The organism is Roseibium algicola (assembly GCF_001999245.1).
GTDB lineage: Bacteria > Pseudomonadota > Alphaproteobacteria > Rhizobiales > Stappiaceae > Roseibium > Roseibium algicola.
The window spans coordinates 3717364-4178736 of the sequence record NZ_CP019630.1; the positions used below are offsets into that span (position 1 = coordinate 3717364).

A 461373-nucleotide genomic window follows, 5' to 3' on the forward strand; every position below is an offset into this window, starting at 1 on the left:
GCCGGACAGTGGCTGCTGCCACAGGCGCGCAACGAGCGCCCTGAGCAACAGCTGCTGGGCAAGGCTCATGCGCGGGTCCGGCGGCATTTCGAATCCGCGGAACTCGACGAGGCCCAGCCGTCCTGTCGGGCCGTCGGGGGAATAGAGCTTGTCGATGCAGATTTCCGCCCGGTGGGTGTTGCCGGTGACATCCACCAGAAGGTTGCGCAGCAACCGGTCAACCAGCCAGGGGAACGGCGTTGCCCCTTCATGAGGGCGGTGGATCTGTGACAGCGCGACTTCCAACTCGTAAAGGCCGTCATGACGGGCCTCATCGACGCGCGGTGCCTGAGAGGTCGGGCCGATGAAGAGGCCGGAGAACAGGTAGGACAGGCTTGGATGGCGCTGCCAGTGCAGGATCAGGCTGCGCAGGAGATCAGGCCGGCGCAGGAACGGACTGTCGAGCGGCGTCGCGCCGCCAACTACCACGTGGTTGCCGCCGCCGGTGCCGGTGTGCTTGCCGTCGATCATGAACTTGTCTGCACCGAGCCGAGACTGCCGGGCTTCCTCGTAGACGCCTTCGGTGATCGCGACACATTCCTGCCAGCTGGACGCCGGATGGATGTTGACCTCGATGACGCCAGGATCCGGTGCAACGCGGATGACATTCATGCGCGGGTCGGGCGGGGGCGGATATCCTTCGATATGAACCGGCAGGTTCAAGTCAGCTGCGGCAGATTCCGCCACCGAGATGAGTTCCAGATAGTCCTCGATCCGTTCCACCGGCGGCATGAAGACGCAAAGACGTCCGTCGCGAGCTTCCACCGACAGCGCTGTTCTGACCGATGCTCCGCCAAATTCGTCATCTGTCAGGGTTTGTTCCCGCCGGTCCTGCTGGCCTTCGCTGGCGGTGAAATGGGCAACATCCTGCCTGCGGTCAGCGCGCGGGCCCGCAGGAAACTCCGGCAACGGATCGCGCGGGACGGTCGGATCGGCGATATTGGTGTAGGGATATTGGGCCGGTGGGACATGGGGCAGGGATTCCAGCGGCAGGCGGTAGCCGACAGGGCTGTCTCCGGGTACGAGGAACAGCGCATCACGGCGCAGCTTCCAGCGCTCGGATCGCCAGCGGTGTCCGCCGGCCTTCGATTGCCAGCGCTGGATCGGCAGCACATGTCCGGCAGGTTCGGTCAGCCCCCGGTCGAAGACACGGGCAATACGATGCCGGGCCTCGGCATCCTCCAGCTTGGAATTTTTCGGGGTGACATTTTCCGGCAGGTTGGCTTCCTTCACCAACCACACCGCCGGGTCTTCATAGGCGGCCACCACGTGGTCCGGGTCGATTTCCAGCTTCGTTGCGATCTCCTGCAGCAGCGCTGCGGCCTGATCTGCGCTGGCCTTGGTATCGTCGCCTTCTTCCGCGATCAAATCCGGATCATGCCAGATCGGTTTTTCGTCGCGGCGCCAGTAAAGCGAGAAAGTCCAGCGGGGCAGGGTTTCACCCGGGTACCATTTCCCCTGGCCGTAATGCAGGAACCCTCCAGGGGCAAAGCGTTCACGCAGCCGGCGGATCAGAATGTCCGCCTTCTGGCGTTTGGTCGGGCCGACCGCGTCGGTGTTCCATTCAGCGGCTTCGAAATCATCGATCGAGACGAAGGTGGGTTCACCGCCCATGGTCAGGCGGACGTCCTCCTGCGACAGGATCCGGTCGACCTTGGTGCCGAGCTGATTGAGTGCCGACCAGGCATCGTCGGAAAACGGCTTGGTGATGCGCGGATGTTCGGCGACGCGGGCCACCTTCATGTCGAAGGCAAAGTCGACCTCCGCCTTGCTTGCCATACCGACAATCGGGGCGGCGTTGACGTAATGCGGCGTCGCGGCCAGCGGAATGTGGCTTTCGCCTGCCAGAAGGCCGGAGGTCGGATCGAGCCCGATCCAGCCTGCACCCGGCAGGAAGACTTCGGCCCAGGCATGAAGATCGGTGAAATCGTGATCGGTGCCGGAGGGGCCGTCCAGTGCTTCCAGATCCGGCTTCAACTGGATGAGATATCCGGAGACAAACCTTGCGGCAAAACCGAGATGGCGTAGGGCCTGCACCAGCAGCCAGGTGGAATCGCGACAGGACCCGGTTCCTTTCTCGAAGGTTTCTTCCGGTGTCTGTACGCCAGGCTCCATGCGTATGACATAGTTGACGGTCTGGGAGACCTTCGCGTTCAGCCCGACGATGAAGTCGACGGTTCTCTGGCGATCCTTCGGGACCGATTCCAGGAACGCGGTCATGTGCGGGCCGGTCGGGTCGAGGCGACGGTAAATCTGGAGATCTTCACGAAGTTCCGGCGGATAGTCGAAGGGCCATTCCTCCGCGCTCTCCTCGATGAAGAAATCGAAGGGATTGTAGACGGCCATGTCAGCGACCAGATCCACTTCGATCTTGAATTCGCGTACAGGCTCGGGAAACACGAAGCGGGACAGCCAGTTGCCGTAGGGGTCCTGCTGGTGATTGACGAAGTGTCCTTCGGGCGAAACCTTCAACGAGTGAGACAGGACCCGGGTGCGGCTGTGAGGGGCCGGCCGCAATCGGATAATCTGCGGGCTTAAGGTAACCGGACGGTCGTATCGGTAATGGGTCAGGTGATAAATGCTTGCACGAATTGACATTTACAGGGTCCCGGTATTTGTCCGTTTCAAAGCGCGAGTGTCAGGTTTTCACAAAATCAAACGCATAACCACGTCTTTCTGTAGGCAGTTTCGCCTCACAAACGGGCTGCAAGCATCTTGTGAAAGGAGAAGACCGGGAACCAGGTGAAATCCGGTGTCGCCGGTCAGGGTTCGTTAAACACGATGCAATCCTTCCGGCGAAGCCGGCTCTGACGAGCGCTTTTCCTGTGCTAATTTCGGATTGATTAACACAATCGGATCAAGGTGCCGGCTGCCAGCGAACGGCCAGCAGGCAGGAGGCCTGTTGCGGCCGGGTTTCAGGCAGGAATGCCTCAGGAGCCGGTTTCTGGCAATCTTTGGATATGCGCCAATAAAATGTGCGTAAGTGGTTGCCACTTCTGCAGAACATATTTGTGGTGGTTAATATGACGCCGGGGGTATGACCAAGCACTGTTTCGGTGCGATCGGCCGGCCCCATGTCAAGGTCCCGTTCGGCTTTCGAACATTCAACCGGTGCTGCGGTGAATGTCCGTGATCTGAACCGGGGCCGTTCTTGCGTGAAGAGCTGCAAGACGGGACGGGCAAGGATGAAGAGCGAAGGATAATGATGATCGTCAGACTGCTGTGCATGGTGTGGTTCTGGGTGGCAGCCGGCGTGGTCCAGGCGGCGGACTTCCGCGTGACCTTCATCAACCCGGGTGGTGAGACCGGTTTCTGGGGTGATGTGTCCAGAACCATGATGGCGGCTGCTGCCGACCTGAACGTCGACCTGGAAATCCTGCACGCCGATCGGCGTCCCTACGGTATGGAAGAGCTTCTCAGCCTCCGGCTGGAACGGGGGGAGCTGCCGGACTATTTCATTCTGGTCAACGAGAACCAGGCGGCAGCCCGTCTGATGCAGCTTATGGAGGGCCGGGAGAGCAAGGTTCTTTTCCTGCTCAACAAGCTGACGCCGAAGCAACGGGCCGACCTGGAACGCAGGAACATCGATCTTCATGGTATTATCGCCTCGGTCGTTCCGGACAATGAAACGGCCGGTTACGAGATGGCACAGTCGTTGTTTGCCGAAGCGCGGCGGCTCAACCCGGACGCAAGGGAAATCCGGTTGCTGTCCCTGACAGGCGATTCAACCACCCCTGCCGGATTGCAGCGGGAACTCGGCATGTTGCGGGCTGTCGCAGACAACAGCGACGTCAAACTGGTCCATGCCATTCCGGTCGACTGGAGCGAGGAACTTGCCTTCGCGCGGACGAAAAGCGTTTTGAACCGCACGCGAATTGACGTCGTCTGGGGTGCGAACGATGACATTGCTTTCGGCGCACAGCGTGCTGCAACCGATGCCGGGCTGACCATCGGCAAGGATATATTGTTCGCCGGGTTGAACTGGTCGAACCGCGGCATGAACGCGGTACGGTCCAACGAACTGACCATGACTCATGGCGGGCATTTCTTTGCAGGCGCCTGGGCGATCGTGATGCTGAGGGATCATTTCTTCAGAAGTGTTCAGGGGGAAGTTTTCGTCGATGTCGTGTTCAAGATGTCGCCGATCACCGCTCAGAACGTCGAGCTTTATCTCAGCAGGCTTGGTGACGGGAACTGGGACAAGATCGACTTTGCCCGTTTCTGCAAATCGTCTTCCAATCATAGCCACTACGATTTTTCAGCTGACGCCATTCTGGAAGCTGCCGGCAGTTGACCGGCGTGCCAGCTGGAAGGGGACGGCTGTTGTTTCTTTTCTCGTAACACTTTGAATTCTCACCTATCCAAGTCTGCTGTCCGGACGGTATAGATGCCTTGGAAGGGCCATTTGAAGAGCCCAGCGGGAGAGAGCCATGAGCGACGAAGCCGAACCGGGCAAAGCCTATAATCCGGAAACGGAAGGCGCCGAGATGCGCTTTGCGGACAAGATGTCCTATGGCGACTATCTGGGGCTGACGCAGATTCTGAATGCACAGGCACCCTTGTCGGATGCTTCCGACGAACTGCTTTTCATCATTCAGCACCAGACGTCGGAATTGTGGATGAAGCTCATGCTGCATGAGCTGAACGCCGCTCGCGATGCGATTGCCGATGATCACATGCCGCAGGCGATGAAGCTTCTTGCCCGGGTCAGCCGGATCATGGAGCAACTGAATTCTGCCTGGGATGTGCTGCGGACAATGACGCCGAGCGACTATACCCAGTTCCGGGATGCCCTCGGCATGTCCTCGGGCTTCCAGTCGCTGCAATACCGGCTGATCGAATATGCGCTGGGCAACCGGAACACGGCAATGATCCGACCGCACGAGCACGATGCGCAAAGCGTTGCTTTGCTGAATGCGGAGCTGGCCCGCCCCAGCCTTTACCAGGTCGTGCTGGCCTTCGCCCGCCGCCAGGGTCTCGATGTGCCGGACGACGCCATTGCGGTACCTGCATCTGCTCCGCATCTCGAAGTTCCCGCGATCATGACGCTCTGGCAGAAGGTTTACCGGGATCCGTCCGCCCATTGGGCACTTTACGAGGTCGGTGAGAAACTGGTTGATCTGGAAGACTACTTCCGCCGGTGGCGCTTCAATCATGTCACCACCGTGGAGCGGGTGATCGGCTTCAAACGTGGAACCGGCGGAACCGGCGGCGTCAGTTACCTGAAGCGCATGCTGGAAGTCGAACTCTTCCCCGAGCTCTGGCATGTGCGCACCGCACTCTGAAACAGACTGCGTCTCGTCATTCTTGGACGAATTGCATGTTTGCCATCGGCGTTTGTGCCGATAGAGTGTCGTTTCAAGAGCCCCGCAAGCGGGCTCAAGGGACTGAAGAGGGGATTTCCTATGTTGAAACAATTTGCTGCGGCCGCCAGCCTGGTGGCCATTCTGGCGGGAGCGGCACAGGCCGAACCCGTCAAGGTCGGCATGATCACGACCCTGTCCGGCGGTGGTGCAGGTCTTGGCATCGATGCACGTGACGGCTTCATGCTGGCGGTCAAACAGGCCGGCAACACGGATCTGGAAGTGATCATCGAAGACGACCAGCGCAAGCCGGACGTCGCGGTTCAGCTTGCCGACAAGATGATCCAGTCGGACAAGGTCGACGTCCTGACCGGCATTATCTGGTCGAACCTGGCCATGGCCGTCGTGCCGTCTGTCACGGCCCAGGGCAAGTTCTATCTGTCACCGAACGCCGGTCCGTCCGCTCTGGCCGGCAAGGGCTGCCATCCGAACTATTTCAGTGTTGCCTATCAGAACGACAACCTGCATGAGGCCGCAGGTGCCTACGCCAAGGAAGCCGGTTTCAAGAAGAGTTTCATCCTCGCGCCGAACTATCCGGCCGGCAAGGATTCGCTGACCGGATACAAGCGCTACTACGACGGTGAACTGGCGGGTGAGATCTACACCAAGCTGGGCCAGACCGACTATGCGGCCGAGATTGCCCAGATCCGCGCATCGGGCGCCGATAGCGTGTTCTTCTTCCTGCCTGGCGGCATGGGTATTTCCTTCCTGAAGCAATATGCCGACAGCGGCGTCGGTCTTCCGGTCGTTGGTCCGGCCTTTTCCTTTGATCAGGGTATCCTGCAGGCAGTCGGCGATGCTGCGCTGGGCGTGAAGAACACGAGCCAGTGGAGCAAGGATATCGACAACGATGCCAACAAGGCCTTCGTTGAAAGCTTCCAGGCCGAATACGGCCGCCTGCCCTCGCTTTATGCGGCCCAGGGCTTCGACACGGCCAACCTGCTGCTGTCGGCCATGGCGAAAGCGGATGTGACGGACGCTGACGGTTTCCGCGCAGCGCTTGAAGCAGCTGACTTCCCGTCCGTGCGCGGCAAGTTCAGCTTCGGCCCGAACCATCATCCGATCCAGGACATCTATGTTCGCGAGGTGATCAAGGAAGGTGATGTCTACACCAACAAGATCGTCGGAACGGCTCTGACCGATCATGGTGATGCCTATTCAGCCGAGTGCAAGATGTAAGACCCGGGGGGGTCTCCAAGCTTTGCGAAAGGCGCAGTCTCCGGGCTGCGCCTTTTTCTTTTTTGAAATCGTGGGGCTCCCGGCGGGTCCCGGCTCGCGCTTCGCCGGAAGTATGGGGCTGGGTTCAATTTCCTTTGCCGGCGAAATTACACCTCACCCGACTTCGGTCTTTCCAGGGCTTGCCCCTGTAATCCGCACCTTGACCATGCCTGCCGGGGCTGTGGTTTGGCGCAAGGGCAACGGCATGGATCCCATGGACGAGCCACGGGATGACGGCGAGCGAGCGGGAGAATAGAGGGCATGGATATGGCGACGCTTTGCCCTGCTTCCGTCATTGCAGGGCTTGACCCTGCAATCCATGCCGTGATCTCAGCGAACGCAGATGGTGTGGTCTGAAGCAAGCTACTTCCCGAACACACCTGTATCGATCATCTGCTGGAACATCTCTTCCATGGAGGTTTTCATCGGTCTGTAGGTTACGCCGAGGGCGCGTTTGCTTTTGGAATTGTCGGCGCGCCATTTCACGTCGACGTTGTTGGTGACGAATTTCCGTGAAATACCGCCGACGATCGGCCCGACCAGCCAGACGATCCATTTGGGTAGCGACTGGCGAGGCACCGGATAACGTTCGCCGTATTTCTCGATCAAGGCCTTGCCGAGTTCCAGAATGTTGGTGTCGTGGCCGGAGATGATATGCCGTCCCTCGGCCTCTTTCCGGAAGCCCGCCTCCATGTGTGCCCTGGCAAGGTCACGCACATCCACGACGCCAAGGCCAAGTTTCGGAGCGCCCCGTTTCATGGTGCCGTCGCCCATCTGGCGGACGATGTTGAAACTTTCGGATGTCGGCCTGGCGTTAAGGGCCGGACCGATCACCAGCGACGGATTGACGGTGACCAGCTCGTAGCGATCCTGAGCCCTGGCGATCTTCCAGGCTTCCTGTTCCGCAAGCGTTTTGGAATAGCTGTAGGGCTGGTATTCGAGGGAGGCGGTGGTGTTCCAGACCTCCTCCGTCAGTTTGCCACCGGGGGCTTTTAAGCAGTCGATTGCATCCGTGTAGATGGCCGCGCAGGAGCTGGTGACGACCACGCGTTTGACACTTGCAGTCCGCGCGGCGGTTTCCAGAACGCTCCGTGTGCCTTTCACTGCGGGCTCGATCAGTTCCCTCTGCGGGTCCTTGACCGATGTGGTGAAAGGGGAGGCCGTGTGGAAGACGATGGCACAGCCTGCCATCGCCTCGGCGTAGGAACCTTCCTCCAGCAAGTCGGCCCTGAAAAAACGCAAGGTGCCCGGAGATCCGGCCGCAATCTCCTGAAGGTGTGCGACCTTGTCCTTGCGGTCCGGGTCACGGACAGCAGCGTGCACCGTAATTCCGGCATCGAGCAATTCCTTCACCAGCCAGCCGGCAACATAGCCCGTGGCACCCGTTACCAGGACCGGTGCATCGGTGGAAAAATAGGTCATCGGATCTGGTCATCCTTCCTTTGAAGGCCGCTCTTGCGCCGGCAGCTTGTCCAAGCAGTGAGATAGCCGCTGGATGGTGTGCGTCAACACAGGAATTGTTTCTGCCATAGATGCCCGACCAGCAGGCAATAGGCGACAGACGATCTTGAAGACCTGCCCGGCGGACGTCGTATCCGGGGTGCGGACAGGCTGAGGACATGGGCGAGCAGGTCACGCTGCAGCGCAAAGTCAGTATTCGGATTTCGTTTTGCGATGCAAAACGAACCTCAATAGAAGTATGATGTAGAAAAATATGAAAGACTCGAAACCCGATTTCGTGCTACATCTGATGTCAAAATTGTGCCACACTGACGGTGCTGATCGACAGGTGACCGGGTTTTCGGGTCGAGAGCAGGGGTCGTTCCTGTTCTTGAAAAGCCTTTGAAAACAATATTTTGCCACTCGTTTGAGTAGGCTTGATTATCTACTAAAAATTTAGTTTGACAACATGGCGATGCTGTGACCATCTATTCGTAGCCGGTTAATGACGGCGTTTAATATCTCACGGGAGGAGATGCAGATGCGTAAGTATCTACTCACCGCAGTCGCAGCTGGTGCTGTGCTTGCGGGGGCAGGGTCCGCTTTTGCCGATGAAGCAGCGGCGCAAAAGTGGATCGACCAGGAATTCCAGCCATCCGTTCTGTCAAAAGATGAGCAGCTTGCAGAAATGCAGTGGTTCATCAATGCGGCCGAACCGTTCAAGGGCATGGAAATCAACGTCTTGTCCGAAGGCATTCCGACGCACTCCTATGAGTCGGAAGTTCTGACCAAGGCCTTCGAAGAAATCACCGGTATCAAGGTCAATCACCAGATCCTCGGCGAAGGGGAAGTGGTGCAGGCCGTGCAGACCCAGATGCAGACCGGCCGGAACCTCTATGACGCCTATGTCAACGACTCCGACCTGATCGGCACCCATTCCCGTCTGCAGCTCGCCTACAACCTGACCGACTGGATGAACGGCGACGCCAAGGATGTCACCAACCCGGGTCTCGACCTGGAAGACTTCATGGGCACCCAGTTCACAACCGGCCCGGACGGCGACCTCTATCAGTTGCCTGACCAGCAGTTCGCGAACCTCTACTGGTTCCGCAAGGACTGGTTCGACCGTGAAGACCTGAAGGCAGCCTTCAAGGAAAAATACGGGTATGAACTCGGCGTGCCGGTCAACTGGTCCGCATATGAGGATATCGCCGAATTCTTCACCAAGGACGTCAAGGAAGTCGACGGCGTCCAGATCTATGGTCACATGGACTACGGCAAGCGCGCACCGGACCTCGGCTGGCGCATGACCGATGCCTGGCTGTCCATGGCGGGTGCAGGCGACAAGGGCGAGCCGAACGGCGTACCGGTTGACGAGTGGGGCATCCGCATGGAAGCCGGCACCTGTAACCCGGTTGGCGCTTCGGTATCCCGCGGTGGTGCTGCAAACGGCCCGGCGGCCGTCTATGCGATCCGCAAGTGGGACGAATGGCTGCGGAACTATGCGCCTCCGGGTGCTGCCAGCTTCGACTTCTATCAGTCCCTGCCGGCTCTCAGCCAGGGCAACGTTGCCCAGCAGATCTTCTGGTACACCGCGTTCACCGCGGACATGGTGAAGCCGAAGTCCGAAGGCAACAACACGGTTGACGACGAAGGCACGCCGCTGTGGCGCATGGCTCCGAGCCCCCATGGTCCTTACTGGGAAGAAGGCCAGAAGGTCGGCTACCAGGACGTGGGTTCCTGGACCATCCTGAACTCCACTCCGGTGGATCGTGCGAAAGCAGCCTGGCTCTATGCCCAGTTCGTGGTTTCCAAGACGGTTGACGTGAAGAAGAGCCATGTCGGTCTCACCTTCATTCGCGACAGTACCGTGCGTCACGAGTCCTTCACCGAGCGTTCTCCGAAGCTCGGCGGCCTGGTCGAGTTCTATCGCTCGCCGGACCGTGTTGCCTGGTCCCCGACCGGCATCAACGTTCCGGACTATCCGAAGCTGGCCCAGATCTGGTGGCAGCAGATCGGTGACGTGAACTCCGGCGCGTTCACGCCGCAGGAAGCCATGGATCGTTTGGCACAGGAAATGGACATCGTAATGGCCCGCATGCAGCAGGCTGACGAACGCGCCAACGTCTACGGTGGCTGCGGTCCGCGTCTGAACGAAGAGTCAGATCCGCAAGAATGGCTGAACAAGCCGGGCGCACCGAAGGCAAAGCTCGAAAACGAGAAGCCGCAGGGCCAGACCGTGAACTACGACGAGCTGGTCGCACGCTGGGCTGAAAAGTAAACCTGAGCGCGACGTGCAAGGGCATCGTGTCTGCCATGCAGAACATGGTGCCCGGGCACCCATCACCCAACAAACCGGACCGGGGCGTCTCCCCGGTCCACCACCGATCCGAAGCGACAGGGCGCGAAATCGATGTTTCGCCACTTGCACCTGTCCGGACGCGGGCGAAAAATAAATGTCTCTAGAACTTAAGAACGTCAGCAAGCGCGTTGCAGGCATCACCCATGTCAAGGAAACGAGCCTGACGCTGCATCCCGGTCACTTCAATGTTCTGCTTGGGGAAACCGGCTCGGGCAAGACCTCGCTGATCAAGCTGATGGCTGGTCTCGACAGCCTGGCGACAGGGCAGATCGTGCTCAATGGCAAGGACGTGTCCCGCCTGTCCGCGCAAAAGCGCAACATCAGCCTGGTGCACCAGTTTTTCGTCAACTACCCGCATATGTCTGTCTTCGACAACATCGCCTCGCCGCTGAAGGTTGCAGGTGTTGCCAGGTCGGAGATCGAAGGCCGGGTGGAAGAAGCGGCCAAGCTGATGAAGCTGAACCCGTATCTCAACCGCAAGCCGCATGAACTGTCGGGTGGCCAGCAGCAGCGCACCGCGCTGGCGCGGGCCATCGTCAAGGAAAGCGATGCGGTCTTCCTCGATGAACCGCTTGCCAACCTCGACTACAAGCTGCGCGAGGAACTGCGCGACCAGCTTCCGGAACTTTTTGCAGGCCGCGGCGCAGTCGTCGTCTACGCAACGTCCGAGCCTGAAGAGGCCCTTCTTCTGGGAGGGCATACGGCCCTCATGACCGACGGCAACGTGGTGCAGTTCGGCCCGACCGCCGACATCTATCGCAAGCCGAAGGATCTGGACGCTGCCAAGGTGTTCTCCAACCCGCCGATCAATGTCGCCTCGGTGACCAAGCGCGGAGACCTGGTGATCCTGAACGAGGTCACGAGCTGGCAGGCCACAGGTGCTGCGTCGGGACTTCAAGATGGCGCCTACACCCTTGCGATCCGGCCCAATCACGTGATGCCGGTGGCAAGTGCGCATCATACCGTGAAGCTTGACGGACACGTACTGGTGACGGAGCTCAGCGGTTCGGAAAGCAGTGCCCATTTCGACATGGACGGCAACGCCTGGGTCTCTCTGTCACCCGGTGTTCATCCCTATTCCGTCGGCGAGGTCCACACTTTCTACCTGGATCCGAGCCATTGTTTCTTCTTTGCGCCTGACGGCCAGCTGGTCGCCTGAGGAGAGGACATCATGGCACAAATCAAACTCTCCAATCTGCGTCACAGCTACCAGCCCAATCCGGTGAGCGATGCGGATTACGCCCTGAAGAAGATCGACCTGACGTGGGATGACGGCGGCGCCTATGCCCTGCTTGGCCCGTCGGGCTGCGGCAAGTCCACGCTGTTGAACATCATTTCCGGCCTGCTAGTTCCTTCTGAAGGCAAGATCCTGTTCAACAATCAGGACGTTACCTCGCTGCCGCCGGCAAAGCGCAATATTGCGCAGGTGTTCCAGTTTCCGGTCATCTACGACACGATGACCGTCTACGACAATCTGGCCTTTCCGCTCAGAAACCGCGGGCGGGACGAGGACACGGTCAAGCGCCGGGTCGCCGCGATCGCCGAAATGCTGGAAGTCAGCGACATGCTGAAGGTTCGGGCGGCAAATCTTTCGCCGGACAACAAGCAGAAGATCTCCATGGGCCGTGGCCTCATCCGCGAGGACGTCAACGTCGTCATGTTCGACGAGCCGCTGACGGTGATCGACCCACATCTGAAATGGAAGCTGCGATCCAAGCTGAAAGAGCTTCATCAGCGGGTCAAGGCGACCATGATCTACGTGACGCACGACCAGACCGAAGCGCTGACCTTTGCCGACCAGGTGGTGGTGATGCAGGACGGTGAAGTCGTGCAGATCGGGACGCCAGTGGAGTTGTTCGAACGTCCGGCCCACACTTTCGTCGGTCACTTCATCGGCTCTCCGGGAATGAACGTCCTGCCCTGCGACGTCCAGAACGGCGCCGCGTTCTTCCGCGGTGAAAAGGTCGCGCTGGAAGGCCCGGTGACTGCCGCCGGCGACGGCTCGGCGGAGATCGGGGTCCGTCCGGAATTCGTCAAGGTGTCTGCCGACGGTGCAGGCATTGCGGCGAAGGTCCGCAAGGTTGCCGATATCGGCCGCCACAAGGTGGTTGAGGCGATCGCTCATGACATGCGTATCAACGCCATTCTGGAGGGCGAAGCGCCCAATGCCGGAGACGACGTGATGCTCGACTTCAAACAATCCCAGACGCGTCTCTACAAGGACGGCTGGCTGGCGAGCCAGCCTGAGGGAGGGGCCCGATGAAAACGCAAAATCAACGCGCCTGGTTCTTCGTAACCCCGGTGCTCATTCTTGTCGCCTTCAACGCGCTCATCCCGATGATGACCGTGGTGAACTACTCCGTTCAGGAAACCTTCGGCGACAACCTGTTCTTCTGGCAGGGTCTGGACTGGTTCGAGCAGGTGCTTCGCTCGGAGCGTTTTCACAATGCGCTCGGACGGCAGTTCCTGTTCACTTTCCTGATCCTGATTATCGAGGTGCCGCTTGGTGTCGCCATTGCGCTGTCCATGCCCAAGAAGGGGTTCTGGGTGCCGTTCTGCCTCGTCACCATGGCCTTGCCGATGCTGATCCCGTGGAACGTGGTCGGCGCGATGTGGAACATCTTCACCCTGCCGGACATCGGTCTGCTCGGTTACTTCCTGAACCACACCCTGGGCATTTCCTATGACATGACCCAGAACCCGATCGCTGCCTGGGTGACGATCATCGTCATGGATGTCTGGCACTGGACATCGCTGGTGGTGCTCCTGGCCTATGCCGGTCTGGTTTCGATCCCGAACGCCTATTATCAGGCGGCGGAAATCGACGGAGCCTCTCGCTGGGCGGTGTTCCGCTTCATCCAGTTGCCGAAGATGAAAACGGTGCTGACCATTGCCGTGCTGCTGCGCTTCATGGACAGCTTCAACATCTACACCGAGCCTTTCGTGCTGACGGGCGGTGGTCCGGGCAACTCCACGACGCTGCTCTCGATCGATCTTGTGAAGATCGCACTGGGTCAGTTCGACCTTGGACCGGCAGCCGCCATGTCCCTCATCTACTTCGCCATCACGTTGTTCGCCTCCTGGCTGTTCTACACGCTGATGACGATGAACGACAACAAGTCCTGAGGAGAACCGTCATGCGCCTGAAAAGCCTGGTTCCCATCCTGTACATTCTCTTCCTGATGTTGCCGATCTACTGGCTCGTCGCGATGAGCTTCAAGACCACCAACGAGATCCTGTCCGGGTTCACGCTGTTCCCGCAGACCTGGACCTTCGCCAACTACATCGAGATCTTCACCGATCCGACCTGGTACTGGGGCTACATCAACTCGATCATCTACGTGACCATCAACACGGTCATTTCGATCACCGTCGCGCTGCCGGCAGCCTATGCTTTCTCCCGCTATTCCTTCGTGGGCGACAAGCACCTGTTCTTCTGGCTGCTGACAAACCGGATGGCACCGGCTGCCGTCTTCGCGCTGCCCTTCTTCCAGCTCTATTCCGCCGTCGGCCTGTTCGACACCCATCTTGCCGTTGCACTGGCACACTGCCTGTTCAACGTGCCGCTGGCGGTCTGGATTCTGGAGGGTTTCATGAGCGGGGTGCCGAAGGAACTGGACGAAACCGCCTATGTGGACGGCTATTCCTTCCCGCGTTTCTTCATGACGATCTTCCTGCCGGCCATCAAGTCCGGCGTTGGAGTGGCCGCCTTCTTCTGCTTCATGTTCTCCTGGGTGGAAATGCTGCTGTCCAAGACACTTACCGCCGTCGAGGCGAAACCCATTGCCGCCGTGATGACCCGAACCGCTTCCTCCGCCGGTTACGAACTGGGTCTGCTGGCGGCCGCCGGGACCCTGACCATCATTCCCGGCGCCATCGTCATCTATTTTGTCCGTAACTACATTGCCAAGGGCTTTGCCCTGGGGAGGGTATGATGCTCGGTTGGATGGCCTGGACCCTGCCGACGGCTCTGCTGTTCGTCGGTATATTCTCCGCAATCGGGGTGCTGACCGCCCTGGAAGTGAAATTTCCCGGTGGAGCTGCCCGGCGCGGTGTCCTGGGACTGGAAACGACCCGGGGCGACCGCCTCTTCATCACCTTGCTCGGAACGGCCTATATCTTTCTGGCCTGGCTGGGCCTGGTGGGCAACCCGCTCTGGTGGCCGCTCGCCCTGAGCATCGGTTGGGGCGTCTTCTGCTTCTGGAAAGTCTGACGTGAATAAAGGCGCGCGGGTTTCCCGCGCGTTTCGTCCATCAGGTGGTCTCTATCATGGGAGAAACCCGAACACCTTCGTCGACTAAAGACATAGTAATTTCCGATATTCTGGTGCATGAATAGATGCGTAAGCCACATCCATTCCGCAATCGGTGCAGGACTGTAATGAGAAAGCGTAAGAGCAACGAGTTTTTGACCGAAGTCGAACTGGAGTTCATGACCGAACTCTGGAAACTCGGCGAAGGTTCCGTGCGGGACATCCTTGCATGTCTGCCGCCTGAGAGAAAACTCGCCTATACGTCCTGCGCCACCATCATGCGGATTTTGGATGAAAAAGGCTTCGTGGACAGCCGCAAAGAAGGCAAGACATTCATCTATTCCCCTCGGCTGACCAGGGATACCTACCAGTCCCGATCTCTCCGAAACCTTTCAGAAAAACTGTTCGACGGCACGCCGGCGTCACTCGTGGCCCGACTTGTCGATGAATACGAACTATCGGGAGACGATCTGGAGGAAATCAGAGCGTTGCTGGACAGGAGGAGGACAGATGACGCTACTTAACCAGATTTTCGATATCTATATCGATCTGAACATCACACTGGCCATTACCGCAATGGTGTGGCTGAGCGCCAAACTTCTGCTGGCTCGTTCCGGCAAGAAGGTCGACTTTTCCGTACAGCTTGGGCTGCTGAACGGCTTGTTCGCCCTGATCCTGCTAACACCCTTCGCCGTCATGGGCTACCAGCACATGCTGTCGGCGGAGGTGGTCCCGCGGACCATGTCCGTCAACCTGGCCGATTACGCCGTGTCGCAGTACCTGCGTGGCGGCATCGCCATTTCGGCGGAAGACTTCCAGTCACTGCTCGGACTGCGCACGCAGATCAGCGAAACGATCTTGACCCTGTCTACCGGTCTGGGTGCCGGGATTGCGTTGGCTTTCGTGGCCGGGTTCAGCTATTTCGCGCTGAAGCTTCTCGTCAGCTTCGTCCGATTGTACCGGGTGCTGGCAACCTGCCATGAATGGCGGAGCAATGGCCGTGTGCTGCTGCTGCTGTCGGATCGCGCAATGGTGCCGTTTTCCGCACGTGGGCTGAGGCGCCACTACGTGGTCATTCCGTCCGACCTGCTGGCCGAGCCGGAAGACCTGAAGCTGGTTCTCAAGCACGAGTTCCAGCATCTGCGCCAGGGCGATGTCACCTGGGAAATCGGGCTTGAACTGCTGCGCCCGCTGTTCTTCTGGAACCCGTTCTTCTACATGTGGAAGTCGGAAGTCGAGCGTCTGCGTGAACTGGCCTGCGATCAGAAGGTCGCCGAAAACGCCCATGTGGACCTGAGGTCCTATTGCATGTGTCTGCTCCGCGCCGCCCAGGCGGGGATCCGCAAGCGCCAGGACAAGGAAGCGCGAAAGCGTTCCGTCGGGATCGCAGCCGTTGCCCTTTTGGAGGTGCAGGACAAGCTGCTTCGCCGTTCCCCGGCCGCGAAACTGCGTCGCCGGGTGGAAGCCTTGCTGGAGACCAATCGGGTTCGTCCTCATTGGGGTGTTACCTGCCTGGCCGTGCTGCCCATGGTGGCGGTGGTCTTCCTGTCGGCACTGTCGATCCAGAAACCGGCGGACTGGAGCCAGGATCGGCTGATGCTGTCGGCCATCATCAATCTGGAACGCCTGGAAACCAGAAACGGTTCGAACGGGCAGCAGGCCTATAATACCTTTGCGCAGCGCCCGCTGCGCTGAGTGATCCAACACTGCTCCGGGCGGAAAGTCGTCCGGAGCAGGGGCATTCCCCCTCTGTTCCGCAAACCTTGAGGCTTTGCTCCGGCGAGCGACCTCAAGCTCCCGTTCGTGCTGCGCGTGCCTCGATTGCGGGTCATTCAAAAATATCCATCTGGAAATCATTCGCCATTCAGGTGATTACTGAACCGTGCCTGCACAGGGGCGGTGCCTCGTGGCTGGCGAGAAATGAAGTTCATCGTCGGCGGCGGTGTCGGGCAATCCAGAGATCTTGAGCGCGTGCAAGAAACAGGTCCATCCAGGTCAGCCAAATCCATACGGATCAGGGGTCTTGTCCAGGGCGTCGGGTTTCGGCCGTTTGTCTGGCAGGTTGCAAGGGGCCTGGGTCTTGCCGGTCATGTTCTGAACGACGGCGAAGGTGTGCTGATCGAAGCAAGTGGTGACGAGCGGTCGCTTGACCTTTTTCTGGGCCGTCTGCAATCGGACGCGCCACTGCTGGCACGTATCGACCAGATTGTTGTGTCCGATCTGGCAGATGCGCCCGCTGCCAGAGATTTCAGAATTCTGCCGAGTGAAGAAGGCAAGGTCGCCACTGGCGTGGTACCGGACGCCGCAACGTGTCCAGCCTGCCTGGCCGACATCCGCAACCCGGCCGACAGGCGTTACCGCCATGCCTTTACCAATTGCACCCATTGCGGACCACGCCTGTCCATCCTGCGGCACATTCCTTATGACCGGGCCTCGACAGCCATGGCAGCCTTCGAAATGTGCCGGACGTGCCGCAATGAATATGAAGACCCGGCTGACCGGCGCTTTCATGCCCAACCGATTGCCTGTCCGCAGTGCGGGCCGAAACTCTGGTTTGAGGACAAAGACGGATGTGCCGTTGATGGCGATCCTGTCGTCCTTGCCGCCGCGTGGCTCAGGCGCGGTGCCATTCTGGCGATCAAGGGTCTTGGCGGGTTTCAGATAGCGGTCGATGCAAGCAATCAGAGCGCCATTGAAAAGCTGAGGTTGCGCAAGCACCGTCCGGTCAAGCCACTCGCCCTTATGGCGCGGGATCTGGACCAGATCCGGGGCTTCGCCTTGGCTGATGCAAAAGAGGTGGCGCTGCTGGAAAGCCCGGCGGCACCGATCGTTCTGCTTAAGAAAGCAGGCGCACCACTGGCGCCCGGTATCGCCGGTCCGTTCGACCGCCTGGGTGTCATGCTGCCGAACACCCCCTTGCACCATCTGCTGATGGCCGAGCTGAAGGGGCCGATCGTGCTGACCTCCGGAAATCTTTCCGAGAACCCGCAGGAAACACAAAACGAATGGGCCCGGCACAACCTTGCAGGCATTGTCGACGGGTTCCTGATGCACAACCGCGACGTGGTCAACCGGCTGGATGACAGCGTCGTTCGTCAGGATCGATCCGGCGTTTCCATCCTGCGCCGCGCGCGCGGATACGCTCCGTCGCCGATCCGTCTGCCCACTTCTTTCGAGGGGGCGCCGAAGGTTCTTGCTTTTGGGGGAGAGCTGAAGGCGACCTTCTGCCTTCTCGACGGCCGCAATGCAGTCCTGTCGCAGCATATCGGCGATCTTGAAAACGCGCCGACCCTAGCGGACTACAAGAAGATGCTGAAGCTCTATCTGGACCTCTACCAGTTCGAGCCTGATATTGTCGCCGTCGATGCACATCCTCAATATCTGTCGACGCGGACCGGCGAAGACTTTGCCCGGGAGCGTGGCCTGCCGCTGGTTCGGGTGCAGCATCACCATGCGCATCTTGCGGCCTGTCTGGCTGACCAGGGGCAAGACCAGGCGATGCCCGGGAACGTTCACGCCGTTGTTCTGGACGGGCTGGGCTGGGGTGCGGACGGGACGGTCTGGGGCGGTGAAATCCTTCAGGGAAGCTACGGCGGCTTCGTGCGGTGTGGCCATTTCCGGCAAGTGCCGTTGCCGGGAGGAGAGGCTGCAAACCGGGAGCCGTGGCGCAATCTGGCAGCGCAATTGTTTACTGACTTTGGAGTGAACTACCGCGCCAACCTGGTGGGAACCGGTCTGGAAACCAGGTTTGCCGGCCATCAGGCAAAGCTGCTTGATCAGATGATGCAGAAAGGTGTCAACGCACCGATGACGTCCTCTGCCGGGCGACTGTTAGATGCGGTGGCTGCCGCGCTTGATATTTGTCCGGACAAGCAAGGCTTCGAAGGTGAGGCTGCAATGCAGCTGGAGGTGCTGGCGCGAGCCTCCGTGGCTGGCAAGGAAGGATATCCGGTGGAGGTGACGACGTCGGAGACCGTAAAGCTGTCGTTCGACAAGGTCTGGCCTGCGCTTCTTGGCGATCTCAAATCGGGAGTGAAGCATGAGACTATCTCCGCGCGCTTTCACCAAGGCCTGATCGACGGCCTTGCGCGCAGCCTGTCGGTTGCAGGCGCAAGACCATCCGGAAAGGTCGTTCTCTCCGGTGGCGTTTTCCAGAACGCCTTCCTGCGCGACGGCCTGACCGAGAAGCTGGAAACCGATGGCTACACCGTTCTCAACCACAAAAGTGTGCCCGCCAATGATGGCGGCCTTGCGCTCGGTCAGGCGGTGATCGCAGCAAATTTGCAAGCGCCCTCAACCTTCGATGACTGATTATTTTCCCTGACTGAAGGTCCTTGAACGCGCCTCGGTCAGCAGGATCGACTGATAGGTCATCGGGTGCCATCTGCCCCGATTTTAAGCAGGTTGATCTTCCTCAAAGACGTTTTCCTGCAAGTCTGGAAGCGTGGAACCACTCGGAAATTTCACAAGTGTATTGCGGGTCGTTGCCATCATGTGCTGCAGTCCGGTTTGATCTGAAATCGATTTAGCGGCAGGGCGCAACACCAGTCAGTCACTTCCGGACGGAACGGTCATCGCCTACGCGGGTGCAAACTGCTTTGGGTATCAGGAGGGAGGGGCCATGGACAACGGGCACAAGACCGGGAACGGGGTCTCCACGGCCATCTGCGGAACCGCGCCTGTTCCTGCCGAAGAGATCGAAGCGATCTGCGCGCAATTCGGCAACGACAAGCACCGAATGCTCGACATCCTGCGTGAGGTGCAGGACCACTACCGCTGCATCGCCCCGGCCACCATGGACCATGTTGCCGCCTCTACCGGTCTCACCCGGATCGAGGTGGAGGGCGTTGCCAGCTTCTATTCCTTCCTCTCCCTGGCGCCGAAAGGCAGGGTCACCATTCGGCTGTGTAACGATATCGTCGACCGGTTCTCCGGGGTGTCAGAGGTTGCCTGTGTTTTTGAAGAGGAGCTTGGGCTCAAAATCGGCGAAACCAGCAACGACGGTGCGTTTTCGCTGGAATACACTCCCTGCATCGGCATGTGCGATCAGGCGCCAGCCGCGATGGTCAACGACATCGTCCTGACGAAACTGACGCCGGAGACCGCGCGCAGCGCCGCGCAGGCGCTGAAGGCGGGCCGAAGCCCGGAGCAGTTGATCAGCGAGAGGTTCGAGGCGCTGACACCTTCCGAACGCGCCTTGCATATGGTCGACAACAACATCCGCCATGCGGGTGAAGTGCTGTTGGGGCCTGTTCCAGAAGACGCCGGGCTTGCCAAGGCGGCCACGATAACACCGACGCAGATCATCTCCGCGATCGAGGAAAGCGGCTTGCGCGGCTGTGGCGGCGCAGGCTTTACCACCGGCCGGAAATGGCGTTTTGCCGCCAGCGAGCGTGCCGAAAAGCATTTCGTCATCTGCAATGCCGATGAAGGTGAACCGGGCACCTTCAAGGACCGCGTCCTCCTGACCGAACGGCCGCATCTCCTGATCGAAGGCATGACTATAGCGGCAAGGGCTGTCGGTGCGCGCGAGGGCATCCTTTATCTGCGCGGTGAATATGTCTATCTGCGCGAGCTTCTTCTTCAGGTACTGGAAGAACGACGCCGGCGCGGTCTTCTCGGCAAGGACATTCTGGGTGTTAAGGGCTTTGATTTCGATATCCGCCTGCAGCTTGGCGCCGGCGCTTATATATGCGGCGAGGAAGGTGCGCTTATCAGCTCCTGTGAGGGCCTGCCGGGCGAACCCAAGACACGGCCGCCGTTCCCGGTGAACCGCGGCTATCTCGGGTATCCGACGGTGGTCAACAACGTTGAGACCTTCTGTCATGCCGCGCGCATTCTCGACAAGGGGGCGGCATGGTTCAATGCCATGGGCATGGAAGGCTCGCACGGCACCAAGCTGTTCTCCGTCTGTGGCGATTGCCTGAACCCGGGTATCTATGAACTGCCTTACGGACACACGGTCCGGGAACTGCTGGCGATGGTCGGCGGCGAGGATGCCGCCGCGGTTCAGGTTGGCGGACCGAGCGGCACGATGATTGCCCGCGACAGCTTTCACCGTAAACTGACGTTCGACGACCTTGCGACCGGCGGGGCGATCATCGTCTTCAACGGCGAACGCAACGTTCTGGAGATCGTCGAATACTACATGTCCTTCTTCGTGCATGAGAGCTGCGGCTATTGCACGCCCTGCCGGGTCGGCAACGTCTTCCTGCAGAAGGCGATCCAGAAGTTCCGCAAGGGGCTCGCGAACCCGGAGGACATCGACTACCTCAAGGACCTCTCCGGTACGATCATCGAGACCAGCCGCTGCGGTCTCGGGATGACGTCTCCCAACCCGGTTCTCACCACCTTGAAGAACTTTCCGCTGGTCTATTCGGCGGTGATCAAGCCGAGCAAGGACGGCATCCGCGATACGTTCGACATCCAGTCGGCCATCGACGGGGCACGCAAGATCGCCAAGCGCCGCTCCTATATCTTCGACAAGGATTTCACCCAATGAGCGGCACGAAGAGAGAGACCGGCTTCACCTTCACCATCGACGGGGTGGAGATCACCGCCTATGCGGGCCAGACTATCATGGAAGCGGCCGACGAGGCCGGGGTCTATATCCCTCGCCTGTGCGATCACGAAGGCCTGCGCCATCAGGGCAGTTGCCGGGTCTGCACGGTGAAGGCGGGCGGGCGCAGCGTTGCCGCCTGCACCCAGCCGGCGGCACCGGGGCAGGCGGTGGAAAACGAGACACCGCGCCTGACCAAGATGCGCCGCGACCTGGTGGAAATGCTGTTTCACGAGGGCAATCACCTTTGTCCGATCTGCGAGGCCAGTGGCAATTGCGAGCTTCAGGCCATGGCCTACAGGCTGGACATGACGGAAGCCACCAGGTTTCCCTATCTGGAACCGTGCCGGGCGCTGGATGCCTCCCATCCCGACATCGCGCTGGACACCAACCGCTGCATTTCCTGCGGGCGCTGCATCCGCGCGTCCCAGGACGTCGATGGCAAGGGCATCTTCGGTTATGTCGGCCGCGGCATTCACCGCCGTGTGGCAGTCAACGGCGAGAACCTTGCCGATACCGATGCCGAGGTGACCGATCACGCGATTTCGGCAGAGGTCTGCCCGGTTGGCTGCATCATCCGCAAGCGCGTCGGCTTCACCGTTCCCATCGGCGAGCGGGAATTCGATCATGGCCTGATCGGTCACGACATCGAGGAGAAGCGCAAATGAGCGAGCTGCCCAAGGCCCGGATCGCGACCGCTTCTCTTGCCGGCTGTTTCGGCTGTCACATGGCGATCCTGGATATCGACGAGCGCCTGATCGAACTGATGCAGCTTGTCGACGTCGACCGCTCGCCGCTTACCGACAAGAAGCGCTTCACCCAGCGGTGCGACATCGGCATCATCGAGGGTGGCTGCTGCAACGAGGAAAACGTGCATGTGCTGCATGACTTCCGGCGCAACTGCGATGTGCTGATCGCGCTCGGCCAATGCGCGATCATGGGTGGGCTGCCGGCCATGCGCAACGCGATCATGCATTCAGACGCGCCGCTGCGTGAATGTCTGGACGAGGCCTATATCACTGGCAAATACATCCGCAACACGACCCACAACGTGCCCAACGACCCGGCTCTGCCCTTGCTTCTGGACGAGGTTTATCCGTGTTCCCAGGTGGTGGAGATCGACTACCAGATCCCTGGTTGTGCACCCAGTGGGGACATCATCTTCGACACGCTTTCCAAGCTGCTGACCGGCAAGTTCCGGGGCTTCGAGCGTGAAATGATCAAGTTCGACTGAGGGTGATGGCGATGACTGAGCCCAGACTGATTGAAATCTCTCCTGTCACCCGCGTGGAAGGCCATGGCAAGGTGACGATCCACCTGAACGCGGAAAACGAGGTGGATGAAGCCCGGCTGCACATTGTCGAATTCCGCGGCTTCGAGCGGTTCATCCGCGGCCGGCTGATGTGGGAAGTGCCGGTGATCGTGCAGCGGCTTTGCGGCATCTGCCCTGTCAGCCACCATCTGGCGGCAGCAAAAGCCATGGACATGATCGCCGGTGTCGATCAGTTGACGCCGACGGCGGAAAAGATGCGCCGGCTGATGCATTACGGCCAGGTGATGCAGTCCCACGTGCTGCACTTCTTCCACCTGGCAGCGCCCGATCTCCTGTTCGGCTTCGGTGCGCCTGCGGAAAAGCGCAACATCTTCGAGGTGATCAAGGAAAATCCGGAACTCGGCAAGCGCGCCGTCCTGATGCGCAAATACGGGCAGGAGATCATCGAGGCGACGGCAGGCAAGAAAGTGCACGGCACCGGCGCCATTCCCGGTGGTATCAATCGCAACCTGCCCATCGAACGGCGGGATCATTTTCTCGCCTCGGTGGACCAGATGATCGAATGGTCCCTGGATGCGGTGAAACTCGCCAGGAACTACACGCTGGAGCATGAAGACCTGGTTGCCGAGTTCGGGTCGTTCCCCTCCAACTACATGTCACTGGTGCGCGAGAGCGACGGAGCTCTCGATCTCTATCACGGCAATCTGCGGGCTCTCAGCTCCACCGGAGACATGATCTTCGATCAGGTGCCTTACACGAAATATCACGAGCTGATTGTCGAGGACGTGCGCTCCTGGTCGTACATGAAATTCCCCTTCATCAAGACGCTTGGGCCTGACGCCGGCTGGTATCGGGTCGGGCCATTGGCACGCATGAACACGGCAGCCTTCATCGATACGCCTCTTGCCGATGCCGCTCTGAAAGACCTCAAGGCCGTGACGTGCGGTACGCCGAACAATTCCACGCTGGCCAATCACTGGGCGCGGATGATCGAGGTTCTGCATTGCGTGGAGAAGATCCGGGAGCTTCTGAACGACCCGGATCTGCAAGGGACGGATCTGATTGCCAAAGGGGACCGGCGCGAGGAAGGCATCGGGGTGATCGAGGCTCCACGTGGAAACCTCATCCACCATTACAAGGTCGATGAACATGACCAGGTGACCTATTGCAACCTGATCGTCTCCACGACCCATAACAACGAAGGCATGAACCGCGCGGTGAAGGATGTCGCGGTCAAGCATCTTTCGGGCAAGGAGCAGATTACCGAGGGCATGCTCAACCATGTCGAAGTCGCGATCCGCGCCTATGATCCATGCCTTTCGTGTGCCACCCACGCTCTCGGTCAGATGCCGCTGCAGGTAGAGCTGTTCAATGCGGACGGCGCACTTGTCGACAGCCTGACGCAGTGTGTTTGAGCGTGGGGAGGTTCAGCGGAATGAATACCTCTCAGATGGTCATCCCGGACGCAGCAAAGCGGAGATCCGGGATCGGCGAGCCCGATACTCTCTTTCGGGAAATGAATTGCCGAGAAATCTGCGCCTCCCCGACCCCGGCTCGCGCTGCGCTTGGCCGGGATGACGCTGGAAAGGGTTTTTGTAGGAACTCTGAAAAGAGGACGTCTTCATGCTTCTGATCGGATATGGCAATCCCGGGCGGGGCGATGACGGGCTTGGGCCGGCCTTGTCCGAGGCAATCGTCGCGCGCGGATTGCCGGGGTTGGAGGTCGATACCGATTATCAGCTTGTCGCCGAACATGCGCTGGCGGTTTCAGAGCAAGATGTGGTGATCTTCGTTGACGCGGAGATCGGTGCCGAGGGAGCCTATTCGTTTCGGGAAATCGCGCCGGGTGCACCGGAAGTGCTCGGCAGCCACAGCCTGGTTCCGCAGACTGTTCTAGCGCTTTGCGATACCCTTTATGGCGCCCGACCGAAAGCCTTCGTGCTTGGTATCTCCGGCTATGAATTTGGTGAGGTAAAGGAAGGGCTGTCCGACAAGGCAGCTGCCAATCTGGCTGCAGCCGAGGCTTTCTTGCTGGAGTGGCTGCAAAAGGCAGATCAGCAGAGGGAGGCAGCCCATGCATGAAATGTCACTTTGCGAGAGCATACTCGACATTTTGAAGGATCAGGCGGCGAAGGATAGCTTTACCCGGGTGAAGCGGGTCGCGGTCGACATCGGACCGTTGTCTTGCGTCGAACCAGAGGCGCTGAAATTTGGATTCGACGTCGTCATGCGGGGTTCACTCGCCGAAGGTGCCATACTGGAAATTTCTAGGCCTTCAGCCGAGGCGCTGTGTCTTTCCTGTTTCAAGACCGTGCAGGTGAACGCACGGTTCGATTGCTGCCCGGAATGTGGTTCGGAAGCCCTGCAGGTTGTAAGCGGGGAAGAGCTGAAGATTCGGGAACTGGAGGTGGTGTGATGTGTACGGTATGCGGTTGCAGCGGCTCTCACGAACATGACCATGAGCACTACCATGGACACGCCCATTCACATGGCGCAGGTCATGTCCATTTCGGGGAAGGGGATGCCGGCGTTTCCGTTCCAGGCATGAGCCAGGCGCGGCTGATCCAGATCGAAACCGACATTCTGGGCAAGAACAATTCCTATGCGGACAACAATCGTGCCTTGCTGGTCGCAAAAGGCGTTCTGGCACTCAATCTTGTCTCAAGCCCCGGCTCCGGCAAGACGACGCTGCTTGTCGAGACCTTGAAGCGGATGGCGGGCAGGACCCCGGCTGCAGTCATCGAGGGCGATCAGCAGACGTCTAATGACGCCGACCGGATCCGCGAAACAGGTGTGCCCGCCATTCAGATCAACACCGGCAAGGGCTGCCATCTGGATGCGCATATGGTCGGCCACGCGCTGGAAAGACTGCCTCTGGAAAAGGGCAGTGTGCTTTTCATCGAGAATGTCGGCAATCTGGTTTGTCCGGCGGCGTTCGATCTCGGCGAAGCCAGCAAGGTGGTGATCCTTTCGGTGACGGAAGGCGAGGACAAGCCGCTGAAATACCCCGATATCTTCGCCAACGCCGACCTGATGATCCTCAACAAGGCCGACCTTCTGCCGCATGTGGATTTCTGCGTCGGCGCGGCGATCAGGAATGCACGGCGGGTCAATCACAAGATCCAGGTTCTGCAAGTGTCCGCGCGCACTGGCGGTGGCCTGGACAGCTGGCTAGCCTGGCTGGACGGTGCTCTGAAGATGCAGGCAGCGCACGCACGCAGCCTTGCTGCGGAATAGGAGATCTCCGTCATGTGTCTCGCCATTCCCGCAAGGGTGGTTTCCGTCGATAGCGACGAGATGGCAATCGTCGCTCTGGAAGGGATCCGGAAACCGGTCTCGACAGCTCTCCTGGAGGAGGTTGCCGTCGGCGACTATGTGCTCGTCCATGTCGGCTATGCCCTGCACAAGCTCAGCGAGGAGGAAGCCGAACGGACCCTTCAGCTTATGGCGGAAGCCGGTGTTCTTGCCGAGGAGCTGGAGGAGATGGCGGGCGAGCCGGTGGTGGGGACGGACGCATGAAATACATCAAGGAATTTCGGGACGGAAAACTGGCGCAAAAGCTTGCCCTGGCAATCCGGCAGGAAGCTGATCCGGACCGGCACTACCATCTGATGGAATTTTGCGGTGGGCACACTCACGCCATTTTCCGGTACGGGGTGCAGGATCTGGTTCCGCAAAATGTCGAGTATGTGCATGGGCCGGGCTGCCCCGTCTGTGTCTTGCCAGTACGGCGTCTCGATGATGCGATCGAGCTGGCACTGAAGTCGAATGTGATCCTGACCACCTATGGTGACATGATGCGGGTGCCGGGCACCAAGCAGAAGAGCCTGATCCGGGCCAAGGCCGAAGGGGCCGATATCCGGATGGTCTATTCGACCCAGGATGCCCTGCGGATTGCGCGGGAGAACCCGCAACGGCAGGTGGTCTTTTTCGCCATCGGCTTTGAGACGACGACGCCGCCAACGGCGGTCGCGATCCTGCAGGCAAAGGCGGAAGGCCTGAAGAATTTCTCCGTCTTCTGCAATCACGTTCTGACACCGCCTGCCATCGCCCATATCGTCAACGCTCCGGCGGAGCCGGGGGAACAGCCGGTGAAAATCGACGGTTTTCTTGGGCCTTCTCACGTCAGCTCGGTCATCGGCTGGGCGCCGTACCAACCGGCGGCGCGGGACTTCAGGAAACCGGTCGTCATTGCCGGCTTTGAGCCGCTCGACGTGATGCAGTCGACCCTGATGCTGATCCGCCAGATCAACGAAGGCCGGCATGAAGTGGAAAACCAGTACACCCGGGTCGTCACGAAGGAAGGCAATCGCAAGGCCCAAAGGCTGGTTGACGACGTTTTGGAGTTGCGCCGGACCTTTGAATGGCGCGGGCTCGGCTATGTTCCTGACAGTGCCCTGAAAATCCGAGAAGCCTATGTCGACTTCGATGCCGAAGAGCGCTTTGCGCTCAGCCCGAAGGAGTCGCGCGAAGTCAAATCCTGCGAATGTCCCGCGATCCTGCGCGGCGTGAAGAAACCGACGGAATGCAAGCTGTTCGGCACGGTTTGCACGCCGGACAATCCGATGGGGGCCTGCATGGTTTCCTCTGAAGGTGCATGCGCCGCATACTGGACCTATGGCCGCAAGCGCGAGGCGATGGCCGCCGCCAAGGGAGCCGCGGCGTGACCAGCATCGATCCGCAGGCAAAATTCCGTACCGGTGCTGTCGATATGACCCATGGGGGCGGCGGCCGGGCCATGTCCGTCCTGATCGAGGACCTGTTTCACCGGCATCTGAAAAATACAATCCTGGACCAGGGCCATGACGCGGCGGTGCTCGAAGTGCCGCCAGGGCGCCTTGTCATGTCGACCGACGCCCATGTGATCTCGCCGCTGTTCTTTCCAGGTGGTGATATCGGATCTCTGTCGGTCCATGGGACCTTGAACGACGTGGCCATGGCTGGTGCAAGGCCAGTGTCGCTCACCGCGAGCTTCATACTGGAAGAAGGGTTCCCGCTGGCTGATCTGGAACGCATTGTCATATCCATGGCGCGCGCTGCCCGTGAAGCCGGAGTGCCGGTGGTTTCCGGCGATACCAAGGTGGTTGAAAAGGGGAAGGGCGACGGGGTCTTCATCACGACGACCGGTGTTGGCGTTCTGCCGGAAGGCGTTTCGATTTCTCCCGCTGCGGCCAAGCCAGGTCAGGCGGTTCTCCTGTCCGGTACCATTGGCGATCATGGTGTTGCCATCCTGTCGAAACGGGAAAACCTGACCTTCGAAACCGAAATCCAGTCCGACAGTGCAGCGCTGCATGGCCTCGTCGGTTCGATGGTCGACGCGGTGCCGGGCATTTCGGTTCTGCGGGATCCGACCAGGGGTGGACTGGCAACTGCGCTGAACGAAATCGCTCATGCTTCGAAGGTTGGCGTGATGCTCGATGAGGGTGAGATCCCCGTTCGCCCGGACGTGGAAGGGGCCTGCGAGCTGCTCGGTCTCGACCCGCTTTACGTTGCCAATGAAGGCAAGCTGATCTGCATTTGCGATGCCTCGGATGCAGACCGGTTGCTGGAGATCATGAAGGCTCACCCGCTGGGGCAGAACGCTGCGAAGATCGGCGAAATCGTGGAGGACGCCGATTGCATGGTGGTCATGAAGACCGGCTTCGGCGGCTCCCGTGTTGTCGACTGGCTCTCGGGCGAGCAACTGCCACGCATCTGCTGAGGGTCGCATAGGCCCCAAGGCTCTTTCCCAATCCGATGCTTGTCATCCCGGTTTGGCGTAGCCAGGACGGGATCCGGTACACACCGGCCTTTGTGTTCCTCCAGGAGAGGCTGCTTTGTTTTCTCAGCCAGGGACTTGAGAGGACGCGCTCGCAGCGCGGCTCATGACCGGGTTCCGGATCTGCGGGCGGCTGCGCCTTCCTTGTCCGGAATGACGGTGAAGGGGCAAGTGGTTCTCGGGGCTTGGCCTATCCGCCCTTTACCTTCAGCTTGCCATTGTCCTTCTTGTCCTGGCCGTCGTTGGCCCATGTGATGCGCAGGTCCAGGCGGGACTGGTCGTCTTCCGTGGTGGCTGTCACCCTGATGGCCATCAGACCTTTCGGGTGCAGGGTAATCTCGCCGGTGTCGTCACCGAATTGCAGCTCGCCCTTGGCGATGCCACGCTTGACGGCGTCGAGCAGTTTCTGGATCGATTTCCTGTCCTGCAGGGACTGGTGCCGGAAACGGCCCTTGCGTTCCATCATGACGACAAACCGTGTTGTTGGAGAATGTGTGCCGGATTGAACAGCTTGGCGTGGGGATAATCCCGGCTGATGCCGACGATGTTGCCATCAGGGCAGATGATCGTGGCACCTGTGCCGATGCCTTCAAGACCTTCGGAGCTTCTGGAATGCCGGTCGAGCGTGATGTCCGCTTCCAGATGCAAGAGGCCGTGCTTGGACGTCAGCTCCTGTCCGCTGTGCCTGTTGACGTGCCCCTGTACCAGCATCCTGATGCCGGCAAGATGGAGATCGTCTACGCCGGTTTCGGTCAAGGGATGGTCCACATCCCGGTATTTCGTGCGCATCAGATTGGCGATGGTGCCGGAGTAGAACACGAATGGGTCCTTCCGGCTTTCCTTCCGAAAGCGGCGATTGACGTGGGCCACACCTTTTGCCGAGATCTGGGCAGCCATGTGATCATCGATACCGGCATGCACGAACAGCAGCGAGCCGCTCTGATGCACGGCCTTGAGACTTTGAAAGAACCAGGCGTAGCGTCCGCCAGGTTCAACGAAGAGTTCCCGGCATTTGAGCGCGGCAGCATACAGCTGACGAATGGTAAGGCCGACTTCGGCGGCGTGTTCCGCGAACTTGTCCGCCTTCTTCTTAAGCCGCTGCATTTCCTTGCGGATGGCCGCGTCACTCAGATAGCGTGAGGCTGCCTTCGGAAATTGTCTGGTCCACTTCTTTCCCGGAACCATCAGCGACAGGCAGGTTTCCTCGTCGGGCAGCATGGCGAGGTCGGCCGAGCTGCCGACATACCGCTCGTGCACTTCCTTCAAGAGCGGCATCACCTTCTTGCCCATGCGAACGAACATATGGGCGTTGAGCGAGCTGCGCTTGACCGTCAGGGCTTCGAGACCGAGGTAAAGCCGCAGGTCGTGGTTGCCGGCGAGGATGACGACATCGGCGCCGGTTTTCAGCAGCGCGCTGAGGCTGTCGAGAAGGTCCAGATTGCTGGGGCCCTTGTCCAGGCAATCGCCGCCGATGATGAACTGGCAGCTTCGGCCGAAGGGCGTCAGGTGAAAGTCGCTCAGACCATCTCCATTGCGCAGGATTGCACGTGCCGCCGTCAGGGATCTCAACAGGCTTTCCGCATCCGCATGCAGGTCGGAAATGAAGATCACCGGCTTTTCCGGCCAGTCCCAGGGGCCAAGAGCATTTGCCCGGGCAAGGCTGCCGACAACACCGGGAAGGGTGCTTTCGGTGGTGAACTGGCCGAGGGGCAGATTCCCGATGGGCGCCAGTGGCCAGGGGACACAGCTTTCGGGCAGGCCGAGATCAATGGCTTCCGCCTGGTCCATCGGCGGCAGAAGCGGGGTCAGTGGCAGATGGATCATCATGGCAGCAATCCGGTTCAATCCGTTGCGGTTTCAAGTGGCTGGCGCAGTTTCCAGTCACCCCGGTGGTGCGCCCAGGTGCCGTCGCTCTCCAGTTTCAGGACGACGGCGCGCGCGTGGTGCATGCTGAGCTGGCGGATCTGGTCAAACGTCAGCACACCCAGGCAATGGGCGGCATGTCGCATGGAAGCACCGTGGCCGACGAAGATCCGGGCACCGGGTCCTGCCTCGTCATCCAGATCTGCCATCTTCTGATCCAGGAACGCAGCCACCCGCTGTCCGGCTTCCATCAGGCTCTCAGCGCCCTGAACCGGCAATCTGTGGTGGCTGTTCGACTTCCAGTCTCCCGGCAGCGGGGCGGTGCGTGGATCGTCTGCTATCACCTGCTCGATTTCCCGCAAGGTGAGGTTGGCAAGGGCACCGACACTGCGTTCGGCAAGAGCTTCGTCCTCGGTGATCGTGAAGTCCGATCCGAGGACTTCACCAAGCGACTGGCCAAGAAGCGCTGCCGTCTGCCAGGCTCTGAGCTGGCGTGAACACAAGATCTCCGGTGCCAGCCGGAAGCCTTCCTGCCGCGCGATGTCTGCAATCTCGGCGCCAAGTTCTTGTGCCTGCACCTTGCCTGCATCGGTCAGGCCATAGGGCTGCAGGGCACTCGGCGTGTCCGGTTTTTGATTGTAAGCGCCATGACGCACCAGGATGGCGAAGCGGTCTGTCATGGCGTTTGTCCCAGCAGCTCTGCACCGGCTTCAAACAGGGCGTCGAAATCGATCAGTCCCTTCACTTCCCACACCTGAACACCTTCGAGCGCCCCCAGGTAGGCCTCTGTGTCGAGCGGTGTTTTCATCGGCCAGAACGGGCCTTGCGGTGTCTGGTAGAACGGGCCGGGGTTCTTCATGATCGCCGACAGAAGATCCGGCCGGTCCTTCAGATCCGTCTTGCTTACCTCGGTCGCGTCGGCGCTGTCGCGGGACCAGTTCAACACCCAGAAATCTGTCAGGCGCGCATCGTGGGAAATGCGCCCGGGGCCATAGATGTCATCGATGAAGAGGTCGTATTTTTCTTCCAGGTGCCAGAGTTCGTCCGGTTCCAGGTTGCGCAGTTCCTCTTCGCGCTCCTCGTCGATAAGACCGGTCAGCCGTGCATTGGTGACGATGGTGCCCGGGTTGATGCGCGGCAGTTTCGGAATGCCGAGCGCATCGGTGCTGTTGCCGGCATTGCGCACGAGAAGGCGGTCGTTGGTGACATACTGCGTGCCGGTGAGTTCCATCAGGCGCAACATCGAGGTGGACTTGCCGCCGCCGGAAAGGCCCGATATCGCAAGCCCCCTGTTGGGGGTGCGGACAGCCGCTGCATGACAGGCGACCCACCCCTGCCGTTGGAAGTGATTGAGAAACTGGGTGTTGATGAAGTTGATCACCTGGTTGGGGTGATCGTCCGTAGGGCCAAAGGCGATCGCCCAGTCGGGGGATTGCAGGAACTGCAGACCCGTGCGGACCTTCAGGATCAGGCGCCCGTTTTCAAGGTCGCAGACCGCATCCTTGCGGCCGGACTTTCCCGTTTCCCGCTCCCAGTCGGTGTACTCCGGGTCAAAGGGCAGTTCCATGGATCCGAGCACATGGACGATCCTGTCCGGTTCGCTCGGCGCGGAAATCACATGCTGGAAATAGCGCAGCAATTCGGCCAGAAGCGCCGAAGAGGTGCATCTCACCTCGACCACATGGCCGCCGACCGTGAGGCACACCGGATCGCAGTTTCGCGTTTCCCGAGCCGGGGAAAGAGCGTCGACAACGTCCTGGACGGTTATGCCGGTCATCCGCGCACCTTTTCAATTACATGGTTGGCGTAAAGCTTGGCAGCGTCGATGCCGGCGCCTTCCAGAGCTCCCTTGAAACCACCGAAGGCCGAGACCTCGAACACGACCGGTCCGCTGTCCGTCAGGCCGACATCCACGGTGGTGAAGTCGAGATCGAACGGTTCCTGCGCGCGGCGCGCCAGTTCGATCAGTTCGGCATCCGGTTCGAACGGCTCGTATTTGCCGCCGTGAAGGATGGTCGTGTTCCAGCTGTTTGTCTGGGCAACGCGGGCATAGGTGCCGAGATAGGACCCGCCGAGGAAAACCATGCCGAGGTCCCTGCCGGAAAGATTGACCTTCTTTTGCAGGTACATCACCGGATTTTCGGCCTTGAACGCGGCAATCTTGTGCCGGAGGGCTGTTTCGCCCTCGGCGGCATCCATCAGCGTCATGCCGCGGGCTTTTGTCGAAAACAGGGGCTTGAACACCGCACTGCCGAACCGCAGGACGGCGCCCAGGGCTTCGTCTTCGCTTTCGCTCACGCAGGTGGCTGGCATGGGAATGCCTGCATTGGCCAGCGTCACGGTGCAGCTCAGCCGGTTGACCAGGCCGAGAATGGACCTTGTGCTGGAAAAGACCTTGGTGCCGCTGGCCTCGGCAAGGCGCAACATCTCCAGCCGGTCCAGCGTTGCGGGGCTGTAGGTCTGGCTGATCTTCTTGACCACGATGCCGTCGAGGCTGCAAAGATCGATCTGCCCAGCCATCAGCGCCCTGGTTTCCAGATCCAGAACGACGTCGGCCATGTCGACCACGCAGCGAAAACCTGTTTGTGCTTCCAGGGCGTCCGCCAGAACTTCCGTCGACCATTTGCCGGGTATGCCGACAACGCCGATCCTGAGGTCAGTCAACGAAGATCTCCTTCATTTGCAGGCGGAACCGGGCCTCGGCGCCAGGCGGGCAGGCAAGGGCCTGTTCGATCAGGTAGCGGGCACGCAGCCACATGCGCCGGGCATGCGACTTGTCCAGAATGAACCGCGTCGACGTGGCAAAGGACCGGGCAAGGCCAAGGGCAAGCCGATATTCGAACGTGTCGTCACCCTGTTTGCGGGCGAAGGCTCGTACGGATTTGTAGAATGCGAGAGAGACATCGCTGATCCGCCGGCGTGTTTCCCTGTCGAGTACCTGAAGCCGGTAGTTCGAGACCATGAACACGGACACGTCCTGGACGTAGTCCATGTAGCGGGAGCGATGCAGATCGACGAAGTGGATCCGGTTCTCGCCGGGGTCATAGATGATGTTGTCGACGTTGAAGTCGCCGTGGATATAGACGGAAAAGGGAGCTGTTACCCTTGCCTCGCGGTCGGCTGCCTTGATGATCAGGGCGTCGAGAGAGGGAAGGGTTTCTCCCGCGAAATGGATGCCGGTTTCCTTGAATTCCGGGTGAACCCTGCGGACGTCACCAAGGCGTTTGCCAAGTTGCTGCATGCTGCCGAGATCCGCCGGTTCTGCGGTCCGCGTCTGCTTCCAGACGTCTTTCAGCGTGCGGGAAAGACTGGCAAGTGCCTGGTTGCGCAGGGCGTCGCCTTCGTTCAGGACGATGTGCTCGAAGGTCAGGCCAGGCAAATGTTCGATCAGGAGCGCTGCCGACTGGTCGCGTTTGCGGTAGGACAGGATTTTCGGGGCAAGGCCTGGATAGATGGAATGCCAGCTTTTCACGCCCTGGCGCTCTTCCTTGACCTTGCTCTTGTCGCCATCCTTGAAGACCGCCGTAACCGTTTCGGTCTTCTTGTCCTTGATGGCGGAGATGGAACTTCCCGACCTGGTTTCGGCAATCGTTTCAATGGTGACATCGTCGCTGGCCGTGTCCAGGTCCGACATCAGGCCTTGCAGGGCGAAATAGCGTTCGAAATTGACTGCCTGTCCGATGTTGGCGGAAATCAGCGCTTCGCTTATGGCCCGCAGGGATTCGCCCATGCGCTGGAATTCGCTGGCGACCAGCAGGCTGTTGGCGATGTCGGCCGGCAGCCGGTCCGGGTTGCGCATGTCGCGTGTGTAGGCCTTGAAGAGCTTGCGGTAGTCAGCCTCGATCTTGTTCTGGAGCTGGCCGATCTCTATGGCCTTTTCACTGTCCCTGCTGAGAAGGGCGTCCTCGATGCGGGCAACGCCTTGCCGGACACGACTGACGATCGCGGGATAACGTTCAGGTTCGAGCGTTACAAAGGTTTCGATGCGCTCTGCATGGCGCAAGGATTGGCGCACCAGGTTGGCGATGCGCTGAAGATCGGTGGCGACAAACTCAAGGCTGCGCAGGGTAAGATGTTTGCGATCGTTCTTTCTGGCTCCGGCCATCTGCTGGACACAGGCCGCAAGAATCCGGCTCTTCAGGTTATGGGCGTATCCGGCACGGTCCATGATCCGGCGTGCCGTCGCTGCCGTCGGTTCCTTGAAGAAGGCTTCAAGCTGTATGAGCTGACCATCGATTTCCGCGCACAGAAAACGGAGATTTTCCCGAATGGTCTTTGGGGCATTAATCATTATGGGGTCCGAGATAGACTTCGGGCTCCCGCGTACAGCCAAGTGAAAACAGTTTTATGACATAAAGCGGACGTAGCTGTTGAGCTTCGTCGAAACCTATCCAGCGTGTCCCGACCTGATGCGGGTCCGGGCGTGGTCCCAATACCGGTTGGTAGTCTTCGGCAACGCTGCAGGCGAAAATGAAATCGAGCTGGTGCTGATATTCTCTTGCGGCCTGTTTGCGCCGATGAACTTCCGCCACATGCATCAGGTGCGACACGGTGATTGCGGCACCGATTTCTTCCACGCATTCGCGCTTCAGGCAGGCTTCAAGCGTTTCGCCCGGGTCCTGCTTGCCGCCGGGCAGAGTGAAGTACCGGCCTTTGACGGGGTGTCGCTTGTCTTGCACCAGCAGCCGGTCACCCCGGCGGATAAAGGCTCTTGGTGTTGAGCGGATGACGGGCCGAAACACGGCACCTTTTAGGGGCGCGTCACTTGCGATGGATCTCGCTCCCTGTTCAGGCCTGCCGGTTCGGGACCTGCCAGACCGGCTGGCGCAGCTTCTGTCAGGGGCCCGCTTCGGCTTTCAGCAGGGCCGTGATGGGGCGAGTATAGGTGAGTCGCTCACCGCGAGCGAACCGATCTTCGACTGTTCACGGTTTCGAGTGGTTCCAGCCTGCTCAGATATCCGGCCCGCTCAGATATCCGGCCCCATGGCGCGGCCTTCTGTCGAGGGGTCGATGTCGTTGCGCAATTTCTCCAATGCGCGCATGCGCTCCTGGGCACGCTTCTGGTTCTCACGGGTGACGCCGGTGATGAGCACTTCGGCAATCGCCATGAGTGCCAGCGAGGAGTCCCATGGGGAAGGGACCGCAACGCGGGCAGGCAGAACGAAGGTGGCGATGCGGCCGACCGGTGACATCCAGCTATCGGTGACAAGGGCCACTGTGGCACCCTGACGGGCGGCGGCTTCGGCAAACTGGATGATTTCAGCCTGATAGCGCCGGATATCGAAAACGACGACAACGTCCTTCGGACCGATGCCGATGAGCTGGTCCAGCCAGTTGCCCTGCTGGCCGGCGACGTGATTGACGTTGGCCCGCACGATCCGCAGATGTGCCGCCATATAGCGGGCAAGGCCATCGGTAAAGCGGCCCCCGATCAGGTGCACATGCTTGCGTTCGTCCGACAGCAGCTTGACGAGGCCGGTCAGTTCACCTTTCGGCAGATGGGCAAAGGTCTCGCGCACATTTTCCAGAAGCTGGCTGACATGGGGGTCGCCGACCGGGTCGTCTTCCATGTTGGCACTGCGGGCGAGTGGCGAATTCAGCTGGCTTTCCAGTTCGCCGCGCAGCTTGCGCTGAAACTCGGCGAAGCCGGGAAAGCCCAGGCGGCCGACGAAGCGCAAGATGGTGGGTGAACTGACCCCCGCGGCCTCTGCAAACTGGGCGACGGTGCCCAGTCCCTGCATCGGGTAATTGGCCAACAACGCATGCGCCGCCTTCTTTTCCGTGGCGGTAAATTCGTCCAGACGGTCGCGAATATCTTCCAGAAGAGGACGTTCCATGGGCGTCGGCCTTTATGACGGTCCGCGGCACTGAATTTCATTTGACAGCCGCTGCAATCTGCGTATCAAATATTACAGAAGTTAGTTAAGTCGGCAATCCTGTAATAAACATTACAAAATGCAGGGCCGATCTCTCAGGGAGTAGGGAATGGGTTCGAATCCCCAGACCGGAGGAATGACTCGGGCTGTCGCCGTTGAAAATGCGGAGGGAGCGGGGCCTTTCGTTTTTGTCTGCGATCACGCTTCCAACTTCTTTCCGCCCCCCTACGATACATCGCTCGGGATTACCGATGCGGACAAGATTGCGCATATCGCGTGGGACCCGGGAGCGCTCGGCGTTGCCAGGGGGCTGGCCAAGAGCCTTGATGCGCCGCTGGTGCACACCACTGTCTCGCGCCTGATCATCGACTGCAATCGCGAGGAAAACCGGCCTGACCTGATCCCGTGCCTTAGCGAAACCACCAAGATTGCGGGCAACCAGGACCTGTCGGCCGATGAGAAGACCTTCCGTCTGGACCTTGCGCACCGGCCATTTCACGACGCCATCGACAAGGTGATCAGCCAGCGGCTCGACCGCGGGCTGCCGACGGCGGTGGTCTCCATCCATTCGTTCACACCGGTTTACAAGGGACAGTCCCGTCCCTGGGAAATCGGCCTCATCTACGACAGGGACCGGCGTCTTGCGGATCCGGTCCTGGAGGGCTTGAAGGCCAAGGGTGGCCTGACCGTTGGAGACAACGAGCCGTACGCTCCGTCCGATGGTGTCTATTATACAATCCGTCGGCACGGCGAGGATCGCGAGCTGCCTTGCCTGATGATTGAAATCCGCAACGACGAAGTGAAGACCTCGGCAGAAGAAGCGCAGTGGAGCGATCTTCTGGCGCCCCTGCTGGAGCACGCCGCGCAAGCCGTTGGCGGGCAGACGCAGGGAGAAGCCCATGCTTAAGGCGGCCCGCGTCTATATCTGCATTGTCGACGGCTTCAATCGGGGCCTCGGCAAGATAATCATGTGGGGGGTCTTCGTCATGGCGGCGATCCTTCTGTGGTCGTCGATCTCCAAGACCTTCTTCAATCCATCGCTCTGGACACTGGAAGTCGCCCAGTTCGCGATGGTTGCCTATTACATTCTGGGCGGGCCCTATTCCATACAGCTCGGCTCCAATGTGCGCATGGATCTGTTCTATGCCGAGTGGAGCGCCAAGAAGAAGGCCTGGTTCGATGCCTTCACGGTGCTGCTGCTGATGTTCTATCTCGGTGTGCTGCTCTATGGCGCGCTGAATTCCACGGCGTACTCGCTTGGCTATTTCGGCAAGGACTCGCTCAGCTTCTGGTGGGACCTGTTCGTTTCCTTCGTCACCGGTGGTCCTGACGCGGCGGCTGAAAAGCTCGGCTATATCGAGCGTAGCCCGACGGCCTGGCGGCCCTATCTCTGGCCGGTCAAACTCATAATGATCATTGGATTTGTTTTGATGCTGCTGCAGGCTGTCTCGGAATTCATCAAGGATATCGCCCTGATCAAGGGAGAGACGCTCTGATGTCATACGAGATGATCGCTCTCCTGATGTTCTCGTCGATGATGCTGATGCTCCTGACGGGGCAGCGCGTTTTCGGCGCCATCGGTGGCATTGCCGCAATCGCCGCTCTGGCCCTTTGGGGCACTGGCGGTGGCGACATTCCTTTCTCCGCGGCCATGAAGCTGATGAAGTGGTATCCGCTGCTGACGCTGCCGATGTTCATCTTCATGGGCTATGTGCTGTCGGAAACCAAGATCGCCGACGACCTCTACAAGATGTTCCACGTGTGGATGGGTCCGCTCAACGGTGGCCTGGCTATTGGCACGATCCTGCTGATGGTCCTGATTTCCGCCATGAACGGTCTGTCGGTTGCCGGCATGGCCATCGGTGCGACCATCGCGTTGCCGGAACTCCTGAAACGAAAATACGACAAACGGATGGTCACGGGGGTAATTCAGGCCGGGTCGTCGCTTGGCATTCTGGTGCCACCGTCCGTGGTGCTGGTGCTTTATGCGATGATCGCGCGCGCTCCTGTCGGCCAGCTCTGGTTGGCGGGGGTCGTTCCTGGTCTGATGATGGCAGCCATGTTCGTCGTCTACATCGCGATCCGCTGCAAGATCCAACCTGAACTCGGCCCTGCGCTGACGAAAGAAGAGCGCGACGCCTCCAAGGACGAGAAATATCATCTGCTTCTGGCAGGCATCCTGCCGATCATCATCTTTGCGGTGATGATGGTACCGTTCGTCAAGGGCTACACCAGCCTGGTGGAAAGCTCGGCCATTGGTGCTCTGGCCGCCCTGGTGGCTGCCATCATCCGTCGCCGGATGACCTGGGATATCCTGAAACTTTGCCTGAAGAACACGCTCGGCATTTCGTGCATGTTCATGTGGATCATCCTTGCCGCCCTCGGGTTCGGCGCGGTGTTCGACGGTCTGGGCGCGGTCAAGGCCATCGAGAGCCTCTTCACCGAACAGCTCGGCCTGTCGCCGTGGATGATCCTGATCCTGATGCAGCTGTCCTTCCTGGTGATGGGCACCTTCCTGGACGATACGGCGATGCTGGTCATCGTGGCTCCGCTTTACGTGCCTCTGGTCGCAAGCCTTGATCTGGGCATGCCGGCGGGCGAAGTTCTGATCTGGTACGGGGTGCTCTACACGATCACCACGCAGATCGCCTACATGACACCGCCCTTTGGCTACAATCTATTCTTGATGCGGGCGATGGCGCCCAAGGAAATCAGCATGCGCGACATCTACGGTTCGATTACGCCGTTTGTCGCGGTGATGGTCCTGGCGCTCGTCCTCGTCATGGTTTTCCCGCAAATTGCCCTGTGGTTGCCGGATCTGGTTTACGGCAGGTAGCGAGGAACGGGACAAGAAGACAACGTCCGGAGGAAAAACGGAGTTGGACCGCGGACTTACGAGAGCCGGAAAACGGCCGCACCGCTTTAGCTGAATGTGAAACTTAGGGGAACTTGAGATGACCAACAGACGTGAGTTTCTGAAAAAAGCCGGTATCGGCACTGCCGCCGCCGCCGGAGCGACCACCCTTGCGGCTCCGGCCGTGCATGGCCAGTCGCAGATCAAATGGCGCCTCCAGACCTATGCCGGTCCGGCGCTCGCCGAGCACGTGATCAAGCCGCATATCGATGCCTTCAACAAGGCCGCCAACGGCGAGATGGTGATCGAGCTCTACACCGCCGACCAGCTGGTGCCGACGGGCGAACTGTTCCGCGCCATGCAGCAGGGCACGATCGATGCCGTTCAGTCGGACGACGACAGCATGGCGTCCCCGACCGAAGTCACCGTCTTCGGCGGCTACTTCCCGTTCGCTTCCCGTTATTCCCTCGACGTGCCGGTGCTGTTCAACCAGTACGGCCTGAAGGAAATCTGGGAAGAGGAATATGCCAAGGTTGGCGTGAAGCACATTTCCGCAGGTTCCTGGGATCCGTGCCACTTTGCCACCAAGGACCCGATCCGTTCTCTGAAGGATCTTGAAGGCAAGCGCGTCTTCACCTTCCCGACAGCCGGCCGTTTCATGAGCCAGTTCGGCGTCGTGCCGGTCACCCTGCCGTGGGAAGACATCGAGGTTGCCGTTCAGACCGGCGAACTCGACGGCATTGCCTGGTCGGGCATCACCGAGGATTACACTGTCGGCTGGGCGGATGTGACCAACTACTTCCTGACCAACAACATCTCGGGTGCGTGGGCTGGTTCGTTCTTCGCCAACCAGGAGCGCTGGAACGAGCTTCCCGATCACCTGAAGACCATGCTGCAGCTTGCCATGGATGCGTCGCACTACTATCGCCAGTGGTGGTACTGGGGCGGTGAAGCCAACCTGCGCGTCAACGGCACCAAGATGGAGCTGACCTCCATTCCGGACGCCGAATGGGCAACGGTTGAAGAAGCCGCGATGGCCTTCTGGGACGAGATCGCAGCTGAATCCCCGACCAAGGCAAAGGTCGTGGAGATCTTCAAGAAGTACAATCAGGACATGAAGAAGGCCGGCCGGCCTTACCGCTATTCCTGATAGAAACCCGGACCGTGCCGGCCATCGGCAGGCACGGTCAGATCTGCCGGTCCGGAGCGACCCCTCCGGACCGGGATTTTCCGGAATTAAATTCTCGACCGCTCAACCTGGAACAACCGTAAAATGCCTGGCAACCTGACCTTTGATGCACTGAAGTCTCTCGTCTCATCCGGCGAGATCGACACGGTGCTGACCTGTATCGTCGACATGCAGGGACGGCTGATGGGCAAGCGTTTCCACGCCCAGCATTTCGTCGACAGTGCCTATCACGAGACCCATTGCTGCAACTATCTGCTGGCAACCGACCTGGAGATGTACACGGTCGAAGGCTATGCGGCGACGAGCTGGTCCGGCGGGTACGGCGACTATGTCATGAAACCGGATCTTTCCTCCCTGCGGCGGGTGCCGTGGCTGGAAGGCACGGCCATGGTGATGTGCGATATCCTCGATCACCACACCCACAAGGAAGTGCCGCATTCCCCGCGCGCGATGCTGAAATCGCAAGTCGCGCGTCTGGAGGAACTTGGGCTGACGCCAATCATGGCGACCGAACTGGAGTTTTTCCTGTTCGAGAAAAGCTTTGAGGACATGCGCAAGGGCGGCTACCGCGATCTGGAGCCGATTTCCGGTTACAACGAAGATTACCACATCCTGCAGACCACCAAGGAAGAGGATGTGATGCGCCCGGTGCGCAATCACCTCTATGCCGCCGGCATCCCGGTCGAGAACACCAAGGGTGAAGCCGAAGCCGGGCAGGAAGAGCTCAACATCAAGTATGCACCGGCACTCGACACGGCCGAATATCACACCATCGCCAAGCATGCGGTGAAGGAAATTGCCTGGGCAAAAGGGCGTTCCGCGTCGTTCCTTGCCAAGTGGCATCATTCCCGCGTCGGGTCTTCGTCCCATGTGCACCAGTCGCTGTTCGACAAGGACGGCAACAACGTTTTCGTGGATGCCAAGGGCGAATACGGCATGTCCGAGACCATGCGCCACTACATGGCCGGGCTCATCAAGTATGCGCCGGACTATACCTATTTCCTGGCGCCCTACATCAACAGCTACAAACGGTTCCAGAAGGGCACCTTCGCGCCGACCAAGACCGTGTGGTCGGTCGACAACCGCACCGCCGGCTTCCGGCTCTGCGGCGAAGGCACCAAGGGCCTTCGCGTCGAGTGCCGCATCGGCGGTTCCGACCTCAATCCCTATCTGGCACTGGCGGTTCAGATCGCTGCCGGCATCAAGGGCATGGAAGAGAAGCTGGAACTCGACGCTCCGACCACCGGCGACGTCTACGACGCCAAGAAGGCGAGGGAAATTCCGCACACTCTGCGCGAGGCCCGCGAGACCCTGCGCAAGTCGAAATTCCTGCGTGAAGCGTTCTCCGACCAGGTGATCGACCACTATTCCCGCGCCGCCGAATGGGAGCTGGAGGAGTTCGACCGTGTGGTCACCGATTACGAGATTGCCCGCGGCTTCGAGCGGGCGTAAGAGGCGATGAAGCACTAGAAGGCAAGCTGCTTGGTTGCCCCTCATCCTGAGGAGGACCACTAGGTCCGTCTCGAAGGATGGGCGGCACACCGGACAAGCGGCCCATCCTTCGAGACAGCGCTCGCGCGCTTCCTCAGGATGAGGGAGGCGGGTGCTGTAAAACAAGAAATCGGAGCCAACCACTTTCAACAAACCGTCCGTAGAGGCGGTTCTGAGAGGTTCAAAATGTCAGATGTCATCAAGCTGATTTCCCCCATCGACGGTTCGGTCTATGCCGAACGCACGGCGCTGGACGACGCCGCGGTCGACCGGGTGGTTTCCACCGCAAGGACCGCACAGGCAAGCTGGGCTGCCGTGCCGGTTGCAGAACGCGTTGCCTATTGCCTCAAGGCGCTGGAAGCGCTGAAGGCGATGAACGAAGAAGTCGTGCCCGAACTGGCCTGGCAGATGGGCCGGCCGATCCGTTTCGGTGGCGAACTCGGCGGCACCATCGAGCGTACCGAATATTGCGCGAAGATCGCTGCTGAAGCGCTGGCCGATGTGGAGCGCACCGACAAGGCGGGCTTCAAGCGCTACCTGCGCCGCGTGCCGCTCGGCATCGTCATGGTGATCGCGCCGTGGAACTATCCGTTCATGACGGCGATCAATACCATCATGCCGGCACTGATGGCAGGCAATGTGGTCGTGCTGAAGCATGCCGCGCAGACCCTTCTGGTCGGTGAGCGCCTCGCCAAGGCCTTCGAGATTGCCGGTCTGCCGAAGGGCGTTTTCCAGAACATCGTCCTGACCCACCAGGGCACGGAAAAACTGCTCGGTTCCGGTCTGATCGACCATGTCAACTTCACAGGTTCCGTCGGCGGCGGACGTGCCATCGAAAAGGCGCTGGCCGGTACCTTCGCGACGCTTGGCCTGGAACTGGGCGGCAAGGACCCGGCATATGTGCGAGCTGATGCAGACCTGAACTATGCGGTTGAGAACCTGGTCGATGGTGCATTCTACAACGCCGGCCAGTGCTGCTGCGGCATCGAGCGCGTCTATGTGCATGAAAGCCTCTACGACCGCTTCGTCGAAGGCTTTGTCGATCTGACCAGCCAGTACAAGCTGGGCAATCCGCTGGATGAAGCGACCACTCTCGGCCCGATGGCCCAGGCGCGTTTTGCCGCCTGGATCCGCGAGCAGACGCAAGAAGCTCTGCGCAAGGGCGCGAAGGCGCACATCGATACCTCCAAGTTCGAAGCCGACAAGGAAGGCACGCCTTACCTGGCGCCGCAGGTGCTGACGGACGTCAATCACCAGATGTCCGTGATGCGCGAAGAAAGCTTCGGCCCGGTCGTCGGCATCATGAAGGTGAAGGACGACGAGGAAGCGCTGCAGTTCATGAACGACAGCCCCTATGGCCTCACCGCATCGATCTGGACCGAAGACGTTCAGGCCGCTGCAGAGATCGGCGACAAGATCGAGACCGGCACCGTGTTCATGAACCGCTGCGACTATCTCGACCCGGCGCTGGTCTGGACCGGCGTCAAGGACACCGGCAAGGGCGCGGCTCTTTCCGAAATCGGCTTCCACAACCTGACCCGGCCGAAGTCGTTCCACTTCCGTCTGGAACATTGAGGCCGGTCTGACAAACGACCGGGCAAGCCCAGTTTCCTAGTCCCAAATCGGGCAGGGTGATTGAGCTTGCTCCCCTCTCCCCCCTTGAGGGGGAGATGTCTCCGCAAGGAGACAGAGGGGGGGGGTGCCACCCCCTCGGCAAACTAGGCACCGGAATATACGCAGAGCCCAGTCACCCCCCTCTGTCAGCTTCGCTGACATCTCCCCCGCAAGGGGGGAGAGGGGTGCAAGAGGCAATGCCGAGACTTGTAACTGCCTCCCTTGTCGGTGTGGCAGCGACCAGAACCCTGAGTTTCAAGACAACGAGACACCCATGAGCTCACTTCCTTCCGTCAATTGGTCCTATCCGACCTCCGTTCGCTTCGGTGCCGGCCGCATCAAGGAACTTCCCGATGCTGTCAAGGCCACTGGAATGGCCAATCCGCTGCTGGTCACCGACCCGGGCCTTGCCGGCCTGCCGATGGTCGCGGAGGCGATTGCAAGCCTGGAAGCTGCCGGCCTTAAGGCTGCGGTCTTTTCCGACGTCAAGCCGAACCCGGTCGACAGCAACATTGCTGCCGGTGTCGCCGCCTACAAGGCCGGTGGACATGATGGTGTCATCGCTTTTGGTGGCGGTTCGGGCCTCGATGCAGGCAAGCTGATCGCCTTCATGTCCGGCCAGACCCGGCCAATTTGGGACTTTGAAGATATCGGCGACTGGTGGACCCGTGCAGATCCGGCCGGTATTGCGCCGATCGTCGCGGTGCCGACCACTGCCGGAACCGGCTCGGAAGTTGGCCGCGCGGGTGTTGTCACCAACGAAGCGACGCACACCAAGAAGGTTATCTTCCATCCGAAAATGCTGCCCGCCATCGTGATCTGCGATCCGGAACTGACCGTCGGCATGCCGCGCTTCATCACCGTCGGCACCGGCATGGACGCTCTGGCACATTGCCTGGAAGCCTATTCCGCACCGATGTATCACCCGATGTCCGAAGGCATCGCGCTTGAAGGCATGCGGCTGGTGTTTGAAAACCTGCCGAAAGTTGCTGCGGATGCGTCCGATCTTGAAGCACGTGGTCACCTGATGAGTGCCGCCGCCATGGGTGCTGTTGCCTTCCAGAAGGGCCTCGGAGCGATCCACTCGCTGTCTCATCCGGTCGGCGCGCTTTATGACACTCACCACGGCATGACCAATGCGGTCTTCATGCCTTACGTGCTGCAGTTCAACAAACCCGCCATCGAACAGAAATTCGAGCGGCTTGCCGGTTTCCTTGGCATCGCCGGCGGTTATCAGGGTGTGCTCGATGCGATCCTGAAACTGCGTGAAGACCTCGGCGTACCGCACACGCTGGCCGGTCTCAATGTCGATGACAGCAAGCGCGACCTGATTGCCGAAATGGCGATTGTCGACCCGACCGCAGGCGGCAACCCGGTTCCGCTGACCAAGGAAGGCGCATTGGAAATCTTCGACAAGGCTCAGCAGGGTACCGTCTGAAGCAAGACCCCTTGACCTCGAAGGCGCACCGGATACCGGTGCGCCTTTTTTTGTTTTTCAGGCCATCTTTCGCAATCACGGCCAAGCGTAGCCAAGCCGGGCCGGTGTGCCGCGGGGCCTGCAGATGGACCAGAACTGTTCGCGGACAGCTTTGACGCTCTCCGATCCTGAGTCTTCGCTTTGCTGTGTCGCGAATGACGCACTCAGAGCCTTTGCACTTCAGGTCGCTCTGATCGTTCCCAGGATGAGGTTGGTGGTGCGTGCATTGCTGGCGCTCAGCGCGCCATTAGGTCTTTCTGTTCGAGATCGCGGCTCTCCGCCTTCCGCCACTGATCCGGCGTCATGCCGGTCACCCGCAGGAATTCGCGGTTGAAATTCGACTTGGTCGAAAAACCTGCCCGATACATGGCCTCGGTCACCGTGATGCCGTCCTGGCGCAGCAGCGTGCAGACATCCTTGATCCTGAAATCGTTCACATAGCGTGAGACATTCATGTCGCGCACCCGGTTGATCGCCTGCGAGAGCTGACGGGCGGGGAGACCGGCACGGCGAGCCAGCCTTGAGAGGTTGAGCGTGTCGTCGCGATGAAGGTGCTGTGCCATCATCAGGGCGTCGACTCGCGCGACGATTTCCGCGTCTTCGGAGGTGGCGGTCTGGGCCGCGGGTTCCGGCTCGGTGTTTGTCTCCGTCTGGGCATGGCCTGCCGTGCGGGCGGCAAGACCGATCAGCAGCAGGCTGACTATATTTGCGTTACTGACCAGAATGGCTGCATGGCTGCCGCCCGAGCGTTCGAAATCGAAAAGGATCACCAGATCGAACAGGGCGGACAGGCACAGGCAGAAGGCGGCCAGCCACAGGGCCCGGTGGGCAGCGGCAGCTTCGTCCAGACGCGCAAGTCCGAGGCCGTCCGGTCCGCGCCAGGCGATCCGTGCCAGGGCCACGGCATAGGCCAGGAACAGCAGCACCAGCGCACTATCCAGCAAGACAGGCGCCGCAAGCATCAGACCCAGAATGACGAGTGCGGCCAGTGGCGCCGCTGCCAGGCGAAACCGTCCGGGCGCGGCCTGATCGACGAGACCGCGAAAGCTCTCATAGGCAAGAGGGGGCAGCAGAGCGGCCAGCAGCGGCTGTACGAAGCGCAAAGCGTCGACGTTATATCCCCAGCGCAGGCCCAGGACGATGGATTGCAGGCAGCACAGGGCAATCAGCATCAGGAAGGCGCGTGTGGCTGTTGCTCCGTTGCTTTTTTTCAGGAACACAAAGACAAGCGCCAGAAGCAACGCGTTGACGAAGGGCAGGGGAACAAACAGCACGGGCAAGGCACCTCGATGGGGCGATGGCGGGGACCTTTGTCGCGATCCGGCATGACTGAATCGTGAAAGAGGACGCTTTCCATCACGGCCTTAGCAAGAATTCGGTCATTGCTCCACTGACTGAAAGACCCCTCATGAAAATACAATCTCTTTTCTTGCCGCTGGTTCTCACGCTGGCCGTCACCATACCAGCCAAGGCCCAGGAACCGGTGGGTGTTCGCGAGATCTCGGTAAATTCGAAAGCCAGAGGCGAGGATCTCACTGTTCTGGTCTGGTACCCGGCCAAGCCGGGCGGGGAGGCGGTGCTGATCGGCGATGACAGGATCTTCGAAGGCACGCCAGCATTGGCCGATGCCGCAAGGGCGGAAGGGATGTATCCGCTGATCGTGCTCTCTCACGGGTCGGGAGCGTCAGTCGAAAAGATGGCCTGGATCGCGAGCGAACTTGCCGGCGAAGGCTTTATTGTCACCGGTGCAAATCACCCCGGCACCACCAGCGGCGATTCCACGCCGGAAGATACGCCGAAGCTCTGGCAACGCACGGACGATCTCGCCACGGTGATCGATGAGTTGCTTGCCGATCCGGACTGGTCGGCGTCAATCGATCGAGGAAATATCGGGGCGCTCGGTTTTTCCCTTGGCGGCGCTGCTGTTCTGGAAAGCGTGGGTGCAACGGCAAGTCTGGAGGCTTATGTCGACTATTGCGACACCAATCCGCAGATGCCGGACTGCAAATGGTTCATGGGCGGCAGAGCCTTTGTCGACAGGGAGGAAATCAAGGTCGAGCCGTTTGATCTGCGGACGGTCGACAAGGCTCTTTTCGAACAAAAGAGCCATGATGCCCGGATCAAGTCTGTTATCGCTGTCGATCCGGCGCTGGCGGCTGCCTTTCAGGAACAAAGCTTCGCGGGCATCGGAGTACCGCTGCATTTCCTCAATCTTGGCGTGGCAGGGCAGATCGATGTCGGTGTGCGTTCTGCGCATCTGGCCACTGCTGCGCCAGACGCCGATCTGGATCACATCGAGGATGCCGTTCATTTCAGCTTCCTGCCCGTGTGCAAGCAAGACGCGATTGCCTTCATGAAATCCATCGGCGAGACGGACAGCCTGTGCACCGATGGTGGCGGCAGGTCTCGTGCCGAGCTGCACGATCAGATGGCCGAGATGATTGTTGAGGCTTTTCGGGAAGATTTGAAGGCGGCAAACTGACGGCCTGGCCGGGGACACGATCGAGCTTTTTGCTCATGTGGACTGCAGCCTTCCGTGCTTTCGGGGGTGGGAGGCTGCCGGTCGTCTCAAGGTGTCAGGATGAAGCACCCTGGCTGCGTTCGATCAGCTTCAGCACTGCCACAAGCACGATGCCGTAGAGAACATGGCCAACGAGGGCGACCCAGACGATGCCACTGAAGTTCAGGAAGAAGGGCAGGCCGGCGACCGATGTGATGCCGCCGATGGCGAAGACCCAGAGACCGAAACCGTAAATTGCCGACGGCAGGAGCCAGTGGGTGTTGCCGACCACGCGCTGCCACAACGGCGCGAAGATGAACATCCAGCCGACAGGGTAGCCGATCAGTCCGACGGCGTAGAAATGGACGAAATATCCGCCGAAGTCACCGTTCGGAAGACCCAGGCTGCCAAGCAGGCTTTTGGCGAGGCCGTGCGGTGAAAGGGTCGCGAAACCCAAAGCCGGACTGATGATCTGGCCCCAGAGGTCGAACGCGTTGGTCGCAAAGAAGCCCGAGATGAACATCAGGCCGAGCGTATGAAAACTCAGGGCGGGCAGGGTGCCGGCAGTCTGGGCCTGGCTGGAAGTCGTATTCATGACGGGATCACTTTCCTGAGATTGTCTCTTCTGCTGGCAGATACTTGGCTCTGAATGCGATCACATGGAAATAAAATGGCGAGGGTCCTGCGTGACGAATTCGTGATGAAAAATTGACGCCTCGCAGCGGCTGTTTCCAATCTTTGGATAACGCGACGGCGCTGTTGCTACACCTCCTCTTGCATGATCGGATGCGCCCTCTTTGCAATGCCGACAATGTGAGAATGCCGAAATGGATATGTTGCCCGTCCGCCTCTATGCCGCTTTTGCTGCCGATGAGCGAGGTGGCAACATCGGCGGCGTTGTTTTTGAGGATACGCCGCTGTGGCCGGACGCGCGTCAGCGGATCGCGGCGGATATCGGTGCCCCGACGACGGGTTTTGTCCGCCAGAAGTCCGACAAGAGGATCGAGGTCCGCTTTCACTCGACCCGGGCGGAAATGGATATGTGCGGCCATGTTACCGTTGCGATTTTTGCGGCGTTGCTGGCCGACGGGCGGATTGGGCCTGGAAGCTATGTTCAGGAAACACCCGCGGGGGAAATCGGTGTTGATGTCGCCTCGGACGGTGCCATCACCATGCACCAGCCTTTGCCGAAGTTCGGATTGAACGAGGCAACCGCGGACGAGATAGCTCCGCTGCTCGGCATGGAGCCGGCTGGTATTCTCAGCGTTGCGGCGTCCTCGACAGCCCTTCGGCATGTTTTCATCGAAGTGGCAGATACCGATGCTCTGGCAGCCCTTCGTCCGGATGATGACGGGCTGCGCCGTTTCAGCCAGGAACGGTCGATCGAGACGATGGGCATCTGGTGCCGGACAGGGCGTGGTCTGGGCAAGACTAAGGTTCGCCTGCGGGATCTCTGCCACGGTGTCGGCGATCCGGAAGAGGCGGCGAGTGGTACCACCAACGGTGCGCTGGCCTGCCAATTGTTCCGGGCGCAAAAACTTCTGCCTGGCAATGGCGGACAGGCGGTCCTGGTCGCGGAGCAGGGCTTCGAGATGGGCCGTCCAAGCATTGTCAGAACAGTGCTGAACACGGCTGGCGGCGAAGTCACCGGTGTTTCTGTCGGTGGGTATGCGGCCTTGCGGCTGACGGGCGAGTTTCACCTGTGAAACCCGCCCGCCGGTGTGACGTCAGACCCGTTCGAACAGCGCTGGTCCCGTCTCGCTGAAGAGTTCGATCTCGAGCGACTTGGCCGGACCGGATGATACATCGCCAAAGACCAGCGTCGAACGGGATCCGTCGGGCGCGTTCTCGGTGACGAAATCGAACACCATTACCGGCCCGTTCCAGGGCTTCAGCGGGAAGGGGATCTGTTTCGGTCCTGCCATCAGCACCAGCTTGTCGCCGTCTGCCTTGATCTCGACCTTGCCGAAATACGGGTTGGAATAGGTGCCGGTGAGAAGGTCTTGCGGAGGCGTCGGGCCGGCATCTGCCGGGCGGTCCTGACCGACAGTGCTGCCACGTTTGGTGTAGAAACCTTCGAACCTGCTCGAATATCCGCCGTACCAGTCCCGGGTGATGTGGCCGAGCTGTGCCAGGTCGGTGAAAGAGGCCGTGATGGCTTCGGCTGCCCCGACAGGGGCTGCATTGGTGAGGACGACTATGCCCAGGTCGAGCGAGGGGATCATCGCAAAGCAGGTGCCCGCGCCCAGCAGGAATGCGCCGGAATGGCCGATCCGGACACGGCCGGACGGATCAGTGCCGACATTGAAACCGTAACCGTAAAAGCCGGACCTGGCATCGGGGCTGTGGGGGCGATCCGAAAAGCTTTGCGGGCTGATGGCCGGCAGAAGCGCCTCGGGTGCGATAAGCGGAGTTCCCGCGTGGGCGCCGTCTGCAAGCAGCATCTTCAGCCAGATGGCCAGATCGTTGGCGGTCGAACTGACGCCACCTGCCGGCGACTGCGCATCAGGCTTGCGCTGGTAAAGCGGAGCAAAGCCGTCGCCGTCTCGGCTGTGTGGTATGGCGCGGTTGCTTGCTGCCATGTAGTCGGCAAAGCGTGAGCTGGTCGACGTCATGCCGAGTGGCCTGTAGAGCGCTTCTTCCGAAAGGCTGCTCCAGTCGGTGCCGGCAGCCTCGGCAACGGCCTCCGCGGCGGCAGTCAGGCCGAAGTTGGTATAGGCATAGGAAATCCGGAAAGGTGCCAGCGGCAGAAGCTTCAATCTCTGCAGGATTTCCTTGCGGTCGTAACCCAGGTCTTCCAGATCGTCGCCGGCGTGGTCCGGCAGGCCGGAGCGATGGCTGTAGAGGTCACCTATGGTCAGCTTTTCGGTGCGGTCGGGATCGGACAATTCGAACCAGGGCAACAGTTCGCGCATCCGGCTGTCCCAGCCGACGACGCCCTTGCTGACCTGGCTCGCAACAACGGTCGCGCCCACCGGTTTGGAGAGGGACGCAAGCTGAAACACGGTGTCCGGTGTGATGGGTTCCAGTCCGCCAAGGCGGCGCACGCCGAAGCCCTTGGAATAGACGGTTTCGCCCCGATGAACGGCGGCAACGGCCAATCCCGGGATTTTGCTGCGCGTCATCACGTCGGTCACGATTGCGTCAAGCTCCGCGACGGCCTTTGCAATCTGCTCGGGCGAGGCTTCAACACCTGGAGTCTGGGCAGGAGAAAGCTCCTGCGCAAACCCACGCAGCGGCAGTGCAGTCAGTGCAGCGGTCGCAGTGCCGAGAAACAGACGGCGGGAGAGTGTGTGCCGGGGCATATGCAAATTCCTTGGGGAGATACTGAAATCAAAACAAGCATATGCATGATGCGCGAAACGCACCTGAGAGATCAACTTAACGACGTGTAATGCGGGATTGTTGAAACTTCTTGGTTAAGCAACCGTGTCTTGAGCAGACAAGCAAGCGGCCGGCTCCAGAACGGCATCCGGCCGGCAGGTCGGGTGCTATTCGAGGTCGCCGTGGACGGCGACCATATCCAGTTTCGCTTCCGGGGCGGCAATGGTTCTGAAGGCTTCGCGCACACCGTCTTCGGTCAGGTCGCGCTGAACGGCGATCAGCGTGTTTTCCGGATGCTCCTCGCAAAGCTCTGCCATATAGGCCAGCTCCTGACGGGCAACACCAAGCGCCGCCTCCACGGAAGGTGCGCCGTAAATGTCGACAAAATGCTGAGCAAGCCGCTCGGCGAGGGTGGTAAGCTCGGTTTCTTCGATCGGGGTGACGGCAACGAAGGTTGCTCTGCCGAAGGTTTCCAGCCCCAGCCAGCCGTTGGCAAAGGCCTGACGTGCCTTGCCGGTCAGGTCGGCTTCGGTCCAGTCGGAAAACTCGAAGCCGCCGGACAGGCACCATTCGCCGGTACGAGCCGGGGAAAAGAAGACGTTGCGGTCGCTGTCATCGAGGTGAATGGCACGAGCGAGTTTCATCCGGTTATCCCTCAAGACGGCTGGAAAGCGGGATCAAGGTCGTGTCCTCGTCCGTTCTCAGCAACATACCAAAATTTTCATCGACACCGACGAAAGTGCCGGAGGTTCCGTCAACCTCCACCGTTTCACCCAGCGTCGGAACAAGACCGCGCCAGTCGGAATGGACGGGGCGCGGGCCGTCGTCCAGCCAGCGATTGAGCCAGTAAAGGCTATGGCGCACCCAGCACTCCAGAAGCTGGTCGGGGGTAATCTCGCCGCAGCCTTCTTCGGACAACCAGGTTCGGTCAGGATCCTTGCCGGGGTTTGATTTCCGGCTTGTCATGCTGAGTTCCAGGCCGAGGATCAGCCAGTCCGGGGTTGCCTCGGGATCCTGCGTAGACGCCTTGACGCGCATGCGCCCGCAGACCGCGCCGTTGACGCGAATCCGGCCATCCCATTCCAGGTGGACTGCCACTTCCGGCGGGGCGAGCGTGCCGAGCGCTGCCTGAAAGCCGAGGCCGCACACGGGCAGGATGGCCATGGCCTCCTCCAGCGGGACTTCCGGTGCAAAGATCAGAGCCGCCCGCAGGCGTTCCCCGCCAAGGTTATAGATGACTGTTCCGGGGTCCGTGCCGGTGATGGCAAGCGCCAATGCACGTTCGAAGGGATCTGCCTGTCCGGTCAGTGCCTCGCCCTGAAAAAGCGGCGGAAACTGCACTTCGCTCATGCGTTGCCCTCCGCGATCAAAGTTCGGGCGAGTTGACGGAACACGGAAGCTTCCGGCGCTTCAGGTGTCTTGATCGAAATCGGTGTGCCGCCATCGCCGGCAAGACGGATGTTGAGATGCAGCGGCACTTCGGCCAACAGGGGAACACCGAGCTTTTCCGCTTCCGCAGCAACGCCGCCATGGCCAAAGACATGTTCCTCATGACCGCAGTTGGTGCAGATGTGGGTCGACATGTTCTCGATCATGCCGATAAGCGGAACCTGCATCTGGTTGAACATGCTGATGCCCTTGCGGGCATCGATCAGGGCAACGTCCTGCGGTGTCGAAACGATGATGGCGCCGTCGACGGCGAACTTCTGGCAAAGTGTCATCTGGACATCGCCGGTGCCGGGCGGCAGATCGACGATCAGCGCATCGAGCGCGCCCCATTGCACCTGGGTCATCATCTGCTGCAGAGCACCCATCAGCATCGGCCCGCGCCAGGCAACGGCCTCGTCGCCAGATGTCATCAGGCCGATGGACATCATGGTGACACCGTGGTTGCGCAGCGGGAGGATCATCTGGCCATCCGGCGAGGTCGGCCGGCCGGAGATGCCAAGCATCTTGGGCTGCGACGGACCATAGACGTCGGCATCCAGAAGCCCCACCTTGCGGCCTTCGGCGGCCAGCGCACAGGCAAGATTGGCAGCCACGGTCGACTTGCCGACGCCGCCCTTGCCCGAGGCAACCGCGATCACCCGGTCGATGCCAGGCACCTTCTGCGGCCCGGTTGCGCCCGGTGCTGCCGGTTTCGCCCGGATCGGCTGCGGTTCGGACGGTTTGGGCGCTGCGGGTTTGGCGGCCTGTGCGGCCGGCTGGTCCGCATGGGACGTCAGGATCACCTGAACGCTTTCGCAGCCTTCCAGCGCTTCGAGCTTCGTTTCCGCTTCGCGTTTCAGAACTTCCATCTCGGCCATGCGCCGCGGGTCGATCTCCAGGACGAAGCGGACCGTACCGCCATTGACCTGCAGTGCCCGCATCATGCCCGAGGCGGCAATGTCCTCGCCGGAGGCCGGATCCTTGATCGTCTTCAGAACCGACAGGGCGGTTTCGCGCGTCAGTGACACGTTAGTCCTGCCCCTCGATTTCGCCGGTGACCACGTGCTCGAGACCGAGTTCCTCGATCGTCACGACAGCTTTCACCTTGAAGGATTTTCCCGCATTCGGGCCTGCTTCGCGCACCGCATTTTCGATCGCCTGCTGCGAGGTCACGCCGACCTGCTTCAGGAACTTGCGCATGGACATGTTGAAATCTTCGCTCATCTTATTCTCCTGTTGAATGCGGCGCACATTGACGGCTCGCCCGATTGAAACCTACCCTAGCGGATCTGGCCAGCAACGTGAGGGAGGAGCGCGTGGGCTGCCGTGCCTTGATATTTCTTGCCGTTGCCCTGTCGGCCGGCATCCTGTTCCATAAACCGGGGATCGCGCAATCGCGGTCTTTCCGGATGGGCGTGCCAAACGCGATTGCGGAAACCGGCTTCCTCCAGTATCTGCTGCCGCGCTTTTCGCTCAAGACCGGGATCCGCATCGAAATCGTGGGTGACACGGAATCCTCCGAACTGAGTCTTTCGGAAGGCACTTCCGGGGTTGCCGTGTTCTCCGGACTTGGCAAGACCTGGTTCCTCATGACCCATGAGGAAACCAACGAACACGCGATCCGCTTTCGGGACTGGCTGACCGGGGACATCGGCAGGCGCACGGTTGATGCTTTCGAGGAAGACGGCAAGCAGGTGTTCACCGCAGCGCTCGAACAGGTGGAGGACGATGGTCCGGTCGTCCTGTCGGGTGATGCGATCCGGGGTGAGGAACTGGCCGTTCTCCATTGCGGACGGTGCCACATGGTCAACGAGGCGACGCGCCTTACGACCATCGGTTCATCGCCTTCCTTCGCGGTGATGCGCAGTTTCTCCGACTGGCAAATGCGGTTCGAGGCGTTTTTTGCCCTCAATCCGCATCCCGCTTTCACGGTGATCGACGGCGTTACCGAACCCTTCGACATTAGCCGGCCATCGCCGATCGTGCCGGTGCAGATGACGCTTGAAGAACTCGAAGCGATCCTTGCGTTCGTTTCCCGCATTCCGCCGGCCGACCTCGGAGCCCCCATACAGTACCAGTGATCTTGTCTCATCCGGTTCAATGATCGCGCCGCTTGCTGATGTAGTCGTCCGTCGTGCGAACACGTGGGCGCTCGGCGGAGGCGAACGGGTTGTTTTCCGAATGGTAGACGGCGTTCACGCGGCAGTCGTCGCACATCTGTATGAGCTGTATGGCCTTGTTGTCCTGGAACATGGCGTGTTTGCCGGCGAGCTTTTCCGTCAGTCTCATCACTGTTGACCGGACACCGAATGGCTTGCCGCATTCAACACAGTTGAACGGCTCTTCTTCCTTCAGCACCCTGGCGCGCAATGCGTCGTCCGAAAGATCAAGCCTCGGATCCAGTGTCAGGGCCTTTTCCGGGCAGATTGTCGTGCAGATGCCGCACTGAAGGCAGGCATCCTCCTGAAAGCGCAGCTGCGGCGCATCGGGATTTTCCTTCAGGGCGCCGGACGGGCAGAGCGACACGCAGGACAGGCACAGCGTGCAGGCGTCCTGGTCAAGGACAACCGAGCCATAGGGGGCTCCTTCCGGAAGCGGGATGACCTTGCCCGGCTCGTTGAGCGTTTTGGCGGCGAGGCGCGTGATTTGCCGGCGGGAGCCAAAGGGCAGGATCGGCTGCTTCGCGGTCACCGGAGACTGTTCGCGGTAAAGGATTTCTTCCAGCTCGTCCGGATCTGACGGGGTGATGAGGCAGACGCGGTCTTCGCCGGCGATCGCATTGGAGAGTTCGGCCTGGAAGGGCATGCCTTCCTTTTCGGTGGCAGGTGATAGCAACACGGTCACGTCGGCGAAGCCGCAGGCAAGTGCTGCCAGGCTTTCCGTATGGCCGAAACTGGCAATGGCTTCCATCTCCAGCGGAATGACGTCCGCCGGCAAGCCCTTGCCATAGCGCGCGCCCAGGCGGATCAGCTCTGCACCGTGGCTGCTGTCGTGAACGAGCAGGCGCGGTGCGTCGGAGCTGAGCTTGCGCCAGGTTGCCGCCAGCGTTTGCAGGCGCTGGAAGGTGTGGCTGACGGGAGGAGCATCGTAGCTGATGGCACCGGACGGACAGACTGCCGAACAGCTTCCACAGCCGGCGCAGACCATCGTATCGACCGCAACACTGTCGCCGCCAGGGCTGATGGCACCGGTTGGGCAAAGATCCAGACAGCGCGTGCAGCCTGTTTTGCGGGCCCTGGAGTGAGCGCAGAGCTGCTCGTCCAGACGAACGTAGAGCGGCTTTTCGAAGGTGCCGACAAGTTGCGAGGCATCCAGGAGCGCCTTGGTGAACGCGCCCGTATTGCCCGGGTCTGCCCGCAGGTAGCCTTCCCGCTTTTCCGGTGCGGGAAAGAGCGGTTGTCCCCGGCGGAGGTCCAGCACGATGTCGCATTCCGTGCGCCCACCGCTCTTGGGATCTGTCCAGTTGAACGCGCCCCGCCCGCCGGGAATGCGCTCCTGCAGGGCATCGAAACCGACCTTGAAGTGGCCAAGCGCACCGGTTGCTGTTGTCACCCGGCCGCGCACGATGTCGAACCGCCGGTCGTCGGCAAGAGGCAATTCGTCGGCAGGGTCGAGAATGACTGTAACGCTCAGGAGCTCGCAAAGATGGTCTGCCGCGGTAAGCGCAGCTTCGCTGTCGCCAAGGATGAGGCAGGTGCCCTCCGAGGTAACGTCCACGACCTTTGCACCGGGTGTCGGCAAGATCGATTCGGCGAGCAGCGCGGCCATCTTGGGAGACGTGCTGCGGGTGTCGGCGGTCCAACCGGCTCGGTCGCGCAGATCGACAAAAAGAGGTTCGTCCGCTTCAAGGTCCGCGGCCAGATCCTCGAACGCCTGGCGTTCCTGTTGGCATGCGATGATGACATTGCCTGCCTGAAGCGCCTCGGCAGCCTGCGCTGCTTCGCCGCGGCAAAGTTGCGTGTGGATTTTCGAACAGGGCAGTCCTGTCGCCTGTTCTAAAAGCCCGGCGTCAATAGCCTGAGTATTCAGGCAATCGCAAAGCAGAAGCCTTGGTTGCGTCATTGTGTGCGCGTCCTCTCCCCCGGATCGTCCGAAACCGATTCTCTTGTGATTTGTCAGACAATACCGAACCCCATAACAAGGGCGCTGAAAGGCGCGCGTCAAGTTCGACTTCTGCGGGGCTTGAAATTTATGTCGCTTGCTACAGCATTTTACGTAACATCAAAACAGAGTCGGATTGAACCGGCGGACGGGGAGGTAGGTGGTTCGTGACTAGGGAAAGAACGCGCGTCATGCCGGTCGGGGTTGTGGTGCGCAGGCTGCCTGGCGTAACGCGCTGGCAGAAGTGGACCTGGTTGCCGGTGTCCCTGCTGCCGGGGGCCGCGCCTGCGGACTGGAAAATGCTGCGGGCCGAAGGCAATGCGATCGAATACCATGCGACGACCTTGAGCCTGGAGCTGCATCACACCCAGACCGAAGCCTATCTGATTGCCCTGTCCGACAAGGTTCCCTCCGTCTACGTTGTGATGCGGGCTGCCCCGGAGCTGGCTCCGGCGATCCCCATTGAGGTGCTGCACATGACAGCATCTGCCCATGAAGGCCTGGATTACGCGGATTCCGCCGAGGTCTTTGTCGAGAAGGTGCCAATGCCGCCAGGGCTGATTGCCTGGGTCCGGGAATTCATTGACATGCACCACGAAGAGGAAATCTTCTACAAGCGCCAGCGTGACAAGCATCGGATCGACCTGGAGGAAGAAGGCATCGGTGATCCGCGCATCCGGCAGCTTGCCGACGTTTACCGGGCGCCCGGCACCCGAAAGAAGGACACACTGCAGTGAACTCCGGCGACGACAAGCCAATGGATTTCTGGTCAAGGCGCAAGGCTGCGGTTCGCGAGGCCGAAGCCGCGGAGGTCGAGCGCCGGGACGCTGAGCTTGAAACCGCGAAACGGGTCGAGCTGGAAGAAAAGACCGACGCGGAAATCCTGGAAGAACTTGGACTGCCTGATCCCGACAGCCTGCAGAAGGACGATGATTTCACGCAGTTCCTGGCCAAGACCGTGCCGGAGCGTCTGCGCCGGAGGGCATTGCGCCGTTTGTGGCTGTCCAACCCCGTTCTCGCCAATCTCGATGGCCTGAACGATTATGACGATGATTTTACCGATGCATCGACCGCCGGTCAGGTGGTGAAGACCGCCTATGAAGTTGGTCGTGGATTCTTGAAAAAAATCTCTGAAACGGAGCCGGACGAAAACTCGGACGCTACGCAGGCCGGAGAAGGTGAAGTACTTTCCGGGCAAAGTGATTCTGCTGCGCCGCAATCGGAACAACTTGCTGCAGCGCAGCATACTTATGTCGAAAATGGAAAAACATCTATTCGATTGACGCAAAGAGACGAGAAGGTGCAAATTAGTGAAATTGGAACTATTGTGTCTGATGAAACAGCACTGGTCGAAACCGAAGAAGAGCGCCTGCCGAAACGGCGCCGAATGCGTTTCGACTTTGATTAATACTAAAGTCTAAGAAGTTTTTGCGCCAGAAAAGCACCGCGTGTGTGGGAGGAAAAGGCTCGAATGGCCGTTGTGGCGAGGGAATTCATTATCGAACCGGAAGATCAGGCCCGGTCCGAATTGTACGACTTTCTGGCACTGGTGCTTGCGCGCCCGGCCGGAGCCGAACTGCTCGAGCAGATTGCAGGCCTGCAGGGCGGTGACACGCCTCTGGGCAATGCTCTCAATGTGCTTGCCAGAATTGCGGCAGTGACGACGCCGGAGACGGCCGAGCGTGAATTCAATGCCCTTTTCGTCGGTCTCGGGCGCGGCGAACTGCTGCCATACGCCAGCTATTACCTGACAGGGTTCCTCAACGAAAAGCCTCTCGCAAAGCTGCGCCAGGACATGGCGGAGCGCGGGATCGAGCGCGCTGAAGACAAGCACGAGCCGGAAGACAACATCGCATCGCTGATGGAGATGATGGCGGGGATGATCCTCGGCCGTTTCGGCAAGGTGACGACTCTCAGCGAACAGAAGAGTTTCTTCAACGCCCACGTGGAACCCTGGGCGATACATTTCTTCACTGATCTGGAAGCGGCCGGAACATCGGTGTTCTACGGTGCTGTCGGATCGTTGGGGCGCCAGTTCATGGAAATCGAGGCACAGGGCTTCGACATGATCTCGAACTGACGGTTGCATCTGAAATGGGGTGGCTTGGCCATCCATCTGCGAGAGGAGGAATGCGACAATGAAACGACCCGAAACGGCAAGCCCCGAAGAGGGTACAGGCCGCCGGGACTTCCTGAAGCTGGCGGCGATTTCTGCCCCGGTTGCCGTGACCACGGTAACCGCCGGAACCACCGCTGAAGCGGCTGAACCGGATCTGGCTTCCGACAAGATGCAGGACACGGTTCATACCCGTGCCTACTACGACAGCGCCCGGTTCTAACTGGACCCTGTGAGACTTCCCCGGCCATGGTTGCGTGACGCCCGGACGCCGGTTCACAAATAACCCAGCCGTATCAGGTTCTGATACAAGCAAGGTAGGGCAATATGCTTAGGAAAAAGACCAATGGGGTTGCGCGACGCCCCCAAGGTGCAAGTATCCTGAAAGACGCTGCACACAAGTCGGTAGACCGCCGTACGTTCCTTAAGGGATCCGGTCTTGCCGCAGGCGGCCTGGCCGCCATTACCGTGACCGGAGGAACGGTCACCAAAGCCAAGGCACAATCCACCGGCGATGCCGTGAAGACCGTCAAGTCGATCTGCACGCACTGTTCCGTTGGCTGTACCGTTATCGCCGAAGTTTCCAGCGGAGTCTGGATCGGGCAGGAGCCCGGTTGGGACAGCCCGTTCAACCTGGGTGCCCACTGCGCCAAGGGAGCTTCCGTCCGCGAACACGCTCATGGCGAGCGCCGCCTGAAATATCCGATGAAAAAGGAAGGCGGAGAGTGGAAGCGGATCAGCTGGGATGAGGCGATCAACGAGATCGGCGACAAGATGCTACAGATCCGCGAAGAAAGCGGTCCGGACAGCGTCTACTGGCTCGGCTCGGCCAAGCACAGTAACGAGCAGGCTTATCTCTTCCGCAAGTTTGCAGGCTACTGGGGAACGAACAACGTCGACCACCAGGCCCGTATCTGCCACTCCACGACGGTTGCCGGCGTAGCGAACACATGGGGCTACGGCGCCATGACCAACAGCTACAACGACATCCACAATTCCAAGGCGATCTTCATCATTGGCGGCAATCCGGCGGAGGCTCACCCCGTCTCCCTGCTGCACGTGCTGCGCGCCAAGGAACAGAACAACGCACCGCTGATCGTCTGCGATCCGCGTTTCACCCGCACCGCGGCCCATGCCGACGAATATGTGCGCTTCCGTCCGGGTTCGGACGTTGCCCTCATCTGGGGCATTCTGTGGCACATCTTCGAAAACGGCTGGGAAGACAAGGAGTTCATCCGCACCCGCGTGTGGGGTATGGACCAGATCCGCGAAGAAGTTGCCAAATGGACGCCCGATGAAGTCGAGCGTGTCACCGGTACGCCGGAAAGCCAGCTGAAGCGCGTGGCGCGGACGCTTGCCAACAACCGTCCGGGCACCGTGATCTGGTGCATGGGCGGCACCCAGCACACCAACGGCAACAACAACACCCGTGCCTACTGCATCCTGCAGCTGGCTCTCGGCAACATGGGCACCGCCGGTGGCGGCACCAACATCTTCCGTGGCCACGACAACGTGCAGGGAGCGACCGACCTCGGTGTTCTCGCCGACACGCTGCCGGGCTATTACGGCCTGACCGCCGGCTCCTGGGCTCACTGGGCTCGTGTGTGGGAAGAAGATCTGGATTGGCTGAAAGGCCGCTTCGGCACCATCAAGGGTGCGGACGGCAAGGACAAGGCCATGATGAACCTGACCGGTATCCCGGTCAGCCGCTGGATCGATGGTGTCCTTGAAGCCAAGGAAAACCTGGAACAGCCGGACAACACGCGTGCGATGGTGCTGTGGGGCCATGCCCCGAACTCCCAGACCCGTTTGCCGGAAATGAAACAGGCTATGGAAAAGCTCGACCTTCTGGTCGTGGTTGATCCCTATCCGACTGTTTCGGCAATCCTGCACGACCGCACCGACGGCTGTTACCTGCTGCCGGCCTCGACCCAGTTCGAGACCCGTGGTTCGGTGACCGCTTCCAACCGGTCGCTGCAGTGGCGCGAACAGGTGATTGCACCGCTGTTTGAATCCAAGCCCGACCACACGATCATCGCCATGTTCGCCAAGAAGTTCGGTTTCGACGACCGTCTCTTCCGCAACATCGGCATGGACGGGGACGAGCCGAACATCGAGGACCTGACACGCGAGTTCAACCGCGGCATGTGGACGGTGGGCTACACCGGCCAGTCGCCTGAGCGTATCAAGTCGCACATGGAGAACCAGCACACCTTCGACCGCACCACGCTGCGTGCAGTCGGTGGTCCGAACGACGGCGAGTTCTACGGCATGCCGTGGCCGTGCTGGGGCACCGCAGAGATGAAACACCCGGGAACGGCAAATCTCTACGACATGTCCATGCCGGTCGCTGAAGGCGGTCTGTGCTTCCGTGCCCGTTACGGCGTGGAGCGTGATGGCCAGAACCTTCTTGCGGAAGGGGTCTCCAACCCCGGTGCGGATATTCAGGACGGCTATCCCGAGTTCACCATGCAGATGCTGATCGACCTCGGCTGGGATGGTGACCTGACGGCCGAAGAGCGTCAGTCGATCGAGACTGTTGCCGGCGCTGCGGACAAGATCGGCACCGTGAACTGGAAAACCGACCTTTCGGGCGGTATCCAGCGCGTGGCGATCGCCCATGGCTGTGCCCCGTTCGGCAACGCCAAGGCGCGTGCCGTTGTGTGGACCTTCCCGGATCCGGTGCCGCTGCACCGCGAGCCGCTCTACACCAACCGGCGGGATCTGGTCGCGGACTATCCGACCTATGCCGACAAGTCGTTCTGGCGGGTTCCGACACTCTATGCGTCGATCCAGAAGAACGATTTCTCCAAGGACTTCCCGATCATCCTCACATCCGGCCGTCTGGTCGAATACGAGGGCGGCGGGGACGAAACCCGGTCGAACCCCTGGCTGGCTGAACTCCAGCAGAACATGTTCGTCGAAATCAATCCGCGGGATGCCAACAATCTCGGGGTGCGTGACGGCGCACAGGTCTGGGTCGAAGGCCCGGAGGGCGGCAAGGTCAAGGTCATGGCGATGGTTACCGAACGTGTCGGCGAAGGCGTTGCCTTCATGCCGTTCCACTTCGGTGGTCATTACCAGGGCGAGGACCTGAGGTCGAAGTATCCGAAGGGTGCAGACCCCTATGTGCTTGGGGAAAGCTGTAACACCGCTCAGACCTACGGGTATGACTCGGTGACCCAGATGCAAGAGACCAAGGCTACTCTCTGCAAGATCTCGGCAGCGTAAGGAGGACGACAAATGGCAAGATCAAAGTTCCTTTGCGACGCCGAACGCTGCATTGAGTGCAATGCCTGCGTCACGGCCTGCAAGAACGAGCACGAGGTGCCGTGGGGCATCAACCGCCGCCGTGTTGTGACCATCAATGATGGCAAACCGGGCGAACGGTCGATCTCCGTGGCCTGCATGCACTGCTCGGACGCACCCTGCATGGCGGTGTGCCCGGTGGACTGTTTCTACCAGACCGAAGAAGGCGTGGTGCTTCACTCGAAGGACCTGTGCATTGGCTGCGGCTACTGCTTCTACGCCTGTCCGTTCGGCGCACCGCAATTCCCGCAAGCGGGCAATTTCGGATCGCGCGGCAAGATGGACAAATGCACCTTCTGTGCAGGTGGTCCGGAAGAAAACAACTCCACTGCAGAGTTCGCGAAATACGGCCGCAACCGTATCGCGGAAGGCAAGTTGCCGCTCTGCGCGGAAATGTGCTCCACCAAGGCCCTGCTCGCGGGTGATGGCGACGTCGTGTCGGCCATCTACCGCGAACGTGTGGTTGCCCGCGGCTTCGGCTCGGGCGCCTGGGGCTGGGGTACCGCTTACGGCCAGAAAGGCGGCTGATCCCTTGCGGGGTGAGGGCAGACCGGCACGCCGGACTGCCTGTCACGCTTGGGTAGATGCCTGAAAGAAACGTAGGCGGGGCGGCTTTACAGCCGCCCCGCTCGTCTCCGGTTGTAATCGACAATGAGGTTTGCGGTCATGAAACGCGTGACTATGGCTTTGCTTGTTCTTCTGGCCTTTCTTGGTGCAGGTCTGGGGACAGGGTTTGCACAGGATACGTCCGCCGACCGGTCGGCGACCGGTGGTGCGCAGACGCTTGAAGACATCATGAAGCGCCAGCGTGGCGAGAAGGTCGACTACGACTTCCGCCGCAACAACACCGGTGATCCGGACGACGCGGCGTCGATTTCCTCACAGCTCGGGACGCTTGGCGGTGTCTCCGATCCGGAGCTCTGGCGGGCACTGCGGTATGGCTCCGCGGATGTAACAGTCTCTTCCGGTGGATTTGCAGCAACCGTTCTGATGCAGGATGGCGGCATGCGCTGGCTTGAATGGCGCAAGGGACCACTTGCCACTTACGGCGCCTGGCTGCTCGGCGGGACCATCGTGCTGCTGGCCCTTTTCTATCTCATTCGCGGCCGTATTCGCATCGACGGCGAGAAGACAGGCCGCACCATCACCCGCTTCAAGGCGATCGAGCGCTTCGGGCACTGGCTGCTTGCGGGATCCTTCGTCCTGCTTGGCATTACCGGCCTGCTGACGCTTTTCGGGCGCTTCGTGATCATCCCCATGATCGGCAAGGACGCTTTTGCGCCCGTCGCGCATTTCTCAAAGTGGATCCACAACAACGTCGCCTGGGCCTTCATGCTGGGCCTGATCATGGTGTTCGTGATGTGGGTCGCGCACAACATCCCGAACAAGACGGACGTGAAATGGATCGCCGTTGGTGGCGGGCTCTTCAAGAAGGGCGTGCACCCGCCGGCCAAGAAATTCAACTTCGGCCAGAAGCTGGTGTTCTGGGGGGTGATCGTCCTGGGCGCGTCGATCTCCGTTTCCGGTCTGTCGCTGCTGTTCCCGTTCGAAATGCCGATGTTTGCGGTCACCTTCGAAAAGCTCAACGCACTCGGCCTGCCGCAGCTGGTGGGTCTCGGTACATTGCCTACCGCGCTTGCACCGCATGAGGAAATGCAATTTGCGCAACTGTGGCACGCCATTGTGGCCTTCGTGATGATGGCGCTGATCCTGGCGCATATCTACATCGGTTCCATCGGCATGGAAGGCGCCTATGACGCCATGGGCTCCGGCGAGGTTGAACTGCAGTGGGCGAAGGAGCACCACGGCCTCTGGGTGAAGGAAGTCGAAGAAGCTGAAAAGCGCGAAGCCGCCAAACATTCAGGCGGCGATAGCGCGGTTCCCGCCGAATAGGCCCGGCGTGACATGCCGTTTCAGCCGGATCCCGTATGGTTGCTTGCACGGGTCTTCGGGCCCGCTGCCGGCTTCCTTCTGACGCTGGTCTCCGCAGCCGGTAGCGCCGATTTCCAGACCCTGAAGGGCCACGGCGGCCCGGTTATGGATATCGACGTTTCCCTTGAGACCGGTCAGGTGGCCACTGCCAGCTTCGACAATTCGGTCGGCATCTGGAAAGACCGGGTGCCGCAATGGCTTGAGGGCCATGCGGCGGCGGTCAAGGTGGTTCAGTTTCTGGACGGCAGCCATCTGGTGTCCGGCGGAGACGACAACGAGCTTATTCTCTGGAACACCCGCGATAACTCGAACCGGGTTCTGGAAGGGCACACGGCCAAGATCATGGGGCTTGCGGTTTCCCCCGACAAGACGACGATTGCCAGCGCAAGCTGGGATGCACGTGTGGGGCTGTGGCCGGTTGCTGGCGGCGAGCCGGCTTATCTTGCCGGACATGCAGCCGGGGTGAATGCGGTCGCGTTTTCAAGGGACGGGCGCCAGCTTTATTCAGCGTCGGTCGACGGGTCGATCAAGCTCTGGGATCTGGCAACGCAAAGTGAAAAGCGGGTCGTTGATCGCAACGGTTTCGGCATCAATGTCATTGCCATTGGCGGTGAGGGTGACCGGGAGAGCTGGATTGCCTATGGCTCCCAGGACGGAGTGACGCGGATCGTCGATATCGAAACCGGCGAACGGCTGCATGACTTCACTTTCGAGCGCCGGCCCATACTGGCCATGGCGGTCAGTCCGGATGGCTCACGTCTGGCGACCGGTGACGGTCATGGATATATCACCGTGTTCGACACGACGTCCTGGGCGCTTGAAACGGATTTCCGGGCAGCACTGAAAGGTCCGATCTGGGCGCTCGCCTTTTCGAAGGACGGCGATGTGTTGCATGCGGGCGGCATCGAGAACATCGTCTATTCATGGCCGCTTGCGGATCTTGCAACATTCGATCCGATGGCAACCGAGACACCGCAATTCCTCAAGAAACCGGAAGAAATGTCCAACGGCGAACGGCAGTTCGCGCGCAAATGCTCGATCTGCCACGCCCTGACCGGCGATACCGCGCGCAAGGCCGGGCCGACGCTTCATAACATCTTCGGCCGGCGTGCGGGCACTATTCCGGACTACCCCTATTCGGCGACCCTGTCAGGATCTGATATTGTCTGGTCGGAAGCGACGATCGATCAACTGTTCCTGGACGGCCCGGATCACTATATTCCCGGGTCGAAGATGCCGATGCAGCGGATTGTGGAACAGCAAGACCGTGACGACCTGATCGACTATCTGAAATCGGCGACGGCGCCATCCGAAGGAGATACACAATGAAAACAATGCTCATCGCGTTTGCCGCCATTATCGTGATTGCCATCGGCGCCAACCAGGTTCTGGAGCACCTGCGGTTTTCCAGCGCCGACTTCACGTCCAGCCCGTCCGTGCGCTTGGGGGAATAACGATTACCCGCAATTCGACGGAAAAAGGCGACGCCTGCCGCTAATTCTGTTGCACATGCGCTGTTGAAAGCTCATGAGCGGTACCTTGTGCGGCGCACAGGCCGTCCGCCCCGGGGTGCCCTTGAAGCTCGACGCAAGTCCAGTTGCATTTGACCAGGTCAAAAAAATCCCCCTCCTCGCGTGAGAAGGGGGAAGGTTTGAGCGGAGCATGCGACACAGATTGCTATCTGGCTCCACTCACTCGGAAAGCGAGAAGACGGTCAGACGGGCTCAGCTTGAGCCCTTGTCCGAATTCGGGAAGAACAGCTGCTGGCCGTCGACCTTGTAGTCGGCGATAGCCTGCTGGCCTTCCTTGGACAGCACCCAGTCAACGAACTGCTGGCCAAGATCGGCCTTCACATGGGCATGAACTTCCGGGTTCACCAGAATGATGCCGTACTGGTTGAACAGGATCGGGTCGCCTTCAACGGCAACCTTGTAGTCGCCCTTGTTGCCGAAGGAGATCCAGGTGGCACGATCGGTCATGACGTAAGCGCCCATGCCGGTGCCGGTGTTGAGGGTAGCGCCCATGCCGGAGCCGGTTTCACGGTACCAGTCGCCAGACCCTTCGCTCGGGTCGATGCCGGCGGCCTTCCACAGGCGAAGCTCCGCCTTGTGGGTGCCGCTGTCATCGCCGCGAGAGGCAAACGGGGCCTTCGCATCGGCGATTTTCTTCAGGGACTCTACGACATCTTTCGAGCCGGCGACGCCTGCAGGGTCGTTTGCCGGGCCGACGATGACAAAGTCGTTGTACATGACGTCGGAACGGGAAACGCCGAGACCGTCTGCAACGAATTTTTCTTCGGACGGTTTGGAGTGAACGAACAGGACATCGCCATCGCCATTGGCGGCGTTCTTGATGGCCTGGCCTGTGCCAACGGCAACCACGCGGACCTCAATGCCGGTCTTTTCCTGGAAGATGGGCAGGAGGTAGTCGAACAGGCCCGAATTCTGGGTTGAGGTGGTCGACTGGACGACAATGAACTTGTCTTCCGCAAAACTCGGCTGACCGGCAAATACGGTCGTCAGGACGGCGGCGGCAAGCGCCAGAAATGCTCTTCTGATCAATTTTTCCTCCCGGGGTAATCATTCAGGGATTGGGTGTTGGGTCCAAGGTAAAGCCTGCCTTCCCGCCAGGCGCGAACAGGTTCGCTTCTGGGGTTGGCCAGCACTTTTTCGACAGGGCCTGTCTCGACCACTGTGCCGTTCTGTAGAAACACGAGGTCTTCACCGAGGCGTTTTGCCTGGCCTGCATCATGTGTCACCAGAACAACGGTGACACCGCGGGCGTTGGCTTCCAGTACCAGGGACTCGATCGCGGCAGTGGAGGCCGGGTCGAGATTGGCAGTAGGTTCGTCGAGAAACAGGAGTTCGGGATCGCAGGCAAGAGCGCGCACCAGGGACAGGCGCTGCTGCTCGCCGCCGGACAAGACGCGCGCTGGTCGCCGGGCCAGATGACTGAGGCCCGCCGTTTCCAGCGCGGCCTTGACCTTGTCGGCGCGTTCGCTGCCCCGCAGGCCGCGAACGCTCAGGGCGAACTTGAGATTGGCGATAACCGAGCGGCGCAGCAACACGGGACGCTGGAAGACCATAGCCTGCGCGCGTCGGGCGGTGGCGTCCATCCGGCCGCCTTCCCACAGGATAGCGCCTTCCTGCGGCTGAAGCAGACCGTGCATCAATCGCAGCAAGAGGCTCTTGCCGGCTCCGTTCGGGCCCATGATGAGCGTGCGTGAACCGCGCCGGATGGCAACATCGACGTCGTGCAGAAGTTTTTCGCCGCCTGCCGAAAAGCCGAGACTTCTGACATCCAGCAAGGGGTCGTGCATTGCCGGGCTACGGCGCGACATCGTGGAGGCAGTGCCTGGTGTGTCGAAAGCTGCGTCACGCATAGGCGGCCCTCGCAGCTGAGGCACGAAGGGCCATGACACCGGCATTCACGGCAAAGGCGATCATCAGCAGGATCACGCCGAGCGCCAAGGCAAGCTGGAGATTGCCCTTGGATGTTTCCAAGGCGATGGTCGTGGTCATCACGCGGGTAACATGGTTGATGTTGCCACCGACAATGATAACCGCTCCGACTTCGGCAACCGCACGGCCGAAACCGGCCAGCGCGACGGTCAGCAGGCTGTAGCGGGCATCCCAGAGCATGGCTGTCAGACGATCAAATCGGCCGACGCCGAGCGATGCGAATTGCTCGGAATATTCCCTGTTGAGGTCTTCGATTACCTGACGTGTCAGCGCGGCGACAATGGGTGTCACCAGCACCATCTGCGCGATAATCATGGCAGTCGGCGTGTAGAGCAGGCGCAGCGGCCCGAGCGGTCCGGATGCCGACAGGACGAGATAGACAAGCAGGCCGACCACGACAGGGGGCAGGCCCATCAGCGCGTTCAAGATGACGGCGACGAGCGTTCTTCCGGGGAAATTGAAAGTGCCGACCGCCGCGCCGAGGGGCAGGCCGATAACGCAGGCGAGAACGACAGCCGTAAGCGTGACCCGCATGGACAGGCCGATGATTTCCATCAGATCCGGATCCAGCGCGACGACCAGGCCAAGGGCTCCAGCAAATGCCCCCCAGAAACTGTCCATTCCTGTCATTTCTCCCTCTCTATGGGAAAAAATAACGTAAAATGCCAAAGAATGAAACTCATGTACGACATGGACACGTACAAAAAAGCCACAGCGGAAGGTGCTGTGGCTTTTTTAGGTAGATCGTGAATTTTTGTCGGCTTGCCGAGAAACTCCTCAATACAGCCAGCGGGGCAGCCAGGTGGCGAACATCGGGAAGGTCCAGAGGATGGCGACGGCGACGATCTGCAGGATGATAAAGGGAACGACACCGCGGTAGATCTGGCCCGTTGTGATTTCCTTTGGTGCCGCGCCTCTCAGATAGAACAACGAGAAGCCGAAGGGAGGGGTCAGGAACGAGGTCTGCAGGTTGATCGCGATCAGGACCGTGAGCCAGATCGGGTCGATGCCCATCAGGATCAGGGGCGGGATCAGAACCGGCAGCAGGATCACCGAGATCTCGACGAAGTCCAGGAAGAAGCCCAGAACAAAGACGAACAGCATCGCGAAGATCAGTGCGCCTGTCGGACCGCCCGGCATTTCCTGAAGGATGTCGTGGACCCGGTCTTCCCCGCCAAGGCCGACGAAGACCAGCGAGAAGAAGCTGGCCATCAGGATGGTGGCGAAGATCATCGAGGTGACGGTCAGCGTGGACAGCATGGAAGCTTTCAGGAGCCCGTCCGCGAAAGCCTTCCTCAGGATGTGCAGAACGACGCCCAGGGAAAACAGCGCCAGCCCCGCATAGACAGCGGCGATAACGTAGCCACCGGCCGTGACATCGGAGCGTTGCAGGCGTATCGGCAGGATCGATGCGGCAATTGCAAGCGTCAGGAGCGCAGCTGTCGCCAGCACGATGAGCTTTGAGGACACCCCGAGACGGCGGCCTGCCAGCAGGATCGCGCCCACGGCACCGACGGAAGCTGCCTCGTTGGGCGAGGCGATGCCGCCGAGGATGGAACCGAGCACAGCAACGATCAACAGGATCGGCGGCACGATGGCGGCAGCAATCTGCCGGCCTGACGGCTGGTCGACATGTTCCGACATCGCTGGCGCATCATTCGGGAACAGGTAAGCCCGGCCGACAATGTAGGCGCAGTAGACGGCGACGAGCAGCAGACCCGGGATCATGGCGGCTGCAAAGGTCTGGCCGACCGAGATCGTCTCGATGGTGAACTTGCCCTGCGCGTATTGCGCCTGCTGGAAGGCATTGGACATAACGTCGGCCAGGATGATCAGCAGTGTCGACGGCGGGATGATCTGGCCGAGCGTTCCGGCAGTACAGACCATGCCGGAGGCAAGTTTGGGGTCATAGCCATTGCGCAGCATTGTGGGCAGGGCGATCAGGCCCATGGCAACCACCGTTGCGCCGACAATGCCTGTGGACGCGGCGAGCAGGGCGCCGACCAGCATCACCGAAACACCGAGACCACCTCTCATGCGGCCGAAGAGCCGGCCCATTGTTTCCAGCAGATCCTCTGCGATGCGGCTCTTTTCCAGAATGACGCCCATCAGGACGAACAGCGGGATTGCGGTCAGGACCGGGTTGGTGAGCACGCCGAAGAAACGCTGGCCCATGGCGCCCATGAGCTGAATGTTGAAGTCGCCCATCATCCAGCCGAGCAGGGCAAAGCCCGTGGCAACGCCCGCAATGGTGAAGGCAACGGGATAGCCGAGCAGAATGAAGGCGATCAGCGCGCCGAACATGATGAGATCGAGAGGCAGGCTCATGCGCTGACGCCTTTCAGCTTCTGAACATCGCGGATGAACGCGGCCACACCCTGGATCAGCAGCAGCACGCAATAGGCGGGAATGAGGGATTTCAGGAGGAAGGAGGCAGGGATGCCGCCAACGGAAATCGGCCCTTCCAGAATGGCCCAACTGCCGCGCACGGACGGCCAGGAGAACCAGATCAGCACGACGAGAGCCGGTGTCAGCAGGAACAGATGGCCGAAGATATCGATCCATGCCTGCGCGCGCTCGCTGTTCCTGGCATAGAAGATGTCGACACGGACATGGGCATTGACGAGGAAGGTGTACCCGGCGCCGAGCATGAAGATCGCCGCGTGGAAATACAGCACGCCTTCATCGAGAAAGATGAAGCTGTAGCCAAAGACATAGCGAAGCAACACGATCGTGAATTGCAGCAGCAACATCAGAAGCGCCGCCCAGCACAGCGTGTTGCCTATTACCGAATTGACACGCTCCAGCGCGTCCGCCAGTTTTTCCATCAAAGTAGCTTCCCGGTTCTTTTGCCCCTCAAGGCTTTCTGCCTGCCTGAACTTGAGATCGGGCATCCCGACGCTTGTCATCCCGGACGGAGCGGAGCGCAGATCCGGGATCCAGTACGCCGCAGCCCCTGTAAAAAGCATGGGCGCCGGTGACTACTGGATCCCCGCCTGCGCGGGGATGACAAGTGGAGGGCATTGCCGTTCCATTTCTATAGAGGCGCCACTTGTCCTCTGCCGTCCATCTTCCCAAGCGGCTTAAAACAGATGCCCAAACCTCAATATCCTTATAAGACTTGACCCTGCAGGGCATGCCGTTTCCCCGAAGCGAATTCTGACGCGAAGAGGAACCGAAATGGATCCCGGGGGCTCGCAATGGGACAACGACAGACAGGGCGATAAAACGCCACCACATCGGGGAAAACAGATTTCCCCGATGTGAGACGTCAACCCGATCAGTCGTAGTTGTAGTCGAGCATACGCGCGTTCATCTGGCCGTTGTCGGCATAGGGCATGTACTCGCGCATCAGCTTGCGGTAGGCGAGGAAGCTTTCGGTGATGCGTTTCACCAGCTCGTCTTCGTCCGCACGCAGTTCGGCGATCACTTCACCGGCGGCATTGCCCATTGCGACGATGACGTCGTCCGGAAGCTTCTTCACCATCACACCGTGATCGTTGACCAGCTGGGTCAGTGCCTGGGCGTGCTTGGTGTTGTATTCCGTCAGAACGTCGTTGTAGAGGCTGGCGCAGGCACGCTGCACGGCTTCCTTCAGGTCGTCCGGCAGGGCGTTGTAGGCTTCCAGGTTGACGGCACATTCTTCAGCGGAAGACGGCTCGCCGACACCCGGCCAGTAGTAGTTCTTGGCGATCTGGTAGTAGCCGAGCGCGCTGTCGGTCCACGGACCGATGAACTCGCCTGCATCAAGCGCGCCGGACTGAAGCGCCTGGAACATGGCCGGGCCGCTCATGGCCTGAACCGCCATGCCGAGCTTGGAACACATTTCGGAGGCAAGACCGGTGGACCGGAACTTCAGGCCCTTCAGGTCGTCGGCGCTGTTGATCTCGTTGCGGAACCAGCCAGCCCACTGCGGTCCGGAGTTGCCGCACAGGAACGGCTTCAGGTTGAAGCGGGCATAGATCTCGTCATAGAGAGCCTGGCCGCCGCCGTGGATCATCCAGCCGGCTTGTTCGGGAGCTGTCAGGCCGAACGGCTGCGAACCGAACAGCAGGATGCCCTTGGACTTGGAACCCCAATAGGCGGGAACAGCATGGTACAGCTCGGCAGTGCCCTGGCCGACGGCATCGAACACACCGTTGCCCGGGACGATTTCGCCGGCGGCAAAGAGCTTCACCTCGATGCGGCCACCGGACAATGCGGTGATGCGGTCCGCCAGCATCTGGGCAGCGACGCCCGGTCCCGGCAGGTTCTTCGGCCATGCGGTGACCATGCGCCACTGGTGCACATCCTGCGCAATGGCAGGTGCGGCCAGGGTGGAGGCCGCAACTGCGGCTGTGCCGGTGGCGCCGGCTTTCAGAAAATCACGTCTTTTCATGGTATTACCCCTCAGTCAAAGGAATGGATCGGAGTGTCCCGCCGTGCTTGATTGTTTCCCCGATATCAACCTGCTTTCATGTTGGACCATGAAAGCAGAAAGTTGATTGCATTATAGTTGCTGGGTCATCTTTCTGCGTCCATCAGGACGCGGGACGACCCAGAATCGCCGGCAGGTTAAGCCCCTGTTCTTTCGCGCAGTCCAGCGCGATCTCGTAGCCGGCATCCGCGTGACGCATCACGCCCGTTGCCGGATCGTTCCAGAGCACCCGACCGATTCGCCGATCGGCATCTTCCGTGCCGTCGCAGCAGATGACCATACCCGAGTGCTGGGAAAAGCCCATGCCGACGCCGCCGCCATGGTGGAGCGACACCCAGGTCGCGCCGGAAGCGGTGTTGAGCAGAGCATTCAGAAGCGGCCAGTCGGACACGGCATCGGAGCCGTCCTTCATGGCTTCGGTCTCGCGGTTGGGCGATGCAACCGAACCACTGTCGAGGTGGTCACGGCCGATCACGATCGGCGCTTTCAGTTCGCCGTTGCGGACCATTTCGTTGAAGGCAAGGCCGAGGCGGTGGCGCTGCCCAAGGCCCACCCAGCAGATGCGGGCCGGCAGGCCCTGGAAGGAAATGCGCTCGCGCGCCATGTCCAGCCAGTTGTGCAGGTGCTGGTCGTCCGGGATCAGTTCCTTCACCTTGGCGTCGGTCTTGTAGATGTCTTCCGGATCGCCGGAAAGCGCGCACCAGCGGAACGGGCCGATGCCGCGGCAGAACAGCGGGCGGATATAGGCCGGCACGAAACCCGGGAAGGCAAAGGCGTTTTCCAAGCCTTCTTCCATGGCAACCTGGCGGATGTTGTTGCCGTAATCGAGTGTCGGTACACCCATGTTCCAGAAATCGACCATGGCAGCGACATGCACCTTCATGGAGGCGCGAGCTGCTTTTTCCACCGCCTTCGGATCGGTCTCGGCCTTGGCGCGCCATTCGGCGACGGTCCAGCCCTGCGGCAGGTAACCGTTGACCGGGTCATGGGCGGAGGTCTGGTCGGTGACGATGTCCGGCTTCACGCCGCGCTTCACCAGTTCGGAGAAGACATCGGCGGCGTTGCCGATCAGCGCCACGGACTTGGCTTCGCCTGCCTTGGTCCAGCGGTCGATCAGTGCCAGCGCCTCGTCGAGTGAGTGGGTCTTTTCGTCGACGTAGCGGGTGCGCAGGCGGAAGTCGGCGCTCTTCTCGTCACACTCCACCGCAAGGCAGCAGGCTCCGGCCATGACGGCTGCAAGCGGCTGGGCACCGCCCATGCCGCCGAGACCACCGGTCAGGATCCAGCGGCCCTTCAGGTTGCCTTCGTAGTGCTGGCGTCCGGCTTCCATGAAGGTCTCGTAGGTGCCCTGCACGATGCCCTGCGTGCCGATGTAGATCCAGGAACCGGCGGTCATCTGGCCGTACATGGCCAGGCCCTTCTTATCCAGCTCGTGGAAGTGGTCCCAATTGGCCCAGTTCGGCACCAGGTTGGAATTGGCGATCAGAACGCGCGGAGCATCCTTGTGAGTCTTGAAGACACCGACCGGCTTGCCGGACTGCACCAGCAGCGTCTCGTCTTCCTCAAGGCTCTTGAGGCTTGCGACGATACGGTCGAAATCGTCCCAGGTGCGTGCCGCGCGGCCGATGCCGCCGTAGACGACCAGCTCATGCGGGTTTTCAGCCACATCCGGATGAAGGTTGTTCATCAGCATGCGCAGCGGGGCTTCGGTCAGCCAGGACTTGGTGTTGAGCTCGGTGCCGGTGGGCGGGAATACGTCGCGGGCGTTGTGGCGGCGATCAGTCATTGTTCGCTCCCTGGGTGTTGTTCTGGAATAAGGATGGCGCGAGGTTTTCCAGCGCGCTCAGGATGTCTTTCAGATGGGTCCGAAGCCGGTCGGCCTTGGCCTCGTCATAGGCAAAGGGCGTGTCTTCGGTGGCAAGATGGGTCTTCTGGGCGAGCTCCATCTGAATGGCGTGAAAGCCTTCGGCCGGTCGGCCGTAATGCCGTGTCGTCCAGCCACCCTTGAAGCGGCCGTTGAGGATCGACGTGTAACCTTCCGCTGCCTGGGTGCAGGCGACGACGGCAGCCTCGATGGCGCTGGCGCAGGTCGTGCCGTTGTTGGTGCCCGTGTTGAAATCGGGCAGCGTGCCTTCGAAGAGGAACGGCACTACAGAGCGGATCGAGTGGCAATCGTAGAGGATGGCGACACCATGTTTGGCGCGGACCCGTTCCATTTCCGCCTGAAGGGCAGCGTGATAGGGAGCATGCCAGGCAAGGCGCCGGGCCTCGATTTCACCGGTCTGCGGTTCCATGCCGGATTGGTAGATGGGGCGTCCATCGAAATCGGTGGTCGGGCAGAGCGTTGTGGTGTTCTGGCCCGGATAAAGGCTGACGCCTTCCGGATCGCGATTGGCGTCGATCACGTAACGATGGAAGTTCGCCTTCACCATGGTCGCACCGGGCAGGAGATCGGAATAAAGCCGGTCCACATGCCAGTCGGTGTCGGCCAGTTTCAGGCCGGTGTCGTTGAACCTTGCCTTGATATCGTCCGGAACGAATGTGCCCGCATGAGGCACGCCAAGAACGACCGGGCCATCACCGCGGAAGACGTCAACCGGCTGCATGGGCATCTCCCAGCGTGATCATGTGGCCGGCGGAAATCGCCGAGACCAGCTTGCGGCTGCGGATCAGGCCGGCTGCCGTTTCCAGGTCCGGTGCCATGTAGCGGTCCTTTTCCAGGGAGGGAACGACACCGCGAAGAGTGCCCATCACCGTTTGCAGCGAAGCGCTGGTCTTCAGCGGGGCGCGGTGCTCGATGCCTTCGGCGGCACACAGAAGTTCCACACCCAAGATCTGGCTGAGGTTGGCGTTCATGCGGGCAAGACGGCGAGCTCCGTGGGCGGCCATGGAAACATGGTCTTCCTGGTTGGCACTGGTCGGCGTGGAATCCGTCGAGCACGGATTGGCGAGATGCTTGTTCTCGCTCATCAGGGCGGCGGTCGTCACTTCCGCGATCATCATGCCCGAGTTCAGGCCCGGATCCTTGGCGAGGAACGGCGGCAGGTCGAAGGAAAGCGTCGGGTCGACCATGAGCGCGACACGGCGCTGGGAAATCGCACCGAGTTCGGCAATGGCGAGTGCAATCTGGTCGGCAGCAAAGGCAACCGGTTCGGCATGGAAATTGCCACCGGAAACGATCCGGTCGGCATCGATCAGTACCAGCGGATTGTCGGTTGCCGCATTGGCTTCGATCTCGAGCGTGCGGGCCGCCATGCGGAGCAGATCGACACAGGCACCGGCAACCTGGGGCTGACAGCGGATGCAGTAAGGGTCCTGCACGCGGGTGTCGCCCTCGCGGTGGCTTTCGCGGATTTCCGAGCCGTCCATGATTGCGCGCATGGCCCTTGCCACTTCGATCTGGCCGCGATGGCCGCGCAGCTCATGGATTTCCGGCAGGAGCGGTGCGGTCGAGCCCATGATGGCGTCGGTGGAAAGGCTGGCGGTCATCAGGGTCGCTTCAGCCAGACGCCAGGCGTCGATCAGGCCGGTGAGCGCACAGGCGGTCGAAAACTGCGTGCCGTTGATCAGCCCCAGGCCTTCCTTGGGGCCAAGCACGACCGGGGTCAGGCCCGCCTTGGCAAGGGCTTCACCACCGGGCATGCGCGTGCCGCCGAAATCAGCTTCACCTTCACCGATCAGGACAGCCGTCATATGGGCCAGCGGCGCAAGATCGCCGGATGCACCGACAGACCCTTGCGAGGGAACCATCGGCGTGACGTTTCTTTCCAGGCAATCCTCGATCAGTTTCATCACTTCGAAGCGAACACCGGAGGCACCGCGGCCAAGCGAGAGCAGCTTCAGCACCATCATCAGGCGTGTGGTGGTCTTGTCGAGCGGTTCGCCGACGCCGCAACAATGGGAAAGGATCAGGTTCCGCTGCAGGGTTGCAGTGTCTTCCGGGGCGATCTTGACGCTGGCCAGCTTGCCGAAGCCGGTGTTGACGCCGTAAACGGCCTCGCTGCCCCGGGCCGCCTTGGCAACTCGTTCGGACGCAAGGTTGATCGCAGCTTCCGCCGCGCGGTCGATGCGCACTGGCAGCTCTTCCCGGTAGATGCGTTCCAGATCCGCCAGGGTCACGGAGCCCGGTGTCAGGGTAAGGGCGCTCATTCAGAGCCTCCGAAAATGCGTTTGAAGAGGGAATTGAAGCCGATCCGGTAGGAAAGCTCCGCCGGGTGGCTGACGTTCCAGACAGCCAGGTCCGCCCGTTTGCCGGGTGCCAGCGTGCCCTGATCGTCCAGACCAAGCGCCTTCGCCGCTTCGCGGGTGACGCCGGCCAGCGCTTCTTCCGGTGTCATGCGGAACAAGGTGCAGCCCATGTTCATGGTCAGGAGCAACGAGGCGAGGGGGGATGAACCCGGATTGCAGTCCGTTGCCAGCGCGACGGGCACATTGTGCTTGCGCAAAAGATCAAGCGGCGGGAACTGCGTTTCGCGCAAGGTGTAGAAAGCGCCCGGCAAAAGCACGGCAACAGACCCGCTTTCGGCCATCGCCTTGACGCCGGCTTCATCCAGGTATTCCAGATGGTCGGCGGAAAGGGCGCCATAGGAAGCGGCCAGGGCCGCGCCGTTCAGGTTGGACAGTTGCTCTGCATGCAGCTTCACCGGCAGGCCGATGTGCTTGGCCTTGTCGAACACCTTGCCGATCTGTTCCGGCGAAAAGGCGATGCCTTCGCAAAAACCGTCCACGGCATCCACCAGTCCCTCGGCATGAGCCGCTTCCAGCGTCGGCAGGCAGACCTTTTCCAGATAGAGGTCGGCCTTGTCCTTGTATTCGGCCGGAATGGCATGGGCGCCCAGGAAGCTGGTCTTGACGGTGATCGGGCGCAGCTTGCCGATCTTGCGGGCGGTGCGCAGCATGCGCAGCTCCGTTTCCCGGTCGAGGCCATAGCCGGACTTGATCTCGATGGCGGTGACGCCCTCGGCGATCAGGGCATCGACACGCGGCAGGGCAGCTTCCAGCAGCTGCTTTTCGCTGGCTGCGCGCGTTGCCTTGACCGTGGAAACGATGCCGCCACCGGCCCGGGCAACTTCTTCGTACGTTGCACCTTGAAGGCGCATTTCGAATTCACGCGCCCGGTCGCCGCCGAAAACAACATGGGTATGACAGTCGATCAGCCCCGGGGTCACCAGCCGTCCGCCGATATCATCCGCGCTGAGCGACGCATAATGAGACGGCAGGTCTGCGGCCTTGCCGATCCAGGCGATCCGGCCACCTTCGATCACCAGCGCACCGTCCTCAATCAGGCCGTACGGCTCTCCGTTTGCGGTGAGCGTTGCCAGCTTGGCGTTTGTGAGGAGGCGTTTCAGCACGTCCATCTCCGGCTTGATTAGATTGCGATATAAGATAATATGCATGCACATATTAACGTGTCAACGGAGGAAAAGACGACATGTCGACAGTTTCTGGCGCGACGGTTTTTGCGGAAAAGGCGCTTCTGGCCGACGGCTGGGCGGAAAATGTCGCTGTCTCGATCGGTCCGGACGGCCGGATCGCCTCGGTTGAAAGAGATACGCAGCCAATCGGCGAACGCGTCGGCATTCTTCTGCCGGCCCCGGTCAACCTGCACAGCCACGCCTTCCAGCGGGCCATGGCGGGCATGAGCGAGCGGCGCGGTAGCGAAAGCCGCGACAGTTTCTGGACCTGGCGCCAGATCATGTTCCGCTTTCTGGACGCCCTGACGCCGGAAGATGTGGAGGCGATTGCCGCCTTCGTGCAGATGGAAATGCTGGAGGCGGGTTATGCCGCCGTTGGCGAGTTCCACTATCTGCATCATCAGCCGGGCGGTGCGCCCTACGCCAACCTGGCGGAAATGTCGGACCGCATCATGGCGGCCGCTTCAGATACCGGCATCGGCCTTACGCATCTGCCGGTTCATTACCAGTTCGGCGGCTGCGACGGACGCCCATTGGCTGCCGGACAGATCCGCTTTGGCAACGACTTCGACCGTTTCCAGAAACTTCACGAGCTTGCGTCTGAGGCGCTCAAGTCCCTGCCGGATGATGCGGTTATCGGCGTTGCCCCGCATTCACTTAGGGCGGTGGATGCCGACAGTCTGAAGAAGGCCGTTGCCCTTGCCGGCGGCAACCCGCTGCACATGCATCTTGCCGAGCAGATCCCGGAAGTGGAAGAGGTTCTGGCGGCCACGGGGCAGCGCCCCGTGGAATGGCTGCTTGCCAACCACGCGGTTTCAGAAAACTGGTGCCTGATCCACTGCACGCAGATGACCTCGCAGGAGACCGCCGGTCTTGCTGCGACCGGGGCCGTCGCGGGGCTTTGTCCGATCACCGAATCCAGCCTCGGCGACGGGATCTTCGACGGCGTCGACTACCTGGCCGCGGGCGGCCGCTTCGGCGTCGGCTCGGATTCCAACATCCGCATCGCGCTCTCCGAAGAGCTGCGCACGCTGGAATATTCCCAGCGCCTGCGGGATACCTGCCGGGCTTCTGTTGCAACGAAGGAAAAGTCCACCGGTCGGGTCCTCTTCGACAGCGTCGTGGCCGGTGGCGCGCAGGCGGCGGGGCGTGCGGCGGGCAGGATATTGGAAGGATCGCTCGCCGATCTCGTCGCACTGGATGGCACCGCCATCGACCTGGAAGGCCGGGAAGGCGACGAAATTCTTGATGCCTGGATCTTTGCCGGTGACGACCGGATGGTCGCTGAGGTCTGGTCCGCCGGCCGGCATGTTGTTTCCGGCGGAAACCATGTAAAAGGCAACGCCATCCGCGCGAAATACCGGGCCACCATGGCCTCGTTGCGCGCCAGACTTTGAAGAACGACTTGAACGGGTAGACGACTTGGCGCTTGCGGACACAAATTCCTGGACGGGCATTCGCGAAGAACTCCTTCGGCGGATCCATGACCGGATCTGGCAGCCGGGGGAGCAGATCCCCCATGAGGCCGATCTTGCGGAAGAGTTCGGCTGCGCCCGCACCACCGTCAACCGTGCTCTCCGGGACTTGGCCGAAAGCGGGCTTGTGGTGCGCAAGCGCCGGGCGGGAACGCGTGTTGCGCTCAACCCGCCTCAGCGCGCGACGCTCACCATTCCGATCCTGCGTGAAGAAGTCGAAGCGCTTGGCCGCACCTACCGGCACAGCCTTCTGGAAAAGGATCTCCGGCCCCTGCCGCCCATGTTGCACGGCGCGTTCCAGGTGACGCTCGGCGCGGATGTCCTGTTTTTAAAGACGCTGCACTTTGCAGACGACCGGCCTTATGCCTTCGAAGAACGCTACATCAACCTGGAAGCAGCTCCTGCTGCGCGTGACATGACGTTCGAGGACGTCAGCGCCAACGAGTGGCTGGTGCACAACGCGCCCTACAGCCACGGCGACATTTCCTTCTTCGCCGTCAATGCCGACAAGACCCTGTCGCGCAAACTGGATGCCTCCACGGGCGCAGCCCTCTTTGCGATGGAACGCATCACCTGGACCGGCCCCCTGCCGATCACCCATGTCCGCCTGATCTTCGCCCCGGGCTACCGGATGCGGACGGAGATCTGAACGGGGAGGGGCGTTTTCCGACGTCTCCAGCAAGGTTGTTCAAATACCGGCCGGGTATGGCTCCGCTCATTGCGATTGCGCCCCTTAGAGTTGTAACTGGGTCGGCAATCAATTAGGGTTGGATTCTGAAAGTTTGTTAACTAGTTGATTTATTTTAATTTTCGGATTGGAAAACAATTTCTGTCCTGACCAGCCCGAGCAATAGAGGGGTTGAAGAAAATCATGACTGTTGTTGGCGATGAGGTCATCAAACTCCTGGAACTGGGAGATGTCTTCCGATGGGTTACCGACGGGGAGCGGGCAAAAGCTCTGGAACTTCTTGAACGTGACACGAGGTTCGATGCAACAATCACGCAATTGCAATCTGGGAAAGTTCTGAGAGATTTTTTTACAAGGTACTTCAATCAGCAAAGTGCTCCTTCGCTTTACGACGCGGTAATGCTGATGGCAGCGAAAGCCGGGCCCGTCTCAGTTTCCAGTATCGAAAACAACCTGGCTGGTTTCTTCTTTTTCGACCGGGATGCAGCAATCCTCAACGCGCAATTTGGCAATCCGGCAAAGGTGTTCGGGCTTGCAAACGATCTTGCCGACAGCATGCGCAAGTACGGCTTGCTTTCGATCAGCACCAAGAAACCCATCACCAGTGCGACTATTCCCTCAAGCGCATCTGCGTCTTTCTCAGGCAGCGGTGCAACGGGACGTGACATCTTCAATCACCGCGTTTCTGCGTTTGACCAGGCACGCATCCTTTATGAGCAGAAGACAAATCCGCAAGGTGATCCTGGCGCATCCGGTCCCGTGTCGCGCAGCTACTCCAATCCGCTCTGGAATGGTCTGACTGTTCCCAGTTCCGCCAGTGAACGTCTTCGGCAGGCCGCGCGCATTACGAGTTTGCCGATCTCCACATTGTTTGAGCCGATTTACCTGAACGGTCGCCCGTCTCGGGGAGCCGTGATGAACGCTGCTGCAAAAACCTATAATCTGACGCCGGAAGTCATTGGAGCGATCGTCTTGGCGGAACAGCGTGATCAATCTCAAAACGAAGACATGCTGGACTACACCGCGGCGACGCATTCGGTCTCAAGGCGCACAACCTCTGTAGGCCTTGGTCAGGTGCGTGACGACACTGTCGCGCGTACGGATCTGTTCTCCGGGTTGCTTGAACACAAACGGAGGCAAGGTCTCGACGGCGCGCAGATCGCGACGCTTCTGACGTGCGACGAGTTCAATATCTTCGCTGTTGCGAAATACATCAGGTATGTTGCCAATCTCGTCGGCAAAAAGACAAAAACGGACTTGCCAAGAACCGCCGCTGCGTTTCCCGGCATCAATTTTGCCGCCTATGCGCAGCATGCCAGGAACTGGCCTGCGGACAACGTTGCGGCGCTTGGGTCCGAATACACCTCACGGCCGTGGGACGACAGGGTGACCGGTTGGGGAAGCTTTGTCGGTGAAGCTCATTCCGACATGTCAGGCGCCAAGATATCATGGTGAAGTGGCTGAAAATATTTCCCTTTCTGGTTCCGTTTATTTTGGCGTCCTGCAATGCCGAGCAGCAAAGAGTGATTGAGATGAAGACTGAAGTTGTCGACGGCCTGCAGTTTGGCGTACCCGAAGGACGCAAGGTCGAAACAGGTGCCGATCACATTCTGCTTTTGCCGGAACAGGCTCTGCGCGAGGTCGATGAAATCGCCATTTGGACCACCGCGCCGCAGCCGGTCGCCGGCGGGGTCGACACCGAAGGGGCCGATCCCGCCCCGCACACCTTGACGACAGTCGAAGGCGGCATGGGCGGCCCGGAATATACCCTCACCATTCCCAAACATATTGCAGACCGTCAGGCCTATGTCCGCGCCTATATCCAGTCGGAAGGCGGAACACCGGCGTTCGACGAGGCGTGGCAGGTTTGGGAAAGCCTGGCGGCCGAGAAGTAACCGACAGGGTCTCCGTAGGAAGTGAGGGAGGGGCTCTGCGCACCCCTCAACACGCACAAGATGAATATTTCTGTGTTCGCTTTTTGATCGGTGCCGCCTTCTGCACGTCCTGAGCAGTCGCCTAAGGCCAGCAGTAGCCCGTCTTAGAAGGACGGGATACCGACAGCTTCCTTGGCTTTGTCCGTGAGGGTGTCCTTTACTGCATCCACAATGTCTTCCTTGAGCGGTGTCTCGTGGATATTGCGTTCCAGCAAACGGCTGGAAGACAATTCCCGTGCGAGATAGAATGCAACGGCGCGTCCGCCAAAACCCTTCGAGAAGTTGGCTTTCTGCTGATAGATCGGGTTGCCTCCCCGCAGACCATAACGGCGTGCGCGTTCCATCAGGCCCATCACGAACTGGTAACGCTGCAGACCGCTCATCTGGCGACCATGTTCGAGACCGGCATTGTAGAAGAACCTCTCTCCCGGGACCTTGTCGTGAAGCGCGTAGTCGTGCCCTGGAAAGAGCGCCGCCGCTACGCCGTTTGCGAACCCTTCATAATACTTCTTGCGCAGCTTACGAACCCGCTCGTTTTCCGGATGGAGTTCCTTGAGGGGCTTGAGCAAGGTCTTCAAGAGCGCCTTGTGCGGCGTGAGGAGCCCGCCGCCACCGTCAATCGCCTCGCCCACGAGAAATCCCGTCAATTCCTTTTGCAGATCGAAATCCTGCGAGTTCGGGACGTGGTTCTGGACGCGGCGGTAAATCATTTCGCGTGCCTGGACGACGAGTTTTTCACCCTCCGGAATGTCGATATTGCGGTTGTCCCATCGTCGGTCGAGGATGGTGCGGCGCTGACGGCGCTCCTCCTGCCTGTGCGCGCGTTCCACCACATCGCCGATCAGCGCATCCCGGAACGGAGCCAGGATAAGTCCAGGCTTTGCGCCATCGAACATGAAGTTGAAGCCGCGAGGACCAGGCTTGTGGCAGCCGACGTATTCTCTCAGGTACCAGTTGATCTCGGCGGGGTCATAGGTCTCGAAGTTGGCATAGGCCACTTCTTCGGCAGGGATGCCGTCGCAGAACTTGCCGATCGTCTCCCAGCTGTCGCCGGCGCCGACAGGCATAACGACCCCGCACCTCACCCAGACACCGTCGCGCTTTTGTTCCACACGGTTGTGGGGAAAGTAGTTCCTGGGGATGGGGTTCTTTGGTTTTCTGATTTGAACGTGCATCAGATTTACACCTCTTTTTCGGTATCACTTGAGTTCTCGTTGAGAGGCTGGATATCACGCGTCCTGCAGGTCGCACTTGTGCGGCATGTCACTTGACTTGAAGGCGGCGGTTTTGAGTTTTGGGGTAAGGTTTTGGCCATTTTTTGAGGGCTCAGGGGGAGGGTATGATGCCCCCTCCACCGGTATTCCGGGTGGGTCACGGCGTGGCTGCGCGGTAAGATCCGGGCCCTGGATAACCTATTGCCTTGGGCGCTTTGCCGTATTCAAAAACTCAGACTATTGCGCTCTTGTGCACGCGTCATTGCTTGCTCTGGCAGGCAGGATTGCAGATCAGCGCGTAGAAGCCCGCTCTTTCTGGATCCAGTCCAAAAACACCTTGGAGGCAGGTGTTTCCGCGTAAGGTGGCGGGGTCCGGACGAAGTAGGCTTCACTCAGGGGCGCCTGATGTTCAAAGGGACGAACAAGGTCACCGCTTTGGAGGAGGTCACCGACGAGCGTGTCATGTGCGAGGACGAGGCCCGCACCGTTCAAGGCTGCCGAAATCGCGATCACATAGGTCGACGCCAGATTGACTTCGGCTTCCCTTGCAAAGGACCTGCCTTGCGAGTTCATCCAACCGGACCAGGAGCCGGTGATGCCCGCGCAGTCGAACAGCCTGCCGCTCTCCAGTGAGCGCTCTTCTTCAGGCAGGCCGGGTGAGCATACCGGATAGCATTTTTCCTCGGCAAGCCGAATGGCGGCGGTCGGCATGTCCTCCGGACGGGCGAAGCGGATTTCCAGAGAGGCATCGGCCGCGCGCTTTTCGGTGTCCCAGATCGATGTCACGATATTGAGCGTCAGCCAGGGAAATTCTTCGTAAAGCCGGCGAAGGCGCGGGGCCAGCCAATAGACGGAAAAGGCCAGATTGCACTGAAGCGTCAGGTTGCGCCCCAGGTCACTGCCGGTGACAAGCTGCGTGCTCCTTGTGATCAGGTCGAAGGCTTCACGCAGGCTCGGCAGATAGGTTTCCCCTTCGAGCGTCAGTTCCAGGGCACGCGTCTTGCGCACAAAAAGACTGCAGCCGAGCAAGGTCTCGAGGCTGCGTACATGCTGGCTGACCGCGGACTGGGTCAGGTTCAATTCCTGCGAGGCACGGGTGAAGCTGAGATGGCGCGCAGTTGCCTCGAATGCCCGCAACCAGGCCAGCGGAGGCAATCCAACCGTCTTCATGCGTGCACCTCACTCATTCATCAACTGACATAATGTGTATTAATTTTATTAATGCAACGCCATCGAATATATTGTTTGTCAATGTTGGAAGCGCTCCCTAGCGTCGAAGAGAAAGCGAGGGAGACAGTGCATGCTGCGTGTTGCAGAACATTCGAACATCACTCACTGGGCGGAGCGGATCGACCTGGCGGCAGCATTCCGCTGGACCGAGCGTCTTGGAATGCACGAAGCTGTCGCAAATCATTTCAGCCTCGCCGTCAATGACGAAGGCACGGCTTTTCTGGTAAACCCCCGCCAGCGGCATTTCAGCCGGATCAGGGCATCCGACCTGATTTTGCTTGATGCAAATGACCCGCAAACGCTGGAACACCCAAACGCTCCGGACCCGACTGCCTGGGGATTGCATGGCGCCATCCACCGGCAATGCCCACATGCGCGCTGCGTCATGCATGTGCATTCGGTCCATGCCACGGTTCTGGCCTGCCTTGCCGACAGCACTCTGCCGCCGATCGACCAGAACACCGCGACTTTTTATGGCCGCTTCGCAATTGACGAGAACTATGGCGGGCTTGCTTTCGAGGAAGAAGGCGAACGCTGCGCGACGTTGCTTCGCGACCCGAAGATCAAGGTGCTGATCATGGGCAATCACGGCGTTCTGGTCGTCGCCAGCACTGTCGCGGAAGCCTTTGACCGCCTTTATCATTTCGAACGTGCTGCAGAGACCTACATCCGGGCACTGCAGACCGGAAAACCACTGCGCATTCTCAGCCCTGAGATTGCCGAGAAGACCGCGCAGGAAATTGAAAATTATCCCGGCCTTGGGCACGACCACTTCGCCGAATTGAAAGCCATTCTGGACGACGAAGGCTCGAACTACGCCAGCTAGGCACCGGCACGGCCCAGGCTGCGGACGCAAGGCAGCGGACACTCGAAACAAAATCATGCAAGGCCCGATGGTGACACCGCCGGGCCGGGCGGGCGGAATTTGCCGAATTTCCGGTTTTCGCGACTGGCCGTCCGTACCGGCAAACAAGTTGAACTGAAACCTATCACGCTCATCAAGGAGAACCATGGAATGGGAGAGGCCTTTACGCCGCAAAACCGACTGGCAGTCTCGCGGCGAAGCGTTCTCGGGGGAACTGCTGCGCTCGGCGCCACGGCTCTCGTATCGTCTCTTGGTATCGGGCCGGCCGTTGCCCAGCCCAAAAAAGGCGGAACGATCCGCTTCGGGATTGCCTCGGGCAATACCAACGACACGTACGATCCGGCAGTTTGGGACAACACCTATTCGCAGGTCTTCGCCTTTGCCCGCAACGGCTACCTGGTGGAGATCGCCTCGGACGGATCTCTCGTCGGGGAAGTGGCTGAAAGCTGGACTTCATCTCCCGATGCAAAGGTCTGGACGTTCAAGATCCGCAGCGGTGTCGAGTTCCACAGCGGCGGTACCGTGACACCCGATGATGTCGTTGCCTCGATCAACTATCACCGCGGCGCGGACAGCAGTTCGGCTGCCAAGCCCTTCCTTGCACCGGTTACCGACATTGCCAGCGACGGCGATACCGTCGTTTTCACGCTGGATGCAGGCAACGCCGATTTCCCTTATGTGGTGAGCGACTACCATATGCCGATCCTGAAGTCATCGGATGGCAAGATCGATCCCACCAGCGGTGATGGGTGCGGTCCGTACAAAGTCACCAACTTCAAACCCGGCTACATCGCCGAGCTCACGCGCAATCCGAATTACTGGAAATCGGACCGTGCCCATTTCGATGCGGTTGTCCTGATGGCCATTGTTGATCCGGCAGCGCGGCAGGCTGCACTGATGACCGGAAATGTCGACGTCGTGGACCAGGTGGATCTGAAAACGGTGCATCTGTTCCAGCGCGCTCCGGGTGTCCAGATCGTCTCGGCGACCGGCGGTCAGCACTATACGTTCGCCATGGACACACGGGCAGCGCCCTTCAACGACAACAATGTCCGCATGGCCTTGAAATACGCCATCGACCGGCAGGAACTCGTCGACAAGATCCTCTTTGGCTATGGCTCGGTTGGCAACGACCACCCGATCAGCCCGGCCAACCGCTTTTACGCAGCCGATCTTGAGCAGACCAGTTATGATCCGGACAAGGCGAAATATTATCTGAAACAGGCGGGCCTCAGCTCGCTGGATCTGCAACTCTCCGCCTCCGACGCTGCTTTTGGCGGCGCTGTCGATGCAGCAGTGCTCTATTCAAGCAAGGCAGAGGCGGCCGGTATCAACATTCAGCCGGTGCGCGAGCCCAATGACGGTTACTGGTCCGATGTCTGGATGAAGAAGCCGTTCTGCGCGGTCTACTGGACCGGACGACCGACCGAGGACGCGACCTTCACGCTCGCCTACGCTGCCGGGGCGCCGTGGAACGACACCTATTGGGACAACGAGCGCTTCAACCGGCTTCTGAGCGAAGCGCGCTCCGAACTCGACGAAGCAAAGCGCGCGGATATGTATCGCGAGATGCAGAACATCGTCAGGACCGATGGCGGCACCATCATCCCCATGTTCGCAAGCTATGTGATGGCACTCAGCGACAAGGTCAGTCATCCGGAAAAAGTCGCCGCAAACTGGCCGCTCGACGGTCTGCGCGCTACGGAGCGCTGGTGGTTTAGCTGAGTTCGTCTTCTCAAATCTGAAGCATTTTTGACTGGCACCTTGCACCTGGTTTCCCGCTGGGTGGCAGCTTCGCTTCGGACCATCGGGAATGGCGGCGGTGAGACGTCCGCAAATAAAAACGCCCTCATCCGGAAGGAGAGGGCGTTTTCGTTTCTTGCGGTGTTGGCAGCGATCAGTCGATGACCGAGCCCTCTTCGTCCTTCTTCATGTGACGCATGCGGGCTTTCAGGACCTTGCCGAAGATGATCGGCAGGACGAAGCCGATGATGGCCATGCTCCACAGGGTCAGCGACAGCGGGCTGTCGATCAGGGTGAACCAGTCGCCGTTGCTGATGGTGATCGCGCGGCGCAGGTTGTTTTCCATGGCGTTGCCGAGCAGCGTGCCAAGGATGATCGGGACCAGCGGCACGTCCAGCTTGCGCAGCACCCAGCCCAGCACACCGAAGCCGACCATGACCAGAAGGTCGAAGGAGGAGCCGGAGATGCCGTAGATGCCGACGAAGCTGACCATGGCCACGATGGGCATGAGGATGCGCGGCGGGATCAACAGGACGCGGGTGAAGAGACCGATCATCGGGATGTTCATGGCCAGCAGCATGAAGTTGGCAATGAACAGGGCCGCGATCAGACCCCAGACCACATCCGGCTGCTGGGTGAACAGCAGCGGGCCCGGCGTGATGTTGAGCGCCAGCAGAACCGCCAGCAGCACGGCCGTGGTCCCGGAGCCGGGAACGCCGAGCGCGAGCATCGGCACCAGCGCACCGCCCGCGGCGGCGTTGTTGCCGGCTTCAGGCGCGGCGACACCGCGCGGGTCGCCCTTGCCGAAGGTGCCTTCCTTGTCGACCAGTTTCTTCTCGAACGTATAGGAGATGAACGAGCCGAGTGACGCGCCGGCACCAGGCAGAACGCCGGCAATGAAGCCGAGCAGACTGGTGCGCAGCATGGTCGGGGTGCAGGACTTCAGCAGCGAGAAGCTGGGCATCAGCCGGCCGACGGTAACCTTGCTGGAGTTGGCGTCCGCATTGCCGTGGCGGTGTTCCAGGAACAGGAAGACCTCGGACAGAGCAAACAGGCCGACGATGGCAACCAAAAAGTCGATCCCGTCGTAGAGGTGCACTTCGCCGAAGGTGAAGCGCGGCACACCTGTCTGGGTGTCGACGCCGACGGTGGCAAGGCCAATGCCGAGCGCGGCTGCGAAGGCGGTCTTGGCCTGGTTGGTCGAGGCAACGCCGCCTAGGGTGGCGAAGGCCAGGGTGAACAGGGCGAAATATTCCGCCGGACCGAACAGAAGCGCGATCTTGACCAGCTGCGGTGCCAGCAGGATCAGGCCCCAGGTGGCCAGGAAGGCACCGACGAAGGAGGCAACGCCCGACAGCGAGAGAGCCTCGCCTGCGCGGCCCTGCTGGGCCATCGGGTAACCGTCGAGACAGGTCATCATCGCCGGTTCGTCACCGGGAATGTTCAAGAGGATCGACGAGATACGCCCGCCGTACATGGCGCCGTAATAGACCGACGTCAGCAGGATCAATGACGGCGTAGCGCCAAGACCGAGCGTGAAGGCAAGCGGGATGAGGATAGCGACGCCATTGGACGGGCCGAGGCCCGGCAGGGCGCCCATGATGGTGCCGAGAAAGCAGCCGAGCAGGGCCAGCAGCAGGTTCTGCCAGGTCAGCGCGATGACGAAGCCGTCGGCCAGTGAAGAGAGAGTTTCCATGGCGATGCTCCGTTAAAAGCCGAACGGGCCCTTGGCCAGGGAGAGGCCAAGAACGAGGTGGAAGACCGCATAGATGCCGAGCGAAGTCAGGCAGCCGGTGATAAGCGAGCCGATCGGTGAAGAGCCGAGGCGCCAGGTCAGATAGGCAGCGGCAACGGCTGTCGCGATGATGAAGCCGGCTTCCGGCAGAAGTATCGCGTAGAGGATCATCGCCAGCACTGCCATGGCGACTTCAAGCAGACGCGGCAGCGACGGCCATTCCGGCGCGACGTCGGGTTTCAGGAAAATCGCCAGCGACGACAGACCCAACACGGATGCGATGATCAGGGGGAACGCCTTCGGGCCGACGGCGTCGGACAGAAAGCTTTCTTCGATGACAAGAGCGGCCCAGGCATATCCCAGCGCGAGAAGTAGCCCGACCGCGCCAAAGATGCGGTCGCTCATGGATACCTTCCTAATAGCGGCTCCTCCCCAAGTCCGGCGGCCGCCCCTTATGTGTTCTGTTGTTTGTTGGCACCCGAAGTGTGCCACTGTGTCCGCCGACAATCCACTTTGCCCAATCGGGCGGACAATGATCAGGCAGACATACTTCCGGCGTTACGCTGTCAGTCTTAATGCTGCGTGCGGTAAACCGGATATTGCCCGCGTTCGGACGCGTCCTGAAAAAGAAGGGGGCACATGGACTGCGCCCCCTCCAGTCGGACTGACGGCATTCTTATTTGATGATGCCGATTTCTTTGGAGATGTTCTGGATCTGCTGAACCGAGTTGGCAACGAATTCCTGGAACTCGGCACCCTGCAGGTCGAGCGGAGCCAGACCGTTTGCAGCCATGATGCCTTTCCATTCTTCACTTGCGTACAGATCGGAGATCTTGGACACCCATGCGTTATAGGCGTCGTCGGACATGTTGCCCGGTGCGTAGAAACCGCGCCAGTTTGCGCCGATCGCGTCGACACCCTGTTCCTTTGCCGTCGGGAAGTCGGCGAATTCGCCGGACAGACGCTCAGGTGCCAGAACAGCGATCACCTTGATGTCGCCACTGTCGACAAAGCCCTTGGCTTCGGAAATGTCACCGGTGAAAGCCTGGACGGAACCGGCCAGAAGCTGGGTCACGGCTTCACCACCACCGTCGAAAGCGATGTATTTCACGGTGCGGACGTCTTCGATGCCGTAAGCGTTTGCAGCGATCAGAACCTTCAGGTGATCCCAGCCACCAACAGCGGAACCGCCGGCAACGGACACGGACGTCGGGTCGGATTTCATCTGGTCGAGAAGTTCCGGCAGGGTGTTGATCGGGCTGTCGGCCGCAACGGCGATCACGCCGTAGTCAGCGCCAACGGAAGCCACCCAGCGAACCTGGTCCATGGTGTTGCCCGGGAAGGCACCCTGGGCAAGGCGGGTTGCGGTTGCCGAGGAAGCTGCAACGATCAGGTCGTTGTCGTCGCCGCGCTTGTTGACGACTTCAGCATAGGCCACACCGCCGCCGCCGCCAGCCAGGTTCACAACCTGCATGGTCTTGTCGAGAAGCTTCAGGTCCTGAAGGGTCTTGCCGACCTGGCGGCAGGTGAAGTCCCAGCCACCACCCGGGTTGGCCGGTGCGATGCACTCCGGGTTTTCCGGCGTGAAATCGGCAGCTGTTGCGCCGAAAGCGGATGCGCCAAGGAATGCGGCCGCCAGCAGAAGGCGGGTCGTTTTGAATGCCATGTTGTGTTTCCTCCACATGTGCAAGGCTTTTGGTGAGCCCCTGGTATCCGTTGTGCCGCGTTAAAGCGGGTCCTCCCAACGGACGTGAGGAGAGCCTAGCGCCAAACCCTGTCATCAACCTGTCACCAGGGGGCACATTGCTTGCAAGCAGCGAAATTGCGGGGCAAGACTGGAGGCGGGAGGAACGAATCTTTGCGCCTTTTGCTCGTTGAAGACACGTTTGACATGGCGGAGGCGATCATGATCCGGCTGGACCGGTCAGGCATTGCCTGCGATCTGGCAAAGTCGCTGGAAGAGGCGAGGGCCTGCGTCAACGTTCAGCATTACGACGTGATCGTTCTTGATATCAATTTGCCGGATGGCCTGGGCACCGAGCTGCTGAAAGAGATCAGGTCTCGGGGCGAGCGCACGCCGGTGCTGATGCTGACGGCGGAATTTTCCGTCGACGACAGGGTATCCTCGCTCAATTCCGGGGCGGATGATTACCTTGTCAAGCCGTTCGATCACCGCGAACTGGAAGCCCGCATCCGCGCACTCTATCGACGAGAACAGGGCGACAAGGCTGAGGAACTGACGCTCGGCAGCCTCACGTTCAATGCTTCCGCGCGGGTCGTGCGTCAGGGTGACAGCCCGATCAATCTGACCCGGCGCGAATTCTCGCTGCTGGAGATCCTGGTCCGTAACCGCGGCAAGACCGTCAGCAAGGAACGTCTGTTCGAAGGGGTGTTCAGTTTCCAGGACACCGACGTCAGCATGAACGCGCTGGAGCTTTATGTTGCGCGGCTGCGCAAGAAACTCTCGGGCGGATCTGTCAGGATCGAGACCCAGAGAGGGCTTGGTTACAAGCTGGAAGTCGATGACTGATCTCATCCGCAGGCTGGCGTCGACCTCGCTCACCGCACGTGTTGCCTTCGGGATTGCCTTTCTGCTGATTTTCGGCGGGGTGATCGTTTCCATCGCGGCATTCGCCTATGGCCGGGAAGCGGCCAGAAGCGCCTACGACCGGTTGCTCCTGGGCGCGGCGACAGGCATTGCTTCGTCGATCACCGTTCAGGACGACAGGCCCGTCATCGAGTTGCCGGTTTCGGCGTTCGAGTTGCTGGCGCTCGCCCCCGACGACAGGATCGGCTATCGCATTATCGGCCCGGAGGGCGCGACGCTGACCGGCTATGATGAAATCACCCTGCCGACAGGCCGGCGCGATTTCCGGGAAGGGTTTTTCGACGGTTCGTTCTTTGGAGAGCCGGCCCGTTTTGCCGTGGTCTCGCGCCGATTTGCCGAGCGTACGCTCAACGGCACGATCAAGGTGGTTGTCGGCCAGACCCTGCGGGCGCGTAACGACATGGCCTATGACATCACCCGCAAGGCGCTCTACGTGCTTGCAGCATCCGGCCTGGCAATGGTGCTGTTGTCGGTCGTCGTCGTCCGCTCGGTGCTGCAGCCGCTGGAACGGATCGCCGGCGGTCTCTCCGCGCGGGACCCCCATGACCTGACACCGCTCGACACCTCGGTGCCGCGGGAAACGGCGGTGATGATCAATGCCCTCAACGGCTTCATGGCCCGGCTCGACCGGCAGATGAATTCCATGCGGCATCTGATCTCCGACACCGCGCATCAGCTCAGGACGCCTGTCGCGGCCCTCAGGGCCCAGGCGGATCTCTTCACCGACGAACCGGAACTTTCCCGCAAGGAAAAGATCGTCGAGAGGATACAGACCCGAACGGCAAGCCTCGGCCGTCTGCTCGACCAGCTTCTGAGCCAGGCACTGGTGATCCACCGCGGCGACAGCGCCAGACGGGAAAAGGTGGACTTGCGCGATATTGCCCTCGACGTTTTCGAGGAAGGCGATCACGCTGTTCTCAATCCGGAATTCGACGTGATCCTGGATATCGGCGAAGACCCTGTCGAAGTGCTGGCGGATGTGCAATCGCTGAAGGAAGCCTTGAAGAACCTCCTGAACAACGCACTCAAATACGGCCGCTCGCCGGTAAGGATCGGGGCTTCGCTGCAAGGCAGGCGGGCCAGTATCTGGGTGGAAGATGCGGGCGGTGGACCGGTGGATGGGGTTCTTGCCGAACTGGGGTCCCGTTTCAACAAGGGCGCGCTGTCGCGGCAAAGCAGTTCCGGCCTCGGTCTTGCGATCGCGCATTCCGTCGCCCTTTCCTACGATGGCGAATTGCGCCTGGAAAAGACCGGTGGGGCGCGTTTTCGCGCTGCCCTTGTGTTTGCAGCCGTACCGGAGGGGCGGACATGAAGCGACTCGCCTATATGTTGAAGTGCCTGGCTGCAGTCGTGATGATGCTTGCCTCTGGCCGGGCCGTGTCGGCACAGGAGCTGGTGGAGATTTTCGGACCAGAGACCACCAACCGTGTGCTGGTGGTGCGCTCCACGACGGATATTTCCATCTTCGGTCCGGTGGTCGAAAGCTTTCTGCGCACCCGGCCTGGGCTACAGGTGCGCTACGAGCAATGGGGATCGAACGAGCTCTACCGCCTGACCCGCCGGGACTGCCGCGACGGCGTTCCAGGCGCCGACATCGTCATCAGCTCCGGTGTTCACCAGATGGTGCAGCTGGTCAACGAAGCCTGCGCAGCGTCCTACCGCTCACGGTTGACCGAACAGTTGCCGGAGGCCCTTCGCTGGCGCGACGAATTGTGGGGCATCACCCGCGAGCCCGCGGTGATCGTCTATAACCGCGAGCTGGTGCCCGTTGAGGATATTCCGCAGACCCGCTTCGACCTGCTCGATCTCCTTCGGCCTTCCGGCACTCCATATGCCGGGCGGGTCGCAACCTATGACATCGAGCAGTCGGGGCTTGGGTATCTGTTTGCTTTTGCCGACGCGCAGGAAGCAACCACCTTCGGCGCGCTGCAAGAATCCTTCGGCCGCTCACAGGCGATTTCCACCTGTTGCTCGGTCGACATCATCAAGGGTGTTGCCGAGGGGCGCTACCTGATCGCCTACAACGTGCTTGGCTCCTACGCCCAGGGCTATCAGCTCAACGACGACCGGATCGGCATCGTGCTGCCGTCCGACTACACACTGGTCCTGTCACGCACCTTCATGATCCCGAAGCAGGCAAACAACGAAGCCGAGGCCGAGGCGTTCCTGGATTTCCTCTTGTCCTCGGAAGGCACGCTTGCACTTCGGACCGCATTGCTGATCAGCCCGCTTCTGGAAACGGAGGATGGCAACGAAGGCGAAGTCCTGAGTTCGACAGCCCTGCGGCCGATAGGTCTTTCCCCTGCGCTCATGGTTGCGCTGGATGCCCTGACCCGGGAAACCTTTTTGCGCCGATGGCGGTCGACGTTTCCCGGGCCATGAGGCGCCGGCAGGCGCGTTGCATGATGCTCGTTTCAGGTCCTCAGGAAACGCCCAGGAAGGGATAAGGCCCCGGAAAGGCGCCGACCGGAATGAGGTGGGTCAGGAAACCATCGTCTCGCCATTCGTGAAGCAGCATCCCGCCGGGTTCCTTGGTCAGGCTGTTGCCAGCGTTGGTGCGCTGGTCCAGCGTGACCGCATGCGAGGTGCCGGGGCAGACCTGACACAGGCTGCCGGAAAAGAGGCCGGCGATGGAGCGGTGCAGATGGCCGCAGACAAGCCGAACCTGCCCGGAATGAAGGGAGAGGGCGGTGCCCAGGCTGTCTGCGTCGTGCAGGTTCTGCGCGTCCATCGCCCTGATCCCCACGGCAAAGGGAGGGTGATGAAAACCGACTATCGCGGGTTTGTCGCCAAGACCGGAGAGCGCGTCCGTCAGGAAGGACAGGGTTGCCGGTTCAAGTGTGCCATGCGCTGCGCTTTCGGTAAGGCTGTCGAGCCCGACAACGGCAAAGTCTTCAAAATCGATCTGCCAGTCCAGGGGGCCGGTGCGGGGCATCCACTGTGCGTCTGCGAAGCTCTCCCGCATCGGCTCGCGCCGGTCGTGGTTGCCCGGCAGCACCCTGTAGGGCAGGTCGAGGTCCGCCATCAGCATCTTGAAGCGGTCGTATTCTTCTGGCGTTCCATGTTCGGTCAGGTCACCGGTAACGATCACGAGGTCGACTGGACCGATCTGCGGCAGCAGGTGGTTGATTGTGGCGACCGTTTCGGCAAGGGCCGCGGCCGTGTCGACCTGTCCGTAGGCGAGTGCTCCTTCAGGAACAATGTGGGTGTCTGAAATCTGAATGATCTTGGTCATGAATGGGTCGATGTCTGGTCTGCAAGGAAGATGAGGTCGGAGGGATCAATGGTGAGGCGCACGGTGCTGCCGGTTTCAGGGGCTGTCCTGCCCGGGTGCTGAAGATAGAGAAGGCCGGCATCCGGAAGGACGCCGCCCACGGCGAGACGGAAATGACCGCCCGAGAACGTGACGGTTTCCACTGTTCCCGACAAGGATCCTGTCTGGTCTAGCCGGACGTTTTCCGACCGTATGTAAGCTGTTTTGCCGGCGGCGCCAGCGGGAAGCTTCAGCTGCCCGCCAGGCAGCTGCAGTACATCGTTTTCCATGTGTCCGGTCAATGGCATGGCGTTGCCGATGAAGCGGGCGACGAAGGCATTGGCCGGAGTGTGGTACAGCTCTTCTGGCCTGCCGACCTGAAGCATGGTTCCGTTCGACATCACCGCGATCCGGTCCGCGATTGCCATCGCCTCGCTCTGGTCGTGGGTGACGAAAACAGCCGTGATCCGGAACTGCCGCAGCATTGCGGCCAGTTCGTCACGCAGGTTGTCGCGCAAGGCGGCGTCCAGCGCGGACAGGGGTTCGTCCAGCAGCAGGATCCTGGGGCGCGGTGCGACGGCACGGGCCAGGGCCACCCGTTGGCGTTGCCCGCCCGAAAGGGCATGTGTCGGCCGGTCGGCGTAGTCGGTAAGGCGGCACAGGCTCAGCACCTCGTTCACACGTTGCCGGCGTTCTTCCGCCGGCACTTTTCTAACCTTCAGGCCGTAGCCGACATTCGCGCGCACGCTCATGTTGGGAAAGAGCGCATAGGACTGAAACACCATGCCGACATTGCGATGTTCCACGGCAAGTCCGGTCACGTCGGTCTCGTCGAACCGGATCCGGCTGCCCGCATCGGGGCGCTCCAGTCCGGCAATGATGCGCAGCAGGGTCGTCTTGCCACAGCCGGAAGGACCGAGCAGCGACAGGATTTCGCCGGGACCGACGGTCAGATTGGTCGGGCAGAGAGCCCGCGTGCCATCGGCAAAGGTCTTGGCGGCGTTTTCGATTGTCAGGGTCATTGAGCGATCCTTTGCGCTCTGGCGGAGGCCCATTGCATGGCCATCAACAGCGGCACGATCATCGCGAAGAAGATGAGCGTATAGGCGGAGGCGACTTCCAGCCGCATGGAGGCATAGCTGTCGGCAAGACCGACCGGCAGGGTTTTCAGATAAGGCGTGTGCAACATCCAGGTGAGGTTGAATTCGCCGATGGAGAGCGTCACCACGGTCAGGGCACCAGCCAGGATGCCCGGCATGGCATTGGGGATGATCACCGTTCGAAACCGCGTGAAGGCAGACGCGCCAAGTGTCGCCGCGCTTTCTTCAAGGCTGCGGAAATCCATGGCCATCAGAACGGCCAGGACGGATCGCACCATGAACGGCAGCGTGTAGAGAACATGGCCGACGAGGATGAAGGTCCAGGACGTGCGGAACCCGGACAAGGTTCCGTAGAGCTGCAAGAGCGCGAGTGCCAGTGCGAGGCCGGGAATGGCGAGCGGCAACGAGATGAACTCTTCCAGCAGGCGCGACAGGCGTCCGGGATTCCTGGCAAGGGCGTAGGCCGCCGGAACGCCGATCACCAGCGTGACGGCAAGGCAGGCTATCGCGAGCCAGAGCGACAGGAAGATGCTGGCGGAATATAACTCCCAGACCCGCCCGATCCATTTCAGGGTCAGGCCAGAGGAAAGACCGCGAAAGTAGTTGGCTGTTACCCCGGCCAGGATCGACTGGATGGCCGGGACCAGCAGAAAGGCCGCAATGACAAGCGTGACCGCGCATTGCAGCCACCAGGCGAGGGATCTTTTCACGTCAGCCTCCCGCCGCAACCGTCGTTCCTGCAAAACTGCGGGCGATGTAAAGCAGGGCCCAGGTCACAAGGCCAAGCATAACGGACAGGGCTGACGCCATGGCGATGTTCGCCGACAGGGTGAATTCGGTATAGATCACCATCGGCAGGACATCGATATTGGTTGCCAGCGTGAAGGCGGTTCCGAAGGCTCCCATGGCGGTGGCAAAGGCGATTGCACCGGCGGCAACGAGGGACGGGGCAAGACCGGGCAGGATCACGTCGATGAGAATGCGCCACGGCGATGCGCCCAGGGTGCGGGCGGCTTCTTCCAGCGCGGGGTCGAGTTTTTCGACCGCGGCCATCACCGTCAGCAGGACGCGCGGGATGGAAAAATAGAGATAGCCGAGAAAGAGGCCTGTCAGCGAATAGGCGAACACGATGTGTCCGGGCAATAGCTGGTTGAACAGCCCCTGGCGTCCTCCCAGGAGGATGATCAGGAAGCCGATGACGACGCCCGGAAAGGCTAGCGGCAGGGTCAGGACGGAAAGCAGCAGGCCGCGTCCGATAAACCTGTTCCGCGCCAGGAACAGGCCGGCGGTGGTCGCCAGAGCAAGCGCGGCAAGGCTGACCGCCAGCGACACCAGCACCGTGTTGACCAGCGTTTCAAGATATCGAGGCGTTTGCAGGATCTGCAGGTAGATGTGCCATCCGGCTTCTGATTCAAAGGAAGCCTGAACCAGGCGCACCAGCGGCAGAGCCAGAAAAGCGAGGGCGAATACCGCCAGCGGTACAAGGCAGGCGGTCACGAATGTTCTGTCGGACATGAAGAATGCCTTCGGGAAAACGGGCCGGAACGCCGATGCGCTCCGGCCCGCAAGGTCAGGATTTTATTTGACTTCGTTCAGGTAACGCTCACCGAAACCGGCCTGGGCGCGTTCCATGTGGGCATAATCGACAGCAACCGCGCGCTCGTAGTCGCTTGCAGGCAGGAACTTCGCGGCGACTTCAGCCGGCAGTTCCACCGGGCGGGACGGCTGCAGGTAGGCATTGGTCCAGATCGCCTGGCCTTCGTCGGACAGGATGAAGTCCAGAACCTTCTTGCCGGCTTCTTCATGCGGGGCGCCTGCCACCAGGCTCATCACGTAGGGAACGCGCACGGAACCTTCGCACGGCAGCACGAACTCGAAGTTGCCGTCTTCTTCGTATTTGCCGCGATAGGCGTTGAAGTCATAGTCGAAGAGGATCGGGATTTCGCCGGAAACGACGCGCGCGAAAGAGGTCTGCTTGGGAACGATCGGATCGTTTTCGGCCAGTTCCTTGAAGTAGCTGATGGCCGGATCGAAGTTCTCCAGATCGCCGCCGAATGCCAGGTTGACGGCAACCGCTCCCGCATAGCCGACAAAGGCGGAAGACGGATCAAGATAGCCGACCATGCCGCGGTATTCCGGCTTTTTCAGATCGGCGAAGCACTGCGGCACCGGTGCGCCGCCGAGCGCGTCGACATTCACGAACATGCCGAGGGTACCGTAGTGAACGGCAAACCACTTGCCTTCCGGGTCCTTCAGACCTTCGGGGATGTCATCGAAACCGGCCGGCTTATAGGCGGTGACGACACCTTCGTTGCCGGCCTTGATTCCAGTGGTCACGCCGTAATAGGCAACGTCGGCGACCGGCGCGGCCTTCTCGGCCAGAAGCTGGCTGAGGGTCTGGCCGGAATTCTTGTTGTCATGCGGCATGGCAATGCCGAGCTTCTCATTGATGGCTTCCAGCATCGATGCCCAGTCGGCCCATTGCGGCGGGCAGTTGTAGCAAACGGCATCTTCGGCCTTTGCCGGCACGACGGCCGCCATTGTCATGGCCAATGCGAAAAGTGTACGTTTCATGTCAGTGACTCCTGAAGCGATCTCAAGCAGGTCTCGGGGTTACTCATTGGATGGCAGGGAAGTGGCAGCTTCTCTGCCATCGGCTTTTCCGGGAACGGGAGGGCCAAGGCTGCCTCCCGCGCGGAAACTGAATGTGGCGGCTGCGGACGGCAGGTCGGGGGTGGGCCGGTCCAGCAGCCTTGCCAGCACGGAATGGACGGCGCCCTGACCCATGGTGCGCGGATCTGTTTCGACCGTCGCCAGATGAGGGTCGACCAGCAGTCCGGTGGAAATGCCGTCAAAGCCGACCAGCGACAGATCGTCGGGAATACGCTTTCCAAGTGCGCGTGCGGCCTTCATGGCGGCAAGGGCGAGAAAGTCGTTCGACGCAAAAATTCCGGTCAGGGCCTGATGTTCGGCCAGAAGCGTGCCGAGCAATTCCAGAAGGGTGCCGTCCTGCTCCTCGATTTCCAGAAGAAGCGGGTCTGCCATGCCGAACTCGCGGCATGCGGCGGCAAATCCTTCGTAGCGCTCACGCGAGCGGTCGGAGCGATGGAACCGCAGGGCCAGAAAACCGGTTTGAACGTGCCCCTGGCTGTGAAAGGCCCTTGCGACTTCACGCGCGGCGGCGCGGTTGTCGACGGCCCACGCGGGCAAGCCGAAAGAAGAGCGGTTATAGACGAGGCAGCAGGGAAGGTTCCGATCCCGGATCAGCTCCAGAGCCTCGCTGTCGGCCGCATTGTTGACCGTCAGGACCAGGCCGTCGACCTGTTTGGCAATCAGGGTGCGTGCGGCCTGAAGCTCCAGCACTTCGTCGTATTCCGAACATGCCAGAATGAGCTGAAAGCCTTCGCGGTGGGCTTCCTGCTGGGCAGCCTGGACGACTTCGGCAAACACGGGATTGGCGAGAGAAGGGACAATGCAGCCGAGTGTCTTTGTCGAGCTGCTTTGCAGGGACCGGCCAAGCGCGCTGAATTCGAAGCCGAGTGCTTTTGCTGCCGAAAGAACCTTCCGGCGGGTGTCGGCGCTGGCGGAGCCGGTGCCGTTGAGGACGCGGCTCACCGTTGCAATGCCGCAACCGGCCTGCTCGGCAACATCCTTGATCGTCGGCGGACGCGATCTCACCCTTGGCTCCTTCAGTCTTGGAAACGTTTCCAACACTGAATACAGGGTGTCGATGTCACTTTGATGAAAGCGTTTCCAGAAGGGAAAGGGAGCGCTTTTCGATGCGCAGTCGTCAGCCGCAACCGGGCTTGAAACCCGCCGCCCGCGGGGACAGGCGGCGGGTCTTGGATCAGAACTTCTTGGCGAAGCTCAGCTTGAAGCTGCGGCCTGCACCTTCGTCTTCACTCAGGTGGTTCCGGTACGACTTGTCGAACACGTTGTCGACGTTGAACCGGACCTCACTGTCCGCCATGAAACCGTCGGTCGGTTTCCATGCCGCATAAAGGTTATGCAGCACGTAGCCTGCGGTTTCCTGTTCGTCTGCGCCTACACGGTCCTGGGCGGCGTAGAAGTCGCCCTTCCAGCCGAAGTCGAGGTTCCACGGACGGTAGACGTAGCCGATCTTGAGGAAGGCGCTGTCGGCGGGGACGGCATTCATGTAGCCGCCGGTGCTGACGTTGTTGCCCCGGATCAGCGAGGCGCCGAGAGATCCGTAGATGCTGTCTGTCCAGTAGGAGGCTTCCAGCTCAAGCCCTTCGTAACGGGCTTTCGGAATGATTTCCGTCACCACCGTCGAACCGTTCCAGTAGCTGGCGTAGTAGTTGGTGACGTTGTTCCGGAACGCCGTTCCCTTCAGGCGGAAAGCGTCACCGCCCATGATCAGGTCATCAAAAGAAAAGGTGACACCGGCCTCGAAGTTGTTCGACAGTTCCTTGTCGAGATCGTTGACGACGTAGTTCGAAAACACCTCGTCGAGGGAGGGCAGACGCTCGGTGTGTGCGACGGAGCCGAAGACGCCGAGCCATTCGGACATCTTGATCATGGCTGCAAGCTTTGGCGAATAGCCGACGGCGCTCTTTTCCTCGTTCAGGTTGATGGTGTTGCCGCTGCCGTCCACGTAGCTGCCGACAGACACGTTGCTGTAGTCGATCCGCATGCCGGGAATGAGGGTGATGCGGTCGTTCCACACCAGTTCGGCCTGCGCATAGCCGCCGACGTTGACCGTTTCGCCTTCCGGGTGAGACCCTGAACCACTGCGCACATAGGTGCCAAAATCACGCGGATTGCGACGCTCCTGGTACTGGCCGTCGATGCCGGTCGTGACATAGGCCATCCAGTCTTCGCCCAGCTGGAACGTTGCGACGTTGTCGGCCTTACCCTGCCAGGTCTCGTAGGAATATTCGGAATTGAAGCCGAACGGATAATAGCAGGTCGGCGGCGCGGGCGCAGGGGCGTACTGGGCGCAGATCTGATCCTGGTTTTTCTGCTCGACACGCGTGTCGGACCAGCTGAACTGGGCCTTCACATCAAGCAGATCGTTTCCTGAAAACCCGTTTGCATAACCGACAATCGCGGTCTGATCCGTCACTGTGCGGTCGACATCGCCAAAGTCCGGACCCCAGGCAATCTGGTCGTAGTTCTGGTCGTCCTCGTCACTCGACCAGTTCTGGTAACTTGCGAAAACGGACTGGTCTTCATTTTCCCCGAAGGTGTAACGGGCCTTGATGAGACCGTTGATGGAGCTGAAATCCGTGTCCGGGACCTCGTTGCCCTGGCCATCCGTAATGTCCTGAGACTGTCGATAGTTGAGGGCGCCGAGCAACTCGAGGTTCTTGACCGGCTCCGCCGCAACGATCGCGCTGCCCAGCCAGCCGTTGCCGTTCGAATCCCAGGAGGTTTTCAGCCGGCCGCCGATCAGGTCACCCGGATCGAGGAAATCGCTGGCATCCTTTGTGGTGAAGGTGATCACACCGCCCATCGCCCCGGCGCCATAAAGGGTTGATGATGCCGGACCACGCAGGACTTCGATCTGTTTATAGAGTTCCGGATCGGAGAAGAACGACCCCATCCGGTACTGTTCGAAAAACTTGTTGACCCCGTCTACCTGCATGATGATCCGGGTCTCGTCGCCGGAAAGAGCTTCACCGATACCGCGGATATTGATGCTTTCGCCGAGGATCGAGTTACTGCCGATCGGCGTGACGCCCGGGATCTCCTGGAAGACGTCTCCGATCGAGCGCGGTTGCAGGTCGTCGATGGCTTCCTGGTCCAGCACGGTGACGGCCTGAGGAGTGTCGATCGCGACTTTGGGCACGCCGGCGCTGACCACGATCTGTTGTAGCTGCGACACCGGTTGATCCTGTCCGGCAACGGGTGTCGCCGGTGCTGCATCCGCTACTGCATCCTGTGCAGCCGCCCCGCAATTAAAAGCCAAAACCCAAAGGGCAACACCACCCATCAAGCGGGTGTTGCCGGTCTTCTTGAGCCCCATAAAAATTCTCCAAGAGTGCGCGTTGTTCGCGTCCTTTTCGCTGCCTCTCACACAGCGTTTTAAACATGAGTCAGTGACTCAGGTATTGTGTTCCTAATGAAATATGAATATAGGAGTCAAGTATTAGATTGCGGTCGCCGAGGAAAAGCGTCTCTTTGGAATGATTCAAAAATTCCTAATAATCTCAGTAATTTACGTTACGGGATGATGAGGCGGGAAACTGAGCGCGGGCTGCAGGAAGACCATAGCGATTGGGGACAGAACTCATGAATGCCGATCAGATCTCCTCTGAAACCAGGCAGAGCGCAGCCGACATCCGGGCGGCACGCGCGGACAATCCGAAGATGCGGGAGCGGGATCTGGCGCAGATACTCGGCATTACGGAAGCGGAGCTGGTCGCCAGCTTCGTGGGTCATGGCGTGCGCCGTATCGCGCCGCGTTTCGAGGATCTGTTTCCGGGGTTGCAGACCGTCGGCACGGTCATGGCACTGACGCGCAACGAGAGCGCGGTGCACGAGAAGATCGGCCCGTTCGAGAAATTCGTGAACGGCAAGCGGGCGGCCCTGATGCTGGGCGAGCAGATCGACACGCGCATGTTTCCGGCCAATTGGGTGCATGGCTTTGCGGTCGAAAAGGCTGACGGCAACGATGTCCGCCGGTCACTGCAGTTCTTCGATGCCCATGGTGATGCGGTGATGAAGATCCACACCCGTGCGGAAACGGACCTGGATGCGTGGAACACTCTGGTTGAAAAGCTCGTGCTGGACGACCAGACGTCGGATGTGTTGCCGCAAGTGAGCGAAGCAAAACCGTTCAGCCGAAAACAGGCATCCGAAGGAGCTGAAGCGATGCTGCGCGACCGCTGGCAGGCGATGACCGATCCGCATCAGTTCCACGGACTTTTGAAGGATCTGGACCTCGACCGGGTCAGTGCCTTTGAACTGGCGGGCGATGCCTGGGCCTGGCCGCTCGACCGTGGGGCGGTGCCGGCCTTGTTGCGCCTTGCAGCGTCGGAAAACATCCCGATCATGTGTTTTGTCGGCAATCGCGGTTGCATTCAGATCCACTCCGGGGCGGTGGCAACGGTGATGGATCGGGGCCCATGGATCAATGTGATGGACCCGACCTTCCATCTGCATCTGCGGACCGACCACATCCACGAGGTCTGGGCCGTGCGCAAACCGGCGGATGTCGGCCATGTCACGTCGGTGGAAGCTTATGACAGCGACGGACAGCAGATCATCCAGTTCTTCGGTGTACGTGTTGAAGGCAACCAGGAACGGTCCGATTGGCGTGGCCTTGCCGAAAACCTGCCGAAACTGGATCGGGCGGTAAAGCTGGGAGCAGCGGAATGATCGGGTCTCTTTCGCGTTTTTCCGGCGTCTCGGCGGCTGTCGCGCTGACCGTCGCAGCCCTGGTCCTGCACGGCAAGCCACTGTTTGCGGAAGGCACGGGCAGTCCGGACAGCAGCAATGTTGTCGCCATCGGTGGTTCGGTGACGGAGATCGTCTACGCCCTGGGTGAAGACAAGAGGTTGATTGCCCGCGACAGCACCAGCATTTTCCCGGCGGAAACGGCAAGCCTTCCGGATGTCGGGTACATGCGCGCGCTGTCCCCGGAAGGTGTGCTCTCCGTCAATCCGGAGCTGATCCTGATGCTGGAAGGCAGCGGGCCGCAGGAAACAGTGGACGTGTTGCGCAAGTCCGGTGTGGCGATGGCGGATGTGCCGGAGGCATATACCGCCGAAGGCATCATCAAGAAGGTGCGTGTCGTTGGTGAAGTGCTCGGCGTCGAGGCGAAAGCCGATGCTCTTGCGGGCAAGCTTGAACAGGATCTGGCCGAGGCGCAACGTGCTGCTGAAAGCCGGACGTCAGGCGTTCGTGTCCTCTTCGTCCTGTCGACAAAGGGCGGGCGTATCCTTGCCGCCGGATCGGATACGGCGGCCAACGGCATACTTGCGCTTGCCGGTGCTGAAAACGCGACGTCCGGCTTTTCCGGCTACAAGATCCTCAGCGACGAGGCGATCGTCAGTGCGGCACCGGACGTCGTGCTGATGATGGACCGCCACGGCGACGGCGAAGACGCAACGAGCGGTGATGCGGTGTTCGATCATCCGGCCGTGGCGCAAACGCCGGCAGGGAAGAATAGGCGACTTGTCCGCATGAACGGGCAGCTCCTGCTGGGGTTCGGTCCGCGCACTGCAGAAGCCGTCCGTGAATTGTCGACCCGTCTGGCGGATACGGCAAGCTGATGGCACTGATGAGCGATACGGCCTTGCCCGCCAGAAAGGGACGGATTTCCTTTCTCCTTGGGCTTGCCGACCTGCAGCGCGGAGACAGGGCTCCGCTCGCGCGGGCCGTCATTGTGCTGCTCGCCGTGCTGACATGTCTCGTCGTTCTGGGAAGTCTTGCCATCGGCCCGATCTCGATCCCGGTTCTGGAGCTCCTGCCGCATGTGCCGTCCTATTTCGCGGGAGCGGGAGAGGGCGTGCCACAGGGCGTTTCGCCAAGGGACTGGATCGTGCTCATGGATATCCGCCTGCCGCGGGTTACGCTGGGAGCGCTCATCGGAGCGGCCCTGGCGGTGTCCGGCGCCGTGATGCAGGGGCTGTTCCGAAACCCGCTTGCAGATCCGGGCATTGTCGGCGTTTCGGCGGGGGCAGGTCTGGGCGCTGCCGCGTTCATCGTTCTCGGAAATACCGTACTGGCGCCGGTGATGGCGCTTCTGGGTATCTATGCGGTCCCACTGGCAGCCTTTGCGGGCGGCCTCGTCACGACGCTGCTTCTTTACAGGATCGGCACGCGCGGAGGCATCACGTCAGTTGCGACATTGCTGCTGGCGGGCATTGCGCTCGGTGCGCTCACCGGTGCGATGACAGGGCTATTGGTCTATGTGGCCGATGACCAGGAGCTGCGCGACCTGCAGTTCTGGGGACTTGGGTCGCTCGCGGGATCCAACTGGCAGAAGGTTGCTTCCGCCGCGCCAATCATTCTCACCATGCTGGTCTGCGTACCGTTCCTGGCACGCGGTCTCAACGGTCTGACGCTTGGCGAAGCCGCCGCCTCGCACATCGGCATCAAGGTGCAGCGGCTCAAGAACCTCAGCATCCTGCTGGTGGCGGCGGCAACCGGCGCCTCCGTGGCTGTCAGCGGCGGCATCGGTTTTGTCGGCATCGTCGTGCCGCATTTGCTTCGTCTCACAATCGGTCCCGACCATCGCTACATGCTGCCGGCCGCAGCGCTTCTTGGCGCCTGCCTGCTGATAGCCGCCGATACGCTGGCGCGCACCATCGTGGCACCGGCGGAAATGCCCATCGGTATCATCACCGCCTTTGCCGGTGCGCCCTTCTTCCTCTGGATCCTGCTGCGCAAGCGCGGCCTCACAGGTCTTTAGGGTGTGGTCATGTTGCACAGGACAATTGAAAATGGCACGGCGCTGGCACCCGATCTTGTTGTCGAGCAGGTGTCTGTTTCGGCAGGCAAGACCCGGATCGTGCAGGACCTTTCCTTTCACGCAAAGGCAGGGGAAGTGCTGGCGATCATCGGGCCAAGCGGTTCCGGCAAGACGACCTTGATGAAGGCAATGACCGGTGAACTGCCTTATTCCGGCGGGTTAACGCTGGCAGGGCTGGAGGTCGGTGGCCTGTCACCGGAAGTGCTTGCCGCCATGCGCGGGGTGCTGCCGCAGGCAAGCCAGATTTCCTTTCCGCTGAACGTGGCTGAAGTGGTCGGTCTCGGCCTGACCTCCAGCCGCCGGGAGCGGACCTTCCGTGCCCGGCGCATTGCCGAAGCCCTTGCGAAAGTCGGCCTGTCGGGGTTCGAAGGGCGAAGTTATCAGGAACTGTCCGGCGGCGAGCAGCAACGGGTGCAGCTCGCACGGGTGTTGTGTCAGGTCTGGGACCCGCTTCCGCAAGAAGGCCTGCCGCATTGGTTGTTCCTGGACGAACCGGTCTCCAGTCTCGACATCAAGCACCAGGTCCAGATCATGCAGCTTGCAGCCGGTTACGCCAAGCGTGGTGGCGGCGTCGTCGCCGTGATGCACGACCTCAACCTGACCGCTGCCTTTGCCGACCGGGTGCTGGTCATGCAGGGGGGGCGCCGTCTCGCCTTCGGTGCGCGGGACGAGGTCATGCAGGCGGAGTTGTTGTCGAAAGCCTATGACTTTCCGCTGGAAATCCTGACACGTCCGGGTGGTGGGCGGCCTGTCATCGTGCCGATGGACAACGGCTGAGGGTCTTTCACGCTGCTGATGTTCGACGTGGTCAGGTGGTCTTCAAACTGCGCAGCGCGGAGATCATTTCCTCTGAATCCCACACCCGGTCGCCAATAGCGGCGAGGGCAACCTTGCCGGTGCCATCGAGGACGTAGGTCACCGGCAAACCGCGCAGGAACCAGGTGCTCGGCATGGCCTTGTCCGTGTCCATCAGGACGGTGAGACCATCATGGTCGATCTCATCCAGAAAACCTTCGATCCGGTCCTGCCGGTCACCTACGTTGACGGCGAGCACTGCAAAGCCTTCGGGGCCGAGTTCCCGGTTGAGACGCGCCAGACCCGGCATTTCCTTCCGGCAGGGCGGACACCATGTCGCCCAGAACGATACAAGCAGGATCTTGCCGGAATAGTCGGCAAGCGTGTGGACGGTGCCATCAAGATCGGGAAGGTCGAGTTTGGGTTCGATTTCGAAGGCCGGTTCGGCCAGACCAAGTCGGAAGAAGTCGTTGCCTGCCGCAAACACCGTTCCCGGCAGCAATGCCATTGCCGCACTGCCGGCCAGAAGGTCCCGTCTGTTCAATTGTCTCATGCCCGTAATCCCGCCTTACCGCTTTCCGTCGTGCAGGCGAAGGTCAAATCCTCGTCTGTCAGTGACATCAAGGTAAGCGGGACAGGGCAAATTGAAAGGCAAATGGGATCACATTGCGCACACGGTGGCGCGAGTGTGATCCCTCGTTTCCTAGTGGGCGTTCGCCTTGAGGGTGGCCGCGCCTTTGTCGAAGCGGCCGTCGAGGTAGGCTTTCAGCGTTGCGGCCACCCCATCTTCAGCGATCATGCCTGCGGCGTAGCTGAAGGCTTTCAGGAAGGTTTCGTCGGAAGCGAGCCCACCGAATAGCTCCGGCATTTCGATGCGCGCAGGCTTGTCGGCGTAAACGCCTTGTGCCCAGGCCTTCAGGATGTCGGCGTTGTTGTCCTCGATGACATGCGGTTCTCCAGCCTCGTTGTGACCGAGGCAGTAACGGCACCAAAGAGCCGTTTCGAGCGCAAGGCCGGCCACCGACAACCCCTTGTCGAGGCGGTCCTGGATAGAAGGCAGGATAAACTTCGGCTGGCGGTTGGAGCCGTCAAGGCAGAGACGGGGGATCGTGTCTCCCACCGCCGGATTGGAGAACCGGTCCATCACGGTGCTGAGATAGGTCTCGAAGCTGACCCCCGGAATTTCCGGAACGGTCGGCAGGATCTCGTCTTCTTCCAGCTTTTTCAGGAAAGCGCAGATCAGTGGATCGGCCATGGCGTCATGGACGAAGTAATGTCCCAGCAGCGCACCCGGATAGGCGATGGTCGCATGACCGCCATTTAGAATGCGCAATTTCATCAGCTCGTATGGAGCGACGTCCTCGACGAATTCGACGCCGACCTTTTCAAGTGCCGGGCGACCGGCCGGGAAATGATCCTCCAGCACCCATTGGCGGAAGGGTTCGCAGACGACAGGGGCCGCATCGGTCAGGCCGAAGCGTTCCTGAACCAGGTGGCGTTCGCGGTCGCCGGTCGCGGGGGTGATGCAGTCCACCATGCCGTTTGGAAAGGCGACGTTGTCGGCAATCCAGCTTCCGGCTTCCGGCGACAAGGCCCTGGCGAAACCGGCAACGGCCTGTTTCGCCATATGGCCGTTTTCGGGCAGGTTGTCGCAAGACATCACGGTAAAGGGTTCAAGGCCTTTGTCGCGGCGGGCCAGCAGGGCGGCGACAAGCACGCCGAACACGGTCTGCGGCGCATCCGGTGAGGCGAGATCCGCCTGGATTTCCGGATGATTGACGTCGAAGCCACCGGTGTTCGGCTCGACGAAATAGCCGCCTTCGGTGATCGTCAGCGAGACGATGCGGATATCGGGTTCGCCAAGGCGAGCGATCAGCGCCTTGGGATCCACGTCGACGAAGTCGATCATGGCGCCACAGACCTGCGCGCTGAGGCCTTCCGGGTCGAGCTCGACCACGGTCGTCAGCCAGTCCTGGGCTTGGAGGCGTTCACGCATGGTCTTGTCGTAGGGCTTGAGGCCCGCGCCGACGATGGCCCAGTCACGGCCTTCGCCGAGATCGAACAGCTTGCTCAGGTAGATGGCCTGATGCGCGCGATGGAAGTTGCCGACGCCGATGTGAAGGATGCCGGGGGTCAGGTCCGACCGGCGATACGCCGGTGCCTTGACGGATTCGGGAAGAGAAGAGAGCACAGTTTCACTTAGGTTCTGGGTCATTGGTCAGCTCATCCAGTTGCCGCCATCGACGTTGTAAGTCTGCGATACGATGTAATCCGCGTCTTTCGACGCCAGGAAAACAGCCATGCCGGTGAGATCTTCGGCGGTGCCCATGCGGCCGAAAGGCACCGCGGCTCCGACCGCTGCCTTCTTTTCGCCGGGCTGCAGGCCTTCGTATTTCGCGAACATCGAATCCACATGGTCCCAGTGCTCGCCGTCGACGACGCCGGGGGCGATGGCATTCACGTTGATGCCGTGTTCGATCAGGTTGAGACCTGCCGACTGGGTCAGGCTGATGACCGCTGCCTTGGTGGCGCAATAGATGCCCACCAGCGCTTCACCGCGCCGGCCTGCCTGGCTGGCCATGTTTATGATCTTGCCGCCCTGACCACGCCTGATCATCGACTTTGCCGCGGCCTGCATCATGAACAGGGTTCCGGAAACGTTGATGTCGAACAGGCGCTGGTAGCTGTCGCGGGTGATCTCGACAATCGGTGCCAGATCGAACAGAGCCGCGTTGTTGACCAGGATGTCGAGCCCGCCTGTCTTCTGCTCCACGGCGGCGATGGCAGCGTCGATCGACGACTGGTCGGTGACGTCCAACTGCACGGCATAGGCATTCGGGCCGATCTCACTGGCCGCCGCTTCTGCGCCGGCCAGGTTGATATCGGCAATCGCTACCCGGGCGCCTTCCTCTGCAAACCGCGCGGCAAAGGCCTTGCCGATGCCCCGGGCCGAACCCGTGATCAGCGCGGATTTTCCTTCAAGTCGGCTCATGCAATCCTCAGGCCCTGGTTGTCGAAGCGGTGGATCTTGTCAGGAGCCGGGGTCAGGTGAACGGTGTCGCCATGACGGAACCCGATCTCACCGGACGAGCGCACGGTGATCGGTTCGTCGACGCCTTCCATATCGACATAAAGGAAGGTGTCGGAGCCGAGATGTTCCGAGACACCGACCTTTCCGACCCATTTGCCGTCGCCTTGCGAGACGGTCAGATGCTCCGGGCGGATGCCGATCGTGGCGGCATCGTATTCGGTGGCGAAGGATCCCATCAGGAAGTTCATCTTCGGCGAGCCGATGAAACCGGCCACGAACTTGTTGCGCGGCGTATGATAAAGCTCCAGCGGCGAGCCGACCTGCTCGATCTTGCCTGCCTGCAGCACCACGATCTTGTCGGCCATGGTCATGGCTTCCACCTGGTCGTGGGTCACGTAGATCATGGTCGTCTTGAGGGACTGGTGCAGTTCGGAGATCTCGAGCCGCATGTTGACACGCAGCGCCGCATCCAGGTTCGACAGGGGTTCGTCGAACAGGAAGGCAGCCGGTTCGCGCACGATGGCACGGCCGATGGCAACACGCTGGCGCTGACCGCCGGAAAGCTGACCCGGACGACGGTCCAGGTAATCCGTCAGGTTCAGCACCTTGGCAGCGGCGGTCACCTTGGCGTCCTGCGCCGCCTTGTCGATGCCGGCCATGCGCAGCGGGAAGGCGATGTTCTTGCGCACCGACATGTGCGGATAGAGCGCGTAGGACTGGAACACCATGGCAAGGCCACGTTTTGCGGGCGGCACTTCGGTGGCGTTCTTGCCGTCGATGGTGATGTCACCGGAAGAGACATCCTCCAGGCCTGCAATGAGACGCAGGAGTGTGGACTTGCCGCAGCCGGACGGACCGACGAACACCACGAACTCGCCGTCGTCGATCTGCAGGTCCAGCGGCGGGATAACCTGAACGTCGCCGAAGCTCTTGGTAATCTGCTTGAGGGTTATCTGACCCATGTTCAGGTCTCCTATTTAACCGCGCCGAAGGTCAGGCCGCGCACGAGCTGTTTCTGGCTGAACCAGCCGATGATGAGGATCGGGGCGATCGCCATCGTCGAGGCAGCGCTCAGTTTTGCGTAGAACAGGCCTTCCGGGCTGGAATAGCTGGCAATGAAAGCGGTGAGGGGGGCGGCGTCGACCGCCGTCAGGTTCAAGGTCCAGAACGCTTCGTTCCAGGACAGGATGATGTTCAGCAGCAGGGTCGAGGCAATGCCGGGCACCGCCATGGGTGTCAGCACGTAGATGATCTCGGACCACAGCTCCGCACCGTCCATCCGCGCGGCTTCCAGGATCTCGCCGGGAATTTCGCGGAAGTAGGTGAACAGCATCCAGACGATGATCGGCAGGTTGATGAGGGTAAGCACCATCACGAGGCCGACACGCGTGTCGAGGAGACCGGTATCCCGGAACAGGAGATAGATCGGGATCAGCACGCCCACCGGCGGAAGCATCTTGGTGGACAGCATCCACATCAGGACGTCCTTGGTGCGCTTGCCCGGCACGAAGGCCATTGACCAGGCCGCCGGTATCGCGATCAGCAGACCCAGAAGGGTGGAGCCGAAGGAAATGATGACCGAGTTGGAGAAGTGCCGGAAATAGTCCGAACGCTCCTGGACCGTACTGTAGTTTTCCAGCGTCCAGTCGAAAAACAGGAAGCTAGGAGGAGACGCAATGGCTTCCGCTTCCGTCTTGAAGCTGGTCAGCACGGTCCACAGGATCGGGAAGAAGATGGCGATGCCGACGGCCCACGCACATACGGTGACGAGAGCCTTGCGGCGGTTGGAGACTGCGCGCGCCATGGGTCAGGCCTCCAGGTTCTTGCCGATCATCCGCATCAGGAAGATCGCAACGATGTTGGCGAGGATAATGGCGACCACACCGCCGGCCGATCCGCCGCCGACGTCGAACTGCAGCAGCGACTGGGCGTAGATCAGGTAGGTGAGGTTGGTCGAGGCATAGCCCGGACCGCCATTGGTGGTGACGAGAATTTCCGCGAAGACCGACAGCAGGAAGATCGTCTGGATCAGGATCACAACGGTGATCGAACGCGCCAGGTGCGGCACCATGATGAAGACGAAGCGGTTCAGGAAATTGGCGCCGTCCATTTCGGCCGCTTCCAGCTGTTCGCTGTCCAGCGACTGCAGGGCGGTAAGCAGAATGAGCGTCGCAAATGGCAACCACTGCCAGGCGACGATCAGGATGATCGAGAACAGCGGTGCATGCGAAAGAAAGTCGAACGGTTGCAGCCCCAGAAACTTCGCAAAGTATGCGAACAGGCCGTTGACCGGGTTCATGAACATGTTCTTCCACACCAGCGCGGAGACGGTGGGCATGACGAAGAACGGGGCAATCACCAGAATGCGCACGATCCCCTGGCCCCAGAAGGGCTGGTCGAGCAGCAGGGCCAGCAGCACGCCGCCGACAATGGTGATGAGAAGGACGCCGCCAACGAGCAGCAGGGTGTTCTTCAGCGCTGCAAAGAAAGCCGGATCGGTGAGGAAGAACTCGTAGTTGGTCCAGCCGGTCCACTCTTCCATTCCCGGAATGAGCAGGTTGTAGCGCAGGAAAGAGAAATAGAGGGTCATCGAGAGCGGGATGATCATCCAACCCAGCAGCAGCAGAACTGCCGGAGAGATCATCAAACGGGCCGCCGCCCGTGAATGTTGGGTAGCCATGATGCGACCTTTGCTCGGTCAGAGCCAGAGCTCACGCGGAACAGAAAGGAGGAGACCGGCGGGACGGGCAGGCACCCGCCGGTCCGCGAAGGCTTCTACTTGAGGTAACCGGCCTTCTTCATTTCGCGTTCAGCGGTCGCCTGGGCAGCAGCCAGTGCAGCGTCCGCATCCATCGAGCCGGCAAGAGCTGCCGAGAATGCCTGGCCGACAACGGTTGCCATGCCCTGGAATTCCGGAATGGCGACGAACTGCACGCCGACATACGGAACCGGATCGACGGTCGGATTCTGCGGATCAGCGGAGTTGATGCTGTCCAGCGTCATCTTTGCGAACGGAACTTTCTGGTACTCCGGGTTCTCATAGAGAGACGTACGGGTTCCCGGGGGAACGTTCGCCCAGCCTTCTTCGGCTGCAACCAGCTCCAGGTATTCCTTGGAAGTTGCCCACTCGATGAACTTCTTCGCAGCAGCTTCCTTCTGGGTGCCGGCCGGAATGGCCAGCGACCATGCCCAGAGCCAGTTACCGCGTTTGCCGAGGCCCTTGTCCGGTGCCAGAGCAAAGCCGACCTTGTCAGCAACCTGGCTGTCCTTCGGGTTGGTCACGAAGGAGGCCGCCACGGTGGCGTCGATCCACATGCCGCACTTGCCGGTCTGGAACAGGGCCAGGTTTTCGTTGAAGCCGTTGGAAGAAGCGCCCGGAGGGCCTGCTTCGTTCATCACGTCGAGATAGGTGGTAAGAGCTTCTTTCCACTGCGGTGTGTCGAACTGCGGCTTCCAGTCCATGTCGAACCAGCGGGCGCCGTAAGAGTTCGCCATGGCCGTCAGGAACGCCATGTTTTCACCCCAGCCGGCCTTGCCGCGCAGGCAGATGCCATAGACTTCGTTTTCCTTGTCCGTCATTGCCTTGGCGGCTTCGACGATAAAGTCCCAGGTCGGGGCTTCCGGCATTTCCAGGCCGGCTTTTTCCATCAGGTCCTTGCGGTACATGACCATGGAGCTTTCGCCGTAGAACGGTGCTGCAAAGAGCTCGCCGTCGACGGTCAGGCCGCCACGGATGGCCGGCAGGATGTCGTCCGCGTCGTAGCTTTCCGGCAGGTCGTTCAGGGAAACGAGCCAGCCCTGCTTGCCCCAGATCGGAACTTCATAGGTGCCGATGGTCATGACGTCGAACTGACCGCCCTTGGTGGCGACGTCAGTGGTGACGCGCTGGCGGAGAACGTTCTCCTCCATGGTCAGCCATTTGACTTCGATGTCAGGGTTCTTGTCGGTGAAGTCCTTCGTCAGACCCTGCATGCGGATCATGTCGCCGTTGTTCACGGTCGCGATGGTGATTGTTTCTGCAGATGCGGATGCGCACAGAGCCGCCATTGCACATGCGCTGAGGAGCGCACGGGTATGAAATGCCATATTTTCCTCCCAAGCGAGATTGGGCATTTGCCATTCTTGCGGGCAAATATTCGCTCCAATTCGCACCCCGAGTCAAGATGTGAATTGCCTAAAACAAAAAAGGCTTCTCGCTGCACTGCGAAAAGCCTTTAAAATTCATATAGTTATTTATATTGGGAAATCGCTCAGAGCTTGAGCAATTGCTCAGCCGTCGTCTCGTTGGTGATCAGGCAATTGACAAATTTGCCGTTCAACGCTCCCAGCATGGCCGGCACCTTGCCGTCGCCCGCCGCAATTCCGTAAACCGGTTTCTCTCCGGCCGGCAGCAGGGGGGCACTGGCTACCAGGTCATTGGTAAGTCCTTCGACCAGCGCGCCTTTTCGGTCGTAGACCCAGCTAGTGATCTCGCCGATGGCACCGGCTTTCTCCAGTGCGCGCATTTCGTCGTGACTGACGAATCCGTCGACCGTCAGTGGTGCAGTCGGTCCCATGTTGCCGATACCCACGAAAGTAACGTCCGCCTGCCGGATGAGATCGAGGATATTGTGCACCGCTTCCTGGTTATGCAGCAGTTGCAACTCCTCGCGGGAGCGGGCGAAGACGGGCAGCGGCATCGGGTAGTGCCGGGCATTGATGCGGTCGGCAAGCCGGATGATGACGTTGTAGGCCGAGGCCGAGCCGTCCGACATCATGTTGCCCAGAAGCGAGACGATGCGGTGCTGCGGACAGTCCATCATCGGCAACTGATCCACCGAGGCGCGTAGGGTGCGGCCCGTGCCGTAGGCGATGATCTTGGGTTTCTGGGAGCGGAAATGACGTTCCATCTCGGTGGCGGCCGCCTGGGCAATGCCGACCGTGGAGGACGGGGCATCCGGGTCGCTGGGAACCACTTCGCAGCTCTGCAGTCCGAAGCGTTCCGTCAGGCGGGTGCTCAGTTCCATGCAGTTGGCGATCGGGTGGTCGAGCCGCACCTTGATCAGTCGTTCACTGACTGCAAGCGAAACCAGCCGCTGTGCCGATTGGCGGGACACGCCGAGCTTGCGGGCGATCTCGTCCTGGGTGTTGCCGGCAACATAGTATAACCAGCCGGCGCGGGCGGCGTCATCGAGACGGGATGCCTCGGCAGGAATTTTCTGTTTCATCTTAGTTGCCGTTGTTCTTCAGATCCGGCCTAAGCTGAAAGAATTCGCCGAAAGATGCAAACAGTTGCGCGGCACCCGCAGTGGCAGTGGCCGAATTCAGAAGGCCGGAAAGGTGCGAACCGCCAATGAAACGGTAGACTTCCATACCGGCGGCAAGCCCTGCCTTGATGCCGTTTTCGCTGTCCTCGATCACCAGGCAGCGCTCCGGTGCGACACCATGTTTTTCCGCCGCCAGCAGGAACAGGTCCGGCGCGGGTTTGCCGTGAGCGACTTCGGAAGCCGTGGTGGTCCGGCCGGCAAAGAGATCCGTCAGCCCGGTTATCTCCAGCGATCTGGCGAGCCGCGGCGGGCTGGAACTGGTCGCAAGGCAATAGTCCACGCCAAGGTTCTCGATCACCTCCCGCACGCCGTCGATCGGTCTGAGCTCCGCTTCAAAGGCGCTGAGAAGGCTTGCCCGGTAGGCGGTTTCGAATTCCGGCGGCAGGTCGACACCGAATTCCTTGCGGATCTGCTGCAGGACAACCGGATAGCTTCGACCCAGAAAATGGTGAGCGACGTAGTCCATGGTGATGTGGACGTTCCGCGTCGCCAGTTCTGCCACCAGCATGCGCGCGCTGATGACTTCGCTGTCGATGAGAACACCGTCGCAGTCGAAGATGACTAGGTCGATTGGCTGATTCAAACTCGGGGTTCCTGCCGATTGGAAAGTTAAAACGAACGACCTCATCCTGAGGAGGCGCGCAAGCGCCGTCTCGAAGGATGGGCCGCTTGCTCAGGAGTATGAAGCCCAACCTTCGAGACGGACCTGGCGGTCCTCCTCAGGATGAGGGCGGTGCAGAGAGCACGGCCGACAGAGAGGCACGCCGTTCCGGTCCCGTCAACCGAACCAGCGCTTCAGCCATCGGCGGAAGCCGCTCGTGGCTTCGCTCGCGCGGCGATGGGCGCTGGCGCGGGCCTGCTCGGCGCTATCGCCGACATCGTCCATGAAGTCGTCGATACCGTCGACCACCGGGTCGATCCGGCGTTTCTTGAAGGCGTTGACGGTCTTGATGATCAGATAGGCGAGAGCGACAAGCACCACGACGAACAGGATATTGAACCATGGGATCAGGAAGACATCCGGCCCGGAGACAACCTCGATGCTGATGGCATTGGGAAAGATCGTGAACAGCTCCACACGCCAGCCATAGTGGGTGACGGCGATCCAGACATCATCGCTTTTCTTGGCCAGATCCTGCGCCTGGGCGGTGATGTTGCTGCTGTCGAACTTGAAATAGGGCGGCCAGCCCCAGTCGGTGTCTTCGTTGCGATAGACCCTTGGCTTGCCGTTCGGCCAGACCGTATTGATGAAGCGGACGTCCCGTGTCCAGTTCTTGTTGGTACCTGCATCGGGGGCGGCCCAGAAGAGCGACGAAGCGCCGATGTCCATGCGCTTGACGTCGGTGCCGACGATCCGAACCACATCACGTCCCGGCAACGTGTAATGGAGGAAGGCGACAAGGATCAGCAGGAGCGGAATGCCGATTATCCATTTGATCCACTTCATTGTACCCCGTCCTCGCCGTCTTGTTCTCCGGGGATTGCACCCCACGGCCCCATGTTCCTGCCGAAGCCGTAGTCGGCCTGGTCTTCTTCCGCCATGGCGGCCTCCGGTCCGAACAGTTCCAGCCGCGTGCCGACCTTGTCGACCATATATTCCTCCGCAAGGAACTGGACCGCGTAGTTCTTCTTGGCTTCGCTCCAGCTTCGGTAATGACCGTAGAATGCGTCCTTGTGACAAATGAAAAGCTGGCGGAAGTCAAGCGGCGTCAATTCGGACAGCAGCATGTTGACCAGGTTCTTGTCGCGGTGATTGCGCGAGCGAAGCAGGTAGAAATAGGCCGCGTTTTCCGGTTCGACCCACAGCTTGTCGTCTTTCAGCTCCAGCCTGTGCACGATGTCGTTGAGGGCGTGATATTCCGCGGGGAGCTGCTGGTGATACTTGCGTCTCAAAGCGCGCAGGTCACGCCGCGAGACGTCCGACAGATCCTCGCCCTGGCTGGCGGCCGTGTCGATGACGATGAAGTCCAGTTTCTGTTTCAAAAGGCTCTTGGCGATGCTGCCGCCTGCATCGAGGATAGGCTCCACCAACTGGTTTCGATTGAGGAAATCGGCCACCTCGTAGCGGTCTTCCAGGCTGAAGAGGTGCTTCACGGGCAGGTCGACGACAATGTCCATGCGCCTGGAGGCGATGCATGCGGTTTCCTTCACATCGCGAAAGATGTAGAGGCCGCCGAAATGGGAGGTATGGAAATTTCCCTGCTCATAGCTTTTCGAACTGATCGCCAAGGGGGTGCGGATGATGTCGCCGGTGTGCTTGGAAAGCTCGATCATGTCCGCGATCAGCACATCGTCCCACCAGCCGTCGGGCTCGCTCATGAACGCTTCGATCTTGTCGGCCAGTTCGTCACCTGCTTCGGAATGCCCGCCGACGGTGTCCGCCTCCACCTCGATCGCCCTGATATAAAACAGGTCCTGCGGCGAGGTGATGGAATAGATCGAGTTGACCAGTTCACCGACGACGCAATCGCGGATCGACAGCGCAAAGAGCTGTTCCTCATTGTCCTCGATGAAGCGTTTCAGGATCGAACGCGACGTGGAGAACCGCGCGTTCAACAACGGTGCGGTCTTCTGTTCGATCGACAGCAGAATGAACTGCCGATTGCAGCCGTGCGGATTGAGGTAGTGGATGTCGTCCAGCTCGTCGCCGATCTCCGGCGAAAATCCGGAGATATCGACGTGAAAGGCCTCGAGCGCCGTTCGCTTGCCGGTCAGGTGTTCCAGCGCGCGGTTGTAGCGGGCCACCATGGACGGTGCGGAGACCTCGTAGAGGTTGCCGAACATCAAGCCATGTTTGACGAGCCTCATCATGTGCGCGTGATTTCCATGTAGCGGCGCTTGGCTTCTTCCATGCGCTGCATCTCGCGCACGGCATTCTCGATGGCAACCTCGTCCGACTTGTCCGCATAGCGGAATTCGCTGTCCGCGTAGCGGTTGATTTCCTGGATGACCATGTCGACGGTGATCGGCTGCGCCAGGTCGGCGATCATCGCCTTCTTGGTCTCGTAGTCCTTGAACAGGAACAGTTCCGGATCTTCCATCCAGGCATCCGGCAATTCGAAGTCCATCGCCCGCACTTTCACGGCATCGGTGATGTTCTTGATCGCCCGGCCGGTGAAACGTTCGTCCGCTTGCTGGATGGCCTTCAGGTAGGTCCCGAGCTTGGCGATCGTGTCCAGGTCACCGATTTCAGCTCGCACTTTGTCGAACACCTTCGTCAGCGCATCTTCCTGTGGCCGGGAGTGACGCTCGTAGGACGCCGCAACGGCCTTCTTCAGGGCCTGGGCCTCGAAAAGATCATGGTCGCCGACTGGGATCGAGTGGTTCTTGCCCATCAGCAGATGCAGGATGTCGATGTAGTCCTCGCGGCTTTGCGGGCCGTCGACCAGAAAGCGGGCGCCGGCGCGCTGGCGCAGGGCGTCATCGACGTTCTCCGGATAGTTGGAGAACATGCCGAACGTGCAGTTGCCGCGCACCACAGTGTTGGCACCGGCAAAGCTCTCCATCAGGACCGCTGTAATTTCGAGCTGGCCGGCAGAGGACTGGCGATCGCCGCGCTTGCCGGCAAGCTGGTCTATGTCGTCGATGGTGCCGAAACCGATCACATTCGGGTCGGTGACATTGCGGATGAAGGCCTTGGCATTCTGGGCAGACTTGCCCTGGTAGCTGTCGATACTCTCCGTGGAGAGGTTCTGATAGCGGAACGGATAGCCGGCGACCTGGCAATAGTCGTTGACCATGCCGGCCATCATCTGGATCAGGGTTGTCTTGCCGGTGCCCGGCTTGCCGTCGCCCATGAAGGTGAAGATGAAGCCGCCGAGTTCCGCGAACGGGTTGAGCTTGCGGTCGAAATCGTAGGCCATCAGCATCTTGGCAAGCTTCATCGCCTGGTATTTGGCGATGTGGTTGCCGACGACTTCTTCCGGCTTCTTGAACGCCATGGCGAGCGTGGTCGAGTGCGCGCGTGCAGAAGGCGTGAAGCCGGTAATCTCGAAATTGTCCGCTTCCACACGGTAGCGGCTTTCCGAGAACGCCTGCAGCACGCTGACGCCTTCCGCGCGAAGTGTCACCTTTTCCATCAGCTGTTCGCAGAAGGACGTCACCAGGCCGATCAACTGGGCATCGGTTTCAATCGCGGCAGCGGCAATTTCCTGGTCCAGCTCCCAGAGAACACCATGAAGGGCGAGCTGGTCGTTGTCGAAAAGGATTTCCTCGACGTCGCCGCACTGGACTTCGGTTTCACCGGTTTCGGCTGAGAGCCCCGACAGGAGGAAGTCCGTCATGTTGGCAAAGACGTGCAGCGCAATCATGGCCGTTGCCGACAGAAGTTCCTGGAACCGCATTTTCTGCGAGGCGTCCAGCGTTCCGGCAAGGTTGGCGCGCTTTAGCTCGGCAAGGCCGGTCCGGTCGGCAAACTGGTCGGACGTTACCTGGGCGACAGCCAGCGCTCGGCGCAGGGACCGCAGAACGCTCGCCTGAAGCGGGGTGGTCAGAGCATCGTCGTCGCATTCCAGAATGCGGTTTGAAAGCTGCACACCTTCGGGACGGGCCGTGGAACGGGTGACGAGGCCGGGCGTCGTGGAGCGGAACCGCCGGCGGGCGCCAAGGCCGGGTGAACGGTCCTGTGCAACGGGCGCATCCGACTTCTTGGCGATCCGCGGGGTGTGGTCGAAGCCCTGGAGCATTGCTTCCGCAAAGGCGTATTTCTCGCGGATCTTGTCTTCTTTCAGTTCCATGAGGTCGTTGGAAAGGGTCACGCGAAAAACCTATTTGTAACTGAGGATCTTGCCCGAAGGGCTGACGACATACTTGCGGATATTGGCAAAGCCCGGCGGGTTTCGCTCTTCCAGAATTTGATAAGGCCGCTGCGGCAGGATCAGCGATCGCTGCTGGTGTGTATGGCCAGCGACTTCCTGTGATGCCGGATTGTGTGCCGACAGCGGATCGAGTTGGTAGATCTGCCGCTCGACCGACGAAAAGAAGCCTGCGGATTCGAACTCGGAGCCGGAGGCGACCAGGGTTTCGGTCGTCCAGGCCAGAGCCCAGTCTTCTCCAGGACGACCGGCGGCTTCGGCCAGGACGTCGCGCAGCGGACCGGACTGTTGGGTGAAGGTGTGGCTGTACATCGGCCCCAGAAAGAACCGGCGCAGGCGCTTGGGATGCAGGTCATCGAAGTCGCGGTCGAAGCCGCGGGCGATTGTCACCAGCTTCAGGGACGCCGAGGATTGTGCGGTCAGATGGCTCTGGACGCGCGGCCAACGGCGCTCGTCCTTGGCCAGGGGCCACTTGCCGCTGTCTTCCAGGTCGAGAATGTAGATCAGCGGAATGTTCTGCTGACTGTCATAGACGGCCCAATGCAGCCTGTAGAGGCGGCGGTTGTCGACGACGTTGCCCATCCAGGCCAGACGTGGGTCGTTCCGTGCCCAGAACAGGTCGCCCTTGGCGAGCTCTTCGTAATACTGGCGCTGCGAGGCGGCAAACTGCAGGTTGGTCGGCGAGGACTGTTCACGCAGGATATGGTTGACCATCTCCAGCTTGAGTTCGCGCATTGCCGGCAGCGACCGTAAATGCTTGTCCGCCTGCATGGCGTCGTTCGCCATCTGCAGCAGCTCCTGATAGATCGGGAAGCCGCTGTCCTGACGGTCGATGTTCAAAAGCGAGGGCAGCATGTCCGACACGCGGCCCGCCAGCAGATATTTGTAGGAAAGCGCCGTGAAGGTTCCCGACAGCGCTTCCAGGTATTCTTTCAGAACCGGTATTTCCGAGGCGAGCGCAGTGTTCTCGTTGATGACGCTTTCCGCCACCCCTTGCAAATGCGAGATGATCCGCTCGAACTTGGCGAAGTAGCGCCGTGTTTCATGCGCTTCTTCCAGGGTTCTGTGGTCCAGGGTCAGATCCACGGTTCAGACCCTCAGGCCCCGTACGTGTTCTTGTCGTGCTTCTCGACGATCTGCTGGAACCGGCGCGCGAAACGCTCGTCCGACTTGGCCTTTTCCTCCAGCACCTTGCGGGCGAACACCATGTGGTCCTCATGGGCTTCCATCATGTCGGCCATGCGCTGGTTGGTTGCCGAGCCGATGGCGGCCATCGCGGACTGGGCTTCCTTGTCGGTGGCCACGCCGATCTCGTTGATCTTGTGGGCGATATCCTGCTGCTGGGCCGTCTTGAGGGATTTCACAAGCGCATCGTAGAGCACGACGCGCTGCTTTGTATCCGTCTGCAGCTTGTTGATCAGCACCATCTGGGTGGCCGCCTGGTTCTGAAGGCTGTCGACCCAGGTCTTTCCCTTTTCGATGTAGCGTTCCAGCGTCTGGCTCTCGGCCAGTTTGACCTGCTCTTCCTGGGCCAGGCGGTTGTATTCGGCATTCATCTCCGCCAGCTGGCTCTCCAGCTTGGTGCGCTCGGAGGCATCGGTCTCCACGGAAATCTTGTTTTCCAGAGCAATCACGTCCGGATCCATGGCCACAAGCTTGGCCTTGATTTCCTCCAGTGTGCCGACTGTCTGTTCGCGCTGGCTCAGCGTGTCGCTGAGGTTGGTTTCCACGCGCTTGGAATGTTCGTTCAGCGTGTTGAGCTGCTCCTGCAGAAGTTGTCCGATGACATTGGACTTGGTGATCAGGTCCTGAAGCTTGTCGTCGATGCTGGCGGAGCGCATGCGTTCCTGGCGGATGCTGTCGGAGCGCTGCTTGGAAAAGATGCCGATGAAGCTTTCCCATCCGGTCTTCGTGCGCATGGCATCGAAGTCCTTGGAGAAGGTCGCGGTGACATCGTCAAGACCCATGATGAGCTCGGCGATGTTGGCGCCCATGAGCTCGGTGTGCTTGTGAACATCGTCCAGTGACGCGTTCTCGATGTCGATGGAAATGTCCTGCCCGGTGTCCAGCTTGGACTTCGCGGTTTCGATCTTCGAGGTCAGCTCGTCGATCTTCTGCCTCGCGGCGGCAACTTCCTTTTTCGACTTTTCAATCTGAGCGCTGAAATCCGCCATGGGCCCCTTCCGGATAAAAATTTTTCAAAGTGATTCTTATTTAGCAAGTCTTCTTGGAAATACAATTACAACGCGCTTGCCGAAACGTCATGGTTCCACATGCTTGCGGCGTGTTTCGTGGACGGCGTGAAGCTGCTCAGTCTTGAAGACGGCCGGGGAAGCCGATGCTGGATGCCCGTTGTACCCGCAGCCAGAGTTGTCCGTCGAAGGCCTTCCTGTCTAGAAAATCCACACGAAGTCCGAGACTGGTGCACTCGGTGTCGATCCAGGACTTGCTGTGGCGAACGATCCCCGGTTCATCGGAAACATGGCTGGTGCCGACCCATGCTGTGCCGTTGTAGTCCTCTTCCGGGGACCTCGCAGGGAGGTAGGAAACGAGGAAAACCGCATTCTCGTTCGAGTTCTGGAGAAAACCCTCCAGCATCGTGCGGATATGAGACTTGCTGCAATGGGTCCAGATGGACCCCGCCAGAACCATGTCGAACTTTTTACCGAACACGGACAGGTCGAATTCGGCATTGTGGTCGAAACGCGGCTGTCTTTGTCGAAGGACCTGATCATCAAACAACAGATCAAGTCCCCAACGCACCCTGTCGCGGTGCGGTTCGATACCGCAGTAGTTTTGCTCTCCAAGAAAGGGAATCAGCCAGTAGGCGGTCCGCAGACAACCGCAGCCGATTTCCAGCACGCTCCTTTCCGGCGACAAGCCTTCGCGCAGGAGCTCTGCGAATTGACGTCTGCCACCTTCATCGAAGGTCTGGGTCGGCACGCCAAGAAATCCGTGGTCGAGCGCCATCTTCTCGCCAAGGCGCTGGACGTTTGTTTTTTGCTGATCCGATGCTGTCTTCATTGCCTTGTCTGTCTGCCCGCAACACGTTCTGTGTGAAGGTGTCAGGTCTCGCGGTTCGTGGTGTTTGTCCTGTCGTAGCAGGACGGGAACGGGCATGTGGACTACCGCGAAACAGCACCTGCGGCAAAGGCGTATTTGAAAGCTTTTGACCTTTCACGCCGTCAACGGCTATGCCATTGTTCCGCAGACCTGATCTTCAAAAACAACAACAACAGCCCCGTCAAATCACATGAGCCAATCCGAAACGCCAGAAGAACGTTTTCCCGACGTGCTTTTTTACAATGCCTCACTCACGGAGGTGCAGGAAAACGTCACAATAGGACCCGGTACACGTGTCGGTTCCATGACGATAATTCACAAGAATGCAAGCATTGGTTCTGGAACTACTATCGGGTCGCATTGCAATATTTGCGAATGTGTCATTGGCGATAATGTTTCCATTCAGACCGGCTGCCATATTACACGTGGGGTTACTGTTGAAGATGACGTCTTCATCGGCCCGCAAGTCGTAACGCTCAACGACAAGCTGAAAGGTGGGCCAATGGTCTATCCCTATATCGAGCGCGGAGCGAAGATCGGTGGTGGCAGCCGCATTCTTCCAGGTGTTCGTGTCGGCGCAAATGCAGTTGTCGGTGCCGGCAGTGTTGTGACCAGAGACGTTCCTCCGGGTGCCCTCGTGGTTGGTAACCCGGCTCGTGTCAGATCCGACGGACAGGACAGGCAAGCTCAGAAATCCCCATGAAGGACCTGATCCTGAACCTTGCACCCACGGGTATGGTGCCGACCCGTGCCATGTCGTCGGCCGTGCCGCTGTCGCCGGACGAGATCATCGCCGACTGCCGCCTGTGTGCGGACCTTGGCGCGACGATCCTGCACATTCATGCAAGAGACGAGGATGGCCGGCCAACATTCCGGAAAGACATATACGCGCGGATCATTGCAGGTATCCGGGAAACGCACCCGGATGTGATCATCTGCGTGTCCCTCAGCGGTCGGAACTTCCCGGAGTTCGAACGACGTTCAGACCCCTTGCAGCTGACAGGGGACCTCAGGCCTGACATGGCCAGCCTCACGCTGTCCTCGCTGAATTTTGCCCGCACCGAAAGTATCAATGCACCGGATATGGTTGCCCGCCTTGCAAAGACCATGGAAGACCGCGGCATTCGTCCCGAGCTGGAGGTCTTTGATGCGGGCATGGTGAATTACGCCAGGTATCTTGCAGACCGCGGGATATTGAAGCCTCCCTTCTATTTCAACGTGCTGCTCGGAAATCTCAGCAGTGCACAGGTAACGCCCCTGCATCTGGCGGCGATCACGCAGGATCTGCCTCCAGAATCCGTCTGGTGTGCAGGCGGGATCGGCGAAAGCCAGCTTGCCGCCAACACGCTGGGGCTCTTGTTCGGAAACGGTGTGCGAACCGGTCTGGAGGATTTTCTGTGGCTTGACGCGGACAGAACGCAACCGGCTACGAACGAGAAACTGGTTAGCCGGGTAAGCGAGCTCTGTACGCTCCTTGGTAAGCGGTTTGCCTCTGCCTCGCAGGTTCGCGAAGCGCTTGGGATGACGCCTCATGCAGGCTGACCGTCGTCCGCTCCGGATCCTGATGACCAACAACACGCTGGATCAACCAGCCGGGTCGGAGCTTTATCTCAGGGATCTGGCGCTGTCCCTCATGCGGCGCGGGCACTTCCCGGTGGCTTACAGCCAGAGCCTTGGCCCGGTTGCCGACCGTCTCCGAGCGGCGACCATTCCTGTCGTTGACGACCTGCGGGACCTGTCCGCGGTGCCCGATGTGATCCACGGGCAGCATCATCTGGAAACGATGACGGCCGCGCTTCGTTTTCCGCAAGTGCCGGTCACCTATACCTGTCACGGCTGGATTCCCTGGCAGGAATGGCCACCGGTCTTCCCGAACATCCTGCACTATGTCGCGGTTGATGACCTGTGCCGGGAACGTCTTCTGACCAGTGCGGGCGTACCGGCTGACCAGATCTCGGTTCTGCATAATTTTGTCGATCTCGACCGCTTCAGAAAGGTGCGGGACCTTCCGGACAAGCCGAAGTCCGCACTTGTCTTCAGCAATTCTGCGGCTCAGGTCCCGAAGGCGATACGTGACGCCTGCACCCGCATGGGCATCGAGCGCGTCGATATCGTTGGACAGAACTCCGGCCGCTCCGCCGCACATCCGGAGACCATCCTGGCGGACTATGACGTTGTCTTTGCAAAGGCGCGCGCTGCAATCGAGGCAATGGCATCCGGATGTGCCGTTGTCGTCATGGATTACGGTCAACTTGGCGGGCTTGTCAGTTCCTCCAATCTGCAAAGCATGCGCGGATTGAATTTCGGCATCCGAACCTTGCAGAACCAGCTTTTGCATCAGGACAAGATCGAGCGTGAACTGGAGCGTTACGACGCATCGGATGCGCGCGCGGTGACACAGTGGATCAGGGCGAACGCCGGCCTGGAAGCAGCCGTGGATCGATGGCTGGAAATCTACCACAGGACCATCGAACGCTGGAGTGATGTTGCCGGGACGCTGCACGATGGCGAGAGACTGACCTCCGCATCGCGCTATGTCAGTCAGCTTGCACCGCGGGTGAAGGCAAAGGAACAGGTGGAACATTGCAAAAACCTCGCCGATGCAGACCTCAGGGCGGCGAAAGCTCAGTTGGAGCGGGATACGGCAGTCGCTGCCAACAATGATGCGCGACACAAGGCGAGGATCGCTGAACTGGAAAGAGAAGTGCAGGGCCTGAGGAGGGAATTGCAGGGTCGGAAGAGGGAACTGGAAAGACACAGATTTCCAGGATTGGCTGTCCGGATGGCCTGGCAGGGGTTTGAGAAGCAGGTTCTCAAGCGGTGCCGCCAGCAGATAGCGTCCTTCAGGAAGCCGAAATCGTGACCCTGCATCTTGCCGAAATTGTCTCCGAGGAACCATTGCGCGTGCTGCTGGTTGGCCTTGGCAAGATGGGCCAGCTTCATATGGAATGCCTGTCCAAAATGCCCGGCGTTTCTATTGTCGGTATCGTCGATGAAGACGAGGGCAAAGAGATTGCTGCAAACGGGATCCCGTTCGCGCGATCGATCGATGGTCTCGCCAACGACTTTGCAGCTGCCGTTATTGCGGTTCCTGTCGAAAGGCATGCCGAGGCTGCCGTTCCGTTGCTCGCACGCGGCATCGATTGCCTTGTCGAAAAACCTTTGTCGCTGTGCCCGGGAGAGATAGAAACGATGATTGCCGCGGCCCGCACCGGCGGCGCCAGGCTATCGGTCGCGCAGGTCGAACGTTTCAACCCGGCCATCGAAAGCACGATGGCCGCCTTGCGCAAGCGCTCAGGCAAGGTGCGTGTGCAACGGCTGTCCCGGATGCAAAGCGTTGCCGGCGGCCCGGACGTGATCGCCGACCTGATGGTGCATGATCTGGACTGGATCGTGAAACTCGAGGGAACAAGTGACTGCGAGATAACGGTGCTGGAGAGCCGCAGGACGGCAGGCTGCCTGGATTATGTCTGCTGCCGTCTCGGTTTTGGCGACAGATCCTATGAGCTGGCTGCGGTCCATGGAGCCAGCAAACGGAAGCGCAGCCTTGACGTCTGGCTGGACGGAGATGAAACGCGCTGTTTCGACCTTCTTGCGTTGTCGCCAGACGGGCGGCCGGATCCGCTGACGCGGCAGGCCGAAGTTTTTGTCATGAGCAGAGCAGGTGACGCGGCTGAACTGGCGACAGCTGAAGAGGCGCTCGCTGTACTTCGACTGTCGGACGCAATCAGACGATACACACTCGAGACCACAAGGCCACCGGGAGGTGCGGCGTGAAGGTGATTGTTCCCTTCGCCGATGTGGTTTCCGAATGGCAACCTGTCCGGGCCAAGGCTCTGGAAGGTATCGACAGGGTGTTCTCACATGGGCGTTTTGTCGGCGGTCCGGAAGTCGCCGAGCTGGAACAGAAACTTGTCGGGATAACTGGGGCAAGGTTTGCAGTCGCTTGTGCGTCGGGAACGACGGCCCTGCAAATGGCCATGATGGCTCTCGGCATTGGGCCGGGTGATGAAGTCATTGTTCCGGGCTTTACCTTTATCGCGCCGGCGGAAAGCGCTCTTGTGCTCGGTGCGGAGCCGGTATTGGTAGACGTCCTGCACCCGTCCGGCCTGCTTGATCCGGATGAACTGGAAACAGCGATTTCCAGTCGCACCAAGGCCATCGTCGCGGTCTCGCTTTTTGGACTGCCTGCCAACTTCGAAGCCATCAATTCGATTGCCGCAAGGCACGGAGTTCCAGTGATCGAAGACGCTGCCCAGAGCCTGGGGGCGGGGCTGGAAGACAGGCGGAGCGGCAATCTGGCGGGGCTCGGATGCACCAGTTTTTTTCCGACGAAGGTGCTCGGTGGGGCTGGGGACGGCGGAGCGGTCTTCACCAATGATGAGGCGCTCGCCAGCGCGCTTCGCGAGATCCGTGACCATGGACAAGGCGGCAAGTACCATCACCTGCGGCTGGGGATGAACGGCAGGATGAGTTCGATCGCCGCCGCTGCCCTGCTGGCGCGGCTCGACCGGTTCAGCAAGGCGTTGGATCGCCGCCGCAATATCGGTGAGCTATACGACAGGCTCCTCGAACCACTCCGGGAGACTGGTCGTTTGGATTATGTCCGCAGTCCGGACATGGCAGGCAGTGCCCGTTCGCAATATGCCGTCGTTCTGGAGGATCGCGAAGCGCTTTCCAGAGGTTTACGCGAGGCAGGCATAGAAACGGCAGTTCATTATCCCGCTCCGCTGCACGACCAGCCGGTTCTGCAGCATTGCCGCCGGTCTGGTCGCCTCGAAACTGCGTCCATGCTGGCAAGCAGGATCCTGTGTCTGCCCATACATCCGGGCCTGACGGATGAACAGGTGAACTTCACCGTGGAACGCCTTGGCGTGCTCGTCCAAGCCTGAACACCCCACCCGTTCCCGAGGCTGATGTCGGTCAGGCCCCGGTAAAGTCCAGAAACCGGCGGCTGAACAATGGCCTTGCCTCGTGCCGTGCGATGAGAAGATCGCGCCAGGCAGCGGGATAATCGTCCACGGCCAGCATGTCTGTCGTTTCGTGGTCGATGCCGGTGGCAACTTCGAGCAAGGCGTCCAGATCGCTGAGATCGGGTTTTGGTAGCGTATTGCTGCGGCATGCCTGCCACATTTCAGCATAAAGATCTTCCAGTTTCGAAACCAGAAGCGGCGTGTCGAAGAGGAGGCAGTCGTCCCGGCTCTCGGTCAGGCGTTGACGAAGATCCCGCAGCGCTTGGCGGTCCTTGCCGAGGTCTGCTGCGCGCTTCACGTAATCTTCCGGCGTCGGACAGACGAGCTCCTGAAGACCGGCGGCGGTGACCAGGCTCGCACAGACCCGTGCGGCGAAACATTTTCCGGCAATCGTGAGGACCGGCACGCCCATCCAGAGGGCATCAGAGGCGGTGGTATGGGCGCCATAGGGGGTGGTGTCGAGGAAGAGGTCGGCAAGCGGATAACGTGCCAGATGGTCGGGGTTGGCCATCTTCCCGGCAAAAACCAGCCTGTCCGGAGCAATGCCTGCCGCTTCGGCACAAGCCTTGAGACGCTGGTCGGTTTCCGTTCCGCCGGTCAGCAGCCAGAGAACGCTTCCCGGTACCTTCTTCAGGATGGCGAACCAGCGGTCCAGGCAGAACCGCGTGATCTTGTGGCTGCCGTTGAAGCAGCAGAACACCGTGCCGTCTTCCGGCAGCCCGAAATCGGAGCGTTGCCAGATGCGTTCGGACACGACGCGCTTGCGATTGTTCGGCTGGTAGCAGGGCAGGCGCAGAACCTCTTCGGAATAATAGATCTCGTGGTCCTGCGGAATGATGATGTCGTCGGCGACGATATAGTGATGGAACGGACTGGCTGTCGTGCCCGGAAAGCCGAGCCAGTTGACGATGACCGGAGCCGGACGCAGTGCGACCAGCCGCGTGCGGCCTTCCCGGGTATAGCCGTTTACGTCGATCAGGATCTGGATGCCGTCTTCGGCGATCAACCGCGCGGCAGCTTCGTCGTCGATGCCGGAAATGGTGCGCCAGTTGTCGGTGGTTTCCCGGAAATTCCGGGTGAGCGGATCATCCGCCGCCGGGCCGCAATCATAGGCGAAGACCTCGACCTTGGACCGCTCATGCAGCCCGAACACTTCCGCCATCAGGTGGCCGACGGCATGTTCGCGAAGATCGGACGACAGGTAACCGATCCGCAGCGGGCCGTCGTGCTCCATGGCCTTTGGCCAGGCCTTCATGGGGGCGGAGGGTGTTCCGACGTCCTGGCGGCTGTAGTCGGCGCAAAGGCCAAGCTGAAACAGGGGGTCGTCGCTGAAGGCCGCCGCCGACAGGGGCGACATGGCCCGCACCTGCTGTGAAGGCGTTACCCGTTCCAGCGGCTGCACCACCGGCCACTCGCACTGGCGCTGCCGAAGCGCAATGAAATGCTGCGCGACTTCCCGTTGGTGCGGGTCGAGTTCAAGGCTCTGGCGCAGCATGCTTTCGGCTAGAACGTCCTGGTTGGCGGCTTCCAGCGTGCGGGCGATCTGGTTGAGGGCCGTCAGTCGGACGGAGAGCGAAGCCGGCGTCACCGCAAGGGTCTGTTCCAGCACTGTGTTCCACTGGCCAACGGCCGCGCCGATATCCCCCTGCTGTTCCAGAACACGGCCGAGGTTGATATGGGCCGCATGAAAGCTCGGATTGAGGTTCAACGCGCGCTCCAGGGTCTCGCGCGCAGCCGCCAGCTTGCCGGTTTCGGAAAACAGCACAGACTGGTTGAAAAGTACTGCATACAGCAGTGGGTCATCCGGGTTCTGTGCCACCCAGGTGCCATAGAGAACTTCCGCGGCACCAAAGGAGCCGTTGCCTTTCAGGGCCTCGGCCGCGCCGATGAGTTCAACGATCGACAGGCTGGTTTCATTTGCCATTCGTGGCGGTCCTGGGTGTGTCTGGTGAGTCGGAATGATGGCGCAAAGATCAGGAGACCGCTACAGCCATGGCGGCGATTTGCTCAGGTGTCATGGTCGCGATCTGTGTCTCTGTGAAGTGTCCGATCTGGTCAGCGTCGAGCGCTTCGATCGACTGCGGGCCGAGGGCAGCGATCGCCTGCGCGCTGAGCGAACGGATCTGGGTTCCGGTGAGGCCGGACAGCTGGGCGTAAGACATGGCTCCGATGCGCTCCGGCGCCAGGGCACCCAGCTGCGTGACCGTCAGCGCCCCGACCTGGCGCGAGGTCAGTGCTCCGAACTGGGTGGACGACAGGATCGAGATTTCACTGCTGGTCAGGTTGGAAACCTGGTTTGCGCTGAGGGAGGCGATCTGGGATGGGGTCAAAGCTGTGAATTGCGCATTTGACAGGGCGCGCAACTGCACACGCACGAGACCGGCAAGTTGTGACGCGCTCATTTCGGCGATTTCATCAGGTGACAGCCCCGCCAGCGCGCTGGTGGAAATGGATCCGACCTGCGCAGCGCTCAGGCCGCTGATCTGGGTCAGGGTAAGCGCTTCGATCTGATTTTCCGAAAGTCCCGCAATCGTCGACGGCAAAAGGGCGCCGATCATGGTCGAGGTGAAGGCGGTGAACTGGTCTGCAGACAAGGCGCCAATCTGGGTTGCCGTCATGCCGGAGACCGCCTCTCTGGCAAGAGCGAGAAGTTGTGTTGTCGCCAGACCGCCGACCTGGTCCGCGCTCAGACCGGAGATCGCCGACGCCGACAGATATTCCATCTGCGAGGTAGAGAGCGAGCTCAGTTGCGACAGCGTCAGGCCGGCAATGGCGGTGGCGGTCAGGGCCTCCAGTCCGGTCGAACCGAGGGCGCCAAGCTGACCTGAGTTGAACTGGGAGAGCTGCGCTGCCGTCAGTCCCTTGATGCCGCTGGCCGAAAGAGCCGTAATCTGCGCGGGCTTGAGCGCGGCCAACTGGTCGGTGGTCAGGGAGGCGATCTGCGCCCCGGTCAGGCCTCCGGCTGCGGCGGGCGTCAAAAGGCCGATGCGTGTGCTGGAAAGGGAGGCGATCTGGCCGGTGTTCAGTCCGCTGATCGCAGTGGCCGACAGTGCGCCGAATTGAGGATCTGTGAAGGTGGCAAGCGTCGTTGGCGAAAGCCCGGCAAGCGCTGCTCCGGACAATCCCTCGATCTGGCTGGTCGTCAGAGCTGTGAGTTGGTCTTCCGACAGTGTACTGATTTGTGCCGCACTCAGACCGGAAACAGCATTTTGGGACAGGGCCGAAACCTGTCCTGTTGTCAGCGCGGCCAGTTGAGGTGCGGACAGGGCGCCGGCTGCCGAGCTGGAAAGGCCACCCATCTCGATCAGCGATAATTGCGAGACCCGCAGTGGCGTCAGCGTGCCGATCTGCGTTGCCGTCAAGGCTGCGGCCTGTGTGGCGGTCATGCTCGCCCATTGTCCGCCGGAGAAAGCTGCAAGGCTCGTTGCATCGAGTGCGGCAATCGTTGTTGTCGAAAGCCCGGCAACATGCTTTCCGCTGAACATGGCGAGCTGGCTGGCTGACAGCCAGGAGAATTGATCGGCCCCCAGACCGGACAAACCGGAAGGTGTCAGCGCCGCAACCTGACGTGTGCCAAGCGCTCCGATCTGATCCTGGGTGAGAGCGCCGACTTGCGCTGCCGACAACCCCGCAATCTGTGTCGTTGCCAGTCCGGCTATCGTTGCGCTTTCAAGGGATGCGATCTGCGCTGGTTTGAGAGCTGCAAGTTGACCGGCGGTCAATGCGGAAAACTGCTCCCCGGACAATCTGGAAAGCACGGCAGTGCCGCTTCCTGCCAGGGCGCCGGGAGCAAGCGCGGCTACCTGATCCGGATCGAACCGGGAGATCTGTTCCTGCGAAAGGCTCGAGAGGACCGTGGACGAAAGTCCGCCGATACCGGCTGTCGACATTGCAGCGATCTGATTGCCGGTGACGGCGGCGGACTGCTCAGTTGTCAAGGCACCTGTCTGCCTTGTCGTGAGGGCCTTTACCTGATGTGTGCTGAGGCTGGCGATCGTGCCCGGCGCCAGGCTTGAAATGACACTCGTGGAGAGCCCTGATATCTGCTCGGAGGTCAGCGACAGCAGTTTGTCCGGGCCAAGCTGGTCTGCCTGGATCGGGGTCAGACCGGCAAGGGCTTTCGAAGACAGGCCGGAGATCTGCTTGTCGGTAAGAGCACCCAGTTGCCCGGCACTCATGGCGCCGAGACCTTCGGCGGAAAGCCGCTGTATCTGCGTTTTAGACAGGCTCTCGATCTGCGTGGTCGATAGCGCTCCGACCTGATCGCCGTTCAGAAGGCCGATGGTGATTGCAGCGAGGCTGGATATCTGGCTGGTCGAGAGTGCGGAAACTGCTGCCGGAGCAAGGCCTTTCCAGGCTGCGGCTGAAAGCGCGTTCAGTTGTGTTGTCGACAGGGAGGCGGAGGTCGCCGGGCTCAGGCCTGCAGCAGCGTCTCCGGATATGGCGCTGACCTGGGTGGTCGTCAGCCCGGCGATCTGGCTGGTCGTGAAAGATCCGATCTGATCAGCCGACAGCGATCCAATCTGTGTTCTCGTGAGCGCGCTGATCTGTGATGTGGAGAGGGAGGCGGTCTGTGTGGTGGTTAGTCCGGTCAGCGCCGCGGTGCTCAGACTGCTGATCTGTGACCGTGACAGCGCCGCCATCTGCTCACTCGAAAAGGCTTCAAGGGCTTCATCACCCAGGCCCGCAATTTGTGTGGTGTTCAGGGCCGCAAGCTGTTCGTTGGTAAGGGCGGCTGCCTGAGTGGCCTTGAGCGCACCAATCGTTCCGGCGCTGAGGCTTTTCACCTGTGTTACCGACAGGGCGGATATCTGGCCGGTGCTGAAAGACTGGATCTGCGTGGTGGCCAGGCCCGCCATCGCCGTACCGGTCAAGGCGGCCAGCTGGGCATCGCTCAAGGTTGCAATTGCGGTTCGGGTCAAGCCCTTGATCCCGGTGGCCGAAAGGGCTGCGGTTTGGGTGGTGGTCAGCGCTTCCACCTGTGCCGTTGTCAGGCGGGTCACCTGCGCCGCGTTGAAACTGGCGATCTGGGTTGCTGTCAGCGCCGCGATCTGACCTGGCACCAGGGCTTCGAACTGGGTTGCGTTCAAGGCCTTCAACTGAACCCCTGTCAGGCCGTGCAACTGGGCTGTTGTCAGGCCCGACACGTCGGAGGCGGAAAGACCTGCGAGACCCGTTGCAGACAAAGCGCCGATCTGCTTGTCGCTCAGCGCCAGGATCTGCTCGGGCGACAGCGCATCAACCTGATCGTCGGTCAGGCCTTTCATCTGTGTTGTTGTCAGGGAGCCGAGTTGTGTCGTCGTCAGGGCGGCGATGGTCTCTTCACGCAAACCGCCGATTGCGGCTGCCGTCAGTTCTCCAAACTGCGCGTTCGACAGAGAGCCGAGTTTGGTCGCCGTCACCGCCGCCATCTGCGTCTGGGTCAGGGCACGCAATTGCACGGAGCTGAACTGGGCCAGTTGGTCCGCGGACAATGCGGCGATCTGGGTTGCGCCGAGAGATGCGGTCTGTGTGGCTGTCAGTCCGGCAATCTGGGTTTTCTCAAGCCCCGCAATAACGTCGCTGTTCAGCCCGGCAAGCCCGGAGGCCAACAGCGAGCCGATCTGTTTGGCAGATAGCGCGGCCGCCTGGGTCGAAGAGAGCACTTCGGTCTGGGTGATGTCGAGGGCGCCTAGTGCGGCAGGTGCAAGGCTTGCCACCTGTGTTGTCGACAGGGAGGCAATCTGGTCCCGGGTCAGGCCCTTGGCCTGATTGGCGACAAGGGATGTGATCTGCGTTGTCGTGAAGGCATCGAATTGCGCCGTACTCAACTGGCCGACGGCGGTGCTGGAAAGAGCTGAAACCTGTGTGTTGCTCAGCGCCGCAATCTGGTCCGGTGTCAGAGCAGCGATCTGGCCGGAGCCGAGGGAAGAAATGCCGGCTGCCGAAAGGGCGTTCAGGCGCTCGCCCTGCAGGGCGGAAACCTGAGCATCCGTCAGGCCGGCAGTGTTGCCGGCAAGGGCTGCAATCTGGGTCGTGGACAACGCCTGGAACTGATCGGACGACAGCGATGAAACCGCCGATGCGGTCAGGCTTTTCACCTGTGCGCCGGTAAGAGCCGCCACTTGCGTTATTGACAGCGCTGCAAGCTGGTCCGTTCCAAGGGCGGCGATTGCCTGGCCCGAGAGACCGGCAATCTGGGTCGGGGCAAGCTGGCTGAGCTGGCTCGTCGAGAAAAACCCGATCTGGGAGCCGGTCAGGCCCGACAGGGCAGTGGCAGTCAGGCTTTCCAGCCTGTCTGGCGTCAGGGCCGCGATATGGCTTTCACTCAAACCGCGGATCTGCGCCGGGGCAAGATCGGCAAGTTGCGTGTTGCCGAGCGCCGCAAACTGCTCGGCACTCAGGCTTGCGAAGGCGGTTTCGGTCAGGCTCCGCAACTGGCTGGTCGACAGGTTCGACAGGAAGCTGCTCGACAGCGCTTCCATCTGCTCCGGTCCGAGCGCGGCAATCGTGGTGGTGGAAAAGCCCTTGATGGCTGTGCTGTTGAAGGCGGCGATCTGGTCGCTGCTGAGCTGGCGGATTGTCGTGCCATTCAGGGCTAGCGCCTGTGCATAGCCCATCGAGCCGATCTGCTCGGTGCTGAAAGTTCGGAGCTGTCCGGCGGAAAAGGCCCGCATCTGGGGAGCGGTCAGCGAGCGGACCTGCAGCGAGCCGAGTGCGCCGATCTGGGTTTCATCCAGTGCGGCGATCATTGTGGTGCCGATGCCGCGCACCTGGTTGACGCTCAAGGCGCCGATCTGGTCGGTCGACAGGGCGTCGAACTGGGTCTCGTTGAACCCTGCGATCACGAAACTGGACAGGGCGCTCAGGCGTGTGCCGGTAAGAAGCGCGATCTGGGTTTCTTTCAGCGCCTTGCCCTGGGTCGCGGTGATCGAGGTCAGTTGGGTCTCTGTCAGCGCCTTGAACTGGTCTTCGGAAAACAGCGACAGGTCGCCGGCGGTCAGTCCCTGGAATTGTGTCGTGGTCAGACTGGCGATGCGTGTCTCGCTGAGGCCGGAAATGACCTCGTTGTTGAGCGAGGTGATCTGCGTTGCCGAGAAAGACGCGAATTGGTCCGCAGTCAGGGAGGCGACCTGCTGAGCCCCGAGGGCAGCCACCGCCGTCCGGGTCAATTGACCGATCTGTGAGAAGTTCAGCGCGCCGAGCTGGGTCTCGTTCAGGTAACGCGTCTGGGTCTGGGTAAGGCCCTGGATTTGGGCCTTGCTGAAATTTGCGATCTGGGGAGCCGTCAGCGCACCGATCTGCGTGGTCGTCATGGCGCCGATGGAGGTTCCGGAAAAAAACCTGATCTGCCCGGGGCTGAAGGTCTGGATCTGGTCCTCGGAGAAGGACTGGACCTGCCTGGTCGACAGCACGGAGACCTGCTGGGCCGTGAGCCCGGCTAGCTGGGAGGACGTCAGTGCGGATATTTCCGGCAGCGTCAGCCCTTTCACCTGGGTGGTCGACAGAGTGCCGATATGGGTGGCGGTCAGGGCGCCAAACTGGGTCGTCGTCAGTGCGGCGATGCTCTGGCTGCTGAGGGCGCGGAACTGGGTGCTGGCGAGCGACAGCAGCGTGTCGACGCTGATCGCCTTCACCTGCGGCATCGTCAGGCTGCCCATGTGGGTGGTCGTCAGCTGGCCGGATTGTTCCGCCGTCATTGCCGCAACCTGATCCACGGTCAGATTGCGGAATTGCGACACGCTCAGCATGCCAAGCTGGGTGCTGGCCATGCCGGAAAACTGTTCCAGGCTCAGGCCCGCCACTCTCGCGGGTGAAAGCGCCTTCACCTGCAGGCTGGTCAGTGCGGAAATATCGTCAGAGCCGAAATGCGAAAACTGGCTGTCGGAGAACCCGGCAAGGACGGATGTCGCAAAGCTCTTGACCTGACCGGGCGAAAACGCCTCGATCTGTGTTCCGGAAAGATCCTGGATCTGGGTGGCGGAAAGGGCGGCGATCTGGGGTGCCGTCAGTGCCTGCAACTCGCTCGCGGAAAAACCGGCAAGGTCCTCCGCCGTCAGTTGCCGGATCTGGGTGGTGGTCAGCGCGCGGATATGGTCCGCGTCGTCCGAACTGACTTCCTGGTAGGTGATCGCATCGTAACTGGCGAGCGTCTGGGACGAGGTGAGGGTGCTGGTTCCAGATCCCGTCGTCGTTTGTCCGGAAGTTGTATCGGAAGATGGCTCCTCCGTGGCCGGAGACACCGACGTGCTTGCAGGTGAGACGTAGAAGGTTGCCGCGCTGGGCGTGGCGTTGATTGTCGTCACTTAAGGAGGTTCCAGAAAGCCCCATAGCGGGCCGAAGGCTGCTCAGCAACTTCCGTGCCAGTGCCTGTTTTTGCGAAAAACGCTGATTTCTCCTGTTGAATGGATGCCGGCTGTTGGTCGCGTCGGACAAAATCTTCCGCTGTCCCCAGGCAAAATTCGCCCGGTGCTGGTGGTGCGCTCGGCAGGAAATGCCCTGGCGCGGCCATGCCATGGGCCGGCATTGGCTGAGGGGGCTCCGAGCAAACGCTGCTTGATTGAGAAGCTGTCTGGCGGAATTGGCCGAGAGATTTTGATCCGCAGCAGCTTTGTGATGCTGCCGGGCGTCTTTGGCACGGCGTGTGCTAGGCGCGATTTAACGGCCGAGCGGGTAGGCGGCCGGGCTTTCGCAGCTACCCCGGAACACACCACATCATGTCCCTTCCCATACTGATCACCGGAAGTGCCGGCCTTATCGGGTCCGCCCTTGTGGACACGCTGACGGCGCTGGGCCGTCCTGTCCGTACGTTTGATATTGCCGATGCTGGGCAGGACAGCCGCAACGGCGCTGCGGTTGAAGACGCGGTGCGGGGCTGCAGCGGCGTTATTCACCTGGCAGCAGTGTCCCGGGTGCTTTGGGGCGAGCATAATCCCGTGCTGTGCCGGGAGGTGAATGTCGGGGGAACCCGCAACGTTCTTGCAGCTGCTGCAAGTAGCGGGAGCCGCCCCTGGGTTCTCTTCGGCAGCAGCCGGGAAGCTTATGGGCCGGTCACCCGATTTCCGGCAGATGAAGACACTGCACGCTGCCCGATGAATGTCTATGGACGGTCAAAACTGGCAGGCGAGAAGCTGGTGGAGGCAGCCCAGGAGGCCGGTGTCAAGGCCGCTATCCTGCGGTTCTCGAACGTCTATGGCCGGATTTCCGATCATGCGGACCGTGTTGTTCCCGCCTTCGCAAGAGCCGCCGCCGAAGGGCGCAGATTGCAGGTCGAGGGCCGCAATCATGTCTTCGACTTCAATTATCTGGATGATGTCGTTGACGGTATTCTGAAGATGGTCACTTTCATCGAGGCGGAACGGAAGGCGTCGCCGCCTGTGCAATTCGTCTCCGGGGTCGGCACCAGCCTGACCGAACTTGCCGAAGCCAGCGTACGGCTTGCCGGAACGGCCGCCGAAATCCACCATGTCGGGCCGCGCAGCTTCGACGTCAACGGCTTCGTCGGATCGGGGGAAAGAGCCCGGCAATTGCTTGGCTGGCAAACGAAGACAAGCATAGAGGAAGGGCTTGCGCATATGGTTCGGGCCTTTGCGGATGCAAATGGCGAGGCGCAGCTTGCAGAGACTACATGTGCCTTCAGTGCAGGTGCTACTGACCCCGGTCTGTCCGCTGTTTGATTGCTGTTCCTTGAGCCGGTGCCGGTTGAAACGACCGCCCTGGCTTGCCCTGTTGCCATGAATCGGATTAGCTCCAGGAAAGCGTGGCCAATGGCGCCATATTGCTTCTGCAACGCTTGCCCGCGATTTGCAATTGCCTGATATCCTTGGGGAAATTTCTTCCGTCAATCGCCGTAAAGCGGATTTTTGATTGACGTATGTCAGAATGCTGCGCGACATTGTCTCCCTGTCGGTCCGCGGGTATCCGGTCGATCCCGCGAGGGCGCCCGGACGCTGATCGGCGTTGAAGTGGTGGATCATCTTGTCTGCGTTCACGAGAACGCGGGATGGTCCGGGAGACGTAATGGTCAAGCCAACCGTACACGATATCGCCCGGGAGGCCGGGGTCAGCCTGTCGACCGTCGACCGGGTCTTGAACGGGCGTGCGGATGTGCGCCCGAAGAACGCGGAGCGGGTGAAGGAAGCTGTTCGCAAGCTCGGCTATGTGCGCGATACCAATGCGGCCAATCTCGCCAGGCAGCGCCAGTACAAATTCGTGTTCGTTCTTCCCGAAGGGCCCAATCATTTCGTCGAAACGCTGGTGGCCGCGGTCGAAGAAGCGTCCGGTGCGCAGGTGGCGGACCGGACCGACGTCAGCGTGTTGCTGGTCGACGCCGCTGATCCGCACGCGGTTGTCGACAAGCTGAAGACCCTGGACCTGTCCGAACTGGACGGCGTTGCCATGATGGTTCCGGAAACACCGCAGGTGCGCGATGCCATCGCGCATATCAAGAGTGCAGGTGTTTACGTCGTCGCGCTGGTGTCGGACCTGCCGAACTCGAAATGCCACTATTTTGCAGGTGTCGACAATTTCTCTGCCGGCAAGACCGCAGGGGCGCTGTTGGGTAAGTTTTTGCGCAACGAGACCGGCAGCATCCTGGTGGTGACCAATTCCATGGTGGCGCGTGACAGTATCGAGCGCCGCTTCGGTCTGGACGAAGTGCTGTCGCGGGACTTTCCGCAACTGAAAACCCTGCCGACGATCGAATTCTACGACGATCCGGACCGGATCCATGAAACCCTTGACCATGCGCTCAAGGCACATCCGGAGCTGAAGGCGGTTTATTCCATGGGGTCGGGAAATGCGGCCATGCTGGATGCATTGCGTGAGCATGGCGTTGCCGGACGGTTTGTGGTGATCGCTCACGATCTGACGCCCGTAACGCGGCAGGCTCTTGCCGATGGCGAACTTGATGCTGTCATCGCCCAGAATGTCGGGCATCTCGTGCGCAGTGCCCTGCGGGTCTTGCGGGCCAAATGCGACGGCACGGACATCTATGAGGCGCAGGAAAAGATCCGGATCGAGATCATCATGCGCGAAAACCTCTATTGAGGCTGGCCGCTCCAGCCAAGAGTTCTGTCCCCTAAAAATAAGCAATATCAATATCATGCCCTGTGTTGCCGGCATGAATCAGGTCTGATTGACCTCGAAAAGAAAGACGTATGTCAGTTTTTTGATTGACGTGACATACGTATGTCAGATAGCGTGAGCCTGCACTTGGAGGAGTGCTGCGGTCCGGCATGCGCCGGCACGCGACCATTCGGGAGGACTTCACCCATGAAAACTGCGAAACTTCTCGCGGCAACCGCCATTGTTGCGGTTAGCGGACTATCTGTTTCCAATGCGCAGGCCGATGAGCTGACGCTGTGCTGGGCGGCCTGGGATCCGGCCAACGCGCTGGTCGAGCTGTCGAAGGAATTTGAAGCCGAATACGGCCACACCATGAATTTCGAATTCGTGCCCTGGCCGAACTTCGCCGACCGCATGCTGAACGAGCTGAACTCCGGCGGCAAGCTGTGCGATCTGCTGATCGGCGACAGCCAGTGGATCGGCGGCGGCGCCGAAAACGGCCATTACGTCAAGCTGAACGACTTCTTCGAGAAGGAAGGCATCAGCATGGACGATTTCGCTCCGGCGACCGTCTATGCCTATTCCACCTGGCCCAAGGGGGAGCCGAACTACTATGCGCTGCCGGCCATGGGCGATGCCAACGGCTGGTTCTATCGCAAGGACTGGTTCGAAATGCCGGAAATTCAGGCTGCGTTCAAGGAGAAGCACGGCCGTGACCTGGCTCCGCCCAAGACGCAAGCTGAGCTTCTGGAAGTCGCACAATTCTTCCAGGGGCGCGAGATCGACGGTCAAACCCGGTACGGCGCGTCCATCTTCACCGAGCGCGGCTCGGAAGGCATCACCATGGGCGCGACCAGCGCGCTTTATCCGTTCGGCTTCAAATACGAGATGACGCCGGGCAAATACGACATGGAAGGTGCGGTCAACTCGCCCGAAGCCGTGGCGGGACTGGAGTTCTACAAGGAACTCTACAAGACCGGCACGCCCCCGGGCTACACCGACAGCTACATGGAACAGTCCCTCGATGCCTTCAAGTCGGGGCAGGTGGCCATGGCCATGAACTGGTTCGCCTTCTTCCCAGGCCTCTATGCCGACCCGGATGTGGGCGGCGACAAGATCGGCTTCTTCGTCAATCCCGGCCAGAACCGGGAAGCCTCGACGCTCGGCGGGCAGGGCATCTCCGTGGTGGCCTATTCCGACAAGCAGGATGCGGCGCTTGAGTACATCAAGTGGTTCGCGCAGCCGAGCGTTCAGAAGAAGTGGTGGGATCTCGGCGGCTATTCCTGCCATGTCAGCGTTCTCAGTGACCCGAGCTTCCCGGACAGTGCGCCGTTTGCGTCCGACTTCCTTCTGGCCATGGATAACGTGATGGATTTCTGGCAGGAGCCGGCTTACGCCGAACTGCTGCTGGCGATGCAAAAACGCCTTCATGACTATGTGGTTGCCGACCAGGGCACTGCACAGGAAGCGCTCGACAAGCTGATCGCCGACTGGACCGAAACCTTCGAGGACGAAGGCAAACTCTGACGGCTCCAGGTGAACCCTGACGATACCAATGCGCTTGTCAGGGGTTGACCTGCCCTTGTCTCAGCGGATGGCCGGTCTTTTGGCGGCCATATCCTGATCCTGCCTCTGCGGACGGCCCGCCTTCTGGCGGGCTGTCTCACCCTGAAAGACCGGCCGTACCGGCCCGTGCTTTCCGGAACCGTTTCTCAAGAAGAGCGTCTCATGTCCGACACCCCGATAGACCGAGTAGCAAAGGCAACGCCGCCCACCGTTGCCGCGAAAATCCGAGGGCTTTCCGACCGTACGATTGCCTGGCTTTTTGTCGCTCCGACAATTTTCCTGCTGCTTGCGGTCAATATCTTCCCGCTGATCTGGACGATCAATCTCAGTTTCACGAATTTCCGCGCCAATCGGCCCAACCGCGATGTCGAATACATCGGCCTGCGCAATTACGAGCGCATCCTAACCGATGGCGACATCTGGCTGACCATGCAGGCGACCGCGCATTTCCTGTTCTGGACCATCGTCCTGCAGGTGCTGATCGGTTTCACACTGGCCTGGCTGATCAACCGGAAATTCAAGGGCAACGATCTGTGGACCACCCTGATTGTGCTGCCGATGATGTTGTCGCCGGCCGTTGTCGGCAATTTCTGGACCTTTCTCTACCAGCCGCAGATCGGTCTCTTCAATTACGGTGTGTCCTTCTTCACCGGGGTCGATCCGGCATCCTTCCAGATGATCGGCGACGTGGCGCTCGCGCCCTGGGCCATCGTGATTGTCGACACCTGGATGTGGACCCCCTTCGTGATGCTCATCTGTCTGGCAGGCCTGCGATCGATACCGGACTATATCTACGAGGCCGCGGAAATCGATCGGGCCAGCAAGTGGCGCCAGTTCTGGACGATCACTGTGCCCATGGTGCTGCCCTTCCTCATGCTGGCAGTCCTGTTCCGCGGCATCGAGAACTTCAAGATGTTCGATCTTGTGGTGCAGCTCACCGGCGGTGGCCCAGGCTCCGTGACCGAACTCACCTCCATCAACCTGAAGCGTGAAGCCTTCGAGAAGTGGCGCACCGGCTATGCCTCCGCCTACGCGATCGTCCTGTTCGTGACTGTCTTCGGCCTCGCCTCGATCTACGTCAAAGCCCTGAACAAGGTGAAGGAAAGATGAGCAGCTATTCCATCACAGAACCGTCTTCGCGGCAGAAGTGGGTGGCCGGGTTGCTGGTCATCGCCTACGCGGTCATCACCCTGCTGCCGCTGGTCTGGATCCTGACGACAGGGTTCAAGTCTCCGGTCGATGCCATCGCCTATCCTCCGAAGGTGCTCTTCGAGCCGTCTCTGGAAGGCTACGTCAACCTCTTCACCACCCGCACCCGCGTATCGCCGGAACAGCTTCAGGCCCTGCCGCCGCCCGCTACCTGGTACGAGGAAATCGTGCGTAACCGCGACATGGTGATCGCGGGCCCCTCCCGCTACGGCGAAAGGTTCCTGAATTCGGTCATTATCGGATTTGGCTCCACCTTCCTGTCGGTGTTCCTCGGAACGCTCGCCGCCTATGCCTTTTCAAGGTTCAAGGTGCCGCTGAAGGACGACCTGCTGTTCTTCATCCTGTCGACAAGAATGATGCCGCCGATCGCGGTCGCGATCCCGATCTTCCTGATGTTCCGCACCCTTGGGCTGTCGGATACGCACCTGGGCATGATCCTGCTCTATACGGCGGTCAATATCTCGCTTGCGGTCTGGCTGCTGAAGGGCTTCATCGACGAGATCCCGCGAGAATACGAGGAAGCGGCGCTGATCGACGGCTACACCCGCTTCCAGGCATTCTACAAGGTGGTGTTGCCGCAGGCGGCAACGGGCATCGCCTCCACTGCCATCTTCTGCCTGATCTTCTCGTGGAACGAATATGCCTTCGCGGTGCTGCTGACTTCCGGCACGGCACAGACGGCTCCCCCCTTCATTCCGACCATCATCGGCGTCGGCGGCCAGGACTGGCCGGCGGTCGCGGCAGGGGCAACCCTGTTCCTGGTGCCGGTCATGGTCTTCACCATCCTGCTTCGCAAACATCTCCTGCGCGGCATCACCTTCGGAGCGGTCCGCAAATGATCAGCGATTTCATGAGCGGCCTCGTCCGCCTGCGCCGCGGGTCCTGGGAAATGCTCGCATCCCTTCTGATCGCCATTGGTGTGATCATGCTGATGCAGCCGGTCTTCCTGTGGGCCTACACCTATTCCTTCATCGTCACGCTGACCGGAACAGTCATGTTCATCATCGTCAGCCACTTTCCGGAGTGACTGTCTTGGCAGAGATCGTAATCAGAAACCTTCGGAAGGAATTCGGCGACTTCACTGCCGTGCAGTCGTCTTCCTTCAAGATCGAGGACGGTGAGTTCTTCATGCTTCTGGGGCCGTCCGGCTGCGGCAAGACCACCACCTTGCGCATGATCGCCGGGCTGGAGCTGCCGACGTCAGGCGAGATCTATATCGACGGCGAGGAGGTCGGCCAACGGCCGGCGAGCCAGCGCGATATTGCCTTTGTCTTCCAGATGTTCGCCCTCTACCCGCACATGAATGTGCGCAAGAACATCTCCTATCCGCTGGTCAGCCAGGGCATGCCGAAACATCAGGTTGCCGAGAAGGTGGCGGAAGTTGCCCGCATTCTCGGGATCGAGAAGATCCTCGACCGGCCGGTGGGCGGGCTTTCCGGCGGCGACCGCCAGCGTGTCGCGCTCGGCCGGGCCATCGTCCGGGATCCGAAAGCCTTCATGATGGACGAGCCGCTCGGTGCGCTCGATGCGGAGTTCCGCGAGCATATGGCCGAGGAGCTGCGGGCGCTGCATGACCGCATGGGCGCCACCACTGTCTATGTCACCCACGACCAGCTGGAGGCCATGCAGATGGGCGACAAGATCGTGGTCATGAACCATGGCGTCATCGAGCAGTTCGGCACGCCGCAGGATATCTACGACAAGCCGGCAACCATGTTCGTTGCCGACTTCATCGGCTCGCCGCCGATGAACTTCCTGCGCTTTCACGGCGAGGTCCATGCGGGCGCATCCAAGGTGATGATGCATCACGAGGAACTGGACGTGCCGCGGCTGATGGAACCCTTTGAAGGCGACATGGTCTTCGGCATCCGTCCGGAGCACATCACGCTCAACGACAGCGGATCCTACCGGGGCGAGGTTCTGGCCGCCGAATATCTCGGCACCACGCAGATCGTCACGTTGAAGACCACCTCCGGTGAGCTGAAGGCCCGCATTCCCTCAGACCAGCCTGTTCGCGCCGGCGAATTTGTCGGACTCGAATTCAACGGGTCAACGGTGACGCTGTTCGACAATCAGTCGGGGCGGGCGCTGCGGTCGGAACTGAACGAGGGAGTGCTTGCTCATGGCTGAAGTCAGGCTGTCAGGCCTCACCAAGCGGTTCAGCGATACGCTCGCTGTCGATGAGGTGAGCATGAACATCCCCAACGGCGCCTTCGTGACGCTGCTGGGGCCGACGGGGGCCGGAAAGACCACCATTCTGCGTCTGATCGCGGGACTGGAACAGCCGGACGCGGGCGACGTCGTCATCGCGGGGCGGTCGGTGGTTGGCGACACACCGGCGCAGCGCAACGTTGCCATGGTGTTCCAGCAATATTCGCTCTATCCGCACATGAGCGTGCGGGAGAACCTGGCATTTCCGCTTCGCTCGCCCTTGCTCAAGACGCCTGCGGACGAGATCGACCGCAAGGTTGCCGAAGTGGCCGAAGTCTTGCGCATTTCGCACAAGCTTGCCAACAAGGCGACCAACCTTTCCGGCGGCGAAATGCAGCGGGTGTCCATCGGCCGGGCGCTGGTACGCGATCCGTCCATCTATCTCATGGATGAACCGCTTTCCTCGCTCGATGCGAAGCTGCGTTCGGACCTGCGCATCGAGTTGAAGCGCATCCAGGAAAGCCTGGGGGCGACGTTGCTTTACGTGACCCATGACCAGATCGAGGCCATGACCATGGCAACGCACGTCGGAGTTCTCGATCATGGCCGCCTGGTGCAATTCGGGTCGCCGCGCGAGATCTACGAGAACCCGGTCAATCTCTATGTCGCCGGGCGTCTCGGCCAGCCACGCATCAACGTGCTGCCGGCCGATCTTTTTGCCGGTGCGCCGAGCGGTGCCAAGACCATCGGCCTGCGCCCGGAGCATATCGCGCAAGGCGAGGGCAAGGTCTCGGAAGTTCGCCGGGTCGAACATCTGGGTGATCAGACCCGGCTGCATCTATCTCTGGATGGACATTCCGTCGTAACGCTGTCAGACAGCCACACCGCCCTGGAACCGGGCGACACTCTCGCCATTCAACCAAGAAATCCGCTTTTCTTCGACGCCAGCGGCGCTCGCATTTCCTGAGGAGACGGGACATGAAGCAATTCATCAATACCAAGGAAACGCTCGTCACCGAAGCGATTGACGGCATGCTGCGCACGGCCGGCGGGCGGCTCGCCCGTCTCGACGGCTATCCGCATATCAAGGTGGTGGTGCGCACCGACTGGGACAAATCCAAGGTGGCGCTGGTCTCCGGCGGCGGCTCTGGGCATGAGCCGAGCCATGCAGGTTTCGTCGGCCAGGGCATGCTGACGGCGGCCGTCTGCGGCGAGGTGTTTGCCTCGCCCTCCGTGGATGCCGTGCTGGCGGGCATTCTGGCCGTCACCGGCAAGGCCGGCTGCCTGCTGATCGTCAAGAACTACACCGGCGACCGGCTGAACTTCGGTCTTGCGGCCGAGCGGGCTCGCTCCTTCGGACTGAAGGTCAACATGGTGATCGTCGATGACGACGTTGCCCTGCCAGACCTGCCGCAGGCACGCGGTGTCGCCGGTACGCTGTTCGTGCACAAGATCGCCGGAGCGCTTGCCGATCAGGGCGCGGATCTGGAAACCATTACCGAGGCGGCGAAGAAAACCATCGGCGGTGCGATCTCGATCGGCATGTCGCTGGACACCTGCACGGTGCCTGGCTCGCCCAAGGAAGACCGGATTGCCCATGGCAAGGCGGAACTCGGGCTTGGCATTCATGGCGAGGCGGGGATCGAGCAGGTTGACTATTCGAATGCCCGTGCCGCCATGGCGATGGTGGTGGACCGGCTTGCACCGAACCTCGCACCCGGACCTCATGTGGCGATCGTGAACAATCTGGGCAGCACGACACCTCTTGAAATGTCGGTGCTTCTGGAAGAGCTCACGGCCTCGCGCATCGGCAGCCAGATCCGCTGGGTCATCGGCCCGGCCGCCATGATGACCTCGCTCGACATGCACGGGTTCTCCGTGTCGCTGCTGCCGGTCGGCAAGACGGAAGAAGCCCTGCTGCAGGCGCCGGTCGCACCCTGGGCGTGGCCCGGTTGTCTGGCGCTTGGCGCTGTGTCGGTGCTGCCGCTGCCGGACGGTCTGACGCCGATCCAGCCGCTGCCGTCCAAGAACCCGGAGACGCGGAAGTTCATCGAACGCTGCTGCGACATCCTGATCGCGGCCGAGGACGATCTCAATGCGCTTGATGCCAAGTCGGGCGACGGCGATACCGGCAGCACGCTTGCCACCGCCGCCCGGGCGCTGGTGAAGGCGCTCGACCGGTTGCCGCTGGCGGATCTCACCCAGCTTTATCGCGCTATCGGTCTGGAACTCAGCCAGACGATGGGCGGGTCTTCCGGTGTCCTGCTGGCGATCTTCTTTGCCGCTGCCGGCGATGCGTCCTCCAGCGGCCGTGGGGCCATTGGAGCGCTGAAAGCGGGTCTTGACCGGATCATGCAGGTGGGCGGCGCCCAGCCGGGTGACCGCACCATGATCGATGCTCTGCTGCCGGCGCTCAACGCTCTGGAAAACGGTGTCGAGGCGGCTGCTGCCGAAGCCCGTCAGGGCGCGGACGCCACGTCGCGGATCACGCGGGCGCGCGCGGGCAGGGCATCCTATGTCTCGGAGGCGAACCTCTCCGGTCACAACGATCCGGGCGCGGAGGCCGTCGCCCGGCTGTTCGAGCAACTGACCCTCTCACCGGCCCTTAACTCCAAGTCCGCGTAGGCCGGCACCTGACCGGCAGGCCGGGCTTCGAGCCCACGGCCTGCCGGTGCTTTCCCTGATTTTCCATTCCATTGAGCCAGCCCCTGGTCGCGTGTCCACGCCAATGGTGTTCCGGCGTTCGGATAACCCGCAAGTCCCGGGACATTGCGATCTCCGGCAGGCTTTCCACAAATTCCCGTTGGCTTGATGCTACCGCCTTGATGCCCTTGCGTTAGGTAAGGTGCCTGTCGTCATGCCGGCTGGCGGGTCTTCCTTTGCAGGAAGTGGCAGGGTTGATGATAAAGACGTTTTCTGTCCATTCTTCTCACGGAAACCCTTGCCTTCGGGATTGATCCATCACAAACTCCGGCAAATTTTACGGGATCTTGTGATGCTTTTGCGGCTGACCAGAATGTATAACTTTCCGATTGGTCGCCTGCATGCAAAGCTCAGGGCGAAGGGAGTGAACCAGGTCGCCAAATAGAGCTTGAAAAAAGTTATGTAATATAACTATTATAGATCATCATCTGATCGGAGGGAGGAATCCGGTCAGGTTTTGAAGTTGATCGAACAGGGAGGAAACCATGATCAACTTGCATAAGCAGTTTGCCAAACTGGCTGTGGCTGCGACTGTCTCCGCAATCGCACTTGGCGGGAGCATGTCGTCCACACTTGCGCAGGAAGTCACGCTGCGCCTGCACCAGTTCCTGCCGGCTCAGGCCAATGTACCCAAGAACGTTCTCGACCCCTGGGCCGACAAGATCGAAGCGGAATCCGGTGGACGCATCAAGATCGAGCGTTATCCGGCCATGCAGCTGGGCGGCAAGCCGCCGGAGCTGATCGATCAGGTCGTCGATGGTGTCGTTGATATCGTCTGGACCGTTGCCGGTTATACCCCGGGCCGCTTCCCGCGCGCAGAAGTGTTCGAGCTTCCGTTCACGATGACGGATGCGGAGACCATGTCCCGCGCCTACTGGAAGCTTGCCGAAGAAACGATGATGGATGAGGACTTCGCGCGCTTCAAGCCGCTGGCCCTCTGGGTTCATGGTCCTGGTGTCATCCACTCCAGCAAGCCGATCGTCGCGCTGTCCGACCTGAACGGCGTCAAGCTGCGTGCACCGACCCGTGTCACCAACAAGCTGTTCTCCAATCTGGGTGCAACGCCGATCGGCATGCCGGTTCCGGCCATTCCGGAAGCTCTCAGCAAGGGTGTTGTCGATGCGACGGTTATTCCGTGGGAAGTCGTCGGCGCGCTGAAGGTGAACGAGCTGGTCAAGAACCATACCGAGTTTCCGGGCAAGGCGCTCTACACCACGTCCTTCATCTTCGGGATGAACAAGGACAAGTACGACAGCCTGCCGGACGACCTGAAGGCCATCATCGACGCAAACTCCGGTGAGGAATTCTCTGCCTTCGCCGGCAAGCAGATGCAGGCCGATGATGCCGGCCCGCGGGCCGCAGCCGTGGAGATGGGCAACAACATCATCACGCTGACGGACGAGCAGGCTGCCGAGTGGGAAGCCGCCGCTCAGGGCACCATCGACGAGTGGTACGCCGAAATGGATGCCAAGGGCATCGACGGCAAGGCGCTGCAGGCCCGTGCCGAAGCGCTGATGGCCAACTGACCGTCATGAAGCAGCCCTCCGGAACCAGGTGTTCCGGAGGGCATCCTTCGACAGGATACACGTAAAATGCTGCTCACTCTGGTGGAGCGTCTCGCGCGCTTCATGGCGATCCTTGGCGGTCTGGTTCTGACAGCGCTGATCGGGCTGACCTGTGTCAGCGTGCTTGGCCGCGGGCTGAACACATTCGGTCATTCTGAATTCATGACCTCGCTGTCCGAAAGCGCCGCCAACGCGCTGATCGCGACCGGTGTCGGTCCGGTTTCCGGCGATTTCGAGCTGGTCGAGGCGGGGATCAGCTTCACCATTTTCGCCTTTCTGCCCATCTGTCAGCTTAAGCGGGGGCACGCCACCGTGGACGTTTTCGCCGGCAGTTTTCCGCGCTGGATGAACCGGTGGCTGGAAGTCGTGTGGGAGGTTCTCCTCAGCTTGCTGATCTTCCTGATCACCTGGCGGCTGTTTGTCGGCATGGAAGACAAGATCCGCTACAACGAAACCACCTTCCTGCTGCAGTTTCCGATCTGGTGGGCCTTCGCGCTCAGCTTTGCCGCCGCCGCTGTTGCCTCCGTCGTCGCGCTCTACTGCGCCGTCGCCAAGGTGCTTGAACTGATCACCGGCCGGCGTTTCACGCCCGATGCCGAGGGAGGGGTCCATTGAGCCTGCTTGAACTCGGCTATCTGTCGTTTCCCGTTCTTCTGCTGCTTATCTTCCTGCGGGCGCCGATCGGCCTTGCCATGATGATTTGCGGTCTGGGTGGTCTCTATCTTGCGACCGGCAGTTCCAACATCATTCTCGCCAAGCTGAAGTCGGAGACCTATTCCACCTTCTCCAGCTACTCGCTGACGATCATTCCGATGTTCCTGCTGATGGGGCAGTTCGCGACCCACTCCGGCATGTCGTCGTCTCTCTTCAAGGCCGCCGAAAGCTGGCTCGGCCACCGCAAGGGCGGTGTTGCCATGGCTGCGGTCGGGGCCTGCGCGGGCTTTGGCGCCATCTGCGGATCGTCACTGGCAACCGCCGCAACCATGAGCCGTGTCGCCCTGCCGGAACTGCGCCGCTACGGCTATTCCGGCGGCTTTTCGACGGCAACGCTGGCCGCCGGCGGCACGCTCGGCATTCTCATTCCGCCGTCGGTCATCCTGGTGATCTATGCCATCCTGACCGAACAGAACATCGCCAAGCTGTTCCTGGCTGCCTTCATTCCGGGCATCCTGGCGGCCATCGGCTACATGATCACCATCTCGATCTATGTCCGCCTCAACCCCGGCTCCGCCGGAACGCGTGAGCCGGTGCCTTATGCGGAGCGCATGCGTGCGCTGATGGATGTCTGGCCTGTGCTGCTGGTCTTCGGTCTCGTGGTCGGCGGCATCTATCTGGGCTGGTTCACCCCGACCGAGGGCGCTGCCGTCGGTGCGGCCGGAACGGGCATCATCGCGCTCATTTCCGGTAACCTGACCTGGAAGGTCTTTGTCGACAGCATGATCCAGACGGCCATGAGCACGGCGATGATTTTCTTCATCGTGCTCGGTGCCGGCTTCTACAACAGCTTCCTGGCACTCAGTCAGTTGCCGCAGGAACTCTCCGGCTGGGTCGTTGGCCAGGGCTTCAGTCCGCTTGTCGTACTGACACTGATCCTGCTGTTCTACCTGGTCTTCGGCTGTCTGATGGACAGCCTGTCGATGATCCTTCTGACCATCCCGATCTTCTTTCCGGTGATCAGCGTGCTCGACTTCGGCATGAGCCCGGAACACGTTGCCATCTGGTTCGGTATCCTGGTGCTGATCGTTGTCGAGGTGGGGCTGATAACACCGCCCGTCGGCATGAACCTTTTCATCATCAACGCGATGGATCGGTCGACGCCGATGAAGGAGACCTACAAGGCGGTTCTCTGGTTCGTGACGTCCGACATAGTCCGCGTGATCCTGTTGGTCCTCTTTCCGTCAATCACCCTGTTCCTTCTGGCTGGCTAACCCAGCCGGAAGGAGTGCGCCCTTTCGGCGTATCAAAATAGGTATGAGATATAACAATGATGACTAAAACCAATTCAGAGGCTGTGCCATGCTGATATCCGCACAAGCGGCTTTCGTGACAGGTGGCGGCAGTGGCCTCGGGGCCGCGACGGCCCGTCATTTTGCGAGCCAGGGCGCGAAAGTTGCGATCCTTGATTTTGATATCGACCGGGCCCGCACTGTGGCGGAAGAAATCGGCGGCTTCGCCGTTCAGGCCGACGTCAGCGACGAGGCAGCCGTAGGGACTGCACTGGACGAAGCGATCGGGTTGCTCGGTGAAACGCCGCGCGTTGTCGTCAATTGCGCCGGCGTCGGCTTTGCCGCGCGCATCGTCGGTAGGGAAGGCAAGCTCTCCTTCGATACGTTTGAAAAGACGCTGAAGGTCAATCTCTTCGGCACGTTCAATGTCATGAGCCATGCCGCAAGACGCCTCATGGACGTGGAGCCGCTGGAAAACGGCGAGCGTGGCGTGATCGTCAATACGGCATCGGTCGCCTTCGAGGACGGCCAGCTGGGCCAGGCTGCCTATTCGGCATCCAAGGGCGGCATTGCCGCCATGTGCCTGCCGGCAGCGCGGGAGTTTGCCCAGCACGGCATCCGCGTGATGGCCATTGCGCCTGGCCTGTTCAGAACGCCGATGATGGAAGGCCTGCCGGAAGAGGTCTCAGCCAAGATCACGGCCAACATTCCGTTCCCGCCACGTCTTGGCGAGCCGGAGGAATTCGCCCTGCTTGCCGGGCACATCGTGACCAACCCGTTCCTGAACGGCACGACCATCCGCCTGGATGGCGCCGTGCGTCTGCCGCCGCGCTGAGGAGACACCGATGACAGAACCGATCCTGAAAATTGAGATTTCCGACAGCGTCGCGACCCTGACCATGAACCGTCCGGACAAGCGCAATGCCATGTGCGACGAGCTGCTTGGGGCCATTGACGGCTTTTTCCTGTCTCCGCCCGCCGAGGTGAAGGCGGTGGTCATCACCGGCACGGCCGGGCATTTCTGCTCCGGCCTTGATCTGTCCGAGCATGTGGCGCGCGACGCGGAAGGAACCATGCGCCATTCGCGCGGCTGGCACCAGGTGATGGACCGGATCCAGTTCGGCGGATTGCCGGTGGTATCCGCCATGTTCGGCGCCGTCATCGGCGGCGGTCTGGAACTGGCCAGTGCCACCCACGTGCGTGTTGCCGAAACCTCTGCGTTCTTCCAGCTGCCGGAAGGCCGCAGGGGCATCTTCGTCGGTGGTGGCGCTTCCGTGCGCGTGGGCCGCATTCTGGGCGCGGACCGGATGACCGAGATGATGCTGACCGGCCGCAAGTACAACGCGGATGAAGGCCTGGCTCTGGGCCTTGCTCATTACACCGTCGGCGAGGGAGAGGCACTGGCCAAGGCACAGGACCTGGCAGGCCGGATCGCTTCCAACGCGCCGCTGTCCAACTACATCATGATCCAGGCGCTGGCGCGCATTGCGGACATGTCAAAGACGGACGGTCTCTTTACCGAGAGCCTGTGCGCCGCGATTACACAGACCAGTCCGGACGCGCTGGAAGGCCTTGCCGCCTTCCTGGAAAAGCGCAATCCGACCTTCAGGTGATCTCATGAGGAAAACCGCGATGGAACCGGAGACCGAGACCGGAATTGTAAACGTCAGCGACAGGACTCTGCGCGCGCTCTACGGCTATCAGATGAAGCGGACGTTCAACGTCATTCAGTCGGACCTGAGCCGCACCCTGAAGCCGTTCGACCTGCGCATGCTGACCTATACCGCCCTTGTGCTGATCGTCGACAACCCGGGCCTGCGACAGTCCCAACTGGCCGAGGCCATGGATATCGAACGGCCCAACCTGGTCGTGATTGTCGACGAACTGGAGCGGCGTGACCTGATCGTCCGGGACCGGTTGCCGAGTGACCGCAGGGCCTATGCGTTGAAGGCGACACTGGCAGGTCGCCGGCTGTGTGAAAAGGCAATCGCCGCGGTCATGGAGCACGAGAAGATGCTGCTCAACGGTATCAGCAAGGACGCGTTGAATGTCGCCACCAAGGTGATGCAACTGATTGAAAGCAACCGCCAACGGGAAGACTGACATGAGGTTTCGGGAGGAGACGATCATGAAGCGCACCACGGAATTTCTGCGCCACTCGGTCGAGCGGGAAGACCGTCCGGATGGCAGCATTCTGCTGCGGTCCACCTATCCGCTGAGCCCGGTGGTCGAGCGGACGGGAGACTGGCTGCACCAATGGGCGGGGGAAGCTCCGGACAGGGTGTTTCTGGCTGAACGCAGCGGTGCCGGCTGGCGCGAGGAAAGCTATGCGGACATCCTGGAAAAGGTTCGGGCGATCGGTGCTGCGCTCCTGGCAAGAGGCATGGGTGGAAATACGCCGATCCTGATCATGTCCGGCAACGGCGTCGATCACGGCATTCTTGCGCTTGCTGCCCAGTATGTCGGAGTGCCGGTGGTGCCGGTGGCCGAGCAGTATTCGCTCATTCACGGTGCCCATGGCCGCCTGCGCGAGGCGATCAACCTCATCAAGCCGAAAATGGCCTATGTGGTCGATGCCGACCAATACGGCGAAGCGTTGAACCTTGAAGATCTTGCGTCGGTCGAGATTGTCGCCAGCCGCCCGGGGTGTCGGAACGTTACCGCCTTCGCCGACCTTCTGAAGGGAGACGGCAGCGTCGACGTCGACAGTGCTTTCGCGGCGGTCACGCCGGATACGGTCGGCAAGATCCTGATGACCTCCGGCTCGACCTCCAGCCCGAAGGGCGTTCTGACCACCCACCGGATGATGTGCGTGAATCAGGCCCAACTTGCCGACTCCATGCCGTTCCTGCGTAAGCGTCCGCCGGTGATCGTCGACTGGTTGCCCTGGAACCACGTCTTCGGCGGCTCGCATAATTTCAACATGATGCTGGCCAACGGTGGAAGTCTCTACATTGACGACGGCAAGCCGGTGAAGGGCCTGTTCGAGCGGACGGTGGAGAACCTGTCGTTGAAGACCGGTACGCTGGTGTTCAACGTACCGCTTGGCTTCGGCATGCTGCTGAAGGCACTGGAAGCGGACGCGGATCTGCGTCAGCGCTTCTTCGAGGATCTGGACCTGATCTTCTATGCAGGGGCCTCCCTGCCGCAGGAGGTCTGGTCCGGATTTGAGCGCATGGCGATGGAGGTCAAGGGCGAGGTGCCCTTGATGACGTCTTCCTGGGGACTGACCGAAACAGCGCCCTCGGCCCTGATGCAGCAGGAACCTGCACCCCACTCCGGCATTGTCGGTGTTCCGGTGAGCGGCGTCACCGTCAAGCTTTTACCCGATGCGGACATGCGCTGCGAAGTCCGCGTGAAGGGCCCCAACGTGATGCCCGGCTATCTCAACGATCCTGAAAAGACCGCTGCGGCCTTCGATGAAGAAGGGTTCTTCATCACCGGGGATGCGATGCTGTTTCTTGATCCGGCGGACGCAAACAAGGGCATGCGCTTTGACGGCCGGATATCGGAAGACTTCAAGCTGCAGTCCGGCACCTGGGTGCGGGCGGCGCAGCTGAAGCTGGACATGCTGTCCCGTCTCGCACCGCTTGCCGCAGACCTGATCATCACCGGCGCCGATCGGAACCAGATCGGGGTGATGATCTTCCCGAATGTCGCGGAGCTGACCCGGGAAGGCTTTGACCTCAACGATGATGACGGTGCTTTCCGCTGCAAGCTGCTGCAGGGCGAAATCCACCGCCGGCTTTCGGCGCGCGCCCGCGAGATCAGCGGCAGCTCGACACTGGTGTCCCGCGCCATCGTGCTGTCTCAGCCGGCTTCCATGCCCGAAGGCGAGATGACCGCCAAGGGCAATCTGAACATCCGAAAGGTTCTGGCGCGCCGCGAGGCCCTGCTGGAACGGCTTTACACCGACGATGACCCTGCTGTGGTCACACTCTGATTGAGGAGCGCTTGAAATGGTCGATATCACCAAGGTTCGCGCCATCGACATCCACACTCACGCCGAAGAGCCCTGCGGTTGTCATTCCGACGATGGCTATGACGACTTGCAGGCGACGATGGCGAAATACTTCCGCGCGCCCTGGAGCCATCCGCCGACCGTACCGGAAACGGCAGCCCATTACCGGGAACAGAACATTGCGGCGGTAATCTTTCCGGTCGATGCCGAGCGCGAGACCGGCTACCGCCGTTACAAGAACGAAGAAGTGGCAGAACTTGCCGCCGAAAACGACGATGTGCTGATCCCCTTCGCCTCCATCGATCCGCACAAGGGCAAGATGGGTGCGCGCGAGGCGCGGCGCCTGATGAGGGATTTCGGCATCAAGGGTTTCAAGTTCCACCCGACGATGCAGGGTTTTTACCCCAACGACCGCATGGCCTACGAACTCTATGAAGCCATTGCGGAAGAAGGCTCCATTGCGCTGTTCCACACCGGCCAGACGGGCGTCGGCAGCGGCATGCGCGGCGGCAACGGCATGCGGCTGAAGTACTCCAACCCGATGTATATGGACGATGTCGCGGTCGATTTTCCCGACATGAAGATCATCCTCGCGCATCCTTCCTTCCCCTGGCAGGAGGAAGCCCTGGCGGTCGCCCAGCACAAGCCGAATGTCTATATCGACCTCTCAGGTTGGTCGCCGAAGTATTTCCCGGAAATCCTGGTGAAATACTGCAATTCGATCCTGAAGAAGAAGGTGCTGTTCGGCTCCGACTGGCCGATGATCACGCCGGAGCGCTGGCTGGCGGATTTCGAGAAGATCGCCATCAAGGACGAGTTGCGGCCGGACATCATCAAGGGCAATGCGGCAAGGCTGCTGGGGCTGGCATGATCACTCCGCAGCTCTCCCATTTCTGCGACCTTGAGGTCGAACTTGGCCCTGTCCGGGAACTAGGCCAGGGCAGGGCGGGTGCGCGGCGGATCATCCCGATTGTCGGTGGCCGGGTGACAGGTCAGGTGTCCGGAACGGTGCTGGACATGGGCGCTGACTGGCAGACGATCCTGGCAGACGGTTCGGCCGACATCGACACCCGCTACGCCTTCGAGACAGACGACGGCGCGGTGATCGAGATCATCAACAAGGGTGTTCGCCATGGTCCGCCGGACGTGCTGCAAGCGCTTGCCCGCGGCGAGGATATCGACCCGACGCTCTATTACTTCCGCACGGCGGCGAGGCTGGAGACCGGAGACCCGCGTTATGACTGGGTCAACAATACTCTCTTCGTCGGCACCGGCCGGCGACTTGCCTCCGCCGTGCTGGTGTCCTTGTTTCGGGTGGGGTGAGGACAGGAGCGAAGTTGTGATGTCCGGGCTCTCGAAACATTCCGAAACAAAGTCCTCGATAACCGATCTCCTCATCCTGAGGAGGACCTTCGGGTCCGTCTCGAAGGATGGGCCGCTTGCGCTGGAGTTTGCCGCCCATCCTTCGAGACGGGCTGGCGCCCTCCTCAGGATGAGGGGGAATTTGCAGCAACTGCTGTATCGCCGTTCCTTTGAAAGCCCGTAACCGATGAAACCCTTCACCGCACCGCTTGACGATATCCTGTTCTGCCTGACCCATGTTGCCGGGGCAGCCGATCTGCCGGACTTCGATGCGGATCTTGCCGCCGAGATCGGCGGTCATTTTGCTGCCTTTGCAGAAGAGCAGTTGGCCCCGTTGAACGAACCGGGCGACAGCCAGGGTTGCCGGCTGGTGGAGGGGCGGGTGCGCATGCCGGACGGGTTCCGCGAAGCCTATGCCGCTTATGCGGAGCAGGGCTGGCCGGGATTGACGATCCCGGAACAGCTTGGCGGACAGGGGCTTGATGCCGGCGTACTTGCGATCACCTCGGAAATCTTCACCGGCGCCAACCACAGTCTGCAGATGGTGACGAGCCTTGCCGCGGGTGCCGCCCGCACCCTGCTGGCCTTTGGCACGGAAGATCAGCAGGCGCGCGTGATCCCGCAATTTGCCTCCGGCGAGGCCCTTGCCACCATGTGCCTGACCGAACCGGACGCGGGGTCCGATCTTTCCCGCATCCGTTGCCGGGCGGTGCAGGCTGGTGATGGCTGGTCAATCAGCGGCGAGAAGATCTTCATCTCCGGCGGCGATCAGGACATGAGCGAGAAGATCCATCATCTGGTGCTGGCCCGCACGTCAGACGATGGCGTGAAGGGCCTGTCGCTGTTTCTGTGCCCGTGCACCCGCGCGGACGGCAGCCGCAACGCGGTGACCGTGACACGCATCGAGGAAAAGATGGGTCTGCATGCTTCGCCCACCTGCCAGCTTGCTTTCGACGGCGCCGTCGCCGAACTGGTTGGCCGGGAAGGCGAAGGCCTGAAGGCGATGTTCACGATGATGAACCATGCCCGCGTGGATGTGGCCTTGCAGGGTGTTGCCCATGCCGCCCGCGCTGCGGATATCGCCAGCACCTATGCGGCGGAACGCAAGCAGGGCCGGGATGCCGCGGGCAAGCCGGTGACGCTGGATGGTCATGCCGACGTACGTCGCATGCTGGACGAGATCGATGCCCTTGCCCTTGGCGGACGAGCAATCGCGCACCTTGCGCTCGTCACGGTCGAAACAGGCGAGAACGGGGCGCTAGCGGAATTCCTGACACCGATCGCCAAGGCTTACTGCACGCAAGCCGGCATGCAGGCAACGGAGCTTGGCATGCAGGTGCTCGGCGGGTACGGCTATCTGAAGGAATACGTCCTGGAACAGTGCTACCGGGATGTGCGGATTACCGCGATTTATGAAGGTGCCAACGCCATTCATGAAAGAGCACTGGTCACGCGTCTGTTGCCGGGCAAGGAAAGCGAGGCATTCGAGAAATTCCTGCGGGCCGAATGTCTGCGGAACGACAAGATTTACCCGCAACTGGGCGAGGTTGTCGCCAACTGGTGCCGGGTTAGGGATCGGGTGTTGCAGAGCGAGGACCCGACAGCCCTTGCCCATGACTTCATGAACCTGACGAGCAAGACCCTGTTGAAGGTCCTGTGGGCACGCATGGCGGAAAAGGCTGACCTCCATCCGGACCCTGAGCGGATCAGGCGGCTTGCAGGGAAAGTGCTTGAAAGGCCGGAACTGGCGCTGAGCGCCTGAGCCTAAACTGTAGCGAAATTCTTTTCCCCAAGGGACAACGGACACGAACCCCTTGGGCAGCAATATCTCGCGAAAAGGCCGGGGATGAGGTTCTCTCTCGTTCTGCTTTTGCACGCCGGTCTGTTCCCGAAACCTTTTCAATGTCCGCAGCTTCGCGCAAAGTAGCCCAAACCGATCACGCCGGGACGTTTCATGCATCCGCTCAATCTCGATCAGCTGAGAGCCTTTCTGGCCGTTGTCCGCCATGGCGGCGTCAACAAGGCCGCGGGAAGTTTGAACCTGACGCAGCCGGCGGTGACGACGCGGATCAAGAGGCTTGAGGAAGCCCTGGGGACCGAGCTGTTTGAACGCTCGCCCGGCAGGCTGAAGCTGACCAAGCGCGGCGAGCTGCTGCAGACATTTGCCGAGCAGTTCGAGCGTCTGTCGGACAAGGTCGAGGAGACGGTGGTCTCCCGTGAGGGGATTGACCGGCATCTGCGTATTGGAGCCTCGGAAACCATTGCACAGTGTTGGCTGCCGGATCTGGTTGCCGCTCTGCGGGCCGACTTTCCCAATCTGATCGTGGAAATCAACGTCGATATCTCGGTGAACCTGCGCGCCGGTTTGCTCGACCGGGAAATCGATCTGGCCCTGTTGCTGGGGCCGATTTCGGAATATTCGGTCGACAATATCGAGCTGCCCGGTTTCGACCTCGGCTGGTATGTGGCGGCGGACAGTCCGGCCAAGGGCGCGCAAGCCGAGGCGCTTTTGCGGGAAAAACCCGTAATCACCTACGCCCGGCACACGCGGCCTTACCGCGAGCTGAAAACGCTGTTGTTCGAACGGGTTGCACCGGACGTGCAGATGTTCCCGTCATCGTCTCTGTCTGCCTGTTTCAGGCTGGTGGAAGCAGGGCTTGGGGTCGCCGCACTGCCGAGGGCGCTGGCACGGCCCTATGTCGAGGGAGGAAGCATCGTCGAGTTCGATCCGGGATGGGTACCGGATGCCCTGAGGTTTTCGGCGAGCTATCTCGGTGACCCGCGCAGCCACATCGTCGCGGCTGCTGCGAAGAAGGCGCTGGAGGTTGCGGTCGCTTACTCTGGCTATAAAAATCATTTATAAGATCTGCTAAAATCATTCAATTTGAGTTTATAACAGCAATGCGGGAGCCTTTCTCCAATGAAGGAGAGCCCCGGTGCTGCAATCTTATGAAACCCTTCGACAGGAAAACATCGAGACGCTTCGGGCGCAGATAAGGTCCGGCAGCTATCGCTCGCACACGGCGGGGCTCGGCAAGAACCTGCTTCAGGCAAATCTGGCGATCATTCCGGAAGCCTTTGCGCTGGATTTCATGCGCTTCTGCCAGCGCAATCCCAAACCCTGTCCGTTGATCGGTGCTTCGGACACGGGAAACCCCCTCCTGTTCACCCTGGGACACTGCCTGGATATTCGTACCGACGTCCCCGCCTACAACATCTATCGCGATGGCCGGCTGGAAGGCTCGGTAACGGACATAAGCGCCTTGTGGTCAGACGATCTCGTTGCCTTTGCGCTCGGCTGTTCCTTCACTTTCGAACATGCGCTGATCGAGGCGGGGATCGACCTCTGGCACATTTCAAACAATGTCACCGTGCCGATGTACCACTCTAACATGGAAACGACACCGGCCGGGCCATTCCGGGGAGCGATGGTTGTTTCCATGCGGATGATCCCGGATGAGCGGGTGCGGGACGCGGTTGCCATTTCGGCCCGCTTTCCTCTGGCGCACGGGTCACCGGTCCATATCGGCGATCCGGCGGCCATCGGCATTTCCGATCTCGGCAATCCGGACTGGGGCGATGCGGTGCCGGTGGAGGCCGGTTTCACGCCCGTCTTCTGGGCTTGCGGAGTGACACCGCAAGCCATCATCCAGAACGCTGCCCTGCCGCTGCTGATTACCCATAAACCGGGACACATGCTGATCACGGACATCCCGGATGACGCTGAAATTCCAATCATAACAAAAAAGACGCTGTAAGCTCGAACCTTCACGGAGTGGACACATGAAAAAGATTCTGACTTTCCTCATGGCCGGTGCCGCCATGTCCTCGGCCGCCGCCGCGGAAGATCTGTCTGTCGTCGGCAGTTGGTCCAGCCTGCCTCTGCACCAGGATTATGAGGCGCCGTTCTGGCAGACCGCCTTGCCTGAGGCATCCGGTGGCACCATCAACACAACCGTCACCACTCACAACCAGATGAACCTCGGCGTTGGCGAAGTGTTCCGCCTGCTTGGCCAGGGTGTTTTCGACGTCGGCATGACGGTGGGCGATTATGCAGTTGCCGATGCACCGGAACTGGAAGGCCTCGATGTGCCGCTGGTGGCCATGTCTGCCGACAAGGCCCATGCCGCGGTCGATGCCGCCCGGCCGATGGTCGAGGAGATCTTCGAAAAGCGCTTCAATTCCAAGGTGCTTGCGATTGCGCCCTATCCGCCGCAGGTGGTGTTCTGCAACGCTGAAGTCGGTTCGCTGGACGACCTGAAGGGCAAGAAGATCCGCGCATCCGGCCGCATGACGGCCAAGTTCCTGGAAGCGCTCGGAGCAGAAGGCATTACGGTTGCCTTTTCCGAGGTGCCGGGCGCGCTGCAGAAGGGCGTCGTCGATTGTGCGGTGACCGGGGCAGGCTCGGGCTACAGCGCCGGGTGGTGGGAAGTCAGCACGCATCTTCTGCCGATCCCGCTTGGCGGCTGGGACCCGGTGGTGACGGCGATCAATCTCGACAAGTGGAACGCTCTGTCCGGCGAGACCCGGGCTTTGATCGAAAAGGAAATTGCCGAGAATTTCGAAGCCCCCGCCTGGGCATCGGCGGCAGGTGCGCTGAGCAATGACATCGCCTGCCTGACCGGCAAGGGCGAATGCGCTTCGGGCGATGTGCGGGACATGGTTCTTGTCGAAGCCAGCGACGGTGACATCGAGCGGGCACGCCAGATCCTGGAAACCGATGTTCTGCCGGAATGGGCAGAGCGGGCCGGTGGCGACTGGGCCGCGCGCTGGAACGACAGCGTCGGCACCGTCGTCGGTGTGCAGATCAAGACCAACTAAGCCCGGGAGACATCGAGGTGGCGGAGAAACTCCTGTCAATCCTGTCGAGGATCAACCGGGCGATAGCGATTTCGGTCGGCGTTCTGTTCCTCACCTGTGCAGGTCTTGTTCTGATTGATATCTGTCTCCGCCGTGTCGGTGCCTCCTTCGGCGGCACCGACGAAATCTCCGGCTACGTGATGGCCATCGGAACGGCCTGGGGCATGGCTTTCGGATTGAGCGAACTTTCGCATATCCGGATCGATTTCCTGCGCCGTTCGGTCGGTCTGCCAAAATGGCGGGCGGTGCTGGATCTTCTGTCGATCTTTGCCCTGTCCTCGACCGTCTCGATCGTCGCGCTGAAGTGCTGGCCGGTGGTGGAGACGACACTGCGCAATTCCTCAAGGGCGAACACACCCCTGGAAACTCCGCTCGCGCTGGTGCAATTGCCCTGGTTTGCCGGGTGGGTGTGGTTCGCGGTCACCGCATGGCTGACCTTTGTCGCCGGTGTGCTGCTGGTCCTGCGCGGTGAATTTGCAAAATCCGAGCAGGCGATCGGTGCCTTTCCGGAAGGGGAGACAGCCTGATGCTTTCCTTCGTTTCCGTAGGCCTTCTTGGGCTCCTCAGCCTTTCCATTCCCGTCGGCATCGTGCTGTTCCTGCTGGGGTTCGGCATCGACCAGTTCTTCAGTGCCTTTCCGTTGACACGCGGCCTCGGGTCGATGGTCTGGTCGACGTCGGAAAATGCAGCGCTGATCGCCATTCCGTTCTTTGTGCTGCTGGGCGAGATCCTGGTGCGCACCGGCATTGCCGCACGCACCTACTCGGCGCTCGACCGCTGGGTCTCCTGGCTGCCAGGCGGGCTGGTGCATGCCAATGTGGCAACCGCCACCATGTTCTCGGCCACGTCCGGTTCGTCTGTGGCAACGGCTGCCACGGTGGCGACGGTGGCCATGCCGCAGGCTGATCGGCTGGGCTATGACCAGAAGCTCTTTTCCGGTGCGATCGCCGCCGGGGGTACGCTCGGCATCATGATCCCGCCGTCGATCAACCTGATCGTCTACGGTTTTCTGACACAGACCTCGATCCCGCAGCTTTTTCTGGCAGGGCTTCTGCCCGGCATCCTGCTGGCGATGGCCTTTCTGGCAGTGACCGCGCTTGTTTGCCTGGTCAATCCGAAGCTCGGCGGGGCACGGCGGACGTTCCCCTTGCGGGAAATGGCACTCGGGCTCGCGGATCTACTGCCGATCATTCTTCTGTTCAGTGCCATCATCGGCTCGATCTACAAGGGCTGGGCGACACCAACCGAAGCCGCCTCTGTCGGGGTTGCCGGAGCGCTGGCAATTGCCGCGCTTTTCGGTGGGCTCAACACACGCATGATCGGCGAAGCGCTGATCGGTACCGTGCGGGTCACGGCGATGATCATGCTGGTGGTTATCGGGGCGTCGTTTCTCAACTTTACGCTTTCGGCCGCCGGCCTGTCGCAGGAATTGCGCGGCTTTCTGGAGGGGCTCGGCTTCGGTCCCCTGCAGACGCTGCTGGTGATCGTCGCGATGTATATCGTGCTTGGTTTCTTCATCGAGACCCTATCGCTGATGGTCATCACCATTCCCATCGTTGTGCCGATCGTCATCAGCCTGGGCTATGATCCGGTCTGGTTCGGCATCCTGATGATCGTGCTGATCGAGATGGCGCTGATCACACCGCCGGTGGGGCTCAATCTCTTCGTCGTCCAGAGTGCGCGGCGCGGCGGATCCATTGCCGAGGTGATGCTGGGAGCCATTCCCTATGTGTTGGCGATGCTGGCCATGGTCGCGGCGCTGATCGCCCTGCCGCAGATTGCGCTTTATCTGCCGATGGCCATGCGCTGAGGGGACAAGAGCAGAATTATTTTGGAACTGACAGACCGGGCAGACGTTTCCACCGTGATGAAGGCGGACCGGAGCAATCCGGAGGCCACATACACGAAGGAGACATTGATGACACGGTTTACCAAACTCGCCCTGACCCTGACGGGAGCCACGCTTCTTGCGACCCCTGTGATGGCCCAGGACAAGCCTGCTGGCGTTGAAGTTGGCAAACTGACATGCGTTGTCGAGCAGGAAACCAATTTCATCGTCGGTTCCAAGGCCGTCATGAACTGCACCTTCGACCGGGTCGGTGACGGCCCTGCCAGCTACTACACGGCGACCGTAAGCGAGTACGGGCTTGATATCGGGACGACCGACTCGGCCACGCTGATATGGGGCGTCGTTGCACCGACTGCCGACCTGGAGGTGGGCGCTCTTGAAGGTGAATATGCCGGCGTGACCGCAGGTGCGAGCCTTGGTGCGGGTATCAAGGCCAATGCCCTTATTGGCGGCTTCGACAAGTCGATTGCGCTGAACCCGCTCAGTGTGGAAAGCCAGACGGGCACGAACATCACGGTTGGTGTCAGTCGGATGTCACTGGAAGCGATCAAGTGAACACAGTGACATAACGTCAAGAAGGGTCGGCTTTGCCGGCCCTTTTTGCATTCCGGACGCAGATTGGGCTGAAAAGAGTGCGGACGTCCGACGATAATTCGAACTGGAGGGATACCTGGATGGCGACAGTTCAGTCGGAGACAATCAAGGAAGTTCTTACAAACTGGGAAGACGAAATTGAAAAGGAAGGCCGCGCCGATGTCGGCTCGCTGTTGAATGCTTCTGGCAGCCGTGCGGCGGGACCTCTTCTGTTTCTGCCGGCCCTTGTGATGATATCTCCCATCGGGGCCATACCAGGTGTGCCGATTGTTCTCACAACATTGACGCTTCTGGTGGCGGGACAGCTTGTGCTTGGCAGAACCTCGATCTGGTTACCGTCTTTCGTGCGCAATCGCGGTTTCCCCAAGCAGAAGGTGAAGTCGATCATCGACAAGCTCACCCCCTATGCCGAACGCGCCGACCGTTACCTCGGGCAACGCCTGGCCATGTTCGCCGGCGAAACCGCGAGCCGGATCGTCGCGGCGTTTTGCATCTTTCTGTCTCTTCTTGTCTATCCCGCCACCCTGCTGCCCTTTGCTGTCGCCTTGCCCGGCTCGGCAATACTTCTCCTGAGCCTCGGGTTGCTGGTGCGCGATGGCGTCGTGACGCTGGTGGGGTTGATGGTGGCCTTGGCAGCGGTCGCCACCGTCGTTTACTGGCTTGCCTGAGGGCTTCTCGTGACGACCTTGTCCATGAGTTCGCCCCGAAACCGGGAGGCCTCCTCGTGACGGACAACCGGGGGGAGCGCGGATCAGGACAGGTGTGTGATCCGTCCGTCCACGGCACGAAAGAAGCCCCGATGTGAGCCAGTTTTCCTTTGTCCTTCTGCCTTTAAGCCAGCTCCTCCTCGCTGGTAGAGCCACGACCTCTGGTCACGCAAAAAAAAACGGGCCGCCGAAGCGACCCGTTTCCTTGGTGTCTTTCAGACAGCCGTTCAGCCTTTCAGCAGAACCGCATCCGGATTGGCCTTGTAGGTGGCAGGCTCATAGGTCTGCGCATTTTCAAGCTGTTCCTTGGTGAAAGGGGCGGTGACCAGAAGGTCGCCGTTTTCCGTTTCGAACATCTTCAGGCTGTTGAAGGCAACGGCAACCGGCTTTGCGTTGAAGCCAAGGAAACCGCCGACATCGATGACAACTGCCTGGGCCTTGCCGTCCTTGCCGATCAGGACCTCGGCGACTTCACCGATGTTTGTGTCCTGGTTGGTGTAGACCGTTGAATCGATCAGCTCGTCCGTGGATACGCTGGCTGCATCGACCTCGGTCTTTTCTTCAGTCCAGCCGGTGGACATGGCTTCATCCAGCTGCTGCCTGGCCGGGTCGATGGCCTCTTTCCTAACTGTTTCATAGGTGGACCTGGCGTTTTCGGTGACCTTGTCCATTTGCTCGCGCGCACCTTCCGTCGTCATCCAGTACGGGATGTAATCCGGGCGCTCATAGGCGGTTGCCGCTTCCAGTTCCTGGCGCGAGACGTCACTGACGACGATGAGTCGCTTGTCCACACCGGCCACGAAGTTGAGGCGGGCGAAATCGAGGGCGACTTCCTTTTCGCCGATGCCGAGGAAACCGCCGACACCGACAATCACCGCATGCACGGAGCCATCGCGGCCGAAGACCACGTCGTTGATGTCGCCGATTTCTTCCCCTTCGGCATTTCTGCTGGTCACCACAGGCTTGCCGACCATGTTGGTGGCGAGAATGCCGGTGGTCGTATCCGGTGCAAGGGTGTGGAGTTCGAATTCGTATACGCCGGTGTCATCACTTGCACCGGCCTGACCGCCGTCTTTCATCGCAGAGGTCTCACCGGCAACAGCCGCCGTTGAAATGGCAGCTACGATTGCGGTGGTGGCGAGTAGATGGCGAAGCATTTCAGCATCTCCCTTTCGTGTTCTGAAAAGTTGAAAGTGCAGTAGGTAAATGGTTGAACTTTCGGGAAGTTCCGGGAGAAGGCGTCACGGCTGCGCCTGGGGGGCGTTGAGCCGTGACGCGAAAAATCAGGCGAGTTTGCCTGCGCTTTTCGGACCGGCCAGCAGCCAGACAATGAAGCCGACGACCGGGAAAATCAGGATCCCGAGAACCCAAAGCAACTTTGCCCCGGTGGAGGAGCCGCTTCCGAGGACCTGAATGATCGCGTAGACGTCCAGGATGAGGATCAACAGGCCGACAATTCCATATTCCATGACAGATCTCCGATGCTGGTGACTGTGACGGAAACGGCCGGGCGCGAAGAAGGTTCCCTGCGGTGGTCTTGAAGTTTCCGAGATAATTTTCAAAAATATTTGGAACGATTTCGAAAACGAGGCGTTTCATCTCCGTATCTCAAATATCGGAGGTTGCTATGCTTTCCTGGGCATTGTTGTTCTTGGTGGTTGCTATTGTTGCAGCCGTACTTGGTTTTGGCGGTATTGCCGGTACTGCGGTTTCTATTGCCAAACTGATCTTCTTTGTCGCCATTGCGCTGTTCCTGATTTCGGCAGTCGCACATGCCATCAGAGGCCGCAGGGTCTGACACGAGAACAAAACGGGCGCTTCGGCGCCCTTTTTTGTGCCTTCCCCAACAGGCATTCAGGCGACGTCAAACGCCTGACAAGACAACGCTTTCCTCGTTCAATGACATAGGTGATTCAGTCGCCTTGCCGGTATCCGGTGGCTAGCGGGCTTCGGCCTGAATGCGCAGCGTATTGCGGGCAGTCCAGAGCCGGCGGGCGATTTGGTGTCTGTCCGGTCTGCTCTCGATCGAAAAAACGGCATCCTGGGCTATATTGAACAGCTGCCTCGAGACAAGGTGCAGGTGCTCCTTGCGGCAGACCAGGGACGCCTTTTCCAAAGCGCAAATGAGGTGGTCGAGCACTAGGATGTTGCCTCTTGAAGCCTGCCTGAGCGGACTGATCGCCGTGTCCAGGAGATCGTGCACTTCCAGGATCGTCAACCACAGGCGAGGGGTCTCGTCGTCATCCGTAATGAGCGAGCTGGGAGCGCCGCGCTGCAGGATCCGCGCGGCGGAGGCCGACAGGTGATCGATCGCGCTTATCGCGGTGTAGCTGTCGTTGACGCCGGGGGAGAGCGCTCGCAGCGCGATCTCCACCATCAGGTGCACCGAAAACTGGATATCCCCTTCGGGAGCCCGGGCCTTTTCGATCTTGAAGGTACCGTTCAAGGGCTTCAGATCAGGGTCTTCGGCCTCCGTGCGCACCTTTGCGATCGGCATGCCTTCGATGACGTAGGTTCCGGGAATGACGGACACTTCGATGAAACCGTCGAGAGACTTCGCGATGTTTATCAGCCGTTCGCTGTCGATGAAGGTGATGTAGCCGCTGCGCGCGGCTTTGAAGGTGCAGACCGGCAGGTCGGGTATCTCCTCGCGGTCATTCGGCTTTTCACGCGGTTCGTGCGCCAGAAGCTCGTCGATCGAGGATCGCAACGCTGCATGAATGCGGCCGATTTCGGCGTCGACCCGGATACGGCCGGCAACGTCGTTGACGAAATAGACAAGCCAGAAAAAGCTGCTGGAGGCTAGGATTATCGAGAGGATGACGGAAAACCGGAGATCCTTGGTGTCGTCGACACCGAAAAGGACAAGCATGGAATAAAGGAAGGTCGCGCCCAGAAGGCCGATGGTAATCTGGGTGGTTCTGTTGCTGGCGAAGGTTTCCAGCAGGCGGGCCGAAATATTGCCCGCAGCGAGTGTGAATACGACCAGCGTCAGGGAATAGACAAGGCTGATGACCGACATCATCGCGCCGGCAATGGTCGACAGGACCGAGCGGGCACCATCGATGCTGATGGAGCTGTAGCCGAAAAAGTCGAAGACACCGGTCAGGAGTTGCAGGTCATCGATCAGGAAGGCTGCGAATGCGAGGACAGCCCCCAGAAGTGTGATGCAGACGGGGATGAACAGAAAGCCCTTGGCCAGACGGACGAGGGCTTGTTCGCGGGCGTTTTCCCGATAGGCCAGATCCATTCCCGTTCCCCCTCAAACCGGCAGGGTTCCATCGTCGATGGAACCCTGCCGGTCATTGTTAGCTGTCGTGCGCCAACCGGCTTGCCTGATCACACCGGATGCAGTGCGCCGGCCTGTAACGGACGCAGAAGCGGAAAGGTTCCGGTGTAGAAGAGAATGATCAGACGGACAGAGCGTCCCTGATCAGGGAGGCGGATTCGGCGGCGGCGATTTCGGACCGTTCAAATTTCTCGGTCCCGTTCATGAGGTCATCCAGACGAAGGCGTGCACGGGAGACGCGGCTTTTGACCGTGCCGACCTTCACGCCGAGGATGTCGGCTGCTTCTTCATAGGAAAAGCCGCTGGCACCGATCAGGATAAGGGCTTCACGCTGGTCGTCCGGAAGAACCTGAAGGGCGCTCAGGAAATCCTTCAGTTCCAGATGGCCTGCCTGTTGCGGTTTGCTTTCCAGGCTGGCGGCGTGTTCACCGTCAGGGTCGGCGACCTCGCGCTGCATCTTCCGGCCAACGGAATAATACTGGTTACGGAGAATGGTAATCAGCCAGGCGGTGAGGTTGGTACCTTCGGTGAACTTGTCTTTGTTGGCGATCGCCTTTGCCAGTGTTTCCTGGACCAGATCGTCCGCACGGTCGCGGTCACCACTGATCGATCTGGCAAAGGCGCGCAATCGCGGTATGGCGTCGACCAGATCCTGCTTGAACTTTGCGACGTTCATTCGGCGGCCTCCTCGTCAGAGCCTCTGTCGTCCAAGGCGGACAGCAGGTCCATCATGTCATCCGGTATGTCTTCCGATAGGGCCTCGTCGTAAACCTTCTTGAGCTGGTTGCCGATCCAGTCTTCTTTGGACTTGGCTCCGGCGGCCGGTGTTATTACACCAAATCCGGCGTTGGGCCGACTTGGGTTAAGCTTGCTTGCCATGGCAGATTCCCGATATTTGCGTCTTCGACGATAGGCTGATTTGCGACGTAAACGCGGCGGCAAAAAAAAAGTTCCTCGAGTATGGAACTTTTTTTTGCCGAATGCATTTCCAGCTTATGGGTGCGCTTGACGCGGGCCCGTCGACCGCTTTCAGGCGGCAACTATTGAGGAACTAATTTATGTCCGTGAGCCTTTCGGAAGAAATCGCGCCGCTCCTGCCGTATCTGCGTAGATATGCAAGAGCACTGGCGGGAAGTCAGAAAAGTGGCGATGCCTATGTCAGGGCCTGCCTGCAGGCGCTGGTGGCAGATCAGACCATTATCGATACATCTCATGGCGTGAAAATCGGTCTGTACCGGCTTTTCCATGTCCTTTGGAACGCGAGCGTCGTTCCGCCCATCGCGAATGACGGGACGGTTTCCATCTTCGAGCAGACCGCTCAGCAGCGGCTGGCAACCATGGCGGCCGAAAGCCGGCAGACCCTGTTGCTGTCCACACTGGAAGGGTTTTCGCTTCCCGAAACCGCCCTCATCATCGAGCGTAGCGAAAATGAAGTGACCCAGCTCGTCCAGGATGCGATCGCGGAAATTGACAGGCAGACCAAGACGGATGTGCTGATCATCGAGGACGAGCCGCTTATTTCCATGGATCTCATCCAGATCGTGGAGTCGCTCGGCCATGGCGTTACCAGCGTTGCCCGGACAGCGAGCGATGCCATCGCAGCGGCCAAGGCGCAGGCCCCGGGTCTTGTGCTTGCCGATATCCAGCTTGCCGACGGATCGTCCGGCATCGATGCGGTCAAGGATATCCTTGCCGAAATGTCCGTTCCGGTCATCTTCATCACATCGTTCCCCGAGCGTCTTCTGACAGGCGAACGGCCGGAGCCGACGTTCCTTATCACCAAGCCGTTCAATCCGAATACGGTGAAGGCGGGGATCAGCCAGGCGCTGTTCTTCAAAGGGGCGGAAGAGGTGGCAGCTGCCTGAGGGCAGCGCTGCGCGATGAGCACGGGGGGCGTGTTCCACTGCTTTCGTTCGTCGAGAGCGAAGCAAGATGCCGTTTTCGGCGTCTGCCCTTCAGTGCGCGATAACGACAGATCCCGTAGCGGGAGGAAGAGGCGGGCACTGCCCGCCTTCTTCCATCAGTGCCGCGAGATCCAAGTATCGATTTCCCGCTCGGCTTCTTCACGGGTCTTGCCGTATTTCTGCTGGATCAGACCTGCGAGTTCGGTCCGTTTGCCGGCAACACGATCCACATCATCGTCGGTCAGCCTGCCCCATTGGGTGATGGCCTTGCCTTTGAATTCTTTCCAGTTTCCTTCAATCCGGTCCCAATTCATCGGTCGTTTTCTCCTTGTCTTTCTGACATCTGGAAAACGGTTCCTGAGGTCAAAGGTTCCGAATGAATTGCGGTTGCTGCCAGCTTCGAATGTTTGCTGGCGCACCGGCGCGGGAGCGGCTTTTCCGACGCGGGACGGCCGTGAAAGTTTATATGCCCGGATGACGGAGCAAATTCGAAATGTCTGAAATCGTGTCCTATCTGTTTGGTGCGGCCGCCTTCATGCCGCATGGATACTGCCTGCTCTGGCGTCCGGATCTCGTGGCCATTCATGCGATCTCCGATGCCCTGATTGCGCTGGCCTATATTGCCATTCCCCTGATGATCTTCGGGTTTCTGCGCAAGCGTCCGGACATTCAAGGCAATTCCCGCAAGATCGGTTACCTGTTCATTGCCTTCATTCTGGCGTGTGCGCTGACCCATCTGACAGCCCTGGTAACGCTCTGGTGGCCGATCTACGGCGCACAAGGTCTGATCAAGCTGGTAACAGCCCTTGTCTCGGTGGCAACAGCAGTGGTTGTCTGGCGGGTGCAGCCGATGCTGCTGGCCATTCCCTCGCTCAAGGATCTGGAGCGGGCCAACGATATGCTGAAGGCTGAAAATCTCCAGCTTTCCGACAAGGTCGGCAGATCGCGGCGGGAGATAAGACGGATCAACGAGCGGTTCGAGACTGCGTTGACCGGATCCAACATCTCAGTTTTCACCCAGGACAAGGATCTGCGCTACACGTGGATCCACAATCCGCGGTTCGGCAAGGAAGCCGATGACGTCATCGGGTGTACCGATCAGGATCTGCTGCCGGAAGAGACCGCGGCGGAACTGGAACCGGTCAAGCGCCAGGTGCTGGAAACCGGCGAGACGGCATCTACTTACTTTGCGCTCGACAGTGAGGAGACGGGGACGATTTCGCTGGACTTGATCGTTCATCCGACACGCGACAGCAGCGGCAACATAGACGGTGTGCTGTGCACGGCCATCGATATGACCGAGAAGAATCTCTATGAGATCCGTCTTGCCTCGCTGGCAAGTCAGCTCGCGGAGGCAAACCGGCGTTTCGAAAAGGCGCTCGACGGCTCGCTTACAACCGTGTTCGAACAGGATCTGGACCTGAAATATATTCATGTCGTCAATCCGTCGCCCGGTTTCAAACCGGATTTCTTCATCGGCAAAAGCGATGATGAGCTGTTTCCGGAAGAAGATCAGCTGAAACTCATTCCGGTTAAGAAGAAGGTCCTCGAGACAGGCGAAAGCGCCGTCATCGAATTCGACATGGACATGAACGGGGTCAATCGCAGCTACAACATGCGCATGGAGCCTTCGCGCGACAAGGAAGGCCGGATCACCGGCCTGATCGGCATCTCCATCGACCTGACCCACAAGCGGGAAAACGAACGCCAGATGCATCTCGTCATGCGGGAACTGACGCATCGCTCCAAGAACCTGCTTGCAGTCATTCAGGCCATGGCACGCCAGACAGCCGCGCGTTCGGACAACACCGAGGATTTTGTCGAGAGTTTTGCGGCACGGCTCCAGGCAATGGCGGCCAGTCATGATCTGCTGGTGTCGCAGTCCTGGTATGGCGCTGACCTGAAAGAACTTGTGCTGGCGCATCTGGCGCAATCGATCGACCCGGGGAGCCCCCAGATCGAGATTGAGGGCGATCCGCATTCGATTACGGCGGATGCGGCCCAGAACCTTGGTCTTGCCCTGCATGAGCTGACGACCAATGCCGCCAAATATGGCGCCTTGTCAGTGCTCGGGGGGAAATTGTCGGTATCGTGGACGACCGTAGACGGAAGGATCAGGCTGGTCTGGAAGGAAAGTGGCGGTCCGGAAGTTGTGCCGCCAAGGCGCAACGGTTTCGGGCGAATGCTGCTGGAGCGTTTGGTGGGGCCGGCGCTCGACGGCGACGTTACCATCGACTTCGCTCCGGAAGGCGTGAGTTGCGTCATCGAGTTTCCGGTCAGGAAGACAAGTTCTTAGAGCGCCCGTGCCGTAAACTGCAGGCAGGGCCGACAGAGGTGCGTTACGTCCTGCGACGAGCGAAGCTTTATGACCCTTTGCCGAGCGAAGTCTTTTCGCGGCGAAGCGCCTTCAGGGCCTCGTCGATTTCTTCGATCAGTTCGGCTGGAGACCGGCCGTCCCGAGAGATTGCCCGAGGTGCCTTGCGCAGGCTGGCCCGCCAGGCCAGCAAGGCTGTCCGCTTTTGCTCATTCGACAGGTGCCGGTCTTCCAGGACGCTTGCAGGCGTCCGGAACCCGGCAAATCGTTTCGATACGCTGATCATGGTATCACACGGTTGAAACTGAGTTGGTGCATACGCCAAAGGCCGCCTGCCGTCTTGCGGCAGACGGACCTTTGTCGTCTTGCAAGTTACCCGGGATGCGGGTGAGGAACGGTCATTCGGTAATGACGGCCCTCAGCATCCAGGCTGCCTTGTCGTGGAACGTGATGCGCTGGGTCAGAAGATCCTCCGTCACCGGGTCGCTATTGTCGCCGGCGTAAGCTGCCATGTCGCGCATTTCGGCAGCGATCATTTCATGACTGCGAACCAGATCCTCGATCATTTCGAAGGCATTCGGCATGCCGCCGGCCGGCAGGCTGACGGTGAGGTTCAATTTGCCTTCGTCGACATTGACCGGTGCCCTATGTCCAAGGGCACGAATGCGCTCGGCAAGGTCGTCTGTCGCGGCAAAGAGATTTTCATAGTGCTCTTCGGTGAGGTCATGGATCGACTTGAACAGCGGTCCAACGACGTTCCAGTGGTAAAGGTGCGATTTCACCGTGAGCATGTAGGTTTCGGCCAGAATGACCGAGAGATGCTTCGCCAGTTGTTCGCGCACCTCGGCAGAAACACCCGTCTTGATCGGGTCGACCTTCGGGGTTTCGATGTTAAGAACTTGAGACGTCGACATAGTTCTTCCTTTCGTGCTTTCGATTGGCGATCGATGTGTCCGGGTGTGCTGCTGACAAGAGCGTGGCCCGGACGTTCGATAGGAAAAGTCTTCAGCTCGTCCTCAGTTCCATGTTTTTGAAAATATTTCGATTTTTGACAGTATGGAAAATGTGATCTGAAATTATTTCAAGAATAGCATTTGTATTTTTTATAAGTCTGAGCTTCCGGGCGGCATAGTTCATTTTTATCACTTCGATAAAAGGATCTCTATCCAGTCCTTTCATCGAAGAGATATTGGAACGATCCCGCGCGAGACGGCGTTTTTCATTTGAGGTTGTTTTTGAAAACAGCGGAACAACAAATGAAAGGACACGGCGATGGCTTCCAAAAACAGCTCCAGCATCAAGAAGGAAGACACCTACGACGCCCTGCGCGACAAGGGCTACAGCAAGGAAAAGTCGGCGAGAATTGCCAATGCGCAGGCAAACGACCACCAAGCGCCGTCGCGCAAGGGTGGCAAGGCCGCACCTTATGAAGCCTGGACCAGGGATGCGCTTTATGAAAGGGCACAGGAGCTCGACATCAGCGGCAGGTCTTCAATGAACAAATCCGATCTGATCGAGGCTTTGCGCGGCTGACGGACAGCCGTGAAGACGCCGCTGCAACAATTCATGCTGTGTTGTCTGGAACCAAATGAGCGCAAGGCCGTTTACAAGCCAGACCGCGCAATTTGGTTCAGCGCGGTGTCCAAGTGTCCGAATTCCGGGCTTGATCCCATTCACGCGATGCGTGTCTCCCGTCATCAGGGCTTCACGCAATTGAAAACAGGAGCGACAAGATGGCAACTGCGAAGACTGCCACGGCATCGACCGCCAATCCTGCCAATGACACCGTTAGCGCTCGTGAGATCGAGGAAAACATCGAACGCATTCGCGGCGATATTGCCTCTCTCGCCGGCTCCTTGAAGAAGTACGGCGCCGGCAAGACGGATGAATACAAGACCAAGGCCGCCGAAGCAGGGCAGGATCTGACCAAATTGTCCCAGGACGCCCTGAGCGACCTGTCTGCTGAGCTGCAGAATTACGAACGCGCCTTCGTTGCTGAAGTGCGCCGTCGTCCGCTGCAGTCGATCGGCATTGCTGCCGGTGTCGGCTTCCTGATTGCAGCGCTGGTGCGCCGCTGATGCTCCTGCGCGCCCTTCCGCTGGCCTTCGGGGCTGTTTCGCGAGACTTCAATGGCATGGTTCACCGTGCCAAGCGCAATGCCGTGTTGGGCGGCATTGCGGCAGTCTGTTTCGCGACAGCCTATGTGGCCGGCGTGGTGGCAGCCGGCGCCTTTCTGGCGCCGGTTTTCGGCCCTGCGATGGCGGCTTTGCTAATTGCCGTCTTCATGGCCGTAACGGGACTGGTCTTCGTGGCGGTGCTCAGCTTCCTGAAGCACAAGGACCGAAGACGCAAGGCGCATAGTCAGGCCGCGCAGCGACTGGGCCTGGCCGCTGCCATTTCCGTTCTGCCACAGCTCACAAAATCAAAAGGCCTGATGATCACCGCCGCTTTGGGCGGTCTGGCCTTTCTGGCAGCGCAGGCACGAGGTGACGAAGAGCGCGGCTAACCCATTGCCGCGCCTTCTTGCCGGCCACCGGAGCAAACAGTAATGACAGCGCAGCCAGACCGACCCGCAGTAACAGGACTTGTTCCCCCCGTAACAGTGGGCGAGGCTGTCAGATCGGACCCGGTTGTCCGCTACTCGGCGGCCATCCTGTGTGGCATCGTGGTGATTGCTTCCCTTGATCTTGCCCAAGTGTTTTTCGCACCGGTTTTCCTGTCGGTGGTTGTCGGCACGATCTTCGGACTTCCCATGGAAAGATTGTCTCGCCTGGGCGTGCCGAGCTGGCTCTCCGCAGGGGGGATGGTACTCGTCTTCATCGCGCTGATCCTAACCGCCGGAGCGGCTTTCGTCGTGCCGCTGTCGGACTGGCTCGACAGACTTCCGCTCATCTGGTCACGGCTGCAGGCGCAGCTGGTCAGTTGGCAGGGGTTCTTTTCGTCTGTCGCGAGCCTGCAGGAAGACCTTCGCAGTGCCATGGGCCAGAAGGGCGGCATGCAGGTGAGTGTCGACGACAATTCCGCGGTAGAAAGCGTTTTCTATTTCGCACCGGCCTTCATGGCCCAGGTAGTCCTGTTCCTGGCAAGTCTCTATTTCTTTTTGCTGACGCGCCCGCATCTGCGCAGGGCGGCGCTCCAGTTGTCTCCCGACAGTGAAGGCAGGCGCTGCATTGTGACCGCGTTTCGGACGATCGAAGCGCGCCTTTCCACCTATCTCATCTCCATCAGCGTCATCAACGCGGGGCTCGGCGTGGCCGTGGCGCTGACCATGTGGCTGCTCGATGTTCCCTCGCCGCTGTTGTGGGGAATGCTTGCCGGCGTCTTGAACTACGTCGTCTATCTGGGGCCGGCGATCATGGTCCTGGTGATGAGCGGCATCGGACTTGCGACGGGATACACGGCTGTGGAGATCCTGACGCCGCCGCTGGCCTATCTGGTTCTCAACCTGATCGAAGCGCAGTTCGTCACACCAACCGTTCTCGGCCGGACGATGACGCTGAACCCCTTTGCGGTTTTCCTGGCAATTGCCTTCTGGATCTGGCTGTGGGGACCGATCGGCGGATTCATAGCCGTGCCGTTGCTGCTGGTTGTGGTCAGTGTGCTGGAGATCATCAACAACACAGCTCAGTCTGAAGAGCCCGGGCGTTCCGAAGCTGAGCCCGAGGCCGGCGCATCTCACTGACAATCGCAATCCTGCGAACCCGCGGACATGACAAAGGCCACCCGTGCCGGCGTTCCAATGCCCGCGGGTTCAACGTTGTCGCGGGTTTCTTCTTTCCGGAGTGGATGGAAGGTGGCACCCAGGCTGCAATTGTTCGATGCCGTGGGTGAGGGTGGGTACCGGTTCTAGGTTCCATCAGGTGAAACGGACAATTTGTCAATTGCCAGTATGCTTGCCGGGTGGGGCCCTTCCGGCGGGGTCGTGTGTCGTTCGCCACGGATCAAGGCAAAATAAAAGCCGCCTGGAAAAGGCGGCTTTTCAACGATTTTGCGTCATGAACTCTTTACTCGGTATTGAATGCCAGCATGCCGTGGGAAATCGGCCAGCCGGTACAGGTGGTTACGCGCGTGCCGGAGACGCAGCGCATCGGGCGGCCATGCACGTCGGCAAGCTCAACCTTCAGGTCGCCTTTGGGAGCGGCCTTCTGTTCAACTTCTACCGGTGCGGGCGTGTTGCTGTTGTGAGCGGTTTCCGCACCAGCTTCATTGGTGAAAAGGGGTTCTGCCACAATCAGGCTGGAAGCCAGAAGGGCGGCAATGGCGATTGCCGTAGGGGCGTTGGTCGGAATTCGTTTGCGATGCGTGAACATGGTGTCTACCTCCGCCTAGTAAACTCCCGAGTTAAGAAAAGGTTTCACGTTTCTTTGCGACAACAGAAGAGGCTGACATCAAAGTGGAAAATCAATCGACCCGATAACTTATGTTAATGCGGGGCATTTGATTTCGTGTCATCGTGCAGATGGTCAACAGTCTGACGATGAGAACCCTCGTGACAACGGAAACCCACATCACCGCGCCAGTGCCGCGCGGCCCTGCCTTGGTTGTCGAAGACAACCCGATCATCGCTCTCGATACGCAGATGATGCTGGAAGAGCTCGGGTTCTCGCCGGTACAGACGCTCGCAAATCTTGCGGAAGCGGCGGAAACACTGGCAGCTCAGCTGTTCAGCTTTGCCATTCTGGATGTGAAGATCGGCGACGATACCAGCCTGGCTTTCGCCAGTCAGCTGCTGGAAAAGGGGACGAAGTTCATCTTCGCCAGCGGTTACAGCGATCTCGACCCGCTGCCCACGGCGTTCGAGGGGCAGGTGGTCCTGAGCAAGCCCTATACAAAAGCCCAGATCGGCGCCCTGATCTGACGCGCTCGTTTTCGCTGGAAGATGCCTTTCAAGCAAACGTGAAGATGTCGGCCGCCGCTCAGATGAGCGGGCGGCACTCATCGGCCATGCTCTCGTATGAGGCGAGTTTTTCCAGAGCATCCCTGTCCAGGATCCGGATCCGATCCTTCGCCCAGCTGATCAGCCTCTTTTCCTGAAGCTTGCGGAGCGTACGGCTGGTGTGAACCGGTGTGATGCCAAGCGCATCTGACAGGTGACTTTGGGAAAACGGTGCATCCAGCGCCTGATTGCTCGCATAGCCGATGGTCTCTGCGCGGTCGTAAAGATGCAGGATGAGATAGGCGAGCCGTTCCAAGGCAGAACGTTGACCGAGGCTGATTATGTGCCCGTCCAGGATCTGTTCCTCACGCGCTGCGATCCAGGTCATTGAAAAGGCCAGGCTCGGGTAGTCCTTGAAGATCGACCAGACCCTGTCGCGCTGAAAGACGCACAAGGTAGTGTCGGTAAGGGCGGTAACCGTGTGCTGCATCTCGTTCAGGACGGCAAGCTGAAGGCCGACAAGATCGCCCGGCAAAGCAAAGTTCAGCACCTGCCGTCGGCCGTCCGCCAGAGCCTTGTGACGAAAGGCCCAGCCATCCAGAATGGTGTAGAGATGCGGGCTCTTGTTCTCTTCCTGAACAATGGTTGCTCCGGCTTCGACCGTCAGCTCACCGGTCTTGAAATCCGAAATGAAGTCCAGTTCCTTGTCTTCCAGCGAGCGGAATACGGATTTCCGTCTCAGGGGGCAGGTTTGGCAATTGGTTTGAAACGGGACTGTTTCGGTCATTCAAATGGCATCTCCATTGGCAATCCATCAAAACGCCTAGAACTGCTGCTGGTTCCCATTTGAGGCAGAAGGGTGTGGGAAAGCAAGTCCGTCCGATGCCGGACGCGAATGCTTCGTGCAAAAGAAAGACCTGCAACGGCTGACAATTGATTGCGGAAACGCAAAAGCCGGGCGTTCCGGCGGGCTACATGCCGAAAGGGACGAAGCCGTACGGACCTTGCAACTGTCCGCACGGCGGGTCTTGTGACTGTCTAGGGCCGCAGGATGGTGTAGCCGTCTTCGTCCAGCTCCATCAGAGTGACGGCACCAGCGGGAACGACTTCGACACCTTCCAGAAACTCGATGTCCTTGCCTTCCTTTTTGGCCATGGCCTGGCGGGTGTTGTCGCAAGCCTCGAAGGCGACATTCGGCATGCTCTCCACGAAGGATTTCATGCGGTCCGAAACGGGGGACGTATCCGCCCGGAACATGTGCAGGCCCGCATTGAAGGCAACAATCTTGATATCGGCCTCCTCGCCGATTTCAGAGTAGTGGCGTGCCACATTGGACGCGACGTTCAAGACGGTGTTCATCTTCTGCGGATCATTGTCGCTGATCTGCAGGGCAAGCTTGTGAATGCCGTCGCCTGCCAATACGGCAGAGCCAAGCATCAGCAGGGCCGAAGTGGCCACTGCCAGTCGTGAAAACATTCCCATCGTTTCCTCCTCCTAACGCCGCAGGATATCCTGCGGCGGCCTTGCGCGGGCGGCCTTTCTTTCACGGGCCGTTGCCGCAAAACGATGTCAGTCGACGCCTCCCATGCCGGAGGCCTCGTCGTCGTCGACGGATCCCGGGGTCACGTCGAGAATACGGGCGCGCATGGTGATCTCGACCGCGCTGTCCTTGCAGTCGCTCATGCAGGGTTCGGCCTTGGCAGCATAATGCGGCTCTTCGGCGCGATCGTCAGCGATGAAGTTTTCCTCGTTGGGAAGACGGATCTCCAGGAAATTGTCTTTCGACAATTCGAAGTCCTCGTCCTCGACGATGTCGTTCAGGTAAAGGAGATAGGCCGTCAACGCGTAAACGTCGTCATCCGACAGGGAACGGGCGTTGCCGTAGGGCATGGCGCGGCGGACATAGTCGTAGACAGTGGACAGATACGGCCAGTAGGAGCCGATGGTCTTTTCCGGGCGTTCCTCGGTCAGGGTGTCCTGGCCACCGGCCAGAACCGGCCAGCGGCCGACGCCTTCGCCAAAATCGCCGTGACAGACGGCGCAGTTGTCCGTGAATAGCACTTCCCCATCGGCCACCGTACCGGAGCCCTCAGGCAAGCCGCTGCCGTCTGGGCGAACGTCGATGTCCCACGCGGCGACCTCGTCGTCCGTCGCCACGCGGCCAAGGCCGAAGATGCCACCTTCACGGACTTCGGACACTGGTACGGCTGGAGCTTCCGCTGCCGTGTCGGCGCTGGCGGTTTCCGTTTCAGTGGCAGCAGGTTCTGCGGCGCCCTGCTGGTCGGCGGGAGCAGCAGCACTGGAGAAGGTGGCCAGATAGGCAATCACGTTGTCCAGGTCTTCCTGCTTCTTCAGACCGGCAAAGGCCATCTTGGTGCCTTTGACCATGTCCTTGGGCTTGGTCAGATAGGTCGTCAGTGTTGCCTCGTCCCAGACGAGCCCGCCACCACCGGCCTCGATCATTGCCTTGGAATACTTGTAGTCCTCAAGCGATCCTGCGGTACGGCCGAAAATCTCGTTCAGTTCCGGACCGACCTTGTTCTTTGCGCCTTCCCCGACCGCGTGGCAGGCGGCGCATTTCTTGAAGACCTTCTCACCTTTTTCTGCATCTCCCGCATGAGCTGTCGCGGCAAGCAGGGGCAGGGTGGCGAGGACGGTTCCAAGGCTGAGGGCTTTAAGAAACTTCGACATTTTCCACCATTCCGTCTGCTTTGACATACCAGGTCTGGATGCCGTTGTTGTGGTAGATCGAGTTTTCGCCGCGGGCGGCACGCAGCTCGTTCTTGGTCGGCTGGAAGAAGCCGTGCTCGTCCATCGCGCGGGACTGGATCAGCATGTCCGAGCCGTCCCAGTCGATGTCCAGGTAGAAGCGGTGCATGGCTTTCGACAGGCTTGGGCCGTCGAGGCGGGCGGTCTTCCAGTTGCGGCCGCCGTCAAGCGATACATCGACCCGCTTGATCCGTCCGTTGCCGGACCAGGCGACACCGGAGATGACCATCGGTCCCTTGCCGTGGCTGATCGGGGCCTGCGGGCTCGGCGAGGTGATGACGGACTTGGGATCCATCACCCAGGTGAAGCGGCGGGCCTTGCCGTTCTCAAGAAGGTCCGTGTATTTGGATGTTTCCTCGCGCTGGTGCCAGGGTTCGTCGCCGACTTCGATCCGGCGCAGCCATTTCACCCACATGTTGCCTTCCCAGCCAGGCACGACCAGACGCAGCGGATAACCCTGTTCGGGACGCAGAGCTTCACCGTTCATCTTGAAGGCGACCAAGCAGTCGTCGAGGGCCTTTTCCATCGGGATGGACCGGGTCATGGCCGAAGCATCGGCGCCTTCCGGCATCACCCATTTGGCGTTGGTCTTCAGGCCAGCCTCTTCCAGGATCAGTTTCAGCGGCACGCCGGTGTACATCACGCAGTGAACCATGCCGTGGGTGTACTGACAGCCGTTGAGCTGGGAGCCACGCCACTCCATGCCGGAGTTGGCGGCGCATTCCAGGAAGTAGACCCGGTTCTCGCGCGGGAAGCGCTTCAGGTCTTCCATGGTGAAGACGAGGGGGCTGTCGACCAGACCGTTGATCATCAGCCGATGATCTGCAGGATTGATGTCGGCAATGCCGCCGTGGTGGCGCTCGAAACACAGGCCGTTGGGCGTGATGATGCCGTCCAGCTCGTGCAGCGGTGTGAAGTTCACCGAACTCTCGGTGGAGGCCGTCAGCCACTCCACGTCGCGGCGGACCACATGGGCCTCGTATTCCGACGGCGTGCCATAAGGGCGCGCCTGCACACCGTCACCGAGGTACCGGTTCCAGTCCTGTATCTCGGTGATCAATGGATCGCCGGCCGCGCGCGCGGCACCAGCCGTGCCTGCAACGGCGCCTGCGGCGAAGCCTGCTTTCAAGAGGGAACGCCTGGAAAGACCCGGCGTCTTGGAGTTGGTTTTGTCAGTCATGATCGTGTCCTCAGGATCTCTGAAGAAAAGGCGTCATCCTGCTAGCTTGACGGACTGGTTGTCCGGCAGGCTGACCACGGGATTGCTTGTGAGATAGGCTTCAACGACTTCGGAGATGGGCGGGCCTTCCGTGCCCTCGTTGACCGAGGCCCAGCCGGCAACGACATATTCCCTGGCGGGGTCGATGGCTTCTCCGGTGGCAAGCAGGGTCATGCCCGAGATGCGCTCGCCGATTTCCTTGCCGGGATCGATGGTGTAGCCCATGCCGCCAACGCGGACCATGTCACCACCCTGCTGGTAGTAGGGGTCCTTGTTGAAGAGGTTGTCGCCGACATCCTCCAGAATGTCCTTCAGCATCTGGCCCGTCATCGACGAACGGTAAGCGGCCGGATAGGTCATGGCGCAGGCGTTATGGACATCCTCGAAGGTGATGTCCTGGCCCGGCAGAAGCGATGTCCCCCAGCGGAAGCCGGGTGAAAGGGCAATTTCGGCGTCGCGTTCGGTCAGAAGTGCCTGGCAGATCAGATCGTCGAAGGTGCCGTTGAAGTTGCCGCGCCGGTAGAGAAGGTTCTCGGTCTTGCCGAGAACGCGGGCGAGGTCCGCTTCGTAAGGCGCACGAACTTCATCGATGAGCGCAGCCATGTCCGCATCTGGCGTGATGACGTCGGAGAAGATCGGGATCAGGCGATAGGCATACCCGGCCAGCTTGCCGTCCTGAACGTCGAGATCGACCCGGGAGACAAACTTGCCGTTGGAGCCGGACGCAATCACCAGCGTGTTGTTTACGATGACCGGTTCCGGCAGGGCGTCGTGCGTGTGGCCCGTCAGGATGACGTCGATGCCGTCAACGCGCGAGGCGAGCTTCCGGTCGACGTCAAAACCGTTGTGCGACAGCAGCACGACGATTTCAGCGCCCTCGTCGCGAGCCTCGGTCACATGTTTGGCAATGTCTTCCTCGCGGATGCCGAAGGACCAGCCGGGGATCATCCAGCGCGGGTTGGCAATCGGCGTATACGGGAAAGCCTGACCGATGACGGCAACCTTGGACCCGCCACGTTCGAACATCTTCCAGGCTTCGAAGGCGGGCTCGTCCCATTCGTTGTCGTAGATGTTGGAGCCGAGGAAGGCGAAGGGCAGACTGTCGATGACTTCCTGAACCCGGTCGGTGCCGTAGGTGAATTCCCAGTGCCCGGTCATGGCGTCAGGCTCGAGAGAGTTCATGATCGTGATCATGTCTTCGCCCTGGGTGACGTTGGATGTGTAGCTGCCCTGCCAGGTGTCGCCGCCATCCAGCAGGAGAACGTTGTCAGCGCCGCGTTCGGCACGAATGCGCTTGATCACGGTCGCGACCCGGTCCATGCCGCCCATCTTGCCGTAGCTCCTGGCCAGGGAGACGAAGTCTTCCGAGGTCAGCGCATAGGCATCCGGCGACCCGGCCTCGATGTTGTAGAGCTTCAGGAAATCGGCACCGGTCACGTGTGGAGGTTTGCCGTTGACGTCGCCGATGCCCAGGTTGATGGACGGTTCGCGAAAGTAGATCGGCTTCAGCTGGGCGTGGATGTCGGTGATATGCACCAGCGTGAGCTTGCCTTTCGGGTCCATACCCAGGAGCTGGTCTTCCGTCAGGGCTTGCTGGGCCATCAGCCGCGACCACGAACCCGCCATGCCCGATCCGAGCAAGGCACTTGTCGCGGTTGCCGCCATCAGGAACTCACGTCTTGAGAACATCCTCAGTTACTCCAAACCAACGGCCGATGCCCGGCCGGTTGCACAGTTTTCCCGTTGAGGCACGACGACGCCGTGCACCCCGGTTATCCCACGTTCGGGACATTGATGTTTTCAGCCCTTTGTTTCCGCCTGGTGGCCGGGCGGGAATTCGCCGGCGACAGGAAAGAAACCGGCGCGGTGGCTGCGACCGCGCCGGAGTTTAAACGGTCAGCCTACTGGCGAACCGCCGGGGTTTCGATGCCGAGCCCCGAGCCACGCCAGGTCACATAGACCTCCAGAGCCATCAGCTCATCGGAGAAGGCGGCCGGGAAGGCTGCCCGCGTATCGCGGATACATCCGCGGAAGCGGTTGTGCAGGGAGACAAGGTCCGCCTGCTTCAGACGATAGGTCGGGAACCCGTTGACGCTGCCCTGGCTGAGGTGGTCAGCCCGGATGTAGTTGCCGTTGTAGTTCTCGTGGCAGGTGGCACAGGACAGGTTCAGCTGACCCGTGCGGGTGTAGTAGAGCTCCTTGCCCTTGTCCCACCAGGTCTGCATTTCGCCTTCGCTCAGATCGACTTTCATCGGCATGCCAAGCGACTGGTGCTTGATGTAGGTCGTCAGAGCCTTCTGATCGGCCGCGTCGAACTTGTAGGGCTCTGCCTGCATGTTCTGTTCACGGCACTGGTTGATCTGAAGCTCGATGTTGAACGGCTTGCCGGCGTCCTCATTCCACTTGGGATAGCTGGCGCCGAGACCCTTGAGGAACTCCTCGGAATCCTCGTGGCAGGAGGCGCAGGACTTGCCAGCAGCACCGTCCACGGTGTTCCAGATTTCCTCGCCGCGCTCCACATAGAGCATACCCGGGTTCTGGAAGCTGTCGGCCTCCAGATCACGCGTTTCTTCCGTGCGGTAGTGCCAGCCCGAGATCAGTTCGTCGAACGGGTGCCCTTCCGGCGCCGGTACACGGGTCATGATCTCCACTTCCCCGTCGATAACGAGCTTTTCGTCAACCGGCCCCCCGGCCAGGCTTGCGCTTGTGCCGACCATCGTTATTGCGAACATGGTGGCTATGCGTTTCGTTCTATTGGCCAAATCGTCTCCTCCCGATTTGAGCGATCCCTGGAACATCCTGCCTTCAACCGACTGCAGATACGATGTCCCGACACTCTCGATGCACCCTGTCCCGGGCTTTTCAGTCCGTGCGGACGTCACAGCCGCAGATGCAGGGCCGCCGCCTATTCAACAGTGATCTTGTTCTCGGATTCGTAGACGCTGCCGTCGTCATCGACCCAGGTGAACTTGAACGTGCCGGTTTCATTCACCTTGGCGCTGAACTCCATGTAGGGGTTCGCCGAGACGGCCGGGTCCATGTCACAGGAAAACACCACCTGTCCGTTGAACTCGCAGGTGAACTTGTTGATGATCTGGCGCGGAACGAGGTTGCCCTCCTTGTCCTTGCGCTGACCGGATTCCATCGGGTGGCTGATAAGCGTCTTGATGGTGATGACTTCGCCCGCAGCTGCCTTCTTGGGCACTTTCACGCGCGGTTTCGGATCTGCCATGATTTGGTTCCTTCGTATCCCTGATCTGCTTGCCGGGCGGCGTTTCGGCTAAAGGCCGGTGCCGGTCCTGCGGACAAGCCGCTTGCGCTGTTGCGGATTAGCCGCCGCAGCCGCCGATGGTGACTTTCACTTCCTTGCGGTCGATGAAGGTGGAGCCATCGTTCATCTTGGCGACCGCGATGACGTTCTGCGTCTTGGCGAGCCGGATGCGGGTCTTGGCTTCGGCAACACCGCTCATGGCAGTGAAGTGGAACGTGGCAACAGCCGGGTTGGGGTTGCCGTCGGCCAGAATCAGGACAGACTCAACGAAGCTGTCTGCCGTCATCGGGCTGTCGACGGATACGCCGACCGGCACCGTGTTGCCGTTCTCGGCAATTTCCGGCGTGTCGAGGGAAACTGTTCCCTCCTTGGGATCTGCTCCGCCGGTGAAGGCCTTGATGGCCTCTTCGGTCTGGTCGGTTGCGGCGAAGGAAACCCGCGATCCGGCGGCCACGAATGCAGCTGCTCCGATCGTGAGACCAAACACCTGGCGTCTTGTAAAGCTCATCTCTTGCTCCTTGAAACCCGAGATCAATTCTCTTTCAGCGTCATGAGATAGGCGACGACGTCCTCTACCTCTTGCGCTGACAGGATGGTTTTGCCGGCGAATTCCTCGTCGACGTTGATGCCCACCTTCAGGGTGTAGAAACCGGGCATGATGGTCTGTTCGCCGAAGACGTCCTTGCTGTTGACCACGATGGCGCGCAGTTGCGCCTCGCTCCAGCGGTCGGCGGCACCGTCGAGGACGGGGCCGACTTCGCCGTGGAACAGCTGGTCGCTGAGATCGGCATTGGCATGGCAAGCCAGGCAGTTGCCCTTCTTGCGGTCGGCGAAGGCTTCGCGTCCGGCCTGCGGGTCTCCCTGAACGCCCGTCAGGGATTCGGACAGTTCCATATCGACTATGGGAACGCTGTCCGGAGCAACCGTTCCGGCGGCCGCTGCGGAAGCGGCCAGGACGGCTAGGCCGGCAAAGGCCGCCGGCAGGCTGAAATGTGTCGCGCCCTTGAACATTGTGTCGGCTTTCCTCCTCAGTGCGGAACGGCCGGCTGTCGTGCCGTTTGCGTTCCTTCGGCAGGTCCGATTCCCCAGCCTGCCTGTCCTCCTCATATTAAAAGATATGATTTTTTGCATATGTTATGCAATAGGCCTTTTGCCGTATCCGGCATAAACCTGTTTTATCCGCTCTTCCTATTCCGCGTCGAGGCGGCCTTTTTCGCGCAACTCGTTGATTATGCGGGCATGATACTTCTGGAAATGCTCGTCGCCTTCGTAGCCTTTTTCCTGAACCCAGCGAAACATGTTCAGGAAAGTCCACTTGCCGAAGGCGCCGGGCATCGTTGCAACGGCCACTTCCGACACGGTTCCCTCGCTCGGAACCTCGTCCGGCAGGAACACGATTGTGGGTGTGAAGACATAGCCCCATTTGCGCGCGGCGGTCTTTTCGGTCAGTTCTTCGCCGTCCAGGTCGATCACTTCCTCGTCGCCAAACATGTTGTATTGCACGACCATGAAGTTCTCTTTGATGTAGTCGGTCACTTCCGGGTCGGAGAGGATCTTTTCGTGCATCTGGCGGCAATAGATGCAGCCGCGTTGTTCAAAGATGATTGCCAGGCGCTTGCCTTCTCCTGCCGCGGTTTCAATGTCTTCGCCGATGTCGCGGAAGGTTACGGTGAACCAGGGTTGCTTGTGCAGGCCGTCGTCACCGAGCGTTGCGGCGAGCGCCGTTGTGGTCAGGGCCGCCAAGAGCTCGACTGCCAGCACCAATTGTTTCCAGATACGCATGTCATTGTCCTCCCTGGACCGGAAATGGCCGGTCAGCCGATTTGTGAGAAAACCGGAAAAGTTTCGAGCAGCCAGAAGGCGATTGCCGACATTTGCCCGGTGATGAACAGCAGGCCGGTGAGCACCAGGAGGCCGCCCATGATCTTTTCCACCGTGCCCATGTGTTTGCGGAAACGTCCGGCCAGTTTCAGGAACCTGCTGGCAAACGCTGCCGCCAGGATGAAAGGCAGACCGATGCCGAGTGCATAGACCGCAAGCAGCCCGGCGCCGTGCCAGGTGGTGTCCGACGATCCGGCAACGAACAGGATTGCCGCCAGAACCGGGCCGACGCACGGTGTCCAGCCAAACGCGAAAGCCAGGCCCATGACGAAGGCTCCAACCAGACCCGCGGGCTTGCGTTCGACATGAATGCGGGCTTCGCGGAACAGGAGCCCGATGCGAAAGACACCGAGAAAATGCAGGCCCATGACGATGATGATCGCGCCTGCAACATAAGACAGGATATCGTAGTAGCGGGCGATTGACTGGCCGATGACGCTGGCCGTTGCACCGAGGGCGACAAAGACGAGCGAAAAGCCGAGCACGAAGGCGATCGCCGCCAGAATCACCCGGTGACCCGTTTCGGCCGTGGCCGTGTCGCCCTTCAGTTCATCGACGCTGACACCGGCCAGATAACACAGGTAGGGCGGCACAATCGGCAAGACACAAGGCGAAATGAATGAAAGCAGACCTGCCAGAAAGGCAGCGCCCAGAGAAACATCGAGCATTCATTTCCTCCCAGAGAAACTCGATCTTCGGTTGCTTTAAAATATTCAAAAGTTCCTATATATTGCAATGGAAGAAATGTGGAGACTGCAAAATGTCCGTCGCGACACGTGCGATGATCCTTGCCGGAGTGTTGGTTTCCGGCCTGTTTCAGGCGTTGCCCGCCTGGAGTGCCGAGCTGGTCATGCTTGAGCAGCCGGGGTGTGTCTGGTGCAAGCGCTGGAACGAGGAAATCGGCATCGCCTATCCGAAGACGTCGGAAGGCCGGCAAGCGCCGTTGCGCCGCGTCGATATTACCGACGCCTGGCCGCAGGACCTGGCCGGCATACCGAAAGAGCGGATGACGCCAACCTTCATTCTGGTGGCCGACGGCGTTGAAATCGACCGTCTGCGCGGCTATCCGGGAGAGCACTTCTTCTGGCCGCTGCTGACCGATATGTTGGGAAAGCTTCCGGACACGAGCAAGTGATGCTGTTGATCCGGTACTGAAGTTGAGGCATGAATCTGAAAAGCGGTTTGGTGCGCTGCAATGGCAATGCTGAAAAGGGTGTGGGTTCCGGATGATACTGCCGGCCTTTGACAAGAACCTGGATGCGAAGGACCTCGACCTGCTGATGGAGCAGGCGCGGAAGGCGAGCGATCTGCTCAAGGCCCTTTCGCACGAAGTGCGCCTTGTCATCCTGTGTCTGCTGTCTGAAGGCGAAAAGTCGGTTTCCGAGCTCGAAGAGATCCTGACAATGCCGCAGGCCGCGGTTTCCCAGCAGCTTGCTCGACTTCGCCTGGAAGGCCTTGTGCAGTCGCGGCGCGACGGGCGCATGATCTACTACAGCCTCATGAACGATGAGGTAAGTTCGATCATTTCGAGCCTTTACGAGCTGTTCTGCAAGGACGTGCGTGCACCTGAAAAATAAACGCAGGTAGCGCAACATACGGGCGTGCGATGCAGCAACGAGTTCGATTGCTGCAAATTTCGCTGCCTGCTACGGTTTGAAAAATCGCCGAAAGAGCGAGTACGGGAAACGCGGCCGGAATAACCGGCGGAGGGTAGGACGCGTATGGTCAATCTCGATCCGGCGGTGCTGACACCGCTTCTGGGTGTGCTCGCGGGGTGCGTGCTGGGGTTCGTTGCCAGGTCAAACCACTTCTGTACGCTGTCGGCCCTGGAAAGGCACTGGTACGCGGGCGACAGCAGCGCGCTCAGGACCTGGGTGCTTGCTTCCGTATCCGCGCTGATCGGCACACAGCTGCTCGTCGCCTTCGGCATGGCCGACACGGCTGCCTCCTTTTACCTGTCACCGGAATTTGCCTGGACGGGCGCCATTCTCGGCGGCTTCATGTTCGGCATCGGTATGGCGCTTGTCGGCACCTGCGGTTTCGGCGCGGTTCTGCGTCTGGGTGGCGGCAGCCTCCGGGCTCTCGTGGTGCTGACGGTGATCGGCCTGTCGGCACTGGCCGCCCAAAGGGGCATCGTCGGCATCGTGCGAGTGCCGATCGTCGATGATCTTGCCGTTTCCTTCACCGCAAGCGGCAGCCAGTCCATGGGCGACATTGTCTCGACCCTGGTGGGCATGAAGCTGCAGGGTGTGGTTGCCATCGTGCTCGCTTTGGCCGGTCTGTTCTGGATCTTCAAATCGGCGTCCTATCGCCGGCAATGGAGCAAGATCGGAACCGGTGTTGTCATCGGCAGCGTGATCGCCTTCGGCTGGTGGGCGACAACCTTCCTTGCTGGACGCTCCTTCGATCCGATCCAGATCGAGGCCGGATCCTTCGTGGTACCGGTTGGTGACACCATCATGCAGCTGATCACCTATACGGGGACCCTGCCGGATTACGGCGTCGGTCTGATTGCCGGTACGCTGGTCGGCGCCGTGGTCGCGGCCATGTGGAAACGGGATATCCGCTGGGAAGCATGCGACGATGCACGCGAACTCGGCCGCCATCTTCTGGGTGGCACCCTGATGGGTGTCGGCGGGGTGTTTTCCATGGGCTGCACGGTGGGGCAGGGCATTACCGGCTTTTCCACGCTGGCGATTTCTGCGCCCATCGTGATGGTATCCATGGCACTCGGTGCGCGGGTCGGGCTTGCCTGGCTTGTGGAAGGCAACGTCCTTGCCGCCTTCCAGCGCAACCAGGGTAGTGCCCATCATTCGGCGGCGGAGTGAATCCCGGCACCTTTCATCCGGCAGTTCAGGCTGCGACGAAACTGTAGGCATCGCCGGTGCGTTCCACGTGCCCTCCACCGGGGTGGGGGAAGTGGTAACCGATGACGCGGGAGCCATCTTGCGCCAGTCGGTCGAGCAGCGCCTTGCGGGTGGCAATGCCCATATCGCGGTCCTGATCGGAGCCGGAAGCCCAGCCGGGTTTTTCGAAAGAAATCACTGTGTTGGAAATCGCGTCGCCCACCACCAGCAGGCTCTCGGATCCGCCGTGCAGCATGTAGGACATGTGCCCCGGAGTGTGACCCGCCGTGTCGACCGCCTCAACGCCTAGAAGCACTTCCTGGCCCGGCTTGATCATGTTCACCCGGTCTTCGATCACGTCGAAACGCGCCTGTGCCCCGACCACGAAACTCTTGCGCTCCTCCGGCGTCTTGGCCAGCGTATCGTCGGCGCGCCAGTAGTCCCATTCGGCCTGTGGCATCCAGATCTGCGCTTCCGGGTAAAGCGGATCGTCGAAATCGTCCAGGATGCCCCAAAGGTGGTCCGGGTGGGCGTGGGTGAAGACAATGTCGGTGATGTCCGACGGATCGATACCGGCTTCCGCCAGGTGGCCCGGCAACTCACCTGCCGTCGACTGGAAATTGGCGCCTGATCCGACGTCGAAGAGGACTGTGCGGTCGCCGGTGCGGAGCAATGTGATGTTGCAATCCGGCGTCAGAGTGTCCGTGGCAAGGCCATGGGGTTTCAGCAGCGCCGCGATCTCTTCTTCGCTTTGCTCTGGCAAAATGAAGTTCATCGGCAGGGTCAGATGACCGTCGGAAAAGACGGTGATGTCGTGTGCGCCGAAGGTCAGGTTCGCGGTTGCGAAGGCAGGCGTTATCCGGCTGGCAAAACCCGCGGTCGCAAACGCGAGGCCTCCGGCAAGAACGTTGCGTCTCGTCAGATCTTTCCGAAATTGCCCGGACATGGCATCCTCCACATATTCAAACTTTTGAATTTATCTATGTTTCATTGAGAGAGGTCAATGCCCGTTGAAGCGAAAGGGCACCAAGCTGGTGGCAATCGAGGACGCAGTGTGCCCGGGAGGGGCCCATGGACCTGACATTTCTTCTGGACGAAATTTCCGAGCCCTGGTTGCTGGCAATCGGCGGGCTGGTTGTCGGCGTCCTTTTTGGCGCCTTTGCCCAGCAAAGCCGCTTTTGTCTGCGCGCTGCCAGCCTGGAATTCTCGCGCGGTGCGCCGAAGGACAGGTTGCCGGTCTGGCTCCTGACCTTTTCCGCGGCGGTTCTGTGCACGCAAGTGCTGATCCACCTGGGCGAAGTGCAGGCAAATGAAGCCCGCCAGTTGGCATCGCCGCAAAGCCTCTCCGGAGCTTTGCTGGGCGGGTTGATGTTCGGCACCGGCATGGTGCTGGCGCGCGGATGCGCAAGCCGTCTGCTGGTGCTTTCGGCCACCGGCAATCTGAGGGCGCTGCTCTCAGGACTCGTCTTTGCGGTTGTCGCCCAGGCGAGCCTGCGTGGCCTGTTGAAGCCGGTGCGCGAATGGTTTGCAGGTCTTTGGACGACAGGGGATATCGGCGGCAACAATCTGACCGAGATGCTGGGACTGAGCACATCCGTGACGCTTGGTTTCACGGCGCTCTGGCTGGTGGCGGGGCTAGTCTTTGCCTGGCGGTCGAGGGTGAAGGTCTGGCAGCTGGTGGCGGCAGCGGGCGCGGGGTTGGCAATTCCCCTGGCCTGGTGGTTCACATCCGCCATGGCCCGGCAGGCTTTCGACCCCGTGCAGGTGGAAGGCGTAACCTTCACCGGACCGTCCGCCGATGCCCTGATGCTGGTTCTGTCACCACCGGGCGATCTGCTTGATTTCGATGTCGGCTTGGTGCCCGGCGTCTTTCTGGGCTCGTTCCTGGCGGCTTTCGTGACGCGGGAACTCGCCCTGCAGGGGTTCGAAGGCGGCAAGTCGATGGCGCGCTACCTCACCGGAGCAACGCTCATGGGGTTCGGCGGCATGCTTGCCGGCGGCTGTGCCGTCGGGGCCGGTATCACAGGAGCTTCCATCTTCGCGCTGACGGCGTGGATCACCCTGACCGCCATCTGGCTGTCTGCCGGTGTTGCCGACCGCCTGCTGACAAGCTATGACGCCCGGCAGCAGACGGTCGGTGGGTCTCCTGCAGCAGAACAGGTGAAAACCGCAGCCTGAAGGCAAAGCAGGAAGAGGCCTTGCCTGCCGGGAGCTGACGGGGTCAAGGCCCTTATCGACCTATCATGGTTTCTTCTGTTGCCGGACGGGTGAACTGGTCGAATTCGGAAACGAAGCGGGCACTGATCCAGCCGCCGGTGGACAGTTGATACCAGACACCTTGCGGCCCCGAGACGATACGGCAATCGGAAATCTTGACCTTGTCGCCGATCTGCACCCGGCCAACGGCTTCCGCATCGAGAGAAGGGTTCTGGCGAACGTTGACGTCCCGCGCGATGGTGCGCTCCCACGAATTCCAGTCCGTCAGAGCGGTCGGTGTTTCCTCGCCGATGTCGTAGTCGATGACATCGCTCGTCCAGTAGGCGTATTCGGTCGTCAGCGTGCCGCCGTGGCAACTGGCTGCGTCGGCAAGCAGCGCATTGGTCACTTTCGGCAGGGTATCGTCGAAAGGTCCCGGCATTGCGCACCATGTGGGGGCGTCATACCCGCCCTTCGCACAGGGTAGCGAACCGGAGGTGATGCGCATGCCGACGGTGCCGTCTTCGGAAAGTTCTACGGTGCAATAAGCAACGCCATTGTGGCTGGCGGCGATACGGCGTGACCCCAACTCTTGGATGAGATCTTCCAGCTTGGTTTCCTGCGGGTTCGGACCAGACCCGTCAATTGCGCCGAATTCATATTCGACTTCAGATTTCCTGATTGAATTGTCTGCCTGGAAAAGCTGCGTGCACATGGCGCCAACCGTGTCCATGTAAAGGGCGCTCTTGTTGATCGGGTCGGCAATAGTGCCGGCTGAAACCGGCGTCAGGCCCATCGCGTAGGACCGAATGCCACCAGCCAGATAAAAGAAGCTGTCGGCAGTACGGTGGGACAGGGCCTCTTGCAGCAGAATGGACGGGGCAATGCCGCCCTTGATCAGCTTGACGTAGGTCTGCGTCACTTCATAGGCCAGGTTCATGGCTTCCTTGACCGCAACAAGCTGGTTGGCCTTCTCCTCCGGCAGGAACGCCATGTGGTACCCGAGTGCCGCGCCAGCTTCCAGAAAGCGGATATCGCCGCCATAAACAGCGTTGCGCGGGGTCGCTGCCAGGGTGAAGGCGAGTGCGCAGGCGGACAGGCACTCGTTACCGTTGAGAACGAAGACACCGTTGAGATCCGGGTCCTGCGAGCCAACGTTGTATTGCAGATACTGGCCGATGCGGATGCCTTCCAGAAAGCTGCCGCCGGGGCTGTCGAAGACGATAAATTTGCCCCAGGTGCCGTCGAGAGCAGCCTTCAGCTTTTCCAGATCTCCTTTTTCGATGACGCCGGAAATCAGGAATATCGTTCCCTGCAGTTCATTGACCACGCTGCCGGCAGACCCTTTGCCCGGATACAACGGCTTCAATTGTGCCAATCGCGGTGCGAGATCGGGACGCTGTGTGATCTCGGCGGCAGAAAGCTGCGAAACCGAGAAAACCAGCGAAAGACAGAAAACGATGGATTTGAGCAACATGGGTACCGTCGACTGCTGAGTGAAGCGGGCGCCGGGCCGCCCCGATGATCTTGACCAAACGAGGTCTTGGAAAGTGCCTGTTTGCGATGCTTGAAGGTGAAGTGTGAGGCCTGCTTGAGCAAGCCTGCAAGGGATTACTGCCGGATTTCATAATCCTGATAACCGGCCGCCCAACGGGCGCTGCGATTGGCGTTGTCCGCGGTCCAGACCTTGTTGAGGCGGCCGGAAAGTTCCTTCATGAAATCGATCTTGTCGCCGATCGGCTCGAATTCGCCGTTGGCAGCAAGAAGGTTTTCCAGGTCCACCGGATCCTCGGTCACGATCGCCAGCAGCTTGCCCTTGCCCGCTGGTGCCTCTGCCTCGAAGCTGAAGCCGTAGGACGGGTCGGGAACCGTGAGTGCGGAGTTGGCGCGGATGCGGCCGGTCTTGCCGGCGGAGCGATCCTCATCGGTCGGGAACAGCAGCACCAGATCGTCTTCGACGGTCAAGTCGAAAAGGGTCAGGTAGCCATCGACCCCGCTGGTGAGCTGGAATTGCACCTCGTCACCGATCTGGTGTACGGAGCCGGGCAGGATGGAGACCTTGATTTCCTGAGAGGATTGTTCCGGAAGCACGTCGGAAACATCGTCGGCGGTATTTCCGGTTACCGTCTGGACGGGGCCTTCGGCCGAAGCCGGTTGCAGAATGAAGGCTTCGTTGCGCGGTGACATGTTCGGCGTGAACTGCAGATCACGGCAATCTTCCACGCGCTGGCACCATTGCTCGGTCCGCGGACGCAGATAGTTCAGAAGTTCCGCGGTGGTGACACGGCCATTGCCGTTGAGGTCGGCTTCGCGCGTGCGCAGGCCCCGGATCAGGTTCTGGGTAAAGATGCCCGAGCCGTTGGTTTCCCAGGCCAGCTGGTGCGGCAGGGCAGCGGACAGGGTCAGATGCACATTGGTTTCGCGTGCCAGAGGCTCTTCGTCACGCACCACCGGCAGGGACCTGGAAACGCCCGAGAACGGCAGGTAACGCGCTTTCGCATCAAGACCCTTGGAAACAAGATCCGGCACGACATCGCGGTTGACCGTACCTGAATGACAGGAATCGGCGATCAGGATCACTTCGCGGCCCTTCAGTGTGGACAGCGCGGAGGCAATCTCGTCGTCGGTGAGCATATCCTCGGCCCTTGCACCCCTGCGCCCGTAATCGGTCGGGACGAAGGTTTCATCGAGGCCGTCTTCCTCGTCGCCATTGCGATCGGGAACCTGCGAGCCGTGACCGGAATAATAAATGATGACGCGGTCACCCGGGCGCGTTTCACTGGCGAGCCAACCGGTGATGGAACCCAGAATGTTGTTCTTGGCTGCGCCTTCTTCCACCAGGATGCGGACATCGGAGGATGCAAAGCCCCAGTCGCCCTTGAGGAAATCCGCCATCTGGCGCACGTCGTTCGCAGGGCCTGAAAGCTGCGCGTCCGGTTCCAGATAGGGGTAGACGCCGGCGCCGATCAGCAATGCCTTTTGCGCGGCATGAACCGTGCCGGCGGACAGGCACAGGCACATGGTTGCCGCGAAGGCCTTGAGGTATCCGGTTTTCACTGAAGGTCTCCCTTTGCGCGCGTATAAAGCCCGACCCAGTCCAGGCCGAAGGACTGGCCGTCGAGCGTGTGGCCGATTTCCTTCGCCAGGGCGGCGAGATCATTGTTTTGTTGAGCGTCCTGAACCGCATCCACGAGATCGGGCATGGGGGACGGTGTGGTGATGGCGATGAGATGGTCGGCGCCGAAAGGCGGGATCACCGCGGATCGGAAGCTGTCAGTCCGGCCAGGCCGGAGCTTGCCTGCAGCCAGACCGCGCTTGCCTCTGCGAACGGGGCCGACCAGTTGAACTGCCCCGTTTGAAGCGAGGTTGAACAGGACCACATTTTCGTTGCCGGACGAGCGGATCGAGAATGTCACCTGCTCACCTTCGACATAGGTCCGGCTGCCGTCGGACAGGTCCAGTTCCGGACCTTCAGTTTCGGCAAAGCCGATCAGGAAGGCAAGGAAGCGCCATTTGTCGACGGTTGCCTGCAGGGCCTCAGCGGAAGGCGGGGCGGGAAACGAGGCAATCACGTCACCGGTCTTGTAGACCAGTGAAGAGCCATCACCGTCGTAAATCAGATCGGCCTCTGCCTTGCTGTCGACCTTGCGGATGCCTGACAGGGCGGGAATTGTCTCGCCGGGGGTGGTGTAGAGCGTCAGTTCCGGTAGTCCGGCGCTCGGGGCAGGCGTACCGGCAGCATCATGCAGCAGGATTTCCAGGTCTCTGGATCCGGCATTGACCTCCGGCCGTTGCCGCCGTTCGGTATGGCGCTTGACCGAGCTGTTGACGTAACGCTTCAGCTCGGCCGTGTTCAAAACGCTGTTGCTGTCACCGTCCGCTTCACCCTCAAGAGCGCGGGAAAAGGCATAGGAGAGCGCACCGCGCAGCTCTTCGCCGATCCGCACTTCCTGGGTGACCTTGTTGCGGTCCTGGGCATAAAGCCAGATGACATTTTGAAGTGCATCTTCCTCAACTTCGCCAAGTTGCCTGACCCGGTCGGCAATCCGGTCCGAGGATTTGTCGACCCGAACATCGGCAACGCGCACATTTACTTCGGCGCGGAAATCGGCCGCCCGGGCCATATCGCCTGCAAAACAGCTGTCGGCGACGAAGACGACGGTTGCTTCCTTTTCTTCAGCCAGCAGATGGCCGACCTCGTTGTCGATGATTCGCTCGTTGACACCCGGGCCGGTTTCGTCGAAGCCCGCCAGCAGGAACATGTTGTCGAGTTCTTCGTGCCCGGGAAGGATCGCTTCCTGCCGGGCACCGTGACCGGCATAATGAAACACCAGCGTATCCCCCGGGCCGGCAAGCTCCGTCAGCTCCCGCCACGAGGCAAAGACGTTGTCCCGCGTGGCGTCGGCGTCGGTCAGCAGGATGACCTTGCTGGCCTCCAGCTTTTCCAGTGTTCCGGCAACATCTCTCGCGTCATTGACGGCGCCCTTGAGGTCAGTGATGTGCTGATAGTCGTCAATGCCGATGACGAGGCCGTAGAGATTGCCGGCAAATGCGGGAAGCGGCGCGGCAAGGCCTGCTGCAAGCACGAGGGCAGGGGCAAATCCCGGCACCCGCTTTCTCAGGAAAGCCGCGGAGGCCGGCAGAATGGATCTGGTCATGCGGGCCGCCTATTTCTGGACGAATTCAACGCGCCGGTGCGCCTGATTGCGCACGTCCTCGGTGTAGAGGGATGGATCGTCGAACTGGAACGGCTGGCTTTCACCCATGCCAAGCACCTCGATGGAGCCGGAGTATCCGGCTGCCAGCAAGGCGCTACGTACGGCCTCGGCACGCTTCATGGACAGTTGCATGTTGTAGGCATCAGAGCCGACCGGATCGGTATGGCCGACGACCTGGATGTCCGGGGAACCCTGCTTTTCCAGGGCCTCCTGCACGTCTTCAAAGCTGGTCCGGCCGGCTTTGGTCATGACATCCTGATCGTAGACGAACTGGATCGGAACCAGGGTCTTCTTGCGTTTGTAGCCGCGCGTGGAAAAGCTGTATTGCGAGATCGACTGTCCGCTGCGGGTGACCGGGATCTTGATGTCTCCCGGTTCCTCTGAAATCTGGGCCACGACCACCGCCAGCTCATCCAGGCGGTCGCGCAGCCGGGCGATCATGGCATGTGCCGGTTCCGCAGGGGTCAGCTCGGTGTCATCCACCAGGCCAAGGGCTTCCTGATAGGCGCGGAACGCGGGCAGGGTTTGCTGCTGCTTGCGCAGAATTTCTCCGAGCAGATAGGAAATACGCCAGTGGCTGCCGAATTCCTGAAGGTCGGCCAAGTCCTGTTTCAGGGTTTCAAGGCTGCCGGTATAGCCTTCAAGATCCTGAAACGGCGCGATGACGTCGAGCCGCGCATCGATGATTTCCTTGCCAAAGCCTTCCACCACCATGCCGTCGCAATCGCTGTCATTGAAGGCCTGGTCGTAGATCCTGACGCGGTCTTCGTGACCGGCGCTCAGCGGCATCGCAAGCCAGTCCTTCTGAATGCTCTCGCATGAAACGAGTTGTGCGGAAGCGTCAGTGGTCAGGAGGGGCAGGGCGATGACGGCGGAGACGGCAAGGCCCGCCAGATGCATAAGGTGGGCGGGTAAAACAGTTCGGATAAGCGGCATGCTGGAAAGTCTCTCCAACTCTTGCATGATAAATTATAAAATAGGTCGGTCTGGCGGGTGTTTGCAGCGAAAGGTTGAGGGCCGGTTGTTTCCGGGCTCGCAGACGTTGCAACTGACGCACCGGTGTAAAATCCCGGTTGCTTCTCCGTTCCTTATTGCGTTTCAATCTGTTCGCAAGACAACATCACGCAGGGTCGCTTGAGTCAATTGTCAGGGCGTCATGAGGTATTTCAAATTGATGATTTCTAAGGATGAGGTTGCAGTGGTGCCGGGCGGTCAAATGTCGAGATGTGTCAGGCTTCTGACGGGGTTCTGCTGTCTTTTTCTGATGGCCGCCGGTCTGGCGAAGGCAGAGGAAAACCGCTTTGCGCTTGTTATCGGTAATTCGTCCTACGAGCAGATCGGCCGGCTCGGTAACCCGGGACGGGATGCGGATCTTGTCGCCAAGTCGCTGGAAGCGGTCGGATTCGAAGTTTCGGTTCATTTCGACCTTGATGAGGACGGTCTTGGCAAGGTCCTGGACGATCTTGCCGATCGTGCTCCGGACCTGGATGTGGCGGTGCTCTATTTCGCAGGCCATGGCATTCAGAAGGATGGTGAGAATTTTCTGATCCCTGTCGATGCGCAACTGAAGTCTGCGACCTCGATCGAACGGGAAACGGTCAGCCTGCGTTCGTTCATGGAGGTGATGGAAGAGGTGCCGATCAGTCTCCTGTTCCTTGATGCCTGCCGCAACAACCCCTTTGCCGAACATCTGTTGTCGCAGTCCTCCTCCGACGGGCGGTCCACCGGGATCACCCGCGGGCTTGCCCCTATCCGCACCGTTGGCGACATGCTGGTCACTTTTGCCACCTTGCCGAATTCCGTTGCAAAGGATGGTGCCGGACAGAACTCGCCTTTTGCCAAGGCGCTGGCCCGCCACGTCGCCACACCGGATGCGGAAGTCTCCGTCTTGATGAAGCGGGTGACGCGTGACGTGATGGCCGAGACCGACGGCGAGCAGCGGCCGCAGCAGCTGTCTCAGATGCAGACGGAATTCTATTTCAAGCGCACCAACGCAGCCGCTCCGGAGACAGATGATCAGCAGACCCTGCTGGCGGTCTATCCCGGTTCGGTCAGTGCCGGCGAGGAAGTCTCGGTTCTGGCGGATGTGCCGCAGCAGTGCGCACCGGATTTCTTTAACATAACGCCGTCAAACCGGGTGACGCCGATCCCGACTTCGTACTTCAAGACGGTTGAACTCGGCGGCGGCAAGATCCGGTACGAAATCTCGCCCGGCTCGCGCTATGGGCTGGTCGTGGAAGAAGCGGACGAGAAGGGGGCGAACCGCATCGGCTTCTTCTGCTCAATGGGACCGGCTTTTTCCGATCAGCAGAAAAAGGAAGTGCTCAGGCGGATCAACGGACAGCTCGCGCAAAACGAGATGTCCGGGACCATCGGGTCCGACCCGGAACGGGTCGCCTATCATTTTGCCGAGTTCAAGATCAACTGACGCAGGAGAAGAAGCGGGTCGCTTTCAACGAAGATGCGCCCGCGCTCTAAAACCGAAAGGTCTGTACATCCCCGATCCCAGCCCGCGCCTCGATTGGCCGGGAGGACGTCGGGGTGGCGACTGTGTAGGCAGGTCCTCTTGTGAGGATCAGTTGACCGGCAGCAGGACCAGCTGGACGCGGCGGTTCTGTTCGCCGTAGGGATCGCTCTGGTCCTTCAGCCTGGAGGCGCCCATTCCGCTTGCCAGAACACGCTGCTCTGAAAGCCCACCCCAGGCTGCAACGAAACCTGCGACCGTCTGGGCGCGCTGTTGCGAGAGGGCAAGATTGTACTGTGCGCTGCCCTTTGCATCTGTGTGGCCAAGCAGCAGGAAGCGATAGTTCTTGAACTTGTCCTGGCTCAGAATGCGCGAGAGTTCGGTAATCTTCGCGGCCTGGTCCGGACGCAGCGAAGCCGAGTTGTAATCAAACAGGATTTCCATGTCGATCGTCGGCAGTGGTGCCGATGACGCGGTTTCCGAAGAGCCGCCGGCTGGTGGCGGGGTGGAGGCAGCACCTTCTCGATCGACAAGCTTGAGATTCACGACATCGTCCATCGACAGGGCGGTGTTTGACTTGAATTCCGAGTTGCTGCAGGCGGCCTGATCAAGCAGGCATTTTTCCATGTCGGTCTCCGCCGGGGCACTGGCGTCACGCGAGGCGGAAGTTGCGGGTTTGGTGTCGCCGCCAAGATCGAAATCCTCAAGCGTGATAGTGCTTTGCGCCGCGGCAGGCAGGGCCAGGGAAATAAAAATCAAAAGAAATGCAAAAGGCTTCATGGCAATATCCCGAACCGTTACGTGGTCGTTTCACGGATTGATCCGTTTCTACCATACGGCTGGCAAAAAATGAAAGTGGCCACTGCGTCAGTGGGATATTTGACGCTGTCCCATCATCCCTGCCACATTTGCGGCCTTACAAAATCAAATTGCAGACAATTGGATTGAATGAGGGGCTGATCATGTTGCGAAACGCTGTAGCGGCGGTGGCGGGAAAAGGCGTTGCCCGAAGCGTAATACAGACGCTTGCGTCGGTGACTGTATGTATTCCTGCCTTTTCGGTGGCCCATGCTGCGGAAATGCGTCTTCTCGACAGCAATCCTGCATCAGCCGCCGGCTACCAGCTTCTGGACCTTGGGACGGTGAGCGCAGAAGCCGTCGGTCACGCCAAGGGCCTTGAAGACGGTTTCACATCGAAGAGTGCCGTCAAGGACGGGTCGCTGCCCTATTTCGAAAACGGCATCGCAGGCGATGGCGCGCATACCTATGAGACACTGCATATCGTGCCGGCCTGGGGTGGTCTCAAGACGGGCAAGGTCATATCCCTCGAGGGACAGATCCAGAAGGGGGACCTCGATCACCTGAAGGCTCTTGTGGAACGCACCGGCTTTTCGGACTGCCTGAGGCCCGGCTACTGCCCCTATAACAACGTGATTTCCCTCAACAGCCCGGGCGGCAACCTGCGCGAGGCGCTGGAAATCGGCAAATACATCGCGGAGCAGAACTTCATCACGCTGCTGCCGGAAAATGCCGTCTGCGAGTCCGCCTGTTCCCTGGTCTTTCTGGCGGGCTACACGCGATACGAGGGGTTCTTCTTTCCTCGCCGTTTTGCTCACGAAACCGCCCGTCTCGGCATTCATCAGCCTTATATCCAGCTTCCTGAGGGCAACTACAGCGCGGAGCAGGTCGGGCAGGTTGTTCAGCTGATCAATCGGGGCGTCAACGAGGTTACGGACTATTTCCTCAGCACAGGTATCGGCATCGGCTTCATGCGCAACATGTACGGCACGAAGCCCGGGTCCATGTATCACTTGTCCCTGGCGGAAATGGCTGCTGAAGGGATCTTCGTCGTTGGACGTCCGCAGGATCTGTCAAATCTCAGCCGCAGCCAGATGCTGTCCTATTGTTCCAGCCTGTATCAAGGACGCTTCAACACCGTGTCGCAGGACCTGCTGGCCAATCTGCAATCCAACGAACGCACTTTCCTGACCTATGTCACCGGGCAGAATTTTGTCTGCCTGGGGGTGAAGGGCCCGGATGGCGACAGCTGGCGGTCCTACGTCTGCGATGGCAGTTCGAAATGTCTGCTCGGTGACTTCGGGCAAGTGGCGCTGTTCGAACTGGAAGCCAACGGCAAGCTTTCGGGGTTTCGAGACCGGGATGCGTCGGCCTTGATGAACATTGCCGCAGGGATCGACAATACCGAGGTTGGTCTGGCGCTGAAGGAGTACAATCACCGGGTTGCGCTGCTCTATTTTGTCGAGCTGTTCGCCGAAAACATGGGAACGTTCGAGACATCCTTCAAACGCATCCCGGCAAGCCTCGCCTTTGCCGAGGTGCCCCGGGAGTTCTGCGGTCAGGTCGATGAATATGATGCCGGTCTTGTGCGGCTGGTGCAGGCCGGTCTCAACAACAGCGGCATCGACGTGGGTACTCCGGACGGGTCGCTCGGCCCGAACACGCGCAAGGCCATCGGGCGGGCCAACAAGGATCTGCTGAACCGCTCCGAAACCGTTATCGATCCGTCTCTTCTGAAGGCGCTGGGCGTGCCCGAAGACGAAGTCCGAGGGCATGTCCTGTGTAACGGCTAGGCCTGGACAGCGCGGCGAGCCGTCAAACCTGCGATAACGCCGCGCAGTTCCGCCAGTCCGCGCATTCGCCCGATCAGGGGATAGCCCGGATGCGCACCGCGGTCGGCGTCGCTCAGCAGCTCGTGGCCATGATCTGGCCGGAAGACGATTTCGTCATCTTTACGGCCCTCGTGTCGCCGTCCGGCTTCTTCGCCAAGAAGAACGCCGAGCAATGCAGGCATGTCGGTGTCGCCGCCAAGATGCGCTGCTTCCTCGAACGAACCATCCGGATCTTTCGCGACATTGCGCAGATGGGCGAAATGGATCTTGCCGGCAAAGCGTTCCGCGATTGCAGGGACATCGTTCTTCGGGTTGGCGCCAAGTGAGCCCGAGCACAGCGTCAGGCCATTGGACGGGCTGTCCACCGCCGACAGGATCCAGTCGATGTCGTCCGCATCCGAGACGATCCGCGGAAGACCGAGCAGATCCCGGGGCGGGTCATCCGGATGTACCGCCAGTTTCAGGCCAAGTTCTTCGGCCGCCGGGACCACTTCCTCCAGGAAGCGCTTGTGGTTTTGTCTGAGAGCCGCCCGGTCGAGTCCCTGATAGGGCACCAGTGCCTCACGCAGGCCGTTCGGGTCGTAACGATCATAGGCCCCGGGCAAACCCGCCATGATGGCCTGGGTCAAGCGGTCGAGGTCCGGCTGTTTTGCGGCATCAAACCAGCGTTTTGCCTCGACCAGAACCTGTTCGCAATAATCGTCTTCCGCCTTGGGTCGCTTGACCATGTAGATTTCGAAGGCCGCCATCCTGGCAGCGGAAAACCGCAGGCAGGTACCGCCACGTGCCACGGGCGCGGCCAGGTCCGTCCGGGTCCAGTCGAGCAACGGCATGAAGTTGTAGCAGATGACCTTTATGCCTTCAGCGGCCAGGTTTGCCATCGATTGCCGGTAGTTGGCGAAGAGTTCCGAAAGATCGCCTTCCCCGCGCTTGATGGCTTCGTGAACCGGCAGGCTTTCCACCACGGTCCAGTCGAAACCGGCAGCGTGGAGCCGGGTCCTGGTGTTCGCGATTGTTTCGCGAGGCCAGATCTGGCCGTAGGGAATTTCGTGCAGTGCCGTGACGATGCTGACAGCACCGGTCTGGGCGATTTCAGAAAGCGAGATGCGGTCATAGCCGCCATACCAGCGCCAACCTTCGATCATGACAGGGTTCCGATTGATTTGCCGACACCGTCAGCCTTCAAGGCAGCATAGGCGGCGGTGACGGGCGCCAGAATGGCAGCGGCGAGGTCGGGTTCGAAGACTTCGGTGACACCCAGAAGCGCTGCCACCTTGCCGGCGTCGCCATCGCTTTCTCCGACAAGAGACTTGAGGCGATCGCTCAACGGATCGCGCACGTCAATCGGCTTGCCTTTAAGATCGGTGCCGCCGACATAGATCATCCAGGCGGCAATCGCGAGGCAAAGGCCAGGGCAGTTTCGACCGTTCGTCAGGTTGTCGCGCACGGTGCCGAGAATGCGCTGAGGCAGTTTCTGGCTGCCGTCCATGGCGATCTGCCAGGTGCGGTGCCGGATGCCGGGATTTGCATAGCGTTCGAAAAGCGCATCCGCGTAGGCTTCCAGATCAACACCCGGCGGAGCCTCGAAGGACGGAATGATTTCCTGGCGCCACAGGTTTTTCACGAACCCGGCAAACAGCGGATCTGCAACGGTTTCGGCGATCGTCTCGTGCCCCGCGAGATAGCCGAGGTAAGCCAGCGAGGAATGCGTGCCGTTGAGCATACGCAACTTCATGTGCTCGAACGCGGTGACGCTCTCAACAAGCTCGACACCTACGGCACCGAGGTCCGGCCTCGCATCCGCGCCGTAAGCCGGGACGAAATCATCTTCCACCACCCACTGGCGGAACGGCTCATGCAGCACAGGGGCTGCATCGTAGCGGCCGGTCTTGCGGGCCAGGGCGTCGATATCCTCTGGTTTTGTGGCAGGCACGATCCGGTCGACCATGGTTGACGGGAAACGGCCTTCGGTTTCGATCCACGCGGCCAGTTCCGGATCGAGCCTCCCGGCAAGATCCAGGACAATCCGGCGGACCAGGCGGCCATTGTCCGGCAGGTTGTCACAGGTGAGCACGGTAAAGGGCGGCAAGCCGGCGGCCTTCCGTCTTGCAAGCGCCCGCACAAGGTAACCCGGAGCGGAGACAGGCAGCGCGGCTTTCAGGTCGTGTGTGATGTCCGGGTGATCGGCATTCAGTCTGCCGGTTGCCGGATCGTGGCAATAACCCTTTTCCGTCACGGTCAGGGTGACAATCCTGACGTCGGGATCCGCCATCGCGGCCAGCACGGCTTCCGGGTTTTCCCGTGCGACCAGCACATCCCGGATGATCTCTACCTGGCGAAGGGTTTCGCCTTCCGGGCCAAGTTCCTGCGCTGTGTAGACAAAGTCCTGCGGAGCCAGCTGGTCATGCATGCGTGGGCTTTGCAGGCTGACGCCGATGATGCCCCAGTTGTTCTGTCCGGTGCCGCCTGCAGCCTTCGTGGCTTCTTCTATGTAGATCGCTCCAAAGGCCCGGAAAAATGCTCCGAGCCCCAGATGAACGATGCCGGCTTTTGCCGCCGGTGTTGTTCTGGAAAGGCGCGGCAAGTCAGCGTGCAAGCCAGCCTCCATCCACATTGAGGACAGCACCGTGAATGTATTTTGCAGCCGGTGAAGCGAGAAAGACCGCGGCTTCTCCAATGTCGCTGGCTTCACCCCAGCGGCCGGCCGGAATGCGTTCCAGGATCTGCCGGCTGCGCTCCGGGTCGTCACGCAGGGCTTCGGTGTTGTTGGTGGCGATGTAACCCGGTGCAATGGCGTTGACATTGATGCCCCGCGCCGCCCATTCGTTCGCCAGCAGCTTGGTGATGCCTGCAACGCCGTGTTTGGCCGCGGTGTAGGACGCGACCTTGATACCGCCCTGGAAGGACAGCAGCGAGGCAATGTTGACGATTGCCCCGGTCCGGCCGGCGTTGAACGCGGCATTGCCGAAAGCCTGGCAGGTGAAGAAGACGGACTTCAGGTTGACGTCCATCACGTCGTCCCAGTCGGCTTCGCTGAAGCTGTCCGCCGTGCCGCGGCGGATGATGCCCGCATTGTTGACCAGGATGTCGATCTGTTCCGCCTCGAACAGTGGCATCGCAGCCATCGGGTCGGACAGATCGAGGTGCACATGGCGGCCCCTGGTTATCTGGGCCAGCGTTTCGTCGCAGTCGCGCCGGGCCGCGCACAGAACTTCGGCGCCTGCCTTGCTCATGGCGATGGCAATGGCCTGGCCGATGCCGGTGTTGGCGCCTGTCACCAGGGCGCGTTTGCCTTCCAGGGAAAACGGGCTCATCGCAGGTCTCCCATCGCGACCATGTCCATGTCGGTGAAGTCGACATTATCGCCGGCCATGGCCCAGCAGAACGTGTAGGCCCCCGTGCCGGCGCCGCAATGGATAGACCAGGGCGGAGAGACGACGGCGTCCTCGTTGGCCATCACCAGGTGCCGGGTCTCGTCCGGCTTGCCCATGAAGTGGAACACACGCTGGTCCGGGCCAAGTTCGAAATAGAGATAGGCTTCCATGCGCCGGTCGTGGACATGGGCCGGCATGGTGTTCCAGACCGAGCCGGGCGCAAACTGGGTGTAGCCCATAAGCAACTGGCAGCTTTCGGCGACTTCCGGATGCAGGAATTGCAGGATGACGCGCTCGTTGGAGGTTTCCGCCGAGCCGAGTTCCACCCGGCGCGCGTCCTTGACGGTGATCAGCCTGCTTGGGCAGGCCCGGTGTGCGGGCGCCGACAGGATGTAGAAGCGGCCCGGGCCGGAGAAGGTGACGGGTCCGGAGCCCATGCCGATGTAGAGCACATCTCCCTTGCCGACCTGATAGGTCTCGCCACCCGCCTTTACGGTGCCGGCCTCCCCGATATTGAGAATGCCGAGTTCGCGGCGGTCGAGGAGGGACGGGGTGCCGGCTTCCTTCACTTCATCCAGAACGAGTTCGCGAGTTCCGGGGACGGCGCCGCCCAGGATCAGCCGGTCGTAATGGGTGTAGATCAGGTTGATCTTGCCATCCTGGAAAAGGCCGGCGGCGTGGAAATGTTTGCGAAGACCCGTGGTGTCGAGGGTCTTGGCGGTGTCCGGGTCGATGGCGTAGCGGGTTTCAACGGTCAGCATGGCAAAGTCCTTGGGTGCAGGCGGTGTTCAAAGAAAGTCGTCGCGGCGCGGCGTGAAGGTATCGACCAGTGTCCCCGGTTCCAGGCACACGCACCCGTGCAGGGCGTTGGAGGGGATGACGAAGCTGTCGCCGGGACTGACGTCGAAGCTCTCGCCGTCGATGGTGAAGCGGAAACGGCCGCTTTCGACATAGGTCGACTGTACGTGTGGATGATTGTGCAGCTTGCCTTCCGCGCCTTCCTGCTGGAAGCGGAAAGCGACGACCATCAGGTCGGGACTGTCGGACAGCACCTGCCGGCGGATGCCCGGGTCGGCGGTCACTTCGGGAAAGGTTTTCACGAACATTGGTTTTGCCTCAATGGAATAGGGATGGCAGCCACAGCGACAGGGACGGGATGTAGGTCACCAGGAGCAATGTGAAGATGGCGGCACCATAGAAGGGCCAGATCGTCCTGATCGCATCCCAGACCGATATCCGGCCGACGGCGCAGCCGACAAAGAGCACTGTGCCGACCGGCGGCGTGCATAGGCCGATCCCGAGGTTGAGCACCAGGATGACACCGAAATGGACCGGGTCGACCCCGAAAGCGGTGGCAACCGGCAGGAAGATCGGCGTGGTGATGACGATCAGCGGCGACATGTCCATGAAGGTGCCGAGGAAGAGCAGCACAATGTTGATCATCAGCAGGATGATCAGCGGGTTCTCGGAAATGCCCTTCATGAATGCCACAAGTTCCGCAGGAATGCGCAGGAAGGCCAGCAGCCAGCCGAAGGAAGCCGCACAGCCGATGACCAGCAGAACCATGGCGGTGGTGCGCACCGCGGCTTTCGTGGCGGCGACGAATTCCGGCCAGTGCATGGTGCGGTAGGCAAGCGTGGTCACCAGCAGCGCGTAGACGGCCGCGATGCAGGAGCTTTCGGAAGCCGTGAACACACCGGAGCGCACGCCGCCGAAGATGATGCCGATCAACAGCAGGCCTGGAATGGCGTTGATGAACATCGCACCAAGAGCCGACAGGCCGGGAAAGCGTTCCGTCGGATAACCGGCACGGCGGGCAACGAACCAGGCTGTGACCATCAGGGAAACTGCGAGCAAGAGGCCCGGCAGGATGCCCGCTGTGAACAGGTCGGCGATGGAAAGACGCCCGCCAGCCGAGATCGAATAGATGATCATGTTGTGCGAGGGCGGCAGCATCAGCGCAATGATCGAGGAGACCACGGTGACGTTGACACCGTATTCGACCGAATAGCCCTTTTCCTTCATCTGCGGGATCATCAGGCCGCCGATGGCGGTTGCATCCGCCGCGGCGGAGCCGGAGATGCCGCCGAAGAGCACGGAGGCGGTGATGTTTACCTGACCGAGACCGCCGCGCATATGCCCGACCACGGCCCCGGCGAGCGCCACCAGCCTTCGGGCAATGTCGCCGCGCACCATCAGTTCGCCGGCAAAAATGAAGAAGGGGATCGCCATCAGTGCGAAAACGGAGACACCCGAGTTCAGACGCTGGAAGACGACGACGGGCGGCAGGCCCATGTAGAGCACGGTGGCCAGTGACGCTGCGCCCAGGCAGAAGGCAACGGGTGTGCCAATCAGGAGCAGAACCGTGAAAGTGCCGAAGAGGATAACGGGTTCCATATCAAGCAGCCTCTTCGATGGGATCTTCGCCGAAGCGTGCGGTCGGCAGACCGGCTGCGCGACGCATCAGGCGTTCGATGGAAAAGAGAAAAACCAGGCAACCGCCGCCAACGAGCGGCAGGAAATCAACCGCGCCTGAAACGCCGAGCGACGGCAGTTTTACATCCCAGGCCGACAGTGCCAGTTCCGCGCCGTACCAGGCCATGCCCGCGCCAAAGGCGGCGACCACGGCATCGGAGATGCTGTAAAGCACCAGTTTGGCTCCCTGCGGCAGAAAGTAGAGCAGGACGTCAAAACTGAGATGGTAACCTTCACGGATGCCGACGGCGGCGCCCAGGAAGATGAACCAGCCCATCAGGATGACGGAAGCAGGTTCCGACCAGACGAGACTGTCGTTCATGACGTAGCGCATGAAGACCTGCGCCGTGATGAACACGGTCATGAGAATGAGGCCGCCTCCGGCAAGCCAGAGCGCTGCCGTGGAGACATGGCGCAACATCTGCGCGGTGAACTTGAGATGAGGCTGCACGTCGAGATCCTGAAGCAGGGAACCGGGTCAAGGCGGATCCTGAAAAACGGCCAGCAGCCAGCCGGGCCGTTCCGCGGTCGATGGACCGCGAAACAGCTTTGCCGACTGCGGGCTTGCGAAGATCAGTCGGTCGCGCGGATGCGGGCGACGAGATCCTTCAGATTTTCGGAGGTCACGTGCTTCTCGTAGACGCTGTCCATGGCTGCCATGAACGGCTCCTTGTCGATTTCCGTGACGACTTCGACACCGGCAGCGCGGACTTTTTCTTCAGACGCCTTTTCGCGGGCCTGCCACTGTTCGCGCATGAAGGGGACCGAGTCCTTTGCAGCCTGGCGGACGGCTGCCTGGTCTTCCGGAGACAGATTGTCCCAGGACTTCTTCGACATCACCAGCACTTCCGGCACGATCAGGTGTTCGTCCAGAGTGTAGTAGCCGGCAACTTCGAAGTGACCGGAAGATTCGTAGGACGGCCAGTTGTTTTCCGCACCGTCGATAACGCCGGTCTGGATGGACGAATAGACTTCGCCATAGGGCATCGGCGTCGCGTTGGCACCGAGCGCCGACATCATGTCGACGAAGATGTCGGACTGCATGACGCGAACCTTCATGCCTTCAAGATCTTCAATCGATTTGATCGGTTTGACCTTGTTGTAGAAGCTGCGCGACCCGCCGTCGTAAAAGGCAAGGCCGACATAGCCGTGCGGTTCGAACGCCGCCAGGATCTCGTCACCAATCGGACCGTCCATCACTGTGTGCATGTGATCGACGCCCTTGAAGATGTAAGGCAGCGAGACAACCTTGGTTTCCTCGACCAGGTTGTTGAACGGGCCCATGGAGACGCGGTTCAGGTCGATGACGCCGAACTTGGTCTGTTCGATGGTGTCCTTTTCCTCGCCAAGCTGCGCGGAATGGAACACTTCGACACAGATGCGGCCGTCAGTGCGCTCTTCCAGCAGCTTGCCCATCTGCTTGACGGCCTCCACCGTCGGATAGCCGTCCGGATGGGTGTCGGACGATTTCAGTGTCACTTCGCATGCAAGCGATGCGGATGTGAGCGCGGCGGTGGCCAGAAGCGATGCCGCAAGGGTCTTCAATACTTTCATAGTCTCCTCCCGAAATTGGCTCGTCAGAGCCGATAGGCCTGCTTGGCAAGCCTGTAAGTGAGGTCGTGAGCGACCTCATATGCCTCGTCCTCGTCCAGCCTCCCGGATGTCACGAGCGATGCGAGGTAAGCGCAATCGACACGGCGGGCCACATCGTGGCGGGCCGGAATCGAGCAGAAGGCGCGGGTGTCGTCGTTGAAACCGACTGTGTTGTAGAAACCCGCGGTTTCCGTGGTCAGTTCCCGGTAGCGGCGCATGCCTTCCGGGCTGTCGTAGAACCACCAGGCCGGACCGAGCTTGAGCGTCGGATAGACGCCGGCAAGCGGGGCCAGTTCACGAGAATAGGCCGTTTCGTCCAGCGTGAAGAGAATGATCGAAAGGTCCTTTTCCAAACCGACCGCGTCCAGCAGCGGCTTGAGCGCCTTGACGTAGCTGGTCTGGGTGGGGATGTCGAAACCCTTGTCCCGGCCATGGGCTGCCATGATGCCGGACGAATGATTGCGGTAGCTGCCCGGATGAATCTGCAGAACCAGCCCGTCCTCGAGGCTCATTCGTGCCATTTCCGTCAGCATATGGCCGCGGAATGCGTCGGCTTCCTCTGGTGAGCAATTGCCTTTCAGGGCCTTCTGGAACAGGGCTTCAGCATCCGCAGCCGACAGGTTCTCGGTGCGTGCGGTGGCGTGACCATGATCGGACGACGTTGCACCGAAGGACTTGAAATAGGCCCGGCGCACCCGGTGGGCATTGAGGTAGCCCTGCCAGCTGGTGGTGTCTTCACCGGCGAGCTCGCCGAATTTTTCGACGTTGGCGCTAAATCCCTCGAACTCCGGGTCGACAACCGCATCGGGGCGATAAGCCGTGACAACCCGCCCTTTCCAGCCGCTGTCCCGGATCTGTCGGTGCCATTTCAGGTCGTCCAGCGGTGATTCCGTGGTTGCGATCACCTCGATGTTGAAGCGCTCGAACAGCGCACGAGGCCGGAATTCCGGGCGGCTCAGGCAATCGGCAATGTGGTCGTAGGCTTCATCCGCGGTTTGGGCGGAGATCCGTTTGGTCCAGCCGAAGACTTCCTGAAAGGAATGCTCCAGCCACATGCGTGAAGGTGTGGCCCGAAAAAGATGGAAGTTCTCGGCAAAGGTTCGCCAGATCTTGCGGCTGTCGGTCTCGCTCAAGCCGCCGTCGATGCGCGGCACGCCCAGTTGGCTGAGGTCGATCCCTTGCGAGAACAGCATGCGGAAGACGTAGTGATCGGGAACGATGAACAGTTGCGCCGGATCGGGGAAAGCTTCGTTTTCGGCATACCAGCGCGGATCCGTGTGTCCGTGCGGGCTGACGATCGGCAGATCCTTGACGGTGGCATAAAGCTCCGTCGCGATCTTGCGCGAGGTCGCATCGGCGGGAAACAGGCGGTGCGGGTCAAGGCCCTGTTCCGAAATATCCGGTGCATCCGCTCTTTCCAGTGACATTCGTTTCTCCCGTGGCGCCTTTGGGCAGGCTGATGTTGCTACTAGTAAACTGATATGCTAGTTGAGTAGACGAGTCAACGGAGACAACGCTGATGTCAGAAAGTAGCGCCCTGAAGGTGCTCGAGCCGATCAAGATCCCGACCGTCGCAGATACGGTGTTCGAGGAATTGCACCAGCAGATCCTGTCACTGGACCTGGCGCCGGGCACGCGCATGTCGGAAGCGGAAGTGGCCAAGGCCTTCGGCGTGTCTCGCCAACCCGTGCGCGATGCCTTCTACCGGCTGTCGCAGCTCGGGTTCCTTTTGATCCGGCCCCAACGGGCAACGGTTATCTCCAAGATCTCGGAAGTTGCGGTGCTGAAGGCCAAGTTCGTGCGGACGGCGCTGGAAGTTGCCTGCATGCGAGCCGCCATCGAAGTGATCACGGACGCACAGATCGACGATCTGGACGAGCTGCTTGCACAGCAGCAGGCGGCGGTGGATGCGAATGAACGCCAATTGTTTCACACGCTTGACGATACGTTTCACCGGAGGATCTGTGAAATCTCGGGCCACGACTATGTCTGGGCGCTGATCCGCGAGCAGAAAGCGCATATGGACCGGGTGCGGTTCCTGTCGCTGGCGTCCGGCGCGCAAGTCGCACTGGACGACCATTTCCGTATCATGTCGGCCATTCGCAGGCGGGACGGCAAACTGGCCGAATCCATGCTGACCGAACACCTGGGCCGGATTGCCACCATTCTCGGCCGCATCCGCGCCGAGAACCTGGACCATTTCGAGGAATGAGTATGCCGATGCGGTTTCTCGCCATCGGCGAATGCATGGTCGAGTTTTCACCGACACCGTCAGGAACCTACGCCGTCGGCTTTGCCGGCGATACGTTCAACACGGCCTGGTACGCGAGCCAGCTGACGGACACCGAAAAGCTGGATGTCGGGTACCTGAGTGCCGTCGGCGATGACGCACTTTCCGGACAACTGACGGATTTTATCGAAGCTGCAGGAATCAGGCCCTTGATGGCCACGGTGCCAGGTGCTGCACCAGGCATGTACATGATCTTCCTGAGCGAAGGCGAACGAAGCTTTCAGTACTGGCGCTCTCAGTCCGCGGCCCGGCATCTTGCCGACGATCTCACCGCACTGGAGACAGCCGGGGAAGGAGACCTGCTCTATTTTTCCGGTATCACCGTGGCCATTCTTGCCGAAACGGCCCGGGATCGGCTGCTAGCCGCCCTGCAGGCGGCTGCCGGGCGCGGCGCGGAAATCGTCTTCGACCCGAACCTGCGGCCGCGCCTGTGGCCGGCAAGTGACGAAATGTGCCGCTGGACGATGAAGGCGGCCAGTGTCGCCGGCATCGTGCTGCCGTCGTTTGAAGATGAAGCCGGCCATTTCAAGGATACCGACGAAGCGGCGACCGCGGCGCGCTATCTCGCCAATGGGGCGCGGCTGGTCGTGGTCAAGAACGGGGCGGGGCCGATCCTTGTGCGCGGGGCCGATGGCGACAGTTTTCAGTATCAGCCGGAACCGGCAAGCACGGTCGTCGACACGACGGCAGCAGGCGACAGTTTCAATGCAGCGTTCCTGGTCGAATACATGGAACGGGCAAGAACGCGTGAGGCAGTTCGTGCGGGCTGTGCCCTTGCCGCGCATGTGATCGGCAGCCGTGGAGCGCTGGTGCCTGTCACAAGAATGGACCTGATTGCCTGCCGCAACAGGTTGAGCGCCTGATTGTTTGCGTAACCTAACGGCAGAAAAGCCCCAATTTTAATCAACTGTTTACCATAAATATGTTGCTTTCGCTCTTGGATCGCGTGATGTGTCTTTAGAATTTTCTGATCCGGTCAGAACCGTATTATTGCAAGTTTGACGGTTCGAGCACGCCGCTGAAAGGACGCGAATATGGCTTCCACGATGAGCCGACGCACATTTGTTGCTGCAATACCCCTGCTGCTGGCAGCCTGCCAGAGCCAGCAGAGTTCAACCGTGCAGGCGGGATTGACCCCGCTGGCCGACGGGACACCGGATTATGCGACGGCCTATGCCGCCAGAACCGATGGCGGGTTTTCGATACCGGCGATCCAGTATCAGAAGTTCGACCCGAAATATCTGCGCCAGGTGGTGTTCTATCCGAGCAAATATCCCTCCGGCACAATCGTTGTCGATCCCGGCAGCAAGTATCTCTACCTGATCCAGCCCGGTGGTCGTGCCATCCGCTATGGCATCGGTGTCGGTCGCGCCGGCTTTGCCTGGAACGGTGAAGCGGAAATCCGCTTCAAGCGCGAGTGGCCGAAATGGTTTCCGCCGGACGAGATGATCGAACGGGATCCGAAACTGGCAAAATATCGCGACGGGCAGGACGGCGGTCCGAGCAATCCGATCGGCGCACGCGGGCTTTATCTGTGGCAAGGCAACAAGGATACGCTCTACCGCATCCACAGCACCAACCAGCCCTCCAGCATCGGTACCAATGCTTCCAGCGGCTGTATCCGCATGTGGCATCAGGACATCATCGATCTCTACAACCGCGTCAATGTCGGCGCCAAGGTGGTTGTGCTGGGCTAGGTTTTCGGCACCGTCCGCTACGGCCTCATGTTTGAAGAGCCGCAGGTCCCCACAGATGGACTGGCGGCTCTTTTTCGTTCACGCGGCCCATCCTTCGAGACAGCGCTTCGCGCTTCCTCAGGATGAGGAGGGTGGTTGGGAGGCTCTTCGGTGAAAGGGCTCCCGGGGGTGGAAAGTCCGACATGGTGACCTGTCTGACGTAGTTACCGGGGTTCTGGCAGGCAGGCGTCTCGGATCCGGTCAGTCAAGGACAGCTCATACTACCACCCCAAGGCCTCATCCTGAGGAGGGCCTTCAGGCCCGTCTCGAAGGATGGGCACCTTGTTCAAGAGACTGCATCGAGCCTCTGGCCTTTAGCCTTCGACCGACCCAAGTAACTCCTTTGCCTGCCGGGCTGCACCGCGGATGGCCGCGGCATAGAGGGTAACGTCGATCGACGTGGCAACGAAGGTTGCGCCAAGCTCCAGACAGGTGCGGGCGAAATCCAGATTGGTGGTCAGGATACCCGGTGCCTTGCCGGCAGCCTTGATGCGTTTCATGGCGTCGAGGATTACGGCAACGACTTGAGGATGCATCGGGTCACCGAGGTGGCCCATATCGGCGGCCAGATCCGAGGGCCCAATGAAGACACCATCAACGCCGTCGACCGACAGGATGCCGTCGAGGTCTGCCAGGCCGGCGCGGTTTTCCACCTGAACCAGCAGGCAGATCTCACCGTCGGCAGTCGTCAGGTAGTCGGGAATGGCGGAAAAGCCGGACGCGCGGGCAAGCGCGGATCCAACGCCGCGCACACCGACCGGCGGATAACGTACGGCACTGACGAGCTCTTCTGCCTGCACCTTGCTTTCCACCATCGGGACCAGCAGCGATTGCGCACCGGCATCCAGGAACTGCTTGATCATCCAGGTCTCGCCGATGGGTACCCGCACGACCGGCTTGCTGCCAGAGGCCTCGACCACTTTCAGCTGCGCCATCATGGATCTGAGGTCGTTGGGCGCGTGTTCGCAATCGATCAACAGCCAGTCGAAGCCGGCACTCGCGGTAATCTCCGCCGTGTAGGCATCGGCAAGCCCGACCCAGCAGCCCATCTGCGGCTGACCGGAATTCAAGGCGGCTTTGAAGGCGTTTTGAGGCGCTGGCATGGTATTCCCTATTAGGCGAAGGAGCAGGATACAGACCCGAACGGGCCGAAGTCGGCGTGGACCTTCGAACCGGAGGGGCATTCCACTGGCCGGATGAAGGATCCGGACAGAATAATCTGTCCGGCTTCGATTGTCTGTCCGTAATCGGCCATGCGCCGCGCCAACCAAACGACGCTCTCGACCGGATCGTTGAGGACGCCCGCACCAAGGCCGGTCTCCTCCACTTCACCGTTCCTGGTGACGATGGCGCCGGCCCAACGGAGGTCGACCGCTCCGGGATCATGCTTTTCGTTGCCCAGAACCAGGCCGGCATTGGCGGCGTTATCGGCAATGGTGTCGAAGATCTTGCGAGTCTGTCCCGTCTCCGGATCGACGCGCTGGATGCGCGTATCGAGAATCTCCAGGCTCGGACACACGTGATCCGTCGCCGCAAGTACATCCTGGCGCGTGACGTTGGCGCAACCGAGAGAGGCCTTCATGACAAAGGCAATTTCCGCTTCGATGCGCGGCTGGATGAACCGACCCTTGGGGACCGTGGCTCCGGTTTCAAACAGCATGTCGTCGAAGAGGACTCCACTGTCCGGAATGTCGATCTTGAGCGCGTCCTGCATGGCTTTCGACGTCAGACCGATCTTCCAGCCGATGATCTTGCGGCCTTCGGCAAGCTTCGCCCGGGCAAGTTCTTTCTGGATTGCATAGGCCCCGTCCATGTCGAGGTTCGGATGGCGCAGGGTGAGAAGACCAATCTGCTCGAGCGTCTTTTCCGCGTTCAGGAGATCATTTGCGGCTTTGGAGATGTCTGCTTCGCTCAGGCTCATTTTTCATCCTCCACCCCGTTCCGCAAGATGCCTATGCCATCGACCTCGATCTCGACCACGTCACCGGGTTTCAGATAGCGGGGAGGGTCGAACCGGGCGCCGGCACCTGTCGGCGTGCCGGTGACGATGATGTCGCCGGGCTGAAGTGTCATGAAAGTCGAGATGTAGGCGATTTCCTCACGGATCGGGAATGTCATGCGCTTCAGGTGATCGTCCTGGCGCAACTCTCCGTTGACGCGGGTCTGAATGCGGGCCTCATCCAGTTGGTCTGCCTTTTCGAAAGGCACGAGCCAGGGACCGATAGAACCGGAGCAGTCCCAGTTCTTGCCCTGGGTGACGTTGAATTTCGCGTGCCGGACCCAGTCGCGGATGGTGCCTTCATTGCACAGGGTCAGGGCGCAGATATGGTCATAGGCATCTTCCGCCTTGATGCGTCGGCCGGTCTTGCCGATGACGATGGCCACTTCACCCTCGTAATCGAGTGTGTGGTTTTCGGGCGGTCGGATCAGCGGACGGTCGTGGCCGGTGAACCCGCTGGCAAACCGCGGGAACAAGGACATGTATTTCGGTTGGGTGCTGCCGTCCTTGTACTCCGCATTGCGGTCGGGAAAGTTGACGCCAACACACAGGATCCGCGGCGCGTCCGGCAGCACCATTTCATAAGTGAACTCGGAATGCGTAACCGGCTTGTCCTTTGCGGCAGTGACGAGATCCTGCAGACCGCCGGCGCGGATGGCGTCGTAAAGCGTCGGCCACTGCGGAAAGTCCGGCGACAGGGCGATCATGCCGGTATCAGTGACGGCTCCGTAGAATTGTTGTCCGTCGGCGCTGTAGGTTGCGAGCCGGGTCATGCGGTCTCCATGTTTCTGGCAATTTCGGTAATGACGTCGAAGGCAAAGGCGACGTCTTCCTGTGTGCAGTCGAACTGCCCGACCTGGAAGCGGACCACCTTGGCACCATCCAGCAGGGTCTGGGTCAGGTAGATCCGGCCATCGTCGTTGATGGTATCGACGAGGCGCTGGTTGAGCGTGTCGAGGTCCCTTGCACCTTCAGGGGCAAAGCGAAAGCTGAACAGGGAAAGGACGGGCTCGGAGGTGATTTCAAAATCCGGTTCTGCGCGCAAACGCTCGGCAAGAGCGGTTGACCAGTCGACATGGTTGCGCAGGCGCCCTCGCAGGCCTTCCAAACCGTAGGAACGCATCAGGAACCAGAGTTTCAAGGCCCGGAAACGGCGGCCAAGCGGAACGGACCATTCGGAATAGTTGACGATCCCGTCGTGGCCGTGGGTCTTCAGATATTCCGGCCGGATCGCCAAAGTACGCACAAGGTCTTCCGGGTCGCGAACGAAATGGGCGGAACAATCGAACTGGGCTCCAAGCCATTTGTGCGGGTTGAAGACCATGGAATCGACGCCGTCGACGCCTTCCCAGAGCTCGCGGTACTCGGGGACGATCATCGCCGCGCCTGCCCAGGCCGCATCAAGATGCACATAGAGGCCGAAGTCCTTCGCGACCGTGACGACCGCTCCAACATCATCCGACGCGCCAACGCCGGTGCCACCGGTGCAGGCGATGATGCCGGCTGGCCGGAAACCAGCCGCAAGATCGGCTTCGATGGCCGCACGCAGCGCGTCCGGATCCATGGAGCGACGTGGGCCCAGAACGGGGATACGCACCAGATTGTCCTGGCCGATGCCGGAGATCCAGATTGCCCTGTCGATGGAGGTGTGGACCTCATTGGAGGAATAGACCCGAAGGCGCGGTTGCCCGCTGAGGCCGGCCTTGTTGCCATCCCATGAAAGGGCGCGCTCGCGCATGGTCAGGACGGCGGCCAGAGTTGCGGTGGAGGCGCTGTCCTGGATCACTCCGGTAAAGGACCCGGGCAGACCGACGGCCTGGCGCAGCCAGTCCATCATCCTGGTTTCCATCTCGGTTGCCGCCGGAGAGGTCTGCCACAGCATGCACTGCGCCGCCATGGCGGTAACGAGATATTCCGCCAGCATTGATGGCGGGGACGCATTGGCGGGGAAATAGGCGAAGAAGCGCGGGTGTTGCCAATGGGTCATGCCCGGCAGCACGATCTTCTCGAAGTCCGCGAAGATCTTCTCCATCTCCTCGGCAAGTTCGGGAGGTGCCTCGGGCAGGGCGTTGAGGATTTCACCCGGCTTCACCTGGGCACGGACAGGCCGCTGCCGCAGGGTCTGGTGATAGTCTGCGGCCCAGTCGGCCACCCTCCGGCCCCAGCCGGCAAAGTCAGTCCAGTTCATCGCATTCTTCCAACCATTGTCTGTTTCACCTATGGCGCAACAATCGGTTGTGCGGCAAGGCTGGGGGCCTGAACTTCGGTTCCTTCGAACAGGGATCCTTCCTCGAACCAGCTCTTGGGAGCTGGCGCGCCCCAAAGGGTCTGCCGCTGCGGATCCTTCAGGTCCCACCTGATCGGTTCCAGATCCGGATCGACCGTCTGGTAATCCGAACAGTAGATCTCGATCCGGTGGCCGTCCGGGTCTCGAATGTAGAGGAAGAAGGCGTTGGAAATGCCGTGTCGGCCCGGGCCGCGCTCGATATTGGATACCCAGCCAGTGGTTGCCATCAGGTCGAGCAGGTCGATGATATTGAGCGGGGTCGGCACCCAGAACGCCGTGTGATGGAGGCGCGGGCCCTTGCCGTTGGTGAAGGCAATGTCGTGGACGCCGCCCTTGCGGTGGGTCCAGGCGGCCCACAGACGGCCGGTTGCCTCGTCTTCCGTGTATTCGGTCACCCGGAAGCCAAGCTCGTTGTAGAAGGCAACGGAAGCATCGACGTCCGGCGAGAAGCAGTTGAAGTGGTCGATGCGGAGCGGCTTCACGCCCTTGTAGAGCGCGTATTTCTGATGGATCGGCGGCAGGCGGTCCATCTTGGCGTAGAACTCCAGCGGAATGCCATGCGGATCGCGGGTCCGGAATGTGCGCGACTGATAGGGCCGCTCGACCCAGTCGACCGGCAACCCCTTGCCCTTGAAGAAGTGCGCGGCCTTGTCGAGGTTTTCCTCGTCGAACACCTTGAAGCCGAGATCACGGGCAGCGGCATCTGCCGATTTGCGCAGAACAAGGCAATGGTGGCCGCGTTCTTCCATGGCGCGCAGATAGATCGCCTCATCGGATTCGTCCGTGACCTGAAGCCCGAGCGTGTCGACATAGAAGGCCCGGCTCTTGGCCAGATCCGTGACGCCCAGTTCCACATGGCTGAGCCGGATGATGTTGAAGGGTGGATAGAGATTGGGGGCCGGAATGGGCATGGAAGGCTCCTGCGATAAACCTATTGGACCGGGAAGATGACGTTGGTCTGTCCGGTGCCGGAACTGGGGAAATAGTCGGTCACGACCTCGCATTCGGCGGTGTAGCTGTCCCAGCCGAGCGCGCCATAGAGCATGGCGGTGTCGTGCATGGAGCCTTCGCCGCAGCAATGGTCGGCATATTCCGGCAGCATCTTCAGGAAGGTGGCATGATCGCCCCTTTGCCACATGTCGAGGACATGCAGATCGACCTGCCGGTTGAACTCGGATGAGATGGTGAAAGTGCCGTTGTTGGCGGCGTAGTCCTTGTTGGCCCAGATCTTGTGAGACAGGGAGCCCGAGGCAAGCAGCAGCACCTTCTCGTCACTGGCTTCGACTGCCGCCCGGATCGCTTCGCCGACGATACGGCTCTCGTCATGGCCGTGCACCGTGCACCAGGCGGCGACCGAGACGACCTTCATGTCGTGTTCCCGGCTCATGAACCGCATCGGCACCAGCGTGCCGTATTCAAGTTCCAGGCTATCGAGATGATGGGCGAGCGTGAAAGCGCCGCGCTCGGTTGCCTCTCTTGCGATGGCGTCGCCCATCTCCGGGTTGCCCTCGTAGGCGTAAGGCAGGTTCTGGATGAAATGCGGAAATTCGTTCGAGGTGAACAGGCCTTCGAACCGCTTGTTGGCATTGATGTGAAAGCCTGCGTTGATCACCCAATGCGTGTCGCAGACGATCGCCGTCGTCGCGCCGAGCGCTTTTGCCCGGCGCGCGATTTCGTAATGACCGTTGATAGCCGGCTGACGCTTGCCCTCCACAGGTCCGGGCTGTTCCGACATCAGCATGGTCGGCACATGCGTGACCTTGGCCGCGAGAACGATTTCTCCCATAGTCTCCTCCCGTTACTGCGATCTTATGTCGTTCACATTCCTCACGCACCAAGGCGCGGGATGGCGTGCTGGCCGGTCGCAAAGCCGATGTGTTTCTGCTCCATGTAGAATTCGAACGACCAGTCGCCGCCGTCGCGGCCGATGCCGCTGGCCTTGACGCCGCCGAAGGGGGTGGGCAGGTGGCGGACGTTTTCCGAGTTCACCCAGATCATGCCCGCTTCCAGAGCGTTGGTGAACCTCAGCGCCCGCGTCAGGTCGTTGGTCCAGACGTAGCCGGTCAGGCCGTAGGGAATGTCATTGGCGATCCGAAGTGCTTCTTCTTCCGACCCGAAGCGGATGGAGGTCAGGACCGGGCCGAAGATTTCTTCCTGGGCGATCTTCATGGCGTTATTCGCGCCGGTGAAGAGGGTTGGGCGCACGAAGCAGCCTTCCGTCCCGACGCGGCTGCCGCCAGCGGCAATCGTTGCACCGTCCTGGCGGGCGATTTCGAAGTAGCCGGTCACCTTGTCGAAATGGGTCTTGTGGATCAGCGGGCCGATTTCGGTCTTTGGGTCGAGGGGATGACCGACCTTGATGTTGTTCACCCGATCGATGAGCCTTGCCTCGAATTCCTCGGCAATCGTGTCCTGCACCAGAAGGCGCGAGGACGAGGTGCAGCGCTCTCCGTTGAGCGAATAGATCATGAAGATTGCCGCATCCAGCGCCCGGTCGAGATCGGCATCGTCGAAAACGATCACGGGGTTCTTGCCGCCGAGCTCGAAATGCACCCGTTTCAGGGTTTCCGCCCCCTGTCGCATGATCATGGACCCGGTGCGGCTCTCGCCGACGAAGGCGATGGCCTTGATGTCAGGATGTTCTGTCAGGGCCTTGCCGGCTTCTTCGCCGAGGCCGTTGACAAGGTTCCAGACACCTTTCGGCAGGCCGGCTTCTTCTGCAATTTCCATCAGGATGCGTGCAGTGACTGGAGAAAATTCCGCCGGCTTGTGGACCACGGTGCAGCCTGCAGCGAGCGCCGGCGCGATCTTCCAGGTCGACAGCATGAAAGGCGTGTTCCAGGGCGTGATCACGCCGACCGGTCCGATCGGAAGACGGGTCGTGACGTTCATGAGGGTCGGTGATGGCAGGGCCTGACCGTCGCGGGCACCTGGCGCCTTGTCAGCGAAGAAGCGGAAGTTCTCGGCGCCGCGCAGGGCGGCCTTCGACATGAAACGCAGGGCCTGACCGGTATCCCAGCATTCGCAAAAGGCGATTTCTTCGGCGCGGGCGACAATGCCGTCGGCAATCTTGTGAAGGATTTTCTTGCGCTCCGTCGCGGCCAAATCGCGCCATGCCGGAAAGGCCTCCTTGGCGGCCCTGGCTGCAGCGTCGATATCGGCAGCATCCCCCCTGGCAACCTTGCAGATCAGGCTGTCGTCTACCGGGGAGGTGGTTTCGAATGTCGCGCCGGAGGCTGCGGGGCAGGCCTTGCCGCCGATCTGGTTCAGCACGCCGGTCTCCCGGAACCTTGCGAGGTAGGTCTCAAGTTTTTCGATGTTGTTCTGAAGGTCAGACATGGGTCAGACAGTCCCCAAATGGTCGCGAATGGTGCCCGTCTTGGGCGAAAGGTCCGGGTCGATGTCGCGCATCTCAAGCGATAACGCGAGCGAACTGGTGGCCAGGACCGGTTCCAGGAAAGCCTTTGCGGCCTTGAACAGACGCTCCGCTGCGTCGCGCTTGACGTCGTCCGGCCGTCCGGCGCGAAGGCGTACGGAAATGTCGATGAAGGCATGTTTCGGGTTGCCGTCGGCGATTGCATAGTGGTCGCATCGTATGGCCCGCACCCGCAGACCGGGCATGGGAAGGGCATCGATGGTCGCGGCTTGCGCACGCAGATGCTCGCACAGGGCCTTTATGTCGGCCCGCTGTTCCAGGTTGGCGGAATATTCCAGCGATATGTGCGGCATGGGATTTCCTTAACAGTGCAATATTTGCTATGTTAAATATATGAGATCGAAACTGTCAAACTTTTTGTGTCTAATAATCTGCCAATTCGCTATGGACCTTGCATGATCGACGACACTGAACCCGCTGACGGCCCGGCGCTGCCGTCCACAAGACGCTCCATCCCGATTGCGCTGATCCGGGCGCGCGAGAAGGTCATGGGCCCGATCCGCGAGATGCTCTCCGACTGCGGCATCACCGAACAGCAGTGGCGCATCCTGCGGGTGCTGGAAGAATTCGGTCCACAGGATGCCTCGACCCTGGCCGACCGCGCCTGCCTGCTGTTGCCCAGTCAGACCCGTATCGTTCAGACGCTTCTGGAAAAGGGGTTGGTGACCCGCCAGGCGGACGAGAAGGACAGGCGCAAGCAAACGGTGGCGATTACGCCGGCCGGACAGGCAATCATCGAGGAGAAGCTCGATGACGCCAAGGCAATCGCGGCGCGCATAGAAGAGGTCATCGGCAAGGAGAAACTGACACAGCTGCTCGACATTCTGGAGGATTTCCAGAAGCTGTAAGAGGCCTGGGGCTAAGTCTGGGGCTGAGCCGGATTTCGGATTGAGGTCGGTTTTCGCGCTGAAGGCTCGGCACCGGATGCCGGCTATGGGCCGGAAACGGCCCGGGCTCCCTTCAGCCTGTGTAGCTGGAAAGGAGCCCGGGCTTCTGGTCTCGTGCGGGAAGAGACCAGTTGTTCTAGTTGTAGCGGTACATCTTCTTTTCGGAGAACCACTTGCCCTGGCGGGTTTCTGTCGTGGACCCCGCCTTGTCGGCTTCCGCGAAGAGCTTGTGCGCCTCTTTCGACCGGCCCGTGTGATACAGCGCCCAAGCCCGAAGCAGTTTTGCCTTGCGGCTTTCGCGCCCGCTCATTGCGTTTCTTTCAAGGTACGGCAGAGCGCCTGCATAGTCTCCGGTGCTGATCTCCTGTTCGGCAGAGCGCAGGTAGGAAGACCCGGAGGAGCGCGATCCGCCAGAGGAGCGGCTGCGTTCTTCGGAAGCGGACGCAAGCTGTGCGCCGCCGAGGGTCTTGATCGCGGGGAACTTGGTTGACCATTGCGCGATCAACTGTCGTTCGCGGGCTTTCTGCTTCTTGCGCTGAGCAACCACGATCTGGCCGACGGCCGCGGATTCGTTCGGCTGGAACTCCATCGACTTGGCAAACCAGATTTCAGCTTCATCGAGTTCAAGCATGTTGTAGAAGTGCCAGCCGAACACCTGGGCGGCAATCGGCGATTGCGCATCCTGGACGACGTTCGCAAATCTCGACAGGCGCTTGAAATCCATCTCGGTGCCGTAGCCTTCCAGAAGCTGGATCGAAACGACTTCCAGATATGCCTTGAGGATGAGCGGATCCTTGCGCCGGTTCTTGTAGGCAAGTTCCTCGGCTTCCTCGTATTCGCCATCTTCCTTCATGGAGACGACCATGCCTTCGATGGCCTTTGGCGAGGGGCGAAGCTTGTAGGCTGTCTGGAACCATTTGGTGGCGGTCTTGAACTCTTCGCGGGAATAGTAATACCAGCCAAGAAGTTCGGCATCGTTCGGGTTCTGGAGTTTTGCAGCCGAATTGGCGAGTGCGTCCAGATCCGATTTGTCGACCAGCATGGCGGGATCGGTGGCGCCTTCGCCAACTTCACCACGCAACAGGTCCAGGTAGATTTCGTTGAATTCCGAGCGACCGTCCAATCCGGTTCTGCCGTAGGCGACAAGCTGCTCCACCGCGTTGCGCGGCAGCACTTCGGCAGCCTTTTGCACGGTGGCCTTGCGCTCGTCCTCATTGGCGCAGTTGGCAAGGATGTACTTGTAGGCTTCGAGCGCCTTGACGTCCTGACCGGTCTCGTTGAGGGCCCTGGCTGTCCGCCAGATAATATCGATTTCCTGGCAGGTCAGAAGATCGGAGTTCTTCACCGCGATCTTGATGACCTCCTGGGCGTTGCCCAGTTCGGACGCTTGGATGAGGGTCTTTCGCGCTTCGGCATTGATGATCTGTCGGCGCAATTCGGCTGAAGGCTCATAGCCCGGGTAGAGATTTATGTATTCCCGGATCTTGGCGTAGAGCTCCTGGGTCCGGCCGGTGGCGAAGAGATCCCAGAGCGGTTGTTCGTTCACCTCGATCCGGTTGCGGTCGTAGATGTTTTCCGGCGGTTGCCAGTCCGGATGAAGAGATTTCAGCCGCTTGATTTCCGCAGACACACGGCCGATCTCGCCATTTTGTGCGTAGTAGCGCAGGGCCGTTTCATCGACCTTGGCAGCCGCGGGGGCTGCGGGGGCGGCGGACTGTGCCGCCCCTGGCTGGGTGACCGAAAGCGCGAAAGGCGAAACATTGGCCTGCTGCACCGGTAAAACACCGGTTTCAGGTGCCTGCAGGACAAACGGAGAGCCGCCGGGCAGTTGTTGTTGCGGCGCGGCTTCCCACGGAGCGGACTGCGCCAGGGAACCGTTGGTCGCAAACGCCAGCGCGAAGGAGGCAATTACCATTCTGGTGAAAGACATTGCGGATACCTCTCTGCAATTGCGAGAATCGTGAAGATCTGAAGTGTTGTGGAGTAATAGTCGTCTGTGCCGATCTGCAGCAGTTCGGACGGGAATGGCTCGGCCTTGTCCATACATCTGGTCAGGGCAGCAATTGCGCGAAAACCGATACCGCCCATGACACTCTTCGGCTCGCCCGTGACGATCTGCGTAACCGATGGGCCGCGGGGATCGGCAAAGCCGCGTAGCGTTGAAAAGTCCGCCGCCTTTTTCACGCGCAGGGCATTTCTGGACAGCGCGAGATAGAGCGGAACCCGGATGGCATTGTAGCCGAATTCAGGTGTGAACTTATCGGAAGGAACCAGCTTGAGGCCGCCGATATCGACCCAATCCGGTGGCAGGTAGCTTGGAGCCCTCTGGGAAAGGTCCAGGACGTCCTCTCCGACAACCGCAACCTCGCCCCAGTTCGCAGACGTATCGAACTCGGCGATGGTTTCCAGGGCCGGATAGACCCAGTAGGACGGGTTGACCGTGACGGTCTGATGATCGCCGGAGACGAACCCTTCGCTGCCGGGAACAAGAACCGGTCCGAGGGCGGTTTGCTGAAGAAGCGTTGCGGCGATATCCGCCAGAACGACCTTTGCCGAGGCAAGGTCTTCAGGGTCTCCCCAGCTCTTGTAGGCCTCGATCAGCGCCCAGGCGATCAGCAGGTCCCCGTCCGTCGCGTTGTTGGTGTCGGCGACATTGGGACCTTCCGGCGTGTGCAGCACCTTCCAGGCAAACAGGTGATCCTTGCGCACCTGCAGGTTCTCGTAGGTGTAGTCGCGGATCAGCTTGAAGGTCTCGCGGTCATCCACCGCGACGGCCAGAACCATGCCGTAACCCTGGCCTTCGCTGTGACTGATGCCTTCATTGGCATCGTCGATGACGGCTCCTTCCGGGGTCATGTGGCGGCTCGTATAGTCCCGCCACGCCGACCCCAGCCAGAGCGACACGGCTTCCTTGCTGCGCGCGCTGGCGCCGAACACCGGTTCGGCGTGAGCGGGAGCAAGCGACAGGAAAAGTGCCATGCCGGTTGTCATGCAAAGCCTCAGCATGTCAGCGTCCGGACCGTTTGAGGGAGACGTAGTAGCTGAAGCCGAGGATCAGGCAGAACGCCAGCATGAACACGACGAAGTCGAGCATGTTGTGGGAGACCAATCCTGCCACGACGAGCCGGCTGTTCCTGAACTCGGACGGGTTTGCCAGCGAGGCAAAGTAGTTCGGATCGGACAGGCGTTCGGACGCAAACCTGTTGGTGGTCGCGTTATAGAGCGATGTGTCGCCGGTGAGCCAGGCAAGCCTGCCTTCGCGCAGCATCGTTTCCGTGCTGGCCTTGATGTCGTCACTCGTCAGGCCGGTCACGACGGTCCAGGTGTCCTGCTTGACCGGGGCTCCCATGAAGGCAACCCAGCTTTCCTTGGATGTCAGCGTCTTGGTGCGCTGTGCGATCAGGATGCTGTTGCCCTGCAGCGCGAAGCTGCGGTCGGACGGAACTTCGGAATTGAGCTTGAAGCCGACGCTGCGCCAGGCGGATCCGGCGTATCGCTGGATGCTTGCCATCAGGCTGGTGTCGTTTTCGTCAACAGACTTCAGCCCGAAAAAGCGGCCCACCTGACTGCGCGAGCCTTGCGTTCTTTCCGGGTCGAGCGTGTCCAGATAGGCTTCCTTGGCCATGCCCGAAAGGCGATTGACCGGGGCAACAATCAGCCCCGGCTGATTGCCGACCGAGGCGGAGGCCGTCGTGATGACGATCGGCCGGACCTGCTGTGTGATTGCTGCCGTTGCCACGGCAAGCTGAGCAGCGGCTTCCAGGCTTTTCGGGTCGTCGGCAAGCACCTGAATAGTAGTTGGCCGGTTTTCTGCAGGGTTTTTCGGCAGAAGGTCGGAAGGAGACAGGCTCGGTGTCACGCGCATTCTGGCTAGTGCATCGAACTCGATCGTCGATGTGTCCGCATCAAGCGACAACCGGTCGCCGTTGAGGCCGGTCGCGACATCGCAGGTGGCATCATCTTCTGTCAGGGAAGACACTTCGATGCGCAGGTCGTTGAAGCCGGGCGAGAAGCCGCCAAGCGGGATATCGAGTGGATTGCGGGAAGAAATGCCGTCACGCGTCAGTTCCGCAGACGCAAGTGCGGCACCATTGGCGAAGACCTGCAGCCGGTTGGCATTGGACAGGTTTGCCAGCGCATCGATGTTCAGGCTGAGTTTGGCCTTGCCATAGTCTCCGACGAAATAGTCGTCCGGCAGGCGGATCGAGAAGTCCTGCCGGAGAAGCCGGCCGTCAAAGCGTTTGCTGCTGACGCCGATCTTTGCCAGGGAAACCGTTTCGCCGGGTTCGATCTCGTAGCCGAACTTGTTTTCGAATGCGGCAATACCCCGGCGGCTTCCCAGCATCGGCTTGGCCTGCAGGGCCTGTTTGAAGGCTTCGATGGACTTGTCCAGAGCCGGGCGGTTCTCTGCCGCGAGAAACAGGGAAACCCTGCCCGTATCCGGCCGGTGGACGATAGCAAGGCCAGGGATTTCCGAGCCGGTGTCGCCAACGGCAAAGCCTGCGTGCGAAAGCTCGGCCCGAGTGCCGACAATGATATCCAGGCCGGCATCGTTGCCCGGCTCGTTCCTGATCTGGATGTCCGGGTTATGATATTTTCCGAAAGCGGCGACAGTCTGTGCAACTGCCAGGGCCCGGTCCAGATTTCCGGCGCTCGCCGTACCCAGTTGCAGCAGGCGCATGTTGGTGGCGCCGCTCTTGTCGTTCGGGACCGCGCGCAGCAGTTCAAGGCTGGCCGACACCTTCGGTGAGTTGTCCGGGCCCGGATCGAACACGATACCCGTGTTTGCCGGGTTCAGCACCGTCCACAGTTCATAGGTGGCGGGGATCGCGCAGTCCACGCGGTGCTTGTGTTTCGCGATGAACCGGATTTCGTTGAACCCCTCGACCATCAGTCCGGGAGGGAGATCGAAGCTGCGCATGGAGCTTTGAGCGCCTGCGTTGAGTTCAATGTCGCCAACGGGCTGACCGTTGACCATGATGCTCATGCTGGAATGTTCCGGGGCGGTCGAGACCGCGGTCAGGTAGTCCACCTGAAGCTTGCGATAGAGAAGGACCTCGTCCCGGGGAGCGTAGACGGCCAGCCGGATTTCTGCCTGTTCGCCTTCCATCCGGAGCTGGTCGGCGGTTGCCGTCAGTCGGCGGATTGTGCTGCGTTCTTCGGTCTTGGTGTCGAGCACCGATACGTCGAGCTGCTGGGCAACTGCCGAAACGGGCAGAGCAATCAAGGTTGAGGCGACAAGCGCTGCCTTGAGGCAGGTTGCGGCTTTGAGGTGATACAGAGTTTTCATTGCTTCAATCCTCATTCTGCAGGTGCGAGGACGGATTCAGGCAGGTCCTGCTCGACAGGTGCCGGCTTGCGTTTCAGGCCGGACCGCAGGGCTGTCATGAGGCCGAGGACCGGGACGCGAATGCCGTAGTAAAGTGCCCATCTGGTCAGGCGCATCATGCCCGCGACAACCGAGGATCCCGTCAGCTTCCTGTTGTGCAGGGCTCTCGGTATTGTCAGGTCGGCAAACATCACGTCGCTGGAAACGATCGCTCGCGTTGCGACGGTGTCGAGATAGGCGGCGCCGATCAGAATTCCCTTCGAGCCGGCCCGCTGGGAGGCGACACGAATGTTGATGCCTGTGTCGGCAAGCGCGGCGTCAGGTTCCGGCGTCGCATCGGCGGACCGGTCCAGAGATTGACGGGGATGGAATGTCAGGTGGCCGTTGTCGCCGAGCACGTTCCCCCAAGCTGGTGCTCTTTCAAGCTGAAGGAGCAGGCCGTTGGTGTTGGATTCCACCAGATTGACGGGGATGGTCTCGTCACGAAGGCGGAGCGTCGCCTTGCGATGGACCCGGATACGCGGTGCGGTTCTGACTTCCTTCCGTTCCAGGATGGCGCCGAGGGCTGCACCGGCAATGATCAGGTTGAAGACATGCCAGATGCCGACAACACCAAGCAGGGCAGTCTGGCCGGTGTCGTTCTGCAGGCGCCAGGCCAGCACGCCGGTCGTGAGGAGCATGACCGCGAAGACGATGATGTAGGGCCATGCGATGACCGACAGCTGTTCTTCTTCGAGTGTTTCACCCTTGGTCGTGACGTTGAACTTCGGCGCACGCGGGTTCATCAGCACGGAGAAGATCGCCGGGAACAGGTAGATTGACTGGATGTACTCGTAGAGTTCGGAGATCCAGGGCCACCTGAGCTTGCCATAGAGGCCGGACTGGATCGTTACCACCGCAAGGATGTAGGTCATCGTGTAGGCCAGGAATTCCTGCGGCGAGGCGATGTAGATCTTCATGTTGAAGAGGATGAACATCAACGGCGCCAGCAGGAACACCAGCCGCGGGAATGGGAACAGCCAGAACATGGCACTGGACATGTAGGCGACGCGCTGCATGAAGCTCAGGCCCGGCTTGAACATCGGGTTCTTGAGCATCAGGATCTGCAGCATGCCCCGGCACCAGCGGGACCGCTGGCCGATGAACGAGGCGAGAGTGTCAGGCTGCAGGCCGGCGATCATCGGACGATCGACATAGGCGCTCTTCCAGCCGCGCGAATGCAGCTCGAGAGCGGTTTCGCAGTCTTCCGTGATCGAGACGCCCGAGAAACCGCCGACTTCATTGAGGGCTGCACGCCGCAGGACGGCGCCGGAGCCGCAGAAGAAGGTGGCGTCCCATTTGTCGAGGCCCTTCTGGATCATGCCGTAGAACATGTCGTTCTCCGAGGGCATGATGTTGTAGGTGCGCAGATTGCGCTCGATCGGATCCGGATTGAGGAAGAAGTGCGGTGTCTGAACCAGGAACAGTTCGGGGTCCTTGAAGTAGGCGACGGTTTCGCGCAGGAACTCCCGTGACGGTGCGTGATCGGCGTCGAAGACCACCACGAGATCGCCTTCCGACCGCGACAGGCCGTAGTTGAGGTTTCCGGCCTTGGCATGTTCGTTGCGTTCACGAGCAAGATATGTCGCACCGAGATCTTCGCAGATCCGCTTGAATTCCTGGCTGCGCTCATAGGCGGCAAGGGCGGCCTTCTGGTCCGTGGAATTCAGCTTCTGAAGCGTTGCGCCATCGTCCAGAAGGAACACACGGAACTTGTCCTGCGGATAGTCCATGTTCTTGGCGGCGGCGATGGTGCAGGCGACGAGGCCCGGTTCCTCGTTGTAGCTGGGAATGAACACGTCGACGGTCGGAGCATCGGCGTCTGAGTTCTGCACCTTGCGGGGACGCTCATAACGGTCGGAGACGATGAGCGCCGACAGGAAGAACATCAAGATGCAGAAGAGCTCTGCAACAAGCAGCAGGACGCCGGGAACGAAATCGTAAAAGTTCTCGATCGGCGGAACCGTCTGTGTCACGCGCCAGTAAACGTAACGGCCGACGAGCAACCCTCCGAGCGTCAGAAACGTGACGCGTCCCAGAGTGCCCGGCAAGACCTTCGTGAATTGCATGGCAACCAGAACGAAGAGGCCGAGAAAGAGTTGAACTTCAACCGAAAGCGGCAGCGTGACGATGAAAAATGTAGCGATGGTCGCTATCGTCGCGAATACGTATAAAAGTAAGTTCAGCATAGCCTAAGTTCCTGTACTTTGTACGTTATTGGTCTGGTGCTATTTGAATTGCTTTTGTCACCGAGTTGACGAGCTCTATTTGTGAGCTTGTTGCGGTTCTTTGCTGTGCCATCGCAAGGTGATTTCTTGCGGTGTTGTAGCTGATCCCGATTTCCTCGGCGGCTTGTCTTACGGTTTTGCCGTCTATTATTTTCTTGATGATGCGCGCCTGCTGATGCGTGACCCCGGTCGCGGATTTGATCGTCTCGGCGCTTACCTCGTTGGAGGTGGTGTCCGCGGTGATCAGGACCTTCTTGCGGAAATAGGATCTGACGGGATCCCGGGTTTCCTCGTCGGACACCTGGGACGGGATGGCCTCCACGAAGTAGCGGGGGCCACCGGCAATGCTCATGACCCGTGCCTGGTCCTGCCGAGTTGATCCGGTGTTTGCCGGGGCATCGACGGGCAAGTCGCGAGAGTGGCGGGCAAAGAACGGTGTCAGGCTCAACGGTGCCTGGATCCTGCCGTCGATGAGGCGAAGCTCGCCGCCTTTCTGCAGGACCTTTTCCATCGCCGGGTTTTTGACAAGGACTGAGCCATTGCCGAAGAACACAAGCGCTGGCGACTTGATGTGTTTGATCCAGTATTGCGCGCTTGTCAGTTCGGTGCGGTTTCGCCCGTAAACGAGATCCTCGGCATAGGCCTCGAAGCCGCCGAAGATGTCATCCGCATAAGCAACAACACCTTGGAAAAGACTGTCTGAAAAGCCGACTGGAACGTGGGCGGCAAGATAGAGCTGCAAACCCATTCCCAATTCGACCATGAGAACAGCCGCACGGTTGGTTTCAAGGGTTGTATCGCGCGACAAACCATCGGGTGTTGTTGCGGTGCAATGCAGGATCTCGGTGTCGTGTGTAACGGGGGTGCAGGAGTTGGCTTTTACTTGGGAGAACGTGTCTATTTCGTTCCCAAGAAGATGTTCAGCTTCCCAGGCTTGACGATTGTCATCAATTGTATAGCAAATCTCGATCTTCTTCCTTCTTGCATCCAGAACAAAGATGCTGAAGAGAAGAAATTCAAAGCGTTTTGCCAGTGCATAAGGAAAGTCTAAATTGCTTCGGTTGCGGCGTTCTTTTGTCTGGCCACCGTATAAAACACTTTCGTTAAAGTCCCTTCCTGCAAAATACATTTTTTGCTCCCAGGTAGAAATGGATTTTATTCGTGGCGATGATCTAAGTTCTGGCTCGGTTCATTTTCAAAAATTGGATTTATCTAAATCGATCGATTGGTTTCTTAGGGGGTTAATAAATTATTAAACCTTTTATACCGGAAACTTCATGCCGTTGCTCTAGTGCAATTGCATCAATTTTAAAGCAACTGTAGTCTTGGTTAATTTATAACTCTAAGAAAATTGTAGAATATGCTTCAGTATTAAATGAGATATATCGATGAATACATTAAGATCATCGAGTTGTAATCACGAGATGGTTTTCGTTGAATTTGATAAATGCAAGTGGAGGTGGTGTGCATGCGTGTATTGCTGCGCTGCAGCATTTGTCGTGTTTTTCGATTTCTACTGTTTGCGACGAAATGTCCCGAGGCGATTTCGCGAAATGCCCGGTGAAATCTGTTTGAGATAAAATTTTGTCTTGTTTGATTTAACTATTCAGATTGCCGACAAATTAGGCGGACTTGGCTAATTTGAGTTCAGGCTCAGGAATTGGGCGTTTTGCCTTTCCGGATTTGTGATCGAATTTTTCGAAACTTGATACGCGGCGGCCAGAAATGTCGCGCAACGGTTGAAAACGTTAGGGAAATTCGACCTGAAATTGGCGGGTAGCTTGCTGTTGCGGCAAACAGAAGAGCCTGGGCGCGCAAATCCCGTTGGCTGTTTGCGCGCCGAGAGCTGGTTTTCTGATAGCAAGTGGCCTGTAGAGGATCCGAAGCCCTCGAGGTCTTGTGAGGGCTTCAGAGCAAGTTGACGGGGTCGGCCGTTGAGGCTTGCGCGTTACGGAGATGCTTCCGGGGGATTAGCCGGAAACGGCTTTCAGTCCGGTCTCGACTGCCGACAGGATTTTCGTGACGTTGTCCGACGTCACGATCAGCGGCGGCGAGAAGATGGCATTGTTTCCGGAGACCCGGATCATGACGCCGTCCTCATAGGCGGCCTGCTGCAGCTTCAGCGGGACATCCTTTGCCGAAGGTTTCTTGCTGGCGCGGTCGGAGACCAGTTCGATGGCGCACATCAGTCCTTCACCGCGCACGTCGCCGATCACCTCGAAACGTTCCTGGAGCCCTTTCAGGCCACCAAGAAGTTCCTTGCCGCGTGCGGCGGCATTTTCATGGACCTTCAAACGTCGGATCTCGGCCAGGGCAGCCAGAGCGGCTGCGGCGCCGACAGGGTGACCGGAATAGGTGTAGCCGGTATCGATGGACGCGATGCCGCTGGTGTCCTTTTCAAAGACTTCGGCCACATGCCCGGCGATCATCACCGCGCCGAACGGGAAATAGCCGTTTGTGATGGCTTTTGCCGTGCACATGAAGTCCGGCTGTACGCTCCAGTGGCGCGCACCGCTCTCGCTGCCGGTGCGACCGAAGGCGGTGATGACTTCGTCGGAGATCAGCAGGATGCCGTTGCGGTCACAGATCTCGCGCACCATCGGCATGAAGCTCGGATGGGGAGGCATGACACCACCGGCGCCGAGGACGGGCTCCATGATGAAGGCGGCAATGGTGCCGGCTCCCTGGAAGGCGATCTCGTCTTCGAGGGCGGCTGCGCAGAGCTGGGCAAGTTTCGCCGGATCGCTCTCGTTGAACGGATTGCGGTAGGTGTAGGGAGCCGGAATGTGGAAGCAGCCCGGCAGCAGGGGCTCGTAAGCGTTGCGGAACTTGCCGTTGCCGTTGACGCTGGCGCCGCCGAAATGGGTGCCATGATAGCCTTTCTTCAGGCTGAGAAACTTGGTGCGGCCGGCTTCGCCGCGAATGCGGTGATACTGGCGGGCGAGCTTGAGGGCGACTTCGACCGAATCCGAGCCGCCGGAGGTGAAGAAGGCGCGCGTCAGCCCGTCCGGGGCGAAGAAATCGGCCAGTTCGTAGGAAAGCTCGATGACCTTGTCGTTCGATGTGCCGCGAAAGATCGAGTAGTAGGGCAGGGCGTTCAGCTGGTCGGAGATTGCCTGTTTCACCGGCTCGCAGGAGTAGCCGAGGTTGACGTTCCACAGCCCGCCGACGGCATCAAGAACTTCGTGCCCGTCGACGTCGGTGATGAAAACATCGCGGCCACCTGTCAGGATCGTCGGCAGATTGGTCTGGCTGTCGGCCGGATGAGCCATCGGATGCCAGACATGGCGGGCGTTGTTTTCCTTCAGGAAGTTGGAATCCTTCATGTCATGTCTCCTTGGAATAAACTTGGCAGGCCGAGCAACGAAAGTGCCTGGTCATAGGAAGATCGGGGGGAAAGAACGTCGAAGTGAACCGTCTGCAGACCGGCCGTCTCCGCGCCGCGAATGTTGCGCAGCTGATCGTCGACAAAGACGCAGGCGGATGCGGGCAGGCCGAGTTCGTCCAGGCACAGCTGATATGCACGCGGATCCGGCTTCAGGATCCTGGTGTAGGTGGCATCGACGATAACGTCGAAATCATCCAGAAAAGCGAGCTTTTTCCTGAAGTCCGCACCGTAGAAAAGGTCCAGCTCATTGGACAGGATCGCAAGCTTGCAGCCTGCCTGCCGGGCAATTTCGATTGCGGCCAGGGCTTCCGGGCGCATGACGGCATCGGGATCAGCGCCGCGCGCAGCCTTCACGAAGTCCGCCATTTTCGTCCAGCTGTTGCCTGTCAGCTCGGCAACTTCCTGCGTGCGCCGCTGCCAGTAGTCGCGTTCGGAAATCTCGTCCCGCTGCATTGCCTGCCAAAGACTGTCGGTTGCCGGATCAAACGGGCCACGCCAGGTCAGGCTGCCGGGGGCGAGCCCGAGGGCCTGTTCGGTCAGATCGTGGGTCTCGAACATCGTGCGAGTGACAACCCCGCCGAAATCGAGCACCAGAGCCTTCGTGTCATGCGGCATCGCGCCAGATCCTTCTCAAATCGACCGGGACAACGCCGCCGAGTTTTTCAGTGACTTCCGTCGCCGCGATCGGCAGGGAAATTCGGATTTTTGCTTTCAACTCATCGGTCATGCGAACGGTGGGGGCGGCAACGGCTATGGTGCCGACTGCCTCTGGCAAGTCGCCGAAGATCGGCGAGGCAAAGGAAGAGACGTGCTCTTCAAAACCCTGGTCGATAAAGGCAATACCGTCGTTTCGAACCTGTTCGACTGTCTGTTTCAAAAGCTCGGTATCGGTGATCGTGTAGCCGGTGGAGGGTTTGAGCTTCGTCTTCAGAAGCTTCGGCAGCAGATCGATCGGACCGAAGGCCAGCATTGCGAGACCGGAGGCAGTTGCGTGCAGCGGCAGCAATTCAGCTTCGTCGAAATAGACCCGCGTGCCGTGAATGAGTGCGTCATGATGATAGAGCGGTGACAGATGATTGCCTTCCCGCAAGGAGACATGAACCAGCTCCCCGAGTTCTCCAGCCAACTGTTCCACCAGTGGAGCGACAAGCCTTCTTGCCGGGAACAGTCGTTCGCGGACTGCCGCAAGACGCAGGATGGCGGGACCCAGGCGATAGCCTTTGGTGCCCGGGTTCTGCTCCAGAAAACCGTTGGCTGTGAGTTCGGTCAGATGCCGGTGAACCGTTGCCTTGTCCTGGCCCGAAAGGTTGCGGAACTCGGTCAGGCCGATTTCCGAACGGCTGGCGGAAAAGTGGTTCAGCAGGCTCAGCGCTTTTGTGATCGTGCCCATGCTTCAGCAGTTCCTTTCCCGCAGGTGCCGGATTGAAGCTCCGGCATTCGACGGGACGATGTTGACATGTAGTTTCATTTGAAACAATATATTTTTAAACCGATGGTTTGTTATTTGAACCGTTTTGCGAGGTAAACAAAAGCGTCAGCGCTTCGATTGAAGGTTGACATCTTGTTATTTAAGATCACAATAATTAACAAAGCAAATAAAAAATGACCAAGACCGGCGCAAAGTCCGGCTGTCACCTGACCAGAAAAGGGACTGTTGAAATGAAGAAGCAAGTGATCGCCCTGACGGCCGCGACATTGATGTCGGCAACGGCCGCTCTGGCTGAATATCCGGAAAAGCCTGTATCGTTCATCGTTCCGTGGCCTCCGGGGGACCTGGAAGACGTGCTGACCCGTCTGATCGCGGACAAGTTCCAGGAAATGTACGGCGTGCCGGCAGCGGTCGTGAACAAGCCGGGTGGCGGCGGTGGTCCGTTCCCTGGTGCAGTGGAAGTCGCAACGGCGCCTGCCGACGGTTATACGGTCGGCTCTTTCGTGACCGACGTGCCGATTGGTGGTCCGCAGATCGGAATTCCCGAACTTTCGCCGAACCCGTTCGAGCCGATCGGCATTTTCATGACCTATCCGTTCGTGATTGCCGCTGGCGCAGACGCGCCCTACGCCACGTGGGCGGAGTTGGCTGATTACGCCAAGGAAAACGAGATCGCTCTCGGCCATTTCGGTTCGTTCCTGCCGCCCACCCAGATCACCTTCGCTGCCGCCAAGACCTCCGGCTTCGATTTTGCCAGCGAAGCGGCTTTTGACGAGCTGAACTGCAACACGCTGGCCTCCGGCGATGTCGACGTCATCAACACGACACTGCAGCAGATCCAGCCGTGCCTCGGCGAGGTCAAGATCCTGGCCAGCATCGGCAAGGAACGGACGTCCCTGACGCCGAACGTGCAGACCATGCAGGAAATCAACCCGGATCTGTCGGTTGCGCTGTGGAACGGGCTGTTCGTTCACAAGGACGTTCCCGAAGATGCGCGGATCAAGATTTCCGAAGCTGCGCAAGCTGCGCTCAAGTCGCCGCAGGCGCTCGAGCTGATCGGCCAGACCGGCGTCCTGATCTACTGGCAGGACCCGGTTCAGTCCGAACAGCAGATCGAGGCTGATGCGGCGGCGCTTCAGAAAATCTCCGAGCTGATCGAACAGTAAGGCGACTATTTCGGCCGGCGCATCTCGCGCCGGCCGGTTGCTTTCGGGTTCCAAGGAGGGTTCGGCTTGGCGCGCATCAAGACGCTGCAGGAACTGTTCAAACGCTATCGCCGGCCCGGCGACATCGTGTTTGCAATCCTGTTCCTGGCATTTTCCCTATTTCTTCTGTCGCAGATCCCGGGTGAGACGGTCTGGGCCAAGCGGACCAAGTGGTTCGCACAGCCAAGGTTCTGGCCCACAGTCGCTATCGGCGGCATGGTGCTGTTCGCCAGCCTGCATTTCATTGGTTCGCTTTGCTCCAAGCGCATTCCGGGCCGATGGCGCGAGGTCGGCTTCTGGATGAAGTCGTTCGAGTTCGTGGCCTATTTCCTGATCTACGTGCTCCTGGTACCGCAACTCGGCTACCTGCCGGCAACACTCGCCTTCACCTTGTTTCTGTGTGTCCGGATTGGCGAGGCAACGCCTCTCAACCTGGGTGCCGCGGTTGCCTTCAGCATTTCTGTGGTGGTGATCTTCCGCGCGTTTTTGCAGGTCAAGGTTCCCGCCGGCCATATCTACGAGGCGCTGCCTGACGGCATCCGCGCCTTTGCCCTGACCTATCTGTGAGGCGAGAATGGAACTGATCCTCTCCAGCCTGTCCATGCTTGCCCAATGGGACGTTCTTGCGGCCCTGGTGATCGGCTCCATCGGTGGTGTCATCATCGGCGCAATTCCTGGTGTCGGAGCTGCCGTTGCCATCGCGATCCTGCTGCCGGCAACCTTTTCCTTCGAACCTATCGTCGGCTTGACCCTGCTACTCGGAGTCTATGGCTCATCCATGTATGGCGGTGCCATTCCGGCGGTGCTGATTAACACACCGGGTACGGCGGTCAATGCGCTGACCACCTATGACGGCTATCCCATGACCAAGAAGGGGCAAGGGCATCGGGCGCTGTCGCTCGCCTATTCGGCTTCTTTCTTCGGCGGCATGTTCTCGATCCTGTGCCTGATCGTCCTCTCGCCGGTGCTGGCGATGATCGCACCGCATTTCGGCAGCCGCGAGATCTTCCTGGCGGCTTTGATGGGCATCATCCTGGTTGTGGTTGCGCACCGCGGACAGGTTTTTGCCGCCGGCATGCTGGCCTGTTTCGGCATCTTCCTGAGCACCATCGGCCTGGAGCCTGCCAAATACACCAAGCGCTTCACCTTCGACCAGAGCTGGCTCACCTCCGGTGTCGATCTCATCGTGGTGGTGCTCGGTCTCTTTGCGATCTCGCAAGCGTTGCTGCTGCTGGTCGACAAGGAACATCAACCCGGATCGGCCAAGGTCGAGGGCAATCTCTTTGCCGGGCTCAAGGAGCTGTTCGCGTTCAAACGGGTGGCGACCGTTTCTTCCGGCTTCGGTGTTCTCATGGGCATGATCCCCGGCGTGGGCGAATTCACTGCCCAGTTCCTGTCCTACACCTATGCGCAGAAATCCTCGAAGGACCCGGACCTTTTCGGCAAGGGATCACCGGAAGGGCTGATCGCTTCGGAAGCTGCCAACAATGCGGTTCCCGGTGCTGCGATGATCCCTTTGCTTGCTCTCGGCATTCCGGGAGAAGCACTGACGGCAATGATGCTGTCGGTGTTCTATGTTCATAACGTCATCCCGGGGCCTCAGCTGTTCCAGGGGCAACTCGACTTTGTGGTCGCGCTCTATCTGGCGCTGATCCTCCTGAATATCATCGTCCTGATCTTCCTCCTGTCCTCCACGGGGCTGCTGCTCAAGATCATTCAGATCCCGACGCGTTTCCTGGGTGTGATGATCATGACGCTCTCCTTTGTCGGTGTGTTCTCGCTGCGCAACTCGGTGACCGACTGCGCGATTGCCGCCGGCTTCGGCGTCTTCGGCCTGGTGCTGAAGCGTCTCAACCTGCCCATTGTGCCGATCATCCTCGGCATGGTGCTTGGCGGGATCATGGAAGTGAAACTTCGCAGCGCCATGGCGCGGGTGAATTCCCCGCTCGATTTCATCGACAGGCCGATCGCCGCAATCCTCTTCACAGCGATCATTCTCATTCTCGTCCTGCACGTACGTACGGTCATTCGCGAGCAAAAGGCGCGGCGGGATCGGGAAGAGGACACTTCCGAAACCTCAACCCAGCAAGGGTAGGAACCAAGATGCTTGACCAGGCCGCAATCGACGTTTTGCGCAACCAGCCCGTTGCCGAGCAGGGGCATTTTGTGAACGGGGCCTTTGCCGCGTCACGGGAGGGGGCGACGCTGGAGGTGCTTTCCCCCATCGACGGAAAACCGCTGACAAGGATCGCAAGCGGAACGGCCGCCGATGTGACGCTTGCCGTCAAGGGCGCACGCAAGGCGTTCGAGGATGGCCGCTGGTCGAAGGCCGCTCCGGCGCATCGCAAGAAGGTGCTGCTGAAGCTCGCTGACCTGATCGAGGCGAAAGCGCTTGAGCTTGCTGTTCTCGGCGTGCGCGACAACGGCACCGAGATCAACATGGCCTTCAAGGCCGAGGCTTTGTCGGCCGCCGGGACCTTCCGGTATTACGCCGAAGCGCTCGACAAGATCTATGGCGAGATCGCGCCGACGGCAGACAATGTGCTGGGGCTTGTCCACCGGGCACCTGTCGGTGTCGTGGGGGCCATCGTTCCCTGGAACTTCCCGCTGATGATCGGCGCCTGGAAGATTGCTCCCGCGCTCGCCATGGGGAACTCCATCGTGCTGAAACCGGCGGAATCAGCCTCGCTCAGCCTGCTCAGGATTGCCGAACTGGCGTCGGAGGCAGGAGTTCCGGACGGTGTCTTCAACGTCGTGACCGGCCCCGGCGCCGTTGTCGGCGAAGCCCTGGCCCTATCCATGGATGTCGACATCCTGGTCTTCACCGGTTCTGGTGCGACAGGGCGGAGGCTTCTTGAATATTCCGCCAGATCCAACCTGAAGCGCTGCTATCTGGAACTTGGCGGCAAGTCCCCCAACATTGTCTTCAATGATGCGGCTGATCTGGCAAAAGCAGCCAAGGTGTCGGCGGCGGGGATCTTCCGCAATTCCGGGCAGGTCTGCGTCGCCGGATCGCGCCTGCTGGTGCAGGAGGACATTCACGACGATTTTGTTGCCGCGATCTGCAAGGAAGCGGAAGCGCTCAAGGTGGGCGATCCGCTGGATCTTTCCAGCCAGATCGGCGCGGTGCATTCGCTGCCTCAACTGGAAGCCGACCTGAGGTTCGTGGAGACAGCAGAAACCGAGGGCGCGGAGCGCTGCACCGGGGGCGAGCGGATCCTGACGGAGACCGGCGGCTACTACATGGCGCCCACCGTCATGACCGGGGTCAAGCCGAGCGATACGATTGCCCGGAAGGAAGTGTTCGGGCCCGTACTGGCCGTAACCGCATTCAAGGACGAGGACGAGGCCATCCGGATCGCCAACGGCACCGAATATGGTCTCGCCGCCGGTATCTGGACGTCTGAACTCGGCCGGGCGCACCGGATGATTTCCGGCATCCGCTCCGGTGTCATCCATGTGAACACCTATGGCGGCTCGGACATGACCGTCCCGCTCGGGGGGATGAAGCAGTCCGGCAACGGCCACGACAAGTCGCTGCACGCGCTCGACAAGTATGTCGACCTGAAGACAGCCTGGATCCAGCTCTGAGGATATCCATGACCAAGACAATCCTGTCCATCGGGACCTACGACACCAAGAATGCCGAACTGGAATTCATAGAGCAGACTATACGCGCCCAGGGCGGCGAGGTGCTGACGATGGATGTCAGCGTGCTGGGTGATCCTGCGATGCCGACCGGCATTTCCAAGCATGAGGTCGCCAGGGCGGGCGGCATGTCCATTGAGGACGTGATTGCGCAAGGCGACGAGAACAAGGCTTTTCAGGTGATGGCGCAGGGTGCGGCCAAGCTTGTTGCCGACCTTTATGCGCAAGGCCGTATCGATGGCATGATCGCGCTTGGCGGAACCATGGGGACGGACCTGGCACTTGATTGTGCCCAGGCGCTGCCGATGGGCGTACCGAAATTCATCGTGTCCACGGTCAGCTTCTCGTCTCTGATCCCGCCGGAACGGCTGGCGCCCGATATCCAGATGATCCTGTGGGCCGGTGGCCTTTATGGCCTCAACGAAATCTGCAAGTCGTCGCTGGCGCAGGCCGCGGGCGCCGTGCTGGGTGCCGCCAGGGCCGCGCAGATGCCGGATCGCTCAAAGCCGCTGGTCGGAATGACATCGCTTGGCTCAAGTTGCCTGTCCTATATGAAGCTTCTGAAACCGGCACTCGAAGACCGGGGGTACGAAGTTGCTGTCTTCCATTCCACCGGCATGGGCGGCATGGCTTTTGAAAGCCTGGCGCGGGAGGGAGCCTTCTGCTGCGTCATGGATTTCTGTCTGCAGGAATTCGGCAATCTCCTGGCAGGGTCGCTGGTCAGCAGCGGGCCGGACCGGCTGCAGAATGCAGGCAGGCTGGGCACGCCGCAGATCGTGGCGCCGGGCGCGCTTGATCTGGTGGATTTTGCCGGCTGGCAGGAAATCCCGGCGCAATATGCCGACAGGCCGTTTCACGAGCACAATCGTCTGATCAAGAGCTCCGTCTTCAACCCGCAGGAGCGCCGTCAGTGGGCGAATGCACTCGCCGACCGGCTGGAGGCGGCCAAAGGGCCGACCCATTTCCTGTTGCCGCTTGGCGGTATCGAGGCCTGGGACAAGGAGGGCGAGGAAGCCCACGATCCGGAGGGGCTGGCGGCCTTCATCGACGAAGTCAGGACAGTCTTCCCAGGCCGCATCGAGACGACCGAGGTTTCGGCGCATATCAACGACAAGGCGTTTGCGGATGCTGCGCTTGGCGTTTTCGACAGATGGGTCGACGAAGGGATTGTCATGCGGGGCGGCTAAGGCCGCCGCGCGTGCCACGAAAGGAAAAAGCGCCGACGAGCGGCGCTTTTTTGGGTCGTGAGATGGGGCTTTAGCTTGTTCTTGTGATCTGAAGTCAGCCCGTGGCAAGTCGTTGCCTGTCACGGGCCTTGGTCATCAGGAGCGTGGTTTCTGGTTTTCCGGATCGTAGAGCGGCTGATAGCCGACACCGGCGACCTCGACCGGGTAGGTTTCCGAGAAATACTCGACATTCAGCTTGCGGCCGACCTGGCAGTACTCCTGCGGCAGGTAGGCAAGAGCGATGTTCTTGCCGATGGTCGGGCCATAGGCGACCGAGGTCGTGTAGGAAATACGGCCCAGGCTGTCGACCAGCGTCTTGCCCGTGTCCGGATCCTGCACCGGCATCGCGCCGACCGGGTAACGTTTGACACCGCTTGCATCTGTGTTCTCAAGCATCACCAGCGTGCAGAGCATGGCCGGTTGCTTGTCCCGCTCCCGGTACTCGACGTGTTTTGCCTTGCCGCGGAAATCCGCTTCCTTGACCTTCGGGCGGGCCAGATCAGCCTCCAGGAGGTTGTACTGGGTCAGAAGATCGGCGTTCTGCAGGCGCAGGGATTTTTCCATGCGGCGCGAGTTGGCGTAGGTTTCGACGCCGACCGCGATGACACCCGTGGACCGCAGAGCGTCCCAGACGGCCAGGCCGTCTTCGTACTTCATGTGCAGTTCCCAGCCCTGTTCACCGACATAGGACAGGCGCAGGGCCATGACGGACTTGCCGGCGATCTCGATCTGGCGGATGCCCGCAAACGGGAAGTTTTCCGGATCGAGTGCTGCCGGATCGGCAACCACTTTCTTCAGGTTCTCACGGGCGTTCGGGCCCCAGATGCCGATGGTGGTGTACTGCTCGCTGACGTCGGTCACCGTGACGTCGAAGCCTTTGTCCTCGGCGATGCGCTTCACATAGTGATAGTCGCGCGGACCGGCGTCCGCCCCGTCGACGATGCGGCAGCGGTCTGCCATGCGGAAGACCGTGAGGTCGGCACGCACGTTGCCTTCGTCATCTAGGAAGTGGGTGTAGATACCCTTGCCGATGTTGGCATCGCCGCCGATCTTCGCGGCACACAGCCACTCCAGCAGTTCCACGTGGTCCGGGCCTTCGACGTCGAACATGTAGAAGTGCGACAGATTGATGATGCCGCAGTTCTCGCTGAGTTCGAGCTGCTCGGCGTTGGAGACGCGCCAGAAATGGCGGTTGTCCCATTCGTTTTCACGAACCGGAACCCGGTCGCCGTATTTTTCCAGCAGATGCTCGTTGGCGGCATACCCATGCGCACGTTCCCAGCCGCCCAGTTCCATGAAGTGGCCGCCGAGTTCAACCTCGCGGTCGTAGAACGGGGACCGCTTGACGCTGCGGCTCGTCAGGTAAGGCTCACGCGGGTGGATCGCCGGGAAATAGATCTTCTGCGCAGCTTCGTAGCAGCGGTCCTCGATGTATTTCTCGGACAGCTGGTGGGAATAGAAGCGCGAATAGTCGATGGACGCATGGTCGATTTCGGTCCGGCCATCGGTGATCCAGTCAGCCAGCAGCTTGCCGTAGCCAGGTCCGTCCTTGACCCAGATCGCAACACAGTACCACAGGCCGCGGACTTTCTGGCTTTCACCGCAGGAGGGGCCACCGGCCGCGGAAACCTGCAGGAGGCCGTTGAAGGAATGGCCTTCGTTGTAGCCGATCTCACCCAGGATCGGGGTCAGCTCCATGGCGCGCTCGAGCGGCTCCATGACCTGTTCCATTTCCAGATCGCGCTGGGAGGGGGACAGGCGGGCCTGATCCTTCTCAAGGAGATCGCGCGGGTGGCACATGCGCGGATGGTTCGGTTCGTAGTACCCCCACTCGATCTGGCCGCCTTCGGCCGTCTTGGGATCGCCCGTGTCGCGCATGTAGGCGGAGTTGCCCTGGTCGCGCAGCAGCGGATAGCCGATGTCCTTGCCGGTGCCTTCGAATTCGTTGTACGGGCCGAAGAAAGTCAGCGGGTGGTCGACCGGCATTACCGGCAGGTCTTCGCCAACCATTTCGGCAATCAGGCGGCCCCACAGACCGGCGCAGACGATGACATGGTCAGCCATGATCGTGCCGCGGTGGGTCTTGACACCTTTGATGTGGCCGTCCTCGACGATAAGGGACTGGGCCGGGGTATTGGCAAAGGCTTTCAGCTTGCCGGTCTTCTCGCCTTCATCAACGAGCTTGCCTGCAACCGTCTGCGAGCGCGGGATGACGAGACCTGCATCCGGATCCCACATGCCGCCCTGGACCATGTCCTCTTCGATCAGCGGAAACTTTTCCTTGATCTCGGCCGGAGTCACGAGGCGCACATTGGTGCCGAAGGCCTTGCCCGAGGTCACCTTGCGCTTGATTTCCTCCATCCAGGTGTCGTCGCCGGTGCGCGCGACTTCCAGACCGCCGACGCGGGCGTAGTGACCCATCTTGTCGAAGAAGTCGATGGAGTACTGGGTGGTCCAGACGGACAGGTAGTCGTGGCTGGTGGTGTAGCAGAAGTCGGACGCATGGGCCGTCGAACCGATGTCGGTCGGAATGCCGGACTTGTCGATGCCGACAATGTCGGTCCAGCCGCGTTCGATGAGGTGATGTGCGATCGACGCGCCGACGATACCGCCGAGACCGACGATGACGATCTGTGCCTTGTCAGGAAATGCTGACATGTCTCATTCCTTTTTCATCGACCGGAGCGCAGTCCGCCTGCGTCCGGTCCGTGCGACTGCACCGGATTTCCGTTTCGTGGCGGCAGTATCGCGACTGATCGACAGGCAAAATAGCGTAATTGCGTCATGGCGGCATAAGCGCCACGACACGGTGGTTCAAATCGTCAGGAAAAGCTGGCTTGTGATTGCGACAGGCTGGTCGTGTTTCGATAACGCGGCACGGCACGATAACTGTCGCGAAATATCAGGGAAATGTCAGGGTTTCGGGTGCGTGGTGAAGTATCCGGCAAGCGCGCCACGCCGGAAGGGAGTGGCGGCAAATGATAGGCATTGGCTGCGTTGCGCTCCGGCCATAATATCCGTCAGGTGAGGATGAGTGCCCCGGGAAACGCAAGCCGGAAAGCGGCGGCCCGGGGCAACGCGTCAGGTCCAATCAGCGAATGCTGCAGTTGCCTGAAGTCGATGTGCTGTTGAGCGTGTAGCGCCACTTGGTCTTGCCGCCGTAGTAGCCAAGGCAGGGTCCGTCACAATAGCCGTTCTTGGCGTTCGAGAACTCCGAGAAACTGATGAAGCGGCAGCTGTTGCCGTCATAGGCGAACTTGTAGGTCCGCTTTGTGGTGCGGTCCTCGGCTGGGTCCTTTTCCTCTTCGGAAATCTCGACGATGCCGTTGCTGTAGGTGTAGCGCGAACAGATATTCCGCTTGTAGCCTTCCTCGATTTCCAGCTTGACGCAGTTGGTCCTGCCCTTGCCGGAGATGCTGCCGGAGGTCTTGACGCTTTTACCGTTCACAAACACGGTTCCCGCCTGGTTGTCCGGATCGGCGACCAGCAGATTGTCGCCGTTCTGGCGGATCAGAACGGCCGTGGTGCCTGTGCGGTTGTTGGTTTCGGTGAACGAACCCTTGTTGGTGTTGGAATAATAGTCCTTCTGCTCGATCTTGATATTCGAGGTCAGGAAAATCTTCTTGCTGCCGAGATCGAAGGTCGCGGGAGCTGATTTGGAGCTCTGGGCCGGGGGCGCGCCTTCCGGTGCCGTCGACTGGCAACCGGCCATGCCCAGCATTGAGGTCGTCAATGCCAGGAACAAAATCTTCTTCACAATAAGTCTCCTTCCGGGAAAATGTCCTCCATCTGGAGGATCTTGAAATTCGATGTAGATGGATGTGTTTCGAGCTGTGGTGGCGGGTCTGCCGGTGCGCTGTCCATGCCGTCACTTTCCATAGACATCGGTTTGCGGACCGTCCTGAACCTTGCAAATCAGCGAGGTCGGCTTTCCATAGGCGTACTTGAGCTGGGTGTTGGAGAAGTGCTCCTGCCTGAACTCCAGGATCCGGCACTCCTTGCCGTTCATTTCCAGCGTGAATGCGTTTTTCCGGATGTATCCGTCTTCAACCATTTCCATGGTGTGGACTGCATGAAGACGGTCTGCCGAGAGCCGCTCAACATCCACGAAATGGACGATGGGGTCGCCGGATTTGGTTTTATTGACCCTCTCACCTGATCCCGTGCCGGTTGGTATCCGGACGCCTTCCGTTTCGAAGTTCGAGTGAAACGAAAAGGAATAGAACAGGTCATCGTTCCCGGCGAAGAAGATGGCGGCGAGATAGAACCACGCACTGTGTTCCCAGACGCAGGACTGTGTGCCGTCGGCAAAACCGCAGATCGGCATGGTGATGTCGATCGTTATCGTCTTGCCGGACATGTCGTCCGCGCTTGCGTTTCCTGCAAAGCCGGCCGCAAGAAGCAGGCTGGCTGCCAGAGTTTTTATCGACCCCATCTTGCCCCGATCATCTGAAACTCGAGCACGTGTGCCGCATTGCCAGGTCAGTCGCAATATTGCTGGCCGTTGAACGTGAAGCAGTTGCCTCCGGATGAGGAGGACTGGGGACTGGGTTTCGACTTCGTGTAACACTGCCCTGCTGAAGAGAGCAGTTGTCCGGCCGGGCAGGTTTTCAGAACACACTCGTTGTTCTTCAATACGTAGCGGGCGGAACAGGTCAGCGGACATAACCTGCCGTCGAGCTGCCGGAGTTTCTTCAGGACAGCCGCGTTGGGAGACAAGGACGCAAGCTGAAGCTTGGCTTCGTTCCTCAACGTGTCGAGAGCGCGGCCACTTTTCGGGCCCCAGACACCGTCTGGCGAACCTGCGTCGCAGCCAAGCCTGTTGAGTTCCACCTGGACGGCCCTCGTCAGTTCCTTCGGGTCGGACGGAACCGGAGCTTCGTTTATCGGTTGCTCGGCTTCGCTCGGTGCAAGACTTGCCTGGACCTGCGGCTTGTCTTCGAGGTCCTTCAGACGGTTGGCGGCTACACCTGCGAAAAGGCCGTTTGGAAACTGGGCGAGATAGGCGCGCAGTTCCGAGACGGAAGGATTGTCGCGAATGGCGGTCCAGTAGGCGACGTCGAGGCTGCCCTGGCTGCCGGCTTCTCCGGCGGTATCGTCTGGCAGCGGACCGTCTTCATAAAAGTAGAAATCACCGGTGATCGAGCTGACTTCCCAAGGCACCTGCCGGTCGGCGGTTTCGGCCAGAACATCGCGCCTGGCCTGCTTGAAGACGGATTCAATCGGCTCGCCGGGGCTGGTCTCAATGGCGCGGCTGAGGGCGGCCGTGTAGGGGGAATTTCCGGCGGAACCGTCCATCGCGACCTGCCCGGGTGACGTCGCATAGGCGATCAGGGTGCCCATGGGTGCATCGATGGGGGCAAGGCCACGGGTGGCCGAGCGGAAAGAGCCTTTGAAGGGATTGTTGCGGCAGGCATCCAGTACGACGATGTTCACCGGACTGCTGGACGAGTTCATCACCTTGAGGAAGTCGTTGACGTTGATGCCCTCAAGATCGACCTCGTCCTCATCCGCCAGAAGGGCGTTCACCGGGATAAGATAATTCTCCCCGCGTACCTGCACACCGTGCCCGGCGTAGTAGATCAGGCCTGCTTCGATCGACGAATCCCGCAAGGTGCGACCAAACTCGAGAAGTTCCCGCTTCATATCCCTGTAGTTGCCGTCGATGAGCTGCCTCACTTCGAAACCGGCATCGCCCAAGGTTTTTGCCATGAGAAGGGCGTCGTTTTCAGGGTTTTTCAGCGACTGGATATGCTCGTAATTCGAGTTGCCGATGATGAGCGCGACACGCTTACCCGCAAAGGCGGATCCTGTACTAAAAATTATTTGAAGAAATACGATGGCCGTCAAAATGACGCTTAATCGAATAATATGTGCTGGCAGCAAATAGTTCACTTGTAGCCCCCGCTAAGTGAATGAAATAAAGGAGTTCTTGCTGATTACTCTCCTTTGTATAGCTGCAGCATCGGTTTCCTGTCCACAGCGTCAATGGAGGAAGACCATTGCCAAAGTGACGGGTTCGTCCTGTCTTCCGGTTTTGGTCTTGTATTTTTCGCGGGGGAAGGTGCTGGGCGTGCAGAACGGGGGCACGCCCGCAGTCTTTAGCTCCAGACCGTTTCCTGTCCGTTTTCAAGCACATGAACCACGCCCTGCGGTTCCTTGAGGCTGAGGATCCCGGTGTCATCGAGACCGAGAACGATACCCCGAATAACCTTGCCGATCTGGCCATGGGCCACTGCGATTGTCGGTCCCGTCAGGCCTGCAAGCCAGGCTCCGGCACGCTCACGCATCTGCTGCAGTGTCTCACCACCCGGCGCATCAAAATACCAGGTGTTGCCGGGCTTGCCGTTCATGTGTTCGGGATACTTCTCGAACATCTCGGGCCTTGTCAGGCCGCTCAGACCGCCGACATCGATTTCGACGAGCAGGTCGGTTTCAACCGGCGAAAAGTCGAAGTTCTGCTGCAGGTACTGCGAGGTTTCCAGGGTTCGGCCCAAGGGGCTGACCATCTGGTCGTAACCTTCGGCTGATACCAGTTCGCGGGCGAGGATCTTTCCCAAGAGGGTCGCCTGCTCGCGTCCCTTTGCGGTCAGGGGAGAATCCAGCCGGCCTTGCGCACGGCCGATCAGGTTCCATTCTGTTTCGCCGTGGCGCATGAAGATGATTTTCGGATGGGTCATCGGATTGTCTTTTTAAGTGTCATGTTGGCGGTCCGTTCGGGTCGAACCGGTTTTACAGGGGGGAAACTGGGCGGGCAGCAGTAGGTGCTCCCGCCCGGCAGGCGTTTGATCTCAGGCTGCCGCCACTTCGTTGAGGAATGTCGTCACGGTCGACCGAATGCGTGCTGTCTGCTGGTTCAGGTCGTCGGAGGCATTCAGAACATCGCTTGCGGATTTCCGGGTGTCCCCGATCGCGTCCGAAACGCTGGACATGTCTTCGACGACCGCCATGGTTCGATTGGAGGCGAGGGCGGCATTTCGCGCGATTTCGTTTGTTGCGTAGCCCTGCTGCTCAACGGGAGCGGCAATCGCGCTGGTGCACTCCGAGACGTCCTGCATTATCGCGACGATCTCGCCGATGGCCGTAACCGTTTCCGATGCGGACGCCTGCATGGCCGCAATCTGCGAGGCGATTTCGTTTGTCGCTCTTGCGGTCTGGGTTGCCAGCGACTTGACCTCGGCCGCCACAACGGCAAAGCCCTTGCCGGCTTCCCCGGCACGAGCCGCCTCGATGGTGGCGTTGAGCGCCAGCAGGTTGGTTTGTTCGGCAATCTCGGAAATCAGGGAAACAACGCCTTCGATGCTTTGTGCGGTTTCCGCCAGGCCGGTGATCTTGCTGCTTGTCCGGTTGGCGTTGTCCGCGGCGTTGCTGACGATCTGGCTTGACGTTTCCACCTGCCGGGCGATCTCGGCAATCGAGGCAGCCATCTCGTCGGTGGCAGCCGCGACTGCCTGAACGTTGCCGGAGGCTTCGTTCGAGGAACCGGTGGCGTTGCCGGTGAGGGAAGATGCCGTTTCGGCAATCACCGTCATCGACTGGGCTGTGTCCTGCATCTGTCCGGCATTTTCGGACAGGCTCTTCAGGACGTCCTGAATGTCATTGCGGAACCCGGCCACCAGCCTGTCTATATGCTGTTGGCGCTCCTCACTGGCCAACTGGCTTTGCATCCGTTCTTCGCCAAGGCGGCGGTTTTCCAGCAGGCTGTCACGGAAAATCAGGAGTGCCTGACGGAGCTGCCCAACCTCGTCGCGCGTGACCGCACCGTCGATCGTGACATCGACTTCGCCGTCAGCCAGACGACGGGTGGCAGCTGTCAGAACGGACACGGGGCGGGCAACGGTGAACCAGAGTGCAACTGCCGCCGCAATGCCGAACACCAGCCCGATCGCGGACACCGCCAACAGGATGAGTGTCGACCTTGCTTCCGTACTGGCGGCACCGGTTTCCAGCCTTTCGTTGAGCGCGGAAATGCCTTCGGCAAACTTTGTCTCGGCAGTGTCGGCAGCAGCAAGCGCAACCCGGAAATCTGCCATCGCTGAAGACAGTTTCGCAAAGGCACTGCCCAGGGTTTCGATTGCGGTGCGCGCTGCAACCGCATCGGCTCCCGTCAGCATGGTGGACAACACCTGTTCCTGTTGCATCTGCAGGGCCGCGATACTGTCGAGCACTGCCTTGCGGGTAAGATCCGACCGGTTGACCTGGAACTGCCAGAACGCATCTGACAACACCCGGGCTTCGGCAGCAAAGTCGTCGCCGGCCTTGGCTTCGGCAACAGCGGAGCGGGCAAGTCCCTCGATCGCCAGCATGTCGCCGTGGGCCGTCTTGAAGGCGCGGCCAAGGTCATTGCGCACGGCATCGGTCAGTCCGGCAAGGCTGTCAAAGCCCTTGGTCAGGGCGTCTCTCCTGGACAGCGCCTGGGACGGATCCTTCTGTACAGCGGAGAGCAGGGCGCGCATGGCGTTGGCGCCTTCGGCAAGGTCACGTGCGGGCTGCAGGTTTTCCGACACGGTTGCGGAGGACGTCAGCTTGCGGATCAGGAGATAATACTTGCCGAAGGATTTGCTGACCGCCTTCATGTGAGCCGCGTCCGGGTGTCGAAACAGTGTCTCCAGATCCAGCTTGAGTTGCATGGAGTGGGCGCTGGCAAGTGTTGCTGCCTGCGCGAGTTCACTGGCTGCTTCCCCGCTTGTTCTCAAGGATTGCAGCTCGTCGACCAGTTTCTGTTCGCGTTTCGCTGCCGTCTGGGCAACGCTGTGGCCGATCGCCATCAGGTTTTCCAGGGATGTCGTCATCTGCAGGCGTTTGCGTTCGATTTCTTCCTCGGAGGCAACCAGGGTGTCGAAAGCAGTCGAGAATGCCGCAATGTTGCCGGTCGCCGAGGCAACGTCTTCTCCGCCGGCTTGCAGAACGGACAGCGTCGCGGAGATGTCGGTCATGCTGTCCTTCACAACGGAGACGTCATCCGGATCGCCGGATTCGACGTAACGCGCTTTCAGGCGGTTCAGCTGGGCCATGGACATCAGGGCAGAGCCTGTTGTCTGGGAGGTTTGAATTGCCCCGCCCATCTGGCGCGTCGCAACATAGCCGACAACCGCAACGGACATTGTAAGCAGAACGGAAACAGCCATGCAGATGGCGAGTTTCATCGATATCGGAAGATTGCCGGCGGCTCTCATGTTTCCCCCATGAATCGAGTTTCAGTGGTTCACTGAACTCCATGCCGCCACAGGAGTAATCCGGGAAAGCTAGGTGGTAGTTGTTACCAAACTATTTATGACCAGGTCAGTTTTATCGGTGAGGCAAGTGCCTAGCCAAAGTTGACTAATATCACCGAGCATCGGAACCTTCTTTGATCCGCCGAATTGCTTGAAAGGCGTTGCGATTTTCTTCGCAGTGCGAGACCTGTATCGCGATTCCGATATCAAAAACTTGACCTTGCGTCATATTGGCAAGTGTTTCTGCGAAAGATGGCCCGTGAACTGACGCTCACGGGCCCCGGCGCCCGAACCTTGGGCTTTCAGCTCCTCCCAGCCGGCAGTGGCGGCCGCCCGCAGGGAGAAGGGTGAGAGGAGGTTGGACCGGGCACCGGATCTGAATGGCGTGAAGACACCTGCACCGGGCAGGAGGCCGGCACGATCCCGTGCAGGCCAGATGCCGAAAAACGTCAGAGCAACACGGCGTTCCGGGTGTTGACGCTCATCTTCACTTCCATGCCGGGTTCGTACCAGTCGACACCGCCCACATGCTTCTGATCGATGATCAGCTCACTGCCTGCTGCTTCCACCAGGTAGCGCGTCTGGCTACCGAGAAATTCCCGGTGCTTGACCTTGCCCGTAATCAGGTCCGGGTGGTTCTGGTCGGTGACGATTTCGATGTTCTGCGGCCGCAGCACGAGCGAAGATCCGTCGGGGCTGCCTGCACCGAGATGAAGCACTTCGCCGGAGGCAATCTTGAAGGTATTTCCACCGTTACCACGCTGAAGTGTGCCGTCGATGATGTTTGCGGTTCCCAGGAATTTTGCCACGAACAGATTTGCCGGCGTGTCGTAGAGTTCCTGCGGCGTGCCCATCTGCTGGATGACACCGCCGTCGAGCACGGCCATTCGGTCGGCGGTGGTGTTGGCCTCTTCCTGGTCGTGGGTGACGAAGATGGTCGTCAGGCCCAGCTTCCTTTGAAGGGACAAAAGTTCCCGGCGCATCTGGATGCGCAGGCTGGCGTCAAGGTTCGACAGCGGCTCGTCGAGCAACAGGACATCCGGCTCGACGACGACGGTGCGGGCGAGAGCCACGCGCTGCTGCTGGCCGCCGGAAAGCTGGGAAGGCATGCGGTCGGCGAGATGCAGGAGGCCGACGAGTTCCAGCGCCGATTCAACACGGGTACCGATGTCCTTGCGCGCGACTTTCCGCTCCTCAAGGCCGAAGGCGACGTTGGCACGAACCGACATGTGAGGCCAAAGGGCATAGGACTGGAACACCATGCCGACATTGCGTTTCCAGGGCGGAAGCTTGGCAATGTCGCGGCCTCCGATGAGAATGCGTCCTCTGGGTGTCGGGCCGAAGCCTGCAATGGCACGCAGGAGGGTGGACTTGCCGGAGCCCGACGGGCCAAGGAAGGCGTAGAATTCACCCGGTTCGATGGTCATGTTGACGCCGCGCAGCACTTCGGTGGTGCCGAAGGAGAGATGCAGGTCCTCAATCCGTATTTCGACTGCTTTTCTGGTCATTGGAAGTGTTTCCTCGAAATTGAACGCTCAGTGGGATGCGCGGACTTCGGCCTTGCGGGCCCGGTCCTTCTCGATGATGCGGTTCGACAGGTACGTCCCCAGGCCGACGATCACGACGGCGAGGATGCCGAGTGCCGCCCCGGCACCCCGGCCGGACGGACTTTGCATGTAGAGGTAGATCCCGTAGGAGAGCGGAGCGTCGTTGCTGGTGGAGACCAGCATGATGGTTGCCGACAGTTCGACTGCGGCAGTCGCAAAGCTGGTGACGAAACCGGCGAGGATCCCCCCGGCCATCAGCGGAACGACGATCCTGCGGATGGAGCGGCCCTTGGAGGCGCCGAGGTTTTCCGCTGCTTCCTCAAGCGACAGGCTGACCTGCTGAAGCGCGGCCATGCAGGCCCTGAGCGCATAGGGCAGGCGGCGCACGGTCAGGGCGATCACGATGATGACCCACCAGGACGCCAGCGGCTTGCCGATGACCGGCACCTCGAAGCTGTGGAACAGGCGCAGGTAGCCGATGCCGAGCACGACGCCGGGTACGGCAAGCGCGGCGGTCGCCATGTAGTCGAGCATCTTGCGGCCCTTGATGCCGGTTCGCAGCACGATGTAGGCGATTGCCGTTCCCAGGATGATGTCGAAGCCGGCTGCAAGGCCTGCATAGATCAGTGTGTTGACCACATATTGCAGGGACTGTTCGAACACGGTGGCGAAGTTGGCCAGCGTGTAGCCGTCCGGCAGCGGGCTGAACGACCAGATCGTGCCGAACGCAAGCAGCGTCAGACCGAAATGCGGCGACAGGACCAGAAGCAGGATGAAGACGACGACGCCATAGGCAACGATCTTCTCGCCGCGCGACAGGTCGCGCCGGGCAAGGCCGCCACCACCCTTTTGAACCGTGGCGTAATCCTTGCCCCGCATGAACAGGAAGGACGCCCACAGCGAAAAGACCGAGAAGGCCACCAGGATGAAGGAAATGACGTAGCCCATCGGATCGCTGATGCCGACGGAGGAAATGCGCAGATAGGCCTGGGGGGCCAGCATGTTGTTGACGTTGAGCAGCAACGGGGTGCCGAGATCGTCAAAGACCTTGATGAACACCAGCGCGGCGCCGGCAATGTAACCGGGCATGGCGAGCGGGAACACGATTCGGCGGAACAGGCGCAAGCCCGTGCAGCCGAGGTTCTGCGCCGATTCTTCCATTGCCTTGTCGATGTTGCGGAGCGACGCTGACAGGTTGATCAGGATGAACGGGAAATAGTGCAGAGACTGGACGAAGATGACGCCGTTCAGACCTTCCATGAACGGGATCTTGAAGCCAAGGTATTGCGACAGCAGAAGGTTGACCGTGCCGTTGCGGCCGAACAGAAGCTGCATCGCGATGGCGCCGACGAAGGGCGGCATGATCAGTGGGATGACGCCGATGCTCTGGATCAGCGCGCTTCCACCGAAGTTGAAACGGGTGGTGATATAGGCCAGCGGCAGGGCGATAACCGTTGCCACGACCACGGACATCGCCGAGACGTAGAAGGAGTTCACGAAGGAACTGCGGAACAGCGACGAGCGGAAGAAATCGCCGAAATTCTGGAGCGTCAGGGCTCCTGTGTGGGGATCCTGAAAGGCGACATAGGTCACCTTCAAGACGGGAAGGATGAGAAACGCCAGCAGGAAGATGGCGATCGCGACGCCCGCAATTGCGGTGCCGGACAGCTCGGGAAATATGCGCCACTGCCTTGCAGGCGCAGTCGCTGCATTGCTCGTAGTCATCGGCTATGGACTCCGGGGAAGAGGCCGCACCTTCCCTGTTCCGGGCGGTGCGGCAAGTTCGACGTGATGTTGTTTTTGGTTTTCCGTCAGAGGCTGGCGGCTTTTTCCGCCAGAGCCTTGGCCTTTGCGTAGTTCTCGACCACGAAGGCATCCCACTGCTGCTCGACTTCTGCCTGGCGACCCTCGATGACGTCGCTTTCCTTCTTGCGTTTCTGCTGGAAGACGGCGGCGAAGGAGGGGTCGAGACTTTCTTCCTCGGTGATGGGGGTAGCGTCGATGAGTGCGCGTGCTTCGGCGATCAGTGCCTTGGCTTCCGCATTGTCCTTGTCGGCAAGCGCAATCTCGGCAAGCTGCACGGCCCTGACGGCTTCACGCAGCTCGGTCAGACGATAGGTGACCATGACGTCGAACAGGGAATTGACGACGTTGTAGCGCTTTTCCGAGCGGTCGGCGTCGAAGTTGACCGATGCCTTCACATCGTCGCCTTCGAACGGGTTCGGAATGCCGTCCGGTGCGGTCGCGTACGCAGCCGGGTTGACCGGCAGACGCATGATGGCCGGATCGAACAGGACCTGCTGGCCTTCCGGCGACAGCACGAACTCGATGAACGCCTTTGCACCTTCCGGGTTTGGAGCGTTTTTCACGACGCCGATGTTGGCAGGTACAACGGCAGTGACCGACGGATAGGCGAAGTCGACCGGGAAGCCGGACGCGCGGGACGAAAAGCCAAAGAAGTCGATAACGACGCCGAGGCCGAAGTTGCCCGAGTTGACGCCATCCGGCACACCGAAGCTGCGCTCGGTGACCGTGTTCATGTTACCGGAAATCCACTTCCAGTCGGCCCAGCCCTTTTCCCAGCCAGCGCCCTGCAGAAGCGTTTCGACCGTCAGGTGCGTGGTGCCGGAGCGGGACGGTGCGGACATGCCGACATGACCGAAATATTCCGGCTTGGCCAGGTCTTCCCATTCCTTTGCCGGTTCCAGCTCGTTGGCCTGCAGGTAGCGGGTGTTCCACATGATGCCGTAACCGGATGCGGCAAAACCGTAATAGAAGCCGTCGGGATCATTGATCGGGTACGTGCCGATCTTTTCCGGAATGCCTTCGGCGTTGATTTCGACCTTGGCAAGCAGGTCGTTGCCCTTGAGCACTTCGAACGCATCGGGGGCGGATGCCCACATCAGGTCGGACGTGTTGTTTCCGGCGGTTTCCTGAATGTATTTGACAGCCGCGGACGTTCCCTTGCTCAGGATCTCCAGCTCGTAGTCAAGGTTGGATGCAGCAAAGGCGGCTTCGAATGCATCGGTCAGTTCCTTCGGAAAGGATGTCACGACGACCACCTTGTCGGCAGCATTCGCCACGCCGGCAGACACCAGCAGTCCCAGTGCCGTCAGGCCCAGTAATTTCCTCATTGGATTATGTCTCCTCCATTCTGACGCAAGGGGGTGATCCAGCCCCTTGTTCGTTCAGCGAAGAAACGCTATCACTGGCGAAATTTTCGAGTCAAATTATTGAATTTATTGGTATTTTTGTGTCAAAATTGACACGTTCAACGTGTCGATCATGACCCGTCTTCCTCCGCAAGGCCGCAGCTTTTCAGGCGCAGGTAAAGTCTCTTGCGCGGGATACCGAGCAGTTCGGCGGCTTCTGCCTTGCGGCCACCGGTCTGTAGCAGAGCGTTCTGCAAGAGCTCGGTTTCGAAGGCGGTCATGGCTGCCTCATAGCCTGTGGAGACCTCAATTGGTTGGCCGCTGCCTATCTGCAGGTCAGCCTCCAGGCCGATGACAAGCCGTGCAGCGATGTTGCGAATTTCGCGAACATTGCCGGGCCAGTCATAGGTGAGGAACTGCTTTTTCTGGCGCTGCGACAGTTTCGGAAGCGGCAGGCCGTGGTTTTCCGAGGCCTGATCCAGAAGGTGTTCCATCAGTTCGATGACATCCCCGCCGCGTTCACGCACCGGCGGGAGGGACAGGGTCGCCACATTCATCCGGTGATAGAGATCGCCCCGCAGGCGGCCATCGTGAACGAGGGCGGCAGGATTGGTCTTCACGCCGGCGATGACGCGGATGTCGACCGGGACGGCATCGCTGCCGCCCAGCCTGGTGATCTTGCGCTCTTCCAGTACACGCAGAAACCGCGTCTGCAGCGCATTGGGCATGGAATCAAGTTCATCCAGATAAAGTGTTCCGCCCTGCGCCCGTTCGATCCGCCCCGGGAAGGATCCGTTTTCGGTTTCGAAGCCGAACAGTTCGCGGTCGATGTCCATCTCCGTGACGGCACCGCAGTTGATCGTCACAAGCGGCCCCGGCGCGCGCGGGGACAGTTGGTGCAGACAGCGTGCGGTCAGGTCCTTGCCGGTGCCGGTTTCGCCGTGCAGAAGCACATCGACATTCAGCGGGCCGATGCGCGAAATCGTCGACCGCAGGTCAGCCATGACCTGCGAACTGCCGATTAACTCACCCTGAGGATCGCGGATGCGCTGAACCTTGCGCCGCAGCGCCAGGTTTTCGAGTTGCAGCCTGCGCTTTTCAAGTGCCCGGCGGGCCGTGTCGATCAGGTGTTGCGGTTCGGTGGATTTCTCGATGAAGTCATAGGCGTTGTGCTTCATCGCCTGGATCGCGGTCTTTACGTCGCCGTGTGCCGTAATGACGATGAAGGGGACCTGTGGGGCAGTTTCCTGGATCAGGCGCAGAAACTCCATGCCGGTTCTGCCGGGCATGCGAATATCGCTGATGACGATGCCGTTCCAGTTTGGCTGGATCTGTTCGGCAATCACATTGGCGTTGGCGTAGCAACGTACGCTGAACCCGGCGAGCTCGAGCGTTTCCTGCATTGCTTCCAGCAGATCCGCATCATCGTCGACCAGAACGATTTCGCCCGTTTCAAACCGAGTGCTCAAGCTGCCCCACCTTGTTCTGTGCCGCGCATGGCAGCCTCAGCTGAACGGTTACGCCACCCCGGTCGTTTTCCGCAAGTTCCAGATGCCCGTCCATGTCCTGCATGATGTTGAAGGAGATGGTCAATCCAAGACCGAGACCCTTGCCGACTTCCTTGGTGGTCACGAACGGGTCGGTCAGCTGCGTTGCCGATTGCCCCTGAAGGCCGATGCCGTTGTCGGCGATCAGGATGGTCGCGTCACCGCCGGTTTGCTCTGCCTCGATGCGGATTTCACCGCCGCCTGCCGCTTTCATGTCGATGGCGTCGACCGAGTTGCCGATGACGTTGATCAGGACCTGTTCCAGCAACACGGGATCCGCGCGGAGGGTTAGCTTGCCGGCAGCATCGGAGACCTTGAGCGCGACGCTGCTTTCCTCCAGGCGCCGCTCGAACAGCGATACGACAGGTTCCAGGGCCTGATCCAGCGTCAGGTCCTTGACCGCGTAGTCCGAACGGCGGGCAATGCCGTTCAGGTGCTTGATGACGCGCGACATCCGCTCGGCAAGGTTTTCAACGACGTCGACCTTGGCTTCGACCGCTTCGCTCTTGCCCTTGGCAAGCAGCAGTCGAAGATTGTGCAGGTGATGCTTCATGGCCGCGAGCGGCTGGTTCAGTTCGTGACTGATGCCCGCAGACATCTGGCCGAGAGCCGCCAGCTTGCCGGCCTGAACAAGTTCGCGCTGGGTTTGCTTCAACTGGTCGAAGGCGCGTTTGCGCTCCACGATTTCCTTTTGCAGGTTTTCGTGGGTTCTGTTCAGTTCGACTACGGAGGATCTGAAGATCTCCGTCGCTGCCCCCATGCGGGCAATTTCGTCGTTGCCGCGTGTGGGGATCGGCGTGGAGAGATTGCCCTGAGCGATCTCGATCAGGGCTTCTGCCAGCCGGTGCAGTCGGGCAACGATCTGGTTGCGGACATAAAACAGCAGAATGCCGGCGCAGATGACGCCGCAGATGACAGTTGCGACGGCCAGCAGCAGAGAGGCAATGCGCAGCCGTTCGGCTGCCTGATTGGTAAAGGTGAGGGCGGCAAGACGGCGTTCCCTGCCCAACTCGACCAGGGCTGCCTGAAGATCTGCGACGGCGGCCTGTGCGGTACTGAGGTCGCCAAGTGCCTGTTGCTGCAGCTCGATCCGGTCACGCGATCCTGCAAAGACCCCCGTTTCGTCATAGGCGAAGGCCTGCAGACGCTCCAGCGAGGACACCAGCGTTTCGGTGTCGGCCTTTTGCGGGACTTCCGCCAGCATGCCCTGGAGGTTTTCAAGCGCGTCGAAATTCAGATCTTCAAGCTGCGCGAGTTTTTCCGCCGTGTCGACGTAAAGCGCCTGCAGCAGGAAGGTAATCGCCGTCGCCGTGCTTGACCCGATTGTCTGCATCTGTTCGCGAAGCAGTGTTTCCTGCCGGATGATCGCGGCAGCCGCGACCCGGTCGGTGCGCGACTGCGAGCGGACCATTTCGGACGACAGGCTGTCGATGTTGAAGGACAGGTCCTGAATGCGGGCAGCGACTTCGGTCTGGATATCGATCTGCAGCCAGCGCAGTTCCACCTGGTAGTGTTCCAGCGACCTGTTGATTGCCTGAAGATCCCGGGAGACCTGCAGGAAGGAGCCGAGCTTGTCGCTCAAGGTTTCCTTCGCCTCGATTATCTTCGCGGTGTTTTTCGTGTCGCTCAGGATGTTTGTTTCCAGAAGGCCCGAGATGCCCTGGCTTGCGGCTTCCACATCCTCGCGCATGGCTTCCGGTTCGCGTTCCCGGGTCTGCGCGGCAATCTCGGTCGCGATGACGGCCAGCCGCGTCGCATATTCGGAAAGCTCGGATGCCAGGGCGATTTCCGGAATGCTCTTTTCGGTGATCTCACCAAAATCGCTGCGTGCCTGAGTGAAGAAGACCACGCCGATGGCCAGGATGATCCAGGTGATCGCGGCAATCGTGAGGATGGACAGCAGCAATCGAAACCATATCGTGCCGCGCCCGCGGTTTGCCGTCTCAGTCATTGACAGTCAGACCATTCCGGATGCTTGCCTCGAGCCCGGTCAGCATGGCATCGACTTCCGCCAGTTGCTCCCTGGCGGCAACGCGCCAAGTGGCAAGGCTCCATTCTTCGCCGGTTCCGACAAGCGAGTTCGCGCCTTCCTCCTGTGCGTCCCGGTAGCGTTCCGAGCGTACGGCATCGATCTCGGACACGGGAAGCTGGTTGAGCTTCTTCTTAATCTTGATCAGCGAAGGGACGAGATCGGGAGGCGCCTGACGGCTCAAAGTTTCCAGGCGCCGCAACAGGTTTCTGCGCTGAACCAGATTTCTGGTGATGAAGATGTCGAACAGGTCGTTGACGGCCTGATACCGGGTTTCGGCAAGATTGGGGTCATAGGTGGACCAGCTGAATTTCAGCGCAGCCTGCACTTCCCTGGGGAACTGGTTCAGGGATTGTTCGCGAACAGTGGTGTCCACCGGAATCCTGCGGATGTCGGGCTGTGTCAGCAGTTCCTGCGCCGGTTTGCTCAACATGAAATCGATGAACAGGCCCGCCTCCTCATGGGCGGAACCGTGGTTGAGAACGGAAATCCGGGCAGGGGCCATCATGACCGGTTGACCATATTGAAAGCGGACGCCGTCGTCGGCTTCCGTCAGCGCGAGAAAATCAATCGACAGGCCGACATCGAAGCGGCCGCGCTTGAGCCCCTCTATGACACTGAAACTGCGGGCGGTGATGGTCTTGAGGTTCTGGGACAGGCCGAAGATATACTGCCAGCCCCGATCCCAGCCGCGGTCCTGAAGGATGACTTCCAGCAGCATGTGCGTGGACCCTGACCGGGCAGGGTGGGACATGGCCAGCCTGTCCTGAAAGCGTGCGTCCAGCAGATCGTTCCAGCTTGTGGGCGGCCTGCCTTCAAAGTCTTCCATCCAGCACCAGCCGACACCGGAATAGGCGAAATCGACAAAGGTCTCGCTGCTGTCCTGTGAGCGTTCCCGCAGGCGGCCAAATTTCTCGAGAAGGGAAAAGGCCTCCGGTGACGATGACCAGAACAGGTCGAAGCCGCGCGGGTTGTCCAGCAGGATTTCCTCGACCGAGGCGACCGTGTTCTTGTTCAGGACGGTAACGTTGATCGCCGGATACTTCTTCGAAAACGCATCGACGAAGGGCTTCGTGAAATAGTCCGGAAAGGACGTCAGGACACGAAGATCCCGCGCGTTTGCGGCAGTCAACAGCAGGAGTGTCGCCAGGCAGGACATCGCAATGACGGCCAGCATGACGGATATTTTCTGAAAACTGATTGCGCCTGACATCCCGGATTGCCTCATTTGGAGGCACCTTATATCAGAATTCCGAACGTCGACGGAAATATGCACGGCGAGGGTGCCAGACCCTTCGGGTTCCGCCGCGTGTCCGGCGGCCTGAGCGGGACAAACCGGGCTAGCTGTCCATCTTGCAGGCGGCGCTGAAGGAATACCCGACGCCATAGACAGACTTGATGGGCGATTCCACCCCGGTCTGATCCTGGATCTTGCGCCTGAGGCGGCTGACGACGGCATCCAGATGCCGGTTGTCGAACTGGGTCTGGCGATTGGAAAGAAGCCGGGAAAGATCGTCCCGGGCGCAAGGAGCGCCGGAATTGGAGACCAGGGCTTCCAGAAAGATCCTTTCGGTTGCGGTCAACTTTATGGCGTCGCCGTCCGGTGGCAGAAGCTTCCAGGAGACATTGTCCAGCACCCATTCTGCCGTGCTGTTGCCTTCTGACGAAGAAGCACCGGACAGTCTGCGTATGAGGCTCTGCACCGCAGCCAGTATTTCCCTGAGGCTGGTGTGCTTGACGAGATAGATGTCCGCGCCGCTGTCGAACCCGCGGACACGGCTTTCGCTGTCTCCGTGTGCGGTCAGCATGATGATGCCGCAATTGATTTTCGCCCTCAGGTCACCTGCAAGGTCGAAGCCGTTTCCATCCGGCAGCGAGACATCCAGGATCACGACATCCGGTCGGTCCGCGTCATCCAGCGCGGTCCACATTTCGGCCGCGCCGCCCGCACCGCTGACCTGAAAGCCGTTGAGACGCATATAATCCAACAGGTCGGCGCGAAGAGCACTTTCGTCCTCCACGATCAAAATCCTGTTCATGCCGGTTCCTCCTCCTGCATGGTCTCAGAGTCCGCTCGCGCAAATCCGGGAAGCGGCAGGAAAACTCTGGCAATCGTGCCGCCGCCTTGTCTTGCACTCAAATCCAGATGTCCCTGGTGATAGCCGACGAGCTGCCGGCAGGAATGCAGGCCGAGCCCGCTGCCTCCGGTTCCGCCTGTATTCGAGGCCCTGTAGAAGCGGTTGCCGATCTGCGCCTGGTCCCGATCCGGAATGCCGATCCCGCGGTCCTTCACTTCCAGAACGATATCACCGTTCTGGGCCCCTATCGTGATCTCGACCTCGGCGTCCCTTGGTGAGTATTTGAGCGCGTTGTCGACCAGATTAACGATCACCGTGCGGAGCATCTCGGTATCTCCCCGGTATGCCGGCATCGGCGCAACGGGATGAAGTCTGAGGCGTTCGCCAAGGCCGGCATGGTCGAAGTGCCGCTGAACGTCCTCATAAAGGGCCGGGAAATCTACCTGCTCGATCTTCAGCACACCTTCATCCTGCCGCTCGCTTGCAAGAAAACGATCGATCAGCATCGTCATGCGGGAAACGGCCTCGTCGATGCTTTTCAAACGTTGGGCGACAGCCTGTTGCGGTCGTTCCAGCATCAGGGTGAGCATGTCGCTAGCGTAGCGGATTGCGGCCAGGGGGGTGCGAAACTCATGGCTGACCATGCGCATCAACTGGCGCTGGTCCTGGCGGGCGGCCTTTTCCCCTTCCAGACTGGCGGACAGTTCTCCCTCCAGGCGCCGTCTCAATGTTACTTCGCGCGCAAGCGCGGCGTTGCGGTCGCGCAAATCCATGGACAGGCGCATGCCCACCATGAAGATCAGACAGAAGAAAAAGCCGACAATGAAGATGTGTCCCTGGAAGAAGTACCATGTGTTGATGTTGGTCATCACCGGATTGGCAACCGTCGATGGCTGAATATAGACGAGTGCGCTCTGCAGCAGACTTGCGGCGGAATATTCCCCAAGCAGGAAGATCATGATCCAGCGCAGGAAAGGGGGTTGGGAGCGGTCGCGGTAAAGCGTCCGGATCATCAGTGCCATCATCACCACCGTGAAGGCAGTGGAGGCATGAATGCGCAGGCCGAGGTCTGTCGGGTCATAGACAACGGCGAAGATCCAGAACAGGAGCTGTGCCGCGAGACAGAACGCGCTGATACCGACAAAACGTGGTTGTCCGAGGAAGCGCGCCAGGCCGTCGGCCCACAGGACCAGGCCAAACTTGAGCACCATGTTGTCCGTCACGACGCGAATGAGCGATGGGTCCGGACCGCGCTGCAAATAGAGAAACAAACCAATCGCAATGGCGAAGAAGCCGGCCGCAATGACCTTCAGCTCATAGATCTGACGCCAGACGAACCAGACGAGAAGCCAGGCAACGGACATGAAAGCGGTTGTCGCGAATTCCAGCAGCAACATGGTCTTGAGATCGAGCATGCGCTTGTGATGACGGAAGCGGCCTGCCTGTTCAAGTAACAGTTTCGAGGCCTTGATTGCGGCAGCTTCGATTTCAGGCAGGTGTCACCCAAAGGAAGCAAGTCTCGTCAGAATCTGTCAGAATTGATTAGTATTGGTAGGTGGAATTCGATATCTCGCCATCTGTATTTACACCAATGTTGACCGTCGTGGGCACAAGACGACGCAACAGCGGGAGTATTGATACAAATGGCGTTCAGGACCCGAAGCACCGGCGTTTCAAGCGCACCGGTTGAGCCTGCCATTCCATCCGGCTCTAACCGGACAGCCTCCCTTGCCGCATTTCTGCTGCTGACGACAGCTCTTGTCCCCACCGCAGCATTTTCCGGCGATGCCCTGCCGCAAGGGGGCAGTTTCACGCATGGCAACGGAACCATTACGCAAGGTGGTTCACGGGTTGATGTGAAGCAATCAAGCGATGCCGGTATCGTGAACTGGGGCAGCTTTTCCATCGGCTCCGGCAATCAGGTTCATTTCGACAACGGCGCCGGTGCCACGCTCAATCGGGTCACGGGCAATGTGCCGAGCCGTATCGATGGCAGCCTCAGCGCGACGGGCAGCGTGTTTCTCGTCAATCCCGCCGGAGTTGCGGTTGGCAGCGGCGGCCTTGTGTCGACAGGTGGTTCGTTTGTCGCTTCGACGCAGGACGTTACCGACAGCGATTTTCTGAATGGCGGCGGCCTGACCTTTTCCGGCACGAGCGGTGCCGAAGTCGTAAATGCGGGCACTATCCGGTCAGCGCAGGGTGACATTGCACTGATTGCGCGCCGCGTTGAAAATAGTGGCACGCTTGAAGCGCCCAACGGCACCGCAGCCCTTGCCGCTGGCTACGAAGTCCTGATGAAAGACATCGCCGATGCAGACGGCCTGTTGTCGGTCAAGCTTGGGGGAGCCGATACCGAAGCACTCAATTCCGGAACCATCGCGGCGGCCAACGCTGAAATCCGCGCGAATGGCGGCAATGTCTTTGCGCTGGCTGGAAACACGGATGGTGTCGTCAAGGCAACCGGTGTCAGCACTTCCGGTGGCCGGATATTCCTGACGGCGGGCAATACGGGCAAGGTCCAGGTCAGTGGCAAGCTCAAGTCGCGCAGACTGGCGGAGAACGTTCCGGTGCCGGGTGCAAAGCCGGCGACCGAGGGTGGCGCTATCACGGTGACGGGCGGAGAAATCACGATCACCGGTACGCTCGACGCCTCGGCGGAAGAAAGCGGCGTCAAGGGTGGTGAAATCGTGGTGTATGCCGAGGACACGGCAAGTGTTTCCGGAACGTTGAGCGCTAGGGGCGGCGTGGGCGGTGAAGGTGGCTTTGTCGAAACGTCTGCCCGAAACACGATCGATTTTACCGGCATCACGGTCGATACCTCGTCTGAAGGCGGTCAGACCGGACTCTGGCTGATCGACCCGGTTGACCTGACGGTCGATGCGGCGGCGGCTGCAACGATCTCTTCCAACCTCGCCAGCAACAACGTGAGCCTGCAGACCACCAACTCGTCTGCAAGCGGTCCAGGCAACCAGAGTGCCGGCGACGGCAACATCACCATCAATTCCGGCATCACCTGGACGAGCACAAACAGGCTCACGCTCAATGCCTATAACGACATCGCGATCAATGCGGCCATTGACGGCCAGAACGGTGGGCTGACCCTGCTGGCCTACGGCAACAGCGGCACGGCTGCTGTCGGCACGATCTCGACGGGAGCGGCCGGCGCGGTCGATGTCGACAATTTCGCTCTCACAAGGGGTGTCTGGGATCAGGTCGGCACGGGCCTGCCAGACTTTGCCACGAACGCACTGAGTGTTGGATTCGGCACTTTCATCCGGGCGCAGGGTGGCGATGGCACTTTTTCCAACCCTTATGCGCTATTTGACGTTTATGGCCTGCAAGGGATCACGACCAGTGACAGGCGTGGTGGCGGGTCCGGCGATATCAGCCTTTACTATGAGCTTGCGAACGATATCGACGCGTCGATGACATCATCGTGGAATAACGGTGCTGGCTTTGACCCTGTTTCCTTTTCCGGAAGCCTGGATGGCAAGGGACATACGATAGACGGCCTCTATATCAACCGGCCTTCCGAAGGTAATGTCGCACTCATAAGTTATTGGCAAGACAACTATTTCACTTCTGGACGTGACCTGGAGATAAAGGACCTCACACTCACGAACGCGTCTGTTACCGGCGACAACCAGACGGCAATTCTGGTAGGCGACACAGGCGGTGGGAACTATCACGGTCACAACATGTCGAATGTGACTGTCAGTGGAACTGTTCAGGCGAATTCCTGGGGCGCAGGCGTCGTGGCCAGGTATTTCGGCAACATCGACCAGTCGACCATGACCAATGTTCATGCCGATGTTTCCGTCACGACGACGGATGGGGGCAGTGCTACCGGCGGCCTCGTCGCAATTATGGGTGAAGGGCTGATAATATCGAATTCCAGCTCGACTGGATCGATAACCGGAGGGCAGGTCGGTGGTCTTGTCGGCACCACAGACGACAACGACAACAGGATCGAAAATTCCTATTCGACGGCGACAGTCACCTCGTCAGGGAGCTTTCGGGAGGCTGGTGGACTGGTTGGGTACGCGGAAGACCTTACGATCTCGAATTCGTATTTTGCCGGTCAGGTGCTCGGTACAAACGGCGCCGCGGCTGGAGGGCTCATCGGTACGGCCGACAGGAACACGGTTATTCAGAACTCCTTTGTTACGGGTCTCGTAGAGGCTGAAGGGTATGCAGCCGCATTGGTCGCTGAAGTCTCCGACTCAAGCGTTTCAATAACCGACTCGGCCTGGGATACTGAAACGACCGGACAAACCGAGGTGATTGGTTACACGAATTCCTATACCCCCACCGTGACCAACACGAGCGGCCTGACCACTTCCCAGATGCAGGGATCCCTGACCCTGGGCAGCTTTACCCTGGACAGCAGCATCTGGGGCACTGGCAGCGGACTTTTCCCTTATTTCAAGTGGGAGTATGCCGCCACACCCGAGGCGGTCTCAGGCATGGCCTACAGTGACGCGGGCACGACAGCCCAATCCGGAGCAAATGTCAGCGCGCTTTCCGGCGGCAATCTTGTCGGCAGTGCTGTGACCGGGGCAAACGGGTATTATTACATCCTGACCACGGCCGGGTCGCTCAATTCCGCCGGGGCACTGGCCTATCTGGACGGTGAAAGCACCAAAGCGGCGACTTTCGCCGACACAGTAACGTCGACCGGCGTCTCCGGAGCCGATATCTGGGGCAATGCCTTCAACGTCAATACCGTTGCAGCGGCCACGACGGACGTGGTCACCGGTCTGGACACGACCATCGGCGCGTTCAGCGACACCGATCTCGACTTCCTGCGCATCACGTCGGCGGTTGTGCGAACCGACCAGAATGGCAACAGTCTCGACTTCAATTTGAATGCGACGTCCAACTTCAATCTCGACAACAATCTTTACGCCGGTGGCAACCTGACTGTTGCAACGAATGGCACATTTTCGGTCGGCGACAGCAACGCCATCCTGTGGGCCCATGACGGTGACCTGACAGTGAACGGCGATGTCGCGTGGTCTAACAGCAACCAGCTTTCTCTCTACGTCGACGCCAGCAACGCCTCCATCAAGATCAACGGCTCCGTCACCGCGGCGAACGGCAAGCTGCGTGTGGACCAGACGAGCAGCGCCACTAATGTCACTTCAACGGCGACGGGTGATATCCATGTCGACGATTTCCAATCCGATACCGCCTGGCTGCAGGTCGGCAGCAGTTTGCCGGACTTTTATGCCCGGGATTTCGATATTCAGGGCGGTCATTTTGTGCGTGCGCTTGGTGGTGATGGATCGCAGGCCAACCCGTACCAGATCTTCGATGTCTACAGTCTTCAGGGCATACAGTCGGGTTCCGGAACCACGCCGGTAAACTATGTGCTGACCCGGGATATCGACGCTTCGGGAACAGCGGCATGGAACGGTGGTTCCGGCTTTGCGTCGACAAGCCTTCGCGGCAATTTCGACGGTGGCGGCCATACGATCGACGGCCTGACCTCGACAGGTAACTTCAACACGATCGGGTTGTTTGGCGTCGTTAGAGCCGATGGTCAGGATATCTCCATTCATGATCTCAAACTGAGGAACGTCAACATCGCGGGAGGGATCGGTGTTGGCGGGCTGATCGGCAATGCCGTTGGTGGCAAGGTCTCGGTATCGGATGTTTCGGTTGGCGGCACGGTGACAGGTGCAGGTAATGTCGGCGGCGTTGCCGGACGAATGGCGTCGGAGTATTCCGTTACCGACACACATTCCTCGGCGGATGTCACCACCACGGCCTATGCTGCCGGTGGCCTTATCGGTGACGGCCAGACTTCTGATGCATCGCAGGTTACCCGTTCGTCCGCTTCCGGCAACGTCAGTGGCCGTTATGACATCGGTGGACTGATGGGCCGGGCGTCGAATGTTGACGTTTCCAGATCTCATGCCAGCGGAACTGTCACGCTCCTTGCCGATAACACGGGTGGTACCACCACACCATATGGCGCAGGCGGTCTCATCGGCTACATTGGTTCGGGTTCGGTCGATCTCTCCTATGCGACCGGAACGGTGCAAAGTTCCGACAGCATCGCGACGCGTCTCGGTGGGCTGGTTGCCCACTCCCTCGGAGCGCCAATCACAAGGTCCTTTGCGACTGGCGACGTGATCCACACCGGCAGCACGGCCGGCGGGCTCGCTGGCCTGACGGTCAGCAGCATTTCCGACAGCTACGCCACCGGGGACGTTTCTGGTGCCAATGAGATCGGCGGCCTTGTCGGGCGGATGCTTGACGGGGCGTCCGTTACCCGTTCCTACGCAACCGGTGCCGTCTCCGCAAGCGTGAACGGCGGCGGCCTGGTCGGCACAATGGACGCAGGGACGATCACGCTCACCAACAGTGTCTGGGATACACAGACTACCGGGCTGAACAATGCAGTTGGCAATCAGCTTGGCGGTTCGGTCACCAATGTTTCCGGTGTGACCAGCAGTGCCATGCAGCAGATCGACACGTTCGTTTCAGCCGGTTTTGGAATTGACGACCAGGGCGGCACGGCGAACACCTGGCGCATCTACGAGGGGCAGACAACTCCGCTCCTGCGAGGTTTCCTGACCGCAATTACGGTAACGGGTGACGACAAGTCGAAAGTATATGACGGAACGGTCTATTCCGGCGGGTTCACCTATGCCTTGTCGTCTGCCGGAGCGAGCCTCCTCGGAAGTTTCGATGGCGGTGCCGCCGTCACGGCAACCGCGGCCGGAAGTTATGCCATTGGGAACAGCTTCTATTCGCATCAGTTCGGCTACGACATTGTCAGCGTCGATGGCACGTTGACGATCACAAGTCCTTCCGAAACGTCTGGTTCTTCCGGCAGCGGACAGTCCTCCACCGATCCCCGCCAGCAGGTGCTGGAGCGCAACCGGTTGCAGAACCCGGATGCCGACGAGGCACTTGAAGACAACCCCTCTGCCTGCGAGCCGGGCGTCGTCGGCGGCGAAGGTGCCGTTCACCCCTGCAACCGCTCGTTCGGTCGCTGGCTCAGTGCGGCAGCAGAGTAGTCCGGCATGACAAGACATACGATAACTGCGGCCCTGGTGGCCGGTCTTGCGCTCGTTTCCGAAGGTTCATTCGCCCAGCAGGCTCTTGAGAGAAACCTGCCTGCTGCCGAACCCGGAGAGCCGGTCTCGCTGGACGTCGCCCCCCAGGACTTCGGTGCCACCGACAGGTCACCACTCGGCGTTGACCTGGCCGGCGTTTATCTGATCGGTCAGTCCGACGATGTGGCAGGCCGAGCTCCAAAGGGCATCGGCGGTCCGGCGGCTGCTTTCGATCAGGCCGCACTGGATGCCGTGCTGTCGGAGTATCTCGGCAAGCCGCTTTCCCTCGCCCTTGCGGGGGAAATCCAGGCTGCCATAGCCCGCGTTTACAAGGATGCCGGCTATCCGTTCGTATCCGTTACCCTGCCACCGCAGGAAATAACCGGCGGGGTGCTGCAGGTCAGGGTGATCGAGTTCAAGTCGGGCAACGTGACGGTTCAGGGGCTCGACGAGCGCGACGCCGAGGAGATCCGCGCGCGGCTACGGATCAACCCCGGTGGGCGTATCGATGCGCGCGCACTGGAAGAGGATCTCGGCTGGTTGAACCGCTCCCCCTACAGGCGGGCGGGTGGGGTCTTTCGCCCGGGCGAGGATGCTGCGCTCAGCGACCTCGAAGTCACGATCGATGAAGGCAGGCCGTGGCAGGTGTTTGCGGGGTGGTCCAATTCCGGATCGCAGGACACAGGACGCGACCGGTATTTTCTGGGTGGCAATGCGCGTCTTCCCTTTCCGGGCGGCCCCTGGCTTTCCTACCAGATGACGGCCAGCGACGACATCTGGAGCGATCCGGGAATTGTCATTCCGCGTGAAGGCGACTACCCCTCCTATGTGTCCCACGCAGGCAGGCTCACCATTCCGACGTGGGCCCGGCAAAGTCTTGAAATCGCACCGGCAATGGTTGCGTCACGCGAGACGCCGAATCGCTTTTTCGACTTTGAAAACACCACCTACGAATTGCCGATCATCTACAGGTCTGCCGTCTCTAATCTCCTGCCGGGGCGCTATTGGGGGGATATCTACACGGGCGTCGAGCTGAAACGTCTGGAGCGGACAACCTTCTTCAATGGCGTCGCGGTTGCCGACGGTGCCGCGGATCTGTTCCAGATGGTGCTTGGCTGGAGCAATTCGTTCGATGACCGCCTTGGCCGCACGGCAGTGGATGTCAGGGTGAAGGCCAATCCGGGAGGTGTTCTCCAGGGAAATGCGGCAACCACCTGGCAGACCTTTACCAACGGGCGTGTCCAGTCGGTCGACTATGCGTATCTTGCGGCAGACATCAGCCGGACAACGTCTCTTCCGAACAGGTTCTTCTGGGTAAGTGCCCTCTCGGGTACGCTCGCCGGGCAGGTGCTGCCGGATACGGAGCGGATCTCGCTTGGTGGGCGATATGCTGTGCGTGGCTATAACTACGATGATGCCAGCGTGGACAGCGGTGTCATCTGGCGGAACGAATTGCGTCTGCCGTCCTTCTCGCCGCTTGCCGGCAACCTGCCTGAAAGCTGGCCGCAATCACTGACAAACGACAGTCTGTCTGCCTATCTGTTTGCCGATATCGGCTTCGGGATCGATCACGCCACAGACGACAATGCGACACTGTCCGGTGTCGGCGCCGGCTTCGACTATGCTCTTGGAGACAATCTGACAGCAAACCTGATCGCGGGCGTTGCCCTGCAGGACGCAGGAGAAACGGAAGCCGGGGACCTCAATCTGCAGGCCTCGATCACGGCGCGCTTCTGACGCTTCTCACGAGGCCAGGGCGCTTGCAGGTTCATATTGCGCTTTTGCCGCTTCCCTGGCGATCCAGTTCAGGTAACGGCCGTAGGTCGTGCCTGAAATCTCGCTCGCCAGGGCTTCGAGATCACCTCTTGAGATCCAGCCCTGGTAGAATGCGACCTCTTCAGGACAGGCAATCTTCAGGCGTTGGCGGGATTCCAGTGTCTGGATGAAGCAGGCTGCTTCCAGGAGCGATTCCGGTGTTCCTGCATCCAGCCAGGCATAGCCCCGGCCCAGCATCTGGACGCTGAGGTCACCGCTTTCCAGATAGGCCCTGTTGATGTCGGTGATTTCAAGTTCGCCGCGTGCGGATGGGGTGAGGGTCCGGGCGATGTCGACAACCCTGGCATCGTAGAAATAGAGCCCGGTCACCGCCCAGTCCGATTGCGGGGCAACCGGTTTTTCAACGATTGAGGCAGCCTTGCCTGCACTGTCGAAGCCGACAACGCCGTATCGTTCGGGATCATGAACCTGATAGGCGAATATGGTTGCGCCGGTCTCGTTTCTCCGGGCCGCCAGCATTTTTTCCGACAGGCCGGTGCCGTGGAAAATGTTGTCACCCAGAATGAGGGCCGACGGTTCCCCGCCCAGAAAGTCTTCCGCGATCAGGAATGCCTGGGCGATGCCTGCAGGGTGCTTCTGGACAGCGTAGGACAGGTTCAGACCCCAGCGGTTTCCCTTGCCGAGGACGCGCTGGAACGCGCTCAGGTCCCGCGGTGTGCAGATGATCAGAATGTCTCGAATGCCGGCAAGCATCAGCGTGGTCAGCGGGTAGTAGATCATCGGTTTGTCGTAGACGGGCAGAAGCTGCTTCGAGCTTGCCAGCGTCATGGGAAACAGGCGGGACCCGGCGCCGCCGGCAAGAACAATTCCCTTCATACCCGGTTCCACTCCGTCACCACGTTGCGCCTTCCGGCGACTGGTCCAAGGCGGGACTGCCGTTGCGCCGAACGGTTCGGCAGCTTGCTCAAGAGCGCCTGCAGGCGCAGGACGCAGGCTGACAATTCGTATCTGGCTACAACGGTCCGGCGTGCCGCCCGGCGCATGGCCTGCCGGTCTGCCGGAGACAGCAACGCCGAACAAACTTCGGCAGCGATTGCCTTCGTGTCCCAGAAATCGACGAGCCTGCCGTTGACCCCGTCTCGAACGACTTCCTGAACCGGAGCGGTTTTGGACGCGATGACAGGTGCCTCGCAGGCCATGGCTTCGAGAAATGACCAGGACAGCACGAACGGGTAGGTCAGGTAGACATGGGCTGCAGAGACCTGAAATAGGCTCAGGAGATCCTTGTGCGGGATCTGGCCCAGAAAGTGGATCCGATCAGGTGGAAGGCCGGTTTCCTGAAGAAGCCGGTTGCGCCATGTGTCGCCACGAGACGGTGCGCGTCCGTAGCTGACGCCGTCGCCACCGGCAACAACGAACCTGGCTTCCGGATTTTCGCGGGCGACCAGTGCTGCTGCCTGCATGAATTGCGGAAAGCCGCGGTAGGGTTCCAGGTCACGTGCCGCGAAGGTGACCACCGGATCGCCCGCGGTCAGGTGCCTGCCGTCCGGCAGGCGAAATCCGGCCATCGCGTCGGGGCGAGCCCGGGTCGTGTCGATACCTTCATGCTGCACGAGGATCTTTGACCGGTATTCTGCGGGATAGCGGCTCTTCTGCCAGGCCGTCGGGCTGATGCCGGCATCGAGCTGGTCCAGAGTGGACAGCTGGATGGCGTTGCGGAGCCTCATGGTCTGGCGCTGCTGCAGTGACATCTCGTCGGAAGGTGCAAACCCGACGTCTCCGCCCTGCGGCTGGAAGTAATATTCGCAGAAACCGATGGCAGGTACATCCGGCAGGGCATCCTTGACGAACATCATGCCGCCCCAACCGATATGTCCCATAACAATGTCGGGCTTGTGGCCGTTCAGGTCCAGCTTGTGCAGGATATCGGCAACCTTGCGGCCTGCCTCGATGTAGGGCACGGAAGGCCGTCCATCTGCGTTGCCCGCCTGCCGGGTGCCACCGGCATAGCGCAGCACACGCAGGCCCGGCACCGGCCGGTCCAGAGATTCGCATATGAGCGTGGCAGTCCAGCCATCGGCGATCAGACGTCGGGCAAGATGAACGAACTGCCCGGGCCCATGCCGGTGCACGAACACGATATGCATGTGCCAAACCTTCGATCAGAAACGGGTGCCGTCCAGACGCAAGGGGGATTGTTGAAGGTCCGTTGCCCAAAGGACTTCAAGCTTGCGCAGCAGTGCGAATGTTTCCTCGAGAGCCTTCAGGTCCTGTTCGGATCGCACGATCTGGTCCTGATTGACCTCGTCGGCTGCCTTCACGGCTCTGCAAAGCATTTTTCCCTTGTCGGTCAGACGGATACGGGCTGAGCGCCGGTCCCGTGCCGAAGCCGTTCGGTCGACGTAGCCGGACTGGACAAGTTGCTTGAGGCTGTAGGACGCATTCGATCCGAGATAGTGACCGCGGTCCATCAGATCCCGCACGGACAGGTCGTCGTCACCGATGGTGAAAAGCAACATGGCATGGGCGGGAGAGATGTCGTCCGCGCCTATTCGGATCAGATCGACGCGGAGGCGGTCAAGGTAGCGCCGATACATTCGTTCGATGACTCTTACGAGTTCGAAATGGTTCGCTTGCGACGCCGGAGCCGCGATCCTTTCCCTTTCCCCGTATGCTGAATGATTGATGGATTCTTCAACCATAGGTTCAGTCCGCGAAACGTGCCCATTCATGTCCCTTGTTGCGTCTTCTAAGACTTTGTGCATTTGCCCCAAACTCCCACCTACATTCGAACTAAATTCGAAATAATTTCATCGCTATTCTGCTCCCTGTCTATGCACATTGATGCATTTATTAGTTTTGTTTTTGCATTTCTTCTCTTTGCCAATCGATTGCCATAATTAAAGGCACTAGATACCCCAAGTTAGTCTATATGCTTTCGTCATTCCTATGGAAAAGATGTGTCGTTTTCTGGGCAATCGCTCTTTTTTTCGCACGTGCGAACACACCTATCGGTTGAGGCTTCGGAGAATCTTGAATGGTTGAAAAGACAACACCGGACGCAATCGATCCGTTCCGTCTCATAAGAGAGGCTCGAGTCACCTTTGCAACCGGTCTCGCCGCAGCGGCGCTTCTGAGTGGGTTCATCACGCTGCTGCAGATGATCGTTCCGCTGTTCATGCTGCAGGTTCATGACCGGGTTCTGAACAGTCAGAGCCTCGATACCCTGACAATGTTGCTGATCATCGCCTGTGGCGGACTGATGCTTTTTGCGATTCTGGAATTTATCCGCAGCCAGATTTTCCAGGTGATGGGGAGCGAACTGGTTCGGCGTCTCAACCTGACCGCAATCGAGGCAGGCGTGAAATCCTCGCTGGAGAAGGGGGGCGGTATGGCCTCCGAAGTGCTGCGAGACCTGAACGATCTTCGCACCTTCATAACCAGCAACGCCATCAGCGCACCGCTGGAAGCCATGTGGGTGCCGCTGTTCCTGATTGTGCTGTTTGCCCTGCATCCGCTTTACGGGCTGCTGGCTGTTGTTTCAGCAATTACGCTGATCGGGCTCAACCTTCTCTCCGACATGACGACACGCTCGCTGTTGAAGGAAGCGAACACCGCCAACTTGCAGAATGTCGCGACGATCGCCTCCACGCTTCGTCACGCAGAGACGATCGAGGCAATGGGGTTGATGCCTGCCCTGACGCGCCGTTGGCGCAAGGGGCAGCTCCATGCCACTGAACTGATGGCAATGGGAAGCCGGCGCGGCAAGGCAATCCACGCGCTGACGCGAAGCCTCCGGTTTGGCATGCAGATCGCGGTTCTGGCGCTTGGCGCGGATCTTGTCATCAAGGGAGAGGTGACTGCCGGCACGATGATCGCCGCAAGCATCCTGATGGGGCGCTTGCTGACCCCTTTCGACAATCTCACGGAAAACTGGCGCCAGTGGGTGTTCGCATCAACCGCCTGGGGCCGGGTGCGCGAGGTTCTGGAGAACCACTCCTCGCTTCGCCAGACCGTGCCGACCCCGCCCAGCCAGGGATCGCTCAAGATCGACAAGCTGGTCTATGCGCCGCCCAACGCACCGGTGCCTGTTATCAAGGGCATTTCGTTCACGCTCGAACCCGGTGACGTTCTTGGCATTGTCGGCCCGTCGGCAGCCGGAAAGTCGACTCTGGCCCGTCTGCTTGTAGGTGTTCTTCAGCCCACGACGGGCGGCGTCTTTCTTGATGGGCACAACGCCTATCTGTGGGAGCGGGCATCCTTTGGTGCGATGGTCGGGTATCTGCCGCAGTCGGTGTCTCTTCTGGATGGAACGGTTCGGGACAACATCTCGCGCATGTATGATGCCGATCCTCAGATGGTGATCGATGCGGCACGTGCTGCAGGCGTTCACGAGATGATCGGCCGGATGCCACTCGGCTACGATACGCCCGTGGGTGACAACCGTTACACCTTGTCAGGCGGACAAAAGCAGCGTGTCGCCCTTGCGCGTGCGCTGTTCGGACGGCCGCGCCTGCTCGTGCTCGACGAACCCAATGCCAATCTGGATACGGAAGGGGAAGTTGCCCTGTTGCGTGCTATTTCGCAGGCAAAGGAGGACAACGCTATCGTCATCGTCATCGCGCACAGACCGGCGATCATGGAGGCGGCCGACAAGATACTGGTGCTGGAAGATGGCCGGATCGGCCAGTTCGGTGACCGGACGGATGTCGTCAGCAGTATTTCCAGGCGCCTGCCGGCACCTGCCGCACCCCGTGCCCTGCCGACGAGTGGAGAAGTGGCATGAGCGAGCGTTCCGAGCAGGCAAAGCCGCCGGTTGCCACACCTTCGTCCGAGGCGGCGACCGGAACAGGCCAGGCTTATTGGATGGCCGCCCTCAAGGCGGACGATGCGCGCCCGCCAAGCTTGCGCAAACCACTTCTGGCGGCAGCTCTGGCCGTTTCGATCGGCTTTGGTGGATTTCTGCTTTGGGGATTTACCGCCGATCTCGATAGTGCGGCGGTTGCCACCGGCAAGGTGATTGTCGACAGCAAGCGCAAGACCATCAGTCATCTGGAAGGTGGAATCCTGCGCCGGTTGCTCGTGCAGGAAGGGGATTTCGTGGATGCCGGCCAGCCGTTGGTGGAGCTGGACGACACACGCGCACGTGCCGAGCTGGCGCAGCTCCATGGCAAACGGACCAGTTTGCTGGCGAGACTGGCCCGCCTCAGGGCCGAGCGGGACCTGTCGGAAGAAATCGTATTTCCGGAAGAGCTCAAGAACAGCAGCGAGCCCCTGATCGCTGAAGTGGTGGCGGCCGAACAGGGGGTGTTCGAAAAACGCCGTCAGGTCTACGAGGGCAAGATCGCCTTTCAGCAGAAGGAGATGGAGCAATATGTGGCGCAGATCGAGGCCAATCAGGCCCAGATCGAAGCCACCGGGCACCGGCGAAAGTTGCTTGAGGAGCGTGTCGACGCCCTCAGTGGTCTGGAGAAGAAAGGGTTCACGTCAAAAGCCATGCTTAGCGAAGTTCAGCTGGAACTGAGCGAGATGATTGGCGACGGCGGTGAGCTGGAGGCCCAGAAGGCGCGTGCGGAAAAGGCGCGCCAGGGTGCGGAAGTTGCCCTGTTGCAGGCCGAACAGGAATGGCAAAGCGACATTGCCGGAAAGATCCTCGAGGCTCAGCTTGAACTGAACCTCACCAACGAACAGATCATCTCGTCGCAGGATGTCCTCGACCGACTGGTGGTCCATTCCCCTCAGGCCGGTATTGTCTCCAGCATCGAGATGCGGACACCGGGAGGGGTGGTCGAGCCTGGCAAGGCGATCATGGATATCGTTCCGCGAGACGAGAAGATGCTTGTCGAGGTTCGGATGAACCTGAACGACATCGATACCGTTCGTGTCGGCTCGGAGGCGCGTATCCGACTGACTGCCTATGACCGGCAGAACACCAGCCCGCTGGGAGGGGAGGTGACCTATGTCGCTGCCGACCAGACCGTCGATCCCCAGACACAAGCGGCCTTCTACATCGTGCGCGCGCAGGTTCGTTCCGAAGAGCTGGATGGCAAGCCCGCCTTGACGCTTTACCCGGGCATGCCGGCTGAAGTCCTGATTATCCGGCGTGCTCGCAAGGCAATGGACTACCTGCTCGAGCCGATCACGCAAAGCCTTGATCGAGCTTTCCGGGAAGACTGACGCGCTTTTTTTTGTGCTCCAACAAATTTTTTTAACGACGGGTGGCATTGACCGCCCGTTGCTTTTTCGAAGCCCCGGTCCATTCCGAGCGTGGGGGTATTTTCCTGGTGCAGTGCGAAAATTGCACCTTTAACGCGATTAGTGCGTTGCAAAACTACCATGTCGTTCAATTTCCCGGCGAGGCGGTTGAGTGCTGTTTCGGCATGAAGTGCGGGCGGTTTCAAGCATCTGAAAAATCGCAGAAATTGGATTTCAATCTATGGGGGATCATGTGGTTTCATTGATTTTATTTTGAATTTCGAAATAAAATAAACGTAAAGGAATTGTATTTTCGAACTACTATTAAATGAAAAGTAGAATTAGTTTATCTCCTTCAAAATATTGCCTTATTTTTTTCACTATTCGTCCCTTTGAAGAGATTAGTAATTGTGTATTGTACTTCTCGCGCTGCAAAAATACGGGGTTTGTGCAGTGCGGTGTGCCGCGGTTCGCGGGGCGTCAAATGTAACGAGGCGAACTTCAGGAGTTAGCTACATGGCCACGATTGAAGGCAGTGCTTTTCAGGATTTCCTGCAAGGTACAAATGCTCAGGATTTCATATTCGGATTGGGCTCATCGGATGTTCTGCTCGGCAATGAAGGGGACGACTTCCTCTTCGGCGGCCGAGGTGGAGATCTGATCGTCGGCGGAGAGGGTGCCGACAAGATTTTCGGGCAAGGTGGCGAAGACGTCATTCTTGGTGGTGAAGGCAGCGATACCATCTTCGGCGGAGCGGGCTCCGACTACATCGAAGGTGGTGCCGGCGGCGACATCATTTTCGGTGGCGAAGGAACCGACATCATTGACGGCGGCGCCGGCAACGATCTGATGTTCGGTGGTGGCGACCACGATGTCTTCGTGTTCTCCGGCGGTGGCGGCAACGACATCGTCATGGATTTCCAGGTCGGCGATCTGGTGCAGATCTCGAGCAACATCAACGATACCGGCGTTTCCTCTGCTGCCGATGTCGCCGCACGGGCGACCCAGGTCGGCAACAACACGGTCATCGATCTCGGCAACGGCGATACCGTCACGCTCAACAACGTCGATGCCGACGATCTTCAGGACAATCCTGACGGCTACATCGTCGTTTCCTGATGATCCCGCACCCGGGCACGCGGTCGTCCGTGTGCCCGGGTACCGGCCTTTGGCCTGTGGCCGTCCGCAACTCAGGCCTTAGAACAGTGATGGACAAAGATGCTCGAGACCCTGGGCAAATACGCCGAGGCGGACTTTGAGTCCCCGCATTATTTCCAACTTACGCCGGAGGTTCTTCTTCTTGTCTGGGATCCGGCGCATCAGGTAAATGCTGCGCCCCGGCTTGTGGAGCAGGGGGGGCAGTCCTTCGGCTCCATTGCGAGTGTCCGGCTGAACCGGCTTGATGGCCGGTCGCGAGTCGTATGGGCTGTTTCGCTGAAGGAAAAAACCAGGCTCAGTCTGAAGTTGAGCGCCGGCGCGGTCGGGTCCGAGGCGACGCTTTCTGTCGACGCCGCAAAGCCTGGTCCTGCCGCCGATGCCTTTGCCATTACCAACGGGCTCAGTCAGGCCGCCTGCGCCGTTTTCGTCACGACTTTCCTGAGCGCCTGGTCCGGCATGTTCCGGCTGGGGCGCTCCCGCAGTTTCGTCAATTTTGCAAAAGAGCTGCTGCGCTCCGTCAACGATGCACCGCCGGTTGTGGATGCTGTCGCGAGCATCGGTTCCGTCCGGTTGCTGGAAACTCTCATCAACAGCGACAGCACCGACATCAAAACAGCGGTCGTGATCGGTGATACGGGTGTTCTGCGGCTGGATAGCGGAACGTGCAACACGCCGTACAATGGCGGCAAGAGCAGATTGTTCCTCGGTGCGGTCGACATGCCGCAGCCGCCTGCCAACGGCTTTCTGGTGCTGTCCGGAAGCTGGGGTCTGGCGATCCGGAAACTGGCTACCGACAACGTGAAGCGCACTGTCGGTGCATGGTGGGCTACCAATTCGCGCAAGCTGCCGGAAGTGCGGGACTACCTGGTGTCGGACATCGGCGCCAAATCCGATGAGGCGCGTGCGGCCATACGGGACCTGCAGGTGAGCGATCCCTTGCCGGCGCGCCGTCATGGCTCGCTGTCAGAGACCGGCTCCTTCTGTGCAGTGGAAACCGCTGTCGCCTGCGAAGCCGGTGTCCTGGTCGGGGGCTGGCTGCGCGATCCCGCCCGTGTCTATCAGGGGCTCGATATTCTTGCCGGTGACGCCGGTCCGGTTGCGCTTGAACTACACACGTTCGATGGTGTTCTGCCGGAAACCCAGGGCGGTTACGCGATAAAGCGCTTTGTCGCGTTTGCGCCGGTCGGCAGGGCGCTTCAACACAATCTGCAGCCCCGGTTCGAAGTCCGGTTGGCATCGGGGGAGCGGGAACTGCTGGTGCCGCCACCGCAGCCGGGTGACATTCCCGACACGAGGGCGAAGGCGCTTTCCGTCGTGACACCGCGCCATGCGAGCGATGAGGTTCTGGCGACCTGCCTGTCGAATGTCTTGTCCGATATCCAGTCGCGTTTCCGGCAATCAGTCGGTGAACCGTCCGAAGTTCTGTTCGGCAAACCGCTTGCCGATCCGACCGTGTCGATCGTGATCCCGCTTTACAAGGTGTTCGAGTTCATCAAGGCGCAGCTTGCAGCGTTTTCCGCCGACAGCTGGCTGGCGGAGAACGCCGAGGTTATTTTCGTGCTCGATTCTCCGGAGCAGGTAACCCATGTGGAGGACCTGCTCGCCGGGTTCCATCTTCTTTATGGCCTTCCCGTTCGGCTCGTCGTGATGGAACGTAACGGCGGCTATGCGCTTGCCTGCAATGCAGGTGCGGAAGCGGCGCGCGGGCGCTATCTGGCGATGATCAATTCCGATGTCGTGCCGGTCGAGGCCGGCTGGCTCGAACAGCTGTGTGCCAGCCTGATGATGGACGAGCAGGTAGCGGCAGTAGGCGGCAAGCTGCTCTATGCAGACAACGCCATTCAGCATGCCGGGTTGAAGTTCATCCAGGACGACAAGGGCCGCTGGTTCAACCATCACTACTACAAGGGTTTCCCGCGTCAGTTTCCGGAAGCCAGCACCTCCCGCGAGGTGCCGGGGGTAACCGGTGCTTGCCTCGTTCTGTCGAAAGCCGATTTCGAGACGGTGGGAGGGTTCACGACGGACTTCATCGTCGGTGACTACGAAGATAGCGACCTGTGCCTGAAACTCCGCAAGTTGAATCGCAAGATCTACTATCTGGGCGACGTCGAACTCTACCACTTCGAGCGTGTTTCCATTCGCAAGAACGAAGATTACACGCGCGGTGTCGCCTCTCAATACAATCGCTGGCTCCACCAGTCCCGCTGGCAGGACGACATCGTTGCCCTGATGGAAGCTGCGGAGCGGCGTGAAAAAGGGCTGAGTGCATGAATTCGCCGGTTCTCATCAAGGATGCCACCAGTCTGGTCACATCCCCACTCGGCAGTGAGCGGATTGCAGACCTGCAAGGTTACATCGGCCGTAACAGGTTCCTGCCGGTTCCCCCGAGCGAGGACAACTTCGTCGGAGATGGTGACTATCTTGCCATCGGCACGGAGTTTCTGGGTCACTTTATCGACCTTGGGGGCTTGCGCGCGCATGAGCGGGTGCTTGATGTCGGTTGCGGCATTGGCCGGATGGCAGTGCCCCTGACCCAGTATCTGGATCCGGACACCGCCCGGTATGTGGGTATCGATCCGGCATCGGCGGGCATTCAATGGTGCACGCGCAACATCGGGTCGGTCTATCCCAATTTCCGGTTCATGCATCTCGATATCGCCAACGCTCTCTACAATCCCGACGGCTATATCCGCGGCACGGAGATTGCCCTGCCGTTCGCCAACGGTTCGTTCGATTTCGCCATCATGACATCGGTGGTCACCCATCTGCCGTCGGAAGAGATCCTGCCCTATTTTCGCGAAATCTCGCGCCTCATGGAGCTGGGAGGCAGGTTGTTTCTGTCGGCTTTCGTGATTGCGCCGGACCGCGGGGAAGGCTTGATCCCGCGTGTCGTGTTCCGACGCGACGGCGAAGGGCCTGCCTGGTACGGCAACCCGCAAGCGCCGCTCGCAGCGGTTGCCTTCGATGATGGTTTCCTCGACAGGGCGTTGGAGACGGCAGGATTCGAAATCGCCCTGAAGCGGTTCGGGCACTGGCGCGGCGGCAACGGGGCTCCGCATTACCAGGACTTTTTCGTTGCCGTGAAAACGTCGCGGGGGGTGTCCTGATGCGGATCCTTGTCTTCGCGCATAATCATCCGGATCTTCACCCCGGCGGGACGGAGACGGTCGCGCTTGACCTGGCAAGGGCCTATCGCAAGGCCGGGCACCAGTCGCTGTTTGTGGGGGCGACCAACCACCTGCACCGCGAGCCGCATCCCGGTACCAGCTTTCAGGCGATCAGCGACAGCGGTGACGAGTTGCTGATGTGGGCTGGTCATTTCGACCGGTTCAACATGAGCCAGATCGATCTGCAAGCCTTTGTACCGGACATGCGGACACTGCTGGAAAGCTTCCGGCCGGATGTGGTCCATATCCACCATCTGCTGCTGTTCGGTGTCGAACTGCCGGTTCTTATCCGCCGGGTGCTGCCCGACGTGCGCATCGTTATGACGCTGCACGACTATTACGCGATCTGCGCCAACGACGGCGTCCTGATGAAAAGCCCGGACGAAGCCTGTGCCGCGCTTGGGTCGGGAGGACTGTGCAAGTGCCTGCCCGAAGCAAAGCCGAACGACATGCGTCTGCGCGAGCGGTTCATCAAGACGCATCTGGAGGCCGTCGACGAGTTCGTATCTCCAAGCGCGTTTCTGCGTGACGTTTATGTGCGCTGGGGCCTGCCGCCGGAGAAAATCAGGATCATTCGAAATGGGAGGCCGGACGCGGCACCGGCCAAGAGCCGGTCGGCTGACGACACGCCCAAAACCGTGTTCGGCTATTTCGGAAACCTGACCCCCTGGAAGGGCGTCGAGGTTCTGCTGCAGGCGGCAAAGCTGTTGGTGGAAAAGGACATGGAATTCGAGCTGCGGGTCCATGGTGGTGCTCCCTTCCAGAACCAGGAATTCGTCAAACGCATCGAAAAGTTGTTTGAGGAAACCGCACCCAGAGTGCAGCGCCTGGGGGCTTACAAACCTGATGACGTCGCCGGTCTCATGGAACCCGTCGACTGGGTCGTCGTGCCTTCGCTGTGGTGGGAAAATGCTCCGCTGGTCATTGCAGAAGCACAGCAGCACGGACGGCCGGTGATCACCAGCGGTGTCGGCGGCATGGCCGAGGCCGTCAGGGACGGCGTCGATGGCCTGCATGTGCGCAAGAACGATCCGGTCGGCCTTGCAATCGCGATGGCGACAGCTGCCGGAGATGCCGCGCAGTACCGGAAACTTGCAGCCAACATCCGCAAGCCGCCGTCCGTCAGCGCTGTTGCCGAACAATATCTGCGCCTGTTTGCCGACCCGCAAACCGCGGCGCGTGAACCTGCTGCCTGAGGAAAACGGAATGAGTGTAACCCCTCTTGAACAGGTAAAGCCCGGATCGGACGCCAAGCCGCCGCAAGCTGTTGCGGAGGCCAAGGAACAAGCCGTTTCCGCGCGGCTTCAGGGGCGTGTCGATGCATTCGAAAACGGTCGGCTGCTCGGCTGGGCCTGGGATGCGTCGAGCCCGAGCGACCGCATGACCATCCACGTCTTCCACGACGGTGAGCGAGTTCTCAGCAAGGTTGCCGAAACCCAGCGCATCGACTTGAAGCGCAACGGCATCGGCGACGGCCATTATGCGTTCGACATCGAGTTGCCCCAGGCCGTTGCCGCAGCACCTGGCGGTCTGACTGTTGTGGCGGAAACCCCCAAAGGGGAAGCGCAACTGAAGCTGCCGCGCCCGAGCGCAGAAGAACGCGCCGCGGAAGCTGCCGTCGCCATGCCTCTGGCAGTGGTGATGGAGAAAGTCGACCGGCTGATCGTGGCGCAGCGCCAAAGCGCTGTTGGCCAGCGTGATGCAACGGCGGTCTTGCGCGAGACGGTACAGCGGATCGATGCGCTGGCATCGAACGAGGGCGAACTTGGCGAAGCCATGTCCCTTCTGAAAAACGGCCAGGGCGACCTCTCTCAGAAGGTCAAGGAACTGGAAGTCTTTCTGCTGCGTTTTGATACGACGCTGAAGGGTTTCGATGACCGGTTGAAGGTCCTTGGAGAAAAGAGCCGCAACAACCTCAAGGTTCATATCCTGCTGCTGGCGATCCTTCTCGGGTTTGTCGGGGGCATGCTGTTTGCCGCCGCAGGCGGTCTCTGGAGGTAAGGAACGATGGAGCCTGTCGTCACCCTGGAAGGCGTGAAGAAGCTGCCCGCGAGAGCGGAGCGGCAGGCACCCGCAATGAAGGCGCAGGGGAGCGCAGGGGCGCAGGTTCCACTCGACGGTCATTCGGTTCTTTACGTCAACCTCGACCGCGAAACTCTGTTGATCGCCGGGGTGGGGGAAGCCTTTGCCGGCGGGGTGCCGGCTATCCTCAACGAAGACCCGAAGATGGTCGTACCCTGCACGGTGACGGTGCTGCCTGCCGGAAACGGCCTTTCGGGAAAAAAGCGTCCGTTCATCGCTATCCTGTCTCCGGTGCCAGGTTCTGCCTCCCGGCCTGACCGGGTGACGATCCGCAGCCAGGGGCATGCCTACCCCTATGGCGTCAGGCACCAGGCAGAAGATCTCAAGAGCTTCCTCAACAGTGTCGGTGAGCTGTCGCCTCAATCGGTGCCCGATATCGTTGACGGCCTGGTCCAGGCATTGCTTGGCGCGGGAACCACACCTCAGGCAATGCAAACGGCCGCCAGACTTGTCGATGCTGTCGCAGGACGCGACGGTTTCATCGAGGTGCTGGGTGTTTTCGACGCCGGAGATATCTACCTCCAGGGGTGGGCCAAGGGCATGCCGGTGGGAACCAGCCGGGTGTTTGTTTTCGACGGCGCATTAAAACTCGGTCAGCTGGCCGGAAGTCTTTTCGAGCGCAAGGACACCGGTGGCAAGGCACATGGTTTTGCCGGTTTGCTCGAGGTTGAGGGCGGTCTTGATACCCCGCAACTTCGCAAGGTTTTCTTTCGTGGCCGCGCCGGATGGAGCGTGGTCGAGGTTCATGAACACAGGACGATGCCGCCGGCCCGGGCTCTTCCCTCCCACATACGGGCCCTTCTGCCGAAGCTCTCCCCCGCGGGTGACGGCAGGGCCCGGCTGGAGCTGGCGGGCCGGCGGTTCGATGGCCGGGAAACGGTTAGCGAGCTCGACGTCCCGGTTCGTGTCGGTATCGATTTCAGCGCTTCACTGGATCGGGCCGGCGTCCTGTTGTCGGGCTGGCTGCTTAATCCGGAAGACCGTGTCGAGACGGTCTTCCTGCGTTCGGGCTGCATGAGTTGTCGCCTCGATACGCGCTGGACGACGCAGCTGCGACCCGACGTGACAAGCGCTTTCGAAACATTGTCACCCTTTCTGAACGGGCCGGATGCACTGCAACGGCACGGGTTCCTTGTTCATGTACCTGCCGAGGAAATGTCCGGCACCGAGGGTACGTATCTGGAGATCGTGCTGAAAGATGGCAGGTCCGCCTTTGCGCCGCTGGCGCTTGGCAGGGCTTCGCCGCGTTCCGCGCTAAGGCGACTTCTTTCCGGGCTGGATCCGGCAACGGCATTCCGTCCTGATTTTCTGGAGCGCCATCTTCTGCCGGTGTTGCAGGCCAATGAGGCGCCCGAACCAGTCATCGTCGAGACGATCGACTTCGGGGCAGTGGATGAAACCGCCGCTTTCGCCCTTGTGATCGGTCTCGACGGAAATTTCGAGAAATCACGTGTCCTGCTGTCACTGTGTGCGCTTGATCCGCTGCTGCGGAGCGCGCCGGTGGTCCTGGTTGCCTCGCAGGATGATGCGCTGGAGCAGGTTGAAGACTTCAGGCAACTTGCCGGTTTCTACGGTCTCGCCGTCCGCCTGGTGCTGGCGGACCACGTCGAGGACGCGCTCGATGCGCTTCAGGCGGGCGTCGAGGCCTCACCGGCGGAGACGGTTGTTTGTCTGTCTTCCGGCGTGTTGCCGCGCGGTCCGGGCTGGCTGGAGCCGCTGCTTGCGGCGTTTCAGGCACAGGATGCTACCTGTATCGCAGCCCCCACGCTGCTCTATGAAGACGAAACCATCAGATGGGGTGGCGCCTGGATCGAGCCGGAAGACGGCCGCTATCTGTTGAAGCAACATTATCTCGGTTACCCGCGCCGGACACTTCATGGCGCGGATGTCAGCCCTGTTGCCGCGGCACCGTTCGATTGCTGTGTGCTGCCGAGATCGGCCCTGGCGGAAGCGGGGGGCTTTTCAAGGAAATATCTTGGCACGGACGAGAAAGGGCTCGATGCCGCCCTGCGGCTGAAACTGTCGGGCATCGGTTCGCTCTGGGTGCCTCAGGTGGAGATGATCCACGCCGAGGACGGTCGCCCGGGAGAGCGGTCCTGGAAAAAACTGGTTTCAGAACTCGATCGCCGCAGTTTCGAGCGAACCTGGTCTCCGTTTCTTGCTGACCTGGCAGAGGATATCCGATGACGGCTGCTCACGAGGAAAGAACACCTTCCAAGGCCGCGGCTCTGCGCGTGCTCGTCATTTCTCACGGCCATCCGACACTGTCACTCGGCGGAGCGGAAGTGGCTTCCTACAATCTGCACCAGGGCCTGAAGGCCCTGCCGGGAACACAATCGTTCTTCCTGGCGCGGGTTGGTGACGGCTATCCGCGGCACGGCCAGTCCGCGCTGATGGGGGTCGATGACGCCGATGACGAGCTGCTTTTCCACGCTGACGACTACGACCCGTTCCTGGTGTCCAACCGCAACACCGGAGACCTGCACAGGGACCTGCGGCGGTTTGTGCGCACCCTGCGTCCGGACGTGGTGCATTTCCATCATTTCATCGGCTTCGGGCTAGAGACACTCTACACGGTGCGCGACGCCTTGCCGGACGCCACCATTCTGGTGACTTTCCACGAGTTCCTGTCCATCTGCCATCATCATGGGCAAATGGTCAAAGCAGGTGGCCACAAACTCTGCGAGGCGGCCACGCCGATTGCCTGCAACGGTTGCTTTCCGGAGATTTCGCCGGCCAGTTTCCTGCGTAGGCGGCAGTTCATCAAGTCCATGCTCGGGCTTGCCGATGGCTACATCTCGCCCAGCCGTTTCCTGGCGGACCGCTATGTCGCCTGGGGGCTGCCGGCGGACAAGATGACCGTTATCGAAAACGGCCTGAACGTGAGCGAACAGGCGGCGCAGCGTTCCGTGACAGCCGGTGGCCGGCGGAACCGTTTTGCGTTCTTCGGCCAGATGACGCCCTACAAGGGGGTGGATGTACTTCTGGATGCAGTCCAGCGAGTTCCCGAAAGCATCTGGGGGGAAGATGCCACGCTGACCATTCATGGCGGCAATCTTGAACGTCAGCCCGAAGCGTTTCGCAGTCGAATTTCAGAGCTTCTGGAAGCGGCCGGATCGCGCGTGCGTTTCGCCGGCAGCTACCAGAACAAGGATATGCCGTCGCTGATCCGGCAAACGGACTGGGTGATGATGCCGTCCGTATGGTGGGAGAACTCACCTGTGATCATCCAGGAAGCGTTCTTCCATGGGCGTCCGGTTATCTGCAGCGGCATCGGTGGCATGGCCGAAAAGGTTCGCGACAAGGTCGACGGTCTGCATGCCCGGCCGGCAAGCCCGGAAGACCTGGCAGACCGCATGGCGGAGGCCTTGCGCGATCCGGGTCTGTGGCAGCGTCTGCGGACGGGCATCAGGCCACCCAAAACGCATCTCGAAAGTGCCGGCGAGCACGTGACCCTTTATCGCGAGGTTCTAGATGGCGGCCTCGCGTCTCGTCCCGGTGCCCTCAAGCAAAGCGCCTGAGAAGACAAAGGAATATGGAATGACACGCGTTCTGGTGATGATACCGTCCGGCGAAGTCTACGATCACAACAATGTCCGCTGGTACAGCCATCAGGACATTCAGCGCAACCTGAACCACTATCACAATATCGGCGATGCCTTCGTTTTCGATTCCTCGCTGAAACTGCTGAAGTACGACAGGCTCGAAACCCTGACGATCCGCGAATTCAACCCGGCGGAAGTCGACCGGTTGCGGGATGAATTCGACTATGTCGTGTTGCGCGGGTCCAACTACATTCACGGCGAGATGGACTGGGAAATGGCGGAGCAGGTGCTGCGCCGGCTCGGGCTTCCGGTTCTGGCTTTCGGAATTGGTGCCCAGGCGCCGGTGGACGGCAAGCTTGTGCTGTCGGATGCCACGAAGAATGTCCTTCGCCTGATTGCAGGTTCGACGACATCTGTCGGTGTTCGCGGTGCCTATACCGCCGAGGTGCTGGAAGACATCGGAATTTCCAACACGCGGATCATCGGTTGCCCGACGGCATTTCGCCACAACGACCCCGGTCTGAGGATCACGCTGCCCGAGATCGACCGTATCCGGAAAGTCGGACTGACCGTGCGGCGTGAAGTGTCGCCGGCATACGCCAGGGATATCCGGCAGTATCTCACGTTCCATCGCGACCTGATCAAGTCGGTTGCGGCCCGCTTCGATACCGTTCTGATGGCTCAGGGCGAGCTGGAGGAGAAGAAGCTGGTACTTGGAACGCCTGCGCAAAAGGACCAGGCGATCTCCTCGCTTCGGGAGAATGCCTGGGTTGGCGAGTGGTATCTGGACGACGACATCGAGTGCCTCTACCGCAACTCCATGTTCTATTCCGACGTTGTTGCGGACTATGATGCCTGCGTCAAAGCCTGCGACCTGGTGCTCGGCTATCGCCTCCATGGCAACCTGATGGCTTTGGCCAATGGCGTCCCGGCGCTTTATTTCACCTACGACAGCCGCACGCGCGAATTTGCGGAGACGTTCCGGATCCCGAGCTTCGACGTCTTCAGCGAGAAGGTGTTCCGCCTGAGCGACTATTGGGATCAGGGCCTCTTTGACCGGTTCAACCGGGCCTATGAGGCCACCTATTACGCCATGGGTGACTTCCTGAGCGAAAACAATGTGCCGCATGTCATGCGGGAGCGTGCGCCTGTGCAGCAGCGGAAGGTGGTGGCTCTCATGTGATTTGATAAGAATATCATTTCGAATTTTGAAGTATTTTATTCGTATTATTTGAGTAATATTGCGATAGAAATGCATATATATTTTGTGAAAAGCAATAAGTAGATAAATATATTTACATAATTCTATGCTGCGCCGCATTATTGTCACAAACAAACATAAATCTTGTGCATGTATATTAGTTGAGCAAGCGGATCTCCGGCAGGGGGACGCTTCACAGTTCAGATGGGGGCTTGCATGACAGTCGTGGCTACACAAGACACGTTTCCCGTTCACAACGCTACGCGTGAGATGCTGCTGCTGAAGGAGCTGACCTTGATCGTCGTGGGCGTATCAAGGCAGGACATTCCCGGGCCGTTGCTCGAGGCGGTCAAGACGGTCTGGTTCGAGGGTGTCGAGGACGACTACGCCCTGTTTTCCGACGAGAGCGCAGGCCGGTACCAGGTGTCGGAAGCGCCGCTTCTACCACTGGCCGTGATCGTGGATCCGGCTGCAATGGATGCAAAGGACGAACTGCACAAATGGATGCAGCAACGCGGTGTGGTTCAGTTGCCACCGGTTATCGGTTGGGGTCGTGGCGGTGAAGTGGAGGCTGTCTCCTCGATGGTCGGACTGGTTGCCGATCATGTGAAATCGGGTGCACGGCGCCTGGTTCTGTCCAGCAAGGAGCTGAAGACACTTCGCAGCCTGAACGACGACCTGCAGAACCGGTTTGCCGCACTTGAAGCGTTCCTCAACCGGCATGGTCTGCAGCCGCTGGATCTCCTGTTCAGCAACGAACCGGCCGAAAATCCGCTCAATCCGAATGTGCTGGCAAGTGCCTCCGTCGATGGTGTCAGCCAGATCCTGCCGGTACCCAGTTCCGGTGTCAGCGGAGTGGCGGTGCATGTCGAACAGACCGGCAGCCGTCCCGACATCAAGCTGCGTGCCCAGTTGATGACGCTGGAGGACCAGAGGATCGTCGATACCTGGCATTTCTCCAGTGGCGATCTGTCCACGGGCTGGAACATCTTCGGCCTGTCGCGCTCGACTGCGGGCCTGCGCAGAACGCTGGAGTTCCGCATGCAGGTTGAAGAGACCGAGGACGAGGTACCGCTTCTGTCAGTCGGTGGTCTGCAGCCGGTCGAAATGTTCCATGTGCGCGATGCCGCCAACGGCTTGTCGGTCCTCAAGAACAGCCTCGCCCTTCAGGTGTGGGGTGGCATTCCGGGCGTTTCCATGCCGCCACACGCCAACTACATTCCGGCGCAGTCGCAACAGGTGAACCTGGACGAAGGCTTCCGTGACATGCCGATCGCCCCGGGCATCCTGGAGCACGCAAGCCTTGCCAATTCCGATGAGGTGTCCTTCGATTTCGAAGCGATCATGCCGTTGCCGACGGAACGTGCCATCGGCTGTCACCCGCCTGCGGAAGGCATGACCATCGGGCAACTTCCGGCAGCTTGTCCGCCGCAGGTGATCCGCATGTCTGCCAAGGCATTCATCGACAACAGCCGCGCCGCCGATATCGATTTCGCCATTGTGGTTGCCAAGGACCTTGGCGCGGCCAAGGCGCTCTTCAAGGGAGAACGTGAACAGTCGGTCGGCGAGGCGTTTTCCGGCTGGAAAACCGTCAGCTACGGCGAGACGGCACATCTGAGCGCCTTTGCAGGCGAGCGGATCGGGGTCTGGCAGAATGTCTATTTTGCCACCCGGATGAACGAAGCGACCGGTAACGATTTTGCCTGGGCGAAATTTGCCAACTTCCGCGCTGTCGTGAGCGGGTAGGCCGGCATGCTCCAGCACACTGGTTCAAGACCGGGCTTGCCGAATGTGCGTTACGCACAGTTCGGCGGTTCCGGCACGGCCTCGGCCACGGTCGCCATCGTCATTCCGGTCTACAAGCACTCGGTCCTTCTGACCGAGGCCATCGACGCGGCATTGGCCCAGCAGGCGCCGTTCAACATCGCGGTCGTGATCGTTGACGATGGTTGCCCCTTTCCCGAAACGGGGCAAACGGGGCGGGCCTATGCGCTCGCCTACGACAATGTCTATTACCTGCGGAAGGCCAACGGCGGTCTGAGTTCTGCGCGCAACTACGGCATCGACTTTGCCTTGCGCAGCTTCTCCGATCTGGAAGCGGTCTATTTCCTGGATGCCGACAACCGGATCACGCCCTCGGCGATCCGCGTTCTTCTCGACTTCATGAAATCCAGTGATGGCGTGGATTGGGTCTATCCCAATATCGACAAGTTCGGGATAGAGTGGAACGGCAATTATACGGCGGAATATTCGCGCCTTCTGCACGTTACCTTCGACAATATCTGCGAGGCCGGCAGCCTGGTCTCCAGATCCCTCCTCGACGCCGGGGTTCGTTTCGACGAGAGCATGAAGTCCGGCTTCGAGGATTGGGATTTCTGGCTGCAGGCGATTTCTCATGGCTTCAAGGGAGCGAACTATCCCTTCTTCGGCTTCGAGTACCGCCAGCGCGCCGAAAGCATGTTGCGCGATTCCAACCGTACCCGTGACAGCATCCTTGGATACATCAAGGACAAGCACAAGAAGCTGTTCTCCACCGAGACGCTGCTTGGCTGGGAGCACGAGGAAGCACCACGGTTCGTCGCATTCGGAGCAGATACCTACCTGGTCGATCTCTTCACCGATCCTGTCGTTGCGCACAAGAAGCGCAGCATCGAGGAATTCGTGAAGACCTTCTGGGCAGCGCAGGCCGAACCGGAAACCTACGGCGTACCTCCGTTCTGGCTGTGGATGTCGCCGGCACACAGGGACGCGCTGAAAAGCTGCGGTCTGCTGCACAACGTCTTGTGGCTGACCGAGCGCCTGTCGGCGTCCCATCATTTTGTCGCGCTTCGGTTCGAAAGCGACAAGGACCGGTTGGCGATCGAGGTGAACGAGCTGGGCGAAGGCAAGGAACTTGCCAAGAAGCCGCTTGGCTGGATGTGCTCGCTCGACATCATGAAGCAATGTGTCGAGGACAAGTCCGACGACTGGATCCGGACATTGAGAGGTGCCAATCCGGCACCGAAGATAGCCGAAGTCGTCGTGCGTGGGCCGTTCTCGGCGGAAGACATTCAGGGCACCGCCCTGTCTGCCACAAACAGCCTTCTGGCCACGCTGGGGGCCCTGCGCGAGTCCGGCTATCGCCACGGGCCCGGCGAACGCTGGATCTGGCGTTCTGCCTACTTCCCGAACCGCAGCAAGTATTTCGAGCTGCTGCGGCACAGTGCGGGGGCAGCCCCGATCATGCCGCGTCTTGGCCGTGAGGGCGCGCCCCTCAGGGTCGGTCTGTTGTTGCCGATCGCCACATTCGGCGGTGTCGAGAAAGTTGCCTACGCGGCTGCCCGGGTTCTGAAAAAAGCCGGGTGCGAAGTCCATCTCTATGTGTTCGGAAAGCCGGTCTACAACCACATCTCCGACAACGACGGGGTGTTCGACACCATCAACTTTCTGGCCGACGACTATCCTCTGTGGGGTGGTCCCAATATGTTCTCCGGCCACGAGTTGCTGATGGGGCATGACGAAAACGCGCGGGCCGAACAGGTTCTCGGGTTCCTGTCCGGCCTTGATGTGGTGATCAACAACCAGCTTGCCCCGGCCAATGCCATTTTCGGCGAACTTCGCCGGCGCGGGGTCAAGGTCGTCAACTACGTGCATGTGCTGGACAGTTCCGAACTCGGCCGTCCGGCGGGCCATCCCTATCTGACGCTTGCCTATGAGCACATCTACGACAGCGTGCTGACCTGCTCGCGGGACATGGCCGAGTGGCTGCACGGCATGGGCGTGCCTGTTGCCAAGCTGCTTCATATTCCGAATGCCGCCGGTTACCCGATGGCGCCGGAAGAGGCCAAACGGCTGTCGGACAACCGTCAGCAAGACCGCGATGGCCGCCTGCGGGCTGTGTTCCTGGGCCGGCTGGACAGGCAGAAAGGCATCGAGCGGATCTTTGCTGCAGCTCGTGCCCTGAAGCGCAAGGGTGTCGACATCGACTGGCGCATTGTCGGTTCCGACGTCATGGACGCCGGGGCAGGCGGTTCCTGGAAGGAGCGGTTTGCCGAACTTGGTATCCGCGTCGATCCGCCGATCTATGACAGTCGCAGGCTCAGCCGATTGCTGGCCTGGGCCGATGCCTTCGTGTTGCCGTCCAGATGGGAAGGTGCGCCGCTCACGATTATCGAGGCACAACGCCTTGGCTGTGTGCCTGTCGCCACCGATGTGGGGGCCGTAAGCGAGCTGATCGAGAACAAGGTTGATGGCCTGTTGCTGCGCTCCTCTGACGATGGCGTGGTGACCCATGATCTGATCACCGCGCTCGAAACACTGGCAAAGTCGGAAAGGCTGCTTCGAACCCTTTCGACCAACGCGTCGCAGCGCAGTGCAGAGCGCAGTTGGGAAAAGAGCCTGCAGCCGTTCCTGCGGCAATTGCACAACTGGTTCCCGGATCGCCTGCAAAGCATCCGCCGAACCAAGGCGCCGGTGGCGCAGATTTCCAGTTCATCCGAAACGACCGTCCGGGGGAGTGCCGCTGACGGGGCAACGCTCTGGCAGCAACGCGGACGTCAGACGTCCGTCCGGTAATCGAAGGGCCCGAGCCCACATTTTTGAAAGGTGCAGTTCACATGAAGAAGCTCTTCGTTCTCAACGGCGGCGCTGCCGTCAAGCCGGGCAACAAGTCGGCATTTCTGAAAATCGATGATCCCCTGTCGACCTTTGCACGCGGCGGGATCAACACGGGCGACGTTCTCGTCTATGACGCGATGTTGAAGGCACTTGCCTACGACCAGATCACCAACGTGCAGTTCGCCCATGCGGCCGACGAAAAACTCTGGCCGACCGACGATTATGACGCCACCGTCATTCGCGGATCCAACTACCTCACAGAGACGGTCGATATCGGCAATGTCATTCCGCTCCTGAAAAAGCTCAAGGGACCGATCGTCCCGGTGGGTGTCGGCGCCCAGGCGGCGAAATACAAGAAGCTGGAAATGCCGAAAGGCAGCATCGAGGCCTGGAAGATCATCGCCGACAAATGCGAAACGATCGGCGTGCGCGGTGTCTACAGCGCCGAGGTCTTCAACGACATCGGCATCAAGAACATCCGGATCATCGGCTGCCCGAGCTTCTACCGCAATCTGAGGCCGTCCATCGAGATCAAGCCGCTGGATCCGGCCAACGCTCGTGTCGGCCTGACGCTGAACAAGTATCTTTCCGCCGACTATGCGTCCAACGCCACCAAGACCAACCGCATGCAACGGGCGCTCATCGAGGCTGTGGCCAAGCGGCCGGCCAATCGTCTCTATTCCCAGGGCGAGCGCGAGGAAACGCTGGCAATCTTCGAGACCGGCGAAGCCAAGCAGAAGCACATCCGTTCGATCCTCGGAAAGTACAATCTGGAGGGCGACAAGGATGTCGAGGCGCTGATGAGCGAGCGGATGCAGGCATTCTTCGACGTTGATGAATGGGCGGCAGATGCGCGGGACAACGTCGATGTTCTGGTCGGCTTCCGCCTCCACGGCAACGTGATCGGCCTGCACCAGGGCATTCCCGCGGTGTTCTTCACCTACGATTCCCGCATTCGAGAATTGTCGACGCTGTTCGCGATCCCTTCCGTCGAGATCGAAGACTACATGCCGATCAACCTGGAAAAGATCTTCGAGAGTGCCGACTTCTCCAAGGTTCAGCATGTCTACCGGCTGAATTATGCCGAGTACCATCGCTTCCTGACGGAGAACGGCCTCAACCACGTGCTCGCAAAACCGGTGGCCTCGCCGCCTGAACAGCCTCTGGTCAAGCCGAACCTTGTGAAGATCGACCAGACGACCGAGGAAGTAACCGACTGGTTCCGGGGCGAGGTCGATTTCATGACCGGCGAGATCGAGACCCTGCGCAGCCGCGCGTGGAACCTGGAACTGAAGCTTCGCGAGAAGACATCGCCGGACGCCGGCGCGAAACTGGCGAGCTGACCGGTTCGCGGGATCATGACACGACCCGGACCTGTGCTGAACCGTCGCCGGTTTCTGACCGGCGCGGCAGCCGGTGGCATGGCGGGTGCGGCGCTTCTTGCGTCGCCCCGCAGCTTGCTGGCCCTGACCTCGAACGACCTGCCTGCCCCTCTGCAGCGGATGGACGGCGACTGGCAGCTGACCTTCCAGGATGATTTCGACGACCTCCACCGGTTTCAGCAAACCTGGGACCGCATGCGCATCGGAGGGGACGGTCATCCGACCATGCGCTACCCGAAAAACGTGGTGATGCGGGAAGGCGAACTCGACCTCAAGCTCGGCCATCAGGCCGATCCGAAACGGCCTTTCACGGGAGGCTACGTTCGGACCCGGACCTTCCGCCAGACTTACGGCTATTTCGAGTGCGAGATGCGCATCGCGCGCGAGGCCGGTGTCAACAATGCCTTCTGGCTGATATCCGATCGCGAGACCGAGGGCGACACACATTTCGAGCTGGATGTGGCCGAAGTCAAATATCCGAACATCGTTCAGGTTTCAGCCCGCCGGTGGCGCCCGGAAAAGAAGGTGCTTGCCGCAAGTTACCGGGCGCATATCCGGCTGGACGACACCTTTCACCGCTATGGGATGCTCTGGACCCGGCAGGGATTTCGTTTCTATGTCGACGACATGGAGGTCTTTGACGCACCCAACGATTTTGCTCACACGCCAGCGCTGCTGCTTCTCAGCAATGCGGTCGCGCCCTTTGCCGGCAAGAACGATGGCGACGTTGCCGGTGCTGCAACCAGTATCCGCACCGTGAGAGTGTTTCAGAACACTTCAGCCTAGAAACGAGTGGCGTCTGCCAATGAATTGAGCCGGCAAGACCGCTTGCCGGCTCAAACATGTCAGGCGTCAGACCTGGTCAGGCGACGGTTTCGTAGCCGCGCGGGTTCTTGCAGACCCAGTTCCAGGTGTCGCGGCACATGTCCTCAAGGCCGCGCTCGGCCTTCCAGTTGAGCAGTTTTTCCGCAAATTCCGTGTTTGCGAAACACTGTGCGACATCGCCTTCCCGGCGAGGAGCGATGGAGTAGCGGATCTGTCTGTTGGAGGCTCGCTCGAATGCCTTGACCATCTCCAGCACGCTGTAGCCGTTGCCGGTGCCAAGGTTGACCGCAAAACAATTGGACGGGGCGGAGCCTGATCCGAGCACTTCATGTGCCCTCAGATGGCCTTCGACCAGATCGATGACGTGGATGTAGTCGCGGATGCCGGTCCCGTCCGGCGTGTCGTAGTCGTTGCCGAAGACCGAAAGCTCCTCCCGGCGGCCGTCCGCGACCTGGGTGATGAACGGCATGAGATTGTTCGGGATGCCTTGCGGATCTTCCCCTACCAGCCCGCTTTCATGCGCGCCGACCGGGTTGAAATAGCGCAGGATGCCGAAGCGCCAGGAGGGGTCGCTGGCAGCCACATCGCGCAGCATTTCCTCGATCATCAACTTGGTGCGGCCGTAGGGATTGACGGCGCTCGTCGGGTGATCTTCGGTCAGGGGCAGGAATTGCGGGTCGCCGTAAACGGTCGCCGAGGACGAGAAGATCATTTGCTTCACGCCGCAATTGGCCATCGCCGACAGCAGGCGATGAGTTCCCACGACGTTGTTGTCGTAATAGGCGAGGGGGATCTTGGTGGATTCACCAACCGCTTTCAGGCCGGCAAAATGCACCACCGCCGTACAGCGGTACTGCTTGAGGATTTCCTCCATCCGCGACTGATCCCGGATATCGGCTGTTTCCAGAGATATCTTCGCGCCGGTGATGGCCGCTACCCGCTCGAGACTGACCTGGCTCGCGTTGGACATGTTGTCCACCACAACGATGTCGTGCCCGGCCTGAAGAAAAGCCACGCAGCAATGCGAGCCGATATAACCGGCACCGCCGGTAATGAGTACAGTCATCCAAACCTCTTTTGGCTTCGACGGAGAAAACGGAAAGGAAATTCAGCCCTGAATATCAAACGATTATTGTTGTTCGATGTCATGCATTCATCAGTATTTGTTGGGCTGAAATAAGGCCTCAAGATCGAGGCAAAATGAACATATTTTCGTGGCGTTTTGAAGTGTTACCTGGCGGTTTTGTCGTCAATGCAAGTGGTTCTGGAAATTACAACTTAAGATTTAGGTTCTATAAGCCGGACGGCCGTCGCCGGAATTCTCCACTATGGAATGCCGGGGCGGGACCGCATGGGGCATGTTTTGCCTGTCCCGGTGCTATCAAAAAAAGTGTTTTCAAGTCCTGGGGGTCATTGTGCAGAAAAGTGTTGGATTGGTGAGATTTGCGTTGGTGTTCACAGGGCTGTTGATCGCCCTGGCTATCTTCAGTGTCATTCTGGAAACTCTAACAGGCTTCAGCGTGAGCGGTTCGGTGAACCAGATTGGTGCCGTATTGGGCGCTTCAAGTGACGCAGGGCGACACTTTTTCAAAAAGTACGAAATCATCCCCGACAGCGGTTTCGCCTGGCGGGCCGCTTTTCAGATGACGCTTGTTGAACTGGCCATTTCGGTAGCTATTGCCGGGGTGTTCGTATGGTTTCTTCTTTCGCAAGGCGAACTTGCGAACGGGCTCGGCTCCCTCATGGTCATTGTGGTGCCGCTGTTGATCTTTGTGTTCGCGATTTCCCTGGTTGCGAAACGGTACATGTTTACGAGCGGCGCTCGACATGCAGAAAAAGCCCACCTGAGAAAGCAGGAACAGAGCAGTACTGTTTTCGAGTGAGGTGGAAACCTGTCTGGAGACTTCGCAGGGCGCCGCCGCCTACAGGTGAAAACCAAGGCGGCGGCTCCAGTGGAGATTACCCGGTCGGACGTCCGGAGCATCGATACAGGGTTCAGTGAGGCAGGCAGCCCAATGGCAGCTTCGTGTCAGGAAGCCGCGAAGGTGACCTTCACGCCGCGCTGGCGAAAGTAGGCCTGCATGAGCTTGCGTCCGGAGCGGTTGTTCTGGACGAGCTTTGCCGGATCAAAAACGGCTTCCTTCTGGCCCTCGCGTTTCAAAGCTTCCTTGAGAGCTGCGATATGCAGGTCGATATCTTCGTTGTCGGCCTGCAGGGATTCATAAACGCGGTTTGTTGCTTCCGCTACGGTCAGTTCGCTCAATGGTGCATTCCCGATGTTGTTTGGCTGGCGATTACCACATTTTCCGACCTGATCCAAAGGGAGTTGATCTTCCCCAACCTGCACGGCTTCGGACGGTTGCCGGCAAGGCGGCGCATGCACCACATTGCCAGGCTGGTAAATCTCAGCGCTCTACACCCACTGCGAAAGGGCGGCGCGAACATGGGGATCTCCATCATCGCGGACCAGGCCGACATCCTCGGCGAGATGCTTGCTGTTGGGCAACAGGGATTGCCAGGCCAGTGCCCGCACCTGCGGCGTGTCATGATGTCTTGCAATGTTGCGCAAGGCCTCATGAAGATCGGTATCGCCCATAGCCGCTGCTGTTTCGAACAACGCGCGCTCCTGCGCCTGTCGATCGACATTCCCGGCAATGAGTTTGCCGAAGACACCTTCCGGCGTTTCTTCCAGGGTCATCTCGTATTGCCGGCGGTGTGCCGGATAGGTCTTGGGCAGGAGCAGGTTGATCGACGCGGAGATCGAGGGCGCCGGAAGCTGTGTGTGAATATCGCGGCTGCCGTAATAGTACATCACCTTGCCTGGCGGTAGCCCAGTTTCCTCCTGAAACCTCAAGGGAACAAGTTCTCCCGGGACGCCGCGCACGTTCTCGTATTCGTAGTCGTACAACTGGGTGCGGTACCCGGGACCGAAAGCGCCGACCGTGAAGAAATCGAAGCTGTGATCATGGGTTTCGTAATAGGAAAAGATTTCGGGGGGATGTTGAGGGCTTGGCGGCATCCACAGGACGGCACGCAGGGAATACCCGTCGCCCTTGTGCAGCATCAAGGTTGACGGTTTGAAATCGTTGTCGACCTGGTAGTTCAGAAAATCCGCCAGACCATCGACAAGCAGACCGCGCAGCACATCGGGATCGCGTGCCAATGCAGCCATCCATTCGGCAACGCGCGACATTGCTTCCGGAGTGTAGCGGGAGGCGCGAAGATCCGGAACAATGCCCGATGCCTCCAGCCTTTCAACGAACTGATCAAGTGTCAGGATTTCTTTCCCTTCGGGAAAATATGTCTCGGTCATGCCGCATCCCCGTCCATTGTTCTTGCAAGGGTTGCTCGCGCCGCTTCGCGAAGCGACGCATCGCGGTCGCTGTGCGCCATTTGGTGCAAAGCGGTAAGAGCCTGCTGTGGCGCACAGCGATGAAGCAGCTTCAAGGCATCCCAGCGTGCAAAACCCGCCATGTTCGAATGCACCATTTTGGCCAGTGGTTCTTCAAGTCCGTCGATCTGTTGCATGGCCTGAAGCAGTTGGAGAACCATCTGCATGCGTGAGGCATGCAGATCGGTACTGACCTGCTGCAGTGGCTCCAGTGTGTCGCGGTCGAAAGTCCAGGTGCTGTGGGCCCGGGGTGGGGAATGCACGATCAACAACGGCGCAATCGGCGTGGCGGCGGCAATGTCGATGATGTCGCCGAACGCCGGGGCGTCATAGACGTCATGCGCCTTCAGCACGAGGTCGCTGTCCCGGCGCTTGAGGCTGGGCGGGCGTTGATGAAGGTTGTTGCGATCCAGCCCGCACTCCAGCCGCGGTATGTGCACGTCATTTGGTGACAGGTTCAACACGAAGGCATCAAATTCATTGGCGGTGTAGACCGGTTGCCGGCCACCTTGTCCACTGAAGCGCAGCATCAGGCTGAACTGATCGGTCCGGCACAGGTAGACGTTGCCTTCCCGCTGTGCCGGCAAGCTGCCGCGTTCGCGCACAACGTGCAGCAGATCCAGCAACAGGCCGTTTATGCGTTGCGGATCGAGTGACCGCAGAATGCTGCCCAATTCGATGAATGAATCTATTTCGCCAGAAGGTGGGGTAAGGGCCTCGATCAAGTGTTGATATGGATTGTCTGTCTTCATCATCACACCTCCGCGTTGTTTCAAATGACGCTCAGGGGACGGATCTCCGGAAGCCGCCTTCGAGCAAAAGCATAGGATATCAAACCCTTGCCCGCCAAGACCAAACCGGTCACGGCGGCCATGCCGTTGTATGAAAAGAGGTAGGTGGCGATGAACCCGCCCCCGAGCACGATAACGAGACTGACCGTCGAAATACGGGTCGCGACCTGTTCGTGACCCATGGTCTGCAGCATCACGACGGACTGCCGCGTCAAGGCTTCAATGAAGGCTCCGGCGGCAACCATCGCGAGTGCAGTCGTTGCTTCGGAAAACCCCGGGCCAAAGGCATTCAGAATGAAATGTCCACCGATAAGCATTCCGGCCAGGAGCAGCGAGCAGGCCCCCAGGACGACGGCATTCGACTCGTTGATTGCCTTTTGCAATTTGGGACATTGCGACCGGTCGTCGGCGGCAGCACCGCACAACGGGCGGATCATGAAGGATATGGTGGTCGGGATAAGCTGCATGATGCGCACCACCAGCAGGACTGCCGCATATAGACTTGTGGCGGCTTCGTTCGGCGAGGCGATTTCGACTATGAAGAGGTCGAGGTGCCACAACATCAGTGAATTGACCCGCATGATCAGCATTCGATTGCTGGTCCGTGACCAGGCCCTGTGGTGTTCGGGGGATGCGCCCCGCGCCGGTGTCCACCATGCACCGTATATCTCGGGCTCAACGGTCCGAAAGATGACGGCATGCAGGAGCCCCAGGAACACAAACGATACCACGAGGATACCGATCATGACGCTGCTGCTCGAGACCGACAGCCGCAGCCCGTACACTGCCGCGGCGACACAGAAAAGCAGCACAAGATGAAGGGCCAGCGAGCCCAGGATGCTCCCGGTTCGCGGGTACCCGCTGGCGACGAGATATCGGTCGGTCAGAAGCGAAAGTGCGGCAATCGGGGCAATCCAGATACTGTGAAAAGCCAGATGGTACTCTTCGAAGCGCTTGTAATCGGCCAGATGTGTGGCAAGTGCGATTGCCAGAAACACTGCATAGACTGCCAGGATGATTGAAAAGCCGAAGCGTATCCGGCTGCGGTTCCAGGCACAGTAAGCCCGAATACCCTCGAGGTTCACCGTTTTGCGCATGGTGGGCAGGTAGCGCGAAGCCACCATATCCGTTCCGGACAGTGACAGGGAGGCCAGCAGCGACAAGAGGGCGAATGCAACCTGATAGTCTCCGAAGAGCTCTGTTCCGAGCATATTCGACAGAAGCAGGTTCGTCAGGAGAGCCAAACCGTAGCCGGCTATGCTGATCACGGCCAATTGCACTGGTCTCGATGTCATGCACAGACCCGCGATATCGGCATCCACGCCAAAACGTGCCGCTTTCGTTGAAATTCGAGCCCGTCAGTTGCCTTCGACACGCAGTCTTCCTGTTGATCGTTTCCGGTTGCAATTTATCAGTCTATCGCCGTCTGGCAGCTGAAGTCGCTTTTAGAAAATTCACCACATCGCGAGTTCGCTCTGGACAATCTAGTAGGTATGAGTGCAGGATTGAAACTGCAAATTGCAAACAAGGAGCACTAGATATGTCTGAAGCGAAAGCAAATATCGAGCGCAATACCGAAGTTGAAGCCGACATCGAGTTTGTCGATCCGTCGGAAACCGTTGCACTTGCCGGCTCCACGCCGCGTCAGTTGACGGGGCAAGAAGCAGGTCGTGTGGTCGGATTTGGCTGCGACGAGGATAAAACCACAGGTCGCTGATACAGGGTCTGCCGTTTTGGCTTCCCGGTTGAATCAGTACCGATAAACGCATGTCACGAATTTTGCTGACAGGCGCAAGTGGTCGGGTTGGGCGAGCGTTGATCGAACGCCTTGCCAGCCCGGAATTCGAGTTTGCCCTGGTCGGGCGCAGTGCGGAGTCTCTTCGGCAATTGTCGGATGAGATAAACGCCAGGGGCGGAACCGCCCACATCATCAAAGCAAATCTCTCTTCAAAAACCACACCCGAAACTGTTGTCCGGCAGGCGGCAACTGCAATGGGCGGGCTCGACGTCCTGATCCATGGTGCGGCTGCATATGGGTTCCGGCCCTTCGCACAGTCTCCCCGGGAACTGCTGCTGCGCGTGGTGGAAACCAGTCTTCAGTCCGCCATCCTTCTTACCCACGCCGCCATTCCGGCGTTGAAGCTTTCAAACAACGCCGTCGTCGTGCAGATCGCGTCTACCGCCGGTCTTCGACCCGTTACTGAAGCCGTTGTCTACAGCGCAGCCAAGGCGGGAATGATCGCGTTCGGCCAGGCCCTGCGGCCAGAGGTGACGGGGCTGGGTATTGCCCTGCACACTGTCATACCGGGACAATTGCAGCTTCAGCCCGGGGGCACCGGGCTTCCGCCCGCACGTGTTGCCCAATGCATTCATGAGCTGATCCTGCAGCGGGCAGCCGGTTGCGCCGGAACCGATGTCATTCTGGACGAGACGCTTTCCGAATAATCCTATGGATCGTCGCAGCCGTTGTATTTGCCACCTTTTCTGGCCTCGACGAATGTCTTCCAGTCACGCCAGCCCTGGGCACAATGAAAGCCCCATTCCCTCACGCGCGGCCCCGTGATGAAGAGGGTCCAGGCCGGTTCGGTGAGGACAGGGGACAGACGGTGCGCGAAGCGGGATTTACGGAGTACGACATCTCCGGCACGCAGTTTGCGCACCTTCTCGCCTTTACGGGCGGCGAAAGTCTCATCGATCGTACCGGCCAGCATGATCGACACGCTCGGCCAGGGGTGGTCGTGCAGGGCTGCCTCGTCGTCAGCCCGTACGACATTGTGTAAATACGCGTTGATGAGCGGGTTCTTCGGCCACAAGCGCCAGCGGAAAATATACGGGGCGTCCGGATCACCCACTAACTGATCAGGCGGCCTGTCGACAGGCAGGAGCCGCCTTTTTAGCCGGGAGGCTAAAGCAGACATTCGGATCATCTGAAAATCCTCGCCGACCTGACCGTCGGTGTCAATCCAGATCCCTTCCCGGGTGAAATGGTCTGCGTTTCTTTTTCCGGTTTGTGGCCCGGCATCATCAGCCGCCAACAGCGACACGCCGTTTGATGCCGGGCAGGACTTACAGGCTGGTTTCGCCGTTGATCAGATTGCTCCGTTTACGGGGAAGATACCTGCCCCGGCCCTTGCCAAGAACGGGCACACCTTTTTCCATCACCAGGTCGCCGCGCAGAAGAACCTTCACGGGCCATCCGGTCACCTCCATGCCTTCGTAAGGCGTGTAGTCGGCGCCATGGCCGAGGTCGTCGTTGGTGATCGTTTTCCTGAGTTCCGGATCCCACAGGGTCAGATCGGCATCCGAACCGACCGCGATGGTGCCTTTCTGCGGATAGAGACCATACAGCTTGGCGTGATTGGTGGACGTCAGCGCAACGAAGCGGTTGAGGTCGATCCGGCCGGTCTTGACGCCTTCGGAGAACAATATCGGCAGTCTGGTCGCAACGCCCGGAATGCCGTTCGGGATCCATCTGAAGGACTGCATTCCCTTCTCGGTCTTCTTGCCGCCAGGGTCGTCAAATCGGAACGGGCAGTGGTCGGAAGAGTAAAGGTCGAACACGCCGTTTTCCAAACCGGACCAGCAGGCGTCCTGGCTTTCCTTGTCTCTGGGAGGAGGCGAACAGACGAACTTCGCACCCTCGAAATCCTCAAGATCCAGATCGTCTGCCGTCAGAACGAGGTATTGCGGGCAGGTTTCACCGGCAATCTTCTGGCCTCTCAGCCTTGCACGCGAGATTTCCTCCATCGCTTCGCGGTTCGAAACATGGACGATGACGATCGGGGTATCGACGATTTCGGCCAGCGACAGGGCCCGGTGTGTTGCCTCTCGCTCTGCCGCGATCGGGCGAGACGTGGCGTGGTGGTACGGGGCGGTGTCGCCATCTGCTTCGCGCCGTCCGATCAGATAGCGGATGGCATCTTCGTTTTCGCAATGAACCAGCACGACCTGTCTGGAGCGTTTGGCCGCATCCAGCGTGGCCAGGATTTCGTCGTCACGCAGGCGCAGGCCTTCGTAGGTCATGAACACCTTGATTGACGTATAGCCTTCTTCCGCAAGTGCCGGCATTTCCTGGCCAAGCACATGGGGCGTCGGGTCGGAGACGATCATGTGAAAACTGATGTCGGTGAAACAGTTGCCCTCTGCAAGGGCGTGATATTTCTTCAACGCCTCGCGCAAGGTGTCGCCTTTCTGCTGAAGGCAGAAAGGCATTACCGTCGTGTTCCCGCCAAGAAGCGCCGACCTTGTTCCGCTTTCAAAGTCGTCCGCCATGACAATGCCTTCGCCTGACGGCTGGGCGATATGGACGTGACTGTCGATGCCGCCCGGCATCACGAGCAAGCCGGTCGCGTCGATGGTCGTGGCCGCTTCCTGCAGATCACGCCCGATTGCCACGATCTTGCCATCCGTAATGCCGATGTCTGCCTGATAGACATCGGCTGCGGTGACGATGGTGCCACCGCGCACCACTGTGTCGAAGGAATGTGCCGTCATGCCGATGCTTTCACGGGTGCTGTTCCGGACGCTTTTTGACCGAGGGTTTCCTCCAGGGCGTTGGTCAGGCGATCGACTTCTTCAAGCGTGTTGTAATGGACCATGGACAGGCGCACGACGCCTCCGGCTTTGGCCAGCCCGAGGTCTTCGATCAGGCGCCGGGAATGGAAGTCACCATGGCGGATCGCAACATGGTATTCGTCGATCTTTCGGCACAGTGCCTCCGGCGCCCAGCCTTTTGCCGTGAAGCTGATGGTCGCTATCCTGTTGCCGTTTCCAACCGTGTCACGCCCCACAATCGTGATGTCCGGGTGTTGCTTCGCCCAGTCGAGAAAGCGCTTGGTCAAGGCAATCTCTTGCGCCGCGATGGCAGAAAAGGCGGTCTCGATCAGGGCGCGCGGATCGGACGAGGCAGGGGCTCCGCATCGTTTCCCGAGTTCCTGCAGATAGGCAGTGATGGCTGTCAGCGAATAGGCAAGTTCATAATTCGGATTGCCTGCTTCCAGTTTTCCCGGGACTTTGTCCTTGCCGTAAAAATAGTGGTAGAGCGTGTCCAGCTCCAGAAGGTGGTCGTATTTGCCGTACATCATCGCGATGTGCGGGCCGAAGGTCTTGTACAGGCTGAAGATGTAGTAATCGACGTTCAGTTCCTGCACGTCGATCGCCCGGTGCGGCGCATAGGCGACCGCGTCGACGCACAGTCTGGCACCTCTGTGATGCACATAATCGGCGATTTCGCGAACGGGATTAACTTCACCCAGGATGTTGGAAACGTGGTGGACCGCAACGAGCCTGGTGCGTTCGTTCATCAGTTTGCCGAGATCATCCAGGTGCAGGGTCAGGCTGTCCTTGTCGAGCTGCCAGAAGATCACCTTGATGCCGAATTCCTCTAGCCGCAGCCAGGGGCCGATATTGGATTCATGGTCCGCGTTGGTCACGATCACCTCGTCCCCCGGCGCCAATTGGCGGCGCATGGATTCGACAAGGTTCTGCATCAGCACGGTGGTGGAATGGCCGAAGACGATCTCTTCAGGGCGGGAGGCGTTGACCAGAAGCTGACCGGCCTTGCGCGCTTCCAGGAGAGCTGCCGCCGCGGCCTTCGAAACTTCGTAGCTACCGCCGATCTGAACGTTTTTTTCGAGCAGGAACTGTTTGATCCGCTCGACTGCCTGGTTGAGGATCTGCGATCCGCCGGCATTGTCGAAAAAGACCCAGTCCGATTTCAGTCCCGGAAATTGATCCCGGACCCAGGCGATGTCCAGTTGTGCATTGTTTGGCATGGTTGGCTCCAGCAAAGGCAGTAAATTTTAGTGGTTGAGGACCGCGCTTAGAAAATTGCGGGTTCTTTGTTCTTTCGGGGTGTCGAAAATCTGCGCCGGTGTTCCGGTTTCCACGATCCTGCCGCCATCCATGAAGATCACCCTGTCGGCCACCTGGCGGGCAAAGCCCATTTCATGGGTGACCACGACCATGGTCACGCCGGTTCCGGCAAGCTGGCGCATGACGTCGAGAACTTCGCCCACCATTTCCGGATCGAGCGCCGAGGTCGGTTCATCGAACAGGAGCACCTTGGGTTCCATTGCCAGTGCGCGGGCAATGGCAACGCGTTGCTGTTGACCGCCGGACAGTTGGCCGGGAAACTTGCCTGCCTGTTCGGCAATGCCAACGCGGGCCAAGAGTTCGCGGGCCTTCGCGGCAGCCTCCGCAGCTGGTGTCCTGCGCACACGCATGGGGGCCAGCATCACGTTCTTCAGGACACTCATGTGCGGGAAAAGATTGAACGACTGGAACACCATGCCAACCTCGGCGCGGACCTGGCCCAGTGTCGGTCCGGGCTGCACCGGAATGCCGTCGACCCGAATGCTGCCCTTGTCGGAATAGCTCTCCAGAAGGTTGATGCACCGGATCAGCGTGGATTTGCCGGATCCGGACGGACCGATGACACAGACAACCTCGCCTTCGCCGATCGCCAGGTCTATGTCGCTGAGCGCGGCAAAGGCGCCGTAGTGCTTGGTAACGTTCTCGATTTCGATGATGTTTCGCATCACGCACTCCTCCGCCCGAGCCGGTTTTCAAAGCGCGAGACCAGGGCAACCAGGGGCCACAGGAACGCGAGATAGATGATGGCGGCGCCGATCAGGGGCGTGGGGTTGGCGGCAAGGGCCTGGGCCTGGGTCGCCTGCTTGAGAAGGTCCGGCATGGCAACGACGGAGGCCAATGCGGTGTCCTTCATCACGTTGATGCAGTTGTTCGTCAGTGGCGGGATAACGATCTTGATGGCCTGCGGCAGCACGACGTCGACCATCATGTCCTTGTAGGACAGGCCAAGTGCGCGCGAGGCTTCAAATTGTCCGACGGGAATCGCCTGAATGCCCGCCCGAAAGATTTCTGCGGTATAGGCACCGGACACGAGCGTCAGCGCGAGCGTGGCGGACAGGAATGGTGACAGTCTGATGCCGACGAATGGAAGGGCGTAGTAGACGACGATCAGGAGTACGAGCAGCGGGATTGACCGGAAGATGTCGATATAGATGGCGGCCGGTACACGTATCCAGGGTGAGCCGTACATGCGCACAAGGGAAAGGCAAAGCCCGAGAACAAGGCCGGCAACGATACTGGTTGCCCCGATTTGCAAGGTTACGACAAGGCCGCTCATGAGGAGCGGAAACGTTCGGATGAAGACCGGAACGTTGAAGAACGTTTCGAAGAGGTCCATGAAAAGTCCGGAGGAATGGCTGGAATCAGGGAAGGCGCGGGCCCTCCCGAAGGCGGCCCGCGCGTGCTTTGCTTACAGCTTGGGCATGTCGAGGATGGTAACCGTCGAGGTGGTTTCTTCGGCGCGAGAACCGAACCATTTCTCGTGCAGGTCAGCCACGACGCCTTCCTTCTTCAGTTCGGACAGGACGTCGTTCACCTGGCTTGCCAGTTCCGCGTCCTTGGCAAACATCATGGAGTACTGTTCGCCGGTGGTGATGCGTTCGACGACCGCAAGGTTCGGCTTGTCCTTGGTGTAATAAAGCAGCGCCGGGATGTCGCTTATGTAGCCGTCGATGCGGCCGGCCGTCAGGTCGAGCATGGCCGGGGCCAGGCCTTCGTAGCGGCGGATTTCACCAAAGCCGTATTTCTCCTGATTTTCGGTGGCCCAGATGTCGCCGGTAGAGCCCGTGTCGACACCGATGACCTTGCCTTTCATGTCGGCAACCGATTTCAGGCCACTGTCGGCAGTAACGGTGAGGGACTGGTCGCTGTCATAGTAAGGCTGGGCGAATGTGACCGATTCCAGACGCTTCTTGGTGATGGTGATCGAGGACACCGCCATGTCGATCCGGCCCGACTGGACCGCGGAAAACAGCCCGTTGAACGGGATGTTTTCAAACTCGATCGATTTGCCGAGCCTGTTTGCGACCTCGGTTGCAAGATCGATTTCAAAACCGACGGTCTTGCCCGACTCATCCTGGAATTCCCACGGAACGTTGCCGATGTTGGCGCCGACTGTCAGGTCTGCGGCCATGGCGGTGGTCATGGAGGAAAACGTGAGCAAGCCTACGGTTGCAGCCGTTTTGATGAAGGAGTGAAGAGACATTTTATTCCCCTGGTGATTATTCTTGGTCTAACTGGTATGACTGGTCTGACCAGTTAGACCAGTAAACAGATCGATCAAACGGGATGCAAGCGTTAAAATGATGCTGATCGCGTTTCGGCGGGCTAAAAGAAAGGCAGAACGGCACACGCGCCGTACGAACCATGAAAGACACAATGATTACACGCACGCCGGTTCCGCAGAGCATCGCCCGCAAGCTTCAGGAGATGATCCTCAGCGGAGCGCTCAAGAGCGGGGAGAAGATCCCTTCTCAGCGGGAAATGTCGGAAGAGTTCGGTGTCAGCAGGGCCTCATTGCGCGAAGCCCTGCTGACCCTTGAAACCATCGGCCTGATCAAGACGGAAGCGGGCAGGGGCACGTTTGTCGTCGGCACCGGTTCGGGCAAGACCATGTCGGACTGGAAGTTCGCCGAGGAACATTCCCTGCAGGAAGTGTTCGAGACCCGGCTTGTTCTTGAAGGCGAGATTGCGGCTCATGCAGCGGGGCGATTGTCGGAGGACGATCTCGACCGGCTCTCGCAACTGACCGACCTGATGGAGCAGGCCTGGTCCAATCGCGACTTTCTCAGCAACGTGGATGCCGATCTGGAGTTTCACGACCTGATTGCCCGGCGGTGCAGGAACCGCATGATTGCGGGTCTTTACGATCAGGTCCGGAAACTTCTGACGGAGACCCAGCGCCAGCCGATCCCGATCACAGATCCGCTGCGCATGCGGGCCTCGCTGGCTGAGCACCGGGTCATCGTTGCCGAACTGCGCAAGGGCGACGCGGAAGCCGCCCGAACCGCAATGCGCAGCCATGTCGCCAACACCGCGCTGTGTGCCGGGTTCGAGATCGCTTGAAGTGCGAAGCGCCTGCGCCGTTTCCAGAGTGTATCGGAACGGTGGGGGCGGGGGCGGTTGGCAGAGAGGAGCCTGCTACCCCTTTCCACCCACCTACAACTGACCTTCGACGGGAAGCGTTGCGATGATGCCGGAGGTGAAGCGCTGGCCCAGTGTCGATCCCGGGTCCGAGGTGAAGGTGACGATCTTGCCATCTTCTTCGCTCTTCCAGAGGATCCTGCCGTTGTCGTCCAGTTCGAGCCGGTAGCTGTTTTTCAGCGAAACGCCTTCATTCAGGAAAACTGTCAGCCTGCGGGCAAGTTCAGGGCTTTCCACGTAGAGGCCGATCTCCGTATTGAGGTTGGCTGATCGTGGATCCAGATTGAAACTGCCGACGAACATCGAGGATCCGTCAAAGACGGCGGCCTTGGTGTGCAGTCCGGCCTTGGAATCTGTCGAAAAGAGCGTTTGCTGGACCCTGGCGGAATCGGCCCTGACCTCATGCAGCTCTATGCCGGCTTCCAGAAGTTCTGCGCGGTATTTCGAATAGCCGGCGTGAACCGCAACCACATCGTTTGAACCGAGCGAGTTGGTGAGAACGCGGACCTTCACGCCGCGCGCCGTAAGCTGCTTCAGCTTGTCCGCGCCCGCCTGCGTCGGAACGAAATAGGCGTTTTCCATCAGGAGTTCGCGTTTGAGCCCGTCCACCTTGCCGACAAGTGCCTTGAGGATCTTGCCGCTGCTTTTTCCCGCGATGAAATCGGCCGGATCGTCCCAGACGACAAAGGCCGGTGCCCAGACCAGCTGCCTTGTGAGCGAGGACATCGACTGACGGACGGCAGTGACCCTCTGGCGGAAAGGATAGGGATATCCTTCGGTGTCGATGGTCTCTTCCAGTTTCACCCGGGCCATTTCCAGGTCGGTTTCGCCAAAGGTCCGGTTGACGCTGGCGGCGACAGGCACCGACCAGTCCCTGTTCCAGAAATAATCAAAGACGCTCGAGGCATCCCGCACCACCGGGCCGACCGCTGCAATGTCCAGGTCGCGATAGTTGGATTCCTCGGAGACGTCGAAATAGTGGTCGCCGATATTGCGCCCGCCGAGAAGCGCAACCGCATTGTCGGCGATCATCAGCTTGTTGTGCATGCGGTGGTTCAGGCGGTCGAAGTCACCGATCAGGTTGAAGACCCGCGAGGACCGGCTCACGAAGGGGTTGAACAACCGGATCTCGATATTCGGATGGGCGTCCAGACTGGCGAGGATTTCATCGCGTCCGTTGACGTTGATATCGTCGATGAGAAGACGCACGCGCACACCGCGATCTGCGCTGCGCAAAACGGCCTGCGCGAGGATGCGCCCGCTCTGGTCCGCATCCCAGATGTAGTATTGCAGGTCGAGGCTGTGCTCGGCGAGCTCCGTCATGGCCACGCGGATGGCAAAGGCGTTGCGCCCTGTCGTGACGAGCGAGACACCTGATTTGCCCGGATGGCTTTTTTCCGCGGCTCGGAACAGGCGACCCAGATAGGTGCTGCGATAGGCCGTAAAGGCACTCGTCTCGACGCGCGGATAGTCCGTGTTCAACGTCGAACAGGCTGCCAGAAGCAGCGTTGCAAGACAGAGAAGGCAGGCCCAGCTTCGCATCGTTCCCCGCATGACAGACACAGGTTGCCAAGGGGCCCCGTTCCCGCCCGGCGATCAAGGATCGACCTTGGTGACTGAGGCAAGGACCGGGGCTATCGGCAAACTCTACCCAGAATTGTTACTTCATGCCTGCACGCCGGTCCATTGTGCAGATTGACAGGCGCGTTCCGGCACCTGTCGTGCGGTGTTTCTTTTTCCTGTGCGCCTCAGGACATGACATGCAAAGACGCACGGTTTGGCTTGATGCTTCCGCGCAGGAGGTTTCCCTCACCGAGGTGGCAGAAACCCGTCCTGCGCCTTCGGGGCGAAGATCGAGGGAACGGCGCACGCCAGACGTGGGTGAGACCTTTAAGGAGCAGGCAGTGCTTCAGGCATCCAGTGCGTGGAGTTGCGGCTGGCCTTGAAGAAACACTGCCCGTATTTCTTAAGGGTTTCCTGATTGATCTCGAAGCCGAGGCCAGGTGTCTGCGGCATGGCAAACCAGCCGTTTTCGTGCAGGAACGGCTGCGAGAAGATCTGGTCGCGGCCTTCCGGTGTCCAGCCCGGTGGTGAGATCGGATATTCAAACAGCTCCTCACCGGCAAAGCCGCTGGCGGCAAAGACATGCGCATTTGCGATGAAGCCGAAGCCGTTTGACCAGCAATGCGGCGTGAACCTGATGCCTTCTTGCCTGCAGAGCGCGGCAACCTTGAGGCACTGTGTAATCCCGCCGGCCCACATGGCATCGGGCTGGAAGATATTGTAGCAGCCCATCTTCATCATCCGGGCGAGTTCCCTGTAGCCCATGACATGAAGTTCGCCACCGGCGACAGGAACGCGCGAATAGGTGGTCAGTCTGGCGATTTCCTCGTGCCATTCGCCAAACAGCGGTTCTTCCACCCAGGCAAGGCCGACATCCGCAGCGGCATCGACAAAGCGCTTGGCCCTGTCCAGCGACCAGAGCGGCGCATCGCCGTTCTGCGTCAGGCGGAAGGCCTGATTGCAGTCGACCGAGATCCTCATCCGTCCCTGCATGTGACGGGCGATATCCGAGATATGGTCGATATCAACGGCCTCATCGAAGTCATGGACACGAATTTTCATCGTGTCGAACCCTTCGGCAAGCCGGGCTTCGGCTTCCTCGCGCCGTGCGCCCGGGTCCCGAAGCTCACCGGATGAGGCATAAAGCCTGATACGGTCATCCGTTCCGCCAAGCAGCTTGTAGAGCGGCAGGCCCGCGCTCCTGGCCTTGATGTCCCAGAAGGCAGGCTCTAGCCACCAGTTGAAATTGCCGCCCGCCGCCATGATCTGGATGCGCTCGGAAAGCCTTTCGATATCGCCTGCATCCTGGCCGAGAAACAGACCCGCCAAGAGGTCGCCCAGCCCGGCGCGCTCACGCCCCGCAGCCGGAAACCCGCTCCATCCTTCAACACCGTCATCGGTGATGAACCGGACGATGCACATGGAGACATGGGTCCGGATCGTTCCGGGAATCCACGAGGGCGCATGCGGCGCGGGCAGGGGTGTTTTCACAAGGTAGAGTTCAACGCGGTCAAGCACTTGCATGTTCGGTCCATTGAAAAGGGGGCGCTGCCTGAAGGATCCAGGAGCATCAGGAGAACAGTCGGCTGTTGCGTGAACGCTAGAAAGGAATTGGTCTGGCCAACATATCCAATTTGACAATTTTCAGAGTCCAATTGGATGGCGGGGGCGGTCTCTATGGAGGTGGCGTTTCGGCCTGAATTGCTAAGTTGCCGTTAGTTACGGACGAGTGTGGGTCTATTGAGGGCGTGGAGCGGACGTTTGCTGCGCTTGCAATGCCAACTCTAGTGCCAACCAAGAGCCGACATTGAGAAATCTGTGCAATTGACCTTTAGTGTACACGCAAAAGTAGATTTTGACGGGTTCACTGATCACAAGTGTGCGCTTGCAGAGATGAAGGTCTGAAAAAATGCGGTTTCATTCGAATGGCCCCAATATCCCAGATGCGCTTTTGCATCGCTGCGATCAAGGCCGTGTAGTGTTTCTATGCGGTGCAGGAGTTTCTTTTCCGTCTGGCATGCCAGACTTCATTGGGCTGACCCGACATGTAATAAAGTTTTTCGATCCGCCAAAGGATTCATCTATCGTTTCCGCGTTCGGTGCTCGAATTCGAGATGACTACAAGCCGCTTGATGCGGATGGTCCTCTTGCTCCGCTTGATCAGGTCTTTCATCTACTGAACCAAGAATACGGCAAACAGGATGTAAGCACGCTGGTTGCGGAACGGTTGACCTTAGAAGACATGACAAAAATCAGCCCCGAGCACAGCCTCATTGCACGTATTTCGTCAGACCCTGAGGGCCGCCCGCAAATTGTAACCACCAACTTTGACCGGCTATTCGACCGATGCTTGGGTGTTTCTGCGGACCGAATCTTCGAGCCACCGGCACTACCCGATATTGAGCTAGGCATGCCGATCCATGGGATAACTTACCTGCATGGACGCCTCCAATCGCCTGAGTGCCCACACCATGACTACATACTAAGTAGTGCTGATTTTGGTCGTGCATATCTTGCAGAGGGGTGGGCGACCAAATTCGTGAGGGCGCTCCTAGACCGATATACAGTCGTGTTGGTTGGCTACCAAGCTGAGGACCCGCCAGTAAAATATCTGCTGCAAGGGTTGAACCACGACGGGCTGCGTGACGCAGCTAACCTGTTCGCTTTTGACCGAGGCAGGCTAGAAGACATTGAAGTCAAGTGGCGAGATCGTGGTGTGACACCAATTCCCTACGCGGACCATGTTCACCTGTGGGAGACGCTGAAGGCCTGGGCTGACCGTGCAGATGATCCGCGTACTTGGCGCAAAAATGTGGTCGAGATGGCAAGGAAAGGCCCGAGGGCAGTATCTCCTCACGAACGTGGGCAGGTCGCGCACTTAGTGCGAACTACTCCCGGAGCTAGGTTATTTTCCAAATCCGAAACCTCTCCTCCGGCTGAATGGCTGAACGTCTTTGACGCATTCTGTCGAGCAGCCAAGAAATTCAAAGACTATGACGAAGGGGCTATCACATTTGACCCTTTGAAAGCATATGGACTTGATGACGATCCCGAACGACCTCCGGAGTCGGGACTAAGGACTGTCCGCATTCATGATCATCTATTGGAGTGGCGACGCGGAGATTCCAATCCTCCTAGCGGTCATAGTTTGGCTGGCAGGCAGCTTGAAGGATGGGAAGATATCCCGTCACGCCTTTCTCATCTCTTGGACTGGTCGGCAAGCCACCTAAACGATCCCGTCTTTGCGTGGTGGGCTGTTCGTCAACACCAGCTACACCCACGACACGTGAAAGAAATCACACGTCGGCTGAGGGGCAATGATGATCTTCACCCCAAGGCGCGAACCACCTGGAACCTGATCCTTGAGTCTCTAGCTGACAAGCGTAGCGCTGCTTGGGACCACGGATGGTTTGACCTAACAGCCAAGATCAAGAAGGACGGTTGGACTCAAGGCGTGCTTCGGGACCTAGACAAAGCGATGGCCCCTATTTTGGTGCGCAAACTCCCCTACGGCCTGAGCGAGGCCAAGCCGCCAGAAAGCTCTTGGGGCGACGTTTCACTGGGAGAGATTGTCAGGTGGGAGATCAAGTTCCCGGAGCGGCACGGTGAAAACCTTATGGTACCTGATGAAGTCTTGCCGGAGGTTTTCTCGATTGCAGAGAGGCATCTTCGGCTCGCCGCCGGTTTCCATCGAGACGTTGGGACCAGCTACTTCACGACACCGACCTGCTATCCTGAGCGCGAAGTGGATGGCGAAGACCGAGACGATGATGAAGCAAGTTATTTCCGCTGGTTCCTTACCTTGATTGAGAGGATGTCCCAACAGCATCCCGACCTTTTGAAAGCGCGTGTACTGGCTTGGGATGATCAAGACCGATTCTTTTTCAAGAAGTTGAAGCTCTTTGCTCTGAACGATAGTCGGCTATTCGATGCTGATATCTCCGTTTCCATCGTGCTCGAATTCTCGCGCAGAGAGCTCTGGGATGATGAAATTAGGCGGGAGCTTCTATTCCTTATTGCCGACAGATGGAAAGACATGTCAGGCGAGAACCAAATTGCCATCACCAACGCTCTGCTGACCGGTCCCGAAAAAATGGACCACTGGACGAAAGAAGATTATCCGGGAATTCGGGACGAGTTGGCAGCCCGGTACGCACGCTGGCTAGAACTACAGGGCTGTGAACTATTTGGCGACCAGTCTGCTCGCTTGGCGAAGATGATCGGCCGTATTGAAGACTGGTCAGATGGCTGGGCGAGCAGCATCGTGATTTTGCATGGCATTCGTTCCGGTAGTATTTCGACTAACAGCGACCCAAGCAGCCTGGCGAGCGTACCAGTTGGTGAGGTGGTGGGGCGTGCGAAATCAGAGAGCAGCAGAGACTATCGCACTCATACCGATTTCAGGCCATTCAACGGGCTTGTAAAGGCCTGCCCGAGGAAGGCTCTTGCGGCACTTTCGCACGCATCGCGAAGTGGCGACTTCCCTAGCGAACTCTGGAGAACAATGATTCAGGAGTGGCCTGCCGAGGTTTTACCTCGCCTGAACTTGGTGTTCCTACATCGCGTTACTCGCCTTCCCCACCCGGTTATGCGCGACCTCAGTCGCTCGCTTTGTGATTGGGTCAGAGACAATTTCGAAAAAACCTATTTGCAGGACGAAAAAACGGCTTGGAATGTATTTGATGCCATCGTTTCCGGTTTGTTGTCTGATGAGGGATCAGCACTGAATAGTGGTCGGGGCGAAATGCGTGTCGGCGGTGAGGTTTTAGAACGCTCGCGGAGGACATTCGGGCATGCAATCAATGGGCCAATCGGTCGCGCAACCGAAGGACTAATCAATGCTCTTAACAGCCTGAAGCTTGGTGAAAACGCAGGTATTCCCGAAGCCTTCGTGACACGCTTCGAACGTCTACTAGCCGCACCGGGCGAAGGCAGCGACCATGCCGTGGCGATCTTGGTGCATCAGCTGCGATGGTTGTTCTACATCGATCGGGACTGGGTCCTCGAGCGAATAATGCCATGGTTCGCGTTCGGACATCCTGCTTCCGAACCGGCGTGGAATGCGTTTCTGTCTACGGCAGCGTTTCCTCAGGTCGAAATCGGGCAACGGCTTAAACCACTACTGCTGGACCTTTTCCCTCGGATATACAGTTGGAACTGGGATCGTAATCTCGCAAAGATTGCTGCTCAAATGGTCGTCGAGCTGACGATCAATAGGCAAGATGAACCAGACGGCATTTTGATTAACGAGGCTCGCAATTGCATTCGAAACATGTCTGACTCAAACCGAAAAGATGTGATTTTCCGATTGGGTCAGATTGGCCAGCGAGACGACAGCGGTTGGGCCAGCAACGTGGTGCCATTCATCGAACACACTTGGCCCCGAGAGCGGAAGTTCCGAACGTCCGAGATGGTGGCGTCGTGGGTGCAAATGCTCGACGATACCGGTGATGATTTTCCCTTGGTACTTAGGAGTGTTTTGAGGTTTTTGGTGCCCGTTCAAAACGAAAGTCACTGGCTATACAGATTCACCAGAGAGGTAGGTGGAGAAATGCCACTGACTGCCAAACATCCTTCTGCAGTACTGGACATGCTCAATGCAATTGTTCCCAACGAACCGTCCACTGCACCCCGTGAGCTTGCCGAAATTCTCGATCTCGTGGAGGCAACCGATCCAAGCCTAGCCCGAGATCGTCGGTATTTCAGGCTCATCGACCTCGTTGAGAGACGTTAGTCAAAAGGTCATGGGGGTACTGGACGAGCGTAATCTGTGGTTAGGGCCCTCATTTGAATACCCCACACCGTATCTGCCTACCAACCGTGTCAGCGAACTCGTCCTCGACTCGAATTGTTCGAATGTGCTGCGCCATTCGACGAATGGGTGATTTGGAGAAGCAGCATAGCTGCGCATGCAGAATTGATGATTGTCTCCTTCAGGCCGAAATCGCCTGCGCCGCCGGGACAGATGAATGACTGTTTCGCTCGGATCATCCGTCACGAGAAGCCTGTTTCCTGACGGTCCCACCCAGGACGTTTGTGGTCCCTGGTGAAAAAATGGGGTGTGATCAATTTGGCAGGAATTGAAGCCAAGCCATTGGCTGCGATGAGTGGACACAAGTCGCTGAGAAATTGCTTTCGCGCTCTTGCCGGGCGCAAGCAGAGATAGCTTGCGATCATGTTGCGACTACGATACGGGCATTTCGTTGCAAGATGTTGGTAGCGGAGGAGCGCTACCGCCGGTGTGCCCATTCGCTAGTAGGTGCGTTTTTCCTACATATTTGCACTCGCTTCGAACGTTTTGTGGCCTCAGAGGTTTAGGCTGCAGGTGGGCGACTAGTGTGACTGGCTATAGCATAGTTTGCTCTCTGAACCGCACTTGGTTTGCCGGGGGCTCCAACTTCTGAAGAGTGAAGCCGATATGAGCAAGACAACAAACAAGTTTTCATCTGAAGTTCGCGAACGTACCATTCGTATTGTGCTCGACCATGAAGCCGAATATCCGTCCCGGTGGTCCGCAGTTTCTTGTATCGCTGCCAGGATCCGCTGCGCGCCGGCGACGCTGCATGAATGGGGCAAGAAGGCAGAAGTCGACAGCGGCAAGCGAGCCGGCCTTCAGAGCGATGTGGCTGAGAAGATGAAGGCCCTGGAGCGGGAGAACCGTGAACTACGTCAGGCCAACGAGATCCTGCGCAAGGCGTCTGCATCTATCGCGCCTCCTCTCCGTGATCGCATGGCAATCACCTGCCGGGCATTGGGACGGAGCTCGACCGCCCACTGAAGCGATTATTTCTTTCATCGATGAACACCGGCCGGTGTTCCGGGTCGAGCCGATTTACAGAATTCTGTCGATTGCCCTGTCGACTTATTGAGAGAATATCGCTACGCGGGTGGACGAGGAGTGCCTGTCGTCGCGCGCCCACCGCGACACAGCTATGATGGTTGGGATCCGCCGCATCTTCGAAGCGAACTTCCGGGTCTATAACGCGCGCAAGGTCTGGCGGCAATTGCAGCGGGAGGGCTTCGGTGTTGCCCGCTGCACGGTGACCCTGCTAGTGAAGGCGATGGGGCTTCAGGGGATCATTCGTGGCAAATCTGTCAAAACGACGTTCTCGGACAAGTCGGCACCCAGTCCGCTCGACCGTGTGAACCGCCAGTTCAAGGTTCCGGCACCGAACAGGCTCTGGGTTTCGGATTTCTCGTACTTGGCACCTGGCAGGGCTTCGTCTATGCCGCCTTCGTCATAGGCGCGTTTGCACGGCAATTGGCTTCCGGCAAACCCGGTCCGGTTCACTCGTCGGACCCACCAACTAAGTTGGTAACGCCGATCAGTGAACAGGTGTCTCTTGAGCAAATAGCTACGTTCCCACGTCTCGGGCGTCGTTGACCAATCGAGACGTGGGCTAAGAGCGTGAGAAAAGTTGTCTAATTGGTGCGTACGCTAGCCGCCTTCAGAACATGGGGCGTATCATACGCTGATAGATCAACCTCTCCTTCCGACTTGGCTACAAGCAATGTGCAAGCGCAGTCACCTGTCACGTTGAGCGCTGTGCGTGCCATGTCCAGAATTCGGTCGACGCCAGCAATAATCGCTACTCCTTCGAGTGGTAGCCCAACTGAAGTTAAGACAAGAGAAAGCATCACCAGCCCACCTCCGGGAACCCCAGCGGATCCAATCGAAGCGAGTGTCGCAGTCAACACAATGGTCAGATAATCTGTAACATTAAGCTCTACTCCGTATGCCTGAGCGATAAACAGGGCTGTTACACCTTGATACAGTGCTGTGCCGTCCATGTTGATAGTCGCACCAAGTGGCAAGGTGAAACTCGACACCGATCTCGATACACCAAGGTTTTTGTCAACAGCTGATATCGTAACGGGCAGCGTTCCAGAACTGGAAGTACTGGTAAACGCAACTATCATAGGTTCGAATACGCCTTGGAAGAAGCGCACTGGACTGAGCTTGGCAACGAAAGACACCAGGCCGCCATACACAATCAGACCATGCAGGAAGCAGCCGAGATATACAGCCACAATAAGTGTTCCAAGTGGCAACAAGAGGTCCAAACCGTATGTGCCAGTCACCCACGTCATTAGCGCGAAAACACCATAAGGTGCGAACGAAATTACGACTTCAGCAAGCTTGAGAATAACTGCATTCAACGCTTCGAAGAATTCCCGGATCGGCCTTGCCACTGGGCCTGCCAAAGTAACCGCCAACCCGAAGATAATTGCGAAGAAAATTATCTGAAGAATGTTGCCATCTGCGGCCGCAGCAATAGGGTTAGTTGGAATAACGCCAAGAAGGACTTCCAGGAAAGGAGGTGCTTCACGCACCTCTACGGTCTGGTCAGCAACCAAATTGATACTGGCACCAGGCTCAAAAACGATCCCAAGAAACAAACCTATCGAAATGGCAATTGCCGTTGTAGCGATATAAAAGGTCATTGCTTTCAGACCAATGAACCCCATACGTCCCACATCCGAAATCGAGGTCATTCCGCAGACGAGAGACACGAAAACAATAGGTACAACAAGCATCTTGATCGCTGAAATGAAAAACGAGCCTGCGTATTTGATGGATGTCGCGATTTCAATATGACCAGTCATATTCAGAGCGATGCCGGTTGCAGATCCTACGACAAGTGCCATTGCAATTTGTTTCCACAACATCGCTCTAAACCAAAATCCGAGCATTCCTCGCTTTTGTATTTCCATCTTTCCCTCCCGTTTTTCTGCATTCGATAAGACAAAAGCAGCACTTGCACTCGAGTTGGACTCGATTGCTTTCCTTGAAATCTGGGATTTCAATTTCAGTATTCGACGCTTCTTCGTTGTTTGTCGGTCAGTGACAAACTGATGGTAAAGCGTCTAAATCATGCCGTAGTCGTTTTTGAGAAATGATCTGCATAGAACTGCGTAGCCTTCAGCCCCGAACCGGTCAGAATGACAATGGTTTCGTCATCAGGGTTGATGTGACCCCGGCGAAGTAATTGAGAGGCTCCTGCAGCAGCATGTGCCGATGTGGGCTCGGTGTATATCCCCTGCTTAGCGAGACTTAATGCAGCTTTGAGGATCTCATTTTCTGACAAAACGGCAGTCGTCCCACCAGTCACGCTCACAGCTTCGATCATCTCGGAGAGCCGGATTGGCTGGCGTATTGCGGTTCCTTCCGCAATTGTTGGTTCGAAACTAGGTGCGTGCTCCTCAAGGAGGTCGGGGTTAAGCGCGTAATGCAGCGGACAGCAGTTTTTGGGTTGGGTTACGAATATTCGCGGCATTCGATCAATTTCACCCGCAGCTTGCAGTTCTTCAAACGCTAAGTGACAACCCAGCACATTGCTCCCGGCGGCAGCTGGAATAACAATATTGTCCGGCGCCTTGAACCCGAGATCCTCCCAGATCTCATATCCAAGTGTCTTGGTGCCCTGAAGGAACATTGGATGCCAGTTGTGGCTTGCATAAAAAACGTGATTGGACAATGCAATTGCTGCATCTTCCGTATCTTGGCGCGTTCCCGGCACGAGTGTTACGTTAGCCCCATAAGCTCTGATTTGCGCGACTTTGGAAGGTTGGGTGTATGCAGGAACCAGAATTTCGACATTCATGCCTGCAGCCGCGCCATAAGCTGCGATCGCAGCTCCGCCATTGCCGGAACTGTCTTCGACAACGCTCGTGATGCCTAAGTGGCGGATGTAGGACATGAGCACCGAAGCGCCCCGGTCCTTGAAAGAACCTGTCGGCGAGAACCACTCGAGTTTGAATCTGTAATTGGCACCTTCGAATTGGCCCGAAACGAGCGGTGTTCCACCTTCTCCCAGACAAATTGGGCGGTCGATCTTCAAAGGTAAAGATTTCGCGTATCTCCAGATTGATCTTGTGCCGGAATCAAGGTCATTCCGGGTAATTCCAGGAAGCGTCGAGACCATGAGTGGTGTCTTATCGGGTGAGCACCATATTGCCTTATCAAGACCAAAGGTTTTGCCAGTGAGGGGTTGGACGAATTGGGGTGAAGTCGCAGAAGACACGTTCATTTCACGCAGCTCCTTGGGCTTTTGCGATTAGCTCGAGTTCCACTTGACAATCATGGTGCAACACCGGCACCGGGACGACTGCCCGGGCAGGGCGGTGTGGCCCCATGAACAATGCGAACTCTTCGTCGAAAATTTCCCAGTTTCCAACGTCGGTCACGTAAACCGTCACCTTGATAACATCTTCTCGGCGAGCTCCGGTGGCACGAAGAATGGCATCAGCGTGGGATAGGACCGTTGAAACCTCTTCACGAAATGAATTTTTGTCACCACTCTTTGAAGAAAGTGGGAGGATTCCTGACAGGAAGATCAATCCGGCACACTCGACCGCCTGCGAATAATGTCCCAGTGGTAGAGGGGCATTTGACGTCTCAATCCTGAGTATGCCGTTCGGTTCATGCATGTCACTCGGCTTGGATGCGGTGGTCATTGTTTCCATTGGAGCCTCGTTTTCAATTGACTGGAAGTGATAATTTGTCAAAAGTAACCAAAATGTCAATTCACAAATTGTAGAGAATGGACAAAATGTCAAAATTAAGTGAGCACGACCTTGTTCTGAGGGAAGCAGGAAAAATTGTCGAAGCGCTTGCAGAAACTTTCGCCCCTATGTGCGAAGTTGTGCTTCATGATCTGACGCGACCAAGCAGTTCAATTGTGATGATTGAAAATAATATTTCCGGTCGTTCTGTCGGAGACCCGGCAACCGAACTCGGAATCGCTAGGATTGCAGACCCGGATTTTCCAGACAAACTCGTGAACTATGCAAATACCTTGGGGGATGGAAAGCCGGTCAAAAGTACCTCCATCGGGCTCAAGGACAGCGAAGGAAAATATATAGCGGCGATTTGTCTGAACTTGGACACGTCATACTTGAACTCGATGGCGAGTTATCTGAAGAATTTGACCGCTGTAAGCCACATAGATGGCGTGTCTGAAAAGCTTTCCAGCCCTCGGATGGAAAGCCTCGAAGATTTCGTAACGAATTTTGCCGTGTCTAAGAACAAGGACCTGAAAGCATTGAACTCTGGAGAAAAGAGAGAACTCCTAAGCGCTCTGAAAGAACGCGATCTGCTTTCGCTGAAGGGTTCTGTCGACGTCGTAGCCCGGTTATTGGGAAGTTCGAGAAGCAGCATCTATTATTACGTCAAATAAAGGGGTGGCTCAAACGTAACATCTCAGTTCAAATGGCCCATTTGACCCAGCAAAGGTGGTTTCCGAATAGCCCCGCACTTTCTATACGCCTTCGGCTTTCATTTTCTACTGTCGTTCGAACTCGTCGCATTTTCCCGGCGTATCGTCGGCTGGCGCGTGAGTCGGACAGCGCATGCGACCTTCGTTCTTCATGCATTAGATCAGGCGCAATATTAGTGAGAACCTGCTCACGGCGGCGGCCTCGTGCACTTCTCGGACAATTCAGTGTCACCACGACGACTTCACCCGTTAACACCAAGTTATGCGGGTGGTAAAAATCGCTGGCTCCAAAAGCATTCGCGCCGCCATGGATCCAAACCATGACTGGACGAAGGTTTCCATTTGGTTTGCCAAGCTTAGGTGCGAAAACATTCAAGAAGAGGCAGTCCTCTTCCGCGTCGGGATCGTCAGGAGCATTTTCCTGCGGACAGTGCGGTTTGTATCGGGTTGCGTCATAGGATGCCGACGAAACGGCCAATGGTTGCGGCAGTCGCCAACGAAGTTCGGCAACAGGTGCCTTGGCATAGGGAATGCCTTTGTGGGCAATGGTTCCGTCTTCGATTGCGCCAACGAATGTGCCAGTTTGTGTAATGATTTCAATTGAGTTTTCCGGGTTTTCCTTGGCTGATGCGCCGCCGGCCGCAAGTGTGACGATCGCTGCAAGAGCGGAGATTTTTGCAAGGCTCGTGAGCCTGGCCAAAATAGATTTCGGCATATCTTTCGGTCCTCTGCACTAGCTTTCTTGAAAGTGGAAGTTGTTTTTCGGCCAGCTCCGACGGTCAGAGTCGATGAGGTTAGAGGACGTCGGTGTTGTGGTCTGGACGAAGAAGGTCGGCCTGAAGCCGGAGAAGCTCTCGCTCCCGGTTCACACGAGCACAAACGGCTTCAGGCTGTGTTTGTTTGCGGCCTCGCAAGAGCCGACCCAGGTTTGGCGGTTCCGCTATGTCAGGTTCAAAAAATTGATTGCGGTTCTCGCCTAGTTTGTAGGCTTGCGACCTTGTGGGCGGGACGTATACCGGAAGACGTATTCCAACGCCTCCGGAATCGTTTCAGCCCAAAGCTCCCATTCATGGTCGGCATCAACGACCCTAAACTCAACGTATTTCGGTTGATGCTCCCAAAGCGACTGGAACAGGACTGCGCCATGATAGGCAATGTCGTATTTGTCATGGTCGCCGGAGTTAATGTAGATCGGGACAACCAAGTCCTGGGCTTTGTAGCCATCAATAAACGAAGTGTAGTTGAGCGTTTTCCATTTTTCCGGATCAAATCGCCCGTCACGATTCAGGTAGGCTGGATGGCGATTTGCGCTTGAGGTTTCAGGAGGAAGTGGAACATAAACCGCTGGGCTAAGAGCCGCGCATGCTGCAAAAGTTTCAGGATGCTCAAGCACAAAATTAATGGCGCCTGATCCGCCTGCGGACAAGCCGCCCACGACCCGGCCATCCCTCTCGGAAATTACGTTCCAGGTCGTTTCAATGTGCGGAATAAGATCCTCGAAAAAGGCTGTCTTGGCCGGTTCGTTGTAGCCATCCACCCACCAACTCAACGAGCCTGGCATTACGACCACAGCAGGAGGGATCTTCCCCTCCGAAATCAGCCGATCAAGCGTGCCCTGGATCCGGCCTCGAACAGGCCAGCGGTTTTCGTTTTCAAACGATCCATGCAGTAAATACAGGACAGGGTAGTCCAGCTTGCCGCTCTCGTAGCCATCAGGAAGATAGAGATTGTACGCGTAGTCGCGCTCCAGCGTTTTTGATGGAAACGTATGATGTGATATTTCGCTGGCAAGGCATCCGCCAGCAAGAGCGAACTTCATCGCAAGGGCAAGAACAGTTGCTTTCAATTTTTCCTCCCAATTTTATTTGGAAGGAAAGAACGCCAGACGTTGAGGCAAAAGCCCAATTCAACTTGACGATCAAATGATCACTTATTTGTATTGCCCTTTCAGCCAGCGACACCATTGCACCTGCTGAGTAAGGTAGCGAGTTCGTTTACGATAAGGTCCTTGTCGTGATCGAGTGTCGCGACGTGAAAGGAGTTTTCAAGCCACCGAAGGCGTATGTCTGTCGATCCACATTCCCTTGCAATACGTTCAGCGTTTCTCGGATCGACCACGTGATCGGTTCTGGACTGCAATATCAGGATCGGCTGTTTCAGGAGGGGCAGCATCATTCCGGTTGAAAGCGTGAGGAAATACCGTTCTCTGATCGCTTTTGCCGGTATCCGGTCGTAGCAGATCTCACGAGCAGTTTCGTCTCGTATATCAGAACCGATACCGTCAAAATAACTGCTTGAATCGGTCTCCAGAAATTTCGCGGCATGCTCGGCCGAATACAGACCGGTTGAACCATTGATCGTTGTGACCGCACGCACCTTGTCCGGATGGCGTATCGCCATGTTTAACGCGAGTGTTCCACCAAGAGACAGGCCCGCGGCGACGATAGTTCCGCAGTGTTTACCAAGCTCCTCCAACGCCTCTTCCGCTGACCCAAGCCAATCCAGAAAACATGTGTGACCAAGATCCTCGGGTGAGCTTCCATGCCCCTTTAGCAGCGGAGCCAGGACAGTTGCGCCGGAAGCAGAGTGCAGACTCTCGCCAACGTATCGGACACTTTGCGGTGTGCTGGTGAAACCGTGGAGCAGCAGCACACCGGTATTTGAACCTGGGAGGAAAAATGGTGCTGCTTGGGGATCGGAAAACATGGGGTACCTTTCAGCTTGAAACCCCATTGCAAGTGAAACTCCACCGCACAGAAGGCAAATATCAAAGCCCTATCGGTTGATAGAGACTTGCGATCAGCGATTTTGGTCGATGCTTGTATCGGACCGGAAGCTAGCAACCAGTTTGTGGAGCAACTGCGTGTTAGCCGCCTTGTCCCAAACCATCGCGACATCAAGCTGCGGGCAGAATTCGTCGAACGTCACCAGTTTCAAAGAGGCCGGCAGACTCTCACGGATGCTGGATGGATAGAGCGTTAGCCCTCGCTTTTGGCTGACCCGCTGGAAAATGACCTGAACGTCCCATGGTTCTTCGACCACATGGGGGTGAAATCCGGTCAATTCACATGCCTCGTCGATCAAGTTGCGAAACGAGCGCCAATTTTCTCGAACACCGAGGACAAACGGGAAGCTGCACGCTGTTTCGAAGTCCGGAATGTCCGTTTCAATCGGAGCGACAAATCCGATTTCACAGCTCCAAAGTGTCGCTTGATCGAGGTTTGTCTTGGCCACGCTCGCATGCGAGAGCACGAAGCCAAGATCAATTGTTCCCGATTTCAAGGCGGACGTAATTGCGTCTGTGGACATGACGTGCATTTCCACCTGGACGTCCGGGCAGACTTTGGAAAAGTGCTGAAGGCCTTCGGAGATTTCAGAAGAAGGAGCAAGCGCTGAATAGCCGATAATGACATGCCCGTGGCGGCCCAGACTATTCCGTCTGGTCGCTCGGATCGTGCGCTCAAAGAGAGCAACTGCTTGGCGAGCGTCAGCCAAAAACTGGGTACCCGGCTCGGTCACCGCGAACGGTTTCGGCGGCCGTTGAAAGATGGTTATGCCCAGGTCCTGCTCGGTATCCTGCACACTTTTCGAAATGGCTGGTTGGGCGATGTTGAGAAGATCCGAAGCTGCCCGAAATCCTCCAGCATCTGCAACAGCAAGTGCATACCGAAGGTGTTTGATTCCCAGGCGAGAGGGCTTCTGAAGCATTGTATCCAGTCCTGCTGATAGGGCGATAACGTTTCGCGATCACACGATCAGGCAACAGTATTTGTGCGCTTTCGTCAAACGCCAGATTGTCTCCCACAGACACCAAGCAAGAGTGTCGGCACAGGGAGATGAAATGGACAGTTTGTTCAAGAAACTGGCGAACGGTTTGACGCTTATCAGCGGTGCAGTGCTCCTGCTGATGATGATGCATGTAACTTTGGATGTAGCGCTCAAAAACCTTTTTAACGCGCCGATCCAGGGAACAATGGAGATTTCCTCTTACTATTACATGGTTGCCGTAGTCATGCTGCCAATGGCGCTGGTCGAAATCAACGATGAACAGATTTCTGTTGATCTACTGTTTGGACAGTTCCCCCAGCTACTTCAAAAAGCGCTTCTTCTTGTAACTTTTCTGGCAACGGCCTGCGTTCTCGCTCTCATGACCTGGCGGACCGGGCTCGACGCGATACGTGCGTTTCGCGTTGGCGAAGTGGTCATGGGAAGTCGCGAAGTCGTCGTGTGGCCTGCCAGATGCCTTTTGCCACTCGGGTTCGGATTGGCATCGATTGCAGCTTTATTGCGTGCAGCAATGTTATTGCGTGGTCGCCGAGTCCTCGCCGTTCAGCACGAGGGCGTCACAGAATGACATCCTTGTCTATCGGTTGGAGTGGGGTTGCGATCCTTTTCACACTTCTTGCCGTTCGTATGCCGATCGGCATCGCTTTGATGATCGTTTCCCTTGGGGGAATTTGGATTCTTACCAACACAGTTGCGGCCCTCGGAATCATTAGCGCCTTGCCCTTTACGTTTATTGGGGATTGGTCGCTAACAGCGATCCCAATGTTTCTCCTGATGGGTTTTGTTGCCGCCAACACAGGCCTGACATCTGGAGCTTTCGATCTTCTGCGGCTCTTGCTGGCAAAAGTGCCAGGTGGCCTCGCTTCCGCCAGTGTCGGTGCATGCGCTTTGTTTGCGGCCGCCTCCGGTTCCAGCATTGCGACAACTGCGGCCATGTCCAGGATAGCTGTTCCCGAGATGCTTCGTGCCGGCTACCACCCAACTCTTGCGACCGGCGTAGTCGCTGCATCCGGAACCCTCGGATCGCTGATACCACCCTCAATTCTGATGGTTTTGTTTGGTATTTTCACGGAACAATCCATCGGTCAGCTTTTTATCGCAGGCGTCATCCCTGGCATACTCTCCGCATTGATTTACGCAGGCATGATCACAATTCGCTGCGTTGCAAATGCTGACCTGGCACCAGCTGTTAAAGTTGAGTTGGGCGCAGGTGAGCTGAAATCACTATTGCTGTCTGTCTGGCCATTTCCGGTGCTGATCGTCGGTGTACTCGGCGGAATTTTCTTCGGGTTTTTCACTCCGACGGAAGCCGGAGCAGTCGGTGCTTTCCTTGCCATCACTATCGCTGCCGCAAGCCGGCGCCTCACAGTAACCGCCGTCAAAACAGCGGTCCGGCAGACCGTCGTTGCGACCTCGTCGATTTTCTTTCTTTCGATCGGGGCCGTGATGTTCACGCGCTTCATGGGCTTGTCCGGTGTCCCGGATTCACTCGCCACGGCGATGCTCGGGATATCCGACAATCCGATCCTCATCATAGTCATGATAGCGGTGCTCTACATCATCCTTGGAATGGTGATCGATTCCATCGGTCTGATGCTGCTCACCCTGCCTGTGCTCCTTCCGGTCCTGGAAGGAGCCGACATCAACATGATCTGGTTCGGCATCATCGTCATTAAACTACTTGAAATCGGCTTGGTCACACCACCGGTCGGCCTGAACCTGTACGTCTTGCATGGCGCTCTGGGTGGCAAGGTCAGGCTTCGGGACATCATCAATGGAACAGCCTGGTTTATCGCAATGGACGTGGTGACGCTTGCACTACTCATCGCGCTTCCAGGTCTGTGCCTCTTCCTGCCCGCTCTGATGAGCCGGTAGTCAGCAGCTTCAACCAAGTGGAGGAGTAACTATGAAAATATCAACACTCATGGCCGCCCTGGCAGTGTCCTTGACAGGAACAGTGGCAAGCGCTGCCCAGTACAACGCAAATCACTTCTTTGCCGAGCGGCATTCCATGGTTCGCGGACCATATGTGGAATTTGCAAAGAATGTCGCCGAAGACACGAACGGGGAGGTGACTTTCAAGGTCTTTTCCGCCGGATCGCTTCTTCCCCCGGCATCTTCGCTTGGAGGATTGAGGGACGGGATTGCGCAAGTCTCCTATCATGCGGGAACCTACACGCCTGCCGAGCTGCCCGTTGCAAATCTCATCGGCAACATGGCCTTCTACAATACCGACCCATTGGTGATGGCCTTTGCGTCGACCGAGTTCGGCCTGACCCATCCAGCCGCACTTGCTGAATGGAAGAAAAACGGGATTGTCTTTGGTGGAGGTTATTCGACATCCGAATACCACATGCAATGCAACACCAAAGTCGAAACCCTGGCGGATGTTCAGGGAAAAAAATTGCGCATGCCGGGGGGCGCCTGGTCTCGCTTCGCTGAGCATATTGGCGCATTGCCGGTTTCGATACCTTCCAGCGAAATGTACTCCGGCCTAGACGTGGGGGTGCTTGATTGCGCCGTTGCTGCCGCCGATGCCCTGGACAGCTTCAGCTTGAAGGATGTCGTAACTTCAATGAACACGCTTGCGGTCGGAAACTACTATGCGGGGTTCGAATGGGCTTATAACGCTGACTTCTGGAAAAGCATCTCACCCGAAAACCGGAAAGTGCTTTTTGATCAGATGGCGTACTACCTTGCAGAGCATCGCATTGAGTTCGATGCTGACGTCGAAAAAGCGGTAAGTGCGGCAAAGGAAAAGGGCATGGTCGTTTATGAGCCGGACCAGGCATTGCAGGACGCTTTGGCTGAATTCGTGAAGAAGGACGAGGCCACTCTAATAGCAACTGCCGAAGAGCGCGGCGTTGAAAACCCGGCCGCGATCCTGGCGGATTTCAAGCAAACCATCGATCGATGGGACGCGCTTCTGGATGGCATCGACCGTCAAAATGTCGATGCCCTCGCTGAACTGGCGCGAACTGAAATTTACGACAAGTTGGATCCGGCTACCTACGGAACGGACTGACCTAGATGTCACGCGGTGAACTAACAGGGCAAAAGGTCTGTGATTGAGAGTATGGAGACTGATGACAACAGGTAGTTCATCGCGTTGCAGCTGACTGAATAGCCCCGTGTTTTCTAGACACCCTCGGCTTTTATTTTCTGCTGTCGTTCGAACTCGACGGGCGACAGCATCTCATTTCCGACGTGTTTACGTTTTGGGTTGTAGAACATCTCAATATGGCCGAACACATCCCGCCTCTGGTCTTCGTGGGTGTTGTAGGTTCGTCGTCGCACCCTTTCCCGTTTGAGCAGATTGAAGAAGCTTTCAGCAACAGCGTTGTCATAACGGTTTCCACGCTGGCTCATCGAGTGTTCCAGATTGTGAGCACGAAGGAATGAAACCTATTCACAAAGGAACTTAGCGTAGTATGTAAATGAAAGTAGCATACGCGTTTATCCAGATGACATTGAACTTGATTAGATTTTTTGTAGGGCATGCGGGGTGAAAAGAGGATCATAGAAAATGATAAACGAGATTATTGTCTTTGCCCCAATCATTCTGGCGGCGGCATGCATTCCCAGTATCTATCGTCGAGCCGGCTTTCCAAAGAATGTTCGCCGTTTCATGTGGCTGCCTACAATCCTTGCCATTTCTTCCTTAGCCGCAGTGGTATCAGGAGAGAGGGGGGTGTTCGTTGGCCCACTTGGAACATGGGCGATCGCTGCGGCCCTGCTAATGCTCGTTCTGATAGATTGGCCGAGGAAGGTAAGTAGAAATTAGTCAGTGCAGACGGTTAGAGAAGGTTTCCAAACCTAACGTTTACCTTTGTGTTTAGATCGACTAGGCGCGGATCAACAAACGAGTAGACCCAGCCGTATTGAGGCGAGTTGGTCAGCGGCTATGATGGTATCAGCTATCCAATCGCATGCCTTTCACCACCTAGCGAAGCGGTTGGAACAGGTGGTGCGCGGGCAGTAGCAGTCGTTACAGGACGCACCGGATCTCAAAATCCAGTGGATACTGTTCAGCATACGGCGATCATCACTACTTGGCACGCGGCGCTGCATATTGGGCAATCGCGATAGGATCGCACGCCGGTCGAACTCGATAAGTTTGCGCATGCCGATGCGTAACAAGTTTGCGTGGCGTTACGCAAGCAGGTGCTGGGAGGACGGGTCAAATCGTAATTCCTTTTTCGAGCTCCACGTTTTCAGGCACTAAGCGCCATTGCATTTGGCGACGACATCAGAGCCGCGTTTTTTGTACAACTTGAACTGGGCTACCTAGCTGGTTCCGGTGTCACGGCAAATCTCAGCGCGAACAGCACTCTAATCAATACTAATTTTGTTGAATAACTTCGGTTATCTGAGCAATTCTCGATCACAATCAATTCTGGACCTTCCTAGCCAAGTAATGCTGTTAGATGATTTGCTTATGCACCAAATTACTGAAGCGGACCTGTCTCGAGATAGGTGCGGCGACTCGCCAACCTCCAGTCATCGAGAGGTTTCGTTAGCAATTAAATTCACCCAAATGAAAGCCGAAATACTCCTTGACCTCAACTTATGTTGAGCTTTTAGGGTCGAATCCTTGCACGAAACGACCGAAGGTATCGAAGAATGAGCACTCTAGAAGTTCTATCTCAACGGACGCCGCAGCCTAATATCGCGCGGGAAGGAATTTTGATCGCGGAGCCCAGGACTGCTGGCAGCAACAAGGAGTTTCTTGGCATCGTCGCCTTGCTGATGGCTATCGCAGTCCTTGCAATAAACATGATCCTCCCAGCATTTGACCAAATTTCTTCTCAATTTGACCTTTCCGATACGTCACGTGCTGGATTGATCGTTTCTTTACTCTATCTCGGTCTGGCAATTGGGCAGATCACTCTGGGTCCTCTTTCAGATAGCCTTGGGCGCCGAAAAGCACTCTTTATAGGAGTTTCGGTGTTCATGATTGGGTGCATTGTTTCCGGAATGGCCACCAATTTCGAAACGCTCATCATCGGACAAATCATCCAGGGGATCGGTTTGGGTGCTCCCCGTGTGATAACCTTGGCCGTTCTAAGAGATCGTTTCTCGGGCAATTCGATGGCTCGAGCGATGTCATTTGTTATGATTATGTTTGTTCTTGCACCGACATTTGCTCCATTTATCGGGCAAAATATTGTGTCGATTTTTGGCTGGAAATTTCTTTTTGTGGCCTATGGTATTCTTGGCGCGAGTTTACTGCTTCTAATTCGCTTTCGACTTCCTGAGACTCTCCCGAGAGATAGACGAACGCGCTTTAACCCTAATGCTATCGGATCGTCTTACGTTGCCGTTCTAAAAAATCGAAAAGCCACAGGATATGCCGTTGCGCTGGGTGCAATTTCGGGCCCGTTTATTGCTTATCTGAATTTGTCTCAAGAAATTTTCGAGTTTCAATATCAACTAGGCAAAACCTACCCAATCGTATTCGCTATTTTGTCTCTTTGGATCGGCGCCGCTTCCTTAGTTAACGGCTTAGTGGTGCAAAAGTTAGGTATGGAGAATCTTTCAACCATTTCGTTAGGGGCAATTATTGTTACGTCTGTGGTCGCATTCGTGGCAACTGGAGCGGGTAGCTCGAATCTACCGATCATTGCTTTTGTCGCATATATGGGTGTCGTTCTGTTTTGTGTGGGCCTTTTGGTTAGCAACCTGAATGCGATGGCCATGTCGGAGTTGTCACATTCGGCTGGAGCAGGCGCCGCATTCATTGGTGCTTTATCGACAGCAATTTCAGTGCCCGTCGCGATCTTCATAGGTCGGCTCACATTTTTGGGTGTATCGCAGATTTACATTGGGTTTGCAGTGTGTGGACTACTGTCCCTTTCTGTTCATGTATTAATGAAAAGAGGCTTCTAGGATTGGGAAGAAGCTATCTGATGACCAATTCCAATGCCCTGAGCGAAGTCAAGATGGCTGCCGAATGGGAATGACTAGATAGATCCAAAGATCCTAGTATTCTAGATTTTGAAGCTTTGCGGCCCTTCGAATTCGATCGGCGGCAGTATCTTGGACCTAACGTTTTGGAGTTTCGATCTTTAGAATATCTTGTTTTACGACAATTCATTTGTTTTGCTCCTGCCTTCCAAAAAATTGGTTGCCTTTGACTTGAGCGTTTTGCAGTAAGAAGGACCTGTTGCGGACTTGTATTCCTCCTTTGACTTGGTGGTTTGGCTAAAAAAGAGAAGGTTCACGGGATAGTGTCATGGCGCGAAAAATCGCGTAGCAGCAATCTGTTTTGCACTGACGAGCGGATTGTCGCGAAAGCAGATCACTTTGCTAACATCGCCGGATCTTTCCTCCACGTATGGAATTGCTTTGGCTTTCCACATCAATCGAAGCTCAACCCGGACCCGAATATCATGCAGGCGTTTCGTTCAAGGAGTAAGGGTTCCGGAGCGCGTTAGCGATTGCGCGCATGTGTTTTGCTAGTGTGTCACGGGAAGGCGCTGCACCAATGCTGAAGCGTACAGCGTGATCTGGGCAATCGCGGCTGACGGAAAAGGATTCGGCGGTCAATGCCAACAGGTCTGAGTGACGTGCCCATGACTGAAAGCCTTCGCGGGTCCAGGGATCGGGAAGCTTCAACCAGACATGGGGGCTAGTGGCGGAGGTCCTGACATCGAAATCAGAGAGAATGGATGTCACGACTTCGTTGCGCACGGACAGTTCCTCCCTATTGTCGCGAAGAATATCGGCGGCAGCGCCACACTGAATCAATCTCGAGGCTAAATCGGCCTGGATCGGGGACGCCATCCAACTCGTTGCACGCAAAGCACCTGCAAGCACATTGATTTGCGAAGCGGGGGCTTCAAGATAGCCGATACGCAGTCCCGGGCCGAGTGTCTTGGAAAGGCCAGCGAAGCGCATGCTCTCTCCACCCGCAATGTGAGCTATCGAAGGCAGAGGCTTTTCGGTTAATCCTGCATAGGCAACATCTTCTATTACCGTAACACTATGCCGCTTGGCCACAGTTGCGATTTGTCTTCGACGATCCTCAGTCTGTGTGGATGTGGTGGGGTTATGAAGGTCTGCAACCGTTACCAAAACCCGTATTGGTTCATGTCGGCAAACCTTGTCGAAAGACTCTGGCACAAGTCCTTCGTCGTCGATTTCGACCGGTACTAGGATGAGGCCAAGCGCCGATGCAACCGATTTGAGCCCGGCATAGGTTAAACGCTCGGTCGCAATGCGCTCTCCGGCTCTGCAGGTAACCAAGAGAGCGCACAAGAGGGCATGCTGTGCGCCGTTGCATACTACAACCCTAGCGGGATCGACGTCGCTGCTAGTCATCTCGCCCAACCAGAAAGCACCGGCCTCCCGGTGTTCGTTTCGCCCGGGTCCTGCCTCATAGGCAATGGTCGTCCCAAACTCGGGGTCGAGAGCGGTCTCCATGAGCACCCGGCGCACGCGGTCTCCAAAATCGGGCAATGGTGTTTGATGCCCTCGGAGATCAAGGATTGACGTTTCTACATCTTCCTCTGGTTGCCTCTGGAAACCAGCTATCACCCTTGAACCGCGCCGCCCGTCCGCTTCGATCAATCCAGCGCGAGCAACTTCTCCGAACGCACGCGTCACCGTTCCAACGGTCACGCCAAGCTCAAAGGCAAGTGCACGGTGTGGTGGTAGACAAGTTCCTGCTCCTAGCTGGCCGCTCTTAATGTCTCCAGTCAGTGCGTCTGCGATTTGCCGGTATACCGGCCCAGATAAGCCCTGCAAATCCGGCTTCCAAGTGTCTTTCATCAGAGCACCCTATTTTGTATCGGTACGTAATATTGTTTGACAGTCATTTTGTATCGCATTCATATGCGCACATAAATCAGTTTGTATCGAAACTAAATTATAGGGAAAGCTCCTTATGGATGCAATCGAACCTGAAGGAATTAGTCGTGGTGGGGCCTATTCAACGGCGGTAGTCGCCGGTGATTTCCTTTTCGTTGCGGGGCAAACGCCGCGTGATGCCAATAGAAAGATCATTGGAAAAACCATCGAAGAACAAACCGCGGCAACGATGGACAATCTCGGAGCGATCCTGTCTGCCACCGGCGCCTCGTTCGATGATGTCGTTAAGGCCACCGTGCACCTCAAGAACCTTGACGATGCACCGCAGTTCAATGCGGTTTACTCCCGCTATTTTCCCGGCGCCAAACCTGTACGCACGACAGTTGGCAGCCAACTCAACGGGGTTCTTGTCGAGATCGATGTCATTGCGTTCGTTGGACGGCAGAACAACCAGGCGGAGGTGGGGCGTTGAACCTGAATCTTTGCCAGCGGAAACCGACTTTCACCGATGTAACAAGCGCAGCGCAGCGCATTGCTGGAAGAGCCGTCCGGACACCGCTTCTTGAATCTGATTTTGTCAATAAACGTGTCGGCGGTCGATTGCTAGTCAAAGCCGAACCGCTTCAGGTAACCGGTTCCTTCAAGTTCCGGGGTGCCTTCAACAGGATCGCCCAACTCAACGAAGAAGAGCGTAAGCAGGGTATTCTTGCATATTCCGGAGGCAATCATGCTCAAGGGGTCGCTGCGGCCGCCCATATGCTCGGTGTTCATGCGATTGTCCTGATGCCGTCCGATGCGCCTGAGGTCAAGATACGGGGCACTCAGTTCTACGGTGCCGAAGTAGTTCTGCATGACCGGTGGAAAGATGACCGGGATGAAATCGCCCGCCGTCTGATAGGCGACAGTGGCCGCGTTTTTGTTCCGCCATTCGACGACGCTGACATCATCGCGGGCCAAGCAACCGTGGGGCTGGAGATTAGCCAGCAGGCAGCCGAGTTGGACGCGAACCCGGACGCCGCATTGATTTGTTGCAGTGGGGGTGGGCTGACGGCAGGGGCCGCTCTGGCGCTCAAGCACCTCCATCCGCAAATCGAAGTCTTTTGCGTCGAGCCCGATGATTTTGACGACACTCGGCGCTCGTTGATCTCAGGCATTCGGGAAAACAATCCCGTCGGCGCTGCTTCCATATGTGATGCGCTCTTGGCGCGCCTCGGCGAATTGACCTTCTCGATGAACCAACAGCTTCTCAGCGGCGGGCTGACGGTCAACGACGACGAGGTGCTTGAAGCGATGTTCATCGCATTCACCCATTTAAGGCTGGTCGTTGAACCAGGTGGAGCTGTGGCCCTCGCTGCGGCTCTCTCCGGCAAGTTAGATCTGCGGAACCGCACCACTGCGGTCGTTGTGTCGGGCGGCAACGTCGATCCGGACATGTTCCGTCGTGCGCTGTCTTTGACGCAAAACAGAAGGGATCAGATGAATGGTTGATTTGAGTAGTCACCCCTTGACCGGAGTGGTCGCTGCCATCCCAACTCCGGTTTCGACCGACTTTGTGCCCAATGCAGGCCAACTTATTGATTTGGCCGAACGTTTGCTGGCGCAAGGTTGTCACGGCATAAACCTCCTGGGGACCACCGGCGAAGCAGTATCCTTTACCAGGCGAGAGCGTGTTCGCCTGATGGAGGATGTTTCAAAACGAGGCGATCTGGTCGCCCGGATGATGGTAGGAACCGGTGCTGCGGCTTTTGACGATGCAGTCGAACTGACTCGTGTCGCAGACCGATCAGGTTATCGTGCAGCGCTTGTGCTGCCGCCTTTCTATTACAAGAACATTACACAGAAAGAGATTGCCGACTGGGTCAGTTTTTTGATCGACCGTGCCGCACCGCGATCTGCAAGCATCTATCTCTACAACTTCCCCCAGATGACGGGCCTGACATTCGAGCGGCAGTCTGTTGCGTTACTGCGCGAACGATTTGGTGAGGTGGTGGCCGGTCTCAAAGACTCTTCCGGCAACCGAAAGTACGCCGCCGAGCTAGCATCGTTGTTCCCAGGATTTGCGGTGTTTCCCAGCAACGAAGCATTGCTTGCTGAGCGCGTTCAAGACGGTTTTGCCGGATGTATTTCTGCATCGGTAAACGCGAGCGCTGCTCTCGCGCGCGCGGTCCATGACGACCCAGTAGGCGCTCGAATTTCCGGTGTGGTTGACCAGATGAACGCGATCCGCACTGCGCTAACTCAGTTGCCACTTGTGCCAGCCCTCAAGGCGCTCGTCGGGAGCGATCTCAATGACGGCAACTGGGCTCGTACGGTGCCGCCGCTAGAACCCTTGGACGAGACAATGACCTGTCAGCTGATGAAGGCTGTAACAGAGATTAAGTCCGGCCAGAAGATGAAAGTTAACTAGATCAGTTAAGCAAGTGAAGAGTTCCAGAGAAGATAAATACAGGGAGGAAGAGATGAAAACATCAATTATTTTTGCGGTGGTGGCAGTCGGGTTTGTGATGCCCAGTGGCGCAATTGCACAAGAGTTGAGCGGAACCCTTGCGAAAATCAAGAATTCCGGAATTGTGACGATAGGGCATCGGGAATCTTCTGTACCTTTTTCTTACTATGACGATAACCAGAACGTCGTAGGTTATTCGATGGATTTGTGCGACAAAGTCGTGGGCGCCATCAAAGAAGAACTCGAACTTCCGGGATTGCAGATCAAGCTGGTACCGGTGAGCGGCGCTACTCGTATCCCCCTTTTGGCGAATGGTACGATTGACCTGGAATGCGGCTCGACGACCAACAACGCTGAGCGGGGAAAACAGGTCGCTTTTGGTCCTACCCACTTTGTCGCGGCGAACCGCTTCGTCTCGAAGACTGCGTCCGAGCTTCACACACTCGATGACCTCAAAGGCAAGAGCGTCGTCGCAGCAGCTGGCACTACCAATATTCGCCAGGTTGAGAAGATTAATTCCGAGAGGGATTTGGACATGGGCGTTTTTGCCTCCAAGGACCTCGCTGAAGGCTTCTTGATGGTTCAAACGGACCGTGCCTCCGCGTTCTTCCTGGACGATGTTCTGCTGGCTGGTTTGGTTGCCAATTCCAAGTCACCGACCGACTACACGATTTCCAGCATAGGTTTATCGGTAGAACCTTATGGCATCATGTACCGACGTGACGACCCCCGGTTCGCGACGGTTGTAAACAAAAGCCTGAGCGATGTCTTTACCTCAGGTGAGGGGGCAGCAATTTACCAGCGCTGGTTCACAGAGCCGGTTCCTCCACGCGGAATAAATCTCAACTTTCCAATGAGCGAAGAATTAAAGCGGGCTTTCTCGCATCCTACAAACTCACCTGATCCGGCTGAGTACCAGCACTAGGCCACGGTCGCCGGGAGCGTCCATGTTCTCATGGGGCGTGAATCCTCCCGGCGGCTTCGCTGCACTTCTTTCTATTCTGAATTACGGAAATCAGTAGATGACCTACCATTGGGACTGGTTGATATTCTGGCAGCCATCGCCGGACGGTGCAGGGACTTATCTCGACATGCTTCTGTCCGGACTGTGGGTGACTGTCTTGACAGCGATTTTGTCCTGGGTGCTTGCCATTCTGGCGGGGACCCTGGTTGGCGTGGCGCGAAGCTTCCCGGGAGGATTAATAGGCTTTGTCGCCACCGCATATGTGGAAGTCTTTCGTAACGTCCCGCTGCTGGTTCAGCTGTTTTTGTGGTACTTCGTGCTGCCTGAACTCTTGCCCAGTTCCTGGGGTCTTTGGATCAAGCAATTACCCGGGTCAAGTTTTTACACGGCGATTGTAGGCCTTGGCTTCTACACATCGGCACGTATAGCCGAGCAAGTTCGTGCCGGAATTGGCTCGCTGCCAAGAGGCCAACGAATGGCCAGCACTGCGCTCGGGCTGACTGTCGCTCAAACCTATAGGCATGTTCTGCTGCCCATGGCCTTTAGGATCATTTGGCCACCGCTGACCTCGGAATTTCTTGCCTGCATAAAAAATACATCGGTGGCACTAACCATCGGCCTTCTGGAAATGACCGCTCGAACCCGTGCGATGGCTGAATTCTCGTTCCAGGTCTTCGAGGCATTCACCGCGGCGACCCTTTTATATCTTGGGATCAATATTGTGGTCGCTTTTGGCATGCGCATTGCCGAGCGGCGCCTTGAAGTCCCCGGTTATAGCGCGGAGCATTGACCAGTATGTTTTCAGATTTCGATTTCAACGTCATTGAGCGGTCGCTAGGTTATCTGTTCTTCACAGGCATGACCTTTTCGCTAACTCTGACAGCCTTGGCGACACTGACTGGCATTGCGTTTGGCACACTACTCGCGATGATGCGGCTCAGTACACTACCGGTTCTGCCGGTTCTCGCCACCGGCTATGTAAACTTGATGCGGTCTCTCCCGCTGATCCTGGTAATCTTCTGGTTCTATTTCTTGGTGCCATATCTGGGACAGTGGGTGACCGGGAGCGACCAGCCGATGCAGGTAGGGCCGTTTGCCTCAGCTTTGATCGCTTTTTCCATGTTCGAAGCGGCCTACTACTCTGAAATCATGCGTGCAGGCATCAAATCCATCCCGAGAGGACAGACTTCAGCCGCCAGTGCGCTTGGAATGAAGTACTGGCCCACGATGGCATATGTAATCCTGCCACAGGCATTCAGAAACATGCTGCCTGTACTTCTTACGCAGACGGTGATCCTATTTCAGGATACCTCATTGGTTTACGTGCTCTCCATGACAGATTTTCTGGGTGCAGCCTCCAAGATTGCCGCACGTGATGGACGTCTGGTCGAAATGTACATGTTTGCTGCGGTTGTTTATTTTGTGATGTCCTATGCGGCTTCCATTTTTATCAAACGCTTACAGATCAAAATTGCAATCGTACGGTAGAAGGACGAATGATCATGGTCTACACATCTGCACAGGAAATCATGCCTGCACCCAGTGATGCTGCGTCCGTTACTATTCACATGAATAACGTCAGCAAGTGGTACGGTCCCAACTTCCAGGTTCTCAAGGACTGCACGACAAGCGTCAGCCGAGGCGAGGTTGTGGTGGTGTGCGGCCCGTCTGGGTCGGGAAAATCTACACTTATCAAATGCGTCAATGCTCTTGAAAGCGTCCAGAGCGGTGAGATTGTCACCAATGGTGTCAGCATAAACGATCCGAAAATCAACCTTCCCGGCTTAAGATCAAGAGTTGGTATGGTCTTTCAGCATTTCGAGCTATTTCCGCATCTAAAGATTATTGAGAACCTATGCCTCGCTCAGCAAAAAGTGTTGAAACGCTCTCGGCGGGAGGCAAGGGAGAAGGCTGATAAACTTCTGGAGCGCGTAGGGCTCGAAGAGCATGCCGAAAAGTATCCCGGTCAACTCTCCGGAGGGCAGCAGCAGCGTGTCGCCATCGCCCGGGCGCTGTCAATGGATCCGGTCGTGATGCTGTTTGACGAGCCAACGTCAGCCCTTGATCCAGAAATGGTTGGCGAGGTGCTTGATGTCATGGTCGAATTAGCTAGAGATGGCATGACCATGATGGTTGTTACCCATGAGATGGGTTTTGCACGTAAAGTAGCCGACCGGGTCATATTCATGGATCGCGGCGAAATCATTGAGGACGCGACCAAGGAGGACTTCTTCGGCCGCCCTCGCTCTGAGCGCGCCCAAGCTTTCCTATCCAAGATACTTTCGCACTAGATGCTTCGTAATGCGGTGTTATTGTGAGTTGAGGAGTTATGGCAATAAGAAGGTGCTATGGGTTAGTCATCTGGAAGTAATTCGATGAAATGCGTATTAGTTTTGTAGCAGTGTAGCAATATCAATTTTCAGTCAGGAAGCAGTCTCGAGGAAGGCGGCAGATTTAAGGTGGTAATTATCAAAAAAGTTGACTGCGTCGAAGCTTGAATTGTGATTGAAGGTGACAGGTAGAAGAAGGTAAGCGCGAGGCTGATCCCATCTGGTGCGGTATGAGGTGAAGGGCGAGAGGTTGTGACACTGAAGGAGCGAAAGAGCTACGGTGTCACTATCTATTTCTGTGCCTATGACTGATCATACAAGTTTCCATATTCTTGAAGCGGTTCCGAGCCGTTTGGACGCAAGCCCGCAGCGTCCGCGGAGGCGCTGGTCTGAGAAAGCGAAGGCGCTTCTGGAGCCTGGGGCGAACGTATCGACCTGCCCGTCGTCAGGTAATCTGAGACATCATGCAGCCTGATTGAAGGAGGGGCTGGCGCATCTTGGTCTCAGTTTAACAGCGAGTTTGTCGTGCTGCGAGTGCAGTGGTTTCATTGTCCTCCTTTTGATTTTTTCCGTTCGAGAAGGATGTTCTGGCCGCGCCCGGTGTGGACGTTGGTCGTGATGAGATGGTTCAGGATCTCGTGAAAATACCGATGATTACAGTGACCGATAAAAGCGCTGACCGGTGTTTCCAGGTCTTCTAGCAGAAAGTAGTTTTCCAATAGGGTCCGGTTTTCAGGGGCTAATGCCAGCGTTCGATCTTGCCTTGCGTCTGGGAAGTAGAGGGGTCAACGCGCGTGTGCGTCATTCCCTTATGTGCGAGATATTCTGCCAGATCACCAGAGATGTAAGACGGCCCGTGGCACGTTTGGAATACTTGCTGCTGGTGCTCCCTTGGATGCGAACCTTCTTGTGGCGGGGGCACTAAACATGGCGCAGGTGTAACCGCGTTCATCCGGCAGCACCTCGACGTAGGTAGTGCGGCTGTGTTCATCGATTGCCAAAAGGACATAGTCATCGGCCGCGCCCTTGGAGCACTTGCGCCTGTATTGCCTTGTGATGCAGTGCTTGGTCTTGTTGAAGTGTCCGATCTTCTTGACGTCCAAGTAAAGCAGGTCACCAAAGAACTTTCGTGTTGGTTTCTCTACACTGAAACTTTAGCCAGAACAGGCCCGACGTAATCCTAGGAAAAATTGACAGGCTCAGAGAAATTTTCATATGTGAAACAATTGAATGGTCCGCGGTTCCAAATAGACTTCCGAAAAAGGTCAAAAAATGTTGGACATGACTGCCGCCAAGAAGATATCCGAGAAACCGGAATTCCGCGTGAGGAAGCACCTGCTTGATCTGGTCAAGGCGCATATGCCCGGAGACCGGCTGCCCCGCGTCCGCGACCTCATGACCAGGTTTCATACTTCGCAGCGCGTGGTCGAGCGCGCAATTCAGCCCCTTTTGGATGAAGGCCTGATTTCCTCACGCCGCGGCGCCGGCATGCATGTCGGTGCCGGAAAAACGCTGACGCCCGACTACCGGGCCGATTGCCTCATCCTCTATCGCAGCTCCGAAAGCAGGTTAGCGCGGAACCTGCTCATCGAACTGGTGAAACGGCTGAAACGCTCAGGCCTCAGAGTAACGATGATCGGATTCAAAAACGAGGAAACGGCAATTGAAAAGATGGCCGGGCAAGGGCCGGTGCGGTGTTGCCTGTTGCAAACCAATTTCGAGATCGTGAGCGTCGGCTTTCTGGCGCGTATCCGCGAGCTGACCGACCATCTGGTGATCGATGGTGTGTCCGTCACCGGCATCGATGCCGACGTAATCGGGACGAACTGGCGAGAGGCTTTGTCCATCGCCTACCGCGAACTTGTGGCACGGGGCCACCGCCGTATCGGTTTCCTCACTTCTTCCCACGACGCCAGGCAGATCGCGATGGCCCGGCGTGAATTCAACCTTCTGGCGAACTGGAAGGGCGACGGTGACAACCCGTTACTGTTTCAGGTCCCGCGGCTTCCGGGATCGTATAAAAAGGACGACGTCGTTGCCGCTCTCCCGCAAAAACCGGAAACGGGGCGTGAAGCCGCTCACACGGCACTCATCGTGTGGGGCCTTGTGGATGGCTATCTTCTCGACAGTGCGCTGATGGAGCGCCGTCTGGCTCCCGGAGAGGATATCGGAGTGATGCTGCTTGGCAGTGTCGACGTCGATTCCGAACATGTCACGCGCTTCGACACGGTCGGAAACCGGAACTCCGAGAAGCTTGATGTGTTCGAAAGGGTCGTCCGCAACCGGATCAACGATGACAAGACCAAACCGGCAACGCACTACCTGCGCATCCACCTTTTGGACAATGGCTCGACAGTTCGCCGGGAAGACGCCTGAACCCTTTTTTGAGTATAACTCCAATTGTTGACATGGATATACTCACATAGCCTGTCCCGAAATCAATCGTGGGCAGGTCATGCAACAAGTGGGTTCACAGACAGGTGTTTCAATTATCGGCGCGGGCGAGCGCGGCGTTTATTTCATCGGCAGCCGCATTGCGGAAGCCGTGCATGAAACGGGTTTGCGCATTGTTGGCGTTGTTGATCGCCTGCGTGAACGTGCAGAAATGGCTGCCGTTCACCTCGACGCAATCTACGCCGCGGCAGGGATCGATCACCGGGTCAAGGTCTTCGCGAGCGTGGACGAGGCGATTGAACATCCGGACACTCGCATGGTGCTGGTGACAACCCATACCGACAACCACCGCGAACCGGTCGAGAAAGCAGCGGCAGCCGGCAAGCGCGTCTATCTCGACAAGCCCATTTCGGTGACCTTGGAAGACGCCGAGACCATTGCCCGGGCGGAAGCTCAATCGGGCAAGCCGATCATGATGGGTTTCACCAGACGATACGAGCGGTCCTGGATCGAGGCGGTCAATCTGGCGCACGGTGGACGCATCGGCGCACCGAAAATGGTGTTGCTTCGCTCGGTCATCCCCTACACCCGCTATCTCCAGCTCTGGCATCGCGATCAGGCCCGCTCCGGTGGCGCGCTCAACGACAAGGGGTCGCACCACTTCGATGTCCTGAACTGGCTGGCGGGAGAGGCCGCTCCCCGGACCGTTGTGGCTCTGGGCGGCCGCTCGGGAATATTCAAACCGGATCCGGAGGCGCCGGCCCGATGCAGGGACTGTTCACGCGAATGTCCCTACCGTCGCCATGAGACACTGATCGACAAGTTCGAAGGCGTTGGCCGTGTGCCGAATGCCAGCTGGCTGACGGCGAACGAGATCCATGACCGCAACGATACGTGTGTTTTCCATCCGGGAGCCGATATCGACGATCATGCCGTTGTAACCGTGCAATACGAAAACGGTCTGGTGGCAACTTTGTTCTTCGCGATTTTCGGTCCCTGGTCGGAAGATCAGGAGACTCTCGAGGTTGTCGGCGGCTCGGGGCGTTTACGCATGGAACGCCACTCCGGCACGATAGACCTCGTCGAAAACCACGGCCACACCCGCTCGCAAATCCGCTTCCCCGATCCCGACCGCGGTTCGTCCCACTACGGCGCCGACCGTGAACTCGTGCGGCGCATGCAACGGTTCGTCAACGGTGAGGCCCCACCGGTCGGCGTTGCGGAAGGGGTCGCATCGCTGCGTCTTGTGCATGCCGCCCAGAAGAGCCTGCGAAACGGCGGTATGCCTGTCGATCCGGGGTCGGCCGATTTGACGTCCGGGGGGATTGGATGACGGTCAACGCCCCCTTGCCTGAACGGCTGACGCCGATGGCATCGAGCCTGGGTCTTCGCCCCTTCTACGGTGACATCCACAACCATTCCGATCTGTCCTACGGCCACGGCTCGTTTCCCGGCGCCTTGAAGAAGGCGGCCTTGCAGCTCGATTTCGTTTCCGTGACCGGACATGCCCACTGGCCCGACATGCCCGTCGGCGAGCCGAGCGTCGCCCATATCGTCGATTTCCACGTCAGGGGATTTGAGAAGCTGCGCAAGGCCTGGCGCGGGCACTATGAGCTCCTCCGGGCCGCGGACCGTCCGGGCCGGTTCTGCGTGTTTCCGGGTTACGAGATCCATTCCAGCGCGCATGGCGACTACACCATCGTGCTTGCCGACCTTGACGGCGGCCCGCTTTGCATCGAGGACACGCCCGGGACACTCAAGGCGGCACTCAAGGCCCGGTATGGCGATCGCGCGCTCGCCTTTCCCCATCACATCGGATACCGACAGGGCGCCCGTGGCATCAATTGGGGGACCTTCGATCCGGAACTGTCACCCTTCGTGGAAATGTTTTCCATGCATGGATGCGCGGAACGCTCCGAGACCGACCGCGGCTACCTGCATTCGATGGGGCCTGTCGACGGGCACTCCACCATGGCCTACGGCCTAGCGGCGGGGCACCTCTTCGGTGTGGTTGCAAATACGGACCATCACAGCGGTTTCCCCGGTTCCTACGGGCATGGGCGGATGGCTGTCTATGCACCGATCCACGACCGTGATGCGTTCTGGCAGGCCATGCGCGCGCGCCGCACCAACGCGCTGACCGGCGATCGCATCCATCTTCTGGGTCACATTGACGGGATGGTCCAGGGCGGAACCGTGCCCCCATCGGCATCCGCGCAATTGCAGATCGAGGCTGTCGCGGGCGGCGCCATCGACCATATCGATGTGATCCGCAACGGAAAACTGTTCCGCCGGTTTTCGCCTGCGATCGAGCCGGCCGAGATCGATCAGTCGGACGGCGCGGAAGTCCTCATCCATTTCGAAATGGGATGGGGCGCGCGTGGCCACAGCCACGACTGGACCGGCGAGATCGTTCTGGATGGTGGGGAGATCCTGTCCGTCGAGCCGCGCTTTCGCGGGCCTGAAATCGTGTCGCCTCTCGAAGGCGAGGACACCGGCCACCGTCTTCCGTCGATTGGTGCGGATGAACGCTCGGTACGCTTTTCCGTAACCGCCGAAGCCAATCCGAACAACACGACGCCGTCGACCCAGGGACTGATGATCAGGGCCCGCGTGGACCGCGATTGCGAAATCGCCGCGGACCTGTGCGGGCAGGAAGTGCGCGTTCCGGTTTCGCGCCTGGCGGAAGGCGCCAAGAGCGGAAATCTGGGGCTGATCGACAGTCCCGCCTGGCGGTTCCACCAGATCGCGCGTCCAGGCGAATGGCAATGGAGCGGAACAACCTCGCTCGGCCCCCTGGAGCCGGGAGAAACCATTTACCTGAGGCTGCGGCAGGACAACGGACAGACGGCGTGGTCGTCTCCGTTCTTCTGCAGCTGAATATCTGTGACAAGGAGCGGACATGACAAGACTTCCGAAAATTCTAGCCTGCGCAGCGGCTACAGCGTTCATGGCAACGGGTGCCGTGGCCGCCGATCTGAGCATTGTCCACGGGTCCGTCGGACGCGATCAGGAAGTGCTTCGCAGCCAGCTTGACAAGTTCGAGGCCGAGACCGGAAACAAGGTCACGATCGTCTCGATGCCGGAAAGCACGACCGACCAGTTCGGCCAGTACAAACTGTGGCTGGCGGCCCAATCCAGCGATATCGACGTCTATCGGCTCGATGTGATCTGGGCGCCGCAACTCGCTCAGCACTTCGTCGACTTGAAGCCTCATGTCGACGATATCATCGAGGATTTCGTGCCTGCGGCCATCGAGAGCCAGACCGTCGACGGCAAGCTTGTTGCCCTGCCGATGTTCCTGGGGGCGCCGGCGCTTTATTACCGCACGGACCTTCTGGAGAAATACGGCGAAAAGGTACCGGCCACCTGGCAGGAACTGACCGACACCGCCAAGAAAATCATGGAAGAAGAGCGTGCAACCGGCAATTCCGACATGTACGGATTTGTTTTCCAGGGAGCGGCCTATGAGGGACTGACCTGCGACGCCCAGGAATGGGTCCACTCGTCGGGCGGCGGCCGTATCGTCGAACTCGACGGCTCGATCGGGATCAACAATCCGAAAGCCGCCGCTGCGCTCGATCTGGCGGCGAGCTGGGTCGGCGGCATCGCGCCGGAAGGTGTTCTCAACTACAAGGAAGAAGATGCGCGCGGCGTTTTCCAGTCGGGCAAGGCGGTCTTCATGCGCAACTGGAACTATGCCTATGCGCTTGCCGCCGGCGACGACAGCGCCGTGAAGGGCAAATTCGGTGTGGCCGTCCTGCCGGCAGGCGAGGGCGGCGAGAGCACGGCCACGCTCGGTGGCTGGCATCTCGGCGTATCGAAATATTCCGAGCACCAGGAAGAAGCGATCAAGCTGGTGCGGTTCCTCAACAACTACGAGAACCAGAAGGAACGTGCCATCGTGACGTCCCGTCCGCCGACGCTCAACGCCGTCTACACAGATGCCGAAGTGGGGGAAAAGCAGGAATTCATTCCGTTGTGGAAGCCGGTGGTCGACAATGCGCTGCCGCGTCCGTCGGCTGCAACCCTTCGCAAGTACAACGAAGTTTCGGCTGCGTTCTGGACCGCCGCACACGATACCTTGTCCGGCAAGGCTCCGGCTGCAAAAAACCTTGCAAAGCTCGAAGCCGAGTTGAAGCGCCTGCGCGGTTCGCGCTGGTAATCCCTCGAAATTGCGGGCCTGCACTTTGCAGGCCCTTTTTCCCGGAGCATGTCCATGCAGAAGACAACACGGCGATCACGGCTTTCGCGCCAGCGCCTGACAGCCGCCTGGCTGTTTCTGTCGCCGATGCTGATCGTCCTGTTCGTTGTCGCCGCCTGGCCGCTCTGGCGCACGGTGTGGTTCAGCTTCACCGATGCGTCACTCGATCTTATGTCCGAAGCCCGCTGGGTCGGTTTCAGGAACTATCTTGAATATGTCGATTTCGGCGACGGTGACGGTCAGTATTACGGCCTGCTCACCGACGCGCGGTGGTGGCGCTCGGTTTGGAATACGGTCTGGTTCGCAGTGGTTTCCGTTTCCTTCGAAACCGTCTTCGGGCTGATCATCGCCCTTGTTCTCAACCAGCAATTCTTCGGCCGCAGTCTGGTCCGCGCCGCTGTGCTCATACCCTGGGCGATCCCGACGATTGTCTCGGCGAAGATGTGGGCCTGGATGATGCACGACCAGTTCGGCATCCTCAACGACATGTTCCTGCGTCTGGGACTGATCTCGGAGCGGATCGCCTGGACGGCCTCGCCGGATACGGCCATGGTCGCGGTGCTGATCGTCGATATCTGGAAGACGACGCCGTTCATGGCGCTGCTCATACTTGCCGGTCTGCAGATGGTTCCCGGCGACATCTACGAGGCAGCCCATCTCGACGGCATTCCGGCCACGCGTATTTTCCGCAAGATCACGCTCCCGCTCATCATGCCGGCTGTGCTGGTCGCGGTCGTCTTCCGCGCGCTCGACGCGCTGCGCATTTTCGACATCGTCTATGTGCTCACGCCCAATACGGACGCGACACGCACGATGTCCGTTTTCGCCCGCGAGAATCTTTTCGACTACGACAAGTTTGCCTATGGATCGGCGGCGTCCACGCTCCTGTTCCTGACTATCGCGCTGATCACGGTCACCTTTATCATGGTGACGCGGATGGATCTGGAAGGGAAACGGGCATGAAGCGGTCTTTTCTCGCGCGCATTGGATTTTATGTGCTGGTCGCCGTCATCATCTTCCAGGCCATCTTCCCCTTCTACTATGCCATCCTGACATCGCTGGAGAGCGGGCAGGCCCTGTTCGAGGTCAACTACCTGCCCGCGGCCCTCGATTTCAGCAACTACCGGGCCATGCTTACCGAAGGTGTTTTCGATCGGCAGATACTGAATTCCGTCTTCGTCGCGAGCGTCGTTGTCCTGTTCTCGCTGGCGCTTGCCGTGACCGCGGCCTATGCACTGTCGCGCATTAACTTCCGGTTGCGTGGGCTCCTGTTGCTGACCATCCTGTCGGTGTCGATGTTCCCGCAGATCGCGGTGCTTTCGGGTCTGTTCGAGGTCATCCGGGCATTCGGGCTCTTCAACTCGCTCTGGTCGCTGGTCTTCTCCTACATGATCTTCACCTTGCCGTTCACCGTGTGGGTGTTGACCACGTTCATGCGCAACCTCCCCGTGGAAATCGAGGAAGCGGCGATAATGGATGGTGCCTCGGCGCTCACCATCGTGCGCCGGGTCTTCCTGCCGCTCATGTGGCCGGCAATGGTGACGACAGGGCTTCTTGCCTTCATTCACGCCTGGAACGAATTCCTGTTCGCCCTGACCTTCCTGTCGACAGACAGACAGCGGACCGTTCCCGTGGCAATCGCCCTGATTTCCGGACGCAGCGAATTCGAAATCCCCTGGGGCAACATCATGGCCGCGTCCGTCATCGTGACGCTGCCGCTGGTCGCCCTTGTCCTGGTTTTCCAGCGAAAGATCGTATCCGGCCTGACCGCCGGGGCAGTGAAAGGATAAACAATGGCAACGGTCGAACTCGCCGGCGTCTGCAAGTCATTCGGAGCAGTTGACGTTCTCCACAACATCAACCTCTCACTCGAGAAAGGTGAATTCATTGTCTTCGTCGGTCCGTCCGGTTGCGGCAAGTCGACCCTGCTGCGGCTTGTGGCGGGTCTTGAGGACATCACCAGCGGGGAGTTGCGGATCGCGGGCGAACCTATGAACGATGTGCTGCCTGCCAGGCGCGGCATCGCCATGGTGTTCCAGTCCTATGCGCTTTATCCGCATATGTCGGTCTATGAGAACATGGCGTTCGGTCTCGAGCAGGCCCGGCTCTCAAAGGCGGAGATCAGGTCGCGAGTGGAAACGGCCGCCGCGATGCTTCAGATCGAGGGCCTTCTCGACCGAAAGCCTAAACAACTGTCGGGCGGTCAGCGTCAGCGCGTCGCCATCGGCCGCGCCATTACACGCGACCCTCGGGTCTTTCTCTTTGACGAACCGCTCTCGAACCTTGATGCGGCCTTGCGTGTCGACACCCGCATCGAAATCGCCCGCCTGCACGAGCGACTTCCCGACACCACCATGATCTATGTCACCCATGACCAGGTAGAGGCTATGACCCTGGCAGACAGGATCGTGGTTCTGAACAAGGGGCGCGTCGAGCAAGTCGGCTCGCCGATCGAACTTTACGAGACCCCGGCCAGCATGTTCGTGGCGGGTTTTATCGGCAGTCCGCGCATGAATTTCGTCTCGGGTGAAGCGGCGCGCAAAAGCGGTGCCGCAACACTCGGAATCAGACCCGAACATATCGGCCTGTCGCGTGACGCCGGAGAATGGCAGGGAACCGTGTTCCTGACGGAGAAGCTGGGGAGTGACACCTTCGTTCACGTAGATGTCGACGGCGTGGGAGCGATCAATGTCCGTTCCGAAGGGGTGAGCAACCTGGTTCACGGCGACACCGTCTGGCTGGATCCCGATCTGTCGCGCATCCACCGCTTCGATGAACAGGGCCAACCGATCACCGGCAGGGTTTGAGCGCCATGAACGCAGCATACAAACAAGTTGCCCTTTCACCGGAAAAGGCGAATGAGACCGGGACGCCCATTGCCGTGATCGGCAACGCCAATCTGGATATCGTCGGCGGCATGCTCTCCGGCTGGCCGGACAAGGGAACAGAGGCCTTCCTCGACCTTTCCGACATGCGCATCGGAGGATCGGCGGCCAATACCGCTCTCGTCCTGGACCGCCTCGGCATGGAAAGCGGGCTGATCTCGGCGGTCGGGTCGGACCTTTCCGGAACGATGATCGAAACCCGGTTCGCCGGTCCGCTCGATCGGATCATCCGCATCGACGGACCGAGTTCCGTCACCTTCGGACTTTTGCATCCAGGTTCCGAGCGCACTTTCTTCTCGACGCGCGGCCACCTCGACCACTTCGGTGAAACCCAGGCCATGCAGGCGCTCGAGGAATGGCCGCTGAACGGCGCGCTGGTTCTCGTCAGCGGCAGCTTCGCGATGCCCGAACTGCTTCACCCGACAGCCTCGATGCTGTCCTTCCTGAAAGACCAGGGCGCGCAAACCGCAATCGATCCGGGCTGGCCGGGGGAGGGCTGGACGCCTCACAACATCGCGCTCATGCGCGAATGGGTATCTGTCAGCGACCACATCCTGATCAACGACAAGGAACTCCTTGGCCTGACGGAGGCCGGCGACCTCGGCGAAGCAACCCGCAAATTGTCGGGCATGCTTCAGGGCTCCGCGGTCGGGGTGGTCAAATGCGGGGCCAAGGGAGCCCTGTGCATTCTGCGGACCGGAAGATGCGAACAGATCGCGGCGCCAGCCGCCGAGGTACTTGACACGATCGGTGCCGGGGACGCGTTCAATGCGGGCTACCTCGCGGCGATTGCGCGCGGATGGTCCGCTGTCGCCGCCACCAGGGCCGGCTGCCGTGTCGCCACTGCGGTGGTGACGGATTTTCCCCGGCAGGAGGGGCCACTCGTGCTGGACGAGGAAGACCCGTCGAGATGAACATTCTCCTGCTCGTCGCCGACGATCTCGGCCGCATGACCGGTTGCTACGGGGAAACGGCCATCCGGACTCCCAACATCGACGCGCTCGCCGCCGAGGGCACGCGCTTCGACATGGCCTTCACCTCCACTGCATCATGCTCGGCAAGCCGGTCCGTCATCTATACCGGCCTGCACACCCATGAAACCGGCCAGTATGGCCTTCACCACGACCATCACCATTTCATGACCGTTGCCGATGTCGAAACGGCACCGGCATTGCTGAATGCCGCCGGCTATCACACCGGCATCATCGGCAAGGTGCATGTCGGGCCGCCCGAGGTCTATCCGTGGGCCTTGCGGGAGGAAAGCGCGACGCGTGATGTTGGCTGGGTGGCTGAGCGTGCGGAGGCCTATTTCGGTGACCGGGTCAAAGATGGCAATCCGTTCTTCCTGACGATCGGTTTCATCGATCCGCACCGTGACGAGACGAGGGGCGGGTTCGGAAACGAGAAGTTCGGCGCCGACGATCCGGTGTTCTCGCCGGACGATACGCTCGTTCCGTCCTTTCTGCCCGATCTGCCCGAGGTGCGTGAGGAACTTGCCGAATACTACCGTTCGGTCCACCGTCTCGACCGGGGCGTCGGCATGGTGCTTGACCGGCTCGAAAAAGCGGGGCTTGCTGACGATACGCTGGTCGTGTTTCTTTCCGACAACGGATCGCCGTTCCTCAACTCCAAAACGACCCTGTTCGACGCCGGTGTCCACTTGCCGCTCCTCATGCGCCGGCCCGGTCAAAAGGCAGGTGTGGTCAATCCCAATCTCGTCTCGTTCACGGATCTTTTGCCGACATTCCTGGAGGCTGCGGGTCTCACGCCGGAGGCCGGGAGGCGCAAGGGCCGCTCCCTCTTGCCGATCCTCGAAAACACTTCGACACTGCCCGCCTGGCAGCTCGTCTTCGGGTCGCATACGTTCCACGAGGTCACCAACTACTGGCCGACACGCTTCCTGCGGACACGGCGCTACAAATACCATCGAAATGTGGCCTGGCAGCTTGATTTTCCGTTTTCCGGTGATCTCTATGGGTCTCTGTCGTGGCAGGGCATGCGCCTCCAGCGTTCGGTGATGATCGGTGACCGGCCCCTCAGGTCCTACATCAGGCGGCCGCCGGAGGAGCTCTTCGATCTGCACAATGATCCGGGCGAGGTGAATAACCTTGCCGAAGATCCCGAATACACGGCGGCCTTGATGCGCTATCGCGCATTGATGGAAGAATGGCAGCGCAAAACCGCCGATCCATGGCTTTACAAGGATGGTATTTCCGTGCGCGCTGTAGAACACCACCTCGCCAACGGACTTGAGCTTCCCGACCGCTTCGACTTTGATCCCGACAATCCGTGACGATTTCTCATGCCGGTTTGAGTTGAAGTGGAGGTGCCATCACCGACACAACAACGCTCAGGAAATGCCCATAAGAGGTTGGCGGTCGTCAGCTAGTTATATTTCTTAAGGTCGGCGGCAACACACGTGCTCGCCGGTTCCAGGAAAGCATCCAGAAACTCACTTTAGTGACAAGGAGCGGAGTGAGACCCGTTTCGGCAACCTCTATCTTCGCTTCGTTGCGAATTTGGAGGGCAAGACCAATGGGTGAAAGTATTCGCTATGCATGCGGGATGAGTTTCCTGGGTGATTTTATGCTCGCAAGCTCTGCCAAAGGCATTGTGGCTCTTGAGTTCGGTAGTACACGAACCGCGCTGAAAGATGCTCTGTTAGTCCGTTTTCTTGATGTTGAATTGGAGAAAGACGAAGAGGGGCTTGCAACCGCCATGCACATTTCTGGAAATCTCATCGACGGCCTGACGGCAAACAGTGATCTGCCGCTCGATTTGCGAGGGACGTCCCTTGAAGTCGATGTTTGGGATATGCTGCAGGAAATTCCTTCCGGACAAACCACAACCTATGGCGCGCTGGCGGCGAAGCTCGGAATACTGGATGCGCGCGTTGTTTCCGAAGCGGTTGCGGCCAATCCGGTGGCTCTCATTGTACCGTGTCACCGCGTTATCAGAAAGAACGGTTCCATATCCGGTTACAGATGGGGCGTTTGGCGCAAGCGTGCGCTGTTGGCGCGCGAATTGGAAGACGCCAGGCGCACAGCGTGACCCAAGATCCTGAAGACCAGAACAGCCCACTGGAAAGTCCGAGCTTGTTGTCAGTACAAAGTGACAACTTGCAAGACGTATTTGCTGGACCTGTAGAGGTGATCAGACTGTCGCTCGTGTCGGCTAATACCGCCTTCAAACGCTATCCTGGCTTTTCCCTGATGCGGTTGGTTACTGCCCGGCTAGATCTGGACGAAATCGAAACACAGCATTTGTCAGATATTTTCGGTATCGACCCGAGACGCTCGGAACCAAATGTCGCGAAATTGTTCGACGAACACCTGCGAAAGTCGATCTCCCGCTACGATCTGCACAGTCTTTTCACCGACGACTGCAAGGCGCTTTACCATCACGCGATCCGCCCAGCAGGGTACGATTTTTATCGCGGCGAAGTCGATCCGGAGGGGATGAGGGAATGGCGTGCCTGCTATCGTGGGATGTCGGGCGCACGGCAAATGCTTGCTGCATCCATCGTCTGGCTCTACCGGGCCGGGAAAGACAAAGTTTGGCTGAGGCGCGTGCCGTGCACATGGCAAGCCGCGGAGGCGATTGCCTGCATGCAAACCGCCGGCGTTCTGACCGATTGGGCGCGCCTCTATCTTCTGTACCCTGGCTGGTAGCCCGCAAAAGGATCGCCTGAATTTCAGAAAAGCCTGAATACGGTGGTTTTTCCCAGCAAAAAGGTTTCGCCTGAAGTGAAACGGACTTCGATGGCTCCGTTCCGTGTCATTTTCCAGTCCGCGTGGCCCGCAGCGACAAGCTGGCCGATGGACCTGACAACGAACGCCTTATCCGGGTTGTCTTGCGCAAATTCGACAAATGCATCGACGGTCTGCGCGGTTCCGGGCGGGCTTTGCTGCCTGGTCTTACTATCGAAATCGTCGCACGGGCACATCGTCGTGTCGGTTCCTGTTTTCGTCAGGCTAGCCGGTTGCCGGCATAGGCTCGAGTGCCGGCGAAAGGAATGCTAAAGGGCTTTTCGGAACGTCAGATTTATCCGCATGCTTCCGACCAATCCGTGAACGCCTTTTTTCAAGGCGGGTACCCCGTGGTGGAAGAGCCGTGACGGTCCTCCCCAAACTACAATGTCACCATGGTTCAGCGCGTATTTCCTGACAGGATCCTCACGCTTCAAGCCGCCGAACTGAAAAATCGCCGGGAGCCCGAGCGAGACGGACACGATCGGGTTGTCGAAGTCGTGCTCGTCCTTGTCCTGGTGCAGCGACAGGCGCGCTCCCGGCTCGTACCGGTTGATCAGGCAGGCATCAGGATGGAAATCGTGATAGCCGGCCCGGGATGCCGCGCTGCCCGCCAGTGAGCGGAAACACACCGGAAGAGGAGGCCACGGCTTGCCGGTCTCCGGGTCGATACAATCGTAGCGATAACCCGAACGATCGGTGACCCAGCCGGCAGAACCGCAATTCGTCAGGGCAACCGACATGGTGAACCCGCCTGGCGTCACCATGTGCCGGAAGGGCGAGCGGGCCGCGATGCTGTCGATTTCGGCAAGGAGATCATGCTCATGGGAAATCGCTGCCCCGCGCAGGAGGCATGCACCATCGGTTATGACTTCGAATGCCGGCTCGAGCGGAAAGAGCGTTTCAGTTTGAGTGCTCATGTTAGGGCCTGCAAGAATGCGTGATGAGGGACGGGTGATAGATGGGCTGGTAGCCGGCCCGGAGTACCAAGACGGTGGACGGCGGCGTTAGCAGCCAATCCACCTGCCGGAGGAGTTCAGGTTTTTGATAGCCTTCATTGGTCCAGCGGTGGGCAAAGCCACCGTAAAGGGTGTAGGCATCGCCATTGGCTGCGACCATCGCACCGTCCGGCAGGTCGCTCAGGCAGGAGGTGACGGGGTGCAAACGTTTACGACCGTCCTTGAGACGCTCGGCATGAAGCTCTGCATCGATCCGGGGAGCCAGAGGTGGCGCTTGCTGTTTCGCCGCGGCCCAGCACGTACGGTATCGTTCTGCGGCCGTGCGCCTGCAATAAAAACACGGGCGGTGGCCGGCCGCCAGCGCCACGGCCTCGTCGAGGAAGAACAGTTCTGTCCAGCTCCGACGCGCCATCACTTCCCGATGACAACCCTTGAATTCACGTTGGCAGATGAGCCAAGTTCGCGACGACCATCGGCGGTTCAGCAGGGTCTTCGTTGCCGGGTCGTGGATGATGCCCCGATTGCCGGTGAGAAGGCCTCGTTGTGAAATAGCGAGGATCTCTCCAAAGGGGGTGATACGATTTTGAAGGGGCATTGAGTGCTTTCGTGCGACTGGCCATGCATGGAGAATTCGGACCTCCCCGCATCATGGACTGCGCCGCCACGGTCCGCACTCCGAAATTTAGCATCAAACCCGAATGCGCGCAGCTGGCGATCTGCCATGCTTCGTTTACAAAAAGTGCGGAAAGCGCGGCCAATGTGAAGCAGTGTTCGCGGGGAGGGGAGCGCCAGCCCTGTTCACATATCGCCTGCTCCCTGCGCTTTGGTTGACGTAGGTATTTGGAAAGACCTCCTATTCGACTTCGAAAGTCAGTGTCTCCCGGAGGGGCCTCAAGGCATTTGCCTGCCCCGCCCGTATTTCGAAAGCTGTCTGAGCCGAGTTGCCGGAAACATCCTCAATCGTTGTGTCCACAACTACCCGATATCGACCGCTTTGCCAGGGTGAGGAGGGTATGAAGGACCAACCCGCGGGACTTTTTTCGATACGGAAGCGACCATTCACACGCAGCCCGCGATCGTTCACAACCAGCAGCCGTCGAAACGCGTTCACGGCATCCAGTAAAACGAGGGTCCGAACCGTCAATGGCTGATTTGAGCCGTTGACTGGCGTTTCGAAGGTCCAGGTATTCAAATCAACGCGCTGCTTTACTGCTTCAGAGGTGCTGAACGACCAGTTGTATCCCCGGCCAAGCCTGTTTCCATCGGCATCTCGCAGGTCTCTCGAAACCTTGAGCCTGTAGTGGCCTTCTGGCTGCAAGGGGGGACCATTGCGGAGGTTGGGTTCCACTCCGGTCTTGAGGCGGCCGGGATCCAGAAGTATCGTCAAACGTGTTTGGGATGCATCCCAGAGACCTCTTGGAAGGTTAAGGAATGGACTGTAGATCTGTGCCCCGTTTTCATCGAAAAGCGAAATGTTCCGGTAAACATCGCCTTGCGCCATGGGCTTGGAAAAATACAGATAAAAACGCAGGACATTTGCCGGTACCACTTCCGCCCCCGGCTCGACAGTCAGCAGTTCGCTGCGATTAAATTCTTCCGAAGGCCTGATTTGGAACGTTGCAGTCACGATATTCCGTCCGGTGCACACTTGACTCCAAAAACAGTCAGTCTCGACCTCAACGCGATAGTCTGTCCCTTTCTGAAAGGGAAAACTCGGTTGAAACTGGATGGAATGTTCTGCGTAGGCGATACGCCCGGAAATTGCGCGGTCGGACTCCTGACCTTCGACAAAGACACGCAGTGACTTTGGATTGAAGTGTCTGCCTTCCGGCGCAACATTCAGCGTTACCGACCCATTGTCTGTGCGCGGCAGGACAAGCCATTCTGGCGAGTTTTGCGTCGAGGCGAAGGCTGGTACTGGCACCAAAAGTGCCAATACCATGAGCGAGGTTGCCCTTTTGAGGCGCATGATCAACGCTCCAGAACTTCAAAGTTCCGGAAGCCGAATTTGTCCGGTGCGCTCGCGAAATTCATCTCAACGACGTGCGGGGCACGATCCAGGAAGAATGGAAGCGGAATGGAAACCAGATCCATTTTTCGGGCATCATCCATGTTGCGCCGGATAGAGACCGACCAATAAGGGTTCAGCATGTCGAGATGGAGTGCTTCCGTCGGCATCGGGAACTGGGAAACGCCGGCCGGCCCGAAATTGGCGTCGACACCGGTCGGCATCGGTTCCGCATGGGCAATTTCATCCAGCGCGATCCGTTTTGCGGAACGGCTGGTGTTGGTCACCAGAATGTAATCGTTTTTGTCCATCGGGTCGGTGTAACTGATCATGTCGATCGGCGTGTTGCCGTAGCCAAGTTCACCAATCATCTCGCCGCGCACCCTCGCACCGTCGTTCAATTCGCTGAGCGGAATTCGAACGAGGGGTGTGCAGGCATAAGCAGCGATCATGGTTGGAACACCGTTCAGCTCCCGGATCTCCTGACTGATAATCGGAGCACGCGTCTCGAACTGGGCATGCACAGCGTGCCAGATTTCGATCGACGATGAGCTTACCTCTCCGTCAAAGGGATACTTAATTCGGCGAAGTTTGGAGGCGAAATCACCTGTTCCGACGCCCGCCACAAAAATCTCGCCGTTGTAGAAGTCAATGTCGGTGATCGACAGATCTCGTACTGACTGGCCGAACTCGAGCTTTTCGTCATCTGCGATTTCGCCTACTGAAACCTGGCTGTGTTCGGCCTGTGTCAAATCGGCAAGTTCGACAGATCCTTTGTTTACCTGAACGATGACGGGTGTCGCGTCCGGACCCACACCCCGGGAAACCGAGAGGAAGATTTGCTGCGACGGTCCGTGAACGACCATGTCGTTGATCAGGACATCATAGGGGTGCACCCCCAACAGTGCGGCGATTTCCGCATCAATGCTCTTGACCAACGTCCACGCCTCAAAGGTTTCCGGGCGCCCCAGAAACACGTCGGCCTGATCGTTGAAATAATCCGGAGCAAAGTCGAAGGCATGAACCATTCCGGCCTTTGTATCACCGATGAAGAGGACGTCGTCGGCCCCGAAGGTCATTGAGCCTGCCGACGATAGAACGTCAGCTGAGTATGCGAGCTGCGCGCCGCTGCTCATCAGCGTCCAGGTGAAGGACAGCACTGCCAGTTTTCCGAATTTGAACATGTTGAGTTCCTTGATTTGATTAGCTGAAAGTTCATGGCGGCAGGGAAATGTTTGTTGGCATTCCTGGCCACCTGGCCTGCACCCGCATGAACATGGCTGGTAAGCCGTTCACTCTGCGGGTGCAGATCATCTAGGCGCTGCCGTTGTCGGATCAGACCTTGTTGATCGAGTTGCCGCCGTCGGCAATCATCGCCGATCCGGTGACAAAGCTTGAGCGGTCCGATGCGAGGAAAAGGGCTGCCTGGGCGATCTCAGTCGGTTCGGCAAGACGCTTCAGGGCGTGCAGGGAACTCAGGAAGCCCACATGATCCGGATCTGTGAGGTCCCCTGCCAGCACGGTCTTCGTGCCCCCTGGGAGGAGCGCATTCGCACGGACACCGTCAGCACCATGCTCGGTGGCCAGTGCCTGAACCAGACCGACCAGGCCCGCCTTGCTGGCGGAATAGGCGGCCCAGCCTGGGAAAGAGGCGGTGTGCCCGACAAAGCTTGAGGTGAAGATGATCGAACCACCGCCCGCACGCTTGAGCGCGGGTATCTGATGCTTTGCGGCGTAGAAGGCGCTGGTGAGATTTGTCTCGAGTACCTTCTGCCAATTCTGACTTTCCATGTCAGGAACTGGAACCATATCACCGACCATGCCGGCGTTGTTGAATGCTGCGTGGAGGCCACCAAACTCCTTTTCCGCAGCCTCTACGAGCTCCTCAGCAAAGTGTTCGTCACAAACATCACCGACGACAGAAACAGCACGGCCGTTGTTTCGTCTAATGTGGCCTTCGACGTTACGAAGTTCTTTCTCCCTCCGTGCCCCCAACACAACGTTTGCGCCCTCCGCAGCAAACAGGTTGGCGGCCGCTGCCCCGATCCCGCTGCTCGCACCGGTGATGATGACTGTCTTGTCCTGCATATGCATTTTAGCTTCTCCATGAATTGCGATGAGGTGAAGCTAAAGCGAAGCAATGGGCCGAGAATATCCGTTTCAGGCTGTCTAATTTACAAAATCACGCCGCTCGTTCGAAACGAAAAAAGCCAACTACCATAATCACTTGGTAGTTGGCTTGCGATTGCTGTATAGGAGTCGCTGTGCCCGGCAATCCGCGCCGGTCGGGTGTTGGAAAGTCAGGCCTTGGCCTCCAGCGTCAGGAGCGCCCGCTTGCGCTCAACGCCCCATCGGTAGCCGGACAGTTCGCCGTTGCTGCGCACCACCCGGTGGCAGGGAATCGCGACCGCAATCCTGTTCGACGCACAGGCTTGGGCCACAGCCCGAGCCGATTTGGGATCTCCGATCATCTTTGCGACTTCAGCGTAAGTACGGGTTTCACCTGCCGGAATTTCCCTCAAGATATTCCAGACACGTTGCTGAAAGACCGTCCCTTGAATATCAAGCGGCAGATTGAGGCCGAGGCCCGGAGTCTCGACAAAACCAACGACCTGCGCGACTTGCCGCTCAAATTCCTCGTCTCCGCCAACAAGCTCGGCCTTCGGGAAACGGTCCTGCAGATCGTGAACAAGCGCTAGTGCGTCGTCGCCAAGAGTAATGGCGCAGATACCTTTCTTGCTCCGCGCAACCAGGATCGCGCCGAGGCTGCACTGGCCGACCGCAAACAGGATCTCTGTATTCGCGCCGCCTTTCTTGAAGGTCGAAGGCGTCATGCCGAGGAAGTCGTTCGAATTCTCGTAGAACCGGCTGTTAGAATTGAAGCCAGCATCGTATATCGCAGTGGTGACGCTGACATCGTCATTGGCAAGTTTGTCGCGCAGTTTCTTGTTCCTGTGCGCCACGCCATAAGCCTTGGGCGACAATCCTGTGGCCGCCTTGAACACGCGACTAAAATGCGAGGTGCTCAGGCCGGTCGACTTGGCCAGATGGCTCAGGTTCGGCTGGCTGCCGGATCCTTCGATCAAGCGGCAGGCCGCGATCACGATTTCCGTGTTCAATTCCTGAAGCGATTGCCCGCGCGGTGTGCATCGCTGACATTGCCGATATCCCGCTTCCTCCGCTTCGTCAGGGCCAGCGAAAAACTGGACGTTCTTCACCTTCGCCCGGCGGGAAGGGCATGACGGCCTGCAGTAGATGCCGGTAGTGCGGACGGCATAGACAAACTCGCCGTCGGCTGTCTCGTCCCGATCAAGCACCTTTTGCCAGCGCGGGTCGATTTCGATCTCCTTATCCATGATAGCCAAGGATACCTCTGTTTGATTGCTTTCCGAAACCTTTAGCCGCAGCTAGATATCGTTTCACTCCGTTCCATGCGGTCAAATCCGCAAAGTCGGCGCAGCTTTCAGGCCGCATCGTGGAAGATGACACCTAGCGTGTGCCGACTTCCCTCACGAACCCTGCTGACGCCGTGCCGCATGTTGACGCGGTAGAAACCGCGAGTGCCCCGTGCTGGGCGGTTGCGAACGGAGAATACGACGGCATCTCCTTGCTGCAGGGAGACTACTTCGGCGCGGCTCTGCATTCTGGGGCGTTGTTCGGTCAGAACGAATTCCCCGCCCGAAAAGTCTGTTTCCGGGTCGGACAGCAACACAGCCGCCTGAAGTGGAAAGAGCATTTCCCCATAGACGTCCTGATGCAGGCAATTGTAGTCGCCAGGGCCGTAACGCAGCAGCAAGGGAGTGGGCTTCGTTTGGCCAGCCTTCGCACACAGCTCCAGGTAGTCTTTGTGGGCTACCGGAAACTGCGTTTCCAGTCCCATGTGTTCTTGCCAAGCATTAGCGGTCGGCACCAGCAGGGGATAGATCATTTCGCGCAAGGCCTGAACCAGCGGAGGCAGGGGATAGGCGAAATACTTGTACTCCCCCTTGCCGAAGCCGTGTCTTTGCATACGGATATGGCTGCGGAAACCGGTTCCCTGATCGTAGAGCGCGGTAACGGCCCGACACTCCGGCGGCGTCAGTATCCCGGAAAGGACGGCCGAACCCATTTCATCCAGGTTGTGCAGGAAGGTGTCTATGTCGTTGGCGGCAATTCTCGGCGCCAAGGCGGAGTTTTTACTCATCTTGTAATCCAAAACTTACGCAGCTCACGGCACCGTCACGCCTTGCCTATGGTGCGGCGTCTTCAATCCGTAGCTCCGGGACAGTGATCGTCGGCGCAGTGCGTGTTGAAGGCATTTGGCCACGGCAGGAACCTTCCGGCTATCCGTTTTGCGCTTTCGAACCAAGGTTCCGATTGGCTCAACCATACGAGCGAGGAATTTGGTGGCTGACACCTTGACGTAGGCTGGTATTGAAATTGCCTGCACGATCCGCAGGGGTCACTTCAGGAGTGAAGTCTGTCCAACTCAGCAATTCTCGCACCTCGCCGCCTGATTTGGGTGCCAAAGGTTCTGTATTCGAAGAAGACAAGTATTAGCGGCAAAACCACTCGCACCTAATCCAGCTGGAAGATGGGATCGGTGACATGTCGTTCGAGCGGCTGCCGCGCGGATTACTACTTACACCGGCATTCTGATTGCACATCGCCCTCGTTCACCGGACGATACATCCATCCTGTCCGTTTTGCCCTACCTGCCGGAAGAGCATCGAGGACTTGTCGATTTCTGCCGCTCCATCCACCGCTTCGACCGTGGCGTTGGCATTGAGTTTCACTGACTGGAGCAAGCCGGTCCTGCCGGCGAAATGCTGGTCGCGTTCTTGCCCGGCATTGGATCGCCTTACCTCAACGCCGAAACGATCTTGTTCAACGCCGGTGTCTACTCGCTGTTCATCATGCAAAGGCCTGGTCAAAGGGTTGGGAAACCAAATCCAATCTCGTCTCGTTCACCGACTTGTTGCTGACATTCGTGGATGCCGTAAGCGCCAAACTAGAAGACGGACTTCGCAAGGGTCGCTCTCTTCTGTCGCTATTGGGAAATGAATAACTGTGTTTCTGAGAATACGGTTAGAGGGTTCTGTGCCTTATATTTGGAGAAAATGAGTTGGCGCTGTTCATCGGATCGTTCACTCAGTCAAATGGGCAAGTTCCTGGAATGAAGGGAGCTCAGGTCTAAGCTGGCCTTTGAAAGATTGAGCCGGCCGAGGAGATCGCGACCGGTCATTTTGCCAGTAATTCAGAACAATCAGTCGCGTGGATCATTGCTGCCTGTCGAACGTACCAGCCAATCGGCGAATTCGGCCGCTTCCGTCTTGCCGCGTTTCGGGTTCACAACGATGTAGTTGCGGTTTTCCAGCACCGACAGGCCGAAAACGGGAACAAGCCGACCAGTGTCAACTTCCTGAGATATTAATGTGGGAGGACAGAGGGCGATGCCTTGGTGTGCAAGTGCCGCATGAACCAGAAGCTCAAAATCCTCAAAGATATCGCCTTCCGCCGCCCGCCGTGCGTCTATGCCGGCGCGTTCGTGCCATAGCTTCCATGCGCTCGTGTCGAAGTCATGAAGCAGGTTTGCATTTTTGATGTCGGAGGGAGCGTCAAACGGACCCTGGCTTTCCAGATAACCGGCAGAAGCAAACGGCTGCACTGCACCGCTAAAAAGCGTTCGAGAGCTGCCGGCACCTTCAAAGCCTGCATCGATGGCGCAGATCAAGACGTCCGCCTCCCAGTGGTGCACGTCGTCGAGACGATGGATGTAGGTGAAGCTAAGCTGCACGTCTGGCAGGCATTTGCGCAGCTCGCCCAGCCTTGGGAGCACGATTCTGGTTGCGACCGAAGGGAGTGTTGCGATCTTGAGCTGCGTTTTCTGCTTTGCTTCGATAAGTCCGTCGACTGACTGGTAGATCGCATCAAACGCCCCGGAGATCGTGGCGGCCAGGGTCAGGGCAGCTTGCGTTGGCTTCATGGCGCGCCTGCTTCTGTCGAACAACTTCATTTCCAAATCCGCCTCAAGAGTCCGGATCTGCTGGCTAATTGCTCCTGCAGTAACATGAAGGTCTTCAGCGGCCTTTTGGATGCTGCCGCAGCGTACAAGAGCTTCAAACGCTCTGAGCGCAACAAAGGAGGGTCGACGAGGCATACTTTAGATAAACTAAATAATATAGAAAAATCAATTCGTTTGTCTTCCGAAGCTGATTGGCGTTCATTTTGTGGATAGCAAAACTGCAGGGAGGCAGACGTGATTGTAAGGACACTGCGTGAAATTGCGGGAACGGAGCGTGATGTGAACTGGGGCAACGGACAGAGCCGCAGGTTCCTGCTCGAGGCGGATGGAATGGGCTTTGCTTTTACCGAAACGCTTATCCTGGCAGGAACCGACATCTTCATTCAGTACCGTAATCATCTGGAGGCGTGCTACTGCGTCGAAGGTGAAGGAGAAATCCAGCGGGAGGGAGGCGATACGCACCCGATCGCACCCGGCACGCTTTACGCGCTGAACGATCACGATCCGCATTATTTGCGTGCCTGGACGGACATGCGCCTGATCAGCGTCTTCAATCCGCCTATCAAGGGTAACGAGCGGCACAATCTGTCCGGCGATGAAACGTCCTCATACTGAAATGGAAAACGCAGCATCCAGTGCGTGCCGTGAAATTGGCGCGTTTTACGAGCGCCTGGGTGTGGGCGCGGTCTTTCGGAACCATCAGCCAGATTGTCAGCGTGCCTGTGAGAACGCTCAGTCCATGCTGTTGGTTCTGAAAGATTGCCTTTTCAAATCTGGCCTTCATTCCTCGATTTCGGGAGATTCGGAATGACCTCACCAGTTGAACTGACCCTGGCGGACGCGCGCAATAAAATTGCCAGCAGAGAGTTGTGCCCCGTGGACTATGTCCAGGCCCTGCTCGATCGGATTGCGGCCTTTGACGACAGGTTCAATGCGCTGATTGAAGTCGCCGCGGAACAGGCACTTGCTGCCGCCAACTCGTTGACGCGGGGACGGCCTGACCGGTCCCGACCAATGTTTGGTATTCCGTTTCTGGTGAAGGACATCATAGATGTCGAAGGTTGTGTGACCACTTGCCAGTCGCGTGCTCACAGGCGCGCGGCGGCCCGCAGAAACGCGGATTGCGTGCAACGTCTTTTGGACGCCGGTGGCATCTTTCTGGGCAAGACATCCCTGGACGAATTTGCCCTTGGTGGGCCTCATTTCGACGCACCTTGGCCGCCCCCTCGGAACCCCTGGAATCGCGACTATACGCCCGGCTCGAGCTCCGGTGGCAGCGGTGCAGCGCTCGCAGCGAAATTTGCGCCGCTTGCACTTGGAACGGACACTGGTGGATCAATTCGCAGCCCAGCCATGATGACGGGTGTTGTGGGCCTGAAGCCGACTTTCAACAAGCTGTCGATGCGAGGCGTACATCCTCTTGCGCCCAGCATGGACGTGCTTGGACCGATGGCGCGAACTGTCGAGGACGTTGCCTTGGCCTTTCGCAGTCTTGCAAGACATCCTGTTGCCGTTGCGCGGGAACCGGTCGAAGCTCCGAGACTTGTCCGGCTCGATCATCTCTGGCGTGAAGAGCTCGTTGCGACGGGAGAGACCGCTGAGCTCTTCGACAAGGTTCTGCGAGAGCTGAACACTGCAGGCTCGGTGATCTCGAGCCGGCGCACGGCAGCCCTGAAATGTTTCAACGCAGCAGGCTGGGTCACACTCTTTGCCGAGGCTTTCCATGTTCACAGGCGATCGCTTTCCTCTCATCCGGAGCGATATGGGCACCTTACGCGGGAAAAATTACTACGCGGCGCTCATGTATCGGTCGCCGACTACATCAATGCGCAGCACCTTCGCGAGCAATTGACGGCCGCCATCGATGATTGCTTGATCGAGGCAGAAGGCATTGTCTTGCCGGTGAGTGCCATGCCGCCGTGCAGGCTGGAAGACAGCACCGCCATGGCCGAACTGTCCGCGGCCTCCCTTCGCATGATCTGCAATGTGACCGGCCATCCTGCCCTGGCACTGCCGACCGGACTGAGCGGGCAAGGCCTGCCCATGGGTATTCAGGTCATCGGCAGGAAGGGCCAAGAAGAAGAATTGATAGCTATAGGTTCCTGGATCGAAAGACATCTTTCGACCTGGAAACCGGGCACCAGTCCGGTTCTATCCCGCACGCCGAAGGAAAATGAACGGCTTGCGGCAAAACGATCTTCAAATCACCGGAACTGAACGAGAAGGCGCATTTTCGGCTCCGGAAAGGCTCGAAACACAACCGGTTCGATTTGAAGACGAGCGTTACAAAAACATCAACAGAGGGAAACCAGATGACTATCAAACGCTCCACTCTTCTCGCAGGTCTGGCCATTTGTGCAAACATGGCTCTTGCGCCGACCGGGCATGCGGACGGGCTCGTGGAAGCCGGACAGCTACTTGTCGGTTCCGATCTGACCTATCCGCCATACGACTATCTGGACGATGCCAATCAGCCCGCCGGTTTTGACGCCGAACTCGCGACCGCGCTGGCAAAGGCTGCCAATCTGCAGGTGAAATTCGTCGATACCCGCTTCGAGAACCTTATCATCGGTGTTTCGAGCGATCAGTTCGACGTAATTGCCTCGACACTCTATGTGAAGCCGGAGCGTGCCAAACGGGTCGATTTCCTGCCGTACATGAAATCCGGCATTTCGATTGCCGTTCTGCAGGGAAGTGAATTCGCTTTCCGCACTCTCGAGGAGCTTTGCGGTCATTCCTTCGCGTCGGTGAAAGGCTCCGCCTGGTTGCAGCGGGTAGAAGAGCTCAATCAAACAACTTGTGCCGGCGACGAGATTGACGCGCGCGAATTCCCAACAGCGCCGGAGGCCACCCAGGCACTCCTGTCCGGTGGAGTGGATGCCCAAGTAGAAGATTCAGCAGTCCTTGGAGAGGCAGCAAGAAAACTGAACGGGCGCATCGTCATGACGAATGAGGACCAACTTTATCCGGTGATCGTCGCGCTGGGATTGAAGAAAGGTAACACGGAACTAGCAGAAATCCTTGAAAATGCGATGTCGGTGATCAAGGCCAACGGCGAGTACCGGGCCCTTTTGACAAAATACAACGTCGCAGCCCCTACCGACGGCGAATTCCGTGCAGCGGTCGGCCAATAGGTCATTTCCTGATCGATCTTACGGCAGCGGGTGAAAGAACTCGCTGCCACTATTGCCGGAGCACTGGTTACAATGAGTTTTGACTGGAAATATCTGCTCTCGCTGGCAAGTTATAGCGAATTCTGGACCGCATCACTTACCGTTGTCTGGCTCAGCGTACTGACGTGGTGTGTGAGTGTTGCACTGGGATTTGGCGTTGCTATCGCTCGTACCGAGGGGCCGGGCTGGCTGCGGCAGCTGAGCGCGGTTTATATCTGGTTCTTCCGGAGTGTGCCGCTGCTGGTTCTGCTTATATTTATCTATAACTTGCCTCAGATGCTGCCCGAATTGCGACCGGTCCTGTCCAACCCGTTCTGGGCTGGCGCGATTGCCCTCATCGTCAGCGAAGTCGCCTATATTTCCGAGATCCACCGGGGAGGACTAATATCCATCGATCGGGGTCAGCATGAGGCTGCTCATGTTCTTGGTATTCGATCCTTCGGAAAATATTTTAAGATCATCGTTCCGCAAGCCTTCCGTGTTGCCATGCCGACGCTCAGCAACGAATTCATCACGATCGTCAAGCTGACATCGCTGGTGTCGGTTATTTCCCTTTCCGAAATTCTTCTTGTGGGCCAGCGCCTTTACACCAGGAACTTCCTCGTTATCGAAACACTAGTGGCGGTGTCGGTCTACTATGTTTTGATCGTCACAATATTCACCTGGATTGCGCGTTGGATCGAAAATCACCTCGATGTCACGCGCCGCCGCGCGACCGAAACGGAAATTGCCAAAACCCGGTTTGAGCACCCGGTGGTGACGGGGGAGCGCATCAGGAAAAGTGATATTGTTGTCGATCTCAACAGAGTGCGGAAGTCCTTTGGCGACAAGCGTGTGGTGAACGACATTTCGCTCCAAATTCGCTCCGGGGAGGTCGTATGTCTTATTGGCCCGTCAGGGTCGGGAAAGACCACGCTGCTGAGAACCATCAACGCATTGCAGGACATCGACGGCGGAACGATCTGCTTTCATGGGGAAGACTGGATCTGCGGCGACGGCAAGTATCAGCTGTCGCAGACATTTCGCGACGATGTCATACACCTCGGGATGGTGTTCCAGTCCTTCAATCTGTTCCCGCATTTGACGGTTCTGGAAAATGTGACACTTGGTCCGCGCTATCACACAATGGGCTCTGCGGACGAGTTGCGCGCATTCGCCATGCTCAATCTGGACAAGGTCGGGATGGCCGCGCATGCGCAAAAATACCCTCATCAGCTGTCCGGTGGACAAAAACAGCGTGTGGCAATTGCAAGGGCTCTTGCGATGAAGCCGCTGGTCATGCTGTTCGATGAGCCTACATCTGCGCTTGATCCAGAAATGGTGAGCGAAGTCCTACAGACGATTGAGGGTCTGGCTGCGGAAGGTATGACGATGCTAATCGTCACGCATGAAATGCGCTTCGCCGCGCGGATTTCCGACCGGATCATCATGCTCGAAAACGGCAGCCGCGTTGCCGAGGCGTCCGCCGATGACCTGAGAAACGGCATCACGGATGCACGTATCAGGCGCTTCATGGAGCAGTCCCAACACTGAATGGCTCCACATCCGTCCGGAACTCATCGGCGCGCAACGCGAGGAAGGTGGGATTGACCCCGAGCCTCTTCCTGCACCGCCGCCTCCCGCTCGGACGCGAAAGGTTGCCCGGAGAACCGGAACGACAAGTCCTTTCTTCTGATATCTTCGCTGGTTTTGCGGTGCGTTCTGCTTATTCGATTTCGGCAAAAGCCCGTATTGGAAACGCTGCGGCGCCCCGGACTTTCAAGGGAATGGCGAAGAAGCGAAATGCTTGGCCGTGAAGCTGCTCCAGCCCCGTTAGATTCTCCACGATATGGATGTTGTTTTTCAAGAACCAGGTATGAGCGGGACGTTCGAGATCCTTGGGGCAGTCGGCGTTGAGAGCATCCACACCGAACAGAGAAATCTCGGAATCGAGTAGATGTTGTAGGCCTCTGCGGTCGACGTAAGGAAAATTATAATATTCTTCAGCGCCCCAGTGTCTGTCCCAACCGAAATTGATCAGCACGGCGCGCCCGGCGAGTGTGTCTGCTCTTGGGAGATCTTCGGCGGTGAGTGGCGTGTTCGGACTACACCCGCGGGCGTCAATGACGATGCCATGCGAAATCAGGCTCGAGATTTCGAGCGAAGCTATATCCCCCATGCCCTCGTGCCGGTGTCTGGGGGCGTCGAGATACGTTCCGATCGAAGTCTGAAAATGGACTTCCGTGATTTCGAAGGAAGCGTTGCCCCCATAATTCGGCTTTGACTCTTCGTGCGTCAGGAAGGGGTGTATTCTCGCAGTGAATTCCGTTGCCTGTCCCGCCTTGTCGCACATGCGGAATCCCGGCATGCCGTTTTCGAAAGTCTGGGTGAGGTCGATGAACCGGGTCATGGACTGATCTCCTTTCGCACTATCGTGCATTTCACGCAGGCACGGCCAAGCGGACGAATTTGCCTTTCACCGCGCCCTGGACGCTGCGACAAGCCCAAATAGCTTGCTAGCGGGCTGCGAATTTCCTGACGCCGACGCACGAACGATCCGGCTGTCCGTTTCCAGCATTGCGTGGGCGAGAAATTGCAGCAATGCCGTTTTGATGTGATCAGTTATGCTGAAATTGAATATCTCACGACTTGGGGCTGAGCAGCTGCCCAGCCCATACAGCGCGTTCGACAAGATCCCGGGCGGTCTCCTCGATCGCCTGGCCGGCGAACCGCGCGAGCCGCGAGGCAGGCCGGTCAGCCGGATAGGCAAGGATGAGGCGCCGCGCGGGTGCTGGATCTATCAGGGGTGCGGCCGTCAGGAGGCCTGCTGTGACATCGGCATGAATGGGGGCGAGTGGCAGGATCGTCCAGCCATGGCCGGTGCGAACGAGATCTTTCAAAAGCGCGTATGTGTCGGCCTCGATGCCGACATCGAGTGTGATGCCGGTCTCCGCTGCACAGTTTTCAACGATGATGCGCAGCCCATGTTTCAGGCTGGGCAAAAGCAGGCGCTTGCCTTCAAGGGAGGCGAACGATACGGCCTGGAACGTTGAAAAGTCTGTTCCAGGCGGACCGATAAGGAACAGGTTTTCAAGAAGAAGAGGTCGACAGCGCAACGAGCGGGCGTTGCGGGGATCGTACATGACCGCGGTGTCGATTTCACCGCGATGCAACCAGTCGAGCAGATATCCGGTGTAGGCGCTGACTAGCCTGAGCTTCGCATCGGGATGGGCCTTGCCGAATGCGGCTGCCAGCGGCAACGAAATAATCTCGGCGACGGTCGGAGGCAGGCCGATGGCGACTTCGCCGGTTAGAGGCGCGCCGGCGGGCTTGGCAGTAGCGCGGATCTCTTCGACCTCGGCAAAGATTCGTGTTGCATGCGTCAGGACTTCAGCGCCTTGCTCGGATAGCACCATGCCGCGGCCATGCCGAAGAAAAAGGGCGAACCCGAGTTCCTCCTCCAGCATACGCACCTGCCGACTGAGAGCCGGCTGCGCAATGTGAAGCCTGTCGGCCGCCTTGCTGAGGCTACCGAGTTCGGCGACGTGTATCAGTGTGCGTAATTGAGATAACTCCATAAGGTATCTAATATCATTATACCTGATCACAAGAAAGGGACGAGGATTATATATAAAAGCCGAGTTACTGTTCCGTCACATCCAATTATCGGAGGTTCAAGTGACGGCAATCAACCTAGACGCAAACAAGCCACAAGTTGCTGCATCAGCGCGGCTTTCAGCACCGGCAAATCAGTGGCCGGATCAGGTCTATGACGCTCTGAAGGAAGCTGGCGTTGCGCATATGTCCTATGTACCCGACGCGGGGCATACCACTTTGATCCGTCGCTTTGGTGCTGATCCGGACGTGGTTACCAACGTGCTGACAACCGAAGAGGAAGGCATTGCCGTCGCTGCCGGGTCATGGCTTGGAGGACAACGCAGCGTCGTGCTGATGCAATCCTCCGGCGTAGGCAACTGCATCAACATGCTGTCTCTGCCGGTGCAGGCGCGCATTCCCTTGTTGGTGCTGGTAACGATGCGGGGCGAATGGGCCGAATTCAATCCATGGCAGGTGCCGATGGGGCAGGCAACGGAGGCCTCGCTGAAAGCGATCGGCCTGACCGTACTGCGTGCCGAGACCGGACCCGCTGTCGTCGATACTGTGTCGCAAGCCGCTTCGATGGCATTCGATTCCGATCAACAAATCGCGGTGCTGATCGGACAGCGCCTGCTCGGTAAGAAAAAATGGTGACCGCAATGACTATGCCGACAATGGACCGCCGTGAAGCGGTGAAAAAGCTGCTCGATACCCGGGAAGGCGCATTGGTGGTCACGGGCCTCGGGTCGCCGAGTTACGATGTCCATGCCGCGGGCGACTGCGCGGACAACTATTATCTTTGGGGTGCCATGGGAGGCGCCGCACTGGTGGGACTGGGTCTTGCTCAGGCGCAGCCTGACAAGCGGGTGATGATCATCACCGGAGACGGCGAACAGCTCATGGCGTTCGGCTCCCTGGCAACGATCGCCGTGGCGCGGCCCCGGAACCTCGATCTGATCATCCTCGACAATCAGCACTTCGGCGAGACCGGCATGCAATCCAGCCATACCGGACATGGCATCAGTTTCAACGAGATCGCCGCCGCCTGCGGGTTTGCAGAATCTGCCGAACTGCGTTCCCTGGAGGAAGTCGACGGATTGTGCGAAAAACTGCGCCGCACCGCCGCAGGGCCGCGTCTCTTCGTACTGAAGATCACCGCCGAAAACCTGCCGCGCTCACTGCCACCGCGTGACGCCGTCGCCATCAAGAATCGTTTCCGCGCAAATTTGGGCTTCGATAACTGTTGAGGACGGACATGCCCCTTGTACGTTTTGAAAACACGATCGGCGGCCGGTTGCGACCGGCAGCCAAGACTTTCGAAAGCTTCGATCCTTTCACTGGCAAACCGTGGGCACTGATCCCGCGATGCACCGCCACCGATGTGGACGAAGCAGTGGCGGCGGCCAGCAAAGCATTCCGTTCGAAGGACTGGGCCGGCATGAACCCGAGTGCGCGCGGTAAGCTGTTGACACGGCTTGCCGACCTCATCGCGGAGAATGCCGAGCGCTTCGCCGCGCTGGAAACGCGCGACAACGGCAAGCTCATCACTGAGATGACCGCGCAATTGCACTACATCCCCGAATGGTTCCGTTATTTCGGCGGTCTTGCCGACAAGATCGAAGGATCGGTTCTGCCTATCGATAAGGCGGGAATGTTCGCCTTCACACGCTATGAGCCTCTTGGTGTCATCGCGGCTATCATGCCGTGGAATTCTCCCTTGCTTCTCCTGACGTGGAAGCTTGCACCGCTTCTTGCGGCAGGCAATACGGTCGTCATCAAGCCGTCGGAGCACGCGTCCGCGTCGACCCTGGAGCTTGTCAAGCTGTTCGAACAGGCCGGGTTCCCGGCCGGGGTGGTCAACACCGTCACTGGATTTCCGCAAGACGCGGGCGCGCCGCTCGTCTCACATCCGGACGTTGCCAAAATCGCCTTCACTGGTGGCGAGCCGGGAGGGCTTGCCATTTATCGTGCCGCCGCCGAGGGGCTAAAGACCGTGACCCTGGAGCTCGGGGGCAAATCCGCCAATATTGTCTTCGACGATGCGGATCTGGAAAGCGCCGTTAACGGAGCGATCTCCGGCATTTTCGCCGCCAGCGGCCAGACCTGCATCGCGGGTTCGCGCCTACTGGTTCAGCGTAATATTCACGACCGGGTCGTTGAAAAAATCGCCTCGCTGGCCGCCAGCGCAAGAATGGGCGATCCGGCAAGGCCAGATACTCAGGTAGGACCGATTACGACACAGCTACAACGCGAGAAGGTTCTTTCCTATCTCGACATAGCGCGCAGCGAGGGCGCCCTATGCGTTTTGGGCGGTGGTGTTCCCGACCAGAAGGAACTTGCGCCGGGATGGTTTGTCCAACCCACAATCTTTACTGGCGTCAATAATTCCATGCGTATCGCGCGCGAGGAAGTGTTCGGGCCGATCCTGTCGGTCATCCCCTTCGATGACGAAGAAGAGGCTTTTGCAGTTGCCAATGACAGTCCTTACGGACTGGCAGCGGGCGTTTGGACAGGCGACATGGGCAGGGCGCTTCGTGGTGCGGAGGCGATGGAAGCTGGTATGGTCTGGATCAATTCATATCGCACCGTTTCTTATATGGCGCCGTTTGGCGGCTACAAGAGAAGCGGCATCGGGCGCGAAAATGGGCAGGAAGCAATCAACGCATATCTGCAAACCAAGACGGTGTGGCTGAACACGTCAGGCAAGACCGATAATCCCTTCGTGATCCGCTAGGCGGCCCTGCTGCGGGAACCTTCATTGACGCGGCTCTGATGCGATCGTCTTTCTTTTCTGCTTAGTGCCGACAAAAAGGGGGTTGAACGCTCCGTCTAGCCTTTGAAAACCAGGGCGAACCTTTCGCGCGATAAGCTCAGGGGCACTGCACCAGGATGCAGCGCGTTTTTGAAACCTTCATAACCCGGATGTCCGGTTGCATCGATGACAGCGATTTCCGGGAGACGATGGCCATCGCTGCACGAGAATTCGAAATAGAAAGATTTGCCTATTTTTCTTTACCCGGTGAACCACGCGGCGAACCTCACATCATCTCAAATTATCCGCAAGATTGGAGAAGCCGATATCGCGAGAAGGCCTATCACCAGGTCGATCCGGTAGTTTGTCATATGAGAAATGCGCACGAGCCCTTCCTTTGGCCTTCCGGAAGTGTTCGTGCCGCAGATCTCTCGCATGACTCGAAATTCTTCAGGGAGGCCTCCGAGTTCGGAATTGGCCGGGGCATGACTATTCCCATTCATGACCGGTACGGACGCTTCGCTGCGGTGACATTTGCTGCGGCGCACGACGACGAGAAATTTGCCAAAATCGCCGCCACTTATAGGCATGCGCTTCAGCTCATGGTCACGTGCTTTCATATCCAGGTGCGCAAAAGATTTTCCGGCACCGGAATTGTGGACGGTATATCTCTCACAAAACGGGAACTGGAATGTCTTCAATGGGCCGCACGAGGAAAATCCACTGGTGACACAGCGATTATCCTGGGCATCAAACGCCGGACAGTCACCTTTCATCTGGACAATGTCCGCCGCAAATTCGAGGTGAGGACAGTAGCGCAGGCAATTGCGATCCTCGCCGCATCAAGTCCGAAATCGCTTTGATCTTAAACTTCAACCTGTGATGGTTCTCAGGATGCGCGTGTCTGCAAAACCTCTCCAATAGAACGATCAAATCCTATTGGAGAAAACAATGATACAGCTCATTTCGAAACCCTGGTACCGCGAGTTCTCCGGTGAAATCCAGGAAATGCATTTGCTTCGCCACCGAGTGTTCAATGAACGGCTCAACTGGGATGTGCCGGCCAAAGGCGGTTTTGAGATAGATACCTATGACGCCGACTGTCCCGATTATCTCATTATGAAAGGCGCGACCGGACGCATCGAAGGCTGTGTGCGCTTTCTGCCGACAACAGGTCCGACGATGTTGCGCGACACGTTTTCCAATCTGCTCGATGGCCGATCAGCTCCCGAACACGACAGTATTCTCGAAAGCAGCCGTTTTGCTCTGGACCTTCCCGCGGCCGCGCCGAAAGGCCATGGCGGAATTGCGGTCGGCACCTACGAACTCTTCGCCGGCATGGTCGAATTTGCCCTCTCGCGCGGTTCCGACCGTATTGTCACCGTCACGGACACACGCATGGAAAGGATCCTGCGGATAGCCGGCTGGCCGCTGGAACGCCTCGGATCTCCGAAACCCATCGGCAACACGATGGCGCTCGCAGGTTTTGTCGACGTTTCGAAAGAGATTTTGGACAGCCTTCGCGAAAGGGGAGGGGGCTATCAGCCCGTCCTCTGGGCTCCCGTCGTTCACTTGAATCGGGAAGACTGACACGGTTTGCCCTCCGCCGAGTCCCGAAACCATGCCCTCAAGTGCATCGAGGCCCGGCTTCCCCAACTGGTATCGCCGGGAGACCTACGCCCCGTGTTCCTTCCTTCCCCGAAGCGGCTGGGCCTGGGAATTCTTGAGGAGAAACCCAAGCTTTCAGTCAGACTTCGAAAACTTTATTGGCTCGATTGAGAAATCGAGCCAACACCCAGCCACCTACAGCATGCCCGCCCAATCTCCCCTGACGAAATTGGGCCTCTTTTTTCGCGACTTCTCTGGATCCTGGCGCCGGCGTCATCTGGGATCCGGACCTCTTCGCGCGTGTTCTTCCCGTAACAGCCGAACGCGCCAGACCGGGAGCAGCACAGCTGGATATCAAAGCTCTGCCATGCAACGTGACAATCGTGCAATCCGGTTCAGACGCGCATCATGTCCTTCTTCAACAAGCAGGGCAGAGCCTGCAGATGCTCGTTGAAGCCAGGAACGTTCTTGCCCCACTTCACCTGAAGACGGAGGCGGTCTGGCCGCCGCATCTGAACAAGAGCCGTCTGGCCTTAATGGAAGCGCTGAACGTTTTTCTTCAAACCGGAGAACTTCCGGCACGCCTCTTTCCCCCGGATCCTCGCAACCGCCGCCTGACCGTCATCCTTCAGGCCCTCGATGGTGCCCTTGATGGAGCAACGCATCGCGAAATCGCGGTGGCACTATTCGGAGAGGAAAAGGTTAGCCGGGACTGGACGGATCCCGGCAATCATCTCCGCGATCATGTCCGGCGAGCAATCCGGCGTGGGCGGTACCTCATGAAAGAAGGCTATCTAAACTTCCTGCGGTAGCCGGACCTGAGAGAGGGTTCAGACGGCTTCCCGGAATAGCTCTTTGTAGCCTGATGCTAAAAGCCAGTTCGCCCGCTTCAGGTGAGCTTCAACCATCTGCCTGGCATGTGCCGGGTCGGTCGCCGGATCGATGCCGAAAACCGCTTGAGCCATCTCGTCGATGCTTGCGTGGTCAGAGGCGAATGTGAGGAGCTGCATGTAGGTTGAAAAATGGGCAGCGTCATAGGCGGTGAAATGGTCGGAAGAGGGCGATAGTCGGCTCTGTTCGGTTGGTGTTCTCGTGCTTTCCATTAGGCAGCAACCTTCCATCAGTCTCAGGTGGTTACCACCAAAATATCCCAAAATGGGATAATCCGAAACTGGGATTATTTGGTGAAACGGTCATTCCCCGGCCGGTTCACTTCATGTCCAAATCCCTGAGATCAGAGCGTCATTTTTTGTTGTTGGAACAATTGGTCCAACTTCGAAAAGCTAAGGGACTCACACAAGAGCAATTGGCCAACAAGCTTGGCAAACCTCAATCTTTCGTTGCGAAATACGAGGGAGGCGAGCGACGGCTGGATGTGGTGGAATTTCTGGACGTTGTCGATGCAATCGGTGCGGATCCACTTCACATTCTTGCAGAACTGAAAACAACTCCATAGCGCCTGCGCACCTATCGGTGCGCACCGGGCGCTCGTGAACCGAGCCCGGCAAAAGCCGGTCTCGACCATGCGCCTTCGCTCCCTGGCGCGAAAGCTCAGGTGCAAGGAATCGTCTTCGCTATCGATTTTGATCTGAATTTCTGCGTGCCGTAGTCATTCGCCACTTCGACGCCTACCGCGCTTATTCGCGGACCTGCCAATTGTGATCTCGAATTCGAGGTACGGTAGCGCGCCTATTCCGCACTTACACCGAATTGAGCGCGGTACTGCGACGGGCGTAATCCGAGTTTTTTCCGGAAATGATGCCGCAAGGCATGGGCACTGCCGAAACCAACCAAGGTGGCAATGGTTTCCATGTCGTCATTACCCCGGCTTAATATATCTTTGGCCGCTTCGAGCCTTTCATGAACCAGCCAGTCGCCCGGCGTCACGCCCGTGGCTTCGAGAAAACGCCGCTGGAAGGTGCGTGGACTCATGCGACCGGCTTCAGCCATTCGCTCGATGGTCCATACAGCAGCAATGTCTGCTCTCATTCGCTCAACTATAGGTGCGATTTCGCTGCCCTCCCGTTGCGCGACAGGACGTTCAAGAAACTGGGCCTGACCTCCAGTGCGGTGGGCGGGCACCACCAGGCGCCGGGCGACGGAATTGGCCCTTTCCGGTCCGTGGTCTTGACGGATGATCTCAATCATCAGGTCGATCCCGGCAGCACTGCCAGCTGAGGTGAATATCCGGTTTTCCAGCCTGTAAAGTGAGGTTTCGTCGACTGTGATTTCGGGATAGTGCTCGCGCAGTTTATCCGCATAGCGCCAGTGCGTGGTGGCGGAGCGGCCGTTCAGCAGACCCGTTGCAGCGAGCACGAAAGCACCGGAGCAAATGGAGACAAGTCTTGCTCCCCTGCTGTGTGCTTGTCGTAGCCGTTCGTTCAACTCTTCCGGAACCTGACAGTCCACGCCCTTCCAGCCCGGAACGACGATGATGTCCGCCTCCTCGATGAGTTCCGGATCATGGTCCGGGGTCAAGGTGAGGCCCCCATGCGCCCGCAAGGGACCACTCTCGACGGGGCAACTTGCGAAGCGATACCAATCAGATCCGAACTCTGGTCGGGCCAGACCAAAAATTTCCGCGACGAGGCCAAACTCGAACGTGCACAGTCCATCGTAAAGAAGGGCAACGACGAGTGGCCCGGTTAGTTCCGGCTGAGGGGGGCGAAGACGGGGCTCGAGTGTTTTTGTCATGATTTTTACGAATATCGTCAATCGCGCCAATTGCCAATAGGAGCTTCTGACAGCCAGAAAAGGCGGGAAAGGAGTTCCATCATGACCAACAACGTTACCTCCGTGCCAGCCGCCCCGAGCGATCTTGCACGCGAACACTTCGCCGCTGAATTCACATTTGAAGCCGATTGCTGGGACGTGCATGACGCAATGTCCGGCGAGCCGGGGTTCGTCCTGCTGGATGTCAGAAGTCCGGCGCTGTTTGAAAAGGGCCACGTGCCTGGCGCCATCAACATGCCACATGGCAAGATCATCCGTTCCAAGATGGCGAAATGGCCGCAGGAGACACTCTTCGTGACCTACTGCGCCGGACCGCATTGCAATGGGGCCGCAAGAGGAGCTCTGCGGCTGGCGGAGCTTGGCCGACCGGTCAAGATCATGGCTGGGGGGGTTACAGGATGGTTGGACGAAGGCTTTGAACTCGCAACCGGGCCTGAGTAACTTCGCTTCGAAGAAGGAGCATGTCTTGTGGCACTCGCGTCGCAAGGCATGCTGGCGAACGATCTTGAGCACTATGGCGTACCGCCAATAATGGAGTCTATTTTCTCCAGAGCCTGCGCCAGTTCACTGCGCATTTTAGTAACTTGTAGATCTATGACGGCCCGGTCTCGCCCAGCCATGATGAGAAACGCTTCCAGGACAGCATCTGAGTGATGCGCTAGTGATGCCAGATGCGGCCCGCTTGGACCGTTGTCGGCTGACAGCCAATTGGTGGCAGTCCGTTCCGATGCCCCGGTCCACCTTCTGATTGTTTTGATGGATCTATGGGTGCTGCCCAGTTCCGTTCTCAGAGCGGTAGCAATGACCGCCGCATAGGCCTCTGCGTCGTATTGCATGGTCAAGCCCTTTTGCAAAAAGTTGCCGGTTTTCGGCAACATCTTTCAGGTCTTCTACGGCTATTATCGGGTTGCGAGCATTTCTGGCGGAAGAATTCCCCGCGCGGATACTGCAGCTGCGAACGAGAACAGACTTCAGGGTCAACCCAGTGTCACAGCTCAATGATGCCCAACGAGCAGGCGACAAGAGTGCATCAGCCCCGGTTCGGGCTGTTGAATATGTGCGCATGTCGACGGAGCATCAGAAATACTCGACTGAAAACCAGTCGGACGTGATACGCCGCTACGCCACACAACGTGGGTTCACGATTGTCCGCACGTATAAGGATGCGGGGCGCAGCGGTCTGAACATTGAAGGCAGATCCGGACTTCGTCAGCTGATTGCAGACATTGAAAGCGGCACAGCGGATTTCTCGGTTGTGCTGGTCTACGACATCAGCCGCTGGGGCAGATTCCAGGATGCCGACGAAAGTGCTTTCTATGAGTATCGCTGCCGACGCGCAGGAGTGCGCGTCGAATATTGCGCCGAACAATTCGACAACGATGGCAGCATCGGCTCTGATGTCCAGAAAGTCGTGAAAAGGCGCATGGCTGCCGAATACAGCCGGGAGCTCTCGGTAAAGGTCTTTGCAGGGCAGTGCCGCCTGATCGAGATGGGCTATCGCCAGGGGGGACTGGCGGGTTTCGGTCTGCGCCGCGAATTGAGGGACGAACAAGGTCGGCCGAAGGGCATTCTTGCTGTAGGCGAGAAAAAGAGCATTCAAACAGATAGAGTTGTGCTTGTTCCCGGTCCCTCTGAAGAAATTGCCATCGTCCGCTGGATCTACCGGCGATTTGTGGAAGACCGGCAGAGCGAAGACGACATCGCAAAAGAACTCAACCAGCACGGTGTTCTGACGGATCTGGGGAGAGCTTGGACCAAAGGAACCGTCCACCAGATTCTCATCAATGAGAAATACATTGGGAACAATGTCTGGAACCACGAGTCCTTCAAGCTGAAACAGCATCGCGTCAACAACGACCCATCGATGTGGGTGCGTGCCGACAGTGCTTTTGAAGCCATTGTCGAAGCAGAAATGTTTGATGCGGCACGGGCAATCATCGAAGCGCGCTCGCGTCATTTGTCAAACGACGAAATGCTGGAATTGTTGCGCGGGGTCTACGAACAGACAGGCGTGCTTTCCGGGTTGATAATAGACGAGTCGGACAATTGCCCGTCCAGCAAGGCGTATCAGCACCGGTTTGGTGGCCTGCTTAAAGCTTACAAACTGATCGGTTATGCCCCGGAACGAGATTATCGGTACATTCAGATCAACCGGGCTCTGCGGCTCCGGCATCCCCAGGTGATAGCCGAGACAATTTCCGGAATAGAGACGGCTGGTGGCCGCGTTCATCGCGACGAACTCACTGACCTTCTTACGATCAATCGCGAGTTTACAGCGTCGCTTACGATCAACCGTTGTTTTCAAACCCCGGCTGGAGCGCTGCGCTGGAAGTTGCGGCTCGACAGGGGTCTGCTTCCGGATCTCACCATTGCAGTTCGCATGAACGAGCAAAATCTCCGAGCCAGGGACTACCTGATACTGCCGACCTTCGATATGGACGCAAAAGTCTTGCGGCTTGGGGAGAACAACGGCATCTGGCTGGATGCCTTCCGCTTTGACAACCTGGATCCTCTCTTCGAAATGGCAGAACGCATTCCGATTTCGGAGGCTGCCTGATGCCGGAAACAACACAGCTTCAGATCGAACTCATACCAATTGAGCAAATTGCGATATTGAATCCCCGAGTTCGAAACAGAAAGATTTTCCGGGAAATCGTTTCAAGTATAGAAGAAATCGGTCTCAAGCGTCCGGTCACGGTCACGAAGAGAGGTGACGGTCAATACGAATTGGTGTGTGGTCAGGGGCGCTTGGAGGCCTTTCGAGAGCTCGGGCAATCCGAAATCCCGGCAATTGTGATTGAGGCAGACACGGAAACGGTTCTCGTTAAGAGCCTGGTGGAGAACTGCGCCCGCCGTAAACATCAGGCGATCGATCTTCTCCAAGATATCAGCGGGATGAGTAAGAGGGGATACACAGACGTTGAAATTGGCCGAAAAACAGGCCTGTCAGTCGAATATGTGCGCGGCGTTGGCAAGCTATTGCGACAGGGGGAACGGCGTTTGCTGAGGTCGGTCGAAGCCGGTCACATCCCCGTCAGTGTTGCTGTCGAGATTGCCGACGCTGATGATGAAGGCATACAGGCAGCGCTTCAGCAAGCCTATGAAAAAAACATCTTGAGAGGTCGCAAGCTCTTCATCGCCAAACGGGTGATCGAAAACCGTCAACGCAAGGGAAAAGGGCTTGGTGGAGCTCGGAAAACGAGGAAAAACGTATCGTCCGATGCACTCGTCAAAGCCTATCAGGAAGATACTGACCGGAAAAAACTGCTGATCCGCAAGGCCGATGCAACCCGCGATCGGTTGATGTTCATTGCTCATGCCGTGCGTGAGCTTTTGCACGACGACGCTTTCGTAGAGGTTCTCAAAACGGAAAATCTCGATACCGTTCCCAAGAACCTTGCCGCGCGAATGGAGCGTCAGGAGCTTACGAGGTGACCAATAAATGTCGGGTCGTCCTGTGCCGTTTGCCTTCGAAAAGGAACCTGTAACGCTCTCCATACCGGAAATTACTCCACTCCGGATTGTGAGCGACCGGGTCAAGCGCTCCCCGAAATACGCTCAAATTCGCGCATCCATTTTTTACTCAGGCCTGGCCGAACCTCCAGTGGTTGCCCGTGACCCAGGCGAAGAGGGGAAGTTTCTTCTGCTGGATGGTCATATCAGGCTGGCGGTGTTGCAGGAACTCGGCGAAGAGAAAGTTACCTGTCTAATTGCAACCGATGACGAGGCCTACACCTACAATAAACGCGTCAACCGTCTCGCAATCATTCAGGAACACAAAATGATCCTGAAGGCCGTTGAAAAGGGCGTTTCGGAAGAAGTGCTCGCCAAGGTCTTAAACGTCAATATTGCCAGCATTCGGACAAAGCGCCGCCTGCTCGAAGGCATATGCCAGGAAGTCGTTGACCTTCTGAAAGACAAGCATGTTTCGATAAACGCCTTCGGGGAATTGCGAAAATTGAAACCGCTTCGGCAAATCGAGGCCGCTCAGCTGATGGTCGCAATGAACAAGTACTCCTTCACTTATGCGAAATCCCTTGTTGGCGCGACACCGTCTTCGCAGCTTGTTGACGCTGGTAAGTCTAAGAAGGTCAACGGGTTATCCGAAGAGCAGATTGCTTTGATGGAGCAGGAGTCAGCCAAACTCGATCGAGAGTTTCATTTGTTGGAGGGCACATACGGTGAGGACCACCTCGATCTTGTGATCGCCACAGGCTATGTGAGGCGCTTGATTGAGAACGCTCATGTCGTGCGCCACCTGGCACGCCACTTTCCGGAACTTCTGGCCGAGTTTCAAAAGATTGTTGAAAGCGACGAGGCAGCCAAGCCAACGGCTTTAAGAGAGGTTTGATTATTTAAAGTGGTTTGTCATAGTCACCCTACTTAGGGGTGTGTCTGTGAAACGTGTATCGACAATCGCACTGGTCGCCTTCCTTTTTTCAATGCCCACCGAAGCTCGCAGGCGCGGATGGGGCGGTGGATCTATTCAGGGCTACGACGACGAGAAGCAACTGTTTCTGGTTGTTTTTCTCGCGATTTGCCTCATGGCCGCTTTGGCTGGCTTTCGCAACCTGAGGCGTTCGTCCCGGCAGAACAAATATAAGTATTACTCGACAATCTCTTGCCCCAAGTGTGGCGCTCAAATGCGTCGTCGAACCGCGAAGCGCGGAAAATTCAAGGGGCGGGAGTTTTGGGGGTGCAGCCGATATCCGACTTGCGACGGCATCGTGGAAGGGAACGTTCACACCTTGGTGCCACCAACCAACACGTCCAACAAATCTAAGATCAAAGGTTTTGATGTTTTGCTCGGAATTGCGGTTTTCCTGTTCGTCTCCACCATTCTTTCAGTCTGGTACTTCGGAACGCCCGCCCTCACTGGACTCGTGAAAAATCAGCTCAAGTCCCCGGGAGAACCAATCGTTGGCCGGGCATCGGTAATCGATGGTGACACGATCGAAATCCACGGACAGCACATACGTTTCAATGGAATTGATGCGCCTGAAACCGATCAGACCTGCCTTCGGAAGAGTGGCGATACATACCTTTGCGGATCTGAAGCGGCGAAGTTTCTAGATGCCTTTCTCGCAAAGTCCAGTCCAACCACTTGCAACTTCGTGGATTGGGATCAGTACGATCGATATGTCGGCGACTGTTATCGCGCGGATGGAGAGAGTGTTGCAGTTGCGCTTGTAACAGCAGGTCACGCGGTCGATTGGCCACGATACAGCAATGGAGCGTACGCCAAGAACCAGGATCAAGCTTGGGCAAATCAGCGAGGTATGTGGCAGGGAATGTTCGAAAACCCTTGGGACTATCGAGCCCGGAAGCGTGTCGAAAAACAAAAACAGACACAAACAAGCCCGTCTTCGTTTAGTGGCCAAGACTCAGGGAATTGCAACATAAAGGGCAACATCAGTGTGGCGACCGGGGAAAAGATCTTCCATGTTCCCGGACAGGAATTTTACAGCCAAACACAGATTAATACGAGCAAGGGTGAACGCTGGTTCTGTTCAGAAGCGGATGCTCGCGCCGCGGGGTGGCGGAGAGCACGGCGATAGTTATCCGCACGGCTACGGATCTATAATTCATTGCCTCGCCCGATAATTGGCGATCATGGTTTTTGTCACATCGCTGCGGTAACAGAGGGGAGAAGCTCCGCCCGGTCTTGAATAAGCACTGCGCCTACCGCAGCTGCTTCCATTGCGCGCTCTATTGTAGGGGCAAGGGCAATTCCCGCTGTAGTACGCAATGGATCGCTTTATCAATATCTCGGCTATTTGCGCATCTGAAAGGCCTGGTCGAGGATTGGATGCAAGGGGAGCTGCATCTTGATTTTTCGCGGCCTTCGCCGTCCCAAGTTTAGGAGTTAAGTAAGTCGCAAAAACCCAGCCTTGATAGCGATCGTCTTTGAGCAGCGCCCAACTCCCATCCCGATCGACCACCTGAACCTTTTCGTTGTTTTTGAGCGTCCAGATGACCTTGTGAGTCTTCGAGGGACCGTCGCGCACATTGAGGCGAGTTGCGTCCACATACATGGTTTCAGGTGCAAACGTCGGTTTCGGTTGGCGAAGGAATGCATTCGTTTGGGTAGGCGAATTTGGCTTTGCGACCTTTTCTGCTATCGGGGGAGAAGGTGCAGGCGCTTTGGCAGGTGGAGCGCTTTTCTTTGCCGGCTCTTCGGGAGTTGTTTTTTGGATGGCTGCGACTTCACGTTTGCCCGACTTTTGCGGAACGGTTTCATCTGCAAACACAAAGACAAGTATTCCCGCCAAGAGACCGCCAAGGGATGATTTGAGAACAGTTTTTGCTGCCGTCCGCCGTCGCGGGAGAAACAGCAAAAGCACGCCAGCTACAATTCCCAAAAGCGATATCAGGACCGCCAGCGCCGCCAATGAAGCGATTCCACCCGACGCGCCCGCACCAAGAAAAAACGATGCGCCGGACAACATGAAAGCCCAGCGTGCGTTAGGGCGCCAGTTGCGGACACAGAGCATCACAACGCCGGCACACAAAGACACCAAAAATGTGAGCGCCAATGGACCGGCAAACAGTTCCATGAAGATCCTCCACTAACAGGCAAACAGCTTAACCTGAGAGTGTCGGAATTCAACTTTTGCGATATGTAGTGGCGTGAACAACTCGACATTCACTGCCCCTTATGGAACATCGAGGTCGGATGTTCGCTGCCAACGTGTTCAGCTTCAAAGCCAACAGCCCGCTGTCGACTTCATACCCCTTACTTTAGCAAGTGGGTAGAATGATTATCTCAGTCAAAGTCCGAACCGAAAGTTCCAGAAGGCACGTTATGCGAATCCGCGACGGGGAGCTTCGTTTCAGGTCAACCCGGATGGGGAAGGAGTGCCGCCGCGATTCTTACTTGGCGGTATTCGAACCAATGACCGCTTTGCGCCCTCGTCGCCGCCATTGAGGCCGCTCTCGCGATTTTCCGAATGCTGCCAGTCCGTTGAGTGTCGGCTTCGGTGAATCTGTCTGGTAATGTCCGGATGTAGGTCGCGGCATGATGCGGCCCTTTCTATGATCGTCTCATAATTGGGCTTGAGGCCTGAACGATGGCGAAAAGCGCCCGCCTGAGGTTCAAGACGTTTTCCATCGACAACGAGTCTGCTTTAGTAGCCGTTACGCTAACATTAGAATTGCACACTAACACCATCAATGTTAGCGTGCGTATCCATGTTAGAAAGAGACATTAGCAACCACGATGTTCAGTTTCCCGAAGCGTTGGAACGCTACCTGGGAGCGCTCCTTCATGAGCGTATCGATGTCCGCCCATTCGAAGCCACGCGCAGCTTACCGGCCTTTATCGGACGCACCTACACCCTCTACGAAACCCGGGTTCTTGGACGGCAATGCGTCATCGTTGCCAAGCTCGACGGCACAGGCACTCCAGCCGATATCGCCAAACATATCGACATAGTCCGCAACGCCACTCATGCTACGGTAGCGTTCGCCACCATGACCATCAGTGCGCACAACCGGTCACGCCTCATCGGTCAAGGTGTTCCATTTATCGTTCCCGGCAACCAGCTCTATATACCAGATCTGGCGATCGATCTGCGCGAGCACTTCCGGGCGCCGCGCCTCCGAAAGTTGGACGGCCTGTCCCCCGCCGCCCAAACCGTCCTTTTTCATCATATCCTGCACCTCGACAGGCATGTGACAACGCCATCCCTATTGGCCGAACGCTTGCATTACTCGGCAATGTCGATCGGTCGAGCGTTCGACGATCTGGTTGCCACCGGTCTCGCTGAAACCGTCAGGCACGGGAAAGAAAGGCGTATTCACTTCAAGGCAGAAGGGCGACACCTCCTGGAGGAAGCAACACCACATCTCCGCAGTCCGGTTCGTTCCATGAAATTCGTGCGTGGGAGCGCCTCCAGCGCGCACCTGAAGTTGGCCGGGGAAACGGCGCTATCCCACCTCACGGAGCTGGCTAGCCCCCGTATCGACACTTATGCCGTCGCCGCCAGCGACTGGAAAGCGATTTCGCAAGCGACGGACCTGACCGAAACCGACCGCGACGAAGCCAACTGCATCATCGAGACATGGTCCTACGATCCGGCCGCCTTGTCCGACACAAATACCGTGGACGTCCTGTCCTTGTACGCACAATTCCGGGATCATCGCGATGAGCGTGTCGCCATGGCCGCGGATCGACTTTTGGAGAACCTGCCTTGGTAGCTGGCATCAATAAATTTCAGAAGTACTTCGCTGGCCATGAGGACCACTACGCCATCATCGGCGGCGCGGCCTGTGACCTCCTGTTCGATGAAGCCGGTCTCGATTTCAGGGCCACCAAGGACATCGACATGGTGCTCTGTGTTGAGGTGGTCGATGCCGCCTTCGGCACCGCTTTCAAAGCGTTTCTGGACGCGGGTGGCTATCAGGCACGCGAACGCAGCACCGGCGAAAAGGAATTCTACCGCTTTCACAAGCCGTCGGACCAGAGCTTCCCCTTCATGATCGAGCTGTTTTCCCGTAAGCCGGGCACCCTCGATCTTCCGGAAAGTGCAGAACTCACCCCCATCCCGGTTGAGGAAGACATCGTCAGCCTGTCGGCCATTCTGCTCGACGACGGATACTATGAAGCGTTGCAGTCAGCGAAGCGGAAGATCGAGGGCGTAACCGTCATCGATGAAACACTTCTCATCCCCTTTAAAGCGCGGGCGTTCCTCGATCTATCCGCGCGCGCCGAGTCCGGAGAAAGGATCGACAGCAAAAATATCAAGAAGCACCGCAATGATGTACTTCGCCTGACCCAGCTTCTGCCCGGTGATGCATCGATCACCTTGCCCGATCAAATTCGCGAGGACATACGACGCTTCCTTGATCTGGCTGAAGCCGACGAAACGCTCGACCCCAAAGCGCTCAACGTGCCGTTTACGCGCGGTGAGGCGATTGCACTTCTCAGGTCAGCCTACAAGCTGGCCGATGCATGAGCCGGACCTTCATCTACAGCTTTACTCCGCCATCGCTGGACCCAGCCCCCGGCGCGACCATCGAGTTGGACGTATCCGAGATCGAGGATGCCGGCATTCGGGAGGTGCTTCAGACGCCGGGCGCCGCTTACGGCGCATGGTCGATCCTCGTTTCCATGAGACACCGCGCAGCTAGCCGCGAGGGCGCTCGGTTCACATTCGACCTAGATAAGCGCCGCTTGGAGATCGCCTTCGGACGAAAGAGCGCACTCGAACTCGTTGATGCTGCGCAGCAGTTCCAGCTCGGCGTCGGTCGTTCAAGCCCCATGCTGGCCGCCCCGTCGCGCAGCAGTCGAAGCGCTGACGATGAAGCATAGCGAGCGCCCATGACGCAAGACATCACCACGCAAGAGGCGATCAAACGACTGGAGCAGCATTTCGGGTCTCGCGAGGGGATGCTGACCCATAACCTCACGATGCTGTCGTCCTCAGGCCAGCCTGCCGACATCACGTTCTATAGGCGAAAGCCGTTGATTAACGTCCAGATTAGCACGAAGATCGCTGCGGCACGGCTTTATGGGCTTGAAGACCAGCTTCCGAAGATACTGAAATGCATACCGTTCTCGAATGGTGTGGTCGCCAGTCTTGCCGAGATTTGGACTGTCAATCCTATGCCCATAGGGGGATTCACCGACGAAGAACTGGCGGCGGTGGACCTCGCCGAAGGCGAGGAACGGCACGGCCCGAATGGGGAGACGCTGCGGAAAATGATCCGCAAGACCTACCAGTGCAAAAGCCGCAAAGAGACTGATTTCTATCTGCGGCGGTGGATCGCGTCTTAGTGGCACTTGCTGCGGGAGCTACCGCGCCGGGCCGCCGAGTTTAGGCGGCATCTGCCATTGTGGTGGCGGCGGGTTCTCCCGCAAATGAGCGATCAGCGCCCGCTGATTTCGAAGTTCCCACTGCCCTTTGGGGTCCAAGCCGCCTTCGTAAGGCTCCAGGCGTGCCATCTCGGTGTCAGCAGCATTGAGCGCCCCGCAATAGGCGAGGACGACGGCGTATTGGCTGCGTACGGGAATGATCCGCCCTGCGAGCTTCAGTCCCGTAATCGTCGGCATGAGGTTGCGCTCGATGACGTCGCGCGCGCCGATGTAGTCGTTGCGGCCAATGAAGTCATCGACCAGCTCCTGGCCAACGCGGACGAACGAATCCAACGACTGGGCCATCGAGTAGAACTTCATCGCGTGTATCGGAGCGAGACCTGGATTGCCTCCGCTCGCCTTGAGCGCCTTCGACTGGAGATCGAGCGCATCGGCGAGGTGTTTCAGGTCGTCGGGGTGGTTCTGGTCGCTTTTCAAGAGCGGCCAGATCTTGTCCGGGTTGTTGCCCATCACGTCGGCCAGCCTGAGGCCAAGCTCATCGTAATAGTCGACTATGAGATCGAGCGTGCCGGCGATGCATTCGTCCATCATGCCGAGTTCGAACAGCGCGTGCGCGTAATTGTATTTCGCCACGCGAAGGTGCTGAGGCGTCTGCGGGAGGACCCGGCTCAGTTCATCCATGGTCTTCTTGACCGTCGTGACGTCCTTCTCGCGCGCGGCAAATACCATGCGCTTCATTCCAACGGCCAAGCGTTCGGTCAGGCCGAGGTTGTTCTCCCGGACAAGCGCATCCATCCGGTCGAGCTTATTGCCGATATCGGCGTCGTCGCCGTCCTTGAAATGCGCGAAGACGAGACCATCCAGGGCCCAGAACCGATCCTCTGGAGCGATCGTCTCCGATGCGGAGGCTTCGACCAGGAAACCGGAAATCTCCTCCATATAGCCGAGTTCATGGAATAGTTCGTCAGTGGCCATCTGCACGAGAGGTTTCACGTTTCCAAGCGCCACGAACATCCGCAGCAGCAAGAAGACCCGCTGACGATCATGGTCCTGCGGTAGCGCGGTCATCAGCATGTCGCGAATTGCCTCTTGAGCGGCTTTCAGGGCGCCGGCGCCGCAATCGTCGAGGAAGGCGCGACCGAGCGGGCGGATTGCGTCGTGAACCTTGAAGCGATCGACACCGAAAATCTGGATCGAGCCAGTCGTACGAAGACGCCGGAAAGCGGCAGCCGCTGCGACTGGCTCAACGCCGAAGGTCCGCGTGAGAATAGAGGTGGCCTCTGTCAGTGACAGTGGGACATCGCTGAGGCTGAGCGCGGCTACCGCGCGGCGCTCGTTGTCGTTAAAGGTCTCGAAGACGTCGGCGAGGATGAGTTCCTGCACAGTTTCGACAACGTGTGTCCGCTGCTCCAGAGCTGTGCAGAGGCGATCGATGTCGCCCTTGTACGATCCCGCTGCAATTTTCAGGGCGTTCTGGACGTAGAGCGGAAGGCCGGCGGTCAGCTTCAGCAAACGATCGTAATCCGCATAGTCTCCGCGACACCCAAGTGATGCGCCCTCTGCGGCAGCGGTATCGTTCGACCATCCAAGAAGGTGCTCAGCCGCGATGCCAAGGGTTGCTTCGAGGCGGGACGTCGAAGCCGTCGGTTGCGCGAGGAACAGGAAGCGCAGCTGGGGCGATGCGCCGACAAGCGACACGAGATCGGTGGCAGGAACGCGGTGTGCATTGTCCAGCACGACGGTCGCCGTGAGACCATCCTCGGCGAGGTGACGACCGGTCGCGACGAGGATCTCCGCCCCGCTCGCGCCGGGCAGAAGAATCTCCCCCAGCTTCGCGCCGCGCGATCCGAATATGCGGGCGGCAAGCTCGCGCGCAACCGCGTTCGCCAAGGCGGGCCCGGATATGTCTGCAACGTCGTAGTACGCAAGCCGGTCGGTGGCGTGGAGGGCCGTCTGCGAGACCCAGGAGGTCTTGCCCGCGCCTGAGAAGCCGATGACCAGGCGCACTCGTTGCTCGCTGAAGAGAGGCGGCTCATTGTCCTGTGGCCGGTATCGCAGTGGCGGCGCCGGGAAGTCCTGGAGCTGGATGACAAGCTGTTCGAAAAGGGTTGGAAGAGCGTCGACGGCAAAGGTGTGGGTAGCTTCGGGCTCGATGCCAGCCGAGGCGGCCAGGATGCGCCCAGCAAGCTTCCAGACCAGCGTTTCGGGAGCGAGAATGGCGAATGGTAGTGTTTCCGCCGCGGTACGACAGGCTTGGAAGCCGTCAACGATGGAGGCCCATGGTTCTGGGAGTGAAGCGTCCATCGACGTGCACCCCGGGTACATCAGGGCGACGTCAACGGGCCAAGTCTGGCTGCTGATACGCTTCGAAAGATCCGGCCCGGGTGTCGAATTCGAGATGATGACGAATTGGCAGGCACCACTTCGGCGACCGGCGGTGTGCTCTGCCCGAATTTGGTCAAACCTAGCGAGAGCGTCAGCGATGTCGCTGAAGATGAGTTGTGATCTGCGGGTTTTGACTTGGCCGTAGATTCGCTTTTCAGTGAAAACGAGTTCGATGTCCTCGTCGTTTTCGACAATGACATGGGTGACCCCCGACTTTGCTGCCCGAAATAGACACGCTGCCGCGTAGAGGTGCTGGTAGAGGAAGCCTCGATGAACGGCCTCGATCCGGGCAAGCTGGCGGGCGTCTAGATTAAAACTCTCCATGCGACGTTTCTATCTTGCGGAATATGAACGGTGCCGCGCCGCCAACAACACGGATTTCGGCAGCGTAGTTGAGATAAACGTAGTGAATCAAGTCCGGGACAAGCGATCATCTCCCCAGGGCCGATCACAGCGTTGAGTTAGTTTTAGAGAGACTACAGATCTTGCACTGCGTTCCTCTCCAAGAGTTCGACCGCTATTAAACCAAACTGGTGGAGTTCTGGGGTCCCAGCTCACGTGAGCAGCACGCTGGGGTCAGAGCTTACATGAATAGCCGATAGGGATACACGTTTCGCGGCAGGTCCGGAACATTTGCGATCGTACGTGCCAGTCTTTGTGAGTAGCGGATGCTTACCGGGACGGGGTCATAGAGGGCGTCATTGTTCCAATCCATCTTCGTCAGTGCCAACGCCTCGTGAGCGGTCAGTTCGAGCGGGCCTCTGCCAGCATGACGGATTAATTCCAGCGGTCGCGGGATGCTCTTCTTACCTTGATAATAATCGCCCTTGGTTGAGACATCTGGCGCATTTCCGGCGACCCAGACCAGTGCGGAATTCCCAGACCTAACCACCATCGTTCCTCTCGGCACCGGATACCCTGATGGCTTGGTCGGGGGGCTACGCATACCTGACTCAATCAGCCAGACGCCGCGCCAGCAGGATGCCGAACTGACCTCTACGCACTCAATTTCAGGAACGCCCGTCAACGCATCGAACGCCCCTTCGATCTCGCCGTCCTTGAAGGCTGTGGTTTTGTGAATGACCAGCCTTTTTGGCAGATTACCGCCGTTGCGCCCTTGGTAGAGTTCCAAACTGCGGGCCAGAACGGCGCGCATGTCATCGCGGCTTAAGAACGGGTTCCTACGCGCCTCGGCAAGGTCAGTAACAGGATCCTGGGCTTCGAAGGCCACGAATTGCATGCCGCCGCCATCCATGTCGAACACTTGCGAGCAGCACGTTACATAATGCGCATCCCGTTGGTCGCCACGCAGCGCATAGGCCAGTCCGATATACGCCGTGTCGGTCGGAACGCCCTTTAGTGGCGCAAGTTTCCACGGTGTGCCGGCGGCCTTCACGTAGAGGGCTGTCGCAAGTCGCCATGCGAGCGAGGCCTTGTGTGTGAAAGTAAAAACGCGGTCGTTCAGGACCTGGGTTGGGATGTTGAATCTGGCACCAAGCGCTTTGAGCGCGTCATGGGCGTCAAAGAATTTGCTGCGCGTGGCCGGACTCCAGCTGTCGGGAAAATGTACCAGCACGACGTCGAATTCGTTTCGCACCAGTTCCAGCTGCCGGAATGCTGCCTCCATCGCGAGGAAGAGTCTGGCTTGCGGATTACCAGCTCCAGCCAATTCTTGGATATTCTCAGGCCACTTGATGTGGGCTTCGCGTGGTGCCGACACGAGATCCACGTGGAAGAGCTGCTCGAAGCCCGGATATTGTGGGACATACTCGGACCTGTCAGAAGGGCGGTGCGCACTGCGCAGCGACAGCATCAACTCACCGCGCCGTTTGAAGGCGCTTCCCGGACCTACGGTTGCGATCCTAATACTCGAGGTAAAGCCGCCGAACGACCCTTTCGAATAGGGGCCGAAATTCGCAAGCCCCCTAAGCGGATGGACATCGACTTGCGTCGCTTCCGAGGGTGAGAAGGACAAAGCCGGTTCGTCCAGCAGTGTGAACGGCGGTAGTTTTGTCAAAAGCGCAGGACTGCTCATCACGTGGTCCTATCGAAATAGACATGATGATGGCCTGGGCGGCTCCAGCCGGTGATCTGGGATACTTTAAATACAGCATCAATCCCGGTGCCCTCTTTTAGTCCGACAGCCCGCGCGGTCCCGCCGTCGGTGTCGGTTAGAAGCTGTGCCCAGGCCGCGACGATTCTGGCCCAGTTTCGATTGTAACGTTGGGCCCAACGTTCTCGGCGCCAGTCGCCGGCCGGATCCCCACCCCGGTTAATTCGAGCAGCCATCGGTTCCCCGTTGGCGATTTCCGATTTTTCGGGATCTCCTTCCTTTGTTATTTCTGGACGCGGGATATGCACAAATGTGTAAGGTTCGTAACCGCACCACCAGCGCCCGTCGATCAGGTCAAGCTTTAGGAGCAGGCCTTCCTGAAAGGGGAGCCCGAGGCCGGGAATGGTGCCGGTAAGATCGCTATTATAAGCGCTCCGAAGTTTTGATAAAAACTGCGCGTCCTGGCGTGTTTTTTCCGGATCATCACCTTCACTTGGCGAGGCAATGACTACGGAATGTCCAGAGCGTTTAAATCGCGGTATGAGCGGAAGTCGCCGCGCGAGGCCTCTGACTAAGGCGTCATAGATAAGACCCTTTGCCCAACTGTCTTTGGCCGGATCCAGTTCGATCTCACCATTGGGTGTCGCACCGAACGGTGCAAGCGCATCGACTATCTCCCGATCCCTGCCAAACACGGCGAGCTCTCGTCCAAGCACCGCAACCGTCGCCTTGACCCCTTTCTCCTTCAATAGCTCCCGCACAACGGAAGAGGTTGTGCTTTGCGCGAGTTTTATCCGCCGGGCAGCACTTGGAATTCCTTCGATATGAAGACAGGAATAGCGCAGGATAGGGAACGCGCGAGCCTCGGCAGTAGGCAGCTGGACCGGCACTAAGCGTGGTGCAGGGCGCCCGGCCATCACCTGATCATAGAGCGGTTGGGGCAGGTCGCTCGTTTTGGAGATGTCGGCGCTCAGCTCGTCGAATGTCGCACATTCAACGACAGCCACGTCAACGCCGGCGAGCTGGGCCCGTTTCAGGAATTCGGATACAGAGGGCAGCAAGCGGGAGGCCGACGAGGTAAGCCAGTAAAGTCCATTCGGGAAAGGCGAAGGTTCATCGAGAACAGCGGTCAACGCTTCCATGATCGAGGCGTCGCGACCGCTATAGCCAACAAAGACCATTCCGAAACGCTTGCCGGCTTCCACCAAGACATGGCGCATTCGGATGTCCTGCTCCTCCAGCTCCGATCCCGTATTCTTGATCGAGATCGACTGATAATCGCCGTGAAGCTTGGCGATCATCGGCCAGTCCGATTCATTGAGGCAGCGCATTGCCCGATCGGCGGAGTCGATCGCTGCCACTGTCGGACGTTTCTGATCGACGACAGGCAGGATTGCGTTTGCGGAAAGTGCTGCCTCTTCAATCAGCGGATCGAAGTTCGTCGTGAAAACGCAATCTACCTTGCCGGCCGCCATCAAGCTTCCCAGCACCTTGTGCCCGAAACAGGGCGTACCCTTAGAGATCGCGTCGGCTATATATTGCCGTCGATGCCGGGGCTGCGGGTATACCGCTTCGAAGGCCGCAGCATATTCCGTGGGATCACCTTCAGGAGGCAGGAGTGACGTTTGTCGGAAGAAACTGTCAATCCTGTCGATCCAGATAGGATCGGCCGTATCGATCTCCCGCTTCGACAGGTTGGTCTCGCGGCAAAAGATCTGTGCCTTGAAATCCCGGATCATAGCATAGCCGGTTGGAATGCCAGAGGCCGCCGATGCACCCGCTCCAAGGAACCATGCCACAAGGTTTGGCCTAAGATCGAAGGCGGTTGCGAATTGAGAGGCGGTTATTGTCGGGACTGGGTTGATGATTATGTTCCTTCAACCGATGCAGGAGAAGAATAGTATTGGGGGTTGCAAAGCTCTGTAAAGTCAATCTGGCCGTTTCACACAGGAACCATCTTCGGAGCGGACATCGGAACCGGTCGAATTCATTGGATAAAGAAAACCCGCCCGATCGTCTCCGATGGGTGGGATTTTGTGTTTCAAGGCTATTTGAGCCGCTTATTGGCCTAAATTGGCCATCCTATGCGACTCGGGACAACAACAACTTCTTTGCTCGTCTTCAGTTTCCAGCTCGTGAGACCACAGGTTTCGCATTTCTCGCGTTTACCGTTTCGCACTAAACTCCAAGTTTTCCTCAAGTTGACAAAAAAACTTTGGGCTCTTCGGCACGGTCGCAACGGGCCAGTCTCAAGTCGTGCGACCGGGTTCGGGCTTCCATCGAAATCCAACGCGAACGATCCCATGGTCGTTGGTTCCGCTTTCCTTGTGGTCGTCGTAGTTCAGGTGGTCATTCTGCACCAGCATCTCGTCGAACGCCCACAATCGCTTCTTGGAGTTGTCATAAAATTCCTGACTGAACAATATGTGGTCCAGGCTCTCACGTTGTCCCTTGAAAACATGGGTGTAATAGACATCACGCGTCGAGCGGTATTCCTGCATGGTTTGTGCTGTGTACAGCGCGTTGTCGCCGCCGCCAGTCGAGAGCGGGGACAGATAAGTAGGCTGTTCGGACAATACGTTAAGCGTATTGCTTTCCTTGCCATCGTTCATATCTCCGATCAGCACCACCGGCGTGTCGGTATCTTTCGTCAGGTTGGTCACAATCATTCGAAGTGCTGCGGCCTCAGCGGTCCGTCGAACTGTTGAAATTGCGTAGCCAAGAGCATTTACATGAGGGCCATGAATGTCTTGTTTGTACCAACTCCTCTCACGCCAGATCTGTGCAGGACGACGGGACTTAAAGTGACAAATAAACACGTGAATGACCGGTGTTCGAGGGTCAGGTTGGACTTGTAGGTGCATGACCGGACGTGAAAAACCGTCGAGCGAAACGGAAATGTCAGGCTGCTGTGGGTCATCACCAGTCGATTGCAATACGAAATCTTTAGGAAAAGTGTCGATCCACTCAGGACTGTCCACCAGCATTTCCTTGCGCACCGCGGCGGCGCAAATAATCTTGTCGTTGTTATGATCGTTCGGGACAAGCAGAGTGTGCGTGTCAGCTATCGCCGATTGATCCATCGCACGCTGCAGTGCTTCTTTCGCCCAAAGTTCCTGAAACCCGATGACGTCTGCGTCGAGCCGGGTCAATGCACGAGCGGTGTAGTCAACCTTCTTGTCGAATACTTCCTGAGCCCAGCCGTCGGTATCCCCGTAAATGGCCTCTCCAGGAAGATGGAGATTGAGTAAATTGAAACTGGCAAATGAAATATCGCGCGCGTTCATTTCGTAACCCTTCAAGACAATTTGTCTAACAAGGTATCTCATCTTGTGGTTGTTGTTTGTGACAATCACGTCACTGATGCCTGCAGGCGCTGCCGATACGGCACGCGCTGAGGTTACTTGCATGCCGGTTTCGATTTGACTGTACCTGGTACTCATTGAACGAGGTTTTGCAAACCACCTTAGCTGGTCCGGTTTCTTTTAAATCGCTCTGTTTCGTAGATCCGAGGATTTGGTTCCGGGCAAACGGCCGCCGGCCATCGGCCGTCGAAATTCATATTGAGCTTTTCCCTGCCGGTGAGGGGCGGTCAGCCCTTTTAGCCCCGAGCGGTCGCGCCGCAACCGTTTCGGTTTTCAGTCCGTCCAGGTTTCCATTCTTCTCCTACCGAACCCATTGCACCGCGCCCTTGAAGCTCGGGGCTGACGGGCCTCTTCGCCGCCCCTCACCTTGGGGGAAAAGCGGCGGGATAGAGGGTAAGGAAATGACAGAGAACACCCAACGGGCACAGAAACCAGCGGAAGGGCAGGAACCTCGCATCTATGTGGCGTGCCTGGCTGCCTACAACAACGGCTGCCTTCACGGGCAATGGATACGCGCCGAACAGGAAACGGAAGACATTCAGGCGGAAATTTCCGAGATGCTCAAAGGCTCCCCGATCCTTGATGCCGAGGAATGGGCCATTCACGATTACGAAGGCTTTGAAGGGGCCGAAATCTCCGAATACGCGAGCATCAAAAGCGTAGCAGAACTTGCTGCCTTCGTATGTGAACACGGATCTCTCGGCGGCAAGCTGCTTCAGCATTTTTGCGGCGACATCGAGCAAGCAGAAGGCGCATTTGAAAACTATGCGGGCCTTTATAGCTCGCTCGCGGATTACGCTCAGGCCCTCATCGAAGAAACGATCGAGATCCCCGAACGACTCGCCAACTACATAGATTACGAGGCGATCGCCCGTGACATGGAACTCGGCGGCGAAGTCTTCACCATCGAACTGAGCTTCGAAAAAGTCCACGTTTTCTGGGTCCGGTAAGCCCCAAACACCTCGTTCATAACCTGCCGGTCTTCGGTCCGGGTTGAGCATGACCGGGCCGGTCATGCCAGCAATTCACGCCTCACATTCCGGTGGGCGCACCGGCAGATTTCAAGGAGCCATTTCCAATGGAACTCGCACATATTCCTCTCGATCAGTTGAAAATTTCACCGCTCAATATGCGTCATGCGCGCAAAGCCCCGGATATCTCCGATATCCTTCCCTCAATTCGCGCAAGAGGCGTCCAGCAACCGCTGCTCGTTCGCAAAAACGGCAGCGGATACGAGATCGTTGCCGGACGGCGGCGGTTCTACTGCCTCAAGAAGATCGAAAAGGAGGGCGGTGAGATCGAGCCGGTCCCCTGCGCCGTCATGAGCGAAAAAGATGATGCCGCAGCGCTCGAGGCTTCCCTGATCGAAAACGTCGCTCGCCTCGCACCCGATGAAATGACACGCTTTGAAACCTTTGCGCGACTGGCCGCAGAAGGCCGTAGCGTCGAAGAGATCGCATCAACTTTTGGCGTGACGGCGATCATGGTCAAACGCTCGCTTGCCCTCGGTAATCTTTTGCCCGAGATCCGGGACGCCTACCGGCAAGAAGACATCGACCCCGAAACCATCAGGCACCTGACCCTGGCAACGAAAGGTCAGCAAGCCGACTGGCTCAAACTGTTTCAAAATCCGGAGGAGCGCGCACCGCGTGGCCGACACCTCAAACAATGGCTCTTCGGCGGTGAGATCAAACTGGAAGCCGCGCTTTTTCCGCTTGATGCCTATCAGGGGGAGATTGTCGCGGATCTCTTCGCAGAGACCGGGTATTTCGTCGATGGTGACCTGTTCTGGCAGCTCCAGAACAAGGCTATCGCCGAACGGTGCGACGCCCTTAGAGAAGAAGGCTGGCAGGATGTCGTCGTGCTCGATCCCGGCGCATATTTTCCGCAATGGGAGCACGCGAAAACAGGAAAAGAAGACGGTGGCCGGGTCTATGTTGAAACAAAATTGAACGGTGAAATCACTTTCCACGAAGGCTACCTGACACGCAAAGAACACGACCGGCGCATGAAAGTTCGCGTTGGAGAAGGCGGCGAAGCTGTCGATGACCGTCCGGTCCGCCCTGAACTTACAGCCGCCGCGCAAAACTACATCGAACTTCACCGGCATGCGGCTGTTCGTGGTGCTCTGCTGAAAGAGCCGCAGTTGGCATTGCGCGTGATGGTCGCTCATGCGATCCGCGGATCGGATCTTTGGCAGGTCCGGCCCGAGCCGCAAATAGCCGACCGCGAAACAACCGCTGAAAGCATCGCAAATTCGAAGGCCCAGGTTGCCTTCGAAGCCGAACGCGCAGAGATCCTGAAACTCCTCGATCTTGCCGAAGACTGTCCCTCCCTGACGCGCCCCTTCGGCCTCGATGTGCGGGTCGGAACGCTACTGGCAAAACTCATCACACTCACCGACGCCGAAGTCGGGCGATTGCTCACCTTCGTCATGGCGGAAACCTTGAGCGCCGGAACTAGCCTGATCGAGCAGATCGGCAATCATTTGAGTGTCGATCTCAGTGACCTCTGGGAGCCGGAAGATGCCTTCTTCGACCTTCTTCGCGACAAGGCAGCGATCAATGAAATTCTGGCCGAGACCGGAGGAAAGGGCCTTGCGAACGCCAATATCAGCGCAACGGCAAAAGACCAGAAGCAGGCGATCCGGGACAGTCTGAAGGGAGCGGAAGACAAACAAGACGCGAAATGGCTGCCGCGCTATCTGAAGTTCCCATTTGCTGCCTACACCAAATCCGGGGCTGCCCGGCTCGGCGAAATGGCTGATCGAGCCCAAAAGCTTTCCGGCTGAAGACCGGAAGGCGGGGGCGAACCTTTCACCCTGGAATGAAGGTTCGCACCCCGCCGTACGGATTTTTCGAACGTCCAAACAAAGCCCCGCGCCGAACCGGCGCGAGCTGTGTGTTATGGCCGGATCACGCGTACTGACATGAGAAAATCCAACGTTTCAGTCGCGCTGCTCGGCCGTTGTTGCAGGCGATGGTGTTTGGCAACGGATGCATTCAACGTGGCTCAATTGCGAATTTACCACGGTCTTGGCTTGCCCGGATCCGGTTGCTGCCAATTGGCGGGAAACGGATTCTCCCGTTTTGCTTGGCCATTCTCCCAGCCGGCAAAGTTGGAGCGTTTGCTCGTTCTTTGGGCTCAAATCGAGCGCTGCGCTGCATTCGAATTCCTTTCCGTTCTGCCCGTGCCCGCGTCCCGTATCTGACCATTTCCACCCCTAGTTGGCCTCGTCGCTTCAAGGCCTCTCCCCTGCGGCTTTGCTAGTTGGACCTATGGCGAACGGCGCCTGGGCGAAACTGCCGCTCCGCGGTTTTTTCCCCGTCCGCTTGTCCAGGCGGACTTCCTCGCGCATGGGGCTTGCGCCCCCAAAAAACCGCTGCGCGGCAGTCCTCCGCTTGGCGCTTCGGCCCTGAAGGGTTCCCCCAGTCACCGCCCGCCATTTCTGGTCCCGCGTCAGCCGAGGGGAGAGGCCCCGAAGCGGCAAACACAAGGAGATGAAGAAAATGGCACAGGCACTCGGATTTGTGACGAAGACGGAAAACGGCGCTTTCGAAGGCACCCTCTCCATGATGAGCCTCAAAAAACGCATCAGCATCAAGCCCAACGAGGCCAAGGAAAGTGATGGCCAGCCCGACTTCCGGGTCTTCACCGAAGACCGCATCGAAATCGGTGGCGGCTGGAACCGGACCGGAAAAGTCAGTGGGAAATCCTACATCTCCCTGACCTTCGCAGCCCCTGAATTCGGGCCGCACCGGATCTTCGCCAACCTCGGCAGGGCTGCTGGCGAGACAAACGAAAACGTCATGGCAATCCTCTGGAATCCGGCCTGACAGAAATAAGAAAGCCTCCGCACTGAGCGGTGCGGGGGCGCTTTCTTACAACCGGTATCCGAATTCGGGCGAAAGGCGTAACTGAAATGCTCCGGCGAAAACCGGCTTGAAGGTTTTCGCCGCTGCTCAAATAGACAGTCTTCGCCGATCTTGGCAGCTATCGGCGCTGCTTTCTCACCTACGGCAAGACCATCCTCGGCACCGCAGCTCCGAAATCCAACCATTGGAGTTGCCATGACCGACACACAATTGGAAGACGACGGCCCGTTCCTCACAACGAAGGAAGCAGCCCGGTTTTTAAAGCTGAGACCCAACACGCTGGAGAAAATGCGTGTCAATGGCGGCGGTCCCATCTACCGCAAACACGGCCGTCACGTGCGCTATCACATCGACGATCTCAACGACTGGTCGAACCTCAGAAAGAAGGATTCGACCGCCGATGTCTGATCGACTTTTTACGACAGTTGAGCTCGTGTTCTATCCCGAGTTCCGCAACGACCGCTTGCGTTTCGGCAGGCCCGTCGGGCGCGTGGATTTGGATCGAAGACGCGCGCTCGCCGTCTTCGATCCCGGCGAGATGTTCGGCTATGTCCGCTGGTACGCCAACGAATATGGAACGCAGTCCTGGAGCTTTCTGGTCGCGCAGACCCTTGGTCAGTTGGACCGGCAAGGTGTCGCGCTTACCCGTGTTGATGGCATCAAACCAGGAGCCGGGATCCTGCTTCATTTGGACGGTGCGGCGCGTGTAAGGCAACTCTTCAAGCTGCTGGACGCGCTCGAAGCGCGCGGTTTCGAGGCGGAAGATATCTCTCCTTCCTATTACCGGCATCTTCACAACCGTATTCTCACGCGCAGCGAAATCCGGCCCTATTCAAACACCCAGCACAGAGCCGTTCAAACGGCAAGGCTGGTGCTGGAATGAGAACCCGGACCCTCATTGCGACCGTTGTTTCTGTGCTTGCCCTGGCCGCTTCCGGCGCGCATTGGCTGCCGCTCAAGCTTGTCTATAACGGTTCTGCAAGCGCTCCGGCCGGTTATTATTGGGTCGATCAATTACCCGCGAAACCCGGCGACCACGTGCTGATCGAGCCGCCGGACGCAATTCGAAAGCTTATTGAAGATCGGCTCTATCTTCCGCGTGGTGTCCCCTTGATCAAGGAAATTGCCGCGTCCAATGGCGACACCGTTTGCCGTCTTGATCGCGATGTTCTGATCAACGGAATGACCGTCGCACATGCCCGGGCGACGGACAAAAAGGGGCGGCCATTGCCGAATTGGAAGGGGTGCCACTTGCTCGCAGAGAACCAGATTTTCCTGCTGCAACAGCATCCGGATTCTTTCGACAGCCGGTATTTCGGGATCGTCGAAAGGTCCCGGATACTCGGCAGGGCGACGCGGCTCAGTGTCTTGAGCCGGAAATGACAGGTAAGGCCGTCCAGAGAATATGTGGCCCAGAGCGGCTGAAATGGACTGAGGCGGCGGAAGGCAAGATAAAAGGGGAGCGTGCAAGCTCCCCGGAACTTCAGTCTGCACATGGGGTTTCACCTGCACCCAGCGGCAAACCTCTGGTGCAGGTGAAACAGGTCAAGCTTCTGAAATCTCAAAAGAAGACCAGGTGCAAGTTAGCAGATTGTCTTGATCCGACCCAAACGGATGTGAGCTGCAACAAGATATGAGCAGAGACAAGGACGATGTCTTCAGGCCGAAACCGGGCCGAATTCGGAGCCTGGGCGGCACGAAGTCGAAGAGCTATCTCAACCGGGTGCTCCACCAGATGTCCGCCGAGCGAGCGAGCGGTGCAAGCCCCAAGCTGTCCACGAGGTTCACCGGCCGCCGGATCGGACGCGGCAACGATTGGCTGAACCGGCACCGCGCAGGTCACCGGTTCGCTCCCGCCACCAGGCGTGTCGTCATTAAATCCCGCATCGTCAAATTGGCGGGAAGGAGCGGGAGAGGCGGGCTTGGCGCGGCGCGGGCCCACCTCCGCTACCTGCAGAGGGATGGTGTTTCCAGGGAGCAAGAACCCGGCCGGCTCTACGATGCGAACAGCAATGAGGCGGACGGCCGCGCCTTCCTGAAACGCAGCGAGGACGACCGGCACCAGTTCCGTTTCATCGTGTCACCGGAAGACGCTGTCGAGCTTGAGGATCTGAAACCCTTCGTCCGCGATCTGATGCGCTCGATGGAACAGGATCTCGGCACCAAACTCGATTGGGTGGCCGTCGATCATTTCAATACCGCCCAGCCCCATTCCCATATCCTTCTGCGCGGCCGGGACGATCAGGGCAAGGATCTCATAATCGCCAGGGATTATATCGGCCATGGCATGCGCCGGCGGGCGAGCGAACTTCTGACTTTGGAACTTGGACCACAAACAGAGCAGGAATTTCGCCAAAAGCTTGCGCGGCAGGTCGGACAGGACCGGTTCACGGATCTCGACCGGCGCCTGCTCCGCCAGGCAGGAAACGGGCTGCTCGATGTTGGAGCCAGCAAAGCGTCTGCGAACGAACGGTCCTGGCAAACACTCAAGGCAGGACGTCTTCGTGTCCTGGAACAGCGAGGACTTGCAAATGAGGTCGCGCCAGGCCAGTGGCAGCTTTCGGCCAAACTGGAAGCGACCCTGCGGCGTGCAGGCGAGCGCGGCGACATTATCAAGACCATGCACCGCGGTTTGAAAGCAGCAGGACTGGATGCGGGTGCTTCCGACTATGCAATTTTCGATCCCGGCGATCCGCGCAGCCGAACCGTAACAGGCCAGGTCATTGACCGGGGACTGCACGATGAGCTGAATGAAGGGCATTACATCCTGGTCGATGGCGCCGACGGCCGCGTCCATCATGTCGCTCTCGATCCGCGCCAGGATATGGAGGATCTGCCTCTTGGTGCCGTCGTCGCAGTCGAGCCGGTGGGGCAGGGCATCAAAGAAGCGGATCGTATTATCGCCGACCTGGCGAGGCAGAATGGCGGGATCTATGCGCCGGAGGTGTCCCGGAGCAATCCCGGAGAGGTCTCGGAGGAGGTCGTCAAAACACATATCCGCCGGCTCGAAGCCCTCCGGCGCCAGGGTATCGTCCAGCGCAACGCCGATGGTTCCTGGAAAATTCCGGACGATTTCGAGGAACGGATCACCGGCCTTGCAATGAATGAGACGCGCTTTCCTGCGCGTGCAACCGCACTTTCCTATCTTTCGCTCGAAGCTCAAGTCGGCGCGGACGGGGCCACCTGGCTCGACCGGCAACTGCTCGACGCAAAGCCTCTCCAGCTTCGAGGCGGGCGGTTTGGAAGCCGTGCAAACTCGGCAATTCAACGTCGGCAAGAGCATCTGATCGAGCAGGGGCTGGCCGAGCGGAAGGCAGGGAGGATCCGCTTCAGGCGCAATCTGTTGCAATTCCTGCGGCAAAGGGAGCTGAGTGCGGTTGGAGCCAAGCTCTCGAATGAAACCGGACTTACCTTTGTTGAAACACCTGATGGGGAACGCGCGGAAGGCGTCTACAAGCGGTCTGTCAAGCTTGCCAGCGGCAGGTTTGCAATCCTGGAAAAGTCAAAGGAGTTCAATCTTGTGCCCTGGCGGCCGGTCCTCGAACGCCAGCGTGGCAAATTGGTCTCCGGACGTCTTCGTGGGGCAAGCATGTCCTTCGATTTCTCGCGCAAACGCGGGATGGGCATCGGGTAAGCAGCGTCTCAGGGGCATTCCCCGCTCTCGGCTATGTCCAGCCGCTGGTTGCTCCTGATGTCCTGAATGCGGTGCGCATCTATCCCGGTCTCTTCGGCAATCGCCGGCCAGTGCTGAACGGCCTCGTGCACCTGGCCGACAATTTCCCTGGCGCGTCCGCGCTTCATCGAAGCAAGCCTGGCGCAGGCCTCAAAATCTGCCATGACGAACCTGTCCCGCTTGCCGTTCAGCGTCATCTGGTGGGAACTCGTCCAGTCGCCTGAGGGATTGTAGCTGTAAGTCACGTCAAAGGCCGGAGACAGCGACCAGCTGCCGGACCGGTCCATCAGGAAAGCAATGTTCTTGACGTGATCGTCCTGATTACGGGCAATGATGTTGAAGGCCATGCGGCGGAATTGCTCTTCGACAGCTTCGATCGGCAGGCCTAACTTGCGGATCGTCTGGAGTGCCTGCTCGTAGGAATAGGCGCCGGCGCGCTTGAAGTCGAAATGCTCCATCGCGCAGAGCGATTGCATGTGGAACTTGCCACCCGTTTCCGTCCTGTCGAAACGCCTGGTCATGAAGTGATTGCGGCCGCCTTCCTTCAGGAGACGGCATTCGCTCATCTGGATGCCCGCCTCTTTGGCCATCCGGTAGTAGGCATATTCGATCAGGCCATAGCCCGCGGGATCTTCAAGCTCCTTGTCGCGGTTGCCGGAAACGCCGTCGAATTTTATAAGCCAATAGCTGAAACCTTCACCGGCCGATACCTGTCCCGACCGGACTTCTCCGGTCTGATCGTTCCAGGCGATGATGGCTTTTGCTCGCGCGCCGCCTGCCGAGGTGCCGACACGCAGGATGTCGCGCAAGGTCCCCTCCCGGTCGTCTGGGAGAAACGAGCCTTGCAGATTGTTGCGTTTGGTCAGGATCTCGCTTGCGAGCTCGACCAGGGCCGCGACATCAACGTCGACGGATCTGTCACCGACCGGCCCGATCGCCGGCTGATACTCAAGCGCGCCCATGCCCCGTGCGCCGGTATAACAAAGCCGCTCCACCGGATTGAAGGTATCAGGCGTTCGGCCCTGGCGGGCAAGCCAGGCATTGATCAAGGCGTTGCCGAAATCGTCCGGAAGAGAGTCCGCGAGCAGTCCAGGTAGTCCGTGATAGGTCGGACGAGGTAAAGCAGGGAAATTGTAGATCCGGTCCGAGAGCGGCATTGTGAGCGGGGAGATTTCAATTCCGCTAGACCGGAAGACCGGATCGTATTCGAAATTACCGATCGCGCCGTCCGCATCCCAGCTTACTGCCCCGATATCCCGGCCCCACAGCCTGACTATTGCCGTTGTCATTCATCGTCTCCCCAGGACCAGGTGCCTTTTTCCCGTGGTTCCTCTTGAGGAGACGAGGCGCGCTTGCGGGTTTTTCCATGCTGCTTGGCTTGCTGGATGGGGCTTAAGGGCGGGGGCGGCACCAGAGCGTCGAAATTCTGCAAGAGGCCGTGCGCACGCAAGGCCCGGATCAAACTGGTCGCCTGAACGGATTCCCCGTCTTCAAGCCGCATGAGCGTCCGTTTCGAAATGCCTGCCTCATCGGCGAGTGCCTCCTGCGTCAGGTCGCGGTTGAGGCGATAACGGGAAAGCCGGTCTCCGAGTTCTCTCATGATGGCTTCGTCAGAACTGTCTCGCGATATCTGCATGATGTGCCAATTCTGTCACCTAATGGCTTTATTCCAGCTTAAGATGACATGTTTGGCACTTTATGGAAAGGAGAATTAATTTTGTTAAGTGACAATAATGGCATATTATCGCGATAAATGGAGAGATAAATGGCAAAAATGTCACTTTATGAGTTTGCGCAGGTCGAGGTCCGCTTTTCCGTCCTTCTAAGAAATGACCTCGTGAAACGAGGAGAATCGAAGGAAGCCGTTTCCGGGTGCAAATCATACCCTGGAAATCAAAAGCTCCAATCCCGATTGATGCTGACATCGGCCGCTACCCGAAAATCGACTGGATGAAACCGGAGCAAGCTTCCCTGGATATGCCCAACTTGCAGTCCTTGGATTACCTTGGTGCCGATCTCATTGATTAACAAACCAAATTCCGCCGATCTTCTGCCCGGCTTCAACGAGCGGCAAGAGATCGATGACACCCACCAAACTCCTTATAGGTCAGATTGCGATCGTTTTTTCGATCGTCATTGGTGCCGTTTGGGCGGGAACGCAATGGGCAGCATATTCGCTGGATAACCAGCCGCGGCTCGGGCCGTTCTGGTTCGAAATTGCCGGATATGAGGTTTACCTGCCCTGGCGCCTGTTCGAGTGGTGGTATGCTTTCGATAGCTATGCTCCGGACGTTTTCAACACGGCAGGGACCATAGCAGCTTCCGGCGGTCTGGCAGGGGTTGCGGTTGCGATTGCCGGATCGCTTTGGCGGGCGCGTCAGAACCAATTGGTGACCACCTACGGCTCTGCGCGCTGGGCAACCAGAGCCGAGATCGCAAAGTCCGGGCTCACCCACGACAAAGGTGTATTTCTCGGACGGTTAAACGACCGGTATCTGCGCCATGACGGGCCAGAACACGTCATGTGCTTTGCACCGACACGGTCGGGCAAAGGCGTCGGCCTCGTCATTCCGACCTTGTTGAGCTGGCCGCATTCTGCGGTCATCCACGACATCAAGGGTGAAAACTGGCAACTGACCGCAGGCTGGCGCTCGCATTTCTCCCATTGCCTGTTCTTCAACCCGACCGATCCGGCAAGCGCCAAGTACAATCCTCTTCTGGAGGTCCGCAAAGGTCCCTTCGAAGTCCGCGATGTCCAGAACATTGCAGACATTCTTGTCGATCCGGAAGGCGCGCTCGAGCGGCGCAACCATTGGGAAAAAACCAGTCACTCCCTGCTCGTCGGCGTGATCCTGCATGTCCTTTATGCCGAAAAGGAAAAGACACTCTCCCGGGTTGCTACTTTCCTCTCCGATCCCAAGCATTCCTTTGAGCATTCGCTGCGCGTCATGATGCGCACAAATCATCTGGGCTCAGGCAACGATCCAAAGGTTCACCCTGTCGTTGCCCAGGCGGCGCGTGAGCTCCTGAACAAATCCGAGAACGAACGTTCCGGCGTTCTCTCAACGGCCATGTCCTTCCTTGGCCTTTACCGGGATCCGACAGTCGCGGAAACAACGAGCGCATGCGAGTGGCGGATCGCCGATCTGAAGGATGCGAAAAATCCGGTCTCGCTTTATCTGGTCATTCCGCCGTCAGATATCTCCCGGACCAAACCGCTCGTCCGATTGATCCTCAATCAGATCGGGCGCCGCCTGACAGAACGCCTGGAGGGCGACAAGAAGAAGTCCCGGCAGCACCAGCTTCTGATGATGCTGGATGAATTCCCCGCGCTCGGACGGCTCGATTTCTTCGAAAACGCACTCGCATTCATGGCCGGCTATGGCGTGCGCAGCTTTCTGATCGCCCAGTCCCTCAACCAGATAACCAAGGCCTATGGCGAGAACAATTCCATCCTCGACAATTGCCATCTTCGCATCGCGTTCGCGGCCAATGACGAACGCACGGCAAAGAGGATCTCCGACTCGCTCGGGACCGCGACGGAACTCCGGGCACAACGGAACTACGCCGGTCACAGGCTCGCGCCCTGGCTCGCGCACGTCATGGTCTCCCGCCAGGAAACGGCACGTGCGCTCATGACACCGGGAGAAATCATGCAACTGCCGGCGGACGAGGAGGTCGTCATGATCTCCGGTCACCCGCCGGTCAGGGCCAAAAAGCTCCGTTACTTCGATGACAAAAACCTTTCGGGCCGGGTCCTCCCCCCGCCTGGCCTGAAGGCGGGCGGTCCGTTTGAGGATCGCCCGCCGACCCGACCTGACGATTGGACCGGCCTCACGCGAACGCCTCGTGCTGACCTTGAAAAAATCCAGCAGCAAACGGCGATCAGCTCCGACGAAGACGAAGGCGGTCTCCAGCGCCACCCGGCTTTGCCGGAGGAAGTGCCGACGCCGACCGAACCTGAAATTGCGCCTGATGCCGGTCTCCTCGACGACGACTTCGACGCCGCCAACGCAAACCGCCTCACGCAACTGAACCGAACCACTGCTGCCGTCCGCCGCGCGCATGCGATGGACCACTCAGACGACGACCTGCTGCCCGGATTTTAGAGGAATTTCGATGAAGCCCCGTTTGAATGTCCATATTTCGCACGAACTCTCCGAGCGGGTGGAAATTGCCACCAAACGTCCCGGAGTGACCAAAGCCGCCGTCGTCGAAGCTGCTCTCCTAGGGTTTTTCTCCAGGGAATTTGACGACCAGCGTGACGGCGCCTTGGTCCGAAGGCTCGATCGGATAAGCCGTCAATACGACCGTCTTGAGCGGAACCTCTCCATCGCGACCGAAACGCTCGCTCTCTACATCCGCTTTTTCCTGACGGTCACGCCGCCCTTGCCGAACGCGGATCAGGATGCGGCCCGGGCGCTCGGCAAGGAGCGGTTTGAATATTTTACGACGCAGCTCGCCAGGCGGCTTGCTGGTGGCAAGAACATGATCCGCGACGTGCTGGATGAAATCAGTGCCGGCGAGAGCGAGTTCTTCACCGAGGCCGAAATCGAAGCTCTGCGCTCGGTACGCAAGGACCAGTCAAATTCCCGCGAAGGTGAAAACCTGGAGACGAGCGATGAATGACCGTCTCCTGTCTACGACCCGCAACCGCCGCCGGTCAATGCTGGCAACGGCCATGGGCCCGCAGATCGCCGATGCCCTCGCCGACAATTTGACAACCGAGGTGATGGTCAACCCCGATGGAAGGCTGTGGCTTGACCGGCATGGCGAAGGCCGGGTTGCCACCGGTCAAAGGATCGGTGCGGACGAAGCAGAACGAATCATCCGGCTGGTCGCAAGCCATATCGGACAGGAGTGCCATTCCGGTGCTCCCATAGTCTCCGCCGAATTGCCGGAAACAGGCGAACGTTTCGAAGGCTTGCTTCCCCCTGTCGCACCGGCACCCTGCTTCTCGATCCGAAAACCGGCGAACGTCCTCTACTCGTTGAGTGATTATGTCGGTGCGCAGATCCTGACGCCTCTTCAGGCGACTGCCATTCGCGAGGCCATTGAATCTCATCAGAACATTGTCGTCGTAGGCGGAACCGGCTCGGGCAAGACAACACTGGTAAATGCCATGTTGGCTGAGGTCGCTCTGGGCGGCGACCGGGTGATCATCATCGAGGACACGCGCGAACTTCAATGCGCGGCTGAAGATTGCGTGAACCTTCGAACCAAGTCTGGCACCGCCTCCCTTGCCGACCTCGTGCGCTCGACCATGCGCCTGCGTCCGGACCGGATCGTTGTCGGCGAAGTCAGGGGACCGGAAGCTCTCGACATGCTCAAGGCCTGGAACACCGGACATCCGGGCGGAATTACGACGCTGCACGCCAACTCAGGCCATGCCGCGCTCTACCGGCTTGAGCAGCTCATTCAGGAAGCTGTCATCACCGTGCCGCGGCGCCTCATCGCCGAAGCAATCGACATCGTCGTCTTTCTGAAGGGGAGGGGACCGGGACGGCGTGTTGAAACCGTCTCGTCTCTCAAGGGCCTCGATGCCAACGGCGACTATCGCCTTGAAACTCTGACACCCGTGCCATTCGCCTCGACAACCTGAAAAAGGGAGCCACATATGACCCGATCTGATTTTGTGTTTCGCCGACTTGCGGACGTTGCCTCTGCATCCACCATTGTCCTCATCCTCACCGCCAGGGCTCATGCGGCTGGTTCCGGCATGCCCTGGGAAGCGCCTCTCACCCAGATCCTGGAATCCATCGAAGGTCCGGTTGCCCGTATTGTCGCGGTGATGATCATCGTCATTACAGGACTGTCGCTCGCCTTCGGGGAAGCCTCGGGCGGGTTCCGGCGCCTGATCCAGATCGTCTTCGGCCTTTCCATCGCCTTTGCCGCCACATCGTTTTTCCTTTCATTCTTTTCCTTTGCGGGCGGAGCGCTTGTCTGATGGCCGTTCAAGGATTTGAGATCCCGCTCCACCGCGCGTTGACCGAGCCCATCCTGATGGGCGGTGCGCCGCGCACTGTTGCGATCGCCAACGGCACGCTCGCTGCCGCTCTTGGGCTGGGCCTTCAGCTTTGGAGTGCGGGTGCCGCTGTTTGGCTGATCGGGCATGCGATCGCCGTCTTTGCCGCACGCAAGGATCCCGCCTTCATGGATGTCCTTGCCCGCCATATCCGACACAAGGGCTTTCTTTCATGTTGAACCTTGCAGAATACCGCAAACGGCCGACGGGCCTTGCCGACTATTTGCCTTGGGGCTGCCTCGTTGCTCCGGGTGTCGTTCTGAACAAGGATGGTTCCCTGCAGCGCTCAGCCCGGTTTCGCGGATCTGATCTTGAAAGTGCAACCGAAGCTGAGCTGGTCGCGGCGTGTGCCCGGATCAACAACTTGCTTCGAAGGTTCGGGTCCGGCTGGGCATTGTTCTTTGAAGCGGACCGGCATGATGCCGGACAGTATCCGCGCTCGGACTTTCCTGACCCGCTGTCGGCCCTGGTCGACGAAGAGCGCAGGGCTCTCTTTGAAGCCTCCGACACTCTTTTTGAAAACAGCTATGTGCTGACGTTCACCTGGTTGCCGCCTTCAGAAAGTGTGAGCCGGGCTGAGCGGTATCTGGTCGAAAATTCCGGAAATCGGCACAATGAAAGTTTTCGCGACCAGTTGAAGACCTTCATCGACCGAACGGATCGTGCAATCGATCTGCTCGAACAAGTCATGCCGGAAGCCGAGCCGCTCTCAGACAGCGAGACCCTGACCTACCTGCACAATTGTATCTCCTCCTATCGCCAATCGATCTCGGTGCCGGAGATCCCCGCCTATCTCGACGCTGCGCTTGTCGATACGCCTCTTGTCGGCGGCCTTTCGCCGAAGCTTGGGGAGTTGCATCTCAGACTTCTTACGGTGCTGGGATTTCCGGGCGCCACCACCCCCGGCATTCTCGACGATCTCAATCATCTTGGCTTTTCCTATCGCTGGATGACGCGGTTTTTGCCGCTCGACAAGGCCGCGGCTGAAAAGATGATCCGGCGTTACCGCCGGCAATGGTTCGCCAAACGAAAGTCCATAGGGGCGATCGTCAAAGAGGTCATGACCAACGAACAGTCGGTGCTGATTGACGCCGATGCGGAAAACAAGGCGGCGGATGCCGATGAGGCTCTGCAAGAGCTTGGTGCGGATCTTGTTTCCTACGGTTATGTCACGACGACACTCGTCATCTCCGATGAACATGACCACCGGGCCGATCAGAAGCTCCGATTGGCCAAGCGCGTTACTGACGGGCGAGGTTTTGCGACAATTGAAGAAAGCCTCAATGCGGTGGAGGCCTGGCTTTCGTCTCTTCCCGGACACGTCTATGCGAACGTCCGGGCAGCGCCCGTCAACACTTTGAACCTTGCTCACATGATGCCGCTCTCGGCCAGCTGGGCCGGGCCGGAGCGCAACGAGCATCTGGATGGTCCGCCGCTCCTGACCGTTCGCACCAATGGCACGACGCCGTTTCGCCTGAGCACTCATGTCGGCGATGTCGGCCACACCATCATCGTCGGACCGACCGGCGCAGGCAAATCGGTGTTGCTGTCTCTGATCGCCCTGCAGTTCCGCCGATACCCAAAGAGCCAGATCACGATCTTCGACAAGGGCGGCTCGGCACGGGCGACCGTCCTTGGAATGGGAGGCGCTTATTTTGACCTTGGTGCGGCGAGGGAGGGGCTGAAGGGCGCGCTCGCATTCCAACCGCTGGTGAACATCGATCTGATCATGGAGCGAACCTTCGCGCAGGAATGGATCCTGGGATTACTGACCCAGGAGAAAGTGGAAGTTTCGCCCGACATCAAGGACGCGGTCTGGTCGGCGCTATCGAGCCTTGCCTCGGCACCGCAGCCGGAACGCACATTAACCGGTCTTACCACTTTGCTCCAACGCAACGATTTGCGTCAGGCACTGCTCCCTTACACTCTGGAAGGTCCTTATGGCCGCTTGCTCGATGCCGATCACGACCGGCTGACACTCGGGGCCGTCCAGTGTTTCGAGATGGAAGAGCTGATGCACAGCGAAGGCGCCGTTTTGCCTGTGCTCACCTACCTCTTTCACAGGTTGGAGCAAAAATTCGACGGAACGCCAGCCCTCCTGATCCTCGATGAAGCCTGGCTGTTTCTGGATCATCCAGCATTTGCTGCGCGTATCCGTGAATGGTTGAAGACGCTCAGAAAACGAAACGTCTCAGTGATTTTCGCGACGCAGGCTCTCTCGGATGTTGCCAGTTCCTCGATTGCGCCTGCGATCATTGAGAGCTGTCCGAGCCGTATTTTCCTGCCCAATGATCGGGCAATAGAGCCTCAAGCCAAAGAGATCTACGAGGCCTTCGGACTGAACGGCCGTCAGATCGAAATCATCGCCAGGGCAATGCCGAAACGCGACTACTACTACCAGTCGCGACACGGCAACCGGCTCTTCGAACTCAACCCAGGTCCTGTCGCGCTGGCCTTCATCGCTGCTTCGAGCAGGGAAGATCACGCTCTCATGGATGAGCTCATCGCCGCGCATGGCGAAGAGGAATTCGCAGATTCGTGGCTGCGAGCGCACGGGCTCGAATGGGCTGCAGAACTCACCGGAAACGTCCCCCAATCAGAAGCCGAAGGAGAACTCTGATGTCACGTAGTTTTTTCATAGGTGCTCTTGCCGCGACAATCGCACTCCTGCCCGGGCAAAGCGCTGCCTGGCGGGTGGTCTACGATCCATGGAACCATGCGGAAAATGTGCTGTCGGCAGCCCGTGCGCTGGAGGAGATCAACAATCAGGTCCAGCAACTCTCCAATGAAGCGCAGATGCTGATCAATCAGACCAGGAATTTGGCCAATCTTCCGGTTTCGATTGCCGGCGAACTCCAGGGATCTCTCAATCAGGTTGACCGTCTGATCCAGGACGCGCAGGGGATCGCCTATGAGATTTCCGAAATCGACAGCACCTACCGGCAGTTCTTCCCGGAAGAGTATGCAAGCGGCGTTCCGACGACCAGGATCCTGCAGGATGCCCGACAGACCTGGAACCTGGCGCGCGATGGCTTCCGTCATGCACTTGAAGTTCAGGCGAGCGTTGTCGGCGAAATCAGAACCGACGCAGCCGCGCTCGACCGGTTGATCGGTGAAAGCCAGGGCGCCGTCGGCAATCTTCAGGCCGTTCAGGCCGGCAATCAATTGACGGCACTTGCCGCCAAACAGTCCATGCAACTCCAGAGCCTCCTGGCCGCATCCGCGCGCGCCGATGCATTGTCACAGGCCGATGTGCTGGCTGCCCATGAGCGCGGCCAGGCCCGGTTCGAACATTTTGTGGGAAGCGGATCCGCTTACTCGCCGCACTGACCTAAAGCCAAATTGAAGAAGCTCATCATCCGAGCGGCGGTGACCGGACTGCCGCTCGGAACGGGAAACCATGTCTTGCAGCTCGAGCGAAAGAACACGCAATGGATGACCTGAACGTGATCGACCGATTTACCGAAACTTTCGTTCGTTACATCGATTCCGGCTTTGGGCTTCTTGCACCCGATATTGCCTTTCTGACGACGATCCTGATCGGGATAGACGTCACGCTTGCAGGACTGTTCTGGGCGCTTTCCGAAGACCGGTCCCTGCTGCCGTCGTTGGTCCGCAAAGTCCTTTATGTCGGCGCATTCGCCTTTATTCTGAACAATTTCTCCGACTTGTCTTCCATTGTCTTTAAGAGTTTTGCAGGGCTCGGGTTGCAGGCGACCGGGTCTCCGATCAGCGCCGATGATTTGATGAGGCCGGGTTTCGTTGCCACGGCCGGGTATGATGCGGCGCTGCCGCTGCTGGACGAGGTTTCGACACTCATCGGCCCGATCGCGTTCTTCGAGAATTTCGTGACCATCGTCGTCCTTCTGCTTGCCTGGATCGTTGTGCTGATCGCCTTTTTCATCCTGGCAATCCAGCTCTTCATCACGATCCTGGAATTCAAGCTGACGACACTCGCAGGCTTTGTGCTTGTTCCCTTTGCGCTCTGGAACAAGTCAGCTTTTCTTGCCGAACGGGTGCTCGGAAATGTGATTGCCGCCGGCATCAAGCTCATGGTGCTCGCCATTATTGTCGGTATTGGTTCGACGCTCTTCGGTGAGTTCGCGTCGTCCTTTTCCGGTGGCGACATCACGTTGGCGCAAGCCGCCTCGACAGTTCTCGGTGCTCTGTCGATCTTCATGCTCGGGATTTTTGGAACCGGTATTGCTGCCGGGCTAGTATCCGGCGCGCCGCAACTCGGCGCCGGCACTGTCGCTGGTTCCGCTGCAGGGCTGTTACTTGGCGGAGCAGCTGCGGGCGGTGTTGCGCTCGGAGCAGGCGGCGCTGTTGCTTCGGGTGGTGTCGGCGCGACGCGCGCAGCCGCGGCGATGGCCGGCGGCGCAACAGCTTCGTTTCAGATGAGCAAGACTGCTTCAGGGGAAACCGGTGCAGCCGGGATTGCCGCAGGGGTCGCGGGTGTCGTGCGTGCGGGAGCAGGGACGATTGGCCTTGGCGCCCGGAAACTGGCGACGAGTGCGACGAGCGGAATACGTGACTCGTATGAAAATGGAGAACGCGCCGCTTCTTCTACCTCCGGTACCGCGGAAGCCAATGCCACGCGGAATAGCCCAGGCGAACCCGCAAAATCCGGAGCACCTGACTGGGCACATCGGCTCCGCCGCGAACAAAGGCTGAGAGAAGGTGTGACCATCGCCGCCCATACCCTGCGCGACGGTGACCGGCCCGTCTCCGGCGACACTCCTAAACTTGATCCCAATGACTAAGAGGCGAGCGATGTTCTTCAAGCGAGCAACCATCTCCTACGGCAGGACGCCGGAACCCGAAACGCCGTACCAGAAGGCAGCTCAGGTCTGGGACGAGCGGATCGGATCCGCGCGCGTCCAGGCACGAAACTGGCGCCTGATGGCCTTCGGTTGCCTGGTTCTCGCCGGCGGACTCTCCTTTGGTGTCGCCTGGCAAACCGGCCACAGCACAGTCACGCCTTACGTTGTCGAGGTCGATCGGCTGGGTGAAGTGAAGGCAATTGGACCGGCGCTCGAAGCCTATTCGCCAAGCGATGCACAGATTGCATGGCACCTCGCCCGGTTCATCGAGAACGTCCGCTCGTTGTCGATAGACCCGATCATTGTCCGCGAGAACTGGTTGGCTGCCTATGACGTCACGACCACTGAAGCTGCAAATACACTGAACGAATTTGCGCGACAGAACGATCCCTTCGGCAAGGTCGGCACGAAGACGGTCACCGTCGAGGTGACAAGCGTTGTGCGCTCCTCGCCAGAGAGCTTCGATATTCGCTGGCGTGAGGAAGAGTTCGAGAACGGAACGCTCGGCGCCACGACCCATCACCGGGCTGTCGTGACGGTCATCGTCAAGCCACCCCGTACCGAAGCTGCTCTGAGGCGGAACCCGCTCGGCATTTACGTCCACGCGGTGAACTGGAGCCGCGAACTCACTCCCAAAGAAGAAAAGTGATGAAACTGATGAAGAGACTGATCTTTCTTTGTGTTTCCGTCAGCCTTGGTGCTTGCACCCAAAAGCAGTTGCCACCGGAAATCGATTTCGACGCAGCCACCTTCGATCAGGCGAGCCTTACTGTCGACCCTCCGGGTCCGGTAACGATTGTTGAAAAGCCAAAACTTCTGCCTTTGCCGGGACAGATGAAAAAGGCGCCGGGCATCGTCAGAAAAACCAAGGATGAGCGGACACCGGAAGAACGTATCGCATCCGCCAACGAGGCCGCGAAAATCGAGCCAACCGGGGGCGGCTATATCAACGCGATCCAGATCTATCCATACGTCGAAGGCGCGCTCTATCAGCTCTACACTGCTCCGGAACAGCTCAGCGACATCGCACTCCAAACCGGTGAGGCAATTGTTGCTGTATCTGCCGGCGATACTGTCCGATGGGTCATCGGGGATACGGTGAGCGGGACAGGGGACAAGGCTCGTGCCCATGTGCTGGTGAAACCGATTAAAGAAGGTTTGAAAACCAACCTGGTCATCATCACCGACAGGCGCACTTATCATCTGGAACTGACCAGCGACACCGAAACCTATATGGCGTCGGTTTCCTGGCACTATCCGCGCGACGAGCTCCTGGCGCTCCAGCGCCGCAACGTTCAGGCACACTCAGCCGCGGAAATCGTTGCTGACCGGGGCCTTCGCCTGGATCAGCTGAAATTCCGCTACCGACTGAGCGGTGATACGCCGTCCTGGCGTCCGGTGCGGGTCTTCGATGACACACACAAGGTCTATATCCAATTTCCGGAAAGACTGGATCAGGGGGAGGCGCCACCGCTTTTCGTCGTCGGGCCCAATGGCGAGAACCAGCTCGTCAATTACCGGGTCAATGGCAGCTATTACATCGTCGACCGGCTCTTTGCCGCGGCGGAATTGCGTCTTGGGACCAAGCCTCAGCAGGTTGTCCGCATCACCCGTTCAGACGGCCGGCCTGCCGGACGACGCTCGCTATTCGGGTTCCTTGCTGGTGATAAGAGGGGAGCCAGATGAGTTCAGATACAATTGGCGCCACACCTAAACTTGATCCTGAAGATCTCGAATTGCGCGCAAGGCCCAGACCTGTGAAGCGGATCAATCGGCGTTTGCTGTTTCTGCTTTCGAGTGCCGGTCTGGTGTTGATTTCAGGTGCGGTTTTCGTAGCGCTCGATCCGCCGCAGATCCTTGACCGCCCAGGAACTGGCAAGGAACTCTACCGAACCGAAAATCATCCTACGCCCGACGGTTTTGATCAGCTTCCGAGCAGCTACAGCGATCTTGCGCCGAAGATTAAGCTAGGACCACCTCTGCCGGGTGATCTAGGGACCGGGTTTGTGCGGGCAGAGCGGGATCTCGGCGTCCGGACGGCACCGGAGTTGCCCTTCCGTCCTGACCCGGAAGCAGATGCCGCTCGCGCCGATCGAATTCGTCTGGCGCGGCTGGCGCAACAGGGGCGGGAATCCGGCGTCTTTTTCCAGCTCAACACCAAGTCCGTTGGAACCGGCAGCCAACTGGGTTTGAGTGTGTCACCGGTTGACCAGCCGGACACCTTAAGCTCGAACCGAACACAGTCGCCGAGGTACTCATTTCAACCGGTCTCTGGTCAAACGGATCCGTTCGAAATTGACACCGGGTCAGACCAAAATGGGCAGCTTCACAAGCAGGCGTTTCTGAACGGTGGGGTCGAAGACGACATCTATAGCAAGCACAGTTTGCAGGAACCGCTTTCACCTTATCAGCTCATGGCCGGAACCGTCATTTCGGCAAGCCTGGTAACCGGTTTGAATTCTGATCTGCCCGGCAAGGTGATCGCGCAAGTCACAAGCAATGTCTACGACAGTTGGACGGGACAGCATTTGCTCGTCCCACAAGGTTCACGTCTCATCGGCACATACGACAGTCAGATATCGTTCGGTCAGGACAGGGCGCTTGTTGTTTGGCAGCGCATAATAATGCCGGATGGATCCTCCATCGTGATCGATAACCTGCCGGCAACCGACACCACCGGGTATGCGGGGCTTCACGATAAGGTAGACTTTCACACGTGGCGGCTGCTGAAAGGAATAGCCTTGTCGACGCTATTGGGCGTCGGCAGTGAGCAGACCTTCGGCCAGGATGAGCGCGATCTGGTCGAGGCGCTCAGAAGTTCGATCCAGGATAGTGCCAACCAGGTTGGGCAGAGCCTGGCTGAACGCAATCTCAACATTCAGCCGACCATCACAATACGTCCCGGTTGGCCACTCAGGATCATCGTGCACAAGGATGTTGTGCTGAAACCCTACGGCCAACAGGGAGGAGCACAATGACATTGAAACTGGGCAAGCTCCCTGATCGTGAGGCCGTAAAAATTACCTTCACCGCTGACGTCGAGCTGAAAAAAGCCTTGAACGATTACGCTGAAATCTACCGGCAGGCCTATGGGCAAAAGGAAACCGTTTCTGACCTGATCCCATTCATGCTTACGTCGTTCATGGACGCGGATGCCGGATTTAAGCGAGCGCGAAAACAACTTGCCGAAAGGCGGTCTCAATCTTCGCAAGATCAATTTCAGGAGACTTGAAAATGGCGACCATCGGCAGTTTCACCGCCAGTAAAGACGGCTACATGGGCACAATCCGAACGCTGACCATCAACGTTAAAGCCAGCATTGTCGCCAATGACAAGAAAGCTTCTGAAGGTGCGCCAGATTTCCGGGTCTATGCCGGCCCCGCTGAACTTGGCGCTGCGTGGAAATCGAAAACCAATGACAACCAGTCCAGAGAGTACCTAAGTGTGCTGTTGGACGATCCGAGCTTTTCCAATCCGATCCGAGCGGCCCTTTTTGAGGAAGAAGGCACGGCGTTCTTGGTGTGGAACAGGCGGGAAGGATGATAGGCAAGTTTGGGGCTGTGAAAAGACTGTCGGCTTACGTGATCCGATCGCGAATAGCTGACATTCATTGGCCCTAGTTGTGGTGACGATTCCGGCCCGAACCTTCCGTTCATCTATCCATAGCAGTGTCGCTGTGCGGCCCACCAGACCGACCTTTCGCTGCGAGCGCAAACTCTTAGGCAGATCACCAACCAACGTCAGCGCGTACCAACTGATATTTTGGGTCGGGTCTGCGAACTGACCCCTGAGCTAATTTCGACTTTGGTGGAGCTATCGTGCTCATTTTGTTGCCAAGACAAATAGCTCTCAAGTTAGTAATTCCTCAGATGTACTTTCGGTAGTCCGAGCTTACTGATTGTCCCTCACCAAGGTATTTGAGCACCTCGCCGACCTTCCGTGCGGCCCGGATTGGAATGGGCAGTTTCTGATTTATCTGCGTTGAATTCCAATTGATCTTTGTCAGCGAAAACACTTCGTCTGCGATCTGCGTAACGGTACTTTCGCTCGATTCATGCGGACATAGAAGCAGGGGGTTGGGGACATACTGACCTGGATAGGTCCCATAATAGGGGATGCTCCCATTGGTGTAGAGCAAACCCTTTCCATCGAGATCGATGAAGGTTCCGCGCAGGACAGGATAGTCTCCATCGCGAAGGACTTTCGCTGAGTAGTGCTCCTGTACCCATACGAGGTCACGCAGCTCTGCGCCACATTCGTCCAGCGCTTCCAAGAACCCATCTGCTTCTTCATCGCGGAAACGCGATGTCTTCATGATGATGACTCTTGCTGGATAGTGCTTGTGGTGCGCCCGGTACGCGCTCAGAACGTTCTTGACGAGCTCATAGGCGTCCTCCTGCTCCATATAGGGGTGCTTACCCCGAGATTCAGTTTGGGCTCGCCCCCCTTTCAAAATGAACCCTTTGCCGCGCTCGTCGAACATTTGTGCCGCACTCGTCCAAAGCTGCTGACCATCAATGTCTCGATAGAAGCTGATGCCGATGTAGCAAGCCTTGTACTCCCCCTCTTGCGGTTGTCGACGCCACGGAACACGGCCACTGCCCTTGTAGTAAAGGGTTGTTAGCAGGTTCCAGCTGCGCCCTGCTTCATCCTGTATCTTGCGATCGGCAGATTCCTTGATTTTTCGAGGTATCTTCGCCGTGTCGTCAAGTACATCCTCCCAGACAATCTGGATGGAGAAGTTCAAGGGCATTGCCCTGGCCTTGAGCAATCCGCGAAAGTTCGGTGCGTCTGATCCGCCGCTGTCTTCCTTCTCGGTGGTGGATTTCGCTTCGACCTTCGCTCCCCAAACCCGTTCGATCAGTCGTACCGGGAGAGCGACCATGGCGACATCAGGTCGATCTCCGCTATCTTCCAGAACCTGCAGCCTTTCGCAGATCATCTCCACAGCCAACTCGACCGCCTTATTGTGGTCCGGCTCTTTGATCACCTTGTCGATCTGTGACTTGGAAAGTGCCTCAACTGAATGTTCGCCAATTTCGAACCCGCATCTGAAGGGGTTTTGGTTCTTCAGTCCCGGGAAATCCGGGTGAAGATTTGGGTGCTTTTGTGTGTTGCCCTCAAACCCGTCCGTTGCTGCCTCCATAAAAGCCTTGGCATCTTCAATGGTCTTTGAACTACCGACGACGCCAATCTTGATGACCTCACCGACATACGTCTGATGTGGACCGGCATCACTCAGACCCAACCTTGGGTCAGGATGACTGTGCCTGTCTCCAAATTCGAGCAATGGCTCATCAAAAATCTTGCCTGTAAATTCAGTCAAGCTGAAGTCCCTCCAGCAAATCGTCTTCTGACTCACTACCCTTCTTGGATTTCGACGATGCCCAGGCCTTTTCGGGGACTGTTGTGGGCAAGCTGACAGACGGGGGCGGGCCGAACCCGAGGTACTTTTCACCTGAGTGATACGATCCAAAAAGATCGTCTTTGGGCACCTCGCTGCCAGACAGGAAGCGATGCCACATGATCACCTGACCACGGAGAGACGCGTTGTTGTCGAGACGTTTCTTCCCCGCCAAAAGTGCGGCCGGATATGAATGTGGGATAAATCCATTGGTTGTGAAATGATATGTTGGACTCAAAATCAGGAACCACTGGTCAAGCATCAATTCGAACCGAGCGGAGAATGCATGGTGACGAACAAAGGCGATCCTGTCTTCGTCCTTTTTATCCTTGACCGCGTTGACGACATCAGCCTCTGCCCGGTTCACCGTGGACTGATATTTGAACACTCGACTTTGATTCTCGACTTCCGCCAGGAAGTAGAAAATTTTCCGTTCTTTGTCCCATCCCAAATCGCGACCAAACTGGTGTCGTAGGACTTGTTTCAGCAAAAAAGAGAAATTGTTTTGCTCATTGATGTCTTCGTGAAACGCGATCATAGATGTTTCGATTGCTTCAACCTGATCCTCATCCACGATCTGCGCGGTGCATTCTTCTCGCGGGTCATGGAATGACCAGAAAGTTCGACCCTTTATGGCCCAATCAAAACGAGGCGATTCATCTCCATCAAACAGGATCGCCATGGCTTGTTTTGATGTGTACGGCGTGGACGCAACGAAGATTTCGTTAGGTAGCTTGATTGGAAGCATGTTCACCAGGGCTTCTTCGCCGCCACCCAAAGGTGGGACATAGTAGCCATGTCCGGCTTTGGGCACAGTCAGTTGGGCGAGGCTGTCGGCCGACTGATGGTTTAGAAGATCCGCATTTTTGTCAAAGACCAGTTTTCGCTCATCCACGCTGAACGCATTCGGTATCTCCTTCCAGTAGAAGGTTTCATCGGACCGGCGATACAAAACCAGGATGACAGGCAGATTTGAATTACGCCAATAGTGAAGGTCTTCGGTTCGAAGCAAATAAGTAAAACCTTCGTCGGTCTCATTGGAGTATTTCGCCTTGTCTCTGGCTTTGACCTGTACAGCGATCATTTTCGCCAGAGGCGTTCCATCGTCCATGACCTCAGCGATACCATCTATGCCCGCTTCCAGACGCGATCGCCCATCGAACTGAAATCCAATATTTAAGAAACGGGTCTTGGCGGCTGACTCGCCGATTTCTCCTATGAGTTGACTATCTGTGATCCTTTTTGACATATCCACCTAATAGAACATTTCAGAAACAAATCCTACAAGGGTTGCAACTTTTTCGCGTAGCCTGCATTTGGTTCTCTGGGCGCTCGATATCTTTTGCAGCGTATTCGGCCGAAGCACGAGCGACAAAATGACAGAGAAAAACAGTACCGGTGCGAAGTGGAAGGGTTTGAATGCCACATCACCCCAAGTCGGATTCAGCCGGTCCACCACCCGGTCGAACCCGCAAACCTCTAAGGTCGCATGAACATGCCGGTCACGATCACTCCGATACAAGAAAAAGACTGTTGGTCCGGATCAACCTGGACGATTGAGGATGAGAACGAACTGGCAGCTTTGATTGCCCGTGTAGCCATCGGACAATCGAGGGTCGTAGAACGTGTTTTGCGGGCTACAGGTGATTTGCCACATGGCTATCCTAAAGGGGGGTTCGACGGTGCCAGGAAGCTGTTGAGCGTTGCGAAAGGTGACAAGAGCTACCACCGGGACGGTTGGGTGTTTCAGGTTATCGCTTGGATTGCAGCGCATCGTTTCGACGATGAAGCACTAATCCGCGCCCCTCAGATGATTATGGCGGACAAGGGGCTCGATGGACTGATCATCGAGTTTGACGGTGATGGCATTGCCCGTGTGGTTATCTGCGAAGAGAAAGCGACCGAGCACCCCAGGCAAAAGGTCCAATCGGCGGTATGGCCGGAGTTTGAGGAGTTCGAGACCGGCGCGCGAGACAATGAGCTTGTTGCATCCGTTACGTCACTATTGGACCGATCCGGTGACCCCGATCCAGACCATACGGTGGCAAACATCCTGTGGGAAGAAAAAAGAGCGTACCGTGTCGCCGTAACTGTCGGCGAAAATCATTCCTCCCAAAAGGGGCGCAAACGTCTGTTCAAAGACTATGAGACGAAAGTCTTGGGTAACGTTGATCGGCGACGCGCGGAAACGCTGTTTCTCAAAAACGTGCGCAAGTGGATAAATGATCTGGCACAGAAAGCGCTCGCAGAAATCGACGCCGCGGAGGCCGCCAAATATGTATGATCCAGACACTTCCGCTCTCATTCGTTCTACTCCCGAATTACCTGATCTGGATCGAGATGCGTTACCGGATCGTCTCGCGCGTGCATTTGCTGAAATTGTATCGGCACGGGTTACGTTGCGTGATGGCGACGACGGTATTGAATCACTCGTCGCGACCATTCGCTTCGCACGACGCCTTGCCCAGACCAATGAGGCATTGGTCGTTGTAAATCCAGATCGAGAAAACAAGGCAGCCGCCGGATTTGTCGCGGCTAGTGCGTATCAACTGGTTCATCAGGCTACTGCTCTGAGAGAAGCGGGATTACCAGCGTCTTACTTAAGGCCTGATGGAATAAGCCCAGATGTTTCTGCGATGCTGCTCTTTCTCGTAGCTGAGGCTTCGGCAGATGCTGCAGAAGCGGCCACGGCTATGCGCATTCCTACAGGCGACAGGCTTCAATCAGAACTCATTCTTCACCTAATCATGCTGGCCAATGGTCAGGTAGGCCGCATCCGGGAGCGCAAACGGCCATCACAAGATGAGCTCGTTACCGGTACGGGCGGTGAGCGCGCAAATGCCGCCCTCTACTATCGTATTTTAAGAGGAGTTCGGGCTCTCGCCTTCGTACTGCAGGGGCGACGGATAAGGGGCATGGTCGATCCAATTGCAGTATTCGCCGAAGTAAAAGATTTGGCAGCACCTAGCCACGAGGAAGTGACGGAGCTCTTTGGTGAAGGCGCTATTGCTGTGTTTCCGGGCCCATTTCATTTGGCGAGCCTCCTGATTGCTGTCGGATCATCACTTTTGGATGGGGCTGTGGTGAATCTTCCTCCTCCAGATGGCGTGCCCAAAGATCGCTGGGCCGAAGCAATGAAAACGGTGGCCAAAACTCGCCCTTATCTATGGCGGAATCACAAGGACGCCGTAAACCGCGGCTATCTTGAGAACGGAACATCATCGGCCATCGGTTTCCCAACAGGCGCAGGAAAATCGACGACGGCTCAGTTAAAGATTCACGCCACTTTGTTGTCGGGTCGAAAAGCGGTATTTTTGGCACCGACCCACGCCCTCGTAGACCAAACAACCCGAGATTTGCGCAATGCTTTTCCGCGCGCTTCCGTCAGAGGAGAACGCACAGATGAGTTTGGCTTCTCTGGTGGTGACGAGGAATTGCCGGATCTCATGGTCATGACGCCGGAGGCTTGTCTGCTTTCTACTCATATGGAGCCCGAGCGGTTTGAGGATGTAGGTCTCCTGATTTTCGACGAATGCCATCTGATGCATCCCAGCACCGATGGGGACCGGCGCGCGATTGACGCAATGCTTTGCATTTTAGGCTTCACGCGGGTCGCACCCGTCGCTGACATCGTACTGCTTTCAGCCATGATGAAAAACAGTGAGGAACTGAGCGGATGGCTTGCGGAGCTGACAGGTAGGGCAGCTCTGGCTTTGGACAATGCTTGGAAACCCACACGCCAGCTGAGGGGATGCATCGTCTATGACGCAAAGAGACTGGCGGAGCTTCACAAGCTGCTGAGAAGCGAGCGACGTAAAAAGCCAAAAGGCGGGGTTCCAGCCGCTGTTGGGCGCCAACTTACGGTTAGGCCAAACGCATTTTTCAGCGTCAAGCAAACCTGGGCTTCCCAGGTCAGACGTGATTATGCTCTTGTGCCCCTACTCGATGAGGCATTGCAGTTATCGACAAACAAGTTTTGGAAGCTTACCCCGAATTCGGGCGTTGTTGCGTCTTCGGTTGCAGCGGCGGCCGCACGCGCTGGGTTGAGAACGCTTGTGTTTTCGCAATCAATCCCAAATGCAGTTTCAATAGCTGACAAGGCAGGGATTGCCCTCGATGTTTGCGATGTCGAGCTGAATGAATCGGAACGGAGAGCCTACGAAGTTGCAGTTGATGAAATGGGCGATCCTGAACAACTCTATCTGACACTCACAGATGGTAAGCTTACGTCCCGGGCGACAACTCATCATGGACAGTTGCTTCCCGAGGAACGTCAGCTTGCCGAGTCGCTCTACAAGCGGAAAGGGGCGCTGTCGGTACTAGCCGCGACACCGACCCTCGGTCAGGGCATGAACTTGCCGGCCGATCTTGTCATCATCGCAGAAGATAGCCAGTACGATACCGCATCCGGGCGCAAGGATCTCTTGAAACCCGAAGACCTGCTCAACGCCGCTGGTCGTGCCGGCAGGGCCGGTGAGAACGCAACGGGCATCGTATTGGTCGTCCCTGGGCGGTTAGTCCCTTTAGACGATGATGAAAACAAGATCGGCTCCAGATGGACAAGACTTCGAGATATTTTCGGGCAATCAGATCAATGCTTAGTTCTGAATGATCCCTTCACAGCGTTGATGGATCGCATACACGACAACGCAACCGACGCTGGCGACCTGGAAAAATATGTCGTTGCCCGGCTAGCGGAAACCCAACACGGTGAAGATGGGCAATTGGATGTTCGCCTCGGCCTGGCGCGAAGCTTTGCGGCTTACCGGAAATGTCTGGAGGCAGAGGAGGACTGGGTCGAAAGTAGGACAGCCGCAGCGCTTTCATTGCTGAATACCGATGATGAAGACTTGGCGATAGAGGCAATCACTCTGCGCAATACCGCTTCGATGTTGGGCATGCCGGAAGATGTTCTAAAGGACCTGGCCAGCGCACTTTCAGATCGGGGCTTTGAGAGTTTCACATCTGTCGCAGAATTGTGCAATTGGATGTTCGATTGGATGCTCGCGAAGCCCGAACATATGCCTCGCGTGATCAAACCGGAAGGTCTGGAATACCTGTTCGGGAACGATTTCAAGAAGCTGAAAGATGATCAGAGTCGGGCGGACTATGCCCTTCCGAAGCTACGTGCCGCACTTGAAGCGTGGATGGGTGGCGCGCCTCTGATCGAGATTCAGAAGGAACTCTCTGACAAGACCCGGGACAAAAAGCGCAGCACAAGTGCACGTAAATTTGTAATCCGGATTATTCCAGACTTGGCGCACCTGTTGGGCGCTCCGCTCCAAATCCTGCAGGGTCACATCAACATGCAATCCAGCGATCCGGTCGAGCAAGTCCCGGCATTGATACACGCCAATCGCTGTGTCAGGCGAGGATACGCGAGTGCTGAAATGGCAGCCTTCAACACTCTCATGTGGTCTGCAAAATGGTCGCGGCGTGAAGTTCATCGAAACTTCTCGAACGTAGTGACGTACCTCAAAGCAGCAAGTCCAGGAGAGACAATTGAAGCGTTAGAGGCTCGTGTTGAAGCCGCGTCAAACGCTGAACTCAACGATAGAGATTTATCAGATTTGATCTAGGTTAGCGGCGATATTCGACTGCGCCGATTTGTTTCAACTACTGCGATTTGTAGCATTTGAAACCTCGCTGCTGCCAGACAGAGCTTGCCTCATGGACCTTGAATGACTGCTTTCAAACATTGGAGGAATTCCTCTCGCACACGCAATTAACGGTAGGCCCTCGGATAGAGATAGGTGGCGATCCGGATCGCATGCCGGAGCACATTGGCGTCAGCATCGGCGTCGGCATCGACATAGATGCCGCGAATGAGCTGCACGATCTTGCCGGTTTCGGCCTGATAGTGGGCACGGGTCTTGTCGAGGTTTTCGCCGACGAGATAGATCAAATTTCTAACTGTCACGTATTTCAGATACGCAAAAGTTAGAATTTCCCCACCATCCCTCCTCACCGGGGCCGGACCAAGGGGGGGGTAAACCGCACGGGAGCCTGCACCTCACCACATTTACAACGCCGGCACCATCGGCACCATCATTGGCATGATGATCAGCAACATGGTGATCACAATGATCACGCGCAGTTAGTCAGCGTAGCGCGGCAACCGCACCTCGGTCTTTCGTCTGGCATTTAGCGATTAGCCGGTTCTGGATATTGGTTACAAGCCGCTGTTTGGTTGAAATGGCGGCACGAATACAGGCGCCTTACGTCGCCGCGCGCAAGTAATACGGCTTTATGCATGATCAACCGAAAAATCTCGTGAAAGACAACGAGTCACCAACATCTGCCAAAGAGGTCTAGTTTTTTCCTGCTTGGAAGCGCCTTCCTTGCCTTGAGCTGCATCTCAATATGTATTTTTTCCGCTTAAGAACTGCTTGGAAAGGGGATGTCAAAAAGGAACCAACCTTTCCGAAGTCACAGGTGCCTACCACTTCGAGCCGCGGGCATTGACGCTGCTGATCTGCAACGTTGCGCCAAACGGCCTGATGGCTTGCGCTCTGGTGTTGACAGTGCGATTCTAAAACTTGCGCGGGTGCTGGCACGTCAGGCTGCTCGGGAAGACCATGCGCGCGAGTTGGCGAGGAGCGCATGTGATGACAAAGAGAGCAGCGATTTATGCAAGGTTTTCAACAGACCTGCAAAATGAGCGATCTGTCGAGGACCAATTTGTTCTTTGCCGAAAGCACGCAGAGCAACACCAACTTACTGTTGTGAGAACCTTTGAAGACAGGGCCAGATCCGGGGCCTCCATATTCGGTAGGGACGGTCTGCTGCAATTGATGGACGCCGCCAGGGATGGTTCGTTCGATGTGCTGATCGTTGAGGCTCTCGATCGTCTGTCACGCGACATGGAGGATCTTGCCGGCCTGCACAAACGCTTGTCGTTTCTGAATATCGAAATTCGGGCCGTACATGAGGGCGTTGCCAACACCGTTCTTGTTGGTCTTCGCGGGTTGGTTGGACAGCTCTATCGTGAGGACAATGCGCACAAGATCCGCAGAGGCCAAGCTGGTCGAGTGGGGAGCGGCTTAAACGCAGGAGGGCTTACCTTCGGATATGCCCCTGTTCCCGGCGAACCTGGCAAACGAAAAATTGTCGAAGAAGAAGCTCAAACCATCCGTCGCATCTTCGAAGAGTATGTTGCTGGTCGAACTCCCCGGGACATTGCACATGACTTGAACCGCGATCGCCTTCCCGCGCCTCGCGGCTCTAAATGGAATGCGTCCACAATCAATGGCAATGTTCAGCGTGGAACGGGCATATTGCAAAACGAGCTGTATGCCGGTCGCCTCGTTTGGAACAAAGTGCGGATGGTGAAGAACCCGGATACCGGCCGGAGGATTTCTCGCCCTAATCCAAAAGAAGAATGGCAATCAGCCGATGTGCCGGATCTTGCAATCATATCGACTGAGCTTTTTGAACAGGCTCAGGCCCGGAAGAAGGAACGCGGAAAAGACCAGCCACACCTTCAGCGCAGACCTCGCCATATGCTTTCAGGACTGTTGAGGTGCGGCGTATGTGGTTCGGGCATGTCGACGAAGGGGAGGGACAAGTCTGACCGCATCAGGATCAGGTGTTCGGCATCGACGGAGAGCAATTCGTGCCCGGATCCGAGAACCTTCTATTTGGACACAGTTGAATCCGCGGTGCTAGCGGGCCTGAGTTCAGAGATGAAACAGCCGAAGGTTCTCGCAGAATATGTGAAAACCTATCATGAGGAACGCAAGCGACTGTCCGCAGAGGCCGATGCGAAGCGCAGCAGACTGGAACGCCGTGCTGCTCAGCTCAAGCGTGAAATTGACCGTCTTGTCGATCATTTGGCGAAAGGTATTGGGGACCCAAATGTGATTGGTCCTCGCTCGACGGAGCTTCACTACGAGCGTGAGGATATTCTGGCAGAGCTCGCGGAGGCTCCTCCTGCATACGAAGTGGTGTCGCTCCATCCTGGCATTCTGTCGCGTTATGAGCAGCAGCTCGAGACGCTTCAGAAAGCGTTGGCGGAGGGAATACGATCAGGGGATAGCGAGTGCGCTGAGGCGATGCGCGACCTTGTCGAAACAGTCACGGTGCATCGTGACCCGTCAGCACCTGGTGCCGTTGAGATTGAAGTCAAAGGTCGCCTATCCGCACTTCTCGGAGAGGGACATTATCCAAACGGCGTGAAAGCGTCGGGGGGATCGATGGTAGCGGAGGAGGGACTCGAACCCCCGACACGCGGATTATGATTCCGCTGCTCTAACCGGCTGAGCTACTCCGCCATCCCGTGCGATCCGAGCCTGGGTGGCCCGCGCGACGTGGGGTGCTTATAGTGAGGCGGCGGGCGGGCGTCAAGCGTTGAATTGGCGTCCGGCCGCAAAGTTTTTTGTCTGGCCTCAGGCCGCGGAAACCGGGGCTTTGACCTGTGGAAAATCGATCGCCCAGTCGCCCGTGCGTTCGGTATTGTGGATCCAGCCACCGCCCAGAACACGGGCTGTTTCGTCATCCGTATCAAAGAAGACGCAGGCCTGGCCCGGGGCGACGCCGGTTTCGCCGTTGGCAAGATCCACGAACGCCTTGCCGTTCAGGATGCGCAAGGTGGCCGGTGCCGGCGGCCGGGTGGAGCGGACCTTGGCGAAGAGCTCGATCTCGTCGCCTTCGTCCAGCGGCTGATCGCCGATCCAGTTCATTTCGCGCAGCAGGATGGTGCGGGTCGCCAGTGCCTCGCGCGGGCCGACGACGACACGGCGCTCGTCCGGGTCGAGGCGCACCACATAGAGCGGGTCGCCCGTGGCAACGCCAAGGCCGCGGCGCTGGCCGATGGTGTAGTGAATAATGCCGTCGTGCTCACCCAGCACGCGGCCGTCCATATGGACGATCTGGCCAGGTTCGGCCGCATTGGGGCGCAGCTTGCGGATGACCTCGGCATAATCGCCGTTGGGCACGAAGCAGATGTCCTGGCTGTCCGGCTTGTTGGCGACGGTCAGGCCGAATTCGGCTGCAAGCTCACGCACCTTCGACTTGGGCATGCCGCCAAGCGGAAAGCGGATGAAATCGAGCTGGTCCTGCGTGGTGGCGAACAGGAAATAGCTCTGGTCGCGGTCAAGATCGGCCGGGCGGAAAAGCGCGCGCTTGTTGCCCTGCTGGGCGGAGCGGACATAGTGGCCGGTTGCCAGTGCATCGGCGCCAAGATCCTTCGCGGTCTTCAGGAGATCGGTGAACTTGACCGTCTGGTTGCAGGAGACGCAGGGGATCGGGGTTTCGCCGGCGATGTAGCTGTCGGCGAAACGGTCCATGACCTGTTCCTTGAACCGGCTTTCATAATCCAGCACGTAATGGGGAATGCCGATGGTTTCGGCCGCGCGGCGGGCATCATGAATGTCGACGCCCGCGCAACAGGACTTCGCCTTGCTGACGGCGGCGCCGTGATCATAAAGCTGCAGGGTGACGCCGATGACGTCGTAGCCTTCGGCCTTCATCAGGGCGGCCACGACCGAGCTGTCGACCCCGCCGGACATGGCGACGACAACGCGTGTGTCTTCCGGGCGGCCGGGCAGATCCAGACTGTTTCGCATCCAGTGTACTTCCAGAAGTTTTTGGCCGATCGCGCAGACGGGGCGGTTGTCTGTCCCGAGCCTTCCACGCCCTGCCGGGCGGGCGGCGATCAAGGGCCCTATTCAAAGTTGGCGGCACTATACAGATAAGGAGAGCGGCTGCCAATTGCTTCCCCCGCATGGCAGGCACGCTTTGCCGGACCGGCAAAGCTTGCCGCCCGAAACCCGAGGGAGTTTCGCTTCGCCTTTGAAAAAGATGAGCAAAATCAAAGGTTCTGACAGGGTTTAACGTTTGGCCCGATGTTTGCTTTCTATTCCGGTGACGAAATATGCCCGCCGGTGCGGGCCGGGATCTGGGGGCAAGCGTGCTGCCATTTGGACTGACAACGGATGTTTCTGCCGGGGCGCTGGCAGCGGGTGCGGGCAGCGCACTTGCTGGCGGGCAGGCTTCTGCAGGTGCGGCTGCTTCCTCTGTTGGGGGCAAGGCAAACGGATTTGCCGACGAGCTGAACTCGATCTCGGGGCAGGGCGCCGCGAAGGGCGTAGGGCAAGACAAGGGTCAGGTCAGTGCCGTGGTTTCCGCCAAGGCCGGCCGGGCGGCCGATCCGGTGAAGTCGGGGGCGGTTGCCGCGCAGATCCAGACCGCTGTGGTGACAGGCGAACTTGCGCCCACCATTGCGGTGGATCCGACGGTCCCGGTTACCGATCCTCTTCTTTCCGGCGATATCGTGGCCGGCACTCCGCCGCTCAACGCGGGGCAACCCGGTGATACGGATCAGGGTCTGCTTCCCTCTGAAGGAGATGAGGCAGCGCAAACCGCCGACGTTGCCCTGGTTGCGGAATTTGCGCCGGTCGCTCCTGTTGCACCTGTTGTTCCGGCTCCTGCTGGCGAAGGCGCGGCTATCACGCCCGCCTCTGCCGATGCCGGCGTGCCCGGTGCCGCACTTTCGGGAAGCGCAGGTCTTGCAGGCAACGTTCCAGTGGTGCCTGCCGCTGGTGCCGCAAACGGGGCTGTGCCTGTTCCCGCGGCAGATGCTGGAGCTGGTGCAGGTTCCGGAGGTTCTGCACCGGCTACGGCGCCGAGCTTTGCCGGCGCGTTGAACGGGGTTGAGGCAGGCGCTGCGCAGCCTGAAAGAGCCGGGTTGACAGCACCGGCTACAGCGGCGGAGGCGCAGGCAGCAGTTGCACGGCCAGCGCCTGTCACGACAGAGCGTCGCTGGCAGAGCGAACTGCCGAAAGAATTCCGGGCGTCGGTAACGCCTGCCGCTCAGCCAGCCGGCCAGCAGCCGGCCGTGACGTTGCCTGTCCAGGCAAGTGTGCAGGCCGGCGCGGTGGTTGGCGGTCAGGCGCCGGGGCAGGGGCCTGGCGAAGCGCCTGGTCTCCAGGTTGCGGCAGCAACGCCTGCCGGAACTGTTGCTGCGTCTGTCTCGGCTGTCGCCAAGGCTGCTGCGGCATCTGAAGGCACGCAGGTTCCTGCAGTGCCTGCCGCACCCGTGGTGGATGGCGAGACGTCAGCCCAGCCGGTAACGGCGAACACGCAAACGGGTGATGCGAGCGCACAGGCAGGAACTGCGATGAGTGCGGCCACCACGCAGGTTGCCGCTGCCGTGAATGCGGGTGCCGTTCCTGTTCAGCAGCCGGTTCAGGCAACGCCCCAGCCGGTGTTGTCCGAACAGTTGCTGGCTGGTGAGCCTGTCGCCGAGGAAGGTACGGGTCTCGTCAAACCGGTCACGGGTGAAGCTTCCGCTCCGCAGGGGCCGGGCAATGCGCAAAATGCTGCTGCCGGACTTGCTGCCAAGGGCGCGGAGCAATCGGGACCTGAGCCGCGCGGTGCGGCCCTGGCTGGTCCTGTCGCTGCTGCGGCGCTGTCGAATATTGCGGCTGACGAAGCGGATATGCCTGCTGAATTGCAGCACACCAGCATTTCCGGCGAGTTCGGTGCGGCAACGGTACGCGGCGGCGATCTGGCAGGGGCAATGCGGACCGAGAGCCTGCAGATGCCGAGCCAGAGCCAGTCCGGCCAGGTGGCTACCCAGGTGGCCGCAGAGATTGCGCGCAATCTGAAGGATGGTCAGACCCGTTTCCAGATGCGTTTCGACCCGCCGGAGCTCGGCCGAGTCGAGGTTGAGATGAAGGTTTCTCATGATGGCAAGGTCCAGGCCCATCTGCGTGTCGACCGGCCGGAGACGCTGGACATGTTCCTTCGTGATCAGCGCGGCCTGGAGCGCGCGCTGGAAGCGGCAGGGCTCAACCCGGATTCAGACAACCTGCAATTCTCCCTGAGACAGGACGGCGGCCAGCAGTTCGGCTCCGAACAGGGAGGGGATGGACATCAGCCGGCCTCGAGTGGTGGCGGAGGCACGGTTTCCGCGGAAGCCGATCCGATGCTTGAAGACATTGTCAGAATGACCATCGCGGAAAAGCGCGGCGGCCTGGACATGAAAGTGTAACGGGGCGAGTTGCTGCCTCAGGAGTGAAAAAATGACAACCGTTTCTCCAACTTCCTCTGCATCGTCGCAGACCGGCTCGGCAACCAGCCAGGCCGGCCTCATCGCCGATTACGAACTGTTCCTGAGCATCCTGACGACGCAGATCCAGAACCAGGATCCGCTGGATCCGCTGGACTCGGCCGAATACACCAATCAGCTGGTTCAGTATTCGAGCGTCGAGCAGGCCATCAAGCAGAACCAGAACCTTGAAGAGATCATTGCCTCGCTGACGAGCAACCAGAGCATGAGTTACGTCAGCTATATCGGCAATGAAGTGACTGCTGATGCTTCCACGACGACCCTGTCAGGCAGTCAGGCCAGCTGGAGCTATAATGTGGCGGAAGATGCGACTGGCACCTTCGAGATCCGCAATACCAGCGGGTCCATCGTCTATAGCGGCGACATCGAGCTGGCAGCAGGCGACGGCACCTTCTACTGGAACGGGCAGACTGATTCCGGCCAGCAGGCCGTGAACGGGCTCTACACCATCTCCTTTAATGTGAAGGACGCCTCCAGCCGGCCGGAAACCGTCAAGACGACCGTATCGGGCATCGTCGACAGCGTGGACTGGTCGAGCGGCGAAGCGGTGCTGAAGGTTGGCAGCCAGGAGTTTCCGGTCAGTTCCGTGGTGTCGGTCGCCCGGCCGTCCTGATCAGCCACACATTCACATTTTTTGAAAACCGCTCCGGATGCCTCCGGGGCGGTTTTTCGCGTTTTCTCGATGTTTCAAGGGGCTGAGGGTAATCCGCGGGACATTTGCCGGCACAAAAAACAAGAATGAAGTGTGGCCGGAGGAGGGATGCAATTTTCAGGTTAATCGAATTGCCTTGCAAATTGCACGGTCAGGTAAATATGGTTAACGATTTCATATAATACTATTTAGAATTGGACCCTTTATCTTTGCGAAATCCTAAATATCATTCACTAAATTTAGATTTTATAGTTAATAAAAACACAATTTTGCTTTAGGCGTTTGTTAAGCGTCATCTTGTAGTCTCAAATCAGCCTTGGTCATGGTTAGTGTGAGAGTACAATGACCGAACACATTCGTTCGCGTGTAAAATATGTCATCGGACCGGACGGGAGCCCGCTTACCATTGCGGACCTGCCTCCGACTTCGACAAAGCGGTGGGTCATCCGCCGCAAGGCAGAGGTGGTTGCCGCAGTTCGCGGTGGCTTGTTGTCCCTTGAAGAAGCGTGCCAGAGATACACTCTGACAGTTGAGGAGTTCCTCTCCTGGCAAAGCTCGATTGAAAAGCACGGTCTTGCCGGGCTTCGAGCGACCCGGGTCCAGCAATATCGAAATTGACCCGGAACACGGTTTCTGCAATGCGCCGGTGGGGCGCAATCAAAAGGTCGGCACTGCCGGCCTTTTTATTTGTCTTGCTGTCCGTACGGAACTTATCCAAAAATTAATGAGGTAGGCAGTTTTTCCCCACCTCAGTTGCAGTTTGCATTAATCGAAATGGCGGAAACCCGCCGATCTGCCCCTATTGGAAAGGTTTTGTTAACCACTTGTTAACCACCTGGGCGGCAAATTTTGCCCATCGAAGGTGTGGCGTGCCCAGCCGACTCCAATAATAACGGCAGGGGCATGTTTCAAATGCGGGCGGGCATTCGTGAACGGACTTGTAGAATTCATCAGAACCTTGGGGGCGGCACGCATTGCTGCAATGGGGGCAGTTGCCGCCATCCTCGTCGGCGTCTTCGCCTTCATCATCTTTCGGGTGACGGCACCCCAGATGACGACACTCTACAACGAGTTGACCCTTGAGGATTCCGCATCGATCGTTTCCCAGCTGGAAAGCCAGGGTGTGCAATTCGAGATCGCTCGTCAGGGCGCCTCGATTCTCGTTCCGAACGAGCAGGTCGCCCGCCTGCGCATGCAGCTTGCCGCTGAAGGCCTGCCGACCGGCGGCTCTATCGGCTACGAGATCTTCGACCGTTCAGACACTCTTGGCGCTACCAGCTTCGTTCAGAACATCAATCACCTGCGCGCCATGGAAGGCGAGCTGTCACGCACGATCGGCTCCCTCGACCGCATCCGCGCCGCCCGCGTTCACCTGGTTATCCCGGAGCGTCAGCTGTTCCAGAGAGATCGTCGTCCGCCGTCAGCGTCCATCGTTCTGAACGTTCGTGGTGCCCTCGGCCCGGGCGAAATCCGCGCTGTCCAGCATCTGGTTGCCACCGCGGTTGACGGACTTGAGCCGGACCGTGTCTCGATTGTCGACGAAAGCGGCCGTCTGCTGGCTTCCGGCGCGGGCAACGACGAAGACGGCCTGATGACGAATTCGCTGCAGGAGCGGACTGTCGAGGTCGAAGGCCGGCTGCGCAACCAGATCGAGGAAATTCTGAACTCCGTCGTCGGCCCTGGGCGGGCACGGGTTCGCGTCAACGCGGAAGTCGACTATAATCGCCTGACGGAGACCACCGAGACCTTCGATCCGGACGGGCAGGTGGTGCGTTCGACCCAGTCCAAGGAAGAAGCTTCTTCCGCCGTGTCCCGGAACGGGCAGGTGACTGTTGCCAACCAGCTTCCGAACGCCGATGCTGGTCAGGGGCAGGCAGAGCGCGACACGTCGTCCATTACCGAGGAAATCGTCAACTACGAGATTTCCCACTCGACCCGGACCGAAGTTGTCGAAGCTGGCAAGATCAAGCGTCTGTCCGTTGCGGTGCTGGTTGACGGCACCTACCAGCCGGACGGCAATGGCGGCAGTACCTATACACCGCGCGCCCAGGAAACCCTGGACCGGATCGCTGTTCTGGTGCGCTCCGCAGTCGGTTTCGATGCCGAGCGGGGCGACGTTGTGGAAGTCGTGAACCTGCAGTTCGCCCTGCCGCCGCAGGACGACCTGCTGGCTGAAAGTGACAGCCTGTTCGATTTCACCCGCAACGACATCATTCGTTTTGCCGAGCTGGGTGTGCTGTTCCTGATTGCCGTGATGCTGCTGCTCTTCGTGGTACGCCCGCTGCTGCGCCGCATCGTGACACCGGAAGAAAAGCAACCTCAGGAGCTGATGATCGGTCCGGATGGGACGCTGGTAGTGGAGACGGAAGTGCCACAGGAAGAATCGGCTGAAGACGAATTCGTGATCGAATGGCTGGAACAGGCCAAGCAGGAAGGGGCCATGCAGGCAAGCTCGATTGCCAAGGTAGGCGACATGATCAAGGACCATCCGACCGAAGCGGTGACCATCGTTCGTGGTTGGCTGGATGAACAGGCGGCCTGACGGTGAGCGATCAACTCCAGAAACAGCTGCAGGTCAGCGCGGACGAAGAAGAGCGCGAGCTGAAGGGAGCGGAACGGGCAGCCGTTCTGCTTCTCGCGCTTGGCGAGTCCCATGGCGCGCCGATCTGGGCAAAGCTTGACGAGATCGAGGTGCGCCAGGTTTCGGCCGCGATGGCCAACCTCGGCCCAGTCACGCCGAACATGCTGGAGAACCTGTTCAAGGATTTCGTGCGCCGCGTCAGTTCCAAGGGATCGCTGACAGGGAACGTCGATGCGACCGAGCGGCTGCTGGCCAGCTTCCTGCCGGGTGAGAAGGTCTCCATCATCATGGAGGAAATCCGCGGTCCCGCCGGGCGTAACATGTGGGAGAAGCTCTCCAACGTGCAGGAGAACGTTCTCGCCAACTATCTGAAGAACGAATATCCGCAGACGGTCGCGGTGGTGCTGTCGAAGATCAATTCCGACCACGCGGCACGGGTGCTGGGCATTCTGCCGGAGGAACTGGCGCTGGAAGTGGTCAGCCGCATGCTGCGCATGGATGCCGTCCAGAAGGAAGTTCTGGAGAAGGTGGAGCAGACGCTGCGCGTGGAATTCATGTCGAACCTCACCAACACCTCGCGGCGCGACAGCCACGAGATGATGGCGGAGATCTTCAACAATTTCGATCGGCAGACCGAAGCCCGCTTCCTGGCAGCCCTGGAAGAGGACAACCGCGAAGCTGCCGACCGCATCAAGACCCTGATGTTCACCTTCGACGATCTGTTGAAGCTGGACGCAGCCAGTGCACAGACACTGCTCAGGCACGTCGAAAAGGACGCCCTGGCCATTGCGCTCAAGGGGTCCACGGATACGGCAAGGGAATTCTTCTTCGGCAACATGTCCTCGCGCGCCGCAAAACTTCTGCAGGACGACATGGATGCGCTTGGACCCGTGCGGTTGCGCGACGTGGACGAAGCGCAGACCGGCATGGTGAACAAGGCCAAGGACCTGGCAGCCAAGGGCGAGATCATGATCTCCAAGTCCAAGGGCGAGGATGAAATTATCTACTAATGCGGCAAACGGCAGGCACTTACAGCAGAATGGGACGCATGACCAACCCATCGAAATTTCTGTTCAACGTCGACTTTTCCGAGCCTGAAGAGCCGGAAGAGGTCGCTCCCGTCGAGCCGGAGATACCGATGATTCCGGTCGCCCAGCATGAGGAATTGCTGAAGAAGGCAAGGGCCCAGGCTTTCGAGGAAGGCCGGGTGAAGGCGCTTCAGGACCTGCAGACCAAGCAGGAGACGTTGCTTACGGCGGAAGTCAATCATCTGGCCGGGGCGGTTTCGCGCGTGCTGGAGACCCTGGACGGGCAGGTGGCGGAACGCGAGAAAGATGCCATCAGTCTCGCTTTTCTTGTGGCCAGGCGTTTGTGTGCCCATCTGATCGCACGCCAGCCGCTGGCCGAGACGGTGGCTTTGGTGTCAGAATGCCTTGGACCGCTGCGCAAGGCGCCGCATCTCGTCATCCGTATCGCCGAGAAGGATGTCGAGGTGCTGAAGGCCCAGGTGGATCCGATCATTCACGAAAAGGGCTTCGAAGGGCGGCTGGTCATCCTCGGCGAGCCGGAAATCGGCCGCGGCGACTGCCATATCGAGTGGGCCGACGGCGGTATCAGACGCGACCGCAAGGCGATCGAAGCCGAAATCGATGCCAGCATTCGTTCCTACCTGCGAGGGCGCAGCGCGGAAAGACGAGGCAAAACCTCCGACACGTCGGCGGAAAAGGAAACTGACGCATGAGCGACGAGCAAGATCACAATATCCCGCTCGACGAGCTCGAGGCGCCGCAGCGCCGGCTCGACGATGGCGAAATGCATGTACCGCAGTCCGCGGCTGACCTTGAGGCCGTGTTCGATGTTCCCGTGCGCATTTCCGCCGTTCTGGGGCACTCCAGAATGCATGTCTCGGACCTGTTGAAACTGGCATCCGGAACGGTTCTGGAACTCGACCGGAAGGTGGGGGAAGCCATCGATATCTACGTGAACGACCGGCTGGTCGCCCGCGGTGAAGTCGTCCTGGTGGAAGACAAGCTCGGCGTGACCATGACTGAAATCATCAAGACGGATCGATAGGGAAAGTAACGGATGCGGCTGTTAATTGTCGGAACGCTCGGCGGTCAGCTGACGACGGCTTCCAAGATCGCGATGCAGGGCGGGGCCCAGGTCACCCATGCGGACGATATCGAAGGTGCCTTGAGGGTGCTTCGGTCCGGGCGCGGAGCGGACCTCCTGATGGTCGAGGTCCATCTCGACATTGCCGGGCTGATCCAGAAACTCCAGAACGAACGCGTGCATGTGCCGGTGGTGGCCTGCGGCGTGGAAACGGATGCACAGGCCGCGGTGTCTGCCATTCGGGCAGGCGCGAAGGAATATATCCCGCTGCCGCCCGATCCGGAGCTGATCGCAGCCGTTCTGGCGGCTGTTGCCCAGGAACGCGGCGATCTGATCTACCGGGACGATGCCATGGCATCGGTGGTCAAGCTTGCCGAACAGGTCGCGCCATCCGATGCTTCTGTGCTGATCACCGGTGAATCCGGCACGGGTAAGGAAGTCATTGCCCGCCATGTGCACAAATGCTCGAACCGGGCCTCGAAGCCGTTTATCTCGATCAACTGCGCGGCCATTCCCGAACATCTTCTGGAATCCGAACTCTTCGGCCACGAGAAGGGCGCCTTCACCGGCGCGGTCGCCCGTCGGATCGGCAAGTTCGAGGAAGCCGATGGCGGCACGCTGCTGCTTGATGAAATTTCGGAAATGGACGTTCGCCTGCAGGCCAAGCTCCTGCGCGCCATCCAGGAGCGTGTGATCGACCGCGTCGGCGGCACGCGCCCGGTTCCTGTCAATATCCGCATCCTGGCAACGTCCAACCGGGATCTTGCCGAAAGCGTGCGTCAGGGCCATTTCCGCGAAGATCTTCTGTTCCGCCTCAATGTGGTGAACCTGAAGCTGCCGGCTCTTCGCGAGCGGCCGGCGGACATCATGGAACTCGCCCTGTTCTTCATCAAGCACTACTCGGAAGCCAATGGTGTGCCGGTTCGGCCACTGTCCGTCGAGGCCCGTCAGGCGCTGATGTCCAATCCGTGGCCGGGTAACGTGCGCGAACTGGAAAACACCATGCACCGCGCGGTGCTGCTGGCTTCGGGTGGTGAAATCGGCGTCGAGGCGATCCGCATGCCGGACGGCTCGCCGCTGAGCGTCTCCAAGGGCGCTGCGGAGCGTGCGGCGCAGACGGCGGAAGCCGTGACGCGATCCTTCGTCGGACGCACGGTTGCCGATGTCGAGCGTGATCTCATTCTCGACACGCTGGATCATTGCCTGGGCAACCGGACACATGCTGCAAAAATTCTGGGTATTTCAATCCGGACGCTGCGCAACAAGCTGAATCAATATACCGATGAAGGAATAAGCGTTCCGGGACCGGGCGAAGCCCGGGCCTGAGCGCACCGGCAGGAACCATAACAAAGGCCCCGTCCGTTGATTGACCCGGGCGGCGGTTACAGGAAACCAGACCACAAATGTCGGACACGGCGGCAGGCGAACAGCGCAGACCGGAAGGCCCCTCAGCGGAGCAGCAGACGGCTGCGCCCGCCGCGGCTACCGGCCTAGCCGCTTTCCCCTTCCTTCAGGAGGTGTTTGACACCCTTCGCCGGGGTGACGTCGGTCTGGCGACCGGCATTCTCGTCATCCTGACGCTCCTGATCCTGCCGATGCCACCGGTGATGCTGGACACGTTCCTGGCGGTCTCCATCATCTTTTCCGTCATGATCCTCATGACGGGCCTGTTCATCCAGCGGCCGCTGGAATTCTCGTCCTTCCCGACAGTGCTGCTGATTGCGACCATGCTGCGGCTGGGTCTCAATATTTCCTCCACCCGGCTTATCCTGGCAAACGGGCATGAAGGCACTGCGGCGGCGGGCAACGTCATTCAGTCCTTCGGCAATCTCGTCATGGGCGGGAACTTCGTCATCGGGATCATCGTCTTCGCAATCCTGGTGATCGTAAACTTCGTCGTCATCACCAAGGGTTCCGGCCGTATCGCGGAAGTCGCGGCACGCTTTACCCTGGATGCCATGCCGGGCAAGCAGATGGCGATCGATGCGGATCTGTCCGCAGGCCTCATCGACGAAGCCGAGGCCAAGTCTCGGCGCAAGGCGCTTGAAGACGAAAGCGCCTTCTTCGGGGCCATGGACGGTGCGTCCAAATTCGTGCGCGGCGACGCCATTGCCGGCCTTCTGATCACCTTCATCAACATTCTCGGCGGCATCTTCATCGGTGTTGCGCAGATGGAGCTGACCTTTACCGAGGCCGCCAACAACTACACGCTGCTGACCATCGGCGATGGCCTTGTCTCCCAGATCCCGGCACTGATCGTTTCCACGGCGGCCGGCCTTCTTGTTTCCAAGGCAGGTGTGCATGGCGCTGCCGACAAGGCGCTGACCAGCCAGTTCACCGGCTATCCGAAGGCACTCGGCATGTCGGCCGCGGTTATGGTGATCCTGGCGCTGCTTCCGGGGATGCCCATGGTCCCGTTCTTCGGTCTTGCAGGTCTTGCCGGTTACCTGGCCTTTTCCGTCGGGTCGAAGAAGAAGAAGGCCGCGGCAAAGGCCGAGATGGTCAAGGCCGTGGAAGCTGCGCCGAAGCCGCCGCCAGAGCCGCCGATTACCGACGCCCTGAAGATGGACGAACTGCGGATCGAGCTCGGCTATGCCCTGTTGCCGCTGATCAACGGCAAGGCAACGGGCGACAACGATGTTCTGACCGAGCAGATCAAGGCATTGCGCCGCCAGATCGCGGGCGACATGGGCGTGATCATGCCGCCGGTGCGCATCCTCGACAACATTCAGCTTGGCGCGAACGATTACGTCATCAAGGTGAAGGAGGTCGAAGCCGGCCGCGGGGTGCTTTACCCGAACCACTTCATGGTCATGGATCCGGCAGGTGGGCAGGTCAAGCTGCCGGGCACGCACACCACGGAACCGACGTTCGGCTTGCCGGCAACCTGGGTGGAGGCCCAGTACCGCGAGGATGCTTCCCTGCGCGGCTACACCGTGGTGGATCCGGCAACCGTTCTTTCCACGCATCTGACCGAGACGATCAAGGCCAATATCAGCGAACTCCTGACCTATGGCGACGTGCAGAAGCTGCTCAAGGAGCTGAAGGGCGAGCAGGCCAAGCTGGTCGAGGACCTGATCCCGTCGCAGATCACCGTGTCCGGTGTCCAGCGCGTGCTGCAAACCCTCCTGGGCGAGCGGATTTCGGTTCGCGACCTTGGAACCATTCTGGAAGGCGTGTCCGAAGCAACCGGCATGACCCGCAACACGGACACCATTGCCGAGCACGTGCGCACCCGTCTTGGCAGGCAGATCTGCGCCGCCAATCTGGCGCCCGGCGGCTATCTGCCGCTCATCGCGCTGTCGCCGCAATGGGAGCAGGCTTTCCTGGAATCCATCATCGGCGAGGGTGATGACCGCCAGCTAGCAATGCAACCCAGCAAGCTGCAGGAATTCGTCGGCAGGGTCCGCGATGCGTTTGAGCAGGCTGCGCAGCAGGGCGAGGTTCCCGTGTTGCTGACATCCCCGCAGACCAGGCCGTTCGTTCGCTCCATCGTCGAGCGTTTCCGCGCCCATACGACGATCATGAGCCAGGCGGAAGTTCACCCGCGGATCAAGCTCAAGACAATCGGTTCGATCTGAGGTGGGGCAATCATCAGTGCGTTCAACAAAGGCTCTGTTGAACACCCGCTGATGTCATGCCCGGTGTGCTAGACGACCACGTTAATCCTGGCCATGGCGGCGGTCTGACTGGCGTATGTGCCCAGCCGGCCCTGGTTCTGCAGGACAAACAGCGAATTTGCCTGAGAGGCCTGCGTGTTGATCGATTGCATCACGTAAGCGAGGTTGTTCAGCTGGTCGATACGCTTTGCGGCTGTCTGACGCCGCTTTGTCCAGGCCTTGTTGTAGTCGGCCAGGGACACCTTGCGACTGGAGCTGAAACGTTTGGAATAATCTCGTTGGAAGTAGTTGCTGACCTTGGCCATGCGATTGCCTTTTCAAAAGACTGAAACAGCATAGCTCCCGAAGGAATAAACAAGCTCTTAACGCGCGTTTCTGCAGAAAACGCTACGTAACTTTTTTCGAGAAAATATCATCTTCCCGGACCTTTGCCCGGCGGTTTATCCGGGAAAATCTAGACGAGCACGTTGATGCGGGCCATCGCGGCGGTCTGGTTCGCATAACCACCCAGCCGGCCTTGGTTCTGCATGACAAACAACGTGTTTGTCTGAGCTGCCTGCGTATTGATGGTCGCGAAGGTGGATGCCAGGTTCCGAAGCTGCTGCATTTTCTGCGACGACGCCTGACGGCGCCCGTTCCAGGCCTTGTTGTAGTCAGACCAGGTTGACTGCCGCTTCGTGCTGAAAGTTTTGTGGTAGTCCCGCTGGACGTAGTTTCCGACCTTTGCCATGGCAGCTCCTTCCTGGAGATCTGAACAGACTGTGTGCGAAGATGGTTAACAAGCCCTTAAATCAGCGCAATGTGCACAGGGCGGCTTGGCGACAAACGTTCCAGCTGTTAAGCCCGGAAAAACACGCGAGATTCTGGAGTTTTCATGTCGACGCAAGCGCTTAACCTCGATGGCTACACCGATATTCCGGAGGGCAAGGTTGCCTTCGTGGTCACGTTCCTGGAAATGCTTCAGGCACCTGAACAGCCTCTTGCGCCATCACGCAGCGACGTGACATTGCAGCGGTGGCAGACGCCGGATCTCGACAGCTATCGCAAGCTTTTCCGGGAGGTCGGTGAAGACTGGATCTGGTTCGGCCGGCTGGTTCATGACGACAAGACGCTGGAGCAGTTGCTCGCCGAGCCTGCCCGCGAGAACTACCTGCCGATCATCGATGGCAAGCCGGTCGGTACGCTGGAGCTGGATTTTGCCAACCCGGAAGAGCCTGAACTTTCCTATTTCGGTCTGGTCCCCGGCGCGATCGGTGGCGGACTTGGCCGCTGGCTGATGGCCCAGGCGCTGGACATCGTCTGGTCACGCCCGGAAACGAAACGGCTCTGGGTGCACACCTGCACCGGCGACAGCCCGCAGGCGCTGATCTTTTACCAGGCCTGCGGTTTCAAACCCTACAAGCGCGCTATCGAAGTTGCCGAAGACCCGCGTCTGCAAGGACTTCTCGGGCGCAAGCGCGCCCCGCATGTGCCTGTGATCGAGTGAGGACGCGCTTCAGCGCGATCTCGAAGGAATGGGGCTGCCCGCTCGCAAGCGCACCCGTCTAGGCACTTGCCCGAACCCGCTCCGGAAAGGCATCTGCAATGGCCTTGCGGTTTGCCTCCAGCACGCCGCGCTCGGTGATGAGGCCGGTCACGAGACGGGCAGGGGTGACGTCGAAGGCCGGATTTCCGACAGGAGATCCGTCCGCAACGATGTCCACCGTCTCGATCTCGCCGGCGCTGGTGCGGCCGGTGATGCGGCTGACTTCTTCGCCGCCGCGTTCCTCGATCGGGATCTGCCGGATACCGTCCGACAGGGAAAAGTCGATGGTCGGTGACGGCAGTGCGACATAGAAGGGCACACTGTTGTCCTTTGCAGCCAGTGCCTTCAGATAGGTGCCGATCTTGTTGCAGACATCACCGGTGGCCGTGGTGCGGTCCGTTCCGGTGATGACGATATCGACCTCGCCATGCTGCATCAGATGTCCGCCGGCATTGTCGACAATCACCGTGTGCGGCACACCATGCTGACCGAGCTCCCAGGCGGTCAGAAAAGCCCCCTGATTGCGCGGTCGGGTTTCGTCGACCCAGACATGAACGGGAATGCCGCCGTCATGGGACATGTAGATCGGCGCTGTCGCGGTGCCCCAGTCGACGGTGGCCAGCCAACCGGCGTTGCAATGGGTGAGGATGTTGACCGGCTCACCGGCGCGTTTCAGCCGCGAGATCGCGGCAATCAGCTCCATCCCGTGCATGCCGATGGCCATGTTGATGGCGATGTCCTCGTCGCAGATGTCATTGGCCAGCTTGAACGCTGCTTCCTCGCGGATTTCAGGTGCCAGCCGGACCAGTGTCCGACGCGCCTTGTCGAGGGCCCATTGCAAGTTGACCGCTGTCGGCCGGGTTTCCAGCAGGGACGAGCAGGCAGCATGGAGATTGTCGTCTGAAGCGTCAGTCCGCATGGCCAGCGCGACGCCGTAGGCGGCTGTTGCTCCAATCAGAGGCGCGCCGCGCACCTGCATGAACCGGATCGCATGGGCGGCGTCTTCCATTGTATGCAGTCGGATGGTCTCGAACGTGTGCGGAAATCTTGTCTGATCGATGATCTCGACCGAGCCGCCATCTTCCGCCAGCCAGATCGTGCGATATTTCTTGCCGTCCACGTTCATGAGCGAAACTCCGCAATCGCAATATGTTTTTTGCATAACCCATGAACAGGCTTCAGGCCAGTCGCGCGTTACTGGCGCGACTGTCAAAAATACCTTAATCTCCGTTAACCATGTTTGGATCATTGCCAGTGGATAGCTCGCAGGTGGAGGCCATGCGGCTGTTTCACTCGCGATAGAGTCAGTTAAGACTTGATTCACCAACGGCAGTACAACGGAGTCACGTGTACCCCATGTCTGAAATGCAGGATAACGTTGTCCCACATACGCGCATGCGGTCCTTGCGCGATGCGATCCGGAAGGTTCAGCTTGGCGAAGTCGAACGTTCGGACGTGGTTGTTGAGCTCCAGGAGACCGAGCGTGCCCGGCTGGACATGCTTGCAGACGAACTCAAGGACGTTTTCAGGGAAATCCCGGAAGATGACGACCAGTTTTCCCTTCAGATCATCTCCGGTTCCACGCCTCGGCTCTGGATCGATGCGACTAGCCACGTCGCCGTTGGCGGTGACAGGCGCACCTATCGGTTCCTGAAGGACACGCGCCTCGGCCGGGTGGTCATTCTGGAAACGGCCAACATCGATGACATGGCAGACTGCCTGACCGAATATATTGCCGAACGCGTGCTGGAGCGGGAAAAGGCGCTGGAAGGTGACTGGCTCAACAACCGGCTGCGGCAGGTCGCGCTCGACAGCAAGGTCGTGCGTGTCAAGGAAAGCCGTACGCCCTGGATGGCGGTCGCCGGTGCCTTCGGGATCGGTCTTGCGGCGGGCGTCATCGGCCTCATTGTCTTTGCCTGGTTCGCCAACCCGCTCTAAGGCGGCTTTTGTGAACGACGTCCAACACTCTCCAGTCTCGATCCTGGTTACCGCAAACCTGTGAGTGCCTTTCTGGGCAACTCGTCAGGCCTGCAGGAAGGGCCTCAGGGCCTGCCGCCCGGAATGGCGACTTCCCTTTCCGCGAGCAGCTTCACCGGCTCGTCTGGCGCGGCAAAGCCATGCTCTTCCATTTGGCAGGACCAGCCCTCGTTTGTCTTTTCGATCCGGAACAGGTTGTAGCGCGCCGCCGGTTTCTTGCCACCAGGTGCGCTTGTGGCAGATGGCACACCAACCACCGGGACGAGCCCGTCCGGTCCCTCGATATGCTCGAAACTGTCGACATGGGTGTGGCCGTGCAGGATCAGCTCTGCACCGGCTCTCTTGACGACGGCGCGCACCCTGGAGGCGTCCGACAGGCGCTTGTGCCAACGGGTGGCATGGGGGAATGGCGGGTGATGCAGCATCACCACGCGGAAGAAACCATCCCGGCCAAGGTCGTCCAGAATTGCCCGCAGACGCTTGCTCTGCTTGCTGCCGACACGGCCCGTTGCGAACCAGGGGCCGCTGGCACGACCGGTCGTCACGCCGACAAGGGCGATGCCGTCCCGCTTGCGGACATAGGGAAAGGTTGCTTCCGAGTTGGTGCCGTTTGACGGCACATTGCCTGCGCCATCGCCGCGCATGTACGGCCACCATGCCGCACGAGCCCTGCGCACGGCTCCAGGCACATAGGCGTCGTGGTTGCCCGGAACGACGGAGACATCCTCCGGCGGGCCGATATCTTCAAGCCAGGTCCGCGCACCGGAAATTTCCAGGGGCAGCGCGATATTCACCAGGTCGCCGGTGACGGCAATATGGTCGGGCGCCTGTGCCTGCATGTCATCGACGAGTTGTTCGAGATAACTGCCGCCCATGATCCTCGACCGGTTGCGGCGCCAGTTGAGGTAACCAAGGATCCGCTTGGAAAAAAGCTGCAGCAGCTTGGGGTCCGGAAGCGGGCCGAGATGAGGGTCGGAAAGATGAGCGAGCGTGAATGTGGACATGGTCGCGCATCTTCAAAACGAAAAGCGCCGCGTCAAGGGGAAATGACGCGGCGCTTTCAAGTGAGTTCAGGAACTGCCGGGAAACCGGTTACTTGACCGGTTTGACTGCCTTTGCGGCTTTCGGCGCTTTCTCGGTGTTATTGTCTGCGGAGCGCGTGGTTTCGCGCAGCGTCGCGCCAACAACATTCACGAATCCGAACATGGGTCTTCTCCGTACAGGTTCCTTCGACCGACTTTAGTTGGTCGGGAAAGTGGTCAGGGTTGCGACGATGCGCGGGTTGGTCAGGTCGATAGCCGGCTTCCACTGGTAATTGTTGCGGTTGCGGCGGCGTTTTCCAAACAGAGCGTTCAACATTTTATTTTCCTTCAGGTTCGGGCGGTCAGAAGGGCTGCCCTCGAATTCATCAACTTGCCCGATATATATGCATGCGGTGCACAAAGGAGGAGCGTTATTCTCACGGGTCAGCCCTGCGGGGATTGCATGGGTTAAAAAAGTTTTATTTCCCCTCTGGATCCGGTAACGTCCTGAAAATGTTGAAGATATTATCAGTTTTGCCGAAGTCGGTGACCACACGCCTGATCCAGGGAATTGGACTTGTCCGAAACCCGTTCACGCTTGGGGTGCGCGTGATCGTTGAAGACCGGCACAGCCGGGTCCTTCTGGTGCGGCACAGTTATGTAACGGGCTGGTACCTGCCGGGTGGGGGCGTGGACAAGGGCGAGACGATGGAAGAGGCTGCCTGCCGGGAGGTTCTGGAAGAAGCCGGTGTCGTCTCGGTAAGCCGCCCGCAGCTTCTCAATATCTTCCTGAACCAGGAAGCGACAGGCCGGGATCATGTCGGGCTTTATCACATGCCCGAGTGGAGACAGGCGGACACCTTCCTTCAGCCCAATGCGGAAATCGAGGAAGCGGCATTCTTTGAGCTGGAGGCTTTGCCGGAGGGGCTTACGCGGTCCACAGCCCGGCGGCTTGACGAATTTCGCTCCGGCCGCGAACCGGAAAGCGGCAAGTGGTGAGGCTTGCCACCCCCAGGTCGGTCATGTCGTCTTCCGAGGTAAGCCGTAACCGGCTCACCTGGAAGTTTCCTACATGATCAGGCAGCAGCCTTGAAACGCTCGCGGTCGTGAGGGCGGGTGAAATCCAGCGCAGGCCCGACAGGGACGATCCTCGTCGGATTCACACTCTCATGTGAACCGTAGTAGTGCTGCTTGATCGTTGTCATGTCGACCGTGTCTGCAACACCCGGGACCTGATAAAGCTCCCGCAGGTAGTTCGACAGGTTCGGATAGTCGTCGATTCTGCGGATATTGCATTTGAAATGCCCGACATAGACCGCGTCGAAGCGCACCAGCGTCGTGAACAGTCGCCAGTCGGCTTCCGTCAGCTGGTCTCCGACCAGATAGCGCTGACGGGACAGGCGATCTTCCAGCTCGTCCAGTGCCTTGAACAGTTCCGTGACGGCTTCTTCATAGGCTTCCTGTGTGGTCGCGAAACCGGACTTGTAAACACCGTTGTTGACTGCGTGATAGACGCGCTCGTTGATACTGTCGATTTCGGTGCGCAAGGCAGTCGGATAGAAATCAAGGTGTGAGCCGGTCAGGTCGTTGAACGCCGAGTTGAACATCCGGATGATCTCGGAGGACTCGTTGCTCACGATCGTGTTCTGGTGCTTGTCCCAGAGGATCGGCACGGTCGCACGGCCGCTGTAGTGCGGGTCGGCCTTGGTGTAGACATGCCAGGCGTATTTCGCGCCGGTCAGCGGATCGATCTCCGGAAACTCCCAGCCGTTCTCCAGCATGAGCGGCTGTACGGCGGAGACGGAAATCAGGTCTTCCAGTTTCTTGAGCTTTCGGAATACCAGCGTGCGGTGCGCCCAGGGGCAGGCATAGGAAACGAACAGATGATAGCGATCCGCTTCAGCCTTGAAGCCGCCGTTGCCCGTGGGGCCGGCAGTCCCGTCCGCCGTGATCCAGTTCCGAAATGCCGCGTCCTTGCGGACGAAGCGTCCACCGGTGGATTTCGTGTCGTACCATTTGTCTTTCCAGACGCCGTCGACCAGCAGTCCCATGATGCGCTCCCTTGTTGTGCTTCGTCTGGTTAGGTTGTGCACACAGGCGGAAAATCAATCAATTGAATGCTCTGTTCCGGCTCGGTGAACAATCAGCGGACTGGTGAGAAGGGACAAAAAAGGCTGGACCGAAGCAGCCATTGCGTGGTAACCGCTTCTCCTCTTTCTGGAAATATCGGCTTTCGAACACGCTGATATCGCAACGAGACTGGGATAGATGACCGCAGGTCTTACGCTTCGACGACGAACCAGCCGACGAGATAACTCTCGTCCGCACCGTCGCGGCTGACCTGATCCTGGATCTTCCTTACGTTTTATCCAGGCACTGGCAGGCGCGCATTTCTCCAAAGACTGCATGCTTGCTGGAACCAGCCAAATGAAACAGACCACATGGGTCATCCGGCCCGAAGACGCGACTGACACTTCCGCAATTGACGATCTGCAGGCCGAAGCTTTCGGCCCAGGCCGGTTCGCGCGAACCGCTTTCCGGATCCGCGAAGGCGTCCCGCACCGTCCGGATGTCTCTTTCGTCGGCCTTGCGGGTGAGCAGGTGGCAGGGTCAATCAGACTGACACCGATCAGGATTGGCGACACCGACGCCCTGCTGCTCGGTCCGTTGACCGTATCTCCCGACTTCAAGAACCGGGGTCTCGGCAAGGCGCTTATGCGTACGGCGATGGAAGCGGCGGCTGCGGCCGGAGACAAGGTCGTGCTGCTGGTCGGCGATGCGCCTTACTACAGCCCCTTCGGCTTTCAGCAGGTTCCGTTCGGACGCATTACGTTGCCCGGGCCCGTCGACCCGGCGCGGCTCCTCGTCGCGCTGTTGAATGACGGCGACATTCCGAGCGGAATGGTGCACGGCGGAGCCTCTGTTGCGGTCGCTTCCTGAGGTTGTTTCTGCCTGACGCAGGGCGGGGCGACGGTGGGTGTGGCCCATCCTTCGAGACAGGCCTTCGGCCTTCCTCAGGATGAGGTCGAGGGGAAGCTACCGGCCTATCAATATTCTCTTCCTCATCCTGAGGAGGCCTTCAAGCCGTCTCGAAGGATGGGCCCCAAATACAACAGATCGGTTCGTACTTAGCTCAAGCGGATTGCCGACCGCCGCGAGGGTGGTCGGCACACAAGCTACCGCCCTTCGCGATACCAGGTCAGAGACAGGGCACCCAGCAGAAGCGTAAGACCAAGCAGTCCGATCATCAGCGGATAGCGGTCGATGCCGTTGAGGACGCTCGCCTCAGTGGCCTTCAGCCCCAGCCAGCCATTGCCGGCGTAGCTCGCTGACGGACGCATCGAAACAATGCGCGGGACGGTCAGGTCTCCGCCGACATCCCGCAAGCGCTCGGAGGCACCGCCCGTCGCTTCGCTGAGCGGGGCCAATGGCTCGGTCGTGGAAAGAACGTCGGTATATTCACGCGGGTTCTGGGGCCCAACGTGGATCAGCGCACTCATGTCCCCTTCTGTGACCGAGAACAACCCGGTTTCGCCGGCAGGCATGCCGCCACGCCACAGGCCTGGTTCCTGTTCGGTCAGAACGATCTGCGACCGGTCGCCTGTCGGCGAGACGACCGTGACTTCCCCGACGGTCTCGCCCAGGGTCTGGCGTTCGATAACCAGTTCCGGTCCGCGCATGGATACATTCAGCGCTTCTTCTTCCAGATCCGGCTCCTTCATCAGCCAGTGGGCCAGACGGCGCAGCAGCGGAACATGCGGACCACCGCCTTCATAACCACGTGCCCAGAGCCAGACGTGATCGGACAGCAGCATGGCCACTCGGCCTTCGCCTTCGCGGTTGAGAACCAGCAGCGGCGTGTCGCTCGGGCCGGACATCAGCGTCTGGCCGGCGTCGAGCTCGGTGTCGACCACGCGGAACCAGCGGCTCCATGCGGGCGGGTCCTGTTCGGATCCGGGCAGCCCACGGGTGACCGGGTGGCGCTTGCCGAGGTCGGCGAGGGTGGCGTGGTAGGGTTGTTCGAGAATAGTGCCGGTCGGACGGGCCGGAAGGATCGGCGCCAGTGGCGTGCGGTAAAGGCTGCCACCTTCGGCGTAATCAGGACCGCCAGCCAGCAGCATTGCACCGCCATCGCGCACATAGCGGGCGATATTGTCGAAATACAGCATCGGCAGAACGCCGCGGCGCACGTAGCGGTCGAAGATGATCAGGTCGAATTCGTCAATCTTCACCGAGAAGAGTTCCCGGGTCGGGAAAGCGATCAGCGACAGCTGGTTGATTGGCGTTCCGTCCTGTTTTTCCGGCGGGCGCAAGATGGTGAAGTGAACCAGATCCACCGAGGCATCGGACTTCAGAAGATTGCGCCAGGTGCGTTCACCGGCATGCGGTGACCCGGAAACAAGCAACACACGCAGATTCTCGCGGATGCCGTCGATGGTCACAACGGCCCTGTTGTTGAGCGTCGTGAGTTCGTCGGTCAGCGGCTCGGCGTCGAATTCGAAGATATTGTTGCCGCCATGGGCGATCTCAACCGGAATGTCGATCTTCTCGCCTGTCCGGGCCGTGCGTTCGGTGACGACATCGCCATCGCGTTTGACGGTCAGGCGCACCTGGTCGCCAGGTCCCGTGCCACGGCCCTGGTCGACGACAGTCAGGCTGACGATCTGCTCTGAATCAACCAGGCCGAACCGTGGGGCCTTGTCGAGTACGATGCGCCGGTCCCGTTCATCAACCGTACCGGTGATAAGGCCATGAACCGGGGCGTCGAAACCCAGGGCGCCTGCGTTGCCGGGGATGTCGTGGATCTGGCCGTCGGTCACGATGATCGCACCACCAACCCGATCCGGCGGAACGTCTGCAAGACCGTTTGCCAGGGTCTGGAACGCCTCGGTGCCATCGCCCGAACCGGAGTTGCGCGCTTCCAGAACGCGCAGGTCAAAGCCATCAAGGGCACCGATGCGGCGGGTCAGTTCTTCCACGGCCTCATCGGTTGTCGACTGGCGATCGGAGAGGCGTTGGCTCTGGCTCTTGTCGACGACAAGAGCGACAACGCTTGAGAGCGGTTCCCTGTCTTCCCGCTCAACAGCAGGGTTGGCCAGCGCCAGCAACAGCAAGGCCATTGTCAGGGTGCGCAGCAACCAGCCACGCAAATTCAGAAAGCCGGAAAAGGCGGTGAGAAGAACAGCGATAACGCCGCCTGCCACAAGGGCCCAGAGCGGAACGAGGGGATCGAAGGCGAGTGACCAGACCATCTAGTCTCCTATTGTCCCAAACGCTCAAGCAGAGCGGGAATGTGCACCTGATCGGCCTTGTAGTTGCCGGTCAGGCTGTACATGACGATGTTGACCCCGGAACGGAACGCGTAGTCCCGCTGCATGGGATTGTTGGGCACCGTCGGATACATGAACTCACCTGCCTCGGTGATTGCCCAGGCAGCGGCAAAATCGTTGCCGGTAATGAGGATCGGTGACACGCCGTCACCGGCGCGCACCGGACGGTCGCCCCTGGCGGCAACTTCCTCAAGGCTTTCCACCCAGAGCGGGCTGGTCGCATACCGTCCCGGGAACGAATCCAGCAGGTAGAAAGCCTTCGTCAAAACGTGATCGGGCGGCACCGGCTCAAGCGGGGGAACATCCAGGTCTTCCAGGATTTCGCGCAGCTTCAGCGTTGCCGGCGTCGAGGCAAAGCCGTTGGCCGAGGCATTGATGTGATCGCGCGTGTCGAACAGGATCGTTCCGCCGTTGCGCATGAAAGTGTCTATGCGGGCAATTGTCTGATCGTTCGGTTTGTCGGCAGCCGCATCGATTGGCCAGTAGAGTAGGGAATAGAACGCAAGTTCGTCGCGTTCGATGTCGATGGCAATCGGTGCCCCAGGTTCAAGCGCAGTGCGTTCCGACAGGAATTGGGTCAGTCCCGAAAGGCCCGCTGAGCTGGCATCGTCGATCTCCGGATTGCCCGTCAGCACATAGGCCAGGCGGGTTTCCAGGGTCGATTCCAAGGCCAGAAGATCATCCGAGCTTGATTGCGCCCTGGCTTGATCAATACCGGCAGGGGCCAGGAGGCCTGCACCGAAAGCCAGAACAAGAGCCGTGGCGGCAGTGCGGCTGCGCAAGCTGAGACGGCTCAGACCACCGGCCAGCAGGAAGACGGCAATCGTATCGAGGATCATCAGCAGGAAAGCCAGCGTGAAGAACAGGGCTCTCAGATCAAAGGGATCGGAGGTCGGGTAGGCAGTTTGCACGGTTCGGTCGCCCAGCGCCGAGAGGTCGAGCGGCAGGAGCTCATCGTCCCGCTGCATCAGATTGAGCGCACGGAAGCCGTCTTCCGTACCGTAAAGACCGGGCGGTGTTCTGCGGCTAGCTTCCGCATCCCGGAAAACGGACGCGTTCACGGGTGTGACTTCTACCGGCGGCGGGCCGAAACGGCCATAACCGTCCAGCAGGCGCAAGGGCGGCAACACGCTCGTTGCCGGCGTGCCATCTTCGGCGGTTTCAGAGGCGGCGGCCACGTTCGAGACCGACAGGATCCGCCGCAGCATGTTCAGGAAGACGCCAGACAGCGGCAGGTTCGACCAGGAGGAATCCGCTGTGACGTGGAACAGCACCATCGACCCCGCACCGATAGGAGCCGCCGTCACAAGGGGAGTGCCGTCTTCGAGCATGGCCCAGGTGAGTTCAGGCAGATCCGATGTCGGCTCGGCCAGTACCTGCCGGGTCACAGTAACTTCCTGTGGGACCCGCAAGCCCGCGAAGGGCGATCCTTCCGGAAAGTCTGCCAGATGTTGTGGCTGTTTCCAGCTGAGTGAACCACCAAGGGATCGGTCACCTGCGCGCAAACGCACGGGAATGAGATCGTCACTGCCACCCGCGGTCCGCGGGCCGGCGAAGCGGACAAGCGTGCCGCCGTTTTCAATCCAGTCGCGAAGTGTCTCGGTCGTCGATTCAGGCAAACGGCCAACGTCGGCCAGAACCAGCACGGAAATGCCTTGCTCGATCAGCGAAGGTACAGCGTCGGCAATATCCGCATCGCGCGGGCGGCGTATGTCCGAGAAGGGCGCAAGGGCGCGCTCCAGATAATAAAGGGGCGACAGCAGCGGCTGATCCAGATCGCCCGACTGGCCTGAAATCAGTCCGACCGTGCGTCGGCGCCAGCTGTCATCCACCAGTTGGACGGCGCCCGCGGCGGCCTCACCGGTGACTTCGACCCGGGCAATGTCGTTGCGCAATTCGCTTGGCAGTTCGAAGCGCGCCTGTGTTTCGGTCGCGCCAGCGTCAAAATTCGCTTGCACTTCGCCAAGGACAAGGCCCTTCAGATCGAGAGCCTGAAGTGTTGCGGAGCCCAGTCTCTGATCCGGGTGGCGCACAACGGTCAACGACAGGGCGTCGGCGTCGTTGTTGAGGTCCTTCAATCCCATGGGCGTGTCCAGACCTGTCAGGACCGTTATCGGAGCCGTGCCGGAAATCTGTGCGAGATCGGTTAGAAACGAACCTTTGGTGCTGGTGTTGTCCGACAGCCAGATCACGGCGCCGGGCGGTGTCTCCTGGGCTGCCTTTCGCAGGCCGATGCTGAGTTCGGCGCGCTGCGGCGGATAGGGACGCGGTTCAAGTGCGCGCAGTTTTTCCAGAGCCGTCGTTGCTGCCTCCGGTGTGAAACTCTGGCCGGGGCCTTCGGCGGAGGCTGCAAACAGGATTGGCTGACCGCTCTGTTCTGCTTCGCTCAGGATCTGCTCGGCTGCATTGACCTGCGCGGTCCATCCCTTTGCGGATGTCCAGCCGTTGTCAACCAGAACCCAAAGGACACTTTCGCCGGTTTCAAGCGGTTCGCTGGAACGCCAGATCGGTCCGGCCAGGGCAATGATAAGGATGGCTGCCATCAGCAGGCGGAGCAGTGTCAGCCACCAGGGGCTGCGCTGCGGTGTTTCCTCATGCTGATCGATGCCGATCAGCAGCCGGGTCGGCGGAAACCGGATTTCGCGTGGGCGCGGCGGTGTCAGGCGCAACAGCCACCAGATAACCGGAAGCAATGCCAGCGCGGTCAGGATCCAGGGGGCGGTGAATGTCAGAGGCAATCCTGCGAACACGGGTCAGATGCCTCCTTTTGGCAGTACGTCCAGCGCACCGGACAGGGCACTGTGAAGCACGAGCAAAGGTTCGGATGCCGGACGGTCGGTGTGGTGCAGGACATATGTCCAGCCGGCACGCCTTGCGATGTCACGAATTTCCGCGCGGTGGGCTTCCAGCCGGTTGCGGTAATCCTCGCGCCATTTTTCCGCGCGTCCGGCGGTCAACCGAAACCCCTTTTCCGGATCGGTGAATTCCACCCTGCCGTCAAACGGGAAGGTTTCCTCGATCGGATCGAGGACCTGAACCAGGTGACCACGCGCACCGGTGCTGGCAACACGGGCAACCCATGCCGCGACTTCCTCGATCGGGTCCAGGAAATCGGACACCAGAACCACATCGGCAAATCTTTGCACGGCGGTGGTGTCCGGATAGGCGATCGGTTTGGAAAGATGGGTAAGTGCATCGGCGAGGCGTTCAGCGGCACGCCGGTCGGAAAAGGCTCTGGTCAGGCCAGGCAGTCCGATCCGTTCGCCTGTTTCAGCCAGCATGTCGGCAAGTGCAAGCATCAGCACAATGGCGCGGTCGCGCTTGGCGACACCTGCAAGGCGGGAGCGGAACACCATGGAGGGCGAAAGATCTGCCCAGAGCCAGACCGTGTGCGCGGCCTCCCATTCGCGTTCGCGAACATAAAGATGATCATCGCGTGCGGAACGGCGCCAGTCGATGCGCTTTGCCGGTTCACCCATGTTGAACGGGCGGAACTGCCAGAAGCTTTCCCCCGGGCCCGCACGCCGACGGCCATGCCAGCCGGCGATGATGGAACTGGCAACATGGCTTGCCTCGACCAGCAGATCCGGCAGGGCATCGGCGACCGACCGGGCCTCGCCGATGACGTTCGGCCAGGTATCGGCATCAATGCCTGTCTGGTTGCTGCCCTGCGTACTGCTCGAATCCATGCGGTCGGCTTCCTGGCTGGTTAAGGGGAGGGGATCAGGCGATCAGTTCCTTGACCCGTCGAATGACGTCGCGAACGGTGTGACCGTCGGCTCTGGCTGCGAACGTCAGCGCCATGCGATGCTGAAGGACCGGTTCGGCAAGAGCCAAGACGTCGTCGACGGAAGGTGCGAGACGGCCGTCGACAAGCGCGCGTGCCCTGACGGTCAGCATCAGTGCCTGGCTGGCACGCGGTCCCGGACCCCAGGCGATCAGGTTGGTGAGATCGGAAGGTGCGGAGCTGTTGTCCGGGCGTGCGGAGCGCACAAGCTTCAGGATTGCTTCCACCACGGATTCGCCTACCGGCATGCGACGAACGAGCTGCTGGTACTCCATCAGTTCTTCCGCTCGCATGGCTACCTGGGCCTTGGCCTGATCGGCGCCGGTGGTTTCCAGCAAGATCCGGCGTTCGGCTTCAAGATCCGGGTAATGCACGTCGATCTGCATCAGGAACCGGTCGAGCTGGGCTTCCGGCAGCGGGTAGGTGCCTTCCTGTTCGAGCGGGTTCTGCGTGGCAAGCACGTGGAAGGGGCGCGGCAGGTCATGCGGGTGCCCGGCGACGGTCACATGATACTCCTGCATGGCCTGCAGAAGCGCCGACTGGGTACGCGGGCTGGCACGGTTGATTTCGTCAGCCATCAGCAACTGAGAGAAAACCGGACCGGGAATAAAGCGGAACGAGCGGCTGCCGTCGGCACCCTGTTCCATCACTTCGGCACCGAGAATGTCGGACGGCATCAGGTCTGGTGTGAACTGGATGCGCCGGGCGTCGAGGCCCAGAACGGTGCCGAGCGTTTCCACCAGCTTGGTCTTGGCAAGGCCGGGCACACCGACAAGAAGGCCGTGGCCGCCAGCCAATATGGTGACGAGCGACTGCTCCACCACATTTTCCTGACCGAAGATGATCCGGGCGATATCGACCTTGGCATCGCTGATCCGGTTGACGGCGCGTTCGGCTTGTTCGGCGACGGCGGCGAGATCTTCTTCGCTTGGGCTGGAGGGAGAAATAACGCTCATGGATCACCTTTCCCGCAATCTACGTTTCGACTGCCTGTCCGGCCCTGGGGCTAACAACACCCCTGACCTTTGTTGCTGCGACTCAAGCAGTCTGACACCATATAAATCAGTAGATAAGGCGCAATTGTGCGCCATACAGTGGAAAGGTCCAAGAATCTTTCCTCGCTTTGGGGAAAAGGTCGGGCCTGCGGGAAGCCGGGAGCAGGCGAAGACGATCCGGGCGGTAGCGGAATTGTCAAAAATTCCGGTGCCTTGATGAAGACGACAAGGGCGAAACATCCATGGCGGAGGCAACCGCAAAAACGGACGGGGCACTACCCGAAGGTTTAAAGGCACTGATGAGCCGGGCGGACACAGGCGGCAAGGGACCACCTCCGGTGGAGAAGTGGAATCCGCCGTTTTGCGGGGATCTGGACATCCGCATTGCCCGTGATGGCACGTGGTATTATCTCGGTTCGCCGATTGGCCGCATGCCTCTGGTGAAGCTGTTTGCCTCTGTGCTGCGCAAGGACGAGGACGGCCAGCATTATCTGGTCACGCCAGTCGAGAAGATCGGGATAACCGTGGAGGACGCCCCGCTTCTGGCCGTCGAGATGGCGGTGGAAGGCGAGGCGCAGGACCAGCAGCTCACGCTGCGGACAAATCTCGGTGATCTGGTCGCCGTTGGTGCGGACCATCCTCTTCGATTTGAAAAAGAACCGGACAGCGACGGTTTGAAACCCTATGTTCACGTCAGAGGGCGTCTGGAGGCCTTGTTCACCAGAGCGCTGATGTATCAGCTGGCGGATCTTATGGAAGAGCAGGCAACAGATGACGGCACCCGGATGGGGGTCTGGAGCGGTGGCCGGTTCTTTTCGGTAGATCCCGCCTTCCTGAGCGTTCAGGACTGACCGAATGAACTGTTTCGTACGACCGGAAACCCCGATTGCATGACTGCATTCCTGACCAAACCACCTGCGGATTCCGGGCACTGGACTTCCCTGTTCAGGACGCGGCTGGATGATGCAGCGCTTCGCGACATCGAACGCGAGACCGGTGACCACATTCTCAATCCTGACCTTGGTCCCTATGCAAAGTGGGACGGTCCTCCGCGCGATGCGGCCGTTCTCATCGGTATCGTGGAACGCAGCGACGGGCCCAATGTGGTGTTGACGCAGCGAACCGGTCACCTGAAATCCCATGCCGGACAGGTTGCCCTTCCCGGAGGCAAGATAGATCCGACCGACAATGGACCTGTTGAAGCAGCGCTGCGGGAGGCGGACGAGGAAATCGGCCTTGCTCCGGAGTGCGTCGAGTTGATCGGCAATCTTGCGCCCTATCTCACCGGTTCGGGATACCGGGTTATTCCGGTGGTTGGCACCATTCAAGACGGTGCAGCCTTCCGGCCAAATCCCGGTGAGGTCGAGAGCGTCTTCGAAGTGCCATTGGGCTTTTTGATGGATCCCGCGAACCATCAGAAACTCAGCCGCGAGTGGCAGGGAAAACGCCGCTACTTCTACGCAATGCCCTTTGGAGAACGTTATATCTGGGGCGTCACCGCGGGCATTATCCGCTCCTTGTACGAAACGGTCTACCGCTGATGGTTCGTGTGTTCATACTGCATCTGTTACTTTTCCTTCTTCCTTTCATCACCTACGGACTCTGGCTGTGGCTGAGCAAGCGCAACACCGAGCCTGGCCGCTGGTCTGCCAAGCCGATGGCGTGGCTCACTCTGGTGGGCCTCGTTCTGGTCATTGCCGGCCTGGTCGGCATGGCATCCTTCGATCACGCACCGGATGGGGCCAATTGGCGGCCATCGGAAATGCGCGACGGGGTGTTTGTTCCGGGCCGGTACGAATAACGCGATGACAACGACTGCCGATCAGATCCTGCAACAGGCGGACTGGCTGAAAACACCGGGTATTAAGGCGGTGTTTGCGGCGATCGAGCAGGACGGCGACGAAGCCCGCGTTGTCGGTGGAGCGGTGCGCAACACCTTGCTCGGTCACCCTGTTCCAGATGTCGATATCGCGACGACTGCCTCGCCCCAAACGGTGATGGAACGCACGCTGGCCGCGGGCTTGAAGCCGGTTGGAACGGGCATTGACCACGGTACGGTGACGGTGGTCAGCAACGGTTATCCCTACGAGGTCACGACGCTGCGGGAGGACGTGGAAACCTTCGGCCGTCAGGCCCGTGTCGTTTTCGGCAGGAACTGGACGCGCGACGCGGAACGTCGCGACTTCACTCTCAACGCGCTCTATGTCGACTGCGATGGCCGATTGCACGATCCGCTTGGTGGACTGGACGATTGTCTGAACCGGCGTGTGCGTTTCATCGGTGAGCCGGACAAGCGCATACAGGAAGACTATCTGCGCATCCTCCGTTTCTTCCGGATCTACGCGGCCTACGGGGCCGGAGAGATGGATGCGGACGGGCTCGGGGCGTGCCTGCGCCAGCGGGACGGCTTGCGGCATCTGTCCGCAGAACGTATCGGCCACGAGATGCGGCGGCTGCTGCGTGCGCCTCTGGCAGGATCCGCACTGACAATGATGAACGATTGCGGCCTTTGGGAAATCGCGACGGGCGGCCTTGCCCGCATCGACGATTACCTGGCACTGCGCAGCCTGGAAGCCACCGCAAGTGATGTGACCGATCCGGAGCTCGGGCTGGTGGTGCTTGCCGGTTTCGTGCGCGAGGACGTGGAGCGCGTTTGCGACCGGCTTCGGCTGTCGAATGCCGAAAGGGACCGGATGCGGACCGCCTGGGCGGCGATGAAATGTCTTCGCCAGGCTGATGGTCTGCCCGAAGCCGAGCACTTGGTGTATCAGTTCGGCCGTCAGGGCGCGGTCGACGGCCTTCTGGGGCGCTGGGCGGGGTTGCGTGCGCAAGGATCAGATCCAACGGAGATCTTTGGCGGGCTGCTGGAGCGGTTGCGGGAGGTTGCCGTGCCTGAATTCCCGGTCAAAGGCGCAGATCTGATTGCAGCCGGGCACTCACCCGGGCGCGCGTTGGGAGATAGCCTCAAGGCTCTGGAGGCCGAATGGCGCGACAGCGGTTTCTCGCTCTCCAAACAGGATTTGCTGACGCGGGCAGGCGCTGCGACTTAATGAAATCTTATTGAGATTGCGTCACATCGTGATGGTGATTTCCTGTTGGGCGGGTTTTCCGGTTAACTTGTCGTGAGAAGGCGTGTGCGGAATACAATGAGGCGATGAATGGAAATTGTCCTGATCTCAGACGGCCCGCTTCCACTCGATTCTCCGGTCAGAAAACTTCCGTTCTTCTTTCCCGCGCGCCTGATCGACATGTCCAAGGTGTCTGCGAAGACGGTCGGCGATGGCCGTGTCGCTGTCGTGGAGTTGCTGGACGCGACTGATGCGGGGCTGACCGCGCTCAAGAAATCCTGGGCCAGCATTGCGGAAATCCCAGTGATCTGCCTGGTGTCCAAGAAGAACCGGCGTGAAGTGATCCAGGCGGCAGCGCTCGGCAAGACCGACATCATGGAGCGTGACACGCCACTGGCAATTCTGGTGCGCAAACTCAAGGCAATCATTCCCGACGACCCGCTTGCGAACGTTCCAAAGGGACTTCCGGCGAAGACACTTGAGGCCTACAGGAAAGGCAACTCCTTCCTGGAAAGCATCGCGCTGTCTGCAACGGAAGGATCCAACATCCAGATCAGCCTGATGAACGAGGGGGCGGCGGAAATCCTGTCGTCGCTGTCACTTGACGGTCTCTCACCCTGGCTGGAAGCCGTGCAATCTCACCACAGCGGAACCTATTGTCATTCCCTGATGGTAGCCGGTCTCGCCGGGGCTTTTGCGAAGCATCTCGGCTGGAGCAAGGCGGATTGCCAGGAAGTGATAGCCGGCGGTCTGCTGCATGACATCGGCAAGATGCGCATCCCGCTGACCATCCTGGACAAGGCCAACAAGCTGACGGACGCCGAGCGCGCCATTATCGACAAACATCCGATGTTCGGTCGCGAGATTCTGAAACCGCGGCTCGAAGTGTCGGTCGACATCAAGAAGATGGCCATCCAGCATCACGAGTTTCTGGATGGATCAGGTTATCCCGATGGGCTGAAGGGAGACAGGATCTCGCCAAAAGTCCGCCTGATGACCATTTGCGACATATTCACAGCGCTTACCGAGACCCGGTCCTACAAGGACGGCATGCCGGTTCGCGCTGCCATTGGCGTCATGCTGGAGATGGGCAAGAAACTCGACCAGGTCATGCTGAAGCAATTCGCCCAGATGGTCCTCGATCGGGATTTCGGCGAAGTCAGCCGGCAGCCTCAGAAGGTGAAAGGCACCTCGGCCTTCTGAGTTAGGGCCATTTTACAACGGGGGGCATGGACGAGAGGATCGAGGCAACGTTGCCGCCGGTCTTCAGTCCGAAAATCGTCCCGCGGTCGTAAAGCAGATTGTACTCCACGTATCGGCCCCTGCGGACCAGCTGTTCCTCGCGCTCCATGTCGCTCCACGGCTTCTGGAAATTGCGGCGGACGAGTTCCGGATAGATGTTCAAGAAGGCCAGGCCGACATCCCTGGTGAAGGCAAAATCGTCTTCCCAGGTTCCGCTGTTGAGGTAATCGTAGAAAATGCCGCCGATGCCGCGCGCTTCGTTGCGATGCTTCAGGAAGAAATAGTCGTCACACCAGGCCTTGTAGGCATCATAGTCGGCAACATCATGTGCGTTGCAGGCAGCGCGCATGGCTTCGTGAAAGGCGACGGTATCGGGGTCGTCCTGCGTTCGCCGTGCGTCCAGCACCGGTGTCAGATCTGCGCCGCCACCGAACCACTGACGGGTGGTGACCACCATGCGGGTGTTCATGTGAACGGCGGGGACATGCGGGTTCTGCGGGTGAGCGATCAGGCTGATGCCGGAGGCCCAGAAGCGCGGATCCTCGTTGGCACCGGGGATCTGACCGCGAAACTCGGACGAGAATTCACCGTGTACGGTGGAAATATGGACGCCGACCTTCTCGAAAACGCGGCCATGCATCATGGACATGACGCCGCCGCCGCCCTTTGCCCCGGTGCTGTCGGTGCGCTCCCAGGGCGTGCGTTCGAAGCGCCCGGCCGGCTGGTCGGCCAGCGGACCGGCGAGATCGCCGATCTCGTCCTCCAGGTCTTCAAAAGCCTTGCAGATACGGTCTCGCAACTCCTTGAACCAGGCCGGTGCGGTTGCCTTCTTGTCCTCGATGCCGTCCGGGATGGGACCGCCGCGGTTTTCAGGTGTGGGTGCGTTCATGTGACTGCCTGGACTGGTTGGGGCCTGCCGGGCCGGCGGGCATGCATGTGATTGCTATCTTTGAGTGTACCCTGGGCTTTTAGGAAATGTGCCTGATTGCCGCAAGGCTTCACCCAGCACCATGCCTGTTGAGACGGCGACGTTGAGCGAACGCATGCCGTCGGCCATGGGGATCGTCAGCCGGGCATCGGCAAGCGTGTGCACGTCCTCCGGCACGCCCGAACTTTCCCGGCCCATCATCAATATGTCGTCTGGCTGAAACGCGAAATCCGCGTAGGGCACTTCCGATTTTGTCGTCAGCAGGATCAGCCTGCGCTTGTTCGAACGTCGCCAGTCATCGAATGCGGCAAACGAGATGTGGCGGACCATCGCGGCCCTTTCCAGGTAATCCATGCCGGCCCGCTTGAGAGCGCTGTCGGAGATCGGAAATCCCGCAGGTTCGATCAAGTGCACAGTTACGCCCATGCAGGCGGCAAGACGCAGGATCGTTCCGGTATTTTGAGGGATGTCCGGTTGGTAAAGGGCAATGTCTGGCATGGGTATCCGCACTGGTTTGGGGAGACCGGCTCAATAGCAGCAGGCATAACATTTGTCACAGGAAGACCGGTTTCAATGCCCGGTACAAGGCCGGGAGCTGCGGGTTTGGGGCAAATCGTTACATATTTTCATTGGGCCAATTTCGCGCCTGGCGCGTAGGATGACGTGAAGAATCGCTCCAGCCTCCATGGAGACGCCACGTGTCCCCGCTCTTTCGCGCTTTTGAATCCTGGATAGATCCTTTCCGGGAGCCGTCCAAATCCGACATGCCCCATGGCGGGTTTGCCTTCCTGATGTATTTCGTCACGCAGGTGCGCTGGCCGTTCATCGCCATGCTCGCCATCGGCGGTGCGACCGCCTTTGTTGAAGTGGCGATCTTCAATTTTCTTGGCCGCATCGTGGATCTTCTGGAAGAAGGCAATCGCGCGACATTCTTCTCCGATCATTTCTGGACACTCATGACCATGGCCTTCGTGGTGCTGGTCGTGCGCACGCTCACCAATTCGCTGATGGCGCTGGTGGAAGAGCAGGCGATCGTGCCCGGGTTCTTCAATCTGGTGCGCTGGCAGTGCCATCAGCGGGTGATGAAGCAGAGCCTTTCCTATTTCCAGGACGATCTCGCCGGGCGCCTGTCGCAGAAGGTGATGCAGTCGGGCATGTCGGCGGGCGATTTCATGACCAACCTTTTGCAGGTGGTCTGGTTCATTGTCGTTTATGCCATCACGACGCTCGTGCTGGTCGCGGATCTGGACCTTTGGCTGGGTGCACTCGTGGCCATCTGGCTGCTTTGTTTCACCGCAACCGCCATCATCTTCGTGCCACGGGTTCGTGCTGCGGCAAAGGATTCGGCAAATGCCTATTCGGGCGTGACCGGACGTCTGGTGGATACCTACACCAATATCCAGTCGGTCAAGCTGTTCGGATCATCGGAGGAAGAAAGCCGGGGAGCGCGGGCCTCGGTTGAGACGATGATTGCCAAGATACGCGTCTTCACCAGGCTTTTGACCACAATTCGCATGATCATGACGCTGGTCAACGGGGTGATGATCGTTTCGATTGCGGGCCTGGCACTGTCCATCTGGCAGGACGGCGGCATCAGCGCCGGTCATGTGGCCTTCACGCTCAGCCTGATCCTGCGGCTGAACATCCTTTTGAACCGGCTGTTCAACCAGCTCAACGGCCTGTTCCGCCACTTCGGATCGCTGCAGGACAGCATGGAAACCATCGTCAAGCCAGTGACCCTGACAGACAAACCGGCGGCGCCGGAGCTGAAAGTGACTGAGGGGGAAGTGCGGTTCGATAAAATCCGGTTCCACTACGGCAAGGCGGGCGGTGTCATCGATCATCTCGACCTGACGATCCAGCCGGGTGAGCGCGTCGGTATCGTCGGCCCGTCGGGGGCGGGCAAAACCACGCTGACAAGCTTGCTGCTTCGGTTCTTCGACGTGGAGGCGGGGCGTGTCCTCATCGACGGACAGGACGTGCGCGATGTGAACCAGGAATCGCTGCGCCGGTCGATTGGCATGGTGACCCAGGATCCGTCCTTGCTGCATCGTTCGATCCGCGAGAACATCCTCTATGGCCGTACGTCGGCCAGTGAAGAAGAGTTGCTGGAGGCGACGCGCAAGGCCCACGCGTCCGGTTTCATCCAGAGGCTGGAAGACAGGCGCGGCCGCAAGGGGTTCGACGCCTTTGTAGGTGAGCGTGGTGTCAAACTGTCCGGCGGGCAGCGTCAGCGCATTGCAATCGCGCGTGTGCTCCTGAAAGACGCCCCGATCCTCGTTCTGGACGAAGCGACCTCGGCCCTCGATTCGGAAGTCGAGGCCGCCATCCAGGAGAACCTGCAAGGATTGATGACAGGCAAGACCGTGATCGCGATCGCGCACCGCCTGTCGACCATCGCCGCCATGGACCGACTGATTGTCATGAACAGGGGCCGGATCGTTCAGCAGGGGACACACGAGACACTCCTGGAAGATGCAGACGGCCTTTACGCGCAGCTCTGGCACCGCCAGTCCGGCGGATTTCTGGAACCGGAAAGCGAATTCGCCTGAGTTGAAGTTCGCCGCAGCAGCTCAGCTCAATTCCTGCTGATCCAGTGCTCTTGCCGAGGCGTAGAACCGACGAAACAAGGCAGTGCAAAACCAGGGGGCCGATCTTGAAATACGTCACGGCATACATCGCAACAGTGCTCGTTTTTCTTGCCGTGGACTACGTCTGGCTGACGCAGGTATCCACCCGGTTCTACCTTGACCGTATCGGCCATCTGATGATGGAAAAGCCCAACATCGCCGCCGCGAGTGTTTTCTATCTGGTGTATGTCGTCGGCATAGTGATCTTCGCGGTTGCACCCGCGCTCAAGGCAGACAGCCTTGTGACCGCCATTATTTTCGGAGCGCTGTTCGGTTTTTTCACCTACGGCACATACGACGTCACCAACTACGCAACGCTCAGGGAGTGGCCGGTTTCCGTTGTTCTCGTCGACGTTGCGTGGGGGACGGTCCTGTCCGCGGTTTCGGCCGGTGCGGGCTTCACGATCACCCGGCTGATGTCCTGATCCGCTAGACGCGAAACGCAGGGCACAACAGTCTCGTCAAAAATATCAAGACTACGTAGTTCTCCGAGGACTGGCCGTTACTGAATTTTTACGTGCAGAGCGGTAGTGTTTCATCTTGCGATAACGGCGCTGAGCAACAGCGGCCGTAAGCGGGGCTGAAAAATTACTGTCGGGGTTTCCACGTGACGCTTTCAATCAAGGGCCGGTTCGTCGCCATGGTTCTGACGGCTGCCGCCATCATGATGGCCGGTACCGCATTTGCTTTCTATACCTTCCGCCAGGCCTTCATGGAAAAGATCGGCACACCCGCCGGTGCGCAGGACTTTCTGACAGGCAATGTTGCCGGAAAGATCGACGGGCTTATCCTGGATCAGATGATCACCATCGGTCTGGTCGTGCTGCCGGTCGGTCTGGCCTTTCTGGCATTTGCAGTCATTTTGGCCGTGGGGCTCGCCCGGCCGATGAACCGGTTGCAGACTGGCCTCGACATGCTGTCCGAAGGCAATCTCGACATCCAGATCGACGGTGCCCATCGGAGCGACGAAATCGGAGCCATTGCACGGTCCGTGACCGCTTTCCGGGCCAATCTCGCCGAACGGGCCAAAGAGCAGGCAAGGCAGGAACTTGCCCACCAGGAAGCCCTCAGCGAGGAGCGCAAGGCGCTGATGCAGGATGTTGCCGATGATTTCGAGAAGTCCGTCATCGGTGTGGTTTCTGCCTTGTCGACGGCTGCCAAAAGCGTTGAAGGCAATTCGGCGGATCTGAACAGGGCGGTGAACTCGTCCATGCAGGCGGTTCAGGAAGTACATCAGGCAACATCGGAAGCCAGCAGTTCCGTCGCTTTCGTGACGAGTTCGGCAGACCGGCTGTCCGGTTCGCTGAGCCGTGTGCGTGAGGACGTCGATCAGGCAACGGACATTGCCAGCACCGCGGTGGCGGAAGCCCGGAAAACCGACGAGATTGTCGGTCGGCTTGCGGAAACCGGCCGTGCCATTGGTGAAATCGTCGAGTTGATCAGCCAGATCGCGAGCCAGACCAACCTGCTCGCGCTGAATGCGACCATCGAAGCTGCAAGGGCTGGCGAAGCCGGGCGGGGATTTGCCGTCGTTGCGAATGAGGTCAAGGCCCTTGCCGAGCAGACGACCAGGGCGACCGAAGACATCTCCGCGCAGGTGACAGCGGTGCAGGAAGTCGCGGAGCTTTCCGAAACCGCCATCCGTTCGATCGCGGAAACCATTGGCCGCGTCAGCGAGATTTCCGGAAAAATCCGCGAAGCGGTCGAGGAACAGACAACGGCCACCCACGAGATCAGCAGCAATGCACTGACGGCGCGGACCAGTTCCGATCAAGTGGCCGAAAACGTCGACACCTTGAGCGACGTTATGGAGACCAGCCGGACGGCTACCGATGAAATGAACGGTGCTGCTGCCGAACTCGGGCAATTGTCAAACAGCCTGCAAGAACAGGTTCGGCAATTTCTGCAAAGCGTGCGGGCTGCCTGAGAGGCAGCCTCGGAATGCCTTGTGTATTGGTATAAATGACAGTAACCCAATAAAATCACTTGCAGTTTAGAGATTGGTTCAGTTTTGCTCCCGTAGAGTAAGCGTAACTAATATCTTGGCTGAAGACGGAATATGGCAGAATTCTTAGCGAATGTGCCGGGTCAACATCTCCTGCTCGCATTGGGAACCGCTCTGGTTCTCATGGCCGTGTGCTATTTATGCGGCCGAAAGCAACGGGACGGCTCGGCTCCTTCCAGCGTTTCCAGATTTGGCAACGATGCCGCAATCCTTCAGCTTGTCGTGGAACATGCCCATGAAGGCCTGGTCATGCAGGACATCGACGGGCACATCGAATGGACGAACCCGGCCTATTCCCGCATCACCGGTTTCAGCGCTGAGGAAATTCGCGGCCGGCGGCCTCAGGAATTCATCTTGCCGCCGGAAAACCAGCTCCCCCCGGACGAGATCGAAAACTTCCGCTACGACCTGACGAAGTTCCGGTCGGGAACCGAAGAGCTGATCCTCAACCGGCGCAAGAACGGCGAATTGTTCTGGAACCAGCTGACCTTTGCTGTCGTCGAGGGAAAGACGCTGGAAGAAACCAAGATCATTCTGATTTGCCGGGATGTAACCAGCCAGGTTGAGCATGTGAAGGAGCTGGAGAACGCGCGCATCCGTTTGAAACATCAAGCGGAGCATGACGACCTGACCGGCGTTGCCAACCGGGCCAAGCTGAATGCCTACCTGAAGGAGCGCGTTGCGGAGGGTACGGCCGGCAGCGCTCAGATCGGAATCATCCATTTTGATCTGGACCACTTCAAGGACATCAACGACAGCCATGGACACGGAGCAGGCGACACCGTCCTGCGCCATGTGGCCATGGTGATGAGCCGTGTGCTGGGCAACAAGGGGTTGGTCGCACGTATCGGCGGGGATGAATTCGTCGCGGTGGTCGCGGACCCATCCGGCCCAGGCGAAATGGAAGATCTGGGCAGCCGGATCCTTGAGGGACTGGCCAAGCCGGTGAGAGTGGACCGTCACGAGTTGCGGGTTGCCGGCAGTGTCGGGCTAGTGCTGGCGAAAACGGCGACTGCGAGTGCGTCGGAACTGATCAATTGTGCCGATATTGCTCTTTATGCTGCCAAACGTTCGGGCCGTAGCCAGATCTCCTGGTACACGGATGCGCTTGGAGCGGCACATCGCCACCGGCGCATGATCCAGGCACAGCTGGACGAGGATCTTGAAAACGGCGGTCTGTCTTTGATGATGATACCGCAGTACGACCTGGAGAGCCGGCGGATCATCGGATACGAAGTTACGGCCTGCTGGCTGCATCCTTCCGAAGGGCTCGTGGACCCGGTCAGCCTTCTGTCGACGCACGAAGATGCCAAGAGAATCGCCCAGATCGAGCGTTTCGCGCTGCTGGAGGGTCTTTCCCAGGTCCGGCGACTTCGAGAGCTCTCGAATACGGCGTTCTTCCTGTCGGTGAACCTGAGCGGAGCCAGCCTGAAGGAAAAAGGCTTCGTTGAACAACTTCGTCAAGCTGCCTGTGAGGCTGGTTTCAAGACCGACGACATCGTGGTCGAGCTGGACGAAAAAATCATCCGTTTCGACGAACCGGACGGCCTCGCCGGATCCGTCGACCTTCTGAGGGAAATCGGTTGCAGGGTTGCCCTGGACAAGTTCGGCGGCGGACATGGCGGTGCCGGTCAGCTTATCTATCTGAACGCGGATCAATTGAAGCTGTGTCCGATGCTTATTGCAGGGCTTGAGGACAGCAAGGAAAAACGGCAGCTGGTTCAGTCGGTCACCCGGCTTGCCGGCAATCTGGGGCTGAAGATTTCTGCGGCGGGGGTCGATACGACAAAGCAGGTCGATCTGCTCAAGCAATTCGGCTGCACGACGGTGCAGGGCAAGGTCATTGCGGATCCGCTATCGCCGCATGAAGCGGAAATTCACATGCGCGAGTTCGAGCTGCTGGAGTATCAGTCCTAACCACTTTGCCGTTGGGAGAGGTTTGCGGGTCTGTGGCCGATGGGCAACAGATCGATATTTCGTGCTGCAAATTGACGCATTTTTGCTTTTCAAGTTCTCCGAAAGCAGGTACCAACATCCCCAGTCAACTCATGGTGGTTGGCTTTGTTTCCCCAGCAGCCGCCCGGCTGCGCAACCAGGAGGGCACTAAATGACAGATCGTTGCATGATCCACCCATATGCCGCTCTCCAGGCTTGCCCAGGTATCACTGTCCGCTTCCGCTAGGAAGCCACAGACCTTCTTCAAATTCCTGACTTTTGCGGTGACCGGCTGAAGCCGTTCCCATTGAGCTGCATGCGTTGCCGCGCATGTCTGCCGTCACCACGTTTACGATCCCATTTCGGAGATGATCCGATGTCATTCCATTTCACGCCGGACCTGTCCCCAGCGACAGGCCGTCCGGATATTGAAGTGTCTTTACCAGAAGAGCCACGACAGGCTTTTCCTCGCCGTGCGATGCGTGCCGCTGTCGCCGCCGGCGTTTTTCTGGGAACCACTTTTGCGATCGCCGTCGTGTTCTTCATTCCGGTCATCGTCTTCAATCTGAGCCGGATCGAGGCTCTGGAAATCGCCGGCCGTCATATTCCGGTGACGCAGTTTGCCGATGAACTCGGCGCGCTTTTCTGGGGCACCTTCATCGTGGCTCTCGCCTTTACAAGTTTCATCGCCAGTCTGCTGCTGTTCGCGACTGGCCGCATAATTCGCCCGCATAGAAAACCTGTGCGCACTGACGATGCCCTGGTGCATCTCAATGTGTTACGGTTGAGCGGGGCCGAGAGGTAATCATGTTCGAGCGTTTCGAAAAACTCGTGGACCCCTTCGAGAAGACTGTTCTCGAAGTGCCCCCGAAGGGCTTCTGGGCCTTCTGTTGGTACTACACCAAACCTGTCTGGCCGATCCTGGCCGGTGTGTCGCTTCTCGGCACGCTGGTCGCGATCGTGGAAGTCTATATCTTCACGTTCCTGGGTGACCTGGTCACCTGGCTGGAAAAATCCGATCCGGATACATTCGTCAGTCAGAACTGGCGCACGCTCCTCTTCATGCTGGTGATCCTGCTGGTGCTGCGTCCGCTGCTGGAGGTTATCTGGCAGCTGCTGTTTCACCAGGGACTGATGGGCAACTATCCCATGTCCATCCGCTGGCGGGTGCATCGATACCTGCTGCGCCAGAGCGTGTCGTTCTATCAGAACGATTTCGCGGGCCGGATCGCGACGAAACTGATGCAGACAGCGCTTGGCGTGCGTGAGGTCGTCTCGCGCATGGCCGATATCATGGTCTATGTCGCAGTCTACTTCACCGCGGCCGTGATCGTGGTCGCGGGAGCCAATATCTGGCTCAGTCTGCCGTTTCTGGTGTGGATCTCTGCTTATCTGCTCACGATCCGCTTCTTCATTCCGAAGTTGCGGGACGTGTCGAAGGAGCAGGCTGATGCACGCTCCCTGATGACCGGTCACGTGGTTGATGCCTATACCAACATCACCACGGTGAAGCTGTTCTCCCATGCGGAGCGCGAAGAAGCCTATGCGCGCACGTCCATGCTTGGCTTCCTGAAGACGGTCTTTCTGCAGATGCGGCTGGTGACAGGACTGAATATCGTCCTGGTGTTCATCAATATGCTACTGCTGACCTCCATCGGTGGTCTTTCGATCATTCTGTGGCAGGCCGGCACTGTGACCATCGGCGAAGTCACCATTGCGGTTGCCTTCGTGCTGCGTCTTCAGGGGATGTCCCACTGGATTCTTTGGGAGCTTGCAGGATTGTTCGAGAACATCGGCACCGTGCAGGATGGCATCTCCACCATTTCGCGGGAACGCGAGGTGATGGACGTCAAGAACGCCAAGGCGCTCGAGGTCGGGCAGGGCGAGATCCGTTTCGATCGCATCCGGTTCCATTATGGCAAGGAAGCCGGCGTGATCGAGGACCTCAGCCTGACGATCCATCCGGGTGAGAAGATCGGTCTGATCGGTCGGTCCGGTGCAGGCAAGTCGACGCTGGTCAACCTGATCCTGCGCTTCTACGACCTGGAGGGCGGCCGAATCCTGATCGATGGCCAGGACATCGCCAATGTCCGTCAGGACGACATCCGAGCCGAGGTTGGCGTGGTGACGCAGGATACATCGCTGCTGCATCGGTCGATCTTCGACAACGTGGCCTATGGCCGTCCGGATGCGACGCGGGAAGAGGTGCTGGCAGCGCTTGAAAAAGCACATGCACTGTCCTTCGTCGACGAGCTGGAGGACATGGAGGGCCGCAAGGGTCTCGATGCCCATGTCGGCGAGCGGGGCGTCAAGCTGTCCGGTGGCCAGCGCCAGCGGGTGGCCATTGCCCGAACCCTGCTGAAGGATGCGCCGATCCTGGCTCTCGACGAGGCGACATCCGCTCTCGACAGTGAAGTGGAGCTGGCCATTCAGGAGAGCCTGTTCGATCTGATGCAGGGCAAGACGGTGATTGCGATTGCCCACCGTCTGTCCACGATCGCGGCCATGGATCGGCTGATCGTGATGGACAAGGGTCGAATCATCGAGGAGGGGTCCCATCAGGAGCTTCTGGAGCGGGGCGGACTTTACGCACAGCTCTGGGAGCACCAGTCGGGGGGCTTTCTGTCCTCGGTTCAGGCCGCCTAAATCCAAAGACCAATGGCAAGAGCGGGATTCAATCGGATTCCGCTCTTGCACTCATTCCCCAAAAAAGGGCAGAAAAGCGGCGCGGCGGTTGTTTTGCCTGCGACATATGCGTTTCGAGGCGTTTGTTGAACTGGACAAGCGTTTCGAAGGGTGCAAAAAGACAAGCCGCTTGGCCGGTGCGGAATAGCCCGTATCCGGCCCCCGATGAGCCCGGCATGGTTCCGTTCCCTTCTTGGGCAAAGAAGGGGTCCCGGACGTGATGCGGGCTTTCGGTACAGGTTGAACAGGTTTCGAGAGGACGCGACCTTGGCACATACGGATCAGGCGGAACCGACCCGCCGCGATTTCCTCTATATTGCGACCGGCGCCATGGGCGTCGTTGGCGCTGGCGCGCTGGCATGGCCGTTCATCGATCAGATGAACCCGGATGCCTCCGCATTGGCTCTGGCTTCCATCGAGGTGGATATCTCTGCCGTGGAAGAGGGGCAGTCGATTACAGTCAAATGGCGCGGTAAGCCGGTATTCATCCGCAACCGTACCGAAACGGAAGTGGAAGAAGCCAAGGCTGTTCCCCTGGCTGATCTTCCCGACCCGCTTGCACGAAATTCTAACCTGCCGGCGGACGCGGAAGCGTCTGACGCCAACCGTGGCGTCGAAGGCAACGAGAAATGGCTCGTCCAGGTCGGTATCTGTACCCACCTCGGCTGCGTGCCGATCGGCAGCTCCGGCGACTTCGGCGGCTGGTTCTGCCCGTGCCATGGGTCTCACTACGACACCGCCGGCCGTATCCGTAAGGGCCCGGCTCCCGAGAATTTGCTGATTCCGCCGCTCGAGTTCGTCAGCGACTCGACGATCAAGATCGGCTAACGGCATAGATTTTTAGGAGACAGCCATGGCTGGACATTCAAACTATGTACCGCAGAGCGCTCCGGCAAAGTGGCTGGAAAGCCGCCTGCCGGTCATCTCGCTCGTTCGCGGCTCTTTTGTTGATTTCCCGACGCCGAAGAACCTGAACTACTGGTGGACCTTCGGTGGCATCCTGTTCTTCGTGCTGATCGCGCAGATCATCACCGGCATCGTGCTGGTGATGCACTACACGCCAAGCACCGATGCAGCCTTCAACAGCGTCGAGCACATCATGCGCGACGTGAACTTCGGCTGGATGCTGCGTTACCTGCATGCAAACGGCGCGTCGATGTTCTTCATCGCCGTGTACATCCACATCTTCCGTGGTCTTTATTACGGTTCCTACAAGGCGCCGCGCGAGATCTCCTGGATCCTCGGCGTGATCATCTTCCTGATCATGATGGGCACCGCCTTCATGGGTTACGTGCTGCCGTGGGGCCAGATGTCCTTCTGGGGCGCAACGGTTATCACCAACCTGTTCTCGGCCATTCCGCTGGTCGGCGAAGAAATCCGCACCTGGCTTTGGGGTGGTTTTGCGGTCGACAACCCGACCCTGAACCGCTTCTTCTCGCTGCACTATCTGCTGCCGTTCATGATCTTCGGTGTCGTTATCCTGCACGTGTGGGCG

At 59.1% G+C, this 461373-nt stretch carries 404 protein-coding genes, 1 tRNA gene, 4 pseudogenes and 1 other annotated feature (2 of these 410 cut by a window edge); of the genes and pseudogenes, 224 read left to right on the forward strand and 185 right to left on the reverse strand.

The window, feature by feature from the left end; translation table 11 throughout:
• Positions 1 to 2637, reverse strand: the 5' portion of a protein-coding gene (locus B0E33_RS17185) for a transglutaminase family protein (protein WP_077291870.1). 696 nt of this gene lie to the left of the window's left edge; the window shows 2637 of its 3333 coding nt (coding positions 1-2637); the start codon lies at positions 2635 to 2637; its stop codon lies beyond the left edge, outside the window.
• Positions 2638 to 3241: 604 nt separating this feature from the next.
• On the opposite strand from B0E33_RS17185, the gene B0E33_RS17190 reads away from it, so the two are divergent.
• From B0E33_RS17190 to B0E33_RS17205, 4 genes are all read left to right on the forward strand, one after another.
• Entirely contained in the window at positions 3242 to 4333 is a 1092-nt protein-coding gene (locus B0E33_RS17190; RefSeq protein ID WP_077291871.1) for an ABC transporter substrate-binding protein, read from the forward strand.
• A gap of 136 nt (positions 4334 to 4469) precedes the next feature.
• Positions 4470 to 5324: a tryptophan 2,3-dioxygenase gene (gene kynA, locus B0E33_RS17195; protein ID WP_023003061.1), complete on the forward strand. Its 855-nt coding sequence runs from the start codon at positions 4470 to 4472 to the stop codon at positions 5322 to 5324.
• Positions 5325 to 5444: 120 nt separating this feature from the next.
• Positions 5445 to 6581, forward strand: coding sequence for an ABC transporter substrate-binding protein (locus tag B0E33_RS17200; protein ID WP_077291872.1), 1137 nt, complete (start codon positions 5445 to 5447; stop codon positions 6579 to 6581).
• Between the two features lie 112 nt (positions 6582 to 6693).
• The gene (locus B0E33_RS17205) at positions 6694 to 6876 is read left to right on the forward strand and encodes a hypothetical protein (RefSeq protein ID WP_156912424.1); all 183 of its coding nucleotides are present in this window, start codon (positions 6694 to 6696) and stop codon (positions 6874 to 6876) included.
• A gap of 107 nt (positions 6877 to 6983) precedes the next feature.
• On the opposite strand, the gene B0E33_RS17210 is transcribed toward B0E33_RS17205, so the two are convergent.
• Positions 6984 to 8042 carry an NAD-dependent epimerase/dehydratase family protein gene (locus B0E33_RS17210; RefSeq protein WP_077291874.1) on the reverse strand — a complete coding sequence of 353 codons (1059 nt, stop codon included), beginning with the start codon at positions 8040 to 8042 and terminating at the stop codon, positions 6984 to 6986.
• A gap of 559 nt (positions 8043 to 8601) precedes the next feature.
• Between B0E33_RS17210 and B0E33_RS17215 the strand changes: the two genes are divergently transcribed.
• From B0E33_RS17215 to hypE, 19 genes are all read left to right on the forward strand, one after another.
• Entirely contained in the window at positions 8602 to 10341 is a 1740-nt protein-coding gene (locus B0E33_RS17215; protein ID WP_031270305.1) for an ABC transporter substrate-binding protein, read from the forward strand.
• Between the two features lie 175 nt (positions 10342 to 10516).
• On the forward strand, positions 10517 to 11581 hold the full coding sequence (locus B0E33_RS17220) for an ABC transporter ATP-binding protein (protein WP_023003066.1): 1065 nt from the start codon (positions 10517 to 10519) through the stop codon (positions 11579 to 11581).
• Positions 11582 to 11593: 12 nt separating this feature from the next.
• Positions 11594 to 12685, forward strand: coding sequence for an ABC transporter ATP-binding protein (locus B0E33_RS17225; RefSeq protein ID WP_077291875.1), 1092 nt, complete (start codon positions 11594 to 11596; stop codon positions 12683 to 12685).
• Positions 12682 to 13548 carry a carbohydrate ABC transporter permease gene (locus B0E33_RS17230; protein ID WP_023003068.1) on the forward strand — a complete coding sequence of 289 codons (867 nt, stop codon included), beginning with the start codon at positions 12682 to 12684 and terminating at the stop codon, positions 13546 to 13548. The genes B0E33_RS17225 and B0E33_RS17230 overlap by 4 nt, the downstream gene beginning before the upstream one ends.
• An 11-nt stretch (positions 13549 to 13559) precedes the next feature.
• Positions 13560 to 14357 carry a carbohydrate ABC transporter permease gene (locus B0E33_RS17235; protein WP_023003069.1) on the forward strand — a complete coding sequence of 266 codons (798 nt, stop codon included), beginning with the start codon at positions 13560 to 13562 and terminating at the stop codon, positions 14355 to 14357.
• Entirely contained in the window at positions 14354 to 14635 is a 282-nt protein-coding gene (locus B0E33_RS17240; RefSeq protein ID WP_023003070.1) for a DUF2160 domain-containing protein, read from the forward strand. The genes B0E33_RS17235 and B0E33_RS17240 overlap by 4 nt, the downstream gene beginning before the upstream one ends.
• A gap of 194 nt (positions 14636 to 14829) precedes the next feature.
• On the forward strand, positions 14830 to 15198 hold the full coding sequence (locus tag B0E33_RS17245; RefSeq protein ID WP_208997651.1) for a BlaI/MecI/CopY family transcriptional regulator: 369 nt from the start codon (positions 14830 to 14832) through the stop codon (positions 15196 to 15198).
• Entirely contained in the window at positions 15185 to 16369 is a 1185-nt protein-coding gene (locus B0E33_RS17250) for a M56 family metallopeptidase (protein ID WP_077291876.1), read from the forward strand. The genes B0E33_RS17245 and B0E33_RS17250 overlap by 14 nt, the downstream gene beginning before the upstream one ends.
• 225 nt (positions 16370 to 16594) lie before the next feature.
• Complete coding sequence (gene hypF / locus B0E33_RS17255; protein ID WP_077291877.1) at positions 16595 to 18985, forward strand: carbamoyltransferase HypF; 2391 nt, start codon at positions 16595 to 16597, stop codon at positions 18983 to 18985.
• Positions 18986 to 19295: 310 nt separating this feature from the next.
• The gene (locus B0E33_RS17260) at positions 19296 to 21176 is read left to right on the forward strand and encodes an NAD(P)H-dependent oxidoreductase subunit E (protein ID WP_077291878.1); all 1881 of its coding nucleotides are present in this window, start codon (positions 19296 to 19298) and stop codon (positions 21174 to 21176) included.
• Entirely contained in the window at positions 21173 to 21901 is a 729-nt protein-coding gene (locus tag B0E33_RS17265) for a 2Fe-2S iron-sulfur cluster-binding protein (RefSeq protein ID WP_077291879.1), read from the forward strand. Before B0E33_RS17260 ends, B0E33_RS17265 begins: the two co-directional genes overlap by 4 nt.
• Positions 21898 to 22467: an NADH-quinone oxidoreductase subunit B family protein gene (locus B0E33_RS17270; protein ID WP_055656289.1), complete on the forward strand. Its 570-nt coding sequence runs from the start codon at positions 21898 to 21900 to the stop codon at positions 22465 to 22467. The genes B0E33_RS17265 and B0E33_RS17270 overlap by 4 nt, the downstream gene beginning before the upstream one ends.
• An 11-nt stretch (positions 22468 to 22478) precedes the next feature.
• Positions 22479 to 23921: a Ni/Fe hydrogenase subunit alpha gene (locus B0E33_RS17275; RefSeq protein ID WP_077293406.1), complete on the forward strand. Its 1443-nt coding sequence runs from the start codon at positions 22479 to 22481 to the stop codon at positions 23919 to 23921.
• A 208-nt stretch (positions 23922 to 24129) separates the two neighbouring features.
• On the forward strand, positions 24130 to 24588 hold the full coding sequence (locus B0E33_RS17280) for a hydrogenase maturation protease (RefSeq protein WP_077291880.1): 459 nt from the start codon (positions 24130 to 24132) through the stop codon (positions 24586 to 24588).
• Complete coding sequence (hypA, locus tag B0E33_RS17285) at positions 24581 to 24922, forward strand: hydrogenase maturation nickel metallochaperone HypA (RefSeq protein ID WP_055656282.1); 342 nt, start codon at positions 24581 to 24583, stop codon at positions 24920 to 24922. The genes B0E33_RS17280 and hypA overlap by 8 nt, the downstream gene beginning before the upstream one ends.
• Entirely contained in the window at positions 24922 to 25743 is an 822-nt protein-coding gene (gene hypB / locus B0E33_RS17290; protein WP_167579552.1) for a hydrogenase nickel incorporation protein HypB, read from the forward strand. Before hypA ends, hypB begins: the two co-directional genes overlap by 1 nt.
• 12 nt (positions 25744 to 25755) lie before the next feature.
• The gene (locus B0E33_RS17295; protein ID WP_055656278.1) at positions 25756 to 26025 is read left to right on the forward strand and encodes a HypC/HybG/HupF family hydrogenase formation chaperone; all 270 of its coding nucleotides are present in this window, start codon (positions 25756 to 25758) and stop codon (positions 26023 to 26025) included.
• Positions 26022 to 27173 carry a hydrogenase formation protein HypD gene (hypD, locus tag B0E33_RS17300; protein ID WP_077291882.1) on the forward strand — a complete coding sequence of 384 codons (1152 nt, stop codon included), beginning with the start codon at positions 26022 to 26024 and terminating at the stop codon, positions 27171 to 27173. The genes B0E33_RS17295 and hypD overlap by 4 nt, the downstream gene beginning before the upstream one ends.
• Before the next feature lie 44 nt (positions 27174 to 27217).
• The gene (gene hypE, locus B0E33_RS17305; protein ID WP_228148131.1) at positions 27218 to 28207 is read left to right on the forward strand and encodes a hydrogenase expression/formation protein HypE; all 990 of its coding nucleotides are present in this window, start codon (positions 27218 to 27220) and stop codon (positions 28205 to 28207) included.
• A gap of 247 nt (positions 28208 to 28454) precedes the next feature.
• On the opposite strand, the gene B0E33_RS17310 is transcribed toward hypE, so the two are convergent.
• The 8 genes from B0E33_RS17310 to B0E33_RS17345 all read right to left on the reverse strand — a co-directional run bounded on the left by B0E33_RS17310 (position 28455) and on the right by B0E33_RS17345 (position 35964).
• A complete protein-coding gene (locus tag B0E33_RS17310; RefSeq protein WP_023003086.1) occupies positions 28455 to 28730 on the reverse strand; it encodes an amphi-Trp domain-containing protein in 276 nt (91 codons plus the stop codon).
• Positions 28727 to 30091, reverse strand: a complete 1365-nt coding sequence (locus B0E33_RS17315; RefSeq protein WP_208997652.1) for a metallophosphoesterase family protein — start codon at positions 30089 to 30091, stop codon at positions 28727 to 28729. The genes B0E33_RS17310 and B0E33_RS17315 overlap by 4 nt, the downstream gene beginning before the upstream one ends.
• Before the next feature lie 14 nt (positions 30092 to 30105).
• A complete protein-coding gene (locus tag B0E33_RS17320) occupies positions 30106 to 30807 on the reverse strand; it encodes a histidine phosphatase family protein (protein ID WP_077291885.1) in 702 nt (233 codons plus the stop codon).
• Positions 30804 to 31904: an HprK-related kinase B gene (locus tag B0E33_RS17325; RefSeq protein WP_055656270.1), complete on the reverse strand. Its 1101-nt coding sequence runs from the start codon at positions 31902 to 31904 to the stop codon at positions 30804 to 30806. The genes B0E33_RS17320 and B0E33_RS17325 overlap by 4 nt, the downstream gene beginning before the upstream one ends.
• Entirely contained in the window at positions 31901 to 32791 is an 891-nt protein-coding gene (locus B0E33_RS17330) for a GAK system ATP-grasp enzyme (RefSeq protein WP_077291886.1), read from the reverse strand. The genes B0E33_RS17325 and B0E33_RS17330 overlap by 4 nt, the downstream gene beginning before the upstream one ends.
• Positions 32784 to 34418 carry a phosphotransferase gene (locus tag B0E33_RS17335; protein ID WP_077291887.1) on the reverse strand — a complete coding sequence of 545 codons (1635 nt, stop codon included), beginning with the start codon at positions 34416 to 34418 and terminating at the stop codon, positions 32784 to 32786. The genes B0E33_RS17330 and B0E33_RS17335 overlap by 8 nt, the downstream gene beginning before the upstream one ends.
• Positions 34411 to 34869: an NUDIX domain-containing protein gene (locus B0E33_RS17340; RefSeq protein ID WP_167579553.1), complete on the reverse strand. Its 459-nt coding sequence runs from the start codon at positions 34867 to 34869 to the stop codon at positions 34411 to 34413. Before B0E33_RS17340 ends, B0E33_RS17335 begins: the two co-directional genes overlap by 8 nt.
• A gap of 225 nt (positions 34870 to 35094) precedes the next feature.
• The gene (locus B0E33_RS17345; protein ID WP_023003093.1) at positions 35095 to 35964 is read right to left on the reverse strand and encodes a MurR/RpiR family transcriptional regulator; all 870 of its coding nucleotides are present in this window, start codon (positions 35962 to 35964) and stop codon (positions 35095 to 35097) included.
• A 148-nt stretch (positions 35965 to 36112) separates the two neighbouring features.
• Here B0E33_RS17345 and B0E33_RS17350 point away from each other — a divergent pair, with 148 nt between their 5' ends.
• The 7 genes from B0E33_RS17350 to B0E33_RS17380 all read left to right on the forward strand — a co-directional run bounded on the left by B0E33_RS17350 (position 36113) and on the right by B0E33_RS17380 (position 44589).
• Positions 36113 to 36910, forward strand: coding sequence for an N-formylglutamate amidohydrolase (locus B0E33_RS17350; RefSeq protein ID WP_208993467.1), 798 nt, complete (start codon positions 36113 to 36115; stop codon positions 36908 to 36910).
• Entirely contained in the window at positions 36903 to 37499 is a 597-nt protein-coding gene (locus B0E33_RS17355; RefSeq protein ID WP_062487281.1) for a TRAP transporter small permease subunit, read from the forward strand. Before B0E33_RS17350 ends, B0E33_RS17355 begins: the two co-directional genes overlap by 8 nt.
• Positions 37499 to 38839, forward strand: a complete 1341-nt coding sequence (locus B0E33_RS17360) for a TRAP transporter large permease (protein ID WP_023003096.1) — start codon at positions 37499 to 37501, stop codon at positions 38837 to 38839. The genes B0E33_RS17355 and B0E33_RS17360 overlap by 1 nt, the downstream gene beginning before the upstream one ends.
• 118 nt (positions 38840 to 38957) lie before the next feature.
• On the forward strand, positions 38958 to 40007 hold the full coding sequence (locus B0E33_RS17365) for a TRAP transporter substrate-binding protein (protein ID WP_023003097.1): 1050 nt from the start codon (positions 38958 to 38960) through the stop codon (positions 40005 to 40007).
• A gap of 123 nt (positions 40008 to 40130) precedes the next feature.
• Positions 40131 to 41498 (forward strand): glutamine synthetase family protein, encoded by a 1368-nt coding sequence (locus B0E33_RS17370; protein ID WP_062487283.1) that lies wholly within the window; start codon positions 40131 to 40133, stop codon positions 41496 to 41498.
• Between the two features lie 225 nt (positions 41499 to 41723).
• On the forward strand, positions 41724 to 43112 hold the full coding sequence (locus B0E33_RS17375; RefSeq protein WP_075281939.1) for an aldehyde dehydrogenase family protein: 1389 nt from the start codon (positions 41724 to 41726) through the stop codon (positions 43110 to 43112).
• A 313-nt stretch (positions 43113 to 43425) separates the two neighbouring features.
• Positions 43426 to 44589, forward strand: coding sequence for an iron-containing alcohol dehydrogenase (locus tag B0E33_RS17380; protein WP_023003100.1), 1164 nt, complete (start codon positions 43426 to 43428; stop codon positions 44587 to 44589).
• Positions 44590 to 44864: 275 nt separating this feature from the next.
• Here B0E33_RS17380 and B0E33_RS17385 read toward each other — a convergent pair whose 3' ends face one another.
• Positions 44865 to 45902, reverse strand: a complete 1038-nt coding sequence (locus B0E33_RS17385) for a helix-turn-helix domain-containing protein (RefSeq protein WP_208997653.1) — start codon at positions 45900 to 45902, stop codon at positions 44865 to 44867.
• Between the two features lie 134 nt (positions 45903 to 46036).
• Here B0E33_RS17385 and B0E33_RS17390 point away from each other — a divergent pair, with 134 nt between their 5' ends.
• Positions 46037 to 47110: an alpha/beta hydrolase family protein gene (locus B0E33_RS17390; RefSeq protein WP_077291890.1), complete on the forward strand. Its 1074-nt coding sequence runs from the start codon at positions 46037 to 46039 to the stop codon at positions 47108 to 47110.
• A 94-nt stretch (positions 47111 to 47204) separates the two neighbouring features.
• On the opposite strand, the gene B0E33_RS17395 is transcribed toward B0E33_RS17390, so the two are convergent.
• On the reverse strand, positions 47205 to 47723 hold the full coding sequence (locus B0E33_RS17395) for a hypothetical protein (RefSeq protein WP_023003103.1): 519 nt from the start codon (positions 47721 to 47723) through the stop codon (positions 47205 to 47207).
• A 232-nt stretch (positions 47724 to 47955) separates the two neighbouring features.
• On the opposite strand from B0E33_RS17395, the gene B0E33_RS17400 reads away from it, so the two are divergent.
• Complete coding sequence (locus B0E33_RS17400) at positions 47956 to 48834, forward strand: PhzF family phenazine biosynthesis protein (RefSeq protein WP_077291891.1); 879 nt, start codon at positions 47956 to 47958, stop codon at positions 48832 to 48834.
• Between the two features lie 21 nt (positions 48835 to 48855).
• Here the strand turns inward: B0E33_RS17400 and B0E33_RS17405 are convergent, their stop codons facing one another.
• The 5 genes from B0E33_RS17405 to B0E33_RS17425 form a co-directional block, all read right to left on the reverse strand.
• Positions 48856 to 50433 carry a serine hydrolase gene (locus tag B0E33_RS17405; protein WP_077291892.1) on the reverse strand — a complete coding sequence of 526 codons (1578 nt, stop codon included), beginning with the start codon at positions 50431 to 50433 and terminating at the stop codon, positions 48856 to 48858.
• A gap of 186 nt (positions 50434 to 50619) precedes the next feature.
• Entirely contained in the window at positions 50620 to 51096 is a 477-nt protein-coding gene (locus tag B0E33_RS17410; protein WP_077291893.1) for a DUF6505 family protein, read from the reverse strand.
• 4 nt (positions 51097 to 51100) lie between these two features.
• Positions 51101 to 51802 carry a biotin/lipoate--protein ligase family protein gene (locus B0E33_RS17415; RefSeq protein ID WP_077291894.1) on the reverse strand — a complete coding sequence of 234 codons (702 nt, stop codon included), beginning with the start codon at positions 51800 to 51802 and terminating at the stop codon, positions 51101 to 51103.
• Positions 51799 to 52908 carry an Mrp/NBP35 family ATP-binding protein gene (locus B0E33_RS17420; protein ID WP_077291895.1) on the reverse strand — a complete coding sequence of 370 codons (1110 nt, stop codon included), beginning with the start codon at positions 52906 to 52908 and terminating at the stop codon, positions 51799 to 51801. The genes B0E33_RS17415 and B0E33_RS17420 overlap by 4 nt, the downstream gene beginning before the upstream one ends.
• Position 52909: 1 nt before the next feature.
• On the reverse strand, positions 52910 to 53104 hold the full coding sequence (locus tag B0E33_RS17425) for a DUF6494 family protein (RefSeq protein WP_023003109.1): 195 nt from the start codon (positions 53102 to 53104) through the stop codon (positions 52910 to 52912).
• Positions 53105 to 53196: 92 nt separating this feature from the next.
• On the opposite strand from B0E33_RS17425, the gene B0E33_RS17430 reads away from it, so the two are divergent.
• A complete protein-coding gene (locus tag B0E33_RS17430) occupies positions 53197 to 53961 on the forward strand; it encodes a hypothetical protein (protein ID WP_208997654.1) in 765 nt (254 codons plus the stop codon).
• Between the two features lie 16 nt (positions 53962 to 53977).
• Here B0E33_RS17430 and B0E33_RS17435 read toward each other — a convergent pair whose 3' ends face one another.
• Positions 53978 to 55942: a 4Fe-4S binding protein gene (locus B0E33_RS17435; protein WP_077291896.1), complete on the reverse strand. Its 1965-nt coding sequence runs from the start codon at positions 55940 to 55942 to the stop codon at positions 53978 to 53980.
• A gap of 206 nt (positions 55943 to 56148) precedes the next feature.
• On the opposite strand from B0E33_RS17435, the gene B0E33_RS17440 reads away from it, so the two are divergent.
• From B0E33_RS17440 to B0E33_RS31510, 9 genes are all read left to right on the forward strand, one after another.
• Positions 56149 to 56718 carry a DUF3305 domain-containing protein gene (locus tag B0E33_RS17440; protein WP_208997655.1) on the forward strand — a complete coding sequence of 190 codons (570 nt, stop codon included), beginning with the start codon at positions 56149 to 56151 and terminating at the stop codon, positions 56716 to 56718.
• On the forward strand, positions 56715 to 57389 hold the full coding sequence (locus tag B0E33_RS17445; protein WP_208997656.1) for a DUF3306 domain-containing protein: 675 nt from the start codon (positions 56715 to 56717) through the stop codon (positions 57387 to 57389). The genes B0E33_RS17440 and B0E33_RS17445 overlap by 4 nt, the downstream gene beginning before the upstream one ends.
• A gap of 63 nt (positions 57390 to 57452) precedes the next feature.
• On the forward strand, positions 57453 to 58061 hold the full coding sequence (locus B0E33_RS17450) for a TorD/DmsD family molecular chaperone (protein WP_077291898.1): 609 nt from the start codon (positions 57453 to 57455) through the stop codon (positions 58059 to 58061).
• Positions 58062 to 58119: 58 nt separating this feature from the next.
• On the forward strand, positions 58120 to 58320 hold the full coding sequence (locus tag B0E33_RS17455) for a hypothetical protein (RefSeq protein ID WP_023003115.1): 201 nt from the start codon (positions 58120 to 58122) through the stop codon (positions 58318 to 58320).
• 104 nt (positions 58321 to 58424) lie between these two features.
• A complete protein-coding gene (locus B0E33_RS17460) occupies positions 58425 to 61328 on the forward strand; it encodes a formate dehydrogenase subunit alpha (RefSeq protein WP_023003116.1) in 2904 nt (967 codons plus the stop codon).
• A gap of 12 nt (positions 61329 to 61340) precedes the next feature.
• Positions 61341 to 61934: a formate dehydrogenase FDH3 subunit beta gene (gene fdh3B, locus B0E33_RS17465; protein ID WP_006937368.1), complete on the forward strand. Its 594-nt coding sequence runs from the start codon at positions 61341 to 61343 to the stop codon at positions 61932 to 61934.
• Positions 61935 to 62072: 138 nt separating this feature from the next.
• Positions 62073 to 63299 carry a formate dehydrogenase subunit gamma gene (locus B0E33_RS17470; protein ID WP_055656237.1) on the forward strand — a complete coding sequence of 409 codons (1227 nt, stop codon included), beginning with the start codon at positions 62073 to 62075 and terminating at the stop codon, positions 63297 to 63299.
• Between the two features lie 12 nt (positions 63300 to 63311).
• Positions 63312 to 64667, forward strand: a complete 1356-nt coding sequence (locus B0E33_RS17475) for a c-type cytochrome (protein ID WP_208997657.1) — start codon at positions 63312 to 63314, stop codon at positions 64665 to 64667.
• Positions 64664 to 64792 carry a hypothetical protein gene (locus tag B0E33_RS31510; protein ID WP_023003119.1) on the forward strand — a complete coding sequence of 43 codons (129 nt, stop codon included), beginning with the start codon at positions 64664 to 64666 and terminating at the stop codon, positions 64790 to 64792. The genes B0E33_RS17475 and B0E33_RS31510 overlap by 4 nt, the downstream gene beginning before the upstream one ends.
• Before the next feature lie 270 nt (positions 64793 to 65062).
• On the opposite strand, the gene B0E33_RS17480 is transcribed toward B0E33_RS31510, so the two are convergent.
• The 10 genes from B0E33_RS17480 to hutI all read right to left on the reverse strand — a co-directional run bounded on the left by B0E33_RS17480 (position 65063) and on the right by hutI (position 76573).
• Entirely contained in the window at positions 65063 to 65899 is an 837-nt protein-coding gene (locus B0E33_RS17480; protein WP_023003120.1) for an ABC transporter substrate-binding protein, read from the reverse strand.
• Entirely contained in the window at positions 65896 to 66720 is an 825-nt protein-coding gene (locus B0E33_RS17485; RefSeq protein ID WP_208997658.1) for an ATP-binding cassette domain-containing protein, read from the reverse strand. Before B0E33_RS17485 ends, B0E33_RS17480 begins: the two co-directional genes overlap by 4 nt.
• A complete protein-coding gene (locus B0E33_RS17490; RefSeq protein ID WP_023003122.1) occupies positions 66713 to 67420 on the reverse strand; it encodes an ABC transporter permease in 708 nt (235 codons plus the stop codon). The genes B0E33_RS17485 and B0E33_RS17490 overlap by 8 nt, the downstream gene beginning before the upstream one ends.
• Positions 67421 to 67576: 156 nt before the next feature.
• On the reverse strand, positions 67577 to 69127 hold the full coding sequence (locus B0E33_RS17495) for a TRAP transporter large permease (protein ID WP_077291899.1): 1551 nt from the start codon (positions 69125 to 69127) through the stop codon (positions 67577 to 67579).
• A complete protein-coding gene (locus B0E33_RS17500) occupies positions 69124 to 69627 on the reverse strand; it encodes a TRAP transporter small permease subunit (protein WP_031270332.1) in 504 nt (167 codons plus the stop codon). Before B0E33_RS17500 ends, B0E33_RS17495 begins: the two co-directional genes overlap by 4 nt.
• A gap of 452 nt (positions 69628 to 70079) precedes the next feature.
• A complete protein-coding gene (locus B0E33_RS17505; RefSeq protein WP_023003125.1) occupies positions 70080 to 71177 on the reverse strand; it encodes a TRAP transporter substrate-binding protein in 1098 nt (365 codons plus the stop codon).
• A 142-nt stretch (positions 71178 to 71319) separates the two neighbouring features.
• A complete protein-coding gene (gene hutU / locus B0E33_RS17510; protein WP_077291900.1) occupies positions 71320 to 73002 on the reverse strand; it encodes a urocanate hydratase in 1683 nt (560 codons plus the stop codon).
• Positions 72995 to 73822, reverse strand: a complete 828-nt coding sequence (gene hutG, locus B0E33_RS17515; protein ID WP_055656223.1) for an N-formylglutamate deformylase — start codon at positions 73820 to 73822, stop codon at positions 72995 to 72997. The genes hutU and hutG overlap by 8 nt, the downstream gene beginning before the upstream one ends.
• Positions 73809 to 75365, reverse strand: a complete 1557-nt coding sequence (hutH, locus tag B0E33_RS17520; protein WP_077291901.1) for a histidine ammonia-lyase — start codon at positions 75363 to 75365, stop codon at positions 73809 to 73811. The genes hutG and hutH overlap by 14 nt, the downstream gene beginning before the upstream one ends.
• Positions 75362 to 76573 carry an imidazolonepropionase gene (gene hutI, locus B0E33_RS17525; protein WP_077291902.1) on the reverse strand — a complete coding sequence of 404 codons (1212 nt, stop codon included), beginning with the start codon at positions 76571 to 76573 and terminating at the stop codon, positions 75362 to 75364. The genes hutH and hutI overlap by 4 nt, the downstream gene beginning before the upstream one ends.
• Positions 76574 to 76647: 74 nt before the next feature.
• Here hutI and B0E33_RS17530 point away from each other — a divergent pair, with 74 nt between their 5' ends.
• The 4 genes from B0E33_RS17530 (at position 76648) to B0E33_RS17545 (ending at position 80688) form a co-directional block, all read left to right on the forward strand.
• Positions 76648 to 78027 (forward strand): formimidoylglutamate deiminase, encoded by a 1380-nt coding sequence (locus tag B0E33_RS17530; protein WP_077291903.1) that lies wholly within the window; start codon positions 76648 to 76650, stop codon positions 78025 to 78027.
• 25 nt (positions 78028 to 78052) lie between these two features.
• The gene (gene hutC / locus B0E33_RS17535; protein ID WP_023003131.1) at positions 78053 to 78754 is read left to right on the forward strand and encodes a histidine utilization transcriptional repressor HutC; all 702 of its coding nucleotides are present in this window, start codon (positions 78053 to 78055) and stop codon (positions 78752 to 78754) included.
• A gap of 222 nt (positions 78755 to 78976) precedes the next feature.
• Positions 78977 to 80248, forward strand: a complete 1272-nt coding sequence (locus B0E33_RS17540) for a hypothetical protein (RefSeq protein WP_077291904.1) — start codon at positions 78977 to 78979, stop codon at positions 80246 to 80248.
• Between the two features lie 77 nt (positions 80249 to 80325).
• Positions 80326 to 80688, forward strand: a complete 363-nt coding sequence (locus B0E33_RS17545) for a Tsi3 family protein (protein ID WP_156912425.1) — start codon at positions 80326 to 80328, stop codon at positions 80686 to 80688.
• Between the two features lie 143 nt (positions 80689 to 80831).
• On the opposite strand, the gene B0E33_RS17550 is transcribed toward B0E33_RS17545, so the two are convergent.
• Together B0E33_RS17550 and B0E33_RS17555 are read right to left on the reverse strand one after the other, a co-directional pair.
• Positions 80832 to 81794: a hypothetical protein gene (locus tag B0E33_RS17550; protein WP_055656214.1), complete on the reverse strand. Its 963-nt coding sequence runs from the start codon at positions 81792 to 81794 to the stop codon at positions 80832 to 80834.
• 438 nt (positions 81795 to 82232) lie between these two features.
• Positions 82233 to 83111 carry a LysR family transcriptional regulator gene (locus B0E33_RS17555; RefSeq protein ID WP_077291906.1) on the reverse strand — a complete coding sequence of 293 codons (879 nt, stop codon included), beginning with the start codon at positions 83109 to 83111 and terminating at the stop codon, positions 82233 to 82235.
• A 130-nt stretch (positions 83112 to 83241) separates the two neighbouring features.
• Here B0E33_RS17555 and B0E33_RS17560 point away from each other — a divergent pair, with 130 nt between their 5' ends.
• Positions 83242 to 83997, forward strand: coding sequence for a class II aldolase and adducin N-terminal domain-containing protein (locus B0E33_RS17560; protein WP_077291907.1), 756 nt, complete (start codon positions 83242 to 83244; stop codon positions 83995 to 83997).
• 189 nt (positions 83998 to 84186) lie between these two features.
• Positions 84187 to 85761, forward strand: a complete 1575-nt coding sequence (locus B0E33_RS17565) for an ABC transporter substrate-binding protein (protein ID WP_077291908.1) — start codon at positions 84187 to 84189, stop codon at positions 85759 to 85761.
• A gap of 172 nt (positions 85762 to 85933) precedes the next feature.
• Here the strand turns inward: B0E33_RS17565 and B0E33_RS17570 are convergent, their stop codons facing one another.
• From B0E33_RS17570 to B0E33_RS17580, 3 genes are all read right to left on the reverse strand, one after another.
• Positions 85934 to 87475: a tripartite tricarboxylate transporter permease gene (locus B0E33_RS17570; RefSeq protein ID WP_077291909.1), complete on the reverse strand. Its 1542-nt coding sequence runs from the start codon at positions 87473 to 87475 to the stop codon at positions 85934 to 85936.
• Positions 87476 to 87487: 12 nt separating this feature from the next.
• Positions 87488 to 87919 (reverse strand): tripartite tricarboxylate transporter TctB family protein, encoded by a 432-nt coding sequence (locus B0E33_RS17575; RefSeq protein WP_055656205.1) that lies wholly within the window; start codon positions 87917 to 87919, stop codon positions 87488 to 87490.
• A gap of 271 nt (positions 87920 to 88190) precedes the next feature.
• On the reverse strand, positions 88191 to 89180 hold the full coding sequence (locus tag B0E33_RS17580; protein ID WP_023003140.1) for a Bug family tripartite tricarboxylate transporter substrate binding protein: 990 nt from the start codon (positions 89178 to 89180) through the stop codon (positions 88191 to 88193).
• A 192-nt stretch (positions 89181 to 89372) separates the two neighbouring features.
• On the opposite strand from B0E33_RS17580, the gene B0E33_RS17585 reads away from it, so the two are divergent.
• Genes B0E33_RS17585 through B0E33_RS17595 form a run of 3 tightly spaced genes read left to right on the forward strand, consistent with a single transcriptional unit; the run spans position 89373 to position 92504 of the window.
• Complete coding sequence (locus B0E33_RS17585) at positions 89373 to 90044, forward strand: response regulator transcription factor (protein WP_023003141.1); 672 nt, start codon at positions 89373 to 89375, stop codon at positions 90042 to 90044.
• Positions 90037 to 91434 carry a sensor histidine kinase gene (locus B0E33_RS17590; RefSeq protein ID WP_077291910.1) on the forward strand — a complete coding sequence of 466 codons (1398 nt, stop codon included), beginning with the start codon at positions 90037 to 90039 and terminating at the stop codon, positions 91432 to 91434. Before B0E33_RS17585 ends, B0E33_RS17590 begins: the two co-directional genes overlap by 8 nt.
• Positions 91431 to 92504 carry an ABC transporter substrate-binding protein gene (locus B0E33_RS17595; RefSeq protein WP_228148023.1) on the forward strand — a complete coding sequence of 358 codons (1074 nt, stop codon included), beginning with the start codon at positions 91431 to 91433 and terminating at the stop codon, positions 92502 to 92504. Before B0E33_RS17590 ends, B0E33_RS17595 begins: the two co-directional genes overlap by 4 nt.
• Before the next feature lie 40 nt (positions 92505 to 92544).
• Here the strand turns inward: B0E33_RS17595 and B0E33_RS17600 are convergent, their stop codons facing one another.
• The 7 genes from B0E33_RS17600 to B0E33_RS17630 form a co-directional block, all read right to left on the reverse strand.
• Positions 92545 to 93357 (reverse strand): phosphodiesterase, encoded by an 813-nt coding sequence (locus tag B0E33_RS17600; RefSeq protein WP_077291911.1) that lies wholly within the window; start codon positions 93355 to 93357, stop codon positions 92545 to 92547.
• Entirely contained in the window at positions 93354 to 94397 is a 1044-nt protein-coding gene (locus tag B0E33_RS17605; protein WP_077291912.1) for an ABC transporter ATP-binding protein, read from the reverse strand. Before B0E33_RS17605 ends, B0E33_RS17600 begins: the two co-directional genes overlap by 4 nt.
• On the reverse strand, positions 94394 to 95185 hold the full coding sequence (locus tag B0E33_RS17610) for an ABC transporter permease (protein ID WP_167579554.1): 792 nt from the start codon (positions 95183 to 95185) through the stop codon (positions 94394 to 94396). Before B0E33_RS17610 ends, B0E33_RS17605 begins: the two co-directional genes overlap by 4 nt.
• Position 95186: 1 nt before the next feature.
• Positions 95187 to 95990, reverse strand: a complete 804-nt coding sequence (locus B0E33_RS17615; RefSeq protein WP_077291913.1) for an ABC transporter permease — start codon at positions 95988 to 95990, stop codon at positions 95187 to 95189.
• A 63-nt stretch (positions 95991 to 96053) separates the two neighbouring features.
• Positions 96054 to 97049: an ABC transporter substrate-binding protein gene (locus tag B0E33_RS17620; protein ID WP_031270345.1), complete on the reverse strand. Its 996-nt coding sequence runs from the start codon at positions 97047 to 97049 to the stop codon at positions 96054 to 96056.
• A gap of 39 nt (positions 97050 to 97088) precedes the next feature.
• Positions 97089 to 98153, reverse strand: coding sequence for a LacI family DNA-binding transcriptional regulator (locus tag B0E33_RS17625; RefSeq protein WP_077291914.1), 1065 nt, complete (start codon positions 98151 to 98153; stop codon positions 97089 to 97091).
• Positions 98154 to 98322: 169 nt separating this feature from the next.
• Positions 98323 to 100464: a TonB-dependent receptor domain-containing protein gene (locus B0E33_RS17630; RefSeq protein ID WP_077291915.1), complete on the reverse strand. Its 2142-nt coding sequence runs from the start codon at positions 100462 to 100464 to the stop codon at positions 98323 to 98325.
• 281 nt (positions 100465 to 100745) lie between these two features.
• On the opposite strand from B0E33_RS17630, the gene B0E33_RS17635 reads away from it, so the two are divergent.
• Genes B0E33_RS17635 through B0E33_RS17650 form a run of 4 tightly spaced genes read left to right on the forward strand, consistent with a single transcriptional unit; the run spans position 100746 to position 104694 of the window.
• Complete coding sequence (locus B0E33_RS17635; RefSeq protein ID WP_439126694.1) at positions 100746 to 101819, forward strand: hemin-degrading factor; 1074 nt, start codon at positions 100746 to 100748, stop codon at positions 101817 to 101819.
• Entirely contained in the window at positions 101816 to 102715 is a 900-nt protein-coding gene (locus tag B0E33_RS17640; protein WP_167579555.1) for a heme/hemin ABC transporter substrate-binding protein, read from the forward strand. The genes B0E33_RS17635 and B0E33_RS17640 overlap by 4 nt, the downstream gene beginning before the upstream one ends.
• On the forward strand, positions 102715 to 103857 hold the full coding sequence (locus B0E33_RS17645; RefSeq protein WP_206051372.1) for a FecCD family ABC transporter permease: 1143 nt from the start codon (positions 102715 to 102717) through the stop codon (positions 103855 to 103857). The genes B0E33_RS17640 and B0E33_RS17645 overlap by 1 nt, the downstream gene beginning before the upstream one ends.
• Before the next feature lie 9 nt (positions 103858 to 103866).
• Complete coding sequence (locus tag B0E33_RS17650; protein WP_077291917.1) at positions 103867 to 104694, forward strand: heme ABC transporter ATP-binding protein; 828 nt, start codon at positions 103867 to 103869, stop codon at positions 104692 to 104694.
• A 31-nt stretch (positions 104695 to 104725) separates the two neighbouring features.
• Here the strand turns inward: B0E33_RS17650 and B0E33_RS17655 are convergent, their stop codons facing one another.
• From B0E33_RS17655 to B0E33_RS17725, 15 genes are all read right to left on the reverse strand, one after another.
• Positions 104726 to 105265: a TlpA family protein disulfide reductase gene (locus B0E33_RS17655; RefSeq protein WP_031270351.1), complete on the reverse strand. Its 540-nt coding sequence runs from the start codon at positions 105263 to 105265 to the stop codon at positions 104726 to 104728.
• Positions 105266 to 105415: 150 nt separating this feature from the next.
• Complete coding sequence (locus tag B0E33_RS17660) at positions 105416 to 106927, reverse strand: mannitol dehydrogenase family protein (RefSeq protein ID WP_077291918.1); 1512 nt, start codon at positions 106925 to 106927, stop codon at positions 105416 to 105418.
• A 3-nt stretch (positions 106928 to 106930) separates the two neighbouring features.
• Positions 106931 to 107704 (reverse strand): L-iditol 2-dehydrogenase, encoded by a 774-nt coding sequence (locus tag B0E33_RS17665; RefSeq protein WP_062487354.1) that lies wholly within the window; start codon positions 107702 to 107704, stop codon positions 106931 to 106933.
• A complete protein-coding gene (locus B0E33_RS17670) occupies positions 107701 to 108705 on the reverse strand; it encodes an ABC transporter ATP-binding protein (protein WP_055656185.1) in 1005 nt (334 codons plus the stop codon). Before B0E33_RS17670 ends, B0E33_RS17665 begins: the two co-directional genes overlap by 4 nt.
• An 11-nt stretch (positions 108706 to 108716) precedes the next feature.
• Positions 108717 to 109547 carry a carbohydrate ABC transporter permease gene (locus B0E33_RS17675; RefSeq protein WP_023003159.1) on the reverse strand — a complete coding sequence of 277 codons (831 nt, stop codon included), beginning with the start codon at positions 109545 to 109547 and terminating at the stop codon, positions 108717 to 108719.
• A 3-nt stretch (positions 109548 to 109550) separates the two neighbouring features.
• Positions 109551 to 110423 (reverse strand): carbohydrate ABC transporter permease, encoded by an 873-nt coding sequence (locus B0E33_RS17680; RefSeq protein ID WP_031270353.1) that lies wholly within the window; start codon positions 110421 to 110423, stop codon positions 109551 to 109553.
• Positions 110424 to 110518: 95 nt separating this feature from the next.
• The gene (locus B0E33_RS17685) at positions 110519 to 111829 is read right to left on the reverse strand and encodes an ABC transporter substrate-binding protein (protein ID WP_031270356.1); all 1311 of its coding nucleotides are present in this window, start codon (positions 111827 to 111829) and stop codon (positions 110519 to 110521) included.
• Between the two features lie 164 nt (positions 111830 to 111993).
• Positions 111994 to 112950: a sugar-binding transcriptional regulator gene (locus B0E33_RS17690; RefSeq protein WP_023003162.1), complete on the reverse strand. Its 957-nt coding sequence runs from the start codon at positions 112948 to 112950 to the stop codon at positions 111994 to 111996.
• 1 nt (position 112951) lies between these two features.
• Positions 112952 to 113632 (reverse strand): HAD family hydrolase, encoded by a 681-nt coding sequence (locus B0E33_RS17695; RefSeq protein ID WP_208993473.1) that lies wholly within the window; start codon positions 113630 to 113632, stop codon positions 112952 to 112954.
• Between the two features lie 195 nt (positions 113633 to 113827).
• Positions 113828 to 114496 carry a DUF1523 family protein gene (locus B0E33_RS17700; RefSeq protein WP_023003164.1) on the reverse strand — a complete coding sequence of 223 codons (669 nt, stop codon included), beginning with the start codon at positions 114494 to 114496 and terminating at the stop codon, positions 113828 to 113830.
• On the reverse strand, positions 114493 to 115860 hold the full coding sequence (locus B0E33_RS17705; RefSeq protein WP_077291920.1) for a DUF6638 family protein: 1368 nt from the start codon (positions 115858 to 115860) through the stop codon (positions 114493 to 114495). The genes B0E33_RS17700 and B0E33_RS17705 overlap by 4 nt, the downstream gene beginning before the upstream one ends.
• Positions 115857 to 117806, reverse strand: a complete 1950-nt coding sequence (locus B0E33_RS17710; protein ID WP_077291921.1) for an AAA family ATPase — start codon at positions 117804 to 117806, stop codon at positions 115857 to 115859. The genes B0E33_RS17705 and B0E33_RS17710 overlap by 4 nt, the downstream gene beginning before the upstream one ends.
• Positions 117807 to 117815: 9 nt before the next feature.
• Positions 117816 to 118949 (reverse strand): hypothetical protein, encoded by a 1134-nt coding sequence (locus tag B0E33_RS17715; protein ID WP_023003167.1) that lies wholly within the window; start codon positions 118947 to 118949, stop codon positions 117816 to 117818.
• Positions 118950 to 118960: 11 nt separating this feature from the next.
• Positions 118961 to 120037 (reverse strand): GumC domain-containing protein, encoded by a 1077-nt coding sequence (locus tag B0E33_RS17720; protein ID WP_055656172.1) that lies wholly within the window; start codon positions 120035 to 120037, stop codon positions 118961 to 118963.
• 136 nt (positions 120038 to 120173) lie between these two features.
• Positions 120174 to 120887, reverse strand: a complete 714-nt coding sequence (locus tag B0E33_RS17725; RefSeq protein WP_077291922.1) for a class I SAM-dependent methyltransferase — start codon at positions 120885 to 120887, stop codon at positions 120174 to 120176.
• Between the two features lie 229 nt (positions 120888 to 121116).
• Here B0E33_RS17725 and B0E33_RS17730 point away from each other — a divergent pair, with 229 nt between their 5' ends.
• Genes B0E33_RS17730 through B0E33_RS17750 form a run of 5 tightly spaced genes read left to right on the forward strand, consistent with a single transcriptional unit; the run spans position 121117 to position 125818 of the window.
• Positions 121117 to 121629: an acyltransferase gene (locus tag B0E33_RS17730; RefSeq protein WP_023003170.1), complete on the forward strand. Its 513-nt coding sequence runs from the start codon at positions 121117 to 121119 to the stop codon at positions 121627 to 121629.
• Positions 121626 to 122468 carry a beta-keto acid cleavage family enzyme gene (locus B0E33_RS17735; RefSeq protein ID WP_077291923.1) on the forward strand — a complete coding sequence of 281 codons (843 nt, stop codon included), beginning with the start codon at positions 121626 to 121628 and terminating at the stop codon, positions 122466 to 122468. Before B0E33_RS17730 ends, B0E33_RS17735 begins: the two co-directional genes overlap by 4 nt.
• Positions 122458 to 123789: a glycosyltransferase gene (locus B0E33_RS17740; RefSeq protein ID WP_077291924.1), complete on the forward strand. Its 1332-nt coding sequence runs from the start codon at positions 122458 to 122460 to the stop codon at positions 123787 to 123789. The genes B0E33_RS17735 and B0E33_RS17740 overlap by 11 nt, the downstream gene beginning before the upstream one ends.
• Positions 123786 to 124703 carry a Gfo/Idh/MocA family protein gene (locus B0E33_RS17745; protein ID WP_156912426.1) on the forward strand — a complete coding sequence of 306 codons (918 nt, stop codon included), beginning with the start codon at positions 123786 to 123788 and terminating at the stop codon, positions 124701 to 124703. Before B0E33_RS17740 ends, B0E33_RS17745 begins: the two co-directional genes overlap by 4 nt.
• A complete protein-coding gene (locus B0E33_RS17750; protein WP_206051373.1) occupies positions 124700 to 125818 on the forward strand; it encodes a DegT/DnrJ/EryC1/StrS family aminotransferase in 1119 nt (372 codons plus the stop codon). Before B0E33_RS17745 ends, B0E33_RS17750 begins: the two co-directional genes overlap by 4 nt.
• Positions 125819 to 125849: 31 nt before the next feature.
• Here B0E33_RS17750 and B0E33_RS17755 read toward each other — a convergent pair whose 3' ends face one another.
• Both B0E33_RS17755 and B0E33_RS17760 read right to left on the reverse strand, forming a co-directional pair.
• Positions 125850 to 127823, reverse strand: a complete 1974-nt coding sequence (locus B0E33_RS17755; protein WP_077291927.1) for an O-linked N-acetylglucosamine transferase, SPINDLY family protein — start codon at positions 127821 to 127823, stop codon at positions 125850 to 125852.
• A 49-nt stretch (positions 127824 to 127872) separates the two neighbouring features.
• On the reverse strand, positions 127873 to 134184 hold the full coding sequence (locus B0E33_RS17760) for a beta strand repeat-containing protein (RefSeq protein WP_077291928.1): 6312 nt from the start codon (positions 134182 to 134184) through the stop codon (positions 127873 to 127875).
• Between the two features lie 411 nt (positions 134185 to 134595).
• Here B0E33_RS17760 and B0E33_RS17765 point away from each other — a divergent pair, with 411 nt between their 5' ends.
• From B0E33_RS17765 to B0E33_RS17895, 26 genes are all read left to right on the forward strand, one after another.
• Positions 134596 to 135555, forward strand: coding sequence for an NAD-dependent epimerase/dehydratase family protein (locus B0E33_RS17765; protein WP_077291929.1), 960 nt, complete (start codon positions 134596 to 134598; stop codon positions 135553 to 135555).
• A 343-nt stretch (positions 135556 to 135898) separates the two neighbouring features.
• A complete protein-coding gene (locus B0E33_RS17770; protein WP_023003179.1) occupies positions 135899 to 136927 on the forward strand; it encodes a LacI family DNA-binding transcriptional regulator in 1029 nt (342 codons plus the stop codon).
• 225 nt (positions 136928 to 137152) lie between these two features.
• Positions 137153 to 138472 (forward strand): ABC transporter substrate-binding protein, encoded by a 1320-nt coding sequence (locus B0E33_RS17775; protein ID WP_062487385.1) that lies wholly within the window; start codon positions 137153 to 137155, stop codon positions 138470 to 138472.
• A gap of 201 nt (positions 138473 to 138673) precedes the next feature.
• Positions 138674 to 139621 carry a carbohydrate ABC transporter permease gene (locus B0E33_RS17780; protein ID WP_031270370.1) on the forward strand — a complete coding sequence of 316 codons (948 nt, stop codon included), beginning with the start codon at positions 138674 to 138676 and terminating at the stop codon, positions 139619 to 139621.
• Positions 139618 to 140559, forward strand: a complete 942-nt coding sequence (locus tag B0E33_RS17785; protein WP_077291930.1) for a carbohydrate ABC transporter permease — start codon at positions 139618 to 139620, stop codon at positions 140557 to 140559. The genes B0E33_RS17780 and B0E33_RS17785 overlap by 4 nt, the downstream gene beginning before the upstream one ends.
• Positions 140556 to 140747: a hypothetical protein gene (locus B0E33_RS17790; protein WP_023003183.1), complete on the forward strand. Its 192-nt coding sequence runs from the start codon at positions 140556 to 140558 to the stop codon at positions 140745 to 140747. The genes B0E33_RS17785 and B0E33_RS17790 overlap by 4 nt, the downstream gene beginning before the upstream one ends.
• Before the next feature lie 5 nt (positions 140748 to 140752).
• The gene (locus tag B0E33_RS17795) at positions 140753 to 141850 is read left to right on the forward strand and encodes an ABC transporter ATP-binding protein (protein WP_077293427.1); all 1098 of its coding nucleotides are present in this window, start codon (positions 140753 to 140755) and stop codon (positions 141848 to 141850) included.
• Complete coding sequence (locus B0E33_RS17800) at positions 141843 to 142838, forward strand: ABC transporter ATP-binding protein (protein ID WP_077291931.1); 996 nt, start codon at positions 141843 to 141845, stop codon at positions 142836 to 142838. Before B0E33_RS17795 ends, B0E33_RS17800 begins: the two co-directional genes overlap by 8 nt.
• Before the next feature lie 11 nt (positions 142839 to 142849).
• On the forward strand, positions 142850 to 144496 hold the full coding sequence (locus B0E33_RS17805; protein WP_062487387.1) for a dihydroxyacetone kinase subunit DhaK: 1647 nt from the start codon (positions 142850 to 142852) through the stop codon (positions 144494 to 144496).
• A gap of 563 nt (positions 144497 to 145059) precedes the next feature.
• The gene (locus B0E33_RS17810; RefSeq protein ID WP_023003188.1) at positions 145060 to 146100 is read left to right on the forward strand and encodes a TRAP transporter substrate-binding protein; all 1041 of its coding nucleotides are present in this window, start codon (positions 145060 to 145062) and stop codon (positions 146098 to 146100) included.
• Between the two features lie 66 nt (positions 146101 to 146166).
• Positions 146167 to 146754, forward strand: coding sequence for a TRAP transporter small permease (locus B0E33_RS17815; RefSeq protein ID WP_062487389.1), 588 nt, complete (start codon positions 146167 to 146169; stop codon positions 146752 to 146754).
• The gene (locus B0E33_RS17820; RefSeq protein ID WP_023003190.1) at positions 146751 to 148067 is read left to right on the forward strand and encodes a TRAP transporter large permease; all 1317 of its coding nucleotides are present in this window, start codon (positions 146751 to 146753) and stop codon (positions 148065 to 148067) included. Before B0E33_RS17815 ends, B0E33_RS17820 begins: the two co-directional genes overlap by 4 nt.
• Before the next feature lie 88 nt (positions 148068 to 148155).
• On the forward strand, positions 148156 to 148920 hold the full coding sequence (locus B0E33_RS17825; protein ID WP_077291932.1) for an SDR family NAD(P)-dependent oxidoreductase: 765 nt from the start codon (positions 148156 to 148158) through the stop codon (positions 148918 to 148920).
• 10 nt (positions 148921 to 148930) lie between these two features.
• Entirely contained in the window at positions 148931 to 149698 is a 768-nt protein-coding gene (locus B0E33_RS17830) for a crotonase/enoyl-CoA hydratase family protein (RefSeq protein WP_055656770.1), read from the forward strand.
• Positions 149699 to 149717: 19 nt separating this feature from the next.
• Complete coding sequence (locus B0E33_RS17835) at positions 149718 to 150188, forward strand: MarR family winged helix-turn-helix transcriptional regulator (RefSeq protein WP_208997660.1); 471 nt, start codon at positions 149718 to 149720, stop codon at positions 150186 to 150188.
• A 25-nt stretch (positions 150189 to 150213) separates the two neighbouring features.
• On the forward strand, positions 150214 to 152028 hold the full coding sequence (locus B0E33_RS17840) for a feruloyl-CoA synthase (protein ID WP_077293429.1): 1815 nt from the start codon (positions 150214 to 150216) through the stop codon (positions 152026 to 152028).
• 16 nt (positions 152029 to 152044) lie between these two features.
• Positions 152045 to 152917 carry an amidohydrolase family protein gene (locus tag B0E33_RS17845; RefSeq protein ID WP_023003195.1) on the forward strand — a complete coding sequence of 291 codons (873 nt, stop codon included), beginning with the start codon at positions 152045 to 152047 and terminating at the stop codon, positions 152915 to 152917.
• The gene (locus tag B0E33_RS17850; protein ID WP_077291934.1) at positions 152914 to 153369 is read left to right on the forward strand and encodes a DUF3237 domain-containing protein; all 456 of its coding nucleotides are present in this window, start codon (positions 152914 to 152916) and stop codon (positions 153367 to 153369) included. Before B0E33_RS17845 ends, B0E33_RS17850 begins: the two co-directional genes overlap by 4 nt.
• 226 nt (positions 153370 to 153595) lie before the next feature.
• Entirely contained in the window at positions 153596 to 155170 is a 1575-nt protein-coding gene (locus B0E33_RS17860) for an acyl-CoA dehydrogenase family protein (RefSeq protein WP_077291935.1), read from the forward strand.
• Between the two features lie 192 nt (positions 155171 to 155362).
• Positions 155363 to 156271: a LysR family transcriptional regulator gene (locus B0E33_RS17865; protein WP_077291936.1), complete on the forward strand. Its 909-nt coding sequence runs from the start codon at positions 155363 to 155365 to the stop codon at positions 156269 to 156271.
• Positions 156272 to 156344: 73 nt separating this feature from the next.
• The gene (locus B0E33_RS17870; RefSeq protein WP_077291937.1) at positions 156345 to 157166 is read left to right on the forward strand and encodes a putative hydro-lyase; all 822 of its coding nucleotides are present in this window, start codon (positions 156345 to 156347) and stop codon (positions 157164 to 157166) included.
• Positions 157167 to 157191: 25 nt separating this feature from the next.
• On the forward strand, positions 157192 to 158229 hold the full coding sequence (locus tag B0E33_RS17875) for a TRAP transporter substrate-binding protein (protein WP_077291938.1): 1038 nt from the start codon (positions 157192 to 157194) through the stop codon (positions 158227 to 158229).
• A gap of 17 nt (positions 158230 to 158246) precedes the next feature.
• Positions 158247 to 158795: a TRAP transporter small permease subunit gene (locus B0E33_RS17880; protein WP_023003201.1), complete on the forward strand. Its 549-nt coding sequence runs from the start codon at positions 158247 to 158249 to the stop codon at positions 158793 to 158795.
• A complete protein-coding gene (locus B0E33_RS17885) occupies positions 158795 to 160078 on the forward strand; it encodes a TRAP transporter large permease (protein ID WP_075281884.1) in 1284 nt (427 codons plus the stop codon). Before B0E33_RS17880 ends, B0E33_RS17885 begins: the two co-directional genes overlap by 1 nt.
• A gap of 108 nt (positions 160079 to 160186) precedes the next feature.
• A complete protein-coding gene (locus B0E33_RS17890) occupies positions 160187 to 160672 on the forward strand; it encodes a DUF992 domain-containing protein (RefSeq protein ID WP_031270375.1) in 486 nt (161 codons plus the stop codon).
• A 119-nt stretch (positions 160673 to 160791) separates the two neighbouring features.
• Entirely contained in the window at positions 160792 to 161379 is a 588-nt protein-coding gene (locus B0E33_RS17895; protein ID WP_156912427.1) for an exopolysaccharide biosynthesis protein, read from the forward strand.
• Between the two features lie 266 nt (positions 161380 to 161645).
• On the opposite strand, the gene B0E33_RS17900 is transcribed toward B0E33_RS17895, so the two are convergent.
• Positions 161646 to 162575, reverse strand: coding sequence for a PRC-barrel domain-containing protein (locus tag B0E33_RS17900; RefSeq protein ID WP_077291940.1), 930 nt, complete (start codon positions 162573 to 162575; stop codon positions 161646 to 161648).
• A gap of 126 nt (positions 162576 to 162701) precedes the next feature.
• On the reverse strand, positions 162702 to 162887 hold the full coding sequence (locus tag B0E33_RS17905) for a PLD nuclease N-terminal domain-containing protein (protein ID WP_023003206.1): 186 nt from the start codon (positions 162885 to 162887) through the stop codon (positions 162702 to 162704).
• A 158-nt stretch (positions 162888 to 163045) separates the two neighbouring features.
• Here B0E33_RS17905 and B0E33_RS17910 point away from each other — a divergent pair, with 158 nt between their 5' ends.
• Positions 163046 to 163216, forward strand: coding sequence for a DUF1328 domain-containing protein (locus B0E33_RS17910; RefSeq protein WP_023003207.1), 171 nt, complete (start codon positions 163046 to 163048; stop codon positions 163214 to 163216).
• 141 nt (positions 163217 to 163357) lie between these two features.
• Here B0E33_RS17910 and B0E33_RS17915 read toward each other — a convergent pair whose 3' ends face one another.
• The 3 genes from B0E33_RS17915 to B0E33_RS17925 all read right to left on the reverse strand — a co-directional run bounded on the left by B0E33_RS17915 (position 163358) and on the right by B0E33_RS17925 (position 165586).
• Entirely contained in the window at positions 163358 to 164668 is a 1311-nt protein-coding gene (locus tag B0E33_RS17915; protein WP_075281882.1) for a DUF2254 domain-containing protein, read from the reverse strand.
• Positions 164669 to 164828: 160 nt separating this feature from the next.
• Positions 164829 to 165383: a sigma-70 family RNA polymerase sigma factor gene (locus tag B0E33_RS17920; protein ID WP_023003209.1), complete on the reverse strand. Its 555-nt coding sequence runs from the start codon at positions 165381 to 165383 to the stop codon at positions 164829 to 164831.
• On the reverse strand, positions 165380 to 165586 hold the full coding sequence (locus B0E33_RS17925; RefSeq protein ID WP_023003210.1) for a NepR family anti-sigma factor: 207 nt from the start codon (positions 165584 to 165586) through the stop codon (positions 165380 to 165382). The genes B0E33_RS17920 and B0E33_RS17925 overlap by 4 nt, the downstream gene beginning before the upstream one ends.
• Positions 165587 to 165771: 185 nt before the next feature.
• On the opposite strand from B0E33_RS17925, the gene B0E33_RS17930 reads away from it, so the two are divergent.
• Complete coding sequence (locus B0E33_RS17930; RefSeq protein WP_035908044.1) at positions 165772 to 166572, forward strand: response regulator; 801 nt, start codon at positions 165772 to 165774, stop codon at positions 166570 to 166572.
• 155 nt (positions 166573 to 166727) lie between these two features.
• On the opposite strand, the gene B0E33_RS17935 is transcribed toward B0E33_RS17930, so the two are convergent.
• Entirely contained in the window at positions 166728 to 166925 is a 198-nt protein-coding gene (locus B0E33_RS17935; RefSeq protein ID WP_023003212.1) for a CsbD family protein, read from the reverse strand.
• Between the two features lie 179 nt (positions 166926 to 167104).
• On the opposite strand from B0E33_RS17935, the gene B0E33_RS17940 reads away from it, so the two are divergent.
• Positions 167105 to 168907, forward strand: a complete 1803-nt coding sequence (locus B0E33_RS17940; RefSeq protein WP_077291941.1) for a sensor histidine kinase — start codon at positions 167105 to 167107, stop codon at positions 168905 to 168907.
• A gap of 67 nt (positions 168908 to 168974) precedes the next feature.
• On the opposite strand, the gene B0E33_RS17945 is transcribed toward B0E33_RS17940, so the two are convergent.
• Positions 168975 to 169211, reverse strand: a complete 237-nt coding sequence (locus B0E33_RS17945) for a hypothetical protein (RefSeq protein ID WP_023003214.1) — start codon at positions 169209 to 169211, stop codon at positions 168975 to 168977.
• 112 nt (positions 169212 to 169323) lie between these two features.
• Complete coding sequence (locus B0E33_RS17950; protein WP_055656126.1) at positions 169324 to 169839, reverse strand: Dps family protein; 516 nt, start codon at positions 169837 to 169839, stop codon at positions 169324 to 169326.
• Positions 169840 to 170197: 358 nt separating this feature from the next.
• Here B0E33_RS17950 and B0E33_RS17955 point away from each other — a divergent pair, with 358 nt between their 5' ends.
• The 4 genes from B0E33_RS17955 to B0E33_RS17970 all read left to right on the forward strand — a co-directional run bounded on the left by B0E33_RS17955 (position 170198) and on the right by B0E33_RS17970 (position 172607).
• Entirely contained in the window at positions 170198 to 170458 is a 261-nt protein-coding gene (locus tag B0E33_RS17955) for a DUF7218 family protein (protein WP_077291942.1), read from the forward strand.
• Positions 170459 to 170658: 200 nt separating this feature from the next.
• On the forward strand, positions 170659 to 171003 hold the full coding sequence (locus B0E33_RS17960) for an ElaB/YgaM/YqjD family protein (RefSeq protein WP_023003218.1): 345 nt from the start codon (positions 170659 to 170661) through the stop codon (positions 171001 to 171003).
• On the forward strand, positions 171003 to 171431 hold the full coding sequence (locus B0E33_RS17965) for a hypothetical protein (RefSeq protein ID WP_023003219.1): 429 nt from the start codon (positions 171003 to 171005) through the stop codon (positions 171429 to 171431). Before B0E33_RS17960 ends, B0E33_RS17965 begins: the two co-directional genes overlap by 1 nt.
• 42 nt (positions 171432 to 171473) lie before the next feature.
• Complete coding sequence (locus tag B0E33_RS17970) at positions 171474 to 172607, forward strand: AI-2E family transporter (protein WP_055656125.1); 1134 nt, start codon at positions 171474 to 171476, stop codon at positions 172605 to 172607.
• 322 nt (positions 172608 to 172929) lie between these two features.
• On the opposite strand, the gene B0E33_RS17975 is transcribed toward B0E33_RS17970, so the two are convergent.
• Positions 172930 to 173235 carry a hypothetical protein gene (locus B0E33_RS17975; protein WP_077291943.1) on the reverse strand — a complete coding sequence of 102 codons (306 nt, stop codon included), beginning with the start codon at positions 173233 to 173235 and terminating at the stop codon, positions 172930 to 172932.
• 179 nt (positions 173236 to 173414) lie between these two features.
• Between B0E33_RS17975 and B0E33_RS17980 the strand changes: the two genes are divergently transcribed.
• Entirely contained in the window at positions 173415 to 173783 is a 369-nt protein-coding gene (locus B0E33_RS17980; RefSeq protein WP_208993476.1) for a response regulator, read from the forward strand.
• Positions 173784 to 173841: 58 nt separating this feature from the next.
• On the opposite strand, the gene B0E33_RS17985 is transcribed toward B0E33_RS17980, so the two are convergent.
• The 11 genes from B0E33_RS17985 to B0E33_RS18035 form a co-directional block, all read right to left on the reverse strand.
• Positions 173842 to 174588, reverse strand: a complete 747-nt coding sequence (locus B0E33_RS17985) for a Crp/Fnr family transcriptional regulator (protein WP_062487424.1) — start codon at positions 174586 to 174588, stop codon at positions 173842 to 173844.
• Between the two features lie 251 nt (positions 174589 to 174839).
• Positions 174840 to 175283 carry a DsrE family protein gene (locus B0E33_RS17990; RefSeq protein ID WP_023003225.1) on the reverse strand — a complete coding sequence of 148 codons (444 nt, stop codon included), beginning with the start codon at positions 175281 to 175283 and terminating at the stop codon, positions 174840 to 174842.
• Between the two features lie 87 nt (positions 175284 to 175370).
• A complete protein-coding gene (locus B0E33_RS17995) occupies positions 175371 to 176492 on the reverse strand; it encodes a c-type cytochrome (protein WP_077291944.1) in 1122 nt (373 codons plus the stop codon).
• Positions 176476 to 177750 carry a sulfite dehydrogenase gene (gene soxC / locus B0E33_RS18000; RefSeq protein ID WP_023003227.1) on the reverse strand — a complete coding sequence of 425 codons (1275 nt, stop codon included), beginning with the start codon at positions 177748 to 177750 and terminating at the stop codon, positions 176476 to 176478. Before soxC ends, B0E33_RS17995 begins: the two co-directional genes overlap by 17 nt.
• 33 nt (positions 177751 to 177783) lie before the next feature.
• Entirely contained in the window at positions 177784 to 179478 is a 1695-nt protein-coding gene (soxB, locus tag B0E33_RS18005; protein WP_062487430.1) for a thiosulfohydrolase SoxB, read from the reverse strand.
• 212 nt (positions 179479 to 179690) lie between these two features.
• Entirely contained in the window at positions 179691 to 180521 is an 831-nt protein-coding gene (soxA, locus tag B0E33_RS18010) for a sulfur oxidation c-type cytochrome SoxA (RefSeq protein ID WP_077291945.1), read from the reverse strand.
• A gap of 173 nt (positions 180522 to 180694) precedes the next feature.
• On the reverse strand, positions 180695 to 181021 hold the full coding sequence (gene soxZ / locus B0E33_RS18015; RefSeq protein ID WP_023003230.1) for a thiosulfate oxidation carrier complex protein SoxZ: 327 nt from the start codon (positions 181019 to 181021) through the stop codon (positions 180695 to 180697).
• A 97-nt stretch (positions 181022 to 181118) separates the two neighbouring features.
• The gene (gene soxY, locus B0E33_RS18020; RefSeq protein WP_023014500.1) at positions 181119 to 181568 is read right to left on the reverse strand and encodes a thiosulfate oxidation carrier protein SoxY; all 450 of its coding nucleotides are present in this window, start codon (positions 181566 to 181568) and stop codon (positions 181119 to 181121) included.
• Positions 181569 to 181591: 23 nt separating this feature from the next.
• Positions 181592 to 182071, reverse strand: a complete 480-nt coding sequence (soxX, locus tag B0E33_RS18025; RefSeq protein ID WP_075282328.1) for a sulfur oxidation c-type cytochrome SoxX — start codon at positions 182069 to 182071, stop codon at positions 181592 to 181594.
• Positions 182072 to 182248: 177 nt separating this feature from the next.
• A complete protein-coding gene (locus B0E33_RS18030) occupies positions 182249 to 182842 on the reverse strand; it encodes a SoxW family protein (protein WP_062487437.1) in 594 nt (197 codons plus the stop codon).
• Positions 182843 to 182874: 32 nt separating this feature from the next.
• Positions 182875 to 183609, reverse strand: coding sequence for a cytochrome c biogenesis CcdA family protein (locus tag B0E33_RS18035; RefSeq protein WP_077291946.1), 735 nt, complete (start codon positions 183607 to 183609; stop codon positions 182875 to 182877).
• 92 nt (positions 183610 to 183701) lie between these two features.
• Between B0E33_RS18035 and B0E33_RS18040 the strand changes: the two genes are divergently transcribed.
• The 3 genes from B0E33_RS18040 (at position 183702) to B0E33_RS18050 (ending at position 185769) form a co-directional block, all read left to right on the forward strand.
• Positions 183702 to 184076, forward strand: coding sequence for a regulatory protein SoxS (locus tag B0E33_RS18040; protein ID WP_023003235.1), 375 nt, complete (start codon positions 183702 to 183704; stop codon positions 184074 to 184076).
• A gap of 91 nt (positions 184077 to 184167) precedes the next feature.
• Positions 184168 to 184518 carry an ArsR/SmtB family transcription factor gene (locus B0E33_RS18045; RefSeq protein WP_023003236.1) on the forward strand — a complete coding sequence of 117 codons (351 nt, stop codon included), beginning with the start codon at positions 184168 to 184170 and terminating at the stop codon, positions 184516 to 184518.
• Between the two features lie 144 nt (positions 184519 to 184662).
• Positions 184663 to 185769 carry a YeeE/YedE family protein gene (locus B0E33_RS18050; RefSeq protein ID WP_077291947.1) on the forward strand — a complete coding sequence of 369 codons (1107 nt, stop codon included), beginning with the start codon at positions 184663 to 184665 and terminating at the stop codon, positions 185767 to 185769.
• Between the two features lie 25 nt (positions 185770 to 185794).
• Here the strand turns inward: B0E33_RS18050 and B0E33_RS18055 are convergent, their stop codons facing one another.
• A complete protein-coding gene (locus tag B0E33_RS18055; RefSeq protein ID WP_077291948.1) occupies positions 185795 to 186733 on the reverse strand; it encodes an MBL fold metallo-hydrolase in 939 nt (312 codons plus the stop codon).
• A 125-nt stretch (positions 186734 to 186858) separates the two neighbouring features.
• Between B0E33_RS18055 and B0E33_RS18060 the strand changes: the two genes are divergently transcribed.
• Positions 186859 to 187965 (forward strand): YeeE/YedE family protein, encoded by a 1107-nt coding sequence (locus B0E33_RS18060; RefSeq protein ID WP_055656110.1) that lies wholly within the window; start codon positions 186859 to 186861, stop codon positions 187963 to 187965.
• A 52-nt stretch (positions 187966 to 188017) separates the two neighbouring features.
• On the opposite strand, the gene B0E33_RS18065 is transcribed toward B0E33_RS18060, so the two are convergent.
• From B0E33_RS18065 to B0E33_RS18080, 4 genes are all read right to left on the reverse strand, one after another.
• Positions 188018 to 189460 (reverse strand): SH3 domain-containing protein, encoded by a 1443-nt coding sequence (locus B0E33_RS18065; RefSeq protein WP_077291949.1) that lies wholly within the window; start codon positions 189458 to 189460, stop codon positions 188018 to 188020.
• A gap of 134 nt (positions 189461 to 189594) precedes the next feature.
• A complete protein-coding gene (locus B0E33_RS18070) occupies positions 189595 to 191040 on the reverse strand; it encodes a caspase family protein (RefSeq protein ID WP_077291950.1) in 1446 nt (481 codons plus the stop codon).
• A complete protein-coding gene (locus B0E33_RS18075; RefSeq protein ID WP_077291951.1) occupies positions 191037 to 192641 on the reverse strand; it encodes a caspase family protein in 1605 nt (534 codons plus the stop codon). Before B0E33_RS18075 ends, B0E33_RS18070 begins: the two co-directional genes overlap by 4 nt.
• A gap of 9 nt (positions 192642 to 192650) precedes the next feature.
• Entirely contained in the window at positions 192651 to 193637 is a 987-nt protein-coding gene (locus B0E33_RS18080; RefSeq protein ID WP_167579556.1) for an OmpA family protein, read from the reverse strand.
• 280 nt (positions 193638 to 193917) lie between these two features.
• On the opposite strand from B0E33_RS18080, the gene B0E33_RS18085 reads away from it, so the two are divergent.
• Positions 193918 to 195129 carry a caspase family protein gene (locus B0E33_RS18085; protein ID WP_167579557.1) on the forward strand — a complete coding sequence of 404 codons (1212 nt, stop codon included), beginning with the start codon at positions 193918 to 193920 and terminating at the stop codon, positions 195127 to 195129.
• Between the two features lie 147 nt (positions 195130 to 195276).
• Here the strand turns inward: B0E33_RS18085 and B0E33_RS18090 are convergent, their stop codons facing one another.
• Positions 195277 to 195945, reverse strand: coding sequence for an OmpA family protein (locus tag B0E33_RS18090; RefSeq protein ID WP_077291954.1), 669 nt, complete (start codon positions 195943 to 195945; stop codon positions 195277 to 195279).
• A gap of 182 nt (positions 195946 to 196127) precedes the next feature.
• On the opposite strand from B0E33_RS18090, the gene B0E33_RS18095 reads away from it, so the two are divergent.
• The gene (locus B0E33_RS18095) at positions 196128 to 197756 is read left to right on the forward strand and encodes a COG3904 family protein (RefSeq protein WP_156912428.1); all 1629 of its coding nucleotides are present in this window, start codon (positions 196128 to 196130) and stop codon (positions 197754 to 197756) included.
• Here B0E33_RS18095 and uxuA read toward each other — a convergent pair.
• The 9 genes from uxuA to uxaC all read right to left on the reverse strand — a co-directional run bounded on the left by uxuA (position 197753) and on the right by uxaC (position 206664).
• A complete protein-coding gene (uxuA, locus tag B0E33_RS18100) occupies positions 197753 to 198940 on the reverse strand; it encodes a mannonate dehydratase (protein WP_062487449.1) in 1188 nt (395 codons plus the stop codon). The genes B0E33_RS18095 and uxuA overlap by 4 nt on opposite strands.
• Positions 198937 to 200403 (reverse strand): mannitol dehydrogenase family protein, encoded by a 1467-nt coding sequence (locus B0E33_RS18105; protein WP_077291956.1) that lies wholly within the window; start codon positions 200401 to 200403, stop codon positions 198937 to 198939. The genes uxuA and B0E33_RS18105 overlap by 4 nt, the downstream gene beginning before the upstream one ends.
• Positions 200381 to 201109, reverse strand: a complete 729-nt coding sequence (kduD, locus tag B0E33_RS18110) for a 2-dehydro-3-deoxy-D-gluconate 5-dehydrogenase KduD (RefSeq protein ID WP_055656093.1) — start codon at positions 201107 to 201109, stop codon at positions 200381 to 200383. Before kduD ends, B0E33_RS18105 begins: the two co-directional genes overlap by 23 nt.
• Positions 201106 to 201930 (reverse strand): 5-dehydro-4-deoxy-D-glucuronate isomerase, encoded by an 825-nt coding sequence (gene kduI / locus B0E33_RS18115; RefSeq protein WP_077291957.1) that lies wholly within the window; start codon positions 201928 to 201930, stop codon positions 201106 to 201108. The genes kduD and kduI overlap by 4 nt, the downstream gene beginning before the upstream one ends.
• 27 nt (positions 201931 to 201957) lie before the next feature.
• Positions 201958 to 202275 (reverse strand): cupin domain-containing protein, encoded by a 318-nt coding sequence (locus B0E33_RS18120; protein ID WP_023003251.1) that lies wholly within the window; start codon positions 202273 to 202275, stop codon positions 201958 to 201960.
• Between the two features lie 10 nt (positions 202276 to 202285).
• On the reverse strand, positions 202286 to 203566 hold the full coding sequence (locus tag B0E33_RS18125; protein WP_055656087.1) for a TRAP transporter large permease: 1281 nt from the start codon (positions 203564 to 203566) through the stop codon (positions 202286 to 202288).
• 1 nt (position 203567) lies between these two features.
• Complete coding sequence (locus B0E33_RS18130) at positions 203568 to 204065, reverse strand: TRAP transporter small permease (protein WP_088665314.1); 498 nt, start codon at positions 204063 to 204065, stop codon at positions 203568 to 203570.
• Between the two features lie 152 nt (positions 204066 to 204217).
• Positions 204218 to 205198, reverse strand: a complete 981-nt coding sequence (locus B0E33_RS18135) for a TRAP transporter substrate-binding protein (protein ID WP_023003254.1) — start codon at positions 205196 to 205198, stop codon at positions 204218 to 204220.
• Positions 205199 to 205221: 23 nt separating this feature from the next.
• Positions 205222 to 206664, reverse strand: a complete 1443-nt coding sequence (uxaC, locus tag B0E33_RS18140; protein WP_077291958.1) for a glucuronate isomerase — start codon at positions 206662 to 206664, stop codon at positions 205222 to 205224.
• Between the two features lie 92 nt (positions 206665 to 206756).
• On the opposite strand from uxaC, the gene B0E33_RS18145 reads away from it, so the two are divergent.
• The 3 genes from B0E33_RS18145 to B0E33_RS18155 all read left to right on the forward strand — a co-directional run bounded on the left by B0E33_RS18145 (position 206757) and on the right by B0E33_RS18155 (position 209224).
• Positions 206757 to 207449, forward strand: a complete 693-nt coding sequence (locus tag B0E33_RS18145) for a GntR family transcriptional regulator (protein ID WP_055656081.1) — start codon at positions 206757 to 206759, stop codon at positions 207447 to 207449.
• A gap of 2 nt (positions 207450 to 207451) precedes the next feature.
• Entirely contained in the window at positions 207452 to 208390 is a 939-nt protein-coding gene (locus tag B0E33_RS18150) for a sugar kinase (RefSeq protein WP_167579558.1), read from the forward strand.
• Between the two features lie 171 nt (positions 208391 to 208561).
• The gene (locus B0E33_RS18155; RefSeq protein WP_077291960.1) at positions 208562 to 209224 is read left to right on the forward strand and encodes a L,D-transpeptidase; all 663 of its coding nucleotides are present in this window, start codon (positions 208562 to 208564) and stop codon (positions 209222 to 209224) included.
• 353 nt (positions 209225 to 209577) lie between these two features.
• Here B0E33_RS18155 and B0E33_RS18160 read toward each other — a convergent pair whose 3' ends face one another.
• Genes B0E33_RS18160 through B0E33_RS18195 form a run of 8 tightly spaced genes read right to left on the reverse strand, consistent with a single transcriptional unit; the run spans position 209578 to position 217278 of the window.
• Positions 209578 to 210366, reverse strand: a complete 789-nt coding sequence (locus B0E33_RS18160) for an aldolase/citrate lyase family protein (RefSeq protein ID WP_077291961.1) — start codon at positions 210364 to 210366, stop codon at positions 209578 to 209580.
• An 11-nt stretch (positions 210367 to 210377) separates the two neighbouring features.
• Positions 210378 to 211184, reverse strand: a complete 807-nt coding sequence (hpaH, locus tag B0E33_RS18165; RefSeq protein WP_208997662.1) for a 2-oxo-hept-4-ene-1,7-dioate hydratase — start codon at positions 211182 to 211184, stop codon at positions 210378 to 210380.
• On the reverse strand, positions 211181 to 212035 hold the full coding sequence (locus B0E33_RS18170) for a fumarylacetoacetate hydrolase family protein (RefSeq protein ID WP_077291962.1): 855 nt from the start codon (positions 212033 to 212035) through the stop codon (positions 211181 to 211183). The genes hpaH and B0E33_RS18170 overlap by 4 nt, the downstream gene beginning before the upstream one ends.
• Positions 212032 to 213450: a pyridoxal phosphate-dependent decarboxylase family protein gene (locus B0E33_RS18175; RefSeq protein ID WP_077291963.1), complete on the reverse strand. Its 1419-nt coding sequence runs from the start codon at positions 213448 to 213450 to the stop codon at positions 212032 to 212034. The genes B0E33_RS18170 and B0E33_RS18175 overlap by 4 nt, the downstream gene beginning before the upstream one ends.
• Before the next feature lie 29 nt (positions 213451 to 213479).
• Positions 213480 to 214460: a 3,4-dihydroxyphenylacetate 2,3-dioxygenase gene (hpaD, locus tag B0E33_RS18180; RefSeq protein ID WP_023003263.1), complete on the reverse strand. Its 981-nt coding sequence runs from the start codon at positions 214458 to 214460 to the stop codon at positions 213480 to 213482.
• A gap of 20 nt (positions 214461 to 214480) precedes the next feature.
• Positions 214481 to 215335, reverse strand: a complete 855-nt coding sequence (gene hpaD / locus B0E33_RS18185; protein ID WP_023003264.1) for a 3,4-dihydroxyphenylacetate 2,3-dioxygenase — start codon at positions 215333 to 215335, stop codon at positions 214481 to 214483.
• Positions 215336 to 215376: 41 nt separating this feature from the next.
• Positions 215377 to 216888 carry a 5-carboxymethyl-2-hydroxymuconate semialdehyde dehydrogenase gene (gene hpaE / locus B0E33_RS18190; RefSeq protein ID WP_077291964.1) on the reverse strand — a complete coding sequence of 504 codons (1512 nt, stop codon included), beginning with the start codon at positions 216886 to 216888 and terminating at the stop codon, positions 215377 to 215379.
• 3 nt (positions 216889 to 216891) lie between these two features.
• Positions 216892 to 217278 carry a 5-carboxymethyl-2-hydroxymuconate Delta-isomerase gene (locus tag B0E33_RS18195; protein ID WP_062487467.1) on the reverse strand — a complete coding sequence of 129 codons (387 nt, stop codon included), beginning with the start codon at positions 217276 to 217278 and terminating at the stop codon, positions 216892 to 216894.
• A 102-nt stretch (positions 217279 to 217380) separates the two neighbouring features.
• On the opposite strand from B0E33_RS18195, the gene hpaR reads away from it, so the two are divergent.
• Positions 217381 to 217833: a homoprotocatechuate degradation operon regulator HpaR gene (gene hpaR / locus B0E33_RS18200; RefSeq protein WP_077291965.1), complete on the forward strand. Its 453-nt coding sequence runs from the start codon at positions 217381 to 217383 to the stop codon at positions 217831 to 217833.
• A gap of 175 nt (positions 217834 to 218008) precedes the next feature.
• Here hpaR and B0E33_RS18205 read toward each other — a convergent pair whose 3' ends face one another.
• From B0E33_RS18205 to B0E33_RS18240, 8 genes are all read right to left on the reverse strand, one after another.
• Positions 218009 to 219802 (reverse strand): hypothetical protein, encoded by a 1794-nt coding sequence (locus B0E33_RS18205; RefSeq protein ID WP_145903543.1) that lies wholly within the window; start codon positions 219800 to 219802, stop codon positions 218009 to 218011.
• Positions 219781 to 220878, reverse strand: a complete 1098-nt coding sequence (locus tag B0E33_RS18210) for a family 8 glycosyl hydrolase (RefSeq protein ID WP_052001968.1) — start codon at positions 220876 to 220878, stop codon at positions 219781 to 219783. Before B0E33_RS18210 ends, B0E33_RS18205 begins: the two co-directional genes overlap by 22 nt.
• A gap of 1 nt (position 220879) precedes the next feature.
• Positions 220880 to 223162 carry a cellulose biosynthesis cyclic di-GMP-binding regulatory protein BcsB gene (locus B0E33_RS18215; protein ID WP_167579559.1) on the reverse strand — a complete coding sequence of 761 codons (2283 nt, stop codon included), beginning with the start codon at positions 223160 to 223162 and terminating at the stop codon, positions 220880 to 220882.
• Positions 223163 to 223173: 11 nt separating this feature from the next.
• Complete coding sequence (bcsA, locus tag B0E33_RS18220; protein ID WP_077291967.1) at positions 223174 to 225429, reverse strand: UDP-forming cellulose synthase catalytic subunit; 2256 nt, start codon at positions 225427 to 225429, stop codon at positions 223174 to 223176.
• A 25-nt stretch (positions 225430 to 225454) separates the two neighbouring features.
• Positions 225455 to 226597: a helix-turn-helix transcriptional regulator gene (locus B0E33_RS18225; RefSeq protein ID WP_077291968.1), complete on the reverse strand. Its 1143-nt coding sequence runs from the start codon at positions 226595 to 226597 to the stop codon at positions 225455 to 225457.
• An 841-nt stretch (positions 226598 to 227438) separates the two neighbouring features.
• Positions 227439 to 228794: an aminotransferase class III-fold pyridoxal phosphate-dependent enzyme gene (locus tag B0E33_RS18230; RefSeq protein ID WP_077291969.1), complete on the reverse strand. Its 1356-nt coding sequence runs from the start codon at positions 228792 to 228794 to the stop codon at positions 227439 to 227441.
• Positions 228791 to 229471, reverse strand: coding sequence for an HAD-IA family hydrolase (locus B0E33_RS18235; RefSeq protein WP_077291970.1), 681 nt, complete (start codon positions 229469 to 229471; stop codon positions 228791 to 228793). The genes B0E33_RS18230 and B0E33_RS18235 overlap by 4 nt, the downstream gene beginning before the upstream one ends.
• Complete coding sequence (locus B0E33_RS18240) at positions 229461 to 230246, reverse strand: IclR family transcriptional regulator (protein ID WP_075282357.1); 786 nt, start codon at positions 230244 to 230246, stop codon at positions 229461 to 229463. Before B0E33_RS18240 ends, B0E33_RS18235 begins: the two co-directional genes overlap by 11 nt.
• A 212-nt stretch (positions 230247 to 230458) precedes the next feature.
• On the opposite strand from B0E33_RS18240, the gene B0E33_RS18245 reads away from it, so the two are divergent.
• The 5 genes from B0E33_RS18245 (at position 230459) to B0E33_RS18265 (ending at position 236325) form a co-directional block, all read left to right on the forward strand.
• Complete coding sequence (locus B0E33_RS18245) at positions 230459 to 231451, forward strand: tripartite tricarboxylate transporter substrate binding protein (protein WP_023003283.1); 993 nt, start codon at positions 230459 to 230461, stop codon at positions 231449 to 231451.
• A gap of 66 nt (positions 231452 to 231517) precedes the next feature.
• Positions 231518 to 232057: a tripartite tricarboxylate transporter TctB family protein gene (locus B0E33_RS18250; protein WP_077291971.1), complete on the forward strand. Its 540-nt coding sequence runs from the start codon at positions 231518 to 231520 to the stop codon at positions 232055 to 232057.
• A 7-nt stretch (positions 232058 to 232064) separates the two neighbouring features.
• Positions 232065 to 233585: a tripartite tricarboxylate transporter permease gene (locus tag B0E33_RS18255; RefSeq protein WP_077291972.1), complete on the forward strand. Its 1521-nt coding sequence runs from the start codon at positions 232065 to 232067 to the stop codon at positions 233583 to 233585.
• Positions 233586 to 233593: 8 nt separating this feature from the next.
• On the forward strand, positions 233594 to 235081 hold the full coding sequence (locus B0E33_RS18260) for an aldehyde dehydrogenase (RefSeq protein ID WP_077291973.1): 1488 nt from the start codon (positions 233594 to 233596) through the stop codon (positions 235079 to 235081).
• Positions 235082 to 235089: 8 nt separating this feature from the next.
• Entirely contained in the window at positions 235090 to 236325 is a 1236-nt protein-coding gene (locus B0E33_RS18265) for a Tm-1-like ATP-binding domain-containing protein (protein ID WP_077291974.1), read from the forward strand.
• A 135-nt stretch (positions 236326 to 236460) separates the two neighbouring features.
• Here B0E33_RS18265 and B0E33_RS18270 read toward each other — a convergent pair whose 3' ends face one another.
• From B0E33_RS18270 to B0E33_RS18335, 14 genes are all read right to left on the reverse strand, one after another.
• On the reverse strand, positions 236461 to 239022 hold the full coding sequence (locus B0E33_RS18270) for a GcvT family protein (protein WP_077291975.1): 2562 nt from the start codon (positions 239020 to 239022) through the stop codon (positions 236461 to 236463).
• Between the two features lie 433 nt (positions 239023 to 239455).
• Positions 239456 to 240121 carry an LptM family lipoprotein gene (locus B0E33_RS18275; RefSeq protein ID WP_077291976.1) on the reverse strand — a complete coding sequence of 222 codons (666 nt, stop codon included), beginning with the start codon at positions 240119 to 240121 and terminating at the stop codon, positions 239456 to 239458.
• 111 nt (positions 240122 to 240232) lie between these two features.
• Complete coding sequence (locus B0E33_RS18280) at positions 240233 to 240799, reverse strand: hypothetical protein (protein WP_077291977.1); 567 nt, start codon at positions 240797 to 240799, stop codon at positions 240233 to 240235.
• 47 nt (positions 240800 to 240846) lie between these two features.
• Complete coding sequence (locus B0E33_RS18285; protein ID WP_077291978.1) at positions 240847 to 242259, reverse strand: caspase family protein; 1413 nt, start codon at positions 242257 to 242259, stop codon at positions 240847 to 240849.
• Between the two features lie 206 nt (positions 242260 to 242465).
• Entirely contained in the window at positions 242466 to 243044 is a 579-nt protein-coding gene (locus B0E33_RS18290; protein ID WP_077291979.1) for a histidine phosphatase family protein, read from the reverse strand.
• 111 nt (positions 243045 to 243155) lie between these two features.
• Complete coding sequence (locus B0E33_RS18295) at positions 243156 to 245540, reverse strand: methyl-accepting chemotaxis protein (RefSeq protein WP_077291980.1); 2385 nt, start codon at positions 245538 to 245540, stop codon at positions 243156 to 243158.
• Positions 245541 to 246028: 488 nt separating this feature from the next.
• A complete protein-coding gene (locus B0E33_RS18300) occupies positions 246029 to 247087 on the reverse strand; it encodes an ABC transporter ATP-binding protein (RefSeq protein ID WP_077291981.1) in 1059 nt (352 codons plus the stop codon).
• A 27-nt stretch (positions 247088 to 247114) separates the two neighbouring features.
• A complete protein-coding gene (locus tag B0E33_RS18305) occupies positions 247115 to 248851 on the reverse strand; it encodes an ABC transporter permease (RefSeq protein ID WP_077291982.1) in 1737 nt (578 codons plus the stop codon).
• A gap of 86 nt (positions 248852 to 248937) precedes the next feature.
• On the reverse strand, positions 248938 to 250260 hold the full coding sequence (locus tag B0E33_RS18310) for an ABC transporter substrate-binding protein (protein ID WP_023003311.1): 1323 nt from the start codon (positions 250258 to 250260) through the stop codon (positions 248938 to 248940).
• A 149-nt stretch (positions 250261 to 250409) separates the two neighbouring features.
• The gene (locus tag B0E33_RS18315; protein WP_208997663.1) at positions 250410 to 251747 is read right to left on the reverse strand and encodes a sigma-54-dependent transcriptional regulator; all 1338 of its coding nucleotides are present in this window, start codon (positions 251745 to 251747) and stop codon (positions 250410 to 250412) included.
• Complete coding sequence (locus B0E33_RS18320) at positions 251731 to 253776, reverse strand: HAMP domain-containing histidine kinase (RefSeq protein ID WP_077291983.1); 2046 nt, start codon at positions 253774 to 253776, stop codon at positions 251731 to 251733. Before B0E33_RS18320 ends, B0E33_RS18315 begins: the two co-directional genes overlap by 17 nt.
• Positions 253769 to 255067 (reverse strand): ABC transporter substrate-binding protein, encoded by a 1299-nt coding sequence (locus B0E33_RS18325; RefSeq protein WP_167579561.1) that lies wholly within the window; start codon positions 255065 to 255067, stop codon positions 253769 to 253771. The genes B0E33_RS18320 and B0E33_RS18325 overlap by 8 nt, the downstream gene beginning before the upstream one ends.
• Positions 255068 to 255194: 127 nt before the next feature.
• On the reverse strand, positions 255195 to 255893 hold the full coding sequence (locus B0E33_RS18330) for a response regulator transcription factor (protein WP_075282371.1): 699 nt from the start codon (positions 255891 to 255893) through the stop codon (positions 255195 to 255197).
• Positions 255890 to 257347, reverse strand: coding sequence for a sensor histidine kinase (locus tag B0E33_RS18335; RefSeq protein WP_077291985.1), 1458 nt, complete (start codon positions 257345 to 257347; stop codon positions 255890 to 255892). Before B0E33_RS18335 ends, B0E33_RS18330 begins: the two co-directional genes overlap by 4 nt.
• A 228-nt stretch (positions 257348 to 257575) precedes the next feature.
• Here B0E33_RS18335 and B0E33_RS18340 point away from each other — a divergent pair, with 228 nt between their 5' ends.
• Together B0E33_RS18340 and B0E33_RS18345 are read left to right on the forward strand one after the other, a co-directional pair.
• Positions 257576 to 262963: a beta strand repeat-containing protein gene (locus B0E33_RS18340; protein ID WP_077291986.1), complete on the forward strand. Its 5388-nt coding sequence runs from the start codon at positions 257576 to 257578 to the stop codon at positions 262961 to 262963.
• 6 nt (positions 262964 to 262969) lie between these two features.
• Positions 262970 to 264739, forward strand: coding sequence for a ShlB/FhaC/HecB family hemolysin secretion/activation protein (locus B0E33_RS18345; RefSeq protein ID WP_077291987.1), 1770 nt, complete (start codon positions 262970 to 262972; stop codon positions 264737 to 264739).
• A 6-nt stretch (positions 264740 to 264745) separates the two neighbouring features.
• Here the strand turns inward: B0E33_RS18345 and rfbA are convergent, their stop codons facing one another.
• From rfbA to B0E33_RS18360, 3 genes are read right to left on the reverse strand one after another with little or no spacing between them, the layout of a single operon-like run.
• Positions 264746 to 265654 carry a glucose-1-phosphate thymidylyltransferase RfbA gene (rfbA, locus tag B0E33_RS18350; RefSeq protein ID WP_075282398.1) on the reverse strand — a complete coding sequence of 303 codons (909 nt, stop codon included), beginning with the start codon at positions 265652 to 265654 and terminating at the stop codon, positions 264746 to 264748.
• Entirely contained in the window at positions 265651 to 266925 is a 1275-nt protein-coding gene (locus tag B0E33_RS18355; protein WP_077291988.1) for a glycosyltransferase, read from the reverse strand. Before B0E33_RS18355 ends, rfbA begins: the two co-directional genes overlap by 4 nt.
• 15 nt (positions 266926 to 266940) lie before the next feature.
• Positions 266941 to 267375, reverse strand: coding sequence for a MarR family transcriptional regulator (locus B0E33_RS18360; protein ID WP_228148025.1), 435 nt, complete (start codon positions 267373 to 267375; stop codon positions 266941 to 266943).
• A gap of 440 nt (positions 267376 to 267815) precedes the next feature.
• Between B0E33_RS18360 and B0E33_RS18365 the strand changes: the two genes are divergently transcribed.
• The 14 genes from B0E33_RS18365 (at position 267816) to B0E33_RS18430 (ending at position 288890) form a co-directional block, all read left to right on the forward strand.
• On the forward strand, positions 267816 to 269564 hold the full coding sequence (locus B0E33_RS18365) for a type I secretion system permease/ATPase (RefSeq protein ID WP_023003322.1): 1749 nt from the start codon (positions 267816 to 267818) through the stop codon (positions 269562 to 269564).
• Positions 269561 to 270955 (forward strand): HlyD family type I secretion periplasmic adaptor subunit, encoded by a 1395-nt coding sequence (locus B0E33_RS18370; protein WP_208992246.1) that lies wholly within the window; start codon positions 269561 to 269563, stop codon positions 270953 to 270955. The genes B0E33_RS18365 and B0E33_RS18370 overlap by 4 nt, the downstream gene beginning before the upstream one ends.
• Positions 270956 to 271489: 534 nt before the next feature.
• Entirely contained in the window at positions 271490 to 272092 is a 603-nt protein-coding gene (locus B0E33_RS18375; protein WP_023003324.1) for a calcium-binding protein, read from the forward strand.
• 99 nt (positions 272093 to 272191) lie between these two features.
• Positions 272192 to 274402, forward strand: a complete 2211-nt coding sequence (locus tag B0E33_RS18380; protein ID WP_077291989.1) for a glycosyltransferase family 2 protein — start codon at positions 272192 to 272194, stop codon at positions 274400 to 274402.
• Positions 274399 to 275238 (forward strand): class I SAM-dependent methyltransferase, encoded by an 840-nt coding sequence (locus B0E33_RS18385; protein ID WP_023003326.1) that lies wholly within the window; start codon positions 274399 to 274401, stop codon positions 275236 to 275238. The genes B0E33_RS18380 and B0E33_RS18385 overlap by 4 nt, the downstream gene beginning before the upstream one ends.
• Positions 275238 to 276494, forward strand: coding sequence for a glycosyltransferase family 4 protein (locus B0E33_RS18390; protein WP_077291990.1), 1257 nt, complete (start codon positions 275238 to 275240; stop codon positions 276492 to 276494). Before B0E33_RS18385 ends, B0E33_RS18390 begins: the two co-directional genes overlap by 1 nt.
• Before the next feature lie 10 nt (positions 276495 to 276504).
• Complete coding sequence (locus B0E33_RS18395) at positions 276505 to 277299, forward strand: hypothetical protein (RefSeq protein WP_077291991.1); 795 nt, start codon at positions 276505 to 276507, stop codon at positions 277297 to 277299.
• A gap of 6 nt (positions 277300 to 277305) precedes the next feature.
• Entirely contained in the window at positions 277306 to 279567 is a 2262-nt protein-coding gene (locus tag B0E33_RS18400) for a glycosyltransferase family 2 protein (protein ID WP_077291992.1), read from the forward strand.
• Positions 279564 to 280901, forward strand: coding sequence for a glycosyltransferase family 4 protein (locus tag B0E33_RS18405; protein WP_077291993.1), 1338 nt, complete (start codon positions 279564 to 279566; stop codon positions 280899 to 280901). Before B0E33_RS18400 ends, B0E33_RS18405 begins: the two co-directional genes overlap by 4 nt.
• Before the next feature lie 19 nt (positions 280902 to 280920).
• Positions 280921 to 282108 (forward strand): polysaccharide pyruvyl transferase family protein, encoded by a 1188-nt coding sequence (locus B0E33_RS18410; protein ID WP_077291994.1) that lies wholly within the window; start codon positions 280921 to 280923, stop codon positions 282106 to 282108.
• Between the two features lie 234 nt (positions 282109 to 282342).
• Positions 282343 to 283872 carry a DUF6212 domain-containing protein gene (locus B0E33_RS18415; RefSeq protein WP_077291995.1) on the forward strand — a complete coding sequence of 510 codons (1530 nt, stop codon included), beginning with the start codon at positions 282343 to 282345 and terminating at the stop codon, positions 283870 to 283872.
• Between the two features lie 6 nt (positions 283873 to 283878).
• A complete protein-coding gene (locus B0E33_RS18420) occupies positions 283879 to 286680 on the forward strand; it encodes a glycosyltransferase (RefSeq protein WP_023003333.1) in 2802 nt (933 codons plus the stop codon).
• A 41-nt stretch (positions 286681 to 286721) separates the two neighbouring features.
• Positions 286722 to 288065, forward strand: coding sequence for a polysaccharide pyruvyl transferase family protein (locus B0E33_RS18425; RefSeq protein ID WP_062487535.1), 1344 nt, complete (start codon positions 286722 to 286724; stop codon positions 288063 to 288065).
• A gap of 15 nt (positions 288066 to 288080) precedes the next feature.
• Positions 288081 to 288890 (forward strand): glycoside hydrolase family 16 protein, encoded by an 810-nt coding sequence (locus B0E33_RS18430; RefSeq protein WP_077291996.1) that lies wholly within the window; start codon positions 288081 to 288083, stop codon positions 288888 to 288890.
• 76 nt (positions 288891 to 288966) lie between these two features.
• Here the strand turns inward: B0E33_RS18430 and galE are convergent, their stop codons facing one another.
• A complete protein-coding gene (galE, locus tag B0E33_RS18435; protein WP_077291997.1) occupies positions 288967 to 289995 on the reverse strand; it encodes a UDP-glucose 4-epimerase GalE in 1029 nt (342 codons plus the stop codon).
• Positions 289996 to 290344: 349 nt separating this feature from the next.
• Between galE and B0E33_RS18440 the strand changes: the two genes are divergently transcribed.
• Positions 290345 to 290812 (forward strand): ABZJ_00895 family protein, encoded by a 468-nt coding sequence (locus B0E33_RS18440; protein ID WP_156912430.1) that lies wholly within the window; start codon positions 290345 to 290347, stop codon positions 290810 to 290812.
• Between the two features lie 146 nt (positions 290813 to 290958).
• Here the strand turns inward: B0E33_RS18440 and B0E33_RS18445 are convergent, their stop codons facing one another.
• The 4 genes from B0E33_RS18445 to B0E33_RS18460 form a co-directional block, all read right to left on the reverse strand.
• Positions 290959 to 291192, reverse strand: a complete 234-nt coding sequence (locus tag B0E33_RS18445; protein ID WP_023003341.1) for a hypothetical protein — start codon at positions 291190 to 291192, stop codon at positions 290959 to 290961.
• Between the two features lie 150 nt (positions 291193 to 291342).
• Positions 291343 to 292242: a hypothetical protein gene (locus B0E33_RS18450; RefSeq protein WP_077291999.1), complete on the reverse strand. Its 900-nt coding sequence runs from the start codon at positions 292240 to 292242 to the stop codon at positions 291343 to 291345.
• A complete protein-coding gene (locus tag B0E33_RS18455) occupies positions 292239 to 293075 on the reverse strand; it encodes a hypothetical protein (protein WP_062487547.1) in 837 nt (278 codons plus the stop codon). Before B0E33_RS18455 ends, B0E33_RS18450 begins: the two co-directional genes overlap by 4 nt.
• Positions 293076 to 293092: 17 nt before the next feature.
• On the reverse strand, positions 293093 to 294406 hold the full coding sequence (locus tag B0E33_RS18460) for an MATE family efflux transporter (protein WP_156912431.1): 1314 nt from the start codon (positions 294404 to 294406) through the stop codon (positions 293093 to 293095).
• 245 nt (positions 294407 to 294651) lie between these two features.
• Between B0E33_RS18460 and B0E33_RS31135 the strand changes: the two genes are divergently transcribed.
• The gene (locus tag B0E33_RS31135; protein WP_023003345.1) at positions 294652 to 294828 is read left to right on the forward strand and encodes a hypothetical protein; all 177 of its coding nucleotides are present in this window, start codon (positions 294652 to 294654) and stop codon (positions 294826 to 294828) included.
• Positions 294829 to 294878: 50 nt separating this feature from the next.
• On the forward strand, positions 294879 to 295556 hold the full coding sequence (locus tag B0E33_RS18465; protein ID WP_077292001.1) for an SDR family NAD(P)-dependent oxidoreductase: 678 nt from the start codon (positions 294879 to 294881) through the stop codon (positions 295554 to 295556).
• Between the two features lie 2 nt (positions 295557 to 295558).
• On the opposite strand, the gene B0E33_RS18470 is transcribed toward B0E33_RS18465, so the two are convergent.
• The 6 genes from B0E33_RS18470 to B0E33_RS18495 form a co-directional block, all read right to left on the reverse strand.
• Positions 295559 to 296146 (reverse strand): hypothetical protein, encoded by a 588-nt coding sequence (locus B0E33_RS18470; RefSeq protein WP_156912432.1) that lies wholly within the window; start codon positions 296144 to 296146, stop codon positions 295559 to 295561.
• A 31-nt stretch (positions 296147 to 296177) separates the two neighbouring features.
• On the reverse strand, positions 296178 to 297605 hold the full coding sequence (gene hydA / locus B0E33_RS18475; protein ID WP_077292002.1) for a dihydropyrimidinase: 1428 nt from the start codon (positions 297603 to 297605) through the stop codon (positions 296178 to 296180).
• Complete coding sequence (locus B0E33_RS18480; RefSeq protein ID WP_077292003.1) at positions 297602 to 298885, reverse strand: cysteine desulfurase-like protein; 1284 nt, start codon at positions 298883 to 298885, stop codon at positions 297602 to 297604. Before B0E33_RS18480 ends, hydA begins: the two co-directional genes overlap by 4 nt.
• A gap of 27 nt (positions 298886 to 298912) precedes the next feature.
• The gene (locus B0E33_RS18485) at positions 298913 to 299650 is read right to left on the reverse strand and encodes an amino acid ABC transporter ATP-binding protein (protein ID WP_077292004.1); all 738 of its coding nucleotides are present in this window, start codon (positions 299648 to 299650) and stop codon (positions 298913 to 298915) included.
• Entirely contained in the window at positions 299650 to 300321 is a 672-nt protein-coding gene (locus tag B0E33_RS18490) for an amino acid ABC transporter permease (protein ID WP_023003351.1), read from the reverse strand. Before B0E33_RS18490 ends, B0E33_RS18485 begins: the two co-directional genes overlap by 1 nt.
• Before the next feature lie 72 nt (positions 300322 to 300393).
• Entirely contained in the window at positions 300394 to 301128 is a 735-nt protein-coding gene (locus B0E33_RS18495; RefSeq protein WP_370198657.1) for an ABC transporter substrate-binding protein, read from the reverse strand.
• Between the two features lie 233 nt (positions 301129 to 301361).
• Here B0E33_RS18495 and B0E33_RS18500 point away from each other — a divergent pair, with 233 nt between their 5' ends.
• Complete coding sequence (locus B0E33_RS18500; RefSeq protein WP_062491436.1) at positions 301362 to 302048, forward strand: FadR/GntR family transcriptional regulator; 687 nt, start codon at positions 301362 to 301364, stop codon at positions 302046 to 302048.
• A gap of 93 nt (positions 302049 to 302141) precedes the next feature.
• Here B0E33_RS18500 and B0E33_RS18505 read toward each other — a convergent pair whose 3' ends face one another.
• Both B0E33_RS18505 and B0E33_RS18510 read right to left on the reverse strand, forming a co-directional pair.
• Positions 302142 to 303668: a phospholipase D family protein gene (locus tag B0E33_RS18505; RefSeq protein ID WP_167579562.1), complete on the reverse strand. Its 1527-nt coding sequence runs from the start codon at positions 303666 to 303668 to the stop codon at positions 302142 to 302144.
• Positions 303669 to 304016: 348 nt separating this feature from the next.
• Positions 304017 to 305213 carry a mandelate racemase/muconate lactonizing enzyme family protein gene (locus B0E33_RS18510; RefSeq protein WP_077292006.1) on the reverse strand — a complete coding sequence of 399 codons (1197 nt, stop codon included), beginning with the start codon at positions 305211 to 305213 and terminating at the stop codon, positions 304017 to 304019.
• Positions 305214 to 305598: 385 nt separating this feature from the next.
• Here B0E33_RS18510 and B0E33_RS18515 point away from each other — a divergent pair, with 385 nt between their 5' ends.
• A complete protein-coding gene (locus B0E33_RS18515; protein WP_077292007.1) occupies positions 305599 to 309423 on the forward strand; it encodes an SIR2 family protein in 3825 nt (1274 codons plus the stop codon).
• Between the two features lie 684 nt (positions 309424 to 310107).
• Positions 310108 to 310953: pseudogene (locus B0E33_RS18520) on the forward strand (IS3 family transposase); the annotation flags it as partial.
• Positions 310437 to 310546, forward strand: a sequence feature (AL1L pseudoknot). It overlaps the preceding pseudogene by 110 nt.
• 158 nt (positions 310954 to 311111) lie before the next feature.
• Here the strand turns inward: B0E33_RS18520 and B0E33_RS18525 are convergent.
• The 3 genes from B0E33_RS18525 to B0E33_RS18535 form a co-directional block, all read right to left on the reverse strand.
• Positions 311112 to 312404, reverse strand: coding sequence for a dicarboxylate/amino acid:cation symporter (locus B0E33_RS18525; RefSeq protein WP_077292008.1), 1293 nt, complete (start codon positions 312402 to 312404; stop codon positions 311112 to 311114).
• Positions 312405 to 312562: 158 nt separating this feature from the next.
• The gene (locus tag B0E33_RS18530; RefSeq protein WP_077292009.1) at positions 312563 to 313720 is read right to left on the reverse strand and encodes a threonine synthase; all 1158 of its coding nucleotides are present in this window, start codon (positions 313718 to 313720) and stop codon (positions 312563 to 312565) included.
• Position 313721: 1 nt separating this feature from the next.
• Entirely contained in the window at positions 313722 to 314156 is a 435-nt protein-coding gene (locus B0E33_RS18535) for a RidA family protein (RefSeq protein WP_206051374.1), read from the reverse strand.
• Positions 314157 to 314242: 86 nt separating this feature from the next.
• Here B0E33_RS18535 and B0E33_RS18540 point away from each other — a divergent pair, with 86 nt between their 5' ends.
• Positions 314243 to 314869 carry a helix-turn-helix transcriptional regulator gene (locus B0E33_RS18540; RefSeq protein ID WP_206051375.1) on the forward strand — a complete coding sequence of 209 codons (627 nt, stop codon included), beginning with the start codon at positions 314243 to 314245 and terminating at the stop codon, positions 314867 to 314869.
• Positions 314870 to 315188: 319 nt separating this feature from the next.
• On the opposite strand, the pseudogene B0E33_RS18545 reads toward B0E33_RS18540, so the two are convergent.
• The 4 genes and pseudogenes from B0E33_RS18545 to B0E33_RS18565 all read right to left on the reverse strand — a co-directional run.
• Positions 315189 to 315623 (reverse strand): annotated as a pseudogene (locus B0E33_RS18545) (carboxylesterase family protein); the annotation flags it as partial.
• Positions 315624 to 315884: 261 nt separating this feature from the next.
• The gene (locus tag B0E33_RS18555) at positions 315885 to 316754 is read right to left on the reverse strand and encodes an alpha/beta hydrolase (RefSeq protein WP_208997664.1); all 870 of its coding nucleotides are present in this window, start codon (positions 316752 to 316754) and stop codon (positions 315885 to 315887) included.
• A gap of 101 nt (positions 316755 to 316855) precedes the next feature.
• Positions 316856 to 317614: an alpha/beta hydrolase gene (locus tag B0E33_RS18560; RefSeq protein ID WP_167579563.1), complete on the reverse strand. Its 759-nt coding sequence runs from the start codon at positions 317612 to 317614 to the stop codon at positions 316856 to 316858.
• 93 nt (positions 317615 to 317707) lie between these two features.
• Positions 317708 to 318616, reverse strand: coding sequence for a LysR family transcriptional regulator (locus tag B0E33_RS18565; RefSeq protein WP_077292014.1), 909 nt, complete (start codon positions 318614 to 318616; stop codon positions 317708 to 317710).
• Positions 318617 to 318749: 133 nt separating this feature from the next.
• Here B0E33_RS18565 and B0E33_RS18570 point away from each other — a divergent pair, with 133 nt between their 5' ends.
• The 3 genes from B0E33_RS18570 to B0E33_RS18580 all read left to right on the forward strand — a co-directional run bounded on the left by B0E33_RS18570 (position 318750) and on the right by B0E33_RS18580 (position 321719).
• The gene (locus B0E33_RS18570) at positions 318750 to 319262 is read left to right on the forward strand and encodes a TRAP transporter small permease subunit (protein WP_077292015.1); all 513 of its coding nucleotides are present in this window, start codon (positions 318750 to 318752) and stop codon (positions 319260 to 319262) included.
• On the forward strand, positions 319259 to 320569 hold the full coding sequence (locus tag B0E33_RS18575; RefSeq protein WP_077292016.1) for a TRAP transporter large permease: 1311 nt from the start codon (positions 319259 to 319261) through the stop codon (positions 320567 to 320569). The genes B0E33_RS18570 and B0E33_RS18575 overlap by 4 nt, the downstream gene beginning before the upstream one ends.
• A 136-nt stretch (positions 320570 to 320705) precedes the next feature.
• Positions 320706 to 321719, forward strand: coding sequence for a C4-dicarboxylate TRAP transporter substrate-binding protein (locus tag B0E33_RS18580; protein WP_265733574.1), 1014 nt, complete (start codon positions 320706 to 320708; stop codon positions 321717 to 321719).
• Positions 321720 to 321832: 113 nt separating this feature from the next.
• Here B0E33_RS18580 and B0E33_RS18585 read toward each other — a convergent pair.
• A pseudogene (locus tag B0E33_RS18585) lies at positions 321833 to 322096 on the reverse strand (IS3 family transposase); the annotation flags it as partial.
• Positions 322097 to 323317: 1221 nt separating this feature from the next.
• On the opposite strand from B0E33_RS18585, the gene B0E33_RS18600 reads away from it, so the two are divergent.
• Positions 323318 to 324583 (forward strand): MFS transporter, encoded by a 1266-nt coding sequence (locus B0E33_RS18600; protein ID WP_077292020.1) that lies wholly within the window; start codon positions 323318 to 323320, stop codon positions 324581 to 324583.
• 501 nt (positions 324584 to 325084) lie between these two features.
• Here the strand turns inward: B0E33_RS18600 and B0E33_RS18605 are convergent.
• Positions 325085 to 326467: an aminotransferase-like domain-containing protein gene (locus tag B0E33_RS18605; protein WP_077292021.1), complete on the reverse strand. Its 1383-nt coding sequence runs from the start codon at positions 326465 to 326467 to the stop codon at positions 325085 to 325087.
• A 115-nt stretch (positions 326468 to 326582) separates the two neighbouring features.
• Between B0E33_RS18605 and B0E33_RS18610 the strand changes: the two genes are divergently transcribed.
• The 18 genes from B0E33_RS18610 (at position 326583) to B0E33_RS18695 (ending at position 345400) form a co-directional block, all read left to right on the forward strand.
• On the forward strand, positions 326583 to 326978 hold the full coding sequence (locus B0E33_RS18610; RefSeq protein ID WP_077292022.1) for a RidA family protein: 396 nt from the start codon (positions 326583 to 326585) through the stop codon (positions 326976 to 326978).
• A complete protein-coding gene (locus tag B0E33_RS18615; RefSeq protein ID WP_077292023.1) occupies positions 326975 to 327994 on the forward strand; it encodes a threonine ammonia-lyase in 1020 nt (339 codons plus the stop codon). The genes B0E33_RS18610 and B0E33_RS18615 overlap by 4 nt, the downstream gene beginning before the upstream one ends.
• A complete protein-coding gene (locus B0E33_RS18620) occupies positions 327987 to 328913 on the forward strand; it encodes a dihydrodipicolinate synthase family protein (RefSeq protein WP_077292024.1) in 927 nt (308 codons plus the stop codon). The genes B0E33_RS18615 and B0E33_RS18620 overlap by 8 nt, the downstream gene beginning before the upstream one ends.
• A 52-nt stretch (positions 328914 to 328965) precedes the next feature.
• Positions 328966 to 329877: a transporter substrate-binding domain-containing protein gene (locus tag B0E33_RS18625; protein WP_077292025.1), complete on the forward strand. Its 912-nt coding sequence runs from the start codon at positions 328966 to 328968 to the stop codon at positions 329875 to 329877.
• Positions 329878 to 329974: 97 nt separating this feature from the next.
• A complete protein-coding gene (locus B0E33_RS18630) occupies positions 329975 to 330706 on the forward strand; it encodes an amino acid ABC transporter permease (RefSeq protein WP_077292026.1) in 732 nt (243 codons plus the stop codon).
• Positions 330707 to 330711: 5 nt separating this feature from the next.
• Positions 330712 to 331404, forward strand: a complete 693-nt coding sequence (locus tag B0E33_RS18635) for an amino acid ABC transporter permease (protein WP_077292027.1) — start codon at positions 330712 to 330714, stop codon at positions 331402 to 331404.
• Positions 331405 to 331484: 80 nt separating this feature from the next.
• Complete coding sequence (locus B0E33_RS18640; protein ID WP_156912533.1) at positions 331485 to 332207, forward strand: amino acid ABC transporter ATP-binding protein; 723 nt, start codon at positions 331485 to 331487, stop codon at positions 332205 to 332207.
• Positions 332208 to 333518: 1311 nt separating this feature from the next.
• Positions 333519 to 334622, forward strand: a complete 1104-nt coding sequence (locus B0E33_RS18645) for a GntR family transcriptional regulator (protein ID WP_077292028.1) — start codon at positions 333519 to 333521, stop codon at positions 334620 to 334622.
• Positions 334623 to 334701: 79 nt separating this feature from the next.
• Positions 334702 to 335973, forward strand: a complete 1272-nt coding sequence (locus B0E33_RS18650) for a Gfo/Idh/MocA family protein (protein ID WP_077292029.1) — start codon at positions 334702 to 334704, stop codon at positions 335971 to 335973.
• Entirely contained in the window at positions 335970 to 337520 is a 1551-nt protein-coding gene (locus tag B0E33_RS18655; RefSeq protein ID WP_077292030.1) for a hypothetical protein, read from the forward strand. The genes B0E33_RS18650 and B0E33_RS18655 overlap by 4 nt, the downstream gene beginning before the upstream one ends.
• 22 nt (positions 337521 to 337542) lie before the next feature.
• Positions 337543 to 338805 (forward strand): ABC transporter substrate-binding protein, encoded by a 1263-nt coding sequence (locus B0E33_RS18660; RefSeq protein ID WP_077292031.1) that lies wholly within the window; start codon positions 337543 to 337545, stop codon positions 338803 to 338805.
• Positions 338806 to 338859: 54 nt separating this feature from the next.
• Positions 338860 to 339807: a carbohydrate ABC transporter permease gene (locus B0E33_RS18665; protein WP_077292032.1), complete on the forward strand. Its 948-nt coding sequence runs from the start codon at positions 338860 to 338862 to the stop codon at positions 339805 to 339807.
• Positions 339804 to 340634 (forward strand): carbohydrate ABC transporter permease, encoded by an 831-nt coding sequence (locus tag B0E33_RS18670; protein WP_077292033.1) that lies wholly within the window; start codon positions 339804 to 339806, stop codon positions 340632 to 340634. The genes B0E33_RS18665 and B0E33_RS18670 overlap by 4 nt, the downstream gene beginning before the upstream one ends.
• 3 nt (positions 340635 to 340637) lie before the next feature.
• Positions 340638 to 341651, forward strand: coding sequence for an ABC transporter ATP-binding protein (locus B0E33_RS18675; RefSeq protein WP_077292034.1), 1014 nt, complete (start codon positions 340638 to 340640; stop codon positions 341649 to 341651).
• A gap of 5 nt (positions 341652 to 341656) precedes the next feature.
• Positions 341657 to 342643 carry a carbohydrate kinase family protein gene (locus B0E33_RS18680; RefSeq protein ID WP_077293441.1) on the forward strand — a complete coding sequence of 329 codons (987 nt, stop codon included), beginning with the start codon at positions 341657 to 341659 and terminating at the stop codon, positions 342641 to 342643.
• Positions 342640 to 344022, forward strand: a complete 1383-nt coding sequence (locus B0E33_RS18685; protein WP_167579564.1) for a sulfatase family protein — start codon at positions 342640 to 342642, stop codon at positions 344020 to 344022. Before B0E33_RS18680 ends, B0E33_RS18685 begins: the two co-directional genes overlap by 4 nt.
• Positions 344023 to 344264: 242 nt before the next feature.
• Complete coding sequence (locus B0E33_RS18690) at positions 344265 to 344780, forward strand: methylated-DNA--[protein]-cysteine S-methyltransferase (protein WP_077292036.1); 516 nt, start codon at positions 344265 to 344267, stop codon at positions 344778 to 344780.
• Complete coding sequence (locus B0E33_RS18695; protein ID WP_156912434.1) at positions 344777 to 345400, forward strand: hypothetical protein; 624 nt, start codon at positions 344777 to 344779, stop codon at positions 345398 to 345400. The genes B0E33_RS18690 and B0E33_RS18695 overlap by 4 nt, the downstream gene beginning before the upstream one ends.
• A 347-nt stretch (positions 345401 to 345747) precedes the next feature.
• Here B0E33_RS18695 and alkB read toward each other — a convergent pair whose 3' ends face one another.
• From alkB to B0E33_RS31635, 10 genes and pseudogenes are all read right to left on the reverse strand, one after another.
• The gene (gene alkB, locus B0E33_RS18705; protein ID WP_077292039.1) at positions 345748 to 346398 is read right to left on the reverse strand and encodes a DNA oxidative demethylase AlkB; all 651 of its coding nucleotides are present in this window, start codon (positions 346396 to 346398) and stop codon (positions 345748 to 345750) included.
• Position 346399: 1 nt separating this feature from the next.
• Positions 346400 to 347032: a hypothetical protein gene (locus B0E33_RS18710; protein ID WP_077292040.1), complete on the reverse strand. Its 633-nt coding sequence runs from the start codon at positions 347030 to 347032 to the stop codon at positions 346400 to 346402.
• A 258-nt stretch (positions 347033 to 347290) separates the two neighbouring features.
• Positions 347291 to 348406 carry a hypothetical protein gene (locus B0E33_RS18715; RefSeq protein WP_077292041.1) on the reverse strand — a complete coding sequence of 372 codons (1116 nt, stop codon included), beginning with the start codon at positions 348404 to 348406 and terminating at the stop codon, positions 347291 to 347293.
• A gap of 2 nt (positions 348407 to 348408) precedes the next feature.
• Positions 348409 to 349629, reverse strand: coding sequence for a hypothetical protein (locus B0E33_RS18720; protein WP_077292042.1), 1221 nt, complete (start codon positions 349627 to 349629; stop codon positions 348409 to 348411).
• Positions 349630 to 349780: 151 nt separating this feature from the next.
• The gene (locus tag B0E33_RS18725) at positions 349781 to 350539 is read right to left on the reverse strand and encodes an SDR family oxidoreductase (protein ID WP_077292043.1); all 759 of its coding nucleotides are present in this window, start codon (positions 350537 to 350539) and stop codon (positions 349781 to 349783) included.
• Between the two features lie 206 nt (positions 350540 to 350745).
• The gene (gene ada / locus B0E33_RS18730; RefSeq protein ID WP_077292044.1) at positions 350746 to 351801 is read right to left on the reverse strand and encodes a bifunctional DNA-binding transcriptional regulator/O6-methylguanine-DNA methyltransferase Ada; all 1056 of its coding nucleotides are present in this window, start codon (positions 351799 to 351801) and stop codon (positions 350746 to 350748) included.
• A 107-nt stretch (positions 351802 to 351908) separates the two neighbouring features.
• Positions 351909 to 352628 (reverse strand): 2OG-Fe(II) oxygenase, encoded by a 720-nt coding sequence (locus B0E33_RS18735; protein WP_077293443.1) that lies wholly within the window; start codon positions 352626 to 352628, stop codon positions 351909 to 351911.
• 472 nt (positions 352629 to 353100) lie between these two features.
• Positions 353101 to 353346: a hypothetical protein gene (locus B0E33_RS18740; protein WP_156912435.1), complete on the reverse strand. Its 246-nt coding sequence runs from the start codon at positions 353344 to 353346 to the stop codon at positions 353101 to 353103.
• A gap of 344 nt (positions 353347 to 353690) precedes the next feature.
• Complete coding sequence (locus B0E33_RS18745; protein ID WP_265733499.1) at positions 353691 to 354410, reverse strand: LysR substrate-binding domain-containing protein; 720 nt, start codon at positions 354408 to 354410, stop codon at positions 353691 to 353693.
• Positions 354411 to 354449: 39 nt separating this feature from the next.
• A pseudogene (locus B0E33_RS31635) lies at positions 354450 to 354584 on the reverse strand (LysR family transcriptional regulator); the annotation flags it as partial.
• 99 nt (positions 354585 to 354683) lie between these two features.
• Between B0E33_RS31635 and B0E33_RS18750 the strand changes: the two are divergent.
• The 4 genes from B0E33_RS18750 to B0E33_RS18770 all read left to right on the forward strand — a co-directional run bounded on the left by B0E33_RS18750 (position 354684) and on the right by B0E33_RS18770 (position 359155).
• Positions 354684 to 355064: an ectoine synthase gene (locus B0E33_RS18750; RefSeq protein WP_077292047.1), complete on the forward strand. Its 381-nt coding sequence runs from the start codon at positions 354684 to 354686 to the stop codon at positions 355062 to 355064.
• A 192-nt stretch (positions 355065 to 355256) separates the two neighbouring features.
• On the forward strand, positions 355257 to 356666 hold the full coding sequence (locus tag B0E33_RS18760) for an amidase (protein ID WP_077292049.1): 1410 nt from the start codon (positions 355257 to 355259) through the stop codon (positions 356664 to 356666).
• A 182-nt stretch (positions 356667 to 356848) separates the two neighbouring features.
• Positions 356849 to 357583 carry an ABC transporter substrate-binding protein gene (locus tag B0E33_RS18765; protein ID WP_206051376.1) on the forward strand — a complete coding sequence of 245 codons (735 nt, stop codon included), beginning with the start codon at positions 356849 to 356851 and terminating at the stop codon, positions 357581 to 357583.
• A 30-nt stretch (positions 357584 to 357613) separates the two neighbouring features.
• Entirely contained in the window at positions 357614 to 359155 is a 1542-nt protein-coding gene (locus tag B0E33_RS18770; RefSeq protein ID WP_206051377.1) for an amino acid ABC transporter permease/ATP-binding protein, read from the forward strand.
• Positions 359156 to 359327: 172 nt separating this feature from the next.
• On the opposite strand, the gene B0E33_RS18775 is transcribed toward B0E33_RS18770, so the two are convergent.
• Both B0E33_RS18775 and B0E33_RS18780 read right to left on the reverse strand, forming a co-directional pair.
• Positions 359328 to 360011, reverse strand: coding sequence for a cyclase family protein (locus tag B0E33_RS18775; protein WP_077293445.1), 684 nt, complete (start codon positions 360009 to 360011; stop codon positions 359328 to 359330).
• 232 nt (positions 360012 to 360243) lie between these two features.
• Positions 360244 to 361179 carry a LysR family transcriptional regulator gene (locus B0E33_RS18780; RefSeq protein WP_077292052.1) on the reverse strand — a complete coding sequence of 312 codons (936 nt, stop codon included), beginning with the start codon at positions 361177 to 361179 and terminating at the stop codon, positions 360244 to 360246.
• Positions 361180 to 361288: 109 nt separating this feature from the next.
• On the opposite strand from B0E33_RS18780, the gene B0E33_RS18785 reads away from it, so the two are divergent.
• The 7 genes from B0E33_RS18785 (at position 361289) to B0E33_RS18810 (ending at position 366370) form a co-directional block, all read left to right on the forward strand.
• Entirely contained in the window at positions 361289 to 361852 is a 564-nt protein-coding gene (locus tag B0E33_RS18785; protein WP_228148135.1) for a thiamine pyrophosphate-binding protein, read from the forward strand.
• 5 nt (positions 361853 to 361857) lie between these two features.
• A complete protein-coding gene (locus B0E33_RS18790; RefSeq protein ID WP_077293447.1) occupies positions 361858 to 362445 on the forward strand; it encodes a thiamine pyrophosphate-dependent enzyme in 588 nt (195 codons plus the stop codon).
• An 8-nt stretch (positions 362446 to 362453) separates the two neighbouring features.
• Complete coding sequence (locus B0E33_RS18795; RefSeq protein ID WP_077292054.1) at positions 362454 to 363932, forward strand: aldehyde dehydrogenase; 1479 nt, start codon at positions 362454 to 362456, stop codon at positions 363930 to 363932.
• A gap of 155 nt (positions 363933 to 364087) precedes the next feature.
• Positions 364088 to 364813, forward strand: coding sequence for a LuxR family transcriptional regulator (locus B0E33_RS18800; protein WP_077292055.1), 726 nt, complete (start codon positions 364088 to 364090; stop codon positions 364811 to 364813).
• Positions 364814 to 364901: 88 nt separating this feature from the next.
• The gene (locus B0E33_RS18805; RefSeq protein ID WP_077292056.1) at positions 364902 to 365540 is read left to right on the forward strand and encodes an acyl-homoserine-lactone synthase; all 639 of its coding nucleotides are present in this window, start codon (positions 364902 to 364904) and stop codon (positions 365538 to 365540) included.
• A gap of 31 nt (positions 365541 to 365571) precedes the next feature.
• Complete coding sequence (locus B0E33_RS31640; protein ID WP_369126923.1) at positions 365572 to 366012, forward strand: transcriptional regulator domain-containing protein; 441 nt, start codon at positions 365572 to 365574, stop codon at positions 366010 to 366012.
• Positions 366002 to 366370, forward strand: a complete 369-nt coding sequence (locus tag B0E33_RS18810) for a DUF2285 domain-containing protein (protein ID WP_077292057.1) — start codon at positions 366002 to 366004, stop codon at positions 366368 to 366370. The genes B0E33_RS31640 and B0E33_RS18810 overlap by 11 nt, the downstream gene beginning before the upstream one ends.
• Positions 366371 to 366388: 18 nt before the next feature.
• Here B0E33_RS18810 and B0E33_RS18815 read toward each other — a convergent pair whose 3' ends face one another.
• The gene (locus B0E33_RS18815) at positions 366389 to 366661 is read right to left on the reverse strand and encodes a DNA -binding domain-containing protein (RefSeq protein ID WP_077292058.1); all 273 of its coding nucleotides are present in this window, start codon (positions 366659 to 366661) and stop codon (positions 366389 to 366391) included.
• Positions 366662 to 366774: 113 nt separating this feature from the next.
• Between B0E33_RS18815 and B0E33_RS18820 the strand changes: the two genes are divergently transcribed.
• A complete protein-coding gene (locus B0E33_RS18820; protein ID WP_077292059.1) occupies positions 366775 to 367014 on the forward strand; it encodes a helix-turn-helix domain-containing protein in 240 nt (79 codons plus the stop codon).
• A 233-nt stretch (positions 367015 to 367247) separates the two neighbouring features.
• Here B0E33_RS18820 and ftrA read toward each other — a convergent pair whose 3' ends face one another.
• Positions 367248 to 368273: a transcriptional regulator FtrA gene (gene ftrA / locus B0E33_RS18825; protein ID WP_077292060.1), complete on the reverse strand. Its 1026-nt coding sequence runs from the start codon at positions 368271 to 368273 to the stop codon at positions 367248 to 367250.
• A 60-nt stretch (positions 368274 to 368333) separates the two neighbouring features.
• Here ftrA and B0E33_RS18830 point away from each other — a divergent pair, with 60 nt between their 5' ends.
• Complete coding sequence (locus tag B0E33_RS18830; protein WP_077292061.1) at positions 368334 to 368732, forward strand: rhodanese-like domain-containing protein; 399 nt, start codon at positions 368334 to 368336, stop codon at positions 368730 to 368732.
• A 71-nt stretch (positions 368733 to 368803) separates the two neighbouring features.
• Here B0E33_RS18830 and B0E33_RS18835 read toward each other — a convergent pair whose 3' ends face one another.
• On the reverse strand, positions 368804 to 369169 hold the full coding sequence (locus B0E33_RS18835) for an XRE family transcriptional regulator (protein WP_206051378.1): 366 nt from the start codon (positions 369167 to 369169) through the stop codon (positions 368804 to 368806).
• A gap of 107 nt (positions 369170 to 369276) precedes the next feature.
• On the opposite strand from B0E33_RS18835, the gene B0E33_RS18840 reads away from it, so the two are divergent.
• Genes B0E33_RS18840 through B0E33_RS18855 form a run of 4 tightly spaced genes read left to right on the forward strand, consistent with a single transcriptional unit; the run spans position 369277 to position 373849 of the window.
• Positions 369277 to 370848, forward strand: coding sequence for a recombinase family protein (locus B0E33_RS18840; RefSeq protein ID WP_228148026.1), 1572 nt, complete (start codon positions 369277 to 369279; stop codon positions 370846 to 370848).
• Entirely contained in the window at positions 370848 to 371726 is an 879-nt protein-coding gene (locus B0E33_RS18845; RefSeq protein ID WP_077292063.1) for a ParB/RepB/Spo0J family partition protein, read from the forward strand. Before B0E33_RS18840 ends, B0E33_RS18845 begins: the two co-directional genes overlap by 1 nt.
• A gap of 7 nt (positions 371727 to 371733) precedes the next feature.
• On the forward strand, positions 371734 to 372642 hold the full coding sequence (locus B0E33_RS18850) for a plasmid partitioning protein RepB C-terminal domain-containing protein (protein ID WP_077292064.1): 909 nt from the start codon (positions 371734 to 371736) through the stop codon (positions 372640 to 372642).
• 46 nt (positions 372643 to 372688) lie between these two features.
• Positions 372689 to 373849: a thermonuclease family protein gene (locus B0E33_RS18855; protein ID WP_156912436.1), complete on the forward strand. Its 1161-nt coding sequence runs from the start codon at positions 372689 to 372691 to the stop codon at positions 373847 to 373849.
• 27 nt (positions 373850 to 373876) lie between these two features.
• On the opposite strand, the gene B0E33_RS18860 is transcribed toward B0E33_RS18855, so the two are convergent.
• On the reverse strand, positions 373877 to 374848 hold the full coding sequence (locus B0E33_RS18860) for an SH3 domain-containing protein (RefSeq protein ID WP_077292066.1): 972 nt from the start codon (positions 374846 to 374848) through the stop codon (positions 373877 to 373879).
• 634 nt (positions 374849 to 375482) lie between these two features.
• Between B0E33_RS18860 and B0E33_RS18865 the strand changes: the two genes are divergently transcribed.
• From B0E33_RS18865 to B0E33_RS18880, 4 genes are read left to right on the forward strand one after another with little or no spacing between them, the layout of a single operon-like run.
• Positions 375483 to 376490, forward strand: coding sequence for a MarR family transcriptional regulator (locus tag B0E33_RS18865; RefSeq protein ID WP_156912437.1), 1008 nt, complete (start codon positions 375483 to 375485; stop codon positions 376488 to 376490).
• Positions 376484 to 377248, forward strand: a complete 765-nt coding sequence (locus B0E33_RS18870) for a hypothetical protein (protein ID WP_077292068.1) — start codon at positions 376484 to 376486, stop codon at positions 377246 to 377248. Before B0E33_RS18865 ends, B0E33_RS18870 begins: the two co-directional genes overlap by 7 nt.
• Positions 377245 to 377604, forward strand: a complete 360-nt coding sequence (locus B0E33_RS31210; protein WP_206051379.1) for a hypothetical protein — start codon at positions 377245 to 377247, stop codon at positions 377602 to 377604. Before B0E33_RS18870 ends, B0E33_RS31210 begins: the two co-directional genes overlap by 4 nt.
• A gap of 9 nt (positions 377605 to 377613) precedes the next feature.
• Positions 377614 to 378069, forward strand: coding sequence for a hypothetical protein (locus B0E33_RS18880; RefSeq protein ID WP_077292069.1), 456 nt, complete (start codon positions 377614 to 377616; stop codon positions 378067 to 378069).
• An 18-nt stretch (positions 378070 to 378087) separates the two neighbouring features.
• Here the strand turns inward: B0E33_RS18880 and B0E33_RS31405 are convergent, their stop codons facing one another.
• The 4 genes from B0E33_RS31405 to B0E33_RS18900 all read right to left on the reverse strand — a co-directional run bounded on the left by B0E33_RS31405 (position 378088) and on the right by B0E33_RS18900 (position 385956).
• Complete coding sequence (locus tag B0E33_RS31405) at positions 378088 to 380817, reverse strand: hypothetical protein (protein ID WP_206051380.1); 2730 nt, start codon at positions 380815 to 380817, stop codon at positions 378088 to 378090.
• Positions 380818 to 381076: 259 nt separating this feature from the next.
• Positions 381077 to 382528: an argonaute/piwi family protein gene (locus B0E33_RS18890; RefSeq protein ID WP_077292070.1), complete on the reverse strand. Its 1452-nt coding sequence runs from the start codon at positions 382526 to 382528 to the stop codon at positions 381077 to 381079.
• On the reverse strand, positions 382528 to 384285 hold the full coding sequence (locus B0E33_RS18895; RefSeq protein ID WP_077293451.1) for an SIR2 family protein: 1758 nt from the start codon (positions 384283 to 384285) through the stop codon (positions 382528 to 382530). The genes B0E33_RS18890 and B0E33_RS18895 overlap by 1 nt, the downstream gene beginning before the upstream one ends.
• Positions 384286 to 384795: 510 nt before the next feature.
• A complete protein-coding gene (locus B0E33_RS18900; protein WP_206051381.1) occupies positions 384796 to 385956 on the reverse strand; it encodes an endonuclease/exonuclease/phosphatase family protein in 1161 nt (386 codons plus the stop codon).
• A gap of 356 nt (positions 385957 to 386312) precedes the next feature.
• Here B0E33_RS18900 and B0E33_RS18905 point away from each other — a divergent pair, with 356 nt between their 5' ends.
• The 7 genes from B0E33_RS18905 to B0E33_RS18935 all read left to right on the forward strand — a co-directional run bounded on the left by B0E33_RS18905 (position 386313) and on the right by B0E33_RS18935 (position 393420).
• Positions 386313 to 386861 carry an antirestriction protein ArdA gene (locus B0E33_RS18905; protein WP_077292071.1) on the forward strand — a complete coding sequence of 183 codons (549 nt, stop codon included), beginning with the start codon at positions 386313 to 386315 and terminating at the stop codon, positions 386859 to 386861.
• Between the two features lie 128 nt (positions 386862 to 386989).
• On the forward strand, positions 386990 to 388702 hold the full coding sequence (locus tag B0E33_RS18910; protein ID WP_077292072.1) for a ParB/RepB/Spo0J family partition protein: 1713 nt from the start codon (positions 386990 to 386992) through the stop codon (positions 388700 to 388702).
• 718 nt (positions 388703 to 389420) lie between these two features.
• Positions 389421 to 389747: a DUF736 domain-containing protein gene (locus tag B0E33_RS18915; RefSeq protein WP_077293455.1), complete on the forward strand. Its 327-nt coding sequence runs from the start codon at positions 389421 to 389423 to the stop codon at positions 389745 to 389747.
• A 234-nt stretch (positions 389748 to 389981) separates the two neighbouring features.
• Positions 389982 to 390194, forward strand: a complete 213-nt coding sequence (locus B0E33_RS18920) for a helix-turn-helix domain-containing protein (RefSeq protein WP_077292073.1) — start codon at positions 389982 to 389984, stop codon at positions 390192 to 390194.
• Positions 390187 to 390669, forward strand: a complete 483-nt coding sequence (locus tag B0E33_RS18925) for a DUF2840 domain-containing protein (protein WP_167579565.1) — start codon at positions 390187 to 390189, stop codon at positions 390667 to 390669. Before B0E33_RS18920 ends, B0E33_RS18925 begins: the two co-directional genes overlap by 8 nt.
• On the forward strand, positions 390666 to 391169 hold the full coding sequence (locus B0E33_RS18930) for a S26 family signal peptidase (RefSeq protein WP_077292075.1): 504 nt from the start codon (positions 390666 to 390668) through the stop codon (positions 391167 to 391169). The genes B0E33_RS18925 and B0E33_RS18930 overlap by 4 nt, the downstream gene beginning before the upstream one ends.
• 250 nt (positions 391170 to 391419) lie before the next feature.
• Positions 391420 to 393420 (forward strand): DUF3363 domain-containing protein, encoded by a 2001-nt coding sequence (locus tag B0E33_RS18935; protein ID WP_077292076.1) that lies wholly within the window; start codon positions 391420 to 391422, stop codon positions 393418 to 393420.
• An 8-nt stretch (positions 393421 to 393428) separates the two neighbouring features.
• On the opposite strand, the gene B0E33_RS18940 is transcribed toward B0E33_RS18935, so the two are convergent.
• Positions 393429 to 394748 carry a type II toxin-antitoxin system HipA family toxin gene (locus B0E33_RS18940; RefSeq protein ID WP_077292077.1) on the reverse strand — a complete coding sequence of 440 codons (1320 nt, stop codon included), beginning with the start codon at positions 394746 to 394748 and terminating at the stop codon, positions 393429 to 393431.
• Positions 394745 to 395059, reverse strand: coding sequence for a helix-turn-helix transcriptional regulator (locus B0E33_RS18945; protein ID WP_228148027.1), 315 nt, complete (start codon positions 395057 to 395059; stop codon positions 394745 to 394747). The genes B0E33_RS18940 and B0E33_RS18945 overlap by 4 nt, the downstream gene beginning before the upstream one ends.
• Positions 395060 to 395540: 481 nt before the next feature.
• Between B0E33_RS18945 and B0E33_RS18950 the strand changes: the two genes are divergently transcribed.
• The 13 genes from B0E33_RS18950 to B0E33_RS19010 all read left to right on the forward strand — a co-directional run bounded on the left by B0E33_RS18950 (position 395541) and on the right by B0E33_RS19010 (position 407850).
• Positions 395541 to 397568, forward strand: a complete 2028-nt coding sequence (locus B0E33_RS18950) for a conjugal transfer protein TraG (RefSeq protein WP_077292079.1) — start codon at positions 395541 to 395543, stop codon at positions 397566 to 397568.
• Positions 397569 to 397578: 10 nt separating this feature from the next.
• The gene (locus B0E33_RS18955; RefSeq protein WP_156912438.1) at positions 397579 to 398088 is read left to right on the forward strand and encodes a CopG family transcriptional regulator; all 510 of its coding nucleotides are present in this window, start codon (positions 397579 to 397581) and stop codon (positions 398086 to 398088) included.
• The gene (gene trbB, locus B0E33_RS18960; protein ID WP_077292081.1) at positions 398081 to 399061 is read left to right on the forward strand and encodes a P-type conjugative transfer ATPase TrbB; all 981 of its coding nucleotides are present in this window, start codon (positions 398081 to 398083) and stop codon (positions 399059 to 399061) included. The genes B0E33_RS18955 and trbB overlap by 8 nt, the downstream gene beginning before the upstream one ends.
• A gap of 15 nt (positions 399062 to 399076) precedes the next feature.
• Entirely contained in the window at positions 399077 to 399406 is a 330-nt protein-coding gene (locus B0E33_RS18965; protein WP_077292082.1) for a TrbC/VirB2 family type IV secretion system protein, read from the forward strand.
• Positions 399406 to 399663 carry a VirB3 family type IV secretion system protein gene (locus B0E33_RS18970; protein WP_077292083.1) on the forward strand — a complete coding sequence of 86 codons (258 nt, stop codon included), beginning with the start codon at positions 399406 to 399408 and terminating at the stop codon, positions 399661 to 399663. Before B0E33_RS18965 ends, B0E33_RS18970 begins: the two co-directional genes overlap by 1 nt.
• A complete protein-coding gene (trbE, locus tag B0E33_RS18975; protein ID WP_077292084.1) occupies positions 399657 to 402104 on the forward strand; it encodes a conjugal transfer protein TrbE in 2448 nt (815 codons plus the stop codon). Before B0E33_RS18970 ends, trbE begins: the two co-directional genes overlap by 7 nt.
• Positions 402104 to 402814 (forward strand): P-type conjugative transfer protein TrbJ, encoded by a 711-nt coding sequence (trbJ, locus tag B0E33_RS18980; RefSeq protein WP_167579566.1) that lies wholly within the window; start codon positions 402104 to 402106, stop codon positions 402812 to 402814. Before trbE ends, trbJ begins: the two co-directional genes overlap by 1 nt.
• Positions 402815 to 402915: 101 nt before the next feature.
• Positions 402916 to 404247, forward strand: a complete 1332-nt coding sequence (gene trbL, locus B0E33_RS18985; RefSeq protein WP_077292086.1) for a P-type conjugative transfer protein TrbL — start codon at positions 402916 to 402918, stop codon at positions 404245 to 404247.
• A 10-nt stretch (positions 404248 to 404257) separates the two neighbouring features.
• Positions 404258 to 404956: a conjugal transfer protein TrbF gene (trbF, locus tag B0E33_RS18990; RefSeq protein WP_077292087.1), complete on the forward strand. Its 699-nt coding sequence runs from the start codon at positions 404258 to 404260 to the stop codon at positions 404954 to 404956.
• A complete protein-coding gene (trbG, locus tag B0E33_RS18995; protein ID WP_206051382.1) occupies positions 404956 to 405993 on the forward strand; it encodes a P-type conjugative transfer protein TrbG in 1038 nt (345 codons plus the stop codon). Before trbF ends, trbG begins: the two co-directional genes overlap by 1 nt.
• Positions 405990 to 407285, forward strand: a complete 1296-nt coding sequence (locus tag B0E33_RS19000) for a TraB/TrbI/VirB10 family type IV secretion system protein (RefSeq protein ID WP_077292088.1) — start codon at positions 405990 to 405992, stop codon at positions 407283 to 407285. Before trbG ends, B0E33_RS19000 begins: the two co-directional genes overlap by 4 nt.
• Entirely contained in the window at positions 407282 to 407539 is a 258-nt protein-coding gene (locus tag B0E33_RS19005; protein ID WP_077292089.1) for a DUF2274 domain-containing protein, read from the forward strand. Before B0E33_RS19000 ends, B0E33_RS19005 begins: the two co-directional genes overlap by 4 nt.
• A gap of 2 nt (positions 407540 to 407541) precedes the next feature.
• Entirely contained in the window at positions 407542 to 407850 is a 309-nt protein-coding gene (locus tag B0E33_RS19010; protein WP_077292090.1) for a DUF736 domain-containing protein, read from the forward strand.
• Between the two features lie 322 nt (positions 407851 to 408172).
• Here B0E33_RS19010 and B0E33_RS19015 read toward each other — a convergent pair whose 3' ends face one another.
• Together B0E33_RS19015 and B0E33_RS19020 are read right to left on the reverse strand one after the other, a co-directional pair.
• On the reverse strand, positions 408173 to 409633 hold the full coding sequence (locus tag B0E33_RS19015) for an argonaute/piwi family protein (RefSeq protein ID WP_077292091.1): 1461 nt from the start codon (positions 409631 to 409633) through the stop codon (positions 408173 to 408175).
• The gene (locus tag B0E33_RS19020) at positions 409626 to 410960 is read right to left on the reverse strand and encodes a DUF4365 domain-containing protein (protein WP_077292092.1); all 1335 of its coding nucleotides are present in this window, start codon (positions 410958 to 410960) and stop codon (positions 409626 to 409628) included. The genes B0E33_RS19015 and B0E33_RS19020 overlap by 8 nt, the downstream gene beginning before the upstream one ends.
• A 246-nt stretch (positions 410961 to 411206) precedes the next feature.
• Here B0E33_RS19020 and B0E33_RS19025 point away from each other — a divergent pair, with 246 nt between their 5' ends.
• A complete protein-coding gene (locus B0E33_RS19025) occupies positions 411207 to 411995 on the forward strand; it encodes a hypothetical protein (protein WP_077293459.1) in 789 nt (262 codons plus the stop codon).
• Entirely contained in the window at positions 411988 to 415290 is a 3303-nt protein-coding gene (locus tag B0E33_RS19030) for a DEAD/DEAH box helicase (protein WP_077292093.1), read from the forward strand. The genes B0E33_RS19025 and B0E33_RS19030 overlap by 8 nt, the downstream gene beginning before the upstream one ends.
• A gap of 146 nt (positions 415291 to 415436) precedes the next feature.
• On the opposite strand, the gene B0E33_RS19035 is transcribed toward B0E33_RS19030, so the two are convergent.
• Positions 415437 to 415631, reverse strand: coding sequence for a hypothetical protein (locus B0E33_RS19035; RefSeq protein WP_156912439.1), 195 nt, complete (start codon positions 415629 to 415631; stop codon positions 415437 to 415439).
• Positions 415632 to 416319: 688 nt separating this feature from the next.
• Here B0E33_RS19035 and B0E33_RS31305 point away from each other — a divergent pair.
• Positions 416320 to 417951 carry a recombinase family protein gene (locus tag B0E33_RS31305; RefSeq protein WP_077293461.1) on the forward strand — a complete coding sequence of 544 codons (1632 nt, stop codon included), beginning with the start codon at positions 416320 to 416322 and terminating at the stop codon, positions 417949 to 417951.
• Here B0E33_RS31305 and B0E33_RS19045 read toward each other — a convergent pair.
• Positions 417908 to 417984, reverse strand: a tRNA-Met gene (locus tag B0E33_RS19045). The genes B0E33_RS31305 and B0E33_RS19045 overlap by 44 nt on opposite strands.
• Positions 417985 to 418098: 114 nt before the next feature.
• Positions 418099 to 419277: a tRNA 2-thiouridine(34) synthase MnmA gene (mnmA, locus tag B0E33_RS19050; RefSeq protein WP_077292094.1), complete on the reverse strand. Its 1179-nt coding sequence runs from the start codon at positions 419275 to 419277 to the stop codon at positions 418099 to 418101.
• A 308-nt stretch (positions 419278 to 419585) separates the two neighbouring features.
• Here mnmA and B0E33_RS19055 point away from each other — a divergent pair, with 308 nt between their 5' ends.
• The 9 genes from B0E33_RS19055 (at position 419586) to flhA (ending at position 430710) form a co-directional block, all read left to right on the forward strand.
• Positions 419586 to 421706, forward strand: a complete 2121-nt coding sequence (locus B0E33_RS19055; protein WP_077292095.1) for a flagellar hook-length control protein FliK — start codon at positions 419586 to 419588, stop codon at positions 421704 to 421706.
• Positions 421707 to 421737: 31 nt separating this feature from the next.
• Positions 421738 to 422397, forward strand: coding sequence for a flagellar hook assembly protein FlgD (locus B0E33_RS19060; protein WP_022998158.1), 660 nt, complete (start codon positions 421738 to 421740; stop codon positions 422395 to 422397).
• A 381-nt stretch (positions 422398 to 422778) separates the two neighbouring features.
• Positions 422779 to 423054 (forward strand): CtrA inhibitor SciP, encoded by a 276-nt coding sequence (sciP, locus tag B0E33_RS19065; RefSeq protein ID WP_022998157.1) that lies wholly within the window; start codon positions 422779 to 422781, stop codon positions 423052 to 423054.
• Between the two features lie 310 nt (positions 423055 to 423364).
• On the forward strand, positions 423365 to 424978 hold the full coding sequence (gene fliF / locus B0E33_RS19070; RefSeq protein WP_031268276.1) for a flagellar basal-body MS-ring/collar protein FliF: 1614 nt from the start codon (positions 423365 to 423367) through the stop codon (positions 424976 to 424978).
• Positions 424979 to 424980: 2 nt separating this feature from the next.
• Positions 424981 to 426027 carry a flagellar motor switch protein FliG gene (gene fliG, locus B0E33_RS19075; protein ID WP_022998155.1) on the forward strand — a complete coding sequence of 349 codons (1047 nt, stop codon included), beginning with the start codon at positions 424981 to 424983 and terminating at the stop codon, positions 426025 to 426027.
• Between the two features lie 38 nt (positions 426028 to 426065).
• A complete protein-coding gene (locus B0E33_RS19080) occupies positions 426066 to 426758 on the forward strand; it encodes a FliH/SctL family protein (protein WP_208997665.1) in 693 nt (230 codons plus the stop codon).
• Entirely contained in the window at positions 426755 to 427090 is a 336-nt protein-coding gene (gene fliN / locus B0E33_RS19085; protein WP_022998153.1) for a flagellar motor switch protein FliN, read from the forward strand. The genes B0E33_RS19080 and fliN overlap by 4 nt, the downstream gene beginning before the upstream one ends.
• Positions 427091 to 427102: 12 nt before the next feature.
• Positions 427103 to 428455 carry a sigma-54-dependent transcriptional regulator FlbD gene (flbD, locus tag B0E33_RS19090; protein WP_062487576.1) on the forward strand — a complete coding sequence of 451 codons (1353 nt, stop codon included), beginning with the start codon at positions 427103 to 427105 and terminating at the stop codon, positions 428453 to 428455.
• A 77-nt stretch (positions 428456 to 428532) separates the two neighbouring features.
• Positions 428533 to 430710, forward strand: coding sequence for a flagellar biosynthesis protein FlhA (gene flhA / locus B0E33_RS19095; RefSeq protein ID WP_062487578.1), 2178 nt, complete (start codon positions 428533 to 428535; stop codon positions 430708 to 430710).
• Positions 430711 to 430778: 68 nt separating this feature from the next.
• Here flhA and B0E33_RS19100 read toward each other — a convergent pair whose 3' ends face one another.
• Both B0E33_RS19100 and B0E33_RS19105 read right to left on the reverse strand, forming a co-directional pair.
• A complete protein-coding gene (locus tag B0E33_RS19100) occupies positions 430779 to 431054 on the reverse strand; it encodes a flagellar biosynthesis protein (protein WP_077292097.1) in 276 nt (91 codons plus the stop codon).
• Positions 431055 to 431203: 149 nt separating this feature from the next.
• Entirely contained in the window at positions 431204 to 431479 is a 276-nt protein-coding gene (locus B0E33_RS19105) for a hypothetical protein (RefSeq protein WP_062487580.1), read from the reverse strand.
• Between the two features lie 144 nt (positions 431480 to 431623).
• Here B0E33_RS19105 and B0E33_RS19110 point away from each other — a divergent pair, with 144 nt between their 5' ends.
• Positions 431624 to 432235 (forward strand): GNAT family N-acetyltransferase, encoded by a 612-nt coding sequence (locus tag B0E33_RS19110; RefSeq protein WP_062487583.1) that lies wholly within the window; start codon positions 431624 to 431626, stop codon positions 432233 to 432235.
• A gap of 58 nt (positions 432236 to 432293) precedes the next feature.
• Here the strand turns inward: B0E33_RS19110 and mtnA are convergent, their stop codons facing one another.
• The gene (gene mtnA, locus B0E33_RS19115; RefSeq protein ID WP_075284768.1) at positions 432294 to 433400 is read right to left on the reverse strand and encodes an S-methyl-5-thioribose-1-phosphate isomerase; all 1107 of its coding nucleotides are present in this window, start codon (positions 433398 to 433400) and stop codon (positions 432294 to 432296) included.
• A gap of 230 nt (positions 433401 to 433630) precedes the next feature.
• On the opposite strand from mtnA, the gene B0E33_RS19120 reads away from it, so the two are divergent.
• Positions 433631 to 434212, forward strand: a complete 582-nt coding sequence (locus B0E33_RS19120; RefSeq protein ID WP_023014621.1) for a hypothetical protein — start codon at positions 433631 to 433633, stop codon at positions 434210 to 434212.
• 104 nt (positions 434213 to 434316) lie between these two features.
• On the opposite strand, the gene B0E33_RS19125 is transcribed toward B0E33_RS19120, so the two are convergent.
• Entirely contained in the window at positions 434317 to 435255 is a 939-nt protein-coding gene (locus tag B0E33_RS19125) for a metallophosphoesterase family protein (protein ID WP_055655953.1), read from the reverse strand.
• A gap of 564 nt (positions 435256 to 435819) precedes the next feature.
• On the opposite strand from B0E33_RS19125, the gene B0E33_RS19130 reads away from it, so the two are divergent.
• Positions 435820 to 436272 carry an NUDIX domain-containing protein gene (locus B0E33_RS19130; protein WP_228148028.1) on the forward strand — a complete coding sequence of 151 codons (453 nt, stop codon included), beginning with the start codon at positions 435820 to 435822 and terminating at the stop codon, positions 436270 to 436272.
• Between the two features lie 77 nt (positions 436273 to 436349).
• Here the strand turns inward: B0E33_RS19130 and B0E33_RS19135 are convergent, their stop codons facing one another.
• The gene (locus B0E33_RS19135; RefSeq protein WP_077292098.1) at positions 436350 to 437324 is read right to left on the reverse strand and encodes a glutathione S-transferase family protein; all 975 of its coding nucleotides are present in this window, start codon (positions 437322 to 437324) and stop codon (positions 436350 to 436352) included.
• A 376-nt stretch (positions 437325 to 437700) separates the two neighbouring features.
• Between B0E33_RS19135 and B0E33_RS19140 the strand changes: the two genes are divergently transcribed.
• Positions 437701 to 438213 carry a GNAT family N-acetyltransferase gene (locus B0E33_RS19140; RefSeq protein ID WP_077293463.1) on the forward strand — a complete coding sequence of 171 codons (513 nt, stop codon included), beginning with the start codon at positions 437701 to 437703 and terminating at the stop codon, positions 438211 to 438213.
• 236 nt (positions 438214 to 438449) lie between these two features.
• Here the strand turns inward: B0E33_RS19140 and B0E33_RS19145 are convergent, their stop codons facing one another.
• Genes B0E33_RS19145 through B0E33_RS19160 form a run of 4 tightly spaced genes read right to left on the reverse strand, consistent with a single transcriptional unit; the run spans position 438450 to position 445346 of the window.
• On the reverse strand, positions 438450 to 440525 hold the full coding sequence (locus B0E33_RS19145) for a hypothetical protein (RefSeq protein WP_077292099.1): 2076 nt from the start codon (positions 440523 to 440525) through the stop codon (positions 438450 to 438452).
• 8 nt (positions 440526 to 440533) lie between these two features.
• Positions 440534 to 443353, reverse strand: coding sequence for a DUF4159 domain-containing protein (locus B0E33_RS19150; protein WP_077292100.1), 2820 nt, complete (start codon positions 443351 to 443353; stop codon positions 440534 to 440536).
• A 3-nt stretch (positions 443354 to 443356) separates the two neighbouring features.
• Positions 443357 to 444292: a DUF58 domain-containing protein gene (locus B0E33_RS19155; RefSeq protein WP_022998137.1), complete on the reverse strand. Its 936-nt coding sequence runs from the start codon at positions 444290 to 444292 to the stop codon at positions 443357 to 443359.
• A 34-nt stretch (positions 444293 to 444326) separates the two neighbouring features.
• The gene (locus B0E33_RS19160) at positions 444327 to 445346 is read right to left on the reverse strand and encodes an AAA family ATPase (protein ID WP_022998136.1); all 1020 of its coding nucleotides are present in this window, start codon (positions 445344 to 445346) and stop codon (positions 444327 to 444329) included.
• A gap of 281 nt (positions 445347 to 445627) precedes the next feature.
• Between B0E33_RS19160 and B0E33_RS19165 the strand changes: the two genes are divergently transcribed.
• The 5 genes from B0E33_RS19165 to B0E33_RS19185 all read left to right on the forward strand — a co-directional run bounded on the left by B0E33_RS19165 (position 445628) and on the right by B0E33_RS19185 (position 449656).
• On the forward strand, positions 445628 to 446236 hold the full coding sequence (locus B0E33_RS19165) for a DUF1285 domain-containing protein (protein WP_077292101.1): 609 nt from the start codon (positions 445628 to 445630) through the stop codon (positions 446234 to 446236).
• 39 nt (positions 446237 to 446275) lie between these two features.
• Positions 446276 to 446926, forward strand: coding sequence for a CoA pyrophosphatase (locus B0E33_RS19170; protein ID WP_077292102.1), 651 nt, complete (start codon positions 446276 to 446278; stop codon positions 446924 to 446926).
• A complete protein-coding gene (locus B0E33_RS19175) occupies positions 446926 to 447186 on the forward strand; it encodes a DUF6111 family protein (protein WP_077292103.1) in 261 nt (86 codons plus the stop codon). The genes B0E33_RS19170 and B0E33_RS19175 overlap by 1 nt, the downstream gene beginning before the upstream one ends.
• Before the next feature lie 4 nt (positions 447187 to 447190).
• Positions 447191 to 448435 (forward strand): CCA tRNA nucleotidyltransferase, encoded by a 1245-nt coding sequence (locus B0E33_RS19180; RefSeq protein WP_077292104.1) that lies wholly within the window; start codon positions 447191 to 447193, stop codon positions 448433 to 448435.
• 108 nt (positions 448436 to 448543) lie between these two features.
• Complete coding sequence (locus B0E33_RS19185) at positions 448544 to 449656, forward strand: HD-GYP domain-containing protein (protein WP_077292105.1); 1113 nt, start codon at positions 448544 to 448546, stop codon at positions 449654 to 449656.
• Position 449657: 1 nt separating this feature from the next.
• Here B0E33_RS19185 and hemF read toward each other — a convergent pair whose 3' ends face one another.
• Positions 449658 to 450584 carry an oxygen-dependent coproporphyrinogen oxidase gene (gene hemF, locus B0E33_RS19190; RefSeq protein WP_077292106.1) on the reverse strand — a complete coding sequence of 309 codons (927 nt, stop codon included), beginning with the start codon at positions 450582 to 450584 and terminating at the stop codon, positions 449658 to 449660.
• A 54-nt stretch (positions 450585 to 450638) separates the two neighbouring features.
• The gene (locus B0E33_RS19195; protein ID WP_077292107.1) at positions 450639 to 451121 is read right to left on the reverse strand and encodes a tRNA (cytidine(34)-2'-O)-methyltransferase; all 483 of its coding nucleotides are present in this window, start codon (positions 451119 to 451121) and stop codon (positions 450639 to 450641) included.
• A 266-nt stretch (positions 451122 to 451387) separates the two neighbouring features.
• Here B0E33_RS19195 and B0E33_RS19200 point away from each other — a divergent pair, with 266 nt between their 5' ends.
• The 8 genes from B0E33_RS19200 to B0E33_RS19235 form a co-directional block, all read left to right on the forward strand.
• Positions 451388 to 453175 (forward strand): ABC transporter ATP-binding protein, encoded by a 1788-nt coding sequence (locus B0E33_RS19200; protein WP_152507581.1) that lies wholly within the window; start codon positions 451388 to 451390, stop codon positions 453173 to 453175.
• A gap of 104 nt (positions 453176 to 453279) precedes the next feature.
• Positions 453280 to 453678, forward strand: a complete 399-nt coding sequence (locus B0E33_RS19205; protein ID WP_077292109.1) for a DUF2177 family protein — start codon at positions 453280 to 453282, stop codon at positions 453676 to 453678.
• Positions 453679 to 453860: 182 nt separating this feature from the next.
• Positions 453861 to 455180 carry a methyl-accepting chemotaxis protein gene (locus B0E33_RS19210; RefSeq protein ID WP_022998126.1) on the forward strand — a complete coding sequence of 440 codons (1320 nt, stop codon included), beginning with the start codon at positions 453861 to 453863 and terminating at the stop codon, positions 455178 to 455180.
• Positions 455181 to 455312: 132 nt separating this feature from the next.
• Positions 455313 to 457175 (forward strand): putative bifunctional diguanylate cyclase/phosphodiesterase, encoded by a 1863-nt coding sequence (locus B0E33_RS19215; protein ID WP_077292110.1) that lies wholly within the window; start codon positions 455313 to 455315, stop codon positions 457173 to 457175.
• A 394-nt stretch (positions 457176 to 457569) separates the two neighbouring features.
• A complete protein-coding gene (locus tag B0E33_RS19220; RefSeq protein ID WP_145903536.1) occupies positions 457570 to 457998 on the forward strand; it encodes a hypothetical protein in 429 nt (142 codons plus the stop codon).
• A 2-nt stretch (positions 457999 to 458000) separates the two neighbouring features.
• Entirely contained in the window at positions 458001 to 459839 is a 1839-nt protein-coding gene (locus B0E33_RS19225; protein ID WP_062487611.1) for an ABC transporter ATP-binding protein, read from the forward strand.
• 306 nt (positions 459840 to 460145) lie between these two features.
• The gene (petA, locus tag B0E33_RS19230) at positions 460146 to 460706 is read left to right on the forward strand and encodes a ubiquinol-cytochrome c reductase iron-sulfur subunit (RefSeq protein ID WP_022998122.1); all 561 of its coding nucleotides are present in this window, start codon (positions 460146 to 460148) and stop codon (positions 460704 to 460706) included.
• A gap of 25 nt (positions 460707 to 460731) precedes the next feature.
• Positions 460732 to 461373 carry the 5' portion of a cytochrome b gene (locus B0E33_RS19235; RefSeq protein WP_022998121.1) on the forward strand. The gene runs 624 nt beyond the window's last position, so only the first 642 of its 1266 coding nucleotides appear in the window; its start codon is at positions 460732 to 460734; the stop codon falls past the right edge of the window.

What these genes read in the sequence shown, in the direction of transcription:
- hpaR (WP_077291965.1), top strand. Translation starts at nt 217,381, where the DNA reads ATGATCGACGACACTGAACCCGCTGACGGCCCGGCGCTGCCGTCCACA.
- B0E33_RS18645 (WP_077292028.1), top strand. Translation starts at nt 333,519, where the DNA reads ATGTTGGACATGACTGCCGCCAAGAAGATATCCGAGAAACCGGAATTC.
- B0E33_RS18455 (WP_062487547.1), bottom strand. Translation starts at nt 293,075, where the DNA reads ATGATGAAGACAGACAATCCATATCAACACTTGATCGAGGCCCTTACC.
- B0E33_RS17655 (WP_031270351.1), bottom strand. Translation starts at nt 105,265, where the DNA reads ATGAGACAATTGAACAGACGGGACCTTCTGGCCGGCAGTGCGGCAATG.
- B0E33_RS17450 (WP_077291898.1), top strand. Translation starts at nt 57,453, where the DNA reads ATGGCCGTTGTGGCGAGGGAATTCATTATCGAACCGGAAGATCAGGCC.
- B0E33_RS18910 (WP_077292072.1), top strand. Translation starts at nt 386,990, where the DNA reads ATGGAACTCGCACATATTCCTCTCGATCAGTTGAAAATTTCACCGCTC.
- B0E33_RS18355 (WP_077291988.1), bottom strand. Translation starts at nt 266,925, where the DNA reads ATGCATATCGTGTTCGTGCACCGGCATGGGCCCGGGCAGTTCGTTCAT.
- B0E33_RS18170 (WP_077291962.1), bottom strand. Translation starts at nt 212,035, where the DNA reads ATGACCCGGCTCGCAACCTACAGCGCCGACGGACAACAATTCTACGGA.
- B0E33_RS18510 (WP_077292006.1), bottom strand. Translation starts at nt 305,213, where the DNA reads ATGCAAGTGCTTGACCGCGTTGAACTCTACCTTGTGAAAACACCCCTG.
- B0E33_RS17225 (WP_077291875.1), top strand. Translation starts at nt 11,594, where the DNA reads ATGGCACAAATCAAACTCTCCAATCTGCGTCACAGCTACCAGCCCAAT.
- soxX (WP_075282328.1), bottom strand. Translation starts at nt 182,071, where the DNA reads ATGTTCAAGGGCGCGACACATTTCAGCCTGCCGGCGGCCTTTGCCGGC.
- B0E33_RS18395 (WP_077291991.1), top strand. Translation starts at nt 276,505, where the DNA reads ATGAGTGTAACCCCTCTTGAACAGGTAAAGCCCGGATCGGACGCCAAG.
- flhA (WP_062487578.1), top strand. Translation starts at nt 428,533, where the DNA reads ATGTCGGACACGGCGGCAGGCGAACAGCGCAGACCGGAAGGCCCCTCA.
- B0E33_RS17770 (WP_023003179.1), top strand. Translation starts at nt 135,899, where the DNA reads ATGGTCAAGCCAACCGTACACGATATCGCCCGGGAGGCCGGGGTCAGC.
- B0E33_RS17790 (WP_023003183.1), top strand. Translation starts at nt 140,556, where the DNA reads ATGATCAGCGATTTCATGAGCGGCCTCGTCCGCCTGCGCCGCGGGTCC.
- B0E33_RS18425 (WP_062487535.1), top strand. Translation starts at nt 286,722, where the DNA reads ATGAAGAAGCTCTTCGTTCTCAACGGCGGCGCTGCCGTCAAGCCGGGC.
- B0E33_RS17900 (WP_077291940.1), bottom strand. Translation starts at nt 162,575, where the DNA reads ATGCTTCGCCATCTACTCGCCACCACCGCAATCGTAGCTGCCATTTCA.
- B0E33_RS17555 (WP_077291906.1), bottom strand. Translation starts at nt 83,111, where the DNA reads ATGAAGACGGTTGGATTGCCTCCGCTGGCCTGGTTGCGGGCATTCGAG.
- B0E33_RS17810 (WP_023003188.1), top strand. Translation starts at nt 145,060, where the DNA reads ATGATCAACTTGCATAAGCAGTTTGCCAAACTGGCTGTGGCTGCGACT.
- B0E33_RS18465 (WP_077292001.1), top strand. Translation starts at nt 294,879, where the DNA reads ATGTCACGAATTTTGCTGACAGGCGCAAGTGGTCGGGTTGGGCGAGCG.
- B0E33_RS18260 (WP_077291973.1), top strand. Translation starts at nt 233,594, where the DNA reads ATGCTTGACCAGGCCGCAATCGACGTTTTGCGCAACCAGCCCGTTGCC.
- B0E33_RS19005 (WP_077292089.1), top strand. Translation starts at nt 407,282, where the DNA reads ATGACATTGAAACTGGGCAAGCTCCCTGATCGTGAGGCCGTAAAAATT.
- B0E33_RS18325 (WP_167579561.1), bottom strand. Translation starts at nt 255,067, where the DNA reads ATGTCAGGCGCAATCAGTTTTCAGAAAATATCCGTCATGCTGGCCGTC.
- B0E33_RS19030 (WP_077292093.1), top strand. Translation starts at nt 411,988, where the DNA reads ATGTATGATCCAGACACTTCCGCTCTCATTCGTTCTACTCCCGAATTA.
- hypD (WP_077291882.1), top strand. Translation starts at nt 26,022, where the DNA reads ATGAAATACATCAAGGAATTTCGGGACGGAAAACTGGCGCAAAAGCTT.
- hypA (WP_055656282.1), top strand. Translation starts at nt 24,581, where the DNA reads ATGCATGAAATGTCACTTTGCGAGAGCATACTCGACATTTTGAAGGAT.
- B0E33_RS18430 (WP_077291996.1), top strand. Translation starts at nt 288,081, where the DNA reads ATGACACGACCCGGACCTGTGCTGAACCGTCGCCGGTTTCTGACCGGC.
- hemF (WP_077292106.1), bottom strand. Translation starts at nt 450,584, where the DNA reads ATGAACGCACCCACACCTGAAAACCGCGGCGGTCCCATCCCGGACGGC.
- B0E33_RS18835 (WP_206051378.1), bottom strand. Translation starts at nt 369,169, where the DNA reads ATGTTGCCGAAAACCGGCAACTTTTTGCAAAAGGGCTTGACCATGCAA.
- B0E33_RS18830 (WP_077292061.1), top strand. Translation starts at nt 368,334, where the DNA reads ATGACCAACAACGTTACCTCCGTGCCAGCCGCCCCGAGCGATCTTGCA.
- B0E33_RS18125 (WP_055656087.1), bottom strand. Translation starts at nt 203,566, where the DNA reads ATGGAACCCGTTATCCTCTTCGGCACTTTCACGGTTCTGCTCCTGATT.
- B0E33_RS18940 (WP_077292077.1), bottom strand. Translation starts at nt 394,748, where the DNA reads ATGACAACGGCAATAGTCAGGCTGTGGGGCCGGGATATCGGGGCAGTA.
- B0E33_RS17755 (WP_077291927.1), bottom strand. Translation starts at nt 127,823, where the DNA reads ATGGCAAATGAAACCAGCCTGTCGATCGTTGAACTCATCGGCGCGGCC.
- B0E33_RS19180 (WP_077292104.1), top strand. Translation starts at nt 447,191, where the DNA reads ATGACAACGACTGCCGATCAGATCCTGCAACAGGCGGACTGGCTGAAA.
- B0E33_RS17320 (WP_077291885.1), bottom strand. Translation starts at nt 30,807, where the DNA reads ATGACAGACCGCTTCGCCATCCTGGTGCGTCATGGCGCTTACAATCAA.
- B0E33_RS19175 (WP_077292103.1), top strand. Translation starts at nt 446,926, where the DNA reads ATGGTTCGTGTGTTCATACTGCATCTGTTACTTTTCCTTCTTCCTTTC.
- B0E33_RS18665 (WP_077292032.1), top strand. Translation starts at nt 338,860, where the DNA reads ATGCAGAAGACAACACGGCGATCACGGCTTTCGCGCCAGCGCCTGACA.
- B0E33_RS18045 (WP_023003236.1), top strand. Translation starts at nt 184,168, where the DNA reads ATGATACTGCCGGCCTTTGACAAGAACCTGGATGCGAAGGACCTCGAC.
- B0E33_RS18970 (WP_077292083.1), top strand. Translation starts at nt 399,406, where the DNA reads ATGGCCGTTCAAGGATTTGAGATCCCGCTCCACCGCGCGTTGACCGAG.
- hypF (WP_077291877.1), top strand. Translation starts at nt 16,595, where the DNA reads ATGAAGTTCATCGTCGGCGGCGGTGTCGGGCAATCCAGAGATCTTGAG.
- B0E33_RS17560 (WP_077291907.1), top strand. Translation starts at nt 83,242, where the DNA reads ATGCTGCGTGTTGCAGAACATTCGAACATCACTCACTGGGCGGAGCGG.
- B0E33_RS31210 (WP_206051379.1), top strand. Translation starts at nt 377,245, where the DNA reads ATGAGCCGGACCTTCATCTACAGCTTTACTCCGCCATCGCTGGACCCA.
- B0E33_RS18965 (WP_077292082.1), top strand. Translation starts at nt 399,077, where the DNA reads ATGACCCGATCTGATTTTGTGTTTCGCCGACTTGCGGACGTTGCCTCT.
- B0E33_RS19195 (WP_077292107.1), bottom strand. Translation starts at nt 451,121, where the DNA reads ATGCCAGACATTGCCCTTTACCAACCGGACATCCCTCAAAATACCGGA.
- B0E33_RS18725 (WP_077292043.1), bottom strand. Translation starts at nt 350,539, where the DNA reads ATGCATATGCAGGACAAGACAGTCATCATCACCGGTGCGAGCAGCGGG.
- B0E33_RS18880 (WP_077292069.1), top strand. Translation starts at nt 377,614, where the DNA reads ATGACGCAAGACATCACCACGCAAGAGGCGATCAAACGACTGGAGCAG.
- B0E33_RS18215 (WP_167579559.1), bottom strand. Translation starts at nt 223,162, where the DNA reads ATGAAAACTCTGTATCACCTCAAAGCCGCAACCTGCCTCAAGGCAGCG.
- B0E33_RS17675 (WP_023003159.1), bottom strand. Translation starts at nt 109,547, where the DNA reads ATGGCGCGCGCAGTCTCCAACCGCCGCAAGGCTCTCGTCACCGTATGT.
- B0E33_RS17995 (WP_077291944.1), bottom strand. Translation starts at nt 176,492, where the DNA reads ATGTCGAAGTTTCTTAAAGCCCTCAGCCTTGGAACCGTCCTCGCCACC.
- B0E33_RS18650 (WP_077292029.1), top strand. Translation starts at nt 334,702, where the DNA reads ATGCAACAAGTGGGTTCACAGACAGGTGTTTCAATTATCGGCGCGGGC.
- B0E33_RS17390 (WP_077291890.1), top strand. Translation starts at nt 46,037, where the DNA reads ATGAAAATACAATCTCTTTTCTTGCCGCTGGTTCTCACGCTGGCCGTC.
- B0E33_RS17470 (WP_055656237.1), top strand. Translation starts at nt 62,073, where the DNA reads ATGAAACGCGTGACTATGGCTTTGCTTGTTCTTCTGGCCTTTCTTGGT.
- sciP (WP_022998157.1), top strand. Translation starts at nt 422,779, where the DNA reads ATGACCGAACACATTCGTTCGCGTGTAAAATATGTCATCGGACCGGAC.
- B0E33_RS18105 (WP_077291956.1), bottom strand. Translation starts at nt 200,403, where the DNA reads ATGGAGGCTGGCTTGCACGCTGACTTGCCGCGCCTTTCCAGAACAACA.
- B0E33_RS18040 (WP_023003235.1), top strand. Translation starts at nt 183,702, where the DNA reads ATGTCCGTCGCGACACGTGCGATGATCCTTGCCGGAGTGTTGGTTTCC.
- B0E33_RS19120 (WP_023014621.1), top strand. Translation starts at nt 433,631, where the DNA reads ATGTCTGAAATGCAGGATAACGTTGTCCCACATACGCGCATGCGGTCC.
- B0E33_RS18460 (WP_156912431.1), bottom strand. Translation starts at nt 294,406, where the DNA reads ATGACATCGAGACCAGTGCAATTGGCCGTGATCAGCATAGCCGGCTAC.
- B0E33_RS18245 (WP_023003283.1), top strand. Translation starts at nt 230,459, where the DNA reads ATGACCAAGACCGGCGCAAAGTCCGGCTGTCACCTGACCAGAAAAGGG.
- B0E33_RS18050 (WP_077291947.1), top strand. Translation starts at nt 184,663, where the DNA reads ATGGTCAATCTCGATCCGGCGGTGCTGACACCGCTTCTGGGTGTGCTC.
- hutH (WP_077291901.1), bottom strand. Translation starts at nt 75,365, where the DNA reads ATGAGCGCCCTTACCCTGACACCGGGCTCCGTGACCCTGGCGGATCTG.
- B0E33_RS17400 (WP_077291891.1), top strand. Translation starts at nt 47,956, where the DNA reads ATGGATATGTTGCCCGTCCGCCTCTATGCCGCTTTTGCTGCCGATGAG.
- B0E33_RS18920 (WP_077292073.1), top strand. Translation starts at nt 389,982, where the DNA reads ATGACCGACACACAATTGGAAGACGACGGCCCGTTCCTCACAACGAAG.
- B0E33_RS19105 (WP_062487580.1), bottom strand. Translation starts at nt 431,479, where the DNA reads ATGGCAAAGGTCGGAAACTACGTCCAGCGGGACTACCACAAAACTTTC.
- B0E33_RS17990 (WP_023003225.1), bottom strand. Translation starts at nt 175,283, where the DNA reads ATGGGAATGTTTTCACGACTGGCAGTGGCCACTTCGGCCCTGCTGATG.
- B0E33_RS18235 (WP_077291970.1), bottom strand. Translation starts at nt 229,471, where the DNA reads ATGCCGCATGACACGAAGGCTCTGGTGCTCGATTTCGGCGGGGTTGTC.
- B0E33_RS19025 (WP_077293459.1), top strand. Translation starts at nt 411,207, where the DNA reads ATGCCGGTCACGATCACTCCGATACAAGAAAAAGACTGTTGGTCCGGA.
- B0E33_RS19170 (WP_077292102.1), top strand. Translation starts at nt 446,276, where the DNA reads ATGACTGCATTCCTGACCAAACCACCTGCGGATTCCGGGCACTGGACT.
- B0E33_RS18565 (WP_077292014.1), bottom strand. Translation starts at nt 318,616, where the DNA reads ATGCTTCAGAAGCCCTCTCGCCTGGGAATCAAACACCTTCGGTATGCA.
- B0E33_RS18655 (WP_077292030.1), top strand. Translation starts at nt 335,970, where the DNA reads ATGACGGTCAACGCCCCCTTGCCTGAACGGCTGACGCCGATGGCATCG.
- B0E33_RS17620 (WP_031270345.1), bottom strand. Translation starts at nt 97,049, where the DNA reads ATGAAACGTACACTTTTCGCATTGGCCATGACAATGGCGGCCGTCGTG.
- B0E33_RS17495 (WP_077291899.1), bottom strand. Translation starts at nt 69,127, where the DNA reads ATGAGCCTGCCTCTCGATCTCATCATGTTCGGCGCGCTGATCGCCTTC.
- kduD (WP_055656093.1), bottom strand. Translation starts at nt 201,109, where the DNA reads ATGAGCCCGTTTTCCCTGGAAGGCAAACGCGCCCTGGTGACAGGCGCC.
- B0E33_RS18560 (WP_167579563.1), bottom strand. Translation starts at nt 317,614, where the DNA reads ATGTTTTCCGATCCCCAAGCAGCACCATTTTTCCTCCCAGGTTCAAAT.
- B0E33_RS17210 (WP_077291874.1), bottom strand. Translation starts at nt 8,042, where the DNA reads ATGACCTATTTTTCCACCGATGCACCGGTCCTGGTAACGGGTGCCACG.
- B0E33_RS17425 (WP_023003109.1), bottom strand. Translation starts at nt 53,104, where the DNA reads ATGAGCGAAGATTTCAACATGTCCATGCGCAAGTTCCTGAAGCAGGTC.
- B0E33_RS17740 (WP_077291924.1), top strand. Translation starts at nt 122,458, where the DNA reads ATGCAGGCTGACCGTCGTCCGCTCCGGATCCTGATGACCAACAACACG.
- B0E33_RS18775 (WP_077293445.1), bottom strand. Translation starts at nt 360,011, where the DNA reads ATGACCCGGTTCATCGACCTCACCCAGACTTTCGAAAACGGCATGCCG.
- B0E33_RS18035 (WP_077291946.1), bottom strand. Translation starts at nt 183,609, where the DNA reads ATGCTCGATGTTTCTCTGGGCGCTGCCTTTCTGGCAGGTCTGCTTTCA.
- B0E33_RS17955 (WP_077291942.1), top strand. Translation starts at nt 170,198, where the DNA reads ATGGCTTCCAAAAACAGCTCCAGCATCAAGAAGGAAGACACCTACGAC.
- soxZ (WP_023003230.1), bottom strand. Translation starts at nt 181,021, where the DNA reads ATGGCAGATCCGAAACCGCGCGTGAAAGTGCCCAAGAAGGCAGCTGCG.
- B0E33_RS17670 (WP_055656185.1), bottom strand. Translation starts at nt 108,705, where the DNA reads ATGGGTCAGATAACCCTCAAGCAGATTACCAAGAGCTTCGGCGACGTT.
- B0E33_RS17540 (WP_077291904.1), top strand. Translation starts at nt 78,977, where the DNA reads ATGACTGTTGTTGGCGATGAGGTCATCAAACTCCTGGAACTGGGAGAT.
- hpaD (WP_023003264.1), bottom strand. Translation starts at nt 215,335, where the DNA reads ATGGGAGAAATCGTTCTCGCGGCCAAGGTCACGCATGTGCCGACCATG.
- B0E33_RS17335 (WP_077291887.1), bottom strand. Translation starts at nt 34,418, where the DNA reads ATGATTAATGCCCCAAAGACCATTCGGGAAAATCTCCGTTTTCTGTGC.
- B0E33_RS18800 (WP_077292055.1), top strand. Translation starts at nt 364,088, where the DNA reads ATGCAGCGCGTTTTTGAAACCTTCATAACCCGGATGTCCGGTTGCATC.
- B0E33_RS19160 (WP_022998136.1), bottom strand. Translation starts at nt 445,346, where the DNA reads ATGAGCGTTATTTCTCCCTCCAGCCCAAGCGAAGAAGATCTCGCCGCC.
- B0E33_RS18390 (WP_077291990.1), top strand. Translation starts at nt 275,238, where the DNA reads ATGCGGATCCTTGTCTTCGCGCATAATCATCCGGATCTTCACCCCGGC.
- B0E33_RS18065 (WP_077291949.1), bottom strand. Translation starts at nt 189,460, where the DNA reads ATGTTGCTCAAATCCATCGTTTTCTGTCTTTCGCTGGTTTTCTCGGTT.
- B0E33_RS17505 (WP_023003125.1), bottom strand. Translation starts at nt 71,177, where the DNA reads ATGAAAAGACGTGATTTTCTGAAAGCCGGCGCCACCGGCACAGCCGCA.
- B0E33_RS18845 (WP_077292063.1), top strand. Translation starts at nt 370,848, where the DNA reads ATGCCGGAAACAACACAGCTTCAGATCGAACTCATACCAATTGAGCAA.
- B0E33_RS19055 (WP_077292095.1), top strand. Translation starts at nt 419,586, where the DNA reads ATGCCCGCCGGTGCGGGCCGGGATCTGGGGGCAAGCGTGCTGCCATTT.
- B0E33_RS17650 (WP_077291917.1), top strand. Translation starts at nt 103,867, where the DNA reads ATGTTGCACAGGACAATTGAAAATGGCACGGCGCTGGCACCCGATCTT.
- B0E33_RS18535 (WP_206051374.1), bottom strand. Translation starts at nt 314,156, where the DNA reads ATGGAAACAATGACCACCGCATCCAAGCCGAGTGACATGCATGAACCG.
- B0E33_RS19135 (WP_077292098.1), bottom strand. Translation starts at nt 437,324, where the DNA reads ATGGGACTGCTGGTCGACGGCGTCTGGAAAGACAAATGGTACGACACG.
- B0E33_RS17215 (WP_031270305.1), top strand. Translation starts at nt 8,602, where the DNA reads ATGCGTAAGTATCTACTCACCGCAGTCGCAGCTGGTGCTGTGCTTGCG.
- B0E33_RS17380 (WP_023003100.1), top strand. Translation starts at nt 43,426, where the DNA reads ATGAGCTCACTTCCTTCCGTCAATTGGTCCTATCCGACCTCCGTTCGC.
- bcsA (WP_077291967.1), bottom strand. Translation starts at nt 225,429, where the DNA reads ATGCTGAACTTACTTTTATACGTATTCGCGACGATAGCGACCATCGCT.
- B0E33_RS18265 (WP_077291974.1), top strand. Translation starts at nt 235,090, where the DNA reads ATGACCAAGACAATCCTGTCCATCGGGACCTACGACACCAAGAATGCC.
- B0E33_RS17975 (WP_077291943.1), bottom strand. Translation starts at nt 173,235, where the DNA reads ATGTTCACGCATCGCAAACGAATTCCGACCAACGCCCCTACGGCAATC.
- B0E33_RS18620 (WP_077292024.1), top strand. Translation starts at nt 327,987, where the DNA reads ATGGTTGATTTGAGTAGTCACCCCTTGACCGGAGTGGTCGCTGCCATC.
- B0E33_RS17925 (WP_023003210.1), bottom strand. Translation starts at nt 165,586, where the DNA reads ATGGCAAGCAAGCTTAACCCAAGTCGGCCCAACGCCGGATTTGGTGTA.
- B0E33_RS17970 (WP_055656125.1), top strand. Translation starts at nt 171,474, where the DNA reads ATGACAGCGCAGCCAGACCGACCCGCAGTAACAGGACTTGTTCCCCCC.
- B0E33_RS18300 (WP_077291981.1), bottom strand. Translation starts at nt 247,087, where the DNA reads ATGACCAGAAAAGCAGTCGAAATACGGATTGAGGACCTGCATCTCTCC.
- uxuA (WP_062487449.1), bottom strand. Translation starts at nt 198,940, where the DNA reads ATGATCGAAGGTTGGCGCTGGTATGGCGGCTATGACCGCATCTCGCTT.
- B0E33_RS18640 (WP_156912533.1), top strand. Translation starts at nt 331,485, where the DNA reads ATGAATAACGTCAGCAAGTGGTACGGTCCCAACTTCCAGGTTCTCAAG.
- B0E33_RS17780 (WP_031270370.1), top strand. Translation starts at nt 138,674, where the DNA reads ATGTCCGACACCCCGATAGACCGAGTAGCAAAGGCAACGCCGCCCACC.
- B0E33_RS18815 (WP_077292058.1), bottom strand. Translation starts at nt 366,661, where the DNA reads ATGGAAAGCACGAGAACACCAACCGAACAGAGCCGACTATCGCCCTCT.
- B0E33_RS18680 (WP_077293441.1), top strand. Translation starts at nt 341,657, where the DNA reads ATGAACGCAGCATACAAACAAGTTGCCCTTTCACCGGAAAAGGCGAAT.
- B0E33_RS18780 (WP_077292052.1), bottom strand. Translation starts at nt 361,179, where the DNA reads ATGGAGTTATCTCAATTACGCACACTGATACACGTCGCCGAACTCGGT.
- rfbA (WP_075282398.1), bottom strand. Translation starts at nt 265,654, where the DNA reads ATGAAGGGAATTGTTCTTGCCGGCGGCGCCGGGTCCCGCCTGTTTCCC.
- B0E33_RS18270 (WP_077291975.1), bottom strand. Translation starts at nt 239,022, where the DNA reads ATGTCAGCATTTCCTGACAAGGCACAGATCGTCATCGTCGGTCTCGGC.
- B0E33_RS17700 (WP_023003164.1), bottom strand. Translation starts at nt 114,496, where the DNA reads ATGAAGTGGATCAAATGGATAATCGGCATTCCGCTCCTGCTGATCCTT.
- B0E33_RS18790 (WP_077293447.1), top strand. Translation starts at nt 361,858, where the DNA reads ATGACTATGCCGACAATGGACCGCCGTGAAGCGGTGAAAAAGCTGCTC.
- B0E33_RS17345 (WP_023003093.1), bottom strand. Translation starts at nt 35,964, where the DNA reads ATGGAACGTCCTCTTCTGGAAGATATTCGCGACCGTCTGGACGAATTT.
- B0E33_RS17910 (WP_023003207.1), top strand. Translation starts at nt 163,046, where the DNA reads ATGCTTTCCTGGGCATTGTTGTTCTTGGTGGTTGCTATTGTTGCAGCC.
- B0E33_RS17355 (WP_062487281.1), top strand. Translation starts at nt 36,903, where the DNA reads ATGCTTAAGGCGGCCCGCGTCTATATCTGCATTGTCGACGGCTTCAAT.
- B0E33_RS17815 (WP_062487389.1), top strand. Translation starts at nt 146,167, where the DNA reads ATGCTGCTCACTCTGGTGGAGCGTCTCGCGCGCTTCATGGCGATCCTT.
- B0E33_RS19000 (WP_077292088.1), top strand. Translation starts at nt 405,990, where the DNA reads ATGAGTTCAGATACAATTGGCGCCACACCTAAACTTGATCCTGAAGAT.
- trbL (WP_077292086.1), top strand. Translation starts at nt 402,916, where the DNA reads ATGGATGACCTGAACGTGATCGACCGATTTACCGAAACTTTCGTTCGT.
- galE (WP_077291997.1), bottom strand. Translation starts at nt 289,995, where the DNA reads ATGACTGTACTCATTACCGGCGGTGCCGGTTATATCGGCTCGCATTGC.
- B0E33_RS17375 (WP_075281939.1), top strand. Translation starts at nt 41,724, where the DNA reads ATGTCAGATGTCATCAAGCTGATTTCCCCCATCGACGGTTCGGTCTAT.
- hypB (WP_167579552.1), top strand. Translation starts at nt 24,922, where the DNA reads ATGTGTACGGTATGCGGTTGCAGCGGCTCTCACGAACATGACCATGAG.
- B0E33_RS19165 (WP_077292101.1), top strand. Translation starts at nt 445,628, where the DNA reads ATGGCGGAGGCAACCGCAAAAACGGACGGGGCACTACCCGAAGGTTTA.
- hydA (WP_077292002.1), bottom strand. Translation starts at nt 297,605, where the DNA reads ATGACGGCACATTCCTTCGACACAGTGGTGCGCGGTGGCACCATCGTC.
- fdh3B (WP_006937368.1), top strand. Translation starts at nt 61,341, where the DNA reads ATGGCAAGATCAAAGTTCCTTTGCGACGCCGAACGCTGCATTGAGTGC.
- B0E33_RS31510 (WP_023003119.1), top strand. Translation starts at nt 64,664, where the DNA reads ATGAAAACAATGCTCATCGCGTTTGCCGCCATTATCGTGATTGCCATC.
- B0E33_RS17455 (WP_023003115.1), top strand. Translation starts at nt 58,120, where the DNA reads ATGAAACGACCCGAAACGGCAAGCCCCGAAGAGGGTACAGGCCGCCGG.
- B0E33_RS18155 (WP_077291960.1), top strand. Translation starts at nt 208,562, where the DNA reads ATGGCTTCCACGATGAGCCGACGCACATTTGTTGCTGCAATACCCCTG.
- B0E33_RS31640 (WP_369126923.1), top strand. Translation starts at nt 365,572, where the DNA reads ATGCCCTCAAGTGCATCGAGGCCCGGCTTCCCCAACTGGTATCGCCGG.
- B0E33_RS17370 (WP_062487283.1), top strand. Translation starts at nt 40,131, where the DNA reads ATGCCTGGCAACCTGACCTTTGATGCACTGAAGTCTCTCGTCTCATCC.
- B0E33_RS17665 (WP_062487354.1), bottom strand. Translation starts at nt 107,704, where the DNA reads ATGAGCCGACTTGAAGGAAAATCCGCGCTGATCACGGGTTCGGCCCGG.
- hutG (WP_055656223.1), bottom strand. Translation starts at nt 73,822, where the DNA reads ATGCAGCCGGTTGACGTCTTCCGCGGTGATGGCCCGGTCGTTCTTGGC.
- B0E33_RS17310 (WP_023003086.1), bottom strand. Translation starts at nt 28,730, where the DNA reads ATGATGGAACGCAAGGGCCGTTTCCGGCACCAGTCCCTGCAGGACAGG.
- B0E33_RS18670 (WP_077292033.1), top strand. Translation starts at nt 339,804, where the DNA reads ATGAAGCGGTCTTTTCTCGCGCGCATTGGATTTTATGTGCTGGTCGCC.
- B0E33_RS17600 (WP_077291911.1), bottom strand. Translation starts at nt 93,357, where the DNA reads ATGACCAAGATCATTCAGATTTCAGACACCCACATTGTTCCTGAAGGA.
- B0E33_RS17295 (WP_055656278.1), top strand. Translation starts at nt 25,756, where the DNA reads ATGTGTCTCGCCATTCCCGCAAGGGTGGTTTCCGTCGATAGCGACGAG.
- B0E33_RS19185 (WP_077292105.1), top strand. Translation starts at nt 448,544, where the DNA reads ATGGAAATTGTCCTGATCTCAGACGGCCCGCTTCCACTCGATTCTCCG.
- B0E33_RS18145 (WP_055656081.1), top strand. Translation starts at nt 206,757, where the DNA reads ATGTCAGAAAGTAGCGCCCTGAAGGTGCTCGAGCCGATCAAGATCCCG.
- B0E33_RS18900 (WP_206051381.1), bottom strand. Translation starts at nt 385,956, where the DNA reads ATGCAAGTAACCTCAGCGCGTGCCGTATCGGCAGCGCCTGCAGGCATC.
- soxB (WP_062487430.1), bottom strand. Translation starts at nt 179,478, where the DNA reads ATGTTCTCAAGACGTGAGTTCCTGATGGCGGCAACCGCGACAAGTGCC.
- B0E33_RS19110 (WP_062487583.1), top strand. Translation starts at nt 431,624, where the DNA reads ATGTCGACGCAAGCGCTTAACCTCGATGGCTACACCGATATTCCGGAG.
- B0E33_RS17220 (WP_023003066.1), top strand. Translation starts at nt 10,517, where the DNA reads ATGTCTCTAGAACTTAAGAACGTCAGCAAGCGCGTTGCAGGCATCACC.
- B0E33_RS18370 (WP_208992246.1), top strand. Translation starts at nt 269,561, where the DNA reads ATGAGCGAGCGTTCCGAGCAGGCAAAGCCGCCGGTTGCCACACCTTCG.
- B0E33_RS18580 (WP_265733574.1), top strand. Translation starts at nt 320,706, where the DNA reads ATGGTTCGCGGACCATATGTGGAATTTGCAAAGAATGTCGCCGAAGAC.
- B0E33_RS18500 (WP_062491436.1), top strand. Translation starts at nt 301,362, where the DNA reads ATGATTACACGCACGCCGGTTCCGCAGAGCATCGCCCGCAAGCTTCAG.
- B0E33_RS18135 (WP_023003254.1), bottom strand. Translation starts at nt 205,198, where the DNA reads ATGAAAGTATTGAAGACCCTTGCGGCATCGCTTCTGGCCACCGCCGCG.
- B0E33_RS18240 (WP_075282357.1), bottom strand. Translation starts at nt 230,246, where the DNA reads ATGGGCACGATCACAAAAGCGCTGAGCCTGCTGAACCACTTTTCCGCC.
- B0E33_RS17405 (WP_077291892.1), bottom strand. Translation starts at nt 50,433, where the DNA reads ATGCCCCGGCACACACTCTCCCGCCGTCTGTTTCTCGGCACTGCGACC.
- B0E33_RS17785 (WP_077291930.1), top strand. Translation starts at nt 139,618, where the DNA reads ATGAGCAGCTATTCCATCACAGAACCGTCTTCGCGGCAGAAGTGGGTG.
- B0E33_RS18720 (WP_077292042.1), bottom strand. Translation starts at nt 349,629, where the DNA reads ATGTTCAAATTCGGAAAACTGGCAGTGCTGTCCTTCACCTGGACGCTG.
- B0E33_RS18850 (WP_077292064.1), top strand. Translation starts at nt 371,734, where the DNA reads ATGTCGGGTCGTCCTGTGCCGTTTGCCTTCGAAAAGGAACCTGTAACG.
- B0E33_RS18540 (WP_206051375.1), top strand. Translation starts at nt 314,243, where the DNA reads ATGTCAAAATTAAGTGAGCACGACCTTGTTCTGAGGGAAGCAGGAAAA.
- B0E33_RS18030 (WP_062487437.1), bottom strand. Translation starts at nt 182,842, where the DNA reads ATGCGTATCTGGAAACAATTGGTGCTGGCAGTCGAGCTCTTGGCGGCC.
- B0E33_RS17845 (WP_023003195.1), top strand. Translation starts at nt 152,045, where the DNA reads ATGGTCGATATCACCAAGGTTCGCGCCATCGACATCCACACTCACGCC.
- B0E33_RS18865 (WP_156912437.1), top strand. Translation starts at nt 375,483, where the DNA reads ATGTTAGAAAGAGACATTAGCAACCACGATGTTCAGTTTCCCGAAGCG.
- B0E33_RS18130 (WP_088665314.1), bottom strand. Translation starts at nt 204,065, where the DNA reads ATGTTGCGCCATGTCTCCACGGCAGCGCTCTGGCTTGCCGGAGGCGGC.
- B0E33_RS18630 (WP_077292026.1), top strand. Translation starts at nt 329,975, where the DNA reads ATGACCTACCATTGGGACTGGTTGATATTCTGGCAGCCATCGCCGGAC.
- B0E33_RS18320 (WP_077291983.1), bottom strand. Translation starts at nt 253,776, where the DNA reads ATGACTGAGACGGCAAACCGCGGGCGCGGCACGATATGGTTTCGATTG.
- B0E33_RS18735 (WP_077293443.1), bottom strand. Translation starts at nt 352,628, where the DNA reads ATGAGTAAAAACTCCGCCTTGGCGCCGAGAATTGCCGCCAACGACATA.
- B0E33_RS17915 (WP_075281882.1), bottom strand. Translation starts at nt 164,668, where the DNA reads ATGGATCTGGCCTATCGGGAAAACGCCCGCGAACAAGCCCTCGTCCGT.
- B0E33_RS18360 (WP_228148025.1), bottom strand. Translation starts at nt 267,375, where the DNA reads ATGTATCGGCGCTACCTTGACCGCCTCCGCGTCGATCTGATCCGAATA.
- B0E33_RS18385 (WP_023003326.1), top strand. Translation starts at nt 274,399, where the DNA reads ATGAATTCGCCGGTTCTCATCAAGGATGCCACCAGTCTGGTCACATCC.
- B0E33_RS17240 (WP_023003070.1), top strand. Translation starts at nt 14,354, where the DNA reads ATGATGCTCGGTTGGATGGCCTGGACCCTGCCGACGGCTCTGCTGTTC.
- B0E33_RS17235 (WP_023003069.1), top strand. Translation starts at nt 13,560, where the DNA reads ATGCGCCTGAAAAGCCTGGTTCCCATCCTGTACATTCTCTTCCTGATG.
- B0E33_RS17890 (WP_031270375.1), top strand. Translation starts at nt 160,187, where the DNA reads ATGACACGGTTTACCAAACTCGCCCTGACCCTGACGGGAGCCACGCTT.
- B0E33_RS17840 (WP_077293429.1), top strand. Translation starts at nt 150,214, where the DNA reads ATGAAGCGCACCACGGAATTTCTGCGCCACTCGGTCGAGCGGGAAGAC.
- B0E33_RS19200 (WP_152507581.1), top strand. Translation starts at nt 451,388, where the DNA reads ATGCCCCATGGCGGGTTTGCCTTCCTGATGTATTTCGTCACGCAGGTG.
- B0E33_RS17725 (WP_077291922.1), bottom strand. Translation starts at nt 120,887, where the DNA reads ATGAAGACAGCATCGGATCAGCAAAAAACAAACGTCCAGCGCCTTGGC.
- B0E33_RS18085 (WP_167579557.1), top strand. Translation starts at nt 193,918, where the DNA reads ATGTCGAGATGTGTCAGGCTTCTGACGGGGTTCTGCTGTCTTTTTCTG.
- B0E33_RS18930 (WP_077292075.1), top strand. Translation starts at nt 390,666, where the DNA reads ATGAGAACCCGGACCCTCATTGCGACCGTTGTTTCTGTGCTTGCCCTG.
- trbJ (WP_167579566.1), top strand. Translation starts at nt 402,104, where the DNA reads ATGTCACGTAGTTTTTTCATAGGTGCTCTTGCCGCGACAATCGCACTC.
- B0E33_RS17825 (WP_077291932.1), top strand. Translation starts at nt 148,156, where the DNA reads ATGCTGATATCCGCACAAGCGGCTTTCGTGACAGGTGGCGGCAGTGGC.
- B0E33_RS17230 (WP_023003068.1), top strand. Translation starts at nt 12,682, where the DNA reads ATGAAAACGCAAAATCAACGCGCCTGGTTCTTCGTAACCCCGGTGCTC.
- B0E33_RS18490 (WP_023003351.1), bottom strand. Translation starts at nt 300,321, where the DNA reads ATGGACCTCTTCGAAACGTTCTTCAACGTTCCGGTCTTCATCCGAACG.
- B0E33_RS18175 (WP_077291963.1), bottom strand. Translation starts at nt 213,450, where the DNA reads ATGAACTGGACTGACTTTGCCGGCTGGGGCCGGAGGGTGGCCGACTGG.
- B0E33_RS19020 (WP_077292092.1), bottom strand. Translation starts at nt 410,960, where the DNA reads ATGTCAAAAAGGATCACAGATAGTCAACTCATAGGAGAAATCGGCGAG.
- B0E33_RS17550 (WP_055656214.1), bottom strand. Translation starts at nt 81,794, where the DNA reads ATGCCTGTCGGCGCCGGCGACAGCTGGGAGACGATCGGCAAGTTCTGC.
- B0E33_RS17545 (WP_156912425.1), top strand. Translation starts at nt 80,326, where the DNA reads ATGAAGACTGAAGTTGTCGACGGCCTGCAGTTTGGCGTACCCGAAGGA.
- soxA (WP_077291945.1), bottom strand. Translation starts at nt 180,521, where the DNA reads ATGTTCGCAATAACGATGGTCGGCACAAGCGCAAGCCTGGCCGGGGGG.
- B0E33_RS17805 (WP_062487387.1), top strand. Translation starts at nt 142,850, where the DNA reads ATGAAGCAATTCATCAATACCAAGGAAACGCTCGTCACCGAAGCGATT.
- B0E33_RS18305 (WP_077291982.1), bottom strand. Translation starts at nt 248,851, where the DNA reads ATGACTACGAGCAATGCAGCGACTGCGCCTGCAAGGCAGTGGCGCATA.
- B0E33_RS17775 (WP_062487385.1), top strand. Translation starts at nt 137,153, where the DNA reads ATGAAAACTGCGAAACTTCTCGCGGCAACCGCCATTGTTGCGGTTAGC.
- ada (WP_077292044.1), bottom strand. Translation starts at nt 351,801, where the DNA reads ATGGATAAGGAGATCGAAATCGACCCGCGCTGGCAAAAGGTGCTTGAT.
- B0E33_RS18810 (WP_077292057.1), top strand. Translation starts at nt 366,002, where the DNA reads ATGCTCGTTGAAGCCAGGAACGTTCTTGCCCCACTTCACCTGAAGACG.
- B0E33_RS17570 (WP_077291909.1), bottom strand. Translation starts at nt 87,475, where the DNA reads ATGGAAACTCTCTCTTCACTGGCCGACGGCTTCGTCATCGCGCTGACC.
- B0E33_RS17945 (WP_023003214.1), bottom strand. Translation starts at nt 169,211, where the DNA reads ATGATCAGCGTATCGAAACGATTTGCCGGGTTCCGGACGCCTGCAAGC.
- B0E33_RS18495 (WP_370198657.1), bottom strand. Translation starts at nt 301,128, where the DNA reads ATGACCACCGCCATGGCCGCAGACCTGACAGTCGGCGCCAACATCGGC.
- B0E33_RS18330 (WP_075282371.1), bottom strand. Translation starts at nt 255,893, where the DNA reads ATGAACAGGATTTTGATCGTGGAGGACGAAAGTGCTCTTCGCGCCGAC.
- B0E33_RS17830 (WP_055656770.1), top strand. Translation starts at nt 148,931, where the DNA reads ATGACAGAACCGATCCTGAAAATTGAGATTTCCGACAGCGTCGCGACC.
- B0E33_RS17690 (WP_023003162.1), bottom strand. Translation starts at nt 112,950, where the DNA reads ATGAAACAGAAAATTCCTGCCGAGGCATCCCGTCTCGATGACGCCGCC.
- B0E33_RS19145 (WP_077292099.1), bottom strand. Translation starts at nt 440,525, where the DNA reads ATGGTCTGGTCACTCGCCTTCGATCCCCTCGTTCCGCTCTGGGCCCTT.
- B0E33_RS18120 (WP_023003251.1), bottom strand. Translation starts at nt 202,275, where the DNA reads ATGTTCGTGAAAACCTTTCCCGAAGTGACCGCCGACCCGGGCATCCGC.
- B0E33_RS18095 (WP_156912428.1), top strand. Translation starts at nt 196,128, where the DNA reads ATGTTGCGAAACGCTGTAGCGGCGGTGGCGGGAAAAGGCGTTGCCCGA.
- B0E33_RS17260 (WP_077291878.1), top strand. Translation starts at nt 19,296, where the DNA reads ATGGACAACGGGCACAAGACCGGGAACGGGGTCTCCACGGCCATCTGC.
- B0E33_RS18485 (WP_077292004.1), bottom strand. Translation starts at nt 299,650, where the DNA reads ATGCGAAACATCATCGAAATCGAGAACGTTACCAAGCACTACGGCGCC.
- B0E33_RS18675 (WP_077292034.1), top strand. Translation starts at nt 340,638, where the DNA reads ATGGCAACGGTCGAACTCGCCGGCGTCTGCAAGTCATTCGGAGCAGTT.
- B0E33_RS17860 (WP_077291935.1), top strand. Translation starts at nt 153,596, where the DNA reads ATGAAACCCTTCACCGCACCGCTTGACGATATCCTGTTCTGCCTGACC.
- B0E33_RS17365 (WP_023003097.1), top strand. Translation starts at nt 38,958, where the DNA reads ATGACCAACAGACGTGAGTTTCTGAAAAAAGCCGGTATCGGCACTGCC.
- B0E33_RS18570 (WP_077292015.1), top strand. Translation starts at nt 318,750, where the DNA reads ATGGACAGTTTGTTCAAGAAACTGGCGAACGGTTTGACGCTTATCAGC.
- fliN (WP_022998153.1), top strand. Translation starts at nt 426,755, where the DNA reads ATGAGCGACGAGCAAGATCACAATATCCCGCTCGACGAGCTCGAGGCG.
- trbE (WP_077292084.1), top strand. Translation starts at nt 399,657, where the DNA reads ATGTTGAACCTTGCAGAATACCGCAAACGGCCGACGGGCCTTGCCGAC.
- B0E33_RS17615 (WP_077291913.1), bottom strand. Translation starts at nt 95,990, where the DNA reads ATGTCCGACAGAACATTCGTGACCGCCTGCCTTGTACCGCTGGCGGTA.
- B0E33_RS17965 (WP_023003219.1), top strand. Translation starts at nt 171,003, where the DNA reads ATGCTCCTGCGCGCCCTTCCGCTGGCCTTCGGGGCTGTTTCGCGAGAC.
- B0E33_RS17835 (WP_208997660.1), top strand. Translation starts at nt 149,718, where the DNA reads ATGGAACCGGAGACCGAGACCGGAATTGTAAACGTCAGCGACAGGACT.
- B0E33_RS18160 (WP_077291961.1), bottom strand. Translation starts at nt 210,366, where the DNA reads ATGCCAGCGCCTCAAAACGCCTTCAAAGCCGCCTTGAATTCCGGTCAG.
- B0E33_RS18635 (WP_077292027.1), top strand. Translation starts at nt 330,712, where the DNA reads ATGTTTTCAGATTTCGATTTCAACGTCATTGAGCGGTCGCTAGGTTAT.
- B0E33_RS17190 (WP_077291871.1), top strand. Translation starts at nt 3,242, where the DNA reads ATGATGATCGTCAGACTGCTGTGCATGGTGTGGTTCTGGGTGGCAGCC.
- B0E33_RS18805 (WP_077292056.1), top strand. Translation starts at nt 364,902, where the DNA reads ATGATACAGCTCATTTCGAAACCCTGGTACCGCGAGTTCTCCGGTGAA.
- B0E33_RS18925 (WP_167579565.1), top strand. Translation starts at nt 390,187, where the DNA reads ATGTCTGATCGACTTTTTACGACAGTTGAGCTCGTGTTCTATCCCGAG.
- B0E33_RS18690 (WP_077292036.1), top strand. Translation starts at nt 344,265, where the DNA reads ATGGGTGAAAGTATTCGCTATGCATGCGGGATGAGTTTCCTGGGTGAT.
- B0E33_RS31135 (WP_023003345.1), top strand. Translation starts at nt 294,652, where the DNA reads ATGTCTGAAGCGAAAGCAAATATCGAGCGCAATACCGAAGTTGAAGCC.
- B0E33_RS17800 (WP_077291931.1), top strand. Translation starts at nt 141,843, where the DNA reads ATGGCTGAAGTCAGGCTGTCAGGCCTCACCAAGCGGTTCAGCGATACG.
- B0E33_RS18530 (WP_077292009.1), bottom strand. Translation starts at nt 313,720, where the DNA reads ATGAACGTGTCTTCTGCGACTTCACCCCAATTCGTCCAACCCCTCACT.
- B0E33_RS17960 (WP_023003218.1), top strand. Translation starts at nt 170,659, where the DNA reads ATGGCAACTGCGAAGACTGCCACGGCATCGACCGCCAATCCTGCCAAT.
- hypE (WP_228148131.1), top strand. Translation starts at nt 27,218, where the DNA reads ATGACCCATGGGGGCGGCGGCCGGGCCATGTCCGTCCTGATCGAGGAC.
- soxY (WP_023014500.1), bottom strand. Translation starts at nt 181,568, where the DNA reads ATGAGCTTTACAAGACGCCAGGTGTTTGGTCTCACGATCGGAGCAGCT.
- B0E33_RS18225 (WP_077291968.1), bottom strand. Translation starts at nt 226,597, where the DNA reads ATGTATTTTGCAGGAAGGGACTTTAACGAAAGTGTTTTATACGGTGGC.
- B0E33_RS18890 (WP_077292070.1), bottom strand. Translation starts at nt 382,528, where the DNA reads ATGAGCAGTCCTGCGCTTTTGACAAAACTACCGCCGTTCACACTGCTG.
- B0E33_RS19080 (WP_208997665.1), top strand. Translation starts at nt 426,066, where the DNA reads ATGACCAACCCATCGAAATTTCTGTTCAACGTCGACTTTTCCGAGCCT.
- B0E33_RS17645 (WP_206051372.1), top strand. Translation starts at nt 102,715, where the DNA reads ATGGCACTGATGAGCGATACGGCCTTGCCCGCCAGAAAGGGACGGATT.
- B0E33_RS18345 (WP_077291987.1), top strand. Translation starts at nt 262,970, where the DNA reads ATGACAAGACATACGATAACTGCGGCCCTGGTGGCCGGTCTTGCGCTC.
- B0E33_RS18295 (WP_077291980.1), bottom strand. Translation starts at nt 245,540, where the DNA reads ATGAGAGCCGCCGGCAATCTTCCGATATCGATGAAACTCGCCATCTGC.
- B0E33_RS17475 (WP_208997657.1), top strand. Translation starts at nt 63,312, where the DNA reads ATGCCGTTTCAGCCGGATCCCGTATGGTTGCTTGCACGGGTCTTCGGG.
- B0E33_RS18375 (WP_023003324.1), top strand. Translation starts at nt 271,490, where the DNA reads ATGGCCACGATTGAAGGCAGTGCTTTTCAGGATTTCCTGCAAGGTACA.
- B0E33_RS17410 (WP_077291893.1), bottom strand. Translation starts at nt 51,096, where the DNA reads ATGAAACTCGCTCGTGCCATTCACCTCGATGACAGCGACCGCAACGTC.
- B0E33_RS17575 (WP_055656205.1), bottom strand. Translation starts at nt 87,919, where the DNA reads ATGAGCGACCGCATCTTTGGCGCGGTCGGGCTACTTCTCGCGCTGGGA.
- B0E33_RS18820 (WP_077292059.1), top strand. Translation starts at nt 366,775, where the DNA reads ATGTCCAAATCCCTGAGATCAGAGCGTCATTTTTTGTTGTTGGAACAA.
- B0E33_RS17325 (WP_055656270.1), bottom strand. Translation starts at nt 31,904, where the DNA reads ATGACCGGCATAACCGTCCAGGACGTTGTCGACGCTCTTTCCCCGGCT.
- B0E33_RS17935 (WP_023003212.1), bottom strand. Translation starts at nt 166,925, where the DNA reads ATGAATTGGGACCGGATTGAAGGAAACTGGAAAGAATTCAAAGGCAAG.
- B0E33_RS17595 (WP_228148023.1), top strand. Translation starts at nt 91,431, where the DNA reads ATGAAGCGACTCGCCTATATGTTGAAGTGCCTGGCTGCAGTCGTGATG.
- B0E33_RS18420 (WP_023003333.1), top strand. Translation starts at nt 283,879, where the DNA reads ATGCTCCAGCACACTGGTTCAAGACCGGGCTTGCCGAATGTGCGTTAC.
- B0E33_RS18760 (WP_077292049.1), top strand. Translation starts at nt 355,257, where the DNA reads ATGACCTCACCAGTTGAACTGACCCTGGCGGACGCGCGCAATAAAATT.
- B0E33_RS18950 (WP_077292079.1), top strand. Translation starts at nt 395,541, where the DNA reads ATGACACCCACCAAACTCCTTATAGGTCAGATTGCGATCGTTTTTTCG.
- B0E33_RS17485 (WP_208997658.1), bottom strand. Translation starts at nt 66,720, where the DNA reads ATGCGTGACGCAGCTTTCGACACACCAGGCACTGCCTCCACGATGTCG.
- B0E33_RS18795 (WP_077292054.1), top strand. Translation starts at nt 362,454, where the DNA reads ATGCCCCTTGTACGTTTTGAAAACACGATCGGCGGCCGGTTGCGACCG.
- B0E33_RS19215 (WP_077292110.1), top strand. Translation starts at nt 455,313, where the DNA reads ATGGCAGAATTCTTAGCGAATGTGCCGGGTCAACATCTCCTGCTCGCA.
- B0E33_RS18450 (WP_077291999.1), bottom strand. Translation starts at nt 292,242, where the DNA reads ATGACCGAGACATATTTTCCCGAAGGGAAAGAAATCCTGACACTTGAT.
- B0E33_RS18745 (WP_265733499.1), bottom strand. Translation starts at nt 354,410, where the DNA reads ATGAAGCCAACGCAAGCTGCCCTGACCCTGGCCGCCACGATCTCCGGG.
- B0E33_RS18610 (WP_077292022.1), top strand. Translation starts at nt 326,583, where the DNA reads ATGGATGCAATCGAACCTGAAGGAATTAGTCGTGGTGGGGCCTATTCA.
- B0E33_RS18290 (WP_077291979.1), bottom strand. Translation starts at nt 243,044, where the DNA reads ATGACCCATCCGAAAATCATCTTCATGCGCCACGGCGAAACAGAATGG.
- B0E33_RS17200 (WP_077291872.1), top strand. Translation starts at nt 5,445, where the DNA reads ATGTTGAAACAATTTGCTGCGGCCGCCAGCCTGGTGGCCATTCTGGCG.
- B0E33_RS18480 (WP_077292003.1), bottom strand. Translation starts at nt 298,885, where the DNA reads ATGCCAAACAATGCACAACTGGACATCGCCTGGGTCCGGGATCAATTT.
- B0E33_RS18415 (WP_077291995.1), top strand. Translation starts at nt 282,343, where the DNA reads ATGACAGTCGTGGCTACACAAGACACGTTTCCCGTTCACAACGCTACG.
- B0E33_RS19010 (WP_077292090.1), top strand. Translation starts at nt 407,542, where the DNA reads ATGGCGACCATCGGCAGTTTCACCGCCAGTAAAGACGGCTACATGGGC.
- B0E33_RS19060 (WP_022998158.1), top strand. Translation starts at nt 421,738, where the DNA reads ATGACAACCGTTTCTCCAACTTCCTCTGCATCGTCGCAGACCGGCTCG.
- B0E33_RS19125 (WP_055655953.1), bottom strand. Translation starts at nt 435,255, where the DNA reads ATGTCCACATTCACGCTCGCTCATCTTTCCGACCCTCATCTCGGCCCG.
- B0E33_RS18685 (WP_167579564.1), top strand. Translation starts at nt 342,640, where the DNA reads ATGAACATTCTCCTGCTCGTCGCCGACGATCTCGGCCGCATGACCGGT.
- B0E33_RS17395 (WP_023003103.1), bottom strand. Translation starts at nt 47,723, where the DNA reads ATGAATACGACTTCCAGCCAGGCCCAGACTGCCGGCACCCTGCCCGCC.
- uxaC (WP_077291958.1), bottom strand. Translation starts at nt 206,664, where the DNA reads ATGTCACTGGAAAGAGCGGATGCACCGGATATTTCGGAACAGGGCCTT.
- B0E33_RS17490 (WP_023003122.1), bottom strand. Translation starts at nt 67,420, where the DNA reads ATGGACAGTTTCTGGGGGGCATTTGCTGGAGCCCTTGGCCTGGTCGTC.
- B0E33_RS18605 (WP_077292021.1), bottom strand. Translation starts at nt 326,467, where the DNA reads ATGAAAGACACTTGGAAGCCGGATTTGCAGGGCTTATCTGGGCCGGTA.
- B0E33_RS18365 (WP_023003322.1), top strand. Translation starts at nt 267,816, where the DNA reads ATGGTTGAAAAGACAACACCGGACGCAATCGATCCGTTCCGTCTCATA.
- B0E33_RS18660 (WP_077292031.1), top strand. Translation starts at nt 337,543, where the DNA reads ATGACAAGACTTCCGAAAATTCTAGCCTGCGCAGCGGCTACAGCGTTC.
- B0E33_RS17275 (WP_077293406.1), top strand. Translation starts at nt 22,479, where the DNA reads ATGACTGAGCCCAGACTGATTGAAATCTCTCCTGTCACCCGCGTGGAA.
- B0E33_RS18600 (WP_077292020.1), top strand. Translation starts at nt 323,318, where the DNA reads ATGAGCACTCTAGAAGTTCTATCTCAACGGACGCCGCAGCCTAATATC.
- B0E33_RS17735 (WP_077291923.1), top strand. Translation starts at nt 121,626, where the DNA reads ATGAAGGACCTGATCCTGAACCTTGCACCCACGGGTATGGTGCCGACC.
- B0E33_RS17630 (WP_077291915.1), bottom strand. Translation starts at nt 100,464, where the DNA reads ATGGGGCTCAAGAAGACCGGCAACACCCGCTTGATGGGTGGTGTTGCC.
- B0E33_RS18935 (WP_077292076.1), top strand. Translation starts at nt 391,420, where the DNA reads ATGAGCAGAGACAAGGACGATGTCTTCAGGCCGAAACCGGGCCGAATT.
- B0E33_RS17580 (WP_023003140.1), bottom strand. Translation starts at nt 89,180, where the DNA reads ATGGCATTCAAAACGACCCGCCTTCTGCTGGCGGCCGCATTCCTTGGC.
- B0E33_RS31305 (WP_077293461.1), top strand. Translation starts at nt 416,320, where the DNA reads ATGACAAAGAGAGCAGCGATTTATGCAAGGTTTTCAACAGACCTGCAA.
- soxC (WP_023003227.1), bottom strand. Translation starts at nt 177,750, where the DNA reads ATGACTGACAAAACCAACTCCAAGACGCCGGGTCTTTCCAGGCGTTCC.
- hpaH (WP_208997662.1), bottom strand. Translation starts at nt 211,184, where the DNA reads ATGAGCCTGAGCGAAGCAGACATCTCCAAAGCCGCAAATGATCTCCTG.
- B0E33_RS17265 (WP_077291879.1), top strand. Translation starts at nt 21,173, where the DNA reads ATGAGCGGCACGAAGAGAGAGACCGGCTTCACCTTCACCATCGACGGG.
- B0E33_RS19155 (WP_022998137.1), bottom strand. Translation starts at nt 444,292, where the DNA reads ATGGATTCGAGCAGTACGCAGGGCAGCAACCAGACAGGCATTGATGCC.
- B0E33_RS18905 (WP_077292071.1), top strand. Translation starts at nt 386,313, where the DNA reads ATGACAGAGAACACCCAACGGGCACAGAAACCAGCGGAAGGGCAGGAA.
- B0E33_RS18400 (WP_077291992.1), top strand. Translation starts at nt 277,306, where the DNA reads ATGGAGCCTGTCGTCACCCTGGAAGGCGTGAAGAAGCTGCCCGCGAGA.
- B0E33_RS17730 (WP_023003170.1), top strand. Translation starts at nt 121,117, where the DNA reads ATGAGCCAATCCGAAACGCCAGAAGAACGTTTTCCCGACGTGCTTTTT.
- B0E33_RS18195 (WP_062487467.1), bottom strand. Translation starts at nt 217,278, where the DNA reads ATGCCGCACATATCGCTGGAATATTCCGCCAACCTGGAACAGCGGGCC.
- B0E33_RS17985 (WP_062487424.1), bottom strand. Translation starts at nt 174,588, where the DNA reads ATGACCGAAACAGTCCCGTTTCAAACCAATTGCCAAACCTGCCCCCTG.
- hpaD (WP_023003263.1), bottom strand. Translation starts at nt 214,460, where the DNA reads ATGCCCATTCCGGCCCCCAATCTCTATCCACCCTTCAACATCATCCGG.
- B0E33_RS18150 (WP_167579558.1), top strand. Translation starts at nt 207,452, where the DNA reads ATGCCGATGCGGTTTCTCGCCATCGGCGAATGCATGGTCGAGTTTTCA.
- B0E33_RS17605 (WP_077291912.1), bottom strand. Translation starts at nt 94,397, where the DNA reads ATGACCCTGACAATCGAAAACGCCGCCAAGACCTTTGCCGATGGCACG.
- alkB (WP_077292039.1), bottom strand. Translation starts at nt 346,398, where the DNA reads ATGAGCACTCAAACTGAAACGCTCTTTCCGCTCGAGCCGGCATTCGAA.
- B0E33_RS18310 (WP_023003311.1), bottom strand. Translation starts at nt 250,260, where the DNA reads ATGAGGAAATTACTGGGCCTGACGGCACTGGGACTGCTGGTGTCTGCC.
- B0E33_RS17940 (WP_077291941.1), top strand. Translation starts at nt 167,105, where the DNA reads ATGTCTGAAATCGTGTCCTATCTGTTTGGTGCGGCCGCCTTCATGCCG.
- B0E33_RS17360 (WP_023003096.1), top strand. Translation starts at nt 37,499, where the DNA reads ATGTCATACGAGATGATCGCTCTCCTGATGTTCTCGTCGATGATGCTG.
- B0E33_RS18380 (WP_077291989.1), top strand. Translation starts at nt 272,192, where the DNA reads ATGCTCGAGACCCTGGGCAAATACGCCGAGGCGGACTTTGAGTCCCCG.
- B0E33_RS18710 (WP_077292040.1), bottom strand. Translation starts at nt 347,032, where the DNA reads ATGCCCCTTCAAAATCGTATCACCCCCTTTGGAGAGATCCTCGCTATT.
- B0E33_RS18915 (WP_077293455.1), top strand. Translation starts at nt 389,421, where the DNA reads ATGGCACAGGCACTCGGATTTGTGACGAAGACGGAAAACGGCGCTTTC.
- B0E33_RS18405 (WP_077291993.1), top strand. Translation starts at nt 279,564, where the DNA reads ATGACGGCTGCTCACGAGGAAAGAACACCTTCCAAGGCCGCGGCTCTG.
- B0E33_RS18715 (WP_077292041.1), bottom strand. Translation starts at nt 348,406, where the DNA reads ATGCGCCTCAAAAGGGCAACCTCGCTCATGGTATTGGCACTTTTGGTG.
- B0E33_RS17280 (WP_077291880.1), top strand. Translation starts at nt 24,130, where the DNA reads ATGCTTCTGATCGGATATGGCAATCCCGGGCGGGGCGATGACGGGCTT.
- B0E33_RS17415 (WP_077291894.1), bottom strand. Translation starts at nt 51,802, where the DNA reads ATGAGCGAAGTGCAGTTTCCGCCGCTTTTTCAGGGCGAGGCACTGACC.
- B0E33_RS17460 (WP_023003116.1), top strand. Translation starts at nt 58,425, where the DNA reads ATGCTTAGGAAAAAGACCAATGGGGTTGCGCGACGCCCCCAAGGTGCA.
- B0E33_RS18625 (WP_077292025.1), top strand. Translation starts at nt 328,966, where the DNA reads ATGAAAACATCAATTATTTTTGCGGTGGTGGCAGTCGGGTTTGTGATG.
- trbG (WP_206051382.1), top strand. Translation starts at nt 404,956, where the DNA reads ATGAAACTGATGAAGAGACTGATCTTTCTTTGTGTTTCCGTCAGCCTT.
- B0E33_RS18575 (WP_077292016.1), top strand. Translation starts at nt 319,259, where the DNA reads ATGACATCCTTGTCTATCGGTTGGAGTGGGGTTGCGATCCTTTTCACA.
- trbF (WP_077292087.1), top strand. Translation starts at nt 404,258, where the DNA reads ATGTTCTTCAAGCGAGCAACCATCTCCTACGGCAGGACGCCGGAACCC.
- B0E33_RS18340 (WP_077291986.1), top strand. Translation starts at nt 257,576, where the DNA reads ATGGCGTTCAGGACCCGAAGCACCGGCGTTTCAAGCGCACCGGTTGAG.
- mnmA (WP_077292094.1), bottom strand. Translation starts at nt 419,277, where the DNA reads ATGCGAAACAGTCTGGATCTGCCCGGCCGCCCGGAAGACACACGCGTT.
- B0E33_RS18255 (WP_077291972.1), top strand. Translation starts at nt 232,065, where the DNA reads ATGGAACTGATCCTCTCCAGCCTGTCCATGCTTGCCCAATGGGACGTT.
- B0E33_RS17680 (WP_031270353.1), bottom strand. Translation starts at nt 110,423, where the DNA reads ATGGCTACCCAACATTCACGGGCGGCGGCCCGTTTGATGATCTCTCCG.
- B0E33_RS17590 (WP_077291910.1), top strand. Translation starts at nt 90,037, where the DNA reads ATGACTGATCTCATCCGCAGGCTGGCGTCGACCTCGCTCACCGCACGT.
- B0E33_RS18080 (WP_167579556.1), bottom strand. Translation starts at nt 193,637, where the DNA reads ATGCCGCTTATCCGAACTGTTTTACCCGCCCACCTTATGCATCTGGCG.
- B0E33_RS17765 (WP_077291929.1), top strand. Translation starts at nt 134,596, where the DNA reads ATGTCCCTTCCCATACTGATCACCGGAAGTGCCGGCCTTATCGGGTCC.
- B0E33_RS17500 (WP_031270332.1), bottom strand. Translation starts at nt 69,627, where the DNA reads ATGGAAAAACTGGCGGACGCGCTGGAGCGTGTCAATTCGGTAATAGGC.
- B0E33_RS17660 (WP_077291918.1), bottom strand. Translation starts at nt 106,927, where the DNA reads ATGACCCAGAACCTAAGTGAAACTGTGCTCTCTTCTCTTCCCGAATCC.
- B0E33_RS17270 (WP_055656289.1), top strand. Translation starts at nt 21,898, where the DNA reads ATGAGCGAGCTGCCCAAGGCCCGGATCGCGACCGCTTCTCTTGCCGGC.
- B0E33_RS31405 (WP_206051380.1), bottom strand. Translation starts at nt 380,817, where the DNA reads ATGGAGAGTTTTAATCTAGACGCCCGCCAGCTTGCCCGGATCGAGGCC.
- B0E33_RS19220 (WP_145903536.1), top strand. Translation starts at nt 457,570, where the DNA reads ATGTCATTCCATTTCACGCCGGACCTGTCCCCAGCGACAGGCCGTCCG.
- B0E33_RS17685 (WP_031270356.1), bottom strand. Translation starts at nt 111,829, where the DNA reads ATGGCATTTCATACCCGTGCGCTCCTCAGCGCATGTGCAATGGCGGCT.
- B0E33_RS17705 (WP_077291920.1), bottom strand. Translation starts at nt 115,860, where the DNA reads ATGATGAGGCTCGTCAAACATGGCTTGATGTTCGGCAACCTCTACGAG.
- B0E33_RS17720 (WP_055656172.1), bottom strand. Translation starts at nt 120,037, where the DNA reads ATGGCGGATTTCAGCGCTCAGATTGAAAAGTCGAAAAAGGAAGTTGCC.
- B0E33_RS17250 (WP_077291876.1), top strand. Translation starts at nt 15,185, where the DNA reads ATGACGCTACTTAACCAGATTTTCGATATCTATATCGATCTGAACATC.
- B0E33_RS17205 (WP_156912424.1), top strand. Translation starts at nt 6,694, where the DNA reads ATGGGGCTGGGTTCAATTTCCTTTGCCGGCGAAATTACACCTCACCCG.
- B0E33_RS17315 (WP_208997652.1), bottom strand. Translation starts at nt 30,091, where the DNA reads ATGATGATCCATCTGCCACTGACCCCGCTTCTGCCGCCGATGGACCAG.
- kynA (WP_023003061.1), top strand. Translation starts at nt 4,470, where the DNA reads ATGAGCGACGAAGCCGAACCGGGCAAAGCCTATAATCCGGAAACGGAA.
- B0E33_RS17905 (WP_023003206.1), bottom strand. Translation starts at nt 162,887, where the DNA reads ATGGAATATGGAATTGTCGGCCTGTTGATCCTCATCCTGGACGTCTAC.
- hutU (WP_077291900.1), bottom strand. Translation starts at nt 73,002, where the DNA reads ATGACTGATCGCCGCCACAACGCCCGCGACGTATTCCCGCCCACCGGC.
- B0E33_RS19140 (WP_077293463.1), top strand. Translation starts at nt 437,701, where the DNA reads ATGAAACAGACCACATGGGTCATCCGGCCCGAAGACGCGACTGACACT.
- B0E33_RS19100 (WP_077292097.1), bottom strand. Translation starts at nt 431,054, where the DNA reads ATGGCCAAGGTCAGCAACTACTTCCAACGAGATTATTCCAAACGTTTC.
- B0E33_RS18230 (WP_077291969.1), bottom strand. Translation starts at nt 228,794, where the DNA reads ATGAAGGATTCCAACTTCCTGAAGGAAAACAACGCCCGCCATGTCTGG.
- B0E33_RS18505 (WP_167579562.1), bottom strand. Translation starts at nt 303,668, where the DNA reads ATGCGAAGCTGGGCCTGCCTTCTCTGTCTTGCAACGCTGCTTCTGGCA.
- B0E33_RS18860 (WP_077292066.1), bottom strand. Translation starts at nt 374,848, where the DNA reads ATGGAACTGTTTGCCGGTCCATTGGCGCTCACATTTTTGGTGTCTTTG.
- hutI (WP_077291902.1), bottom strand. Translation starts at nt 76,573, where the DNA reads ATGGACGTGCTGAAACGCCTCCTCACAAACGCCAAGCTGGCAACGCTC.
- B0E33_RS17950 (WP_055656126.1), bottom strand. Translation starts at nt 169,839, where the DNA reads ATGTCGACGTCTCAAGTTCTTAACATCGAAACCCCGAAGGTCGACCCG.
- B0E33_RS17640 (WP_167579555.1), top strand. Translation starts at nt 101,816, where the DNA reads ATGATCGGGTCTCTTTCGCGTTTTTCCGGCGTCTCGGCGGCTGTCGCG.
- mtnA (WP_075284768.1), bottom strand. Translation starts at nt 433,400, where the DNA reads ATGAACGTGGACGGCAAGAAATATCGCACGATCTGGCTGGCGGAAGAT.
- B0E33_RS17865 (WP_077291936.1), top strand. Translation starts at nt 155,363, where the DNA reads ATGCATCCGCTCAATCTCGATCAGCTGAGAGCCTTTCTGGCCGTTGTC.
- B0E33_RS18955 (WP_156912438.1), top strand. Translation starts at nt 397,579, where the DNA reads ATGAAGCCCCGTTTGAATGTCCATATTTCGCACGAACTCTCCGAGCGG.
- B0E33_RS17565 (WP_077291908.1), top strand. Translation starts at nt 84,187, where the DNA reads ATGGGAGAGGCCTTTACGCCGCAAAACCGACTGGCAGTCTCGCGGCGA.
- B0E33_RS18945 (WP_228148027.1), bottom strand. Translation starts at nt 395,059, where the DNA reads ATGAGAGAACTCGGAGACCGGCTTTCCCGTTATCGCCTCAACCGCGAC.
- kduI (WP_077291957.1), bottom strand. Translation starts at nt 201,930, where the DNA reads ATGCTGACCGTTGAAACCCGCTACGCCATCGACCCGGACACCGCCAAG.
- B0E33_RS18280 (WP_077291977.1), bottom strand. Translation starts at nt 240,799, where the DNA reads ATGGGGTCGATAAAAACTCTGGCAGCCAGCCTGCTTCTTGCGGCCGGC.
- B0E33_RS18410 (WP_077291994.1), top strand. Translation starts at nt 280,921, where the DNA reads ATGACACGCGTTCTGGTGATGATACCGTCCGGCGAAGTCTACGATCAC.
- B0E33_RS18525 (WP_077292008.1), bottom strand. Translation starts at nt 312,404, where the DNA reads ATGGAAATACAAAAGCGAGGAATGCTCGGATTTTGGTTTAGAGCGATG.
- B0E33_RS17530 (WP_077291903.1), top strand. Translation starts at nt 76,648, where the DNA reads ATGTCGACAGTTTCTGGCGCGACGGTTTTTGCGGAAAAGGCGCTTCTG.
- B0E33_RS18335 (WP_077291985.1), bottom strand. Translation starts at nt 257,347, where the DNA reads ATGCTCGATCTCAAGACCATGTTGCTGCTGGAATTCGCGACAACCGCT.
- trbB (WP_077292081.1), top strand. Translation starts at nt 398,081, where the DNA reads ATGAATGACCGTCTCCTGTCTACGACCCGCAACCGCCGCCGGTCAATG.
- B0E33_RS18205 (WP_145903543.1), bottom strand. Translation starts at nt 219,802, where the DNA reads ATGTCTTTCACCAGAATGGTAATTGCCTCCTTCGCGCTGGCGTTTGCG.
- B0E33_RS18210 (WP_052001968.1), bottom strand. Translation starts at nt 220,878, where the DNA reads ATGCTGAGGCTTTGCATGACAACCGGCATGGCACTTTTCCTGTCGCTT.
- B0E33_RS18090 (WP_077291954.1), bottom strand. Translation starts at nt 195,945, where the DNA reads ATGAAGCCTTTTGCATTTCTTTTGATTTTTATTTCCCTGGCCCTGCCT.
- B0E33_RS18060 (WP_055656110.1), top strand. Translation starts at nt 186,859, where the DNA reads ATGGACCTGACATTTCTTCTGGACGAAATTTCCGAGCCCTGGTTGCTG.
- B0E33_RS17850 (WP_077291934.1), top strand. Translation starts at nt 152,914, where the DNA reads ATGATCACTCCGCAGCTCTCCCATTTCTGCGACCTTGAGGTCGAACTT.
- B0E33_RS19225 (WP_062487611.1), top strand. Translation starts at nt 458,001, where the DNA reads ATGTTCGAGCGTTTCGAAAAACTCGTGGACCCCTTCGAGAAGACTGTT.
- B0E33_RS17435 (WP_077291896.1), bottom strand. Translation starts at nt 55,942, where the DNA reads ATGACGCAACCAAGGCTTCTGCTTTGCGATTGCCTGAATACTCAGGCT.
- B0E33_RS18075 (WP_077291951.1), bottom strand. Translation starts at nt 192,641, where the DNA reads ATGACCAGATCCATTCTGCCGGCCTCCGCGGCTTTCCTGAGAAAGCGG.
- B0E33_RS18895 (WP_077293451.1), bottom strand. Translation starts at nt 384,285, where the DNA reads ATGATCCGGGATTTCAAGGCACAGATCTTTTGCCGCGAGACCAACCTG.
- B0E33_RS17875 (WP_077291938.1), top strand. Translation starts at nt 157,192, where the DNA reads ATGAAAAAGATTCTGACTTTCCTCATGGCCGGTGCCGCCATGTCCTCG.
- hpaE (WP_077291964.1), bottom strand. Translation starts at nt 216,888, where the DNA reads ATGTCTGACCTTCAGAACAACATCGAAAAACTTGAGACCTACCTCGCA.
- B0E33_RS18515 (WP_077292007.1), top strand. Translation starts at nt 305,599, where the DNA reads ATGCGGTTTCATTCGAATGGCCCCAATATCCCAGATGCGCTTTTGCAT.
- B0E33_RS18055 (WP_077291948.1), bottom strand. Translation starts at nt 186,733, where the DNA reads ATGTCCGGGCAATTTCGGAAAGATCTGACGAGACGCAACGTTCTTGCC.
- B0E33_RS17895 (WP_156912427.1), top strand. Translation starts at nt 160,792, where the DNA reads ATGGCGACAGTTCAGTCGGAGACAATCAAGGAAGTTCTTACAAACTGG.
- flbD (WP_062487576.1), top strand. Translation starts at nt 427,103, where the DNA reads ATGCGGCTGTTAATTGTCGGAACGCTCGGCGGTCAGCTGACGACGGCT.
- B0E33_RS17920 (WP_023003209.1), bottom strand. Translation starts at nt 165,383, where the DNA reads ATGAACGTCGCAAAGTTCAAGCAGGATCTGGTCGACGCCATACCGCGA.
- B0E33_RS17350 (WP_208993467.1), top strand. Translation starts at nt 36,113, where the DNA reads ATGGGTTCGAATCCCCAGACCGGAGGAATGACTCGGGCTGTCGCCGTT.
- B0E33_RS17885 (WP_075281884.1), top strand. Translation starts at nt 158,795, where the DNA reads ATGCTTTCCTTCGTTTCCGTAGGCCTTCTTGGGCTCCTCAGCCTTTCC.